294 protein-coding genes, 1 tRNA gene, 1 other RNA gene, 1 pseudogene and 1 riboswitch (1 of these 298 cut by a window edge) are annotated in these 324,674 nt (G+C 47.0%); of the genes and pseudogenes, 182 read left to right on the forward strand and 115 right to left on the reverse strand.

Annotated features, from left to right (window positions below):
- The 7 genes from nusA to ACFQ45_RS01265 form a co-directional block, all read left to right on the forward strand.
- On the forward strand, positions 1–264 hold the end of the coding sequence (gene nusA, locus ACFQ45_RS01235) for a transcription termination factor NusA (protein ID WP_377364495.1). Its footprint begins 1,227 nt before the window's first position; the window shows 264 of its 1,491 coding nt (coding positions 1,228–1,491); its start codon lies beyond the left edge, outside the window; it ends in the stop codon at positions 262–264.
- Between the two features lie 25 nt (positions 265–289).
- Entirely contained in the window at positions 290–2,869 is a 2,580-nt protein-coding gene (gene infB, locus ACFQ45_RS01240; RefSeq protein ID WP_377364497.1) for a translation initiation factor IF-2, read from the forward strand.
- Positions 2,870–2,883: 14 nt separating this feature from the next.
- Entirely contained in the window at positions 2,884–3,273 is a 390-nt protein-coding gene (rbfA, locus tag ACFQ45_RS01245; protein ID WP_377364499.1) for a 30S ribosome-binding factor RbfA, read from the forward strand.
- 9 nt (positions 3,274–3,282) lie between these two features.
- On the forward strand, positions 3,283–4,212 hold the full coding sequence (gene truB / locus ACFQ45_RS01250; protein WP_377364501.1) for a tRNA pseudouridine(55) synthase TruB: 930 nt from the start codon (positions 3,283–3,285) through the stop codon (positions 4,210–4,212).
- Positions 4,213–4,300: 88 nt separating this feature from the next.
- Positions 4,301–4,570, forward strand: coding sequence for a 30S ribosomal protein S15 (rpsO, locus tag ACFQ45_RS01255; RefSeq protein ID WP_377364503.1), 270 nt, complete (start codon positions 4,301–4,303; stop codon positions 4,568–4,570).
- A gap of 183 nt (positions 4,571–4,753) precedes the next feature.
- Complete coding sequence (gene pnp / locus ACFQ45_RS01260; RefSeq protein WP_377364506.1) at positions 4,754–6,865, forward strand: polyribonucleotide nucleotidyltransferase; 2,112 nt, start codon at positions 4,754–4,756, stop codon at positions 6,863–6,865.
- Between the two features lie 156 nt (positions 6,866–7,021).
- A complete protein-coding gene (locus ACFQ45_RS01265) occupies positions 7,022–7,237 on the forward strand; it encodes a VF530 family protein (protein WP_377364508.1) in 216 nt (71 codons plus the stop codon).
- A gap of 6 nt (positions 7,238–7,243) precedes the next feature.
- Here ACFQ45_RS01265 and ACFQ45_RS01270 read toward each other — a convergent pair whose 3' ends face one another.
- From ACFQ45_RS01270 to glsB, 3 genes are all read right to left on the reverse strand, one after another.
- Positions 7,244–7,555 (reverse strand): DUF1840 domain-containing protein, encoded by a 312-nt coding sequence (locus tag ACFQ45_RS01270; protein ID WP_377364510.1) that lies wholly within the window; start codon positions 7,553–7,555, stop codon positions 7,244–7,246.
- A 48-nt stretch (positions 7,556–7,603) separates the two neighbouring features.
- Positions 7,604–8,215 carry a YccT family protein gene (locus ACFQ45_RS01275; protein WP_377364512.1) on the reverse strand — a complete coding sequence of 204 codons (612 nt, stop codon included), beginning with the start codon at positions 8,213–8,215 and terminating at the stop codon, positions 7,604–7,606.
- A 139-nt stretch (positions 8,216–8,354) separates the two neighbouring features.
- Complete coding sequence (gene glsB / locus ACFQ45_RS01280; protein ID WP_377364514.1) at positions 8,355–9,263, reverse strand: glutaminase B; 909 nt, start codon at positions 9,261–9,263, stop codon at positions 8,355–8,357.
- On the opposite strand from glsB, the gene ACFQ45_RS01285 reads away from it, so the two are divergent.
- Positions 9,262–9,423 carry a hypothetical protein gene (locus tag ACFQ45_RS01285; RefSeq protein ID WP_377364516.1) on the forward strand — a complete coding sequence of 54 codons (162 nt, stop codon included), beginning with the start codon at positions 9,262–9,264 and terminating at the stop codon, positions 9,421–9,423. The two genes, glsB and ACFQ45_RS01285, sit on opposite strands and share 2 nt — an antisense overlap.
- Positions 9,424–9,507: 84 nt before the next feature.
- Here the strand turns inward: ACFQ45_RS01285 and ACFQ45_RS01290 are convergent, their stop codons facing one another.
- Positions 9,508–10,512: a BCCT family transporter gene (locus ACFQ45_RS01290; protein ID WP_377364518.1), complete on the reverse strand. Its 1,005-nt coding sequence runs from the start codon at positions 10,510–10,512 to the stop codon at positions 9,508–9,510.
- Between the two features lie 491 nt (positions 10,513–11,003).
- Between ACFQ45_RS01290 and ACFQ45_RS01295 the strand changes: the two genes are divergently transcribed.
- From ACFQ45_RS01295 to mqo, 3 genes are all read left to right on the forward strand, one after another.
- Positions 11,004–12,248 (forward strand): TIGR03862 family flavoprotein, encoded by a 1,245-nt coding sequence (locus ACFQ45_RS01295; RefSeq protein WP_377364520.1) that lies wholly within the window; start codon positions 11,004–11,006, stop codon positions 12,246–12,248.
- A 77-nt stretch (positions 12,249–12,325) separates the two neighbouring features.
- Positions 12,326–12,877: a DUF1439 domain-containing protein gene (locus tag ACFQ45_RS01300; RefSeq protein ID WP_377364522.1), complete on the forward strand. Its 552-nt coding sequence runs from the start codon at positions 12,326–12,328 to the stop codon at positions 12,875–12,877.
- Positions 12,878–13,090: 213 nt separating this feature from the next.
- The gene (mqo, locus tag ACFQ45_RS01305; RefSeq protein ID WP_377364524.1) at positions 13,091–14,728 is read left to right on the forward strand and encodes a malate dehydrogenase (quinone); all 1,638 of its coding nucleotides are present in this window, start codon (positions 13,091–13,093) and stop codon (positions 14,726–14,728) included.
- Positions 14,729–14,891: 163 nt separating this feature from the next.
- On the opposite strand, the gene ACFQ45_RS01310 is transcribed toward mqo, so the two are convergent.
- The 3 genes from ACFQ45_RS01310 to ACFQ45_RS01320 form a co-directional block, all read right to left on the reverse strand.
- Entirely contained in the window at positions 14,892–17,690 is a 2,799-nt protein-coding gene (locus ACFQ45_RS01310; protein ID WP_377364526.1) for a bifunctional aconitate hydratase 2/2-methylisocitrate dehydratase, read from the reverse strand.
- Between the two features lie 178 nt (positions 17,691–17,868).
- The gene (locus tag ACFQ45_RS01315) at positions 17,869–19,518 is read right to left on the reverse strand and encodes an aminotransferase class V-fold PLP-dependent enzyme (RefSeq protein ID WP_377364528.1); all 1,650 of its coding nucleotides are present in this window, start codon (positions 19,516–19,518) and stop codon (positions 17,869–17,871) included.
- Positions 19,519–19,558: 40 nt separating this feature from the next.
- Complete coding sequence (locus ACFQ45_RS01320) at positions 19,559–20,032, reverse strand: Lrp/AsnC family transcriptional regulator (protein WP_377364530.1); 474 nt, start codon at positions 20,030–20,032, stop codon at positions 19,559–19,561.
- A 245-nt stretch (positions 20,033–20,277) separates the two neighbouring features.
- Here ACFQ45_RS01320 and ACFQ45_RS01325 point away from each other — a divergent pair, with 245 nt between their 5' ends.
- The 3 genes from ACFQ45_RS01325 to ACFQ45_RS01335 all read left to right on the forward strand — a co-directional run bounded on the left by ACFQ45_RS01325 (position 20,278) and on the right by ACFQ45_RS01335 (position 22,661).
- Complete coding sequence (locus tag ACFQ45_RS01325; RefSeq protein ID WP_377364532.1) at positions 20,278–20,757, forward strand: GNAT family N-acetyltransferase; 480 nt, start codon at positions 20,278–20,280, stop codon at positions 20,755–20,757.
- Between the two features lie 105 nt (positions 20,758–20,862).
- Positions 20,863–21,240: a hypothetical protein gene (locus ACFQ45_RS01330; RefSeq protein WP_377364534.1), complete on the forward strand. Its 378-nt coding sequence runs from the start codon at positions 20,863–20,865 to the stop codon at positions 21,238–21,240.
- 56 nt (positions 21,241–21,296) lie between these two features.
- Positions 21,297–22,661, forward strand: coding sequence for a PepSY-associated TM helix domain-containing protein (locus ACFQ45_RS01335; protein WP_377364536.1), 1,365 nt, complete (start codon positions 21,297–21,299; stop codon positions 22,659–22,661).
- Positions 22,662–22,711: 50 nt separating this feature from the next.
- Here the strand turns inward: ACFQ45_RS01335 and ACFQ45_RS01340 are convergent, their stop codons facing one another.
- Entirely contained in the window at positions 22,712–23,749 is a 1,038-nt protein-coding gene (locus ACFQ45_RS01340; protein WP_377364537.1) for a methionine synthase, read from the reverse strand.
- A 24-nt stretch (positions 23,750–23,773) separates the two neighbouring features.
- Entirely contained in the window at positions 23,774–24,751 is a 978-nt protein-coding gene (locus ACFQ45_RS01345; RefSeq protein ID WP_377364539.1) for a DUF1852 domain-containing protein, read from the reverse strand.
- Positions 24,752–25,076: 325 nt separating this feature from the next.
- On the opposite strand from ACFQ45_RS01345, the gene ACFQ45_RS01350 reads away from it, so the two are divergent.
- Together ACFQ45_RS01350 and ACFQ45_RS01355 are read left to right on the forward strand one after the other, a co-directional pair.
- Positions 25,077–27,086, forward strand: coding sequence for a PAS domain-containing sensor histidine kinase (locus tag ACFQ45_RS01350; RefSeq protein ID WP_377364541.1), 2,010 nt, complete (start codon positions 25,077–25,079; stop codon positions 27,084–27,086).
- Positions 27,087–27,175: 89 nt separating this feature from the next.
- Positions 27,176–27,643 carry a GNAT family N-acetyltransferase gene (locus ACFQ45_RS01355; protein ID WP_377364543.1) on the forward strand — a complete coding sequence of 156 codons (468 nt, stop codon included), beginning with the start codon at positions 27,176–27,178 and terminating at the stop codon, positions 27,641–27,643.
- Between the two features lie 41 nt (positions 27,644–27,684).
- Here the strand turns inward: ACFQ45_RS01355 and ACFQ45_RS01360 are convergent, their stop codons facing one another.
- Positions 27,685–29,688, reverse strand: a complete 2,004-nt coding sequence (locus ACFQ45_RS01360) for a methyl-accepting chemotaxis protein (RefSeq protein ID WP_377364545.1) — start codon at positions 29,686–29,688, stop codon at positions 27,685–27,687.
- A 231-nt stretch (positions 29,689–29,919) separates the two neighbouring features.
- Here ACFQ45_RS01360 and ACFQ45_RS01365 point away from each other — a divergent pair, with 231 nt between their 5' ends.
- The gene (locus ACFQ45_RS01365) at positions 29,920–30,501 is read left to right on the forward strand and encodes a DapH/DapD/GlmU-related protein (RefSeq protein WP_377364546.1); all 582 of its coding nucleotides are present in this window, start codon (positions 29,920–29,922) and stop codon (positions 30,499–30,501) included.
- A gap of 39 nt (positions 30,502–30,540) precedes the next feature.
- Here the strand turns inward: ACFQ45_RS01365 and ACFQ45_RS01370 are convergent, their stop codons facing one another.
- Entirely contained in the window at positions 30,541–31,296 is a 756-nt protein-coding gene (locus tag ACFQ45_RS01370) for an SDR family NAD(P)-dependent oxidoreductase (RefSeq protein WP_377364548.1), read from the reverse strand.
- Between the two features lie 112 nt (positions 31,297–31,408).
- Here ACFQ45_RS01370 and ACFQ45_RS01375 point away from each other — a divergent pair, with 112 nt between their 5' ends.
- The gene (locus tag ACFQ45_RS01375; protein WP_377364550.1) at positions 31,409–32,299 is read left to right on the forward strand and encodes a LysR family transcriptional regulator; all 891 of its coding nucleotides are present in this window, start codon (positions 31,409–31,411) and stop codon (positions 32,297–32,299) included.
- A gap of 52 nt (positions 32,300–32,351) precedes the next feature.
- Here the strand turns inward: ACFQ45_RS01375 and ACFQ45_RS01380 are convergent, their stop codons facing one another.
- Positions 32,352–33,569 (reverse strand): ribose-phosphate diphosphokinase, encoded by a 1,218-nt coding sequence (locus ACFQ45_RS01380; protein ID WP_377364552.1) that lies wholly within the window; start codon positions 33,567–33,569, stop codon positions 32,352–32,354.
- 183 nt (positions 33,570–33,752) lie between these two features.
- Here ACFQ45_RS01380 and ACFQ45_RS01385 point away from each other — a divergent pair, with 183 nt between their 5' ends.
- The 4 genes from ACFQ45_RS01385 (at position 33,753) to ACFQ45_RS01400 (ending at position 36,717) form a co-directional block, all read left to right on the forward strand.
- Positions 33,753–35,219: an FAD-dependent oxidoreductase gene (locus ACFQ45_RS01385; RefSeq protein WP_377364554.1), complete on the forward strand. Its 1,467-nt coding sequence runs from the start codon at positions 33,753–33,755 to the stop codon at positions 35,217–35,219.
- 17 nt (positions 35,220–35,236) lie between these two features.
- On the forward strand, positions 35,237–35,698 hold the full coding sequence (locus ACFQ45_RS01390; protein ID WP_377364556.1) for a GNAT family N-acetyltransferase: 462 nt from the start codon (positions 35,237–35,239) through the stop codon (positions 35,696–35,698).
- Positions 35,699–35,794: 96 nt separating this feature from the next.
- The gene (locus ACFQ45_RS01395; protein ID WP_377364558.1) at positions 35,795–36,427 is read left to right on the forward strand and encodes an LPP20 family lipoprotein; all 633 of its coding nucleotides are present in this window, start codon (positions 35,795–35,797) and stop codon (positions 36,425–36,427) included.
- A gap of 71 nt (positions 36,428–36,498) precedes the next feature.
- Positions 36,499–36,717, forward strand: coding sequence for a DUF6500 family protein (locus tag ACFQ45_RS01400; protein WP_377364560.1), 219 nt, complete (start codon positions 36,499–36,501; stop codon positions 36,715–36,717).
- A 10-nt stretch (positions 36,718–36,727) separates the two neighbouring features.
- On the opposite strand, the gene ACFQ45_RS01405 is transcribed toward ACFQ45_RS01400, so the two are convergent.
- Positions 36,728–37,135, reverse strand: a complete 408-nt coding sequence (locus ACFQ45_RS01405) for an acyl-CoA thioesterase (RefSeq protein WP_377364562.1) — start codon at positions 37,133–37,135, stop codon at positions 36,728–36,730.
- On the opposite strand from ACFQ45_RS01405, the gene ACFQ45_RS01410 reads away from it, so the two are divergent.
- The gene (locus ACFQ45_RS01410; RefSeq protein ID WP_377364564.1) at positions 37,134–38,156 is read left to right on the forward strand and encodes a DUF3080 family protein; all 1,023 of its coding nucleotides are present in this window, start codon (positions 37,134–37,136) and stop codon (positions 38,154–38,156) included. The genes ACFQ45_RS01405 and ACFQ45_RS01410 overlap by 2 nt on opposite strands.
- On the opposite strand, the gene ACFQ45_RS01415 is transcribed toward ACFQ45_RS01410, so the two are convergent.
- Positions 38,153–38,476, reverse strand: coding sequence for a hypothetical protein (locus ACFQ45_RS01415; protein WP_377364566.1), 324 nt, complete (start codon positions 38,474–38,476; stop codon positions 38,153–38,155). The genes ACFQ45_RS01410 and ACFQ45_RS01415 overlap by 4 nt on opposite strands.
- 212 nt (positions 38,477–38,688) lie before the next feature.
- Between ACFQ45_RS01415 and ACFQ45_RS01420 the strand changes: the two genes are divergently transcribed.
- The 5 genes from ACFQ45_RS01420 (at position 38,689) to ACFQ45_RS01440 (ending at position 44,120) form a co-directional block, all read left to right on the forward strand.
- On the forward strand, positions 38,689–39,753 hold the full coding sequence (locus tag ACFQ45_RS01420; protein WP_377364568.1) for a GGDEF domain-containing protein: 1,065 nt from the start codon (positions 38,689–38,691) through the stop codon (positions 39,751–39,753).
- A 107-nt stretch (positions 39,754–39,860) separates the two neighbouring features.
- Positions 39,861–40,835 (forward strand): glucokinase, encoded by a 975-nt coding sequence (gene glk, locus ACFQ45_RS01425; RefSeq protein ID WP_377364570.1) that lies wholly within the window; start codon positions 39,861–39,863, stop codon positions 40,833–40,835.
- A gap of 20 nt (positions 40,836–40,855) precedes the next feature.
- Entirely contained in the window at positions 40,856–42,331 is a 1,476-nt protein-coding gene (zwf, locus tag ACFQ45_RS01430; RefSeq protein WP_377364572.1) for a glucose-6-phosphate dehydrogenase, read from the forward strand.
- A 19-nt stretch (positions 42,332–42,350) separates the two neighbouring features.
- Positions 42,351–42,971 carry a bifunctional 4-hydroxy-2-oxoglutarate aldolase/2-dehydro-3-deoxy-phosphogluconate aldolase gene (locus ACFQ45_RS01435; RefSeq protein WP_377364574.1) on the forward strand — a complete coding sequence of 207 codons (621 nt, stop codon included), beginning with the start codon at positions 42,351–42,353 and terminating at the stop codon, positions 42,969–42,971.
- Positions 42,972–43,175: 204 nt separating this feature from the next.
- Positions 43,176–44,120, forward strand: a complete 945-nt coding sequence (locus tag ACFQ45_RS01440) for a D-2-hydroxyacid dehydrogenase family protein (protein WP_377364576.1) — start codon at positions 43,176–43,178, stop codon at positions 44,118–44,120.
- Between the two features lie 25 nt (positions 44,121–44,145).
- Here the strand turns inward: ACFQ45_RS01440 and ACFQ45_RS01445 are convergent, their stop codons facing one another.
- Complete coding sequence (locus ACFQ45_RS01445; protein WP_377364578.1) at positions 44,146–44,508, reverse strand: glutathione S-transferase N-terminal domain-containing protein; 363 nt, start codon at positions 44,506–44,508, stop codon at positions 44,146–44,148.
- A gap of 228 nt (positions 44,509–44,736) precedes the next feature.
- Here ACFQ45_RS01445 and ACFQ45_RS01450 point away from each other — a divergent pair, with 228 nt between their 5' ends.
- Positions 44,737–45,267: an NADPH-dependent FMN reductase gene (locus tag ACFQ45_RS01450; protein ID WP_377364580.1), complete on the forward strand. Its 531-nt coding sequence runs from the start codon at positions 44,737–44,739 to the stop codon at positions 45,265–45,267.
- A gap of 67 nt (positions 45,268–45,334) precedes the next feature.
- Here the strand turns inward: ACFQ45_RS01450 and ACFQ45_RS01455 are convergent, their stop codons facing one another.
- The 5 genes from ACFQ45_RS01455 to rpsU form a co-directional block, all read right to left on the reverse strand.
- Entirely contained in the window at positions 45,335–46,729 is a 1,395-nt protein-coding gene (locus ACFQ45_RS01455; RefSeq protein ID WP_377364582.1) for a PhoH family protein, read from the reverse strand.
- A 329-nt stretch (positions 46,730–47,058) separates the two neighbouring features.
- The gene (gene rpoD / locus ACFQ45_RS01460; RefSeq protein ID WP_377364584.1) at positions 47,059–48,903 is read right to left on the reverse strand and encodes an RNA polymerase sigma factor RpoD; all 1,845 of its coding nucleotides are present in this window, start codon (positions 48,901–48,903) and stop codon (positions 47,059–47,061) included.
- A gap of 115 nt (positions 48,904–49,018) precedes the next feature.
- The gene (gene dnaG / locus ACFQ45_RS01465; protein ID WP_377364586.1) at positions 49,019–51,016 is read right to left on the reverse strand and encodes a DNA primase; all 1,998 of its coding nucleotides are present in this window, start codon (positions 51,014–51,016) and stop codon (positions 49,019–49,021) included.
- Positions 51,017–51,026: 10 nt separating this feature from the next.
- Positions 51,027–51,473 carry a GatB/YqeY domain-containing protein gene (locus ACFQ45_RS01470; RefSeq protein WP_377364588.1) on the reverse strand — a complete coding sequence of 149 codons (447 nt, stop codon included), beginning with the start codon at positions 51,471–51,473 and terminating at the stop codon, positions 51,027–51,029.
- Between the two features lie 140 nt (positions 51,474–51,613).
- Positions 51,614–51,829, reverse strand: coding sequence for a 30S ribosomal protein S21 (rpsU, locus tag ACFQ45_RS01475; RefSeq protein WP_377364590.1), 216 nt, complete (start codon positions 51,827–51,829; stop codon positions 51,614–51,616).
- A gap of 365 nt (positions 51,830–52,194) precedes the next feature.
- Between rpsU and tsaD the strand changes: the two genes are divergently transcribed.
- Both tsaD and folB read left to right on the forward strand, forming a co-directional pair.
- Positions 52,195–53,238: a tRNA (adenosine(37)-N6)-threonylcarbamoyltransferase complex transferase subunit TsaD gene (gene tsaD, locus ACFQ45_RS01480; RefSeq protein ID WP_377364592.1), complete on the forward strand. Its 1,044-nt coding sequence runs from the start codon at positions 52,195–52,197 to the stop codon at positions 53,236–53,238.
- Complete coding sequence (gene folB / locus ACFQ45_RS01485; RefSeq protein WP_377364594.1) at positions 53,235–53,591, forward strand: dihydroneopterin aldolase; 357 nt, start codon at positions 53,235–53,237, stop codon at positions 53,589–53,591. The genes tsaD and folB overlap by 4 nt, the downstream gene beginning before the upstream one ends.
- A 45-nt stretch (positions 53,592–53,636) precedes the next feature.
- Here folB and cca read toward each other — a convergent pair whose 3' ends face one another.
- From cca to ACFQ45_RS01525, 8 genes are read right to left on the reverse strand one after another with little or no spacing between them, the layout of a single operon-like run.
- Positions 53,637–54,731, reverse strand: a complete 1,095-nt coding sequence (cca, locus tag ACFQ45_RS01490; RefSeq protein WP_377364596.1) for a multifunctional CCA tRNA nucleotidyl transferase/2'3'-cyclic phosphodiesterase/2'nucleotidase/phosphatase — start codon at positions 54,729–54,731, stop codon at positions 53,637–53,639.
- A complete protein-coding gene (glpE, locus tag ACFQ45_RS01495; RefSeq protein WP_377364598.1) occupies positions 54,731–55,054 on the reverse strand; it encodes a thiosulfate sulfurtransferase GlpE in 324 nt (107 codons plus the stop codon). Before glpE ends, cca begins: the two co-directional genes overlap by 1 nt.
- 7 nt (positions 55,055–55,061) lie before the next feature.
- The gene (locus ACFQ45_RS01500) at positions 55,062–55,877 is read right to left on the reverse strand and encodes a symmetrical bis(5'-nucleosyl)-tetraphosphatase (protein ID WP_377364600.1); all 816 of its coding nucleotides are present in this window, start codon (positions 55,875–55,877) and stop codon (positions 55,062–55,064) included.
- An 8-nt stretch (positions 55,878–55,885) separates the two neighbouring features.
- Positions 55,886–56,260 (reverse strand): Co2+/Mg2+ efflux protein ApaG, encoded by a 375-nt coding sequence (apaG, locus tag ACFQ45_RS01505; RefSeq protein WP_377364602.1) that lies wholly within the window; start codon positions 56,258–56,260, stop codon positions 55,886–55,888.
- A gap of 3 nt (positions 56,261–56,263) precedes the next feature.
- Positions 56,264–57,058, reverse strand: coding sequence for a 16S rRNA (adenine(1518)-N(6)/adenine(1519)-N(6))-dimethyltransferase RsmA (rsmA, locus tag ACFQ45_RS01510; RefSeq protein ID WP_377364604.1), 795 nt, complete (start codon positions 57,056–57,058; stop codon positions 56,264–56,266).
- Positions 57,059–58,054, reverse strand: a complete 996-nt coding sequence (gene pdxA, locus ACFQ45_RS01515; protein ID WP_377364606.1) for a 4-hydroxythreonine-4-phosphate dehydrogenase PdxA — start codon at positions 58,052–58,054, stop codon at positions 57,059–57,061.
- A 12-nt stretch (positions 58,055–58,066) separates the two neighbouring features.
- Entirely contained in the window at positions 58,067–59,326 is a 1,260-nt protein-coding gene (locus ACFQ45_RS01520; protein WP_377364608.1) for a peptidylprolyl isomerase, read from the reverse strand.
- Positions 59,326–61,596 carry an LPS-assembly protein LptD gene (locus ACFQ45_RS01525; RefSeq protein ID WP_377364610.1) on the reverse strand — a complete coding sequence of 757 codons (2,271 nt, stop codon included), beginning with the start codon at positions 61,594–61,596 and terminating at the stop codon, positions 59,326–59,328. The genes ACFQ45_RS01520 and ACFQ45_RS01525 overlap by 1 nt, the downstream gene beginning before the upstream one ends.
- A 128-nt stretch (positions 61,597–61,724) precedes the next feature.
- On the opposite strand from ACFQ45_RS01525, the gene djlA reads away from it, so the two are divergent.
- Complete coding sequence (gene djlA / locus ACFQ45_RS01530) at positions 61,725–62,516, forward strand: co-chaperone DjlA (protein WP_377364611.1); 792 nt, start codon at positions 61,725–61,727, stop codon at positions 62,514–62,516.
- Between the two features lie 21 nt (positions 62,517–62,537).
- Here the strand turns inward: djlA and ACFQ45_RS01535 are convergent, their stop codons facing one another.
- Positions 62,538–63,488, reverse strand: coding sequence for a DUF3530 family protein (locus tag ACFQ45_RS01535; protein ID WP_377364613.1), 951 nt, complete (start codon positions 63,486–63,488; stop codon positions 62,538–62,540).
- A 74-nt stretch (positions 63,489–63,562) separates the two neighbouring features.
- Between ACFQ45_RS01535 and rpe the strand changes: the two genes are divergently transcribed.
- A complete protein-coding gene (gene rpe, locus ACFQ45_RS01540) occupies positions 63,563–64,237 on the forward strand; it encodes a ribulose-phosphate 3-epimerase (protein ID WP_377364615.1) in 675 nt (224 codons plus the stop codon).
- Entirely contained in the window at positions 64,234–64,914 is a 681-nt protein-coding gene (locus tag ACFQ45_RS01545; RefSeq protein WP_377364617.1) for a phosphoglycolate phosphatase, read from the forward strand. The genes rpe and ACFQ45_RS01545 overlap by 4 nt, the downstream gene beginning before the upstream one ends.
- A 92-nt stretch (positions 64,915–65,006) precedes the next feature.
- Here the strand turns inward: ACFQ45_RS01545 and ACFQ45_RS01550 are convergent, their stop codons facing one another.
- The 4 genes from ACFQ45_RS01550 to ACFQ45_RS01565 form a co-directional block, all read right to left on the reverse strand.
- Positions 65,007–65,942 carry a sugar ABC transporter substrate-binding protein gene (locus ACFQ45_RS01550; protein WP_377364619.1) on the reverse strand — a complete coding sequence of 312 codons (936 nt, stop codon included), beginning with the start codon at positions 65,940–65,942 and terminating at the stop codon, positions 65,007–65,009.
- A 107-nt stretch (positions 65,943–66,049) separates the two neighbouring features.
- Entirely contained in the window at positions 66,050–66,949 is a 900-nt protein-coding gene (iolE, locus tag ACFQ45_RS01555; RefSeq protein WP_377364621.1) for a myo-inosose-2 dehydratase, read from the reverse strand.
- A 32-nt stretch (positions 66,950–66,981) separates the two neighbouring features.
- The gene (locus tag ACFQ45_RS01560) at positions 66,982–67,992 is read right to left on the reverse strand and encodes a Gfo/Idh/MocA family protein (RefSeq protein WP_377364623.1); all 1,011 of its coding nucleotides are present in this window, start codon (positions 67,990–67,992) and stop codon (positions 66,982–66,984) included.
- A gap of 102 nt (positions 67,993–68,094) precedes the next feature.
- Positions 68,095–68,898, reverse strand: a complete 804-nt coding sequence (locus ACFQ45_RS01565) for a TIM barrel protein (RefSeq protein ID WP_377364625.1) — start codon at positions 68,896–68,898, stop codon at positions 68,095–68,097.
- Between the two features lie 394 nt (positions 68,899–69,292).
- Here ACFQ45_RS01565 and ACFQ45_RS01570 point away from each other — a divergent pair, with 394 nt between their 5' ends.
- From ACFQ45_RS01570 to ACFQ45_RS01580, 3 genes are read left to right on the forward strand one after another with little or no spacing between them, the layout of a single operon-like run.
- Positions 69,293–70,219 carry a sugar ABC transporter substrate-binding protein gene (locus ACFQ45_RS01570; protein WP_377364627.1) on the forward strand — a complete coding sequence of 309 codons (927 nt, stop codon included), beginning with the start codon at positions 69,293–69,295 and terminating at the stop codon, positions 70,217–70,219.
- Between the two features lie 45 nt (positions 70,220–70,264).
- Positions 70,265–71,812, forward strand: a complete 1,548-nt coding sequence (locus tag ACFQ45_RS01575; RefSeq protein ID WP_377364629.1) for a sugar ABC transporter ATP-binding protein — start codon at positions 70,265–70,267, stop codon at positions 71,810–71,812.
- Positions 71,813–71,840: 28 nt separating this feature from the next.
- Complete coding sequence (locus tag ACFQ45_RS01580) at positions 71,841–72,887, forward strand: ABC transporter permease (RefSeq protein WP_377364631.1); 1,047 nt, start codon at positions 71,841–71,843, stop codon at positions 72,885–72,887.
- Between the two features lie 129 nt (positions 72,888–73,016).
- Here ACFQ45_RS01580 and ACFQ45_RS01585 read toward each other — a convergent pair whose 3' ends face one another.
- Together ACFQ45_RS01585 and ACFQ45_RS01590 are read right to left on the reverse strand one after the other, a co-directional pair.
- A complete protein-coding gene (locus tag ACFQ45_RS01585; RefSeq protein ID WP_377364632.1) occupies positions 73,017–74,045 on the reverse strand; it encodes a LacI family DNA-binding transcriptional regulator in 1,029 nt (342 codons plus the stop codon).
- Positions 74,046–74,087: 42 nt separating this feature from the next.
- Positions 74,088–74,279 carry a hypothetical protein gene (locus ACFQ45_RS01590; protein ID WP_377364634.1) on the reverse strand — a complete coding sequence of 64 codons (192 nt, stop codon included), beginning with the start codon at positions 74,277–74,279 and terminating at the stop codon, positions 74,088–74,090.
- Between the two features lie 403 nt (positions 74,280–74,682).
- On the opposite strand from ACFQ45_RS01590, the gene ACFQ45_RS01595 reads away from it, so the two are divergent.
- Both ACFQ45_RS01595 and ACFQ45_RS01600 read left to right on the forward strand, forming a co-directional pair.
- Positions 74,683–75,858 carry a Gfo/Idh/MocA family protein gene (locus ACFQ45_RS01595; RefSeq protein ID WP_377364636.1) on the forward strand — a complete coding sequence of 392 codons (1,176 nt, stop codon included), beginning with the start codon at positions 74,683–74,685 and terminating at the stop codon, positions 75,856–75,858.
- Between the two features lie 13 nt (positions 75,859–75,871).
- Positions 75,872–76,801: a sugar phosphate isomerase/epimerase family protein gene (locus ACFQ45_RS01600; RefSeq protein WP_377364638.1), complete on the forward strand. Its 930-nt coding sequence runs from the start codon at positions 75,872–75,874 to the stop codon at positions 76,799–76,801.
- A 74-nt stretch (positions 76,802–76,875) separates the two neighbouring features.
- On the opposite strand, the gene ACFQ45_RS01605 is transcribed toward ACFQ45_RS01600, so the two are convergent.
- Positions 76,876–78,054 (reverse strand): mechanosensitive ion channel family protein, encoded by a 1,179-nt coding sequence (locus ACFQ45_RS01605; RefSeq protein WP_377364640.1) that lies wholly within the window; start codon positions 78,052–78,054, stop codon positions 76,876–76,878.
- An 18-nt stretch (positions 78,055–78,072) separates the two neighbouring features.
- On the reverse strand, positions 78,073–79,404 hold the full coding sequence (locus ACFQ45_RS01610; protein WP_377364642.1) for a magnesium transporter: 1,332 nt from the start codon (positions 79,402–79,404) through the stop codon (positions 78,073–78,075).
- A gap of 302 nt (positions 79,405–79,706) precedes the next feature.
- Here ACFQ45_RS01610 and ACFQ45_RS01615 point away from each other — a divergent pair, with 302 nt between their 5' ends.
- Genes ACFQ45_RS01615 through ACFQ45_RS01630 form a run of 4 tightly spaced genes read left to right on the forward strand, consistent with a single transcriptional unit; the run spans position 79,707 to position 82,617 of the window.
- On the forward strand, positions 79,707–80,285 hold the full coding sequence (locus tag ACFQ45_RS01615) for an anthranilate synthase component II (protein ID WP_377364644.1): 579 nt from the start codon (positions 79,707–79,709) through the stop codon (positions 80,283–80,285).
- 9 nt (positions 80,286–80,294) lie between these two features.
- Positions 80,295–81,326: an anthranilate phosphoribosyltransferase gene (trpD, locus tag ACFQ45_RS01620; protein WP_377364646.1), complete on the forward strand. Its 1,032-nt coding sequence runs from the start codon at positions 80,295–80,297 to the stop codon at positions 81,324–81,326.
- A gap of 26 nt (positions 81,327–81,352) precedes the next feature.
- Positions 81,353–82,165, forward strand: coding sequence for an indole-3-glycerol phosphate synthase TrpC (gene trpC, locus ACFQ45_RS01625; protein ID WP_377364648.1), 813 nt, complete (start codon positions 81,353–81,355; stop codon positions 82,163–82,165).
- A 44-nt stretch (positions 82,166–82,209) separates the two neighbouring features.
- Entirely contained in the window at positions 82,210–82,617 is a 408-nt protein-coding gene (locus ACFQ45_RS01630; RefSeq protein WP_377364650.1) for an OsmC family protein, read from the forward strand.
- A 35-nt stretch (positions 82,618–82,652) separates the two neighbouring features.
- Here ACFQ45_RS01630 and ACFQ45_RS01635 read toward each other — a convergent pair whose 3' ends face one another.
- A complete protein-coding gene (locus tag ACFQ45_RS01635; RefSeq protein WP_377364652.1) occupies positions 82,653–83,588 on the reverse strand; it encodes a LysR family transcriptional regulator in 936 nt (311 codons plus the stop codon).
- 14 nt (positions 83,589–83,602) lie between these two features.
- Entirely contained in the window at positions 83,603–84,658 is a 1,056-nt protein-coding gene (locus ACFQ45_RS01640) for a GlxA family transcriptional regulator (RefSeq protein ID WP_377364654.1), read from the reverse strand.
- Between the two features lie 245 nt (positions 84,659–84,903).
- Here ACFQ45_RS01640 and glyA point away from each other — a divergent pair, with 245 nt between their 5' ends.
- From glyA to ACFQ45_RS01675, 7 genes are all read left to right on the forward strand, one after another.
- Complete coding sequence (gene glyA / locus ACFQ45_RS01645) at positions 84,904–86,166, forward strand: serine hydroxymethyltransferase (RefSeq protein ID WP_377364656.1); 1,263 nt, start codon at positions 84,904–84,906, stop codon at positions 86,164–86,166.
- A 60-nt stretch (positions 86,167–86,226) separates the two neighbouring features.
- Positions 86,227–87,480 (forward strand): sarcosine oxidase subunit beta family protein, encoded by a 1,254-nt coding sequence (locus tag ACFQ45_RS01650; RefSeq protein ID WP_377364658.1) that lies wholly within the window; start codon positions 86,227–86,229, stop codon positions 87,478–87,480.
- Positions 87,481–87,495: 15 nt separating this feature from the next.
- The gene (locus ACFQ45_RS01655; protein WP_377364660.1) at positions 87,496–87,780 is read left to right on the forward strand and encodes a sarcosine oxidase subunit delta; all 285 of its coding nucleotides are present in this window, start codon (positions 87,496–87,498) and stop codon (positions 87,778–87,780) included.
- 11 nt (positions 87,781–87,791) lie between these two features.
- Positions 87,792–90,815, forward strand: coding sequence for a sarcosine oxidase subunit alpha (locus tag ACFQ45_RS01660; protein WP_377364662.1), 3,024 nt, complete (start codon positions 87,792–87,794; stop codon positions 90,813–90,815).
- Positions 90,808–91,458, forward strand: coding sequence for a sarcosine oxidase subunit gamma (locus ACFQ45_RS01665; RefSeq protein ID WP_377364664.1), 651 nt, complete (start codon positions 90,808–90,810; stop codon positions 91,456–91,458). The genes ACFQ45_RS01660 and ACFQ45_RS01665 overlap by 8 nt, the downstream gene beginning before the upstream one ends.
- A gap of 57 nt (positions 91,459–91,515) precedes the next feature.
- Positions 91,516–92,382: a formyltetrahydrofolate deformylase gene (gene purU, locus ACFQ45_RS01670; RefSeq protein ID WP_377364666.1), complete on the forward strand. Its 867-nt coding sequence runs from the start codon at positions 91,516–91,518 to the stop codon at positions 92,380–92,382.
- Positions 92,383–92,572: 190 nt separating this feature from the next.
- Entirely contained in the window at positions 92,573–93,952 is a 1,380-nt protein-coding gene (locus tag ACFQ45_RS01675; RefSeq protein WP_377364669.1) for an L-serine ammonia-lyase, read from the forward strand.
- Positions 93,953–94,027: 75 nt separating this feature from the next.
- Here the strand turns inward: ACFQ45_RS01675 and ACFQ45_RS01680 are convergent, their stop codons facing one another.
- The 4 genes from ACFQ45_RS01680 to ACFQ45_RS01695 all read right to left on the reverse strand — a co-directional run bounded on the left by ACFQ45_RS01680 (position 94,028) and on the right by ACFQ45_RS01695 (position 97,512).
- Entirely contained in the window at positions 94,028–94,483 is a 456-nt protein-coding gene (locus ACFQ45_RS01680; protein WP_377364671.1) for a MarR family winged helix-turn-helix transcriptional regulator, read from the reverse strand.
- A gap of 158 nt (positions 94,484–94,641) precedes the next feature.
- Positions 94,642–95,961 carry a TRAP transporter large permease gene (locus ACFQ45_RS01685; RefSeq protein ID WP_377364673.1) on the reverse strand — a complete coding sequence of 440 codons (1,320 nt, stop codon included), beginning with the start codon at positions 95,959–95,961 and terminating at the stop codon, positions 94,642–94,644.
- Complete coding sequence (locus ACFQ45_RS01690) at positions 95,954–96,457, reverse strand: TRAP transporter small permease (protein ID WP_377364675.1); 504 nt, start codon at positions 96,455–96,457, stop codon at positions 95,954–95,956. The genes ACFQ45_RS01685 and ACFQ45_RS01690 overlap by 8 nt, the downstream gene beginning before the upstream one ends.
- A 20-nt stretch (positions 96,458–96,477) precedes the next feature.
- Entirely contained in the window at positions 96,478–97,512 is a 1,035-nt protein-coding gene (locus ACFQ45_RS01695; RefSeq protein WP_377364677.1) for a TRAP transporter substrate-binding protein, read from the reverse strand.
- A 367-nt stretch (positions 97,513–97,879) separates the two neighbouring features.
- On the opposite strand from ACFQ45_RS01695, the gene ACFQ45_RS01700 reads away from it, so the two are divergent.
- The 9 genes from ACFQ45_RS01700 (at position 97,880) to ACFQ45_RS01740 (ending at position 109,591) form a co-directional block, all read left to right on the forward strand.
- Complete coding sequence (locus ACFQ45_RS01700; RefSeq protein WP_377364679.1) at positions 97,880–99,436, forward strand: acyl CoA:acetate/3-ketoacid CoA transferase; 1,557 nt, start codon at positions 97,880–97,882, stop codon at positions 99,434–99,436.
- 39 nt (positions 99,437–99,475) lie between these two features.
- On the forward strand, positions 99,476–100,684 hold the full coding sequence (locus ACFQ45_RS01705) for a thiolase family protein (protein WP_377364681.1): 1,209 nt from the start codon (positions 99,476–99,478) through the stop codon (positions 100,682–100,684).
- A 216-nt stretch (positions 100,685–100,900) separates the two neighbouring features.
- Positions 100,901–101,665: a crotonase/enoyl-CoA hydratase family protein gene (locus tag ACFQ45_RS01710; protein ID WP_377364683.1), complete on the forward strand. Its 765-nt coding sequence runs from the start codon at positions 100,901–100,903 to the stop codon at positions 101,663–101,665.
- 39 nt (positions 101,666–101,704) lie between these two features.
- Entirely contained in the window at positions 101,705–102,472 is a 768-nt protein-coding gene (locus tag ACFQ45_RS01715; RefSeq protein WP_377364685.1) for a 3-hydroxyacyl-CoA dehydrogenase, read from the forward strand.
- A 9-nt stretch (positions 102,473–102,481) separates the two neighbouring features.
- Positions 102,482–104,245 carry an acyl-CoA dehydrogenase gene (locus ACFQ45_RS01720; RefSeq protein ID WP_377364687.1) on the forward strand — a complete coding sequence of 588 codons (1,764 nt, stop codon included), beginning with the start codon at positions 102,482–102,484 and terminating at the stop codon, positions 104,243–104,245.
- Between the two features lie 81 nt (positions 104,246–104,326).
- On the forward strand, positions 104,327–106,177 hold the full coding sequence (locus tag ACFQ45_RS01725) for a feruloyl-CoA synthase (protein ID WP_377364689.1): 1,851 nt from the start codon (positions 104,327–104,329) through the stop codon (positions 106,175–106,177).
- An 87-nt stretch (positions 106,178–106,264) separates the two neighbouring features.
- Positions 106,265–107,014: an electron transfer flavoprotein subunit beta/FixA family protein gene (locus ACFQ45_RS01730; RefSeq protein WP_377364691.1), complete on the forward strand. Its 750-nt coding sequence runs from the start codon at positions 106,265–106,267 to the stop codon at positions 107,012–107,014.
- Positions 107,015–107,944 carry an FAD-binding protein gene (locus ACFQ45_RS01735; RefSeq protein WP_377364693.1) on the forward strand — a complete coding sequence of 310 codons (930 nt, stop codon included), beginning with the start codon at positions 107,015–107,017 and terminating at the stop codon, positions 107,942–107,944.
- 21 nt (positions 107,945–107,965) lie between these two features.
- Complete coding sequence (locus ACFQ45_RS01740) at positions 107,966–109,591, forward strand: electron transfer flavoprotein-ubiquinone oxidoreductase (RefSeq protein ID WP_377364695.1); 1,626 nt, start codon at positions 107,966–107,968, stop codon at positions 109,589–109,591.
- A gap of 61 nt (positions 109,592–109,652) precedes the next feature.
- Here ACFQ45_RS01740 and ACFQ45_RS01745 read toward each other — a convergent pair whose 3' ends face one another.
- A complete protein-coding gene (locus ACFQ45_RS01745; protein ID WP_377364697.1) occupies positions 109,653–110,831 on the reverse strand; it encodes an AGE family epimerase/isomerase in 1,179 nt (392 codons plus the stop codon).
- A 278-nt stretch (positions 110,832–111,109) separates the two neighbouring features.
- On the opposite strand from ACFQ45_RS01745, the gene ACFQ45_RS01750 reads away from it, so the two are divergent.
- Both ACFQ45_RS01750 and ACFQ45_RS01755 read left to right on the forward strand, forming a co-directional pair.
- Positions 111,110–114,463, forward strand: a complete 3,354-nt coding sequence (locus ACFQ45_RS01750) for an MHYT domain-containing protein (protein WP_377364699.1) — start codon at positions 111,110–111,112, stop codon at positions 114,461–114,463.
- Between the two features lie 15 nt (positions 114,464–114,478).
- A complete protein-coding gene (locus tag ACFQ45_RS01755; protein WP_377364701.1) occupies positions 114,479–115,486 on the forward strand; it encodes a response regulator in 1,008 nt (335 codons plus the stop codon).
- 16 nt (positions 115,487–115,502) lie between these two features.
- On the opposite strand, the gene ACFQ45_RS01760 is transcribed toward ACFQ45_RS01755, so the two are convergent.
- From ACFQ45_RS01760 to ACFQ45_RS01775, 4 genes are all read right to left on the reverse strand, one after another.
- Positions 115,503–116,393 carry an AraC family transcriptional regulator gene (locus ACFQ45_RS01760; protein WP_377364703.1) on the reverse strand — a complete coding sequence of 297 codons (891 nt, stop codon included), beginning with the start codon at positions 116,391–116,393 and terminating at the stop codon, positions 115,503–115,505.
- 65 nt (positions 116,394–116,458) lie between these two features.
- Complete coding sequence (locus ACFQ45_RS01765; protein WP_377364705.1) at positions 116,459–117,505, reverse strand: NAD(P)-dependent alcohol dehydrogenase; 1,047 nt, start codon at positions 117,503–117,505, stop codon at positions 116,459–116,461.
- 154 nt (positions 117,506–117,659) lie between these two features.
- Positions 117,660–119,933 (reverse strand): sensor domain-containing diguanylate cyclase, encoded by a 2,274-nt coding sequence (locus ACFQ45_RS01770; protein WP_377364707.1) that lies wholly within the window; start codon positions 119,931–119,933, stop codon positions 117,660–117,662.
- Positions 119,934–119,950: 17 nt separating this feature from the next.
- A complete protein-coding gene (locus tag ACFQ45_RS01775; protein WP_377364709.1) occupies positions 119,951–121,039 on the reverse strand; it encodes a response regulator in 1,089 nt (362 codons plus the stop codon).
- Positions 121,040–121,184: 145 nt separating this feature from the next.
- Here ACFQ45_RS01775 and ACFQ45_RS01780 point away from each other — a divergent pair, with 145 nt between their 5' ends.
- Positions 121,185–121,730 (forward strand): heme NO-binding domain-containing protein, encoded by a 546-nt coding sequence (locus tag ACFQ45_RS01780; protein ID WP_377364711.1) that lies wholly within the window; start codon positions 121,185–121,187, stop codon positions 121,728–121,730.
- Positions 121,727–123,730, forward strand: coding sequence for an ATP-binding protein (locus tag ACFQ45_RS01785; RefSeq protein WP_377364713.1), 2,004 nt, complete (start codon positions 121,727–121,729; stop codon positions 123,728–123,730). The genes ACFQ45_RS01780 and ACFQ45_RS01785 overlap by 4 nt, the downstream gene beginning before the upstream one ends.
- Positions 123,731–123,754: 24 nt before the next feature.
- Here the strand turns inward: ACFQ45_RS01785 and atzF are convergent, their stop codons facing one another.
- The 7 genes from atzF to ACFQ45_RS01820 form a co-directional block, all read right to left on the reverse strand.
- Positions 123,755–125,578, reverse strand: coding sequence for an allophanate hydrolase (gene atzF / locus ACFQ45_RS01790; protein ID WP_377364715.1), 1,824 nt, complete (start codon positions 125,576–125,578; stop codon positions 123,755–123,757).
- A gap of 2 nt (positions 125,579–125,580) precedes the next feature.
- Entirely contained in the window at positions 125,581–129,234 is a 3,654-nt protein-coding gene (uca, locus tag ACFQ45_RS01795) for an urea carboxylase (protein ID WP_377364717.1), read from the reverse strand.
- Between the two features lie 85 nt (positions 129,235–129,319).
- Positions 129,320–129,961 (reverse strand): urea amidolyase associated protein UAAP2, encoded by a 642-nt coding sequence (locus tag ACFQ45_RS01800; protein ID WP_377364719.1) that lies wholly within the window; start codon positions 129,959–129,961, stop codon positions 129,320–129,322.
- A gap of 3 nt (positions 129,962–129,964) precedes the next feature.
- Positions 129,965–130,681: an urea amidolyase associated protein UAAP1 gene (locus ACFQ45_RS01805; RefSeq protein WP_377364721.1), complete on the reverse strand. Its 717-nt coding sequence runs from the start codon at positions 130,679–130,681 to the stop codon at positions 129,965–129,967.
- Positions 130,678–131,484, reverse strand: a complete 807-nt coding sequence (locus ACFQ45_RS01810) for an ABC transporter ATP-binding protein (protein ID WP_377364723.1) — start codon at positions 131,482–131,484, stop codon at positions 130,678–130,680. Before ACFQ45_RS01810 ends, ACFQ45_RS01805 begins: the two co-directional genes overlap by 4 nt.
- A complete protein-coding gene (locus ACFQ45_RS01815) occupies positions 131,481–132,299 on the reverse strand; it encodes an ABC transporter permease (protein ID WP_377364725.1) in 819 nt (272 codons plus the stop codon). The genes ACFQ45_RS01810 and ACFQ45_RS01815 overlap by 4 nt, the downstream gene beginning before the upstream one ends.
- 68 nt (positions 132,300–132,367) lie before the next feature.
- A complete protein-coding gene (locus ACFQ45_RS01820; protein WP_377364727.1) occupies positions 132,368–133,420 on the reverse strand; it encodes a putative urea ABC transporter substrate-binding protein in 1,053 nt (350 codons plus the stop codon).
- A 63-nt stretch (positions 133,421–133,483) separates the two neighbouring features.
- A riboswitch (guanidine-I (ykkC/yxkD leader) is annotated at positions 133,484–133,588 on the reverse strand.
- A 428-nt stretch (positions 133,589–134,016) separates the two neighbouring features.
- Between ACFQ45_RS01820 and dinB the strand changes: the two genes are divergently transcribed.
- Positions 134,017–135,078 (forward strand): DNA polymerase IV, encoded by a 1,062-nt coding sequence (gene dinB / locus ACFQ45_RS01825; RefSeq protein WP_377364729.1) that lies wholly within the window; start codon positions 134,017–134,019, stop codon positions 135,076–135,078.
- 111 nt (positions 135,079–135,189) lie between these two features.
- Positions 135,190–135,615, forward strand: coding sequence for an FCD domain-containing protein (locus ACFQ45_RS01830; RefSeq protein WP_377365073.1), 426 nt, complete (start codon positions 135,190–135,192; stop codon positions 135,613–135,615).
- Positions 135,616–135,636: 21 nt separating this feature from the next.
- Here the strand turns inward: ACFQ45_RS01830 and ACFQ45_RS01835 are convergent, their stop codons facing one another.
- A complete protein-coding gene (locus ACFQ45_RS01835) occupies positions 135,637–136,293 on the reverse strand; it encodes a helix-turn-helix domain-containing protein (protein ID WP_377364731.1) in 657 nt (218 codons plus the stop codon).
- Positions 136,294–136,527: 234 nt separating this feature from the next.
- Between ACFQ45_RS01835 and glnT the strand changes: the two genes are divergently transcribed.
- The 5 genes from glnT (at position 136,528) to ACFQ45_RS01860 (ending at position 142,375) form a co-directional block, all read left to right on the forward strand.
- Positions 136,528–137,862 (forward strand): type III glutamate--ammonia ligase, encoded by a 1,335-nt coding sequence (gene glnT / locus ACFQ45_RS01840; RefSeq protein WP_377364733.1) that lies wholly within the window; start codon positions 136,528–136,530, stop codon positions 137,860–137,862.
- Between the two features lie 44 nt (positions 137,863–137,906).
- On the forward strand, positions 137,907–138,806 hold the full coding sequence (locus ACFQ45_RS01845; protein WP_377364735.1) for a class II glutamine amidotransferase: 900 nt from the start codon (positions 137,907–137,909) through the stop codon (positions 138,804–138,806).
- Between the two features lie 12 nt (positions 138,807–138,818).
- A complete protein-coding gene (locus ACFQ45_RS01850; protein ID WP_377364737.1) occupies positions 138,819–139,502 on the forward strand; it encodes a GltB/FmdC/FwdC-like GXGXG domain-containing protein in 684 nt (227 codons plus the stop codon).
- An 18-nt stretch (positions 139,503–139,520) separates the two neighbouring features.
- Positions 139,521–140,849, forward strand: coding sequence for an FMN-binding glutamate synthase family protein (locus tag ACFQ45_RS01855; RefSeq protein WP_377364739.1), 1,329 nt, complete (start codon positions 139,521–139,523; stop codon positions 140,847–140,849).
- A gap of 266 nt (positions 140,850–141,115) precedes the next feature.
- Positions 141,116–142,375, forward strand: a complete 1,260-nt coding sequence (locus ACFQ45_RS01860) for an ammonium transporter (RefSeq protein WP_377364741.1) — start codon at positions 141,116–141,118, stop codon at positions 142,373–142,375.
- A 283-nt stretch (positions 142,376–142,658) separates the two neighbouring features.
- Here ACFQ45_RS01860 and ACFQ45_RS01865 read toward each other — a convergent pair whose 3' ends face one another.
- From ACFQ45_RS01865 to ACFQ45_RS01895, 7 genes are all read right to left on the reverse strand, one after another.
- Positions 142,659–143,789 carry an ABC transporter ATP-binding protein gene (locus ACFQ45_RS01865; protein WP_377364743.1) on the reverse strand — a complete coding sequence of 377 codons (1,131 nt, stop codon included), beginning with the start codon at positions 143,787–143,789 and terminating at the stop codon, positions 142,659–142,661.
- A gap of 22 nt (positions 143,790–143,811) precedes the next feature.
- The gene (locus ACFQ45_RS01870) at positions 143,812–144,612 is read right to left on the reverse strand and encodes an ABC transporter permease (protein WP_377364745.1); all 801 of its coding nucleotides are present in this window, start codon (positions 144,610–144,612) and stop codon (positions 143,812–143,814) included.
- 1 nt (position 144,613) lies between these two features.
- Complete coding sequence (locus ACFQ45_RS01875; protein ID WP_377364747.1) at positions 144,614–145,465, reverse strand: ABC transporter permease; 852 nt, start codon at positions 145,463–145,465, stop codon at positions 144,614–144,616.
- 75 nt (positions 145,466–145,540) lie between these two features.
- The gene (locus ACFQ45_RS01880) at positions 145,541–146,557 is read right to left on the reverse strand and encodes an ABC transporter substrate-binding protein (RefSeq protein ID WP_377364749.1); all 1,017 of its coding nucleotides are present in this window, start codon (positions 146,555–146,557) and stop codon (positions 145,541–145,543) included.
- 288 nt (positions 146,558–146,845) lie between these two features.
- On the reverse strand, positions 146,846–147,145 hold the full coding sequence (locus tag ACFQ45_RS01885) for a DUF1330 domain-containing protein (protein ID WP_377364751.1): 300 nt from the start codon (positions 147,143–147,145) through the stop codon (positions 146,846–146,848).
- A 17-nt stretch (positions 147,146–147,162) separates the two neighbouring features.
- Positions 147,163–147,555, reverse strand: a complete 393-nt coding sequence (locus ACFQ45_RS01890; protein ID WP_377364753.1) for a carboxymuconolactone decarboxylase family protein — start codon at positions 147,553–147,555, stop codon at positions 147,163–147,165.
- Positions 147,552–148,214, reverse strand: a complete 663-nt coding sequence (locus ACFQ45_RS01895; RefSeq protein ID WP_377364755.1) for a GntR family transcriptional regulator — start codon at positions 148,212–148,214, stop codon at positions 147,552–147,554. The genes ACFQ45_RS01890 and ACFQ45_RS01895 overlap by 4 nt, the downstream gene beginning before the upstream one ends.
- 145 nt (positions 148,215–148,359) lie before the next feature.
- Here ACFQ45_RS01895 and ACFQ45_RS01900 point away from each other — a divergent pair, with 145 nt between their 5' ends.
- From ACFQ45_RS01900 to ACFQ45_RS01930, 7 genes are all read left to right on the forward strand, one after another.
- Positions 148,360–148,959: an amino acid synthesis family protein gene (locus tag ACFQ45_RS01900; RefSeq protein WP_377364757.1), complete on the forward strand. Its 600-nt coding sequence runs from the start codon at positions 148,360–148,362 to the stop codon at positions 148,957–148,959.
- On the forward strand, positions 148,931–149,770 hold the full coding sequence (locus ACFQ45_RS01905; RefSeq protein ID WP_377364759.1) for an alpha/beta fold hydrolase: 840 nt from the start codon (positions 148,931–148,933) through the stop codon (positions 149,768–149,770). The genes ACFQ45_RS01900 and ACFQ45_RS01905 overlap by 29 nt, the downstream gene beginning before the upstream one ends.
- The gene (locus ACFQ45_RS01910; RefSeq protein WP_377364761.1) at positions 149,757–150,665 is read left to right on the forward strand and encodes a flavin reductase family protein; all 909 of its coding nucleotides are present in this window, start codon (positions 149,757–149,759) and stop codon (positions 150,663–150,665) included. The genes ACFQ45_RS01905 and ACFQ45_RS01910 overlap by 14 nt, the downstream gene beginning before the upstream one ends.
- Positions 150,662–151,696, forward strand: a complete 1,035-nt coding sequence (locus tag ACFQ45_RS01915; RefSeq protein ID WP_377364763.1) for an LLM class flavin-dependent oxidoreductase — start codon at positions 150,662–150,664, stop codon at positions 151,694–151,696. The genes ACFQ45_RS01910 and ACFQ45_RS01915 overlap by 4 nt, the downstream gene beginning before the upstream one ends.
- Positions 151,697–151,713: 17 nt before the next feature.
- Positions 151,714–153,204: an aldehyde dehydrogenase gene (locus ACFQ45_RS01920; protein ID WP_377364765.1), complete on the forward strand. Its 1,491-nt coding sequence runs from the start codon at positions 151,714–151,716 to the stop codon at positions 153,202–153,204.
- Positions 153,205–153,356: 152 nt separating this feature from the next.
- Positions 153,357–154,967: a BCCT family transporter gene (locus ACFQ45_RS01925; RefSeq protein WP_377364768.1), complete on the forward strand. Its 1,611-nt coding sequence runs from the start codon at positions 153,357–153,359 to the stop codon at positions 154,965–154,967.
- Positions 154,968–155,012: 45 nt separating this feature from the next.
- Positions 155,013–156,476 (forward strand): NAD-dependent succinate-semialdehyde dehydrogenase, encoded by a 1,464-nt coding sequence (locus tag ACFQ45_RS01930; protein WP_377364770.1) that lies wholly within the window; start codon positions 155,013–155,015, stop codon positions 156,474–156,476.
- Between the two features lie 19 nt (positions 156,477–156,495).
- Here the strand turns inward: ACFQ45_RS01930 and ACFQ45_RS01935 are convergent, their stop codons facing one another.
- On the reverse strand, positions 156,496–157,254 hold the full coding sequence (locus ACFQ45_RS01935) for an IclR family transcriptional regulator (RefSeq protein WP_377364772.1): 759 nt from the start codon (positions 157,252–157,254) through the stop codon (positions 156,496–156,498).
- Between the two features lie 180 nt (positions 157,255–157,434).
- Between ACFQ45_RS01935 and purU (ACFQ45_RS01940) the strand changes: the two genes are divergently transcribed.
- From purU (ACFQ45_RS01940) to ACFQ45_RS01965, 6 genes are read left to right on the forward strand one after another with little or no spacing between them, the layout of a single operon-like run.
- Positions 157,435–158,295 (forward strand): formyltetrahydrofolate deformylase, encoded by an 861-nt coding sequence (gene purU, locus ACFQ45_RS01940; RefSeq protein WP_377364774.1) that lies wholly within the window; start codon positions 157,435–157,437, stop codon positions 158,293–158,295.
- Positions 158,296–158,311: 16 nt separating this feature from the next.
- Positions 158,312–159,184 (forward strand): bifunctional 5,10-methylenetetrahydrofolate dehydrogenase/5,10-methenyltetrahydrofolate cyclohydrolase, encoded by an 873-nt coding sequence (locus ACFQ45_RS01945; protein ID WP_377364776.1) that lies wholly within the window; start codon positions 158,312–158,314, stop codon positions 159,182–159,184.
- Positions 159,185–159,224: 40 nt separating this feature from the next.
- The gene (locus ACFQ45_RS01950; RefSeq protein ID WP_377364778.1) at positions 159,225–160,472 is read left to right on the forward strand and encodes an FAD-dependent oxidoreductase; all 1,248 of its coding nucleotides are present in this window, start codon (positions 159,225–159,227) and stop codon (positions 160,470–160,472) included.
- A gap of 10 nt (positions 160,473–160,482) precedes the next feature.
- The gene (locus ACFQ45_RS01955) at positions 160,483–160,791 is read left to right on the forward strand and encodes a sarcosine oxidase subunit delta (protein ID WP_377364779.1); all 309 of its coding nucleotides are present in this window, start codon (positions 160,483–160,485) and stop codon (positions 160,789–160,791) included.
- A complete protein-coding gene (locus ACFQ45_RS01960) occupies positions 160,788–163,703 on the forward strand; it encodes an FAD-dependent oxidoreductase (RefSeq protein WP_377364781.1) in 2,916 nt (971 codons plus the stop codon). Before ACFQ45_RS01955 ends, ACFQ45_RS01960 begins: the two co-directional genes overlap by 4 nt.
- 1 nt (position 163,704) lies before the next feature.
- The gene (locus ACFQ45_RS01965; protein WP_377364783.1) at positions 163,705–164,292 is read left to right on the forward strand and encodes a hypothetical protein; all 588 of its coding nucleotides are present in this window, start codon (positions 163,705–163,707) and stop codon (positions 164,290–164,292) included.
- 237 nt (positions 164,293–164,529) lie between these two features.
- On the opposite strand, the gene ACFQ45_RS01970 is transcribed toward ACFQ45_RS01965, so the two are convergent.
- Positions 164,530–164,606, reverse strand: a tRNA-Arg gene (locus ACFQ45_RS01970).
- Between the two features lie 247 nt (positions 164,607–164,853).
- On the opposite strand from ACFQ45_RS01970, the gene ACFQ45_RS01975 reads away from it, so the two are divergent.
- The 6 genes from ACFQ45_RS01975 (at position 164,854) to ACFQ45_RS02000 (ending at position 171,715) form a co-directional block, all read left to right on the forward strand.
- Positions 164,854–165,744: a DUF4394 domain-containing protein gene (locus tag ACFQ45_RS01975; RefSeq protein WP_377364785.1), complete on the forward strand. Its 891-nt coding sequence runs from the start codon at positions 164,854–164,856 to the stop codon at positions 165,742–165,744.
- Positions 165,745–165,762: 18 nt separating this feature from the next.
- Entirely contained in the window at positions 165,763–166,371 is a 609-nt protein-coding gene (locus ACFQ45_RS01980) for a methylamine utilization protein (protein WP_377364787.1), read from the forward strand.
- Positions 166,371–168,752 carry a putative bifunctional diguanylate cyclase/phosphodiesterase gene (locus ACFQ45_RS01985; RefSeq protein ID WP_377364789.1) on the forward strand — a complete coding sequence of 794 codons (2,382 nt, stop codon included), beginning with the start codon at positions 166,371–166,373 and terminating at the stop codon, positions 168,750–168,752. The genes ACFQ45_RS01980 and ACFQ45_RS01985 overlap by 1 nt, the downstream gene beginning before the upstream one ends.
- Before the next feature lie 120 nt (positions 168,753–168,872).
- Entirely contained in the window at positions 168,873–169,583 is a 711-nt protein-coding gene (locus tag ACFQ45_RS01990) for a dienelactone hydrolase family protein (RefSeq protein ID WP_377364790.1), read from the forward strand.
- Between the two features lie 153 nt (positions 169,584–169,736).
- The gene (locus ACFQ45_RS01995; protein WP_377364792.1) at positions 169,737–170,399 is read left to right on the forward strand and encodes a glutathione S-transferase family protein; all 663 of its coding nucleotides are present in this window, start codon (positions 169,737–169,739) and stop codon (positions 170,397–170,399) included.
- A gap of 98 nt (positions 170,400–170,497) precedes the next feature.
- Entirely contained in the window at positions 170,498–171,715 is a 1,218-nt protein-coding gene (locus ACFQ45_RS02000) for an MFS transporter (protein ID WP_377364794.1), read from the forward strand.
- Between the two features lie 15 nt (positions 171,716–171,730).
- Here ACFQ45_RS02000 and pcaQ read toward each other — a convergent pair whose 3' ends face one another.
- The 5 genes from pcaQ to ACFQ45_RS02025 form a co-directional block, all read right to left on the reverse strand.
- Positions 171,731–172,675 carry a pca operon transcription factor PcaQ gene (gene pcaQ / locus ACFQ45_RS02005; protein ID WP_377364796.1) on the reverse strand — a complete coding sequence of 315 codons (945 nt, stop codon included), beginning with the start codon at positions 172,673–172,675 and terminating at the stop codon, positions 171,731–171,733.
- Between the two features lie 188 nt (positions 172,676–172,863).
- A complete protein-coding gene (gene pepQ, locus ACFQ45_RS02010) occupies positions 172,864–174,147 on the reverse strand; it encodes a Xaa-Pro dipeptidase (protein ID WP_377364798.1) in 1,284 nt (427 codons plus the stop codon).
- Between the two features lie 52 nt (positions 174,148–174,199).
- A complete protein-coding gene (locus tag ACFQ45_RS02015) occupies positions 174,200–176,122 on the reverse strand; it encodes a putative bifunctional diguanylate cyclase/phosphodiesterase (protein ID WP_377364800.1) in 1,923 nt (640 codons plus the stop codon).
- Positions 176,123–176,350 carry a YgaP family membrane protein gene (locus ACFQ45_RS02020; RefSeq protein ID WP_377364802.1) on the reverse strand — a complete coding sequence of 76 codons (228 nt, stop codon included), beginning with the start codon at positions 176,348–176,350 and terminating at the stop codon, positions 176,123–176,125. It lies immediately after the preceding gene.
- A gap of 30 nt (positions 176,351–176,380) precedes the next feature.
- Complete coding sequence (locus ACFQ45_RS02025; RefSeq protein WP_377364804.1) at positions 176,381–177,382, reverse strand: hypothetical protein; 1,002 nt, start codon at positions 177,380–177,382, stop codon at positions 176,381–176,383.
- A 148-nt stretch (positions 177,383–177,530) separates the two neighbouring features.
- On the opposite strand from ACFQ45_RS02025, the gene ACFQ45_RS02030 reads away from it, so the two are divergent.
- Positions 177,531–178,205, forward strand: coding sequence for a cytochrome b/b6 domain-containing protein (locus ACFQ45_RS02030; RefSeq protein WP_377364806.1), 675 nt, complete (start codon positions 177,531–177,533; stop codon positions 178,203–178,205).
- Between the two features lie 32 nt (positions 178,206–178,237).
- Here the strand turns inward: ACFQ45_RS02030 and ACFQ45_RS02035 are convergent, their stop codons facing one another.
- Positions 178,238–178,663 (reverse strand): YebG family protein, encoded by a 426-nt coding sequence (locus tag ACFQ45_RS02035; protein ID WP_377364808.1) that lies wholly within the window; start codon positions 178,661–178,663, stop codon positions 178,238–178,240.
- A 126-nt stretch (positions 178,664–178,789) separates the two neighbouring features.
- On the opposite strand from ACFQ45_RS02035, the gene ACFQ45_RS02040 reads away from it, so the two are divergent.
- The 5 genes from ACFQ45_RS02040 (at position 178,790) to ACFQ45_RS02060 (ending at position 182,795) form a co-directional block, all read left to right on the forward strand.
- Positions 178,790–179,665, forward strand: coding sequence for a mechanosensitive ion channel family protein (locus ACFQ45_RS02040; protein WP_377364810.1), 876 nt, complete (start codon positions 178,790–178,792; stop codon positions 179,663–179,665).
- Complete coding sequence (locus ACFQ45_RS02045) at positions 179,658–180,239, forward strand: DUF1439 domain-containing protein (protein ID WP_377364812.1); 582 nt, start codon at positions 179,658–179,660, stop codon at positions 180,237–180,239. The genes ACFQ45_RS02040 and ACFQ45_RS02045 overlap by 8 nt, the downstream gene beginning before the upstream one ends.
- Before the next feature lie 57 nt (positions 180,240–180,296).
- Entirely contained in the window at positions 180,297–180,776 is a 480-nt protein-coding gene (locus tag ACFQ45_RS02050) for an FKBP-type peptidyl-prolyl cis-trans isomerase (RefSeq protein WP_377364814.1), read from the forward strand.
- Positions 180,777–181,053: 277 nt separating this feature from the next.
- The gene (locus ACFQ45_RS02055) at positions 181,054–181,422 is read left to right on the forward strand and encodes a hypothetical protein (protein WP_377364816.1); all 369 of its coding nucleotides are present in this window, start codon (positions 181,054–181,056) and stop codon (positions 181,420–181,422) included.
- Positions 181,419–182,795, forward strand: coding sequence for a class II fumarate hydratase (locus tag ACFQ45_RS02060; RefSeq protein WP_377364818.1), 1,377 nt, complete (start codon positions 181,419–181,421; stop codon positions 182,793–182,795). The genes ACFQ45_RS02055 and ACFQ45_RS02060 overlap by 4 nt, the downstream gene beginning before the upstream one ends.
- Positions 182,796–182,849: 54 nt before the next feature.
- Here the strand turns inward: ACFQ45_RS02060 and ACFQ45_RS02065 are convergent, their stop codons facing one another.
- Positions 182,850–183,545, reverse strand: coding sequence for an aspartate/glutamate racemase family protein (locus tag ACFQ45_RS02065; RefSeq protein WP_377364820.1), 696 nt, complete (start codon positions 183,543–183,545; stop codon positions 182,850–182,852).
- Between the two features lie 272 nt (positions 183,546–183,817).
- Between ACFQ45_RS02065 and katG the strand changes: the two genes are divergently transcribed.
- Positions 183,818–185,995, forward strand: a complete 2,178-nt coding sequence (gene katG / locus ACFQ45_RS02070) for a catalase/peroxidase HPI (RefSeq protein WP_377364822.1) — start codon at positions 183,818–183,820, stop codon at positions 185,993–185,995.
- 66 nt (positions 185,996–186,061) lie between these two features.
- Here the strand turns inward: katG and ACFQ45_RS02075 are convergent, their stop codons facing one another.
- The 3 genes from ACFQ45_RS02075 to ACFQ45_RS02085 all read right to left on the reverse strand — a co-directional run bounded on the left by ACFQ45_RS02075 (position 186,062) and on the right by ACFQ45_RS02085 (position 189,076).
- Positions 186,062–186,331: a DUF3820 family protein gene (locus ACFQ45_RS02075; protein ID WP_377364824.1), complete on the reverse strand. Its 270-nt coding sequence runs from the start codon at positions 186,329–186,331 to the stop codon at positions 186,062–186,064.
- A gap of 137 nt (positions 186,332–186,468) precedes the next feature.
- Entirely contained in the window at positions 186,469–187,857 is a 1,389-nt protein-coding gene (locus tag ACFQ45_RS02080) for an L-cystine transporter (RefSeq protein ID WP_377364826.1), read from the reverse strand.
- A 307-nt stretch (positions 187,858–188,164) separates the two neighbouring features.
- Positions 188,165–189,076, reverse strand: coding sequence for a LysR family transcriptional regulator (locus ACFQ45_RS02085; RefSeq protein ID WP_377364828.1), 912 nt, complete (start codon positions 189,074–189,076; stop codon positions 188,165–188,167).
- Between the two features lie 133 nt (positions 189,077–189,209).
- Between ACFQ45_RS02085 and ACFQ45_RS02090 the strand changes: the two genes are divergently transcribed.
- Together ACFQ45_RS02090 and fghA are read left to right on the forward strand one after the other, a co-directional pair.
- Positions 189,210–190,325 (forward strand): S-(hydroxymethyl)glutathione dehydrogenase/class III alcohol dehydrogenase, encoded by a 1,116-nt coding sequence (locus ACFQ45_RS02090; protein ID WP_377365075.1) that lies wholly within the window; start codon positions 189,210–189,212, stop codon positions 190,323–190,325.
- Positions 190,326–190,391: 66 nt separating this feature from the next.
- Complete coding sequence (fghA, locus tag ACFQ45_RS02095) at positions 190,392–191,225, forward strand: S-formylglutathione hydrolase (protein WP_377364830.1); 834 nt, start codon at positions 190,392–190,394, stop codon at positions 191,223–191,225.
- 58 nt (positions 191,226–191,283) lie between these two features.
- On the opposite strand, the gene ACFQ45_RS02100 is transcribed toward fghA, so the two are convergent.
- Entirely contained in the window at positions 191,284–192,906 is a 1,623-nt protein-coding gene (locus ACFQ45_RS02100) for a methyl-accepting chemotaxis protein (RefSeq protein ID WP_377364832.1), read from the reverse strand.
- A gap of 147 nt (positions 192,907–193,053) precedes the next feature.
- Here ACFQ45_RS02100 and ACFQ45_RS02105 point away from each other — a divergent pair, with 147 nt between their 5' ends.
- On the forward strand, positions 193,054–193,887 hold the full coding sequence (locus tag ACFQ45_RS02105) for an SDR family NAD(P)-dependent oxidoreductase (RefSeq protein ID WP_377364834.1): 834 nt from the start codon (positions 193,054–193,056) through the stop codon (positions 193,885–193,887).
- Here ACFQ45_RS02105 and ACFQ45_RS02110 read toward each other — a convergent pair.
- From ACFQ45_RS02110 to ACFQ45_RS02120, 3 genes are all read right to left on the reverse strand, one after another.
- Positions 193,884–194,873, reverse strand: coding sequence for an alpha/beta hydrolase (locus tag ACFQ45_RS02110; protein ID WP_377364836.1), 990 nt, complete (start codon positions 194,871–194,873; stop codon positions 193,884–193,886). The two genes, ACFQ45_RS02105 and ACFQ45_RS02110, sit on opposite strands and share 4 nt — an antisense overlap.
- Positions 194,874–194,896: 23 nt before the next feature.
- Complete coding sequence (locus ACFQ45_RS02115; RefSeq protein ID WP_377364838.1) at positions 194,897–195,184, reverse strand: HlyU family transcriptional regulator; 288 nt, start codon at positions 195,182–195,184, stop codon at positions 194,897–194,899.
- A 77-nt stretch (positions 195,185–195,261) separates the two neighbouring features.
- Positions 195,262–196,452 carry an MFS transporter gene (locus tag ACFQ45_RS02120; protein WP_377364840.1) on the reverse strand — a complete coding sequence of 397 codons (1,191 nt, stop codon included), beginning with the start codon at positions 196,450–196,452 and terminating at the stop codon, positions 195,262–195,264.
- A gap of 242 nt (positions 196,453–196,694) precedes the next feature.
- Here ACFQ45_RS02120 and ACFQ45_RS02125 point away from each other — a divergent pair, with 242 nt between their 5' ends.
- Complete coding sequence (locus tag ACFQ45_RS02125; RefSeq protein ID WP_377364841.1) at positions 196,695–197,981, forward strand: ribonuclease J; 1,287 nt, start codon at positions 196,695–196,697, stop codon at positions 197,979–197,981.
- 74 nt (positions 197,982–198,055) lie between these two features.
- Here the strand turns inward: ACFQ45_RS02125 and argC are convergent, their stop codons facing one another.
- From argC to ACFQ45_RS02145, 4 genes are all read right to left on the reverse strand, one after another.
- A complete protein-coding gene (gene argC / locus ACFQ45_RS02130; protein WP_377364843.1) occupies positions 198,056–198,988 on the reverse strand; it encodes an N-acetyl-gamma-glutamyl-phosphate reductase in 933 nt (310 codons plus the stop codon).
- Between the two features lie 162 nt (positions 198,989–199,150).
- A complete protein-coding gene (gene sbmA, locus ACFQ45_RS02135; protein ID WP_377364845.1) occupies positions 199,151–200,422 on the reverse strand; it encodes a peptide antibiotic transporter SbmA in 1,272 nt (423 codons plus the stop codon).
- A 223-nt stretch (positions 200,423–200,645) separates the two neighbouring features.
- A complete protein-coding gene (locus ACFQ45_RS02140) occupies positions 200,646–201,869 on the reverse strand; it encodes an aspartate aminotransferase family protein (RefSeq protein WP_377364847.1) in 1,224 nt (407 codons plus the stop codon).
- 49 nt (positions 201,870–201,918) lie between these two features.
- On the reverse strand, positions 201,919–206,736 hold the full coding sequence (locus tag ACFQ45_RS02145; RefSeq protein WP_377364849.1) for an NAD-glutamate dehydrogenase: 4,818 nt from the start codon (positions 206,734–206,736) through the stop codon (positions 201,919–201,921).
- A gap of 384 nt (positions 206,737–207,120) precedes the next feature.
- Between ACFQ45_RS02145 and ACFQ45_RS02150 the strand changes: the two genes are divergently transcribed.
- The 5 genes from ACFQ45_RS02150 (at position 207,121) to ACFQ45_RS02170 (ending at position 211,275) form a co-directional block, all read left to right on the forward strand.
- Positions 207,121–208,047, forward strand: coding sequence for a GlxA family transcriptional regulator (locus ACFQ45_RS02150; protein ID WP_377365077.1), 927 nt, complete (start codon positions 207,121–207,123; stop codon positions 208,045–208,047).
- Positions 208,048–208,186: 139 nt separating this feature from the next.
- Positions 208,187–208,951 (forward strand): ABC transporter ATP-binding protein, encoded by a 765-nt coding sequence (locus ACFQ45_RS02155; protein ID WP_377364851.1) that lies wholly within the window; start codon positions 208,187–208,189, stop codon positions 208,949–208,951.
- Positions 208,952–209,043: 92 nt separating this feature from the next.
- Positions 209,044–209,799, forward strand: a complete 756-nt coding sequence (locus tag ACFQ45_RS02160; RefSeq protein WP_377364853.1) for a transporter substrate-binding domain-containing protein — start codon at positions 209,044–209,046, stop codon at positions 209,797–209,799.
- Positions 209,800–209,864: 65 nt separating this feature from the next.
- The gene (locus ACFQ45_RS02165; protein WP_377364855.1) at positions 209,865–210,554 is read left to right on the forward strand and encodes an ABC transporter permease; all 690 of its coding nucleotides are present in this window, start codon (positions 209,865–209,867) and stop codon (positions 210,552–210,554) included.
- A 4-nt stretch (positions 210,555–210,558) separates the two neighbouring features.
- Positions 210,559–211,275 carry an ABC transporter permease gene (locus tag ACFQ45_RS02170; protein WP_377364857.1) on the forward strand — a complete coding sequence of 239 codons (717 nt, stop codon included), beginning with the start codon at positions 210,559–210,561 and terminating at the stop codon, positions 211,273–211,275.
- Between the two features lie 83 nt (positions 211,276–211,358).
- Here ACFQ45_RS02170 and glnK read toward each other — a convergent pair whose 3' ends face one another.
- On the reverse strand, positions 211,359–211,697 hold the full coding sequence (glnK, locus tag ACFQ45_RS02175; RefSeq protein WP_115467851.1) for a P-II family nitrogen regulator: 339 nt from the start codon (positions 211,695–211,697) through the stop codon (positions 211,359–211,361).
- 131 nt (positions 211,698–211,828) lie between these two features.
- On the opposite strand from glnK, the gene ACFQ45_RS02180 reads away from it, so the two are divergent.
- On the forward strand, positions 211,829–212,209 hold the full coding sequence (locus ACFQ45_RS02180) for a hypothetical protein (protein ID WP_377364859.1): 381 nt from the start codon (positions 211,829–211,831) through the stop codon (positions 212,207–212,209).
- A 15-nt stretch (positions 212,210–212,224) separates the two neighbouring features.
- Here ACFQ45_RS02180 and hemE read toward each other — a convergent pair whose 3' ends face one another.
- The 3 genes from hemE to ACFQ45_RS02195 all read right to left on the reverse strand — a co-directional run bounded on the left by hemE (position 212,225) and on the right by ACFQ45_RS02195 (position 214,770).
- A complete protein-coding gene (gene hemE / locus ACFQ45_RS02185) occupies positions 212,225–213,325 on the reverse strand; it encodes a uroporphyrinogen decarboxylase (protein WP_377364860.1) in 1,101 nt (366 codons plus the stop codon).
- 118 nt (positions 213,326–213,443) lie between these two features.
- The gene (locus ACFQ45_RS02190; protein ID WP_377364861.1) at positions 213,444–214,247 is read right to left on the reverse strand and encodes a DUF2927 domain-containing protein; all 804 of its coding nucleotides are present in this window, start codon (positions 214,245–214,247) and stop codon (positions 213,444–213,446) included.
- Entirely contained in the window at positions 214,234–214,770 is a 537-nt protein-coding gene (locus ACFQ45_RS02195) for an NUDIX hydrolase (protein WP_377364863.1), read from the reverse strand. The genes ACFQ45_RS02190 and ACFQ45_RS02195 overlap by 14 nt, the downstream gene beginning before the upstream one ends.
- A gap of 215 nt (positions 214,771–214,985) precedes the next feature.
- Here ACFQ45_RS02195 and astE point away from each other — a divergent pair, with 215 nt between their 5' ends.
- From astE to gspM, 21 genes are all read left to right on the forward strand, one after another.
- The gene (gene astE / locus ACFQ45_RS02200) at positions 214,986–215,990 is read left to right on the forward strand and encodes a succinylglutamate desuccinylase (protein WP_377364865.1); all 1,005 of its coding nucleotides are present in this window, start codon (positions 214,986–214,988) and stop codon (positions 215,988–215,990) included.
- Between the two features lie 90 nt (positions 215,991–216,080).
- Positions 216,081–217,181: a zinc ABC transporter substrate-binding protein ZnuA gene (gene znuA / locus ACFQ45_RS02205; RefSeq protein ID WP_377364867.1), complete on the forward strand. Its 1,101-nt coding sequence runs from the start codon at positions 216,081–216,083 to the stop codon at positions 217,179–217,181.
- 92 nt (positions 217,182–217,273) lie between these two features.
- Positions 217,274–218,251: a KpsF/GutQ family sugar-phosphate isomerase gene (locus ACFQ45_RS02210; protein WP_377364869.1), complete on the forward strand. Its 978-nt coding sequence runs from the start codon at positions 217,274–217,276 to the stop codon at positions 218,249–218,251.
- A 25-nt stretch (positions 218,252–218,276) separates the two neighbouring features.
- A complete protein-coding gene (gene kdsA / locus ACFQ45_RS02215) occupies positions 218,277–219,134 on the forward strand; it encodes a 3-deoxy-8-phosphooctulonate synthase (RefSeq protein WP_377364871.1) in 858 nt (285 codons plus the stop codon).
- Entirely contained in the window at positions 219,134–219,724 is a 591-nt protein-coding gene (locus ACFQ45_RS02220; RefSeq protein ID WP_377364873.1) for a KdsC family phosphatase, read from the forward strand. The genes kdsA and ACFQ45_RS02220 overlap by 1 nt, the downstream gene beginning before the upstream one ends.
- Positions 219,725–220,498 carry a 3-deoxy-manno-octulosonate cytidylyltransferase gene (gene kdsB, locus ACFQ45_RS02225; protein ID WP_377364875.1) on the forward strand — a complete coding sequence of 258 codons (774 nt, stop codon included), beginning with the start codon at positions 219,725–219,727 and terminating at the stop codon, positions 220,496–220,498.
- Between the two features lie 11 nt (positions 220,499–220,509).
- On the forward strand, positions 220,510–221,244 hold the full coding sequence (locus ACFQ45_RS02230; protein WP_377364877.1) for a hypothetical protein: 735 nt from the start codon (positions 220,510–220,512) through the stop codon (positions 221,242–221,244).
- A 121-nt stretch (positions 221,245–221,365) separates the two neighbouring features.
- Positions 221,366–222,304, forward strand: coding sequence for a type II secretion system protein N (locus ACFQ45_RS02235; RefSeq protein ID WP_377364879.1), 939 nt, complete (start codon positions 221,366–221,368; stop codon positions 222,302–222,304).
- Between the two features lie 11 nt (positions 222,305–222,315).
- A complete protein-coding gene (gene gspD / locus ACFQ45_RS02240; protein WP_377364881.1) occupies positions 222,316–224,196 on the forward strand; it encodes a type II secretion system secretin GspD in 1,881 nt (626 codons plus the stop codon).
- A 241-nt stretch (positions 224,197–224,437) separates the two neighbouring features.
- Positions 224,438–225,742 (forward strand): conjugal transfer protein TraF, encoded by a 1,305-nt coding sequence (traF, locus tag ACFQ45_RS02245; protein WP_377364883.1) that lies wholly within the window; start codon positions 224,438–224,440, stop codon positions 225,740–225,742.
- Complete coding sequence (locus ACFQ45_RS02250; RefSeq protein WP_377364885.1) at positions 225,742–227,658, forward strand: hypothetical protein; 1,917 nt, start codon at positions 225,742–225,744, stop codon at positions 227,656–227,658. Before traF ends, ACFQ45_RS02250 begins: the two co-directional genes overlap by 1 nt.
- Positions 227,659–227,719: 61 nt before the next feature.
- On the forward strand, positions 227,720–228,658 hold the full coding sequence (locus ACFQ45_RS02255) for a hypothetical protein (RefSeq protein ID WP_377364887.1): 939 nt from the start codon (positions 227,720–227,722) through the stop codon (positions 228,656–228,658).
- A 27-nt stretch (positions 228,659–228,685) separates the two neighbouring features.
- Complete coding sequence (gspE, locus tag ACFQ45_RS02260; protein ID WP_377364889.1) at positions 228,686–230,173, forward strand: type II secretion system ATPase GspE; 1,488 nt, start codon at positions 228,686–228,688, stop codon at positions 230,171–230,173.
- A complete protein-coding gene (gene gspF / locus ACFQ45_RS02265) occupies positions 230,173–231,378 on the forward strand; it encodes a type II secretion system inner membrane protein GspF (protein WP_377364891.1) in 1,206 nt (401 codons plus the stop codon). The genes gspE and gspF overlap by 1 nt, the downstream gene beginning before the upstream one ends.
- A 43-nt stretch (positions 231,379–231,421) precedes the next feature.
- A complete protein-coding gene (gene gspG / locus ACFQ45_RS02270; protein ID WP_377364893.1) occupies positions 231,422–231,880 on the forward strand; it encodes a type II secretion system major pseudopilin GspG in 459 nt (152 codons plus the stop codon).
- Between the two features lie 8 nt (positions 231,881–231,888).
- Positions 231,889–232,362, forward strand: a complete 474-nt coding sequence (locus ACFQ45_RS02275; protein ID WP_377364895.1) for a pilus assembly FimT family protein — start codon at positions 231,889–231,891, stop codon at positions 232,360–232,362.
- Positions 232,343–232,726, forward strand: a complete 384-nt coding sequence (gene gspI, locus ACFQ45_RS02280) for a type II secretion system minor pseudopilin GspI (protein WP_377364897.1) — start codon at positions 232,343–232,345, stop codon at positions 232,724–232,726. Before ACFQ45_RS02275 ends, gspI begins: the two co-directional genes overlap by 20 nt.
- Positions 232,723–233,352, forward strand: a complete 630-nt coding sequence (gspJ, locus tag ACFQ45_RS02285) for a type II secretion system minor pseudopilin GspJ (RefSeq protein WP_377364899.1) — start codon at positions 232,723–232,725, stop codon at positions 233,350–233,352. Before gspI ends, gspJ begins: the two co-directional genes overlap by 4 nt.
- The gene (gene gspK, locus ACFQ45_RS02290; protein ID WP_377364901.1) at positions 233,349–234,326 is read left to right on the forward strand and encodes a type II secretion system minor pseudopilin GspK; all 978 of its coding nucleotides are present in this window, start codon (positions 233,349–233,351) and stop codon (positions 234,324–234,326) included. Before gspJ ends, gspK begins: the two co-directional genes overlap by 4 nt.
- Before the next feature lie 17 nt (positions 234,327–234,343).
- Positions 234,344–235,471 carry a type II secretion system protein GspL gene (gene gspL, locus ACFQ45_RS02295; protein WP_377364903.1) on the forward strand — a complete coding sequence of 376 codons (1,128 nt, stop codon included), beginning with the start codon at positions 234,344–234,346 and terminating at the stop codon, positions 235,469–235,471.
- On the forward strand, positions 235,468–235,986 hold the full coding sequence (gene gspM, locus ACFQ45_RS02300; RefSeq protein WP_377364905.1) for a type II secretion system protein GspM: 519 nt from the start codon (positions 235,468–235,470) through the stop codon (positions 235,984–235,986). The genes gspL and gspM overlap by 4 nt, the downstream gene beginning before the upstream one ends.
- Positions 235,987–235,995: 9 nt before the next feature.
- On the opposite strand, the gene ACFQ45_RS02305 is transcribed toward gspM, so the two are convergent.
- From ACFQ45_RS02305 to ACFQ45_RS02315, 3 genes are all read right to left on the reverse strand, one after another.
- Complete coding sequence (locus tag ACFQ45_RS02305; protein WP_377364907.1) at positions 235,996–236,562, reverse strand: 5-formyltetrahydrofolate cyclo-ligase; 567 nt, start codon at positions 236,560–236,562, stop codon at positions 235,996–235,998.
- A 6-nt stretch (positions 236,563–236,568) separates the two neighbouring features.
- Positions 236,569–236,746, reverse strand: a non-coding RNA gene (gene ssrS, locus ACFQ45_RS02310) — 6S RNA.
- A gap of 124 nt (positions 236,747–236,870) precedes the next feature.
- The gene (locus ACFQ45_RS02315) at positions 236,871–237,164 is read right to left on the reverse strand and encodes a cell division protein ZapA (protein ID WP_377364909.1); all 294 of its coding nucleotides are present in this window, start codon (positions 237,162–237,164) and stop codon (positions 236,871–236,873) included.
- A 142-nt stretch (positions 237,165–237,306) separates the two neighbouring features.
- Between ACFQ45_RS02315 and prfB the strand changes: the two genes are divergently transcribed.
- The 3 genes from prfB to hisC all read left to right on the forward strand — a co-directional run bounded on the left by prfB (position 237,307) and on the right by hisC (position 241,116).
- Positions 237,307–238,402 (forward strand): peptide chain release factor 2 gene (gene prfB / locus ACFQ45_RS02320; RefSeq protein ID WP_377364910.1). Its coding sequence is split into 2 segments (ribosomal slippage): positions 237,307–237,378 and positions 237,380–238,402, totalling 1,095 coding nucleotides; the frame shifts between segments, so codons are not numbered across the junction.
- Between the two features lie 38 nt (positions 238,403–238,440).
- A complete protein-coding gene (lysS, locus tag ACFQ45_RS02325) occupies positions 238,441–239,943 on the forward strand; it encodes a lysine--tRNA ligase (protein WP_377364912.1) in 1,503 nt (500 codons plus the stop codon).
- A 120-nt stretch (positions 239,944–240,063) separates the two neighbouring features.
- Entirely contained in the window at positions 240,064–241,116 is a 1,053-nt protein-coding gene (gene hisC / locus ACFQ45_RS02330; protein WP_377364914.1) for a histidinol-phosphate transaminase, read from the forward strand.
- 82 nt (positions 241,117–241,198) lie between these two features.
- On the opposite strand, the gene dxs is transcribed toward hisC, so the two are convergent.
- From dxs to ACFQ45_RS02345, 3 genes are read right to left on the reverse strand one after another with little or no spacing between them, the layout of a single operon-like run.
- On the reverse strand, positions 241,199–243,082 hold the full coding sequence (gene dxs, locus ACFQ45_RS02335; RefSeq protein ID WP_377364916.1) for a 1-deoxy-D-xylulose-5-phosphate synthase: 1,884 nt from the start codon (positions 243,080–243,082) through the stop codon (positions 241,199–241,201).
- A gap of 49 nt (positions 243,083–243,131) precedes the next feature.
- Positions 243,132–244,013, reverse strand: a complete 882-nt coding sequence (gene ispA / locus ACFQ45_RS02340) for a (2E,6E)-farnesyl diphosphate synthase (RefSeq protein WP_377364918.1) — start codon at positions 244,011–244,013, stop codon at positions 243,132–243,134.
- Positions 244,013–244,252, reverse strand: coding sequence for an exodeoxyribonuclease VII small subunit (locus ACFQ45_RS02345; protein ID WP_377364920.1), 240 nt, complete (start codon positions 244,250–244,252; stop codon positions 244,013–244,015). The genes ispA and ACFQ45_RS02345 overlap by 1 nt, the downstream gene beginning before the upstream one ends.
- 171 nt (positions 244,253–244,423) lie before the next feature.
- Between ACFQ45_RS02345 and pomA the strand changes: the two genes are divergently transcribed.
- The 3 genes from pomA to dapB all read left to right on the forward strand — a co-directional run bounded on the left by pomA (position 244,424) and on the right by dapB (position 247,130).
- The gene (gene pomA, locus ACFQ45_RS02350; RefSeq protein ID WP_377364922.1) at positions 244,424–245,179 is read left to right on the forward strand and encodes a flagellar motor protein PomA; all 756 of its coding nucleotides are present in this window, start codon (positions 244,424–244,426) and stop codon (positions 245,177–245,179) included.
- 33 nt (positions 245,180–245,212) lie between these two features.
- Positions 245,213–246,217 (forward strand): flagellar motor protein MotB, encoded by a 1,005-nt coding sequence (locus ACFQ45_RS02355; protein ID WP_377364924.1) that lies wholly within the window; start codon positions 245,213–245,215, stop codon positions 246,215–246,217.
- A gap of 112 nt (positions 246,218–246,329) precedes the next feature.
- Entirely contained in the window at positions 246,330–247,130 is an 801-nt protein-coding gene (gene dapB, locus ACFQ45_RS02360; protein WP_377364926.1) for a 4-hydroxy-tetrahydrodipicolinate reductase, read from the forward strand.
- Positions 247,131–247,204: 74 nt separating this feature from the next.
- Here the strand turns inward: dapB and ACFQ45_RS02365 are convergent, their stop codons facing one another.
- The 4 genes from ACFQ45_RS02365 to ACFQ45_RS02380 all read right to left on the reverse strand — a co-directional run bounded on the left by ACFQ45_RS02365 (position 247,205) and on the right by ACFQ45_RS02380 (position 251,221).
- Entirely contained in the window at positions 247,205–247,699 is a 495-nt protein-coding gene (locus ACFQ45_RS02365; RefSeq protein WP_377364927.1) for a MarR family winged helix-turn-helix transcriptional regulator, read from the reverse strand.
- A 172-nt stretch (positions 247,700–247,871) separates the two neighbouring features.
- Positions 247,872–249,260 (reverse strand): cryptochrome/photolyase family protein, encoded by a 1,389-nt coding sequence (locus ACFQ45_RS02370; RefSeq protein ID WP_377364929.1) that lies wholly within the window; start codon positions 249,258–249,260, stop codon positions 247,872–247,874.
- A gap of 2 nt (positions 249,261–249,262) precedes the next feature.
- The gene (locus ACFQ45_RS02375; RefSeq protein WP_377364931.1) at positions 249,263–250,243 is read right to left on the reverse strand and encodes a YbgA family protein; all 981 of its coding nucleotides are present in this window, start codon (positions 250,241–250,243) and stop codon (positions 249,263–249,265) included.
- A gap of 15 nt (positions 250,244–250,258) precedes the next feature.
- Positions 250,259–251,221 (reverse strand): NAD(P)/FAD-dependent oxidoreductase, encoded by a 963-nt coding sequence (locus tag ACFQ45_RS02380; RefSeq protein WP_377364933.1) that lies wholly within the window; start codon positions 251,219–251,221, stop codon positions 250,259–250,261.
- Between the two features lie 108 nt (positions 251,222–251,329).
- Here ACFQ45_RS02380 and ACFQ45_RS02385 point away from each other — a divergent pair, with 108 nt between their 5' ends.
- The gene (locus ACFQ45_RS02385) at positions 251,330–252,214 is read left to right on the forward strand and encodes a MerR family transcriptional regulator (protein ID WP_377364935.1); all 885 of its coding nucleotides are present in this window, start codon (positions 251,330–251,332) and stop codon (positions 252,212–252,214) included.
- 101 nt (positions 252,215–252,315) lie between these two features.
- Complete coding sequence (locus ACFQ45_RS02390) at positions 252,316–252,543, forward strand: DUF2061 domain-containing protein (RefSeq protein ID WP_377364937.1); 228 nt, start codon at positions 252,316–252,318, stop codon at positions 252,541–252,543.
- A gap of 76 nt (positions 252,544–252,619) precedes the next feature.
- Here the strand turns inward: ACFQ45_RS02390 and ACFQ45_RS02395 are convergent, their stop codons facing one another.
- Positions 252,620–253,969, reverse strand: coding sequence for a sodium-dependent transporter (locus ACFQ45_RS02395; protein ID WP_377364939.1), 1,350 nt, complete (start codon positions 253,967–253,969; stop codon positions 252,620–252,622).
- Positions 253,970–254,490: 521 nt separating this feature from the next.
- Here ACFQ45_RS02395 and ectA point away from each other — a divergent pair.
- The 4 genes from ectA to ACFQ45_RS02415 all read left to right on the forward strand — a co-directional run bounded on the left by ectA (position 254,491) and on the right by ACFQ45_RS02415 (position 258,541).
- On the forward strand, positions 254,491–254,997 hold the full coding sequence (gene ectA, locus ACFQ45_RS02400) for a diaminobutyrate acetyltransferase (protein ID WP_377364941.1): 507 nt from the start codon (positions 254,491–254,493) through the stop codon (positions 254,995–254,997).
- A gap of 51 nt (positions 254,998–255,048) precedes the next feature.
- Positions 255,049–256,359, forward strand: coding sequence for a diaminobutyrate--2-oxoglutarate transaminase (gene ectB, locus ACFQ45_RS02405; protein ID WP_377364943.1), 1,311 nt, complete (start codon positions 255,049–255,051; stop codon positions 256,357–256,359).
- A gap of 94 nt (positions 256,360–256,453) precedes the next feature.
- Positions 256,454–256,843: an ectoine synthase gene (locus ACFQ45_RS02410; RefSeq protein ID WP_377364945.1), complete on the forward strand. Its 390-nt coding sequence runs from the start codon at positions 256,454–256,456 to the stop codon at positions 256,841–256,843.
- 255 nt (positions 256,844–257,098) lie between these two features.
- On the forward strand, positions 257,099–258,541 hold the full coding sequence (locus ACFQ45_RS02415) for an aspartate kinase (RefSeq protein WP_377364947.1): 1,443 nt from the start codon (positions 257,099–257,101) through the stop codon (positions 258,539–258,541).
- 134 nt (positions 258,542–258,675) lie between these two features.
- On the opposite strand, the gene ACFQ45_RS02420 is transcribed toward ACFQ45_RS02415, so the two are convergent.
- Positions 258,676–260,874, reverse strand: a complete 2,199-nt coding sequence (locus ACFQ45_RS02420) for a bifunctional diguanylate cyclase/phosphodiesterase (protein WP_377364949.1) — start codon at positions 260,872–260,874, stop codon at positions 258,676–258,678.
- 300 nt (positions 260,875–261,174) lie between these two features.
- Between ACFQ45_RS02420 and ACFQ45_RS02425 the strand changes: the two genes are divergently transcribed.
- From ACFQ45_RS02425 to ACFQ45_RS02435, 3 genes are read left to right on the forward strand one after another with little or no spacing between them, the layout of a single operon-like run.
- The gene (locus ACFQ45_RS02425) at positions 261,175–262,146 is read left to right on the forward strand and encodes an ABC transporter substrate-binding protein (RefSeq protein ID WP_377364951.1); all 972 of its coding nucleotides are present in this window, start codon (positions 261,175–261,177) and stop codon (positions 262,144–262,146) included.
- 9 nt (positions 262,147–262,155) lie between these two features.
- Positions 262,156–265,275, forward strand: coding sequence for an EAL domain-containing protein (locus tag ACFQ45_RS02430; RefSeq protein ID WP_377364953.1), 3,120 nt, complete (start codon positions 262,156–262,158; stop codon positions 265,273–265,275).
- Complete coding sequence (locus ACFQ45_RS02435) at positions 265,275–265,931, forward strand: HD domain-containing protein (RefSeq protein ID WP_377364955.1); 657 nt, start codon at positions 265,275–265,277, stop codon at positions 265,929–265,931. The genes ACFQ45_RS02430 and ACFQ45_RS02435 overlap by 1 nt, the downstream gene beginning before the upstream one ends.
- Here the strand turns inward: ACFQ45_RS02435 and ACFQ45_RS02440 are convergent.
- Together ACFQ45_RS02440 and ACFQ45_RS02445 are read right to left on the reverse strand one after the other, a co-directional pair.
- On the reverse strand, positions 265,928–266,380 hold the full coding sequence (locus tag ACFQ45_RS02440) for a MarR family winged helix-turn-helix transcriptional regulator (protein ID WP_377364957.1): 453 nt from the start codon (positions 266,378–266,380) through the stop codon (positions 265,928–265,930). The genes ACFQ45_RS02435 and ACFQ45_RS02440 overlap by 4 nt on opposite strands.
- 66 nt (positions 266,381–266,446) lie before the next feature.
- Entirely contained in the window at positions 266,447–266,806 is a 360-nt protein-coding gene (locus ACFQ45_RS02445; protein WP_377364959.1) for a Rieske (2Fe-2S) protein, read from the reverse strand.
- A 109-nt stretch (positions 266,807–266,915) separates the two neighbouring features.
- On the opposite strand from ACFQ45_RS02445, the gene ACFQ45_RS02450 reads away from it, so the two are divergent.
- Both ACFQ45_RS02450 and ACFQ45_RS02455 read left to right on the forward strand, forming a co-directional pair.
- Positions 266,916–269,234, forward strand: coding sequence for a transglycosylase domain-containing protein (locus ACFQ45_RS02450; protein ID WP_377364961.1), 2,319 nt, complete (start codon positions 266,916–266,918; stop codon positions 269,232–269,234).
- 137 nt (positions 269,235–269,371) lie between these two features.
- The gene (locus tag ACFQ45_RS02455) at positions 269,372–270,196 is read left to right on the forward strand and encodes a substrate-binding periplasmic protein (protein WP_377364963.1); all 825 of its coding nucleotides are present in this window, start codon (positions 269,372–269,374) and stop codon (positions 270,194–270,196) included.
- Positions 270,197–270,243: 47 nt separating this feature from the next.
- Here ACFQ45_RS02455 and glgA read toward each other — a convergent pair whose 3' ends face one another.
- A complete protein-coding gene (gene glgA, locus ACFQ45_RS02460) occupies positions 270,244–271,680 on the reverse strand; it encodes a glycogen synthase GlgA (RefSeq protein ID WP_377364965.1) in 1,437 nt (478 codons plus the stop codon).
- 94 nt (positions 271,681–271,774) lie between these two features.
- Here glgA and glgC point away from each other — a divergent pair, with 94 nt between their 5' ends.
- A complete protein-coding gene (glgC, locus tag ACFQ45_RS02465) occupies positions 271,775–273,025 on the forward strand; it encodes a glucose-1-phosphate adenylyltransferase (protein ID WP_377364967.1) in 1,251 nt (416 codons plus the stop codon).
- A 59-nt stretch (positions 273,026–273,084) separates the two neighbouring features.
- Here the strand turns inward: glgC and ACFQ45_RS02470 are convergent, their stop codons facing one another.
- A complete protein-coding gene (locus ACFQ45_RS02470; protein WP_377364969.1) occupies positions 273,085–273,999 on the reverse strand; it encodes a TraB/GumN family protein in 915 nt (304 codons plus the stop codon).
- A gap of 199 nt (positions 274,000–274,198) precedes the next feature.
- Between ACFQ45_RS02470 and ACFQ45_RS02475 the strand changes: the two genes are divergently transcribed.
- From ACFQ45_RS02475 to acpS, 7 genes are all read left to right on the forward strand, one after another.
- Entirely contained in the window at positions 274,199–274,828 is a 630-nt protein-coding gene (locus tag ACFQ45_RS02475; RefSeq protein ID WP_377364971.1) for a riboflavin synthase subunit alpha, read from the forward strand.
- A gap of 217 nt (positions 274,829–275,045) precedes the next feature.
- Positions 275,046–276,848 carry a translation elongation factor 4 gene (gene lepA / locus ACFQ45_RS02480; protein ID WP_377364973.1) on the forward strand — a complete coding sequence of 601 codons (1,803 nt, stop codon included), beginning with the start codon at positions 275,046–275,048 and terminating at the stop codon, positions 276,846–276,848.
- Between the two features lie 54 nt (positions 276,849–276,902).
- Positions 276,903–277,721 carry a signal peptidase I gene (lepB, locus tag ACFQ45_RS02485; protein ID WP_377364975.1) on the forward strand — a complete coding sequence of 273 codons (819 nt, stop codon included), beginning with the start codon at positions 276,903–276,905 and terminating at the stop codon, positions 277,719–277,721.
- A gap of 14 nt (positions 277,722–277,735) precedes the next feature.
- Positions 277,736–278,416: a ribonuclease III gene (gene rnc, locus ACFQ45_RS02490; protein ID WP_377365079.1), complete on the forward strand. Its 681-nt coding sequence runs from the start codon at positions 277,736–277,738 to the stop codon at positions 278,414–278,416.
- Complete coding sequence (gene era, locus ACFQ45_RS02495; protein WP_377364977.1) at positions 278,417–279,328, forward strand: GTPase Era; 912 nt, start codon at positions 278,417–278,419, stop codon at positions 279,326–279,328.
- A gap of 6 nt (positions 279,329–279,334) precedes the next feature.
- Positions 279,335–280,084, forward strand: coding sequence for a DNA repair protein RecO (recO, locus tag ACFQ45_RS02500; protein ID WP_377364979.1), 750 nt, complete (start codon positions 279,335–279,337; stop codon positions 280,082–280,084).
- The gene (gene acpS / locus ACFQ45_RS02505) at positions 280,081–280,464 is read left to right on the forward strand and encodes a holo-ACP synthase (protein ID WP_377364981.1); all 384 of its coding nucleotides are present in this window, start codon (positions 280,081–280,083) and stop codon (positions 280,462–280,464) included. The genes recO and acpS overlap by 4 nt, the downstream gene beginning before the upstream one ends.
- Here the strand turns inward: acpS and ACFQ45_RS02510 are convergent.
- The gene (locus ACFQ45_RS02510; RefSeq protein ID WP_377364983.1) at positions 280,406–283,282 is read right to left on the reverse strand and encodes a response regulator; all 2,877 of its coding nucleotides are present in this window, start codon (positions 283,280–283,282) and stop codon (positions 280,406–280,408) included. The genes acpS and ACFQ45_RS02510 overlap by 59 nt on opposite strands.
- A 26-nt stretch (positions 283,283–283,308) precedes the next feature.
- Positions 283,309–283,536, reverse strand: a complete 228-nt coding sequence (locus tag ACFQ45_RS02515) for a hypothetical protein (protein WP_377364985.1) — start codon at positions 283,534–283,536, stop codon at positions 283,309–283,311.
- 142 nt (positions 283,537–283,678) lie between these two features.
- Here ACFQ45_RS02515 and cysM point away from each other — a divergent pair, with 142 nt between their 5' ends.
- From cysM to ACFQ45_RS02565, 10 genes are all read left to right on the forward strand, one after another.
- Positions 283,679–284,572 carry a cysteine synthase CysM gene (gene cysM, locus ACFQ45_RS02520; protein ID WP_377364987.1) on the forward strand — a complete coding sequence of 298 codons (894 nt, stop codon included), beginning with the start codon at positions 283,679–283,681 and terminating at the stop codon, positions 284,570–284,572.
- Between the two features lie 81 nt (positions 284,573–284,653).
- Positions 284,654–285,964, forward strand: coding sequence for a 23S rRNA (uracil(1939)-C(5))-methyltransferase RlmD (rlmD, locus tag ACFQ45_RS02525; protein WP_377364990.1), 1,311 nt, complete (start codon positions 284,654–284,656; stop codon positions 285,962–285,964).
- Positions 285,965–285,988: 24 nt separating this feature from the next.
- Positions 285,989–288,235 (forward strand): GTP diphosphokinase, encoded by a 2,247-nt coding sequence (relA, locus tag ACFQ45_RS02530; protein WP_377364992.1) that lies wholly within the window; start codon positions 285,989–285,991, stop codon positions 288,233–288,235.
- Positions 288,232–289,044 carry a nucleoside triphosphate pyrophosphohydrolase gene (gene mazG / locus ACFQ45_RS02535; RefSeq protein WP_377364994.1) on the forward strand — a complete coding sequence of 271 codons (813 nt, stop codon included), beginning with the start codon at positions 288,232–288,234 and terminating at the stop codon, positions 289,042–289,044. Before relA ends, mazG begins: the two co-directional genes overlap by 4 nt.
- Before the next feature lie 49 nt (positions 289,045–289,093).
- On the forward strand, positions 289,094–291,724 hold the full coding sequence (gene ppc / locus ACFQ45_RS02540) for a phosphoenolpyruvate carboxylase (RefSeq protein WP_377364996.1): 2,631 nt from the start codon (positions 289,094–289,096) through the stop codon (positions 291,722–291,724).
- A 220-nt stretch (positions 291,725–291,944) separates the two neighbouring features.
- Positions 291,945–292,601 carry an adenylate kinase gene (gene adk, locus ACFQ45_RS02545; protein ID WP_377364998.1) on the forward strand — a complete coding sequence of 219 codons (657 nt, stop codon included), beginning with the start codon at positions 291,945–291,947 and terminating at the stop codon, positions 292,599–292,601.
- 7 nt (positions 292,602–292,608) lie between these two features.
- Positions 292,609–293,316 carry a tRNA (adenosine(37)-N6)-threonylcarbamoyltransferase complex dimerization subunit type 1 TsaB gene (gene tsaB / locus ACFQ45_RS02550; protein ID WP_377365000.1) on the forward strand — a complete coding sequence of 236 codons (708 nt, stop codon included), beginning with the start codon at positions 292,609–292,611 and terminating at the stop codon, positions 293,314–293,316.
- Positions 293,317–293,320: 4 nt separating this feature from the next.
- Positions 293,321–294,127: an undecaprenyl-diphosphate phosphatase gene (locus ACFQ45_RS02555; RefSeq protein ID WP_377365002.1), complete on the forward strand. Its 807-nt coding sequence runs from the start codon at positions 293,321–293,323 to the stop codon at positions 294,125–294,127.
- 1 nt (position 294,128) lies between these two features.
- Positions 294,129–294,413 (forward strand): hypothetical protein, encoded by a 285-nt coding sequence (locus tag ACFQ45_RS02560; RefSeq protein ID WP_377365004.1) that lies wholly within the window; start codon positions 294,129–294,131, stop codon positions 294,411–294,413.
- Positions 294,400–295,200 carry a class I SAM-dependent methyltransferase gene (locus tag ACFQ45_RS02565; RefSeq protein ID WP_377365006.1) on the forward strand — a complete coding sequence of 267 codons (801 nt, stop codon included), beginning with the start codon at positions 294,400–294,402 and terminating at the stop codon, positions 295,198–295,200. Before ACFQ45_RS02560 ends, ACFQ45_RS02565 begins: the two co-directional genes overlap by 14 nt.
- Positions 295,201–295,209: 9 nt before the next feature.
- On the opposite strand, the gene ACFQ45_RS02570 is transcribed toward ACFQ45_RS02565, so the two are convergent.
- Positions 295,210–295,428 carry a SlyX family protein gene (locus ACFQ45_RS02570; RefSeq protein WP_377365008.1) on the reverse strand — a complete coding sequence of 73 codons (219 nt, stop codon included), beginning with the start codon at positions 295,426–295,428 and terminating at the stop codon, positions 295,210–295,212.
- Between the two features lie 514 nt (positions 295,429–295,942).
- Here ACFQ45_RS02570 and ACFQ45_RS02575 point away from each other — a divergent pair.
- Together ACFQ45_RS02575 and tpx are read left to right on the forward strand one after the other, a co-directional pair.
- A pseudogene (locus ACFQ45_RS02575) lies at positions 295,943–296,155 on the forward strand (cold-shock protein); the annotation flags it as partial.
- A gap of 29 nt (positions 296,156–296,184) precedes the next feature.
- The gene (tpx, locus tag ACFQ45_RS02580) at positions 296,185–296,682 is read left to right on the forward strand and encodes a thiol peroxidase (protein ID WP_377365010.1); all 498 of its coding nucleotides are present in this window, start codon (positions 296,185–296,187) and stop codon (positions 296,680–296,682) included.
- Between the two features lie 74 nt (positions 296,683–296,756).
- Here the strand turns inward: tpx and panD are convergent, their stop codons facing one another.
- From panD to dapE, 4 genes are read right to left on the reverse strand one after another with little or no spacing between them, the layout of a single operon-like run.
- Positions 296,757–297,137 (reverse strand): aspartate 1-decarboxylase, encoded by a 381-nt coding sequence (gene panD, locus ACFQ45_RS02585; RefSeq protein ID WP_377365011.1) that lies wholly within the window; start codon positions 297,135–297,137, stop codon positions 296,757–296,759.
- Positions 297,138–297,167: 30 nt separating this feature from the next.
- Positions 297,168–297,539 carry a hypothetical protein gene (locus ACFQ45_RS02590; protein ID WP_377365013.1) on the reverse strand — a complete coding sequence of 124 codons (372 nt, stop codon included), beginning with the start codon at positions 297,537–297,539 and terminating at the stop codon, positions 297,168–297,170.
- 5 nt (positions 297,540–297,544) lie between these two features.
- Positions 297,545–297,820: a hypothetical protein gene (locus ACFQ45_RS02595; RefSeq protein WP_377365015.1), complete on the reverse strand. Its 276-nt coding sequence runs from the start codon at positions 297,818–297,820 to the stop codon at positions 297,545–297,547.
- Positions 297,821–297,826: 6 nt separating this feature from the next.
- Positions 297,827–298,966, reverse strand: a complete 1,140-nt coding sequence (dapE, locus tag ACFQ45_RS02600) for a succinyl-diaminopimelate desuccinylase (RefSeq protein WP_377365017.1) — start codon at positions 298,964–298,966, stop codon at positions 297,827–297,829.
- A 66-nt stretch (positions 298,967–299,032) separates the two neighbouring features.
- Between dapE and ACFQ45_RS02605 the strand changes: the two genes are divergently transcribed.
- The gene (locus tag ACFQ45_RS02605; RefSeq protein WP_377365019.1) at positions 299,033–299,245 is read left to right on the forward strand and encodes a hypothetical protein; all 213 of its coding nucleotides are present in this window, start codon (positions 299,033–299,035) and stop codon (positions 299,243–299,245) included.
- A gap of 20 nt (positions 299,246–299,265) precedes the next feature.
- Here ACFQ45_RS02605 and ACFQ45_RS02610 read toward each other — a convergent pair whose 3' ends face one another.
- The 5 genes from ACFQ45_RS02610 to map all read right to left on the reverse strand — a co-directional run bounded on the left by ACFQ45_RS02610 (position 299,266) and on the right by map (position 305,536).
- Positions 299,266–299,610 (reverse strand): ArsC family reductase, encoded by a 345-nt coding sequence (locus ACFQ45_RS02610; RefSeq protein ID WP_377365021.1) that lies wholly within the window; start codon positions 299,608–299,610, stop codon positions 299,266–299,268.
- A 72-nt stretch (positions 299,611–299,682) separates the two neighbouring features.
- The gene (dapD, locus tag ACFQ45_RS02615) at positions 299,683–300,720 is read right to left on the reverse strand and encodes a 2,3,4,5-tetrahydropyridine-2,6-dicarboxylate N-succinyltransferase (protein ID WP_377365023.1); all 1,038 of its coding nucleotides are present in this window, start codon (positions 300,718–300,720) and stop codon (positions 299,683–299,685) included.
- A 30-nt stretch (positions 300,721–300,750) separates the two neighbouring features.
- Positions 300,751–301,944, reverse strand: a complete 1,194-nt coding sequence (dapC, locus tag ACFQ45_RS02620; protein WP_377365025.1) for a succinyldiaminopimelate transaminase — start codon at positions 301,942–301,944, stop codon at positions 300,751–300,753.
- A gap of 3 nt (positions 301,945–301,947) precedes the next feature.
- On the reverse strand, positions 301,948–304,647 hold the full coding sequence (glnD, locus tag ACFQ45_RS02625) for a [protein-PII] uridylyltransferase (protein ID WP_377365027.1): 2,700 nt from the start codon (positions 304,645–304,647) through the stop codon (positions 301,948–301,950).
- A 37-nt stretch (positions 304,648–304,684) separates the two neighbouring features.
- On the reverse strand, positions 304,685–305,536 hold the full coding sequence (gene map, locus ACFQ45_RS02630) for a type I methionyl aminopeptidase (protein WP_377365029.1): 852 nt from the start codon (positions 305,534–305,536) through the stop codon (positions 304,685–304,687).
- 324 nt (positions 305,537–305,860) lie between these two features.
- Between map and rpsB the strand changes: the two genes are divergently transcribed.
- The 17 genes from rpsB to accA all read left to right on the forward strand — a co-directional run bounded on the left by rpsB (position 305,861) and on the right by accA (position 324,494).
- Positions 305,861–306,595, forward strand: a complete 735-nt coding sequence (rpsB, locus tag ACFQ45_RS02635) for a 30S ribosomal protein S2 (RefSeq protein WP_377365031.1) — start codon at positions 305,861–305,863, stop codon at positions 306,593–306,595.
- A gap of 89 nt (positions 306,596–306,684) precedes the next feature.
- Positions 306,685–307,545 carry a translation elongation factor Ts gene (tsf, locus tag ACFQ45_RS02640; RefSeq protein WP_377365033.1) on the forward strand — a complete coding sequence of 287 codons (861 nt, stop codon included), beginning with the start codon at positions 306,685–306,687 and terminating at the stop codon, positions 307,543–307,545.
- A 120-nt stretch (positions 307,546–307,665) separates the two neighbouring features.
- Complete coding sequence (gene pyrH / locus ACFQ45_RS02645) at positions 307,666–308,388, forward strand: UMP kinase (RefSeq protein ID WP_377365035.1); 723 nt, start codon at positions 307,666–307,668, stop codon at positions 308,386–308,388.
- Between the two features lie 7 nt (positions 308,389–308,395).
- A complete protein-coding gene (frr, locus tag ACFQ45_RS02650) occupies positions 308,396–308,953 on the forward strand; it encodes a ribosome recycling factor (RefSeq protein ID WP_377365037.1) in 558 nt (185 codons plus the stop codon).
- 52 nt (positions 308,954–309,005) lie between these two features.
- Complete coding sequence (gene uppS / locus ACFQ45_RS02655) at positions 309,006–309,734, forward strand: polyprenyl diphosphate synthase (protein WP_377365039.1); 729 nt, start codon at positions 309,006–309,008, stop codon at positions 309,732–309,734.
- A gap of 5 nt (positions 309,735–309,739) precedes the next feature.
- On the forward strand, positions 309,740–310,543 hold the full coding sequence (locus ACFQ45_RS02660) for a phosphatidate cytidylyltransferase (RefSeq protein WP_377365041.1): 804 nt from the start codon (positions 309,740–309,742) through the stop codon (positions 310,541–310,543).
- Positions 310,543–311,721 (forward strand): 1-deoxy-D-xylulose-5-phosphate reductoisomerase, encoded by a 1,179-nt coding sequence (ispC, locus tag ACFQ45_RS02665; RefSeq protein WP_377365043.1) that lies wholly within the window; start codon positions 310,543–310,545, stop codon positions 311,719–311,721. Before ACFQ45_RS02660 ends, ispC begins: the two co-directional genes overlap by 1 nt.
- Positions 311,718–313,064, forward strand: coding sequence for an RIP metalloprotease RseP (rseP, locus tag ACFQ45_RS02670; protein WP_377365045.1), 1,347 nt, complete (start codon positions 311,718–311,720; stop codon positions 313,062–313,064). The genes ispC and rseP overlap by 4 nt, the downstream gene beginning before the upstream one ends.
- Before the next feature lie 10 nt (positions 313,065–313,074).
- On the forward strand, positions 313,075–315,384 hold the full coding sequence (bamA, locus tag ACFQ45_RS02675; RefSeq protein ID WP_377365047.1) for an outer membrane protein assembly factor BamA: 2,310 nt from the start codon (positions 313,075–313,077) through the stop codon (positions 315,382–315,384).
- Between the two features lie 18 nt (positions 315,385–315,402).
- Complete coding sequence (locus ACFQ45_RS02680) at positions 315,403–315,897, forward strand: OmpH family outer membrane protein (protein ID WP_377365049.1); 495 nt, start codon at positions 315,403–315,405, stop codon at positions 315,895–315,897.
- Positions 315,898–315,900: 3 nt separating this feature from the next.
- Positions 315,901–316,935, forward strand: a complete 1,035-nt coding sequence (gene lpxD, locus ACFQ45_RS02685) for a UDP-3-O-(3-hydroxymyristoyl)glucosamine N-acyltransferase (protein WP_377365051.1) — start codon at positions 315,901–315,903, stop codon at positions 316,933–316,935.
- Positions 316,936–316,942: 7 nt separating this feature from the next.
- Positions 316,943–317,380, forward strand: coding sequence for a 3-hydroxyacyl-ACP dehydratase FabZ (gene fabZ / locus ACFQ45_RS02690; protein WP_377365053.1), 438 nt, complete (start codon positions 316,943–316,945; stop codon positions 317,378–317,380).
- Positions 317,381–318,157 (forward strand): acyl-ACP--UDP-N-acetylglucosamine O-acyltransferase, encoded by a 777-nt coding sequence (lpxA, locus tag ACFQ45_RS02695; RefSeq protein WP_452600439.1) that lies wholly within the window; start codon positions 317,381–317,383, stop codon positions 318,155–318,157. It abuts the gene before it with no gap.
- Positions 318,158–318,218: 61 nt separating this feature from the next.
- Positions 318,219–319,358 (forward strand): lipid-A-disaccharide synthase, encoded by a 1,140-nt coding sequence (lpxB, locus tag ACFQ45_RS02700; RefSeq protein WP_377365055.1) that lies wholly within the window; start codon positions 318,219–318,221, stop codon positions 319,356–319,358.
- Positions 319,351–319,959, forward strand: a complete 609-nt coding sequence (rnhB, locus tag ACFQ45_RS02705; RefSeq protein WP_377365057.1) for a ribonuclease HII — start codon at positions 319,351–319,353, stop codon at positions 319,957–319,959. Before lpxB ends, rnhB begins: the two co-directional genes overlap by 8 nt.
- Positions 319,960–319,963: 4 nt before the next feature.
- Positions 319,964–323,434 (forward strand): DNA polymerase III subunit alpha, encoded by a 3,471-nt coding sequence (dnaE, locus tag ACFQ45_RS02710; RefSeq protein ID WP_377365059.1) that lies wholly within the window; start codon positions 319,964–319,966, stop codon positions 323,432–323,434.
- A gap of 112 nt (positions 323,435–323,546) precedes the next feature.
- Complete coding sequence (gene accA / locus ACFQ45_RS02715; protein WP_377365061.1) at positions 323,547–324,494, forward strand: acetyl-CoA carboxylase carboxyl transferase subunit alpha; 948 nt, start codon at positions 323,547–323,549, stop codon at positions 324,492–324,494.
- Positions 324,495–324,674 lie beyond the last annotated feature (180 nt).

The raw sequence follows: 324,674 nt of genomic DNA on the forward strand, positions 1-324,674 counted from the left end.
ACTCGTGCTAAGGAAGCGCTACTAAACCAAGCGCTACAGGCAGAAGAGCAATTAGACGGTGCGAAACCTGCTCAAGACCTTCTTGAGATGGAAGGTATGGATAATCACCTAGCTCTTGTATTGGCGTCGAAAGGCGTTATTACCATGGAAGATTTGGCTGAACAGTCAGTTGACGAGTTACTCGAAATTGAAGGTATGAATGAAGAACGCGCAGCAGCATTAATTTTAACCGCGCGCGCGCCTTGGTTTGCTGAATCTGAATAAAATCTGAGTAAAAAGGGGGAACTTAATGACAGTTCAAACCGTTAAGATACTATCCGAGCTGGTGAACACACCAGTCGAGAAGCTATTGGCTCAGATGCAAGATGCTGGTCTGCCACAAAGAAGTGCAGACCAAGAAGTCTCTGATGTTGAGAAGCAAATCCTGCTAAACTATCTGAAACGCCAACACGGTGATTCAGAAGAAGGTGATGCAGGTCAGCGTATTACCCTGCAGCGTCGTACAAAAAGTACGCTTTCTGCTGGCGGTGCTGGAAAAACAGTCAATGTGGCTGTGAAAAAGAAACGAACTTATGTTAAACGTGATAATGCCGAAGATGAGTTGCAGCGCCAGCAAGAACAAGCTGCTGCACAACGTGAGGTAGAAGAAAAAGCACGTATCGAGGCGGAACGTGCTCGCGAAGAAGAACTTGCGAGACAGGAAGCAGAGAAGGCAGCCAAAGCGAAAGCAGAAGCTGAAGAATTAGCTCGACAAGAAGCACAGCGTAAACAAGCAGAGCGTGATGCTGCAGAGCGAGCTGCAAAGCAAACGGAGCAAAACGACTCCGATATGGGAGCGGATACACTCGTGGAAACACCAAAAGAGACTAAGACCAATCGTAAGGTGTCTCAACCTGAAGGCGAAAGCAAAACCAGTGCTCCAGCGCCTAAAGGTAAAAAATCACCGCCAAGAAGCGACCGTGAAAAAGACAAGCCTCGTGGTCGTCAGAACGATCAGAAACGTGGCCGCGTTTCGCTAAACGGTGATGAAGAATTCTCTCGTCGCGGTGGCAAGCGTAAGCTTAAAAAGCCAGCAGTGAAACAAGAGCATGGATTCCAAAAGCCGACGGCACCAATCGTCCATGAAGTTGCACTGCCTGAAAGCATCACAGTCGCTGAACTTGCTGAGAAAATGTCTATCAAGGCAGCCGAAGTGATCAAGGTGATGTTTAAGATGGGCGCTATGGCGACTATCAACCAAACGATCGACCGAGACACAGCAACCCTAGTGGTTGAAGAAATGGGTCACACGGTTAAGTACATTGACGAAAACGCCCTAGAAAATGACATGATCGATGCCATCGATTATGAGGGTGAAGAAATCAAGCGTGCACCAGTGGTTACCGTAATGGGCCACGTTGACCATGGTAAAACATCTTTACTTGACTACATCCGTACTACTCGCGTTGCAGCGGGTGAATCTGGTGGTATCACACAGCACATTGGTGCTTACCACGTTGAAACAGATCACGGTATGGTCAGCTTCTTGGATACACCTGGACACGCGGCATTTACGGCAATGCGTGCACGTGGTGCGCAAGCAACGGATATCGTTATCCTAGTGTGTGCGGCAGACGACGGCGTAATGCCACAAACCATCGAAGCCATCCAGCACTCTCGTGCAGCGGGTGTTCCGATTGTTGTTGCGATCACTAAGTGTGACAAGCCATCTGCTGATCTAGATAAAGTGCGTAACGAATTGGTTGCACAGGAAGTTGTTCCAGAAGAATGGGGTGGCGACATTCAGTTCGTAGAAGTTTCTGCGAAAACTGGCCAAGGTATTGATGAACTTCTTGAAGCGATTCTTTTGCAAGCGGAAGTACTTGAATTGACGGCTGTACCAAGTGCACCAGGTAAAGGTGTAGTGGTTGAATCCCGCCTAGACCGTGGACGTGGTTCCGTAGCAACCGTACTTGTTCAAAACGGTACTCTACGTAAAGGTGACATCGTTCTTGCAGGCCTAAACATGGGCCGCGTACGTGCGTTACTAGATGAAAACGGTAAAGCGGTTGAGTCTGCTGGTCCTGCTATCCCAGTCGAGATTCTTGGCCTAGACGGTACACCAGAAGCGGGTGAAGAATTCATCGTTGTTGCTGATGAACGTAAAGCCCGTGAAGTAGCGAACTTCCGTCAAGGTAAGTACCGTGAAGTGCGTTTTGCTCGTCAACACTCCGCTAAGCTTGAAAACATGTTCTCTGAAATGGGCAAAGACGAAGTCAGCACATTGAACATCGTATTGAAAGCAGACGTACGTGGTTCCCTAGAAGCACTGATCAAGTCTTTGACTGATCTAAGTACTGATGAAGTAAAAGTGAACGTAGTGTCCAGCGGTGTTGGTGGTATCACTGAAACTGACGCGACCCTAGCACTGGCTTCTCAAGCAGTAATCTTCGGTTTCAACGTTCGTGCAGACAGCTCAGCGAAGCAATTCATCGAGCGTGAAAACGTTGATCTACGTTACTACAGCGTTATCTACAACATCATTGACGACGTGAAACAAGCCTTGTCTGGTATGTTGACGCCAGATCTACGTGAAGAGATCGTTGGTACAGCAGAAGTACGTGACGTATTCCGTTCGCCTAAATTCGGTCTGGTTGCAGGCTGTATGGTTATCGAGGGTACGGTTTACCGTAACGAGAAAATCCGTGTCCTACGTGACAACGTGGTAATCTACGAAGGTGAACTAGAATCCCTACGTCGCTTCAAAGACGCAGTTAACGACGTCCGTCAAGGTATGGAATGTGGTATCGGCGTTAAGAACTACAACGACGTGAAAGAAGGCGACAAAATCGAGGTCTTCAAGACAATCGAAGTCGCTCGTTCACTTTAATATAGGGTATCAAAATGGCAGGCGAATTCAGTCGTACTAGTCGTATTGGTGATCAGCTCCAAAAGGAGCTGGCATCCCTTATACAGTTTGAAGTGAAAGATCCACGTTTGGGCATGGTGACGATTAACGAAGTACGCGTTGCGAAAGATCTAGGGTATGCGGATATTTACTACACCGTACTTGGATTGGACGACAACGCGGAACGCTTGGCTGAAAACCAAGCGGCACTGGACAGTGCTAAAAACTTCCTGCGTCACCGTCTTGCGAAAGAAGTGAAGTTGCGCATTATGCCGCACCTGCGTTTCCACTACGACACCAGTGTTGTCAACGGTGCGCGCATGTCGGCATTGATCGACCAAGCGCTTCGTAAGGACCAAAAGAACCAAGATTCAGAAGAAGAGTAAGTACTGACCATGGGCAAAACGCAATGGCGCGCCATTGATGGCGTTGTTCTATTAAATAAGCCTTTGGGACTCAGCTCGAATCAAGCGTTACAAAAAGTTCGTCGTGTGTTCCGTGCTGCTAAAGCCGGACACACGGGCGCACTTGATCCCCTCGCAACTGGTATGCTGCCCCTTTGTCTGGGTGAGGCGACCAAATTTTCCCAATTTCTTCTTGATGCGGACAAGCGATACATTACCTGTATTGAGCTTGGTATTCGTACAACAACCGGTGATAAAGAAGGTGAAGAGCTTAGCAACGAGCCTGTGCCTCAATTATCGGATGAAGAACTGGAAGCGCTGTTGGATTCGTTTCGTGGCAATATCGAACAAGTTCCGCCGATGTATTCGGCCCTAAAGCATGAAGGCAAGCCCCTGTACGAGTATGCACGTAAAGGCATCACCATTGAGCGCAAACGTCGCGCCGTTGTGATTTCTAATTTAACCGTGCTAGAGCGAACAGAGAATACTCTAACCTTAGATATCAGCTGCTCCAAAGGGACTTATATACGTACCATTGGAGAAGACATTGGCGAGGCTCTAGGCTGCGGTGCGCACCTTAAAACCCTGCATCGAGTGTCGACCGCGGGTTACAACCCGGAAGACATGCTCACTATTGAAGCGTTTGAGGCGCTAGCTGAGCAAGGGGAGCCAGAGCTGGATAAGCACCTTATGGGTGCCGACACAGCGGTATTGCACTTGCCTGAAATTGTCATGTCTTTGCAAGAATCTAAAGATATTGTATTTGGGCGACTGCTTAACGACACCCGTGGTTTGCCAGAAGGGCAATTAATGCGCCTTTACGTCACCGAATCAAATGCCTTCTTGGGCCTTGGTGAAGTGAAAAATGGTAAAATTAAGCCACATAGATTAGTAAATACCAGTGAGTTAGCGCGCAACTAGTGTTATAATTCACGACCCTAGGATGACTGGAAATATGCTCGGCCACCCTGGATTCTTTTATAAGCATATTAATTCGGAGATTATGATTATGGCATTATCTGCAGAAGCAAAAGCAGCATTGGTTGCAGAGTTTCAAACTAAAGAAGGCGACACTGGTTCACCAGAAGTTCAAGTTGCATTGCTAACTAAGAACATCGAAGGTCTACAAGGTCACTTCAAAGATCACAAAGGCGATCACCATTCTCGCCGCGGTCTTATCCGCATGGTTAACCAACGTCGTAAGTTGTTGGACTACCTTAAGCGTAAAGACGCAGCACGTTACACTAGCTTGATCAAAAAGCTAGGTCTACGTCGCTAAGACCGAAGAGGGGCCATAGAAAATCTATGGCCCTTTTTTTCTTATAGGCCTCCCAGGGGACAGCCTGTACTTCAAATGTGTTTTTGACCTGATGTTAAGGTCCTAAAACAGAACACATCTGAGTACTGGCTAACAAAGAATGTCTTTGGGAGAAAGTTACAAAAAATTAAGTAAGGAATACGAGTGAGTATTACGACTAAAACGTTCCAATACGGAGCACATGAAGTAACACTAGAAACTGGCCGTATCGCACGTCAAGCGACTGGTGCAGTACTTTGTACTATGGGCGACGCGCAAGTGCTTGCTACCGTTGTTGGCGCTAAAAGCGCAAAAGACGGCCAAGACTTCTTCCCGCTTTCTGTACATTACCAAGAACGTACTTACGCAGTAGGTAAAATCCCTGGTGGTTTCCTAAAGCGTGAAGGCCGTCCTTCTGAAAAAGAAACCCTAACGTCTCGTTTGATCGACCGTCCGATTCGTCCACTGTTCCCGAAAGGCTTCATGAACGAAGTACAAGTGGTTTGTACGGTTATGTCTACTAACACAGACCTAGATGCAGACATCCCAGCGATGCTTGCAACCTCTGCTGCGTTGGCGATTTCTGGTATCCCATTCAACGGTCCTATCGGTGCAGCACGCGTTGGTTTCAACGACGAGTCTGGCTACGTATTGAACCCAAGCAACTCTGAATTGACTGAGTCTCTACTAGACATGGTCGTTGCGGGTACTAAAGACGCAGTGCTAATGGTTGAGTCTGAAGCACAAGAGCTGACAGAAGACGAAATGCTAGGTGCAGTACTTTACGCACACAAAGAAATGCAAACGGCTATCGCAACCATCAACGACTTCGCAGCAGAAGCTGGCAAGCCTCGTTGGGAATGGTCTGCAGAGCAAGCCAATGCTGACCTTGTTGAAACCGTTAAACTAGGTTTCGCAGCACAAATCGAAGAAGCTTACACAATCAGCGACAAAATGGACCGTTACGCGAAATTGGGCGAAGTGCGCGAAGCCGCAATTGCTCAGCTTGTAACAGAAGAAGGCCCATACTCTGAAGCAGACGTGACAGGCGTATTCGGCAAGCTAGAGAAAAACATCGTGCGTCGTCGTGTTATCGATGGCAAACCACGTATCGACGGCCGTGACAACAAAACTGTTCGTGGCATCAACGTTGAAGTGGGCATGCTTAAGAAAACTCACGGTTCTGCGTTGTTCACACGTGGTGAAACGCAAGCCATCGCGACTTGTACTTTGGGTACAAGCCGTGACGCTCAGATCGCTGACGGTCTAGCGGGTGAGTCTAAAGACAGCTTCATGTTGCACTACAACTTCCCTCCTTATTCTGTAGGTGAGTGTGGTCGTATGGGCGGTGTTGGTCGTCGTGAAATCGGTCACGGTCGTCTAGCGCGCCGTGGTGTTCAGGCGGTACTTCCTTCTGAAGAAGAATTCCCATACACCATCCGTGTGGTATCTGAGATCACTGAATCTAACGGTTCAAGCTCTATGGCCTCTGTGTGTGGCGCGTCTCTGTCTATGATGGATGCGGGTGTTCCTCTTAAAGCACCGGTTGCGGGTATCGCAATGGGTCTTGTTAAAGAAGAAGACGGCTTTGCAGTCCTAACTGACATCCTAGGTGACGAAGACCACCTTGGTGACATGGACTTTAAAGTAGCGGGTACTGAAGAAGGTATCACAGCACTTCAAATGGACATTAAGATCGAAGGTATCAACGAAGAGATCATGGACATCGCTCTTTCTCAAGCGATGGAAGCACGTAAGCACATCCTACGTGAAATGGCTCTAGTAATTGGTTACGCTCGTCCAGAGGTGTCTCCAAACGCACCATCTATGGCTACGATCAAAATCGATCCTGATAAGATCCGTGAAGTAATCGGTAAAGGCGGCGCAACCATCCGTTCTATCACCGAAGACACTGGCGCTTCTATCGACCTAGACGACGACGGTACAGTACGTATCTACGCACCAGATAAAACAGCATCTGATGCAGCACTGCTACGTATCCATGAGATCACTGCAGAAGCAGAAGTGGACAAACTTTACCAAGGTAAAGTCGTACGCCTAGCGGAATTCGGTGCATTCGTGAACATCCTTCCAGGCAAAGACGGCCTAGTTCACATCTCTCAAATCGCTGAAGAACGCATCCGTGCTGTTGCAGACGTACTAGAAGAAGGCCAAGACGTAATCGTTAAGGTACTAGACGTAGATGCACGTGGTCGTATCAAACTGTCTATGAAAGAAGTAACAGAAGAAGAAAAAGCAGCATTCGTAGCTGGTTAATCTTCTAACTTCTCGTTAGATCCTAAAAAGGAGCACCTCGGTGCTCCTTTTTTAATGCCTGCGGTTTTTAGAAAGGGGGTAAGATCTCCTAGATCATACCTCTCCAGATCTCCAAAACCTGCTAAACTCCCTTCCTACCCAAATCAGGAATTCCCAATGAGCCAACCCAATAACCCATTACACGGTCTGTCACTAGAAAAGATACTAACACATCTAGTCGAGCATTACGGCTGGGATGGCCTATACGACCGTGTCCGTGTGAACTGTTTTTCTAATGACCCTTCGATTAAATCTTCCCTAAAATTTCTGCGTAAAACGCAGTGGGCGAGGGATAAGGTGGAAGCGCTGTATATTGAAACGTTTAGCGGTTGATTCTCGTTATTCCCAAATCACATCCGCTTCATCTTCAATGGCGGCTTTGAGCATGTCGATCAAAGGAATGGCCCGATGGGCAAGGCTGACAGATGGCTCGTTTTGCTCGTCGTCTTCATCTGTAGAGCTCTGTTGAGCAGCTGTTTCTTTGTAGCGTGAGAGGGCGCTTTGCAATCGCTTTAATGCGTCTGGTACGTTTTCCGCAGTGATGGCTCCGGGAATCGCATTGCCGCTCCCCATCATCTGGATTAATTGCTGAGCAACGGAGCCAAACATGGTGATGTTGGCGCAAGCTTGGCATTTAAAAACGATCAACATGGCTCACCCTCTGATTGATGGAATCATTATAGTGTAGGGGAAAATGGATTATTGAGTATCCGTCATCCACTCTTGGAAGGCTTTCTGATCTTCTGCTGAAGCACGGTTATACCAGAGTTTCAGCATATCCAAGGCTTCTGTCTTTGCTTGTTCTTTGTCTGCCGCTTTTGCAGTAACAGAGGGGGCTTGATAGGTTTGAGTGAATGCGCGAATTTCGTCTTTGTAATCTCGAAACATCTGTGCCCCAGGTTGAGTGGGTAGCATGTGCATGTCGTAATTTAACGCCTCGCCACTGTCCTTATGAATGAGTGTGAACTCAGGGGATTCTGCGAATTTGGCTGCGTCATTTTTGCGGAATAAATGGGGGGCTTCTAAAAGGATGTTGTCATCCTGTGCCACTGTGATGTCGAGGATGATGGGCTCAGACTGGAAACGATCCGCGTCTGCACCACCTCCAATACGGTCATTGTAACGTACAACTAGTTGGCGTTTGCCTGGTTCCAGTTCGGCTTTGAAGTCGCCCCCAAGATTGCCGGTGCTTTCCAGATCTACGTACATGATCTCAAAGTTGCGTGGCACTTCAAATGTGGCCGCCGTTGTGGAAACACTCGTGATACCCAACAAGACACCCATCAATACAACACCCGAACGTACACCCACTTTCCTGTCTCCTTAACCGTAAAACTGCGTCATTCTTTAAGTAGACGTAACCTAGCATAAAGTCGTGGGTGTTGAACTTGTCCTAACGTTTTGCTGAAGGGATATACTTTGTTTTGCCTCAATGTGGTGGATGGCTATATCAGTACACGGACCAACCTATATGTTTACTCATGGATTCTAATGCAGCCACCCCAGCACAGGAGTTACCCACCTTGTTTAAGGCTGGAGACCAAACACAGATAGAAAAGCGTCCTGGGACGATGGCAACGATGCCGCCGCCCACACCACTTTTACCGGGTAAACCTACCTGAAAGGCGAAATGGCCCGCTTCATCATACATGCCACTGGTTGCCATGAGGGCGTTGACTTGCCTTGCTTCCTCTTCTGAAATCACTTGCTCCTGACTGATGGTGCAATAGCCCTTATTCGCAAGGAAGTTAAACGCTTTGGCCAAATCCACACAGCTCATGCGTAGGGCGCAATTGGCGAAGTAGCTTTTTAAGACGTCTTCGACTTCGTTTTCAAAGTTGCCGTTTGATTTCATTAAGTAGGCCATGGCGGCGTTGCGATGGCGAAATTCGTATTCGGAGTCTGCCACCTGTAGGTCCGTTTTGATCTCAGGATTACCTGAGATGCGGCGTACGAACTCACTCATGGCATAGTGTGGCGACGCAAAGCGGGACTGGTTCATATCGCTGATCACCAATGCCCCAGCGTTGATAAAAGGGTTACGGGGAATGCCGTGTTCGTACTCTAGTTGCACCAGTGAATTGAAGGGTAGTCCCGATGGCTCTCTGCCAACCCGTTGCCACATGTCCTTGCCATAGTGCTTCATGGCCAAGGTGAGACTAAAGACCTTAGAAATACTCTGGATCGAAAATGGCGTGTCTGCATCACCAATTTGATACAGGTCTCCCTCGTTGCTAAAAATGGCAATGCCGAATTGGTTTGGGTCTACACTGGCCAGTGCTGGAATGTAGTCAGCGACTTTGCCTTTTCCCATTAGAGGTTTAACGTCTTCGAAGATCTTGCTGAGGAGTGCTTGCATGGGGAGCCTTATTGTTCTGGCGTTATTATTTTGGGGGAAGATTGTGCCAGAATCTCTAGAAAACCAAAAAGAAATTTATCAAGCAGGGGGGAGGGGAACATCGCCACCTATTTCAGCTGCTGGGCCAGAGCCAACCATAGTATTGTTGGCTCTGGCCTAGCATTTGAAAGAGGTTGGTTTTACTTGCCCCCGTTTTGGTGATTAGGTATTGCTGCTTTAAACAATATGGCGCTTTCCCAACATATTAGATGCTGGCTATGTCAGAGCGTTTCTTAAATACAATGTAAAAAAAGCAAGAAAAATATAAGCCAATGACCAGAGCGCCGACCCATTGAATGCGAAGAAAGTCGAGCTGGAACAGCAGGGTTAGCGTGCACATCACGACAAAGTTTCCGGCAATGTAAGGGATTAGGCCGAAACGTTTCACGGTGATGTTCAAGTTGTCTGTATACAACCGAATTAACGAATCTAAAGAGTTTATCACCATCAATATACCCACAGTGACCATCATAATTTTGATGAACCCCGCAATGTGAAGGCTTTCAATATGATAGTGATAGAGGATCGTAAACCAGATGCCAATTGCAATCGATGGAAAGACCATCATGGCTAACAGTAGCTGCCAAGTGCGAATGCCGCTAACAAAGCGTGCGGTGAACTGGCCAATCATGATGCTCCAAGAAAACCACCAGAAAAGGTAAAACGCGTGGTAGTCATTTAACGGCAACATAAACTGATAGATGTTTGTGAAGTAGTCACCGATAAGGCCTGCGTTGTTTAGGAAGTCCTCAGGGTTTCCGTTATCGGTTAGGTAAGCGCGGAACCACATGATAATGATTAACGCGATAAAGAGAATGCTCGAGCCTAAACTGAGCAGTCTTAGCAACTTCATACTGCTGCTTGAGAACACTGCAAGCGCAATGGAAGCAAATACAATCCAATAGAAGCTGGAGACTACTGATTCTCCATCACCGATTTGAGGCAGATACCAAGGCAGGTTTACTAGCAGTAGGTAAGCGGTGAAGGCACAAGTGCCGATAATGACAATATTGTTGACTAACTTAACGATTGGGATTTCAAAGAATTGAACTTTTGGTTCGATCACACAAAAGTAAAAGCAGGTTAAGAAATAGAATCCCCAGATTAAAAATGCCCAATAACCGAATTCGATAGCGAGTGGGTTGGCGAAGCTGTATTCAGGATTTTCCGTTAGATTCGCGTAACCCCCAAACTCCGTTAATGGGAACATGATTAATCCGACATCAAGTCCTGAGGTGAACAAGATTGCGATAAAAACAAGGGTGCTGACAGGGGTTATCCCAACGCACTTTTTGTTCCACCATTTTAGGAGAATCACTGCTATAGCAGCGAAAGAGAATATTAGGCCCGACGATAAAAGGAAATTCATACACCTTCCGATTTTTTTTAATTAAACGTTTAATTAATAAAAATCCTATAGGATAAGCGGATGCTTTTCAAATGTGTAAAGAAATTGTCTTGTCTCTAGCTCTACTTTCTATGCATGCCTGAGGTTTGAAGTGAGCCGAATCCTCAATGGAAAAGCCAGTATTTATCATGACGACTAATAACCAGAAAATATGGGTGTAGTATGGGTTTGGGATAAAACTAAATGCAGACTCTTAGCCTGCGAGCAAGTAAAATTCATCTCCTTTTCAAGGTGCGAACCTCTGCAAAATGTGGGTTGGTTCGTATTCTCTTTTAATAGAAAGATCAAAGTATATGTCCTCTATAACTTCTCTCAAAGCCGTAGTGATTGGCGCAGGCCCAGCAGGTTTAATGGCTGCTGAGCAGTTAGCCAAGCAACAGATTCCAGTTACCGTGTATGATGCCATGCCATCCGTCGGTCGGAAGTTCTTACGGGCTGGGATCGGTGGTCTTAACCTCACCCATTCTGAAGGCAAGCCTGCTTTTATAAATCGATATCAACCTCGCGAGGCAGTGGCCCCTTGGTTAGACGTATTTGATAGTGAAGATTTAGTGCAGTGGGCAAAAGAGCTAGGTGTGGAGACGTTTGTGGGGAGCTCTGGTCGAGTCTTTCCTACCCAGAAAAAAGCGGCGCCTCTATTACGTGCTTGGCTAAAGCGTCTCAAAGAGTCGGGTGTCACCATAGAGACACGCCATCGATGGTTGGGGTGGAATGATCAGGGAGACTTGAGAATCCAGTCGCCTATGGAAGAGTTAACCGTTCGATCCCAGGTGGTTATTTTTGCATTGGGAGGCGGGAGTTGGGCCCGATTGGGCTCTGATGGACATTGGTTATCTGTCTTTGAAAAGCATGGGGTCGATTGTCAGCCGTTTCGCCCGAGTAATTGTGGCTTTAATTACCCATGGTCAGATACGTTTAAGCAAGAACAAGGCGGTCAGCCTCTTAAAGGCGTTGTGTTGACTTGTGGTGAACACACTAAGAAGGGCGATGCTACCTTGTCTCACTATGGGGTGGAAGGAAGCTTGATTTATGGCTTGTCAGCTCCTATTCGTGATGCCATTGAATTGGCTGGGGAAGCGTTAGTTCATTGGGATTTGTTGCCTGATCTGTCCCTTGATGAGATCCGTGCTAAGTTGAAAAAACGTCGTGCGAAAGATTCCCTGTCCAACGTGTTGAGAAAGCAGCTTTCTCTTTCCGGTGGTAAATTGGCTTTGCTTAAAGCCCTGATCACGAAAGAACAAATGCAAGATCTGGAAACATTACCAGCGCTCTTAAAGCATCTTCCCCAACGCTTACAAAGCTGTCGTCCAATTGATGAAGCGATCAGCACAGCAGGGGGTATTACCATGGACTCCTTGAATGACGAGCTCATGATAAAAGCCATGCCGGGAACATTTTGCATCGGTGAAATGCTGGACTGGGATGCGCCCACAGGGGGCTATTTGCTGACAGCCTGCTATGCCAGTGGTTTGGTAGCTGGAAAGGGGGCTGTGGACTATTTGAAGAATGCCTCCTCAGGGACTGAAAACATCCTGTAAAAGCGGTTAAACGAGCCCAACCGATTGCTTGCGACAGGTTACACTTGGGTAATCTGTTGCAAAAATGAGTTCCAACTATGAAAACCTTCTTCCTTGCGTGTTTTACCCTAGTATTAAGCGGCTGCGCTAGCTTGTCCCAGTACTCGGCCTATTCCGTGTCGAACAGTGAATTAGAGCAGGTGCTAGACAGTCAATTAGGGGCGCTACAGGCGAAATCTGACCTAGCTGGTATTCCTCTGACGCTGTCGGTAGATGATATGAAGGTGAACATCGGCCCAGAGGGGCGAGATGTGGTGCAACTTGGCACGTTTGCCACAGCGAATATGAAGGTGCTGGGGTTTGAATACCCGGCGAAGCTGGCACTTGAATTAGAAGGCACGCCCTATTATGACAGCGACAAAAAAGCCATCTTTGTACGTTCTCTGGCGTTATTAAATAGCTCTGTGGAAGCTGGGGGCTACAAGGGCAATTTGGCGCCCGTTAGCGATCAAGTCATGGCTCTGTTGAATCAATATTTAGACACTCATCCTGTGTATACCTTAGATACCAGTGATACGGCCGTTCGGCTGCTGACGAGTGTGCCTTTGGACTTGACCATCGAGCAAGGCAAGCTCACTTTGAAGCCCTAATCGGTGAACTAAACTATCTTAACCTCTCTTAATTACTAAATATTTCATGTGCTCTAGGTCAGTGTTAATTTAGCCGCGATTCGAATAGCTAATACCTGTGTATCTCTGAGTACAGGGTGTTCTAGAAGGCTTATCCACAATGCTTTTGCTGGCATGGGGTAGGCCTTTTCTTATTGTTATCTCCGCTTAAAACAGATCTTAGAGCCAATCATTATGAATAAAGTCAAACTAGCCTTGCTGACCGCTATGGTAAGCATTGCTAACGTGTTTACCCCTGTCCAAGCCAATGAAGAACCTGTTGATGTGCTGCTAATTGGTGGTGGCATCATGAGCTCAACTCTTGGTACTTATTTACAAGAGCTAGAGCCAAACTGGACCATTACCATGGTGGAGCGTTTGGGGGGTGTTGCTAAAGAAAGCTCCAATGGCTGGAACAATGCGGGCACGGGGCACTCGGCACTCATGGAGCTGAATTACACCCCTGAAATGCCAGACGGTAGTATCAATGTGGACAAGGCGATCAAGGTTAACGAAGCCTTCCAAATCAGCCGTCAGTTTTGGGCGTATCAGGTCAACCAGGGTGCTATGCATGACCCTGAATCCTTTATCCGTACCGTAAATCACATGAGCTTTGTGTGGGGTGACAAAAACGTTAACTTCCTACGCAAACGCTATGCCGAATTGCAAAAGCACACCTTATTCCAAAGTATGGACTACAGCGAAGATCCGCAGCAGATTGCTGAATGGGCACCGCTGCTGATGGAAGGTCGTGATCCAAACCAGCTGGTTGCGGCAACTCACTCGGTATTGGGTACAGACGTTAACTTTGGTGAAGTGACTCGTCAGTTAGTAGAAAATCTAAAAACCAAAGATAACTTCGATCTTCAGCTTCATTCTGAAGTCCGCGGCTTAGAGCAAAATGCGGACAAGACTTGGACTGTGACCATTGCAGATTTGGCCAACGGTGAAGCAGAGCGTACGGTAAACGCTAAGTTCGTTTTCATCGGTGCAGGCGGTGCATCATTGCCGTTGCTGCAAGCATCTGGCATCCCTGAAGGTAAGGTCTATGGTGGTTTCCCTGTGGGTGGCCAGTTCCTAGTGACGGAAAACCCAGAAGTGGTGAAGCAACACGTTAATAAAGCCTACGGACAAGCGGAAGTCGGTGCACCACCAATGTCTGTGCCCCACTTGGATGCTCGCCGTATTGATGGCAAAGAAGTTTTGCTATTTGGCCCATTTGCGACCTTCTCAACTAAGTTTTTGAAAAATGGCTCCTTATGGGATCTGCTGGGCGCAACCACAACAGACAATGTGGTGCCTATGATGCAAGTTGGGTTGGACAACTTTAACTTGGTTCAGTATCTGATCGAACAAGTGATGCTGGATGATGAAGATCGTTTTGCAGAGTTGCAAAAATATTACCCAACAGCGAAGAAAGAAGACTGGCGCTTGCTGACAGCGGGTCAGCGCGTACAGATCATCAAAAAAGACCCTGAGCAGGGTGGTCGTTTGCAATTCGGTACGGAAGTAGTGTCATCAGCAGACGCAAGTCTTGCGGCTCTGTTAGGTGCGTCTCCGGGAGCTTCCACCGCAGCGCCAATCATGTTGAATGTCTTGGAACAGGTGTTTGCAGATAAGGTCGCTGGTGAATGGAATGGCAAACTTAAAGAAATCATTCCTTCTTACGGCACTCAGCTAAACGGCAATGTGTCAGCAACCAACCGTGAGTTGATCCGCACCAGTGAAGCTTTGAAACTGCATTTACCGCGCGCTCCTAAAACCGCTGCGCCAGCGGGAGATGAGTCGGTGACAATGCCAAAGCAGGATGACATTGCGAATATTGAGCTTTAGTTAGCTTCACTCGCTAAAGAGTCACTCTAAAAAGCCTCGCCAGTGAATGCTGAGCGGGGCTTTTTTGTCACAGTGGCAAAGTTCACCCATAAAAAAAGCCCTAACTCATTGAGTCAGGGCTTTTTAGTGTTGCTTACGCTGTCTTAATTAAGCTTGGCTTAAATTAAGCAACTGGCGTGATGGCGATGTCGCCGCCTTTCACGCTTAGGTCTTCGCTTGGTGGCGCGAAAGACGTTAGGTTGATACCTGCAACGGCTTCTTTGTACTCATCAAGAGAAGGGAAGCGGCCAAGGATACAAGATAGAACAACCATAGGTGTTGAACCTAGTAGTGATTCACCTTTCTTCTCAGCTGTATCTTCTACAACACGACCTTGGAATAAACGCGTAGACGTTGCTATTACAGTGTCACCAGGCGCTGCTTTCTCTTGGTTACCCATACATAGGTTACATCCAGGGCGCTCTAGGTACATGATGTTCTCGTATGATTTACGAGCCGCTTCTTTCGGGTTCACATCATCAAATTGGAAGCCAGAGTATTTCTCAAGCAATGCCCAATCGCCTTCTGCTTTTAGCTCATCAACGATGTTGTACGTTGGTGGCGCAACCACTAGAGGCGCTTTGAAAGTGATAGGTCCTTTCTTCTCAAGGTTACGAAGCATGGCAGCGATGATTTGCATATCACCTTTGTGCACCATACAAGAACCAACGAAACCTAGGTCAACTTTACGGCCATCGTAGTAAGAGGTCGGACGGATCACATCGTGGGTGTAGCGCTTAGACACGTCTTCGTTGTTTACGTCTGGGTCAGCAATCATTGGCTCATCGATTGCGTCTAGGTCAACAACCACTTCAGCGTAGTACTTAGCGTTGTCATCTGGAGCAAGTGCTGGTGCGTCGCCAGATTTGATTTCAGCGATACGCTTGTCAGCAAGATCGATTAGACCTTGAAGCATGTTTGCTGCGTTATCCATGCCTTTCTTGATCATGATCTGGATGCGAGACTTAGCAAGCTCTAGAGATTCGATCATTGTTTCATCAGTTGAGATACAGATCGAAGCTTTCGCTTTCATTTCTGCAGTCCAGTCTGTGAAGGTGAAGGCTTGGTCCGCAAGCAGTGTACCGATTTGTACTTCGATAACACGGCCTTGGAAGACGTTCTCGCCTTGGAACTGCTTCAACATCTGCGCTTGAGTCGCGTGTACGATGTCACGGAAGTCCATGTATGGCTTCATTTGGCCTTTGAACGTCACTTTTACAGACTCAGGGATTGGCATTTCTGCTTCACCTGTCGCTAGGGCAACGGCAACCGTACCAGAGTCCGCACCGAACGCTACACCCTTAGACATACGAGTGTGAGAGTCACCACCGATGATGATCGCACGATCGTCAACTGTGATGTCGTTCAGTACTTTGTGGATTACGTCGGTCATTGGCGCGTAAACGTTTTTAGGGTCACGTGCAGTGATAACACCGAAGTTGTTCATGAAAGACATTAGCTTAGGAATGTTTGCCTGAGCTTTCTTGTCCCATACTGACGCTGTGTGACAGCCTGACTGGTAAGCACCGTCAACAGTAGGAGAGATCACAGAAGCGGCCATAGACTCAAGCTCTTGGCAAGTCATTGGACCAGTTGTGTCTTGGGAACCTACGATGTTCACTTTAACGCGAACGTCAGAACCTGTGTGAAGTGGTGTTTTAGATTTCACACCTACCGCATTGCGGTTAAAGATTTTCTCTACTGCTGTTAGGCCTTGGCCTTCGTTAGAGATTTCTTTATTTTGTGCGTAAACCGCTGGTGTTTCGATACCTAGCGTTTCTGCTGCGAACGTTTGTAGTTTCTTACCGAATGTTACTGCGTAAGAACCACCGGCTTTCATGAATTCCACTTTTTGTGGAGTGAAAGAAGAGGATACGTCTACAAGCTCTTTGTCGCCGTTGTAAAGCTTCTTAGCTTTTGTATCGATGGTAAGAACGGTACCTGTTGCAACAGAGTAAGCTTCTTCTAGAACTGGATCGCCGTTTTCGTCACGTACAACGTTGCCACTTGCATCCGTTTTCTTAACCCAGTTTTTCAGGTCTAGACCGATACCGCCGGTTACACCAACTGTCGTTAGGAAGATTGGCGCGATACCGTTTGTACCTGCAACCACTGGACGGTTGTTAACAAATGGAATGTATGGAGAAGTCTTTTCACCTGCCCAAAGTGCAACGTTGTTCACGCCTGACATACGTGAAGAACCTACACCCATGGTGCCTTTCTCAGCGATCAGCATCACTTTGGCGTTTGGATGCTTTTTACCTAGCTCAACGATGTCTTTTTGAGCTTCTGGGCTGATCATGCAAAGGCCGTGTAGTTCACGGTCTGCACGTGAGTGAGACTGGTTACCAGGAGATAGCAAGTCGGTAGAGATATCACCTTCTGCTGCGATGTAAGTCACAACGTCGATTTTCTCTGGGATGTCGTCAAGCTTAGTGAAGAACTCAGCTTTCGCGTAGCTTTCTAGAAGCTCTTTAGCAATGGCGTTGCCAGCTTTGTAAGCAGCAGATAGACGATCGTAGTCAGCGTCGTATAGGAATACTTGAGACTTAAGTACTTCCCCCGCAGCGGCTGCTTGAGCGTGGTCAGACAGTGCTACGTCTAGAAGTGCTGCGACAGATGGGCCGCCTTTCATGTGAGAAAGCTGCTCTAGTGCGAACTCAGGAGAGATCTCTGCAACCACTTCGTTGCCTAGTACGATCTCTTTTAGAAATGCTGATTTTACAACGGCTGCTGGGGTTGTACCTGGCAGAGTGTTGTAGATGAAGAAGTTTAGAGACTCTTCACGGTGCTCGTTTGCCGTATCTTTGATTTGATCAATGATTTCAGACAGCAACTCAGCGCCATCGATTGGTTTTGGGGCAAGGCCCAGGTCCTTTTTACGAACCTCAATTTCTTGTAGGTAATCAGTATATAAACTCATAGCGCCAAATTTCTCTCTCAAATCTAGTTTTGGTCAAGTATCAAGATATTAAAAAGCCGCGAACACCTCAACGGAAAACCGCTGTACACAGCTAATACCCACCATCATCTAAAAAAATATAGTTGGTGTTTATTGATATCTCACCTTTATAAAGAGAAATTTGGCACCTGTATGTCGTTTATTGATCCTGAGCCAAGACAAAGCGCTTAATGTCAGTGAATTCTTCATTAAATGGCTGTGGCTGTTTGGCGTAATGTCCTGCCTTACAGTCACTCAAAACAGTAAGCGCCTGATCAAAATACTCTTGCTTGTCTGTGACCACATTTAACCGGGTCGTTAGAGGTTGCCATAGGAGGTCTGCAAGGGATTTAGGGACAGACTTCTCTCCTTGAAAGCGCCAAAGGTCGGTTTTTTGATCGTAAGCGTAATAAGGCAACAGCTCTGTGCCGTGCTCCGCAATAAAATCGATGGCTTTTAGGATAAATTGGGCTTCACTGTCGTCGACAAAATAATTTAAATTGAAACGGACCCAGCCAGGTTTGACCAGCTTTTCTCCTTTCTTCAGAGCCAGTTGAATACGCTCTGATTCCGTCATATCAATCCCAAGCAACTGATGTCCATATGGGCCAGCGCATGAGCACCCGCCACGCATTTGAATGCCAAACAAATCATTCAACGCTGCGGTAATAAAACCATGGTGCAGATAACCCCTTGGGGTTTTTATCCGAAAGGCTGTGATGGTTAATCTTGAGGCACTTGGGTGACCCAAGCGTTCAATGTTTTCTTGGCCGCGCCAATGATCATCGATCAAATTGACAAGCGCTTGTTCTCGAGCCTCGATGGTCTCAGTACCCACCGCTTGTTTTAATTGAAACACCAAGCCTGCGCGAATGGCATCAATGATCCCAGGTGTACCGCCTTCTTCACGACGTTCCCCAACAGGTAGGAAAGTATGATCTTCTGGGGTAACGAAAGACACGGTACCGCCCCCCACATGGCTAGGGGTGGCGTTTTCAATGATGGCTTTTTTGACGACTAAAATGCCTGGGGTGCCAGGACCGCCTATAAACTTGTGAGTGGAAAAGAACATGGCATCTTTTGCAAACGCCGGGTTGGCTTCTGGGTTCATATTCAGTTCCACATAGGGGGCGGCAGCGGCAAAGTCCCAAAAAGAGAGGGCGTTGTAGCGGTGTAATAGCGCTGCGATGCCATCTTGATCGGTTAAAATGCCCGTCACGTTTGATGCGGCGCTAAAGCTACCAATTAGGCGTTTGTGTTGGTGTTGTTGCAGTTGTTGCTCTAATGAGGCTAAGCAAACCCCACCTTCTGGTGCCTCGGGGATGCGAATAACCTGCACCCCTAATTCACGCCACGGCAGCTCATTAGAATGGTGCTCATAAGGACCGATAAACACGCATACCTGTGCGGCATCCTCAGGATTCAGCTGGCGTAATCCCAATTGGCTAATGAGTGTGTTAATCGCTCCAGTCGCGCCGCTGCCACAGAAGATAACCAGATCTTCGTCACTGGCATTGACGGCAGTGCGAATTTGCTGGCGAGCTTGTTCCCGAAAAGCGGTGGTTTGCTGACCTGTGGCATTCGCTTCAGTATGGGTATTGGCATAAAGGGGCAGTACATGTTGACGGATAGCCTCTTCAATGAAGTCTAGGCTTCGGCCCGATGCCGTATAGTCTGCGTAGGTTAGCTTTCTTAAGCCGAATGGGGTGGTGATTTGGGTATCCTTACCAATCACACCATTACGAATACGCTCAAGTCGGGCTTCTGTATCATCCCATTGAGTGGCGGTTTGGGTAGCGTTTGAGTTCATCCCTTGTTCCTCTAGAGATGCGCCACCAGAGCGTTGGTTGTTACGTCTTAGGTAATGTCGGTAGGGGCAGTTGGGTGGTCCACTTGATCTGCTCCATTGCGAAATTAGACGTCACATCCGTCAAAGCTGTGGCACTGATTAATCGTTTATAAAATTGGTCGTAGGCGGGGATGTCTTTGACAAGCACCCGCAGCAAATAGTCGTATTCGCCTGCCATGCGATAAAACTCCATCACCTCTGGAAACTCAGAGACCACTCGAGCGAACTTTTCTGACCAGTTCACATCGTGCTGGTTGGTTTTAACTTGTACAAAAACAGACACCCCAAGGCCAAACTTTTCGGCATCCAGTAGCGCGACCCGTCGCTTAATATAGCCAGCGTTCTCGAGCTTCTGAACACGTCGCCAACAGGGAGTTTTAGACAGTCCAACCTGGTTGGCCATGGATTCGATTGAGATACTATCATCGCTCTGAATTAAGGCAAGTAGTTGCAAGTCTGTGTCATCTAGGTGCATTTTGTTCTACATTTTATGGTTTAATGGGAATTATTTTTCCAATTGTCGGCTTTTGGAGTTGCTCTTGCAACTGGGTTTCTCATTTAATGACTTTATGGGAATTAGTTACTTTGAAAAGTGGTGAAAATACTCTAAAAAATATTTGAAAATCCCCAAAAAAGACTCCAATTTCCAAGTAAATGCTTGTGGCAGCACAACGTCCTTCGTTACCCTGATGGCCTTTATCATCCAGACAGGGATTTATTATGAGTATTAGGCCTATAAGTGACTCCCTATGGCGGGACATTGAGCGAATTCAAGTACAGGCCTATTGCGATCTAGAACCGGAATCTCTAGCTGTGTTGCAGAGCAAATGGCTGCGTTCCCCTGAGAGCTGTTTTGTGTATCAAAAAGCCGATAAAACAGTAGGTTATCTGCTTGCCCACCGCTGGCATAGTTTGTCACCACCGAAGCTTTATCAAACATTACCGGAGGAGGTGTCCGGGGACATTTTGTTTTTGCATGACCTTGCCTTGAGCCAAGAAGCGGCAGGGGAGGGGATTGGCAGTAAGATGATTGAGTATTTGGTGGCGCTTGCAACGAAAGCAGACTATCGCAAAATTGTATTAGTGTCGGTGCAGGCGTCAGAACGCTTTTGGGGTAAACATGGCTTCCAAACCATTACCAGTGAGTCGGTGGATTCGGCTTATGGTGAAGAGGCTGCCTTAATGGTGCGCTCCTTGTAGTCTTATAGGCGGCAGATTTCTATTTAACAAAGAATTATCCTTGCCCAATGATTTGAGCTCTCGTAAAGTGGCGCCTAACTTAACTTAACCTGATTTACATCGACCGTGAAACGCTTTTCCCCTATTTTTTTGATCTTCTGCTGGCTGGCGTACTTTTCTGTACCCCTAGTCAATGCCGTGGGTCAAACGGGCCCACAGCGGATCGCAATCTGTACCACTTTAGGGGTTGAGACCTACTTTGTCTTTGATGACTCTACGTCTGATCGGGATAAAGCCAGTCAGCATTCCAGCTCTCATTCCTGCCCTTGTACGCACTTCTTTCTAGACACTGCCACAGTGCCAGTGTCTTTCTTTGGTGGCTTTAAAGCGTTAGCGGTTATATCGGCTCCTGTCACCCATTATGTTCCCACTCAACCCCAAGGCGTGTCTGCACGGGGCCCTCCTTCGTCTCTATTGTTCCGAGATTATTTAACACCAGCTTGATGCCCTAATGGAGTAGGGCATCACTTTTGTATGCTCGATTCACAGTAGGATTTTTGATGTTTACTTCGAAGGATTTTTATCGTTCTGTTTGGCGCTGGCACTTTTTTGCTGGCTTGTATGTGGTGCCGTTTTTACTCATGTTGGCGGTGACCGGTTTGGTAATGATTTTTGACCCCATTATTGAACGGGTGCAGCATGGGGATTTGTATCAGGTGGCGGAAGTGTCTGATACCCCATTAACCTATGAAGCCCAATATCAGCTGGTGGCGGACGCCTACCCAGCTAGCCCGATCCAGCGTTTGTATGTGTCCGATAACGCCAATGACGCCACGCGTTTTCAGGTGACGGTAGAGGGCGACACCCGTTCAGTATTTGTAGATCCCTACCAAGGAAAGGTACTTGGAGATATCAGTATTTCTGACTCTTGGTATGTGTGGGCTGATGACACCCACGGTACCTTTATGATGGGACTCACAGGGGATTGGCTGATTGAGATTGCCATTAGTTTTACGGTTTTGTTGATCATCACTGGGGTGTTTATGTGGTGGCCTAGAGCTGGCCAGTCAAAGTGGCGTGCAGCAACTCGCTTACAAGGGAAGGGGCGTACCTTTTGGCGTGATTTGCACAGTATTATTGGTGTCTGGGTTGCCGTGATTCTGCTGTTTTTTAGTATTTCTGGTTTGTCATGGACCAGTGTTTGGGGAGATAAACTGGTTCAAGCTTGGAGCACCTTTCCGATGGAAAATAGCGCTCGTAATGTCTCTTCCACCTTGACCCATGAAGACTTAAATCCCAAGGGGGTTAAGCAAATACCTTGGAACTTAGAGCAAGCACCTTTGCCAGAATCTTCCGTTGATAGCCACTCATCAGCCATCTTTGGAGAGGACACGATAACCTTGGATCAAGTTGTTTCGAACGCTAAATCTCTGGGATTCACTCGCTTTCAGTTGCACTTTCCCCAAGGGAAAACCGGTGTTTATACGGCCACTGCCAGTACCATGGGCAGGGACATTAACAATGCTTTGGACGATCGTACCGTCCACTATGATCGCTATTCTGGTGTGGTTGTTGCGGACGTAGGGTTCATGGACTACAACTGGTTTGCCAAGTCTATGGCCTTTGGTATTGCTCTGCATATGGGGCAATTTGGGGTTTGGAACTTGGTTGCCTGTACGCTGTTTTGCTTATCTGTGATCTTGCTGAGTCTGTCTGGGGTGGTTATGTGGTGGAAGCGTCGCCCAACCAATGCTCTGGCTGCGCCGCCTATGCCGAAGAACCTGAAACGTTGGAAGCATGCAGTTTGGCTTTTGCTGCCTATTTCACTGCTGTTTCCTATGGCTACCTTGGGCATTTTGGTGGTCTTGGTGGCCGATGGCTTGATTCTGCTGTGTGTTCCTAAGTTGCGTAGAATCTGGGCTTGATGCAAGGATGGAAACGCAGCATAAGTTAATGTGCTGCGTTTCAACTTTACCTAGGCGTTGGCTTGCTGAAGCTCTTGGCGAATGATTTCAGCCCCTGCATGGAGAGCTTGAAGTTTGCCTCGAGCAATGTCTCGCGATAGGGGGGCCATACCACAGTTAGTGCATGGGTAGAGTTTGTCTGCATCAACAAACTGTAAGGCTTTACGGAGGGTGTCTGCCACTTCTTCTGGGGTTTCAATAGTGTTGGTGGCCACATCAATGGCGCCGACCATGACTTTTTTGCCACGTACCAACTCAATCAATTCCATCGGCACTCGAGAGTTATGGCACTCTAGGGAAATGATATCGATAGCAGAAGCTTGTAGCTTAGGAAAAATCTCTTCGTATTGTCGCCACTCTGAGCCTAGAGTTTGCTTCCAATCGGTGTTGGCCTTGATGCCATAGCCATAACAAATATGGACTGCGGTTTCACATTTAAGCCCTTCAATGGCACGCTCCAGACAAGCGATGCCCCAGTCGTTCACTTCATCAAAAAACACATTAAAGGCAGGCTCATCAAATTGAATGATATCGACGCCTGCGGCTTCTAGTTCCTTCGCTTCTTCATTGAGGATTTTGGCGAATTCCCAAGCAAGCTTTTCACGGCTTTTATAGTGGTCATCATAAAGGGTATCCACCATGGTCATGGGGCCCGGAAGAGCCCATTTAATGGGTTGTTGGGTTTGTGAGCGTAGGAACTTAGCATCCGCCACAAACACTGGCTTTTGACGGGATACCTCACTGACTACCACGGGGACACTGGCGTCGTAGCGGTCACGGATTTTAACGGTTTTACGGTTTTCAAAATCCACGCCATGTAGATGTTCGATAAAAGTGGTTACAAAATGCTGGCGGGTCTGCTCCCCATCACTGACGATGGTTACGCCTGCCTGCTGTTGTTCTTGTAAAGCCACACGAAGGGCGTCTTCTTTGCCATGGGTGAGTGCGTCCCCTTCAAGTTTCCATGGGGACCATAGTGTTTCCGGTTCGGCTAACCAGGATGGCTTTGGCAGACTGCCTGCAGTGGATGTCGGTAAAAGTGTTTTCATCGGTAAATTTTCCATGCTAGTAAATTAAAGAGCGACTTGGGCTGACCACTGTTCTAGTAGAGTTTGGTAGGGCTTAATAAAGTGCTCTTGGGTGAACTTTCCTTGCTCTTTAGCTAATGCGCTTCGCTCCTCACGGTCGTACACGATTTGCGTCAAGGAGTGATCGCTATTGTTTAAATTAGGTTGATAACGCTTTCCAGCCACAGCATTGGCGTTATAAATCTCCGGACGATAGATCTTTTGGAAGGTTTCCATGGTCGCTATGGTGCTAATCAATTCTAGGTTGCTGTAGTCATTAAGTAGATCCCCTACAAAATAGAATGCCAATGGGGAAACACTGTTTGGCGGCATAAAGTAGCGCACCGACAGCCCCATTTTTTTGAAATACTCTTCTGTGAGAGAGGTGTCGTTTGGCTGGTATTCGTAACCCAATACCGGATGGTGGTTTTCGCTTCTGTCATAGGTCTTATTGTCGGAAACACTCAGACAAATAACGGGCGGTTTTTTAAATTGCTCTTGATAAGTGGGTGATTGGATAAAGCTTTTAAACAGTTTTCCATGGAGCTCACCAAAGTTCGCTGGCACGCTAAATTGAGACTGACCTTGATTGTGCTCTAGGAGCAGTACGCTGAAATCATAATCACGCACATAGGATGAGAAGTTGTTACCGACAATCCCATCTAATCGCTTCCCTGTTTGCAGATCTATGATGTTAGTTTTCAGCACTTCCATAGACGGAAAAGACGTGTCTTGGCCTGCGACGGCTAGGTTTACCGAAATGATCTCCAAAACCACTTCGTAACGGTTCCCCGTAGGATTGTCCCAGCTCGCCAGAGAGTTGAATCGGTTGTTAATCATTTTCAACGTATTGCGCAGATTTGACTCACGTTGCTTACCCCGAGCGAGGTTCGCAAAGTTAGTTGTAAGTCGGGTATTGCTCGCCGGTTGATAGTCTTTGTCGAAGCGTAAACGACTGATATCAAATTTAAATTCGGTATTCATAGTGGTCTGTTCTCCTTTCGATGCAGGTACAGATGGGCTGTTTTATTAGGCCCTAGGCAGCCCTTTGTTCATCCATGAGGTGTCATTGATTAGGAGAATTTATACGCGTCAGAACCTTTAAACAAAAACGTCTTTGCCTCAGTTTTCATTGAGTGAAATTCATTATTAAAAATTAATCATTAAAATTCCGTTATTTTTTGGTGTGCTTCTACCTAGCATCTTTCCACTTTTTTGCTAGGTTTTAATGAAAGCTCAAAGGTTTCATCTCCGTTTTTGAGCGGAGTACTTTGCGCGGCACTTCATCACCCTAGAAGGCAAAATAACGATGCATAACAAGGTTGCCCAGCAAGAGAACGGTTTTGAAACAGTATTTAGAGATTCCAAGGACGGCTTAGCGATCTTCAAAGGAGACATTTTTGTGGACTGTAATCAGTCCATGTTGGATTTGGTCGGTGCGACTCGTAAGGATCAGTTTGTTGGTTCTACGCCAATGATGTTTTCACCCATAATGCAACCTGATGGTCGTATGTCCGAAGAAAAGGCATTGGCCATGATTGGGCAATGTTATGAACAGGGCAGTGTTCGTTTCGAGTGGGTTCATAAAAAGCTAGACGGGACAGAGTTTTGGGCGGAAGTGCTGGTGACCAAGATGATCTTAAATGGCGAGCTCGTTTTGCATACTAACTGGCGAGACATTTCAGAAAAGAAAAAACTGGAATTGGAAACGCAAACCCAAAAAGAAACGTTTGAGACTTTATTTAATGAATCCGAAGATGGTCTTTGTTTGTTGACCACTGAGTATTATTTAGACTGCAATAAAGCCTTCACCCATTTATTTGCAGCGTCTGATAAGCAGGAGATTGTTGGTATTACTCCAGTGGACCTGTCTCCTGAGTATCAGCCTGATGGCCGAGCTTCTACTGAAAAAGCGGCAGAGATTATTCAAACAGCTTTTACTAAAGGAACCATTCGGTTTGAGTGGGTTCATAAGAAATTTGATGACACAGAATTTTGGTGTGAAATCATTCTTTTTAAGATCAATTTAAATGGCATAGACGCGCTCTATGCCATTACCCGAGACATTTCCGAGAAGAAGGCATTACAGCTTGAGATAGCAAAACAAAAGGACTCTTTTGAAACCTTATTTAAAGAATCGAAAGATGGGTTAAGCATCATTGCTGATGGTGTGTTTTATGACTGCAACGATTCCTTTCTGGAATTATTTGGTTATCCCTCTAAGGAGGAAGTCATTGGCCTTACGCCGTTGCAGGTATCAGCAGAGATTCAAGAAGACGGTGAGGCCCTTGAGACCGCCGCAGAGCGTCGGATTTCAACCGCATTCCGTGAAGGGTCTACGCGCTTTGAGTGGCATCATTTGCGCAAGGATGGTTCCAATTTTTGGGGAGAAGTGATTCTTACCAAAATCATGCTAAATGATGCAGAAGTGCTGTATGGCATCACCCGTGACATGACAGAAAAGAAAGCACTGGAAACAGAGATCTTTGAGCGAAACATAGAGCTTAAAGCCTCGAATGATCACTTAGAAGATACCATTGAACACTTGCAACAGACCCAGAAAAAACTCGTTGAAGCAGAGAAAATGGCCAGCCTCGGATCTTTGGTGGCGGGGGTTGCCCATGAGATTAATACGCCGGTGGGCATAGGTTTGACGGGAGTGACTCAATTAAAAGATGAGTGCAAAGCGATTCAAAAGCGTTATGAGCTTGGACTCTTGAATGAAAATGACTTTACTGAGTTTTTGGCAACCGCCAGTGAGATTTCCGACATCGTTAATAAAAACCTAGAGCGTACCGCCCATTTAGTGCGCAGCTTTAAACAAGTCGCAGTGGATCAAACCAGTGAAGAAGATCGCCGGGTGAATATCAAAGATTACTTTGATGAAGTGGTGTTTAGTTTGGGCTCTGTGTTGCGTAAAGCGAATGTTTCTGTGTCAGTAGAGTGCCCGCAGAATTTGAATGTGCTGACAAACCCTGGGCTGTTGTCTCAAGTGCTCACCAACTTGATACTAAACTCGGTGAAACATGGGTTCAGCCATAGAGGAAATGGCAACATTAATATTCTTGTGGAAGAGCTTACATCAGAGGAATTTCGAATCACCTATCGGGACGACGGTAAAGGCATCAGTGCCAGTAATTTACCTCGAATCTTTGATCCCTTTTTTACCACAGGTCGCGAGGATGGAGGAACAGGCTTAGGCCTGCATATCATTTACAACATTATTACCAATGCTCTAGAAGGCTCCATCGTTTGCCAAAGTGACGAAGGGAAGGGGGTTGAGTTTCTGATTCAATTCCACGTCACCGCGCGCCTGTGACAATCACTTAGGGTGTGTTTCACTCCCCGTGAGATCTGATTAGAATCCCAGTTACCTTGAAGGATGTTTTAAGTTAAGAGTGGGGAGTTATGGAAATAAAACGTGATGATTTAAGCGGTGGTGAGGTCATAGGCTTATTAGAAGAACATCTTGCTGATATGTATGCCACCTCGCCCCCAGAAAGCGTTCATGCGTTGGATGTGGAGGCGCTAAAAGCCCCTGAAATTACGTTTTATAGTGGCTGGATCGATGGCAAGCTGGCGGGCTGTGTGGCACTAAAAAGACTCTCTGAGTTAGACGTTGAACTGAAATCCATGCGCACGGTTCATGGCTTTCGTGGTCAAGGGGTGGCGTCTCAGTTGTTAACCCATGTATTGAATCAAGCTAAAGCAGCGGGTTATCGGGGGATTAGTTTAGAAACCGGCACCCAAGACTACTTTGCTCCAGCACGCAATCTGTACCAAAAATTTGGTTTTGAAACCTGTGGCCCGTTCAGTCATTACAAACTGGACCCTTGTAGCCATTTTATGACCATGGGGATTCAGCAGGAGAGCTAGTGTTCACCTGCTTGTTTCCCCTGTGATAGTGGATACCTCACTTATACTTTGAAACTGCCCACGTGGCTTTGTAGCGCTTGATACAGCTCTGAAATGTGTTTCGATTGTTGGTTTATGTTGATCGACACATCTTGTACCGCATTGGTTTGCTCTTTTAGTGAGACCAAATTTTCATTGATTTCATTGGCCACTTGAGATTGTTCTTGAGTGGCTTGAGCTGTTTGCGCCGCCATGCTTTCCACTTTTTCAAATGACTCATGCAGGGCATCAAAGATACTGATCACTTGATCAAAGTTTTCAGAGGTTGTCAGAGCATTGTCACGACTGCTTTGTGTGGAAGAGGAGGATGCTTTCACACTGGTGTTCAGTTGGGAGATCATCGCCTCAATTTCGTTAGTACTGTCTTGAGTGCGGGTGGCAAGGGTACGGACTTCATCTGCCACCACCGCAAAGCCTCGGCCTTGTTCACCTGCTCGTGCCGCTTCAATGGCAGCGTTTAACGCTAGCAAGTTCGTTTGCTCTGCGATATTACGAATCACCTCCAATACGGATGCGATCGCTTCTGAACTTTTTTCTAACTCGTTTGAGTGGGCTAAGGCTTGTTCTATTTCATTCACTAAACGAGAGACAGCTTGATGGGAGTTTTGGACTGCATCAATGCCTTGTTTAGTGAGATGATTTGAGTCCGTGGCCTCTTTAGCTGTCATGTTGGCAGCCCCCGCCATTTCTTGGTTAGACATATTCATTTCATGGCCAGCACTGACAATAAATTCTGAAGAGGTCACCAGAGAGTGTGTAATGTCTTTAGTTTGATCAGAGGCACTTTTTAATTGGGTGGTCATGGCTCCAAGGGCTGTGGATTGCTCTCCAATACTGGCGATCATCTTGCGCAAACTCTCAACGAAATTGTCGAACTCATTGGCCAAATCCCCCAGTTCATCTTTGGCTGTGGAGTTCATACGTTGCGTTAAGTCCCCATCACCTTCTGCAATTTCTCTGATTCGATTACTAAGATGCTGAATATTACGAGTAAGACGCAGGGGCACTAAATAGCCAAATACCAAGGCCGCAACAAAGGCAATGGCAATAATCACAATGGCTGCTGACTGGTAGCTGGCGATTTGTTCAACCGTTTTCTTTTCTATTTGGCGGGAGTAGTTTTGTACTCTTTCACCGGCTTGATCGAGCATGGTTCGGATGGCTTCAAAGCTTTCTTCCACCGCTGCCAGCTCAACAACTGAGGTTTGCATTTCGGCCTTATCATGTTCGTCCAAATAGGTTTGTGCCGCTTGTACCCATTCATTGAACTTCACATCGAAGGTGTCGTATTGATCAATGATCTCGGGTTCACTTTTGAGGTAGATTCGGTAAATATTGAAGTTTTCAATGACCTGAGCGGCATTACTGTGGAAGCTTTGTTCCGCCTCTTCATAGGTGGTTAGGCCATTGCGAGCGTGTTGAAACGCCAGTCTAGCTTGGTATAAATCCCGATCCGCATTGAGCACCGCGGAGATGGCCTCTAAGTGACGTTCGAGCTTGGCTTGGGTGAGCTCGTCTGCGGCATTACGAGTATGTGTTCGTAAGGATTCTCCAGCGTCATCTAGCATAGAGCGAATGTCTGAAAACTGCTGTTCAATAGCGATAACTTGAGTGGATCGAGTGCGTGACGAATTAGTCACATGGTTTAAGCGATCGCTGCGTTCCATCCATTGTTGAAACAGGTTATCGAATTCCGTAAATGGCTCGACCAATTCTACAGGCTCATCTTGGAGGTATTGGCGATAGAGCTGGAAACGATCAAATACTTGTTGAGCGTTTTCATTGAAATCTGCGAGGTTTTGTTCCGGATTGCCTTCTCCGGTGATTAAGCGTTCTTGTGCTAAACGGGCCTGATAAATGTCCCGGTCAGCATTCAGTACTTCTGAGATGGCTTCAAAGTAATGCTCTGCTTGGGTGCGCATGGCGTTGGATTGAAAGGCGCTCATGAGTACCATAAAGCCAAATAATCCCAATAAAATTAACGCCAAACAAACTATCGGGAGCATAACTTTTAATCGAATGGAGTGTATCCGCATAGCAAGATCCTTTGCTGAGTAATTATTTTTTAAACAGTCTAGGATACGTAAAGAATGTGTGCAAAAAACAGCCAGTTAAAATGCCAAATAAATTCAATGTCACCCAAAATTATGTTTTCTTGCCGTGGAAAGTCATACCATCCTCTTTCAATAGAAGGCGTTTCCCCCTTTGAAACAAGATTAATAGCTGAGAGTTGAGAGATGACATTACAGGATTTGTTGGATCACTTTAATCAAGGCCTACCGTTAAAAGCCGGTGATCCCGTTCACAAGGTATTAGTGAAATACAGTAACGAAGCCATGCGTATCACCGCAGAATTAAACTCGGCTTACCATGAGCCAGCTAAAGTCCGACAACTCATTTCCCGCTTAATCGGGAAAGAAGTTGATCGCACTTTTATGATGTTTCCACCGTTTAATTCTGATTTCGGCAAAAACATAACCCTAGGTAAAAACGTTTTTATTAATGCGGGGTGTAAATTCCAAGATCAAGGAGGGATTAACATCGGTGATGGGGCGTTAATTGGCCATAATGTGGTGTTGGCGACGGTTAATCATGGTTTAAATCCTGCTCAACGCCATTGGAATTTCGTTGCACCCATTACCATTGGTAAGAATGTCTGGATTGGCGCCAACGCAACGGTGTTACAAGGGGTGACCATTGGCGACGATGCGGTTGTTGCTGCTGGAGCTGTGGTGACCAAAGACGTGCCAGCAAGGACTGTCGTTGGAGGCGTGCCCGCTAAGGTGATTCGCCAGATCACTGAAGACGAGTTCCAATGATAAAAGGCGGGACTTCCCGCCTTGTTAGTAGGTTTGAATTTATAAGAACATGCCACCGGATGCTTCGATGCGTTGGCCCGTCATCCAGTGGGATTTTTCATTAAGTAATTGAGCCACCACTCGGCCAATGTCTTCTGGCAAACCTACCCGTCCTAATGCTGTGAAGCTTGCCACCATCTTATTCATCTCAGGATTATCACGTACGGCACCGCCACGGAAATCCGTCGCAATGGCGCCAGGGGCTAGGGTGTTCACTGTGATTGAGCGATCGCTGAATTCCTTCGCCATATAACGGCTCATCACTTCAACACCTCCTTTCATGATGGCGTAGCTGGCGCTGCCCGGTAGGCTAAAGCGCGCCAAGCCAGATGAAATATTTAAAATTGATCCCCCTTCATTGATCATGGGATACAAGGCTTGGGTTAAGAAGAATGGGCCTTTCAAATGCAGCTGGTACATTTCATCGAAGTCGGCTTCGGTGCTGTCTGTAATCATACTGTGAAGTCCAGTGCCTGCATTGTTGAATAAATAATCGATACTCGCCCGATTAAAGGTAGTGTTCAGCTCATGCTTTAGACGGGCGACAAAATTAGGAAAGGTATCTGTCTTTGAGGTATCTAAGGAAAGTGCTGCAGCATTAACGCCAAGCGCTTTTAAACGATTCACAACGTCTGATGCGGCATCCGCTTGGCTGTGATAGGTGATAATGATATCGACCCCTTCTTGTGCCAGAGCTTGTGCGCTGTGCTGACCAATCCCGCGGCTTCCGCCTGTAATAAGAGCAAGTTTGTTCATGGGTGTTTCCTCTGTATGTGAACGACAGGATCAGAATAGGCGGGATACTGTTCTTGATAAATGATCTAAAGTTGTTTTAACTGTTCTTGAAATGTGAACAGTTGAGGGTGTTATGGATACATTAGAGGCCATGAGGCGGTTCTTGGTGGTAGCTGAGACGGGCAGTTTTACCGACAGTGCAGATCGTTTAGATGTGCCTAAGTCCGCTATCTCCAGTTCAATTCAACGGCTTGAGAAGCGTTTAGGGATTCGTTTGTTTCATCGCAGTACTCGACGGGTCACATTAACGTCCGCTGGTGAGGATTATCTGCCTGAATGTCAACGGATTCTGAATGAATTGGAGCAATTGGAAAGTACCTTTCAGTCCGACGATCAAGTCATTAGAGGGGCGTTAAAGGTGGATATGGCAAACCGGTTTTTCATTTCTACCGTGTTGCCCCATTTAGCGGATTTTTTAGCGCAATATCCGCTGATTGATTTACGTATTCATACCTCGGATCAGCGAATTGACCCCATAAAAGAGGGCATTGATTGCTTGGTACGAGCGGGAGAGTTGACGGACAGTTCTCTAATCGCGCGGCCCCTTGGACGTTTCAATATGGTGAATTGCGCCAGTGCAGAATACATCGAAAAACATGGTCGACCAGAATCCTTGGAAGACTTACAGCAACACAAGTTGATTGAATACATGCCTGCCGGAAGTGATGTGCCAAGAGGATTTGAGTACGAAGCGGATGGACATACTTATTTAGTGCAGATGCCCACTTCGGTGACAGTGACTAATACGGATGCTTACCGTGCCTGCTGTCTAAAAGGATTAGGCATTGTGCAATTGCCTGAAAATGGCATTAAAGAAGACTTGTCCAGTGGTCGTCTGGTGGAAGTGTTACCTGAATTTCGACCCGGTTCCATGCCCGTGTCGATCTTATATCCGTCTCGCCGCTTGCTTCCCAAGCGAGTGTCGGTGTTTATGGATTGGCTGAGTACATTGATGCAGAAATGATAAGACGGTAAAGGTAAGCGTCAGCGTGTGAGCACGCTGACGCTGCAAGGGGTTAGCCTTTGGTCTTCAGCTCGTGAAGCTCTTCACTGAACCAAATTTTGCGCTTGAAGCGCGGGTTCTTGGAAGACATATCGATCTTGTATGGGTTGGCTTCTTGGGTCTGTGGCAGATCCAAAACATTGCACAACTCTTGGGCAAGCCATTTTTCCACTTTTAGCACGACCATTTTCTTACGCAGACGACCTTGCTCGTCACGGTTCAAAATGGTTGGCAGGGTGTTCAAGGTTAGAATTTCACCTAGGGCTGGATGAGCCATACGTTCACGGCCTTCGTTGCTGGCATAGAAATGAGATACAGCGAATACCATGCGTTCTGGGTTGATTTGCTTCAAGAACTGGCAAGATTTAATGATGGTGGAACCAGTGCGCACCATGTCATCAAACAAGACGATACTGGCACCGTCTAGACCCTCAAACGTATGCTCACTTTCTTTGTGCAGGGTAATATCCACTTTACGTTCATGGGTTCGTTCTTTGTCCAGCATGATGAACTTCGCCTTCGGCAGGCCAAGGGTATTGAACATCTGCTTCACGAAGTCACGGGCACCTTTGTCCGGTGCGCACAATACAAGACCTTCACCTTGCTCTCCGTAGTTTAGAATATCGGAGTTCAATAGGTAGTGAGCATAGATTTCGTAAGGGATTAGGTTGTGGAAGTTACCTTCAAAGACTTCGTTGAAAATCTTTTGTACTGAGTCTGAGTGATTGTGAATGGTCATCACAGTATCGACCCCAGACAGTTTCAGCATCTGCGCGTAGAGCTTTGCTGTAAAAGGCTGTCCATCAAATTTTTTGATGTCCTTGATGTCACGCTCAAAGCTTGTCTCTCCCAACTCTTTGTGGGGACCACGGTCTTGGGCGCTGTAGAATAAATCAGGCTCAACCAATACCACTCGGTCGGCACCGTTCTCTTTGGCGGCACGAGCAATAATGAAGTTTGCCATCGCCAGCTCTTGACGGCTTTGGATACGGCTTGTGGTGCTGACGATGATTACTGCTTTACCTTTCAGCTTGCGGCCAATGTTTTCAAAGTCTGTTTCATCAGAGATGAAGCGTGGGCAAAACTCTGAATTCATAAACTGCTTCATGCTGATGATATCAGCGATGTCTTCATGCTGACCCATGGCATAGGCAACATCAATGGCAAAAGGGTTATCAGAGGAGTTACTAACAACGACGACGTTAGTTGACTGGCTGGTCGACAAAGTCATGGAAGATCCTTTACGAGGGAAGTGGTGTTTCCGACAATTTTAATATGTGTGAGTGTTTTGTGGTAGGACATCTGCGACATAATTGACATCAATTCGCTTAATCTTGCTACGGATGCGCTTTTAATTCACAGATCGGCTATTATTTGCGCCAATACCGTCCCCCAATGATTAGGCCATGACAACGTGACAGACACCGAAAAAAGTACTTTCTCATGGGCCATGTGCCCTGACTGCCAAGGGCGTGGAAAACGCAGTCGCCGCTTGCGCAAAAAAGTACGGTTAGATTATCAAAAAGCCTTAGCTGCCTTTGAAAGTGGGGCGAGTGATCAAGAGCCTGAGCGGCCTAAAGGGCATTTAGAGTCCTGTGCTGCCTGCGCGGGCTCAGGTCTTGTCTCAGTCACCAAGCCACTGGCTGTTAATTCAGAGCAATATCCCCATGTGGCCATCATTGGAGGTGGTATTGGTGGAGTGGCTTTGGCGGTTGCCTGCCAGCATCGTGGTATTCCTTTTACCTTATATGAGCGAGACAGTGGTTTCGGCGTACGCTCTCAAGGTTATGGTTTAACCTTGCAGCAAGCCAGCCGAGCGATACAAGGTCTGGGGATCGAGTCTTTAGAAGATGGTGTCGTCTCAACCCGTCATATGGTGCATACCCCTGAAGGTAAAGTTGTCGCCGAGTGGGGAATGCGTAAATGGGTACAAGACGGTGGAGAGCGTAGTGCCGCAAAACGAACGAATATCCATATTGCTCGTCAATCTCTTCGTAAAGCCCTGATTGAACAACTGGGTGGCGACGAGAATGTCACCTGGAACCACCAGCTTATGTCCTACGAGACCGGTACAGATGGACAAATGTTGCTGACATTTGATCATCAAGGGCAACAAAAAACCGCCACAGCAGATCTTATTGTGGGGGCTGATGGCATCCGTAGTGTGGTGAGACGCCAATTGATCGGCGATGAAAAAACACCTTTGCGTTATCTAGGGTGCATTGTGATCTTAGGGATCTGTGCCTTGGCCGATCTTGGGGATCTACAAAGTGACCTTCTAGACAAAGCGACCGTCTTTCAAACCGCCAACGGTAACGAGCGCATTTATATCATGCCTTATAAAGCAGACTCGGTTATGTGGCAACTGAGCTTTAGACTGCCTGAACAAGAGGCCATTGCCTTAAATGCTTTAGGGGCCGATGCTTTGAAAGCCGAAGCGCAACGTCGAACCCCTTGGCACGATCCCGTAACGCAGATACTGGCAGCGACGCCAGCCAGTTTAGTGTCCGGTTATCCTGTGTATGATCGAGATGCCTTAACCGCGCTGGATTTTGAACAAGGGCTTCAGGTGACCTTGCTAGGGGATGCTGTTCATCCTATGAGTCCTTTTAAAGGGCAAGGGGCGAATCAAGCCTTGCTAGATGCCTTGTCTTTAGCCCGGGCAATCACAACAGGTTGCTGGCCGCAATCCGGCTGGCGGGAGAAGGGAATACGTCAATCTGTGTTGGCGGAATACGAAGCTGAGATGCTGGCTCGAAGTCTGGTGAAGGTGGAAGATTCTGCCGCGGCTGCTGAGTTTTTACACTCGGACATTGTTTTGCATAAGGTAGATGAGCCCCGTGGCCGCAGTGTGAATCTGCAGCGAAAATCATCTTCTTAAAGGAGCGTAATAAAAACATGGCTATCAGATCTGCAAGTCTAAATGACTGGGAAAGTATTTGTGCGTTAGTTGATGCGGCATACTCGCCTTATATTGAAATTATCGGGCAAGCACCAGCTCCTATGTTGGCGGATTACCAGCGTTGTATTCAGTCTCAGCCGACTTTTGTCATAGAAGAGGAAAATGAAATACTGGGACTACTCGTGTTAGAGGTGTCTGAAAAAGGGTTTTACATTGAAAATGTCGCCATCAGCCCTATCGCTCAAGGGCGTGGCTTTGGTAAACAACTCCTCCTTTTTGCAGAGGCCTTTGGTGTAGAGCAAGGCTTTAGCAAGATAGAGTTGTACACCAATGAATTGATGTCTCAAAACATTGCTATCTATAACCACTATGGTTATCAGGAAACGGCACGTCTTGAGGAAGCGGGATTTAAGCGGGTGTATATGAGTAAGTCATTATCAAGAAGTACTCAAAATTAAACCCTGTTTGGTCGGAATTGATAGTAAAAACTCTCTAACTAAAATCAATTCCTTGGGGGCTTTTGCTAGCTAAATACTAGGGATTGGGTAAAAATAGTGAGATTGAGTTTAATTGATCCAGACACCACTCAGGGGAACAACATGGTAATGAAAGCAGCAGGAATCGGATTAGTCGCGTTGGCGTTAGTAGCATGTAGCTCAACACCAGAAGAAACCGCCAGTGCGCCGGTACCAGAATGTATTTTTGCGGATGGCTCTAACCAACCAGCTCCAAGCTGGGTCTGTGGTGGCCCTGTTGAAGGTTTAGAGTTGTCAGCTGTGGGTTACAGTGAAAAATCCGCTGCTGGACATAATTATATGAAACAGATGGCGGCAACGGCTGCCCGTGTTGAATTGGCGCAAGTGTTAAGTGTCGATGTGCAGAACATGGTGAAGCAATATGTTGAAACCACAGGGGCTGCGGATTCAGAAACCGTTGACCGTGTAAACAGCGTGGTGACAAAGCAGATCACAGAGCAGACCTTGATTGGCTCTCAGATTGTGCGTCAAATGCCAACCCCAAGCGGCGGTTTGGTTGTGCTTGTGGGATTAGACCCAGAGCAAGCGGAAAGCATGTCGGAAAGCATCTTGCGTACTTCAATGCGTAACAACGAAGCCTTGTTCCAAAAGATGCAAGCCGAGAAAAGCTTTGATGAACTGGCGGAAGAGATTGCTAAACGCCGTTATTAAGCTTGAGATACTCGATAGAAAGCCGCTCCAATGCGGCTTTTTTGTGCCCATACATAAGGAGATGGTCACCGATGAGAGACGAACTTAGAGCAAAAATTATCGCTGTCTGTGATCAGAAAATAGCGGCGAAAGGTGACAATGTTGGGGTGTCATTTTATGCTTTTTTCGCCAATAAAAACGACGATCCCCAAAGACTGATGGAAGTGGCCACTTGGTGGATCCAAACCCATCAGCTCGATCACTTTGTCAAAGCCCGTATCATTAAAGAGATGGTGGAGCAGGGGCTTTAGAGCGCTTTCTTTAGCCTTCTTCAGGGAAGATGGGGGTTGGTTTTTTGTGTTCATCGATGGCGACGAAGTTGAAATGCCCCGTGATGGCCTTTTCTCGTTTGTCGCTGTAGAGTTCTTCCAGAAAAATAGTCACTTCGACTTTTAGCGAGGTGCGACCCACATGCACCACTCGTGCGACAAGTTCCACTAAAATACCCGAAGGAATAGGGCGTTTGAAATCCACTTGCTCAGTTGAGATCGTAACCACTGGTTTACGGGCAAAGCGCGTGGCGGCAATGTAAGCCACTTCGTCCATCCATTTGAGGGCTTCACCGCCAAAAAGCGTGTCATAATGATTGGTAGTGCTAGGGAAAACCATTTTCGAGACGCGGGTTTCAGAAATCTCTTCGCGTTTTTGTATTAGAAGTGTGTTCATCATGACGAGTCGTATCTCTTTTAAAGCGTTAGGTTTACTGTTGCTGTTAGTGCTGAATGGCTGTGACAGTCGTTATCAAGCACAAACCATGTTTGATGCCTATGTAAACGATTTAAACCGATCGAATCGAGTATCGATTGAGTTGGGGTCAAAACCTGAGTTGTTGCCTTTGCCGGCACTGCGGGAGCGAAAAGCAGAGCTGAGCCAGTTTGATGTGGGGTTATTAGATTTTTTATCACTGCAACGTTGCGAGGTTGGCGCCCTCGCAGGCCAACGCAATAGTATACTTGGCAAGGTCATGGCGACAAGTCAGCGGTTTGTTTATGAGCTTGAAATCATCCGTGCAATTCAAAGTTGTGACATCGAGGACGAGGAATTACGAACAACCCTTGCCCATGTGGCCATGGTGAAAACCAAGGAGTTGCCTTTAGCATTTTCAAACATGTTGTGGGCCGGGGAAGAAACCAGCACCTTCTTTAGTCTTGCGAACGGCTATGTCCCCACGTCTCCGGAAGCCTCCCAATACCAGCAGCTTATTATCGCCCTGCAAACCTTAGCAAGTATTGAGTCAAACCTAGCGGATGTGCCCAAGGTCACCAGTGAACAGGTGGAAGGGCAAATGAAAGCGGTCTATCAGAGCGAATACTTAGGTAAATGGTTGTACAGCGTGAGTTATATAAGCTGGTATCTAAATGCCGTGAGTGATCAGATTGAGCGCTTGGCATTTGATGAAGCCGTATGCGGTGCGCCGATACAGTTTTTAAAGCAACAGTTTGAAGCCCACTACATTGATCGTCTGCAACCCTACATGGCTCGAATCAATCGTGGGGCCTACCAAGTGTTACCCCTAACGGAGCAACTTATTAATAGTAGTCCTCTTGAGAGTCCCAGCTGGCGTAGTTTCATACAGCAGTTTTCGATGACATCAGAGTCGGCCCCTTGGCAGCACTATTTGGCGGCGTCCCGACGTCATGGCCAAGCTTGGAGTCGGCTGTTTGCCTTGTGTCGACAGGAGCCGGGCTAGGCGCGGGTAGAAATGAGGTTGTCTAATGCTTCTACAGCGTCGTAAGCAGCAGCTGGACCTTCCGCTAAAGGCTCTTGGCTAAGGGCTTTCAATAGGGCGATATTAGCACCTGGATTGGCGCTGATTTGACTAGAAAATTGGATCGGGCGTGTCACCGCATGGGGCTGGTGTTGGTTCAGAGTGTCGGCTTGCTCCCTTAGGCTTGGACCCGGTTGCGTAAACAAACTCATAAACAAAGCAAAGTTAGCACTGCCGGAGACTTTTCCACCGGGGCGTACTTCACTTGTTAACTGGGTTTCTAATACGTCTCTAATGTTCATAAGGTGCCGTCTCACTGGATAAATAGCTTATCGGCGGTTGAGCATTTTCTTTAATTAAGCCAACGAATTAAATTAAAGTTTTTTATAGACGAAACGTTAAGAAGGGTATTGAATAGTAGACTAATTAGTCAAAAAATAGACAATTTTATGTCTATACTATCGGGCATGGCCTTTCCTCAAGTTTGATTCCGTTATGCTGTTGGATTTCTTGAATGCACAATATTGATGAGCTGATTGAAAACGTTAGACAGAACGAGCAGATCGCGTTGAAGTTTTTCGACATCGAACGCTGCATTCTGTCGATTGGTCGTTGTGATCAGTTTGTTTCCACACTGACAAAGGAAGTTCAAAAACAGTTCAATGTGCCTTTTGTCTGGGTCAATCTAATCAATGAAGCTCCTTTGGCGCACCTGATCGAGACCTTAGAAAAAACCAGTGGTTTAAAAGACCGTGTGCTGTTCACCCGACGCAGTGCCATGGTGGATGCCATTGGCGCGGGTAATAGAACCGTCTTAGTCAATGATAACGTTGGTCGTTACTGGGAAGTGATTCCCCAATCTTACCGATCCATTATTGGTTCCGTTGCCATTTCCCCTTTGACCATTGACGGGGAGCTGGTGGGCTTGTTTTGCCAAGCGGATCAAGATCCCCACCGTTACGATCCCCATGTAAAAGACACTTTTCTATTGGATCAACTGTCCATCAAGATTTCTATCTGCCTGAGCAATGTGACGGCCAGAGAAAAACTCGAATATCTCGCCACCCGAGACCCACTAACGGGGCTATTGAACCGCCGTCAGTTGGAGCTCATGTTAGATCGAGAATTCGCCCGTTGTAAGCAGTCTGATCGAGATCTGACCGCTGTCTTCATTGATTGTGATGCATTTAAGTCGATTAACGATACCTTAGGACACAATTGTGGCGATGAAGTGCTAGAATACATAGCGAAACGCCTGTTGAAGCATGTGTATAAGCAAGGTTTAGCGTTCCGGTTTGCAGGGGATGAGTTTGTGTTTGTGATGCCTGGTAAGAGTTACGAGCAGGCCATAGACATTGCAGAGTCGATTCACGACTATTTACAAGCGAACCCGCTGCGCTACAAAAACAACTTGGTGCCTATTACCATCAGCTATGGTGGTGCCAGTGTTTTGTCCGATTCGCCGACCAGCTATAAGCAGCTACTTAAGCTCGCGGATGAGCGCCTCTATAACTACAAAAACAATCGTAAGCGATCTGTTCCCACAAAAGTCTTCAAGTTTCTCAACAAAATTCGCTGATCTGTAATTTTATTACACATTTGGGCGCTTAAATTTTTATTTCAGGTGTTTTCGCGAGCTTTTTCGTTGTAAAATTTCAAAAAAATTAGAAAACCAAGAGGTTATATATGTCTCACGCTTTGATTGCGGATTTGGGCGGCACAAACGCTCGTTTTGCCTTGGTGCCAATCAATCAGTATCAGCCACAAGAAGTGCGAGTCTTCTCATGCAAAGAATACGAGAGCTTCTTTGATGCTGTGTCGACTTATGTAGAGCAGTGCAGTGTGGACTTTGATTCTATCGACGCCATCGTGTTGGCGATCGCAGGTCCGGTAAATCAAGAAGTGATTCGTTTTTCTAATAACCCTTGGCACTTCACTCGCCAACAGGTTCAAGAGCACTTTGGATTAGACAAAAAGATTGCTTTCCTAAATGATTTTGATGCCATTGGTCACAGTTTAGAAGTCATTCCAGAAAGTGAACTGGAAGTGATTGGTGATCAGACTGAAGTCGATCCCAAAGCGGCATGCTGGGTGTTAGGTGCAGGAACTGGTTTAGGCGTGGCATGTGTTGTACCGCAAGATAACGGCGCTAATATTGTTCTTCCTGGAGAAGGTGGTCATGTTGACCTGTCTACTTGCAGCGACCAAGAAGATTATATCCTGCGCTTTTTGCGTGAGCGTCATAAGCGTGTTTCCGCTGAACGTGTTTTGTCTGGCATGGGACTGGAAAATATTTACGAAGCGCTTGCTCACCGTGAAGGTATTGAAAAGCGTTTAACTGCTCCTGAAATCGGTGAAGCCATTGAGCGCGGCGATGATCCAATCGCTCTGGCAACACTGGAACAATTTTTTGTTTTTCTAGGTCGAGTAACGGGTGATCTAGTATTGTCTGTAGAAAGCCGCGGCGGTGTGTACATTGCCGGCGGTATCGTGCCGCGCTACCTTAAGCACATTAAACGCAGTGCCTTTAGAGACGCGATGCAAGACAAAGGGCGCATGAAAGCCTTTGTAGCGCCCATCCCTACGTTTGTCGTTATGTCTGAATACCCCGGGCTGATGGGTTGTGCGTGTTACGCCGCCTATCTTGTGAATCAAGCCTAATAAAAGAATTGGAGAAAGCAATGAAGGTAAGTTTGAAAGCCTGTGATGTGGTGATTTTTGGTGGCGGTGGCGATTTGGCCATGCGCAAGCTTCTACCGGCTCTCTATCATTTGGACATGGACGGTCTGTTAGCGAAAAACACTCGCATTATTGGTGCCTCTCGTCGCGACATGAGCGCTGCAGATTATCAAGCAAAAGTACGTGCTGCGCTAGACGAATTCGTACCGAAAAGCATCGGTGACGAAAAGACTTGGCCACGCTTCAAAGAGCGCTTGAGCTATGTGTCTGTGGATGCCCAGCAAGAGTCAGATTTTGCCCGTTTCAACGATCACAATGTGGGTGAAGATGACAAAGATGTGGTGTTCTACCTAGCGACTTCTCCTGACCTTTTTGGCTCTATTTGTTCTTCATTGGCGAACAACGGCTTGAACCAAGAACGTATGCGTGTGGTACTTGAAAAACCACTGGGTCGTGACTTGACCTCTTCTCGCGCCATCAACGACGAAGTGACGCAAAACTTTGGCGAGAAGCAAATTTTCCGTATCGACCACTACCTTGGTAAAGAGACGGTTCAAAACTTGTTGGCGATCCGCTTCGGTAACACCTTGTTTGAACCTCTTTGGGACAGTGCGCACATTGATAACGTACAAATTACTGTGTCTGAAACTGTGGGTGTGGAAGGCCGCTGGGGCTACTACGACAAAGCCGGTGCCCTACGTGACATGGTGCAAAACCACCTTGTACAGTTGTTGTGTTTGGTGGCGATGGAGCCTCCTGGTCGCAACGATGCAGATTCTGTGCGAGATGAAAAAATCAAGGTACTGAAAGCCCTACGTCCAATCGAGGGTGCGAACGCCTACACGAAAACTGTCCGTGGTCAGTACGCTAAAGGCATGATCAATGGTAAAGAAGTACAAGGTTACTTCGACGAAGAAGGGTCTAACCCAGAGTCTCGTACAGAGACGTTTGTCGCTTTACGTGCAGACATCGACAACTGGCGTTGGGCTGGGGTGCCTTTCTACCTTCGTACTGGTAAGCGCCTTGGTCAGCGTTACTCTGAGATCGTAATTCAATACAAGTCTATTCCACACAGCATCTTTAATGATGAAAGCAATCGCCAGTTGCAGCGCAACCAGTTGGTGATCCGTCTTCAGCCAGAAGAGAAAATCTCTTTAACGGTTATGAATAAGGTGCCAGGAGCGGGTGAAGGTATGAACCTTCAACCAGTTGATTTGAACCTAAGTTTGAGTGAAGCCTTCCAGAACAAACGTAGTCCTGAGGCTTATGAGCGTCTATTGTTAGACGTAATGCGTGACGATGCTACTTTGTTCATGCGCTACGACGAAGTAGAAGCGGCTTGGAAATGGGTAGATGGCATCATGGGCGCATGGAATCAAACCAGTGAGCGACCAAAAGAGTATGCTTCCGGTTCTTGGGGACCTGCTGCATCCATGGCATTACCGATTAAAGATGGCCGTAACTGGCACGACTATTAAGTTTTAGGAGAAACGTATTATGGCAGCTTATACAGCCGCTCAAGTTATGACGGCAACCCCCGTTGTACCTGTGATCGTAGTGGACAGCGCAGAGCAAGCAGTGAATCTAGGTAAAGCCTTGGTTGCTGGCGGTGTTCCTGTGCTTGAAGTCACCATGCGTACCGAAGCTGCGTTAGAGGCCATCACGGCCCTACGCAAAGAAGTGCCTGATGCTATTGTGGGCGCAGGTACTGTATGTAGCCGTGAGCAGTACGTACAGGCGGTGGAAGCAGGGGCGCAGTTCATCATCAGCCCTGGGGCAACTCCTGATCTATTGAAAGTAGGTAAAGAGTACGACATTCCATACCTACCAGCGGTGGCGACCATCTCTGACATCCTATTGGGGATGGAGTACGGTTACGACCATTTCAAATTCTTCCCAGCGGAAGTTAATGGTGGCGTGAAAGCGTTGAAAGCGTTTGGTGGTCCATTGCCTCAGATCCGTTTCTGCCCTACTGGTGGGATCGGTGCGAGCAACTTCAAAGACTACCTAGCGCTAGATAATGTGCTATGTGTAGGTGGTTCTTGGATTGTGCCAACGGATCTTGTCCGTGCAGGTAAATGGGATGAGATTACTGAGTTAGCCAAATCTGTTCAGTAATCGTCCTGTTAGATAGATTTTAAAACGCCTCGCAAACTAAATTTTGCGGGGCGTTTTTGTTTGTATGGCCGAAATAATTGGCTTTAAATTATGAGCGTCGATAGTTGGGATTCACTATTAGAGCTTTTGTGGGATTCAGAGTTACACTAGCTTAACGCTCACAAATGAGCCCAGATCATAATAACAATGCCACCAGGAGGCCCTGTGAAGATCGCAATTTTGGACGATTATCAGGATGCAGTGAGAACTCTATCCTGTTTTGAGTTATTAAACGCTCATCAAGTGAGCGTCTTTAATGATACCTACCCTGAAGCAGACTTGATTTCGAAGCTGCAAGACATTGAAGCCCTTGTGTTGATCCGAGAGCGGACCGTGATTACCGAAAATCTACTTGCCAACTTGCCTAATTTAAAAGTCATTAGCCAAACAGGTAAGGTGAGTAATCATATTGATCCAGAAATGTGTGAGCAATATGGGGTTAAGGTGTTGGAAGGGCGTGGTTCTCCTGTAGCACCTTCTGAGTTGTGTTGGGCATTGATTATGTCTGCTTCTCGCCATTTAGATACCTATGGAGCACAACTACAACAAGGGAATTGGCAGTCCTCTCAAGGTCGTGGCTTAGGTCGCACTCTTAGTGGTCTGACGCTGGGGATTTGGGGCTACGGTAAAATTGGCCGACGTATTGCTCAATACGCCAAAGCGTTTGATCTGTCAGTGTTAGTTTGGGGCAGCGAAGGTTCGCGACAACAGGCTCAGGCGGATGGTTTTCAGGCGGCGGAGTCCAAAGAAGCATTTTTCGCCACAGCGGACATAGTGTCCTTACATCTGCGTTTAAATCAGGTGACGCAATACTGTGTCACGGCAGAGGATCTGCAGGCGATGAAACCGGACGCCTTGTTCGTTAACATCAGTCGTGCGGAATTGGTGGCACCTAATGCGCTGTTGGAGGTCATGACTGCTGAACCAAGCAAGATGGCGGCGATCGACGTGTATGTGAATGAGCCAGCCACCCCAGCTAATGAACCTTTATTGGCATTACCTAATGTGGTGGCAACGCCACATTTAGGCTATGTGGAGAAAAATAGCTATGAGCTCTACTTCCGCTTAGCCTTCGAAAACATCTTGGCATTTGAACAGGGCGCAGCTTAGGCGCCCTGAGTGTTCACCTGACCTGTTAGGCGAAGCGCTTTTGAAGGTATTGGATGATCTCGGAAGATTCGTATAGCCATTGGACCTTCCCGTCTTGTTCAATGCGTAGGCAAGGCACTTTTACTTTTCCACCTTGTTGCTCTAGTTCAGTACGGTATTGGGAGCCTTCTGATGCGCTGCGCTTCTCAATTGGAAGATTGAGTTTATACATGGCTCGGCGTGTTTTAATGCAGAACGGGCAAGCAAAGAATTGGTACAAGGCCATTTGATTGGCTTCAATGTTGACCGCTTGCTGTTGCTCTGGAGAGCGTTTTTGTTTTGTACCGCGAGTGAGGACATCTGCTAGAGCGATGATGCCCCCAAGCAGATTGCGAAGTAGTTTAATCATGAATTTCATAAAAGACCTGTGTTAACTAGGTGGATTCAGCTGAATGATGGTGGGCATTTTACCTACGGTAGGAAGCTTCCTCAATTGTTGAAATAATTACGACGGAATTAGGCATACACTATAGTCATTAGCTTTTGGTAATCTATTTGCCATGGGTATGATTTATTATCAGAAACGAATAGCGGCACGTTAATGTGTCTGTTTTTAAAACATGAGAAGGGAACGAACATGAAAGTATTGGCTTTTGCTGCAACGAACCACAAAGCATCCATTAACAAACAATTGGTCACCCATGCGGCAAATCTGCTTGCTGCAGACAAAGGTGCGGAAGTAGAAATTCTAGATATGAATGACTACGAATTGCCTTTGTACAGCATTGAACGCCAAACGGAGGATGGCATGCACCCATTGGCGCAGCAGTTCTTCGATAAGATTGGCGCGGCGGACGCAGTATTGATTTCGTTTGCTGAGCACAATGGTTCTTATGCCGCTGTATACAAGAACTTGTTCGATTGGGCGTCTCGTATCGACATGAAGGTCTACCAAGGCAAGCCAACCGTATTGCTATCTACTTCTCCTGGCTCTGCGGGAGCTAGCAACGTATTAGCTGGGGCGGTTAACTCAGCGGGCTTTTTTGCGATGGATTTAAAGGGCAGTTTATCTGTACCGTCTTTTAACGATAATTTTGATGTGGAAAAAGGCGAGCTGACTAATCCTGAGTTAGCGGCAGAATTGAAGAAAATCTTAGCAAGCGTATAAATACGGATTGCTAAAAAAGGGAGCCAATTGGCTCCCTTTTTTTGTGTATCAATGTATCAAGGAAAGATTAAAGGTTTTCTTCTGCGAACTCTGCCAGACGGCTACGTTCAATACCATTAACGTGCATGATGCTGGTGTATTTAAACCCTTTACAGCGTTCCACTAGGTACGTGAGACCTGAAGTGAGGGGGGTGATGTATTTGTTATCAATCTGTGCCAAGTTGCCAAGAACGATAATTTTGGAATTGGCGCCGATGCGGGTGACGATGGATTTAAGTTGAAATTGAGTGAGGCCTTGGGCTTCATCCACTATGATCAACGCATTATTAAAGGAGCGACCGCGCATAAAGTTTAGCGATTTGAACTGAATGTTGGCCTTTTGTTTTACGTAATCAATGGAGCTGACCGCATGCTCATCACTGCCATGGAGTACTTCTAAGTTGTCATCAAAGGCCGCCAACCATGGGGCCATTTTCTCTTCTTCCGTACCAGGCAAAAAGCCGATGTCTTCCGCAAGGGGCGGGGTAGATCGAGCGACAATGATTTTATTGAAGCGCTTTTCTTCCATGGTGACATGAAGGGCGTAGGCCAATGCTAATAGGGTTTTACCTGAGCCTGCTGGTCCTGTCATGACCATCATATCGCTGTTGTCATGGCGTAATAAGTAAAAGGCCATGGCCTGCTCTAAGTTGCGCGGTTGAATGCCCCAGAAGGACTGATGCATGAGACTCTGGCGATTAATGTCCAGTACATAGAGGTAAGTTTCATCAAGGTTAACGATAAAGCCTGTGAACTCCTCATCATCCACAATGAACATATTTAAATACAAGGTCGGTAATTCGTCTTTCTTGATCTTGTGAACCGTATGCGCTCCATGAGTTTCTGTATGGACATCTGTAATATGGCCCCAGAAAGTCCCTTCAATGTGGACATAACCCTTGTTCAGTAAGTCCACATCGTCGAGCACTTTGTCTTTACGGTAGTCTTCAACTCGCTCAAGGCCAGAGCCCTTGGCCTTAATGCGCATGTTAATGTCTTTGGTCACTAGGCAAACGGAGGCTCTTGGGGTGGTGGCTTGTAGGCTCAAGGCAACGTTGATAATACGGTTGTCATTGGCGTGGTGGTGATTGCCGTTAAGGAAGGGAACGTTGTCGAGCTGGGTGATTTGTTGGTCGGGGAACACCGCAAGGGTGCCGGTGGCTTTTTGTGCCTGTTCTGATTCTGGGGCATGGATAGGGACCCCTGATTGCAGCTCTTTCGGACTGGCATCACCGACCATTTTGTCGATGATGTTGATGGCAAGTCGTGCTTCTCGACTTACGTCTTTATCTCTTCTGTCTTTTATTTCATCAAGCTCCTCCAATACCGTCATGGGAATGACCACCTTGTGCTCGGCGAAGGAATAAATCGCCATTGGGTCGTGAAGTAATACATTGGTATCTAGAACATAGATTTTTTCCATAGTACTTCTCTCCTCTACATAGAGATAAATAATCCATTAGATGAGCGGGTCGTGGGAAGTGCGTAGGACGTAACAATGAGTTGGAAGTGTTCTGTTTAAGTTGTGGGTGAATGGTGCCAACAATGGCGCGAAGAAAGCTGTGAGAGGCAGGGCTCTCGATGGGGAAACTCTTTGCTTGGTCATTAACTACGTTTACTACCATATACGACAAGCTACTCTCTTTGAGTAATGAGCGTACTTTGAGTGTATGACAAAAATAGGGCGGATGGGAATAAAAAAAAGCCACCAGGTGCTGGTGGCTTTTTTGAGTGTTGGCTTTAGACGTTTGATTATTCGTCTAGGAAGCTACGTAAGTGTTCAGAACGGCTTGGGTGACGTAGTTTACGCAATGCCTTCGCTTCGATCTGACGAATACGCTCACGGGTAACATCGAACTGCTTACCGACTTCTTCAAGTGTGTGGTCAGTGTTCATATCGATACCGAAACGCATACGCAATACTTTTGCTTCACGGGCTGTCAGTCCTGCAAGCACCATGGTAGTAGACTCTTTCAAGCCTTCAATGGTGGCCGTATCGATTGGAGATTCTGCGCCATCGTCTTCGATGAAATCACCTAGGTGCGAATCTTCGTCGTCACCGATTGGGGTTTCCATAGAGATCGGCTCTTTGGCAATCTTCAATACTTTACGGATCTTGTCTTCTGGCATGTCCATGCGTACTGCCAATTCTTCCGGCGTTGCTTCACGGCCCATCTCTTGTAGCATTTGACGAGAGATACGGTTCAGCTTGTTGATCGTTTCGATCATGTGTACCGGAATACGGATAGTACGCGCTTGGTCTGCAATCGAACGTGTGATCGCCTGACGAATCCACCAAGTTGCATAAGTAGAGAACTTGTAACCACGGCGGTATTCAAACTTATCAACCGCTTTCATCAAACCGATGTTACCTTCTTGGATCAAATCCAAGAATTGTAGGCCACGGTTGGTGTACTTCTTCGCAATGGAGATAACCAAACGTAGGTTGGCTTCCACCATTTCTTTCTTCGCACGGCGAGCACGGGTCTCACCGATAGAGATGCGACGGTTAATTTCTTTTAGCTCAGGAATGCTTAAACCTGTGTCTTTAGAAATACCGCGAAGTTTACGTTGACAGCGGTTGAATTCAGCTTGGTTTTCTTCCAAACCAGCTGAGTAATTCGTGCCAGCATCGATGCGCTCTTGTAGCCATTCAGTGTTGGTTTCGTTGTTCGGGAAACGTTTCAAGAACTCAGTACGAGGCATGCCCGCTTTACGAACACACAATTGCATGATCAAACGCTCTTGCTCACGTAGCTTGTCCATACGTGAACGAACGCGGTCGATAAGATCTTCAAACAATTTCGGAGCCAGTTTAATTGGCGCAAACATAACGCTCAATTCTTCTTGCTTCTCAGAAACTTGCTTAGAGTCGCGACCATGCTTTTCGATCAAGACAAGAACTTCGTCATTTAGACGGCGGATTTCATTGAAACGTAAAGCTGTTTCTTCTGGGTCTGGGCCGCTTTCTGTCTCGTTCTCTTCTTCGCTAGAATCTTCGTCATCATCACTGTCTGAGTCAGATTCATCTGATTCCGTTTCTTCCGGTGTGTTGTCTTCTAGTTCTTCAAAGTAAGGCTCTTCGCCATCGCCATCAATGAAGCCGCTGAAAATGTCGCTCAAGCGGCCTTCTTCTTCGACGACACGGTCGTAGGTGTTGATCAATAGATCAACGGCACCTGGGAAGTAAGACAGGGCTGCCATAACTTCACGGGTACCTTCTTCGATACGTTTCGCGATTGCAATTTCACCAGCACGAGTTAGAAGCTCTACGGTACCCATTTCGCGCATGTACATACGCACAGGATCGGTGGTGCGGGTCACATCACCTTCTACAGCGGCTAGGGCTGCTGCAGCTTCTTCTGCTGCATCGTCATCGGTTGAATCGCCTTCTTCCATAAGAAGGTTTTCTTTATCGGGTGCGTATTCAGAAACCACGATGCCCATGTCGTTAATCATGGCAATGATTTCTTCAACCTGCTCCGGATCAGAAAGGTCATCAGGCAGATGGTCGTTAACTTCCGAGAAAGTTAAGTAACCTTGTTCTTTACCTTTGGCGATCAGCTCTTTAAGACGTGACTGTTGAGTGTCTGGCATTCGACAACCTATCATTTAGAAATTCGTTGGGAGTTTAGCAAGCGGCGGATTATAACAAAAATTCCGGATTTTATCCAGATATCCTACCTTTTTTTGGCCGAAAATTAGTCAATAATTATGACTTCTTCTTCCGTAGCTGCTCCATTAGAGCACGCAGTTCTTGCTGAGTTTCTGTACTGTTTATGGCGTCATTGCCTCGGGTTTTCAACCGTTGAATACTAGAATTTAATCCAAGTGCCTCAGTTTGTTCTTCAATCATGTCGAGAACCTCCTGTTTGGCATTGGTTATCTTCTGTTTAGTGGTGGCGTCCGGGTGATTTAACAAGCCGTAAATCGTATCCAGCAGTACTTGATTGCGCTCTTGATAAAGCAGGTGTCCAGTATTGTGCTCAGGGTACTTATTAAAATAACGCCAAACACGGCTAAAGGCTTGGCGGTCTGGGGTGTCTCCAGCCAAAAGGGGATCAGGCACATCAATGTCTCGGGCAATGGAGGGGTGCATCAACAAGCAAAGGGTAGCGTGTGCGATGCGGCTCAGGCCTGCTTGAAGAGGGGCAAAGGTCGGACCGTCGTCTTTCTGCCATTTTCCTTTGTTTTGCCACTTTCCTTTGCCTTTGAAGCTGCCTTTTGAGTCGAATCCCTGTTTCCCTTGATAACCCCCAGATTGATCCATGGGCATATCTTGGTAGGGCGCGTGTCCATCATCGTAACCGTGGGGCTCATAACCATCATCGTAGCCATAAGGTTCATAATCATGTGACACTTGCGGTGCATGATTTGAGTTGGTTTGCGGTGCTGCCGGATGACGTGGTGTTGGCGCATTGGCTGTCAGTGTTTCAGAGCTTAGTCCCGATTGGTCTGATAGTTGTTTCACTAGCAGGGAGCGAAGGGTGACTTCCTTGGGGATGCTTTGAATCAAAGCCATAGCATTCTGGGTAAACTGGGCTTCCCCTTCTTCGTCTCCAAGGGTGACAAGGGATCGTGCATGTTCAAACAAAACATGGGCCAATGACGAAGAATCGTCTAGACGCTCAAGAAATGCTTCTTTACCGGTTTTACGGACCAGTGAATCGGGATCTTCCCCTTCCGGTAGGAATAAAAAACGCACCTGTTTGCCATCTTGTATAACGGGCAGAGTGGCCTCTAGTCCTCTTATAGCGGCAGCGCGACCAGCTTTATCTCCATCGAAACAAAGAGTTACCTTATCCACTAACTTAAAGAGTTTCTTAAAGTGCTGACTGTTTACCGAGGTGCCAAGTGTGGCTACAGCATTGGTGATGCCATGTTGTGCCAGCACGATCACATCCATATAGCCTTCAACGACTATGATGTGATCCAGGGTGGTGGTGTTTTGTTTCGCCTCGTATAAACCGTAAAGTTCGAGGTTCTTATGAAAAACTGGGGTTTCTGGTGAGTTTAGATATTTGGGTTTTTCGTCACCAAATGCTCGGCCACCAAAAGCAATAACCCGCCCACGAGTATCGCGGATTGGAAACATGATGCGATCACGAAAACGGTCGTAATATTGCCCAGCTTGGTCTTTTTTCTCTATGAGCATGCCGCCCTGGAGTAGCTGCTCTTGCTGCTCGGCCCGAGGGCCGATGGCTTTGAGAAGGTTGTCCCAGCCTGGAGGGGCGAAGCCTAGGCCATAGACTTTCGCAATCTGACCCGATAAGCCTCGCTCTTTGGCCAGATAGTCTTTGGCCTTGTCTTTGTGTGAGCTTTCTAACAGCTGACGCTGGAAAAAAGTCGCACTTTCGCTGAGGCGTTTGAGTAGTTCGGCGTTTTGTTCATAACGATCTGGCGCACCTTGCTCTCGGGGCACTTCCATGCCAGCGTCTTTGGCAAGTACTTCAATGGCTTCCACAAAGTCTAGGTGATCATGCTCCATGACAAAAGAAATGGCGTTGCCACCAGCACCGCAGCCAAAGCAATAATAGAACTGCTTGTTCGGGTTTAAGCTAAAAGATGGCGTTTTTTCGTTATGAAAAGGGCATAAGGCAGAGTAATTTAAGCCCGTCTTTTTAACGGTGATGCGAGACGCAACCACATCGGTAATGTCAGTGCGAGCTAATAGCTCGTCGATGAACTGGTCTGGAATACGTCCCGCCATAAAGGTTGCCTTAGCCTAATAGGGCTTTTACTTGTTTGCTAACCACTGACATGTCGCCGCGGCCTTGAACTTGTGGCTTGACGATAGCCATCACTGCGCCCATTTGTTGCATGCTGGAAGCACCAGTTTCTTCAATGGCGGCTTTGACAATGGCTGTCACTTCTTCGTCACTCAGTGGCTGTGGAAGGAACTCAGCGATCACATCCATTTCTTTCTTTTCGGTTTCCGCTAGGTCTTCACGTCCGCCGTCCATAAATTGCTGATAAGAGTCTTTACGCTGCTTTACCATTTTGTCCAAAATGACCAGTACACGAGCATCATCAACATCGATACGTTCATCTACTTCAACGCGCTTAATTTCTGCTTGAATGGTACGCATGATAGTAACGCGCTCTTTCTCTTTGGCGCGCATAGATGTTTTGAGTGCATCGGAGATCTGCTTTTTCAGTTCTGACATCGTTGTCTTCCTCAAGGGTAATAATCGTTTTATTGAAGCAAAAAAAATCGGCTAGTTGTAGAACTAGCCGATTCTTATCGTAAAGCGTATATCTCTACGGCGTATTACAACTTGCTCTTAATGGAGCAAAATGTAGTCGCTTAGTACAAGCGTTGGAATTTCTTCTGCTCGCGAGATACTTTCTTAGCGTGACGCTTAACAGCAGCCGCTGCAGCGCGCTTGCGAAGAGTTGTTGGTTTTTCGTAGCACTCACGACGACGAACTTCAGCAAGGATACCTGCTTTTTCGCAAGAACGCTTGAAGCGACGTAGTGCAATGTCAAATGGCTCGTTATCTTTAACTTTAACTTGTGGCATATCTAATTACCTATAAATTTTTTACGTTTAGTAATCACAAAACGGCGCGAATCATACCGATTTTTTCATCATAAATACAATGGTACGAGCCGTAATGCGTGGCTGTAGTGTTGTATCTAAAGTTTGATTAAGTTGTCTCTTTAGATATTTAAGGTCTTTTTCTGGGGTGTCCCTGCCTGTAGCCTGTAGGGAGAGGGGGACGGTAAAAAATCACCTGCCTATTATTTAAACGATAAAAACGGGGCGCATTATAATGTAATGCCCATCATCTGTCCAACCCTTTGTATTTTTTATCGACTTAATAGACTGCCATCAACTTATGGATACGTTACAATAGGCCATAAATCTTACCGCGTAGGAATACCATGAAAGTTTTAGGTCTAGAGACGTCCTGTGACGAAACCGGAATCGCCATTTATGACACAGATAAAGGGCTACTCACCCACAAAATTTATACCCAGATCGCACAGCATGCGGAGTACGGTGGTGTGGTGCCTGAATTGGCCTCTCGCGACCATGTACGCAAAACTCTGCCACTGATTGAAGAAGTCTTAGCGGACGCGAATTTGAAGAAGTCAGATTTGGACGCTATTGCCTATACTTCAGGCCCAGGGCTGGTCGGAGCCCTAATGGCGGGTGCGACGATTGGTCGTTCTTTGGCTTACTCTTTAGGCATTCCGGCGTTAGGCGTGCACCATATGGAAGGTCATTTGTTGGCCCCTATGCTGGAAGAAAAGCAGCCTAAAATGCCATTCGTTGCCTTGCTGGTGTCTGGTGGACATACTCAGCTCGTGCGTGTGGATGCTATTGGTGAGTATAAGTTACTTGGGCAGTCTCTGGATGATGCGGCTGGGGAGGCTTTTGATAAAGCGGCAAAAATGATTGGTTTGCCGTACCCGGGTGGTCCATACATTGCGGCTTTGGCGCAAAAGGGAAATCCAGATGCAGGGATTAAATTTCCTCGCCCTATGACAGATCGCCCAGGGTTGGACTTTAGTTTTAGTGGCTTGAAAACGGCCTTTTTAACAGCTGTTCATGATGCTTTGGATAAAGAGGCTTTTAACGATCAGTTTCAAGGGGATGTGGCTTTGGCCTTTGAGCAAGCCATTGTCGATACCTTGGTGATCAAGTGTCGTCGTGCACTGGAGCAAGAAGGTCTAACCCAGTTGATTATTGCGGGGGGAGTCAGTGCCAATAAACGCTTGCAGTCTCAATTGGAAACTCAGCTAGCAAAAATCAACTCAAGTGTTTTTTACGCCCGTCCTGAATTCTGTACCGATAACGGCGCCATGATTGCCTATGCGGGTGCCCAGCGCTTGTTGGTTGGGCAGTCGTCGCCTCTGAATCTATCGATTCGTGCCCGCTGGCCCTTATCTGAATTGGAAAACGTAAATGGAGCAGCGCAATGATCTTGGATACCGTCTTTATTGAAGGGTTGCATACCCGTGCTGTGATTGGTGTGTACGAATGGGAAAAAGAGATTTGGCAAGATCTTGTCTTTGATATTGAAATGGAACACGATAATCGAGTGCCGGCTATGGACGATGATCTGAGTAAAACCCTAGATTACGAAGCCATTTCCAACGCCATCATCGAGTTTTGCCGCACGAAACAGTTTGAGCTTATTGAAACGTTGGCAGAACGCTTATGTGCACAGCTGATCGAAGTCTTTAATCTGACGACCATCACTATGACCTTAAGAAAGCCTGGGGCTGTGCCAGCAGCTCGTGCGGTAGGCGTAAAAATTCGCCGTACTGCATAAGGTCCTTTCAATTAGCGCCAGTTTTGGATTCCTTTGACTGGCGCATCATTTCTTCCCATTTTGCTCAATAAGCGGGTTGCTTAACCTAGCCAATGTTTCAATGCGCGTGCGCTTTAAAGCTTCCCCTAGTTCCGCTCCAGCATAGCCTTGCTTCATAAGGGCTTGGGCATTAATACTGGCAATGCTCGATCTAAGGCTCAGCCAGTCAGCCAAGTGTGTTTTGGTGAGTTTAGCTAGGAGGGTGGCTAGCTTTTCATAGGGTTGGGGCTTCTTCACGGCAGCCACTCGCGTTAGCCAAGATTCCCATGTTTCAGCGGTTAGCGGTAATGCACAGTGCTCTAAAAATTCACGACTTTGCTCACTGAACCAAGCATATTGGTTTGGTGCTCTGAGATGAGAATTTAGCTGCGTCAGGGTGTCTAACGGCGTGTTATGGGTGATCAGTGCCCAGCGGCTGTGTTTGTCCCAATTGGGCGCAAGCGGCTCACTGGTATAGCAAAGCCCTGGAAACAGCTCACTTAAAGCATGGCAGGATTGCAATACATCAAAATAGACATGGGGGTGATCGCTTAACAAAGCCTTTTCGGTTTCCCGCCAGACCCGCTCAGGTGTTAGGGTCGAGAGCTCACCTGAGGCAGAGATTTGCTGCATTAAAGCCATCGTTTCAGGGGCAATGCTAAAACCAAAACCCGCGAACCGTGCCATAAAACGAGCCACTCGTAATACCCTTAATGGATCTTCTACGAAGGCATCGGATACGTGTCGAATGATGCGATTTTCTAAATCCTGCTGACCACCAAATGGGTCGATCAAGTCCCCGTCTTTACTTTTAGCAATGGCGTTAATGGTTAGATCTCGGCGTTCTAGATCTTCTTCCAATCGAATATCAGGGGAGAAATCACAGATGAAGCCGGTATAGCCGGCTCCTTGCTTACGCTCTTTGCGAGCGAGGGCGTATTCTTCTTTGGTGTCAGGGTGCAGGAAAACAGGGAATTGCTTGCCCACTTGTTGGTAACCTTGGGCAAGCATTTGCTCGGGAGAGGCGCCTGTGACGACCCAGTCTTTGTCTTTTACGGTGAGTTTGAGTAGCTCGTCTCGAACGGCTCCGCCGACGAGGTAGGTGTTTGGCGTGGGGGCCATTACTGACCCAGCTCACATTGCTCAGGGAACATGGCGCTCCACTGGCTAAAGCCACCGTTTAATGAATAGACTTCTTGAAAGCCTTGGGCGGCAATGTATTCTGCTGCACCTTTACTGCTATTGCCATGGTAGCAACATACAATGACTGGCTTGGCCTTGTCGGCAGTGTCGATGAACTCTTGCACATTATCATTATTAAGGCTTATAGCATTGCTCATATGACTGGTGGCAAAGCTCACCGCATCACGGATGTCTACGATGATTGCGTCATTTTCGATGATGGCCAGGGCGTCATTCACGTCAATACAGGAATATGTGCTCATGTTTCTCTCAAGTTAGGTTACACGGGGTGCTGAAGCGAGTATTGTCTTCCAGTCTCATGGCGGTAAGTGTGCCGCCCCAAACGCAACCAGTGTCCAATGCATGGAAATGGCTGTGTTCAGTCACACCTTCGAGTGCGGCCCAATGGCCAAAAACAACTCGTGTATCGGGTGGAAGCTGACTGGGGAAGGTAAACCAGGGCGCGTAACCACTACGTGCCGTATTCGGACCTTCTTTGGACTTCAAGTCCAGCTTGCTGTCGGCGCGACAGAAGCGCATTCGGGTAAGATAGTTTGTGATGGCGCGAAGGCGATCCATACCGGTAAGTGCTTCTGACCACTGACTCGGCTTATTACCATACATGACCTGTAAAAAATCCTCTACTTGATCAGACTGCAGCATGGTCTCTACTTCTTTGCTTAGGCGAAGGGTGTCGTCTAAGGTCCAGCAAGGAGGGACACCTGCATGGGTCATTACAACGTTTAATGACGGGTCATAATGGCATAAGGGTTGTGATCTGAGCCAATTGAGCAGATCGTCTCTGTCACTGGCGTTAAGGATACTGTGTACTGTATCGCCACGTTTTAGATCGGCAAAGCCATAGGAAACAGCGATTAAATGCAGATCATGGTTGCCAAGTATGACCTTGGATTTGTTACCTAGGGAGCGGATAAAACGAAGGGTTTCAAGGGACTCATCACCGCGATTAATCAGATCCCCAGCAAACCAAAGTTCGTCATTATTTGGGTTATATTGGATTTGCTCAAGCAGCTTTAGTAGCGGCGTAAAGCATCCTTGTATGTCACCAATTACATAAGTAGACATGGGAAACCTTAATGAACTTTGTTGGGCACCGCCAAGGTAAATGGCGGAATAGGAGCGTCAAATTCAATGCCGTCTTCGCTTAAAAAACGGTAACTACCATGCATGGTGCCAACAACGGTGTCGATCACTGTACCGCTGGAGTAGTCGTAGGATTCACCTGACTCCAAGTTCGGATACTCACCAATGACACCTGCGCCTTTCACTTCTTGGGTTCGTTCATCGCCATTGGTAATGATCCAATGGCGTGACAAGAGTTTAGCCGCGCGGGTACCGCAATTGGTCATGGTAATGTGGTAAGCAAACACATAACGGTCATCGTCTGGGACAGATTGCTCTGAGAGGTACTCTGTTCTAACGGTGACAACGATATCGTGTTCTTGCATGCATTAATCCTTATTGCTTAGATGGTTGGCAATGTTAACAAAGTCTTTTACGTCTAAACGCTCAGGGCGCAATGTTGGATCAATTCCGAGTGCTTCAAAGTCGGCATCATTAAGCACGCCTTTGTAGTTGTTTCTCAAAGTCTTGCGACGTTGTTGAAAGCCGATTCGCACACTGTCTTCTAACTGTTTTAAGTCCTCGGCCACATAAGGCAAGGTCTTATGTGGTGTCATACGCACAATGGCGGAATCCACTTTTGGTGGTGGATCAAAGGATTCAGGGCCAACGATGAATAGATTGTCCACTTGACAGTAATACTGTGCCATAACACTTAAACGTCCGTAAAGATTATCCCCTGGACGTGCCGCAAGGCGATCAACGACTTCTTTTTGCAACATAAAGTGCATGTCGTCAATATGATCAGCAAAACTGAGTAAGTGGAAGATAAGCGGCGTAGAAATGTTATAAGGCAGATTACCGACAACACGAATGTTGCCTTGTTCGGTCAAGCTCAGGAAGTCAAACTTCATGGCGTCTGCTTCGTGAACCACAAGGTCTGGGTAACGGAACAAGTTAACCCGCAAAATTGGAATCAGATCCCGGTCCAATTCCACCACATCCATGCGTTTGGTAACGCTGATAATGCCTTCCGTTAGGGCGCCTTTACCGGGGCCGATTTCAACAATACGTTGACCTTCTTTTGGGGCAATACAAGCGACGATGCGGCGAATGATCCCAGCATCATGTAAAAAGTTTTGACCAAAGCGTTTTCTGGCTTTGTGAGGGTGTGATTTGCTCATTTAGATACTTTTTTGGGCGTTATTTGCCATGGTGATGGCATTTTCGATGGCAACTTTTAAACTGCCATCACTTGCTTTTCCTGTTCCGGCTAAATCAAGAGCCGTACCGTGATCAACGGATGTTCGGATAATGGGAAGCCCTAATGTTATGTTCACAGCATTCCCGAATCCTGAGTACTTTAACACAGGAAGCCCTTGATCGTGATACATAGCGAGGACACAGTCTGCTTCTTCAAGGTATTTTTGCTGAAAAAGAGTATCGGCAGGGAGTGGACCGATTAACGTTAGGCCCTCACTGCGTAGCTCATTCAAAGTAGGAATGATAACGTCGATTTCTTCTCTGCCTAGGTGACCATCTTCCCCAGCGTGCGGGTTAAGGCCGCATACGAGAATGCGTGGTTGGTCGCAGCCAAAACGGGTTTTGAGATCCTGATGGAGTGCTCGAGCCACGGTTTTAAGTGTCTCTGGGGTAATAGCAGCCGCAATGTCTTTTAGTGGTAAGTGAGTGGTTACTAAGGCCACACGCATGGCTTGACTTGCCAACATCATGACCACTTGAGGGCTGTTACAAAGATGTTGGAAAAATTCTGTGTGGCCAGAGAAGTGCTCTCCAGTTTCACATAGCACCCCCTTGTGAACCGGAGGTGTCACCACTGCATCAAAGACACCGTCTAAACAGCCTTGCCCTGTGATACGTAAGGTTTCGAGCACATAGGGAGCGTTAGCTACATTTAATGTGCCCGCTTGAACTGTTTCACCCAGTGCAGTAGGCCATATTTGAACCGTGCCAGGCTGATGAGGCGGCAAGGCCTCGAGAGAGCTAAGTGTGCGGATCTGAGCGGGAATGCCTAGGGCTTTGGCCCGTTCAGAAAAGACTCCAGGATCACCAACGACTACCAGTTTTGCATCGAAAGATGCTTGTAGAGCTCCGAGAACAATATCAGGGCCAATCCCTGCTGGCTCTCCTGAGGTGATGGCAATAGTTGGTTGAGTCACTGGGTCATCCACTTAGTTAATTGCTTTGCGTTCAATGAAAGAGTCTGCACGTAGCTCAGATAGCCAGGTTTCGATGACGAAGTCGCGCTTCTGTGCAATCAAAGCTTGCTCTGCGTTTTTACGTTGCACTTGTTCACTGATATCAGTCTGACGGCGGCCGTCAACGGTCAAAATGTGCCAACCAAACTGAGAACGGAATGGGGTACTGATATCGCCCACGTCAGTAGTATTCATGACTTGCTCAAATTCCGGCACCATGGCACCTGGCGTTACCCAACCTAGGTCACCCCCTTGAAGGGTAGAGCCTTGGTCTTCACTGTAAGATTTGGCTAATTCAGCGAAGTCTTCACCATTTTGCAAACGCTTGTAGAGTTGTTCTGCAAAAGCTTGGGTTTGTTGATCATTACGGATTTCGTTTGGTCGAACCAGAATATGGCTGACTTTGGTTTCTTGCTGGTAGGCTTCATTATTGGATTGTTTTTCCACTACCCATAGTAAATGAAACCCTGCGTTACTTTGCAGTGGGCCGATCAAAGGGCCCTTTTGAGTTTCAATGGCTTGGGTGAACAGGCGAGGTAGCTCATTGGCTTTTCGCCAGCCTAGGTCTCCCCCTTGAATAGCAAATTGGCCTTCAGAGTTGGCGATGGCTTGATTAATGAAGTCTTGCTCAGAGTTAATGTTTTGAGCGATCTCGTCAATCTTGGCGCGAGTCTCTTCAAGGTCTGTGGCTCGAATAACGATATGACGAAGACGGTATTCGTCTTTGCGATTGCTTTTTTGAGCCTGGCGATCTAAGAAGTCATCGATCTCTTGCTCAGTGATGGAAATGCGAGACTGCACCACCTGCTGGCGAGACTTACCGATTAGGATTTCATTTTCAATCTGTTGGCGGTATCGGGAGTAGTCGATGCCTTGCCCTGACAGAATGTCCCTTAGACCTGCGATGTCCGTTTGGAAGTTGGAAGCCACACTTAAAATGGCGCGATCCACTTCACCACTGCTGGCGCGAATCCCAAGCTTACGTGCGTAATTCACCTGCATGGCTTCTTCAACCAGCTGGTTAAGGATTTGGCGGCGGATGGTGTCGGTTAACACTCCACCAGGGATACGATCTTTAATTACTTGAAAACGGTTGTCTATGTCGCTGCTCAAAATGGCTTTTGAGTCGACGATGGCTACAATGCCGTCAAGCTTTTGCGGTGCGGCGGATGCCGGGACCGATGCCCAAATAAAAGTACAGAGGAAGAGTGAAAGAATAAATTTATACATCATTAGTATCCGACTTTGCCTGCGTTCCAGTAGTCATTTGCAATGCTTGAGGTGTCTGAGTTTTGTCGTCCCACACCACTTAAACTACGTAAAATAAATTGTAAATAAATGCCTTCGTCGTATATGCCGTCATCGTCTCGCCAGCGCTGGTGGCTAAGGGACACTTTAACACAGCAGTTTTCATACCCGAGTCCATTCACTTTTTTGGTTTCTTCTTCATCTAGCCAATCATAGGTTTGCTGGTGAAAGAGGTGCCAGTTTTCGTTCAATGGGATGATGGTGGAAAAATTAGACTGCTTAGTCATTTCATCATCATCTTCATCGTACACGTATGAGAAACTAAGATTTAACACAACGCCACTGTCAGGCGTGTATTTCATAGCAGTTTGCGCAAGATCTACACGTTCTTGATCCAAATCGTAGTTAAAGTTATTGGTCAATGTGTAGGTGTCACCATTATAAGAAGCGGAGGTTAAGATCGCACTGCGCTTATCATTGTCCACCACTTCGCCCGTATCCCCATCAATGTCCACCCGACGGTCTTTCATGTAAAACACCTGCCCGCCGCGAAGTGTCCAGCGATTCACGTTGTTGGTGTCGTAAAAGCGACTTTCTAACCCCAGGGCGATTTGCTCCGTGTCACCGATACGGTCATTACCGCTAAAGCGACTGTGAGAAAACGCTTGGGAGTAGGTCATGGTGGCTTCACTTGCGTCAAAATCCGGGATATCAGACTGCTCAACGTAAGGAGAGTTCAAGTAGGTTAGGCGCGGCTCCAATGTTTGGCGCCAGCGGTTAGCCAAGGAACGCTCAAATATTACGCCAGTGTCTAAATAATAGGACAGGTGGTTTACATCTGTGGTTTCGTCACTATTGGTGTTGTAGCGGTGTAAATCATAAGTTCGGTACTGGTGAATCGCACCGACTGTGATGTTGCCCCAGGAGTTGTTGCCGCTGATGCTGAAGTCTTGGTTTAACGCCGAACGTTTACCGTCTACATCGTCTTCTTCTGGATCATAGAAATCGGTAAATTGCACATCCGGTGAGTAGCTAAACGTGGGATCAGCATACCGGTACGAAGCGTTGACTCGAGGGAGCCATTCTAGAGGTTTTTCTTCGTCCGGATCAGGGGTTTGATACTGGCGTACCTGAATATCCGTGCTGAAGTTGTCATAGTTATAACGGGCGTAGGTGCTACGTTCGTAATTATCCTTTTCACCTAAAGATGTGGTGTTGATTTCAGGTGTTTCGTCAGGGGTTGGGTTGTCCTCTAAATAAGTACCGATACTGAAGTTATCAGTAAGCTGCTGATCTGAGGTCAGTTTACGTAAAGTGGCTTCATTGCCCGCGTCATCGTAATAGGTTGATTGCTCGAAAGTAGTTTCTCCCCACTGACTCAGATGACGAAACTCTACGTCAAGGCCATAGCCATTATCATCACTGCCATGGGGAATGGGGCCAGGTCCCATTCGAGTGGTCACATTTGGTGTGATGGTGGCATCGTAATTCGGCGCTAGATTCAGGTAAAAAGGTGCTGATAAGGCGAAGTTATCATCCCCATCGTAGGAGAAAAATGGGAATAGGAAACCTGTTTGACGACGGTTATCGATCGGGAAACGTAACCAAGGAAAGTAGAAAACTGGAATGTCATCAATGCGAATCTGAACATGCTTGGCGGTACCAAAACCACTGTTGGGGTTTAGCTCAATGCTGGTTCCGTAAAGCTGCCAGCTGATGTCACCAGGTTCACAAGTGGTGTAGAAGCCTTCTTCAATAAACACAACACCATCTTTGGCTCGGGTGATTTGTGCCGCTTCACCACGTATGCCTGAACTGTGGCTGAGGAATTTGGCATCGTCAAACTGAGCTGTTTGATTCGCTTCATTGCTGCTAAGGAAGGCGGAGGAACTACGAATGAGTTGATTCTCAGCTCTTAGCACCACATTTCCATCTGCTTTATAGTACTCGTCTGGTACCCCTTGAATCCTGTTGGCGTCTATATTGGAGTCGGGTTGCCGAAGACTGGCCGCCCCTTCCATATGAATCGTGCCTTGCTCGTCTCGATAAATAAGATCCGCTAGTAAGGTGGTGTTTTCTCCATCAGAGACTTCCCAACCATCAATATAACTGCCGCGACAGTATTGATTTAAGCTGGCTTGCTGTTGCGGTGTCAGAGATTCTCTCGGCACCCAGTCCCATTCATTCGCCTGTGCAATAGGCAAGATGAAAAGACTTTGAAATAATAGCGCGTAATAGCGTAAATGCTTTGGCATGCAGGGTATACTAAATCTTTTTAGGTGCCAGTTAACGCTCTAAGCGCGGCACGAATTAAGTCAATGTTGACGACAAATAATAATCTATGCGCCCCCTATGGGGCTACCAATTCTGGAGAATTATCTTTATGTGGAAATGGATAGGGGCAATCGTTGGAACCTTGTTTGCTGGTTTTTTCGGCACGATAGCTGGGTTTATTGCCGGAGCATTCATTGATCGAGCTAAAGGAAACCAGCTCGGTAACCGACGTACGGGCGCGTCCATGGCAGAACAACAGCAAGTGTTCTTCCAAACCCTATTCCAATTGATGGGGCGTTTGGCGAAATCTGATGGTCGCGTAACTGAGGCAGAGATCGAACTGGCGAAGGCGGTCATGCAGCGTCTTCGTTTGACTCCTGATGCCCAAAGACAGGCGCAAGAGCTATTCAATCAAGGTAAATCAGAGAGTTTCGATGTGGAAGCAACCTTGGCGCACTTTAATCGTGTGGTCGGCTCTCGCTTATTAATGCGTTCTATGATTGAAGTTTTGTTGTTATCTGCATACGCCGATGGCCACTTTAGTCTGGAAGAGAAAACCCTGCTGGGCAATATCTGCGCTCAGTTGGGCATGTCTCAAGCTGAATTTGAAAGTATCCACGAACAGGTTAAGCGCCAAGCTCATTTTCACCAGGGCTACCAGCAACAAGGCGGTCATGGGAGCTCCTCTCCTGACCTGTTAAAAGCAGCCTACGATGTGTTGGGGGTAACCGAAGATATGAGTGATGCTGAGATTAAGAAAGCTTACCGCAAGCTGATGAGTCAGAATCACCCTGATAAGTTAAGCTCAAAAGGTTTGCCAGATGAAATGATTGAATTGGCAAAAGAGCGTACCCAAGAAATTCAATCGGCTTACGAGCTGGTTAAAAAATCCCGCAAGTAGTTTGCTAAAGACACCCGCTGGTTAGTCCAGCGGGCTGTCAAAGAACAACGACTTTTCAAATTCTGGCAGCTCTTTGCGTTGGTTCCTTTGCACCGTGTTCTGCTTTAAAAACCCCCACACCCTCTGCTCCAAACGTTTGTCTCCCGTTGCATCATAGCGGGCATCAGGCACTGCATTAATTTGCACATAGTTCTGATTACGTACGGTACGTTTATTCGCTGCGGATTCGCGCATACGGGCAAACTGATGGGCGCGATAGGTGTGGTCAAAATAGTAATCTAATACCGATAAGCGCAGGCGTCGGATTTCTTGGCTAAATTGGAAATCTGTCATGGGAGCGATAGTTCGCGGCTCAATGAGGATTAATGCTTGTCCAGAGATATTGTTCTCCGCCGCATATCTCAGAGCATAGGCTGCTCCAGTACGATAGCCTAAGTAAGCCACCTGATTGTAACCCTTTTCTCGAATCCGTTGCTGAGCTGCGTTGATACGGGCAAAAACTGTCTCTTCATTGGGCAGGGCAACGGAGGTATTGTCACCGTCAATGTTAGCGACTTCTGGCGTGGTTAATGCCGCTCGGTCTTCCACGTCAGGAATTTCGATGGATAGGGTGCACCAACTGTGCTCGGGCAAGCTGTGGCGTAAAGGCGAAATCACTTGAGGCCAATCCGGGTGGCCGTGATCATTATGCAACATCAGTAAACAGCCTTGAGGGTCGCCACTGGCGGACTCTTCAAATAAGCCTAAAAACGATTCGCCATTGGCTTCAATGGTTTCTATTTCGTGGGCACGGTTCGTCGATAAGCGTTCAATCAAACCATTAATTCGAGTCTGTTGTGCTGAAGGCATGACCCGTTGCTCGTTTGCCTCGCCTGTTACGGGTGGGGATGCTGGCGCATCGCCTTCTTCCGCCGCCCAAAGAAGTGGGGGCGCTAACAGAGCTAGGGTGATCGTAAGGGTTAATTTCTTCATTGATTTCAATACTTATGCACTATGGCTTGTTAAGATACGATGCAAATAACATTCTGTCATTGCCGGAGCGAAATATGAAAGATTTTCTTATTGCCCCCTCGATTTTATCCGCTGACTTTGCCCGTCTTGGGGAAGAAGTGGACAACGTATTGGAAGCTGGAGCGGACATTGTCCACTTCGATGTGATGGATAACCACTATGTCCCCAACCTAACCATTGGGCCAATGGTGTGTAAGGCTTTGCGCAAGCACGGTGTCACTGCAGATATTGACGTGCATTTGATGGTAAAGCCCGTGGATCGTTTAATCGGCGACTTTATTGAAGCCGGTGCCAGCTACATTACCTTCCATCCACAGGGCAGTGAGCACATTGATCGTTCTTTGCAAATGATCCGTGATGGGGGCTGTAAATCTGGTCTGGTGTTTAACCCTGCAACCCCATTAGACGACCTGAAGTACGTGATGGATAAGGTGGATATGATTCTACTGATGTCAGTTAACCCAGGTTTCGGTGGCCAAAAGTTCATTCCGGGAACTTTGGATAAGCTCCGTGAAGCCCGTCGTCTGATCGACGAAAGTGGTTATGACATCCGCTTAGAAGTAGACGGTGGTGTCAGTGAAAACAACATTGCTGACGTAGCGGCGGCCGGTGCAGATACCTTTGTCGCGGGCTCTGCCATCTTTAATAAGCCAGATTACAAAGCGGTCATTGACCAGATGCGCAGTGAATTGGCGAGCGTAAAACGATGAAAACCCCGCAACATCTAAAGAGAATGTTTGATGGGTGGCCAGATCTGGTTTGTTTTGATCTGGATGGCACCTTGGTGGACAGCGTCCCTGATATTGCTAACGCGGTGGATAAAGCCCTTGTGTCTCAGGGGGCAGCCCCAGCAGGGGAAGAGCAAGTGCGAGGGTGGATTGGCTTTGGCTCCCCTAAGCTAATTCGCCAAGCCATGGAGTGGGCCAGTTTAGATGAAGGCTTGTACGAAGACATGTATAAGGTGTTTTTGCAGGCCTATTACCAACACCTTGCTGACGACTCCACTCTCTACGCAAATGTTGAGTCCTTACTTAAGGCATTTAAACATCAAAACGTTCCCATTGCGTTAATTACCAATAAACCCAGTGTGTTTGTAAAACCTCTGTTGGATCATTTTAATATTTCAAACTACTTCAGTTGGATGCTTGGTGGTGATTCTTTAGATGAGAAAAAACCATCGCCAATGCCTTTGCTCCATTGCGCCGAAGATGTGGAAGCACAGCCCGAGCGTTGCTTGATGATAGGTGATTCCCAAGCGGATCATAAAGCGGCCCGTGCGGCAGGTTTTAAAAGTGTCTTGGTGACCTATGGCTATAACCATGGCATGGACTTGACCACATTAGAGCCGGATGTGCTGATTGATGACTTGGCAGAGTTGCTGATGTAATGAGCCCTAAAAAAGCCCACCAATAGGTGGGCTAAAGGTCACCTGGGAGCTAGGAACTTGAGTTCGCAAGTGACGGAGCAGTTAGGGCTAATCTAGTTGGCGTATTGATCTAGGTTCTCAGGTGTCACCAGTTCAAATGGGATCCAAATGTTCCGTTCTACCGACTCTCCTTGTGACATCTGGTAGGCAGATTGCACGGCCACTTCACCTTGTTTGGTGGCATTTTGGAACACTGTAATATCCAGTTGACCTGTCTGCATGGCAATTAATCCATCTGCCGTGGCATCGATGCCGGCAATCACGACACTGTCCATGGATCGACCGCTGGCCTCGATGGCTTGAATGGCACCAAGGGCCATTTCATCGTTATTTGAAATCACCGCATCGTATTCAATACCCGAAGTAATCCAGTTGGTCATCAGGTCGTAGGCTTGTGTACGAGACCAATTGGCTACTTGTTTTTCTTCGATGGAAATCCCTGAGCATTCTGGTCTAGAAAGTACTTCTTCAATGTCTTTGGTACGGGTATGCGCTGCGTGATTTTCCAATGGCCCCATCATCACTAGGGCTTTGCCTTTGCCCTCTAATAATCGACAGACTTCAACGGTCTGTAAGGTGCCGGAGTCTAATTCGTTAGAGCCCACAAAGGACGCATTGTCTGGCAGCATATTAATGTCGATTGGTGGATGGTTGACGTAGACCAATGGGATTCCTGCTTCTTCTGCCATCTGCGTAATGGTGGCGGTAGTGTCACCGTCTACGGCGTTGACAACGATGCCGTCTACGCCACTGGCGATGAAACTTTGTACTTGGTTGAGTTGGCGACCTATGTCTAGGTTAGCGTCTTCAAATTGAATGGAAATGTCTGGGTTTGCTTTCTCGGCCTGCTTCATGCCTTCCATTAAAATATCTAGAAAAGGGTTGTCGAAAGAGGTCATAGTCACGCCAATGTTGGCTCCATGGACTGGTAAGCTGATGGTGCTGACAACCAAGGCGGTTTGGATTAGGCGTTTGTGTGCATTTCTCATAAGTTCGTCCTTTGAGTTTTATTATCGTTAACAAGGCACTGCTTGCGAAGAAAGCGAGACATAGGTGTTAGCCGCCTCCCGAGGTAAGGAAAGCGGCTTATGCTGCTTTAGTTGACCAAATCTAAAGCGGCTTCATGGCAAAATGCCTTGAGGTTGTTGGCCCCAAGGGTGGCGTAGGTAAGCGGGTGCGCAACCGCAGGGTCTTGCTCCGCTTCTACCACCAGCCAGCCGCTGTAGTCATGGTGTTTCAGTTGTTTAAAGAGACGTGCATAGTCGATGAAACCATCACCTGGGACGGTGAAGGCGCCTTCGAGCATGGCACGTAAAAAGGGTAAATCTTGATTTAGGGCGCTATCTAATATCGCCGGGCGCATGTCTTTGCAATGGACATGTACCACACGATCGGCGTGGCGCTCGTACACCTCATGGGGGTCTCCGCCCGCAAAAGTCATGTGGCCCGTATCCAGCAGCAAGCCCACTGATGGGCCTGTATGTTTCATTAGCAAGGCCACCTCTTCAGCGGTTTGAATGACGGTCCCCATATGATGGTGGTAGGCAATCTGCACCCCATGGGACAAGGTGAAATCTGCCAACTGGGTTAGCTTTTCTCCCAGAGCTTGGATTTCGTCTTCGCTTAAGGTTGGGCGCTGAGACAAAGGGGTGTCAATTTGTCCATGGATGCAGCCAGTGATTTCACAGTAAACCATGGCCTTGGCCCCTAAGCTTTGCAGCAGGTGAAGGTGAGGCTTGATAGCTTCAATTTCCTCTTCCACGCTGCGTGATAGCAACTCACCACTGAACCAGCCGGATACCAAATCTAGGCCATGACTTTGTAAAATAGGCCCTAAAACTTCTGGATCACGGGGGAACTTTTGACCTAATTCAAAGCCAATGAACCCCGCTTGTTTGCCTTCTGTTAGGCACGTTTCTAAGGTGGTATCCGCCCCTAATGTTGGCAGATCATCATTGGTCCAAGTTAATGGATTAATGCCGATACGAACGCTCATTGTGAATCTCCGTTCTCAAATGGTTGGGCTGCTTAGCGGTAGAAGTCAGGTGTGTCAGGAAGCTCAATGGCTTCGATCTGACCTGATTCTTGGGCTTTAACACAGGCGTCGGCAGACACGGCAGCGGCTAGTCCACTCCAAGAGTTCGGACCGGTTAGGTTTTGGTTGGTGACGCCATCAATAAAGTCTTGCAGTTCCACATCGTAGGCATCGATAAAGCGATCTTTCCAATCGGTTAAAAGCTGTTGGCCAAGGTTGGCATTTTTGCGCATCACTATGGCTTGTGGCTCAGGCAGGTTAGCAATGCCTTCTTCGCCCACCACGGAGCATTGAATGTCGTAGCCGTATTGGCAGTTCACAAACACTTCCACGTCGATGCGGGTGCCTTTTTTGGTTTCCAGCATCACAATTTGTGGGTCAGCGACTTTTGAATGGGCGTATTTGGTTTTTCGCGGAAAGACCACTTGGGCGGAGACATAGTCGTCATCCAGTAGCCAACGGAACACGTCTAGTTCGTGAATCAAGGTGTCATGGATGGCCATGGGGGAAATGTACTGCTCCGGAACCGAGGCGTTGCGGTGGGCCGCATGAATCATCAAAGGTTCGCCGATGGCCCCGCTATCAATGGTGTCTTTTAGCATCTTGTAGCCGCTGTCATAGGGACGCATAAAGCCCACTTGAACCAGACGTTTACCAGAGGCCATTTCTGCTTCCACAATGTTGCGGCAACCTTGTGCGGTCGTAGCTAATGGCTTTTCACAGAACACATACTTGCCTGCTTTGATGGCTGCTACGACGAATTCTTCGTGGGCGGCGCCCCAGCAAGTCACCAAGACTGCGTCTACGCCACTACGGGCGATGAGGTCATGACCATCTGGGTAGATTTCGGCGTTTAAACCGAGATCGGATTTTACTTTATGGGCGCTGTCTAGATTGACGTCCGTTAGGGCGATGACTTCGGCACCGACTAGGGTGTTGGTGATGCGTCGAGCATGATCTGCGCCAATAGCGCCGGTACCGATTACGCCGATTTTAATTGTCATAGTGTTTTCCTCGAAATTTATTGTTGTTAATTGAGGGGGACTGGCAGCCTAAAAACCATGTCTGCGTCATGAAGACTGCCGGTCAGATTTTTCTAATAGGTATTAAGCCAGCTCATTGTTGACGTATTGGATGCTGTCCCGCACGGCGTCTTCAATGTTGCTTAAGTTCCAAACTTTTTCTGAGAAAGGTTCAAAAGAGACTGGCCCCGTGAAGCCTGCATTGAGTAAAAAGCGCAGCTGCTCCACATTGCTTAGGCGATCCTTTTGGCCAACGAGTACTCGATCTCCGTCCAGCATGTCTTCAAAACGAATGTCATCTTCTAGCCCGGAGATGTGGACCAGTCCTGTGCGCTCTGGGAAGAATTCTTCTTCTCCAGCACCCTTGTGGTGGAAGGTGTCGTGAACCAAAGAGAAGCGTGCCGTTTCACCCACTGCATCAATGGCTTCTAACGCCACGCGCTTGGAGCGCAGTGAGGAAATAGGGAAACCCAGCGGCTCGATGAATCCATGTAGATCGTAGTCCGCCAGTACTTTTGCTAGCTCAGACAGGGCGTATTTTAAGTCTTCAAACGGTACTGGCGTGCCGTCATTCAGAGGGCAGCAAACGAGACCTTCCGCCTTGGCTGCTTGGGCTAAGGCGGCGAGCTCACGGGCTTGATGTTCTCGTTCGTCATTCCAAACGTTAAAGGGATACAGGGCATTGATGGATAGGACGCGAATGCCAAGCTGCTGGGCTTTTTCGCCGGCTTGTTTGGCGGTTGCCATGTCCGTCAGGCTGTTGTCTCCCACGTCATTGCGGAATTCAACAGTGTTGGCTTTTAGGTTTCCGGCAAGATCAAGAAACTCAGACACGGTGTAAGAAGGGCAGACCATATGGTTGAGACCAAATAGGGGCTTCGTAGACATGTTTTAACCTCTGCTAAAAGGCGCTTTTTTAATCGATGGAACCCATCAAATTGTCCAAGCTGTATGGTTTTTTAGAATTATTTTCGAGGGGGATAGTAGTCAGGGGATTTTAAAATCGTCAATTGCTGATGTTTTATTTGCATCACAATCTATCAAAAACCATCATATTGATGGTTTTATTTCAAAATGATAGAAATTCGTTATTCATAAAGCTTGACAAGACGCGGTATATGCACCAGATTGGAACGTATGTTCTAGATTTCTCGTTTTTGGAACATCGATTTTCGAAATGCTTGATGTGGTGTTTTGAGGATCTGGGATAGCCCCAATGGATTTTACGGAAACAATAAAAATAAATAGGACACTGAGTGTCCGCTTTCGAGGAAATCACACAATGAAAAAACTAGCTCTTACTGCAATCGCTTCTGGTATTTTGATGTCTTCTGCTCACGCTGCAGATCTAACCATCGGCGTTTCCATGGCCATCTTCGATGATAATTTCTTAACGACCTTACGAAATGGTATCGAAGCAGCGGCCGAAGACGAAGGCGTGGATGTGCAAATCGAGGATGCGAAAAACGAAGTCGGTACTCAGCTAAACCAAATTCAAAACTTTATTGCATCGGGGGTCGACGCCATCATTGTGAACCCTGTTGATACCGATGCCACCTTATCTATCTCTGATGATGCTCAAGCCGCAGGCATCCCCCTCATTTATGTCAATCGCCAACCGATTAACGTTGACCTACTTCCTGATAACCAAGCGTTTGTTGCCTCTGATGAGCGGGTGTCTGGCACCTTACAAACACAAGAGGTATGTCGCTTACTTGGTGGGGAAGGCAAGGTTGTGGTCATGATGGGTGAGTTAACAAACCAAGCGGCCTTGCAGCGTACCCAAGATATCCACGATGTGATCAAAACACCGGAATGTTCTGGTCTTGAAATTGTCGAGCAGCAAACCGCCATGTGGCAACGGACCTTGGGTAGCGATCTCATGACGAACTGGGTCTCCGCTGGTATCGAGTTTGACGCAGTGATTTCAAATAATGATGAAATGGCCATCGGTGCTATTCAAGCTCTGAAAGCCAGCGGCCGTGCTATGGACGATGTGGTGATTGCAGGGATTGATGCCACCACTGACGCCCTTGCCGCCATGAAAGCGGGTGACCTAGATGTGACCGTTTTCCAAAGTGCTGATGGTCAAGGTCGAGGCTCGGTGGATGCAGCGATTAAGCTTGCTCAAGGCGAAGACGTGGACCAGAAAGTATGGGTGCCGTTTGAGTTGGTGACTCCGAACAATCTAGCGAATTACATCAACTAACCCGTATATCCGTAATACAAATACAATAAATGGAGGGATTGCGTTATGAGTAGCGCAGCAGTGGTGGAAGCCATGCCTACGAGTGGCGTAACTCCCCGGGAAGCAAACTCAGAATACGTACTCGAAGTGGTCGATGTGCGTAAGGAGTTTCCGGGGGTATTGGCACTCGATGATGTTCAGCTAAAGATTCGTCCAGGGACGGTTCATGCCTTAATGGGTGAGAACGGTGCGGGCAAATCCACGTTAATGAAAGTGATCGCTGGCATTTATCAACCTGACCGCGGCGAAGTACGCTTACGCGGTGAAGCAATTACTCTGGAAACTCCCCTTAAAGCTCAAGAATCTGGTGTGGCCATGATTCACCAAGAGCTGCTCTTGATGAATTCTATGACGGTGGCAGAGAACATTTGGATCCGCCGAGAGCCTAAAAACAGATTTGGGCTCATTGATCATGACCGTATGCGCGGTATGACGGTAGAGCTGTTTGACCGTCTTAATATTCGCTTGGACCCTGATGCGGAGATTTCTACCTTATCCGTTGCTAACCGCCAAATGGTTGAGATTGCCAAGGCTGTGTCTTTCAACTCGGATGTGCTCATCATGGATGAGCCCACTTCAGCCATCACAGAGACGGAAGTGGCTCACTTGTTTGAGATCATTCGTGACTTGAGAAAGCGTGGCATCGGTATCGTTTATATCACCCACAAAATGAACGAATTGTTTGAAATCGCGGACGAGTTTTCTGTGTTCCGAGATGGCAAATACATTGGCACCCATTTGTCTTCTGATGTGACTCGGGATGACATCATCAAAATGATGGTGGGCCGTGAAGTGTCCCAGATGTTCCCTAAGGAAGAAGTGGACATTGGCGATGTCTTATTGTCGGTGAAGAACCTGTCCTTGGACGGTGTGTTTGAAAACATCTCCTTTGATGTGCGCAAAGGGGAGATCCTTGGGTTGGCGGGTTTGGTGGGGGCAGGACGTTCGAATGTGGCAGAAGCCATCTTTGGTGTGACCCCAGCCACCTCAGGGCAAATTTTCATCAATGGTGAAGAAGTAAACATTCAAAGCCCCAATGATGCCATCAAAGCGGGCATGGCGTTTTTAACCGAGGATCGCAAAGAAACGGGCTGTTTCTTACCTCTGGATATCCAAGAAAACGTTCAATCTGCAGTACTGCATCAGAACTATGTAAACAATGGTTTTGTAGACCATGCAGGCTTGGAAAAAGAATCCGAAGCCCTGTGTCGTAAGCTTCGAGTGAAAACTCCAAGCATGCACGAAATCATCGAAAACTTATCCGGTGGTAACCAGCAAAAGGTATTGATTGCTCGCTGGTTACTGATTCATCCACAAATTCTCATCTTAGATGAGCCCACCCGAGGCATTGATGTGGGAGCCAAATCTGAGATCCATTCGTTGATTTCACAACTCGCACACAAGGGGGTGGCTGTGATCATGATTTCTTCGGAGTTACCTGAAGTGCTGGGCATGAGTGACCGCATCTTAGTAATGCACGAAGGTCATTGCACAGGGATTTTGGACCGTGACGAAGCTGATCAAGTGTCAGTGATGAATCTCGCCGCGAACTAGCTTTCAACCATAAGAATAAGAGATTGATATGACTTCTTTAGACAACTCCATTAAGCAAACGGCTGTGGATCGCAGTTCCGAGAAAACCAAAAAGCCCATGCCAGCAGAGGTCAGCATTTTGCTGGTGTTGGTAGGGATCTCCGTGATGTTTGAAATACTTGGCTGGCTGTTTGTCGGTCAAAGTTTCCTTATGAACATGAGCCGACTGCAAATCATCGTATTGCAAGTCTCTGTAATTGGCATCATTGCTATCGGTGTGACCATGATCATCATCACCGGGGGGATCGATTTGTCCTCTGGCTCAGTGGTCGCCATGACCGCTATGATAGCTGCCACCTTCGCCCAAACCAGTGCCTGGCCCAAAGTGATTTTCCCAAGTCTTACGGACTTGCCCTTTGTTGTGCCCTTGATCGTTGGCTTGGCAGCCGGTGCTTTGGCGGGCTTTATCAATGGATTCTTGATTACTAAAACCAAGATTCCACCTTTTATTGCTACCTTGGGGATGATGGTGTCGGCACGCGGCGTGGCACGCTGGTACACAGATGGTAGTCCTGTGTCGGGTTTCACATCGGATTTTGCGGCCTTGGGTAACGCGTTAGATCGCTGGATGCCAGTGGTGATCTTCTTGATAGTGGCGGTGATCTTTCATGTGGTAATGCGCTACACCCGCTACGGTAAGTTCACCTATGCGATTGGGGCGAATCCCCAAGCCGCACGCGTCTCTGGTATCAACATCGACACCCATTTAATCAAGGTGTACACCATTGCAGGCCTGTTAACAGGCTTGGCAGCGATGGTCGCGATCGCTCGTATCAAAACCGCTCAGGCGGGTATGGGGATGATGTACGAGCTAGATGCCATTGCCGCAGCTGTGATCGGTGGTGTCTCGCTCTCTGGTGGTCGTGGTCGAATCGCAGGAACAGTGATTGGCGCTTTGATCCTTGGGGTCATGCTGTCTGGATTTACCTTCTTGCGCATTGATGCCTATTACCAAGATATTATTAAAGGGGCCATCATTGTGGTGGCAGTGATCGTGGACCAACACCGTCAAGGTAAGCGTAAAAAGTCGACCTAGTGCCTTAGGCAGCGATCGTTCACCCAAACATAACCCAGTTAAAAGCCGATCCTAGGATCGGCTTTTTGGTTTTTCGAAGCACAAAAAAAAGAGTTTATAGGCTCCATCTCGAGGGTGAAATCAAGCTAATTACAGGGTTTCCGCTATGTGTATTTCTACCGTGAGTTGCACAGGTGCTTGAGGCGTAATGTATTTACGAGACAAGGCCTCAGTAAAGGTTTCCGCTACGGTTTGGGCCATTTTTTGAATGGGGGTAGCGATGATGAAATCTAGGTAGCCTTCGCTCAAAGCCAGCTTGGTGCTGTCCATTAGCTCATTGCAAACAAAGGTCACGTCACTGGCTCTGCGGGATTCTCGAAGGGCTCTTAAAATACCTTCTACACCACCGCCTGCACTGTACAACCCAGTCAGGTTCGGAGTTTGGGAAAGCAGCTCTCGGGTGGCTTTATAGGCGAGGTCGTTGTCGTCTAGGCTGGTTCTTGGGGGAAGTAGGGTAAAGTCATGTTTAAACTCCCGAAAGTAGCTGATAAAGCTGATTTCTGCGATGTCCTGATTCAGGTAGCTGTGGCTACCAAGCATGATGCCCACTGATCCGGGTTTGGCTAAACGGCTGACACCCCAGGCGGCGGTGCGTCCAGCTTTGCGGTTATCCATACCAACGTGGCGTGTACAAGCGGTAGTGGAGAGAGGCGACAAGATTGTCACCACGGGAATATTATTGGCGACGACTCGCTCCACTTCCATGTTTATCAGAGGGTGGTCCAGGGGCACGATGGCGATGGCATCTGCGTCCTGACTTTCGCGCTTGAGTTGTTCGGCAATGAAAACAGGGGAAACTTCGTCCATAAAGATGATACGTGTATCAAATACAAACTCTGTGGCCGCATCGAGAGCGCGACGAATGTGATCTCCCATGCTTTTGTAGAATTCATCGTTGCTACGCTGTAAAAGCACTGAAATGCGCTTGTGGGGTTTGGACTCCCTAACACGTTGCTTCAATAGTCCCGCTGCATGATAACCAATGTCCTCTGCAGCCATGAGAACCCGTTGGGCGGTCGACTCGCGAACCTTTGAGCGCTTATTTAAAACACGGTCAACAGTAGCGGTACTGACACCTGCCGCAGCAGCGAGATCTTCGATAGTAGGGCGGTTAGACATAGAGAAAACCTAGCATTTGACGATGAAGCACACAGAGGAAAATCATTCCGCTGGTGTGTTTTTTTCGTAAGTATAAAGGTAGCGCCACGCGCAGTAGAATGTCATAGCTGTGAACACCACCCCCCAAAACGGGTTGCCTGTCACCCATTCAAGAATGCTCCAAGCACCACAAAATACGGTCATAGCGACACGTCGCCATTTGGGTTTGAAAAAATCGTGTTCAGCGTCGTTCATAGTTCAATTCCTGTTGTTATTCCTATATGGAAAATCTCAGCTGGTGGCAAAAGGCCATACTAAGCAGCATTATCAACCACTAAGTTAGAATTTTTGTTCCAAAAATGCAACTGATTCTACATGGGGCTCTTCGCTGATAAATGAGGGATTTTGCAGGAATTTTCTGTAGATCTAACGTGAAATTTTCACTTCCCAAAAGCTTAGTAGGAAGGATATATAAAAATCATAAATTCTATATAAATTTTGTTTGGAATTTATGTTTCATTTTGTAATTAATCGAACTATCCTGACTTCGAGTGTTTAGTGCGCTCCAAGGCTCGCCTAAGGGTGAGACTGTCGCCAGCATGGCGGGGATCGTATCTGCCATGGTTGGTCTCTAACAATAAGAAGAAAGGATCCAGATATGCTAAATGGAGAAATGAAATTAGCTCGTCCATTACGTTGGGGTATGGTTGGCGGTGGTCAAACCAGCCAAGTAGGCTACAAACATCGTATTGGAGCGCTCCGAGATAATGGGGCTTTTGAGTTGGTGTGTGGTGCCTTCGATGTGGATGCTGAACGCTGTACCGAATTTGGTACGCGGATTGGTGTTCAGGCAGAGCGCTGCTACGGGGATTTCCATCGCATGTTGGCCGAGGAAGCCAAGCGTCCAGATGGGGTTGAGGTTGTCTCTGTTGCGACCCCTAACTTTACCCACTATGAAATCACTAAAGCCTGCCTTGAGGCGGGTCTACATGTTATCTGTGAGAAACCTTTATTTTTTACGGTCGCTGAGTGTGAAGAGATCGAGCAGCTCGCGGCCAGTAAAAACCTCATTGTCGGCGTCACCTACGGTTACTCCGGCCATCAAATGCTAATGCAAATGAAAGCCATGATTGAACAAGGGAAAATTGGTGATGTGCGCATGGTGGATTTGCAGTACACCCATGGTTTTAATGCCGCAGATGGCGATCACCTTTCTGAAGCTCAGGCGTGGCGAGTTAACCCTAAAACCTCTGGTTCGACGTTTGTGTTGGGAGATTTGGCCACTCATACCTTTTATATGGCACATAGAATCTTGCCAAACTTACATATCGAAAAGCTCATGTGTGACCGTCAAAGCTTGGTGCCTGCCCACGCACCGCTGGAAGACAATGCCCATGTGCTGTTCCATTACAATAATGGGGCGGTAGGGCGTTTATGGACTTCATCTGTGGACGCTGGAAATATGGATGCTCAGCGTATCCGAATCGTGGGAAGTAAGGCGTCATTGCAATGGTCAGCAGCCTACCCGGATGATCTTCATTACCAAGTACAAGGGGAGCCTAATCAGCACCTTCATCGTGGCATGCCCTATTTGGATGAGCAGGCATTGGAGTATGAACGTATGGGAGCTTTGCATACGGAGGGTCTTGGTGACAGCTGGGCCAATGTGTACTTGTCTATTGCCCTTGCCATCGATGCTGCCAATCGCGGTGCCAAGGATGAACTTGAAGCAGTGCAATATCCTGATGTGAAAGCCGGAAAGGAAGGTGTACGTTGGCTTGAGAACTGCGTACGTTCCTCTGAAAGTGGCTCCGCATGGGTTGCCTATCAGTAATGGGAGGGAAACGATGACTGATATTACGATTACCTGCGCTCCCTGCTGCTGGGGTGTGGATGATGTGTCTAATCCTCACTTGCCACCTTGGGAAAAGGTATTAGATGAAGCTCAAGGGGCTGGATTTGGCGGTTTGGAGCTTGGACCATATGGCTTCATGCCTTTGGCTGTAGACACAGTGTCAAAAGCTTTGGCTGATCGGCAGCTTAGTATTGTAGCGGGCACCATCTTTGATGACTTGGTAAGCCTAGATAATCGTGACAATTTGATTCGTCAGACTCACGAAATATGCGCCTTGATCACAGCTTTGCCTAAGCCAACCCAGCATAAGGGACAAACCGTGGATGCCCCATATCTGACGGTAATGGACTGGGGGCATGATGAACGGGATTATGCGGCTGGACATCCCGAAACGGCACCGCGTTTATCCCCAGCCGCATGGCAAGGCATGATGGATAATCTACGTGCTATCGCCACCATCGCTCAGGAGGAATACGGTGTTCGTGCCGTGATTCATCCCCATGCTGGGGGGTACATAGAGTTTGCTGACGAAATCGCCCAATTGGTGCAAGACATCCCCGCAGACGTAGCAGGTCTGTGTTTGGACACGGGGCACATTGCTTATTCAAAAATGGATCCTGTTGAAACCCTTCGACAGTACTGGGATAGAGTGGACTACATCCACTTTAAAGACATTAATCCTTCAGTGTATGACGAGGTCATGGGGGAGCGTATTCGCTTCTTTGACGCTTGCGCTAAAGGGGTCATGTGCCCCATCGGTACTGGTCAGTTAAATTACCCAGAGATTCGAGCATTACTTACAGAGCTGAACTATGGGGGATTCATTACCATTGAGCAGGAGCGAGATCCGAGAAACAGTGATGGGGTGTTGGAAGACCTGACCGCCAGTCGGCAGTTTCTTCGTGATGTAGGGTTTAAATAGCGTTCTGCCCTTAGACTAAAAAGCCGCTGAACTCTTGAAGAGAGTGAAGCGGCTTTTTTATTGCCTATTTTTAATTAACTTTGATCTGGTCCATTCTGATCAGATTGGGTGGGTGCCGCTTTAGGCTGGCGCACCTTGGCTTCTGATTCCACAGGGCTTTGCGGTTGATCTTGCTCGGTTTCAGAAAACATATGAAGTGTACGCGTTGGGAACGCCACTTCTGCACCATGATCTTCAATAATCTTCATGGCCTTGATTAACACATCTTGCTTCACTTCATGGTACTTAGCCCAGTTGGTGGTGCGAGTGTAGGCGTAGATAAAGAAGTCCAATGATGACGGGCCAAACTGATTGAAGTTCACCATGAAGATTTGATCCGTATCGATTTCATCATGATTACCGACCATGTTTTTAATCTCATCAATTATCTCCGCAAGCTTGCCGAAGTCGCTGTAGCGTACGCCAACCGTTTCATTGATACGACGATGGGACATGCGAGATGGGTTTTCTACTGAAATAGTAGAAAAGGTCGCATTAGGCACATAAAGCGGACGCATATCAAAGGTGCGAATGCGAGTTTGGCGCCAGCCGATGTGTTCCACAGTGCCTTCAATGTTCTGATCTGGCGAACGTATCCAATCTCCCACCTTAAAAGGGCGATCTAGGTACACCATCAAACCACCGAAGAAGTTGGCCAATAGATCTTTGGCTGCAAAACCCACGGCGATACCACCAATACCACCAAAGGCGAGGACACCAGAGATGCTGTATCCCATGGTTTGTAAAATGACCAAAGCGGAGGTGATGATGACCGCCGCACGTAATAGCTTACTGATAGCACTAGCAGTGGTGTAATCCACAGGCTGATTCGTCGCTCGGCCAGAGGTCATGGCATTTTCAACCCCTTTGACACAGCGTAGTAAGAACCAAGTAATGATGAGTATGACACCCACTTCTCGAATCACAGAGACGATGTTGGTGAAGTTTTCGTCCAGCTCAGTGTCGGAGATTTCTGCCGCGATACTTAAACCGATTAACCAGATAAATAATCGTAATGGCGTACGGGCAGCTTCAACAATCATGTTGTCCCACGGGTTACGAGTGCGCTGCAAATGTTTATCTACCCGCAACAAAATGCGATTCACTATAAAGTTGATCAGCAATGTAACGAATACAACAATGAATACTTTGACTATCCAATGCATTGATGAATCGCCAAGCCCCAGGTAGGGGGCAACAGTTTCCCAAGTCATGTTTGGTCCTTCATTCTTTTAAAGTAATAGCAATGTACCTAAGCCTAAGAAGGCAATGTATCCCGCGATATCTGTTACTGTGGTCAGAATCACAGAGCCTGAAAGCGCTGGGTCGATTTTGAGCTTGTCCAGTATGACAGGGATCACCACCCCAGAAAGCGCAGCCATTATGATATTAATAATGATGGCTAACCCTATGGTGAGACCGAGTAATGGACTGTGGAACCACCAAAGCACCATGCCTCCAATACATAAAGCCCAGACCACACCATTTAAACCACCCACCTGAATTTCTTTTTTCAGTAACGACACCAAGTTGGAGCGGGTGATTTGTCCCAGTGCCAAACCGCGAACGATAAGGGTAAGAGTTTGACTGCCAGCGATGCCGCCCATGGAGGCCACAATGGGCATCAAGACCGCTAAAGCGACTACTTGCTCTAACGTGGCTTGAAACAAGCCAATGAACGCCGACGCTAAAAATGCTGTCAGTAAGTTAATGCCCAACCAAATACCACGGGTCGCAGCACTGCGTCGTACCGGGGAGAATAGGTCTGATTCTTCGTTTAAGCCCGTGGTGGACATCTGGCTAGATTCCAATTCTAAACGGCGGGCTTCCAGGGCGTGCCCCGTGTGAAAGCGGCCAACTAAAAGGTGGTTGCTATCGACCACAGGTAAAGCGGACAGTTCGACCTTTTCCAGCTGGTCAGCCGCTTTTATGACATCCGTATCTGCGGTTAAGAATGGATAGTCCTCGATCATCAAGCTGGACACATGATCGTGGGGCTGAGCATTCAGAAGGGCGTTTAACTGCACGCAACCCACCCAACGACCAGTTCGGTTCACCAAGTACAGTAAGTCTGAATACGCTGAGCTCGCACGTCGAAACAGGCGCATGGCTTCGGAAACGCGAATGGATTGTGATGCGATCAATAAGTCATGATCTACCCAACGACCTACCTCATCGTCATCATAAGTGACACCTTGGTGGTAGTACTCACGCTGCTTGGAGTCCATCTTTTGCAGGGCGATATCGATCATCTGATCGGGTAAGGAATCAGCGATCTCAAGTAGGTCTTCTGCGTCCACATCAGAGAAAAGTGCTGCTATCTCAAAGTCTTCTAACTGCTTAAGTAACAGAGTTCGAGACTCGCCACGCATTTCAACTAAAATATCGAGGCGATTAGCTTGCTTGATGCTGTCCCACGCAAGACGACGTTGGGCAATGGGAATGGACTCCAAGGCCAATGCTACATCGTCCGGGGACATGGCATTGATGGCGCTGTTCACTGCTTCATGTGAAATGTCGTCTTGGCTAAGTTGTTCGATCAGTTCGGCAATAGGGTTGGACACTGTATGGCCCCCTTAAAGTACGGCATGAGAAATGATACACAGTGTGCGTGATCTAACTGACTGAATCAATTAGATTAATTTAAATCCCACCCTTTATGCGCGATTGCAGTGAGTATTTCGTCTTCCTGTCAGTAAAGGGTAAGTCCGCCCAGTAAATAGCTTGGTCCCTCGTAGCGCCTATCGTTACGATGAGGTAATATTTAGCCCCTTTTGTAAACTCAGATTGCAGTAAAGCCGGTGGAGTAATAGGGCATCATGCCAAGCGTGACTAACAACCTCTTTAACGTAAGCGGGCACTTTTTATGGTCCTAATGATCGATAACTACGACTCGTTTACTTACAATTTAGTGCAGTACATCAGCGAATTGGGTTACCCAGTCGTGGTAAAACGTAATGATGCTCTAACGATTGAAGACATTGAACGCATGGCCCCAAGCCATATCGTGATCTCTCCAGGGCCTTGTACGCCCAATGAAGCAGGGGTGTCTTTGGCTGCCATTAAGAACTTTGCAGGACGTATTCCAGTGTTGGGAATATGTTTAGGGCATCAAAGTATTGCTCAAGTATTTGGTGGAGATGTGATTCGTGCGAAAACCGTCATGCACGGCAAGACCTCGAAGGTGTATCATACTAATGTGGGTGTGTTTAGAAACCTTCCGACACCTTATACTGCGACACGTTATCACTCGTTGGTTGTGAAACAAGATACCTTGCCGGACTGCTTTGAGGTGACCGCTTGGACACAAACCAGTGATGGCCAGATTGATGAAATTATGGGCTTACGCCACAAAACGATGAAAGTTGAAGGGGTACAGTTTCACCCCGAATCAATACTAACCGAGCATGGTCACGCTCTGTTGGACAATTTTTTTAAAGACTAGGAGTTGCTGGTGGATATACAACAAGCGATCGCTCGAGTAGTGAACAAGCAGGATCTAACAGGCGAAGAGATGCGTGATGTCATGCACAGCATCATGACTTGTCAAACAACCAATGCTCAAATCGGCGGATTCTTGATCGGCCTGCGTATGAAAGGCGAAACGGTTGATGAGATTATTGCTGCCGCTCAAGTGATGCGTGAATTGTCTACCAAAGTAGATTTGGGTGGCGATGAGATTGTCGATACCTGCGGTACAGGTGGTGACGGCGGTAACTTATTCAATGTCTCTACCGCATCGGCTTTTGTTGCCGCTGGAGCAGGCGCTCATGTTGCTAAGCATGGTGGCCGTTCCGTATCCTCTAAATCGGGCAGTGCAGACGTGCTTGAGCGTGCTGGTGTTTTCCTTGGTTTAAACAGTGAACAAGTGAAGCGCAGTGTGCAGGAGATTGGTTTAGGTTTTATGTTTGCTCCGAACTACCATTCCGCTATGCAATATGCCATTGCGCCTCGTAAAGAGATGGCCACTCGAACCATCTTTAATTTACTCGGGCCTTTGACCAATCCTGCTGGAGCTAAGCGCCAAGTCATGGGTGTGTTTGGTCGTGAATGGGTACGTCCGATTGCAGAGGCTTTAAAAGCCCTAGGCAGTTCCCATGTATTAGTGGTGCATTCTGCGGATGGCCTAGATGAAATCAGTATTTCTGACACAACCTATGTGGCTGAGCTAAAAGATGGTGAGATTACAGAATACGAAATCTCCCCAGAAGATTTTGGTATGACCCGTCAGCCTATCTCGGCGGTGCAGGCGGAAGATCCAGAGACCAGTTTAGAAATGCTAAAAAACGCGATTGAAGGTAAAGGTGTGGAAAACGCGCCTCGTGATATCGTGGCGTTAAATGCCGGCGCAGCAATTTATGTGTCGGGTGTCGCAGACACTCTAGCTGAGGGGGTTGCGATTGCCGAGGATGTGATCGGTGGTGGATTGGCTAAGATTAAGCTCCAAGAACTAGCGAGCTTTTCACGTTGCTTCATGCCTCAATAAACTGAAACAGAACACAGAGATCGAATATGCAAGTTGAAACTCCTACTGTTTTGAGAAAAATCGTTGCGCGCAAATACGAGGAAATCGTTGAGCGCAAGGCTCGCACGTCCCTAGAAAACTTGGAAATTGCTGCCGCGGCGGCCAATGCTCATAATCCAGTGCGCGGCTTTGCTAGCGCTTTGCGCCGTAATATTAGCCAAGGTAAAGCAGGTGTGATCGCTGAGGTGAAAAAAGCGTCCCCAAGTAAAGGGGTGTTGCGTGAGCACTTTTCGCCAAAAGACATTGCCGTCTCTTACGAAAAAGGTGGTGCGGCTTGCTTGTCTGTACTGACGGATAAAGATTTTTTCCAAGGTCATGAAGACTTCCTAGTGGAAGCACGCAGTGCTTGTTCCTTGCCTGTGATCCGCAAAGACTTCATCGTGGATCCTTACCAAGTGATGGAAGCCCGTGCCATCGGTGCAGACTGTATCCTTTTAATTGCGGCTTGCCTAAGCGGAAAAGAGCTAAAGGAACTGGATCAAATGGCCCGTGATTTGTCCATGGACGTGTTGGTAGAGGTCCATAACAAAGCAGAGTTAGATCTAGCGCTGGAAAACACCGAGACTGAGCTGTTAGGAATTAACAATCGAGATCTGCACACCTTTGACCTAAGTTTGCAGACGACGTTTGAATTGATGAACCACGTGCCGAAAGATCGTTTGATCGTCACTGAAAGTGGTATCCATACCCGTGATGATGTGGCTGCGATGCGTGAAAATGACATCCATGCGTTCTTGGTTGGCGAAGCCTTTATGCGTGTAGATAACCCTGGTGAAAAACTAGCGGAATTATTTAAGTAACCCAGACCAAGTCGTAACTTTCCAAGAATTTGAGAGACATAAAGATGAAAACAAGTGTTGCATGGCAAGAAGATGTGCATTTTACCGCTGAAACGGGTTCTGGTTTTAAAGTGGAGATTGATGGCACGCAAGTGGCTGGACCACGCCCAATGGAGCTTATCCTAGCGGGATTAGGTGGTTGTACCTCTTATGATGTAGTGGGCATCTTGAAAAAAGCGCGTCAAGATGTGGTGTCTTGTGTGGCGCACATCGATGCGGATCGTGCGGATTCGGTGCCTTCTGTATTTACTGAGATCCGAGTGCATTTTGTGGTCACGGGTCGTAAAATCAAGGAATCTCACGTTGCCCGTGCGGTGAAGTTGTCTGCAGAAGAATACTGCTCAGCATCCTTGATGCTTGAGCGTGGTGGCGTGAACATAGTGCACAGCTACGAGATCATTGAAGTCGAGTAATTTGCTCGATTTTCAAACTGAGAAAGCCCTGTTGATCATTGATCAGCGGGGCTTTTTTGTTTCAGTTTATCAACCAGTTCAATGAAGGTGTCTTGAATCATGTTGGGGATGTGGGAGCTACGAGTCACAGCGGAAAAAGTGGTTAGGTAGCGGTATTTCTCTGGCAGGATAGGTCGAAATTCCCCTTTGTCTTCCCAAGTGGCGGCCAAATGATCTGGTAGGTAGCCAATAAACTTACCCGTGCGTATCAAAAATGCGATGCCTTCTCGGTCAGTGGCGGTGGCCCCTGTTTTAAGCATTTGGTGGTGCGCTTTGATTTCAGCGGTTTGCGCATAGGCGGGGATCACCGCATCAAATTCCGACAAGTCGACGCTTTCTAGTTCAGCTTGGCTCATCTCGTATAAGGGATGATTACGAGCACAATAAAGCAGGGACTGTTCTTGATACAGAGGACGGTAGTGCAGGCCACTGATGACTCGTAATTCGGGCACTATGCCTACATGAAGTTGGCCATCCAGTACTTTTTGTTCAACCAGCGTTGGAGGAATCATGCGAATGTTAATACGAATGTCTGGGCCACGTTCTTTTAGCTTAGACAGGGCTTGGGTGATAATCATGTGAGGGATGGTCACCAAGTTGTCTGTGATGCCTATGTTGAGCTCTCCCTTCATATTGGCGTGGAGGGCGTTCACACTGGTACGAAAGTTTTCAATAGAAGAAATCAGCTGCAAGGTGTAGCTATAAACCTGCGTGCCTTCGTTCGTTAAAGCAAACCCCGAACGTCCCCGCTGACAGAGCTTAAAGCCAAGACGTGTCTCTAGATCCGACATGGCGATGCTGATGGCGGCTCGGGAGATATTAAGCTCTACTTCGGCGGCGGAAAAGCCGCCACATTCCACCACGGCCTTGAAGATTCTAAGGGTGCGAATATCCGTGTCGCTGATTTGTCCAATGCCGGGTTTGCTGGCCAAGGTGACTCCTTAACTTAATTGCTGGGGCTGCTGATCTTCTTGCGGAAGTTACTGGGTGCCGTGCCAAAATAATCTTTAAAACAGTTGCTGAAATGGCTTGAGCTGACAAAACCACTGGCAATGGCAATGTCTATGATCGGCTTGTTGGTTTGTTGTAGCAAGCGGCGAGCATAGGTAATGCGCAGCTCTAAATAATAACGTGATGGACTGGTTTCAAGATTATTTTGAAATAAACGCTCTAGCTGGCGACGGGAGACGTTGGCGTAATGAAGCAACTCTTCAAGGGTTAAAGGTTCTTCAATGTTGTTGCGCATCAGTTCTAATACCTTGCGCAGGGATTCAGGGTATTTTTGATCGTCAGTGGTTTCGATAATCGGAGTCACGGAGGTTTCTGAAAACTGATCACAGGTCAGAATTTCTTTTACCGCTCGGGCAATACGGTTGCCTTGGAAATGCTCCACAAGGGTTAACATCATGGCGAGGGCACTGACTGGGCCTGCGCCGCTCAGAATCTTGCCGTCCAATAGGGAGGTTTCTGAGGCAATGGCGATCTGTTGAAAGTGCTCTTTTACGTAGGGGTGATTGTCTGGATGCACGGCAATACGTGCCCCTTGTAACACATCCGCATGGGCCAAAGAGATGGCCCCATTCCACAGACCACCAAGATATAACCCCTGTCGTTGGGATGCCTTTAAAAACTCACTTAGTTGCGGCTGCTCTTCCAACTTACAGCGGTAGCCGCCACACACAATGATCACATCAAAATTTTTCTGGCTGGCTTCTACTTGCTCGCAAACCGTTGAACCAGTTGAAATATCAATGCCTAAATCACTGGTGATGGTGTTACTGCCGACCCCAATGGTGCGGTAATCAAATAGCTTCTCTGTCTGCACAAGGTTAGTGGTTACCAGAGCATCCACCGCGCCAGTAAAGGCCACCATGGAAAAGTTCTCCAACAATACGAAACCAATCATGATGGGCTGGTTACTGGATTCGACCTTTTTTACATGGGCGTGATTGGAGTCAACATTTGAGGGGCTAAAGCTTTTTTTGTGTGTGGGTTGGCTCATGGCAGAACGGCATTCCAAATCAGGATTTCGTCATTAATTGTGCAAGTGTATGCCAAATGGCGCCCTAAAGTAAGCCTAGCAAGGGTTCAAGGGACGGTTAAAACTAGGTTCTTTTATGACAAATCAATTGCCTAGTTATGACACTTTGCTGTCGTAAATAACCATTAATGTGACGCAATCTGGAATGTCGCTGAAAGGCCCTTTTCATAGTATGAGTGGGTAGGTTGTTTTTTCCGGAGAGTGAGATGTTTTACAAGTCAGATACGGTAGAGAATTTCGACGCTGAACTATGGGCAGCGATGCAAAAAGAAGCAGTTCGTCAAGAAGAGCACATTGAGCTGATTGCTTCTGAGAACTATACCAGCCCACGCGTGATGGAAGCACAAGGTTCAGTGTTGACCAACAAGTATGCTGAAGGCTATCCAGAAAAGCGTTACTACGGCGGCTGTGAATACGTTGACGTGGTGGAGCAATTAGCAATTGACCGTGCTAAAGCTTTGTTTGGCGCTGAGTACGTAAACGTACAGCCTCACTCTGGTTCACAAGCGAACGCTGCGGTGTACATGGCATTGTGTGCACCGGGTGATACAGTCTTGGGTATGAGCTTGGCTCACGGTGGTCACTTGACTCACGGTGCCCATGTGAACTTCTCTGGCAAGATTTACAACGCGGTGCAATATGGCCTAAACGAAACCACTGGCGAAATCGATTACGACCAAGTGGAAGCTTTGGCTCTTGAGCATAAGCCTAAAATGATTGTTGCAGGTTTTTCTGCTTACTCACGTATCGTTGACTGGGCAAAATTCCGTGAAATCGCCGATAAAGTGGGCGCTTACCTGTTTGTGGATATGGCCCACGTAGCAGGCTTAGTAGCAGCGGGTCTTTACCCGAACCCAGTGCCATTTGCGGATGTTGTGACAACCACAACACACAAAACCCTACGTGGCCCACGTGGTGGTTTGATCATTTCCCGTGACAACGAGCTAGAGAAAAAATTGAACTCTGCTGTCTTCCCTGGTGGTCAAGGTGGCCCATTGATGCACGTGATCGCGGCGAAAGCGGTGGCGTTCAAAGAAGCCTTGAGCGAAGAGTTCAAACAATACCAAGCGCAAGTCGTGAAGAACGCCAACGCTATGGCTGACGTGTTCGTAGCACGCGGTTATGACGTGGTATCAGGCGGTACGGATAACCACCTATTCTTGCTAAGCCTTATCAAGCAAGGTCTAACAGGCAAAGACGCCGATGCGGCATTGGGACGTGCGAACATTACAGTAAACAAAAACGCTGTACCGGGTGACCCGCAATCTCCATTCGTCACCTCTGGTCTACGTATTGGTTCTCCGGTAGTGACGACCCGCGGCTTCAAAGAAGCTCAGTGTGAGCTATTAGCAGGTTGGATTGCTGATTTGTTGGATGTACTAAACCAACCAGAAGCACTAGAAGACAAAATCACCGCAGTGAAAGAGCAAGTAAAAGCGCTTTGCGCCGACTACCCAGTCTATCGCTAGTTTTACCACTTTGTATGCAGTCCTGCTGAGTCAGGTCTGCCATGATAAGGAGCTGACATAATGCAGCATTATTCCGGATTCGGCCTGTTAAAACACAGTCTTAGCCATCATGAAAATTGGCAGCGAGTTTGGCGCAACCCAACACCGAAGAAAAAGTATGACGTCATCATCATCGGTGGTGGCGGTCATGGCCTAGCGACCGCTTACTACCTTGCAAAGCAGTTTGGCGTTACTAACGTTGCTGTGATTGAAAAAGGCTACCTTGGTGGTGGTAACACAGCACGTAATACCACCATCGTTCGTTCTAACTACCTATGGGACGAAGCGGCGCACTTGTACGAGCACGCCATGAAACTTTGGGAAGGTTTGTCTCAAGACTTGAACTACAACGTTATGTTCTCTCAGCGTGGTTGTTTGAACTTGGGTCATACCCTACAAGACATGCGTGACATTGAACGCCGTGTAAACGCTAACCGTCTAAACGGTATTGACGGTGAAGTGTTGGACGCGAAACAAGTTAACGAAATCGTTCCGATTTTGGATTGCTCTGGTAACGCTCGTTACCCAGTGATGGGTGCTTCTTGGCAGCCACGTGCAGGTGTGGCGCGTCACGATGCGGTGGCATGGGGCTTTGCCCGTGGCGCAGATGCCCACGGTGTTGATTTGATTCAACAGACGGAAGTGGTGGACTTGATCATCGAAGACGGCACCATCACTGGTGTTAAGACCAATCGTTACGGCGACATCATGGCTGACCGAGTAGGTTCTGTGGTCGCGGGTAACTCTAGCGTGATCGCTGGCATGGCTGGCTTTGAACTGCCTCTTGAGTCGCATCCTCTACAAGCTTTGGTATCTGAGCCAATCAAACCAATCCTAGACACAGTTGTTATGTCTAACCACGTACACGGTTACGCCTCTCAGTCTGACAAGGGTGACTTGGTCATCGGTGCAGGTATCGACGGCTACACAGGTTATGGCCAGCGTGGATCCTACGGCACCATCGAGCACACTATCCAAGCGATTGTAGAAATGTTCCCGATCTTCAGCCGTGTTCGCATGAACCGTCAGTGGGGCGGTATTGTGGATACCTGTCCTGATGCGTGTCCGATCATTTCTGAAACACCGATCAAAAACCTGTTCTTCAACTGTGGTTGGGGTACCGGTGGCTTTAAGGCAACGCCTGGCTCTGGCAACGTGTTTGCCGCGTCTTTGGCGAAAGGTGAAATGCATGAGTTGGCGAAGCCATTCTCTATGTTCCGATTCCACAACGGTGCGCTTGTCGATGAGCATGGCGCAGCCGGCGTAGCTCACTAACGGGAGAGAGTTAACATGTTCCATATTTATTGCCCGCACTGTGGTGAATACCGTGAAGAAGAGGAATTTCACAACAACGGACAGGCGCACATTGCGCGCCCTCTAGACCCAGACTCTTGCACCGACGAAGAGTGGGGTAACTACATGTACTTCCGTAAAAACCCTCGTGGTCTGCACCACGAACTTTGGGTACATGCTGCTGGTTGCCGTAAGTTTTTTAACGTGACTCGTCACACCCAGACTTACGAAATCAAAGAAGTGTACAAAATTGGCGAACAGCCAACGGTTACGGCAGACTGAGGAGCGCAGACATGTCACAGAAGAATCGTTTAAAAAGCGGTGGCCGCATTGACCGTTCTAAGCCACTGTCCTTTGTTTACAATGGTAAATCTTACCAAGGCTTTGATGGGGATACCCTAGCGTCAGCATTACTGGCGAACGGCGTAGACATCATTGGCCGTAGTTTTAAATACAGCCGTCCGCGCGGTATCGTTGCAGCAGGTGCTGAAGAGCCGAATGCCATCATGCAGATTGGTGCGACTGAAGCGACGCAAGTACCAAACGTACGTGCAACACAACAAGAGTTGTACGCAGGCTTAGTTTCTGGCTCAACCAACGGCTGGCCGAACGTTGAAACCGACCTAATGGGCTTAGTAGGTAAAATCGGTGGCAAGATGATGCCTCCAGGTTTTTACTACAAAACCTTTATGTACCCAAAATCCATGTGGGAAACCTACGAGTCTTACATCCGTAAAGCAGCGGGCTTAGGTCGTTCTCCAAAAGAAGTAGACCCAGACATCTATGACAAGATGAACCAACACTGTGATGTAATGGTGGTCGGTGCAGGTCCTGCTGGTCTAGCGGCAGCTCTAGCGGCGGCCCGTGGTGGCGCGCGCGTCATCATCGCAGATGAGCAAAACGAATTTGGTGGCAGCCTACTAAGCAGCAAAGAAACCCTAGACGGTAAAGCCGCGTCTGTTTGGGTTGCTGAAGTGGTTAAAGAGCTGGAAGCCAATGAAAACGTATTGGTATTGCCTCGCTCTACGGTTAACGGCTACCACGATCACAACTTCCTAACGATCCATCAACGTTGCACAGATCACATTGCAGATCGTGCGCCAAACGGACAAGTACGTGCTCGTTACCACCGTGTTCGTGCAAAATGGGTGGTATTGGCTACTGGCGCCCACGAGCGTCCATTGGTTTACGGTAATAACGATGTGCCTGGATGTATGGTGGCAAACGCTGTTTCTACTTACATCAACCGTTACGGTGTTGTACCTGGTCATGAGCTGGTACTGATGACCACTAACGACAACGCTTATCAGACGGCTATTGATTGGCACGATGCGGGTCGCAAAGTACAAGCCATCGTTGATACTCGTAAGAATCCATCTGGCGATTTGATTGCCGCTGCCCGTGAGCGTGGTATTACGGTCATGACAGGTTGTGCAGTGATCGACGTACAGGGCAGTAAACGCGTAACAGGTGTGTCTGTTGCCAGCATCAGCGAAGACGGCAATTCTGTTTCCGGTGCAGTGAAAAAACTCAGCGCTGATACCGTTGCCACATCAGGCGGCTGGAGCCCAGTTATTCACTTATCTTGCCATACTGGTGCACGTCCAGTTTGGAACGATGAAGTGCTTGGTTTCTTACCAGGTGAAACCGTACAGCATCAATTAACAGCTGGTGCTATCAATGGCGTTTTCTCTACTGAAGGTGCGCTATCTGAAGGTTTGAAAGCCGGTCTTGATGCTCTGGCGAAACTGGGTATGAGTGCTGTCGATGTTGCCTTACCTGCAACGCAAGATTTGAAAGTCGGTGCGTCCATGGCCCTGTACCATGTGCCGCACTCTAAACCAACGTCCCAAGCGCCTAAGCAGTTTGTGGATTACCAAAACGATGTGACTGCTGCGGGTATCGAGCTTGCGTGTCGTGAAGGTTTTGAGTCCATCGAGCACGTTAAGCGTTACACCGCAATGGGCTTTGGTACTGACCAAGGTAAGTTGGGTAACATCAATGGTATGGCGATTGCTGCGAAAGTATTGAATCAAACCATTCCACAAACGGGTACGACGATTTTCCGTCCAAACTACACACCTATCACCTTTGGTGCCATTGTTGGCCGTGATTGTGGTGACTTGTTCGATCCTGAGCGTTACAGCGCAATGCACAAGTGGCATGTGGAAAACGGCGCGAAATTTGAGGATGTGGGCCAATGGAAACGTCCATGGTACTTCCCGAAAGCCGGTGAAACCATGCAGCAAGCCCTAGACCGTGAATGTGTTGCAACCCGTGAATCGATTGGCATTTTGGATGCATCTACCCTAGGTAAAATTGACATCCAAGGTAAAGATGCCCGTGAATTCCTAGGACGCGTTTACTCTAACGCTTGGGCTAAATTGGCAGTGGGTAAATGTCGTTACGGCTTGATGCTAGGTGAAGACGGCATGGTCTTCGACGATGGTGTAACGTCTTGTCTAGCGGAAAACCACTTCCTAATGACAACAACATCCGGCGGTGCCGCTCGTGTATTGAGCTGGTTAGAGCTTTACCACCAAACAGAATGGCCAGAGCTAGAAGTGTACTTCACTTCTGTTACTGATCACTGGGCAACTATGACCATCTCTGGTCCAAACAGCCGCAAGCTGCTTGAAGAATTGATCGATGAAAACGAAGACGTGTCCAAAGATGCCTTCAAATTCATGGACTGGAAACCTATGAAAGTCGCAGGCGTGCCAGCACGTGTGTTCCGTATCTCTTTCACTGGCGAGCTGTCTTTTGAGATCAACGTACAAGCAAACTACGGTCTGCATGTATGGGAAAAATTGTTCGAGCACGGTGCAAAATACAACCTAACACCTTACGGCACAGAAACCATGCACATCTTACGTGCTGAAAAAGGCTTCATCATTGCGGGTCAAGATACAGATGGTTCAGTACACCCATACGACTTGGGCATGGGCTGGGCAGTGTCTATGAACAAACCATTTAGCTTCATTGGTAAGCGTGGTATGCAGCGTGAAGACTGTGTTCGTGCAGAGCGTAAGCAAATGGTAGGTATCAAGACCATTGATCCAAACGTGGTATTGCCAGAAGGTGCTCAAGGGGTGTTCGATCCTAAAGCGCCAATCCCAATGCCAATGGTGGGACACATTTCCTCAAGCTACTGGAGTGCCAACCTAGGTCGTTCCATCGCGATGGGCTTTGTGAAGGGTGGTCTAGATAAGATGGGTGAAAAAGTTTACTACCCACTTGCTGATGGCCGCACCATCGAAGCTGAAATTTGCAGCCCTATTTTCCTAGATCCAAAAGGGGAGCGTCAAAATGTCTGATGTGACTGAAGCACCATTAACAGTGGTAATGGACCAATTAGCGGACGCTTCCATCGAAGCGCAATCTCCACTGCACCATGCAGACCTCGCCACTATGGCGAAAAAAGGCCCTAAAGCGGGTGGTGTGGTCTTTAAAGAAGACAAATTGAAAGGCTTGCTAACACTACGTCTGAATGCTGAGAACGCAGAGCTGAAAGCCAGTGCTGAAAAAGTGTTAGGGGTTGAGTTGCCAACACAGCCTTTAACGTCTGTTGAAAGCGGTGAAGTATCTGTTCGCTGGATTTCCCCTGATGAGTGGTTGGTCGTTGTACCAGGCTTGAAAGCGTTCGATTTAGAGGCAGCTTTTCAAGCACAAGTATCTGGCCACTATCAGCTAGTGAACGTAAGTGGCGGTAACACCATCTTCTTGTTGTCTGGTGCGAATGTGCGAGATGTATTGAAGAAATCAACGCCAATTGATGTTCACCCAAGTGAATTCCCAGTAGGTAAAGTGGTTTCTACTGTATTTGCCAAAAGCAGTGCAGTGATTCGCCGTGCTGGCGAAGACCAATATGAGTTAGTTGTGCGTCGTAGCTTTGCAGATTACCTGTGGCTATGGCTACAAGATGCAAGCCGTGAATACGGCCTTGTGGTCGAAGTTTAACTCCTTCCTACTCCGGGCTGACCGTTTTGGTCAGCCCTCATATCGAGAGAGCGTCCAATGAAATCAACAACTAAACCATGGATCTTTACCGCGAGCTGCCCAAGTGTTATCGGCACAGTAGACGTCGTCACACGCTTTATGGCGGAGTCTGGAAACTACGTTGATGAAATCCACTCGTTTGATGACCGTGAAGCCAACCGCTTTTTTATCCGTATTGAATTCTTTCCGCAATCTGCGGATTTCAGTGCAGATGAGTTCCGTGCTGAGTTTGGCCCAAAGGCAAAACAGTTTGAAATGGAGTGGGCTCTGACGGAGCCGAACCATCGCCCCCGTGTGGCGATTATGGTCTCTAAATATGATCATTGTTTAAATGACTTGTTGTACCGCTACCGTACGGGCCAGCTAAACATTGAAGTCCCTGTGATCATCTCCAACCATCCCGATCTAGAGCCTTTGGCAGAATGGCATGGTATTCCTTACTACCACCTGCCAATCACTGCGGATACTAAGCCCCAGCAAGAGGCTCAAGTGATTGAGCTGATCGAGAAATATGATGCTGAGCTGGTTATTTTAGCCCGTTACATGCAGGTGCTGTCACCTGAGATGTGTAACTACCTAGATGGCCGTGCTATCAATATTCACCACTCTTTACTTCCAGGTTTTAAAGGCGCTCGCCCTTATCACCAAGCATGGGAAAAGGGTGTGAAAATGGTCGGCGCAACTGCCCATTACGTGAATAACGACTTGGACGAAGGGCCAATTATCGCCCAAGGTATTCAAACGGTAGACCATGCACATTATCCAGAAGATTTGGTCGCAAAGGGGCAAGATATCGAACGTGTAACCCTGTTTAATGCAGTGAAGTATCACGTAGAAAAGCGTGTCTTTTTGAATGGCAAGAGAACTGTCGTATTTGGTCGCTAAAACAGAATAGCGCTTCGGCGCTATTTTTTTGGTTATCCCCCCATGTAACCCAAATGTTTTATCGCCTAAATGAACTTAGCAGACTTGCAAGATCTCACAGTGCGATCAAATACTTGTAATTTGGGTTAATTATCTGTATTTGTTTCCAATCGTTAAATAAGTTTCCAATAGGAAACTCTCTGGAGGCATCATGTCTATCAGCGTATTTGATCTTTTTAAAATTGGCATCGGGCCTTCGAGCTCCCATACCGTTGGCCCTATGGCTGCGGCGGCCGATTTTGCCCAAGCGTTGTTAGACCGAAAGCTCACCAATGATACGAGCCGCGTATCAGTTGAGCTATTTGGTTCACTCAGTGCAACGGGCAAAGGCCACGGCACTGACAACGCAATCATCATGGGGTTAATGGGCGAGCGTCCGGACAGTATCGATCCTGAATGTGTCAACGGACGCATTGGCGCTTTAATGGCAAACCAGCGCCTTACCCTTGCTCCAGGTCGTGATATCGAATTTGTTTGGGAGCGAGATATGCTGTTGCTTGAAGAAGCCTTGCCATATCACCCCAACGCCATGCGTTTATCCGCTTACAATGAGGCGGGTGATGTTTTGTATCACAATACCTTTTACTCCATTGGTGGCGGCTTTGTCATTGATGAATCCGAAGCCACTGCGGATGCTCATCTAGTCCCTCAAGTAGATGTGCCTTACGACTTCAATAATGCCGTTGAACTCCTTAATTTGTGTCGCGAACACAAAATGAGCATCAGCGAGTTGATGATGGAAAACGAAAAAGTCTGGCGCTCAGAACAAGAGATTCGTGATGGTTTGATGGACATCTGGGGGGCAATGAAAGATTGCATCGCCAATGGTCTGCACAAAGAAGGCATTTTGCCAGGCGGCTTAAACGTTCGCCGCCGTGCCATGAGTTTGCATAAGTCTCTCATCCGAGCGACACGACCTAATATTATTAGCTCCACCTTGAGTGCTATGGATTGGGTCAACTTATATGCCTTAGCCGTGAACGAAGAAAATGCTGGGGGCGGCCGCATGGTGACGGCGCCAACCAATGGTGCGGCAGGGATTATCCCAGCTGTACTCATGTACTACATGGAGTTTATTCCAAATCCATGTGAGAAAAACGTTGTGGACTTCCTATTGGCAGCGGCTGCGATCGGTGCCCTGTGTAAGAAGAATGCGTCTATCTCTGGTGCCGAAGTAGGGTGTCAGGGCGAAGTTGGCTCAGCTTGTGCCATGGCTGCGGCAGGTCTGTGTGAAGTGATGGGCGGTACGCCTCAACAGGTGGAAAACGCCGCAGAGATCGGCCTGGAGCATAACTTAGGCTTAACCTGTGACCCAGTGGGTGGCTTAGTGCAAGTTCCTTGTATCGAACGTAATGCAATCGCTGCGATGAAAGCCATCAACGCGACTCAAATGGCATTACGAGGCGATGGCGAGCACTTTATTTCCCTAGATAAAGTGATTCGCACCATGCGTGATACCGGCAAAGACATGCAAGACAAGTACAAAGAAACGTCTCGCGGTGGTCTAGCGGTGAACGCAATTGAGTGTTAGATGATAAGCTTGGCTCAATAAAAAAGCGCTGCCATTTGGCAGCGCTTTTTTTGTGTCAAATATGAATGGGTTATGTTATTCCGCTAGGCGTTCGAGAATATCCAGTAACCAGCGTTTCTCGTCTTCGTTTTGCAAACGTTTGGCCATTTGATTTTCATAAGCTGTAACGCGGTCACACAGTGTTTTGAAGAATACTTGACCTTCATCGGTCATAAATAAGGCGTATGAGCGTCGGTCGTTTTTCGCGGGACGACGCTCCAACAGGTTTTTGCCTTCAAGTTTGTCCACGGCTGCAACCATAGCGGATCTGTCATTCCCCAGCGCTTGCGCGACAGCTGTCTGAGTAAGTCCTGGATTACGTTCTACGATCGCCAACACTGCAAATAATCCAGGGCTGATACCAAGATCAGAGCAAACGTCATTGAATTTGGTAAAGAAGTTCATTTGCGCACGACGTAAGCGGTATCCTAAAAACTCGTTAAGTACACCAAAGTCGACACTTGGGTCGTTTTTCTTATCATCGTCTTGCATACGTTTTTCCTACTATTCTGGCTCAAACTCTGAGCACGTTATTGTAATACAAGGAAGCATATTGGTGAAAGCTATAACAGTTTGCTGTTCATCAGTATAAAAAAATAGGGGCTGGAGTCAGCCCCCTAATATTTAATTGCTACTTGGAGCTCGAGCAATTAACCGATGGCGTGCACCAAACCTAAAGTGATACCTGGGAAGATCACTAGCAGCGCTACACGTATAAAGTCAGAGATCAAAAAAGGTACGACTCCTTTAAAGCATTCTTTGAGTGGCAAAGCGTTGTCGAACGATTTGATGATGAAAATATTCATCCCAACCGGAGGTGTGATTAATCCTACTTCCACCACAACCAGTGCAATGATGCCAAACCAAATACCTAAATCTGCTGAAGGCATGCCGAAATCCATCGCCATGATGATCGGGAAGTAGATCGGAATGGTTAATAAGATCATTGCTAAGCTGTCCAAAAAACAGCCCATAATGAGGTAAGTGATCAACATTACCACCAAGATGGTATAAGGCGATAACCCTGAATTAGTCAGTAACTCAACACCGATATCTGGCAGTTTTGATAGGGCGATAAAGACACTGAATACGTCAGCTCCTAGGACAATGAAAAAGATCATAGCGGACGAAACGGCGGTCTTAACCAAACTGCTGATAAAACCATCCATCCGCATCTTACCGTGTGTAACAGCAAGTATTGCTGTGAGTACAACACCCACCGATGCCGCTTCGGTAGGGGTGAAAACCCCCATGTATATGCCGCCAAGCACGACTAAGAAAATCCCGGTGATGTGCCACACATCTTTGGTCGCTCGGAATTTTTGTGACCAAGTTGTTTGTTCGCCACGAGGACCAGTGTTTGGGAATAGGCGTACATAAATGGCGATGGTAAGCATGTACCCCGCTGCGGCTAAGAAGCCTGGGATAAATGCCGCCATGAACATTTTAGAAATGTTTTGCTCGGTTAATACAGCAAAGATAATCAGCACCATAGAAGGTGGGATTAAAATTCCTAAAGTGCCACCTGCAGCCAGAGAGCCCGCGGCCAAACTGCCTGAATAATTTAGGCGACGCATTTCTGGCAGGGCAACTTTACCCATGGTCGAAGCCGTTGCTAAAGAGGAACCACAGATGGCGCCAAATGCAGCACAGCCTGCGACCGCAGCCATGGCGATACCGCCTTTTTGGCGGCCTACCCAGGTATTACAGGTACGGAATAATTCTGTAGTAATACCTGAACGCGTTGCGAGTTCCCCCATTAAGAGGAACAGAGGCACTACCGATAAGTCGTAGCTGGAGAACTTAGCAACTGGCGAAGTGCCGAGGTACTCTAGTAACGCAGGCATACCACCGATCGCTGCGTAGCCTATGGAGCCACACAGCAACATAGACAAGGCAATTGGAATACGAATACTCATTAAGACAAGCAAAATGCCCATCATTAGAAATGCGAGTTCAACATTACTCATTGTGCTCTCCTGATGGACCAGACAGTAATTGAGTCGCACCACACAATGCGCAGACACTGAATCCAATTACGCCGACTACATAAACCCACCAAATAGGCAGTTCGAGGATCATGGTTTGCTCGTAATAATCTTTCGATTCAAATCCACTTAATGTCATGCGATAAGCAAAGATCACAGAAACCACAGTGAATAATAAATGTCCCGTGTTATCCAAAAAACGAATGGTTGCAGGGCGGCAGTTAGCGGTGAATAAATCCACAATGACATGCCCACGTCTCAAATAACATTCAGGTAGGAACAAGAAGACCGACATGGCTAAACCAACTTCAGTAAGCTCATAGTCGCCTTCGACTGATTGGCCAAAAAATGTCCTGCCGATGATGCTGGCGACCGTAATGATCGCCAACGACAGCATGATTAGACCTCCAACCAAAGCGAAACTAAACGACACGCGTCTAAGTCCTGCTTTGATACTTTCTACAACGGATAGCTTCATGCTAGATCACCGAACAGCGTTTACATGTTTTCGTATTTTTTGATTAAGCCTTCTGCTTTTTCGAGCAGGCGTTCGGCTTCATAATCGTCGTCGTTCATCTCTTCGATCCACTCAGAGCGAACTGGTGCAAGCATTTCTTTCCATTTGTTGTACTCAGCGCCTTCGACGTAATCGAAGCTGTTGCCATTATCGGCTGCATATTGGCGAGCAAAGATTTCATAATCATCAAACAAGCTACCGATGTGACCTGCTAGAGCAACACCGGAATTATTATCAATGACTTTTTGAAGGTCGGCTGGCATGTCTTCATATACGTCTTTGTTCATGGCGAATATGAAAAATTGGGTGTACAAGCCACGATCACCTTTGATTTCTGTGTGGTAATCCACCAGCTCATAAATTTTTGTTGGCAAAACTACTTCGTAAGGCAATGCAGCGACATCTAGAACGCCTTTAGAAATAGCACTTGGCATTTCGGTGACAGGCATAAAGATTGTGTTGGCGCCCAATTCTTTAAATGCAGAAGCCATAACTTTGTTAGGCGCGCGCACTTTCAAACCGTCCAAATCATCTGCGGTCTTAATGGATTCTTCGCGTGAATGCAAAGAGCCAGGCGCGTGGGTGTGCATGGCTAAAACATGAACGTCTTTGAGCTCATCTTGCATTTCCTGCTCAGCATATTCTTGCAGTGCCATACTGGTTGCTTTGGCGCTACCTGGCATGAATGGCAATTCAAAAACGGTGGCTTTAGGAAAGCGGCCAGGCGTGTAGCCACCAACGGTCCAAGTGATGTCTGAAATTCCTTTACGGACTTGATCAAACAGTTGAGGTGGCTTGCCACCAAGTTGCATAGCGGGGAACAGTTCGATGTCGATTCGGCCTTCAGATTCCGCTTCCACTTTTTCAGCCCAAGGCTGTAGAAACTTACTGTGCGCCATCGACATCGGTGGCAAGAAGTGATGTAGCTTTAGCGTATATTCCGCTTCGGCCATTGCATTCACGGAGAGAACAGCGCCAGCGATTAGGGCTAGGCTTTTACGTCCTACGTAGTTCATTTTCCACCTCACATTGTTTTTTTTATAAGAGATTTTTTAGTTTTTTAGCGGCCATCGACCGTGTATCGACTTTGGTTAATATATTTCTGGCACAAACTGTTTAGTAATTCAACAATATTAAATATAAATTTTTTAGATTACCCATTATAAAAATAGAACCCCATCATTCATTTTCCTATAAGCAGTTGCTCGTATGTTTTTTGAACAGTATTGAGGGGTGTCTATTTTTAGAAGTACCTCGCTAAATTAAAATATAAACTATTTGAAAATAAAATTGTTGTGTAGTACAACAAAAAAAACACTAAACGTGAGAAGTATCATTTTTCGCGTCCTAACACCTAACAAAGCTAAAAATAGAAGGTGAAACATGAGCAAGGTAATTTCTTTGGCAGAGGCTGCTGGCCTAATCAAAGACGGGGATTCCGTCGCGTGGTCAACGGTTGGTATGTCGTTTTTTGCTGAGGCGGTGGCTGATAAATTGGAGCAGCGCTTCTTGGAAACAGGTCATCCTAAAAACGTTACGTTGATTCATGACTGTGGTTGTGGCGACGGCAAAAACGGAGGGATGTCTCACCTTGCTCATACTGGCCTTGTAAAGCGCCTTATTTCTGGGCATACCGGTCAAGCACCAAAAATGGCGGGCCTTGTAGCAGATGACGCGATCGAAGCTTATTTGTTGCCACAGGGTGTGCTGACGACAATGTGGCGTCAAATTGCTGGTAATAAGCCTGGTGTGATCACAAAAGTCGGTATGGGGACTTATGTTGATCCTTTGGTGAGCGGTGGCAAGGTCACTTCGTTGGCTAAAGAAGACTTGGTCAAGCACATCGAAATCGAAGGCGAAGACTGGTTGCTTTACAAAACTTTCCCGCTGGATGTTGTGGTAATACGGGCAACAACGGCTGATGAGCACGGTAACCTATCGGTTGAAGAAGAAGCCATGTTGGCGGAAATTTTACCAATGGCCCAAGCTGCTCGAAATCGTGGCGGCATTGTCATAGCGCAGGTGAAATACCTAGCTGAAGCTAAAACCCTGAAACCTAAAGATGTCAAAGTCCCAGGCGTGTTGGTGGATTATGTGACAGTTGCAGCGCCTGAACAGCATATGCAGACCATAGCGACTGTTTATAACCCATCTTTGGCGGGTAATTCTAAAGTGCCTTTAAATGCGATCCCGCCGGTGCCTTTTGGTGAAAGAAAAATTATTGCTCGCCGTGCTGCGATGGAGCTTTCGAAAGGGGCCATCGTCAACTTGGGTATCGGTATGCCTGATGGCGTTGCGTCTGTGGCAGCAGAAGAAAAAGTCGCCAATGAATTTATGTTGACCACTGAGCTTGGAACCTATGGCGGTATTCCTGCATCCGGTGGTGATTTTGGTGCAGCTTGGAACGCTGAGGCGATCATTGAGCATGAAGCGCAATTCGATTTCTATGATGGCGGTGGTTTGGATATGGCGTTTCTTGGCTTGGCTCAAGCAGACCAATACGGCAACTTAAATGTGAGTAAGTTTGGTCCTAAAGTTGTAGGGCCTGGCGGTTTTATCAACATTTCTCAAAGCGCTAAAAAGATTGTTTTCTGCGGCACCCTGGTAAATGGTGCAAAACTGTCTTTTGAAGGCGGTAAAGCCACTGTTCTAGAAGAAGGACGAACCCGTAAGTTCGTGCAACAAGTTGACCATATTACCTTTAGTGGTGAATTTGCTCAGGCAAATGAAAAGCCTGTGTTTTTCATTACCGAGCGCTGTGTATTAGAGCTACGCAAAGAAGGCATGGTTCTAACTGAAATCGCACCTGGTTTGGATTTGCAAAAAGACGTGCTAGATATGATGGACTTCGCGCCAATTGTTGCTGAAGACCTGAAAACCATGCCAGATGAAATATTTCATGAACAATGGGGCGGCTTAGCGGCTTACATGCAGTCGTAATCTTGCCAGATCAAACAATAACAATAGCGGAGATGTTGAATGCCAATCCAAAACGTAGAAATCCCTTATGGTGCTTATTGGAGTACGCCGTTTGCTAAATGGCAAGGCTCATTACAGTACTTACATTCGATGAAATTTGCGGCTCACGTGGCTAAGCATGAGCTTTCAAAACGAAATATTGATCCAACCGTTTTCGACTCGGGCGTGTTGGGTATGACCATCAATCAATATCAATCGTTTAACGGAGCACCTTGGCCGCTTCATGATATCGGCGCAACACACACTCCAGGACATGCAGTAAACCAAGTATGTGCTACCAGCGCGCGTGGTTTATTTGCCTCTGCCACAGAAGTGATGACTGGCATGGCGAGTGTGTCTTTGTTTTTGGCCGCTGATCGCTGCTCTAACGGTCCTCATATTGTGTACCCGAATCCGAAAGGCATAGGCGGCGCTGGGGAATCTGAGGATCAAGTGTTTTATAACATGATGAATGACCCAATGGGTGGGCATTCCATGATGCAAACTGGTGAAAACGTTGCGCGCCGATTTGATATTACACGCGAAGAGTTGGACGCCGTCACGCTGCGACGTTACGAGCAATATCAAGAAGCGCTTAAAGATGAGCAAGCTTTTCAGAAACGTTTTATGACGCTGCCTTTATCGGTGCCCGCACCAAACTTTAAGAAAGAAGCGACGGTGATGACGGGTGATGAAGGCGTATTCCCAACGACAGCGGAAGGATTGGCAAAGCTGAAACCGGTGCAGGAAGGTGGTGTGATTACCTTTGGTAATCAGACGCATCCTGCGGATGGTAATGCTGCAGCCATTGTTTGTAGCAGTGATAAAGCGCAAGAACTTGCCAGTGATACATCGATTAAAGTCGAAATTCTTGGCTTCGGACAGGCGCGAGACGACTTGGCCTACATGCCTGCCGCGCCGATAGAGGCCGCAAAGCGTGCCCTCCTAGTTGCAGGTATTTCGATAGATCAAGTTGATGCGATCAAAACACACAACCCATTTGCGGTAAATGATGTTGCGTTTGCTAAGGCGACGGGCGTAGATGTGATGCAAATGAACAACTTTGGTTGTTCATTAATCTGGGGGCATCCGCAAGGACCAACTGGTTTACGAGCCATGATTGAAATGATCGAAGAGCTGGCTATACGTGGTGGCGGTTATGGTTTGTTCACCGGCTGTGCGGCGGGTGACACTGGCATGGCTGCGGTAATTCGAGTGTCCGATCGTTAGTTGTTGAAAGGCAATAGATTGCCAAATGCGTTATTGAGTGTTGTATCCATGCCTTAATGCATTGATATATGTGTAAGCAGAGCTTTGGCCACACGATGTTGTGGCTTTTTTTTAAGTATAGATAATAGTTGTAATTGACATTTGTTTAGCAGTACAACTATTATATTTTTAAATCATAAATTATTCGCCCATAAACATAAAAATAGAGGCATGAGAATGACGACTTATCAATTCATCCAATTCACTTCTGATAACGGTATTGGCCATCTTCAGCTAAACCGTCCTGAAAAGAAAAACGCAATCAACGATGCGCTGTGTCTAGAAATCGAGCACGCCTTTATCAATCTACCTGATGATGTTCATGTGATTGTGCTGTCCGGTGCAGGTCCTGAGTTTTGTGCAGGGCTAGATCTTAGCGAGCACAAAGCTCGTGAACCATTCGAAGTAGTTAAGCACTCCAACATGTGGCACCGAGTATTTGGTCATATCCGTGAGTCTGGCATTCCTGTTGTAGCGGCAATGCAAGGTGCGGTTATTGGTGGCGGTTTAGAACTAGGGATTTGCGCCCACGTTCGCGTGACAGAAAAGAATACGTTCTACCGCTTACCAGAAGGTCGCCACGGTATTTTTGTTGGTGGTGGTGCATCAGTAAATGTGGCACGCGTCATTGGTACTAGCCGTATGACTGAAATGATGCTGACGGGACGTGATGTTGACGCAGAAGAAGGTTACCGCATTGGGCTAGCCCACTATATTGAAGAAGACGGCCAGGCGCTTGCTAAAGCGATGGAGCTTGCTAAAAGCATTGCGAAAAACTCTAAGTACTCAAATTGGGCTATGACAACAGGCTTAGCGCGTATTGACAGCATGGCAGCCGATGATGGTTTGTACACAGAGTCTCTCATCTGTGGCATCACGCAAACCAGCGAAGAAGTGAAAGCGCGCATTGATGCTTTCCTAAACCGCAAGAAAAACAAGTAGTCGATCGTCATAACAATAAGTATTCGATAGGAGTTTGTCGTGGAAATTCAAAATCGTCATTTTGTAATTACAGGTTCAGCGTCAGGTATTGGTGAAGCGGTTGCTCGACGCTTACACGGCTTAGGTGCAAAGGTATCGTTAGCAGATATCAACGAGCAAGGACTGCAGCGAGTCAGCGAAAGCCTTGGGCAACGCGTGCAGTACGCGCTTACTGATATTTCCGATGAGGCTTCCGTCACCGCGTCATTGGATCAAGCCATTGCTACATTTGGTTCGATTGATGGGGTGATTAATTGTGCTGGTATTCCCGGTGCTGAACGTGTCGTCGGCCGCGAAGGCCCACATGCTCTGGCCTCTTTTGAACGTGCTTTACGCATTAACCTTCTTGGTACTTTTAACATGATCCGCTTGGCTGCTGACAAAATGCAGCACAATGAGCCACAGTCTAATCTGGAACGTGGTGTGATCATTAATACTGCGTCTGTTGCTGCTTACGACGGGCAAATTGGTCAAGCGGGTTATGCTGCTTCTAAAGGCGGAGTAGTTGCGATGACACTGCCAATCGCGCGCGAGCTAGCGCGTTTCGGTATTCGTGTAATGACCATTGCTCCGGGGCTTTTCAAAACGCCTATGATGGATGTGTTGCCAGAGGAAGTGCAGCAATCTTTAGGGGCATCGGTACCTTTCCCACCGCGTTTAGGTGATCCAGACGAATATGCTCAACTTGCACAGCAGATTATTGAAAACAGCATGCTAAACGGCGAAACCATTCGGTTGGATGGTGCGATTCGTATGGCGGCTAAGTAGGAGTCGATTATGAGCTACCAAGCCCCTTACAAAGACATGCAATGGTTGGTTGAGCAGGCATTTACTCGCCAAAACTTGGCTCAATTGGAAAGCTTAGCAGATTACGATCTTGATCTGGCGAATGTCATCATTGATGAAGCGAACAAGTTTGCCAGCAATGTATTAGCGCCGTTAAACGTCATTGGTGATGTCGAAGGATGTCAGTTCAACGCAGGTCAGGTAAGCACGCCAACCGGTTGGAAAGAAGCATACGCTCAATTTCGTGATTCTGGTTGGATTGGCTTGGCCTTGCCTGAAGAGTTCGGTGGTCAAGGGTTACCAAAATACATTGCACAGCCCGTCAATGAAATGTGGCTATCAAGCAACCTCGCTTTTGTTATGTTTGCGGCGTTGGCGCAAGGTGGCTCTGAAATTCTTTTGAAATTCGCATCCGATAAAATTAAAGCACGCTATTTGACGCCGATTGTAACGGGTGAATGGACGGTCGCAATGGCGCTGACCGAACCCAATGCAGGCTCAGACTTGGGAGCTTTAAATACCAAAGCGATTCCTCAAGAAAATGGCAATTACTTAATTAAAGGTCAAAAAATCTACATTACCTATGGCGAGCATGATATGGCGGATAACATTGTTCACCTAGTGCTTGCCCGAACACCGGATGCTCCAGCAGGTAGCCGCGGTATTTCACTGTTTGCTGTTCCTAAATATCGTGTAGGAGACGGGGGGGAAGTAGGTGAGTTTAATGACATACGCTGTACAGGGATTGAGCACAAAACTGGTCTTCATGGTAGCCCGACTTGCTCTATCAGTTATGGTGATAACGATGCCTGTATTGGTGAGTTAATCGGTGAACTCAACCAAGGTCTTATGGCAATGTTCGTGTTGATGAACGAAGCTCGATTGAGTTGTGGTATGCAAGGCGTAGCTCTTGGAGAGCTGGCTTATCAAAAGGCTTTGCAATACGCCACTGAACGTATTCAAGGTTCTGGCACGCAAGGTGAACGTGTTGCGATTCTTGAGCATCCAGACGTGAAGCGAATGTTGTTAACCATGCGTTCTGAAACGTTTGGGCTGCGCTCTTTAGGGTATCAAATTGCGGCATTGATTGATGTTAGTGAACAATCGCAAGATGCCGATCAGGTCAACTCAGCGCACCGACGTATTGCCTTGTTAACCCCCATATTTAAAGGCTTTGCTACAGAGCAAGCGAATCGTATGGCCGGTACTGCGGTGCAAATATTTGGTGGTATGGGCTTTGTTGAAGAAACAGGCATTGCGCAAATAATGCGCGATGCTCGAATCACAACTATTTACGAAGGTACAACGGGCATTCAATCGAAAGACTTGCTGCATCGAAAAGTACGCGCGGATAAAGGTACCGCATTATCGGAGCTGCTTGTTTTGATCCGTGAGGATGTCAGCTCCGTGAAGCAATACCCGGCGTTGCAAACAAGTGCGGGCCGAATTGAGCAAGCGTGCGATGAGTTAGTGGCGACATTGGATCAAGTGATTCTAAACCCTAGCAAGTCTGTGACAGATTTAGATTGCGTCTCGGTGCCGTTTTTAATGGCCATGGGCGGGCTTTGTACCGCTTGGCAATTAGCTTGCACTGCGGCAAAAGCTCAGCAAGCAATGAATGATGATCCTGATTATTTCGCAAATGTCGTAGCGCTTTTAGATGTGTACAGCACTTATTCTTTGCCACATGTAATTGCAGAATTAAGTGCTGTAAATAGCCAAGTAATAGGTTTAAACGCGTATCGATTTTCGTAACACGTAAATAGCAGAGCACCCTTGTGGTGAGGCATTTACCTTCTTTGAACGAATAAAAATAACAAGTCTCAGGAGTATAAAATGACAAGCGAATTCCATCCTGTAAAGGTGGTAAGTCACCCTGTTTCCGTAGAAAAACGCAGTAATGGGGAACAGATTGTACATAGCCAAACACCGTTAGTTGAGTACGCAAGATGTTTGACTGACCGCGTCGCGTATTGGGCGGAGAAAACCCCTGATACAGTGTGTATTGCTCAGCGAGACTCAAGTGGTGCATGGGAAGAATACACGTACTCAGAAACCCTAACAAAAGTCCGTGAACTAGCGTCTTGGTTATTGACGCAAAATGTATCGCCCGAGCGTCCCATTGCATTTCTTTGTGGTAACAGTGTACAGCATTTGCTGCTTGCCCTAGCTGGTAGCTATATTGGTGTGCCACATGCGCCTATTTCGCCAGCTTATTCATTGATTGCAACCGATTACAGCAAACTTAAACATGTCATCGATAGCTTGACGCCAGGTTTAGTGATTGTCGATAAGCTAGCGCCCTATGAAAAAGCCATCGCTGCAACCTGTGAACGAGATGTGACTGTTGCAGTCATGGATGATGGCGTGAAAGCGAACCTCATTAGTAACCCGATCATTGGCTTCTCTAAGTTTTGGAAAATGCCAATCAATGCTGAAATAGAGAAGCGCAACGCTGAGGTAAATGGCGACACAGTTGCCAAGATCTTATTTACCTCTGGAACCACTGGGATGCCGAAAGGCGTGATGAACACCCAGCGCATGTTATGTGCGAATGCGGTGATGATCCGTGAGACCATGGCGTTTTTGAAGGATGAAACACCTGTGATGGTAGATTGGTTGCCTTGGAACCATACGTTTGGAGGTAACCACAACGTCAGCATTGCTTTGTATAACGGCGGTTCCTTGTATCTCGACGATGGCAAGCCAACAGAGACACACTTCCATAAAACCCTCACAAACCTAGCTGAAGTGGCTCCTACTGTGTATTTCAATGTGCCAAAAGGCTTTGAATTACTTGTTAAAAAGCTGCAACAGGATGATGTTCTAGCTCAGCAGTTTTTCTCCCGCTTACGTTTGATGTTCTTTGCTGCGGCAGGCATGGCGCAGCATATTTGGGATGCCATCGACGAGCTTTCGATCAAGCACACCGGCAAGAAGATCCCAATTGTTACCGGCTTAGGTTGTACGGAAACCGCACCGTCAGTGACATTTGCTTCAATTGAAGAAAGTGCGTCAGGCGTGATTGGTACGCCTGCACCAGGTATCTCAATCAAGCTTGTGCCCAATGAGGGTAAGTTGGAAGCGCGCGTTAAAGCTGTAAGCGTGATGCCTGGTTATTGGCGTCAGCCAGAGTTGTCCCAAAAAGCGTTCGATGAGGAAGGTTTTTACTGCCTTGGCGATGCGTTTGCGTTCCTTGATGAAAATACGCCAAACCGAGGCTTTCGATTTGACGGCCGTGTTTCCGAGGACTTTAAGTTAGACAGCGGCACTTGGGTGAGTGCGGGTACGTTACGCAGTAAATTTATAAGTGCTTTCGCTCCGCTAGCCCAAGACATTGTTCTGTGCGGTTCTAACCGAAGTGACATAACAGGGCTCGTTTTTCCAGATGTGAATCACTGTCAAGCGCTGATAGAAAATGGCGTGGATTTATCAGTAGAAGAGCTGGTGAATCATCCAACGGTGCGTGCAGCATTTGAAGAGAAGCTAAAAGCCTTTGCCGCACAGGGGACTGGCAGCTCGACGGTTGTACAGCGGATTCTCTTGCAGCATGTCGCCCCGAGCATAGATGCACACGAGGTCACTGATAAGGGGTCTTTGAACTTACGTAATGTCCAGTCACATCGTGCAGATCAAGTTGAGATGCTTTATCAGATGCCAAAATCTGTCAGCGTAATTAGCGTTTAATGTTATTGAAGAAATCCAGTATTCACGCAAATCTTATAGGGTATTTGGCGTTTATTGTTACAAAAGAAGAATCCTTAGGTGACGAACATGAAAATAATAGTCGGTGTAAAGCGCGTAATTGATTACAACGTGAAAGTTCGCGTCAAAGCAGACAACAGTGATGTGGATTTAAGTAATACCAAAATGGCGATCAACCCATTTTGTGAAATCGCGGTAGAAGAGGCCATTCGTTTAAAAGAAGCGGGTGTTGCCACAGAAGTCATTGCTGTGAGTGTGGGGGCTGGCGCTAGCCAAGAGCAGTTGCGTACTGCTTTGGCTCTCGGTGCTGATCGTGCCATTTTGGTAGAGACAGACATGGTGGCTGAGCCATTAAACGTGGCGAAAGTTTTCGCTAAATTAATGGAAAAAGAACAGCCGGGCTTGGTTATTTTAGGCAAACAGTCCATCGACTCGGACAATAACCAAGTGGGACAAATGTTGGCCGCTTTGACGGACCGTCCCCAGGGGACCTTTGCCTCTAAAGTGGCGGTTGAAGGTGACCAGGTATCCGTTACCCGAGAGATCGATGGCGGTCTGCGCACGGTGAAATTGTCCTTGCCAGCCATAGTGACCACAGATTTGCGCTTGAATGAGCCTCGTTTTGCTAAGCTTCCAGACATCATGAAAGCGAAGCGTAAACCACTAGAAACTCTGTCTATGGCGGATCTAGGGGTGGAAGCAAAACAACATATTCAAATTGATAAAGTGGAAGCCCCAGCGGCTCGTCAAGGTGGCATCAAAGTCGCCTCTGTTGATGAGTTAATTCAAAAATTAAAAGATGAAGCGAAGGTGATCTAAATGGCTACTTTACTGATTGCAGAACACAATGGCGAAGCACTAGCCCCAGCGACATTAAGTGCTTTGTCTGCAGCGAAACAACTAGGTGGCGATGTAACAGTGTTGGTCGCAGGTGTCGATGTTCAAGGCGTTGCAGATCAAGCTGCCCAATGTGAGGGCGTTACCAAGGTGCTATTGGCCCAAGGTGAGAGCTTGCAACATGAGCTGGCGGAACCTTTAAGTGCTCTGATTGTTTCTCTAGCTGGTGACTATTCCCACATCGTTGCACCCTCAAACTCCGTTAGCAAAGACGCACTGCCTCGCGTGGCAGCGAAACTAGATGTGGGGCAATTATCTGATATCACAGCAGTATTAAGTCCGGATCAATTTCAGCGTCCGATTTATGCGGGTAATGCCATCGCTACAGTGACTTCAAATGATGCTACTAAGGTCATTTCAGTACGTGCCGCAGCATTTGATAAAGCCCCTGCAATGGGTGGTTCCGCGTCCGTGGAAGCTGTAGACGCCCCTGCGGATGGCGGCTTATCAAGCTGGGTGAATGATGAGCTCACGAAATCTGAGCGTCCTGAGCTGACTGCCGCTGAGCGGATTGTGTCAGGTGGTCGAGGTGTGGGCAGTGGTGAAAACTTCGCCTTGTTAGAAGCCTTGGCTGACAAGCTTGGCGCTGCGGTTGGTGCGTCCCGTGCAGCGGTAGACTCTGGTTTTGTGCCAAACGATATGCAAGTGGGGCAAACTGGTAAGATTGTTGCACCTAATCTATACATGGCGTTTGGTATTTCGGGGGCTATCCAGCATTTGGCGGGGATGAAAGACTCAAAAGTCATTGTTGCGGTCAACAAAGACGAAGAGGCTCCGATCTTCCAAGTGGCAGATTATGGCTTGGTAGGCGACTTGTTTGAGGTCCTACCTGAATTGACGGAAAAATTATAATAAGTAAAGAGGAGTGCAGTGATGCGTGAATCGATGGAGTTTGATGTTGTCATCGTGGGAGCGGGGCCATCTGGCCTATCTACTGCTATTCGATTAAAGCAGCTCAATGAAGATCTAAATGTCTGTGTACTGGAAAAAGGCTCAGAAGTGGGTGCGCATATTTTATCCGGTGCAGTGGTTGAACCACGGGCATTAAATGAATTGTTTAGCAACTGGCAAGAGCTAGGCGCTCCTCTAAACACACCGGTAAGCAAAGACGAAGTCTACTTGCTTAAAAACGGAGAGATTGCAAAAGAACTGCCCCATGCCCTAGTGCCCAATACCATGAAAAACGATGGCAACTATATTGTCAGCGTTGGCAATCTTTGTCGTTGGTTAGCAGAGCAGGCCGAAGGCTTAGGGGTTGAGATTTTCCCTGGGTTTGCTGCGGCGGAAGTACTGTACCATGAAGATGGCTCGGTTAAAGGTGTGGCCACAGGAGACATGGGGGTGTCTGCTAAAGGTGAACAATTACCAACCTATATGGAAGGTATGGAGCTGCATGCGACTTATACGGTGTTTTCTGAAGGTTGCCGTGGGCATCTAGGCAAGCAATTGATTGAGAAGTTCTCTTTGAATCGCTCCGCGGATCCCCAGCATTATGCTTTAGGTATTAAGGAGCTTTGGCAGATTCCCGCTGAGAAGCATCAGCCAGGTCTTGTTATACATGGTGCAGGTTGGCCATTGGAGGAAGCCAGTGGCGGTTTCTTCTTGTATCACGGTGATAATCAGCAAGTAATGGTTGGTTTGATCGTGGACTTGAATTACCAAAATCCTTGGTTGTCCCCATACGAAGAATTCCAACGTCTCAAGCATCACCCTGTTATTAAGCAATATCTTGAAGGGGCGGAACGTGTGTCCTATGGTGCCCGTGCCATCGCAAAAGGCGGCTGGAATGCACTGCCGACCATGACCATGCCTGGTGCCATGTTGATCGGTTGTGATGCAGGAACCCTTAACGTTGCCAAAATTAAGGGCACTCATACGGCAATGAAGTCTGGCATGTTAGCGGCAGAAGCCATGGCTAAGGTCTTTGGTAGTGACGGGCTGTCGTTAGATAAGACCTTTCAAGAGCTATTTGATCAGTCATGGCTCAAACAGGAGTTATACGGCACACGGAATTTTGCTCCCGCCATGCATAAGTTTGGTACCTTCTGGGGTGGCGCCTTTAACTTCATTGATCAAAACATCTTTGGTGGCAAAATGCCTCTCACCTTGCGCGATACCTCTCTGGATTACGCGCAAATGGAAAAGGCCAATGACACCAATAAAATTACCTACCCAAAACCTGATGGGAAGTTAAGTTTTGATCGATTGTCGTCGGTATTTTTGTCAAATACCAACCATGAAGAAGATCAGCCTTGCCACCTCACCTTGGCAGATGACAGCATCCCAACGGGCAGTAACTTGTCCGATTTTGCTGAACCTGCCCAGAGGTATTGCCCTGCTGGGGTCTATGAAATCGTTGAGCAAGAGGCTGGACCTAAATTTCAGATCAATGCTCAGAACTGCTTGCATTGTAAAACGTGTGATATCAAGGACCCAGCGCAAAACATTACTTGGGTCACGCCGGAAGGCACGGGTGGTCCAAACTATCCCAACATGTAGCGCTTACAGATAAAAAAACCAGCCTTGGCTGGTTTTTTTATCTCTGTATTTCGCGTTATAACTAGCGCGCCATGGTGTCCAACACATCCCAGCAGGCCCCTAATGTGTGGTAATCCACCTTGCCCATTGGGGACTTTTCATCTGTGATCTTGCTGCCATCTCTAGCAACAATGCGGTACCAAGCACCGTATTGATGATCGATCAGATGATCCCAGCTGTATTGCCACAGGCGCTCATACCAGCCTAAATAGGTGGCATCTTCTGTGACCTTATATAAGCGATAAGCGGCGGCGATGGCTTCCGCCTGAACCCAGAAGTATTTCTGTGCATCGGCAAACTCATGGGTCTTGGGAGCAAAGCCATAGACTAGGCCTCCGTGTTCTTGATCCCAGCCGTATTGTACCGCCTGATCAAACAAAGACTGGGCGCGTTCTCGATACCAAGTATCAGGGCTCAGTTGGTCTAACTGAAGCAGTAATTTTGTCCACTCTACTTGGTGACCTGGTTGGAATCCCCAGGGCTTAAATAAGTCATCTGGCTTATCGATATTATATTTCCAATCCGGTTGCCAGTTTGCATCGTAATGTTCCCAGATCATGCCGCCAGCCGTGTCACATAGTTCTCCCGCAAAGCGTTTGGCTAAGGTCTGGGCGCGACTCAAGAAGCGTTCGTCACCGATGGCACGGTAAGCGGCAATAAAGGCTTCACACATATGCATGTTGGCGTTTTGCCCACGGTAAGGATCAAGGGTGCTTAGGTCGGCACTGCACTCGTCTGCGTAGGCTTCGTATTCTGGCTGGTAAAAGTGCGTCTCGAGTAAGTTATAAAGATGGTCTAGTTTTTGCGTTCCATCCACGATCCCTGCCATGTGAGCATGGGCATAGGCCAATACCACAAATGCTTGGCCGTAGGCCATGGCGGTATGATCGTCCCTTTCTCCGAGCATCCAAGCGTAGTGGCCAGTTGCAGGGATATAGTGTTGGCGTTCTATAAAATCCAGTCCGTGTTTGGCCCAATCAGCGTAGTGATCGCCGTAGCCTCTGCGATAGGCTTCTGAGTAGTTGAAGACAAAGCGGGTAGAGGACACTAGATGGCGGGTTTTTGAATCAAATACTTCGCCATTGTCGCGAAAGTTTTGAAAGAATCCGCCGAGAGGGTCTTTTGCGACGGGTTCGTAAAAATTCAATATGCTTTGAGTATGGTGCTTGAGAAACTGCGTGGTGTTAAATGCTTGAGCCATAGCCTTCGTCCTTATTATTTTGCCACTCGTTTGTACTGCAAAGGTAGGTAGAAGTGCAAGAGAAGCGCATTTAACTTTAACCGAAAGGTGAAAAAAAATGACGAGTTCAGGTATGAGCTTAAAATCGTAAACCACTTGTCTGTATACTAATCACCCTAATCTTTAGCCTAGAGGGAAGACGGCTCTCAGATTCATAAAATTGCGTTCAGTGATTTATTGCGATGAGATTGATTGGTTGATGCAATATTATTTCAAAGCAATTAGGTATTACATATTTTATGAATTGGCTGTCTTCCTTATTCATTACGGATCTTACAGGCGTTACGCTTGTGGCTGGGCATTATGATGCTTTTCTAGTGGTGTTATCGGTTCTCGTAGCATCCAGTGCTTCTTTCTTTGCCCTACGATTGGCCGAAACAGCCCGATTTATTTCTGTAAAACGCTATCAGATGGTGGCGCAGTTTTCAGGGGCTTTGATTCTCGCCGGCGGCATCTGGAGCATGCACTTTGTCGGCATGCTTGCCTTTGTGATGCCTCATAGCATGCACTACGATCCTAGCATTACCATCTTGTCTTTATTTCCTGCTCTAGTTGCCAGTTACATGGTGATTAAGTCTCTGGTGCGTAACATTGACTCCATCGCGAATACCCTTCGTAACGGTATCATTGTGGGGGCAGGGATTGGTGCCATGCATTACATCGGTATGGCGGCCATGGAAATGCACCTGACACTTAAGTACAACCCTTATCTGTTTATCACCTCTATTTTTGTTGCGGTGTTTTTGGCTTGTGTGGCTTTAGGCACACGATCCTTCATGCGTAAAACCTTCCCAAAGCTGTCTCCAATCAAGATTAAATTGGTTGCCGCTCCTATTATGGGCTGTGCGATCGCGGGTATGCATTACACCGGGATGGCGGCAGCTTATTTCATCGACGATACGGCAAATGGAATGACCTTCAGCTCCGCGTTTAATGACGATGGCATGATGGGGTACGCCGTTGGCTTATTTTCGATGATTGTGTTTGTGTTGGCGATGAATGTGAGCGCTCAATTGCGATACCGTCAGATGCTGGCAGAAAAAACGGACAGTGAAGCGCGCCTACAGGCTATTTTGGATACCGCTACCGATGGTTTGATGACAATTAATGCCAAAGGTGAAATTCAAGAATTAAACGCGGCTTCCGAGCGGATTTTTGGTTGGTCTCAAGAGGAGCTCATTGGTCAATGCATTCATGTGTTGATGCCCGATGCTGATCACCCAGACTATGACAGTTTTATGCTGGATTACTTTAATCCTAGTAAGATTTCTGTGTTGGGTAACTCCAAAGAGATTTCAGCCAAACACAAAAATGGCACTGTATTTCCGATTCAAGTGGGCATCGGCAGCATCAATTTAAGAGAAGGTGAGCTGCTTTACGTTGCCTATGTGTCTGATATTTCTGAGCGTAAAGCAATGGAATCTCGGGTGACCAAGAGTGAAGAGCGGCTCAGTTCCTTGGTGCGCAATATTCCCGGTGTGTCGTTCCGTTGTTTATTAGATGACAACTGGACTCCTTTGTTTTTATCAGATGCCATTTTCGACCTTAATGGACATCATGCCAAAGAGTACCTAGACGGCACCTTAAGTTTTGGTTCTTGGTTACTGTCGGAAGATCAGACACGGGTGGTGCAGTTTTTTGAGCAGGCGGTGGGGGTTCAAGACCGTTACGAGCTTGAATACCGTATTACTCATCGAGATGGTCGAATTCTATGGGTGCTAGAAAGTGGCACCATAGTGTACGACGAGGTTGGCAACGCTAAGTGGATTGATGGGGTCATGCTGGATATTTCTGAGCGTAAGGCCATGGAATCTGAGCTGCGTCATGCGAAGCAAAAAGCAGAAGAAGCAGCGGATTCAAAAGCGGCTTTCCTAGCCAATATGAGCCATGAGATTCGTACCCCGATGAACTCTATTATTGGCTTTAGTGACATCCTACTAGATTCTGAATTACCCACTGACGCTCGCAGTCACCTGCAAACCATCAGTCGTTCGGCTCAATCTTTGTTACACCTTCTGAACGACATTCTCGACAGTGCCAAACTCGACAAGAGCAAGCTTGAAATTGAGAAGCTTCCGTTCCGCTTATCTGCTTGTGTGGACATGGTAGTGTCAACCCTTTGGTTGCAAGCCAAAAACAAGGACCTCACTTTAGGGTTAGAGGTGCAAGATGATCTGCCGCCAGTCCTGTTGGGGGCAGAGGATCGAATCCGTCAGGTGTTGATGAACCTAGTAGGTAACGCCATTAAGTTCACTGAGAAAGGATCCGTGGATTTACGTATTAGCAAAACACCGAATAAACAAGGTTGGTTGCGTTTTGCGGTAGTGGATACCGGCATAGGGATTGCCCAAGATAGAATTGACGCCATCTTTGAGCCATTTACTCAAGCGGATGCCTCCATGAGCCGTCGCTTTGGCGGAACAGGCTTGGGTACGACTATTTCCAAGCAACTCGTTGAGCTGATGGGGGGCGACATTAATGCCACCAGTGTGATTGGGCAGGGCAGTTGCTTCTACTTCGACCTTCCTCTTCAAGAGGCAAACGAGTCGGACTTAGCGGGGGACAAATACATTCTTAATTTGCCGCCGATGAATGTCCTAGTGGCGGATGACATTGAAGAGAACATCACTCTATTGACCTTGCTGCTGACCAAGCGTGGCCACACGGTTTGGCAGGCTCGAAATGGTCAAGAAGCGGTGGAAATGTTCCAGACGAATCCCCCAGATATTGTCCTGATGGATATTCAAATGCCAGTGCTGGATGGTCTTGAAGCCAGTCGCACGATCCGCGAATACGAACAAGACCACAGCTTAGAGCAGACCCCAATCATTGCGTTGACTGCTAGTGTTCTCTTAGAAGATCGTCTGCAAGCGAAAGCAGCAGGGATGACCGGATTTGCGAATAAGCCTGTGAACATTGCCCAATTGACCCAAGAAATGGCAAGAGCGTTAGAGTTGGACGCAGAGGCTCTAATGGCGACAGCTCGACAAGAGGTCTCTCAGGTTCTGACCCCTTACCACGTGGTTCATTTAGCCAAAGGTTCGGAATTATGGGGAGATGAAGCCATGTATGTATCTGAGGTGATCAAGTTCCATGATAAATACGACCAGACCGTTCAGTCCCTGAGTAAACTAGCAAAAGCAGAGCAGTGGAAACGACTTGCCGAGCATGCCCACGCCTTGAAAGGGGTGTCTGGGAATTTGGCCTTGCTGCCTTTGTTGCCCTTATATGCTCAACTCGAAAACGTGTTGCGGGAACAGAGTTTTGACAAGGTCACCCAGGCAGTCGAGCGAATTCAAATGCAATGGAAGGTGTTTGATCAAGAGGTCCAGGTGTTAGCACCGACAGAAGATACGAAGCCTGACACGCCAGTAGACGAGCCAGAGCTAAGCCGATATGAGCTGCATGAAATGTTGGAGCAGTGGTTGCAAATTACTCTGTCTGGTGAGATCGATGATGAGCTGGCTAGCAACCTTGAAAAGGGCGTTGGGGCGCGGCTACGTCCGACCATTCGTAAGGCGATCAATGCCGTTGACGAATTTGATTTTGATGTGGCCATCACCCGTATTAAAGAAGCGCAAACAAGTATTTAAAGGTACACCGATAGAATGTCATTGCTGGAAAAAGTTTTACCCCGCATCCTGATTGTGGATGATGAGCCTGCGAACCTAAAGATCCTACGCCAAGTGCTACAAGATCATTACCGTCTAGCGTTTGCTAGATCGGGCATGGCGGCCCTGGAGCTGATGGCGAAAGAACCCATGGATATGGTGTTATTGGATGTCATGATGCCCGGCATGACAGGCTTTGACGTGTGCAAAAAAATGAAGGCCACTAAGTCATTAGAAAACATCCCAGTGATCTTTGTGACAGCTTTAAAAGACACCATAGACGAAGAACATGGATTCGAAATGGGGGCAGTGGATTACATCACTAAACCCGTAGTGCCTTCCATTGTTATGGCTCGGGTAAAAGCCCAATTGTCCTTGGTCCAAGCCGACGTGCTAAAGGCAACCCAAGTGGATCTGATTCAACGACTGGGCCGTGCTGCGGAGTACAAGGACAACGAAACCGGTATGCACGTGCAGCGTATGAGCCGGTATTCTTATGTGTTAGCCAAAGCGGCAGGCATTGACGAAGAATTGGCTATGGAGCTTCAGCTTGCGGCGCAAATGCATGACTTGGGTAAAATTGCGATCCCAGACAATATTTTGCTGAAGCCGGGGCGTCTGGATAATGACGAATTTCGACAAATGAAAGCCCATGCACAGATAGGTGCCGACATTCTTTCGAACCCTAAATCTCAACTGGTGGCCTTAGCGCGATCCATTGCCATTTCACACCATGAAAAATGGGACGGTAGTGGTTATCCCCATGGATTAAGTGGTAAAGACATCCCAATCGAAGGGCGCATAGCGGCCATTGCTGATGTGTTTGATGCCCTAACCAGTGAACGTCCTTACAAACCTGCATGGAAAGTCGAAGACGCGGTGGCTTTACTTGAGGAACAAGCAGGTAAGCACTTTGACCCAGAACTCATCCCCTTGTTTATAAAAGAGCTGCCACAAATCCTACAGATTAAGACGGAGTTTTCGGAGCGACAAGGGACCGCCTAGGTCTCTCGTTTACGTCTTATTGATATTCTTGCTGCTGTCTCATTTTATCTTGGGACGGCGGCAAACCAAACAGACGACTGTAGTCTCGGCTAAATTGGGAAGCGCTTTCGTAGCCAACCTGATAGGCGGAGCTAGACACATCACTGGTTCTTACAATCAGACGACGGGCTTCTTGAAGACGTAGCTGCTTTTGATATTGCAGCGGGGTCAAGGTAGTGACCGCCTTAAAGTGGCTGTGCATGGACGACACACTCATATTAACCAGCTCAGCTAACTCTTCTACGCGAATCGTTTCCCGGTAATTTTGGTTGAGGTACTTAATTGCCCGAGAGATCTTATGGCTGGAGCTGTCTAATACGCAGCTATGTTTTAAGCGTGAACCTTGTTCAGAGGTTAGCAAGCGGTAAATCAACTCCCGTTCTAGCATGGGATACAGCACAGGAATGTCCCTAGGGTTATCCAGCAGGGACAACGACCGTTTAATGATGTCGAGGATGTCATCGCTCACAGAGGTGATGCTCACCGCGGGGCTAGTTTTGTCTGGTGGTGACGCCGTTGGGATATCCATTTCGGTTATAAGATCCGCCGCCGCATCCGTATCCAATTCAAAAATCACGCACACATAGGGTTCTTCTTTAGTGGCCTTAACCATGTTCGACAGCATGGGCATATCCACCGCCGTAATCAAACAATCACCGGGCTTAAATACGCAGGTTTCACCAAATATATGCAGCTGCTTTTCACCTTGTAAGGTAACGATTAAGGACGGCTTATAAATATTGGCGTCACAGGTGGAAGGCTTTGATCGGGTAAAGAAGGACATGGACTTTAGTGGCGTCAAATGGGTGCCATCGCCTGATGTGTAACGGCGAATTTGGTCGATAAGCGGTTGTAAGTTTGCGGTCACTGTGTGCTCCTTAATCATTCCTTGGGGCAGGAATAGCCCCCTCAAAGAGGGGGCGTTGCATCGTCTTATGCTTCAAGAGATGCCATGTCGATAACGATTCGGTGTGCTAGATCACCTTTCGCCATGCGTTCGAACGCATCATTGATTTGATCTACTTTGATGATTTCACATTCTGGGTAGACATTTTTCTCAGCACAGAAGTTCAGCACTTCTTGTGTTTCTGCGATACCACCAATCAATGAACCCGCCACACTGCGACGACCGAATAACAGTGGGAAAGAGGAGAAACTGTCCATTTCGCCTACTTGTCCAACGATCACCAAAGACCCATTGACTGCCAAAAGAGGCGTGTATTGGTCAACGTTGTGCTTGGTTGGAATGGTGTCAATGATCAGGTCGAAGCTACTTGCGGCAGCCGCCATAGCACTTTCGTCAGAAGAAGCCAGTAGACCTTTGGCGCCGATTTCTTTGGCTTCGGCTGCTTTTTTATCTGTACGGCTAATAGCAGTCACTTCGGCACCCATGGCTACGGCCAATTTCACTGCCATATGACCAAGGCCACCAAGGCCGATCACGCCAACACGAGAACCTTCTTTCACACCCCAGTTACGCAGTGGTGAGTAGGTCGTAATGCCGGCACACAGAATGGGGGCTGACTTAGATAGGTCCATGCCCTCTGGAATGCTCAGTACAAACTCTTCACGTACCACGATGTGCTTAGAGTAACCGCCTTGGGTTGTTTCTCCAGAAATGCGGTCTGGTGCGCCGTAAGTCGGAGTCATACCGTTGCGGCAGAATTGCTCTTCTCCTGCGTGACATTGATCACACTCTTGGCAGCTATCAACCATACAGCCCACGGCGACACGGTCACCCACCTTGTAGTTTTTAACGTCAGAACCAATGGACTGAACCACACCGACGATCTCATGGCCCGGTACGAGAGGGTAAGGTTGCGGGCCCCAATCGCCATTCACTGTGTGTAAATCAGAGTGGCAAACGCCAGAGTATAAAATTTCGATGGCAACATCGTTTCCTCGTAGGGCACGACGCTCGAAGTGATAAGGAACCATGTGAGCTTCAGAAGAATGAGCTGCGTATCCAACAGTTTTCATGCGGAAATCCTCTATGAATGGTGGAAAATGTATTCACTACTATACGTGTTCATAGAGTTTTGGGTTATCACGATTCTCTAAGAGGCTTGCCTGTTTCTACAAGTGTTAATCAGGGTTTTTGATGTAAAAGGCATAAAGCGCTAAGGATAGCGCTTTATGTATCCGACCAGATGATCTGATTTCGTCCCTGTTGCTTGGCTTGATACAGGGCTTTGTCGGCGTCGATTAAAGTGGAGTCGCTGGACTTTTGAGCAAGTTCTGCCACCCCAATGCTAATACTCACTGTGAGGTTGTGACCATTGGTTTCGATGGCATCTTGTTCAATGGTTTGACGGAGGTTTTCGAGCTGTTGGTGAACCTGATCAGGCCCTTGATTCTCAAAGATAATGCAGAACTCTTCCCCTCCCATTCGCGCAATAAAGCAATCCTGAGAAAGCTGATCCTTAAGCACTTGAGACAGGTGTCGAATCACATCATCACCAGCATCATGGCCATAGGTGTCGTTCACTTTTTTAAAGTGATCGATATCAATCATGGCATAGTAAGTGTCAGGAGCGTTCTGCAGGTTTGCGGCGTAATCGTAGAAGGAACGTCGATTATTAAGGCCGGAAAGGGCATCAGTCATGGCCATACGTTGCAGCATATCTTCTGCAGCCGAACGTGCCTTTTCTAGTTCAATGGCGTAGAAAAGTCCGCCTAAAGCGTCTAGTAAGGGCTTCAAAAAATTGGCGTCTTCTTCCGTATAGTGCCCGAATTTGTTTGCCAAACCGATCATGCCTACAAGCTCTCCTTGCACTTCAATGGGTAACCCCATAAAGCGGTAAATTGGAGGGTGCCCAGTAGGGGTTCCCCGAGCTGCGGTATGGTTTGCGGGTTGGTTGCTGATGACGTTTTTACCCGTGGTAATAACGCTACCAAATAAGTTATCAAAAGAATCAAAATACAGTTTTCGACCTTTATAGAGGTCTACCAGCGCTTCACTGGCGGCGTTCCAGCTTAATTCTGAAATAGCGTGAATAAAGAGACGTCTGCGATCATCTTCTATGACCACTTGTCCAATAAAGGCGAACTGGCTGTCTGCAATATCGATCAACTCAGGTAATATTTGCTGACATGCGCCTGACAAGTCGTTGTTATCCAGGTATGCGGCACGAGCCTTATTGATGAAGCCTAGTAGTTGGGCCTGCTTAGTTTGGTTGATTTCCGCAATCTTGCGCTCGGTGATGTCTCGGTGAGTCCCCGCTAACCGTAGGGGAGTATTGTTCCCGTCTCTCTCTACAATACGTCCATAGGTTTCGATCCAAATCCAATCACCGTTTTCATGTCTCATGCGATAACTGGCGCTATAGATACTGGTTTCCCCTTTCATGTGTGCCTCGATTAATGCTTTAACCTGAGTCACATCCGCAGGATGAATGCGCTGTTGCCAAAACCGAGTGCTGCCATCATAGAATTCGTAATCCACCCCAATGATGTCGCACCAACGATGGTTGACCTTAGTGGTGTCAGTCAGTACATCGTAATCCCATGTGCCTAGCTCTGAGGCTTCCAGTAACAAACGCATCTGTTTGTTGGCTTCATTGAGTCGATGCTCTATGTATCTGTGTTCTGTGTTATCGGTGGCGATGGCTTGGATACTGTGTAGCTTTCCTGTATCGCTATAAAAGGCTTTTGATAGCAGGCGCACCCATATCTTGCGGTGGGGTAAGGCAATTTCCAGATTACATTCCGTGGTTTGTACCCCAGACAAGTGAGACTGCAGCATGAAGTTGAATTCGTCTTGGCTTTCAGGGGTTAGACTGAGTTCAAAATGAAGCTCCTTGGACATGAGCTTTTCATAATTCAGATGCAGCACATCCTCCACATTGCGAGTAATGCTTTGGAGCTCAATGCCACTGCGGAAGCGCCAGCGAATCAGTACCGCTGGAGAGCTGTCTAGTAGGCTATGTTCAGCTTCCAGATTGTAGTGTTCATTTACTAAGGTGAGGTGAGAACTGACGAAGTCACTGAGTTGAGACAGGGCTTGCTGTTGTTCCTCTGTGAGCGTTCTTGGCTTGGTGTCCATGATACAAACCGTGCCGATTACTACGTTATCCATGCGCAGAGGACAGCCCGCATAAAAGCGAAGCTGGTCTTGTTTCACTACGTCAAAGTCTTTGAAGCGTTCGTGTTGTTCCAAGTCATCAATGACTATGAGACGTTCTTCATTAATTACGTCGGTACAAAAAGCCCCTTCCACTGGCACACTGACCGCTTCTATGCCAAGTCGAGCATGGAGGTGGAGTTCTTGTCCGCGGGCAATAGTGACCAGAGCAATGGGGATATCAAATAAGGTGGCAATGCTTTTAAGCAAGGTGGTTAATGCAGGGTCAGCATGGCTTTCTAGGTCATACTTCTCAATCACTTTGCGTCGAATATTGTGGGGCATCTTCTCTCCAAGGACGGCTAGTCCTTAAATTCCTGTGCTATGTTGACGAAGGTTTCTTCGATGGCCATAAAAGCATCGGTGATGTTCGGGTCAAAGTGTCTCCCTTTACCCTCTAACAAAATAGCTTTTGCTTTCTCATGGCTGAAAGCAGGCTTATAAATACGTTCAGAAATAAGGGCATCATAGACATCTGCTAAGGCCATAATGCGTCCAGCAATGGGGATATCATGCCCTGCCAGCTGATAGGGGTAGCCTGAACCATCCCATTTTTCATGGTGGTATGCGGCGATTTCCCGAGCATAGCGAAGAAACGAAGATTCGAGCTCAGGGACGGTTTCTTGGGCAGACAGTAATGCTTGAGCCCCCAGAGAAGCATGGCTCTTCATGATTTCGAACTCTTCTGGGGTGAGTTTTCCAGGTTTTAAAAGAATATTGTCTGGGATTCCCACCTTGCCAATGTCATGCAGTGGCGCCGACCGAAACAGTAAGTCGATGTTGGTAGGGGTGAGTTCGTCTTGATAATAACCCACACTGGCAAGGTGTTCTGCTAGGGCTTTTACATAGTACTGAGTGCGGCGGATATGGTTACCGGTTTCGTTGTCTCGGGTTTCGGCTAAGGATGCTAACGCCTGAATGGTGACGTGTTGTGTCAGGCGCAGTTCAGAGGTCCGCTCGGCCACGGTTTGTTCAAGTGCTTGATTTTGGCGTGTTAAGGCTTGTTGAGCATCCATCAGGTCTAAGATGTTCTTAATACGTGCTTGAATAATGACTGGGGAAATTGGCTTAGTGATGTAGTCCACCGCGCCAGCCGCAAATCCTTTTTCCTCATCCACATGCTCGCTCATGGCCGTGACAAAGATGATTGGTATAGTCGCTGTGGCAGGTGCTGCCTTGATCGTGCGACACACTTCGTAGCCATCCATTTCTGGCATCATAATGTCCAGCAGAATAAGGTCTGGGCGCTGCTGCTCTAGTCGTTCAAACGCCTGTTGTCCGCTTTTCGCTACGAGTACGCGGTACTTGTCTTTTAATGTGCCGGAGATGACCTTGATGTTCATAGGCTCATCATCGATCACCAAAACAGTCTTTAAAGGCTGGTCAATCATGGGATTCCTTTCTGTCTCTGCTAAAAGTACGACTTTCACAACAATTAACAAAACTCCACGTACGGACTAATGAATTATTGAAGCGGTGTGATAGTTTAATTCTTAACCAACTCGTTCCGCTCCGCAAATAAATAAGGGTTACGTTATGTTAGGAATCGTGTATACCGAATTTATGGACATGGTCAAAGATCGCTTCTCTGAAGAGGTGCTAGATGACCTGCTCGACGCTCCAGGATTATCGACTGAAGGGGCGTTTACTTCCGTCGGCTATTACACCCATACCGATATGATCAAACTCGTGGTGACCCTTAGCCAGGTCACAGATATCCCTGTGGATACCTTAGTGGAGGTCTTTGGTGAGCACTTGTTTGGTGTCCTGATTAGCAAGTATCCGACGCTAGCTGAAGGCAAGTCGAATACTATAGAAATGCTTGAATCCGTAGATGGAACCATTCATATCGAGGTAATGAAGCTCTATCCCAATGCGGAGTTGCCGTCGTTTACCTGTCAGCGTCTTGGAGAAAACCATTTGCTGATGCAATACCGTTCAAAGCGGCCATTTTCGTTGCTCGCCCTAGGTCTTATTAAGGGGTGCGCCAAATACTATGGGGAAACTCTGGAGATCAGCCATGAGAGCTTTGATACCGAGTCTATGTTCGAAACACATTTTGATATTCGTAACCTGTCGTGAAAGATTTAGAAGAACGCCTTAAAAAGCGCCTAGAACGCGAGAAACGAGCGCGCCTTGAAGCGGAAATGTTGCTGGAAGTGAAAGCGACAGAGCTGTACGAGGCGAACAAGCATTTACGTGATTTGGTGGCCCAGCAGGAAGATCTGGTTCTGCAAAGAACCGAAGAACTCCGTTCTGCGTTGGAGTTAGCAGAAACTGCCAATAAGCATAAGGGCTTTTTCTTAGCCAACATGAGTCATGAGATCCGCACACCGATGAATGCCATCATAGGTTTGGCGCATTTGCTACAAGATACTCAGCTCGCTGACGGTCAGCGAGATTACCTTAATAAGATCCAAGGCTCTGCGTCTAATTTATTGGTGATCATCAATGACATTCTAGACTTTTCTAAAGTGGAATCGGGGCAGCTGACCCTTGAGCATGAGGTCTTCGCGTTAGACAAAGTATTACAAGGTGTGTACGACATTAACCACCTAAATGCCCGTAAAAAAGGCATAGGTTTCCACATTGATTATGCAGACGATGTACCTAAGTCCTTTGTGGGGGATTCGGTCCGAATCAGTCAAATTTTCACCAATTTGGTGAACAATGCCATCAAATTCACCAACAATGGACAGGTGGACGTGAAGGTGTCTTTGTTGCACCGGGTCGCCAACGTGGCGCATCTAGAAGTGAAAGTTAAGGACACGGGTATTGGTATTGCCGATGACTCTTTAGACACGCTATTTGCGCCGTTTTCTCAGGCAGACATTTCCACCAGTCGACGTTTTGGAGGCACAGGGTTGGGGCTCTCCATTACCAAACAGTTAGTGGATATGATGGACGGCGACATTCATATTGAAAGTTGTTTGGGGCAAGGGTCTGAGTTCACTCTACGTATTCAGCTGCCCTTGGCAGAAGCCCATCTGGAACAATCAGAGTCTAAAGTACAACCAGAAAATCAGGATGAACTTTCAAGCTTCCTAAACGAGGCTGAAGCATTACAAGGCATTCGAGTGCTGGTGGCAGAAGACAATGCCATTAATATGATGATCGTCTCCAATTTGCTCAGTAAGCTTGGAGTGCAGGTTTACCCAGCAGAAAATGGCGCTGAGGCGCTACAGGTACTTGAAAGTCATGCCATTGATTTGGTGTTGATGGATGTACAAATGCCAACAGTAGATGGGTTTGAAGCCACTGATCGTATTCGCTCCCAACCAAAATTTGCCAATTTGCCTATCATTGCCCTGACGGCCCATGCGATGGAAGGGGATTATGAGCGCAGTATTGCTGCCGGTATGAATGACCACATCACTAAGCCCATTGATCCTATTGCACTCAAGTCGGTGTTATTAAAGTGGCGTGGGGTAGAGCACGTACCGAATGACCAAGGTCAGAGTGTGGTAACATCAGGAGATTTGCCGAAAGCATTACCGGGTATTCAACTGAAACGGGCGCTAGTCCGCATTCCCCAAGGGCTACCGAAATACATAGAGTTATGGGATCGCTGTGAAAGTAAATACCCGAATATCGCGGCACAATTTGACCTATTGAGGCGAGAGCACTCTTTGGCAGCGGTAAAACGTCTGGGGCACGATCTAAGAGGCATGTTTAGTCATCTTGGAGCGGTTGATATGGTGGCTGTGGCGCGAGACATAGAGCACCTAGAATCCCTCGATGCCGAAATCACGGATGTTGTATATCAGAAGTTGATAACCAGCTCCCAAACGCTTAATCGCAGCATGGTTCAACTACGTGAGTTAGCGGCCAAAACCTTAGAAAACACAAAAGCAGATCTGCCACCAGAAAGTTTGCTCATGACGTTAGAGACGTTAAAAGTCTTGGTTCACGAGGGGGACTTTGCCGCAACGGAATACACACACGCTCTAAAGCCCCATTTGAGCTACTCACAATATTCATCGGATTTAGAAGCACTTATTACGGCATTGGACGATTTGGAGTTTGACCGTGCCAGACAACTGACCGAAGGATTGATAAAACGGTCGGAGCACCGTTGCTAAGCTCCGACCGTTTGCCATGGCTGATTAGGCGTTAAGGTAGGCCCGCCAGCCGCCAAATTCGGTAATGTCTTGGGCGTCTTCTAAGGCGTATCCTTCACAAATAAACCCACTTACTAGGCGGCCATCCGCCAGCTTAAGTTTGCCTATCCCAAGCGGGGCAGGGATGCCCGCCACAAAGCTACCGAACTCTGCGCTCGGAACGCGCCATACTTCCACCTCAATAGCGGCCCCGTTCCCTTCGTTTAATTGCATACCTGGACGCATTGGCGGTCCACCTGCCAAAGCGTATAGGCGATATACGGGAGCTGTGCTGGTTTTCGCCAGCAGGGTTGCGCCCCGTTCTGTCAACTGCCAATTTAGGGGCTGGCCTTCCAGGTGGGCACCGCAGACCACCACATCAATACCATCGGGTGCTGCTACTTTTGTGTTGTTAGTAGGTCTCGCTGGATAAGCCAGCGCACCTTTTGGTAAAGGGAATGTTTGTTGAATTCGATTAGCGATGGACAGCAGCATGCGGTCACTGAAGGTCGGGCCCACTAAGGTCACGCCAAATGGCATACCTGCGTGTGTGAACTGGGTCGGTACAGCAACGGAGGCTAAGTCGATCAGGTTCATGAAGTTGGTGTAATACCCCAATTCACTGTTGCGCTTGATCGGTTCTTCTAGCATTTCATCAATGGTGAAATGACGACCAGCGGTGGGAGTCAGTAAGCAATCCACTTCAGACATTTGTGCCAAACACACTTGTTGAAGAGCCTTAATGCGGTATTGAGCTTTAAATAATGAGGTCGCTGGAGGCTTGCCCCCAGGGGCGATGATCTCACGTACCACAGGGAAAACTGCATCAGGGTTTTCGTCTATCAAGGGTTGTGTCGCAATGTAGCGCTCAGACACCCATGGGCCTTCGTACAGTAATTTGGCGATTTTATCGAATGGGGCATAATCGATTTCTTTGAACACAAAGCCTTGTTCAGAGAGCTGGTCTAATGTGGCTTGGTATGCCTTAGCATACTGCTCGTCGCCAAAGAATTTAAGCTGAGACGGTGCGATGATCCCAACGGTTAATTCCCCTTCTCGTAGGCCGTACTGTCGTTCTTGGTTGCTAAATGGGTTTTGACGGCTGTAGCCATCCCGTTGATCAAAGCCCTCCGCAGCCGCCAACGCCGTATTGGCATCGTCTGTGTTGTAGGCAAACAAGGTAATACAATCAAGGCTTCGACACGCAGGGACGAGACCGGTTGCTGACAAGAGACCAATGCTCGGTTTTACCCCAATGAGATTATTGAAGCAGGCCGGGATACGACCAGAACCTGCCGTATCGGTACCAAGACTGAAACTGGCCAAACCTAAAGCCACCGCAACCGATGACCCCGCGCTAGAGCCGCCACTGAGGTAATCGAAATCGAAGGCGTTATGGCAGGCTCCATAAGGTGAGCGTGTCCCGTTTAGCCCGGTAGCAAACTGGTCAAGGTTGGTTTTTCCTACAGGGATGGCCCCTGCGTCAATCAATTGTTGCACCACCTGTGCGGAGCTGTCCGGTGTGTAGGCAAACTCTGGGCATGCTGCGGTCGTTGGAATGCCAGCCAAATCAATATTGTCCTTGATGGCAAATGGAATCCCCCAAAGAGGGTGGGAGGCTGGGTCCTTGTCTTTTAAGGCATCAAGGTAAGGGGCTTGCTCTGCTTCGCTGAGTAGATGAATCCAGATGTTGTAAGATTCAAAATCTTTAGCCCGCTCGCGAATCTCTGCCATGACCAGAGCTGGGGTCTTGCTGTGTGATTGATAGGCTTGTGTCAGAGCGCTGAAGCCCATGTCTGTCGTCGTGTTGAGTGGTGCAATAATGCTCATGCTTAGTTCCCCTTAACTTGGTCTTCAATAACAATCACGGCTTGGCCAGCGTTTACGCGGCTACCATTTTTTAATAACACATCCGACACCACTCCATCGCTGGGGGCATGCAGAGGGATTTCCATTTTCATGGACTCCAGGATCACTAGAAGTTGGCCTGCTTTGACTAAGTCGCCCGCTTGCACCTGAGTTTGCCAAACACTGCCAGACACTGGGCTGTCTACCACAACGGCGTCTTCGCTCCAAGTGACCTCCGTAGCAACGCTTGTCGCTTCTTCTTGATCAAAGTGAAATTGCCCATTGGCGTGCCAGCGTTCTAGCTCTGCCTCAAACGCCTGATTACGAGAAGCTTTGAACTGATCAATGTCCTGCTGGTTTTGCGCTACAAATGTTTCGTATTCGGATAAGGAAAAGCTGCTTTCCTCAATGCGAATGGGGCTTTCTTTGTCGTGGTAAAGGTCGTGGGGGAAGTCCTTACGAATCTGTTGTAACTCATCATGACTCACCTCGTAGAAGCGAATTTGATCAAAGAAGCGTAGTAACCAGGGTTTAGTAAAGGCGGAGGTGAGTCGGTAACGATTCCACATTTGTAGAGTGCGTCCAACAAACTGATAGCCCCCCGGCCCTTCCATGCCATAGACACATAAGTAGGATCCACCAATGCCTACGGAGTTTTCTGCAGTCCAGGTGCGAGCTGGGTTGTATTTTGTTGTGACAAGACGATGGCGAGGGTCCACAGGTGTTGCCACAGGAGCACCGAGGTAAACGTCTCCCAGTCCCATCACTAAATAGCTGGCATTAAAAACGATCTCTTTGACCTGATCGATACTGTCTAAGCCGTTAATGCGGCGAATAAATTCAAGGTTACTAGGACACCAAGGAGCATTAGATCGTACTGACTGAGCGTACTTATCAATGGCGTCCTGGCAAGCTTTGTCATCCCAAGACATAGGGAGATAAACGGTACGGGAAGGCACTGTTAGTTCGGCTAAGGTTTCCCCTAAGGCCCGCTCAGCTTGCTCAAGTAAGGCTAATAATTCCGTATGACGGATTTGTTGGCTGTCGTAGTGAATCTGAAGGGAACGAATTCCTGGCGTCAGCTCTTTCATGCCTTCAAAGGGGTGTTTCTCAAGCCATTGCATGAGAGCGTGTGCCCTAAAGCGCAAACGAATGTCTAACGTCTGTTCACCGTATTCCACTAATAAAAAGTGATCTCCTGCGGCACGATAAACAATGTCATCGCCAAAATCGTCAGCAGATAGCGTCTTTAAAATAGGGGAAGTGATGCCACAGGAGTTCACCGTCAGGCTAGGGGCAGAAAGGTCTGCTAGGCTGGCGGTTTGTTCTGCTTCAAGGGCCACAGCATCGTCGAGGGTGACAGGGACAAAGCGAACGGTATCTCCCGCCCGTAATTGCCCCAGCTTCCATAGATCCGCTGTGATCACTGTGGCAGGGCAAACAAAGCCCCCTAGGGATGGTCCATCAGGCCCAAGAATGACTGGCATGTCACCGGTGAAATCAATGCTGCCAAAGGCGTATGCATTGTCATGGATGTTAGACGGATGCAGACCCGCTTCGCCGCCATTCTGACGTGCCCATTTCGGTTTAGGCCCAATTAAGCGCACCCCTGTACGGCTAGAGTTGTAGTGGATTTCCCAATCGGTATTAAAGAAGATTTCAATGTCTTCATCGGTGAAGAAGTCTGGGCAACCATGGGGGCCATAGACGACTCGTAACTCATGTTGATGGGACAGAGTAGGGATGAGTTCGTCGGGTAATTGAGCACCAGACACTGGGGTTGTGCCTACCAAGGTGGTTAACACATCACCTGTTTGCAAGGCACGACCATTGTGTCCCCCAAATTGGCCTAGGGTAAAGGTGGATTTAGAGCCGAGGTAGTCAGGACAATTAAAACCACCTGCTACGGCCAAATAGGCACGTGCACCACTTTGTTTAATGCGCCCTAGGGCGAGTGTTTGGCCTGCTTTAATCGCCACGACTTGATTCATGGGAACTGGTTCATTGTCCAGTTTGATGTCCATATGGGCGCCAAACAGAGCAATGGCCGTATCGAAACTAAATTGCAGGGAGGGCCCTTGGAGAGTGATTTCCATGGTGGCCGCATTAATGGGATTGTTGAGTAAGCGGTTAGCCAGACGGCTGTGGTAATTATCAAATGGCCCAGACGGTGGAACGCCCACGTTCCAATGATGTTGGCGTCCGGGGAAGTCTTGCAAAGTCGTTTGTGTACCGCCACTGAGAACATCGATGCGTTGGGGCGTGTAGACAAAGTTATTGAGGTATCGGGTGCTGATTTCACCGTCCGCAAGGGTTTTGTCCTGCAGTAATTGCTTTAGATAATCCAGGTTGGTTTGCGTGCCGTAGAGGGTGCATTGATCCAAGGTTGAACTCAGTAAAGCCAGAGCGCTATCACGATCTTGATTATGGACGATGACTTTCGCAATCATGGGATCAAAGTAAGGGGAGATCTCTATGCCTGTTTCAACCCAATGATCGATGCGCACCCGTGGGCCATCAGTAACTTGGTTTAGTTCCGTATAGCTCTGCGGTAGGTCCACAAAGCTAAGTAGACCAGGACTAGGCTGAAAGTCTTTATAGGGATCTTCTGCGTAGAGTCGTACTTGGATCGAGTGGCCTTGAGGTGTCAATGTGTTGCGCTTGGCATCCAGATCGAATGTGTCTCCTGCTCCTAAACGAATCATCCATTCCACAAGGTCTACACCGTACACTTCTTCGGTTACGCCGTGCTCTACTTGGAGGCGAGTATTGACTTCGAGGAAGTAAAACAGGCCAGTGTCCATGTCATAGATGAACTCGACGGTGCCTGCGTTACGGTAGTTTACTGATGCTAATAGGGACTCGGCGGTTTGGTGAAGTTGCTGACGCACCGAGTCGGTCAGGTTTGGTGCGGGACATTCTTCTACCACTTTTTGGTTACGGCGCTGGCTGGAACAATCTCGTTCCCCTAGGGCGAGAGCGTTACCTTGTCCATCAGCAAAAATTTGCACTTCAATATGGCGCGCTCGGGCGATGAATTTTTCTAGGAAAACTCCGTCGTCGGCGAAGTTGCTCGCGCCAAGGCGTTTTACAGAAGCAAAGTTATCGCGCAGGGCTTGTTCGTCGTGGCACAGATGCATGCCGATGCCACCGCCCCCCGCGGTACTTTTAAGCATGACTGGGTAGCCGATTTCTGCGGCAATTTGCACGGCACTTTCTAGGTCTGTGAGCAGCTCTGACCCTGGTAACAATGGCACTTGGGCTTGCTCAGCCAATTCACGGGCTCGGTGTTTTAGACCAAAGGCCAGCATTTGTTCGTCTGTTGGACCGATGAAGGCGATGCCTTGCGCTTCACAGCGGCGGACAAAGTTGGCGTTTTCGCTAAGGAAACCGTATCCCGGGTGGATGGCTTGGGCGCCGCATTGTTTGGCAATGCGCAAAATGTTGTCGACGTTTAAGTAGGTGTCGCTGGCAGCCCCTTCTCCCAGAGAATAGGCTTCGTCGGCCAGTTTTACATGACGACTTTTGGCATCGGATTCGGCATACACGGCTACAGCCTTGATGTTCATACGCTGTAGGGTGCGGATAATTCGGGCAGCGATTGCTCCACGGTTAGCAATTAAAACAGTGTGAAACATTTTTCAACCTTCACCGGGTCGTCCCGGTTTTTGAAAATATGACAGTGGCCGTCCACTGAAATGACAAGAGGAGTCGGTTGTTTGGTTAAGCTTCCCAGACTAATACGTCGATTGGTGTTGGGTTGTAGCCATTACAAGGGTTGTTAAGCTGTGGACAGTTGGAGATCAAGACGATCAAATCCATTTCTGCTTTCATTTCTACGTACTTGCCCGGAGCAGAAATACCGTCTTCAAAGGTGAGTCCACCGGCCTCAGTGACCGGCACATTCATGAAGAAGTTGATGTTGTGGCTGATGTCACGTTTGTCTAAGCCAAATTTTGGGTTTTCTGAGATGGCCAGCATCCAGCTGTCACGGCAGGCATGCATACAGCGTTTTTCTAGGTCGTAACGAACCGTATTACTCTCGGTGGCACAGGCGCCCCCTAGGGTATCGTGTCGGCCACACGTATCGGCAACGATTTCCAACATGATGTTGTTTTCATTGGAGCGAAGCTGGGAGCCAGCTGTGAGGTATACATTGCCTTGCTCTCGAATCGTGTCCGTGGCGCTGTAGCGTTCAGCTGGGTTGTGGGCGTTGTAAAACAAGGTGTCTGCAGCTTGGTTTCCTTCTAAATCCACAAAGCGAAACGTGGCCCCCGCGGGAACATAACGTATGAAGTAATCACCCGCGTCGACAGTGTATTTTTGGTTGGCTTTTTCTGGTAATCGTTGACTTTCTTTAATCATGGGTTAGGCCTCCATTCCGAAATGGTACAAAGCGTTATTGGCGAAGCCCCGTTGGTTTTCTGGGCGGGAGTTTTTGCATAAGTCGTCGTCAGTTACGGGTGCGGCTTTTTCAAGTAGCAGTTTTACGGGCTTACGGGGATAGCTGTCCGCTTGGCTGAGAGGATGAGGGCAGGTATGCAGCATCACTAAGGTGTCCATTTCAAAACGTAGGGTGATTTCACTGCCTGCTGGGCTGTGATCTGGCACTAATGCCATGTTGCCCTCGGCGTCTGTTTGCACCTTGCTGAAAAGGTTTAGGTTGGCGGTGATATCCGCTTGCGTGAGACCGTATTTCGCCATCTCCACTAACATGGCATCGTGGCCGTTTTGCATCCAGCCATTGTGATCGCTCTGATAGTCACGGCTGCCCCATTGGGCTGCGATATGAGAAGCGTGGCTATTACCACTGACTGTTTCATGCCAGCCTAATGAATCCTTAATAATGGAGGCAAAAATTCGCCCCATGTCTGAATAAAGGCAGTGCCCTTGCGTTAACTTAAAGGTGTGTTGTCCTTTTAAAGTATCTGGGGCGTTGTAGCGCTCTAGTAGGTTTTCTGGGTTGTAAAACACCATGCCAACATTGGCGCCACCTTCAAGGTCTGTGAGGGTTATTTGTGTCCCGCGACGAACGCGAAGTGACCAATGGCTGGCCGGTGGAATAATGGTTTCATAATGTGTCATAAGACGGTCTCCGTTTGCTCAGTCGCCATGCTGTCAGGGCGAATCTGATCGGTGATTTCTTGGTAAAGGCTGTCCTGCGTTTCACCCACAGGCAGGTCGTAAGTGATGGAAGCACCGTAAGCGTTGGGGGCATGTGGATCGTGACGTAATTTGTCAAACACCCATAAACGTGTGCCAAGGTAAAAGCCTTCTTTCAGGTCATGGGTCACCATGAAGATGGTGAGTTTGTGCTTTTTCCAAAGGTCTAGGATAAGGCGGTGCATGTCAGCGCGGATGCCCGGGTCCAAGGCGCCAAATGGCTCATCGAGCAGCAAGATACGTGGCTTGCAAATCACCGCTTGGGCGATAGCAAGGCGTTGCTTCATGCCACCAGAAAGTTCGTGGGGGTAACGATTAAGTGCATGGCTGAGTCCTACCTGAGTCAATACTTCCGTTGCTTCATCCTTGGCTTGTTGCTTTTCTTTGCCAAACAAATAGCCACTGAGGGAGGCTTTTTGAAAGCCTTTCGCCGCAACGACGTTTTCCAGTACGGTCATGTGAGGGAACACCGAGTACTGTTGAAACACAATCCCGCGATCTGGTCCCGGCTCGTTGGGCATGGCTTGGCCATTGAGCAAGAGCTCCCCAGATGAAGCTTGTTCCGTGCCTAGAATCATTTTCAAAAAGGTGCTTTTACCGCAGCCGGATGCACCAACTAGCGTGACAAATTCTCCTTCTTGCACTTGAATGTTGACCCGTTCCAAGATGATGTCTTGGCCGTATTGTTTGCCGACATTGCGGGCTTCAATAAATGGCTGGCTCATGATTTGCTCTCCGCATTCCAAGGGTAAAGTCGGGTGTTGAGCGCACTGAGTAGGTAATCAATCAAAAAGGCGAGCAGAGTAATCCAAGCCACATAGGGAAGGATCACATCCATGGACATGTAACGTCTTACCAAAAAGATCCGATAGCCTAAGCCATCAGTCGATGAAATGGCTTCCGCCGCGATGAGAAACAACCAACCGGAACCTAAAGACAAACGCACGGCATCGATCAGCTTAGGCATCACTTGAGGAAGCAATACACGGATTAAGATCTGCGGAGTGCTGGCGCCCAAGGTCTGAGCTTTTACCAATTGTTCGCTTGGGATCTCTTGAGTACGTCGCTGGATATCACGTGCGATAAAAGGCGCAACACCAATGGCAATTAAGGTGATTTTTGAGGCTTCCCCAAGGCCGATGACGATAAATAGAATCGGCAAAATAGCCAGTGGTGGAATCAGTGAAATCACGGTCAGTAACGGCGCTAAGCTGGCGTACAATACTGGCAAAGCGCCTGTCAGCAAGCCTAGGCATAAGCCAAAAACCGCGGCGATGCCGACCCCTGCAAATAATCTCAGCAAGCTACTTAGGGTATCCTGCCAGAACACCAATTCCCCTGTGCGTCGGCTAGGCTCAAACGCCAAACGGTACATGGCGTCACCCATTTGAGTGAAAGAGGGCAATAGCTTATCGCTTGGATTGATGGCCAAGCGCGCATCCGAACTCAGCATGTAAATCACAATAAGCAATGCGAAGGGCAATAAGCCGAGCAATACTTGGTTTGCTGAGGAGGGGGTATAGTTAATCAGTTTTTTCATACATGCGTCTTCATGTGAAGGTTCTTAGGAACGTGCTGCTCAAAGTATGAGCAGCACGCCTGAGAGCATTACAGTTGACCGTCTGCGGCCATTTGCATGTAGGTGTTGTCAAAACGCAACTTGATGTTGTTTGGGTCACCGTAGATGCCAGCAGGCATTTCGATTCCCACGATGTCAGCACTTGGCGCCCCTTCTCCTAATAAACCGTGTTCAAAGGAAAACTCTGCAACATGGGTCATGGTGTCCACGAGTTTAGGGCTATTAACCAGTTCTAGGGCTGCGGCTGGGGTGTAATACATGTGAGTTTTCGCTAACTGAGCGTCATAGCCTGCTAGGTCTGTCTCAGCGGCTTCAGCCATCAAGGTGCGTACTTCTTTTGCGCTGTCGCTGTCCCCGGACATCTCAGCCATGATTTCAAACCAAGCGCCTGTTAAAGCTTTACCCAAGGCTGGGTTGGCTTTTAAGGTCTCAGTATTAACGATCAGGCCATCGATGATTTCACCTGGAATCATAGAAGAATCAAACACACTGTGGGTTTTAGGCATGGAGAGAATTTCGCTGACCAGAGGATTCCAGGTAACGGTTGCTGTGACATCACCGGAGCCAAATACAGAAACTAGATCGGCGTCAGAGGTGTTAACCACTTGCACATCACGTTCGCTCATTCCAACTGTTTCTAAGCCACGGGCTAGCAAGTAGTGGGAAACGCTGTATTCCACTAAGTTTACGTCTTGTCCTTTAATGTCAGACAACTCGTCTTTATTCATTAGAATGATGGCATCGTTACCATCAGAGTAGTCCCCTGCGATCAGGACTGTGCTGTCTACTCCACCGACGGCCGGGATGGTCAAAGCATCCATTTGCGCCATGGTGCAAGCGTCAAACTGACCGGCTGTGTACTGGTTCATGGATTCCACATAGTCATTGATCTGTACGACTTCAATGTTGATATCGTATTTGTCAGCCCATTTATCAATGATGCCGGATTGATTGGCGTAGGCCCAAGGCATCCAACCAGCGTAAATCGACCAACAGACTTTAAAATCATCTTGAGCAAGTGTTTGGGAAGAAGCGAGGAGAGCAAACAGTAGAGCGGGTACTTTTTTCGTTTGGAATTTCATAGGAAGTCACCTTTTCAGTTTGTTTAATTACACATGGAGTACCCTTGGCAATATCGCCATGTGGTCTCCCGGGCTTTTATCCCGCCGTGTAACCTTGCAACTTCCAAGGTCGAAAGCTCTCGGACCAGACACATCAAACATGATGTCGGAACCCTAGCTCTCTATTTTGATTAAATTGTGATGTCCGACTTTCCAAGGGTACGAACACTTAGACGTTAAAGCACTTTGCGTGCCAAGCTAAATGAAAACCTGTTATTTAAAAAGAGAATTAAACCTAAACTAGAGTGACTTAATTTTTAAAAAAGTCATTTAAAAACAGTTGTTTAATAACGTTTTCTATTGGTCTGATTTTTTATGAAAAATAATAATATTAAATTAATGCTAGCCCTAGTGATTAGGTTTAACTTTGAAACGGATTATGCCTCTTAAAAACTAAAAATGTTGTGTTTAAGTGCATCTGCTTTAGTTTGGTGCGGTATAAAAAATGAATTGGCTAGGCGTGGGCTCGAATGAATTGAGCAGATTAGTATGGACTTATCGCCTCTAAAAAGGTGTAATTGACTGTATATTTAACCAGTATTAGTTGGGTGTCGTCCGTGAGTGATCGAAAAATTATTCATATTGATATGGATGCTTTTTACGCGTCGGTCGAAATGCGTGATGAACCCAGTTACCGCAACATTCCCCTAGCGGTTGGGGGCAGTGAAACCCAACGGGGCGTGATCAGCACCTGCAATTATGAAGCCCGTAAATTTGGTGTGCGCTCTGCTATGGCGACAGGATTGGCTAGGAAGCTTTGCCCGCACCTGAAGGTCGTCCCAGGGCGGATGCAGGTGTACAAAGACATTTCTCGGCAAATTCGGGCTATTTTCGAGCGTTATACCCAGCTGATTGAACCCTTATCACTCGATGAAGCCTATCTGGATGTGACGGACTGTACTCTTCATAGAGGATCCGCCACTTTAATTGCTCAAGCCATTAGAGAAGACATCCGTAATGAATTGAATCTGACCGCCTCCGCAGGCGTGGCGCCTATTAAGTTTCTCGCCAAGGTCGCTTCAGACATGAACAAACCCGATGGTCAGTTTGTAATCCCGCCAGATAGGATGCAAAGCATTATTGATTCTCTGCCTCTTGAGAAGATTCCAGGGGTCGGCAAGGTCAGTTTAAAAAAGTTAAACGATGCAGGCTTTTATGTGTGTGCCGATATTCGTCAAACCGATCATATGCAGCTGATCCGTCGCTTTGGTCGTCTTGGCGAATCCTTGTGGAATCGAAGCCATGGCTTAGACACTAGAGCGGTAACGCCCCACCGTGAACGCAAATCTGTCGGTGTGGAGCGCACCTTCTCCGCCAACATCAGTGCTTTTGAGGATTGTTGGGCTGTGATCGAGCAGCGGTTATTCCCTGAGCTGGAAGTGCGTTTAAAAAAAGTGCCACCAGAGCGGTTAATTGCCAAACAAGGCATAAAAATTAAATTCGCGGATTTTCAATTAACCACCATTGAATACACCCGTGGTCGATTGGAATTACAGGCATTTCGTGAGTTATTAAAAGAAGTGTTAAAACGCCAAAATGGCCGTGAAATTAGGCTAATTGGCTTACATGTTATGCTCAAACCTGCTTTAGAAGCACGACAGTTATTGTTGGATTTTTAGGCATAGAGTTTACTTTCTTCAATTTTAAAGCTTGAGGCTGAACGTTTTATTGAGCTAATTCCTCGCAAAGGTGCGCGAGTTCGCCAAGTAACAGGCTCTGAGATCATTAACATTTACGAGACTAGGCGTTTAATTGAAGAGCATGCTGCAACCCGTATTTGTGTGGAGGGCATTCCAGTACCTGAAAAGATGATGGAGCTACACCATGCTATGGTGGAATGCTATGAAGCGAAAAAAGAGGATCTTAGGGCGGTAGACTTCTACAAACATATCTTTATGGATATTGGGTTTCATGGAGCAATGGTGGAGGCCATTGGCAATCCGGTACTGCTGGAAATGTACGAGGCCATGCAAAATAGAAAGATACAAGTGGCTTATACGGCGTTAAGTATGGACCCTGAACGCATTCACACCATTATCGAAGAGCATACGGAAATCGTAGAGGCTCTTTCAGATCGAGATGTCACCAGAGTGGTCGCAGCCTTGGAGCAGCATTTAAAACCTATCGATAGCATTATCTCTCGATTACCTGCTTAGCAGTTAAACGGTTGTAGTCGTTTAATTGTCTGAATTGCTGTGAGTAATAAAAGAAAGAAGCTTTATTGGCACTTCAAGTAACTCCTCTGGTCCATGGGGAATACTGGAGTCAAAGGATAATGAGTCCCCCTTTTCCAAATGATAAAGCTTATTACCATGGCGATACATGATTTCACCTTCTAATAAATAAATGAACTCTTGCCCAGCGTGGGAAAACGTCGGGAAGATTTCGCTCGCATCATCCATTGTAATTAAAAAGGGTTCCACCAATTGAGTTTCGCCTCTGGTGTAATTGAGTAGGTGATAGGTATGGCCTTTTTCGGTGCCACGTCTAACCACCTCCATACCTTGGCCAGATTTTGTATGTTGGGCACCGCCTTCTGGGCGGTCGTAGTCCGCAAATAATTGAGAGATAGATAAGCCAATGGCGTCGCAAAGTCGTCCAAGTGTATCGAGACTTGTGGAAACTTGAGCGTTCTCTATTTTGCTCACCATTCCTTGGCTTAACTTAGCGATACGAGCCACGTCAGCGATCTTGAGGTCTTGGGCAATGCGCTTACGCTTCACTTGCATGGCGATATAGTCTTCGAGCCTTAGGCGAGGTGATCCGACACGTTCTTGGCTAATTTCGCCTTCTTTTAGTGCCTTGATGTGCCTTGATGGTGCGCTATTCGTCATTTTATGACCCTCTAAGTTCGATATTTTCATTGTATCAGCTTATTGAGATTAAGGTTATCGCCTTCAAAGCCTGATTATATTCACTTCAGGAAAAAAATATAACTGTCAGTGCGTATTTGGCAAGAAGTTTGCTTTACTATTAAGAATATTAATTTCCTTGTGGGAAATCTTGTTCTCCATTAACATGGCGCCAAGTCTTCCATAAGTTGCGCAAATTAACTTAGGAGTAATGCAATGCAATCTAATGAAGTCACAAGTTTTTTAGAGTCAAATCAAATCAAATATGTGCTTGCCCAGTTTGTTGACATTCACGGTGTCGCTAAGACTAAGTCAGTTCCAGCCAAGAACATTTTTGATGTGGTTGAAAAGGGGGCTGGCTTTGCGGGTTTTGCCGTTGCAGGTCTTGCTATGGAGCCTCACGGTCCAGACTTCCTTGCTCGTGGTGACCTTTCTACTTTAAGCATTGTGCCTTGGCAGCCTGGCTATGCACGCCTTGTGTGTGATGGTTATGTTAATAATGCACCACACCCTTACTGTTCACGTGTGGTACTTAAAAATCAGCTTCAACGCTTAGAAGACAAAGGTTGGACTCTGAATACAGGTCTAGAGCCGGAGTTTTATTTGTTCAAAAAAGGCACCGACGGAGAGCTACTTCCTGTTGATGATTCCGATACTCTTGCAAAACCCTGTTATGACTATAAAGGGTTATCCCGTTCTCGAGAGTTTCTAGAGCGTTTGGTTGAAGCATTACAAGCGGTAGATTTTGATGTGTACCAAATCGACCACGAAGACGCTAATGGCCAGTTTGAAATTAACTACACCTATGGCGATGCCTTGGAGTCTGCGGATCGTTTTACCTTTGTGCGCATGGCAGCGGGTGAAATCGCAAACGATATGGGAATTATCTGTTCTTTTATGCCAAAACCCGCAGCAGATAAAACCGGAAATGGCATGCACTTCCATTTATCTATTACCGATGACTCGGGCAAAAACCTGTTTGGTGATGACAGTGATAAGCATGGCATGGGGCTGTCTAAAATGGCCTATCACTTTACCGCAGGCATCTTGGCCCACGCTAAAGCCATTTGTGCTTTTGCGGCACCAACCGTGAACTCTTACAAACGCCTTGTTGTTGGCGGTAACAGCTCGGGTGCGACTTGGGCTCCAGCTTATGAGTGTTACGGCGATAATAACCGTTCTGCTTTGGTGCGAGTGCCATACGGTCGTTTGGAATTCCGTCTACCTGATTCAGGCTGTAACCCCTACCTAGTTCACGCTGCATTGATTGCGGCAGGGTTAGACGGTATTGAGCGTGAGCTTGATCCAGGTGAACCAATGAACATCAATCTGTATGACTTATCCCTCGAAGAGATTATTGCGAAAAACATCTCGATCCTACCTCAGAGTCTGGGGGCTGCTCTTGATGAATTAGAGAAAGATTCCATTTTTGTTGAAGCAATGGGCAGCGACATTGTCGCCGAGTTTTTAAAAGTTAAGCGAGCTGAGTGGGGCGAATACCTACGCCATGTGTCTGACTGGGAAGTTAAGAAGTACTCAGAGTTTTTCTAAGCGCTATTTGTTAGCAAATACTTAATTAAATAGAGGTTTCTACCATGTGTGGAATAGTCGGTCTTTATCTAAAAAACGATAAATATGAAAGTAAGTTAGGTGAGCTTTTTGAGCCAATGCTGATCGCCATGACAGATCGTGGCCCAGATAGCGCAGGTTTTGCCATTTATGGGGATGATGTGTCAGAGGATTGGGTCAAGCTGACGCTTCGTCATCCAAGTGACACCTTTAATTGGGCTGGATTCACCGATCAACTTGCCACGGCTTTGGCATGTGAAGCGGATTGGATGCAGAACTCTAACGTTGCTGTGCTGAAAGTAAAAGCAGCGGAGTCGACGGTTCGCGAGTGGATTACGGCAAATGCTGAGGGCGTACTGGTGCTTAGTGCTGGCCAGTCAATTGAGATTTTGAAAGAAGTGGGTTTGCCGGAAAACATCGCTTCTAAATTTAATTTGAGCGGTATGAAGGGGAGCCACATTATTGGTCATACCCGTATGGCAACAGAATCTGCCGTCACGATGGAAGGTAGCCATCCGTTTTCTACTGGCTCCGACCTGTGTTTGGTGCATAACGGATCTTTGTCAAACCACAACCGTTTACGTGACAAGCTAAAGCGTGAAGGTATCACCTTTGAAACGGAAAACGACTCAGAAGTGGCAGCTGGTTATTTAACTTGGCGTCTAAATAACGGTGATACGTTAAAAGGTGCTTTGGAAAACGCTCTTAAAGACCTAGATGGCTTTTTCACTTTCACTATTGGTACCAAAGATGGTTTTGCTGTCATGCGTGACCCGATTGCTTGTAAACCAGCTGTGCTAGCGGAAACAGAAGATTATGTTGCTATGGCTTCAGAGTACCAAGCACTTGCATCGTTACCTGGCATTGAAAACGCCAAAGTTTGGGAACCAGAGCCAGCGACATTCTATATCTGGGAACGTAAGTAGTAGGGGAACACCATGAAAAAATTTGATTTAGCTAACAACAGCATTCGTGAACTTAACCAAGCTCTACATGCGCAACAGACGTCGCTCACTGAAAAAGAATGGAGCGTGGCCAACCCTAAGGGTGAGCATAATATTGCCGTGGGCCTTGATGCAGATTTGCACGTGGATATTCATGGTCATGCTGGTTATTTTTGTGCTGGTATGAATAAAACGGCTAGCGTAACGATCCACGGTAATGCGGGGCAAGGCCTAGCGGAAAACATGATGTCAGGCGTCGTTCGAGTGAAAGGCGATGCTTCTCAAGCTGCTGGTGCAACAGCCCAAGGTGGTCTACTGGTCATCGAAGGTAACGCTGGTGCTCGCTGTGGTATTTCCATGAAAGGTGTCGACATCGTGGTGAAAGGCAGTGTGGGCCACATGAGCTGTTTCATGGGCCAATCAGGCTCTCTAGTAGTATGTGGCGATGCGGGTGAAGCTTTGGGGGATTCTCTCTACGAAGTACATATTTATGTTAAAGGCGAAGTGAAGTCATTGGGTGCAGATTGCATTCAAAAAGAAATGCGTCCTGAGCACCTTGAGGAGCTTAGTGGACTCTTGGCGAAGGCTGGCGTGGACGAAGACCCAGCGGCCTTTAAGCGCTACGGCTCAGCACGTCAACTTTATACATTCAAAGTTGATAACGCGTCTGCATACTAAATTTGAGAGGTTAGAATCATGAGTAATGAATCCAAATACAACGCAAGCCTAAGAGAGTCTGCAACCTTTGACCGTGCCACTATGGCAGAGATCCGCCGAGCTGCGGACACTGGTATCTATGACATTCGTGGCTTTGGCGCGAAGCGTAAAGTCCCTCACTTTGATGACCTGCTTTTCTTGGGCGCGAGTATGTCTCGCTACCCATTAGAAGGCTATCGTGAGACCTGTAATACATCGGTTGTGTTAGGTGATCGATTTGCGAAGAACCCCATTAAATTGGACATCCCTGTCACGATTGCGGGGATGAGTTTCGGTGCTTTGTCTGCAAATGCTAAAGAAGCTCTAGGCCGAGGTGCTTCGATTGCGGGCACATCTACGACCACAGGGGATGGTGGTATGACACCGGAAGAGCGTGGTCAGTCTAAAAAGCTTGTTTACCAATACTTACCATCTCGCTACGGCATGAATCCTGACGATCTGCGTAAGGCGGATGCGATTGAGGTCGTATTAGGTCAAGGTGCCAAGCCTGGCGGTGGCGGTATGTTGCTAGGGCAGAAGATCACTGATCGTGTCGCTAAGATGCGAAACCTACCGAAAGGCATCGATCAGCGTTCTGCGTGTCGTCATCCAGATTGGACAGGTCCTGATGACTTGGCGATTAAAATTCAAGAGTTACGTGAGATCACTGATTGGCAGGTGCCGATTTACATCAAAGTAGGTGCTACGCGAACTTACTACGATGTGAAGCTTGCTGTAAAAGCGGGTGCGGACGTGATTGTAGTTGATGGTATGCAAGGTGGTACCGCAGCGACACAGGACGTGTTCATTGAGCATGTTGGTATTCCGACAATGGCGGCCATTCCACAAGCGGTTCAAGCGCTGCAAGAAATGGGCATGCATCGCAAAGTACAGTTGATCGTATCTGGTGGTATTCGTAACGGTGCCGATGTTGCCAAGTGTATGGCTCTTGGTGCGGACGCTGTTGCAATTGGTACGGCTGCCTTAGTTGCATTGGGCTGTAATGACCCGAAATGGGAAGAAGACTACCAAAAAATAGGTTCTGCGGCTGGCTTTTATGATGATTATCAAGAAGGTAAGGATCCAGCAGGCATTTCAACGCAAGACCCTGATTTAATGAAGCGTCTTGACCCTGTTGCTGCCGGTAATCGCTTGGCGAATTATCTGCGAGTTTTGACCCTAGAGGCGCAAACTTTAGCCCGTGCCTGTGGTAAGAACGACCTTCGTAACTTAGAGCCAGAAGACTTAGTTGCTTTAAATGTCGAAGCCGCAGCTATGGCGCGTGTGCCATTAGCAGGTACGACATGGATCCCTGGACAGCAATATTAATTGCTGAATCCCCCTTGGGAAGTTAGCCACGCTATATGCGTGGCTTTTTTTTGCGTAAGAACTGTGCAAGCAATGATCTAAATCGGTGCCTGAGAACCCAGGATCAAATACCCCAGTGAAAACCCCGTTCAGATATCAAAGTTAATAAAAAAAACACTTATTTTTCAATATTTTAGAAAAGTATGGCCTGAAAGTTGTAATAGCACTATCAGGAAATAAATTTTCCCTCTAGTGATTCATATTAATTTGCTTGGAGATAGTTGTTTATGGGAAACATGGTGATTGAGGTCAGTTACGCACTGGATACCTTTTACTTTTTAATGTGTACCGCTTTGGTGATGTGGATGGCCGCAGGCTTTGCCATGCTAGAAGCAGGTTTAGTACGTGGTAAGAATACTGTCGAGATTCTAAACAAGAACGCCTTGCTCTATGGCATCGCTTGCTTTGTTTACTTATTAGTGGGCTACAACGTGATGTATCCAGGGGATCCTATTAGTGCCTATATCCCTGGCATTGATTTCTTACTGGGAGCAGACAATGCTACCGATGCAGTGGTCGCTGGGGGCGATGATGCACCTTATTACTCAACTATGGCGGATTTCATTTTCCAAGCAGTGTTTGCTGCGGCCACTATGTCCATTGTGTCTGGTGCGGTGGCTGAGCGTATGCGCCTTTGGCCGTTCCTTGTGTTTGCCGTGGTCATGGTTGCTGTTATTTACCCTGTAGAAGGCTACTGGAAATGGGGCGGTGGTTTCCTTGATCAATTAGGTTTCCAAGACTTTGCGGGTTCTGTTGTGGTTCACATGGCGGGGGCTTCCGCAGCTCTAGCAGCAGTACTTATGGTCGGTCCACGTAAAGGACGTTACGGTAAAAATGGTGAAGTACGTGCTATCCCTGGCGCTAACTTACCGCTGGCCACCTTGGGTATGTTCATTCTATGGATGGGGTGGTTTGGTTTTAACGGTGGCTCGGAACTAAAAATTGCTAACGTAGAAGAGGCTAATGCTGTTGCTAAAATCTTCGTGAACACTAACGCCGCTGCTGCAACAGGCATGATTGCTGCCGCACTATTAGCTCGTGCATTGTTTGGCAAGACAGATCTTACGATGACGATTAATGGTGCTTTAGCGGGTCTGGTGGCGATTACAGCTGAGCCATTGGCACCTTCTGCAGGCATGGCTTCTCTGATTGGTGCAATTGGTGGTGTAGTCGTTGTGTTCTCCGTGCTCGCCCTTGATAAGCTGAAAATCGATGATCCTGTAGGTGCTATTTCAGTGCATGGTTCAGCCGGTATCTGGGGGATTTTTGCTGTCCTAATCTCGAACGATGACGCTACTTTCTTTGGTCAGTTGACGGGTATGGTGTGTACTTTCCTTTGGATGTTCTGCGCTACGTTAGTCACCCTATGGATTATTAAGAAAGTAATGGGACTTCGCGTAAGTGAAGAGGAAGAATTAGAAGGTATGGATATGCATGAGTGTGGTATGCATGCTTACCCAGAGTTTGGTCAAGAGACCAAATCATAGTGTCCAAAAGCACTGTGTAAATGTTGCGCCCCCCTAAGTGCAACGACTACAAAGCCCCCATTATGGGGGCTTTTTTGTGTCTTCTGATTGAAAAGCAATTTAGGGTAATGTTATCGCTTAGCAGCTTCGGACAGGTTGTAAACGCTAGTAGCGACATATCTAGTAGCGACATATCTAGTAGCGGTAGTTAAGTAATGATGGGGCGTTTTAATTTAGTCAGGGAAGCAGATATAAAAAAGGGAGCTTGCGCTCCCAAAAAGGGTGATTCTAGGGGGTAATCGAGTTAGCTGGCTTTCATTATGTCCTGCTCACTCCATTGATCGTAGACACAGCTGTGTTGTGTTGCCCAGCGCACCTTAACTTGTGTGCCTACCGACACATTAGTGTGTTCCCGAGCGACAGCCTTGCCCATGAGGCGTTGTCCTGATGCTGTGATTAATGAGCAGGTATAGCTTTCGCCAAGGAATACTGTTTCTTCCACCGTGGCCGTGATTTCGTTCATGTCTTCGGGCAAGGGCTGGTTGGCAGCTAGCTCTTTGGGTAATACATGAATGTTCTCTGGACGAACCATCAATAATACTTCAGCTTGGATTGGTAGTTGTGCTGTTAGATGGCCTAACTTCACTGTCTGTTGTTCAAATTGCGCTTCGCAATGGGTTTGAGTTCGCACTTTCAGAAAGTTTGAGTTACCTAAGAATGACGCCACAAAGGCATTGGGTGGCGTGTTGTACAAGTCTGTACCTGAGCCAAGTCCGACAATTTCGCCGTCTTTGAAAATGGCAATGCGCTCTGACAAACGCATGGCTTCATCTTGGTCATGGGTGACATAGATGATAGTAATGCCAAGTCGTCTATGGATTTGGCGTAGCTCGTCCTGTAGATCTTCACGCAACTTTTTATCTAGCGCACCTAGAGGCTCATCCATAAGTAGTATTTCTGGCTCGTAAACTAATGCTCGGGCAATGGCGACCCGCTGTTTTTGTCCTCCAGATAACATAGCTGGGCGACGATCGGCAAAATCAGCAAGCTGTACCAGTTTGAGTATTTCATCGACTTTTTTATCGCGCTCAGCCTTCGGTACTTTGCGAATATCCAATGGAAAGCCGATATTGTCCCTTACATTCATGTGCGGGAAGAGAGAGTAGTGCTGAAACACCATTCCAATGCCTCGCTTATGGGAAGGCACATGGATAAGTGAGTCGTCATGCAAGAGTATTTCGCCAGAGGTAGGTGTCTCAAAGCCGGCGATCATAGAAAGAGTGGTACTTTTCCCTGAGCCGCTAGAACCTAAGAATGTTAAAAACTCTCCTTTCTCGATTTCTAGATTGATGTGATTAACCGCCGTAAATTGACCGTACTCTTTATTCAGCAGCTTTAAGGTGACCAGTGGTGAAGTACTTTTAGAAATTGACATAATAAGGCTCCTAACGCATGGCCTACTGGCTGCGTTTACGTAAAAAGTTAGCGGCAATCATGATGATGAGTGACAGGAAAATCAGCAGTGTAGAAGCTACGGCAATCACTGGCGTAAGATCTTGACGTAGTGTCGACCACATTTTTACAGGCAAGGTTTGTAGCTCTGGGCTAGCCATCATGACACTGATGACGACTTCGTCCCAAGATACTAAAAAGGCGAACAAGGCTCCCGCAAAAATCCCTGGTTTTATAGAGGGAAAGGTCACTTTAAAGATGGCCTGGAGGCGATGGGCACCGCATATCACCGCTGCGTTTTCGATGGATTTATCAAACAGCTTGAGGGAGTTAATAATCGAAATCATAGCAAAGGGGACAGCCACGATGACATGGCTTATCACAAACGCCACTAAAGTGCCTGTCAGACCTAGACTCAAAAACATGCTGTAAGTGGCGACTGCAATGATTACCACAGGAACAATCATCGGCAAGGTGAATAGGCTATAGAGATAGTCTCTACCCGGAAACTTACCACGCACCAGAGCAAAGGAAGCCGGTAAAGCAATCAGTGTGGCCAAGATGGAGGTAATCACTGCCACTTGCAAACTGGTTAAGGCCGCCTCAATCCATTGTGGATTGTCAAAGAAACGCTCGTACCATTTTGTTGTCCAGTGTGGCGGTGGAAACACCAGCCACTGGGATGAACCAAAAGACAGGGCAACTATGAAAAATATTGGCAGCGCCAAAAATGCCGCAATAGAACCTGTAATAAAATACAGAGCGGATTTAACTTTCCACCCTAAGGATTGTTGCGTAAGTAGCATTTTAGCCCCCAGTATGAGATGAGGTTGGTGACTCGGTTTGCACCTTTAGATAGATGTAAAACATCACTAAAGTCACTGCGATAAGGATTGACGCGGAAGCGCTGGCAATGCCCCAATTCAGGAAGTTTTGTACCTGTTGAACGATAAATTCAGGCAACATCATATTGCTCACTCCCCCTAGCAAAGCTGGGGTGACGTAATAGCCCAATGACATAACAAACACCATCAACCCGCCAGAGAAAATGCCCGGTTTACACAGTGGAAGAAATACCTTGAAGAAGACAGTGCGAGCAGATGCGCCACAGATAGACGCCGCTTGTAATACCATGGGGTCAATGGCGCTCATGGATGCCTGTAAGGGCAGTACAACGAATGGAATCATTATGTAAGTCATACCAATAATGACACCAGTTAGGTTATGAACCAGCTCTAAAGGCTGATCAATAATACCTAAGCCCATCAGGATCTTATTCAATACACCAGAGGATTGGAGCAGCACTAACCAAGAGTAGGTTCGCGCTAGTAAACTGGTCCACATGGAGAGCAAAACAACGTTGAGTAGGAATCGTCCCCACCCTTTTGGAAACAAAGTAATGCACCAGGCCAAAGGAAAGCCAAGCAATACTGCAAACAGGGTGACCAGGGTTGCCACTAAAAATGTGTTACCAAGCACCTGAATGTAGGTTGAAGTGGCCAAAAGCTCAGCGAAATTGGCAAGCCCGAGGATGGGTTCAGTGACGCTTTGAATGAGTAGGCCGATCAAAGGAATTAGAAAAAATATTCCTAAAAACAAGAGTATAGGGAGTAGGAGAGAGGTGTCCTTCCACTTTTGACTATAAATACGTACAGACATAACGATTACCTTAAAATCCACTGAACAACAAAATGTTGCCCAGTGGTCAGTGAATACAGGAATGGCGGTGTGGAGTTATTTCAGTAGCCAGTTGTTCCAACGAGCACTGATCTCTTGTCCATTTTTAGCCCAGTATTGGTAATCCAGTGATACTTGGTCATCGGCGTAACTGGTAGGAAGGTAGGCGTTTAAGCCGTCGTCGATTAGGTCACTACTTTGTGTATTAATGGGAGAATATGCCGTAAGCGTTGCAAAGTCTGCTTGGCCTTGTGCGCTAGTAGAATACGCTAGGAATTTCATCGCAGCGTCTTTGTTTTTAGCCCCTTTCGGAATGACTAAAAAATCAGACATCACTAAGTTATCACTCCAGCTGATGCCTACAGGTAAACCGTCTTCTTGTAATGAGAAGACTCGCCCATTCCAGAACATACCCATGCTTGCTTCCCCGGATGCTAACAATTGTTGAGATTGCGCGCCGCCGCCCCACCAAATAATGTCATCTTTAATTGTGTCCAGTTTAGCGAAGGCTCGGTCTAGGTCGAGGGGGTAAAGGTCTGCTGGTTCTACACCGTCTGCGATCAGCGCCATTTCTAATACGCCAGGGCTAGGCCATTTGTATAAGGCGCGCTTGCCTGGATAGGTATCGAGGTCAAACAACTGATCCCAAGAGCTAGGTTCATTTGAAAGTCGGCTTTTATTGAACGCCAATACAAATGAAAAGTAGAAGGAGCCGATGCCGTAGTCGGATACAAAGCGAGGATCGACGTTTGTAGTGTCAATAACAGAAAAGTCTAGAGGCTCCAGTAAACCTTCTGCCGCCGCACGGTAGGCAAAGTCCGCTTCAACATCCACTAGGTCCCATTGCACGTTACCGCTTTCGACCATGGCTTTTAATTTGCCATAGTCAGTTGGTCCATCCTGAATAACCTTGATACCTGATGTAGCAGTAAACGGCATTGCCCAAGCTTGCTCTTGTGCTTCTTGGGTGGAGCCACCCCAGCTTACGAAACTCATTGTATCGCTTGCATTGGCCATCATCGATGCCATGCCCAAAGTCAGCGCAAATGCGCCGCTCTTTAGAGTGTTGTTCATGTTCCTATTCCTTTTGCGTTGTAGTTTTTAGTTACCGATATGTGTTGGTTTTTTTGAGGCGATAAGGGAGGCTGTGCTGATCAAAAAATACACTCGGTATAGACCATATTATGGTATACCATGATATGGTCAAGCAGTTTTTATCTTTTTTTAGCTTTGTGAAAATTTCTACATGGGTAAAAAAATGGGCGGGTGTAATAGAGGAAATTCAGTATAGATAAACGTTAAGTTTGGGAAGAATTGCAGCAACTGTAATAATGAAAAGTCAGCTGCTGCAATGGTGAAGTTCTACGTCTGTGGTAAGCCTTTGAGAATTAAAATGGTCGCCTTGGCGTGTTCGATTCGGTGTGAGCGTGCTTGTTGGTAAGCATCTGAATGGTAGCAGGCTAATGCTGTTTCATAACTGTCAAATTCAAATACTACAGCGCGAGTAGGTGTGGCGTGTTCACCTTCAAGCATGGTGAAGTTTTCACCACGGGACAGCATCCTCGCTCCAAATGATGCTAATGCCGCTGGAGCCTCAGCAAGATAATTTTGGTATGCATCGGTATCTTGTACCTCCACATGGGCAATCCAATATCCTTTCATCGAGTGACTCCATCTTATTAGACAGTTGGTTCAAGAAGACCCTTTTCCGTCAGTACCGCTCGGGCGATACGGAAACACTCAACCCCTTGGGGAACACCGCAGTAAATGGCAATGGCGTGTAAAATGGAACGAATTTCGTCTACCGTAACGCCATTGTTTAGTGCTCCGTTTAGGTGAAGTTCCCATTCTTCCATTTTGCCTAAGGCTGCAATCATGGTGAGGTTCATCATGGAACGGGTTTTGGCATCGATGGTGTCATCACCCCAACCAAATCCCCAACACCACTGTGTCATGGCTTCCTGAAAGGGGAGGTTGAAGGCGTCGGCTTTTTCTAAGTTACGTTCCACATAGTCGTTTCCTAGGGTAGCCTTGCGTTTTGACAAGCCAAGCTCAAATAGCTCTTTGTTCATGTATCACTTCCTTTATCGATGGTTGATGCTATGTCATAAGCTTCGCGCAAGTGGCGCTCGCATATTTCCACAGCGGCTTCGGGGTTATGTTCCTCAAGTGCTCTTACCATATCGTATAGGTCCTTTGGACCAGTGGTTTTACGACCCTGAGCACTCAGGGTGTAAGCCCGGAGGCGAGAGATTCTTGAATTCAACTGTTCAACCAGTACCCATGCCACATGCTTTTCAGCCGTCTTAAAAATCAACTCATAGAAGCTTGTTGTGAGTTTTAGTGCTGCTTTGATGTCATCTTTGCTGAGGTGTAAGGCAATGTCATCGTGTAACGCGTAGAGCTGGCTAATCACTTCGGGAGTGATGACCTTGCTGCATGCTTTCACCGCAGTGCCTTCTAATAGCGCCCGTATCTCATAGATCTCACGTGCTTCTTCTTCGCTGATAGAGGCCACAACAAAACCAGAGTTAGGTATGCCTTTTACTAAGTGCTCGCTCTCTAAATGTCGAATGCACTCACGCACAACAGTGCGGCTAACTCCCATGGTTTCACACAGAGTCCGTTCTACTAATCGTGTTCCTGGTTTCAATGTGTTGCTAGTGATGGCATCTCGAAGTGACGCAAGTGCGCTTTCTTTGAGTGTTTTTGGTCGCTCAACCTTCTGCATCCTATGGTTTTTCCTTTAGTCGATGAAAGAGTTTTCAAATATTAGCACATTACTGGTTGAACTATATAAGATAGTATGTTTATGTTTATATCATATGGTATACCATATTACAAAAAGTAAGATTTAACTCTCTCAGGAAATCATTATGAGTTTAGAAATTCGCAAGATTGTGTGTTTTGAGGAAGAAACCCTAGTCGAAGGTTTTAAGAAAGCGGATAAGCCTCTGCGTATGCTTGCAGCTGCCGCTGTCGTTAAGAACCCATGGGCTGGACGCTATGTGGAAGACCTGAAACCTGTGGTACGTGAGTATGGACCGATTCTAGGCAAGTTATTGACGGATCGTATTTGCGAGTTAGCTGGCGGAGCAGACAAGATTGAAGCTTTTGGTAAAGCCGCAGTTGTAGGCTTAAATGGCGAAATTGAACACGCCTCAGCTCTGATTCACACCCTGCATTTTGGCAATTTTTATCGTGAAGCCGTACAGGCGAAATCGTTTCTTTCTTTCACCAACACCCGTGGCCCAGCCAACGCTGCTATTTCTGTCCCTATGATGGATAAAAACGACGGTGGTCGCCGTTCTCACTATTTAACTCTGCAATTTAACATTTGCGATGCGCCAGCGGATGACGAGATCGTTGTTGTATTAGGTGCTGCGACGGGTGGGCGCCCCCATCACCGTATTGGAGATCGCTACCAAGAGCTTAAGGAGCTAGGTCATGACATCGAAAATCCCGCAGCGGTTTAAATCGTCGCAGGGGCTGGCTTATGTCAAGGTAGGCACGGGGCCATCCCTCGTGCTTATTCATGGTGTTGGGTTAAGGCTTGATGCTTGGTTGAACCAGCTGGACGAACTAGCACAACATTTTACTGTTTATGCGGTAGACATGCCTGGGCATGGGGAAAGTGATCTGTTTCCTAGCTGTGGTGATATTGCTGGTTATACCGATGTCATTGCTCAATGGATCGACTCAGATGTTTCCACGCCAGTAGTGATTGCTGGGCATTCTATGGGCTCGATGATTGCTTTGAATTTTGCAATTCGCTATGGGGCAAACTGTGCGGGTGTGGTTGCCTTAAATTCAGTGTTCCGTCGTTCTCAAGAAGCGAAAAAAGCCGTTCAGAGTCGTGTTGAACAAATGAAACAAAATATCACCGCAGAGAATGTGACCGCGCCAATTCAGCGTTGGTTTGATTTTCCCTTGCAAGGGGCGGATGTGCGTCATGCAGAGCTTTGCGGTGAATGGCTTTCTAAGGCCTCTTTAGAGGGTTACCGACAAGCTTATGAGGTGTTCTGTTTCAACGATGGCCCTGCTACGGAAGATCTGACGTCATTGGCGGTCCCTGCATTATTTTCCACTGGCCGCGGTGATCCTAATTCAACAGCAGAGATGTCTGAAGCCATGGCGACGTTATGTCCTCACGGGCAGTCTTATATTATTGAAGACGCCCGTCATATGGCACCTATGACTCACTCAGACGAACTCAATCCAATAATAATCAAATTTGGGCAGAAGTGTTTTGACCCAAAAGAGGAGGTTTTTTATGAGCGCGCATGATCCTAGAGCACTGCGTAATGCATTTGGCTCTTTTATGACGGGGGTCACTGTGGTGACAGCTGTTAGCAAATCGGGTGAAAAGGTTGGTTTCACCGCCAACTCCTTTACCTCTGTTTCTATGGATCCACCGCTTTTACTGGTGTGTCCAGCCAATAAATTGTCGAGTTTTGAGGTATTTGAGCAGTGTGAATATTTCGGTGTAAGCATTCTGGCAGAAGATCAACAGCATGCTTCGAATACCTTCGCTGGCTCAAAAGGTGATCGGTTTGGTGAAGTCTCTTGGTTTGCTGATGAGTTTGGCACACCACTGATCAGTGATGCTGTGGCTCACTTCTCCTGTTCTGCATTTGAAAAAATCCCCGCTGGAGACCATCTCATGCTGGTGGGTAAAGTAGAACAGTTTAATAGCAATGAAAAATTTGGCTTGGGATATGCAAAAGGCGGTTACTTCAGTTTAGGTATGGAACATAAAGCCGAAGAAGTCGCTCATGATAAATGTGCTCAAGTAGGGGCTTTGATCGAAACAAATGGCCAGCTTGTGGTGGAAAAGACCCAGCAAGGTTACCGCTTACCAGCTATGGAAATATCCTCCGAAAAAGGGTCTCGCACCTCTCTAGAATCCTTTATGAAGAGCTTGGGCGGAGAGTTTGAAATAGGCCAAGTATTTTCGGTCTACGAAAAAGTCAGTACTGGAAACTTCATTGCCTTCTATCGTGTAGACCGCCTAGATGGACCATTACCTGAACATTGTGAATATGTGCCATTAGGTGCGTTAAAAGACCTTAAATTTGTTTCTTCAGATCTCACAACTATGGTGGATCGATTTGTATCAGAAAAGCAAAACGGCGTATTTCGTTTGTACTTTGGCAATGAATTAGAAGGAGATATTCGATGAAGTTTTCATTGTTTGCTCATATGGAGCGTGTTAACGAGAATCAACGTCAGAAAGAGCTGTACGACGAGTTTTTGTCCCTTTGTAAAATTGCTGATGAAGGGGGCATGACGACGGTTTGGACTGGCGAGCATCATGGTATGGACTTCACGATTGCGCCGAACCCATTCTTGAATTTGATTGATATTGCGCACCAAACCAAACAGGTTCGTCTTGGTACTGGCACCGTGGTAGCGCCTTATTGGCACCCAATTAAGCTAGCGGGTGAAGCCGCCATGACAGACATCGTAACCGGTGGGCGTCTAGAGCTGGGGATCGCCCGTGGTGCTTACGCATTTGAATATGAGCGTATGGTTCCTGGTGGTATGGATGCTTGGCAAGCGGGTGAATGCTTGCGTGAAATGGTGCCGGCTATCAAAGGTCTTTGGAAAGGTGACCATACCCAAGACAGTAAACATTACAACTTCCCTAAAACAACCTCTTCTCCTAAGCCACTAACAGAAGATGGTCCACCTATTTGGGTAGCAGCACGCGATATTAATAGCCATGAGTTTGCCCTAAGCCAAGATTGTAATGTGCAAGTGACGCCATTATGGCAAGGCTTAGAAGAAGTTGAGTCTTTGATTAGTAAATACAAGGAAGCGTGTGCCAAGTATGACAAACGCACCAAAATCATGATTCTACAACATGCTTACGTGTCTAACGATGAAGCAGAGTTGGAGCAAGCTACGCGAAAACTCCATGAATTCTATTGCTACTTCGGTGCTTGGTTTAAAAACGAACGTCCAATTAGCCAAGGTTTAATAGAGACCTTAAGTCAGGAAGAGATCGATAATCATCCTTTCTATAAGCGCGAGGCAATCCGTAAAGACCTCATGATTGGCACCTCAAAGCAGATTATTGAACGTTTGAAATACTATGAAGAATTAGGATATGACGAATTCTCTTATTGGAGTGACTCCGGTATGAGCCGCGCAGAAAAAGAAACGTCACTTCGTCGCTTCATTGACGAAGTTATGCCCGCATTTAACTAAGAGTCCGAAGAGGCCGTATGTCAAAGATTACCTTACCTCACTATTCGCTGTTTATTGATGGCGAATGGGTCGAAGGCGCCGCTGGAAATGTGATGCCGACCGTCAACCCTGCAACGGGAGAGTCGTGGGCGACATTTGCGTGCGCTGAGCCTGAAGATGTCGACCGTGCAGTGAACGCTGCCCGACGAGTCTTATCTGATCCAGAATGGGCAGGCTTAACAGCGACTGCCCGCGGTCAACTGTTGTATAAGTTGGCTGATCAATTAGAAGCTAATTCAGAAGCTCTAGGGGCTGTTGAGACAACAGACAGTGGCAAACTAGCAGCGGAGACACAGTCTCAGGCTAAGTATGTTGCAAATTACTATCGTTATTACGCCGGTTTAGCAGACAAGATTGAGGGCCAGACCTTTCCCATTGATAAACCGGATATGCATGTGTTTACTAAGCCGGAACCCATTGGTGTGGTTGCAGCTGTGGTACCTTGGAATGCTCAAATGTTCCTGACCGCTACTAAGCTAGCGCCAGCATTGGCAGCAGGCTGTAGTGTCATTATCAAAGCCTCTGAAGTGGCTCCTGTAGCGATTCTAGAGTTCGCCAAATTGATCGAAAAAGCGGGCTTTCCCAAAGGGGTTGTGTCTGTGATTACTGGGGATGCAAAAGGCTGTGCCATCCCGCTAACGTCTCATCCAGATATTGACCGTTTGGCTTTCACTGGTGGTCCAGAAACCGCTAAGCATGTGGTGCGTAACACAGCCAACAATTTTGCTGTGACCTCATTAGAGCTGGGCGGTAAATCTCCTATTTTGGTTTTTAACGATGCGGACCTAGAAAGTGCCACGAACGGTATTATTGCCGGTAATTTTGGCGCATCAGGTCAATCTTGTGTGGCGGGCTCGCGGGTTTATGTGCAACGGGATTTGTATCCCAAATTGCGGGATCTTTTATTGGAGCGTACCGCGCAAATCAAGGTTGGTGATCCCTTAGATCCTAATTCTCATATTGGCCCACTTTGTACCATGGCCCAAATTGAGGGAATCGAAGCCGCCCTAGACAAAGCAACAGAGCAAGGTGGGAGACTACTCACTGGTGGTCGTCGCATGACAGAGCTTGGGGCTGGCTTTTACTTTGCCCCCACCATTGTTGAATGCCCCAATACAGAAGTTGAAACCCTCCATGTTGAGATGTTTGGCCCTGTTATGTCACTGGCTTGTTTTGATACGGAGGAAGAGGCGATCGCTTTAGCTAACGATTCTGAATTTGGACTGGGTTCTGGATTGTTCACCGAGAACCTCGCTAAAGCTTTACGTGTCTCTCAGAAGATTCAATCGGGCATTTGTTGGGTCAATACTTACCGTGCTGTGTCTTATGTGGCGCCTTTTGGAGGTGTGAATCAATCCGGTTATGGCCGTGAAGCTGGGATTCAAGCCATTCAAGATTATATCCGTGTAAGGACGACTTGGATAAGTACGTCCAGTGAACCCATGTCGAATCCTTTTGTGATGCGCTAATTCACACTTAGAGACTTAAGCACGAGAGACTTGTTATCCAGAAGCAAACTTGCTGTCTGGACAGCACTCTTGTGCTCTGAGTATTTCCTTAGTGACAAAAACGAATAATAAAAATAACCCCCCATTTCGAGTGGGGTGGCTCAGGAGTTTGTATGGAATCTCGCAATTCGGTAGCGACCCATGGTCTATGGGCAGGTACTAATAAGTTTATGTGTCTTGCCTCCAGCCTAATGGTGTTGGCGTTTGTTATTTTCGCTGTGACGAATGTTGAACTGTCCAATTATATTTTTAATACCCTTAATACTTGGATCACCACTAAGCTCAGTTGGTACTACATTATTGTGGTCAGTAGTGTGTTGGCCTTTGCTGTTTGGGTGGCCTTCAGTCGCTTTGGCAAGATCCGCTTAGGCCGTGATGACGAATCCCCTGAATTTGGTTTTACCGCATGGTTTTCTATGTTGTTCAGCTGTGCTATCGGGACTGGGCTGCTCTTTTGGAGTATTGCTGAACCTATTACCCACATGCAGGGTAATCCTTTTGCTGAAATGCGTGGCTTTGCACCCAATACAGCAGAAGCTGCGCAGATGGCCATTGAGGTCACCATGTTTCACTGGGGGCTTCATGGCTGGGCTGTCTACATTATGGTGGGGTTGTGTCTAGCTTATTTCAGTTATCGCCGCGGACTACCTTTGACAGTACGCTCGGGCTTATATCCTATCTTGGGTGAGCGAGTGAATGGACCAATTGGTCATGGGGTCGATCTGCTAGCGATTTTTAGCACCTTGTTTGGTACTGCGACGACTCTAGGGCTAGGGGTATCGCAAATGAATGCTGGCCTCAATTACCTTTTTGGCATGTCTATCTCTACCTCTTCTCAGTTGATCTTGATCGCGGTGGTGTCCCTGATTGCGACGGTGTCAGCTATTTCAGGGATTGGGCGTGGTATTAAGGTTTTGAGTATCTGGAACATTCGTCTGAGTGTGTTGGTGATCTTATTCTTTGTGTTAGCAGGGCCAACGGTTTTCCTATTTGACTTGGCTGTATCGAGCATAGGCGATTACGCCGTGTCTTTTGTCTCTATGGGATTTTGGGTCGATCTACAATCTGATCGCCAATGGCAGGGTTGGTGGACCATCTTTTACTGGGGGTGGTGGTTGTCATGGGGCCCACTAGTAGGGATGTTTATTGCGCGTATCTCCCGTGGCCGTACGATTCGACAGTTTTTACTTTCTGCTTTGGTTATTCCCCCTTTGGGAGGCTTCTTGTGGATCATTATCTTCGGTGGTACCGCGTTAAACATTGATCTTTACCAAGGTGGGCAACTAACGGAAGCGGTGAATGCGGACATAACTCAAGCCTTGTATCAAACCATTGAAGCCCTCGGAGTGGATTCAATGACAGGTATTATCGCTGGCCTTTCGACTTTCCTGATTGTGACCTGGTTTGTGACGTCTGCGGATTCTGGCACCTTGGTGATCAGCACTATTGTTTCTCAAGGCAGCGCCAACCCTCCCAATTGGTTGAGAGCGGCTTGGGGAATTGGATTAGGCGTTGTGTCAGCGATCTTATTGCTGTCCGGGGGACTTGATGCCTTAAAAACCGCTTCTATCGTGGCCGCCTTCCCGTTCTCTATTGTGTTCATCTTTATGTGTTGGGCACTTGTTAAGGGTCTTAATGATGAAACTCAGGGTATCGCTTATAACTCAGGAGACCTGGTTAAAACCAATGTCATGCAAACAGCTAAACAGGCTGTTGGGCACTAATGATAAGTATTCGGCAGGATAAGGTCCTGCCTTTAGGAGCACATAATGTTTGAACAGATTTTAAGTGATTCGAGCTTAGTAAAGACGCACGGTTACATTAATGGTGAGTGGGTTGTTAGCGCCTCTGGGAACTTGTTTGATGTGGTGAATCCGGCTACCGGTGAGATCATTGCAAAGGTAGCGGATTTGGGTGTGGTAGAAACTCAAAAAGCAATTGTTGCTGCCCATAAGGCTATGGCAAGTTGGGCGAAGCGTACCGCAAAGGAGAAATCTGCGGTGTTGCGAAAATGGTTTGACCTGGTCATGTCGAATCAAGAGGATCTGGCTAAGATAATGACGGTAGAGCAAGGCAAAGTTCTTGCGGAAGCCCGAGGAGAGGTTGCCTATGGCGCGTCATATATCGAGTGGTTTGCAGAAGAAAGTAAACGTATTTACGGAGACATTCTACCAAACACCACCACTGATCGTCGTTCAGTAGTGATCAAGCAACCGATCGGTGTGGTAGGGGCGATAACGCCGTGGAACTTTCCCATTGCTATGATCACTCGTAAAGTAGCTCCAGCATTGGCGGCAGGCTGTTCCGTAGTGTTAAAGCCCGCAGCAGAGACGCCGCTTTCTGCATTGGCGTTAGTAGAGCTTGCAGAGCGAGCAGGCCTGCCAAAGGGCATGTTTAATGTAGTGCCAGGTCTAGATGCACCACAAATTGGTGAGCGACTGACCAGTCACCCTTTAGTTAAAAAAGTCACTTTCACAGGTTCCACACGAGTGGGAAAAATCCTGATGGCGCAATCGGCGCAAACAGTGAAACGCACTTCTATGGAACTGGGGGGGAATGCGCCAGTTCTTGTATTTGATGATGCGGATCTTGATAAAGCGGTACAAGGGGCTTTTGCGGCTAAGTTTCGCAATGCTGGGCAAACCTGTATATGTGCAAATCGGATCTTGGTGCAAAGCAGTATCTATGATGAGTTTGTTCGTCGATTTACTGAAAAAGCAGAGCAATTTGTTCTAGGGGAAGGCTTGTCTGAGGCGAGCACTATGGGGCCGTTAATCACTCGAAATGCTGTAGAGGGGGTTTCAACCCTAGTGGCTGATGCTTTAGACAAAGGTGCGAGTTTGACCACAGGAGGAACCCAGCCCGCTGGTGAAGGGTATTTCTTCACCCCGGCCGTTATTCGTGATCTTAATCAATCCATGCGCTTGTCTAAGGAAGAAGTATTTGGTCCCGTGGCTCCGATTTTCAAATTTGAAACAGAAGAAGAAGCCATTGAGATGGCAAATGATACTGAGTTTGGTTTAGCAGCTTATCTCTTCACCAAAGATCAATCTCGTTCTTGGCGTGTCAGTGAGGCCTTGGAGTACGGTATGGTTGGGGTAAACGAGACTGCTATCAGCTCAGAAATGATCCCATTTGGAGGGGTAAAAGAGTCGGGGCAAGGCCGAGAAGGTTCCAAGTATGGTTTAGAAGACTATTTAGAAATGAAATATATCTGCTTGGGAGATATCTAACCTCCTATCCTCTAGCCCCTCATGCAGGGGCTACTTCAGTAATGGCTTGTGCTGCTTTTAACAGTTGATTCTTTGCAATATCAAACTTCTCAGGGTTGTTCATGACTTGATCTGCTCCAGAAATATTAATGGCCGCTATCGTTTTACCAAGATAATTTTTGATCGGTGCTGCTATGGCAGTCGCATTATCTGATCGATTGCTGGAATACCCTTGTTGCCATTCGTCTCTAAGTAAACGCTTCAGCTCCCCTAGTGTTTGAGGATGCGGTGTAGGATACATATCTAGCTGCTGTGTCTGATACATAGCACTTAGCTCAATGTCGCTCAATTGTTGTAGCAGTACTCGCCCCATAGCGCTGGTGTGACAGGGCAGACGTGTCCCTAATGGAATGTTAACTGAAAGTCGTTGAGAAGCTTGTGCTCGATATATGTACAAGGTATCCAGACCATCTCTGATGGCCAGATGGCATGAAATGGAGGTTTCATCCCGCAAAGCGTTTAGATGGGGGGCGGCGATGTCAATCAGATCCTTCCCTGCTAAGTAAGCAAATCCACGAGATACAATCTGGGGCCCTAGTTCATAGGCATTTCGTGCCACCTTCTTCAAATAACCACGATCCAGTAAGGTCTGAACAATCCTGTAGGTCGATGACGTGCTGACATTCAGGTGGTCGGCAAAGTCCTGAGTGCTCAAGACTCTATGCTCCGCATTAAATAGCTCAATGATATGCAACCCTCGGGTAAGGGCGGGTACATGATAATCCGTGGTCTTGCTCATGTTTTCTCCAAATACAAACGATAAATTTCTCTGTGAAGGAAGTTTCGAATATTTCCACTTACTTTGGTTAAGTTATTGTCATTTAGATTTCCTAATAATATATTTAATTTACTGTAAATAAACAAACCTAATGCTGAGTTTTTATTTTTAACTGTGAATTAATTTGTTCTTGGAGAAAAAATGTCGGAATCAAACGTGTTTGTGCTTAAAGCTGCATGCGACGCCACCAGTGGCATCGTTGCTTCCGTAACGTCCTACTTAGCAGGTTTAGGCTGCTATATCTCAGAAATGCATCAGTATGATGATGAAGAGAATCAGCGTTTCTTTATGCGTGCGGTCTGCCGGATTGAATCTGATAGCACGACTCTGGAAATGATTCGTGAGGGTTTCGACGCCCAAGTCTCTGAGTTCAACATGGAGTGGGAATTATTTGATTCGGCTGAGCCGATGCGGGTGTTATTGATGGTGAGTAAGTTTGATCATTGTTTGGATGATTTGCTTTACCGACATCGCAAAGGTGAGTTGCCAATGGAGATCACTGCTATTGTCTCCAACCACAAGGACTTACGTCCTATGGCCGAGCGGGAAGGTATTCGATTTGTTCACTTACCTGTGACCAAAGAGAATAAGCCAGAGCAAGAAGCAGCTTTGGTGCAAATTGTAGAAGAAACCAAAACAGACTTAGTCGTTCTAGCCCGTTATATGCAGATCTTGTCCGACAGCCTGTGTAAGGAACTGCATGGTCGTGCGATTAACATCCATCATTCCTTTTTGCCTGGCTTTAAAGGCGCGAAACCCTACCATCAAGCCCATGTCCGTGGCGTTAAGCTCATTGGTGCAACGGCACATTATGTGACTTCTGATTTGGACGAAGGCCCAATTATCGAACAATCTGTTCAGCCTGTGGACCATTCTTATTCTCCTGAACGTTTAGTGGCTGTGGGTAGAGACACAGAAACCGTGGCATTAGCCAGTGCTGTGCGCTTGCATTTAGAGCACCGCGTTTTTATGTACGGCAATAAAACCGTTGTCTTTAAATAACGCAGGGGAATAAACCATGACGACACACATCATTGATGGGAAGCGATTGGCAGATGACCTCATTGCAGAAGTAGGCAATGAAGTGCGTCGTCTCGCTGAGTTGGGGGTTCCGGCACCAGGATTAGCCGTTGTACTGGTTGGAGAAGATCCAGCCAGCGCTATCTATGTGCGTAACAAGATTAAACGAGCCCAAGAAGCAGGTATGACTTCTATCGAGAAACGTTTACCTGCTGATTGCACGCAGGACTCTTTGGAGGCTGTTGTAGAAGAGTTGAACCAAAGAGCCGATGTTCACGGCATATTGGTGCAACTGCCATTGCCCAAGCACCTCAGTGAAGAACGCATCATTCGTTTGATTGCACCTAGCAAAGATGTGGACGGCTTTCACCCGGAAAACGTTGGCTTATTGGCAACAGGTCAGGCGACTTTGATCCCTTGTACCCCATTGGGGTGCCTTGAAATGCTCCAGCGGGAAATAGGGGATTTGTCAGGTAAGCATGCTGTCATTGTAGGTCGATCCAATATCGTTGGTAAGCCCATGGCTAATTTACTTTTGCAGGCAAACTGCACCATTACGGTGGTCCATTCTCGCTCCGTCAACGGGAAAGCTATCGCTCGACAGGCGGACATTTTGGTTGCCGCAGTGGGAGTCCCTGAGTTAGTGGATGAGACTTGGGTGAAACCAGGCGCTGTGGTGATAGACGTTGGCATCAATGCCATTGAAAAGGCTGGAAAGCGTAGATTGGTTGGCGATGTAAATTACGCCAAGGTGGCTCCCTATGCTAAAGCGATCACGCCTGTTCCAGGTGGTGTTGGTCCAATGACCATCGCTTGCCTGATGAAAAATACATTAGTTGCGGCGCAGCATGCATCACAGTCAGCGCGCTAATCATATACACCCTATACAAAGGTAAACGAGGACATCGTCTATGCCATTTTCACTACTGAAATATGGTCTTTCTAATGATTACCCATTCGAGAAAGACGCAGACTTGCCAGCACCTACTGAGCTAAAACGTCACTACGATGTAGTGATTATTGGTGGCGGTGGCCACGGCGTTGCCACCGCCTATTATCTGGCCAAATACCATGGCGTCACTAACATTGCGGTTCTAGAGAAGGGGTATCTTGGTGGCGGAAATACGGCTCGAAACACTGCGGTCATTCGTTCGAACTACTTAACCTCTGAAGGGGTCAAGTTTTACAAGCAATCGGTAGATTTGTTTCAAGGCCTGTCTAATGAGTTTGATTTTAACATCATGTATTCCTCTCGTGGTCAGTTGACCCTTGCTCACACTGATGCGACGGTTCGCTCATTCCGTCAGCGTACAGAAGTGAACAAACACTTTGGCGGACGTACTGAGCTGATCGATCCGCAACAAATCAAAGAGTTAGTCCCCACTTTGAATATGAATCCAGCTGATATGCCGATCCTTGCTGGCTTGTGGCATATAGATGGAGCAACAGCACGCCATGACGCAGTGGCTTGGGGCTATGCCAAAGGGGCCACCCAGCGCGGCGTAGAATTGCATCAGTTAACGGAAGTCACGGGTGTAACTGTGGAGCAAGGAAAGGTCACTGGGGTTACGACTAATCGTGGCAAAGTCAGTTGTGGATGTGTCGTTCAAGCGGTGGCAGGGAATAGTTCCATTGTGGGAGCTATGGCTGATATCAAAATGCCTATTACAACATACCCATTACAAGCCATGGTGACACAACCGGTTAAACCCTTTTTAGATCCTTTGGTAAGTTCGTCTGCGTTGCATTGTTATGTGCAGCAAACGGGTCGAGGAGAGATTGTATTTGGAGGTGGATCTGATCCTTATCCCCTCTATAACACTCGTTCAACCTTAGATCTGAAAGAAAGCTTACTTGCCAGTGCAGTGGAAATGTTCCCGTTTATGGCAAACCTAAAACTGATGCGCCAATGGGCCGGCATGACGGATATGACTTCCGACTACAGTCCAATTATGGGGTTAAGTCCTGTGGAGAATTATTACCTTGATGCAGGGTGGGGGACTTGGGGATTTAAGTCTACCCCTATATGTGGCAAGACCATGGCGGAGTTGGTGGCAAGTGGTGGCAAGGTGCCAGATTTAATCGCTCCCTTTGCTATGGACCGCTTTGATGTTTTCCGCCAAGTAAATGAAATGGGCGCAACCGCCGCTAGTCACTAGGAGACGTACAATGAAATTAATGACTTGCCCTTTAAATGGCCCCAGAAATATCTCCGAATTTGTGTACGGCGGGGAAGTGAAAACCATGCCGGATCATAAGACCTGTACCGATAAAGAATGGGCTGATTATGTCTTCTATTCTGAAAACACCATCAGAGTTGTACAAGAGTGGTGGTTTCACTCTCCATCAGGTTATTGGTTTATTGCCGAGCGTCATACGGCATCCGACGAGATCTTACGTACTTTTGATCCTAGTGAGCTTTTACAAAAGCGTGTTGAATTTGAGCAAGCAAGTCCTGAGAAGGAGGTTGTAGCATGAAGGGTTTAGATCGTTTACCGGAGCCATTAGGTTCTTTAATCGACCGTAGTAAAGAACTTAGTTTTGAATTTGAAGGTGCTCGCTATACCGCTTTTCAAGGGGACTCCATTGCCAGCGCCTTGGTGGCAAATGGCCAGTGGCTCATGTCTCGCTCGTTTAAGTACCATCGCCCACGGGGTCCTTTGACCATGGCTGGGCAAGATGCCAACACCTTAGTGCAGTTACCAGAAGAACCTAATGCTTTAGCTGATCGTGTATTGGCGAAAGATGGCTCATCGATCATGGGGCAAAACTATAATGGTACTTTGGAGCAGGATAAAGACGCTAAATTGGGGTATGGCGGCCGATTCATGCCAGTGGGCTTTTATTACCGTGCTTTTTATAAGCCCAAAGGTATTTGGGATAAGTGGGAACCCTTCATTCGTAAGAAAGCGGGATTGGGTGTAGCGGATTTGAACTTCAAACCGACTTATCATGACAAGGCCTATGGCTTCTGTGATGTAGCGGTCATTGGTGCAGGGCCGGCAGGCTTGTCTGCGGCGATCCATGCCGCAGAAGGTGGTGCAGATGTGATACTGATCGATGAAAATAAACAGATTGGTGGTGCTCTCACTTACCATCGTTTTGATGTGGATGATGCTGTTGCCCATCAGACCTTGTCTGCTTTAGTAGACAAGGTAACTCAGCACCCCAAAATTCGTGTCTTAACGGAAGCGACTTGTAATGCTTGGTTTGCAGATAACTATTTACCCGTGATCCAAGGGAACCGCATGTTTAAGCTGCGTGCGAAGCAATGTGTAGTGGCTTCCGGTGCCTTTGAGCAACATGTTGTGTTCCGTAATAACGATGTACCAGGCATCATGATGTCCAGTGCCGCTATGCGTTTAATGAAGCATTATGCGGTCAAGCCTGGACAAAAAGCCGTGATGTTGACCGGGAATGATGATGGCTATTTGGCCGCTATCGAGCTTGTCAAAAATGGCGTTAAAGTTCCTTTGATTGTCGATATGCGAAAGGAAGGGGCTGACGCCTCTTTGGCAGAAGAAGTCAAAGCTCTAGGCATTAATATCAAATGCCAAGCCACGGTGTACGAAGCCATTCCAACGAGTGACAAAAAACATCTAGCTGCGGTAAAAGTTCATACCATTAGCGGACAAGGACAGGTAGCGAGGGACGGGGTGACTATTCCTTGTGATACGCTTTGTATGTCCGCAGGCTATATGCCAACTTATCAGTTATTGTGCCAAGGCGGAGCAAAGCTACAGTATGACGATGCCAGTGCACGCTTTAGCCTATCTAACTTACCGAAAAATGTGTTCATTGCAGGTTCTGTAAACGGAATTCATGACTTGGGTAAAGTGCTTCTAGACGGTCAGCGCGCTGCTCAGGATTGTTTGGTTGGTCTTGAATTCACTGATACCACGCTACCAGCGGTTAATTGCGACAAAGCAACAAATTTCGAATGGCCGATTTTCAAACACCCTAAAGGCAAAGACTTTGTGGATTATGATGAAGACCTGCAAGCCAAGGATATTATTAACGCTACGCGCCTTGGATATCGCGATGTTCAGCTAGTAAAACGCTTTTCTACGGTTGGGATGGGGCCATCACAGGGGCGCCATTCAGCACTCCCAACGGCTCGTTTAGTGGCCAAAGCCACCCAGAGATCAGTAAGTGAAACGGGTGTCACAACGGCACGTCCACCATTTGTACCAGAGAAACTGGCCAATATTGCAGGGCGTATTTTTAATCCACATAAATACACGCCGATGCATCAACGTCACTTAGAGCTAGGTGCGCATATGATTCCTGCGGGTATTTGGCGTCGTCCTGCCTTTTATGGGCCAAAGCATAACCGCCAAGCTTTGATTAAGCAGGAGGCATTAGCGGTGCGTAATAGCGTGGGCATGATAGACGTCAGTACCCTAGGAGGGATTGAGCTTCGTGGCCCTGATGCCGCGGAGTTTATGAACCGTATGTACACCTTTGCATTTGTAAAACAGCCCGTGGGTAAAACTCGTTATGCCGTTCTCACAAATGAGCAGGGTGTCGTGGTTGATGATGGGGTGGCTTGTCGCATTGGAGAAAATCATTTTTATGTAACTGCGACCACCAGTGGCGTAGATGCAGTGTATCGAGAGATGACTAAATGGAACGCTCAGTGGCGTTTACAGGTAGACATCGCCAATGTGACCTCTGCGTTCTCTGCGGTAAACGTTGCTGGCCCCCTTGCTCGCAAGGTGCTCGAAAAAGTATGCAGTGATGTGGACTTTTCTAATGAGTCATTTCCTTACTTGGGTTATCGAGAAGGCAGTATTGAAGGCATGCCAGTGCGCTTATTGCGTGTAGGGTTTGTTGGCGAACTGGGTTATGAAGTACACATGCCAAGCTTATTTGCTTTGAAAATCTGGGATCTGCTAATGGATGCTGGTGATGAGTTCAATATGCGACCCTTTGGTGTGGAAACTCAGCGACTACTTCGATTAGAGAAGGGGCACATCATTGTTAGCCAAGACACTGATGGTATGTCTCATCCTGGAGAGTTGTCGCTTACCTGGGCCATTGCTCGTAAGAAGCCATTTTATGTGGGTAGCCGATCTGTAGACATCGTAATGGCTCGTGAGCAAACCCGTAAATTAGTGGGCTTTAAGTTAGAGAAAACAGCAGCTAAGCCAGAAGAAGGGCATATTGTGCTAGATCGAGTTGGCGAAAATTCTAATATTACTGGCAATGTGACCTCCTGTGAGTACTCCCCTACATTAGATGCCTATATCGGTTTAGCGTTTGTCGGCGTTGCACAGCAAGATGTCGGGCAACAAGTGCCGATTCGGGTAGATGGTAAAGAAGTTATAGCAACGGTGGTAGAACTGCCATTTTATGATCCAGAAGGTGCTCGTCAGGAGGTGGCTTAATATGTCAGCATTTTTAATCAGCAGTGCTCCATCATTGCGTCAGACACAAATCACTGGAAAGCAAGCATCCGCGTCTTCCATTGAATTCGAAGATTGGACTGAAGTATCGCGGCTTGGTTTTCGCGGGCCACAAGCGGAAGCCTTTTTAATAGCTGAAAAGCTTCCTGTTCCAGATCAACCTAACCAAGCATTACTTGATGACAGTGGCATTCGCGTATTGCGCTTGAGTAAAAGTGAATTCTGGCTCATTGATGAAGCACAGCAAAATACGCAGCGCCTGTATGAAATAGAAACACGGGGGTTACAGCAACAAGAAGTATATCGACTGTACTGCCAGCATAGCCATGCTATGTTTATGTGCCGTGGTGTCGACTGTGGCACCATGTTTGCGAAGGTATGTGGTGTGGATTTGACGCAAGGGGCATTTGCAGTCAATCAGATTGCGCAGACTTCCGTTGCTCGGGTAAATGCTATTGTTGTAAATATTTCAGAAAACCCTGAAGGCGCAGATCGATATTTAGTGTTAAGTGACTTATCCAGTTCCCAACACCTATGGGACGCGTTTGGCGATGCGGCATCTGAGTTTTAACGCTAGTACCTAAACTGCTTTTAACCCAAAAAATCAGCCAGCTATCTGGCTGATTTTTTTATTTATAGATTGATTTACCAAGTCACTAATTTTGTTCGATACGTTCTGCTACAAGTCACTCTTAAGTTATCCTGATAAAAATATGAATGAGTAGTCAGATGGTCGTCATTTTATGACCACAACACTGGGTGGTGACTTGGAAAGGCTATGGAAAGCATGGGATCAGAGCTATGAAAATGGTACACCCGAGAGGATTCGAACCTCCGGCCTCGCCCTCCGGAGGGGCGCGCTCTATCCAGCTGAGCTACGGGTGCACATTGTAGGTCGCGAATTATAAGGACTTGTGCCCAGGGACTCAAGGTTGTTTTGGGGTACAAATTAAAACAATTTGCTTTCGGTGTATTTCACCTTTGTCTTATGTTTATGCTTAGAATACTAAACCGAGTTACGCTCCCTCTCGTACAGAGGCTTAGAGCATAAAGCATTGTGCTGTTAATGGAGAATATATCCGACGCTGAAGGATGCAGCAGGAATTCGAGTAATCATAATAAGAGGTAAGCTATGAAGAACGTTGCATGTCGCCTGACTACGGGAGTCGCATTAACAATTGGTCTGAGTATGTCTACTGGAGCTTTGGCTGATGGGCATATGGGTTCGCTGCCTAAATCTGTGTGGGCGATTGATGATGCCCATCGCTTGATCAATGTGAACCCTGCCATGCCCGCAAAAATCCAATCTTCGGTTCAAGTCACTGGCTTGGAAATGGGCGATAAAGTGATTGGTATCGATTTTCGTGTCGCCTACGGTGATATGTATGCTTTAGCTGATACGGGACGGATTTATATTATTAACCAAAAAACTGGCAAAGCGACCTTGGTGCCAGGCTCTTCCCCAGTTGCTCATATGGCCATGGGGCCCTATGGTTTTGATTTTAACCCCGCTGCAGACAAGTTACGTGTAGTAGGGGATAAGAACAGCAACTCTCGTTTGCACCCAGAAACCGGAGCGGTAGTAGATTTTAATGGCTCCACAGCTGGGGTTCAGCTAGATCCAAAACTGGCATACAGTGATGAAGATCCCTATGCGGGAGAGTTGCCTGATATTGTGGCTGCGGCTTACACCTATAATCCAAATGATAGTAAGCTGACGACCAATTATGCGATTGATCGTCGTCACGGTAACTTGGTAATGCAGGGGACAAAAGAAGGGGTGACACCAAGCGTTTCACCTAATTTGGGTGTGTTGTATACAGTAGGTGATTTATCTTTAGGCAGTATCCGCGATGCCTCTTTTGACATCAGTGACATTTCTAATGTGGCACTGGCAGCGGTGTTAAGCAGTCAAAACAGTAAGACGGTGTTGGTTGAAATCGATTTAGAGAGTGGTCGTAACCATGAACTTGGCGTGCTGGGAGATGGCGTGCATTACACTGGGTTTGCGATCGAGCCTTAATGTTAGGAGAAGCGATTCATGGTTAAGGGAAGGATAGTCAGTGCCTTGTGTGCCTGTGCTATGTCTTCGTCCATATGGGCGGCAGACATTCAAATTACTGTGTTGGGAAGTGGCGGAGAGCCATTAGAGAATGCAGTAGTGTTTCTTAAATCGGATGCGTTAATCAAGCAAGCCAAGCCTCAGACTGGGGTAACCATGGCTCAGCAAGATAGAGCGTTTATCCCCGGTTTGCAGGTCGTCACAAAGGGGTCGGCTATTTCCTTCCCAAATCAGGATGACGTGCGCCATCACGTTTACTCGTTTTCACCCGCCAAGACCTTTGAATTGAAGCTTTATATAGGTAAGCCAAAAGATCCTGTGGTATTTGATCAAGAAGGCATTGTTGAGCTGGGGTGCAATATCCATGACACCATGTTGGCTTGGGTATTGGTGACCAATACGTCTGTTTATGGCAAAACAGATGCGAATGGACTGGTGACTTTCTCAGGCCAGCCGTCTGATACATATGATGTGGATGTATGGCATCGCTCATTCCCTTATGGCGCTCCTTTTGAAACCGCTCAAGTGGCATTGGGTAAAACGGATGTGACCCAAACCATTCGTTTAGATTCTGGAAGCTCATTTTAATGGGACGCTTATTCGCGCTCTTTCGATCGCACTTATCGGCACGATTTGTACTGTTTACCCTGATACTGCTTTTGATTGTTCAAGCGGTGGGCTTTTTTGTTGTACGAGCGACCTTGGATCAGCAAGTTCGTGAAGAAGCTAACCGTGCCCTGACCGTTGCTGAGCGTGTTTGGCAGCAGCAAATGATACAAAGTCGTGATCGGTTGAAGGAGGGGGCAGAAGTGCTCTCTGCAGATTTCGGCTTCCGAGCTGCGGTGTCTTCTCAGGATGAAAAGACCATCTCTTCAGCGCTCCTAAATAGCGCGGAACGCATTGATGCCTCCATTGCCATCATGGTGGATTCTCGCTGGAACCTAAAGGCTTCTTCAAATCTGGGGGTGCTGTCTTCAACGAATCTCGGTTTCTTGATTCAGCGACTTGGCCAATCTATGGAAGCGGGAGATGCGAGTAATCTGATTGCTATGTATGACGGGGAGCCCACCCAATTTGTACTAGCTCCCATTCGAGCACCACGGGTGATTGGATACGTATTGCTAGGTTTTACAATTAAGGCGGACCGGATTCAGGCTGCCAGTGAGTTGTCTGGTGTAGACATCGTATTGCTAGCGAAAGAGGCGAATCAAGACGCAATCATCTTGGCAAATAAAGACAGTCTTTCAAGCTATTTTGCGAACAGTCCCCAAGCTAAATATTTTTTAGAAAATACCAGCACTGAGCTTGTTGTTGAAGACGATGTGTTTGTGAGTGCCATTAAAGGCAGTGAGGTCATTGGTGGCTATGTGAGTATGGTTTTTATGGAATCCCTCAATGATGCCCGGGCCAGCTTTGATCGTTTATCAAACCAATACCTTTTTGTGACGACCGCCGGTATTTTGGTGTTTGCCCTCGTGATTACTTGGCTTTCCCGTCGTGTTACCCAGCCCTTGCAAGCGCTAACAGAAGCGACAGCCGCTCTTGAAAAAGGGGATTTTAGTGCTCGAGTGAGTGGTGCCAAACGAGCAGATGAAGTGGGGACACTGGCACGAAGTTTCGCAGGCATGCGGACCAGTATCAGCGAGCAACAAGCGGAAATAAAAAAACTTGCCTATTTTGACTCCCTAACGTCCTTGCCTAACCGAGTGAGTTTTCGCTCTATGGTTGAGACAGCCATAGAAGATGCTGAAAACACATTTGTTGCCGTGGTCACTATCAACTTAGACCGTTTTAAACAGGTAAATGATGTGTTGGGTTACGCCATGGGGGATGAGATCCTAAAAGCCACGGCAATCCAACTGACGAACTCTGCAGGGCTAAGCCCAGATTGTGTCGCTAGGGTCAGTGGTGATGAATTTGCGATTATTTTGAGCTCATCTGACGCACTAGATGCTGTGCTACCAACATTGCAGCAATCTCTCAACCGTCCCTTGGAGATTAATGAAACCCAAATTGATCTCAGTGCCAGTATTGGTGTGGCTTCTTGGCCTAAAGATGCGACCGATGTGGACAACTTGATTAACGTGTCTCAAGTGGCCATGTATGCCGCCAAAGCCCGTAAAGAAGACTTGGTGATTTACCACGAATCATTGGTGACTGCCGCACCGGAAAACTTAAGTTTGTTATCTGAGCTGCGCCGAGCGGTCAATCAAGATGAACTGAGGGTATTCCTACAGCCAAAAGTAGATACGAAAACCCATAAAGTGACTGCCGCAGAAGCCTTAATACGTTGGCAGCACCCTGAAAAAGGTATGGTGGCGCCGTATTTATTTGTTCCTTTTGCAGAGCAGACCGGGTTTGTTCGGGAGCTAACTAAATGGATGATTCGTGAAGTGGTTCGCCAATGGCATGACTTGCAAATTCAAGACACACCGCTGCGTATTTCAGTGAATTTATCCACGCGGGATTTGATGGCACCGGGGTTACCGGAGTTTTTGGCGGATACCTTGTCTAAATTTGATGTGCCTGCTTCGGGTTTGTGTTTAGAAATCACTGAAAGTGCCATTATGGACGACCCAAAATTTGCGGAGCAGACCTTGGCAAAACTCTCCGAAATGGGCTTTAGGTTGTCGATTGATGATTTTGGGACCGGCTATTCATCGCTTGGTTATTTGAAGCGCTTGCCTGTGAACGAGCTGAAAGTAGATCAGTCCTTTGTGTTTGGTATGATTGAAAACCCAAATGATAAGGTGATTGTACGATCCACGATAGATTTGGCCCACAACCTTGGTTTAGATGTGGTGGCGGAAGGAGTGGAAACAGAAGACATGTATCACGCCCTTTGTGAGCTTGGTTGTGAAGAGGCTCAAGGGTACTTGATCAGTCGTCCTATTCCATTGTCTGAGTTCGCCCAATGGCGTGACACTTGGCAGTCCCGACAGCAGGGCAATCGTCCTGTATTTTCATAGCATGATTGCTTTATGCATAATTTCTAAATTATGAAAATCCCGAGAAGACCGTCTGGACTTCATTGATGTTCTGGCATGGCTCTCTTACATTGCTAAGAACACGATTTATTGGAGTTCCTTATGTCATCTGAATTTAATAAGAGATTTATTGAAGGGGTGGAGCGTTCCCATTCTCATGTGGCTTGGGACGGTGAAGACACGTCCAATGTCCATGTAGTGATCTGGCCAACTTGGGGCGGATTGAGCGATTTTGAAAAAGGCTTCGCCAGCGATATTGCAAGCTGGGGATATACGGCGACGGCGGTGGATCTTTATGGGCAAGACAATAACCCCGTTGATCTGCAAGCCAAAGCGGATACCTTAAAGTTACTAGTGACTGACCGTGCTCTTTTGACTGGGTTGCTAAACGATCTAACAAATGACGTGACCGCCGCACATTCAGATAAAAAGATTGTCCATGTTGGCTTCTGTCTTGGTGGTCGTTTGGCCATTGAAGCAGGTTTACATTTGCCGGTCAGTGCAGGGTCTGTCAGTTATCACGGCTTAATGAATTTCCATCGGGTTGAGCCAGAAAGTAAAGCCAACCAAGAAGCGCGCTTTTTAGTGTGTAATGGCTACCAAGATCCTATGGTCGATGAGGATTCTGCTGAAAGTGCTCGAGCGTATTTCGATGAGTTAGGGGTAGATTGGCAGTTTATTGACTTTGGTAATGCCAAGCATTCCTTCATGTTGCCTGGAGCTAATGCACCCCAAGACGGACATGCCTTTTCGCCGATTGCTAACCAGCGCGGCAGGGCTTACCTGAAAGCTTTCTTAGAAGAGATCGCTTAACCTTTCTTGATCAGAGTTAGAGTGATCCCCCTTTAAAGCGATACCTAGATGTATCGCTTTTTTGTGTCTCTCGTTCCCCTCAGTCCTTGTAAAATAAGTCATCTAGTTTTCCTTTTGTTCCGTATTTTAAGTAGGGAGACAAAGGAGAACGTTATGTTAGTGCTACACCATTTAGAAAATTCGCGTTCACAACGAATTGCTTGGGCATTGGAAGCCTTAGGTAAGGACTATGAGGTTAAAACCTACCAGCGGACGCCAGATCAGACGGCTCCTGAGAGTTTAAAGCGAATCCATCCATTAGGACATGCTCCGATTTTACAAGATGGGGCGTTAACTTTGGCGGAGTCTGGTGCGATTTTGGAGTACTTGGCGGAAGAGTATGACGCAAACGGTGTGTTAAAACCTGCTAGTAAAGAAGCGCGGGTGGACTATCGTTACTGGCTGCATTTTGCGGAAGGTTCTTTGATGTCATTGCTGCTGATGATGCTATTGTTTCGTAAAATCCCGAAGCAGAAAATGCCCTTTTTTGTGAAGCCCATTGCTAAAACCATCTGTGAAAAAGTGGAAGCCAGCTTCATTTCTCCACGTCTGCGGGATGCCTTGAATCTTATTGAAGACCATTTATCCCAGAATATCTGGTTTGCGGGGGAACAACCCAGTGCCGCAGACATTCAAATGAGTTTTCCGCTGTTAGCACTTAGCCAAGTGAGTGATTTGTCTGATTATCCACATATCCCAAAATGGATCGAAAGAGTCCGCAAACAGCCAGCGTACCAGCGTGCTGCCAATAAGGTTGGGGAGTTCAAAACGTTTTAGGACAAAATTGCGCCTTTTAAACCGATAGATTGTTCTTCTCAGGGATTTGGAGTACTGTCGCAGATTCGCCTGACATCCTATGTTTAAAAGGACTTAACATGTCTCAACCTGTTCGTTTACTCAGCATCGCGGTAGCGTTTGCTTGTGTCTTATTGGCGTTAAACTTCGGTTTACGCTCTTCTATGGGCTTTTTTATGGCCCCTATTTCTACTGAATTTGGCTACGGACGAGAAGTGTTTGCGTTTTCCTTGGCTTTGCAAAACCTATGGTGGGGATTGGCTCAGCCGGTGGCGGGGGCCTTGTCTGATCGCTTTGGTACTTTAAAGACGGTAATTGTTGGCTCTTTGCTTTATGCCCTAGGGCTTTATGTCACAGCCACGGCGGATGGTGCTGCAGATCTACATATTGGCGCGGGATTCTTAATGGGGATGGGGGTAGCTGCCACAGGGTTTGGTGTTGTTCTGCCTGCAATGGCACGTATGGTAGCACCTGAGAAGCGGGCATTCGCCTTAGGTTTGGGCAGTGCTGCTGGGTCTGCGGGACAGCTATTAGTGGTGCCCGTGGCTCAGGATTTCTTATCGGTATATGGCTGGAGCACGGCATTGATGTTATTGGGGGCCTGCGCTCTATTGATGGTGTTGTTTGCTGCGCCTTTGGGCCGAGCAGGAAGTGCCTCATCTGGTAGTGAGCCTGAGTCAGGACAAACGGTAAAGCAGGCGTTGCAAGAAGCCAGCGCTCATTCCCATTACTGGTTATTGGTAGCTGGTTTCTTTGTCTGTGGCTTCCAGCTGGCATTTATCACGGTCCATATGCCTGCGTTCTTAGCGGACGAAGGGTTTGCGCCAGAAGTGGCGGTAGCCAGTCTGGCTTTGATTGGGTTGTTTAATATCTTTGGTTGTTTGCTGTCTGGCTCATGGTCTGGGAAGTACTCTAAAAAATATTTACTGGCCTATATTTATGGTATCCGCGCGATAGTGATAGCTGCTTTTATGCTGCTGCCCATGAGTACCATGAGTGTGTATGTGTTTTCGATTATGACCGGATTATTGTGGTTGGCGACGGTACCGCCGACTTCAGGACTGGTTGGTCAGATGTTTGGTCTTAAACATATGGGAATGTTGTACGGCATCGTCTTTTTAAGCCACCAGTTGGGGTCTTTCAGTGGTGTGTGGTTGGGTGGTTATTTGTACGATACCACTGGGTCATACGATGTGGTGTGGTGGGCGGCAGCCATCATTGCTCTGGTGACTGCCTTTATTCATGTCGTTATCGATGAGCGACCTGTACTTCGTTTACGCAGTGCTGCACAGGCCTAGAGGTGATGAGGGCTATTAGGACGTAGGACGCACGTTGTAGTAGCTGTCTAGGTTTTCTGCCGTGTCTCGAACCGCCGTGGCAAACTGCTGTAAAGCAGAGGACATGGCGGTATCGGAGCGTACTGTTAGACCGACAGCGCTTAGGGTTTCTTTGGTGTTAACCGGTAACTCTGCTAACTCCCCATCGGCAATTTCCCGTGCCACCACTCCCCGTGAAATGATCCAGACTGCGTCATTGTGACGGATGAATTCTTTACCAAAGGAGTCTGATACCGTGTCGATACGGTCTTGGATTGGCCGCACGCCTTCTGCTAATAGGAAGCTTTCAACCGTTGGGCCTGTGATGGATTCTTTGGGGGGATAGAGCACGGTAAAGTCGGAGATGTCGTTTAGTTGGAAGTCTTGCTTGTTCAGTAGCGGATGACCGGGGCGCACGGTAAAAGCGATTTGTTCTGAATACAAATGCTGGAAGGATAGGCCAGACATGGCTTCCGGTACCCCTAATCGCCCCACTACAAGATCTAATTCTCCCACTCGTAATTGGCTCATGAGTAAGGAGTTAGGGCCAGAGACAAGGTGTAAACGCACATCAGTACGATGGTCTCGAAAACGTTTTACGGCTTCTGGCAAGATGCTAGTAGCGACTGTCGGTAACACACCGATGCTGAGTTGTTGAAAGCCCTTGTTCTGAGCTTGAGCAACCCTTTCTGCGCCTTCTCTTAGGGCAGCCACGCTGGTGCTGGCATATTCCAGAAACACATTGCCAAATGATGTCAGTTCAATGCCTTTTTTACTGCGCTCGAGTAACCTGACCCCAAGAATCTCTTCCAGCTCTTTCAGTTTTTTTGACACCGCAGGTTGCGTCAGTTGAAGGACATCGGCAGCTCGCACCAGACTGCCTTGACGAGTGACTTCTAAAAAACACTCAAGGTGGCGATATTTAATCCGATTTTCCATCATGACATGGGTACCTACGAGGCTATTTTTGACTGGCCTATTACACCTTTCTTTTTAAGCTATTAAAAGTAAACACTTGCAATTTTTGTCATGTAATGACGGTTATGTGGTGGAGGTTTAGGCAAATTGCGCCACTTTTGCCAAGGATAAAGTGATTGCCCATGACAAAAGTGACATGCATGGCAAGAGGGTTAGAGTGCGTCAAACGCCTCACGGGTCAGGTTACGGATCTGTGATTTACCCACTACCACGTTATCCTCAATACGAATACCGCCGTAAGGTAGCAGCTTATCAATCTTAGCGAAGTTACAACCGTGCTGAGGTACGTCTGCCTTGAGTTGATCGAGCAACATAGGAATAAAGTACAAGCCAGGCTCAATGGTGATGACCATGTTTTCTTGAAGGGGGCGGGTCAAACGAAGGAATGGACTCTCCGCTGGAGAGGGTTTCGTATCGCCAGCATGATTGATTTGGCGTCCTCCAATATCATGTACCTGCAAACCTAATAAATGCCCTAAGCCATGGGGGTAGAAATGTTGTGGAATGCGTTTTGCGATTTGCTCTTCCACACTCAATGAACACAGATCATGGGTACGCAGTATGTCTGCAATACCGGCAACGGTTTGGTCGTGCAATTCGATGAAGGATTGCCCGTCTAAAGACTGATTAGCGATGCGCTGTTGTAGTGTGTTCACATCATCATGGAGCGCTTTAAAGTCATCATTTAAAGCTAGGGTAGTGCGTGTAATATCACTGGCATAGCCATTGTATGTGGCCCCTGCGTCTACGAGTAGAGTCAATGGACGGAACGAACGTAAGTGATCTTTTTGCTCGTAATGCAGTACCGCTGCATGCTCGTTGATGCCGATGATGTTTGGATAAGGGGTGTAGGCCGCGTCTTGGCGGGTGGCATTCAAATAGGCTAGATGTACTTCAAATTCGCTGGCACCCGCTAAGAAGGCATCACTTGCAGCTTTGTGACCTGCCGCCGCAATATGAGAGGCTTTACTTAAGCATTCAATTTCATAGTCAGTTTTGACTGCGCGATAGAAGTCTAGCCAAGTTTCTAATGATGCAAGATTGGGGACGCCTTCAAGGTTGGCTGGCCCAATGAGTGCACAATGAGTGGGTAATGCTGCTACCCAGTCTTGGTTTTCAACTGGGGTAATTTGCCATGCAGATTGCCATTCGCCCTCTGGAACGGCGTTTACCATGTGCCAAAAGTCTTGCTTCGCAGGCCAAATAAGCTCCAGTTGATCGGCTTTAATGACCACATAGCAATTAGCGGGTAGGGCAAATGGGAGCCATTGTTGGGCCCCAGCATAGGGTTTAAAAGGGTGACTGTTATCGTCGTGGTAGTAGTAACTTAAGGCGCCACTGGCCACAACAATTGCATCGAGTTTGAATTGACTCAGTGCCTCTTTGTATCTTTGTAAGAGCACATCGAGGTGATGAAGATATACTGCATTGTCCATGTATTGATTCCACTGTCTGTAATGACCCACGGGTGGTGGGATTACCCCTAGTCTAGGCTACAGGGAGGGTGCGAGTAAATTTGATCATGGCGGTAAATTGATCGACGGGTAAAGGACGGGAATAATAAAAGCCCTGTCCAAAGTCACAGCCCATTTCTTTAAGTAGAGCCATTTGTGTTTTATTTTCAATGCCTTCTACCACAATGGTGCAGCCGAAAGATCGGGCAAGGGTCAGTGCTGTATTGACGATACTGTAGTGGTTGGCGTTGGTTTCTATGTCGTGTACAAACGAACGATCTACCTTGATGGTGTCCACATTTAATGAACTGACATAGGCAAGTGAACTCATGCCAGTCCCAAAGTCGTCAATTGAAAGTTTGACGCCGATTTCCTTAAAGTCATTTAAGGCATCAGAAATTGTTTGAATATCGACACTGGTCGCTGTTTCGGTCAGCTCTATTTCCAGCAGTTCAGGAGAGATGTTTCCCTTAACAAGGAGGTTTTGTGTGTACAGCACCAGATCCTTGTCTAGCAAGTTATAGGGGGACAAGTTCACGGCGATGGGACTTTCGATCCGTTGATTTTTCCATGTGACTAACTGTTGAATCGCTTGGCGAATTACGTAGCGTCCGAATTCCTGCACCAAACCACTTTGCTCGACCAATGGGATAAAAATCATTGGTGAGATCATTCCATCTGTCGGGTGAATCCAGCGGGCAAGGGCCTCGGCCCCGACTATTTCTCCGGTTTCGATTTTGACTTTTGGTTGGTAGTAAAGCTGAATTTGGTTTTCGGATAAGGCTGAGTTTAACTCACTGCGTAATTGCAGGTGGCGTTTGTTGTCCACGTTTCCACTGTTATTTGGGCAGTAGGTCGCCCAACCTGCTCTGCGTTGTTTGGCCTGATACATGGCGCTGTCCGCATAGGTAATTAAGGTTTCTACATGGTCGGTATGGGATGGAAAGTGAGCGACCCCCAGACTGGCACCGATGTTCACTGTCAGCTGATCCATCATTAAGGGTTCGTTGCAGGCAGTGATGATGTGGCTGGCCAGCACACTGGCCCCGTCGATGGACATGTTTGGCGCCCAGACCAAGAATTCGTCCCCACCTGCTCGAACCAGCATCTGATCTTCTGATAACTCCTGTTGAATACGATAAGCGAGGACAATCAGTAGCTTGTCTCCTGCTGAGTGTCCGAGGGAATCGTTCACATCTTTTAGGTGGTCAACATCTATGGCTAACAGGCAGCCTGATTCAGGTGCTTTTTGTTCTCTTGTTTGCATGACCCCATGGAGCTTGTTCACTAGGTACAAGCGATTAGGGAGCCCTGTTAAGCTGTCGTGGGTGGCAAGCTTTTTCAAGGCATCATTCTTGTCTTTGACCCGCTTTGTAATCCAAGAAGACAGCAACAAAGCTAGCCAGACAGCGATCCAGAATACGATTGCTGATGTGATGGCAAGGCGCTTAAACGCATAGGACATTGAGGTTTCTAAGCTGTTTGGTTTGACCGCTAGAATAAGGTCAACGTCATGATCCTTGCCGTAAAACCAGATAAAAGATTGGCCTTCAAACTTAAAGTGCCCAGAAGAGAGATCATCGCCGTCTGGTAAGGGGGGAATCAAGCTCATCAAGTCATCAGCTTGTGTCTCAGACACAGAGTCCGACAGGACAAAGTCTTCGAGTTTTGGGTGGCGGATGTGGACATGGTAACGGCTGTTTTTGGTGCCAAACGTGAGGGGCAAATGTTCTCGTAAATGATTCAATTCACTGGTGTTGGCGTGCTCGAGCTCGTGCAAAAAGGCTTTACCTTCTTGCTCCAAGTAGTGGGTTTCGGTTCGAATACCTAGATCATTTATCAGGCGATAGGCCACCGTGGCATACACAGCAGATACCATAATGGCCACACTCAGACAGACAAATATGAGTCGCCGCCTGAGCTGGTTATCTTGTTCAAATTCTCTAAAAGCTGTCATTTAAGAGCGTTTATTAGAATCCGGATGGGTGTTGATGCCTGTCAGTGCATAGACAGGACACCAGCCAGTTGAAAGAGAGATGAGGTTTAAGATGCCAAATATGCCGAGCAATATCTCTAAAATGGGTTCATTAAGCATGTCACCATTAAACAAAGCAAACCCTGTTACGGCCACACCGATGACACCTCGCATGATGCGATCCCAGAAATGAAGATTTTTAGTAATCATAATAAATCCCTCATAGGCAATGTGATTACTCTAATGTATTGGTGTATTGAGTACTGTAATAAATTGCAACTCTTCATTTGTATCATGGGGCGATACGTCAAATATCTCTAAGCTGGGTCTACGAGGGTGCTTTTTTAATCCGCGGCTGAGGCATTGCATCTTAAGGACATGCCATGCGAGTCCTAAATACTCATAACTACCCTGATATTTTAATCGAGCATATTGGCCTTTAAAGACCAGTCTTTCTGGATGAGCTTCACAAGGGGTAAAACATTGAATAGGAATACCTAAGCGCCCGACAAAGTAATGATGGCTCAAATCTGCGGTGTCATACAAAGCGAATCGTGGGCCGGCAGGAGGGTTTTCAGGCCCGAGAATGGCGGTGAGATCTTGAAAGCCCATGGCCATGATTTGCGACATATGTTGTTCACTTACGATGAAAGGCCGTGTGACAGCATCCATATTGCTTAATGTTTGGCAATCTAAGGCAGTAAAGGAAAGTGTTGTGTTTTGAGAGGGTTCAAATGTGCTATGAAGTTGAACCAGCATGAGCTTAAGATCAGCGTAGAGCTGATTGAGTTGCTGTGTATGATGATAACGCCGCCAAAAGGGTAACCTGTTATTGGCTTTTAGTCGCAGGCGCTTGCCTTCCTCTGAATCAATAAGGTCTATGGTGATATGTAAATCGCCATAAAATAATCTGTCAGATGCGACCAGCAAAGACAGGGGGAGTTGGTTTAAGGGCTGACGTGGGCTGCAGGTGATCGTGCCAAGATGTTGGCTTGAGAAAGTGATTTGCCCATATGGGTAGCTGGAGTCAGCTTTTTTGACCATGACATCGGCCTTAGTATCGTAACGTATCCAAGGCAACCAATTAGGCCAATTCGCTAATTGAGTGAGAGCTAGCGGAAGTGAGCTGGTGTCTTGGTTGACCGGCAGTGTGTGCTGAATCCAGCATTTCTGCTGTGTAAAAAGGACGTATCCGCAGACAACCAGTAATATCACGATACATAAAATGATAAATACGACCACGTATTGCGCTCCTTAATGCTCACTTAGTGTGAAAGTGGCATGGTGACATTCTGTCGTTAGATTAACTTTTTGTAATGTTGGATATAAATGGAAACTGTACTGTCAGTATAGCTAATCAAGTTCAACTGTGAGGAGCGGATAAGGAAATATGAAAAAAGTATTAGTTTGGGATTGGCCCGTTCGAGTGATGCATTGGTTGATGGCGATCCTGTTTTCGGGATTGATCATTACAGGAAATATTAACGCCGATGTTATGGATTGGCACTTTTATATGGGATATGGGCTCTCTGCCGTGATAGTGGCGCGGGTGTTATATGGGTTGGTCGGGTCTAGGTTTGCACGCTTTACTCAGTTTATTTACCACCCAATAGACACTTTTAAGTATCTTAAAACGCTGCTAACGGGCAGAGGTAAGCATTATTTAGGTCATAACCCTGTTGGCGGGTTAATGGTAATAGCGCTTTTGATCGCAATGACGATTCAGTGGCTAACGGGCTTGTTTAACAGTGATGAAGTGTTTTGGTTTGGCCCTTTCTATAACTGGGGGACCGACTATATCTGGGAAATGTCTGCCAGTTTGCACCGCCAATTGCCTGATGTGTTATTGATCTTAATTGCTTTACACATCTTAGCGGTGTTGTACCACGAGGTCCGGTTTAAGGAGCGCCTTATCGGGAGCATGATTCATGGTAAAAAGCCCATCCAGAACTCAGCAGAGCACCAGCAAGAGGAAGGCGAAGCTCGTACCCCAAGAGTTGGGGTAATTATCTCCCTGTTACTTTCACTTGCGTGGTTAGCTTGGCTCTGGTCTATCCCGTTTTAAAACCTTTTTAGGGATGAAAGCGATGCGCCTAGTTAGGCTGCATCGCTTTGGTTGTAGGTTTCATCGTTATCAAAACCCTCTGATGTGACCTCATCATCGTTGTAATCAACGGAGCTGTCTTCCTCTTCATAATAGGAGTCCGCATCGGGTTCAATGACTAGATCCTCTAGCAAGGGAGCGGTGGGCTTGGTGTTATTGGTCGCCTTGGTTGTTTTTTTGGCTGCAGGCTTTCGCTTACTTCCAAGGGCTACCAGCACGTCATCTTTGTTTTCTGCCAAAAACATAGCAAGCTTCCCAAGAGTTTGTTCATCTTCAAGGGTCTTACTATCACGAAGTAGCTCTTCGAGACTTTCTGCTGTCTCAAGCAGCTTGTCGTATTGGTCGGCTTCAGCTTTGGAAGAGAAGGTCATTTTTTCAACACCATTGCGTTCTACAATATATTTGATCATTACAGGCATATCGAGCACCTCACTTAAAATACTGTATAAATATACAGCTATAAAAATTCACTTGTCCAGTATTTTGTTGGCTAATTGGCATGAGGTTGGTAAAGTTTGCGCCAGATTTAAAAGGCTGGGAGAGCTATGTCTTCGTTTGATTTTTCGCAAATTGATTTGTCGTTTTTAACTGAAAATTTTGAGTACCTTGGCACTGTTATTTGGGTCATTTTGGTGGTCGTCATTCGCCGCTATAGCAAGCACGCCTTGCGTAACAACGCCAAAATAGACGTTGACCGTAAGCGCCGTCGGCTGAATACCGTCGATAATGTCTTCAACTTGGTGTTGGTCATTGGTCTGATATTGATCTGGGCCACTGAACTGCAGAATATCGCCATTTCCATTGCGGCTTTTATGGTGGCTTTGGTGATTGCTACCAAGGAGTTCATTTCTTGTATTGTCGGGGCGCTGTTTAAGGCAAGTACACGCCCTTATCAGGTAGGGGATTGGGTTCGGATTGGCAGCTTTGAAGGGGAAGTGACGGACAGTGATTGGTTGTCAACGACCCTTTTTGAAGTGGACTTTCGTGGAGGGAGTTATGCTTACACTGGCCGCACAACGGTCGTTCCTAACAGCCAGTTGCTGACTCATTCGGTGCAAAACTTAAACTACATGCGTCGTTATGTTGAGCATACATTTTCGATTTCTAGACAGACAGATGAAGTCAATTTGTTTGAAATAAAAGAGCCTATTTTGGCAAAGATTCGCGAGTACAGTGAGCATTTTCATGAAGTCGCGATTCGTTACAACAGCTTGATTGAAAAGCGGCTGGACGTAAAGATAGCGGGACCTGAGCCAAGGGTTCGTATTAAAACAACCCCTGAAGGATTTAATATTTTCAGTGTTTCTCTTTTCTGTCCAACCCAAGAGGCTGTTGAAATAGAGCAAAAAGTCACCGAGGACTTTATGCGTATTTGGTTTGATAAAAAGCGTCAGGCAGTAGGAGGCGCAAATAATGATTAAAAAACTCATGCTCGGTTTAGGTCTTATCACTTCCGTCTTCCTAACGGGGTGTACGGATATGAGCATTACCGAGGAAGAGCTTAACCAAGAGATTGCGACCCGTTTAGAACAGGAGCAACCGGACGTTATTCAACTGACTCTAAATGATTCGACCCTAAATTTGGACTTGTTGGTAAAAAGCGCGGATGTGGATCTCACGGAACGTGATGGTGGTTTGGTATTAGTGGACATGAAAACCGACATTCGCGGTACTTTAACGGCGTTTGGCCGTGAAATGACCATGAAAACAGAACTGGATCCATCCTTTGAATCGGGTTTGCGTATCGAGGAAGATAGGGTGTATTTGGTTGGTCCAAAGTTAACCAGTATTACGGTACAAGGCTCTAATTTTGGTGATCAAGTATTGCGATCTTATCTGGGCTCTTTACATGATGAGTTTGAGGCAGCCATTGCCCGTTACTTTAATGAACACCCTGTCTATGTATTAAATCACTCGACTGTTGAAAAAGCGGCGGCAAAATTCGTGAAAGACATTGTCATTACTGAGGACAGTATCGAGTTTATGATTTTTTAGGCGACAAATTTGAGAATCACGTTAGAATAGCGCCAAATTTTTTAATGAGGAAACACCATGTCGATTGCTGACAATACGGTAGTGCAATTTCACTACACTCTCCGTGAAGGGGAAACCCTAATTGAAACGTCTGCTGGAAATGATCCACTGGCGTATCTTCATGGCCATGGCAACATCATTCCAGGTCTAGAGAAGGCAATGGAAGGTAAGTCTGCTGGTGATGAGTTTGATGTGACTGTGGCACCAGCGGATGCCTACGGTGAGCGTCATGAAGACCGTACCCAGCAAATGCCTATCAAACACCTTCAAGGTGCTAAACGTTGGAAGCCAGGCATGATTGCCACGGTTCAAACAGATCAAGGTCTACGTCAAGTGACTATCTTAAAGGCTGGTCTGAAACACGCGACTGTGGATCTTAACCACCCACTGGCTGGTAAAGAGCTGACTTTCTCAGTACAAGTGCTTGAAACCCGCGAAGCGACGGACGATGAAATCGCCCACGGTCACGCTCACGGTATCGGTGGTCATCACCACTAATGCTCAGGCGCCTTATCGCTTTTGTTTGGTAAGGCGCTTGCTCTCTATGCAATCCTCTCTTCTCTACTTTTCTGATTTTTTACTCTTCTGAGTCGTTGGCATTATTTGGCTGCTTTCGGCATTTACCCCGAATTTTGATGCTTCTTGCGCAATGTTTGAATCACAAACCTCTACCTTTTTATGATCTAGATTAAATCTAGGCAAAACCCATGCTTGACAGATCTGTGGCTTAGTGTTTAATTGATAATTGTTATCATTTGCATTTTGGAGTCACACTATGACGCATCAAATTGTTCCGTTTTCTGTCATTGAGCAAGTCATTAAGCGTGGACAAAGCGCTGACTCGCCCCAAGTCTTGTATCACTACCTAGAAACCAGTGAGCAGTACGCGGAGCAGTTAGGGATTGCAGACGCTTATGGGATGCACCGTCGCGTATATCAAGTACTGCTTGAGACCGTATGTGACAGCGAGATTCCATGGCATTGGCGGGAGCTGTGTTTGGATATGATTCATCGACCTCTGCGCCAACTACAGCGGTTTGTTATCACTGATCAAGATGCCAAAGAATACTATTGTTTAGAGCATGAGTTGCGAACGTTGAGCCACTACTTTTTAGTGGGTGAAAAAACGAGGAGTATCCAATGAAGACTCGCATAGAAAAAGACAGCATGGGGCCTCTTGAAGTCCCTGAAAACGCCCTATACGGCGCCCAAACCCAGCGTGCCATTAACAACTTCCCCATTAGTGGCGAAAGTATGCCTGAGTCCTTTATCAAGGCTTTGATTCAACTGAAAGCGGCCGCTGCGAAAGCAAACTTGGAATTAGAGTGTATTACGCCAGAAATAGCGGGGGCCATCGAGAATGCCTGTGGTGAGTTACTGGAAGATCCAAAATTGATGGAGCATTTTCCGGTAGACGTTTACCAAACGGGCTCAGGCACTAGCTCTAACATGAATGCCAACGAAGTGATTGCCACCATTGCTTCCCGCGCATCGAATGAAAAAATCGGCCCCAACGATCATGTGAACTTTGGTCAAAGCAGTAACGACATTATCCCGAGTGCCATTCATGCCAGCGCCTCTATTGAATTAGCGAAGCGTTTGTTACCTGCGGTGGAGCATTTAAAAACGACGATTACCCTCAAAGGTGAGTCACTCAAAGAATTCACCAAGACCGGTCGCACCCATTTAATGGATGCTATGCCAGTGCGAATGGACCAAACCTTCCATGGCTGGGCCGCGCAACTACAAGACAACATCGACAACCTTAAGTTTGCTCTAACCAAAACCACTAAGCTTGCCCAGGGGGGAACTGCTGTCGGCACAGGCATCAACGCGCACCCAGACTTTTCTCGATTGGTCGCCCAAGAACTGTCCAAAATTACCAGCGTTGAATTTCAGCCAGGGGACAACTTCTTTGCCTTGATCGGCTCCCAAGACACCATAGTGGCCTTGTCTGGTGCCTTAAAAGCCACCGCAGTCACTTACATGAAAATCGCCAATGACTTACGTTGGATGAACTCTGGTCCCCTTGCTGGGCTTGGGGAAATCACCCTTGAGGCGCTACAGCCTGGGTCGTCTATCATGCCGGGTAAAGTGAATCCTGTGATCCCTGAGGCCACTGCTATGGTAGCGGCACAGGTGATAGGCAACGATGCTGCCATCACCATTGGTGGTCAGTCTGGTAACTTTGAGCTTAATGTGATGTTGCCGATGATTGCGAGCAACGTGTTAAACAGTATCAAGCTGCTGACAAATAGCGCTCATCTATTGGCTAACAAGGCCATTGATACCCTAGAAGTGAATCCTGATAAGCTCAATGAAGCGTTAGATCGTAACCCTATATTAGTGACGGCTCTGAATCCCATCATTGGTTACGAGAAAGCAGCGGAAATCGCTAAAAAAGCTTACAAGGAAGGTCGCCCTATTATTGATGTGGCGGCAGATGAAACAGACCTAAGTCGTGAAGAATTGGCCCAGCATCTCAATCCAGCCAAACTGACTCAAGGTGGTCTGTAACTAGGATTGTGAAATAGCTAACTGAGCAAGACTTGCTCTTGCTCAGTCTGCACTTCATTCATCCAGAGCAAAGGTAACAGCAGCCTCCGCATGAATCTTTGTCGTATCAAATAACGGAATGTCTGTGTGCTGAGGCTGCACCAGCAAGGTAATTTCAGTACATCCTTCGATAATGCATTGCGCCCCTTGGGACCTCATCTTCTCCAATATGTTTAAGAATTGCTGGCGGGAGCTGTCCTTCACATGTCCTTGGCACAACTCTTCAAAGATCACCCTGTGAATCAGTGCGCGATCTTCCTGTTCAGGTATCACCACATCTAAGCCATAGTTTTCTTGTAAACGCTTAATGTAAAAGTCTTCTTCCATAGAGAATTGGGTGCCTATAAAACCTACCTTGGTGTGCCCCGCCTGTTGAACCACTCTACCTGTGGCGTCGGCGATATGGATAAAAGGCACAGAAATATGAGGCTCAATATCCGGCAGTACTTTGTGCATGGTGTTGGTGGCGATGAGGATAGCCTCTGCGCCGGCGGCTTCTAGTCCCTTGGCTTCGGCCAATAATAGGCTTCCTGCTTGCTCCCAGTCACCAGATTTCTGCATGGCTGCAATGTCTGCAAAGTTCACGCTGCTCAGAAGCAACTTGGCAGAATGCAATCCCCCAAGTCGTTCACGCACGCCTTGGTTTATAAGAGTGTAATAGAGGGAGGTGGACTCCCAACTCATGCCACCTAAAATGCCGACTTTCTTCATAAATAATGTCTCCTTTTAGGGGTTCAGATTAGTGTCTCAGTACTCATCTATAAAGATACAGACCCGTGCAAAATTCATAGGATCTGTATGGATTGATCTAATAAGACCTGATCTTTCGTAACGAATTAGACGCATCTCTGGTCTATGTTTGTTACTGGGGAAAAGAAAATCTATTTCCTCATTAGGATATATTTATTAGAAGTGTATGTTAGATAGCTATATAACTATGGATAGGAATTAAGCCAGACAGACTCAAACAAAGAGGAATCATCATGTCTAACGAAAGCAAATGCCCATTTCATCAGGCACAGTCTCAAGGCACAACAAACCGTGACTGGTGGCCGAACCTTTTAAACCTGAACATTCTGCATCAGCACTCTCCAAAGTCCAATCCAATGGGAGAGGGCTTTGACTACGCAGCGGAATTCAACTCCTTAGATCTAAACGCTGTACGCGACGATCTAATGAAGTTAATGACAGACTCTCAAGAATGGTGGCCTGCAGACTACGGTCATTACGGTCCACTGTTTATTCGTATGGCGTGGCACAGTGCCGGTACGTACCGTACTGCTGACGGTCGTGGTGGTTCCTCTGCTGGTACTCAGCGTTTTGCACCATTAAACAGCTGGCCAGATAACGTCAGCTTGGATAAGGCCCGTCGTTTATTGTGGCCAATCAAGCAAAAATACGGTCGCAAAATTTCTTGGGCAGATCTAATGATCCTAACAGGTAACTGTGCTCTTGAGTCCATGGGATTAAAAACCTTTGGTTTTGCCGGTGGCCGTGAAGATCTATGGGCACCAGAAGAAGACGTTTACTGGGGTAAAGAAAAAGAGTGGTTAGATGACCAACGCTATGCTGGGGATCGTGAACTGGAAAATCCTTTGGCAGCGGTTCAGATGGGTTTGATCTACGTAAACCCTGAAGGCCCGAATGGTAAACCTGATCCATTGCAATCTGCCCGTGACATTCGTGACACCTTTGGTCGTATGGCCATGAACGATGAAGAAACAGTTGCCCTAATCGCAGGTGGTCACACCTTTGGTAAAGCCCACGGTAATGGCGATGCCAGCAAACTAGGGGAAGACCCAGAAGCAGCAGGCTTAGCGTCACAGGGCTTTGGTTGGCACAACCCGCAAGGAACTGGCAGCGGTGCAGACACCATCACCAGTGGTTTAGAAGGTGCCTGGACACCACAGCCGACCCAGTGGGACATGGGCTACTTTGATATGCTGTTTGGCTACGATTGGGAATTGACTAAGAGCCCAGCGGGCGCTTGGCAATGGACACCAAAAGACGGTCAGGGTAAAGATCTAGTGCCTGATGCACACGATAAGACAAAACGTCATGCTCCTATGATGTTTACCTCTGACATTGCATTACGTGAAGATCCAATTTACCTAGAGATTTCTCAGCGTTTCCATAACAACCCTGAAGAATTTGCGGACGCTTTTTCCCGCGCTTGGTTTAAATTGACTCACCGTGACATGGGACCTACTAGCCGCTACCTAGGGCCATTGGTACCAAAAGAAGAATTGCTGTGGCAAGACCCAATTCCAGCTGTTCAATATGAGTTGGTGTCTGAGCAAGATGTAGAAGACCTAAAAGCCAAAGTACTTGCGTCAGGTGTGAGCATTTCTGACCTAGTGAGCGTTGCTTGGGCTGCTGCCTCTACTTTCCGTGGTTCTGATATGCGTGGTGGTGTGAACGGTGCACGTATTCGTTTGGCCCCTCAAAAAGATTGGGACGTTAACGAACCAGAGAAACTAGCAAAAGTATTGGCCGTATTGGGTGGTATCCAAGCCCAATTCAACGAAAGCCACACTGACAAACAGATATCTCTTGCTGACTTGATCGTGATTGCCGGTAACGCAGCGGTTGAAGAAGCAGCTCGACAAGCGGGTGAGACCGTTAAAGTGCCTTTCACTCCAGGCCGTGCGGATGCCAGCCAAGAGCAAACGGATGTTGAGTCATTTGATGTGCTTGAGCCGGAAGCAGACGGTTTCCGTAACTACTTGCTGAAGACCTTCACAATCTCAGCAGAAGAAATGCTAGTGGATCGTGCTCAATTGTTGACCTTGTCAGCACCAGAGATGACCGTGCTAGTCGGTGGTCTACGTGCACTGAATGCGAACTACGAGCAAAGCTCTGAAGGCGTATTGACGGCTCGCCCTGGCGTTCTGACAAACGATTTCTTCGTTAACTTGCTAGACATGAGCACGGTTTGGAATCCAAAAGACGATCAAGAAAGCACCTTCGAAGGCCGTGATCGTAAGACAGGTAAGATTAAATGGACCGGTAGCCGAGTGGACTTGGTGTTTGGTTCTAACTCAATCTTGCGTGCCATTGCCGAGGTATACGGCTGTGAAGACGGTAAAGAACGCTTCACTGCAGACTTTGTAAAAGCCTGGACGAAAGTCATGGAGCTTGATCGCTTCGACGTGAAATAACTTCGATTGTTGGAAGCGTTACCAACAAAACAAACCGCTGCCTAGCTACTCTAGGTAGCGGTTTTTTTATGGTAAATCATCAAAGCTAATACGCTTTTTTACGGGTTTATCTGCCTCAGACGTTGGCAGTTTGAGTGGCTCGACAACCTTCTCTAAACCGTTAATCTTTACTTCTAAAGCGAGCTGTAACCAGCGTCCTAGCTTACCTTCTGGCCAACCTTTATGGTTAAACCACAGCAAATACTCTTCGGGTAAATCAATGATCAAACGGCCTTCGTATTTCCCAAAGGGCATGGTTTGACGGGCGATATGGAGTAGGTCTTCTTTTTCGATCATGACATGAGCCTAATGCTAAATTCGCCCAGCATGGTAACAAGACTTAATAGGCTTGGGTACGGATTATTAAAGAGAAGCCCCTTGAGTAGATAGGATACTCAAGGGGCTATCGTCAGTAGGTAGACTACAAAGAGGGATTAGCTGGCTTTTACTTCAGCGCCAGCTTGGTCGTCATTAAAGGTTTCTGTATCGGTGTGGCCTAACCATTTCGACGTAATGGTACCGGAGGTCATCGCACCGTTTACGTTGATGGCTGTTCGGCCCATATCGATCAAGGGTTCGATAGAAATCAATAGACCCGCGAGGGCGACAGGCATGTCCAATGCAGATAGAACGATCAAAGCCGCAAACGTGGCGCCGCCACCAATACCTGCAATACCAAAGGAGCTAATCGTCACGATAGCAACCAGTGACAAGATAAAAGAAGGGTCCAGAGGGTTAATACCAATCGTTGGCGCGATCATGACGGCCAACATAGCAGGGTATAGGCCAGCACAACCGTTTTGCCCCATGGTGGCACCGAAGGAGGCAGAGAAGTTGGCTTCCCCGTCACCATTCCCAAGACTCTTAGTTTGAGTCTCAATGTTCAGCGGGATGGTGCCAGCGCTGGAGCGGGACGTGAAGGCGAATAACAGAACGGGAGCGACCTTCTTCAAGTAACGTACCGGTGAAATGCCATTAACCGCCAACAATACTAGGTGCAGTACTAAAATCAGCGTCAAGCCCACATAGGACGCCACGACAAAGTTCAGCAAGGTCAAAATATCTGACACGTTCGAGCCAGCCACTACCTTGGTCATTAATGCAAGGATACCGTATGGGGTTAGGCTAAGTACCATACGCACTAGGGTGCGCACGATAGATTGAGCCACATCCACAAAGCGTTCAAAGCTAGCGCCAATGTCCGGTTGCGCTTTGGCCACAGAGACGCCAGCGATACCGATAAAGGCGGCAAAAATCACCACAGCGATAGTAGACGTTGGACGGCTACCGGCCAAATCTGCAAACGGATTCCCAGGGAAAAATGAACGAATCATGTCCGCAAAGGAGACATTTTCCAGACCCTCTAGGCGCACTTGTAGTGCTTCACCACGGGCCATTTCCCGTGCACCTTGTACGATGCCATCGGCAGATAAGCCAAATAGGTTGCTGACAAAGATACCGATCAAGGCAGACACCGCGGTGGTTGCCAGTAAGATACCGATGACGGAGCCGGACATCTTACCAAGGGAGCCTGTGTCCTTTACTTTGACAATCGCACCAATGATGGAAACCAAAATCAGTGGCATGATGATCATCTTCAAGAGGCTGACATAGCCTGAGCCAACAATGTTCACATAATCCAATGTGGTGGCAATGGTATCGCTACCCACACCGTACAATAACTGCAAGGCGGCACCGAACAATACGCCTAAACCAAGACCGGTGAAGACGCGAGTGGAAAGGGACTTTTGGGCTTTATGCTGTCGCACTAGTAGAACTAGCAATACCGCAAAAGCGACCAAGTTTAAAATGGGGTACAACATAGAGTTACCTTTAACAGATGAATGCTACCAAGGATGTTTTAATGATCAAAAGACAGGGTGGTAGCGGGAAAACGGCGCCATCCTAACAAAATCTTGACTAAATGGATAAGATCTAAAAAAGCACATTTATAGTGCCAATAGTAATAAGAGGCGTGCTCCCACTGGCCCTTAAGCCGTAACCCTCTATGCCAGCCCCCGAGGGGCTTGAGTTGCGGCGTTTACTAGCGTTTAGCGGGTTCAGTGAAGAGGGTTTTTGTGAGCTTTATGTGCGCAAAGGTTCCCTAAAGTTTGCGCACTTTAACCAGGCTTAAAGCAGAGTTTGTGTCTTCCATTGGGCAAAAATGTCTTCCTTTTCAAAACGCTCAATTAAAAAGTCACACACAGATTTGAGTTTAGGAGAGGGTTGTTGTGAGCGTGGGTAGATGAGCCAAACTCCGGTGTAGGGGTATTGGTATTGTGGCAGCAATGCAACGAGCCTCCCTGATGCCAGATCATCTCGCACGTAATAGTCTGGCAACTGGGCAATCCCGAGTCCTTTGCGAACGGCATCCAACAGGGCTGGCCCTGAGTTACTGCGCCAGTTAGTGGCGACCTTAATTTCCTTACGTTGGCCACTTTGTTGGAATACCCAGTGGGTTTTAGAGCCAGTTAGACAGCGGTGACGATTAAGCTCTGATAAGGTATGGGGCACACCAAATTGATCCACATATTCCCGTGACGCACAGAGAAACTCTGCTCGATTGCAAAGCCTTCGAGACAATAGGCTTGAATCCCGTAAAGCTCCCATACGGACGGCTAGGTCATATCCTTCTTCGATTAAATCCACTTCCCGGTTGGTCAAATGTAGGTCTAAGTCGACCTGGGGATTGTCGATTAAAAAGTCATTGAGAAGGGGGGCAAGATAACGCTCACCAAAGGTGGTGGCGCAGGTAATCCTTAGGGTGCCCATTGGAGCTTGATTCAGTGCGGCGACCGCTTCTTCGGCGCTGGCGAGGGTGTTGGGTAAGTCACGACAATGTTGATAAAAGCGCTCACCTGCTTCGCTTAGACGAATGCTGCGTGTAGTTCGAAACAGCAAGGTTGTATTCAGACGCGCCTCGAGATGAGAAATAAGACGACTTATATGCGAAGCGGAGACATTTAGGCGGCTCGCAGCTTTAGAGAAATTACCTTGGCGGACAACTTCCACAAAGGCTTCCATGGCTTCCCATTGTTTCATTATATTTCTACCAATCTGTTTATTGTTGCTGTATGGCAACAATGATTTGTTAAAACGAGGATTATCGCAATAGTTTTTTACGTCTACACTTACATTCATTAATCGATCCATGAAATAAACGGAGTTCGCAATGTTGAAATGTAAAGCGGCGGTGGCTTGGGGCCCTGGTCAACCACTTAAAATCGAAGAAGTTGAAGTTCAAGACCCGCAAGCGGGTGAAGTCCGTGTTCGTATGGTGGCCACAGGCGTATGTCATACCGATGCATTCACCCTGTCTGGGGATGATCCAGAAGGTATCTTTCCTGCAATCCTAGGTCATGAAGGTGCAGGTATCGTTGAGTCTGTGGGCGCAGGCGTTACAACACTTAAGCCGGGTGATCATGTTATCCCTCTTTACACGGCGGAGTGTGGCGAATGTAAATTCTGTAAGTCTGGCAAAACTAACCTATGTCAGGCCGTTCGTGCGACGCAAGGTAAAGGTTTGATGCCTGATGGCACTAGCCGTTTCAGCATCAATGGCGAGCCAATCTTCCACTACATGGGTTGTTCTACCTTCTCTGAGTACAGCGTTGTTCCAGAAATTTCACTGGCTAAAGTGAACGAAGAAGCGGCCATGGACAAAATCTGTCTACTTGGCTGTGGTGTCACAACCGGTATTGGTGCAGTACTGAACACTGCAAAAGTGGAAGCTGGCGCTACCGTTGCGGTCTTTGGTCTAGGCGGTATTGGTCTATCTTGTATTCAAGGTGCGCGTATTGCTGGCGCGGGTCGTATCATTGCCATCGACCTAAACGAATCTAAATTTGAAATGGCTGAGCAGTTCGGTGCCACAGACTTTGTTAATCCGGCTAAATTTGATAAGCCAATCCAAGAAGTCATCGTTGAGATGACGGATGGTGGTGTGGATTACTCATTTGAGTGTATCGGTAACGTTAATGTGATGCGTGCAGCCCTTGAGTGCTGTCACAAAGGTTGGGGTGAGTCGATCATCATTGGTGTAGCGGGTGCTGGCCAAGAAATCTCTACTCGTCCATTCCAGTTGGTAACGGGACGCGTATGGCGTGGTTCTGCATTCGGTGGCGTTAAAGGTCGTACCGAGTTGCCAGGCTATGTTGAAGATTACATGAGTGGCAAGATCGAAATCGATCCGTTTGTGACTCACAAAATGAAATTAGAAGACATCAACGAAGCTTTCCACCTCATGCACGAAGGTGAAAGTATCCGTACTGTCATTGAGTTTGATGCATAAGTAAGTCATTTGTCGTTAAAAGCCCATCTCTAGGATGGGCTTTTTTTACTGACCAAAGAGGCCTATATGGAACTTTTATCAAGTACTAAAGTAAGCGGTGGTTGGCTGAAGCGCTACCGCCATGAAAGCTTGTCTGTTAAAGGCGATATGGTGTTTGCGATTTTTCTGCCGCCACAGGCAGAAAGCATTAAGGTGCCAGTGCTTTATTGGCTATCGGGTTTGACCTGTACCGACGAAAACTTTTCCCAGAAAGCAGGGGCGTTTAACAAGGCCGCTGAGCTTGGTTTGGCGATCGTTATGCCAGACACGAGTCCACGTGGTACGGACTACCCTGGTGAACACGAGAGCTATGACTTCGGGTCGGGAGCAGGTTTTTACCTGAATGCTACGGTGGAGCCTTATGGGCATACCTACAACATGTACGATTACGTGGTACAAGAGCTGCCAACCTTAGTAGAAGAGCATTTTCCAATTTCGGATAAACGTTCTATCTCGGGCCATTCTATGGGCGGCCATGGTGCCCTGATTTGTGCTTTGAAGAACCCTGGTCGCTACCAGTCCGTGTCAGCCTTTGCGCCAATCACGAACCCAACTCAATGCCCTTGGGGTGAAAAAGCCTTCACCGGCTACTTGGGAGAGAATCGTGAAACATGGAAAGCGTGGGATGCGTGCGAGTTAATCGCAACCGCTGAAGAGCGTTTGCCATTGTTGGTGGATCAAGGTGAAGCAGACGGCTTCCTTGAAGAGCAGCTGAAACCTGAAGCCTTGGAGCAAGCCTGTGCAAAAGCAGGGCATGAAGTGACCCTTCGCCGCCAATCTGGCTACGACCATAGTTACTACTTCATTTCGAGCTTTATTGCGGATCATTTAGAGCATCATGCGGCGGCATTAACCTCCTAAAGAGGGATATGACGTTCCCAAATGTAACAAGCGGGCCCATCATAGGCCCGCTTTTTTGTTATGCAAAACGAAACTGGTTAATTTGGTTTCTAAGGGATAGTGCCATGTTGGCAATCATGTCTGATCCTTGAGCAACCTGCTCTGATTCTTGCAGTACGCGCTCAGAGACATTTTTTATGCCTAGCAAGTTTGAGTTGATCTCTTCTGCTACTTGACCCTGTTGCTCCGCGGCAGAGGCAATCTGAGTGGATCTGTCGGATACGTCGTCCACTTGGCTTAACATCTGTTCAAGGTTATCTGCGGCGTTTTTCATGCGCAGTGCCCCTTGTTCTGCTTGTTCGGTGCTGGTTGCCATGGATACGGACGCCTCTGCAGATTGCGCTTGCAGTTTCTCGATAATGGATTTGATTTCCACGGTGGAACTTTGGGTACGGCTGGCTAGGGAGCGTACTTCATCGGCCACCACAGCAAACCCGCGCCCCATTTCACCTGCTCGTGCGGCCTCAATAGCGGCATTGAGCGCTAATAAATTGGTTTGTTCAGAGATATCGCCAATGACCCCAAGCACTGAGTCGATTTCTTTGGTCTGAGACAGTAGCTCAACAATGACCTGATTGGCCCCTTCCACATGGTGAGTGAGGGTCTGGATGTTGTAATTGGTCTCTTTTAGGTCCGTAGAAGAACTGCGAGTGGCGTTTTGTACAACGACAGTCGCATCGGCTGTGTTTTTGGCATTGGTGGCTACGTCACGGATCGAATAAGACATTTCGTTCATGGCTGCTGCGAGTTTTTCCACCTCGCGGAATTGAGTGTCCATACCGGCTTTCGTTTCGCTCGTATTGGCATGCATCTGGGTGGAGACGGCTTGCAGCTCATCGATGGCTTGGGCGACTTGGCTTAATGTGTGTCCCAACGAGCTGGACACTTGATTCGCGGATTTAGCTAAAATGCCTAATTCGTCCTGTCGATTAAGGGTTAGAGATTGGGTCATGTCTCCGGTAGCGATGGTTTCTAAGTGTTGAGTCACTTGAGCCAGTGGTCTTACAATGCTGCGTACCACAAAGCTGCTAATCACTAGGGCAAGCAACACTAATATTGTTTCAATGGCCGCTGAGCGTTTTACGTCAGCCCAAAATAGCGTTTTCACATCTGTGTAGAAAACACCAGAGCCGACAATCCATCCCCATTTCTCGAAACCTTTTACAAAGGATACCTTGTCTTCTGGCTGATCGACTTGAGGCCCTTTGTAAGCGTATTCCACGAACCCTTCACCCTGCTGTTTGACCACATTCACCATTGCCTGCCAATGGAACTGACCGTTCGCATCGGTGGCATTGGTCAGGTCTTTGCCGTTAAGCTGGGGTTTGAGAGGATGCATGACCAGCTTTTGTTGATAGTCGTTGATCCAAAAATAGTTGTTATCGCCATAGCGTAATGCACTTATGGCAGCACTGGCCTGTGCTTTTGCCTCAGCTTCGCCCAATTCATCGCTTTGGCTTTCGTAATAGGCAATTAGGGAGTAGGCGTTTTCGACTTGCTCTTGAACTTGCGCCTTTCGCGTTTGTAGCAGTTCCTTGTATAGACTGATGTAGGCGGTCGCTTCAAAAGCGACAAGTAGCGCAACCAGTAGGCCGATAATACTCCATAGCTTGGTGCTAACACGGACGTTTGCAAGTTTCATAAGCACTCCTTTAATTTGATAAGCGGAGCTTATGGCTACTGGACGAAAAATGTTCTGATATAGATCAAGCTTCTGGGACAATAGTGTTTCAGTTTGTTAATGGAACGTGTGGATAACAGGAATGAACGTGGAGCTAAGTAACCGTATATGAAATATTCCGTTTTGATTACAGGGTGCAGCAGTGGTATTGGGTTAGAAGCGGCTCGAATGCTGCAACAAAAGAATTATATGGTGATTGCCAGCTGCCGTAAGCAAGAAGACGTTGCCCGCCTTAAAGCGGAGGGGTTTAAACATGTGGTGCAGCTGGATCTTGCCGACTCTGCTTCCATTGAAACAGGTTTGGCAGAGACTTTAGAGATTACCGGAGGGGAGCTGTTTGCACTGTTTAACAACGGCGCCTATGGTCAGCCCGGCGCGGTAGAGGATCTTCCGGTTGAGGTATTGCGGGAGCAATTTGAAATCAACTTCTTTGGCACCCATGACCTCACTCGGCGGGTGGTAAAAATCATGTTGGCCCAAGGTTATGGACGCATCGTGCATAACAGTTCTGTGTTGGGGTTGGTGGCGGCCCCGTTTCGCGGTGCTTACAACGCCAGTAAATTCGCTTTAGAAGGGCTGACGGATACCATGCGTTTAGAGCTGCGTGATACGCCTATCCAGGTGTCTTTGATTGAGCCCGGCCCCATTACCAGTCGTTTCAGAGCCAATGCATTGAAAGCATTGCAAGCCAATATTGATATGATGGCCAGTCGACATCAGCAAGGTTATCAAGAGGCGATTGAGCGTTTGAGTAAAGAAGGGCCAGCAGGTAAAGGGACACTGCCCGCCAGTGCTGTGGTTGATAAGTTGCTGCATGCTCTGGAATCCAGCTCCCCCAAGCCCCGTTATTACGTTACCTGGCCCACTTATGCAGCGGGCATTATGAAGCGCTTGTTGCCTACTCGGTTACTGGACAAAATCATGGCAGGACAGGGCAGCTAATCTTTAAACGCCCTGTTTATCAGCCAATGATCTAGCTGCTCAAGATAGTCATCGCGAACGTTTTTAGGCGATAAGAAAAGGTCATGAAATCCGCCTTTGATACTGCGTAACTGCAAGTTGGCAAAGGTGGATTGTGCCGCTTGCTTCATGCTTTCTACATCCAGCACTCCGTCACCTTGACGTGTGTAGTCAAGGTCCTCAGATTTAAGGGTGCTGCACGCAGAATGACACAATAAGGTTGGGGTTTCGATCTGTTGTTTATGAAGGTTCCTTTGCGCGAGGATGATTTGCTTTAGCCAATGGAAGGATAGGGGGAACCCTTGAGCTGGTTTCCAATCCAAACGATAGTCCCATTCACCCGCAAAAGAGCGGTGTAATGTTTTGGCATAGGTGCTGATTTTTTGAGCGCGCAATGAATGAAACGGCAGCAGCGAGACTGCTAGCCAAATGGGCCAGCTCAGTCGTTTTAATACTTTGGGTGGAAAAGGCAGGGCCAAAAATGGGCTGTTTAAGATGAGCCCCTTGATCGCAGGGAAGGGTAAATTGCGCTCTTGAGTCATGTCGAATTCTTTTGCTAAGAAACTTGAGGCAATCAAGCCGCCGGTAGAGTGTGCCATGATGACCACTTCAGAGACGCCCTTATTGGCCATTTCTGCCAACGCTATGGTGATGTCATCGTGGTATTGCTCCATGCTCTCACACCAATTAGGAGGCGTGTTTGGGCGGATAGAGCGCCCGTACCCTTGTAAATCCAAAGCAAAGAAACGCTTGCCTTGTGCTGCCACATGCTCCGCCAAATCATGCTGAAAAAAATAATCCGTGTAACCATGCAAATACAGTATGGCTTGATGGCTGTCAGGATTTTTCAAATGCTCAATCAGAGTTGTTACTACGGACGTAGCAGGCCCTTTAAAGCGATAGGTATGGGCGACAAATAAAGGCCCTAAATGATCGTCTCTGGAGTGCTCAAGTTGCCATTGAAGCATGGGCAGTTTTATTTCCTTCAGACTTAGAAGATTTGATCGCCCATCTGGTCGATGGTTAATTTCGCTTTACGAATGGTAAGTTCGACACATTCGTCTTTGTTAGCCACTAAGTCAGAGCGGATAAAGTGATGTGTTTTGACATCCTCTCCCGCTCCTTTGGTGATTTGAGCACATACTCGGTATTGGCCTTGGTCTGACTGCGGTGTTGGCAGTATGGTGAAGCCATTGTATTCAATGGGATCTGCTGCAGGCGTAGAAGCAGAGCTAGGGGAGCCAGAAAAGATTTTCGATAGGCTTGAGAAAATACCCATAAATGAAGTCCTAACAATTATATGAATGTTGGACTTCATTGTCGGGGATTTTGCGACAGAGTCAAATATCTTTGAAACTAGGCAAGAGGGGGAGTCTTTTCAACCACGATCACAGCACGCTTGCGACTGGACATTAAAGTAAACATGGCGAAAAAGATTGCAGGGATCATCAGCAAGTTCAATACTTCCCAGCCAAAGATCGACTGCCAATAGCCTGCCAGAATGCTTGCAGTGGCTGCGCAGCTGAACACGATCAGGTCGTTTAGGCCTTGGACTCGTGCTTTGTCTTCTGGGCGGTAGGTCTTAGTTAATAAGGTTGTGGCACCGATAAAGGTAAAGTTCCATCCCACTCCAAGCAACACTAATGCGCTAAAGAAATGCCAATAGGTCTCTCCTAGTTGGTTCAGTAGGACACAGCCCAATAACAGTATGCAGCCTAATTGAATAATGCTGTAAGCGCCGTAGCGCACGATCAAACGTCCAGTAATAAAGGAAGGTAAAAACATTCCTAAAACGTGCCATTGAATCACGGTGGCGGTGCTGCCAAAGTCAAAACCGCAGGCCTGCATCGCAAGAGGGGTGGCCGTCATGACCAATACCATAACCCCATAACCGATTGAACCCGCCACAATGGCGCTCATTAATGAAGGTTGACGTAATAGTGCCATATAAGGTCGTGGCGTGCCTTCTAATTCGGCTTTGGTAGGAGGGTTAAGGGGTAAGCAGGCCACCAGCACAGTATTGAACGCGTATAACACGATCAAAGCGGCAAATGCGCCCAGGTAACGAGTTTCTTCTGACCAGTTTTCAAACCAAATAGCCATATTGGGGCCCAAAACTGCAGCCACTACACCCGCTCCCATAATTAAGCTGATGGCTTGAGGGGCTTTCGCTTTAGGGGCGTTCTCAGTGGCAGCGAATCGATACTGCTGACCGATCCCTATGGCCATACCAAGTAAGAAGGTCGCACAGCAAAACAACATGAAATTGCCTTGTTCCACCCCCATATACGCCATTAGCGCACCACTGACACCGATAATATTACCCGCTAGAAAGCCCTTTTTTCGGCCCAGCCATGCCATGAATAGGGCCGCCGGTAGGGTGACGCCCATTAAACCTAAAAACTGTAGTGCGACAGGTAAAGTGGCCATGGCAAAAGTCGGGGCCAAACTTTGACCAATAAGCGCTGTCACAGATACAAGTAAGATGTTCCCTGTTACGAGCAGTGCTTGCCCAAGAGCCAAACCCCAAACGGTGATGCCGAGCATTGGATGTTCCTTTTTGGCTAAAATAGAAAGAGTGCTTTAGATCAGAAAATGAGCACGCATTGAGTAAATAGAAATTTAACATGAGTAGGAGTTATATCAAAGCATAGTAACTATGAATTTGAATCATTTTTAATCCCGTAGAATGGTGACCCTGAAACGAAGAGGAGAGATTTGTGGAGCAGTTGATTCCGTCACAAAATGACCTGTGGTTTTTGCCCTTGGGTGGAACCGGAGAAATAGGTATGAATATGAATCTTTATGGTCATGACGGACAGTGGTTAATGGTGGATTGTGGGGTGTCATTCAACGAGCCTCTTACCCCAGACAGCCATACCACCTATGAGCTTGTCAGTGCAGATCCTTCTTTTATCGCCACACAACGCCATCGATTGGCGGGGATTGTTATTACCCATGCCCACGAAGATCATATTGGGGCTTTACCTTTCTTATGGAAGCGGCTTCAAGCCCCTGTTTATGCTACCCCATTTACTGCTGAGATCTTGCGTCGCAAACTTGCCCAAGTGGGATTACTAGAACGGGTAGAGATCCATGAACTCCCCATGGATTCGCAATTTAGAGTGGGGCCTTTTCAATTGCAATGGATCACATTAACCCACTCCATCCCTGAGCCCAGTGCGTTAACCATCGAAACCCCAGTAGGTAAGGTCTTTCATACGGGTGATTGGAAAATTGACCATACGCCTGTGATTGGCAATCGTTTTACGCCTACAACCCTATCAACGTTGCGTCGCCGTAACATCAGCGCCATGGTATGTGACTCTACCAATGCGTTACGTGATGGGCATTCGGTGTCGGAGCAGGCTTGTTATGATGCCTTGTTAGAAACGATTCGACATGAGACTGGACGAGTGGTGGTGGGCTGCTTCAGCAGTAATATCGCCAGATTAGTGTCCATTGCCCGGGTGGCAAAAGAGACAGGACGTTATGTGGCCTTTATTGGACGATCCTTACAAAATATGGTGAGCGCCGCCCGAGTGGCTGGTTACTGGCCCGAAGGCTTGCCGGTGATGGAGAGCGCTCATTTAGGCTACTTACCTCGAGGAGAAGTAATCGCCGTTGCTACCGGAAGCCAAGGTGAACCGAGAGCCATGCTAAACCGATTGGCCAGAGACAACTGCTTTGATTTGTCTTTGGATAAAGGAGATTTGGTACTTTTCAGCGCCATGACCATACCGGGTAACGAAATGGCCATTGAGCGCCTGGTCACGGCATTTAAAGCCCAAGGCATTAGGACTTTGCAAACCCATGATACAGAGCAGCCAATTCATGTGAGTGGGCACCCTTACCGAGATGAATTGGGGCAGATGTATGACTGGGTACGCCCACAAGTGGCGATACCGACTCACGGGGAACCTGAACACATGGCTGCCAATGCTGAGATGGCTAAAGCCACCCATGTTCCCCGCCAATTAACGGGGTTAAATGGCGATCTGTTTAGCATTGCACCAGATATTGGTGTGCGTAAAAATGCTATCAAAGCTAAGCGAATCGCCATAGATAGACCATGATTTAGCGGAAACTGACAGCAACAAAAAGCCCGCCAAGATGTCTCTTGGCGGGCTTTTTGTATCCCTTAACGGGATTAAAGTACGACGGCTAGGTGTTCGTCGAAGCCTAACATTAGGTTTAGGTTTTGAACGGCAGCGCCGGAAGCACCTTTACCTAGGTTGTCTAGTTTGGCGGACAGTACCGCAGATTTGCCATCTTCAGAGGCAAATACCGCCAGCTCCACTTGGTTAGTATTTTCCAAACCGTGCGGTGTTAGGAAAGGGGCATTTGGATCGTTCACTTCGTTAAATGGATGAACGGTCACGAACTCTTCGCCAGCGTAAGTGGCCGTTAATGCAGCATGAAGGGCTTCTGCATTACCATTGGCCAAGGTGACAGGGATAGAAATCAGCATGCCTTGGGCAAAGTTACCCACGCTTGGAATGAAGATAGGCGTGCGCGCTAGACCTGACCATTTTTCAATTTCTGGTAAGTGCTTGTGCTTAAAGTTCAGGCCATAAGTGGCGTAGGTCGGCGCATTGGCGTTACTTTCGTACTGGTCAATAAGCTTGTTGCCGCCACCTGTGTAGCCGGAGATGGCATTCACCGCATAGTGATCGTCTGCCGATAACAGGCCTTGCTCTACCAAAGGTTTCAACAGCAGGATAATGCCCGTTGGATAGCAGCCTGGGTTAGAGACAAACTGTGCATCCTTGATCGCACCACGTTGGCTAGGGTCAAGCTCAGCTAGGCCATAGACCCAGCCTTCGGCCACACGGTGTACTGAGCTGGCATCCAAAATACGGCAACCTTCTTGTTTTGCTAGGGCAACACTGTCAACCGCTGCATCATCGGGCAGGCACAGTACTGTCACGTCGGCTTCTTTCATAAGGCGGCGCTTTTCTTCAACATCGCGCTTTTTAGCTGGATCAATGCTGATAATCTCAATGCCTGTGTGGTTAACAAGGCGCTCACGTACTTGTAAACCCGTTGTACCAGTTTCGCCGTCGATAAATACTTTTTTCATGTGTGGTCTCCAGTCCTGCTGCGTGACGTTGTAAGGGGCAGCGGGCAAATAATTGATGTGACAATCATAGCATTGGCTTGAGTCGGAAAAAACAAAGCACTCGGAGATCTCGTTGAGAATTTTGCCAAAATTCCCGAGTACTTTGCTTTTGTATCGTGGGGCTTATTGTGCTTCGTTTAGATCTTCTTTCGGTAGAGAAGCATTGCCGATAGCGGCCTCAAAAGCTTTAAGACGTTTATAAATAGAGAGCAACTCTACGATGGTGGTCCATGAATTGACCAAGAACTGAAACGAGTTCTCCACTTGGTTGAAAGCGTTAGAGATACGTTGCATCACACCTAAAGTGAACGCTCCAGCCACGATGTAAGGGCCCAATGCGATAAGGGGCACTAGAACCCCCGCTTGCAAGTAGCCGTAACGTACCACGTTGAAATACAGGTAGTGGAAGTACAAGCGGAAGTAGTTTTTACGAACATTATCAAACAGCTCCACCAGTTTTACTGGTTCAGCGCGATCTTCATAGTCTTCCCCGTAAACCAACTCTTTTCGGTAAGCGGCTTCGACCTTCTGATTTTTAAACTCAAGACCGGGTAGCTTGATACCTGCGACGGCCAGCAACACAGTACCTACGATAGACCAAAGAATGGCGACGAATACCAATGCCTGGGAAACTTCACCAATCAAAGGCAGCTCGGTCACATAGCCAGATAAGCCCCACAATACCGGTAAGAACGCTAAGAGCGTCATGATGGCATTTAAGAAGCGAACGCCAAGGCTTTCCATGATGCTGGCAAAGCGCATGGTGTCTTCTTGAATACGCTGAGAGGCACCTTCAATATGGCGTACTTGAGGCCAAATGTTGGTGTAGTAATTGTTCATTGCTGTACGCCAGCGGAAGACGTAATGGCTGACAAAAAAATGGTTGAATACGGCAACGGTAATGGCTACCAAAGCAATGGTGGCAAAGGTGAGAAGCTGGCCATAAAACTCTGACAAGGTGATGGTGTTAGGAGCCGTGAGGGCCTTTTGAATGAGGTCGTAAAAACTACCATACCATTCGTTGATCATGACGCTGACTTGTACCTGAAACCAGGTGATAAACACGATCAATGCGGAGCCCAAGACCGACCATTTGGCCCATTTTTGTCCACCGTAAAGCATCCAGCCGGCAACAAATAAGGCATAGCAAACGAACATGTATTGGTACAGCCAGACATCACTGGCGAAACTGTATGCGTCTTGATAAGCCGTTTGGGCCGCAGCATCGGCACCTTCCCCTAGGACAGCAGGGAAGTCGATACCAAATAATTGTCCAAGGCTTAGGGTTTGTCCCAAGTCGTCACCGATGGCGTACCAAGCAATGACGGTGGCGAGCGCCCAGAGCACAAAGGTTAAAAAGAACAGTTTAGGTTTTGGAAAAAAGGATAAAAACACAGTTTATCTCTCTATTTTTCAGTAGGTGAGTGAGGGTTTTTAAGTAATTGATTTGGCTGGAGCATTACTGACAATAGAGCTTAAACCAGCACGCCGCCTTGGACAACGAAACAAAGCAAAGGATTCCGAAAATATATGGATAACACTGAAGGATGTAGGGGTGAGACCCAAAAAAAAGCCGCGATCAGCAGGGCTGTCGCGGCTTTGTGGTTAGATCAGAGATTTAGGCGCTTTTTTGTGCAGCCACGGTTTTGGCAACCGCTCGTTCAAAACGAGCCAAACCTTCTTTGACGTCAGCTTCAGGGATGATCAAAGAGGGTGTGAAACGCACAACGTTTGGACCGGCAACTAGGCAAAGCAAACCTTCACTTGCTGCATTGGCCAAAAAGTCTTTTGCGTGACCCGCAAGCTCATCTTTCACTTCAGCACCGATCAATAAGCCCATACCACGAATGTCTTTGAAGACGTCGTATTTCGCGTTAATGGCATTGAGTTCATCGACGAACATCTGGTGACGAGCTTTTACGCCATCCAGAACTTCTGGTGTGTCGACGATATCGATCACAGCTTCAGCAATGGCAGCAGCCATTGGGTTGCCACCGTAGGTGCTACCATGGGTGCCAAATGCAAAGCTCTTTGCCACGTCTTCTGTGGCGATCATAGCGCCCACAGGGAAGCCATTACCCAGTGCTTTTGCTGTGGTCAAAATGTCAGGTGTTACGCCCACTTGTTCGTAAGCGTACAAGGTGCCCGTACGGCCAACACCAGACTGGACTTCATCGTACACAAGCAAAGCATTGAATTGATCACACAACTCACGTACTTGTTTGGCGAACTCTTTGTCTGCCGGGATGATACCGCCTTCACCTTGGATGGGTTCCATCACTACCGCACAGGTCTTGTCAGACATTAGGGCTTTAAGGCCTTCAATATCGTTATAAGCACAGTGCTTGATACCACCAGGTGTTGGTTCAAAGCCTTCTTTGTATTTCGCTTGTCCGCCGACAGAAACCGTGAACAAGGTACGGCCATGGAAAGATTGATTAAACGCGATAATCTCATGCTTTTCTGGACCGTAGTGATCGAACGCGTAACGTCGTACTAATTTGAATGCAGCTTCGTTTGCCTCGGCGCCACTGTTTGCAAAGAACACGCGATCCGCGAAGGTCTTTTCTGTCAGTTTTTTTGCTAGTCGAAGCGCTGGCTCATTGGTCATTACGTTTGATAGATGCCAAAGTTTTCCAGCTTGCTCACGCATTGTGTCAACCAAAGTTGGGTGCGAGTGCCCCAGTGCAGTGACGGCGATGCCGCCCGCAAAGTCGATGTACTCTTTACCTTCCTGATCCCACAAGCGAGAGCCCTCACCACGCACAGGGATAATGGCCGCAGGTGCATAGTTTGGAAACATTACTTCATCAAATGTTGCTCTCGTTACTTGTTCAGTCACTTTCTTTACCTCTTAAAGTCGAGCGGCCCCAGATGGGCCGCTCTGGGGTTTATATCAGATTTCTCAACTCTCGAATAGCAACGGTCACCATCGAAATCGATAACTCTGTTTCGGATTTAATTTCTCCGAAGGTTGCATGGTAATGCTTGATGTTATCGCTGTTGAGATCCTGCCAATTAGCCAATCTACTTTCGACGTCATTGATGTCTGCACCCGATTGAATCACCTCTTGAGTGATGGTTCGTAGTGCATTGTCTACTTCGTCGCCTAGGCCAGCTTTTGCACGACGCTCCCACATATCATCGGCTGGTAATTCGTTAACGCTTTGGCGCAACCAATGTAAGCCTAGATCCATTTCAAGAGCGAAATAGGTTTGTGCCGCATCGAGTACTTCTTTCTCGGTGTTAGCCGCAACGCGGATAATATCTAAGCCGTAGAACAAGTAGTTCAAGGCGCAAAGGTTACTCGCCACCTCAGTAGGGATGCCTTGTGCTTGTAGCTTCTCACTGATGGCGACCAAATGTTCTTTGCTAGGCTCCGTTAAAATAGCGTCTAGGTTATTGCGGATGATCTCAACACCTGGCTTGTAGGTGTCCGTCAAACGTTGAATAGACAAGGTTTCACGGGTATTACGAAGCAACCATAGGGTAGCTCGCTCTAGCATGCTTTGGATGCGAATCAAGAGCTTGTTTAGTACCGCGTTTTCAACGGTGAAATCTAAGCTGTTGATAGCGTCCCATAGCCCTGAAACATTAAAGATCTGCTCTGCTGCCATGTAGGCACGTACCACGTTCAACGCTGATGCGCTGGTTTCTTCCTGTACATAAGTACTGAAAGTTGGGCCCATGCGGTTGCCCACGTTGTTCGTTAGGTGCGCTGCAACGATTTCTTGTACCAGTTGGTGTTCTACCATCTGACCAGAGAAGCGCTTAACCAAAGGTTTAGGGAAGTAGTCTTTGATCTGCTCGATCAAGTCCGCGTCTTCGCCAATGCCGTCTTCTACCAGTTGCTCAAACAACTTGATTTTGGAGTAAGCCAGCAACACGGAAATCTCTGGGCGGGTCAGACCTTGGCCTTTGTTCATGCGTTTTTTGATTTGCGCATCCGATGGTAAGAACTCGATTTCACGGTTCAAACGGCCTTCACGTACCAGAGACAAGATCAAACGCCAATGGTCTGCAAGACGCTCAGGAGCCTGGGAGTTTGCGAGAGACAAGACATGGCTCTGGCCAGTGTTGTGGCGTAAGACTAGGTCGCCCACTTCATCGGTCATTTCTGCCAACAGCTTGTTACGCTGCTTTTCTGTCATGTCGCCGTTTTCGACAATACGGTTCAGCAGGATTTTGATGTTTACTTCATGGTCGGAGCTGTCCACACCAGCGGAGTTATCGATGGCATCTGTGCTCACTAGGCCGCCGTTTTGAGCGAACTCAATACGACCTTTTTGAGTGAAGCCAAGGTTACCCCCTTCACCAATGATCTTGCAGCGTAGCTCGTTGCCATTGACGCGTAAGGCGTTGTTGCCGCTGTCACCAACGTCTGCATGGGACTCGGACTCTGCTTTGGCATAAGTACCAATACCACCGTTCCAAAGCAGGTCTACCGGTGCTTTCAAAATGTGAGAGATCAGCTCCGTTGGTGCCATAGATTTGGCGTTGCCTTCAATGCCTAAAGCCTTACGGATATCAGCATTGATTGGAATAGACTTGCTGGTACGGCTGAAGATGCCGCCGCCTTTAGAGATCAGCTCTTTGTTGTAATCTTCCCAAGACGAACGAGGTAGATCAAACAGACGCTGACGTTCTTCAAAGGACGATGCTGCATCTGGGGTCGGGTCAATAAAGATGTGCATGTGGTTAAAGGCCGCCACTAGGCGAATGTGTTTGGATAACAGCATGCCGTTACCAAATACGTCACCGGCCATGTCACCGATACCCACAGCGGTAAAGTCTGTGGTTTGACAGTCCACGCCGATTTCTTTGAATTGGCGTTTTACAGATTCCCAAGCACCACGGGCGGTAATGCCCATTTTCTTATGGTCGTAACCGTTCGAACCACCTGATGCAAAGGCATCTCCTAGCCAGAAACCGTATTTTTCAGAAATACTGTTTGCTAAGTCAGAGAAAGTTGCGGTGCCTTTGTCTGCAGCAACAACCAAGTATGGGTCGTCTTCGTCATAACGAAGCACTGACTGTGGTGGAATCAGCTCGCTTTGTTTTAGGTTGTCCGTAATGTCTAGCAAACCAGAAATGAAGGTGGTGTAACAACGTACCACTTCCGCTTGCACCTCTTCACGGGATGCGTTTTTCTTCAGTTGTTTTGCTACGAAACCACCTTTCGCACCGGCTGGTACGATGACGGCATTCTTAACCATCTGAGCTTTCACAAGCCCCAAGACTTCGGTACGGAAGTCTTCCATACGGTCTGACCAGCGCAATCCACCACGGGCAACCTTGCCACCGCGCATGTGAACGCCTTCTACCCATGGCGCGTAAACGAAGATTTCGAATTTCGGACGAGGTAGTGGTACGGCTGGGATTTGGGTTGGGTCCAATTTGAACGATACGTAGTCTTTTTCGCTACCTTCTTCAGATGCCTGATAGAAGTTAGTACGAAGCATTGCCTGAATCACAGACAAGTAATGTTTCAAGATACGATCTTCGTCTAGATTGGCTACTTGATCGAACGCAGCGTTGATTTTCTCTAGCAGTTTTTCAACTTTCTCGTCACGTTTGGCCTCTTGAGCAGGGTCGAAGCGTTGCTCAAACAATTGTACTAATAGACGAGCAATCGGAGCGTTTTTCTCAAGGGTTTGTTGCATGTATTGCAAGGAGAAGGGTACTTGTAATTGCACCAAGTACTTAGTGATCGCTCGCAACATGGTTACTTGACGCCAAGTCAGAGATGCGTCCAACACCAAGGCGTTAAAACGGTCGTTTTCCACACGACGGCGGAATACTTGGTTGAAGGCATCTTGGAAGTCTTCGCGGTACGCTTTCTTCTCAAGGTTTACGCTTGGGTTAACACTGATTGCAAACTCTACGACCCAAGTATTTGCGGTGCCGTCACCGTTTTGGTCTAGCTCGTATGGACGAGCTTCAAGCACACGCAGCCCCATGCACTCAAGGATTGGCAGCACGTCAGATAACACTAGGGTGGTACCTGCGCCGTATACCTTGAAGAAGTAATGGTTTTTAGATTGACCTACTTGGCGGTAAAGGTGCGTTGAAATGTCGCCTTCGCCAACCAAATCATTCAAACGCTCAATGTCTAAAACAGCTGAGTTCGGTGAGAAGTCCTCTCGGTAGGCTGCTGGTAAGTACGGAGCGTATTCAGTGTACAGCTTGTTGCCGTTTTCCTCACCTTGGCTGGTGTGTAACGCGCTCAGTAGTTTGTCGTCCCAAGACAACATGGCGTCCTGCATCTTACGTTGGATGTCATCAACGTCCGGTGCGGGGCTGTTTTCTGGGTCAGCGATTTGAATGGTGAAGTTTACTCGAGCCAGTACCTGCTGGGAGAACTGCACGTTAAATTCAGAGCTGGTGCCATTACACGCGGACATAAGGATGTCCTGCATGCGAATACGCAATTCTGTGTTGTAACGATCACGAGGCACATAGACCAAGGCGTTAAGGAAGCGACCGTAAATGTCTTTGCGTAAGAAGACACGTAATTGACGACGCTCTTGAATGGCTAGGATGCCTTCAATGGCGTGGAACAATTCATCCACTGGCGCTTGAAGCATTTCGTCACGAGGGTAGCTGTTAAGAATATGCTTAAGTGTTTTGCCTTTATGGCCGTAAGGGTCCACGTTTGCACGATCTATAATCACCGCGAGTTTTTTACGCAGTAGTGGGATGTCTTGTAGGCGTGCTACGTAGGCCGCGGATGAGTAAAGGCCGAAGAAGCGCCATTCACCAATCACATTGCCTTTTTTATCGAAGCGTTTAACGCCTAAGTAATCTAGATGAACAGGGCGGTGAACCGTCGAAATGGCGGTGGACTTGGTCAACACCAGTGCATTGTCACGATCGTAGGCTAGGGCCGACAAGCGCTCGTTTAACACGATGTCATATTTGGATTTCTTGGTTTTACGGAAAGTACCTAAGCCTGAGTCTTCTTGGAACTTCAGGTGGGTCTCGCCATTTTCTTGTACAAGGTCATAGGCACGGAAGCCTACAAAAGTGAAGTGATCACTCTCAACCCAGCGCAAGAAAGCTAAGTTCTCTGCATGAGTCTCATCGTCTTTAAGGTGAGCAACACTTTCTGAGTCTTTAATAATATCAGCAAGACGTGCCTTCATGGTTGGCCAGTCTTCGACACAGTGTTTTACATCACCCATGGTGTCGATCAAGGCGTCCTTGATGGCATCCATTTTGGATAAATCGGAAATACGGTCGATCTCGAAGCGAATCAAAGCCTCAGTGTTTGATTTGGCTGATTGAGAGCCGATGGCTTTTAGTTCGCCTTTTGCACTGCGCTCAACATTAACAATAGGATGCGCAGTAAAGTGAATGGTATGGCCAAGACGAACCAATGCCATATTGAAAGAAGATACTAAAAACGGCATGTCGTCGGTTAGAATTTCGATAACCGTGTGGGTGGACTGCCAGCTGTGTTCTTCGTAGTTTGGATTGTAGACGCGCACTTTAGGTGTTTTCGGCGAGCGCTGTTGTACGAAGTCCCATAGGCAAATGATTGTGCCGTATAGGTTATCAATCGAATCCTGCTCCATGTCCTCGAGCAGCAGGTCTTCAAAATATTGGTTTGTCAGCTTAATCGGGCCTTGTGAATCAGCAGGGCTAAAGTTCCCCTTTATTTCTGCTTCAATCCGGGCAATCAATTCACTTTTTTTTGTATTCGTCATGTTTACTCATCCTCATGAGTGAATGGTGCTTATTGGAGTTATCGTTATTGTTGTAAGAAAAAGCTACCCAACACCGTGTAATCGATTATTATGAAAACTATAGGTGATGAATAGATAGATACTTTTCAAATAGCGACATTTCATTTTAGGTAGGCGTCCATCGCCTAAAAAAAAGCTTGATGTCACTCTTAAAAGCCTCTGTTATTCATTCTAAACGATATAAACCTCTTTTTAATGGGCTTATCGCAGGATAATAAATTGTACAAGTCGGAATTTGCATCACGTGAAATCATGCAAGCGAGCAAAAAAGCACAAAAGTATGGTTTTTTACTCATGCCACAGTTTTCTATGCTGGGATTTTCTTCCGCAATAGAAACTTTACATATGGCCAATTGGGTCACAGGCAAGGAGTTATATCGTTTTTGCACGATCGGACAAAAAACGAAAGAAGTACTTTCGAATTCTGGCGTTGTTACCATGACTGATTACCTCACTCACGAAGCGCCATCTGATTTAGACGGTATTTTTATTTGTGGTGCATCACCGGTTGCGCAAGTTGATGATTCCAGTTTAGACGCTTGGCTGACATCTTGCTCAAAAAGAGGCATTGAGCTAGGCGGCATCTGTACGGGAAGTCATGTGTTGGCCCGAGCGGGTTTGTTAGATGGCTACAGGGCAACGATCCATTGGTGGAATATTTCCAATCTGCGTGACGCATTTCCGCAAGTGATTGTGTCTAATCATTTGTTTGAAGTAGATCGGGATCGATATACCTGCAGTGGAGGCAGTGCAGCTATGGATATGATGTTGTTTTTGATTGGCAAACAACACGGTATGTCCTTGGCGAGCAACATCTCTGAGCAGTTTGTGTGTGAGCGTATTCGTACAAATGAAGACCCCCAGCGGATTCCGTTGCAGGCTCGCATTGGAACAGGACAACCTAAGTTGGTTGAGGCGGTACAGCTTATGGAAGCGAATATCCGAGAGCCACTTTCTTCGGATGACATTGCTTTCCATGTGGGCGTGTCCCGTCGCCATTTGGAAAGATTGTTTAAGCAAAATTTGAATACGGTGCCATCGCGCTATTATTTGGAATTGCGTTTAAATCATGCCAAGCAACTGATTACTCAGACGGATAAATCGATTTTGGAGGTGGGGCAAGAGTGTGGTTTTACCTCAGCACCCCATTTTAGTACCACTTATAAGGGCTTTTTCGATGTGACTCCTAGGGATGAGCGTAAGGCGTTAGCGAAAAAATCCGTTGATCCTGTCCGTTTGGATAAGAAAAAGAGACAACTTTGGCGAAAATAGTTTTACAATATAGAGGATTGTGGTTGGCGTGATTTTTGAATCGTTCTACCTGAACCTTGAGAAACGAAAGCGTAAGCTCTGAGCTTTATTGAGCCTATCCTTGACGCTGACAGAGTCACCAAAATGAAGGTAATAATACATGTCAAAAGGCCCTGCTTTAGAACTAAGGGATATTCATAAAACCTTTGGGGATCATGAAGTATTAAAGGGGATCTCCTTAGAGGCGAGAGACGGGGATGTCATTTCTATCCTTGGCTCGAGTGGCTCGGGGAAGAGTACATTCCTACGTTGTATCAATCTGCTTGAGAATCCGACCCGAGGCGAAATTTTATTTAACGGTGAAGCGTTAAATTTGAAGCCCGGTGAGTGTGATTTATACGCATCCGATATGAAGCAACTGACGCGTATGCGTCAAAAAATTGGCTTCGTGTTTCAGAGCTTTAATCTGTGGCCACACATGACGATTCTTCAGAATGTCATGGAAGGTCCTCTGCATGTACTAAAGCGCCCTAAACAAGAGGTGTTGGAGTACGCAGAGTATCTACTAAACAAGGTGGGTATTGCAGATAAAAAGCATATGTATCCGAACCAACTTTCCGGTGGGCAGCAGCGTGTGGCGATTGCGCGTACGTTAGCCATGGATCCACAGGTCTTATTATTTGATGAGCCAACGTCGGCACTTGACCCTGAGTTAGTTGGGGAGGTGTTGGGGGTGATGCGTGGTTTGGCGGATGAAGGCCGCACCATGTTGATCGTGACTCATGAAATGAATTTCGCACGAGAAGTATCCAGTGAAGTGGTATTCCTGCACCAAGGTTTGGTGGAGGAAAAAGGTACGCCAGACAAGGTTTTTGGTTCGCCAGATTCCGAGCGCTGTAAAGCCTTTATATCATCGGTATTTTAACTGCGTCGCGTTGTGCTTGCGGCACGACAGAGGTTATCTCTGCAAGATCGCAAGTAATATAAAAACTATCAATCTTACAAAAGGGTCCAAGAATGAAATTGAAGAAAATTGCCTTAGGGTCAGCAGTTCTACTTAGCGCAGCCGTATCGTCTTTCTCTGCTCAAGCGGCTGATAGCATTAAAATTGCAACAGAGGGTGCATGGGCACCATTCAACTACATCGATGACAACGGTAAGCCACAAGGCTTTGACGTAGACATCGCTTGGGCGCTTTGTGAAAAAATGGACGTTGAGTGTCAAGTAGTGACTCAGGATTGGGATGGTTTAATCCCAGGTCTTAAAGTGCGTAAATTCGATGCCATCATCGCTTCTATGTCTATCACTGAAGAGCGCCTAAAGCAGGTAGACTTCTCTGATAAGTATTACTCTGGCGGCCTACGTTTTCTTGCGCCAAAGGGTAAAAGCTTTGACCTAGAAAACCTAGATGGCAAAGTGATCGGTGCACAGCGTGCTACCCTTGCTGCACAGTACTTGGAAGATAACTACACAGGTAAATCCACTCTTAAGTTCTACGATACTCAAGACAGTGTTTACCTTGATCTAGTGTCAGGTCGTTTGGACATCGTGCTTTCTGATGAGCTACCTACTTACGATTGGTTGAAAACCTCTGGTAACGGCGGCAAGTTCGAGTTCAAAGGTGACTCCTTCAAGAAAGAAGATGAAATCGGCATTGCTGTTCGTAAAGGCGATGACTTGAAAGACAAGTTCAACGCGGCTTTGGCTGAGATCTTAGCCGATGGTACTTACGAAAAGATCAACGCTAAGTACTTCCCATTCTCCATCTATTAAGATGCGATTAAGCGAAGTGCCGCCTTTGGCGGTGCTTCGTACATTTACTCATTGAGAATATCTGTATGTTGGATCTTCACGGTTTTGGTGACCAGCTTCTTCTCGGAGCCGCAGTCACGATACAGCTAGCATTGTGCTCATTAGTCGTGGGATTGATTCTTGGCTTGCTCGGTGCTTCAGCGAAACTGTCAAATGTTCGTCCGTTACAGTGGATTGCGAACTTTTATACCACGGTGATTCGTGGTGTCCCTGAATTGTTGACAGTGTTAATTATTTATTTCGGTGCAACCACCGTATTAATGTCGGTAGCCAGCCTATTTGGTTATGACGAATACATTGAGATAGGCCCTTTTGCGGCGGGTGTGACGGCACTGGGTTTAACCTTTGGCGCCTATGCAACCGAAGTGTTTCGTGGGGCATTGCAGGCCATTCCTAAAGGCCAGCATGAAGCGGCTATCGCATTAGGCATGCCCGCAAAACGTAAGTTTTTTCGGATCATCCTGCCACAGGTCTGGCGTGTGGCTTTGCCAGGAATCGGTAACTTATTCCTTGTCTTGCTGAAAGACACGGCCTTGGTGTCAGTGGTAGGTCTTGAAGACATTATGCGTAAGGCAAATGTGGCGGTGGGTAACACCAAAGAGCCTTTCTTGTTTTACCTTGTGGCGGCGTTTATGTACTTAGGTCTAACCATTATCTCCATGGTGGTGGTGTCCTACCTTGAGAAGCGCGCAAGTCGCGGACTAACCAGAGGATAACGTCGTGGAATTAGATTTTTCTGTTGTAATTGAATACTTCCCACGTCTCCTAATTGGAACGTGGACGACGATTGAATTGGTGATATTGTCGATTGTCTTGGGAGCGATTGTTGCCTTGCCTGTGGCATTAGCGCGTATTTCTAAGAACCCTTGGATTAGCTCGTTACCTTTTGCTTTTATCTTTTTCTTTCGCGGTACGCCTTTGTTGGTTCAGATCTTCTTGGTGTACTACGGCGCTTCGCAGTTTGAAGCCGTCCGTGAAAGCTTCCTTTGGCCAGTGCTAAGGGAGCCTTTCTGGTGTGCGATTATTGCTTTTACATTGAATACTTCTGCTTATACTGCAGAGATTTTCCGTGGTGCGATTCAAGCCATTCCAGAAGGGGAGGTTGAGGCCTGTAAAGTGATGGGGATGACGAAGGCACAAATGTACCGTCGCATCTTGCTGCCTCGTGCCTTTGGTATTGTGTTGCCTGCTTACGGTAACGAAATCATTTTGATGCTGAAGGCGAGTGCCTTAGCGAGTACCATTACTTTGCTAGATTTAACTGGCATGGCACGTACCATCATTGCTCGTACTTATACGCCCATTGAGATCTTTTTGGCGGCGGGTGCTATCTATTTGGCCATTAGTATCGTCGTGATCTATATCTTCCGGATTATTGAGAAGCGTCAAAACCGCTACCTGGGCTCTTTGTCAATTAAGGTGCCGGATAAAGGCTAATACCTTTGTGATTCACCATGTCTATGCAATAAAAAAAGAGGCTATCAAGCCTCTTTTTTTATGGTGTTTCACTGTGTTCAGTACTAGATGGCATCAGCGCCGGTTTCACCAGTACGAATACGGATCACTTGTTCTAGCGCTGTGACAAAGATCTTGCCATCACCGATCTTGCCGGTGTTGGCGCTTTTTTGGATAGACTCGATTGCACGGTCTACTTGATCGTCGTCCACTGCTAGCTCAAGTTTTACTTTTGGTAAAAAGTCCACCACGTATTCCGCACCGCGGTAAAGTTCGGTGTGGCCACGTTGGCGACCAAAGCCTTTTACTTCTGTAACAGTGATGCCGTTAATACCAATTTCAGAAAGTGCTTCACGCACTTCGTCCAATTTGAACGGTTTAACTATTGCTGTTACTAATTTCATAGATTATCTCCATCTAAGGCATTGTTTTCGTATAAATTACCATTCAAATCCGCCGCCCGCTACTAAATGCCTCAATTTGTTCTACAGTTAATGTTCCAACTAGACTGGGTTATGCAGGAATGGGGGTAGACATGGAGCAATCAGCCATCATGGCATTTGAGCAAGGGATGGATGCTTTTATGCTAGGGGTAAAAAATGAGCTGGCTGCCGAATATCAGGCGCATGTAGTGCATCTTTCTGTTCCTCGATGTTTAGAGTGCCTTAGTGTTGTCGGTGAAGATGATAAAGCTTTGCAGCTGCGCTTGGTGTTGGTGGGCTGTGGGCCGGAGGTGACCTTTGGGAGGTTGTCTTGGGTGTCAGAAGATGGGCGAGAGCATATCTGTTGCTATCTTAATTCCGAGTACGAGGCTGTGAAACGTAAACCCAATGGCATTTGGGTAAAAGAGAAGTCTTCAGCAGAACGCATGTGTCTGAGAAAGTGGTCACGATTGCATTCACCTATGCCATCGTGACCTTAATCGAGCGTCTTACAAGTCGTTTAAAGAATCCAAATCCTCAAAGACTTCTTCGTGGTAAGGGCGGCTTAGTTCATGAACCGCATCAATAAGGTACTTAGGACGCTCAGGGTCCACAAACTGGTGGATGCCATGGCCTAAGTTAAAGACATGACCTGAGCCATTGCCATATCCTTCTAGCACAAGCGCCACTTCACGCTCGATAACCTCTTTATCTCCGTATAAGACACATGGGTCGATGTTGCCTTGCAGTGCGACTTTGTCGCCTACACGAGCACGGGCTTCAGCCATATCAGTGGTCCAGTCTAAGCCCAGTGCGTCCGGTCCAGTAGCGGCCATGTTTTCCAGCCATTGTCCGCCATTTTTGGTAAACATGATAACTGGAATCTTGCGGCCTTCGTGTTCACGGATGAGACCATCCATAATTTGGCGCATATACATCAGCGAGAACTGTTGGTACATAGGGCCACTGAGGGCTCCGCCCCAAGTATCAAAGATTTGAACTGCTTGGGCGCCCGCTTTGATTTGGCCGTTCAGGTAGTCAGTGACGGAAATAGCAAGTTTATTTAGTAATGCATGAAGTGTTTCTGGAGACTGGTACATCATCCCTTTGATGTGACGGAAGTCTTTGCTGGAGCCTCCTTCAACCATGTAAGTAGCGAGTGTCCAAGGGCTACCTGAAAAGCCAATCAAGGGAACTCGACCATTCAGGGCATGGCGGATTGTGGTTACCGCCTTCATCACGTAATCAAGATCCGAAACCGTTGCGATAGGTAGGGCATCTACGTCTGCCTGAGTGCGAACGGTGTGTTTGAATTTTGGTCCTTCGCCTGTTTCAAAGTAGAGTCCAAGACCCATGGCATCAGGCACCGTTAGGATATCTGAAAACAGGATGGCAGCATCAAGATCATAACGCTCTAAAGGTTGCAGTGTTACTTCACAGGCGAATGCATCGTTTTTACATAGGCTTAAGAAATCTCCTGCGGTCGCTCGGCTTGCTCGGTATTCTGGAAGATAGCGACCCGCTTGGCGCATCATCCACACAGGGGTGACATCAACAGGCTCTTTTAAAAGAGCGCGAAGAAAACGGTCATTCTTAAGTTCTGGAAACATTCAACTTCTCCGATGAGCTATCTGGTTTTGTGCATTCTACCTAAGTTGAACGGAAAAATTGATCGAATAACCAGAATTTATGATATTGATTAAGAAATAGGAAATTAAGAGTTATTTTCTATTCCCCGAGATAGCGTTTAAGGCTATAGCGTAAGGAGTTTTGGGTCGCGTTCTCGATCTCACCTTGCGCATGAAGATCGGACAGCACCGCTGGCATACGGGCTAATACCTGAGGAACATCCATATTGGTTTGCAGCCGAGGGGAATAGAGGGTTTTTAATAACAGGTAGTCTAAAGGGGATAGGTAAGTGTCAACACTGACGTCGTTGAATACAGACGGAAAAACGTCATTAGAGTCGTTTGGTAGTCCCATTAACTGCGTAATTTCTTCGATGATGCAATCTAGGAAACGTGCTTTTTGTCGTGCATAGTCCACTGGGATGATGATGGCGCCCCTGAGGATCTCTCCTCGTTTATTGATCGAGAAGTTACCTAGGCAAATGGCTTCGTCTAAGGCGGCACGGATTCGGTTGGGGTCGCCAATGTATTGTCTGACGCGATCTTCAATACGGTCGTATTGGGTGAAAATAGTGTAGATGTTGGCTTGCTTTACATCGTCCGTAAAGTCGATAGGGAGTCCAGTGATGTAGGACAGGTGCTGGGCATGGACACTGAGTAATTCTTTTTGAAAACTGGCATCACCCGCTTCACTTTGAAAATACAGCTTAATGGGCTGTTCCCAGCGAATTAATTTTGGGTTTGCTGTTTCTCGATATTCTCGCTGTAGGGCGATTTTCAAAAAACTGTCAGTAATGTACTGGTCGGATTGCCAGCGCTCTTGGCCAATACTAAGTGTGGAGGCAAGTGCTAGCCCCAAGGCCAACACAAGCGTACGACATAGAGATAGGTTAAATGGGGTCATCAGCAGACGTTGTTAAATCATTATGGACATAATGAAGTAAAGCGTCATAAGAGTCTGGTGTAAAGGGGCGTTGGCTTGGGTTGGATAAGATATCGTCAATCGGCAGCTCTAACACTTCAGCGACTTCTTTCGTTTGCAGGGTAAGTGGGCCATCTCGCTGGGCATCATATTGACAAGAATACACCTTACCCCAAATACGAAAACCTTCTCCTTCCGTGAAAAACATGCCATGGGTTGTCAAAGGTAAGGAAACGCCAATTTCTTCTTCGAGTTCTCGTTCAGCGCACTCCATGTAGCTTTCGCCGGTTGCCACCACACCACCAGTGGTAATGCCGTAAAAGCCAGGACAAAAGGCTTTAGTGTCACTGCGCTTTTGCACCAAGAGTCGATCATTGCCAGTGAATACCAAGATAAAGGTTACCCGATGGATGTCTTTACCAAAGTCCATTTTGCTTCTTAGGACGTCGCCGATAACTTGGTTTTGTCGATCTACTAAAGTGATGATTTCTTCGGAACTGGACATGATTTACTGGCTTTTGAGGGTAAAGGCAAAAGGGTAACGATTAATTAAACCTTAGGGAAGGGTTGGTCACTGATTGGAGACCGTAATTTACAAGACTTTCTCAAATGCGACAGAAGTTTGCGTAACCGTGTCGCCCAATTAAAAGTATAGGCTACTTGAAGAGGAGATCTGTTTTATGATGAAACCCTGATAGATGGCTTTTAGGTGATGATTTTATGGCAATACCAAACAATGATTTCTTAGGTTTTACCTTGGCACATAAAGACGTGGCGGCACCTATGTCATTTGATCTGCCGACTGCCACAGCATGTCTAGAAGAGGTAGGCGTACTTCGATTTGAGCCAAAACAGCCCCCAAAAGCCAGTTTGGTTTTGTCTGCGGGGATTCATGGCAACGAAACCGCCCCCATTGAGATGGTCAATGGATTAGTCAAAGAATTGCTCTCTGGTGCAATTGATTTGCAGGTGCGTCTACTGGTGATTCTCGGTCACCCTGAAGCCATGGTGGCTCAGAAGCGCTTCCTTGATGTAAATCTTAATCGTTTATTCTGCGGTGCTTGGCAAAAGTATTCAGGTATGGAAGTGCCTCGAGCTCAAGTGTTAGAGCGGGCTGTGCAGGCCTTTTTTGAAGGGCATCAGCAAGGTGGTAAATTCCACTACGATTTACACACCGCCATTCGTGGTTCCCAATATGAAAGGTTTGTCGTGCACCCATTTCCAGCGGAGCGCTCTTACTCGGCAGAGCAGTTTGGATTTTATGCGGCCGCTGGAATTGATGCGGTGCTGCTCTCTCATCAGCCCACCACAACCTTTTCTTATCATTCTTATGCTCGCCATGGGGCCGAAGCCGCAACCGTTGAGTTAGGGAAGGTCAGACCTTTCGGAGAAAATGATTTCTCCGGCTTGATGAAAATTCAAACTGCCTTGCAGTGCTTATTGCAAACAGGTGAAGTGAAGCAAGAAACGCCAGAAAAAGTGAAGGTTTTTGAAGTGGTGGATGCATTGGTTAAAGATGCGGAAGACTACGAGTTAGCTATCGATGCTGATGTTAATAATTTCACATCCTTTGCTGCTGGGTTTGAGTTGGCTCGTTCCTCTAACAGCTGTTACCTCATAAAAGCGACTGGCGATGCCATCGTGTTTCCGAATACTAATTTGCCAGTAGGGCAGCGTGCTGGCTTAGTGGTTCGTCCAATAGCGCTGCCTGATTTCTCAAGCTGAGCTAAGAAGGCGCATTAGATTTTCGTTGAGCTTTGGCGCTCCGATTGGTATTGTTATGTTATAACGTCAATTACTGTTGGGTTTTAAATCATGCTTAAGTCTGCTTTGCCTCTTTCTCTTCTTTTATCTGTGTCTGCTCTTGCTAATACGCAAGTCGTTACCACGGTAAAACCTGTGTCTTTAATTGTGGGAGCTATTGGGGGTGAACATGTCACTGTTGAACAGCTGATTAATAATCAAGCGTCTCCCCATGATTTTGCGTTACGCCCATCAGACCTAAGAAAATTGAATGATGCAGAGCTTGTGGTGTGGGTAGGCGAGTCCCTAGAGACTTTTTTAGAGAAGCCATTAGCAAACTTAAATGCTAAGAAGGATCTAGAGTGGATGGCTTTAAATGGCCTAACACTGCGAGAGTTTGGCGAAGAACACGATCACGAAGGCCATGACCATGAAGATCACGAGGGCCATGACCATGAAGATCACGAAGGCCATGATCATGAAGATCACGAAGGCCATGATCATGAAGATCACGAAGGCCATGACCATGAAGATCACGAAGGTCATGATCATGAAGATCATGAGGGCCATGATCATGAAGATCATGAGGGCCATGATCATGAAGAACACGAGGGCCATGACCACGAAGATCACGAAGGCCATGACCATCATGGGCACAGTCACACAGGTACGGATCCCCATGTTTGGTTAGACCCAGATAATGCAAAAGTCCTAGCCCATGCCGTGGCGGATCGACTCGCCGCTTTAGATCCTGACAATGCAGAAGCGTTTGAAGCAAACTACGCGACCTTCGTTAACGATCTTGAGCAAGCAGACAAGCGTTTGGCGGCACAGTTGGAGCCTGTTCATGACGTGCCTTACTTTGTTTTTCATGAGGCTTATGGCTACTTTGAGGCCCACTACGGTCTAAACAACCAAGGTGCTGTGACGGTGAGCCCAGAACGCAAACCTGGCGCACAAACCGTTGCCAAGCTGCGTGAAGAAATAGAAGAGCACAAAGTTGAGTGCATCTTTAGCGAGCCTCAATTTAGCCCTGGAATTGTGAAGACCCTTATTGCAGGGACAGACGTTAAAAGCGCAGTGTTGGATCCATTGGGCAGCACTTACCAAGTAGACACTTATAGTGCATTTCTTGAAGAATTAGGTAATCAGTACCTTTCTTGCTTGAAATAGTGTCAAGAAGCTTGAACGCCGACCAATCTTGGTAGGCGTTCAAAGCTTGCCCCTGTATAATGCAGCCAACACTAATAAAGGCAAGTTGGCTCATGAGTGATAAGTCCCCTCAAGTTTCCTACACCGCTGATTCATTAATTCACAGCGCAAAAACCACCTTAAACACCCAAGGGCAAGCACTGATTGGTTTAGCCCAGCGTATCGATGATAATTTCTCTAATGCCGTTGAGATGATACTGCAATGCCGTGGCCGCACCATTATTTGTGGCATGGGTAAATCTGGCATCGTAGGCAAAAAAATTGCCGCGACTTTGGCTTCTACCGGTACTCCATCTTTCTTTATGCATCCAGGTGAAGCGTTTCACGGTGACCTTGGCATGGTTCAAGAAGATGATGTGCTGGTGCTGATTAGTTACTCTGGTGAGACAGAAGAAGTGGTGCGCTTATTGCCGTCTCTCAAGGAATTTGGAAACCGATCTATTGCCATCGTGGGAAATCCTGATTCTACCCTGGGCCAGCACAGTGATTGCGTGCTCGATATTGCCATTGATCGTGAAACTTGCCCTAACAATTTAGCGCCAACAACCTCTACCACTATGACCATTGCCATGGGGGATGCCTTAGCCGTGGCTTTGATGCAGTGTCGCGATTTTCAGCCCCAGGACTTTGCGCGTTTTCACCCAGGTGGCAGCCTAGGGCGTAAGCTGTTAACACGCGTTAAAGACTTAATGCACAAAGATAATCTACCCTTCTGTGCCCCGAACACTTCATTGCAAGAGGCCATCGCCGTCATGACCCAAGGACGCAAAGGTGTAGTGTTGGTGCAGGAAGAAGATCGCTTAGTCGGTATCTTCACCGACGGCGATTTGCGTCGTGCCATGTTAAAAGATGCTGCGGGCATGCTGAATAAAACCATGGCTGAGCTGATGACCTCAAATCCAAAAACGATTTCACAAGACACCATGATTGTGGAAGCGGAAGAACGTATGCTTAGAGACAAAATTACCTTGTTGGTCGCAGTAGACGATCAACAAGCGGTCACTGGTATACTCGAAATCTACGATCGATAATTTTATTCAAGGGAATCCCAACGTTATGGCTGAAACAAGCAAAGTAATCCGTATTGGAGACAAAATCGAAGTCGCTAACCACCTACCATTTGTTTTGTTTAGTGGTATGAATGTGCTCGAATCCCGTGATCTGGCGATGAAGGTAGCGGAAGAGCATGTGAAAGTGACAGAGAAGCTCGGTATTCCTTACGTTTTTAAAGGCTCCTTTGACAAGGCGAACCGCTCTTCTATTAACTCTTTCCGCGGTCCCGGCATGGAAGAAGGTCTGAAGATTTTACAAGAAATCAAAGATACCTTTGGTGTACCTGTGATCACGGATGTACATGAAAATGACCAGTGTGCGCCTGTGGCAGAGGTGGCGGATGTGATTCAGCTGCCCGCATTTTTATCACGTCAGACTGATCTAGTGGTCGAAATGGCAAAGACGGGTGCCGTGATCAACATTAAAAAAGCCCAGTTCCTAGCCCCCCACGAAATGAAACACATTTTAACCAAGTGCCAAGAAGCAGGTAATGACAACTTGATGCTGTGTGAGCGTGGCACCATGTTTGGTTACAACAACCTAGTGGTCGACATGCTGGGCTTTGGGGAAATGAAGCAATTTGACTACCCAATCATGTTTGATGTGACTCATTCGTTACAACGTCCAGGTGGCCGCTCGGATTCTGCTGACGGTCGACGTGCTCAAGTGACTGAGCTTGCCCGTGCAGGTATGGCGTTGAGCTTGTCTAGTATGTTCTTAGAAACCCATCCAGATCCAAATAATGCCAAGTGTGACGGCCCATGTGCTTTACCTTTGGCTAAATTGGAGCCGTTTTTGAAGCAGATCAAACAGCTTGATGAACTGGTTAAAACTTTTGAAACCTTGGATACCAGTGCCTAATGGATACGTCTTTTTTAGGAGAGTACCCAGAGTTAGTGCAAGGTAGCTTGTTAATGAAAAAGCTACCGTTTCTAAAGCTGGTAGTGTTTGATGTGGACGGTGTGCTCACCGATGGAGGCCTTTATTATGGGGCGGATGGTGAGCTGATCAAGCGATTTAATGTCAAAGACGGTGTCGCCCTAAAGCTTCTGCCTAAATGGGGCGTTAATGTTGCTGTGATTACAGCAAAAGACTCCGCCCCGCTGCGTAAGCGCATGTCCGATTTAGGCGTGAAACATGTGTACTATGGTTGTCATGATAAAGCGGCTGCGTTTGACGAATTAATGGCTTTATTATCTCTAGAGCCCGAGCAAGTGGCTTATGTGGGTGATGACGTGATCGATTTACAGGTGATGCCGAAAGTGGGCATTTCTATTTGCCCCCAAGACGCTCATGTTTTATTGCAGCGGCATTGTCATATTAAGCTTAAGCACGGTGCTGGTCAGGCGGTGGCGCGGGAAGTTGCGGATCTTGTGTTGGCTTCTCGAATGAAATTAGAAACTGCCTATGAATTGGCTTCCCGACCAGAATTTGAAAAGAAAGATGTCTAGATGAGTACTTTACCTGACTTTCATATTGTCATCCCTGCGCGGTATGCATCCCAGCGGTTTCCGCAAAAAATGTTGGCACCCTTGGCAGACAAGCCAGTGGTGCAATGGGTATATGAGTTGGCTCTTAAAGCAGGAGCTAAGTCTGTCACCATTGCCACCGATCACCAGGATATTGAAGCGGCGGCTAAGGCATTTGGTGCCGAGGTGGTGATGACGCGAGCTGACCATGAAAATGGCACTGAGCGTTTGGCCGAGGTAGCAGCGGTCAAAGGCTGGGCAGGGGACGAAATTGTGGTAAACGTGCAAGGAGATGAGCCGCTGTTGCCGATCTCTTTGATCCATGATGCTGTGCGTGCTTTGGCTGATGACCCTGAATCACAAATGGCCACTGTCGCCTGTCCAATTCATCGAGAAGAAGACATTTTTAACCCCAGTGTGGTGAAGGTAGTGTGTGATGCCAAAGGACGTGCATTGTATTTCAGTCGTGCCACCATGCCCTGGGATCGGGATGGGTTTGCAGCGCAAAAGAAAGTCATTGCAGAAGACTACCCAGCTTTGCGTCATGTGGGCTTGTATGTGTATCGAGTGGCTTTGCTTGGTCAATATGCGCAAATGCCCATGTCTCCGTTAGAAAAATGGGAGAAGTTGGAGCAGCTTCGTTTTTTGCATCAAGGTATTAAAGTACAGGTCGCCCTCACTGCAGAGTTACCACCCCATGGTGTGGACACTCCTGAGGATTTGCAGGCCCTGACCGAAAAGCTAAAAGCACAATAGAGGAAATTTCTTTGGGACGTAAAGCAGCAATTGTTCTGGTTATTTGGTTTGTTGCTGTGGCAGGGATTGTTGCTGCTGCATATGCCCCTCTGTCCCATTGGAAAAGCTCTATCCAGCGCCAGTTGCCCCGAGATGTGTATTTAAAAGATATTTCAGGACACTGGTGGCGTGGCAATGCTCAAGTTGAAGTGCACAATCTTAAAGGTGCTGTGTCGGTTAATTGGGCTTTGGGGTCATTGTTTGAGCCTTTCAACTGGCAAGTGTCCCATTCTAAGTTCCGGGGCTTTGGTCAAGCCCAAGCATCATTAGATACGATTAAATTCTGGATTGAGGGGTTTAACCTTGAAGCAGATACCTTTAATGGGCTGATGAAGCGCGAGCGTATTGAAGTACAAGGTGCTCCTGTGATGGTGGAGCGTTGGTATCTAGAATGGAGTCATGCCGAACAAGCTTTCACCCAATTTAGAGGTGTGGCGAACTGGTCCGATGGGGAAATTCAATACCCAGTAGGGCGAACGTTGCGAAGTGCTCGCTTTTCAGACTGGCAACTGTTAGGGCGATTGGACTCTGGAGCCCCAGATTTGCAGCTTAGATCGGAAGCCAATACCAATCTTGCGGGGGTTAAGTTGCTCCCTTCTAACGAACTTGAAGTTACTGTTATGCCTTCAATGGTTGAAGCATTAGGACAACGGTGGAATGGGTCGCAAGATTACCCAGCGTTTGTGATGGTTCAGCCAATTCTTTAGGGTTGGATCGCGACACTGTCAGCTTTTCTTCTTTAATTGATATTTTATCTGCGTTTTTCTTGCATTATGTTAGGGGTTTGTTGAAGATAACAGGCGAACCACAGCCCTAATGTGAGCGCAGATGCGAGTAATTTTATCCACTTTTGAATCCACTACTCGGTGGGGACTGACTTTTGCTGCAACGGCTACCGCCGCTGCAGGGGTCGTTGCCCTTGGTTGGTTGTGGTTCGGGGAGGGCGATCCTCAAGCGACTCTGCCTCCTGTGGTGGCCCAAGGGCAAGCCTCAGAATCCCGTCTGCCAATATTAAGTGGTAGCTTGTTTGGTGTCACTGAGCAGCAAGAAGCTGTGTCCGAAGCAGTGAGTGAAACCAAGCTAAATATCCAGCTAAAAGGCGTCTTTCCCGCTTCCTCCCCGGATCAAGGTATGGCGATCATAGCCAGTAGTGGTCAGGCCGATGGCTTGTATCAAGCTGGGGAAACGATCTTGCGTGGCGTGACCTTGATGGCAGTCTATGGGGATCACATTATTTTGCTACGAAGCGGCATTAAAGAAGTGCTGTATTTTGAGCAGAATGAAGAGACATCATTGTTTGGCTCAACTGACGACGGTCAAGTTCTGACTGGGACTCGAGAGCAAACGGTCCAAAATACCGGCACAGGGGTATTACCTGGGAGTGCTCGTTCAACTTATCAATCCATGTCAGGTAGTCAATCTGCTGCTTCCACTCGTTCATCCCATCCTCTTATCCAAGATATCAACCAGCTGTCTGTGTCTGAAATGATTGATACCTATGAACAAAAGTTTAAATCAGACCCCCAATCCTTGTTGTCTTCATCTGGTTTAGAGGCTACTGGAGAGTCTTATCGAGTGGTTAATGGGAGCCCTCTCATTGGTATTGGTCTGAGGGCTGGGGATGAGATTCTTTCGGTGAATAGCCAAAAAGTTGGCAATGTGTCAGCAGATATGGGCTTGGCAGATATGATGCGCCAGCAGGGTGTTGCGCGAATTGAAATGCGTCGAGGTGATCGACGTTTTTTTGTTAATTATCCAATTAGGTAAGGGAATCGGTAATGTTGTTGCTAGCCGTCAGGAAGTGGTTCAAAAGCGTGATCTTCGCGGGGTTATTTTTCCCTGCCGTGCTGATTGCGCAAACTTGGCAGGTTAACCTGCAGCAGGCGGACATAGGCGTATTTATCCAGCAAGTCGCTAAGATGACGGGCAAAAGCTTTATTGTTGACCCTAGGGTTAAAGGTAAAGTAACGGTTGTCTCGAACTCGGAATTGGACGAAGACGGTATTTATCGACTATTGCTGTCGGTATTAACTGTTCACGGTTATGCGGCCATAGATTCATCGGAAGGCATCAAGATTTTGCCGCAAAATGTTGCTAAGCAAGGGGGGCTGGATTACGACCTTGATGGCAAAGCTGCTGGAGAGCTGTTGGTGACACGGGTGATTGCCATCAAAAATGCCTTAGCGTCCGAACTTGTACCGATTTTACGCCCTTTAATTCCCCAATATGGCCATCTTGCCTCTGTAAACGAGGTAAATGCTTTAATCATTAGTGATCATGCGGATAACATTCGTGAACTAGAGCAATTGATAACTCGTTTAGACAGCACGGTAGAAGGGCAGATTCGTATCGTCAATCTAGATCATGCTTGGGCGGCGGATGTCCTTGAACTGATCAATACTCTGGTCTCGGGAAATCGAGAGGGAAATAGCTCTGGTAACTCCACGGCCACTCGGGTCATAGCTGATGAACGTACCAACCGCATGGTACTCAAAGGCAAGGAAGCTGAGCTGGATCAAGTAGAACAATTGATCAAAGACTTGGATCAGCCGTCTAAAAAGTCCAGCCGCTTGGCGGTGATTCCTTTGCGTTATGCAGATGCCGTCAAAACAGCGGAATTAGTGAATGGCTTAGTGGGCAGTGGTAACGAAGAGGGGGTTCAACGCCCGACTAATACCTTTATCCAAGCGGATGAAAGTACTAACTCATTGGTGGTCAACGCAGAGCCTAATGTGATGGTTGATATTCAATCTGTGCTAAAAGAGTTAGATACCCCTAGGGCACAAGTACTAGTCGAAGCGATAATTGTAGAAGTGACCATGGAGGGCTCTGAGGCCTTAGGTTTTCAATGGCTGTTTGGTGATGCTTCCCAGTCCACGACACCCGTGGTGGGGACGAACTTTACCGCCGCAGGCAATAGTTTAACGGATATCGCTACCGGCATTGCCACCGGCACCCCATCTATTTCAAATGGCCTCACGGCAGGGGTGGCGAGTTTTAATAGTGATGGGGATCTGAACCTGGCTGGCATCCTGCAAGCGATTGAAAGCAACTCCAACGCCAATCTGTTATCTACGCCTAAGATAATGACTTTAGATAATCAAACGTCAAAAATCCTAGTGGGTGAAACGCGTCCTTTCCAAACCGGTGGTTATGCGGATAGTAGTAGTAATGCTTTTATCACTACGACCCGTGAGGACATAGGTTTGACTCTCGAGGTGACGCCCCACATTAACGCTGGGGATGAAGTGCGAATGGAAGTGCTGCAAGTGGTCGAAGCCGCATCGCCTGAGCCCAGCTCCTTAGGCACCATTACCACCAAGCGGGAAATCGAAACCACGGTTATTGCAGGGAATAGGAAAACCATAGTGTTGGGTGGCTTGATCGAAGACAACGTCGTGGAGATCCAACAAAAAGTTCCTCTATTGGGTGACCTTCCCATTGTTGGAGCTCTGTTCCGCAGTACTTCCTACGATAATCAAAAGAAAAACCTTTTGGTGTTTATTCGCCCAACCATCTTGAGAAGCCAAGAAGACGTAACGACTGTCACGGAAGAAAAGTTCCGTGCGTTCCGCTCCATTGAGATAAGCCACCCTCTGTCAGCAAATCGTCCTGATAGTTTAGAAGGGCGCTTCCTGTCACCAAACGCCTCCCGCTAGTCATATAAACAGCTGTTATTCATTGATATAACAGCTGTTTATTTCAATTCTTAAATCTGTTGCCCATCCTGAAATAAGCATACCTTGCACTAGATAATCTTATTCTTTATAAAAATAATGTAAAAATATCGCGGTAAAATAATTTATTGTGTAAACTTTTTGCATAGATAGTCGATAGATTCAGCGTAAGCGTAGGAGAAAATACGCTCGCAATGCCGTTAAAATCACAAGAGGTTTCAAAATGAAAAAGATGCTTGTTGTTGCAGGGAGCTTGGCATGTAGTGTGAGCTACGCCGCTTCTCCTGTGTTCCAGCCTATTGGGTCAAGTTTTACACTTGGCACCAGCGCAAATCCCGCCTCCTTATCTACCTCCCTTACCAACCCAGCTGCACCATTTTTGATGGTAGACACAGAAGCGGGTGACCGTTTCCGCTTTGGCATTATCGGACCAGGTGGGTTTGGTTATGAAATGGGTCAGGTTGATTCTCTGCAAGATCAAATAGATGAGCTTGATGAATTGCTGGATGAGGATGTTACCTCTGCGTCCCAAGCTCAGACCTTGCAAGATAAAGCTAACAGCATAGTTGCTTCATTGGGTGATGATGCCAACGGCAAGTTAATGACCTCCGGGCAAGTGCCAGTCTTTCCATTAATATACAAGCATCCCGAATATGGTGCTTTTTCTATCGATATGTCGTTGTCAGCGGTAGGACAAGGTAAATTCCTAGATGATGATATTGATATTGTCGTTACTGGCTCGAATTATACCCTCAATACTAATTCCTCTGTTTACGTTAAGTCCGGTGTAGATCTGAACTTAGGTTTGGGTTACTCAAAAGATGTTTGGTCGAATCAATACGGCATGTTGTTAACCGGTGCCAAAGTTAATTTACATAGTGTGACTTTGAGTAAGGGATTAATGCATTTAGCTAGCTCAGACGATGATTCCGGTGATGCTTTTTCTGATTCTTTGGCTGATCACCAAGAAACTTCATTTGGCGTAGGTTTAGATGTAGGTGCTATTTGGGTATCTAATTATTACCAAGTTGGCTTTACTGCAAGCAATTTAAATGAACCGTCCTTTGAATATGGTTCTCTGAATGAAACTTGTTCTTCGCTAGAAACCAGTAAGCAAGCGAGTTGTTATGCAGCGCTTGAGTTTGCTGGGGAGGGCGAAATTGCCTTAGACGAAACGCATACTATGGAAAGGCAGTTTACGCTTGATGCTTCAGTATACATTCTTGATCAGCAGCTTGCCCTTGCGGGTAGCTATGAGATGAATGAAATTTCTGATTTGATCGGCGACAAATATCAATGGGCCACTATTGGTACGTCTTACTATAGTAAAAACGTATGGATCCCTGCTGTACGCGTAGGTTACAAGAAAAACATGGCGGGTACGGAATTAAGTTACCTAACTTTAGGCGCTACTTTGTTTAAGCGTTTAAATTTTGATCTTGCATATGGTCTTGAATCTATCGAAGTCGATGGTGACGAAGTGCCACGAAGCTTGTACCTAAGTGCTGGTATAGAAAGTGCCTTTTAATGGAGATTGCTAAAATGAATTTTAAGAAAACTTCTATTGCATGCAGTGTTGCAGCGATGTCTCTAGCTTTGATCAGCTGCGGTGGAGACAGTGGCTCCCAAGATTCTGGTGCTAATTCCAGTACTTCTTTTACTGGGCTTGTGGTTGATGGTCGTATTGCTAATGGTACCGTTTGGGTCGATTTGAATGATAATGGTGCGATTGATTCTTTCGAACCATATGCTAATACGGATGAGGATGGGTATTTCTCTTATCGCCCTGCTATTGGAACAGAGGAAGCAATTAATTATTGTCAGTTAGATGACAGTCCATATTGTTTGAATACCGCAGCAGTTCAAACATCCGCAAAAATTAAAATCGCTGGCGGGACCGATTTAGATTCAGGCGAACCCTTCTACGGAATAATGAGTCAGAATGTTACCAAGGCTCAGGCTGAGGAATATGCTTCTGGATCAAGAGTCCCAATGTTATCTCCATTGACAAGCCTTGGTTCATCTTTAACTGATGCTCAGTTGAAGACTCTTTTGGTTACTTTAGGTGCCATGACTAGCACCGATACCTTGTCTACGATTCTAGAAACAGATTTTAGTGATCGTGATGGTATGACTACTGAAGAGGCTACAACGAAAGAAAAGCTATTTAAGGTTGCATATCGTTTACAGAAAGTAATCGATTCTATTGCAGTGATTCTAGATGCCGCCGCGGATGAAGCGGGAATTGAACTGGGTCTAACTTCTGATGATAAACCCGGGGTTAAATCCACATCTGAGTTTGTTGCGGTTGCCTTGGCAGAAGCTTTGAATGGCGATAATTCATCCGTTACTGCTAGTAGCTTGGACGCATTAGACGATGATGATCTTACTGCTATTGCTGATGCGGCGTTAGATAAGTTCGCAGAGAAATATGCTTCGCTTGATGATTCAGAATCTGCGGCATCAGTGAAAGCTAAGTTTACTAACGTTGTTACACTTGATGATGTTGGAGATGTGGCTGATACCGTTGACAGCAGCGTTAAAAGCTCTACAGGGAGTTTAGACTTCACAAGCACTAGTCTGGAGTCTGCTTTCAAGAAGGCAGTGGTTAAGTCTGAAACAGTGCTAGCTCAAACCAAAACACAGTCTAAAGACATCGCCAAAGGAACATCTGGTGCCAAAGCAACAGTAACTACCGTATCTCAAAATGTAGAATCAGCTAACTTTAATACAGCACTGGATGCTGCGATTACGGATTCAAATGTTGATGGTGTAACCATTGATGTGGGTTTATTAGCTAAGGATGTTGAATCTAAAAGCTCAACTGATTCATACACAAGCTCAGTTAGCGACTCTACGCTCGCGGATGTTCCTGATTCCCTTTGGGCAAACCGTTTCCTAGCTATGTCTGGGGTGGACGATGCAAGTAATTCAGCTTCCGAAAAAGGCCGTGTAATATTCTTCTTTAGCGGAGAAACGGACTCTGCTACTAAAGGTAGTGTTGATGTATGTTATGCCTTTGACTCTGGTGTAGGAAGTAGTGATGATGATCAGCTTGGCTCCATGCAAGGTTCTACTTGGTCTAAGATCTCTGATGGTGTAGTTCAAGTTACTACTTCTTATGGTAGTTTCCAGATCAAAGCTTACCGAGTAGAGGCTGTAGCTAGTGGGGATCAGAGTCAGTATCTAGGTTTGGGTACTGCAGGATCCCCAGGTACTGGAGATTATGGTAAATTCCTGTTTTCTTCTGAAGCGTTTGATCAAAACGCGACCTGGTATTCTGATTTCAGTGGCGACTCTACTGATACGACCTTTGCCGGGTGGGGGCTTAGAACGGCTACTTCTGTGCCTAAATCTGATAGCGCTTGTAAAACATTTGGATTTACGGACGGGTCAACAACCTACAATAATGTTCTAACAACAAATCTTACTATCACTGAATAAAGAAGATGTAAAAAAAGCCGCCAACGTTAAGTTGGCGGCTTTTTTGTGGAGCTTTTATCTTATGAAGAAAATTCTTTTAGCTGGCCTCGCCCTGTCTGGCGCAGTGCACGCGGATATTAATAACGAACCTTTTACCTACATTGGTTTTGCTGGCGGTACTCTGACTTATAAAGAGAGCGGAACGGTAACAGGCAATGTTAATTTTGAAACGAACCCTTCCAACTTTCAGGTGTTTAACTACTCTGGTGGTTACACTGCAATAGGTGAAAGAACGGGCTTTTATATTAATACTGTCAGCACTCTTTATGCTTCAACAGATGATGAGTCTTGGACGTTTAGTAGTCCAAATGGTTCTGGGGAACACCAGAAAAACAAAATGACTTCTAATCATAATGCCATTGATTTGTTGTTTGGCTATTTAATGGGGAGTGGGCATCAGGTAATTGCTGGGGTTGGGTACCGTCGTAATTTGATGGACCGTAATAGTTTCCAGGCAGGTTCAGATGTTGATACGTTTAATGATGTGCGTTACGCAGGAGAGACAACCTCGCTAACTGAATCTGAGTACGATTCAAAATACGGTTTATCCTTTGTAGACGGTCAGATCGTTAACTATACCGAGACATTTACAAGTTTCATGGCTCAAGTGGGTTACCGCTATGATACGCGTTTTAAATCCGCTGATACGGGTGCCCGTTGGCAATTTGGAGCAACTTTAGGGGTGCCAGTGTACTACGAAGCGATCAACACGTCGAAGCCACAGTATAACTTTTCATCTATGTTCGATGGCTACAATATTGATGCGTACGTAGGTTACGGTTGGCGCTTTACTGAAAACCTAGGTGTTTTAGCTAAAGCCAATTATTCTTATCGCTTACGTGGAGAGCTGAAAGAGAATATTGGTTATAACTCAGAATTAAACCGTAACCGTTATGCCATCATCCCTGAAAACATTGTCAGTTTTTGGAATGTGGGGTTAAATGGTTACTGGAATTTCTAGTTAAACTCTCTTAGCGCGGCTAAGGATGTGTCGTTGTCTGCTTTAACCTATTCATTTGTGAAAGAGAACGGCGTTTTGTTATTTCAAGACGCCGATCAGTGGGTGCTCGCCCATAAGGCGAGTGCATCCCTTGCTGCCCTCAATGAAGGGCTTCGTGTGAGTCCTATCATCCCTCAAATTCGCTTGTTAGAAGCGGATGCTTTCGATGCTGAAGTGGTGAATTTTTATCAACGGGAAGGTGGTCAAACCTTAGCGAACGTTCAGGGCTTGGGTGATGATCTCGAGTCCGTTGCAGATGCCATTCCCGAGAATGAAGACTTGCTCGAGAATGAAGGTGATGCCCCTATTATTCGTTTGATCAATGCCATCTTAAGCGAAGCGATCAAAGAAGGCGCTTCGGATATCCACATTGAGACCTTTGAGCGCCGCCTACAGGTGCGTTTTCGTGTGGATGGTGTGTTGCGAGAAGTAGTTTCACCTAAACGGGCATTGGCGCCAATGCTGGTGTCGCGCATTAAAGTTATGGCGAAACTTGATATCGCAGAAAAGCGGGTACCTCAGGATGGTCGAATCCTGTTGCGCATTTCAGGTCAAGATACGGATGTTCGTGTTTCTACCTTGCCGTCCACCCACGGCGAGCGGATCGTGATGCGTTTGCTATCAAAGCAAGCTGGTAAGTTGGATCTTAGTCATCTTGGAATGGGGGATGGAGATCGACAATTAGTCCGCCAATTATTAGATCAGCCCCATGGTATTTTGCTCGTTACTGGCCCCACTGGCTCGGGCAAAACCACGTCTTTGTATGCTTCTTTAACGTATCTTAATGATGGCAAGCGTAACATCATGACTGTGGAAGATCCGGTGGAGTACCACATCGAGGGTATTGGCCAGACCCAAGTGAATACCAAGGCAGATATGACTTTCGCCCGTGGGCTAAGGGCAATTCTCCGTCAGGACCCTGATGTGGTGATGATCGGTGAGATTCGAGATAAAGAAACCGCTGAAATCGCTGTGCAGGCGTCCCTAACAGGGCACTTGGTTTTATCCACACTTCATACTAACAGTGCAGTGGGCGCGATTACTCGTCTGCAAGATATGGGGGTGGAGCCATTTTTGTTGTCCTCTTCTGTAGTGGGGGTGTTGGCCCAAAGGCTAGTGCGTCGTTTGTGTGATCACTGTAAGGCCCCGGTCGAAGCGGACGACACAATGCGGTCACTCATGGGTGAAGAAGAGCCAATGACCTTATATCGTCCTGTGGGATGTGATGCTTGTCATCACCAAGGTTTTAGAGGGCGTTTAGGGCTCTATGAAATCATAGTAGTGGACGACGTATTGCAAGAAAAAATCCACCAAGGTGCGGGTGAACAAGACATGGCCCGCTATGTGCGTACCATTCGTCCAAGCCTGAGAGCCGATGGATTAAACAAAGTACGTGCAGGACTGACGAGCCTTGAAGAAGTGTTGCGTGTCTCTAATGAAGACGTACAGCCCTTAACCGATGTAGAGCACCTCTGATGGCAGCTTTTGAATACCAAGCCTTGACCCCGTCAGGCAAGAAAAAAAAAGGTGTTCTAGAGGCGGATAACGAGCGCCATGCTCGTCAAAAGCTCCGTGATATGGAGTTGGTGGCCCTACAAATCCGCCAAGGCAAAGCCTTAACGGACAAACCGTCTCTGTTCTCGCCTGCTATTTCTATTAAAGACCGTGCTCTGGTGACCCGCCAACTGGCTACCTTGATTGATGCTGGGCTTCCCATAGAAGAATCCCTAGCGGGTGTCGCAAATCAAGCGGGTAAGCAAAAGACTCGCGCCATGTTGCTGGCGATTCGTTCAAAAGTGTTGGAGGGCCAACCTTTGGCGGCTGCCATTGGTTTGTATCCTAAAGCCTTCCCAATTTTGTATCGTGCAAGTATCAAGGCTGGGGAAGAGTCTGGCCATTTAGCCGCCGTGTTAATGGCGTTGGCAGATTTTTCCGAGCGCACACGGGCTAACAATCAAAAAGTACAAATGGCACTTTTGTACCCTGCTATTTTGACCTTGGTCGCTATTTCAATCGTGGTATTTTTGCTGGGCTCAGTGATGCCAGACATTGTCTCTGTGTTTAATAAACAGGGCGCTGAATTGCCTGGTATCACTCAGGTGATGCTGGGAGTCAGTGATGCCATAAGTGATTATGGACAAGTGATCTTATTGGCATTCGCTGGGTTACTGGTTTGCTATGCTTGGTTGATCCGAAAACCTAGGATCAAATCCGCTCAAGATAGCCTCCTTTTAAAGGTTCCTTTCATTGGTCGCTTTGTTAAGACGATTCAGATCACCCGTTATATAGGGACTTTAGCCATGCTAACCAGCAGTGGCGTTGCTTTAGTTGAGGCCATGAATATCGCTTCGCAAGTGGTAGAAAATGATCGTATGGCGCGCGCTCTGTTAGAAGCCAGAGATCGAGTTAAAGAAGGGGTGTCACTGGGAGACACCTTAAATGAAACTAAGCTGCTGCCGCCCATGATGCTGCAATTAATCATCAGCGGGGAACGCAGTGGCGAATTGGATAAGATGCTCAATAAAGCTGCTTACCAGCAGGAGCAGGACAGCAATAACTGGATTTCTGCCATGGTGGCTTTGTTTGAACCTATTATGTTGTTAGTCATGGGGGCCGTTGTCATGATGATAGTGATGGCGATTTTGTTACCCATAATGAATATGAATCAACTGTTAAACTGATTGCCTCTGCCCCAGAGCAATCGCGTCATTTAAGGAGTTAAAAATGACCTCAAAAGGTACTCGTAACATGAGTCGTCAAAAACAGAAGAAAAGCGGTTTTACGCTGTTGGAGTTGATGGTTGTACTGGTGATTTTAGGGGCGTTAATTGGCTTGGTTGCGCCAAATTTATTAGGGCGTTCAGATGATGCCAAGGTGTCAGTGGCCAAGACACAGATTCGAAACGTCATGTCAGCCCTAAGTCTTTATAAACTTGATAACGGCACCTTCCCGTCTACTTCTCAAGGCTTGCAGGCCTTAGTCACTAAGCCAACAGGTTACCCAGAGGCAAAGAATTGGAAGTCGGGAGGTTATATGCCGAAATTACCTCTTGATCCTTGGGGTAATGAATTTCTCTATGTAAGCCCGGGATCTGCTGGGGATTATGACCTTTTATCCCTCGGCTCAGATGGGCGCGAAGGGGGCGAGGGTGATGCAGCAGACTTGTCTCCGAGTGATTTATAAGGCGTCCAGTGGCTCGTCAAAATGCGTTCACCCTGTTAGAGCTTTTGATTGTGCTGGCAATCCTGGGGGGATTGCTCGGGTTAGTCACTCCTAATCTTAGTTTTGATGGAGAGGGGGCAAAGCTCGAGAGGGAAGCTTCTTCTCTACGACAGGCGTTGCAAAGCCAGATTGATCAAGCTTGGTTACAGGGGGAGTCCCGTTTTGTCGAGCTGGATGAGGGGGCGGTGAGCTGGTTTATTTTAAAAAATGGTAACTGGGAGCAAGAGCAAGGCCTATACCTATCTGATCAAATACGTTCCCGTTTATTACTCGATGAATCCCAGCTAAATAGTGCCGTTGGCGTTTTGGATGGGCCGGATTCCGTTGACCTAGTGATCTTGTCTAATGGGGAGTATTTGCCCTTTCAGTGGACATTAATCAGTGAGCAAGGCGATCAGCGTACTATCACGGGGGATGGCATTAATGCCTTGGCGCTTCAATAACCGTGGGTTCACTCTGATTGAGGTGCTGATAGCCCTAGTCATCCTAGGTCTGGTGGGGGTAGTACTCCTGCAAACGACACAAACATCCACCGATCAAAGCCGCTATTTAGCCAATAAGGTGATTGCTACCTGGGTGGCGAAAGATCGAGTTACGGCCATGCGGTTAAGTCTCCGTCAAGGTCAGTCTCCTGAGTTAGGTGATCAGCGTGTGGAGCAAGCGGGGCGGCAATGGCTAACTCGAATTCAATTGTCTAAGCAAACAGCCCAACTGGATCGTATTGAAGTGCAGGTGTTTTTGGGCTCTGAGATAACTCCTATGTATCGCCTAAGCAGTTATCTTCCTCATCTTGGAGACCGCCAATGAGGTCCGTTTCTAAGGGATTTACCCTCATAGAACTACTGATTGTATTGGGGATCTTAGGCTTTGTAGGGGCGGTCAGTTTTGACATGCTGAATTCATCTTTACAGCTTCAAAACCGTGTCGGAGCGCAGGGAAGTCAGCTAGAGAAGATTACTCGGGCGGTCAACTGGGTGCAGTCAGATGCGGAGCAATTTATCCAAAGACCCATTCGAGATGGGCTAGGTGAGGTGCAACCGGCATTAAGTATCCAAGAGGGGGCCTTACAGTGGACCCGAAGTGGTTGGAACAACCCATTAGGAGCAATGCGCTCTAGGTTGCAACGGGTTGAATATCGCAATACAGCCGACGGGCTGGAACGGCGCTTTTGGCGGGTGTTAGATCGTGATCAAACATCTCAGCCAGTATTACAGCAATTGGAAGGCATTCAAGCCATTCGTGCTCAGGTGTTAACAGCTTCCGGTTGGCAATCTAGCTGGCCCCTTGAAACCACTTTGCCCGGTGCAAGTGTCTTAACGGAGCAGCCAATTGCCCTGCGCATAGAGTTTAAAACAGAAGCCTTGGGTAGTTTCACGCGTTTAATTGAGCTCCCTGGTATTCCTTCAGAGGCGGTATCGGGAGGGGATCTATGAGGCGAGCTCGACAGCGAGGTGTGGCGCTTATCTTGGCGCTTATGGTGTTTGCCATTGTCAGCGGTATAGCGGTCAATCTTCTAAATACCATGGAGCAAACCCTAAGTGTTGCGGAGTTTGCCCAACGGGAAACCGCTCAAAAGGAAACCTTGTTGGGCGGGGAGGCTTGGGCTATGTCTTGGCTTGCCTCCGATGAGCTGGGATCAGAGTCTGAAGCGGGTATCAACTGGAGTGCCCCTTGGCAATGGACCCAGCAGGTGTTTCCGTTAGAAGGTGAGAATCGCCGTTTAGAGATACAGATCATTGAGCGACAAAGCTGTCTTAATGTGAATGCTCTAGGGGACGATGAATTAAGGGAGGTGACCCGCCAGCGCTTGCAGCGATTGTCTTCTGAGCTTTCGCTCTCGGATGACTGGGTGAACTATCTCACTGATTGGATAGATGCTGACCAGGATTGGTCAGCCAGTAGTAGCCGTGAAGATGAATTCTACCAAGGTAAACAACAACCCTATAGAACCGGGGATACGGCCATAGTGTCTGCGTCAGAATGGGAGCTTCTAGGCTTGGATGAAGCTGTCTTACAGGCCATTGCTCCTTATGTTTGTGCCTTGCCCAATGACGCAGGGGTTAATGTGAATCGAATGTCATCGGTGTTGATCAATGCTTTATTGCCGGATCTTGATGCGGACCAGCAGGAGCAGTTAGAGGCGCGCATTCAAACATCAGGGTTCATGACTCTAGATGATTTTCTAGGCTTAGAAGCCCTTGAAGATCAGCAATTGGTTGCAGAAAATTGGCGTGTCGATGTGCATTTTGTGGATGTGTACGTGACCTTTATGGATCAAGGGTACCCTTACTATTTGTATAGTCAGTTGGCGAAAACTGACGCGGGCGCAATAGTCCCTGTGGCTCGCGCCTTTGGGCCTTTTGACGTACTATCGAAAGCTTTACTGGCAGCGCAGGAATCAAATTAGATGCGGAGACGATCTTAGTGTTTAGATTGGTATTACAGTTAAATGAACTGGCGCAATCGGACTATTCTTATGATTGGTGGCTGTTTCTAGGTGCTGAACTGTCAGAGCAAGGGACCTGTGCGTGTCAACAAGACTTCCTTCAAAGTCTGGAACGGCTTATTCCAGATGTTTCCAAACGTAGTGAATTGATTGTCTTACCGCCTTCCTACCGTATTCATTATCGATTACTAGAGGTTCCCAAGCAGCAGTTGCGTCATATCCATCGTTTAACACCTTATTTGATGGAGCCTTTTGTAGGGGAAGCATTAGAAACCATGCATTTTGTGGCTCGTCGTGAAAAGAGCTCGGGTGTGTTTGTGGCAGGCGTATCGACTGAGCTGATGGAGCATTGGCAAGACATTAGCCAATCCGCCCAGTTTATCTCTAGCTTTGTTCTGCCTCCCCAGTACTTTGTGGCTTTAGAAACGACACAACAGGTGGCATTGGAAGGCGACCTGATGGCAGTGAGTCACATGCAAATTTGTCATGTTCCTGAGGTGTTACGTACTTCTCAGGAAGACGTGAAGCAAATCTCGGTGGGCGATATTGTTACTTTTTTGAACAAGGATTCCCAATGGCGTCAGGCATCCCTGTTACAAGGGGCTTTTTCCAATGCTCCAGCCCTAGGTAAGGGCGTTGCTCGTTGGGCTTGGGTAGCAGGCTTATGCATTATCGCCTTATTGGTTCAGACGGTTTTCAATTACCAGCAAGCGGATGCCCTAGATCAGGAGGCATACCAAGTTGAGCAGGCGGGTGCCCAGGCTTTTTTAAAGCTTGCGCCAGAGGAAGGGCGAGTAGTGAATTTAAATAGACAGATTCAGGCTCGTTTAAATGGCCAGATGAGTTCGCCTGAAGTGCAACGAACCCCCTATGAATTTTTAGTGGCTTTAGAAGAAGCGAGCGCTCAACTGACCTTAGGGAATGGTTTGCAGCAGGTTTCTTATCGGGATGGTGGTTATCGTTTTGAGTGGATTGTTACTAATCGAAGCCAATTAGAAAGGCTTCAAAATCAGCTGCGTGAAGCCGGTTTCCAAGCCCAATTAGCCCAAGTGATTCGTTCTGATCAAAGCTACCGGGGCGTCTTTGTCGTGCAGGGAGGTTTATGATGAAACAGTGGTTTGTTCAGCAGTTTCAACAAAGCCCAAGTCTGTATGCCATTTGGCTGGCTTTCTGCGCCCGCACTCAGCGAGAGCGTTTGTTGATCATGGTTGGCTTGGCGCTTCTTTTGGTCCTTGGGTTGTTTTATGGTGTTTGGCAACCGGCTTATCAAGCGAAGCTGGATGCACAGCAAAGGCTCACGAGGGCGAATGGGCAATATCAGCAATTGTTAGTGAATGCACAACAGATTGCTTCCAGTAAAGTTTCTGAGCCGACTTTTGAGGACAGAGATGGAACAGAGCTATTGCAGGTAGTGAACTTGGCATCAAGTCAGACGCAATTCGCTGCCGACCGGATTAACTTCGAAGGACAAGATAGCTTGCAGATCTGGGCCAGTAACGTGCCCTTTGCTCGGGTATCTGCTTGGTTGAATGCTTTAGGAGAGCAGCAAGTTATGATTGATGACTTTCAGCTAGAGCGAGTGTCTGACGGACAAGTGAATGTCCGTATCACTCTTGATTAATTAAATGGTCTAGCGCTCGCAGTTAATGAACCGAGTGGGCGTTAAGATTCCCGACAGGGGAACATCCCAGGAGGCCGTAGGTAATAGAGGGACCTCTTGGCAATCATGGGCTAAGCCAATGAGTTTTGTGGTGGCGGCTTTATGTTCAAAGGTTCGATCATAGAAACCACCCCCCATGCCTAGGCGATCACCTTTTTGATCGAATCCGACTAAGGGCATAAAGACCCAATCTAAGTCCGCTCCCGTAATGGGATTCGGGTCAATAGGCTCCAAAATACCAAAGCGATTCTTTTGCCAGTCAGAGTCTTGCTCATAACGAGCGAAAACAAGGGCTTTGCCATCCAGTACGGGAAGGTAAACTTGAATATTCTGCTGCCAGCACCATTGGCACAGGTCAGCAGGTGAGATTTCCCCATCATTAGCAAGGTATAGGGCGACTTTGTCATTGCTTTGAAGGGGAACTTGACTGCGCAGTACGTCTAATAAGGCAGACGCTGCGGCATCTTGTTCTCTATCGGAAAGTTGCTGTCGTCTAAGGCGAAGTTCGCTGCGAAGAGATTGTCGATCAGAAGACATAAAAAAGGGTTTCCCAAGTTGCCGTTTCGGCTATTGGCCTTGAACCCAGTGGTTCAAGGTGGAAATCACTGAGGGTCTTTAGGCTTTCCGTCGCACGGACATGCTCACCGAACCTACAGGCTCATTCCGGGGTATTGCTCATAGGCTCAAGGGCGTTAAGCCGCTTCGAACAACCCAGGAAACACAGCCATTATAGGGGAGATGTCGCGAAAAATCACCCGACTAAAAAACGGAGGTTTTTAGCTGCATGAAGATTTTTCGTGTAAAAAAATCTTATTTTAGCTTGCTTGAACAAACATTAAGCAGGCTTAACCCACTTTGCTGTGCTGACCAAGAGCTGAGTCTAGTTGCGAGGTTAGCTCACGCAATTGCTGTTCATTATTGCGTGCGTAACGTCGACTTGCTAGCAAATCATGGGACAAGTTTAAAGCCGCAATGATGGCAATTTTTTCAAGACCGATGACTTTTCCGCTTGCTCGTAATTCGCGCATTTGGTTATTCAGGTATTCTGCAGCTTCTTTTAATTCTGCTTCGTGACCTTTAGGGCAATTGATATTGAACGACTTGCCCAGAATGTCGACAGCAACAGTTGGCTTTTCCATGATATCTCCGACAGCCCGATAGGCGCTTAATGAATTGAATTTCCATTATTTTCGCAACGAATACATTTTATGCCGCAGGTAAATTCGTTACAATTGGCGATTACTTAAATCCACTGAAAATTTATAGCAAATTGACGAAAAAATGGAAATAAATCCGATACTTTTAAAGATCAAAGACCTGACTGAACGTACGAAAGTGCTTCGGGGGTATCTTTGACTACGATGTAAAGCAAGAACGACTCGAAGAAGTTAGCCGCGAATTAGAAGATCCTGATGTTTGGAATGACCCTGACTATGCTCAAAAATTGGGTAAAGAGCGGGCGTCCCTAGAAAATGTCGTCACCACAATCGATAACATGGAAGCGGGCCTAGAGGATGCTTCTGTCTTATTGGATATGGCGGTTGAAGAAAAAGACGAAGACTCGGTAGAAGCCGTTCAACTTGAGTTAGAGGATCTGGAAAGTCAGTTAGCGACTCTTGAGTTCCGACGTATGTTTTCTCAGGAAATGGACCCAAACCATGCCTTCTTGGATATTCAAGCAGGTTCCGGTGGCACCGAAGCACAAGATTGGGCCAATATGCTGCTGCGCATGTATTTGCGTTGGGGTGAGGACAAAGGTTTCAAAGTGGATTTGATTGAGGTATCCGCTGGGGAAGTGGCTGGTATCAAGTCTGCAACCGTTCGTTTTGAAGGGGAATACGCCTTTGGTTGGTTGCGCACCGAGACGGGTGTACATCGTTTAGTACGTAAATCGCCATTTGACTCGGGCAACCGTCGTCATACGTCATTTGCTTCTGTGTTCGTTTCACCAGAAATTGATGACAACGTGGAAATCGATATTAACCCTGCAGATTTACGTACTGACACTTACCGTTCATCCGGAGCGGGTGGTCAGCACGTTAACACTACTGACTCTGCGGTGCGTATTACCCACGTGCCATCGGGCATTGTGGTGCAATGTCAGAATCAACGCTCTCAGCATGCTAACCGTGACTTCGCCATGAAGCAGTTGCGTGCAAAATTATATGAAATGGAAATGCAAAAGCGCTCGGAAGCCGCTCAGGCGTTAGAAGACAATAAGTCTGATATCGGTTGGGGAAGCCAGATCCGTTCCTATGTGTTGGATGCCTCTCGCATTAAAGACCTACGCACTAGCGTAGAAACGTCCAATACAGGTGCCGTCCTAGATGGTAATTTGGATCAATTTATCGTTGCGAGCCTTAAGCAAGGCCTCTAAAGCACTAAACTTATTTTTAAAGAGTAGATAAACACATCATGTCTAACGAAACTCAAAACGAAGCAGTCGCAAATACTGAAGATAACCGTTTAGTGGCTGAGCGTCGTGCCAAGCTAGAAGCGATTCGCGCTGAGCGTAATGCTTTCCCAAATACTTTTCGCCGTGACGCCTACGCCGCTGATCTACAGGCTGAATTTGGTGAGCTAGAAAAGGCAGCCTTGGAAGAAAAAGATCATAAGGTCAGCATTGCAGGTCGTATCGTTCGTAACCGTGGTGCTTTCATGTTGCTTCAAGACATGACTGGTCAAATTCAAGCCTATGTAAACCGCAAAGCCTTGTCTCCTGAGCTGTTGGCTGAGCAGAAAACTTGGGACCTTGGTGACATCATTGGTGTGAGCGGTCCAGTGCACAAATCTGGTAAAGGTGACTTGTACATTGACATGCAAGAAGCCCAATTGCTCACTAAATCTTTGCGTCCATTGCCTGACAAACACCATGGTCTAGCCGACATGGAAATGCGCTACCGTCAGCGTTACGTTGATTTGATCGTAAACCAAGAGTCTCGCGAAACCTTCCAAGTGCGTTCTAAAATCATTTCAACGATTCGTCGTTTTCTAGAAGATCGTCGCTTCATGGAAGTGGAAACGCCAATGCTGCAAACCATCCCAGGTGGTGCTTCTGCACGTCCATTTGTGACACATCACAATGCCATGGACATGAGCATGTTCTTGCGTATTGCCCCAGAGCTTTACTTGAAGCGTTTGGTGGTAGGTGGTTTTGAGCGTGTGTTCGAGATTAACCGTAACTTCCGTAACGAAGGCGTATCTACTCGACACAATCCTGAATTCACTATGATCGAATTCTACCAAGCCTATGCGGATTACAAAGATCTAATGGATCTAACCGAAGACATGCTACGCACAGTGGCTGAGAAGGTTCTAGGTACGACTAAAGTGACTTACCAAGGTTCTGAGTATGACTTTGGTGCGCCATTTGTCCGCATGACCATGCTGGAGTCTATTCTGCACTACAACCCTGAGTTGACTGCGGAAGATTTGGATTCGGTGGAAAAGGCAACAGAAGTGGCTAAGAAACTGAAAATTGATGTTAAGCCAATCTGGGGGCTAGGTAAGCTTTGGACGGAAATTTTTGAAGAAACCGCTGAGCATAAATTGGATCAGCCGACCTTCATTACTGAATACCCAGCAGAAGTATCGCCTCTAGCCCGTCGTAACGATGACAATGAGTTCATTACTGATCGCTTTGAATTCTTTGTCGGTGGTCGTGAAATCGCAAACGGCTTCTCGGAGCTTAATGACTCAGAAGACCAAGCGGCACGTTTCCGTCGTCAGGTAGAAGAGAAAGATGCAGGTGATGACGAAGCCATGCACTACGACGCTGATTACATCAACGCTCTAGAGTACGGCCTACCACCGACTGCGGGTGAAGGTATTGGTATCGACCGCTTGGTGATGTTGTTCACCGATGCGCCGTCAATCCGTGACGTATTGTTGTTCCCACATATGCGCCCTCAGGACTAGTCCGAGGCCGGATAGTGAACTGATCAAAGTAATATGTATAAGGCCTCAATAGAGGCCTTATTTTGTTGTGATTGTAACGATGCACTGCCTAATAATAGGGGCAGCGTAGGAGCTAAGAGAATGAGCCGTTTCTGGACAGATAAGATCGCTTCCCTTGACCCATATGTACCAGGGGAACAGCCACAAGATAAGCAGTACATTAAGCTAAATACTAACGAAAGCCCATACAGCCCATCGCCGAAGGCGTTGGCAGCCATGACGGAACAAGTGAGCGAAAAGCTTCGCCTTTACCCAGATCCAAACTGTCAGACTTTGAAAAACGCTTTAGCCACCACTTATTCGGTTAAGCCAAACCAAGTATTTGTTGGGAATGGCTCTGATGAGGTGTTGGCGCTGGCGTTTATGGGCTACTTCACGGGGGATAAGCCCCTTGCGTTTGCCGACATTACCTACAGCTTTTATAAGGTGTACGCGAATCTATATGACATTAAGCCGCAGCTCATTCCTCTAACAGATACGTTTGATATTGCCCCATCTGACTACGAGAACTTAGATGTGTCTGGGGTGGTGGTCACCAACCCGAATGCGCCAACGGGTAAAGCGCTGCCTTTGTCTGACATTGAAAAGATTTTGCAGGCAAACCCAGATGTGGTGGTGTTAGTAGATGAAGCCTATGTGGACTTTGGTGCCGAAAGTGCAGTGACCTTAGTGGATCAGTATCCCAATCTGTTAGTGGTACAGACCTTCTCTAAATCCCGTGCTTTGGCTGGGATTCGTGTAGGCTACGCCATCGGTCACCCTGACCTGATTGATGGGCTAGAACGTCTGAAAAACTCATTTAACTCCTACCCGATTGATCGTATCGCCTTAGCGGGCGCCACGGCTGCGGTAGAAGATGGAAAGTACCTCCAAGACATCTGTGACAAAACCATTGCTACTCGAAGCTGGGCGGTAACCGAGCTAGAAAAGTTAGGTTTTGAGGTGTTGCCATCTGCGACAAACTTTGTGTTTGTGACCCATCCTGAGCGTAGTGCCGAAGCGTTATACTTAAATCTAAAAGAGCAGGGGATTCTTGTTCGTTACTTTGGTAATAAGCCAAGAATTGGCAACTACTTGCGTATTACCATCGGCACAGATGAAGAGATGGCGGCATTGATCTCAGCACTTAAATAAGTGTGGTCAGCTGATCATATCCCACTAAAAAAGGCGCCTCGGCGCCTTTTTTGTGAACGTTTGCTTTGTCCAAGCTAAACAGTTAGATCGCAGAAAGTTTAGTTTCGATGGCTTTTTGAATACCCTCTGCATCAAGGCCAATACGCTTCAGCATTGCGCTATGGCTAGCATGTTCTTCATATTGATCAGGTAGTCCCAAATGAAGTACAGGGGTGCAGATGTGCTGGCTTTGTAAGAATTCACTGACTCCTGAGCCCGCGCCACCCATGATGGCGTTTTCTTCTACTGTTACAAACAGCTTGGCCTCTTTATGCTGCAGCAGTGCGGCTTCATCCAGAGGTTTAACAAAGCGCATATCTATAAGCGTTGCGTCCAAGGCTTCGGCAGCCTGTTGTGCATCAAAAGTAGGTCGACCAAAACCGCAGATTACAATGCCACTCTGGCCTTCTCGAAGGGTGCGGGATTGTCCAATTTCTAGGGTTTCAAGGTTAGGGCTGATAACAGCACCACGTCCTGTTCCACGGGGGTAGCGTACGGCAGCAGGGCCTTGATGGGCGTAGCCGGTTTGCAGCATAGCGCGACACTCTGCTTCGTCTGAAGGCGCCATAGCAATCATGTTTGGAATACAGCGTAAGTAGCTTAAATCGTAAGCTCCCGCATGTGTTGGTCCGTCTTCACCGACTAGGCCTGCTCGATCAATCGCAAATAAAACATCGAGATTTTGCAGGGCAACATCATGGATGAGTTGATCGTAGGCACGCTGTAAGAAGGTCGAATAAATGGCTACAACAGGCTTTAGACCATCGCAGGCCATACCTGCCGCCAAGGTCACCGCATGTTGCTCGGCAATCGCCACGTCAAAGTAGCGAGTGGGGTAGCTGTCTGCGAACTCAATTAGGTCTGAGCCTTCTTTCATGGCTGGGGTAATAGCCACCAATTTTTCATCTTGCTCTGCTGCGTCACATACCCAGCGGCCAAAAACATTGCTGTATTTTGGGGGAGTTGGAGCTTTGGACTCATTGGACGGCTTTGGATCTGGCTCCACTTTGTTAATGGCGTGGTAGCCAATGGGGTCCCCTTCGGCTGGTTCAAAGCCTTTGCCTTTTTTGGTGATCACATGGAGGAACTGGGGGCCTTTGCGATCCTTAAGGTTATTTAGGGTTTGGGTCAAGAGTTCTACGTCGTGTCCATCGATCGGGCCAATATAATTAAAGCCTAACTCTTCAAACATGGTGCCTGGAGCCACCATACCTTTCATATGTTCTTCAGCTTTACGAGCCAGCTCTAACGCAGAAGGTAAGCCAGAGAAAACCTTACGGCCTCCTTCGCGGATGTTTTCGTAAGTCTTGCTGGCCCAAATTCGTGCAAGGGAACTAGATAGGGCGCCTACAGGCTTAGAAATGGACATTTCGTTGTCATTCAAAATCACCAGCATGTCGGCTTCCACGTCGCCTGCGTGGTTAAGTGCTTCGAAGGCCATACCAGCAGACATAGCGCCATCACCAATGATGGCGACCGCTTTACGTCCTGTGTCTAGTTGACGAGCCGCTAGGGCCATACCCAGTGCGGCACCAATGGACGTACTAGAATGACCAACGCCGAACGTGTCGAATTCACTTTCTTCCCGTTTAGGGAAGCCTGAAATACCGCCTTCTTGGCGAATGGTAAGGAGTGCGTCCCTACGTCCCGTTAGAATTTTGTGAGGGTAGGCCTGATGACCCACATCCCATACGATTCGATCTTCTGGTGTGTTGAAGACATAATGCAAGGCGACAGTTAACTCAATTACGCCAAGTCCAGCGCCAAAATGACCGCCCGTTTGGCCGACGCTGTAAAGCATGAATGAGCGCAACTCTCGAACCAGTGTTGAGAGCTCTTTTTTATCCAGATCGCGCAAATCCGCAGGCGTGTCTATTTGATCTAGTAAAGGCGTCAAGGGACGCGTTGTTGGTATCGTTTCGAACATGGGCACCAAAAGGTCACTTCAATGAGTCGTAAAATAGCGATGAATTATATCAGTGGTTGCGGGCAATAATATAGTTAGCCAGCTCTACTAATGGTCTTGCTTTGTCACCAAATGGGGCAATTTGTGCAACAGCTTCATCGTGCAGACGTTTTGCTAAGGCTTGCGCACCTTCTAAACCGAGTAATTTCGGATAGGTAGGCTTGTTGGCGTCTTCGTCTGAAAATTGGTTTTTGCCAAGCGTTTGGGTATCACTGGTGATGTCTATAATGTCGTCTTGAACTTGGAAGGCCAAGCCAATTGCGGCAGCGTAAGCGTCTAACGCATTCAAATCTGATTCGCTGCTGACGCCAACACTTTGCGCCCCCATTTTCACTGCGGCGCGAATCAAGGCTCCGGTTTTGTGGCGGTGCATTTGTTCTAGTGCAGTGATGTCGATCTGCTTGTCCACATTGGACAGGTCAATCATTTGCCCTGTGACCATGCCAAAGCGTCCAGAGGCGTTTTGTAGGGTTTGAATTAAGGTTAATTGAACCGTCGGCGCCTCCAGCTCTGGCTGGCTAAGTAGCTCAAAAGCAAAAGTCTGTAGTGCATCGCCTGCCAGAATAGCCGTCGCTTCGTCAAATTGAATATGACAAGTCGGTTTGCCGCGACGGAGGTTGTCATCGTCCATGGCCGGTAGATCATCGTGGATTAGGGAGTAGGCATGGATGCTTTCTACCGCCGCTGCACTGGCATCTGTTAAGGCATTCGCGCCACCAAACAGCTCGGCTACCGCATAGGTCAACATAGGACGTACCCGTTTGCCACCGTTAAATAAACTGTAGCGCATGGCTTGGTGAAGGTGGTCAGCAGGGGGGTAGGCATCCAGAGCTTGATCTAAATATTGGTCAACTCGATCCCGAGCATACTGGGAAAATTGCTCTAAGTTCACTATTCTGATTCCGGATCAAAAGGTTCTAGGCGTTCGCCTTCGTTGGTTTCAAGCAGTACTTGGACTTTTTGTTCAGCTTGAGTCAATACGGACTGACAGTCTTGACTGAGTTTGACACCTTTTTCAAAGGCTTTAAGAGCATCTTCTAATGACAACTGATTGGACTCAAGTTGTGCGACGATGCTCTCTAATTCAGATAGGTTTTCTTCAAAATGACGGACACTGGTTTTGCGAGACATAAATACTTCTCTTTTGGTAACCTACAATTTGTAACAGAATTCCGCTTATTTCTCGAGTGTTGTCACGCTCTGTATACAAAATTGTGACCTCAGCATAGGACGTGGGGCCAGTTATTGTTTAAAATGATTTTTAATTGAGTTGCATTATAGCTTTATTCGTAGGAGACGTGTGTGGATATCGCAACGTTAATTGGCCTCATAGGGGCTTTTGTAATCGTCATCATGGCCATTTTCTTGGGCGGTTCAGCAGGGATGTTTCTCGATCCTGCGTCCTGCTTGATTGTACTGATTGGTTCTACGTTCGTTGTGTTAATGCAATACCCTCTCTCCCAGTTCTTAGGAGCAGGGAAGTCGGCTGCTAAAGCGTTTATGTTTAAAAGCGTGCCTGTAGATGCTTTGATCGATGAAATCTATGGTCTTGCTGATGAGGCGCGTAAAGGCGGTTTGCTTTCCTTAGAAGGTAAAGAGGTGAGTCACCCATTTCTCTCCAAAGGTATTCAGATGTTGGTGGACGGTCATGACGGTTCCGTTGTCCGCAGCCAATTATCGCGGGATATGAATCAGGCCTTTGTACGCCATGATAACGGTGCCAAGATCTTTAAGGCATTTGGTGATACGGGACCTGCAATGGGGATGATCGGGACCTTGGTGGGTCTGGTACAGATGTTGGCCAACATGGATGACCCGAAAGCGATCGGTCCAGCCATGGCGGTTGCCTTGTTGACCACTCTTTATGGTGCCATGTTGGCAAACATGGTGTGTTTGCCGATCCAAGCCAAGCTACAAAACCGAGCTAACGAAGAGCTTTTGTGCCAAAAGCTTATTCTCGATGCGCTCTTAGCCATTCAAGCGGGTCAAAACCCTCGTGTCTTGGATGGTGCCCTGAAAACCTACCTTGCTGAAGGCAAGCGTGTTGAGCGTGAATAATCTTTTGCCTTGCTGTAACTGGAAGTTTGCTGAATGAGTGACGAAGAAGAAAACGACTGCCCCGAATGTATAGAAGGCCTCCCGGCATATATGGGGACATTCGCCGACTTGATGTCGTTGCTGATGTGTTTCTTTGTGCTGTTATTGTCCTTTGCTGAGATGGACGTGCTGAAGTTTAAGCAACTGGCGGGCTCCATGCGCGAAGCCTTTGGTGTGCAAAAACAGATCGAAGCGGAATCCATCCCTATGGGGACCTCTATCATTGCTCAGGAGTTTAGCCCGGGTCGACCAGAACCAACGCCTATTAATGAAGTGCGACAAAAGGCAGACGATCGTCCTGAAAATACTCTGGAAGTGATGTGTAAACCTGATACAGCCGAGTTGAATGAGCAAGATGGTGCGGGGCAGCCCTCGCCAAATATGACGGTGGACAAGTCCCAAGCGGATTTGCAGCGAGAACAACAGATCCAGCAGACTGAAGAAGACGCACAGCAGGTGGCATCGATCCTCCGTGAGGAAGTTTCCAAAGGCACGGTTGAAGTGGAGACCCAAGAGCAGACCATTACCATTCGCTTGAAGGATAAAGGGTCTTTTGAGTCTGGTTCTGCTGAATTGAATTACGACTTTATCCCAATCATTGATATGGTGAGAGATGTTTTGGTGGGGTTAAAAGGCTCCATTGCGGTGGAAGGGCATACGGATAATATCCCGATCGACACGGCACGTTTTAACTCCAACTGGCAGTTGTCTTCTGCTCGAGCTATCTCTGTGGCAGAGGAATTGTTTTCTACAGGACAGTTGGATCAAAGCCGATTTGCTGTAACAGGCTTTGCTGATGCACGACCATTGGTGCCAAATGATACGCCTGGCAATCGAGCGACTAACCGTCGGGTAGAAATTGTCATCAATCAAAATGACTTGGTACGGACGAATGTGATTGAGCCTGAGTACCCACCAGGTTTTGGTGAAGACGAGAATGATGACCTTTTCACCGAAGGTGATTCGGGATTCCAGCTAGCGCCGAATGAGATTTTCTAGTCAATCACAGCAAGATAAAGCGGCCAATAGGCCGCTTTTTTTGTTTCTAAAGCTGAGTTATGAGCTAAATTTTGGTATCTTTCAGCGCACATTCAGTCGAGGATAATGAATAATGCGAATTGCAGTGATCGGTGCAGCCGGGCGCATGGGGAAATACTTGATCCAAGCGACGGCTGAAGCAGAAGGCGTCACGTTAGGCGCAGCGATTTTACGACCTGGTAGCTCCCTAGTTGGTGCAGACGCAGGTGAAATAGCCGGCGTGGGTAAGCTAGGTGTGGCAGCCGTGGATAGTATCCAAGCCTGTGCAGAAGACTTTGATGTGTTGATTGACTTCACGCCACCAGGTTTGACTATTCAAAATGCCACCGCTTGTGCCCAGCTGGGTAAGGCCGTGGTGATTGGGACCACAGGCCTAAGCGATGAAGAAAAAAACCAGCTGAATGCTTTGGCAGAGAAAACTTCTATTGTCTTCGCACCAAACATGAGTGTTGGGGTTAACCTAACCTTGAAACTCTTGGCCATGGCTGCTGAGATTCTTGGGGATGACTACGATGTTGAGATCGTTGAAGCCCATCACCGTCATAAGGTGGATTCTCCATCAGGTACAGCGCTGCGCATGGGTGAAGTGGTTGCAGAGGCTCTAGGCCGCGACTTGAACGAGTGTGCTGTGTACGGACGAGAAGGTAAGATTGGTCCACGTACTCAAAAAGAAATCGGTTTTGAAACCATTCGTGCAGGGGATGTTGTAGGCGATCACAGTGTTTGGTTTGCAACGGAAGGTGAGCGCATTGAAATCGTTCATAAAGCCAGTAGCCGTATGACTTTTGCAAAAGGTGCTGTGCGTGCAGCCGCTTGGCTAGAAGGTAAAAAATCAGGTTTGTTCGATATGCAGGATGTTCTAAATCTGAAGTAATGGGTTCTCCCTCTATCGACAATAAAAAAAGGCCGCTTAGCGGCCTTTTTTAGGTTTATGCGATTGCCTAGTGACTAGTAATTGTCGTGGCTCGTAGTCGGGGCATGAATATCAAGCAGAGGTGCCGCATCAAGGTTTTCTGCATTCATCATCATAGCAACCCTTTGTAGGGAAGATAGCATCTGCGTTTGTTCCCAGCCATCCAATGCTTCAAATTCAGCAATGAATTTTTCGTGTAGCAAAGGCGGTGTTGTTAGCAACATCTCGGTGCCAGACTCCGTTAGGCGAGCGTTAACAATACGCTTGTCTTTTTGTGCGCGAACCCGTTCAACCAGCTTTCGCTCTTCTAGTCGATTAAGAATCGTAGTTACTGTGGCTTGGCTCAAAGAAACATTGTCAGAAATACGACGTACAGTAACGTCTCCCAGCTCTTCGATAGCACGAAGTACCATGATTTGAGGGATGGTCAGGCCACATGCTTTTACAACCCGCTTGGACTGCAGATCAGTGGCGCGGATAATGCGGCGTAGGTGGACGAGTACGTCATGTAAATGTTGTGATTCGGGCATACTTAATTTATTCAGCACTTAGTTGGGTATAGATTTGGCGCGCATTATAGAGCTTACAGAGAGGTTGGGAAATCCCTGTCACAAAATAATGTTCAGAATCCTAATGATTAGACTTCAAAATAATAGTGCTGAGACAAAAAGTCAAATGCCTTATATTAGTTGCTGCTTTTATTCACTTTAAATCCTCGAACGCGGAAATGGCCTTTTTTCGGGCTGCTTTGTAATCAATGATGGGGGCTTGGTAGCCAATTTTTGACCGGACAGATGGAGCTGGATCGTGAATCTCTTTTGCCGACAGAGGTTTAAGTTCGGGAACAAAGCGCTTAATAAACTCGCCATCTGGATCGAAACGCTCGGACTGTCTTGTAGGATTAAAGACACGGAAATAAGGCGCGGCATCACAGCCAGTGGAGGCACTCCATTGCCAGCCACCGTTGTTGGCGGCGAACTCACCATCAATAAGTTTAGACATAAAGTAGGCTTCCCCCTTACGCCAGTCGATCAAGAGTAACTTAGTGAGGAAGCTAGCAGTAATCATACGTAGGCGATTATGCATCCAGCCCGTTTGGTTTAATTGGCGCATGGCGGCATCGACAATTGGGAAACCTGTCTTGCCTTCGCACCATGCCTGAAACAGCTGCTCGCTATCATTCCATCTCACCTGTTGGGTTTCAGGTTTAAAGGGCAGAGATTTTGATAAATCGGGGAAATGCCCCATGAGTTGTTTGTAGAAATCCCGCCAAGCGAGTTCTTTAAGCCAAACGCTCGCTTGCCAGTCACGATTATTTTGTTGTGAGACATACATGATGGCTTCAAGACAGTCTCTCGGGCCAATTGCTCCCAGGGCTAAATAAGGTGAGAGAAGGCTGGTGCCAGGAACGGCAGGGAAGTCCCTATCTTCATCATACTGGGCTTCTTTATTGTGGCAAAAACGCCATAGCTTCTCACGGATGGCTTGGTAATCCGCTGGCCAAAGGTCATCGCGAAAGTCCTTACTACGAAAGCTTTGATGGTCGGAATGTATGCTTTCAGATTGAGCCTTTGGCTCAGGGTAGGGGCTGCTTAATTGCTGGATGAGTATCTGCAACCAACGTTTATAAAAAGGGGTAAAAACCTTGAACGGTCCGTTCTGCTGGTTCAATACGGGAGTGGGGACAATCAAGTCAGGTGCCAGTCTTTGGCAAGCAATTTTGCCTTCCTCTAGGGCTTGCGCCACTTTGTCATCTCTTTGTGCTTCGTGCACAGGCAATTCATTTTGCCACCACACTTGTTGGTAATGGTGTTCTGAGCACAGTGCTGGAATGGCTTTGGCGCAATCGCTGAAGCGTTTAAGGTGCAACACATGCAGGGAAATGTTGAGGGATTTAGCTTGCAGAAACAGCGTATCGATGAGTTGTTCCCGCAGGGCGAATTTTGCCTCTGATTCGTTGTGTTCTTGCCACTGCCCTGGGGTCAAGCAAACCACAAGAGCAATGTCACCCTGTTGTTGAGCTTCATAGATGGCTGGGTGATCGGCTAATCTTAGGTCGTTTCTTAGCCATACTAACTGGGTTGCTGACATGGTTACACCGTATTCCTAATGCCAAGTTTTTTGGGGTAAGGGGCAAAGTAGCGCTGTGCCTTAACGTAATCACTGCCGTAGTGCTTCAGGTAGTGGTACAGCAGTGTCGTGGGGGTAGTGAGATTCACCTCTCCACGACGGTACTGCTCTACTACGTCTAATATGTCCTTGCGGATCTCCACATCTACTTGGCGCTTGAGGTAGCCCACTAGGTGCATGAGAACATTGCAGTGGTTACGGCGTTTTGCTGGGCGACCAATAGCCTGCATGAAATCATGGAAATAGCGTTCCGCTAGATCTTCAATAGGGCATTTTTCTTGCCCAGAGAGTAGTTTTCCAAGGGCCTTGTAGGCGGGCTGAGAGTGGGCCATAACAACGTATTTATAACGACTGTGGTAGTCCAGTAACGCTTTCATAGAGAGTTGGTTTTGTACCGTGTGGCGAAACTCATGGTGGGCAAACACTCGCAAGATAAAGTTTTCTCGCAGGGCTGGGTCGTTGAGGCGGCCGTCTTCCTCAATCGGCAACAACGGAAAGCGTTCTTGCAGTGCTTGGGTAAACAGTCCGGCAACACGCTGCATATGAGGGTGGCCATTTTTTTGGTACACCTTGATGCGTTCTAGGCCGCAGGATGGGGAGTTTTTCATCACGATATAGCCATCCAAAGCAGGCATCTGGTCCAAGTAGCGTTTGTTGGCTTGGTTCAATTGATCTGATAGATCCTCGCCAGACTTGTTAGAAAAGGTAAGTCGAGGAGCATTTGGGTCCCCCTCTAATCGCATGGTTGGTCGAGGTGTACCAAAGCCTGCTGCCACTTCAGGGCAAAACTTCTGATAATCAAAATGTTCTGAAAGGGGCCCTAGGCAATAAGTAGAGCGGCTATGACCGCCATTAAAACGAACATTTTCCCCCAGTAGGCAAGCGCTGATGCCAACAGGGATTTTGTGATCAAGGAAATCTGGATGAAAGTTGTTAGCGTTCATGGTGCTCTCCTGACTCTATAAAAATGAGATGCTTGATAGCACTTTGTCGGCGGCAAATTTGGCGCTTAATACGGCACCTTCGCCATCACCTTGGCAGAGCCAGTCCCCAATGACGATTAACTTAAGAGCTGGATCATATAAAAATGGCTTGTTGGAAGTGACGACTGCTTGACGTCCTAGCAACCAGCGGTGGGGCGTGCCTTGCTCTACTGCCGTCAGGCCTGTGGCGGTTTCGAATGCATGGATCATGTCTTTCTGCACTTGGGTTTTATCGTCGTCAATGTGTTGCTGACCCCAGGTTGTGGTGCTTTGAATAACCCAAGTGTCCAACTCACTTTGCATTCGTTGTGGCTTGTCTGAATCCTTGATTAGGGTTTGCAGTACTTCATTTGGGACAAGCTGCAATGGTGCTTGATCACTTTTCTCAGTACGTAGCCACATGCTCCATTGAGGTTGAGTGGCCGCACTGGATTGGTTGGCATTCAGTAACAGATTAGGGGTGTTAGGAACGGTAGCCAACAGCATGGCAGCCTGTGTAGCAGGGGTGGCAATGACCAGTGCTTGAGCTTTGATTATGGGTTGGTACTTGTCGTCTCGCAGCAGCCAATGGTCCCCTCGACGTTCTAAATGTTGTACACGTTGTTGTGTTATCAAGGGGGTGTCACCTGCTAGGTAGCGGCTGATAGCAGACATGCGTGGAACGCCTACATGTCCGCTTTGCCAGCTGGCCAGTACGTTTGCGTTAAGCAGTGTGTCCCTAAGTTCCATTAGGTCGGGGTCATGAAAACTAATGATGCTTGCCCCAAGCTCCACACTACCTTGTTCTAATCGTTTGCTGCCGGCACGACCGCCCGTACCACGAGATTTATCTATGAGTGTCGTTGCAATGCCTTGTCGATTGGCGAAATAAGCCATGCTGGTACCAGCGAGGCCAGCACCAATAATGGCTAGGGAGGTTGTCGGGATAGCGTTTGACATGGCGGTCTTTGCTCCAAATGCTTAAAATATTATTCTTGTACAAATTAATTTCTTGTATAATTATTATCTTATACAAGTTTTCATAATGTACAAGTTTTTGGTGTAAAGATGAGTGAACAACAAGTCCAAAAGGTTGATGTGCTTTTCCCAATTAGGGAGTTATCAACTCGCACAGGGGTCAACTCTGTGACCTTGCGTGCTTGGGAGCGCCGCTATGGATTGCTCAAACCTTTTCGTACAGAGAAAGGCCATCGATTGTATGGAGATAAGGATGTAGAGCGGGTGGAGCGGATTCTTTATTGGATGAACCAAGGCGTTGCGGTGGGCAAGGTTCGTGCATTATTGGATCGTCAAGGGGATAGCTTAGAATCTGAGACATTAGACTCTGAGGGCTTGGGGAATCAATGGCGAAGCTGGCAAGACACCTTTGTGGAGGCGGCTAGAAGCTTTTCTCAGGGACGTTGGGAGCAGCTGTTTCAAGAAGCGGTTAAGCAGTACCCATTTCATGTGTTGTTATTGAATGGGATTTTTCCTACCTTGCAATCGCTCAATAACGACATGGCATTAAAGCGTTATGTGATGACCTCTTTGGCGGAGCAGATCACTTTATTGAAGCTAAATGGCGCAAAATCCATTCGTTCTTCAAAGGAGAAAGTGCTCATCGTAAATATGGATGAATGCAATCTCATGGCAAAACTGGTGGCTTGGTGGGTAATAGAATCAGGTCGAGGGTTTGTGTTGGTGGATGGCGTTACCCATAGGCAAGAAGCTGAGTCCCTGCAGGCAGGCATGGGTGCCTGTCAGATCATCATAGTGGCGGAACGTACCTCTGAGCAAGGTGTAAAACGTTGGCTTGAAGAGGGGGATATTGGGAAGGAAATGGTCTGGGTCAGCAGTGGTGCTTGGTTATACGCAGAGCATCAAGGTCTAGCGACAGGCGGGTGGGCTTTTTCCAATGTGGCGGAATTGATTCAATCAGAACTAAATTCCTGATTAGCTAATAGCTATTAAATTTATTTTATTTATTAATTTTTAAAATTTAATAGGCGGGCTTATTATTCTTATATCGGATTAGGAATAAGAGGACACCAGCCATGACTAAAACAATTACTTTTGCAATCATGCACTTCAGTGTGGCGTTTACGGTTGCCTACTTGATTACTGGCAGCTTCGTTGTGGGTGGAGCTGTCGCACTGATCGAGCCTGCCATTAATACTGTTGCATACTACTTCCACGAAAAAATTTGGAACCGTCTGCGTCGTGATAACACCCTGCAAAATACATTTGTTTCAGCAGGTGAAAGCTTTGCTTTGAAATCTTAGGATTTATTAGATCTCATAAAAAAACGCCACCCGAGTAACTCGGGTGGCGTTTTTATTTGGGAAGCTTCGTGACTGATTACAGGTTCAAAACGAATACAATCGCAACCGCGATCGGCGCAACGAATTTCACCACGAACAGCCACAATTTCAGCAAAGCGTCGGACTTCAGGCTTAACTCTTCGGCAGCAAACTTCTGTTTTACAACCCAGCCTGCGAATACGGACACTAGGATACCGCCCAATGGCAGCATGATGTTTGCGGTCAAGTAATCTAGGAAATCGAACGTGTTCTTACCAAAGAAAGTCACGTCAGACATAAAGTTGAATGAACCAAGACACATGATGCCTAGCGCCCATACTACTACGCCTAATGCGATAGTCGCTTTAGTACGACCCATTTCAAACTTCTCAACTAGGTAAGCAACCGTCGGCTCTAGTAGAGAAATTGCTGATGTCCAAGCTGCCACGCCAATTAGAACAAAGAACAAGAAGCCAAAGAATTGACCGCCTGCCATTTGGCCGAAGGCAACAGGCAAAGAGATAAACATCAGGCCAGGGCCTGCTGCTGGATCCATACCATTAGAGAAAATGATTGGGAAGATTGCTAAGCCTGCGATCAATGCAACGATAGTGTCCAAGAAGCCAATCGCGAGTACGGTAGAGCCAATCGATGCACGTTTAGGCATGTAAGAACCGTATGCCATGATGGTGCCCATACCCAAAGAAAGGGTAAAGAATGAGTGACCAAGTGCAACCAGAACGGCATCCCAAGATAGCTTACTCACGTCAAAATCGAACATGAAGTGCCAGCCTGCTTCAAAGCCATCAGTGCTCATTGCGTAACCGAATAGGACTAACAGCAGCACGAACAACGCAGGCATCATGATGCGTGTGGCGCGTTCTAGACCGGCGTTAACCCCTGCAGCAACCACTACAACGACCATGATGGTGAAGATGGTGTGCCACATAAGCAGAGTAGTTGGATCGGCTAGCAAGCCTGAGAACAGTGCGCCAGCGTCATCAGAGCTGATGTTGTTCAGTGCGCCGCTCGCAGTCGAAACAATGTACTGAAGCACCCAGCCTGCAACGACTGAGTAAAAGGAGAAGATGAGTACGCCAGCTAACATTCCCATGAAGCCCACTAGGCCCCATTTTTTAGAATGACCCGATTCTTCGGCAAGATCCGTCAATGCATTGACAGGGCTTTGACGTGCTCGACGACCAACAAAGACCTCGGCCATCATGATTGGAATGCCTACTAGGGCAATACAAACTAGGTAAACGAGTACAAATGCGCCACCGCCATTTTCACCCGTAATGTAAGGGAACTTCCAGATGTTACCTAGGCCAACAGCGGAGCCGGTAGCCGCTAAAATAAAGATCCAGCGACTCGCCCATGAGCCGTGAATAGACTTCTTTTCTTGCATAACTATCTCTTGTTATTGAGCAATTTACTCAGACCTCGAACAACGTGAGCGTGAGGCTGTGCAGAGCCATGAGCGGCGATATTGCAGCGGCTCTATGGTGATTTGCTTGTGTGTTAATTGGAGAACATCGCTCAGAGATTTTGACCAAAATTGCGCTTCCCACACTGACAAAATTGGAATTAATAAAAACGATTATTAATTGAACGCTCTGAATTGCGGGCGATTTTGCAAAGTTTGCGCACGTTTTTCAAGCAAAAAACTGTCGAGCTGGTCAGTTTTAAGGCAAATCATCGTAAAAAGTAGGTCATTTGAGTTGATATTAATATAGTTGAAATAATTAGAGTTAAAAATAAATCTTGATAAAAATATTTAGTCCTGTAATCTATTTAGCCATCGAAGCAATTGATTGATTCGTTATTGAGTCTGTTTTTAATTGGTTTTTAAGCAGTTTTTAACATCAATTGAGTTTGCGAGCTAAGCAATAGCTTGGTTTATAAGATTAGACATGTAATGGGTGAGTTATGGAAAGCAACGAAATTATTTTAAGAAAGCCAACGGCTGAAGATGGGATAGATGTTTTTGATCTCGTCGAACGTTGTGCGCCGCTTGACCCAAATTCTTCTTACTGCAACTTGCTGCAGTGTAGCCATTTTTCGGACACTGCTGTGGCCGCTGAAAAACAAGGGGAACTGGTTGGGTTTGTGTCTGGATATCAAATTCCAGCGCGCCAAGAACCGACTTGGTTTGTTTGGCAGGTGGCAGTAGATGCCAAGGCTCGAGGTCTTGGCTTAGCTAAAAAGATGGTAGCCGAAGTATTAAACCGAGCTGATATGCAGTCTGTTAAATACATCGAAACTACCATCACACCGGATAACGAAGCCTCTTGGGCATTATTTAGAAGTCTCGCGAAGCAATTAGATGCACCGCTGGAAGACTCAGTGATGTTCGATGAGACAAAGCATTTTAAAGGGCGTCATGGTACTGAGCACCTAGTGCGAATTGGCCCATTTAACCTAGCGGGTCATTAATACCCACTCGGAATACGTCAACAGAATTTAATTATAGGAAGAGGATTAGATATGAAAATTTTTGAAGAGATCGAATCAGAAGTACAGTCTTACGCACGTTCATTCCCACGCATTTTTAACAAAGCGCAAGGTAGCTACCTGTTCGATGAAGAAGGTAACAAATATCTAGACTTCTTAGCCGGTGCCGGCACATTGAACTACGGTCATAACAACCCGATTCTGAAGAAGAAGCTGGTTGAATACATCATGGAAGATGGCATCACCCATGGCTTGGATTTGCATACCAAGGCGAAGGGCGAGTTTATGGAAGCCTTTAAAAATCACATCTTAGATCCGCGTGACCTGGAATACGTGATGCAGTTTACCGGTCCAACTGGTACCAACGCAGTGGAAGCAGCAATGAAACTGGCTCGAAACGTGACGGGTCGTGAAAACATCATCACCTTCACTAACGGCTTCCATGGTTGTAGCTTGGGTGCCCTTGCCGCGACGGGTAACTCACACCACCGTGGTGTGGCGGGTACGTCTCTTACAGGCGTGAGCCGTGTGCCTTACGATGGTTACCTAGGTGATGGCATCGAAACCACAGAGTACCTAGATAAAGTATTGTCTGATTCTTCTAGTGGTATCGATCACCCAGCAGCTGTTTTGGTTGAGACGGTCCAAGGTGAGGGTGGTATCAACGCTGCCAGCCTTGATTGGTTGAAGAACCTAGATGCGGTATGTAAAAAACATAAAGTCCTATTGATTGTCGATGACATTCAGGCGGGTTGTGGTCGTACGGGTACCTTCTTCAGCTTTGAGCCTGCAGGCATTAAGCCAGACATTGTCACCATGTCTAAATCTATTTCTGGCTACGGTCTACCCTTTGCGATCGTGTTATTCCGCCCTGAGCTAGACGAGTGGAAACCAGGCGAGCATAACGGTACCTTCCGTGGTAATAACTTGGCGTTCGTGACTGCGAAAACAGCCATTGAAACTTTCTGGAAAGATGACAAATTCGCTGCAGAAGTACGTCGTAAAGGTCAGTACATCGAAGACCGTCTAGCGTCTATTACAGAAGAGTTTGGTGAAGGTAACTTCTCCATCCGTGGTCGCGGCATGATGCGAGGCATTAATTGTGTGAGCGGTGAATTTGCCAGCAAGATCACCAAAGCATGTTTCAAGCAGAACCTGATCATCGAGACTTCTGGTGCTGATGACCAAGTAGTGAAATTCTTGTGTCCTCTTACGATTACAGACGAAGAGTTGAAGCACGGTATTGATATCGTTGAGCAAGCCATTCGTGAGGTTTGTGCCAAAACCGATGAAATGCCAGAAGAGAAAAGCTACTTCGACGAAAATTACGACATCGCCATCTAATTGGCTGATAAGCAGGCAAGTGCTTCCACCAAGGGAGCGCTTACCTGAAAAGTTAGTAACCGATTTTAAGTTTATTGATTAATAAGGAGCGAAAATGATTGTTCGTAATCTAGATGAATGTGAAAAGACAGAACGCCGCGTAGTCTCACCAGACGGTAAGTGGCAGAGTGTTCGTATGTTGTTGAAAGGCGACAACATGGGATACTCCTTTCACATTACGACGATTTTTGCTGGCGAGGAATGCCAATTCCATTACCAAAACCATTTCGAGTCTGTTTTTTGTATCGAAGGTGAAGGTGAAATTGAAAGCCGTGAAGACGGTAAAGTCTACCCAATTACACCGGGTACTTTGTATAACCTAAACGAGCATGATCGCCACACCTTGCGTGCGTTTAAAGAGCTAAAGCTGGCTTGTGTATTCAACCCACCTGTAACAGGTAAGGAAGTACACAATGCGGAAGGTGCTTACGAGTTAGTCGATTAATGATCCCTTCAGAGGAGCTTTTTGCTCCTCTTTGCTTACCTCGTTTTAACCACGTCATATCTCAGCTCAGTGCCAAGAATCCTGATTACGATTCTGACTAGGCAGAGCCGGAGTCGATCCAGCGTTTAAAAAGGTCATATTTCATTAAGATTTATGTAATTCATGCTTAATATTTGAGCGACCTTATGACAAACTACGCGCCGGCGCTCACACTAGGTTGAGGTTCCCTTAACCCCACAGAATTTCGGATACATCATGGGACTACACACAGTTGATAAAATCGGCGGCACGTCAATGAGTGACTACCGTTCGGTTCGAGACAATATAATTTTTAAGCCAGCAGGTGGAGAAGACCTGTATCAACGCATTTTTGTAGTGTCGGCATACGGCGGCATTACCGATAAGTTACTGGAAGCTAAGAAAACCGGTGACGCAGGTATTTACGCACACTTCGCAAAAGACCGTAACCAAGAAGCTTGGGGCGATGCTTTTGAAGACGTTCGTACCACTATGCTTGACATTAACCGCAACCTATTTGGTGAGAGTGAGCTTCTTAAAGAAGCTAACGACTTTTTAGAAGGTCGTCTAGATGATGCCAAAGAAGCGTTGGAAGATTTGAGTCGCTTGTGTTCTCACGGTCACTTTGCCATCAGTGAACATTTGGCGACAGTCCGTGAAATGCTTGCCAGCCTAGGTGAAGCGCACAGTGCTTGGAACATGGCAAACCTACTGAAGCGCGATGGCGTGGATGCGGTTTTTGTTGATTTGACAGGTTGGAAGACCAACAGTCACATGTCACTGGATGAGCGCATTATTGAAGCGTTTAAAGACATCGATTTGTCTAAACAGCTACCTATTGCGACCGGTTATGCCCACAGCGAAACTGGCTTGATGACCACTTTTGACCGTGGTTACTCAGAGATGACATTCAGCCGTATCGCAGTCTTAACCCATGCCCGTGAAGCCATCATCCACAAGGAATTCCACTTAAGTAGTGCGGATCCACGTTTGGTAGGTGAAGACAAAGCTGTGCCAATCGGACGTACTAACTATGATGTAGCGGATCAATTGGCTAACTTAGGGATGGAGGCTATCCACCCTAAAGCAGCAAAAGGTTTGCGTCAGAGCGGTATTGCACTGCGTGTGAAAAATACCTTTGAGCCAGAGCACAGCGGTACGCTTATTACCGGTGATTACGTCTCTGATGAGCCATGTGTTGAGATCATCGCAGGTAGCCGTGGTGTCTACGCAGTTGAGCTATTTGACCAAGAAATGGCGGGTGAAATCGATGCCTTTGATATGGGTATTTTAAAAGTACTTAATCAGCTTGGCGCTCATATCATCGCTAAAGACATCAATGCGAACAGCATTACCCACTACCTTGCGGTGAACTTGAAGACCATGAAGCGTGTTATGCGCGTGCTTCGCGAAGAGTTCCCAGAAGCAGAAATTGCGCAACGTAAAGTGGCCATTGTGTCTGCTATCGGTTCAGATATGAAAACCACAGGCATGTTGGCAAAAGCCGTGAAAGCCATTTCTGAACAAGACATCAACGTCATCGCTATGCACCAATCTATGCGTCAGGTGGATATGCAGTTCGTAGTTGATGAAGATGATTACGAAGTAGCAATTCGCAGCCTACATAAGGAACTAGTGGAAGTGCACAACCACGGTCGTGCCATCTGTCTAGCGTCCTAAATCTGCCAGAGGCGAATTAGCCTCTCGTAGAAAGCCTCAAGCTCTAAGATGCGAGTGCAAGATTGCATTGGCTAAGAGCTTGGGGCTTTTTTATTGGAGTCTGTTTGTAACAAATGAAGAGACTCTAAAGCCTGCTATTTCAGTAGTGGTGTAATGTCTTCATCAAAGCGGTTAAATTCTGCTTCCGGGATAGGGCGACTGATAAGGTAGCCTTGGCCCAAGTCACATTTGAAATCACGCAGCATCTGAAGCTGTCCATGAGATTCGATGCCTTCCGCAATCACCTGAGTATCCAGTTTGTGAGCCATGGCAATAATGGCTTCTACAATCATTTTGTCGTCTGGATCGTTTTCTAAATCCATCACAAAGCTGCGGTCAATCTTGATCAGATCCACGGGTAGGTTTTTAAGCTGCCCAAGGGACGAAAATCCCGTACCAAAATCGTCAATGGCAATGCAGATCCCCAAGGCCTTCAATCCATTTAAGGTTTTCTTGGCGTGTTCTAAGTCTGTTAACAGAGTGGTCTCTGTGATCTCGAATCCTATGTAATGACCAGGCACTTTATAGAGGTCAATCATTTCTTTTACGAAGGGGACTAGATTAAGGTCGCTTAATTGCAGTGACGATAGGTTAATGTGCAGAAGAATAGGGGGTAAACCTAAATCAAAGCGAGATCTTAGGTATTCAAAGCTCTTGCGAATGACGTAATTACCAAGCTCAAGAATCTGGCCTGATTGTTCTGCAAGAGGGATAAACTGATCTGGGAATACCAGACCTTTTTGTGGATGGATCCAACGAACCAAGGCCTCTGCTCCGATGACTTTGGAGACTTCCAAATCAAACTGAGGCTGGAAGTAGAGCACAAGCTGATGGTTTTTTATGGCTTTTGCTAGGGCAAGTTCCTCCTGATGGTGTTCCATCAGCTTTTTCTGCATAGCGTCTGTAAACAGAATGAATTGGTTTTTACCCCGGTGTTTTGCTTCGTAGAGGGCAACGTCTGAGAAGCGCATGAGCTCAAGTACATTTTGGCTATGCTGTGGAAACAGAGAAACCCCTAAGGATGTGCTGAGCTTGAATTCCCTATGCTCGATCCGAAGTATCTTTTGTATGTTCGAGAGTATTTCTTTAGCCGTGTCTTCAATGCTATCGATACTGCCATCGCCAAGGATGATGGCAAATTCATCCCCACCCAACCGTATTATCAAATCGTTTTCATCAATGCTGTTAGTCAGTCGTCGAGCGACCTCTTGGAGCACTCGATCACCGACATCATGACCAATGGAATCATTAATAGACTTAAAGTTATCGAGGTCAAAATAGATGAAAGCGCCCGATTGGTTGTTAGCCTGTAATTCTGATAAGTACTGGGGAAGAAGATCGTTAAGGTAGCGCCGGTTAGGGAGGCCTGTAAGCGGGTCGTTATAGGCAAGTTTCTGAAGCTCTTTGGTCTTCTTTTGCACTTCTTGCTCAAGTTGTTTGGGCCTAATGGAAATCAAAAATAGAAACAAAGAAGTCAGTACGCCTATGACCACTGTGATAAGCATTAATGTGTGGGAGCGGGATTCTATTCTATCTGAGACATCCAAAGAGATGATGAGCGTCCAGGTACCAGTGGGGAGGGTGATATCAGATTGTACAGCGGTTTTGGGGTTGATAGGGGTGCTGGATTCGTAAAAGACTGATTTCTCAGACGTGTCCGTATGATTTCGCTCTAATGTGACGCTGTAACCTTCTTCTTCGAGCTCGCGGATGCCTGTGTCTGCTAATAAATTGTCCAGCAGAATGAGAGCCGATGCAAAGCCCCAAAATTTGGCGTTATCTGTTCCCCCGATAAAAATCGGTGTTCTACCAATGACCGCAATGCCTCCCTGTACCAGCTTGACGGGACCCACGGCGATCATGGTTTTTTCTCTAATGGCGAGTTGAGCTGCCTCTCGGTATCTTGGGTGGTTTAAGACATCCAAACCTATCGCATTTTCATTGCCTTTAAGGGGATAGATAAACTGGATAATGCCATCTGGGGCCAATTGAATATTTTCGATGCCACCAATGGAGTCCATGATATTTTCGGCGTAGTTTTCAAACAGCTCAGTATTGCCCTGATCAACTTCGATTTGGTGAGCAAGTATTTGAGTCGAGGTGAAAGCAAGAGAAAGACTGCGTTCTAAATCAGAGGCTTGTGAACGGGCTGTGCTGCCAAGGTAGATTCGTTGACTTTGAACAAAGTTATCATTGGATAGCTTGGTAACGTATCCACCAGCGATACAGATAGCGACAAAGGCTATGCCTGAGAGTAAAACGGCGCGAATATCGTATGTTCGCTGTCTGGCCATCCTATGGAACTCCAATTTAAGGCTTCGTCATGAATAACGGTAATATACTAGATTTCTCACGTTTCGTGTTCGTGTAAGTATCGTGAAAACTGACTTATATCATCTCATAAGTAAATATTATTACATTAGCCGCTAATATATTAATTGCTAGTTTTCCTTCGCGTATATTTGTAAAGAAACGCTATCTCGAGAGCTTTTGAGCGTTGTTTTCTTTTGAATGTTCGAGGTTTTAACTTCGTTCTTATTCGGCTCTGATAAAGTGCTCTCTTCAAAGATGCTGTGCCGGGTATTTAGCGATGTTTGCAGGAGGATAATCTGAAGCGTATTCGTATCATCTTAATTGTGTTGGTCGTATTTTTGACTGGCGTAATACTGTATGTGCTTGTTAGTGGTAAACCTCTGAAGCTCAGCCTTCATCCATGGCCTGGCTATGAGAGTTTTGTGGTGGCGGAACATTTCTCTTGGTTGCCTGATGATATCAGTGTGGTACAGGTGAAAAACGCTTCCCAATCATTGGCCCTACTGGAAGCGGGGGAAGTTCAGGCTGCGGCGTTAACGCTTGATGAGGCTCTATACGCCCGAAGTCGAGGAGTGCCATTGGATATTGTGGCGATTCTAGATGAATCGGTGGGGGCTGATGTGCTGATGTCTCAGAAAGAGCAAGCTTCTTGGGTGGATTTAAAGGGTAGTCGAATTGCCTACGAAGGGAACACTGTCAGTGCTATTGTTTTGCATGAGGTATTTAAGGCGTCAGGCTTTGATAAGAATGACGTAGACATAGTAGAAATTCCTCCAAATGATCAGGTGGTATTTTGGGATACTAAAGCGTTTGACTATGCTATTACCTTTGAGCCTTATGCCTCCTATCTTGAGCAGAAAGGCGCGTTTAGGGTATACGATAGCCGCGATTTTCCCGGAATCATTTACGATGTTTTGGTAGTGCGAAGGGATGCAAGGTTCTTTCGTGAAAGCGCAATAACAGAGCTGTTAGCGGCTCATTTCAAAGCACTTCAATATTTAAGAGTTAATTCGGAAGATGCTCTTAGGCGTATTGCAGCTTGGCGATCCTTGAGCTATGAAGAAAACCGAAAAGTTTTTAGTGGTCTATATTTACCTGATTTAGATTATAACAAGCGTATGCTGACGCTAGATTCTGAATTTTACCAGGCGATACAACTGATCAATTTGTCTATGAATAACGGTCTGCCTTTACTGCCTGATTATCAGCTTAGAGCTCTGCTTCAGCCGGCATTTTTATTTAGAATAGAGTAGTAGGTTTTTATGCCTAGATGGATTTTAGCATTTATTTTATTAATCCCGCTTACTGCGATCGCTGACCATAAGATTAGGTTAGCGGTTTTATCCTATCAGCCCGATGTGATGCTTATGGCTAAGTATCAACCGGTGATCGATGATCTAGAAAATCTTATTGATGATTATTCTATCGAGTTATTTTTGGTGGATGCAAAGGCTTTGGAACAGGGGATCGAGCGCCACGAATTTGATGTGGTATTAATTGATCCTGTTCATTATTTGCTTTACCGCAGCGCGGGCAATATGAGTGCTGCGTTAGTGACCATGGGGCGAATGAAAGAGCGTAGTGCGACCAACTTGATGGGGGGCGTCATCTTTACAAGACGTGAGGACTCTCATATTACTCTTGAGAATGTCTTCCAGCACCAGGTGGCAAGCGTCGCTTTAGATTATTTAGAGACGTATATCGCTCAGATTTATGAGCTCTATAGCCGGGGCTTAAATTCCCCATCTGCTGATGACGTTCAGTTATTCAACTCTGATGAAGCCGTTGTACAGGGAATATTAAATCGACAGGCTGACGTCGGTTTTGTACGGTCGGGTGTTTTAGAGAACATGGTTGCGACGGGACAACTCTCGTTCGACAATATTCGCGTACTGAATGAGCAGACGCTGGCGGGCTATCCTTTTAAAGTGTCCACTCGGCTGTACCCAGAATGGGCCTTGGTGGCGCTTTCTCATATTGATATGAATGTAGTTAAAGGTATTACGGCTGGGCTGTTGAGCTTGCCAAACTCGATTTCCAGTATGGAAGCCCTGGGGATCTCAGGCTTTGTACCTGCACTTGATTATTTCCCGGTGGAGCAGGTGCTAAAAGAGTTGAAAATAGCCCCCTACGATAAGACTCAAGTGTCTTGGGTAGCGATTGTTAAAGCCTATGCCCTCTATGTGATTCTAGCGAATGTCATTGTGCTGATACTGATCGGTGCCTCTTGGTTCACCTACCGTCAAAATAAGAAGCTGGGCGCTGTAGTGGACGAACTACAGTTGGCCAAAACTTTACTGTCTAAAAGTTATGATCAGCTGGATGATTTGCTGAGCAGTAGTCCTGCTATGATTTATTCCTTAGCACCGGACACACTGCAGCTGCGTTTTATTAGTGCGAACTGTAAAAAGCTGTATGGGTTGACTGCTGAAGAGATTAAAGCTTTGCCTAAATGGTGGGCAAATTCCATCCACGATGAGGATGTGACTGACGTCTTGGCAGCGATGCGAGAGTGGCGTGTAAAGGGCTGCCAAGGGACACTTATCTCCAATTATCGTATTCACTCTGGTACTAAGTGGCTTTGGGTGGAAGACAGAGTTCAAGCGCTGTTTAACGAAGAGGGGGAAATCTCTGAGTTAGTGGGTTCTCACTTGGACATCACTGATCGCCATAAATCCCAGCAGCTATTAGAGCTGTCTGCCAGTGTGTTTGACAACGCTCGTGAAGGCATCGCCATCACGACTCCAGAAGGTGCAATCATTGAAGTGAACGACGCATTCAGTCGGATTACGGGGTATTCAAGAACAGACATCTTAGGGAAAAATCCAAGAATTTTGAGTTCAGGGCGCCAGAGTCGAGAGTTCTATGAAGAAATGTGGCGCCAGATTCTTCTCTATGGATTTTGGGAAGGGGAGGTTTGGAATAAACGCAAAGATGGAGCTATTTTCGCCCAGAATTTAACCATCGCATCTGTGAAAGATGTTCATCAGAAAGTCACACACTATATTTCTTTGTTTTCTGATATCACCCGACAAAAACGTAATGAAGAGCAGTTGGCGCACATTGCCTATTTCGATGCCCTGACAGGATTGCCTAACCGTACGAATTTGACTCAATCTTTAGATCATCATATCGCTCAGGCTCAGATCAATGGTCATAGGTTTGTACTGGCATTTATTGATCTTGATGGCTTTAAAGAGGTCAATGATACCTTTGGTCATGAGACTGGAGATATATTGTTAGTGCAGGTTTCCCAGCGTATGTTGGCCACCTTAGACGAGGGGAAGGTGGTGGCTCGTTTTGGTGGGGATGAGTTTGTTATCTTAATGCCCCTAGAAAAGGGAGAAGACCTGGAAGTCTCAGAGGGGGCTTTAGAGTCTTTATTGCAATCCTTGTCTGAGCCTTTCCTAGTCTCAGGTATTGAGCTGCAGATCAGTGCCAGTATTGGCATTACCTCGTACCCTCAAGCGAATGGTGTCGAAGCAGATCAGTTAATTCGACAGGCCGATCAAGCCATGTACCAGGCAAAGATTGCTGGCCGTAATCGTCTACATGTCTTCAATTCTTCCCATGAAAGTATTCTGATTGAGCAACATAGGTTATACGAAGAAATCCAGCTGGCTTATGACAACAAAGAGTTTTGCTTATTCTATCAACCTAAAATTAATATGCGCACTCGAGAGGTTATTGGGTATGAGGCACTTATTCGTTGGCGTCATCCCGCTCGCGGCATCTTGCCTCCTGTGACTTTTCTGCCCACTTTAACCAATCAGCCACTTGAGTTAGAGATTGGTCATTGGGTGATTAAGACGGCAGTAGCTCAGATTGATGCTTGGCAAAAACTCGGTTACGGGCAGAGCGTCAGTGTGAATTTGGCGGGTTATCAACTGCAGCAACCTAATTTTTTAGCCGATTTGGAGTCTGCTCTTGAGGGGTATCCAGAGTCTGTGGCCCATGCCTTAGAGTTAGAGATTTTAGAAACCAGTGCCATTGAAGATCTCGCCAAAGTGGCAGCTGTCATTAATGGTTGTAAGAAAATGGGGATTTCTACCTCATTGGATGATTTTGGTACTGGTTATTCCACCTTGAGTCATCTCAAAGAAATGTCTGTAGATATGCTGAAAATCGACCATAGTTTTGTGCGGGATATGATTAATCAGCCTGATGATCTTGCCATCATTAAGGGAGTGATTGGGTTTGCTGATGCGTTTCATTTAGACGTCATTGCTGAAGGTGTGGAAACGGAGGAGCATGCGGAGTATTTACTGGGACTTGGGTGTGATCTTGGGCAAGGGTACTGGTTTTCCCGTCCTATGCCAGCAGAAGAGGTGTTGGGCTGGTATGATAGTTGGCTTTTTAATAATGAAGAATCGTCTGACTGATGAATACCAACACTTTGCCAAAGCTTTCCTTAGAGGCCATAGAGCAGGCTTGTGAGGCGTATATAAGCCAGCATATGGCTCAAGACTCTGCCCATGACCTCGCGCATATTAAACGAGTTGTGGTTAGCGCCCGCCAGTTGGCCAACGCCGAAGGGGCTGATCCTTTCATCGTAGTGCCTGCTGCCTGGTTACATGATTTGGTTAATTTGCCTAAAAATCACCCTGAAAGACATTTGGCGTCAGGGATGGCAGCAGAACAGGCTTCTGTATTTTTGAGTGAGCTAGGGTACGCAGATGGTGCGTTGAAAGCGATTAAACACAGTATTACTGCCCACAGCTACAGTGCTGCCGTAGTGCCTGAAACTGTCGAAGCCAAGGTGGTGCAAGATGCTGATCGATTAGATGCAATAGGGGCGATCGGTGTCGCACGGTGCATGATGGTGGGTGGTCAGTTGGGCCGTGAACTCTATCAAACCTTAGACCCTTTTTGTGAAGACCGCAGACCGGATGATACGACTTTTAGTATTGATCATTTTTACAACAAGCTGCTGTGTTTAGCAGACAGCTTTCAGACTCAAGCGGGGAAAGCAGAAGCAAAGCGCCGTACAGCCTTTATGGAGACGTTTCTTGATCAGCTAAGATCTGAAATTGTTTAATGCGGAGCTTGTTGGTTGTGCTCCGCTAGGTTCGCTGCCATTGTGTTGGCTATCTCAATAAAAGCAGCGATCTGCTCATCAGATAAACCCTGCATCATGACTTGTAGTGCCTCGATGTCATGTTTTTCTAGGGTTTTATAGCAATTTTTTCCTTTACGGGTGAGGCTCAGAAAGAAGCTGCGCTTATCTTTTGTGTTAGGTTCTCTGGTTAGCAATTCTTGTACTTCAAGCTCTTTGATTAGGCGTGTGATTTGGCCTTTGTCTTTTTGTAGTTTGGAGGCTAATTTGATGGCGGTGCATTGTTCATCTTCATCGATGTGCTTCATAACAATGAAGTATAACGGCGACAAGGAGACATTGTGCTGATGCATCGCAACGCGCATGGACTGTTTTAGACCATTGATAATGTCAATGAGTGCGTTCTGGATCTTATTTTCATTTGTTTGCATTCAAAGAACCTTGTGTCGAGATTAGCATTGTTTTTATCCATCATATCAAACTCTGTAACGAGGGAACTAACTTCCGGTCCCAATACTTAGTAGTAAAATGTAACGACTGCCGTCATGATGGATAGAGAGTTTTGTTAGGGACTGACCTTGGCAAGGCCCTGTGATACAGAGTCCTGATTCTGGTAAAAACTGGGCGCCATGGTGTTCGCATTCGATTAGGGTGCCGCTTTCGTCGAAGGTGAGGTGGGACGCTTCTGAAAGTGGCTTTGCCCTATGGGGACAAAGATTTTCGTAGGCGTGCAAACCGTTAGATAACCTCAGTATCATGACCCGCATTCCTTGGACATATAGCTCAATGCTTTGTTCCATTGAAAGTGCAGCAATGGATAGTGACTGTTCTTTGGATAGGGGAATCTTGTTTTCCATGGGGATCTTGATTGTAGAGTGTTAATTTAGTGTATCAACACTGAAAAGATAGGGGTATCTCCGGTCTTGTTGATTGCTCCAACTATTGCCCCAATTTATACTCCCTGCCATGACTAAGAAAACTGCACCTACCTCTAAAAAAACTCCCGTTCGACGCTCTAAATCAAGCAAGAAAGGCTCCTCTTCACCTAAAAGAAAGCAACAGCGCTCCTTTCTGCGTCGAGTGTTTAAATGGCTAATCTTACTTGGTCTGATTGGCAGTATCCCCTTTGCCATTTGGGTTTGGTGGCTGGACCGTCAGGTGGTGGCTTTATTTGAAGGCCAAAAGTGGCAAGTGCCGGCCGAAGTCTATAGTGCGCCCACGATTTTGCGAGATGGTGCACCCTGGCGCAAAGAGGATTTAGAGTCCTTGCTAGCGGCCGTGGGCTATCGTTTTGGTCGCAATAGTCAGAAGGTTGGTTGGGCAGCTCGCAGTGCAACGAAGGTCAGTGCCCATCTACGTCCTTACACGGATCATACTGGCTATCATTCAGAAGCGCGTCGCATCTTTGCATTTGAAGGCGGCAGACTTCAAATTACAGATTTAACCGGAAAGCGTCATGCCACAGCGGTATTGGAGCCACAGAAAATTGGCTATTTATACAATGGCAACACGGAAAGTCGCGATATCCTAACCTATGAGCAAATTCCGAAAAATTTGATTGAGATCTTAACGGCCACTGAGGATAGGGAGTTCTTTAATCATATTGGTATTTCTTTTACCGGTATTGCGCGGGCTGCGTTTGTTAACTTGTCCTCTGGGGCGCGTCGTCAAGGGGGATCCACTCTTACCCAGCAGTTGGTTAAAAATATGTATTTGTCGTCAGAACGGACCTACACCCGTAAACTGACGGAAGTCATCATGTCGTTATCTTTGGAATATCATTACAGCAAAGAAGAGATAATTACCGCTTATGTGAACGAGGTGTATTTGGCTCAGGAGGGGAGCAGTGCTCTCCATGGTTTTGCCGCGGCGAGTCAGTACTTTTTTTCACGCCCGCTTAATGAGCTAAATATTGATGAACTGGCGTTATTGGTGGGAATGGTGAAGGGGCCATCCCTTTACAACCCCCGTCGTAATCCTGAGCGTGCTAAGGAACGACGTAATGTGGTGCTTGATATTCTGGTGGACCAGAATCGACTGACTCGAGAGAATGCCAATGTCCTTCAGAAACAACCATTACGTCTGGCGACCAAAGGAAAACGCCGCTCCATTTTTGGTGACTACCTTGACTTAGTGTCGATGCAGCTTGAGCGGGATTTTGATCCCACTCGGTTAGCAACAGAAAACCTCAGAATCTACACGGGCCTTGATGTGCGAGCGCAAAAAGCGGCCATAGATGCCATGCATAGTCAGGTGGACGCTCTGGCTCGGGCAGATAAATCCCTTAAAGATTTACAGGGCGCCATGGTGGTGACCGACAGACGTACGGGACAAGTGCGGGCTATTGTTGGTTCTTCTGATGAATACTACAGCGGTTTTAACCGCACACTGGCTGCTGTTAGGCCAATAGGGTCCTTGGTGAAGCCTGCTATTTACTTAGCGGCTATTTCTTCAGGCCGTTATACCTGGTGGGACAGAGTACAAGACGAACCGCAGCAATTTAAGATCGGCAATCAAGTGTGGGCACCACAGAACTATAGTCGCACCACCCATGGGGAAGTGCCCTTGTATGTGGCTATGTCGAAGTCCTATAACCTGGCCACTATCGATCTTGCAAATCAGTTAGGCTTTGATCGTATAGGTGATACCCTGCGACAGCTCGGTGTGAAGCGTCCGTTTACCATGTATCCCTCTGTTGCCTTAGGTTCCCTTGAGCTATCTCCTTTTGAAGTGGCGCGCTTGTACCAGCCAGTCGCTTCTGTCGGAGCAAGCAGTGAGTTAGGTGTAGTGCTATCTGTGATGGACCAAGGTGGTAAGGTGTTGAAGCGTTTTGATCGTAAAACGGATGTGCCCTTTACCGAAGAAGCCTTGGGTGTCACCTTGGCTGGCATGACAAAAGTGCCAGAAATTGGTACGGCAAGGGCAGCCCAAGCGACCTTTCCAGCTATGCGCTTTGCAGCCAAAACCGGTACGACAAATGATCAGAGGGATAGCTGGTTCCTAGCTATTAGCGATGACTATTTATCGACCGTTTGGTTGGGTATGGATGACAACACTCCGATGAAGATAACGGGGAGCTCAGGCGCACAGAAAGTATGGATAGATTTTACTAAGCGTTTGCCCCAGGGCTCATTGTCTAGAGAGTTACCAGAGGGCGCTCGATATTTCCAAGTGAGCCAAGATGAATTTGAGTTAGCGGCGGAGCGCTGCGATGACAAGGTGGAATTGCCCTTTGTCTTGGGCACTGAGCCTCGTTCATCGACTTCATGCTTGTGGCCATTTTAACTAGTGGACAAAGTCACTCAAATGTTTGTAATTAGTTGTTATTTATGGCTTTATAAGTGTAAGTAAGCTTTAGTCGACTCAAATGGATGAGAGTTCTGGGCAATGTATGTTCCATCTAACATCCTAAAAAATGATTTATGATACGTCGAAAAGCAACCGCACCTAGAATTACGAAAAATCTCATTGGTTTAACAACTTTGTTGCTCATGTCTATGGGTGGCAAGGCCTTCGCTCAACCCTCTGAATGCATGTCGCTAACCGCCACAGGTAATCCTGAATACCCGCCATTCTTGTGGCAGAGTGAGTCAGGACATCATCTAGAGGGGGCGGTTTCTCATCTGCTACAACGACTTTCTGAAAAAATACATGTACCGATAAGCATGAAGTATGTGGGGCCTTGGTCTAGATCCCAGCAAGAAGTGCGCAGTGGTCGAGTCGATTTAATGGCGGGGGCCTTTTACACCTCCGAACGGGCGGATTACATGGAGTACTTTTCGCCAGCTATGCTGTTTACTAAGAGTGTGGTGTGGCAGGCTAATGATCATAAGTTTCCCTACCATCAGCGGGAGGATTTAGTGGGTCGTTGGGGCGTCACTGTGATCAACAACAGCTTTGGTCAAACATTTGATGAGTACGCCCGAGATAATCTTAATTTGTTAAAAGTCGCCAGTCTCGATCAAGCGTTTAATATGTTAATTGCTGGTCGGGCTGACTATGTTCTCTATGAGCGAGGTCCAGGAGCCGCTTATGCGGACCATCTAGGTCTTGCTGAAAAGGTTGTGGCAATGGAGCCTGCCATCAGTAGTGAAGGACTGTTTTTAGCTATTTCCAAACAGTCCCCATGTAACACGGAAGCCTTTAAAACCATTCTTGCAACCGCTTTATCCGAACTGGTGGAAGATGGCGCACCACAGCAAGCCATGTTAAATGGCATGATGGACTGGGCTAATACTAAGCGTTAGATGAGAGGAGAGACTCTGCAATTCTCTATGATTGCAGAGTCTATGATTTAAGCGTTGCTCAAGAGCTTCTTGTAAAGGGAGATCCACTCTCCTGTTACTCGCTTCCAACTATGATCTTGTCCCATAGCGTTATGCTGGAGTTCTCGCCAAGTGCCTAAATTGGCAAACGCTGCTAACGAGCGCTGTATGGCATCCGTTAAATCCTTAATGGACGCATTTTCAAATACGAATCCGTTGGCCTTATTGCCGACTTCAAAAATGGTGTCCGCTAGACCCCCCGTTTTACGAACTAAGGGCAGTGTTCCATATTTCAAAGCGTACAATTGAGTCAGACCACAGGGTTCGAAGCGGGACGGAATCAAAAGAATGTCAACGCCAGCCTGAAGTCTGTGGGAGTATGCTTCGTCATAACCAATACGAACTGCCACCTGCTGAGGATAGCGTTCTTGCAAAGCAAGGTATTGGGCTTCCAATGTTGCGTCTCCTGATCCTAATAGAATCAACATAGCACCTTGCTTCAAGGCTGTTTCCATGGCGATTGGAATCAGGTCGAGCCCCTTTTGTTCTGTTAAACGGCTGACCACGCCAAAGACAGGCACCTCGGGCTTTTCTGGTAAGTTGTTTTCTCGCTGTAGGGCTAATTTGTTCGCCAGCTTTTTGTCAATGCTGTCGATGCTGTATTGGGTATCAATGTGAGGGTCCACTTCTGGCGACCATTCATCATAATCCACACCATTGAGAATGCCGGTAAGCTTATGACTTATAGCGCTGAGAGTGCCGTCTAGTCCATCACCGTATTCTGGCGTTAGGATTTCCTTAGCATAGGTTGGACTCACTGTGGTGATGGCGTCGGCGAACACCAAGCCAGCCTTTAATGCCGAGAATTGACCGTAAAACTCCATACCGTGCATGTTGAGTAGATCGTTTGACAAGCGCACGTCTGGGAATCGTTCCAATGGAAAGCTTCCGTTGTAACGTAGATTATGTACGGTTGTAATAATCGGCGGATGTTGAGTTTTCCAAGCTTTAAGATAGGCTGCGGCAAAGCCGGTCTGCCAATCATTCAAATGCAGTAAGTCAGGCTTCCATCCTAGTAGCTGCCCATGCTGGGCAAGAAATGCGCAGACCCAAGAAAAAGCTGCGAATCGAATATGATTATCAGGATAGTCATAGCCATAACTGTCTAAATAGGGACCTGCGTCACGTTCGAATAAACTTTGGCATTGCACAAGATAAATAGGAACGTCAGAGTTAGGTAAGCTAGACTCTAATAGTATAAGGTCGCCCGTATTGAAAGGATTACCAAGGTTGGTTTCTCTTTTTATCGGTTTGACCTTGTCTAATATGCCTGAATAGGCAGGCATAATGAGTTTAATGTCAATGCCTTGTTTTTTCAGGGCGATAGGGAGAGAGCCTGCAACATCTGCAAGCCCGCCAGTTTTTATGAGAGGGTGAATCTCAGATGCGGCAAAGAGGACTTTCATAATTCCCTTTTCATGTTGATTTACTAATATGACCAGAGTATACCTAATAACACGCTAATGTAATGTTAGGCTTGGATAAAAATAAGGGTAAGATATGGATTTGAATACCGCTCGAATGAATACACTCTCGTTAATCCTGGCAGGAGGTCGAGGGTCCCGTCTAAAACAGCTCACTGATCACCGTTCCAAGCCTGCAGTGCCCATTGCTGGCAAATATAAAATTATCGACTTTCCTCTTTCAAATTGTATTAACTCAGGTATGAGAAAAATAGCGGTACTTACTCAATATCGCTCCCATACTTTGAACCAGCATGTACAAAGAGGTTGGAACTTTTTGCGTTCCGACTTTAATGAGTTTATTGAGCTTTGGCCTGCTCAGCAGCAAACCGGTGAAGACTGGTATCGCGGAACGGCCGATGCGGTTTATCAAAACCTAAAGATGATTAATGAGTTAAACAGCGAGTACATATTAATTCTTGCTGGGGATCATGTGTATCGTCAAGACTACAGTGTTATGTTGCAAGAACACATTGAGAATGGGGCTGATGTCACAGTTGCTTGTATTGAAGTGCCCGTTAAAGAAGCGGATCAATTCGGCATAATGCATGTTGATGAAGACGATAATATTATCGCTTTTGAAGAAAAGCCAAAAAATCCGCCCACCATGCCAGGCAATCCAAATGTTTCTTTAGCCAGTATGGGGATTTATATTTTTAGTACCAAGTTTCTCCGTGACAAACTAAATAATGACTCTAAAGATAATCAGTCCAGTCACGATTTTGGTAAAGATTTGATTCCTTTGTTTGTTGGTAGCTCACGAATTAAGGCCCATCACTTTAGTCGCAGTTGTATTCCCAACGACAGTTACCCTGGTAAACCTTATTGGCGGGATGTAGGTACTTTGACGGCCTATTGGGAATCGAACATGGATTTAACCAAGTTGGTGCCTGAGCTTGATTTATACGATGAGTCTTGGCCAATTCGAACGACTCATTATCAACGTCCAGCGGCAAAGTTTAACTACAATTATGAAGAGCGTATCGGGACTGCTCTTAACTCAGTGGTCTCTGCAGGATGTATTGTATCTGGCTCCACTGTCGAGCAATCTATTTTGTTTAATAACGTTCGTGTTAATTCTTATTCCCATGTAAAAAAGTCTGTGGTGCTACCTCGATGTGATATCGGACGTCATTGCCAGCTAACAAATGTGGTGGTGGATTCGGATACTCAAATTCCGCCAAATACCATTATTGGTGAAGACCCGGTAGCCGATGCGGAGCGTTTCTATCGTAATGAAGACGGTATCGTATTAGTGACCCAAGAGATGATCGATCGTCTCAAATAATCCTTTTTGGATGTTTGCTTATGTCTCATGAAGCCTCTCACAAAGAGGCTTTTTTGATGTCACTGGGCCGTGAACAGAGGCTCAACATAGTAACCTTTTTGCTCTAATAGTTTGATCACACTGTTAGGGCCACTTAAGTGTAGGGCGCCTACCACCACAAATGTGGTTAAAGGACGGGAGGGAGCTTGGCTTAGGTATAAGCCAATAATATCCGCCATATGGCGATTACGCTTGTCTAATAACGCTTCCATCATGGGCTTCAAAGCAGGAGTTGTAAGGACGTCCTCATAAACGAATTGATAAAGTTCGTCTGGCTTTGCGGTCCGCCAATATTCTACCATTTCGCCCATGTAATCTTGATCTTCATATTGATCTAGACTGGTTTCCAACATGGCAAGCTGGGCTTGAAATGGCGCATCTGCAATGGCGTTGATTTGTTGGCTAAGGGTCTCTAGCTCAAGGATTGGCAGGCCTTTTTCTTTTGCTAGCGTTAGAAAGTGAAGGTCTACTCCTAAATCTGCCTGGTAGTCTCCTTGTGCAAGCTGTGCTTGAGTGAGCTGTTCTACCAACATCCATGGGCGTAGTTTGAGCATCTGCTCATAACTAGAGCCATTGTGTTTGGCCAGCTCTTTGAGTTGCTTTAGATGTGCGTCTGATAAGAACCTTTCTAGGGTCACACCCTCAGGGAGCCACATTTTTTGGCGTACTATCTGGGCGGACCGATAAGGGTCTAAAGCTTGCGGGTCTAATTCAACTGCTAGCCGGTCGGACTCATTAAAGGCGGATTCATAGGCAGTCGGGAGAGGATAAAAATCTTCTGTTAGAGCGTGAATCGACCCAGCAAGATAGACGGTGGCTCGCTGATATTGCACTTTCCATAAGAAAGGTTGATAGGTGCTGGCTAAAACCGAGGCGGTTGCAAGCACCAAGTAAAGAGTCAGAGTGGACTTGAAAAGTCGGTAGAATAGACGCATTAAGAATCACATCATCAAAATTTGTGACGGGGTATTATCCACTTCGCTTGTGGATAACTGTTGTAGAGATGCCGTAATAACTCCCTCAAAGCCCTGTCATAGTGGGCTTGAGTCGGTTTAGTATATAAAATCTTCAGTCACCTCTAAGTCGCTGGTTTTATAACCAAGCTTAATAATATTTCAATAAGAGGATCTATTTATGTTTACGGGTATCGTTCAAGGTATGGCGGAAGTTGCGTCCTGTCAACCACAGGGCCGTAATCGACGTTTAAAAGTTGCATTTCCTCAGGGTGTGATGCACGACCAGCAACTGGGAGCCAGTGTTGCAATCAATGGGGTTTGTTTAACGGTTGCAGAGATGGATGCAGAAACCTTGGCTTTTGATGTCATTGATACCACCCTAAATCTAACTAATATCGGCCTACTGGAAGGCGGCTCCATCGTGAATTTCGAGCGTGCTGCCAAAATGGGTGACGAAGTCGGTGGTCACGTTATGTCTGGTCACATTATGACAACTGTGACAGTCAGCAAGCTTGAGCAAATTGGTGAGAGTTTTCATATTCGCTTTCAGGTGGCTAATGATGAGATTGATGCTCGCCGTTATTTGTTTGATAAAGGCTATGTGGGCTTGAATGGGGCAAGCTTAACGATTAGCGATATTGGTGATGATTGGATTGAAGTGTCACTGATTCCAGAGACCTTACGTTTGACGACATTTGGTCAATTGGAAGTGGGTTCAAAGGTAAATCTAGAGATTGATTCCCACACTCAGGCAACGGTTGATACGGTTGAGCGAGTTTTAAAACAGCGTGGCATTGTTTTACCGTAACGAAATGAACAAATGGTGTGATTCTGCTGAAATAAATGGAGTGTATCCATGATTTTCGGTAGAATGCGCGCCATATTTTGTCCTGAGAACCTGTTTATAAGTCATTTATTGAAAACTCAGTGGGTGTCATTCACTCCACGGGGCTTTGGCTGTGCCGAACTAGCTGACTTATCAACAGGTACTCTTATAGAAATCGCTTTTTAAGTGTGAGTGTAAAGTGTCAAATAATTTAAAGCACATCCGAAATTTCTCTATTATTGCCCACATCGACCACGGTAAGTCGACGTTGGCTGACCGCTTCATTCAGAAGTGTGAAGGACTAAGTGAGCGCGAAATGGCTGCTCAAGTTCTTGATTCTATGGATATCGAGCGTGAGCGCGGTATTACCATCAAAGCTCAAAGTGTGACCTTGGATTACCATGCACAGGATGGCAACACCTACCAGTTGAACTTTATCGATACTCCTGGGCACGTGGACTTTTCATACGAAGTATCCCGTTCTTTAGCGGCCTGTGAAGGGGCTTTGCTAGTAGTGGACGCAGCTCAGGGCGTTGAAGCTCAATCTGTGGCGAACTGTTACACCGCCATCGAGCAAGGCCTCGAAGTCATGCCTGTGTTGAATAAGATCGATCTACCTCAAGCTGAGCCTGAGCGGGTGTCCGCTGAGATCGAAGAGATCATCGGTATCGATGCTGTGGGCGCCGTAACCTGTTCTGCGAAAACAGGTGTTGGCGTAGACGATGTACTGGAGCGTTTGGTTGCCACCATTCCACCACCGGAGGGTGATACAGAAGCACCTCTGCAGGCGTTGATCATCGACTCTTGGTTTGATAACTACCTAGGGGTTGTGTCTCTTGTACGTATTAAACAAGGCACCCTGAAGAAGAAAGACAAGATCTTTATCAAGTCTACCAAGCAAAGCTACCCAGTGGATAACGTCGGTATCTTTACGCCAAAACGTAAAGAAACGGGCATTTTGAAAGCGGGCGAAGTGGGTTATGTGATCGCAGGCATCAAGGACATCCATGGTGCGCCAGTGGGTGATACGATCACTCATATTCACTCCCAAGACGTCGCCCAGTTATCAGGTTTCCAAAAAGTGAAACCCCAGGTGTACGCAGGTCTTTTCCCGGTTAGCTCTGATGACTATGAAGATTTCCGTGAAGCGTTAGATAAATTAACGTTAAACGATGCGTCCTTGTTCTTCGAGCCAGAATCCTCCGACGCATTAGGCTTTGGCTTCCGTTGTGGTTTCTTGGGCATGCTGCACATGGAAATCATTCAAGAGCGACTAGAGCGTGAATACGATTTGGACCTGATTACAACGGCACCAACCGTAGTATATGAGGTGGAACTAAACTCAGGTGAAGTTATCAATGTAGATAGCCCGTCTAAAATGCCTGATTTAGGGACTATTCGCGAGATGCGCGAACCGATTGTAGAAGCTAACATCTTGGTGCCTCAGGAGTACTTGGGTAACGTTATTTCTTTGTGTGTTGAAAAGCGTGGTATTCAAAAGGACATGCTGTACGTGGGTAACCAAGTGCAGTTACGTTACCATTTGCCGATGAACGAAGTGGTGCTGGACTTCTTTGACCGATTGAAATCCTGTAGCCGTGGGTTTGCGTCTTTAGATTATGCGTTTACGCATTTCGAACCCGCTCCGTTAGTGCGTTTGGACATCTTGATCAACGGTGATCGCGTGGATGCTTTGGCTCTGATCATGCACCGGGACAATGTTTTACATAAAGGCCGCGCCCTGTGTGAAAAGATGAAAGACTTGATCCCACGCCAAATGTTTGACGTGGCGATTCAGGGGGCTGTAGGCGCTAAAGTCATTGCTCGAACGACGGTAAAAGCATTGCGTAAGAACGTAACCGCGAAGTGTTATGGTGGTGACGTGAGCCGTAAGAAGAAGCTGCTCCAGAAGCAAAAAGAAGGTAAGAAGCGGATGAAGCAAGTGGGGAACGTTGAGGTTCCGCAATCTGCATTCTTGGCGGTGCTGAAAGTAGACAGTTAAGACGGAATCAACCAGAGCCGCATTTAGTGCGGCTCTTTTGCTTGGAGAAGTAGTATGGATTTTGAGTTGATTTTAGCCATTGCCTTTATTGTAACGGCGGCTGCTTGGATATACGACCGCATCGTGTATGCCCCTAAACGTAAAGCAGTAATGGCTGAAATGGCACCGGAAGCCTTATCTCAGTTAGATAAAAACACAAAGCAGCATCTTGCCGAGACACCGAAATGGTTGTCGGAGGTAAAATCTTACTTTGTGATCATCGCGGTAATTTTTGGTCTGCGTTCGTTTGTGATCGAACCTTTTCAGATTCCTTCTGGTTCAATGCTGCCAACGTTGAAGATCGGCGATTTTATTGTGGTGAACAAATTTGATTACGGGGTTCGACTGCCTGTACTCAATACGACATTGATCCCAACAACTGAGCCTAAGCGCGGCGATGTGGTGGTGTTTAAGTACCCTGAAGACCCAAGCTTAAACTATATTAAACGTATGATCGGCCTGCCTGGGGATGTGATCAGCTACCACAACAAGCGTTTGATGGTGAACGGTAAGCTGGTGGATGAAAGCTTATTAGCAGAATTGCCCGTGTCTCTAAATCCTAACCGAGAGCCTGTGCGTCTTTATGAAGAGCATCTAGAGGGCGTGGATCATCAGGTCTACAAGAGTTTTCGCCGTAATCCTTTAGAAGGGGATTGGGTGGTGCCTGAAGGTCATTATTTTGTCTTGGGTGATAACCGAGATAATAGCGCCGACAGCCGAGTATGGGGCTTTGTACCAGAAGAAAATCTAAAAGGCCGAGCATTTTATGTTTGGTTGCATTGGAATGAGTTTTTTAGCCTTCCAAGCTTTAAGAATAATGGTTTAATTGAATAGTTGTTATTGGAGACATTTTGAACTCTCTTTATGAAAAATTGAGTCGCCGAATAGGGTACTTTTTTGCAGATCTTGGTTTGCTAGAGCTGGCTCTGACCCACCGCAGTTATGGCGGCAAGAATAATGAGCGCCTAGAATTCCTAGGTGACTCGATTCTAAATTATGTGATTGCTGAGGATTTGTTTCATCGCTTTCCTAAAGCAAAGGAAGGCGAGTTAAGCCGCTTACGGGCTTCTTTGGTGAAGGGAGATACCTTGGCGGAATTGGCTCGAGAGTTCCAGCTAGGGGATTGCCTTAAACTGGGAGCGGGTGAGTTGAAAAGCGGCGGTTTTCGCCGAGACTCTATCCTTGCGGATGCAGTAGAAGGCATCATTGGCGCTATCTATTTAGATGCAGGTATGGATGTCTGCCGTCAGCACATTTTGGAATGGTACAAAGAGCGTCTTAACGCCACCTCTTTAAAGGTTGTGACAAAAGATGCGAAAACACGTCTGCAGGAATTCTTGCAAGCTCGCAAGCATGCTCTGCCACAGTACGATGTGGTGGATATTGTAGGTGAGCCTCATGACCAGACATTCTTTGTCCATTGCCAAATTGAGTTGTTTGAATCGCCTATAGAGGGCAAAGGCAGTAGTCGTCGTATCGCTGAGCAAAATGCTGCGTCCAAAGCATTGAAACAATTGGAAAAGAAATAAATGCACGAAGAAGAATTACAAGACATTACTCACTGCGGCTTTGTTGCCATTGTGGGGCGTCCAAACGTTGGTAAATCCACCCTGATGAACCATGTGTTAGGGCAAAAGCTTTCGATCACCTCGCGTAAACCGCAAACGACCCGTGATCAAATTCTTGGTGTGCAAACAAAAGGCCATATACAAACCATTTATGTGGATACCCCTGGGCTTCATAAAGGTCAGGATAAGGCGATTAACCGTTTTATGAACCGTACCGCATCTTCTGCGTTAAAAGACGTTGATTTGGTGCTGTTTGTGATTGATGCTGAACGCTGGACCGATGAAGATGATGTGGTGCTATCTAAGCTCCAATATGTTGATTGCCCAGTGATTTTAGTGGTCAATAAAATTGATAAGCTGGAAGAAAAAGACGAACTTCTGCCACGTATGATGATGCTGTCTGAAAAGATGGAGTTTGCGCAGATCGTGCCGATTTCTGCGTTACGTAACAATAATCTTGATCGTCTTGAGAATCTGGTAGAAAGCTACATTCCCGAAGGCACTCAGTATTACCCTGATGACCAAATTACCAATCGTAGCTCTCGTTTCTTGGCGGCTGAGATCGTTCGTGAAAAGATCACTCGCCAGTTAGGTCAAGAAGTCCCCTATGAAGTGGCGGTACAGATTGAAGAGTTTGTATTTGAAGGGGCAACCATCCATATTAGTGCTTTGATTCTGGTAGAGCGTGATGGCCAAAAGCGTATCATCATTGGTGACAAAGGCTCCAAGATTAAGCTAATTGGTAAAGAAGCTCGTATCGACATGGAAAACCTCTTCCAGCAAAAAGTCATGCTTAATCTATGGATCAAGGTACGTTCCGGTTGGTCTGATGATGAGCGTGCTTTGGCGAGTTTAGGCTACCAAGAAGACTAGCTTATCGTGCGAGTTCAGGGCTATGTGATTCATACGCGTCCATTTCAAGACAATAAAGTCTTACTGGATGTGCTGACGCAAGAGCAGGGCTTGATTCGAGCGGTTTGGCGTCGAAATACTAAAGAGGCTCGGGTAACCCCCGGGTCTTTTTTATTGCATGAGCTTGAGCTAAGTGGTCGAGGAGAATTAAAGACGGCCCGTTCAGTGGAGCCATTAGAGAGTGCGGCCAGTCTTCAGGGGAATGGTCTGTATAGCGCTTTTTATTTGCATGAGTTACTTGAACGTTTGGTGCCCACTAATCTGCCTGTTGAACCTTTGTTTATCCTTTATCAGTGGGTGATCGTCAATCTTAGGCAAGGTGTGCCTATCGCGCCTCTTTTGCGACGTTTTGAGGTGGGCTTGTTTGATGAGCTTGGAATGGGGATTAACCTGTCCTGTACCGCCCGAGGAGAGGTGCTTCGATCTACCCAGTTGTATCAGTTTCATGGCAAGTTCGGTCTACGTCCGTATCTGGGGGATCAGCCTAAAGTGCGGCCCATGATATATTTGGACGGTGCGACGGCCAAAGGATATACGGCAGGTCTTTGGTCAAATCGGAGTGTCTTGTCCATGGCTAAAGAACTTCATCGAGCTTGGCTTGATGCTGCTTTGGGGGGGAGGGAGTTGAAATCCCGAGACTTGTTGCCCGCAGCCGAGTTTGCGGGGGAAAGATTGTGGCAAGTGCCTGTGTTTAGATTTGAGGAATCCATAAAATGATTATTGGTGTAGGTACAGACATTGTGGAAATCCCCCGAATCACCGCTTCGATTGAGCGTTTGGGAGATAAGTTTGTTAACCGAATTCTGACGCCAGTAGAGCGAGAGCGTTACGATACCTTTGGTCATAAAGACAAGGCTGCTGCTTATGTGGCGAAACGATTTGCTGCAAAAGAAGCTGCCGTTAAAGCCATGGGAACAGGCATTGGGTCAGGGGTCAGTTTTCAACATTTCTCTGTGCTGAATCGGCCATCAGGCCAACCTTACCTTGAGGTGTCTTCAGAGTTAGATGAAATCCTTGGGCAGCCAGTAAACTGGCATCTCAGTTTGTCGGATGAGCAGAGTTATGCTCTGGCTTTTGTGACCCTTGAGGCCAAGTGATTAAAGGCAGTGCATTTTCTAATCTCGTAATCGCATTCAAAAAGTCTTCGTAGACTTCTTCCACTTCATCAAAGCCAAGCTCTTTTAAATGGGTTTCTAAGAAATTAGCGTGGCGGGTCATTTCTATTGTGCCTGAGTATTTGCTGGCACCGTGGATTCTATGGACAGTGGCGATCAGCTTTTCAAGATTTTCGGACTCATAGTGATGTTGCAGGGAGCGTTTATCTTCTACGAGTGACTCCATCAACATATCCAGTAACTCGGAAGCCGCTTCCACTCGGTTCCCCGTCATGGAGAGGGCTTTCTCCATATCAAAAATATCAGCCAAATGATCAATTACCTGGGTGCTATGGCGGCGCTCAGTAATGCACCACTCTCGAATGGTGGATACGAGAATCTCTTCATTGATGGGTTTACTCAAATAGGCATTCATGCCACTGGCTAACATGGACTGTTGCTCTTCGGCGAGGGCATGGGCTGTTAGGGCAATGATGGGCGTATCTTTGTAGGACTCTATTTCACGCAGTCTTTGACTGGTCTCCATGCCGTCCATTTGGGGCATTTGAATATCCATTAAGATCAAATCAAATTGAGTCTCTTGGGCCTTATCAAGGGCTTGTTGACCAGAATAGGCAAGGCTTAAGTTGATCTTATAAGGCTCTAGCCAGTGCCCCAATAATTGTAGGTTAATAGGGGTGTCATCCACTGCCAGTAGGTTTAAGCCTGCCAGATCATCAATGGTGTCATTCTCTTTGTCTTTAGTCACTGTCGTAGGGGTATTAGAGGCTTGTGACAGTATTTCCTGCTCTACTGATACCAGACTTGCGTTGGCAATGGCGTGATGCAGCTTACGATAGCTAAGGGGCTTGAGTAGTACCTGGCTCGCAATATGGTGTAAGCGTGATTGATCTGATACTTGGGCGGAGGGCTTGATCATAAGAACACAGGGGGTGTTAAAGCGTGATTGAAGGTACTCAATGAGTTGTGCTGCTTCATTGGCGATCACTGGTTTGTTTTCAATATGCAGTATGGCGCAATGGTAGTCCTCATGATTACTATGAAGAACGGCAATCATTTCTTCTATGGAGCTGGTGCTGTCGTAGGTCACATCAATATTGCTTAAAAAGTGAGTGATACCTTTTCTGTAATTGGCATTGGGCTCCAGAATAAGTACGTGCTTATGCAATGCTGGTAACGGTGCTTCAGCTTTATCCGATGGTTTAAACGTTAAGCTAAAATAGAAGTTTGAGCCACGGCCTTCCTCACTGCTGACTTGGATGGTGCCGTTCATCTGCTCAATCAGCTTTTTGGTAATTACTAACCCTAATCCTGTCCCTGAGAAGTTACGGGAGCGGCTTGGGTCTACCTGTGAAAAAGGTTTAAAGAGTTGGTTGAGTTTGCTACTGGGAATGCCGAGCCCAGTGTCGATAACTTGGAGGCTGATTTCGATGGCGTGTTCGGTTTTAGAGGTAAGGTTTACCACAACTTGGACGGAGCCGTTTTGGGTGAACTTAATGGCATTACCCACGAGATTGGTCAAAATTTGTCGAACGCGAATTGCGTCGCCTTTTACCCAAGCGGGTACGTCCGCCGAATAAGAAGGGATTAAATCAATGGCCTTGTCATCGTTTAGCAAGGTGGATGATAGGGTGTGAAAGACTTCATCAATCATTTCTTGTAAGTTGAAGTCACTCGGTTCAAGTACTAACTTACCGGCCTCTATTTTGGAAAAGTCTAAAATATCGCCAATGGTTGCAAGCAAGTTGTTAGTGGATTGAGCGATGGTGTCCACATAAGTCAATTGATGAAGGTTGAGTTGATCCTTTTGCAGTAATTTGGTGTATCCCAATATGGCGTTAAGAGGGGTACGTACCTCATGGGAGATGTTCGCGAGGAACTGGGATTTTAGGCGGTTGGACTCGGTGGCTTCTTTGTTGGCGATGTGCAACTGGGCGCTTTTCTCTTCTAGCTGAAGCGCATGTTCTCTGGCTTCTTTCGTGGTCTGTGAGATTTCTTCTTCCAATTCCGCTCGATAGTTATTCAGCCGCTCAGAAATGTATTCAAGGTCAGTTTTGGTTTGTAGTAGCTCGGTGGGGAGTTTTACTTCGCGGGCTTTGTCATAGTGGCCACTGGCAATATCACGAATAGTATTACTCATGTCTCCCCAAGGTTTTGCAATGCGTTGAATATATTTGTGGCACAAATAGGCCATAAGCAGCAGCAAAACGATGGTATAGAGCATGATGAATGCAATCTTACTAAGTATGGTTAGCCTAACGCCGTCTGTGGTGGCGTTGACTTGAACCCAGCCTAACAATTCTCGGTTATCATCTTTTGGAGAGCCTGCCGCTCCTTGGATGAATAGCTCGTCAGTTTGTTCCAAAATTTGAGCGCTATCGAAATTAGTTGTACTACTGGCGGTATAAAATACTGGTGCAATAGAAAGATAAATGGCTCGATCATCCAAGTAATAGCTTTCGGAAAGACCTCTGAGTTGTTTTTCCGGAGGGAGAATTCGACCGACGCTATCCATTAGCTCGCCTTTGGCGTCGTAATAGCTAACGCCAATCACATCACGTTGATGTAGTAGGTTTTGGATGTTGTTGTTCAGCAGGTTGCGATCATTAAAAAGCAGAGCATAGCCACTGGCGCTTGCTGATTGCTCTGCTAGATAAGTGTTGTTGCGCTCAAATTGGGTTATTTGAGTCGTGATTTCTGAGTAGGAAAGATACGCTGCTGACAATAGTGCAAGCGCAAAGATAGGCAGGAAAAGGGTCTTCCAGAGCGAGGTTTTGATCGACGACGAGGGGAAGCCCATTTAAATTCCTATTTCTTTCAATAACCCTAGTAACAGGCTATGTTACCTTTCTTTCTACGGCGATCACATTCACGCTCGTAGTTTTCACAGGCGAGAACCTTAGTACGGGAGGGGTTGCTAATGGTTTTGCATTCACGCCATTTGCTTCTAAGTTCCGCATCAGGGATGTCGGCTGAAGGACCACCAAACATGTCGCACCCTGATAAAGAGGCTACAACAAGTACAGAACAGAGTGTAGTAGGTAAGGTGCGCATAGTTGTCACTCCTAATGCAGCGATATAGAACTAAGTTTATAACGACTTTTTATTGTATTCCGTAATTGATCTGCATTCTAATATGTTCTGGTTACAAAGCGTAAATCATTATTTTCAAACGAATCTCTAATATTTGGGCAATATGAACGAATATCCAACAATTGAAGCTATTATTGGCAATACGCCAGTGGTTGCACTGCAAAGAATCAACCCTAATTCTAGTAATACTATCTTGCTAAAGCTAGAAGGGCAGAATCCTGCGGGATCAGTGAAAGACCGTCCCGCGCTAAATATGATTGCTCAAGCAGAGCGTCGTGGAGATATTCAGCCCGGTGATAGCCTTATCGAAGCCACCAGTGGAAACACGGGAATTGCCCTAGCAATGGCAGCGGCAATAAAGGGTTACACCATGCACTTGATCATGCCGGATAACATGAGTCAGGAGCGTAAATCCGCTATGAGCGCTTATGGAGCCGTTTTGCATCTAGTATCGAAAGAAGAAGGCATGGAACGTGCCCGAGATCTGGCGCTGGAAATGCAAGCACAAGGCAAGGGTAAAGTGTTGAACCAATTTGGTAACGACGATAACCCGGCCGCCCATTACAGCTCTACTGGCCCTGAAATTTGGCAGCAAACTCAAGGTACGGTGACCCATTTTGTGAGTTCTATGGGGACAACCGGCACCATCATGGGCATATCTAAATACCTTAAAGAGCAGAATTCTGAGGTGCAGATCGTTGGCTTGCAGCCTGCCGAGGGCAGTAGTATTCCTGGTATTCGACGTTGGCCTAAGGAATATCTTCCAACTATTTTTGATGAGTCTAGAGTGGATCAGGTGATGGACATCAATCAAGAAGAGGCAGAAATTACCATGCGTCGCTTGGCGAAAGAAGAGGGCATCTTCTGTGGCGTGTCTTCTGGTGGTGCGGTGAGTGCCGCATTGCGTCTGTCAGAGACCCTAGAGAATGCCGTCATTGTTGCCATCATTTGTGATCGTGGTGATCGTTATTTGTCTACAGGTGTGTTCAACGATTAAGGTTGATTCGCCTTACAGCCTAGGTCAATGGAGCGCAATAGGGTATGATTCGCCTATTTCCTTGCCATTAGAGAGATTGTTTTGAAAAGTCGCTCGCCTCGCCGCTCCAGAACCACTCCAGTCAAATCCATTGCAAACCCCATTCGCCTTTATGATATTGAAGATATGTCCTATGAGGGTGAAGGGGTGGCCCGTGAAAATGGCAAGGTAACCTTTGTTGCTAATGCGCTCCTTGGAGAGCAAGTGGAAGCTCGCGTGATAAAAGAAACGCGAAGTTTGAATCATGCGCAACTGACTCAGATTATCACCCCTAGCCCCGATCGGCAGACACCATTTTGTCAGCATTTTGAACAATGTGGAGGATGTCAGTTGCAACACCTTTCTACCTCCGGCCAACGAGATTTAAAAGTGGGTTGGTTGCGCAACCATCTCAGAAAAATAGACCTTCCGGCTGATATTTCTCGCCTTGAAAAAGACGAATTTGGCTACCGACGTCGTGCTCGTTTATCCGTTTTTGTAAAACAGGGCAAAGTGAGTCTCGGTTTTCGCTCCAAAGCATCCAAAGATATTGTCGATATTGAACAGTGTCCTGTGTTTGTAGCACCTCTTCAGGAAGCTTATCTAAGTTTTAGGGAATATTTCTTAAAGACAGACTTGGCAGGCAAAATGGGGCACGTTGAGCTGTTACAAGATGCGGGTGGTACCGTGGTGGTGTTACGTCAGTCCCGACATGTAAGTGAAGCGGAGAAAGCTGGTTTCAATGCATGGGCTGAGCAAAAAAATATCACCCTCTATTGGCAATCGGTGGAAGATAATCGATTGGTGGGAGAGCCTGAACGCCATTATGAAATAGACGGGGTTAAGGTGAACTTTCACCCCCAGGACTTCATCCAGGTAAATGAAAAGATTAATACTCAGATGGTGGCTCAAGCCCTTGATTGGCTTGAGTTGGCATCAGAGGACGTTGTACTTGACTTGTTTAGCGGCTCGGGCAATTTTTCTCTGCCGTTAGCCAAGCGTGTAAAACAAGTCATAGGAGTGGAAGGTCTGGAATCTATGGTGGAGAAAGGCCGACGAAACGCTGAACAAGCTGGACTCGAAAACATTGAGTTTATTGCTGCGGATTTGACCCAGCCCCCACCAAATAAAATTAAAAAAGCTAAAATCACTAAGGTATTGCTTGATCCACCAAGGGCTGGCGCGATTGAGTTCTTACCGACGCTTGTTCGATTAAAGCCGGACAGTATTTTGTACGTTTCTTGCAACCCATCAACACTCGCTAGGGATGTCGAGTATTTAGTTGATAATGGATTTCATGTGAAGAAGGTTTGTATGATGGACATGTTCCCTCAAACAACGCACATAGAGACAATGATGTTGTTGCAAAAATAAGCCGACACCAGAAAGGGTAGTTGTATGGTTACAGTGAGAAAGGATCACCCTGTACTAGCGGATGGTTCCGTTGACATCGATGCATGGATGTCGCAGTTTTCCGACAAAATTGATGAAGGCAGCCGTGTGCCCCTACGCATGGCATGTGAGTTGGCAAGGCAGGCAGAAGCCGCTTCCGGCAAGCCTTCCTATTGGGGGCCACAAGCCAGTACCTTTCGAGCAGGCCTCGAAATGGTGGAGATTCTGGCAGGCTTTCGCGCCGACCAAGATTCATTGATCGCCGCGGCCTTATACCGAGTTGTGCGTGAAGATCAGCTAGTATTATCTCGTGTGAGTGACATGTTTGGCCGCAAGGTGGCCTCCCTTATAGAAGGGGTCATTCGTATGGGTGAAGTCTCGAAAAACCTGTCTAAAGATGCCACAGCAGAAGTACTAGGCAGTAATGAAAATCAGCTTGAATCCCTCCGTAAAATGCTGGTGTCTATCATCGATGACATCCGTGTTGTATTAATCAAACTGGCTGAACGGGCTTGTGCCATCAAAGAGGCTAAGCACCAAGATAATGCGCGCAAAGAGGCTGTTGCCCTAGAAGTGCAAAGTGTTTATGCCCCACTGGCCCACCGTTTGGGGATTGGTCATATTAAGTGGGAGCTGGAAGATCTGTCCTTCCGCTACTTGTACCCCGCCGAATACAAACGCATTGCAAAACTATTGGATGAGAAGCGTCTAGATCGCCAACAATTCATAGAAGACGTGATTTCAATCTTGCGAGAGCGCATGGAAGCCATTGATATTCATGCGGATGTGATGGGGCGTGCGAAACATATTTACAGTATTTGGCGTAAAATGCGCCGCAAAAACATAGGCTTTGATGAAGTTTATGATGTGCGCGCCGTGCGTATTTTGGTGGATGAGCCCATGCAGTGCTATGGCGTGTTGGGGATAGTTCACAACCTTTGGAAGCCCATTCCCCAAGAATTCGATGATTACATCAGTAACCCAAAATCAAATGGTTACCAATCCCTACATACTGCGGTAGTGGGGCCACAAGGTCGTGCTCTAGAGATTCAAATACGAACCCACAAGATGCATGAAGACGCTGAGTTAGGCGTGTGTGCTCACTGGAAGTACAAGGGAACGGATTTAAGTTCTAACAGCTCCAGTTACGAAGAAAAGCTCCAGTGGCTGCGTACGATATTGGATTTCCATGAAGTCCAAGGGGATTTGGAATCCCTGAGCGAGCAAGTGCGTAATGATATTGAGCAAGACCGCATTTACGTCTTCACTCCAGATGGTCACGTTGTGGATTTGCCTGTGAATGCGACCCCAGTGGATTTTGCCTACCGAGTCCATACGGAAATTGGCCACCGCTGCCGTGGCGCCAAGGTAAACGGTAAAATAATCTCTTTGGTTACCCACCTCAAAACGGGTGATAAGGTAGAAATCCTAACGTCCAAAGAAGGTATGCCAAGCCGTGACTGGTTACACCCTACTTTAGGTTATGTGAACACCAACCGTGCTAGAGCTAAGATTCAGGGTTGGTTCCGTAAGGAAGACCGAGAGAAAAATCTGGATGCTGGTCGAAGTGTCCTTGAGAAGCAACTTAAACGTCTAGGCATTGAAGAAAACAAACTCGACTTCAAGGCCATTGCTGAGCGTTTCAACTTTTCAAATGCCGATGAAGTTTATGTCGCTCTGGGGGCTGGAGACATTCAGCTTGCTCGAGTTTTGCGATTAATAGATGAGTTGCATGGCTTAGATGGTAAACCGGCACCGCGTCCGATTCGAGTGAAGAAAAGCCGTCATAAATCATCTGATAATGATGTTCATATTCTCGGTGTGGGCAAGCTTCTTACTCAAATGGCCAAATGTTGTACGCCTATCCCAGGTGATGACATTGTTGGCTATATCACCCAAGGACGTGGGGTGTCTATCCACCGCCAAGACTGTATCAATATGGCGCAACATTCGCTGGATGAGCCAGAGCGGGTAGTGGACGTTAGCTGGGGCGAAGAGCTGGATAACCTCTACCCTGTGAATATTCAAGTGGACGCCTATGACCGTACAGGCCTTTTGAATGACATCACTGCTCTGTTAGCCAATGAAAAGGTTAATCTTTTGTCCATGAATACCCTATCGGCAAAAGAAGATCATACGGCCTCTATTCGTTTTACCATTGAAGTGGGGGAGATCAGCGTCTTGTCGAAATTGCTGCATCGTATTAACCAGCTACCCAATGTGTTGAACGTATTCCGGGAGCGAGATAAGTGAGGTATACCCTAGACGACTTGCTTGCCATGATGACCATGTTACGCAATCGCCAATATGGTTGCCCATGGGATATTGAGCAGCGTTTTGAAACCATCGCGCCTTACACAATAGAAGAGTCCTACGAAGTGCTCGATGCTATTGTGCGTGGGGATCGCGAGAGTTTGAAAGAAGAGCTTGGAGACCTGCTGTTTCAAGTGGTGTTTCACTCGGAAATGGCCAGTGAAGAAAATGCCTTTCATTTCTCTGATGTGGTACAGACCATAGTTGAGAAGATGCTGCGACGTCACCCCCATGTCTTTCCTGACGGCTCTTTTGATAGCTTTGGTACGCCCAGTACCCTTACTGAGTCTGAGATGGCTGAGCAATGGCGTTTAATCAAAGCAGAAGAAAAACGCCAAAAGGGTGTGCACAATGAGGGCTTACTGGATGCTGTTTCAGAGTCTACCCCTGTCTTGTTACAAGCGGTGAAACTGCAAAAACAAGCCAGTAAAGTGGGATTTGATTGGGACGATATTACTCCTGTTTTCGCTAAGATACGCGAAGAGCTTGATGAATTAGAGGAAGCTGTCAAAGAGCTGTCCAAAGAAGACGCGGAAGCCGAGCTTGGGGATGTCCTGTTTGCGGTAGCGAACCTAGGGCGTCACCTTTCTATTTCACCCGAGCAGGCGTTGATGCGAACAAACGTGAAATTTCGCCGTCGATTTGGTTATATAGAATCCGAACTAACAAAAAACAATAAACCTATCATGGACTGCTCCCTAGAAGAGCTAGACCAGTTGTGGGACAAGGCTAAAGCTCAAGGACTTTAAGCGGCTACTCGCATGGCTTGAGCAACAACAGACCGAAAGGAGACACTTTGTGACCGATCGTCAGGCTTCGTTACGAGAAAATGTGCGTTTACTAGGGGATTGCTTAGGGGAAACCATGAGCAATCATTTGGGGGATGACTTCCTAGAAACCGTTGAAAACATTCGATTGCTTTCCAAAGACGGCCGTCAAAGTGGTGATTCCAGTGCTTTAATTGGAGCGCTAGAGGCACTCGATGACAAAGATATCGTGCCAGTGGCGCGGGCATTTAACCAATTTCTAAACCTGTCCAATATTGCTGAACAATACCACCGTGTTCATCGCCGCCGAACCAATGAAAGCTTGGGCATTTATAAAAACCCGATTGGCAACCTTCTGACCCGCCTTAAAGAGCAGAATTTTACCGCTGAGCAAATGGTGGAGGCCCTACGTGGTCAAGCCATTGATCTTGTCTTAACTGCTCACCCGACGGAAGTGGTGCGTCGCTCATTGATTCGTAAATACGACAATATCTCCACTGAGCTCGAAGCCCTAGACAAAGACAATATTCTGCCTCTAGAAGAAACCAAACATGTCCGCCGCTTAAACGAAATCATTACCCAAGCATGGCACACAGATGAAATACGTGAGCAGCGCCCAACCCCTGTGGATGAAGCCAAATGGGGCTTTGCTGTGATTGAGCAGTCATTATGGGAAGCAGTGCCTCAATTCTTCCGTCAACTGGATGAGCAGTTCAGCGAATACACTGATGACGAACGCTTACCGTTGGATTTGGCACCGATTCGTTTCGCCACTTGGATGGGAGGGGACCGAGATGGTAACCCTAATGTGACTCACTCGGTGACCGAAGAAGTGGTGCTATTGGCTCGCTGGATGGCCGCTGACCTATATTTAAAAGATCTGGTGGAGCTGCGTTCCGAGTTCTCCATGACTCAATGTAATGCTGCCTTGCGCGAGCGTGTCGGCGATAGCGTACAACCGTATCGTGAAGTGCTGCGTCACCTAGAGCGTAAAATCACCAAAACTAAAGAGTGGGCTAAAGCCCGTCTTGATGGTAAGACCGTCAGTGATGAAGGTGTCATGCTGGATAACAAGGAGCTGATCGATGATTTGTCTCTGTGTTATCAGTCTTTGTTGGATTGCGGTATGAAAGTGATCGCCAACGGTTCCGTATTGGACCTTATTCGACGGGCGGCGACCTTTGGCATGACCTTGGTGCGTTTGGATGTGCGCCAAGATGCGTCTAAGCACATAGAAGCCCTATCGGCCATTACTCGTTTTTATGGGCTAGGTGATTACGCAGAGTGGGACGAAGCCTCACGCCAAGCTTTCTTATTGGCAGAGCTGAATTCTAAGCGCCCTTTGATCCCCAATGATTGGTCCCCTGAACCTATGGTGGAAGAGGTGCTGAACACCTTTAAAACCATTGCCAGCGGTTACCAAAACTCCTTTGGCTCCTATGTGATCTCCATGGCCAGTGCGCCTTCGGATGTGCTCGCTGTGGCCTTGTTGTTAAAAGAGTCCGGTGTGCGCTTTAACATGCGCATCGTGCCTTTGTTTGAGACTTTGGCGGATCTAGATAACGCTGAGCCTATCATTGAGCAGCTGTTCTCCCTGCCATGGTACAAAGCCTATATAAATGGCCAGCAAGAAGTCATGATTGGTTACTCGGACTCTGCTAAAGATGCCGGTCAAATTGCAGCCACTTGGGGGCAGTACCGCGCCCAAGAAGCCTTAACTAAGCTGTGTAAAAAACATGGTGTGCATCTGACGTTGTTCCATGGTCGCGGTGGTACCGTCGGCCGTGGTGGTGGCCCTGCCCATGTAGCTATCCTTTCTCAACCTCCAGGGTCTGTAAACGGTGCTATTCGTGTCACTGAGCAAGGGGAAATGATTCGCTTCAAATTCGGAATTCCAGATATCGCCGTTCGCTCTTTAGAGTTGTATTGCTCGGCGGTACTAGAAGCCTCATTAATCCCAGCGGACTCCCCCAAAGAGGAGTGGCGCGCTCTGATGGACGAAATGGCGGAAGAGGGCATGAACCAATATCGCTCTATTGTTCGTGGGCATGAGGATTTTGTTCCTTACTTTCGGACCATTACGCCAGAGCAAGAACTTGCCAAATTGCCATTAGGCTCTCGCCCTGCGCGACGCAAATCCGATGGCGGTGTTGAAAGCTTGCGTGCTATCCCTTGGATTTTTGCCTGGATGCAGATTCGTCTTATGTTGCCCGCATGGCTCGGGGCGGAGAGCGCTCTGCAGCAAAGTGTGGACTCGGGCAATTTAGAGAAACTACGAGAAATGCACAAAAACTGGCCTTTCTTTGGGGCTTATCTAGACATGCTGGACATGGTTCTCGCGAAAGCTGAGCCAGATATTGCGGAATACTATGAGAAGCGATTAGTGCCAGAGGAGCTTCATGGACTAGGGCGTTTATTGCGTCGTAAATTGTCTCAGGTTCGTGAATTAGTGAAAGAAGTTAAGCTTCAGGAAAGATTAATTCAAGATAATAAAACCATTCGCCAATCAATCGATGTGCGAAACCCGTATATAGATCCGTTGCATTATTTACAGGCGGAATTGTTATACCGTAGTCGTCGCGATGAAGATAATGCTGCGGTTAATAAAGCCCTAATGATCACCATGGCGGGTATTGCGAGTGGTATGCAAAATACGGGCTAGGTAGAAAAAATTTCAAAAATACGTAATATAGCGACCTTTAAAACCCCAATTAAGGTCAGATTGTTTGCATATTTAAGGCTGCCTTCTGTATTCTAGGCTGCCTTATTTTTTTGACCTACGAGCATAAACACGGTTATCGCATGTTTGCGGCAGTTAACCGCGTATAAAAATAGGAAGTGCTCGTGTTACCGATTTTTACGCAAACTTTTGGAGATTCATTATGCGAGTTATTTTGTTAGGAGCGCCAGGCGCAGGTAAAGGCACTCAAGCCCAATTCATTACTGAAGAATTTGGCATTCCGCAAATTTCAACTGGCGACATGTTACGTGCAGCAGTGAAAGCGGGCACGGAGCTAGGTTTAAAAGCGAAAGCTGTAATGGACGCAGGCCAATTAGTGTCTGATGACATTATTATCGGTCTGGTGAAGGAACGTCTAAAAGAAGCAGACTGTGAAAATGGTGCTTTGTTTGACGGCTTTCCTCGCACTTTGCCACAGGCTGATGCGCTGAAAGATGCAGGTGTTGCGATCGATTACGTGGTAGAAATCGATGTAGCCGATGAAGAGATTGTTAAACGTATGAGTGGCCGCCGTGTACATGAAGCGTCTGGCCGTACTTACCATGTGGTATACAACCCACCTAAAACAGAAGGCAAAGACGATGTTACTGGGGAAGATCTGATTCAGCGCCCAGATGACACAGAAGAGACAGTTCGTAAGCGTCTTGGTATTTACCACGAGCAAACGGCACCCTTGATTGGTTATTACCAAACTTGGCAAGAAAACGAACCCGCTACCGCTCCTAAATTTGTCAAAGTGAACGGTGTCGGCGATTTGAATGAAATCAAACAAGGTTTGATCGCAGCACTTAAGGCCTAATCGTTTAATGACTGCAATTTTAGCCCTCGATACATCAACGCCAGCATGTTCTGTGGCGTTGATTCAAAATGGTGCTGTGTTGGAAGATTTCCGCATGGCGCCTCGTCAACACAATGACTTGATTCTACCTATGGTAGATCAAATTCTTTCCCAAGCGGGGCTTAGCCTATCTCAACTAGACGCCATTGCTTTTGGTCGTGGCCCAGGTTCTTTTACTGGATTGCGTATCAGTGCGGGTGTCGTGCAAGGTCTGGCTTACGGAGCTGACTTGCCTGTTGTGCCTGTTTCCACGTTGGCAGCTATGGCTTTGGAAGCCTGTCAGACAACGGGGCATCCACGTTGGTTGTCGGCATTAGATGCTCGTATGGGAGAGATGTATCTTGGTGGATATGAAATCTCTAAGGAAGAAGACTGCTGGAAAGCAGATAATGTAATTCCTGAGAGGGTTATCTCACCAGATCGCCTTGAACCCCTTGCAGGAGCTTATCAAGGTGTTGGCTCTGGTTGGTTATATCAAGACGCCTTGAATGACATTTTAGCTCAGCCAGCAACTGAAATCTTAATCGATGTGGCGCCTCGTGCCGCGTGTATTGCGCAACTGGCAGAGCTTATGCGTATCCGTGGAGAAGGTGTAAGCGCAGAGATGGCGTTACCAGTTTATCTCCGTGATGAAATCACCTGGGAAAAGCAGCCAGCAAGAATAGGGAAACGTTAATTCAATGTTGTGGTATCACATTGTCTTTTTGGCATTAATTCAAGGTCTCACAGAGTTTTTGCCAATCTCAAGCTCGGCACATTTGATTTTGCCTGCTCAGATTTTTAGTTGGCCAGATCAAGGGTTGGCTTTTGATGTGGCGGTTCATGTGGGCACCTTGATCGCCGTGGTATCATACTTTGCTAAGGACATTTTAGCTGTTTCACGGGGATGGCTTGGATCTCTTGGGAAAGGGCAATCTAGTGAAGACAGCCGATTAGGGTGGTGGATCATTCTAGGTACGCTCCCGGCTGTGTTAATAGGATTGGCCTTTGAAAACTTTATTGAATCGAATCTTCGTTCCATAGAGGTCATTGCCTACACGACCATTGGTTTTGGTATTCTGTTGTGGGTGTCTGACCGGTTTTTTCCTGAACGCTTGGAGCAGAAAGACCTTTCCATTAAAAGCGTACTCTTTATTGGTGTTGCTCAAGCATTGGCATTGATACCTGGTACGTCTCGTTCAGGGATTACCATGACCGCTGCGCGTTTTATGGGGTTTAGTCGCTCCACAGCAGCGAGATTTTCATTTCTTTTGTCTATACCGCTGATTTTGGCTGCGGGCACTCTAAAGTTGTGTGAATTGCTTACGTCTGAAATCCCTGTGGATTGGACTGCCATCGTTGCCGGTGTTGTATTATCTGCGGTGAGTGCTTATCTTTGTATTTATCTGTTTTTAAAATGGTTAAATCAAATAGGCTTTTTACCATTTATGATCTATCGACTGGCGCTAGGTTTTGCGCTACTTTGGCTTGTCTACATGGGACAGTAATATGAGAATTGGTGGAAATTTTCCAGTTATTCCTCAAACGGGCTCAAACTCGCGTCATGCGCTTTCAACGAGCACTGCCTCTGATGGACGCCAGTCCTCCAATGCTATGGCCCTAAGTACTGTTGCAGAATTTGAATCTGCTTCTTCTGCAGAGTCAGAACGTTTTTTTAAAGTTGAAGGGCTTTCTTCCCAAGCTAAGGAAGCGCTCTCTGCTTATCAAGCGACAGAATCCCTATCTGCTTCTAATCCTCGAAATCTATTGATTGGTGTCGATGTCTACGCCTAATTCTTATTCTCTTGCGGTTGCTGTCATTAATAACGATCCTAATGCAGCCGCCCTTGCTAACGCCTTAGAGTTACCTCACTACAAATTAAAATCCGCTCTAAAATTTGCCACTGAGTTTGATTATTTATTGATTGAGCAGGACGGTGTTTTATCTATTGCAAAAACAGGTAAAGGCGCTCCAAAGCCCGTTGCTGTTGAGTTGGCATCCGGTGCTCTCGATCATCGTCGCAAATTTGGTGGGGGGAAAGGGCAGGATATCGCCAAAGCGGTGGGATTAAATAAGCGGGGAGATCTCAAGGTATATGATGGGACCGCAGGTCTCGGAAGAGATGGCTTTGTATTGGCGTCTTTAGGGTGTCATGTGACACTGCATGAGCGTGTCGGTTTTGTGCGCGCTATGTTGGAAAATGGCCTAGCACGTGCTCGTTTGGTGCTCGAGGTGGCAGAGGTCATGGAGCGTATTGAGCTTGCTCCGGGGACTATTTATGACTTGCCCGATGAAGAAGTGACGGATGTGGTGTATTTGGACCCTATGTTTCCACACAATGACAAGTCCTCTGCCGCAGTTAAAAAGGAAATGGCCTTTTTTAGAGATCTGGTGGGGGGGGATGAGGATGCAGATGCTTTGTTGCCAAAGGCATGGGAGCTGGCGCGCTATCGTGTTGTAGTGAAACGCCCCAAAGGTGCCCCATTTCTTAATGGACAAGAACCAACTTACCGATTAGATGGTAAGTCGGGACGTTTTGATATTTACGTTAAGCGTTCTCTGGAGAAAGAAGAGGGGTAGTGCCGCCTTTTAATAGTGTGGAGGGCGCTCATTCGTTTCATTAATGCCGCTATTTTGTTGGCGATTACTTTCTAATTGTTTTGCGATTAGTTTTAGCTGCTCTTTTAACAGTAGCAGGTCTTTTTGCTGAAGTGTTAAGGCTTGATTTAGATCGTCAATGGTTTCTTCTTGGAACTGAGATTTCATCTCTAATTCATCGATTCTATTTAGTAATTCTGAGGTATTCATATATAGTCGCTATATGGTAGTCTTCTAATGTGCTAAGTACTTGCGCTGCGCTATTTTAGTTTACTTATGAATCAACTTAATAGGTTCATGGCGCGAATCTTGCTCTAATTGATTGGGATTATACTGCTTATCAATGGCGCTTGATGTTTTATTTTCAAGTACTTTTAGTATGTATTTTCGTTCCATTAGCTATTTTGCTTGTTGATACAAAAGGTGATCAGTACCGGGTGGTTGTTTGCTCTGGATATTGTTTTGCCAAAGGAACTCATTACAAAAATATTGTTAACATAATCAAGGAACTCTAATGTTTTTTTCAGTACGTGCATTTATTGTCAGTCTTATACTTGCGCTCGTTGCGCCCCTCATTATCGCTCCTTTAGTGGGCGAAGCCATCGCCCAAAACTTCTTAGTGTACTTTGCTGTGACACTGGTCGCAGTATTCTTAGGTACCGTTTTCTCTCAGGATCTTTCCTCTGCAAAATCACAATCTGATGACTCGGAAGACGAGCAAGATGATCGTGAAGTTGGTACAGTTAAGTGGTTTAACTCTTCTAAAGGGTTTGGCTTTTTAACAATGGATAATGGTGATGATGTGTTTGTTCATTACCGTGCGATTCGTGGCCGTGGTCGTCGTTTTCTTATCGAAGGTCAGAAAGTTCGTTTTTATGTGACTGAAGGCGAGAAAGGAAAACAGGCGGAAAACGTATCGATTGTTAAAAGTAACTAAATACATTTAACGTCAATTAAGAGGTAATTATGGCTACTGTAACGCTTAAAGGTAATCCGTTTGAAACGGTAGGTGAGCTTCCTGCTGTCGGTTCTAAAGCACCTGCATTTGAGTTGGTTAAAACGGATCTATCAACGGTTTCATTGGCTGATTACGCTGGTAAGAAGCTAGTACTAAATATCTTTCCATCGGTTGATACACCAACTTGTGCAATGTCTGTTCGCAAGTTTAATCAAGCTTTGTCAGAGCTAGAGAACACTTCGGTATTGTGTGTTTCTGAGGACCTTCCATTTGCTGCTGCTCGTTTTTGTGGCGCTGAATGTTTGGATAATGTTGAAACCGGTTCAGCATTTCGTTCTGACTTTGGTGCGGCGTTTGGTGTGAGCTTTGCTACAGGCCCGCTAACCGGTCTGTTGTCTCGTTCTGTTGTTGTGATTAATGAGTCTGGTGAGGTGATTTACACTGAACAAGTGGCTGAAACAGCAGATGAGCCTGATTATGATGCGGCACTAGCGGCTCTTAAATAAATCATAACGACTGCTATGTTGGATATTAAAAAGCCGCTTTGTTAAGCGGCTTTTTTGTGTCTGGAAAAGAGTGTTTAGTCTTTTTGCACCGGAATTGTATTGGTGGTGCGCTCAACGGAATTGTCTTTGTTGAGGTAAACAAGCTTAGGTGTGAATGTTGAGGCTTCTGCTTCGTCCATTTGGCCGTAGGCGGCGATGATCACACGATCGCCCACTTGAACTTTGCGAGCCGCTGCGCCATTCATGGAAATGGTGCCAGATCCGGCTTCCGCCAAGATCACGTAAGTATGAAAACGCTCACCATTGTCGACGTTGTAAATGTCGATCTTTTCAAATTCTCTTAGGCCGGCTAGGGCTACGAGGTCGCTATCTATGGCACATGAGCCATCGTACCAAAGTTCTGCTTGGGTAACGGCTGCCATATGTAGTTTGCCTTTCAGCAATGTGATTTGCATAGTGTCTTCTCTCGTGTCTATCGTTTGGTGTTAGCGCCAGATGTATGGGCCTTCGCCATGGGTGTTGATGCGCCACCATTGGTCAGGGTCATCCTCCCCGCTTTCTTGCCATCCTTGATAATTACAGCGTACTTCACACCCTAGAGCGGCGTAGGCGTCTTTTGCGCATTCTACATCTGTTGCCCAAGGGGTATGTTCTGAGTCGAACCAGATGGATGTAAAGCGCTTGCCTGCTGCTTGTTCAATGATGGTTACTGGAATCAAGGTGCCATCATGGGTCAGAGTTAGGGTGGTATTGACACCACTGGAGCGAACCTCAGATGCTTCGAACCTATCGGATAGCCATTGGAGGATGGCGTCGGTTGGGCAAGACAGCACGTATATTTCTATGTCTGGCTGCATGAGGGTTAGTCCTTTTTATTTAACATGTGGTAAATGCGAAGTACGCTCATTGATAGGTATCCCACAAGTGACCATAGAACGCCTAGGGCGGCTAAGATTAAGCCGACCAAGGCGATGATTTCTTGTTGCAGGGATTCTATCAAGAGATTGTTTGCGACAAAAATCATAAGTACGCCAAAAGCAAACAATAAGCCCCCTTGGATGAGTTTCATCAGGGCAAGTTTTGGGTTCTTGCCGAGCTTCAAGGCGAGCTCATGTAGAAATGCTAGTAGCTTATTCACGCTGATTTATTTTGCCATTAAGTTTGTCAGTATGCGCTGATAAATCAGAGACAACTGGTTTAGGCTTTCTGCATCCACACATTCATTGATCTGATGAATGGTTGCGTTAATGGGGCCTAGTTCGACCACTTGAGTGCCCATTTTTGCGATAAAGCGCCCGTCAGAGGTGCCGCCTGATGTGGAGAGCTCTGGCGTGATGTCTACTGTTGTTTGTACCGCATCCACGATGGCGTCAACGAGTTCCCCTGGCTTGGTTAAGAAGGGGAGGCCGTTGTAGGTCCATTCAATGTCATAGTTCAGTTCATGCTTGTCTAAGATTTCAATGACTTTTGCTTTTAAGTCGTCAAAGGTTAATTCAGACGAGAAGCGGAAATTGAATTGGGCAGACAGCTTGCCAGGGACTACATTGGTTGCCCCAGTGCCGGATTGAATGTTTGACACTTGGAAGCTTGTGGGTGGAAAGAATTCGTTGCCTTGATCCCACACTGTCTTGGCAAGCTCGTCTAGGGCTGGAGCAGCTAGGTGAATCGGGTTGATGGCTAAATGAGGGTAAGCCACGTGACCTTGCTTGCCATAAACGGTTAGGTCGCCACTGAAGGAACCGCGACGGCCGTTTTTGATGATGTCACCTAAGGTCTTGGTGCTGGAGGGCTCGCCCACGATACACCAGTCTACTTTTTCTTCTCGAGCCATTAAGGCGTCGACCACACGGGTTGTACCGTCTACGAATGGACCTTCTTCATCACTGGTAATCAGGAAAGAGATCTGGCCGTTGTGGTCTGGGTGCTCTGTGACAAAGTTTTCAACAGCGGTGATCATTGCTGCCAGGCTACCTTTCATGTCAGCAGCGCCACGTCCATAGAGAGTGCCGTCGATAATTTCTGGCTTGAAAGGAGGAACTTTCCATTCACTTTCAGGGCCTGTAGGCACCACATCCGTATGGCCAGCGAAGCATAGATTTGGACCGCTATTACCGCGCTTTGCGTAAAAGTTTTTTACTTCACCAAACGGCATGGGTTCAATGGTAAAGCCCAGTTTTTCTAAACGCTCAATCATTAAGTCTTGGCAACCTGCGTCTTCAGGCGTCACAGAGGGACGAGATATAAGATCTAGGGCGAGTTCTAGGGTAGGAGTTAATTGAGACATTCTTTACCTTTGTTGTGTGTTTGGTTACCTTAGCTTTTGTTTATTTGGCAAAAGTTAGGTGAAGTAATGAAATTCAGTATCTTGGCGTTGGCGACTCTTTTGTTATCCGGTTGCGGCTGGCTGTCCCTGAATGATTCTGAGCATGAGGTTCAAGAAGCCTACTATGTCCCTGTTATTCGCAGTGATAGCCATTCTAATAGTCAGCAGGCGGTGCGCCCAGTGCAGATAACAGATCGTGAGCTCAGAGAAGGGGCTCGTTACGTGCCTAGGCAGCAATAATACTGCATATTAGCCTGCTATTACCCGAAAATAGCCGAATACTGTTCAGCTTTAAAGCCTAATGTTAATTTGCCTTGATGGTCTAAAAGCGGTCGTTTGATCATGGCGGGCTTATCCAGTAGCACGTCAATTACCGTTTCATTATTCATGGCATCTTGAGTGTCTTTATCAAGCTGGCGCCAGGTTGTGCCACGTTTGTTGACTACTTGCTCCCAACCTAATGCCTCTACCCAGCCTTCTAGCATAGCTTTGTCTAAGCCGTCTTTTCGGTAATCATGGAACACGTAGCTGATGTTCTGTTCTTCTAACCAACGAAACGCCTTTTTCATGGTGTCGCAGTTTTTGATGCCGTAGATGGTTGTCATTCAGGGATACCTTTTCGGACATAAGAGAATACCAAGGCTTATTGCCTTGGTATTCTTGTTGAGCGGAGATTATTAGTTGTGAGCGTGTAGGGCTTCGTTCAAGGCAATTGCAGTTTTGTTGGTCTTGCACTCGATTGCACCTGTTTCCGAGTTGCGGCGGAACAATAGATCGGACTGACCGGACAATTCACGTGCTTTAACCGTTGAAACGACTGCGTTGTTCTCGTCTAGAACTGCCACTTTAGAGCCAGCAGTGATGTATAGACCTGATTCCACAGTACAGCGATCGCCAAGGCCGATGCCGATACCTGCGTTGGCACCAATCAAACACTCTTCACCAACGGCGATAACGATGTTGCCACCGCCAGATAGGGTGCCCATAGTAGAACAACCGCCACCTAGGTCAGAGCCGTTACCTACAACAACCCCAGCAGAAATACGGCCTTCGACCATGCTAGTCCCCAAGGTACCTGCATTGAAGTTAACAAAGCCTTCGTGCATCACTGTCGTGCCTTCACCTAGGTGCGCTCCAAGACGAATGCGTGCCGCATCGCCGATGCGAACACCTGCAGGGACAACAAAGTTCGTCATTTTAGGGAATTTGTCTACGCTGAACACTTCGATTGTGCGGCCTTCCATGCGAGCCGTTAGTTGGCGATCTGCCAATTCACGCACATCGATTGGGCCTTCACTGGTCCATGCAGTGTTAACCAATAGGCCAAACATGCCGTCAAGCTTGGTTTGGTGTGGTTGAACCTGGCGATGGGAGATAAGTTGAAGCTTCAAGTAAACTTCAGCAGGGTTTGCTGGTGCTTCGTCTGTTTCTAGTACACACAGTACAACTGGTTGAGTAGAGGCTTTTAGGCGAGACGCACGTTCAGCCAGTTCAATGTGGCCGACTTTTAGAAGGGCTAGGTGCAGACGATTCAGATCGCTTTCATCTAGGATCAAGGTTGCGTTGCCGCCTTCATAATTGGTGCTTTCCATTACCGCATCGATCACGCTTTTCTCTGGAGAAACGCTTGGGGATGGGTAGAACACTTCTAGCCAAGTGCCTTCTTTGTTTTGAGTGCCGATGCCTAGGCCAATGGCAAATGTCGTGTTGCTCATTTGTTTTCGTGCTCCTACTAAAGGGGGTGATTAAAGAGTTTTATGTTTGGTAATAAAGCGCGCAATACGGCGAGCGGCTTCGACACATTCGGATTCTTCTGCGACGAGCGCCATGCGCACATGATTTTTGCCCGGGTTATGTTGATCGACTTCTCGACCAAGGTAACTGCCAGGGAGGACGAGTACAGACTCTTCTTGGTACAAAGCGGTACAGAATGTTTCGTCGTCAATGTCGAGTTTTGGCCATAGGTAGAATCCTGCCTCTGGTTTGGATACCGACATTACTGGAGATAAAATCTCCAAAACTTGATCAAATTTACGCTGGTAGATATCACGGTTTAATGCCACATGTTCTTCATCATTCCAGGCAGTGATGGAGGCTTCTTGGTGGTGAAGTGGCATAGCACAGCCGTGGTAAGTGCGGTATAGCAAAAACTTCTTGAGGAGCTCTGCGTCACCCGCTACGAAACCGGAACGAAGACCAGGTAGGTTAGAGCGCTTAGATAAGGATTGAAAAATTAAGCAGTTTTTGAATTCAGTGTTGCCCAGTTGAACACAGGCATCTAGTAGTCCTAGTGGCTTTTCGTTGAAATAAATTTCGGAATAGCATTCATCAGCAACGATAACAAAATTATGCAGTTGGGCTTTTTCTAATAGAAATTTATAGTCTTCTAAAGTGGTGATCGAGCCTGCTGGATTGTTCGGAGAGCAGACAAACAGTAGCTCACAACGCTCCCATACATCTTCAGAGACCGCACGGTAGTCTACCTGATATTGGTTTTGGTCATCGCAAGGTAGATAGTGCAGTTCTGCTCCAGCAAGTAGGCCAGCGCCTTCATAAATTTGATAGAAGGGGTTTGGGCTTACCACTAGGCTGTTTTTCTTTTCGCCCACCAGTGTTTGTGTAATAGCAAAAAGCGCTTCCCGTGTGCCTGTGACGGGCAGTACCTGGCTGTCGGCATTTAAGTTAGGTAGATTAAAACGTTTAATTGCCCAGTTTGCGATGGCTTCACGTAGGGCGGTTTCTCCCTTGGTGAGCGGGTATTTAGAGACGCCGTCTAGGGCATTCTTTAAGGTTTCTAAAACAATCTTAGGGGCTTCATGCTGAGGTTCACCAATGGTTAGCTTGATCAATGGTAGATCAGGATTTGGTGTGATGTCTTGAAGCAAATCCGCAAGTTTCTGAAACGGGTAAGGGTGCAAGGAGTTGATCAGGGGGTTCATGTGTTAATGTTCCGTAGCTTGAGAAAAACGGTCAATACTTTCTTTAAGGGTTTGACATAGGTGCGTCATACGAACGGGATCTGTGATGAGGTCACCGTTATCTTCAGTAATATAGAAGGTATCTTCTACCCGCTCTCCTAATGTGGCGATCTTAGCTTTGTGAAGCATAAGGCTGTGCTCCATAAAGAATTGACCAACAAGGGCGAGCAACCCAGGGCGGTCAGGAGCCGTGATTTCTAATGCCGACCAAACTTCTTCTGGTTGGCTGACAAAATGTACCGTTGATGGCGCGTTAAAGATCTTCAGATGGCGCGGTGTAAAGCGCTTGATCACGCTTTCGTATAGAGACGGGGAATCAAGTTGCTCAATCAAGGTTTCCTTGATGAGTTCAATTCGCTCTTTGTCTAAATACAGGTTGGTATCATTATTGTCCGTGTGTTCCATCACAACAAAGGTATCAAGACTATGATTGTCAGTTGTGGTGTTGATTTTGGCATCTAGGATAGTGAGCCCCATCTGCTCAAACAGCGCAGCGGTGACAGCAAACAAATGGCTGGTGATTGGCGTGTAAATAAATACTTTGCTGGCACCAGAGAAATTTCGTCCCCCAAGGGAGCTGATAGCCACCAAGGGTTTTTGGCTTGGACGATGTTTTAAGATGGCTTCTGTGTTCCAGGCGATCTCATCCCCGCTGGAGCGGATGAAGTATTCATCTTCGATCTTGTTCCAGATCTCTTCGGCTTCGATCATGTCCACATTGCGCTCTATTAATATCTCGAGGGCGCGTTGTTTGTGTTCATCGCTTTGCATCTCCGCATCGATTGGCGAATCTAGGCCACGACGCAGGGCGCGTTTGGTTTCTAAATAAAGTTGGCGCATTAGAGAAGCGCGCCAGCTATTCCACATAGTGGGGTTAGTGGCATTGATGTCTGCAACGGTCAATAAGAACAAATAATCTAGGTGTTCTTGGTCTTTCACTATGCTGGCAAATTCCCAAATCACTTCTGGGTCAGAAATGTCTTTGCGCTGAGCGGTAACAGACATCAGTAAGTGATGTTGCACTAACCAGACGATCAGGTCTGTATCACGTTTGCTTAAGCCGTGGCGTTCGCCAAATTCTCTGGCATCAACGCATCCAAGCTCTGAGTGATCCCCACCACGCCCTTTGGCAATATCGTGGTACAGCCCTGCCATGTAGAGTAACTCTACTTTGGGAACGTGTCGGATGGTTTGTGATGAAATGGGGAACTTAGCGCGGCTTTCTGGAAGCCATAGGCGACGCAAGTTTTCTACCAGCTGCAAGGTGTGCGCATCCACAGTGTAGATGTGGAATAAATCATGTTGCATCTGGCCGATGATGGCACCAAATTCAGGTAAGTAGCGCCCCAATAAACCTATGTGTTTCATAGAGCGCAGTACGCTGGTCATACGATAGCGGCTGGCAATGATGTCTAGGAATAAATTAGTGTTTTTAGGGGTGTTACGGTAAGCCTCATCAACTAGATCCAGATTGTCGCGTAGGGCGCGCATGGTGTTGGCGCGTATGCCTTTAATGTTCTCTCTTTCCCCCATGATTTTATAGAGCTCAAGCATGGCGGAAGGGGTTTCTTGGAATACGTCTGGAGAGCGGATCTCAAGTTGACCGTTGGTGATCTGGAAGCGCTGGTTGATGATCTCAATATCTGGTGCTTGCTCAGAAGATAAAAAAGACTCTTCAAAGTGCTGCAGCAGCAAATCGTTCAGTTGCTGAATGGCTGCTACGCTTTGGTAATAGCCTTGCATGAATTTCTCAACATTGCGTTTTAGGTCTTCTTCATCAAAACCAAACACCTTTGCAAGGGTGCGTTGATGATCGAATAGAAGTCGATCTTCCTTGCGACCTACAGTCATGTGCAGTGCCCAACGAATACGCCAAATGGATGCCACGGCACCTTTTAGCTGTATGTATTCGTCTTCCGATAGAAATTCTTTGTCGATTAAGGCGCTCAGGCGGTGGGTGTGCAGGTGGCGTTTTGCTACCCAGTCGATAACCTGCATGTCCCTTAAACCGCCAGGGCATTCTTTGATGTTAGGTTCTAGGTTGTAAGCGGTGTTTTGGTACTTTGCGTGGCGCTCTTCTTGCTCGGCAATTTTAGCTCGATAGAAGGAGTGGCCATCCCACATCTGGCTTACATCTATTTTGAGTTTCAGATTAGCGAGTAGTTCCGGATCTCCGGATAGGGTGCGTGACTCGATTAGATTGGTGATAACTGTCACGTCTTCTGCGGCAAGCTCAGCACATTGGGTAATTGAGCGAACGGCGTGCCCAACATCCAATTTTAGATCCCATAGAAAGGTGATGAAGTTTTCCATTTTGTCTGCGGCAGGCTCTGCACCGTCGCGGATTAATAGAAGTAAGTCGATATCGGATTTTGGGTGCAGCTCGCCACGGCCATAGCCGCCAACGGCGATCATGGCCACGTCTGGTTCTTCGTCAAGCCCAGCCCGCTTCCAGGTGGCGCACATCACTTCGTCGTATAATGAAGAAAGACCTTTGACCAATTTTTCTATTGGGTACAGGTCGTGAAATAAATCATCATAGGCTTGCGTCTTTTCGGCAATGAGTTCTCTGACTCGTTTGGCACCCGTTGTAGAGGATGCCATTTCCGATTTTTCGGCAGGGCTAAACAAAGGAGGGGCATCTGGAAAAGCAGGAAAGTCCATACAAAGGCCTCTTAATTTGGTTGAGCTTGAGTCTGAATTAGATGGTTTCTTCTGGTCGAAGTGTTAGAACTTCTACGCCATCGGCCGTGACCAAAAGAGTGTGCTCGTACTGAGCTGACATGCGGCCATCTTTCGTTTTGGCAATCCAGTTATCTGGTCCAGTGTGTTTAACCTGTTTTTTACCAGCATTAATCATTGGCTCTATGGTAAGGGTCATGCCTTCTTCTAAAATTACCCCAGTGCCTGGCTTGCCGTAATGGGCAACCTGTGGCTCTCCGTGGAAGGTTGTGCCAACCCCGTGGCCGCAGTATTCCTCTACTACAGAGTAGTGATGCTTGTGGGCGTAATCAGAAATGGCAGCGCCAATATCACCAAGGCGGGTGCCTGGTTTAACCATTTTAATGGCTAGGTAAAGGCTCTCTTGTGTCACTTTACATAGGCGCTCAACATGGGGGGCTGCAGGGCCAGCGAAAAACATCTTGCTAGTGTCGCCATAGTAACCATCTTTGATGATGGTGATGTCGATGTTTACTGCGTCACCTTTTTTAAGAGGCTTGTCGTTTGGAATGCCATGACAGATGACATCATTCACTGAGGTGCAGCAGGACTTAGGGAAGCCGTGGTAATTAAGAGGTGCCGGAATAGCGCCCTGAACCGAGACAATGTAATTGTGGGCGATGATGTCTAGTTGGTCGGTTGTGACGCCAGGTACAACGTATTCTTCAAGCATGGTTAGTACTTCGCCAGCCAGCTTACCAGCAGTGCGCATGCCTTCAATGTCGCTGATATCTGAAAAGCGAGTGGCTGCTGGGCGAGGCGTCCAAGCGGGTACTTCTACTCGGCCATTCGCGGTTAGCTCTTTAACTTTCTCTAGGATCTCGTTGCTCATAATAAAACGGTCTTAAAAATTTGATAATTTAAACATGGGCGCCATTCTACATGACTTGAGGATGTTATTCGCCATACGCAGTGAAAAAATCTTAACAATAGGTCTCTTAGGTAGTGAATATCTGCTTTTGCAAAATGCGCAAATGTGGTATAAAACGCCCGCTCGTTCTCATTTGAGAGTAACGGGCTTAATTAACACAATCTAACGACCTTGTTGCTTAATTAAAAATAGCCACTCTGGGGTGCCTGAAATTGCTTTAAATTTCAATAGGCTGAGGGGCTAGAGCTAGCAAGTTAACCTAACCCAAATTTGAAGGACATTAAAATGCCTACAGTTTCTATGCGCGACCTACTTCAAGTAGGTTCACACTTCGGTCACCAAACTCGTTACTGGAACCCAAAAATGAAGCCATTCATTTTTGGTGCTCGTAACAAGATCCATATCATCAACCTTGAGCACACTGTTCCGGCTCTTAACGAAGCGCTTGAGCTTGTTAAAAAAATGGCTGAGAACAAAAACAAGGTATTGTTTGTTGGTACTAAGCGTGCGGCATCTAAAACTATCGCTGAGCAAGCTGCTCGCGCTGGTATGCCATTCGTAAACCACCGTTGGTTAGGTGGTATGTTGACTAACTACAAAACGATCCGTGCTTCTATCAAGCGTCTTCGTGAGCTTGATGCTCAGCAAAACGACGGTACGTTTGAAAAGCTAACTAAGAAAGAAGCTTTGATGCGTGCACGTGAGCTTGAAAAGCTAGAGCGTTCTTTGGGCGGTATCAAGGATATGGGTGGTCTTCCAGACGTATTGTTTGTTGTAGACGTTGATCACGAGCGTATCGCTATTAAAGAAGCTAACAAGCTTGGTATCCCTGTTATCGGTATCGTTGATACAAACAGTGATCCAGATGGTATCGATTACGTTATCCCTGCAAACGACGACGCGATCCGCGCGGTTCAGTTGTACGTTTCTGCTTTTGCTGATGCTGCCCTAGAAGGTCGCGCTGCAGTAGCTGGTAACGCTGATGAGTTTGTTGAAGTAAACGACGCCACTGAAGCGTAATTTACGGCTCTAACGGGTCTGTTTATTAAAGGAGAGAGGTGTTCTCTCTCCTTTATTTAAATTTTGTTATCGTACATAGGGGAATTCACATGGCCGCAGTATCTGCAGCAATGGTAAAAGAACTACGTGATCGCACTGGCTTGGGCATGATGGAGTGTAAGAAAGCTCTAACTGCCGCTGGTGGCGACATTGAAGTAGCGATTGAAGAGCTACGTAAATCAAGCGGTATGAAAGCAGCTAAGAAAGCTGGTCGTACTGCTGCCGAAGGTACTATCATCATGAAAGTTTCTGATGATAACTCTTACGGCGTATTGGTTGAAATCAACTCTGAAACTGACTTCGCTGCACGCGACGAAGGTTTCTTAGCGTTCGCAAACAAAGTTGCTGACGCAGTATTTTCTACTAAAGAAACTGACATGGCTAAAGTGATCTCTGGCGAAATGCTAGAAGCTCGCGAAGCTTTGGTTCAGAAAATCGGTGAAAACATCACACCTCGTCGTGCTGTTCTAGTTGAAGGTGGTTTGGTTGCTGGTTACCTACACAGCAATGGTCAAATTGCTTCTCTTGTTCAACTTGAAGGCGGTAGCGACGAGTTGGCAAAAGACATCGCGATGCATGTTACTGCTGTAAACCCACGCGTTGTTCGTGGCGAAGACATGCCTGCTGATGTTCTTGCTAAAGAAGAAGAAATCATCCGTGCGCAGCCAGACATGGCTGGCAAGCCTGCTGAGATCGTTGACAAAATGATCGGTGGTCGTATCAAGAAATTCTTGGCTGAAAACAGCCTTAACGACCAGCCTTTCGTTAAAAACCCAGAAGTTAAAGTTGCTCAACTAGCGAAAGATGCTGGTGCAACAGTTACTTCATTCATCCGTATCGAAGTGGGTGAAGGTATCGAAGTTGAAGAAACTGACTTCGCTGCTGAGGTTGCTGCTCAACTTAAAGGCTAATCGGCTGAAGGTTTGAGTAAGATAAAGGGGCAGCTTGACTGCCCCTTTTTATGAATATCGCATTGAAAGGGCGTGTTTGCTATCTTCAATGCACACTTCTCACCATTGCCGGAGGTTGGTATGCCTAAAGAAAAGAATTCAAAGTACAAGCGCATCTTGTTGAAATTAAGTGGTGAAGCGCTACAGGGTGATGAAACGTTTGGTATCGATCCGAAAGTACTAAGTCGTATTGCCCTAGAGATTGGTCAGTTGCGCGGTATCGGTGTAGAAGTCGGCATAGTGATCGGTGGTGGTAACTTATTCCGCGGCCAGGCTTTGAGTGAAGCTGGCATGGATCGTGTTACAGGTGATCACATGGGTATGTTGGCGACGGTTATGAATGCCCTAGCGATGCGAGATGCCCTAGAGCGAGCAAACATTTCGACTCGTGTTATGTCTGCCATCACTATGACAGGGATTGTAGAGCCATACGACCGTCGACGTGCGATGCGTCATTTGAAAGACGGCGATGTGGTGATTTTCTCTGCCGGAACAGGTAATCCATTCTTTACAACAGACTCTGCTGCATGTTTACGCGGTATTGAGATTGATGCAGATGTTGTATTGAAAGCAACAAAAGTGGACGGCGTGTACTCTGCGGATCCAATGAAGGACCCAACAGCAGTGAAATATGATACATTGACGTTCGACGAGGTTTTGGAAAAACAGTTAGGCGTCATGGACTTAACTGCAATTTGTTTGACTCGTGATCACCAAATGCCAGTTCGTGTGTTTAACATGAACAAACCTGGCGCTCTGATTAACATTATGACGGGTGGTGACGAAGGCACCGTTATTAAGTGAGGAACTAATGATCAACGATATTTTGAAAGATGCTGAAGAGCGCATGGGTAAAGCGGTTGCTTCCGTTGAGGTGGCATTTAATAAAATCCGTACCGGCCGTGCTCATCCAAGTTTGCTAGACCCGATTAAGGTAAACTACTACGGTAGCGAAACACCTTTAAACCAAGTCGCAAACATTACGGTAGAAGATGCGCGTACTTTGGGTGTGTCTCCGTGGGAAGGCAACATGGTGCCAGAAATTGAAAAGGCTATCATGAAATCAGACTTGGGATTGAACCCATCTACGACGGGTAACCTAATCCGTATCCCGCTGCCTGCTTTGACCGAAGAAACACGCGGTAACTATTTTAAGCAAGCTAAATCCGAAGCGGAAAATGGCCGTATCGCCATCCGTAACATTCGTCGTGATGCGAATGGTACCCTTAAAGAGCTAGTGAAAGAGAAAGAGATTTCTGAAGACGACGAACGTCGTGGTCAGGATCAAGTGCAAAAAGTAACAGACAAGTACGTTGCGATGATCGAAGAGCGTCTTTCTGCGAAAGAAAAAGACTTGATGGAAATCTAAATGAGTAGGGCAGGCCGTTAGGCCTGCCTTATTTGTATGGCTAGGTAGCTCTATGTCTATTAATGAATTGATCCGAGAGGATCAATCTATTCCTGCTCACGTTGCCATCATTATGGATGGGAATAACCGCTGGGCAAAGAAAAAACACCTCCCAAGCATTGCAGGTCACACCGCTGGTGCCAGTGCTGTGCGCAAAACGGTCGAAGCTGCTGCCCGAAGTGGCGTGAAGGTGTTAACTCTGTTTGCGTTTTCGAGTGAGAATTGGCGTCGCCCGCAAGTTGAAGTCGATGGCTTAATGAATCTTTTTATGCGTTCTTTGAAAAAAGAATCCAAAAGGTTAGCAGAACACTCGATCAGGTTGGTGGTCATTGGTGACAAAACCGCCTTTAGTGACTCCTTGCAGGCGCAAATTGCTCTGGTGGAGAAGCAGACTGAACATAATGATGGCATGGTTTTGGCTGTTGCTGCGAATTATGGTGGCCGTTGGGACATTGCTCAAGCGGCAAAGAGGGTTGCGACAAAGGCTGTAAAGGGTGAGTTGTCCTTAGAAGACATCACGGAAGAGTCCCTAGGGGAATATACCTGTCTAGCAGGGCTTCCTGAGCTGGATTTAGTTATACGTACCTCTGGGGAGGAGCGTGTCAGTAATTTTCTGCTGTGGCAGCTGGCTTATGCAGAGTTCATCTTTCTTCCAGTGCTTTGGCCTGATTTTGATGGCGAACATTTCAACGAAGCGTTAGCGATATACGGACATCGCCAGCGTCGATATGGCGGACGATAGTTTCTATGCTGATCCCTAGAGTTTTAAGTGCCATCGTGATGGCTTTTTTGTTTGTGTATGCCGTCTTTGTGTTGGAGCCTAGTGGGTTTCAGATAGCTATGACGGCGGTTGTCCTAGTGGCTGGCTGGGAATGGGCGCGTTTGGCAGGTATTAGTCTGCAAATGGGTCGTATTGCCTTTGCAGGCCTGATTGGCGGGCTCTGTTACGCCATAGCTTTGTACGATGTGTATTCTGAAATATTGGTAATAACCCCTGTATTGTGGGTTTTGGCGCTCTACTGGGTGATTAACTATCCGCAGCAAAAAGGTTGGCAGTCTAGCGCGACTCGTATTGCTTTTGGTGTGCTGGTATTGCTGACAACTTGGTCTGCTATGGTTGTCTTGCGAGACTCGGAACAGTTTATTTCCTGGATGTTGCTGCTCATGGGGTTAATTTGGGGAGCGGACTCAGGCGCTTATTTCTCTGGTCGAGCTTTTGGTAAGAAAAAACTGGCACCAAGCGTGTCGCCAGGCAAATCCTGGGAAGGGGTTTATGGTGGCCTGATCTTAACTCAAATCGGAGTGGCTATTTTTGCTTGGCAGAGTGGTTTTGTAGTTGGTAGTTGGTTGTTACTTGCCATTATCGCTTTAGTGACTGTTATGACATCCGTGCTAGGGGATTTGACTGAGAGTTTATTTAAACGTCATGAGTCCTTAAAAGACTCCAGTCGATTGATTCCAGGTCATGGGGGCGTTATGGATAGAGTAGATAGCTTGACCTCCGCTGCGCCGCTATTTGTTCTGATGTTAAGTACGGTTGGCTGGATATAATGCAGAATATTTGTTTGCTCGGTGCCACCGGGTCTATTGGTACAAGCACCCTAGATGTCATTAAAAAGCATCCTGATCGCTTTAAGTTGCTCAGCGTCGCAGCCAATACCAGTGTTGATAGAATGGTAGAGATTTGCCGTGAGTTTCAGCCTGTAAGAGCAGTGATGGGAACAGAGCAAGCCAGAGACGCACTGGCGGCTCAATGTGCTGACCTTGAGATCCAATTCGATTGGGGTGTGGAAGCAATGGAAAGCATTGCTAGCGCCTCGGATTGTGATCAAGTGATGGCAAGTATTATGGGGTTTGCTGGCTTAAGTCCGACATTAGCCGCGATACGCTCTGGTAAGCGAGTACTGCTGGCCAATAAAGAAAGTCTGGTAACAGCTGGCCACTTATTTATGGAAGAAGTGAAGCGCCATAATGCTATTTTGATGCCCATCGACAGTGAGCATAATGCTATTTATCAAGCTTTGCCTCAAACCCAGCATGGGGCGGTGAAGCGTGATCTTGATAAGATTCTATTGACGGCATCGGGTGGTCCATTTCGAACATTTAGTTATGCAGATATGAAGTCTGTCACCCCTGAGCAGGCCTGTGCGCACCCTAATTGGTCTATGGGGCAAAAGATTTCTGTGGACTCTGCCAGTTTGATGAACAAAGGTCTTGAGCTGATAGAGGCCTGTTGGTTGTTTGATGTCACTCCTGCGGATGTTCAGGTGGTTGTTCATCCTGAAAGCATTATTCATTCCATGGTGTCTTACAAAGATGGCTCAGTGTTAGCACAGATGGGTAATCCGGATATGAAAATCCCTATTGCTTATGGTATGACTTGGCCAGAACGCATTGATACAGGGGTGCCACCTTTGGACATGTTTGCTGTGGCTCAGCTTAACTTTGAGGCGCCTGATTTGGAGCGTTTTCCGAATCTCCGATTGGCTTCTGAAGCTTGGTATGCTGGAGGTACGGCTATGGCGGTGTTAAATGCTGCAAATGAAGTAGCTGTTGCTTCATTTTTGAACAAAACTATTGGTTTTCTTGATATTGCTCGAATAAACGAAGAAGTTCTTGAACGCTCTGAGTTTCATGCTGTCAATGATCTGTCCACAGTGATTGAAGCGGACCAAAGGGCTCGAGCACTGGCTGCTCAATTGATTGCTTCGGAGAGTTTCTCGGTATGATCCAAAACGTTTTGGCCTTTATTGTGGCATTAGGGGTTCTGATTACCTTCCATGAGTTTGGTCATTATTTTGTTGCGCGCTTATGTGGCGTTAAAGTTCTTCGTTTTTCCGTCGGGTTTGGTAAGCCAATTTATACCTATAAGGGTAAGACTGGAACTGAGTTTACTCTGGCGATGATCCCGTTGGGTGGTTATGTTCGCATGTTGGATGGTAGGGAAGCGGATGTTCCAGATGCTCTTAAATCCCAAGCGTTCAATTACAAGAATGTCTGGCAGAGGATTGCGATCGTCGCCGCAGGGCCTTTGGCTAATTTTATCTTGGCCATTGCTATTTATGCGGTAGTGGCAGGGTTAGGTCTTCAGGCGCTGGCGCCGAAAGTGGCGCAGGTTACTCCTGGATCGCCTTTATCTCAGACCCGTATCCAGTCAGGGGATGAGCTAACACAATTGAACGGAGTGCCAACACAGTCATGGGAAGATGTAAATTTAGTGTTAGCGGACTTGATCGGTCAAACGGGTGTCTTTAGTGTTCGTTATCAGTCCGATGATACAAATGTGCAGCAAGAGGGCTCCTTTAACTTAAATCGTTGGTTGGCTGGGAGCGAACCTAGTAGTTTGATTGCTGAGTTTGGTGCAACACCATGGCGTCCTGATGTGGCTCCGGTAATTGCCAGTGTGGTTGAGTCGGGTGCGGCTGCTCAGGCTGGTATGCTTCCTGGGGATCGTGTCAAAAGTGTTAATGGTGTTGTGGTTAATACTTGGCAGGAGCTTGTAGTATGGGTGCAAAAGAGCCCTAATGCCCTCCTTGATGTGACGGTGGAGCGTGCAGGGCAAGAGGTCAATCTTGCTCTGGTGCCCAAGTCTCGAGAGGTGGGTGGTGTGACATCGGGGTTTGCAGGGATTGCGGTAGAGCCGCCAGTGTTGTCGCCTTCTGATTTGCGTGTCAGAGAGTTTGGTTTTTTTGGGGCTATTCAGTATGGCGTGTCTCAAACTTGGACCATGACATCCTTGACGGTTGGCTCAATTTGGAAAATGTTACAGGGATTGATTTCTCTGGATAACCTTTCTGGTCCCATTACCATTGCGAAAGTCGCGAGTGCTTCAGCGGATTCTGGCCTCCAGTCTTTTTTGAAGTTTCTGGCGTACCTTAGTGTTAGTCTTGGTGTTCTTAATCTACTTCCCATCCCTATGCTGGATGGTGGGCATTTGCTGTTTTTTGGTGTGGAAGCTGTGCGTCGTAAGCCGGTTTCCGAACGTATTCAAGGTATGGCCTACCGAATCGGTGCATCGCTTTTGTTTGCGATGATGGTCATCGCTTTATTTAATGATATTGCCCGCTTGTAGAGAGGTAAATGTGAAAGTCTTTGTTGCCGCGGTTTTGGCGTGTTGTAGTGTTCAGAGTTTTGCAAAGACAGTGGCTGATGTTCGTGTTGACGGTTTGTTGCAGATGTCTGCAACCCGTGCATTCGACACTATCGGTTTTAAGCAAGGCGAAGGGTACGACTCTTCGAAAGTCTATGACGCTGTGAATAGCTTGTTTGCTACAGGTTATTTTAGTGATATTGAAGTATTCGAAGATAATGGAGTGGTTATCTTTAAAGTGGTTGAGCGGCCGTCTATCGGGCAGTTGACCATTGAAGGTAACGATATGATTTCTAAGGAAGATTTGCAGCGCGGTTTGACTTTGTCTGGTTTAGAGGTGGGTGAAATTTATAAGCCAGAAACCTTGAATCAGATCGAGCAAGAGCTGCAGCGTCAGTATTATGCCTTGGGCCGATACAGTGCCAAAGTCAGTATTGAAGTAGAAGAATTACCCCGTAATCGTGTGGCAATTGGAATCAATATTGAAGAAGGTGTCACAGCTAAGATTGTTCATATCAATATCACAGGTAACCATGATTTTGATGATGAGGAGCTAACTAAAAACTTTGCTTCCGCTGAAACAGGGTATTTTAATCCGTTTAGCTCAGCTGACGAATATTCCAAGCAAAAGGTTCAGGGTGATTTAGAAACCCTTCGCAGTTTCTATTTAGATCGCGGCTATTTGGATTATCGTCTTGTTTCTAGTCAAGTAAGTGTTTCAGCTGATAAGCGTGACGTTTATGTTGTGGTGAACGTAGAAGAGGGTGAACCTTACTACATTAATAATATTAACCTCAGTGGCTCTTTGCCGATCACCGAAGATCGTGTTTGGCAACACATTGATCAAGAGCAGGGGGATGTATTCTCCCGTAAGCAAGTCACTCAAATTATGGACGCTATCTCCACTGAACTTGGGGATGAAGGTTACCTGTTTGCTAATGTAAATATCATTCCTGAGAAACTTGATGATCATCAGGTGAATATCACCTACCACATCACTCCCGGGCCTAAGGTATATGTTCGCCGTATTAACTTCAGCGGCAACTCTGAGACAAAAGACGAAGTCTTGCGTCGAGAAATGACTCAGTTTGAAGGGGCGTTAGCAACCCATACTAAGATTCAGTCCTCTAAACGAGCGATAGAGCGTTTAGGCTTTTTCTCTAAAGTGGATCTGCAAACTCGCTCAATTCCGGGCACGACGGATCAGGTCGATCTTGAGGTGACTGTAGAAGAGCAACCTTCTGGCAGCATCCAGGCAAGTATTGGTTATTCCCAGTCTGATGGTACGGTGCTAGGTTTTGGTGTGTCTAAGCGTAACTTCTTTGGTACGGGTAACAAGTTAGCCTTTAACATGACGCGTACCAATCAAACCCAAGATTACACTCTGTCCTATGACAACCCTTACTTCACTGTGGATGGTGTCAGTCGAGGTTATACGGCGTTCTATCAGGTCAGTGATCACGACGAAGATGATGTGGAAGACTACGATATTGACCGTATTGGTGCGTCCGTGTCTTTTGGTTATCCCATCTCTGATACTCAGCGCTTAAGTTTTGGGGCGACGGTGAAAACCACAAGTGTCAGCTTCGGCTCCAACCCATCTAATGAGACCAGTGCTTATGTGGATGAGTACGGTGATTCATTTGACGATATCTTGGCGAATATCGCTTGGACGGATAATGACATTGTGGGTGGTGTGCTACCGACTAATGGTTATACCACTCGATTAACCCTTGATATTGCCACACCTGCTGGTGAGCAAACTTACGCGAAACTGGGAGCGACATCACAGCGCTACTGGAACCTATCAGACGACAGTCTTTGGTTGTTCCACTTAAAAGGTCGTGCGGGTTATGGTTTTGGTTATGGGGATACCGATCGCCTGCCTTTCTTTGAAAACTATTACGCAGGTGGTGTTTACACTGTGCGGGGTTATAGTGCATCGTCATTAGGACCTAAGAACTCATATGACGATGACACTGACCCAGATGCTATCGGTGGTAATATTCTGCTAGCGGGTACGGCGGAGATTATCTTCCCAATGCCCATGGTGGAGGATCACAGTTCGGTGCGGACTTCTATCTTCCTCGACGCAGGTAATACCTTCACGGATTACTGTTATTCCGGCAATACATCCTGTCAGGAAGGGGTTGATTTTGGTGAAATTCGTTACAGTTTAGGTTTTAACTGGACTTGGATTACTCCGATCGCACCTCTGTCATTCAATATTGCTCGCGCATTGAACGCGAAAGATGGTGACTCAACGGATTTCTTCCAGTTCCAGTTGGGTACAACATTCTAATATAGATAAGGATTGGTTATGAAAAAGCTTTTAGGAATTTTGCTTGTGGCAATGTTTTGCATTCAGGCGCAGGCAGCGGAGATTGCAGTGCTGGATTTCAGGGCGGCAATTCTTCAAAGTAACGCTGGTCAAGAGGCGGCGAAAGCGCCTCGTCAGCAAGTTGATCAAATGAAGGCTCGTCTCGATAAAGAAAACGCCTCTCTGAAAGAAATGGCTGAATCATTGAAGCGAGATGAGTTGACCTTGGCGCCAGAGGATATAAAATCACGTCGCCAAGCGATCAATGAAAAACAAGCTCAGTTGCGTTCTATGGTGTCTGCAATGCAGCAACAAGCGCAGCAAATGGAGCAAAAGCTTATTCAAGACCTGACACCAAAAGGTGAGGCAGCTTTAAAAGAGATTATAGAAGAGCGCAAATTGGATGCAGTGCTCAATCGTCAAGCGGCGATATACACTAATGGATCGGTTGATATTACGGCAGAGTTGATCGAAAAATTAAATAAAGAGAACTAGTGAATGAGCTATACACTGTTAGAGATTGCGGAGCATGTTAATGGTGAGCTGCTAGGGGATCCTGATTACACCATTGATTCTTTAGGTGCTTTGGATCATGCCCGCCCTGAACAGTTGAGTTTCTTATCAAACCCCAAATACGCAGATTCATTATCAAACAGTGAAGCTGGTGCAGTCCTCATCAGGGATGAGGCTGACGCTAGCAAAGTGCGTAATGCCATCATCGTCAAAAACCCCTACTTAGCCTTTGCTCAGGTAACAAAGTTTTTTGTGCCTGATGTGGAAGGCTGGGATCAAAAAGTTCATCCCTCTGCAGTAATTCATACGTCAGCTAATCTAGGTGCAAATGTTTCTGTCGGACCTAATGTCACAATCGGGGCAAATGCTGAAATCGGAGCTGATGTACGTATAGAGGCTGGGGCTGTTATAGCGGAGTCTGTGGTTATTGGGGCTGGCTCAGTATTGGCTGCAAATGCGACGCTTTATTACGGTGTTGTGCTTGGGCAGCGATGCATTGTGCACAGTGGTGCTGTTATAGGATCAGATGGCTTTGGTTTTGCGCCTAACCAAGGCCGTTGGCAGAAGATTCATCAATTAGGATCGGTCGTAATTGGTGATGATGTAGAAATTGGTTCGAATACTACGATTGACCGTGGTGCAATCGATAACACTATTATTGGTAACGGTGTTAAAATTGATAACCTTGTGCAAATTGCTCATAACGTTGTAATCGGTGATAATAGCGCCATTGCAGGTTGTGTCGGTATTGCGGGAAGCACTATTATCGGAAAGTCTTGTACAATTGCTGGTGGGGTTGGCTTTGCTGGTCATCTCACTTTGGCTGATAACGTACATATAACGGCGATGAGCTTAGTAACGCGCTCTATTACAGAAGCGGGATCTTACTCTTCTGGTACTGCCTTAGACAGTACCCCTAAATGGCGTCGTTCTGCCGCGCGCTTGCGTCGTATCGACAATATGTCTGCACAAATCTCAAAATTGGAAAAACAAGTTTCTAAGCTTTTAACAAAAGGTTAATGCATAAATGATGGATGTGAATGAAATTCGCCGTTACCTCCCCCACCGCTATCCGTTTCTATTGGTGGATCGCGTTGTTGATATGACACTTGGGGAGTCAATCGTTGCGTATAAAAATGTGACGGTGAATGAGCCGTTCTTTAATGGGCATTTCCCTGATCATCCAGTTATGCCTGGTGTGTTGATTATTGAGGCCATGGCTCAAGCTGCGGGTATTCTTGGCTTTAAAACAATGGGTAAAACCCCAGAAGATGGTTCCATTTATTACTTTGTTGGTGCTGACAATACGCGATTTAAGCGTCCCGTTGTGCCTGGTGATCGTCTACAATTAGAAGCACGAATTTTGACTGAGCGTCGCGGCATTTGGAAATTTGAAGTGAAAGCCTCTGTCGAAGGGGAGCTTGTATGCTCTTCTACTATTTTATGTGCTGATAGGAAAGTTTAAGTGTTGATACATCCAACTGCGATAGTTGATCCAAAAGCAGAACTAGACAGTGATGTTGAAATAGGGCCTTTTTGTGTCATAGGCCCAAATGTGAAAATTGGTTCTGGCACAGTGGTTAAATCCCATGTCGTCATTAATGGTCATACCATGATTGGCGAAGATAATGAGATTTATCAGTTTGCTTCCGTTGGTGAAGCTAACCAAGACAAAAAATACAAAGGCGAGCCGACAGAGCTCATCATTGGCGACCGAAATGTCATTCGCGAAAATGCTACTTTGCATCGTGGCACTGTTCAGGATCAGGGTATTACGCGAATTGGTAACGGTAACTTGTTTATGGCAAGTACCCATGTGGGCCATGACTGTATAGTCGGAGATAATAATATCCTTGCGAACTACGCAGCCTTGGCTGGGCATGTTCATGTTGGTGATTCGGTTATCTTGGGTGGTTACACGGGGGTTCACCAATTTTGTCAGGTGAATTCATTTAGTATGTGTGGCATGGGGTCCATGGTGGCTAAGGATGTGCCGCGCTATACAATGGTGTCGGGCGACCCAGCTAAAGCTCACGGTATGAACTTTGAGGGCATGCGCCGTCGTGGTATGTCCCCTGAAGTCATTAAAGCATTACGTACTGCTTATAAAACCGTTTACTTGAAGTCGCTTCCTTTAGAGCAAGCATTAGAAGATCTAGAGTCCGGTGATTTATATCAGGTACAAGAAGTGGCAGACTTTGTCTTATCGATTCGCCGTTCTAGACGCGGAATAGTTCGCTGATTGGCGGTTCTAACAAAAAAACCCCGACATGCTCGGGGTTTTTTTATGAAGGTTTTGATACATGCAGAAGCGTTTTGTTATTGTCGCCGGTGAGGCATCTGGCGATATCCTAGGTGCCAACTTGATTAAGCATCTTAAACAGCGTTACCCAGATGCAATCTTTGAAGGGATTGGTGGGCCTTTGATGATAGAGCAAGGGCTAGATAGCTTTGTCCCAATGGAACGATTATCCGTCATGGGTTTGGTGGAGGTGCTTGGGCGCTTGCGAGAGCTGTTGGGAATTCGAAAATCCTTATTTAATCATTGTCTTGATAAACGTCCAGATGCCTTTATTGGTGTCGATTCCCCTGATTTTAATTTGCCCTTAGCGCGTAAGCTAAAAGAGCAGGGCTTAAAAGCCATCCATTATGTCAGCCCGTCTGTTTGGGCATGGCGTCAAAAGCGTATTTTTAAAATCAAAAAGTCGGTCGACCTAATGTTGACCTTATTTCCTTTCGAGCTACAGATTTATCAGGATCATAAAGTGCCCGCTGTTTGTGTGGGGCATACTTTGGCAGATGATGTGCCAATGGAATCTGATAAGCATCAAGCGCGTCAGCAGCTTGGGTTGGATCAGGAGGCTGAATGGATTGCCATTTTACCTGGTTCCCGAGGCGGTGAGGTGAGTCGACTGATGCCGACTTTTGCACAGGCCATGGTGCAAATAAAGCAATCTAAGCCCAATGCTAAGTTTTTGATTCCGGCGGCTAACATAGAACGTCGCCAGCAAATAGAGACTGTGCTTCAAGAATATGCCTCCGTTGATGCAGCGATTATAGATGGGCGATCCCGTGAGGTGATGGCAGCTGGTGATGCCATTTTAATGGCTTCTGGAACCGCTGCCTTGGAAGCTATGCTGGTGAAACGACCCATGGTGGTTGCTTATAAGTTTACTAAGCTGACCTACGCCATTATGAGTCGCATGTTGAAGGTGCCTTATGTGTCATTGCCAAACCTATTAGCTCAAAAGCGTTTAATCCCTGAGTTGCTGCAGGACGACGCAACGGGAGAACGTTTAGCATCAGCTTTGCTGACTGAGTTATCACGCTATGACCAAGATGCAGAACTCCATGACACCTACAAACGATTGCATGAGCTGTTGAAACGTGATGCTGGTGAAGCGGCAGCCCGAGCCATTGCTCAGGAGATAGGTGATGAGTAATCTCGAACCTTTTATCAGTCAGGTGTACTTTGGTCAGTTATTGGCGGGTGCCGACGAAGCTGGCCGTGGCCCCTTGGCAGGAGATGTTGTTGCTGCTGCGGTCATTTTAGATCCAGATCGGCCGATTGTCGGATTAAATGACTCCAAAAAACTGTCTGAAAAAAAGCGTGAAGCGCTATTTGAAGAAATTACCGAAAAGGCCCTTTCTTATAGCGTTGCGCGTGCTTCTGTAGATGAAATAGATACGTTGAATATTCTACATGCCAGCATGCTAGCTATGGAGCGGGCGATTTCTAGCTTGTCGGTGTCGGCTCAACATGCCTTGATTGATGGTAATCGGGTTCCTCCAAACTTGCCTTGTCCTGGGGAAGCTGTAGTAAAGGGGGATGCTCGACATATGGCTATTGCTGCTGCGTCAATTCTTGCTAAAGTAACCCGAGATCGGGAAATCGTGGCTCTTGATCAGGTGTACCCAGAGTATGGCTTTGCTAAACATAAAGGGTATCCAACGGCACAACATCTCGCTGCAATCGAAGAACATGGCGTATGCGACATACATCGTAAAAGTTTTGCTCCAGTTAAACGGATTCTAGAAGGTTAATCACATGTCCTCTTTTATACATCTACGCGTGCACACCGAATACTCTTTAGTAGATGGATTGGTGAAGGTTAAAGGGCTAATTTCTGAGGCCGAACAGCAAGGCATGCCAGCTGTGGCAATGTCAGATGAAAATAACCTATGTGGTTTTGTCCGCTTCTACTCCGGTGCCATGGGGAAAGGCCTTAAGCCTATCTGTGGTGCTGATATCATGTTGGAAGCCGCAGGGGAGATAGAGCAGCGCACACGGATGACCTTGTTAGCCATGTCTAACAAAGGCTATAAAAATATCATCGAAGTCATCTCAAAAGGTTATCAACTGGGGCAGGTGGAAGGTCGTCCAGTGATCAAGCGTGAATGGGTCGCTCAACACGCAGAAGACGTGATTGCATTATCTGGCGGCATGCATGGTGATGTGGGCTTTTTGCTGGCAAAGGGCAAAATCGAAGAAGCCAAAGCCTTTTTGCAGCGTTGGATGTCTATTTTTCCTGGACGCTATTACGCGGAAGTTGTGCGTACTCTGCGCTCGGGTGAAGAAAACTACATACATCAAATCGTCCCCATTGCAGCTGAGTACCATTGTCCTGTGGTGGCGACAAACGATGTACGTTTCTTGAAAAAAGAAGATTTTGAAGCCCACGAAGCACGTGTCTCTATCCACGATGGTATCACTTTGGGGGATCCTAGGCGGGTACGTAAGTATTCAGAAGAGCAGTATTTTAAATCCGCAGATGAAATGGTGGAGCTGTTTTCGGATCTGCCCGAGGCAGTGGAAAATACTGTTGAGATTGCTAAACGCTGTAATGTAGATGTTCTGTTGGGCAAATACTTTTTGCCAGATTTCCCTGTTCCAGAAGGGATGACCATGGAGGATTACTTCCGTGAGTTGTCTCATAAAGGCTTAGAGGATCGCTTCAAAATATTGGTTAAGAAAGGTGGTGAGCGAATTGAGGCCCGTCGGCAAGAGTACATCGACCGTCTTAACTTTGAACTCGACATCATTAACCAAATGGGATTCCCCGGTTACTTTCTTATCGTAATGGACTTTATTCAATGGTCTAAGGATAACGATATTCCTGTGGGCCCTGGCCGTGGTTCAGGTGCCGGTTCCCTTGTGGCCTATGCCTTGAAAATCACAGATTTGGATCCCCTTGAATACGACCTGCTGTTTGAGCGATTCCTAAACCCTGAGCGTGTCTCCATGCCTGACTTCGATATCGACTTCTGTATGGATAACCGAGATCGAGTGATTGACTATGTGGCTCAGACCTATGGTCGAGATGCCGTGTCTCAGATCATTACCTTTGGTCAGATGGCGGCAAAAGCGGTAGTGCGTGATGTGGCGCGAGTTCAGGGTAAGCCTTATAGCCTTGGCGATAAGCTTTCTAAGTTGATTCCGTTTGAAATCGGCATGACCCTTAAAAAGGCACTAGAAGTTGAACCTGCTTTGGTGGAATTCATCGAAGGGGATGAAGAAGCTGCTGAAGTCATGGAAATGGCGTTCAAACTAGAAGGAACGGTGCGTAACTTCGGTAAGCACGCCGGTGGCGTAGTAATTGCGCCAACAAAACTGACCGACTTTGCACCATTGTACTGTGAAGAAGACGGCTCTGGTCTCGTTACTCAATATGATAAGAACGACGTGGAAGAAGCCGGACTGGTAAAATTCGACTTCTTAGGTTTGAAAACGTTAACAGTGGTCGACTGGGCCTTGGGGATGATTAATGATCTCCATGCTAGACAAGGCAAGCCACCATTAGAAATTGAGCTAATCGATTTAGAAGATAAAGCCACCTACGACTTACTACAAAGAGCGGAAACCACAGCGGTATTCCAGCTGGAATCCCGCGGCATGAAAGAGCTGATTAAGAAGCTACTGCCGTCACGTTTTGAAGACATCATAGCATTGGTAGCTCTTTACCGACCGGGGCCACTCGGTTCCGGCATGGTGGATGACTTTATCAACCGTAAGCACGGACGTGCGGAGCTGGCTTACCCTCATCCCGACTACCAACATCAAGACCTTAAACCTGTTCTTGAACCTACTTACGGCATTATCTTGTACCAAGAGCAAGTAATGCAGATTGCTCAGGTTTTGGCGAAGTTCTCTCTCGGTGGTGCCGACTTGCTTCGTCGAGCCATGGGTAAGAAAAAAGCCGAAGTTATGGCAGAGCAGCGACTTATCTTTATGGAAGGCGCGGCAAAGAACAACGTGGACAAAGATCTGGGTGGTAACATCTTTGATTTGATGGAAAAGTTCGCGGGTTACGGTTTTAACAAATCTCACTCCGCAGCTTATGCCTTAGTGTCATACCAAACCGCGTGGTTAAAACAGCATTATCCAGCGCCTTTTATGGCGGCGGTATTGTCTGCGGATATGCAGAACACAGACAAGATCGTTATATTCGTAGAAGAGTGTCGGGCCATGGGCTTGGTGCTAGATCTGCCTAATGTGAATGAATCAGTTTATAAGTTTACTGTTAATTTAGACGGTGCCATCGTCTACGGATTGGGTGCTATCAAAGGTGTGGGCGAGGGCCCAATTGAAGCAATTGTCGAAGCTCGTAAAGAAGGGCCTTTTGAGCACATCTTTGATTTTTGCCAACGGGTGGGTCGTAAGGTAAACAAACGAGTGATGGAAGCCCTAGTGCGCTCGGGAGCCTTTGATACCATTGGGCCAAATCGTGCCACGTTGTTTGCTTCCATTGATGAAGCATTAAAACGTGCGGATCAAAGTGCCAAAAGTCATGATGCTGGGATGGGGGATTTATTTGGCATTGCTGTGGATGAGTCTACTGAAAATGCCTACGACGAAATCGGTGTGTTAGATGAGTGGCCTGGGCGACAGCGACTTGATGGTGAGAAAGACACACTCGGTTTGTATGTAACTGGGCATCCTATCGATGATTATGAAACCGAAATTCGCCGTTTTGCACGATCTAAGATTGTTGATCTTCAGCCTAAGCGAGACACTCAGATCATCGCTGGCTTGATCGTAGAAATGCGAGTTACTAAGAGTAAGCGCGGCGGTAATATTGCTTTTATTACCCTAGATGATAGATCTGCCCGTATTGAAGTAGCGGTCTTCACGGATGTATTCGAAAATGTGAAGCAATACCTAGTACCTGATCAAGTGGTCGTGGTAGAAGGGGAAGTGAGTTTTGATGAGTTTCGTGGCGGCCAGAAGGTGTCCGCACGAAATGTGCTAGATATTTCTATGGCTCGGGTACGCTATGTCGAAGCGTTGCGTATCGACTGGAGCGAACAAGAGGTGACACCAATACACATTGAACAGCTTACCCAGCATATTGCTCCCTTTAGAGGGGATGGCTGTGACGTTGTGATTGGGTTTGATACGGATAGGGCGTCTGGGGATGTGCGTCTTGGTCCCCAGTGGAAAATTCGACCCGATGACGATTTAATTTACGAACTACAGAAACAATACGGTAAACAAAATGTGCAGTTAGTGTATACTTAGCGCCATTTTATAGTCCTTTTACCGAAATCCTGAGGATTGAGGGCGGTGATAGGATGCTGGAAGCCAGAACTTTCTGTAGAATAACGAGCAAACAAATAGCAGTGTGTAAAAAATGAACCTAGATTATTTACCTTTTGAGCAGCCGATTGCTGAGCTCGAACAAAAAATTGAAGAATTACGACTCGTTGGTAATGACAATGATCTGAATATCAGTGAAGAGATCAGCCGACTAGAAGAGAAAAAGGTTACTCTAACTCAGAGCTTATTTAGTAACCTAGGTGCATGGGAAGTTTCTCAATTAGCGCGTCATCCTAAGCGCCCATACACTCTTGACTACATTAAGCATGCATTCAGTGATTTTGAAGAAATGCATGGTGATCGTCATTATGCAGACGACCGTGCCATTGTTGGTGGTGTTGCCCGTATTGATGGGCGCCCAGTGATGGTGATTGGCCATCAAAAAGGTCGCGAAGTAAAAGAGAAGGTGCTTCGTAACTTTGGTATGCCTCGACCAGAAGGTTACCGTAAGGCTTTACGTCTAATGGAAACCGCTGAACGCTTCAAAATGCCAATTGTAACGCTAATCGACACACCTGGGGCCTACCCTGGTATTGGTGCAGAGGAGCGTGGTCAGAGTGAAGCCATTGCTTACAACTTGGCGGTAATGTCTCGTCTTAAAACCCCTATCATTTCAACAGTCATTGGTGAAGGTGGTTCTGGTGGTGCTTTGGCAATCGGCGTATGTGATGAGCTGATGATGCTTCAATATGGTACCTACTCAGTTATCTCTCCTGAAGGTTGTGCATCTATTCTTTGGAAGAGCGCAGACCGTGCTTCTGATGCGGCGAAGGCTATGGGTATTACTGCTGATCGCCTACAAGAGCTTGGCTTCGTGGATACTATTATCGAAGAGCCTCTAGGTGGTGCGCATATTAACCATGCGCTTATGGCTGAACGATACAAAGAAAATGTTTTGGAAGTATTAGATCGTCTTGAAGCGCTTTCAACAGATGAACTGTTAGAAAGACGTTACAATCGACTTATGTCCTACGGCTTATAAACAGCAGACAAACATTTTGAAAGGCCAACTAATAAGTTGGCCTTTTTGTTTTTCAAATACTGAAATTAAAGCGCTTTAAATAAATGTTAAAAAAAATTAAAAAGTACTTGCACTCAAAATTCTGATGCGTATTATACGCACCCACTGACACGGCAGGCCACCACGGACTGCAAAGCGAAT

The organism is Rhodanobacter aciditrophus, from assembly GCF_042679525.1.
Classification (GTDB): domain Bacteria; phylum Pseudomonadota; class Gammaproteobacteria; order Pseudomonadales; family Marinomonadaceae; genus Marinomonas; species Marinomonas aciditrophus.

What these genes read in the sequence shown, in the direction of transcription:
- ACFQ45_RS01450 (WP_377364580.1), top strand. Translation starts at nt 44,737, where the DNA reads ATGAAAGTATTGGCTTTTGCTGCAACGAACCACAAAGCATCCATTAAC.
- tsaD (WP_377364592.1), top strand. Translation starts at nt 52,195, where the DNA reads ATGAAAGTTTTAGGTCTAGAGACGTCCTGTGACGAAACCGGAATCGCC.
- ACFQ45_RS02450 (WP_377364961.1), top strand. Translation starts at nt 266,916, where the DNA reads ATGACTAAGAAAACTGCACCTACCTCTAAAAAAACTCCCGTTCGACGC.
- ACFQ45_RS02435 (WP_377364955.1), top strand. Translation starts at nt 265,275, where the DNA reads ATGAATACCAACACTTTGCCAAAGCTTTCCTTAGAGGCCATAGAGCAG.
- ACFQ45_RS02570 (WP_377365008.1), bottom strand. Translation starts at nt 295,428, where the DNA reads ATGAATACCTCAGAATTACTAAATAGAATCGATGAATTAGAGATGAAA.
- ACFQ45_RS01380 (WP_377364552.1), bottom strand. Translation starts at nt 33,569, where the DNA reads ATGACTTTGTCGACCAGCCAGTCAACTAACGTCGTCGTTGTTAGTAAC.
- ACFQ45_RS02065 (WP_377364820.1), bottom strand. Translation starts at nt 183,545, where the DNA reads ATGAAGAAAGTCGGCATTTTAGGTGGCATGAGTTGGGAGTCCACCTCC.
- ACFQ45_RS01860 (WP_377364741.1), top strand. Translation starts at nt 141,116, where the DNA reads ATGGGAAACATGGTGATTGAGGTCAGTTACGCACTGGATACCTTTTAC.
- dapB (WP_377364926.1), top strand. Translation starts at nt 246,330, where the DNA reads ATGCGAATTGCAGTGATCGGTGCAGCCGGGCGCATGGGGAAATACTTG.
- glnT (WP_377364733.1), top strand. Translation starts at nt 136,528, where the DNA reads ATGCAATCTAATGAAGTCACAAGTTTTTTAGAGTCAAATCAAATCAAA.
- rpsU (WP_377364590.1), bottom strand. Translation starts at nt 51,829, where the DNA reads ATGCCACAAGTTAAAGTTAAAGATAACGAGCCATTTGACATTGCACTA.
- ACFQ45_RS02210 (WP_377364869.1), top strand. Translation starts at nt 217,274, where the DNA reads ATGAGTGATAAGTCCCCTCAAGTTTCCTACACCGCTGATTCATTAATT.
- ACFQ45_RS02250 (WP_377364885.1), top strand. Translation starts at nt 225,742, where the DNA reads ATGGAGATTGCTAAAATGAATTTTAAGAAAACTTCTATTGCATGCAGT.
- glk (WP_377364570.1), top strand. Translation starts at nt 39,861, where the DNA reads ATGTCTCACGCTTTGATTGCGGATTTGGGCGGCACAAACGCTCGTTTT.
- ACFQ45_RS01990 (WP_377364790.1), top strand. Translation starts at nt 168,873, where the DNA reads ATGTCATCTGAATTTAATAAGAGATTTATTGAAGGGGTGGAGCGTTCC.
- ACFQ45_RS02370 (WP_377364929.1), bottom strand. Translation starts at nt 249,260, where the DNA reads ATGTCAGCAACCCAGTTAGTATGGCTAAGAAACGACCTAAGATTAGCC.
- ACFQ45_RS01660 (WP_377364662.1), top strand. Translation starts at nt 87,792, where the DNA reads ATGTCACAGAAGAATCGTTTAAAAAGCGGTGGCCGCATTGACCGTTCT.
- ACFQ45_RS01685 (WP_377364673.1), bottom strand. Translation starts at nt 95,961, where the DNA reads ATGAGTAATGTTGAACTCGCATTTCTAATGATGGGCATTTTGCTTGTC.
- ACFQ45_RS01335 (WP_377364536.1), top strand. Translation starts at nt 21,297, where the DNA reads ATGTTTACTTCGAAGGATTTTTATCGTTCTGTTTGGCGCTGGCACTTT.
- glpE (WP_377364598.1), bottom strand. Translation starts at nt 55,054, where the DNA reads ATGAGCACATATTCCTGTATTGACGTGAATGACGCCCTGGCCATCATC.
- ACFQ45_RS02125 (WP_377364841.1), top strand. Translation starts at nt 196,695, where the DNA reads ATGAATATGAATCTTTATGGTCATGACGGACAGTGGTTAATGGTGGAT.
- ACFQ45_RS01850 (WP_377364737.1), top strand. Translation starts at nt 138,819, where the DNA reads ATGAAAAAATTTGATTTAGCTAACAACAGCATTCGTGAACTTAACCAA.
- infB (WP_377364497.1), top strand. Translation starts at nt 290, where the DNA reads ATGACAGTTCAAACCGTTAAGATACTATCCGAGCTGGTGAACACACCA.
- ACFQ45_RS02365 (WP_377364927.1), bottom strand. Translation starts at nt 247,699, where the DNA reads ATGCCCGAATCACAACATTTACATGACGTACTCGTCCACCTACGCCGC.
- cysM (WP_377364987.1), top strand. Translation starts at nt 283,679, where the DNA reads ATGAACGAATATCCAACAATTGAAGCTATTATTGGCAATACGCCAGTG.
- lpxB (WP_377365055.1), top strand. Translation starts at nt 318,219, where the DNA reads ATGCAGAAGCGTTTTGTTATTGTCGCCGGTGAGGCATCTGGCGATATC.
- ACFQ45_RS02255 (WP_377364887.1), top strand. Translation starts at nt 227,720, where the DNA reads ATGAAGAAAATTCTTTTAGCTGGCCTCGCCCTGTCTGGCGCAGTGCAC.
- ACFQ45_RS01615 (WP_377364644.1), top strand. Translation starts at nt 79,707, where the DNA reads ATGGTCCTAATGATCGATAACTACGACTCGTTTACTTACAATTTAGTG.
- ACFQ45_RS01580 (WP_377364631.1), top strand. Translation starts at nt 71,841, where the DNA reads ATGACTTCTTTAGACAACTCCATTAAGCAAACGGCTGTGGATCGCAGT.
- ACFQ45_RS01705 (WP_377364681.1), top strand. Translation starts at nt 99,476, where the DNA reads ATGCCAATCCAAAACGTAGAAATCCCTTATGGTGCTTATTGGAGTACG.
- ACFQ45_RS01285 (WP_377364516.1), top strand. Translation starts at nt 9,262, where the DNA reads ATGGGGAGCCTTATTGTTCTGGCGTTATTATTTTGGGGGAAGATTGTG.
- ACFQ45_RS01770 (WP_377364707.1), bottom strand. Translation starts at nt 119,933, where the DNA reads ATGCCCCACAATATTCGACGCAAAGTGATTGAGAAGTATGACCTAGAA.
- glgA (WP_377364965.1), bottom strand. Translation starts at nt 271,680, where the DNA reads ATGAAAGTCCTCTTTGCCGCATCTGAGATTCACCCTCTCATAAAAACT.
- ACFQ45_RS02020 (WP_377364802.1), bottom strand. Translation starts at nt 176,350, where the DNA reads ATGATTACTAAAAATCTTCATTTCTGGGATCGCATCATGCGAGGTGTC.
- ACFQ45_RS01910 (WP_377364761.1), top strand. Translation starts at nt 149,757, where the DNA reads ATGAGCGCGCATGATCCTAGAGCACTGCGTAATGCATTTGGCTCTTTT.
- ACFQ45_RS02380 (WP_377364933.1), bottom strand. Translation starts at nt 251,221, where the DNA reads ATGTCAAACGCTATCCCGACAACCTCCCTAGCCATTATTGGTGCTGGC.
- ACFQ45_RS01735 (WP_377364693.1), top strand. Translation starts at nt 107,015, where the DNA reads ATGGCTACTTTACTGATTGCAGAACACAATGGCGAAGCACTAGCCCCA.
- apaG (WP_377364602.1), bottom strand. Translation starts at nt 56,260, where the DNA reads ATGCAAGAACACGATATCGTTGTCACCGTTAGAACAGAGTACCTCTCA.
- tpx (WP_377365010.1), top strand. Translation starts at nt 296,185, where the DNA reads ATGGCTACTGTAACGCTTAAAGGTAATCCGTTTGAAACGGTAGGTGAG.
- rseP (WP_377365045.1), top strand. Translation starts at nt 311,718, where the DNA reads ATGATCCAAAACGTTTTGGCCTTTATTGTGGCATTAGGGGTTCTGATT.
- gspM (WP_377364905.1), top strand. Translation starts at nt 235,468, where the DNA reads ATGATGAAACAGTGGTTTGTTCAGCAGTTTCAACAAAGCCCAAGTCTG.
- ACFQ45_RS01765 (WP_377364705.1), bottom strand. Translation starts at nt 117,505, where the DNA reads ATGAAAACTGTTGGATACGCAGCTCATTCTTCTGAAGCTCACATGGTT.
- ACFQ45_RS01545 (WP_377364617.1), top strand. Translation starts at nt 64,234, where the DNA reads ATGAAAACCCCGCAACATCTAAAGAGAATGTTTGATGGGTGGCCAGAT.
- ispC (WP_377365043.1), top strand. Translation starts at nt 310,543, where the DNA reads ATGCAGAATATTTGTTTGCTCGGTGCCACCGGGTCTATTGGTACAAGC.
- ACFQ45_RS02475 (WP_377364971.1), top strand. Translation starts at nt 274,199, where the DNA reads ATGTTTACGGGTATCGTTCAAGGTATGGCGGAAGTTGCGTCCTGTCAA.
- ACFQ45_RS02145 (WP_377364849.1), bottom strand. Translation starts at nt 206,736, where the DNA reads ATGACGAATACAAAAAAAAGTGAATTGATTGCCCGGATTGAAGCAGAA.
- ACFQ45_RS01665 (WP_377364664.1), top strand. Translation starts at nt 90,808, where the DNA reads ATGTCTGATGTGACTGAAGCACCATTAACAGTGGTAATGGACCAATTA.
- lpxD (WP_377365051.1), top strand. Translation starts at nt 315,901, where the DNA reads ATGAGCTATACACTGTTAGAGATTGCGGAGCATGTTAATGGTGAGCTG.
- trpC (WP_377364648.1), top strand. Translation starts at nt 81,353, where the DNA reads ATGCAAGTTGAAACTCCTACTGTTTTGAGAAAAATCGTTGCGCGCAAA.
- dnaG (WP_377364586.1), bottom strand. Translation starts at nt 51,016, where the DNA reads ATGGCGGGACGTATTCCAGACCAGTTCATCGACGAGCTATTAGCTCGC.
- glyA (WP_377364656.1), top strand. Translation starts at nt 84,904, where the DNA reads ATGTTTTACAAGTCAGATACGGTAGAGAATTTCGACGCTGAACTATGG.
- ACFQ45_RS01325 (WP_377364532.1), top strand. Translation starts at nt 20,278, where the DNA reads ATGAGTATTAGGCCTATAAGTGACTCCCTATGGCGGGACATTGAGCGA.
- ACFQ45_RS01755 (WP_377364701.1), top strand. Translation starts at nt 114,479, where the DNA reads ATGTCATTGCTGGAAAAAGTTTTACCCCGCATCCTGATTGTGGATGAT.
- ACFQ45_RS01870 (WP_377364745.1), bottom strand. Translation starts at nt 144,612, where the DNA reads ATGCTACTTACGCAACAATCCTTAGGGTGGAAAGTTAAATCCGCTCTG.
- cca (WP_377364596.1), bottom strand. Translation starts at nt 54,731, where the DNA reads ATGGCCCCCACGCCAAACACCTACCTCGTCGGCGGAGCCGTTCGAGAC.
- ACFQ45_RS01355 (WP_377364543.1), top strand. Translation starts at nt 27,176, where the DNA reads ATGGAAATAAAACGTGATGATTTAAGCGGTGGTGAGGTCATAGGCTTA.
- ACFQ45_RS01805 (WP_377364721.1), bottom strand. Translation starts at nt 130,681, where the DNA reads ATGACACATTATGAAACCATTATTCCACCGGCCAGCCATTGGTCACTT.
- fghA (WP_377364830.1), top strand. Translation starts at nt 190,392, where the DNA reads ATGGAACTTTTATCAAGTACTAAAGTAAGCGGTGGTTGGCTGAAGCGC.
- ACFQ45_RS02445 (WP_377364959.1), bottom strand. Translation starts at nt 266,806, where the DNA reads ATGGAAAACAAGATTCCCCTATCCAAAGAACAGTCACTATCCATTGCT.
- ACFQ45_RS02420 (WP_377364949.1), bottom strand. Translation starts at nt 260,874, where the DNA reads ATGGCCAGACAGCGAACATACGATATTCGCGCCGTTTTACTCTCAGGC.
- ACFQ45_RS01340 (WP_377364537.1), bottom strand. Translation starts at nt 23,749, where the DNA reads ATGAAAACACTTTTACCGACATCCACTGCAGGCAGTCTGCCAAAGCCA.
- ACFQ45_RS02050 (WP_377364814.1), top strand. Translation starts at nt 180,297, where the DNA reads ATGTCGATTGCTGACAATACGGTAGTGCAATTTCACTACACTCTCCGT.
- dnaE (WP_377365059.1), top strand. Translation starts at nt 319,964, where the DNA reads ATGTCCTCTTTTATACATCTACGCGTGCACACCGAATACTCTTTAGTA.
- ACFQ45_RS01975 (WP_377364785.1), top strand. Translation starts at nt 164,854, where the DNA reads ATGAAGAACGTTGCATGTCGCCTGACTACGGGAGTCGCATTAACAATT.
- glgC (WP_377364967.1), top strand. Translation starts at nt 271,775, where the DNA reads ATGGATTTGAATACCGCTCGAATGAATACACTCTCGTTAATCCTGGCA.
- ACFQ45_RS01265 (WP_377364508.1), top strand. Translation starts at nt 7,022, where the DNA reads ATGAGCCAACCCAATAACCCATTACACGGTCTGTCACTAGAAAAGATA.
- dxs (WP_377364916.1), bottom strand. Translation starts at nt 243,082, where the DNA reads ATGTTCGAAACGATACCAACAACGCGTCCCTTGACGCCTTTACTAGAT.
- fabZ (WP_377365053.1), top strand. Translation starts at nt 316,943, where the DNA reads ATGATGGATGTGAATGAAATTCGCCGTTACCTCCCCCACCGCTATCCG.
- rpsO (WP_377364503.1), top strand. Translation starts at nt 4,301, where the DNA reads ATGGCATTATCTGCAGAAGCAAAAGCAGCATTGGTTGCAGAGTTTCAA.
- ACFQ45_RS01700 (WP_377364679.1), top strand. Translation starts at nt 97,880, where the DNA reads ATGAGCAAGGTAATTTCTTTGGCAGAGGCTGCTGGCCTAATCAAAGAC.
- ACFQ45_RS02110 (WP_377364836.1), bottom strand. Translation starts at nt 194,873, where the DNA reads ATGCTTCAATGGCAACTTGAGCACTCCAGAGACGATCATTTAGGGCCT.
- ACFQ45_RS01405 (WP_377364562.1), bottom strand. Translation starts at nt 37,135, where the DNA reads ATGATGAACACACTTCTAATACAAAAACGCGAAGAGATTTCTGAAACC.
- ACFQ45_RS01880 (WP_377364749.1), bottom strand. Translation starts at nt 146,557, where the DNA reads ATGAACAACACTCTAAAGAGCGGCGCATTTGCGCTGACTTTGGGCATG.
- ACFQ45_RS02190 (WP_377364861.1), bottom strand. Translation starts at nt 214,247, where the DNA reads ATGACCCCATTTAACCTATCTCTATGTCGTACGCTTGTGTTGGCCTTG.
- ACFQ45_RS01780 (WP_377364711.1), top strand. Translation starts at nt 121,185, where the DNA reads ATGTTAGGAATCGTGTATACCGAATTTATGGACATGGTCAAAGATCGC.
- accA (WP_377365061.1), top strand. Translation starts at nt 323,547, where the DNA reads ATGAACCTAGATTATTTACCTTTTGAGCAGCCGATTGCTGAGCTCGAA.
- mqo (WP_377364524.1), top strand. Translation starts at nt 13,091, where the DNA reads ATGAATAAAGTCAAACTAGCCTTGCTGACCGCTATGGTAAGCATTGCT.
- ACFQ45_RS02040 (WP_377364810.1), top strand. Translation starts at nt 178,790, where the DNA reads ATGTCTTCGTTTGATTTTTCGCAAATTGATTTGTCGTTTTTAACTGAA.
- pyrH (WP_377365035.1), top strand. Translation starts at nt 307,666, where the DNA reads ATGCCTAAAGAAAAGAATTCAAAGTACAAGCGCATCTTGTTGAAATTA.
- ACFQ45_RS01835 (WP_377364731.1), bottom strand. Translation starts at nt 136,293, where the DNA reads ATGACGAATAGCGCACCATCAAGGCACATCAAGGCACTAAAAGAAGGC.
- znuA (WP_377364867.1), top strand. Translation starts at nt 216,081, where the DNA reads ATGCTTAAGTCTGCTTTGCCTCTTTCTCTTCTTTTATCTGTGTCTGCT.
- ACFQ45_RS01985 (WP_377364789.1), top strand. Translation starts at nt 166,371, where the DNA reads ATGGGACGCTTATTCGCGCTCTTTCGATCGCACTTATCGGCACGATTT.
- ACFQ45_RS01565 (WP_377364625.1), bottom strand. Translation starts at nt 68,898, where the DNA reads ATGTCTACGAAGCCCCTATTTGGTCTCAACCATATGGTCTGCCCTTCT.
- ACFQ45_RS01820 (WP_377364727.1), bottom strand. Translation starts at nt 133,420, where the DNA reads ATGAAATTCCAAACGAAAAAAGTACCCGCTCTACTGTTTGCTCTCCTC.
- ACFQ45_RS02385 (WP_377364935.1), top strand. Translation starts at nt 251,330, where the DNA reads ATGAGTGAACAACAAGTCCAAAAGGTTGATGTGCTTTTCCCAATTAGG.
- truB (WP_377364501.1), top strand. Translation starts at nt 3,283, where the DNA reads ATGGGCAAAACGCAATGGCGCGCCATTGATGGCGTTGTTCTATTAAAT.
- acpS (WP_377364981.1), top strand. Translation starts at nt 280,081, where the DNA reads ATGATTATTGGTGTAGGTACAGACATTGTGGAAATCCCCCGAATCACC.
- rpoD (WP_377364584.1), bottom strand. Translation starts at nt 48,903, where the DNA reads ATGCCAGACACTCAACAGTCACGTCTTAAAGAGCTGATCGCCAAAGGT.
- ACFQ45_RS01350 (WP_377364541.1), top strand. Translation starts at nt 25,077, where the DNA reads ATGCATAACAAGGTTGCCCAGCAAGAGAACGGTTTTGAAACAGTATTT.
- ACFQ45_RS01845 (WP_377364735.1), top strand. Translation starts at nt 137,907, where the DNA reads ATGTGTGGAATAGTCGGTCTTTATCTAAAAAACGATAAATATGAAAGT.
- uppS (WP_377365039.1), top strand. Translation starts at nt 309,006, where the DNA reads ATGTCTATTAATGAATTGATCCGAGAGGATCAATCTATTCCTGCTCAC.
- ACFQ45_RS01270 (WP_377364510.1), bottom strand. Translation starts at nt 7,555, where the DNA reads ATGTTGATCGTTTTTAAATGCCAAGCTTGCGCCAACATCACCATGTTT.
- ACFQ45_RS01525 (WP_377364610.1), bottom strand. Translation starts at nt 61,596, where the DNA reads ATGCCAAAGCATTTACGCTATTACGCGCTATTATTTCAAAGTCTTTTC.
- ACFQ45_RS01965 (WP_377364783.1), top strand. Translation starts at nt 163,705, where the DNA reads ATGTCAGCATTTTTAATCAGCAGTGCTCCATCATTGCGTCAGACACAA.
- ACFQ45_RS01570 (WP_377364627.1), top strand. Translation starts at nt 69,293, where the DNA reads ATGAAAAAACTAGCTCTTACTGCAATCGCTTCTGGTATTTTGATGTCT.
- ACFQ45_RS01915 (WP_377364763.1), top strand. Translation starts at nt 150,662, where the DNA reads ATGAAGTTTTCATTGTTTGCTCATATGGAGCGTGTTAACGAGAATCAA.
- ACFQ45_RS02195 (WP_377364863.1), bottom strand. Translation starts at nt 214,770, where the DNA reads ATGTCCAGTTCCGAAGAAATCATCACTTTAGTAGATCGACAAAACCAA.
- ACFQ45_RS01885 (WP_377364751.1), bottom strand. Translation starts at nt 147,145, where the DNA reads ATGAAAGGATATTGGATTGCCCATGTGGAGGTACAAGATACCGATGCA.
- dapC (WP_377365025.1), bottom strand. Translation starts at nt 301,944, where the DNA reads ATGAACCCCCTGATCAACTCCTTGCACCCTTACCCGTTTCAGAAACTT.
- ACFQ45_RS01745 (WP_377364697.1), bottom strand. Translation starts at nt 110,831, where the DNA reads ATGGCTCAAGCATTTAACACCACGCAGTTTCTCAAGCACCATACTCAA.
- relA (WP_377364992.1), top strand. Translation starts at nt 285,989, where the DNA reads ATGGTTACAGTGAGAAAGGATCACCCTGTACTAGCGGATGGTTCCGTT.
- ACFQ45_RS01980 (WP_377364787.1), top strand. Translation starts at nt 165,763, where the DNA reads ATGGTTAAGGGAAGGATAGTCAGTGCCTTGTGTGCCTGTGCTATGTCT.
- traF (WP_377364883.1), top strand. Translation starts at nt 224,438, where the DNA reads ATGAAAAAGATGCTTGTTGTTGCAGGGAGCTTGGCATGTAGTGTGAGC.
- ACFQ45_RS01800 (WP_377364719.1), bottom strand. Translation starts at nt 129,961, where the DNA reads ATGATTAAAGAAAGTCAACGATTACCAGAAAAAGCCAACCAAAAATAC.
- ACFQ45_RS02510 (WP_377364983.1), bottom strand. Translation starts at nt 283,282, where the DNA reads ATGGGCTTCCCCTCGTCGTCGATCAAAACCTCGCTCTGGAAGACCCTT.
- ACFQ45_RS02660 (WP_377365041.1), top strand. Translation starts at nt 309,740, where the DNA reads ATGCTGATCCCTAGAGTTTTAAGTGCCATCGTGATGGCTTTTTTGTTT.
- gspF (WP_377364891.1), top strand. Translation starts at nt 230,173, where the DNA reads ATGGCAGCTTTTGAATACCAAGCCTTGACCCCGTCAGGCAAGAAAAAA.
- adk (WP_377364998.1), top strand. Translation starts at nt 291,945, where the DNA reads ATGCGAGTTATTTTGTTAGGAGCGCCAGGCGCAGGTAAAGGCACTCAA.
- tsf (WP_377365033.1), top strand. Translation starts at nt 306,685, where the DNA reads ATGGCCGCAGTATCTGCAGCAATGGTAAAAGAACTACGTGATCGCACT.
- rpsB (WP_377365031.1), top strand. Translation starts at nt 305,861, where the DNA reads ATGCCTACAGTTTCTATGCGCGACCTACTTCAAGTAGGTTCACACTTC.
- ACFQ45_RS02390 (WP_377364937.1), top strand. Translation starts at nt 252,316, where the DNA reads ATGACTAAAACAATTACTTTTGCAATCATGCACTTCAGTGTGGCGTTT.
- ACFQ45_RS02115 (WP_377364838.1), bottom strand. Translation starts at nt 195,184, where the DNA reads ATGGGTATTTTCTCAAGCCTATCGAAAATCTTTTCTGGCTCCCCTAGC.
- ACFQ45_RS01920 (WP_377364765.1), top strand. Translation starts at nt 151,714, where the DNA reads ATGTCAAAGATTACCTTACCTCACTATTCGCTGTTTATTGATGGCGAA.
- ACFQ45_RS02085 (WP_377364828.1), bottom strand. Translation starts at nt 189,076, where the DNA reads ATGAAACAATGGGAAGCCATGGAAGCCTTTGTGGAAGTTGTCCGCCAA.
- ACFQ45_RS01550 (WP_377364619.1), bottom strand. Translation starts at nt 65,942, where the DNA reads ATGAGAAATGCACACAAACGCCTAATCCAAACCGCCTTGGTTGTCAGC.
- ACFQ45_RS01470 (WP_377364588.1), bottom strand. Translation starts at nt 51,473, where the DNA reads ATGTCAGAACTGAAAAAGCAGATCTCCGATGCACTCAAAACATCTATG.
- ectA (WP_377364941.1), top strand. Translation starts at nt 254,491, where the DNA reads ATGGAAAGCAACGAAATTATTTTAAGAAAGCCAACGGCTGAAGATGGG.
- gspJ (WP_377364899.1), top strand. Translation starts at nt 232,723, where the DNA reads ATGAGGTCCGTTTCTAAGGGATTTACCCTCATAGAACTACTGATTGTA.
- hemE (WP_377364860.1), bottom strand. Translation starts at nt 213,325, where the DNA reads ATGTTTCCAGAACTTAAGAATGACCGTTTTCTTCGCGCTCTTTTAAAA.
- ACFQ45_RS01690 (WP_377364675.1), bottom strand. Translation starts at nt 96,457, where the DNA reads ATGAAGCTATCCGTTGTAGAAAGTATCAAAGCAGGACTTAGACGCGTG.
- ACFQ45_RS01695 (WP_377364677.1), bottom strand. Translation starts at nt 97,512, where the DNA reads ATGAACTACGTAGGACGTAAAAGCCTAGCCCTAATCGCTGGCGCTGTT.
- ACFQ45_RS02345 (WP_377364920.1), bottom strand. Translation starts at nt 244,252, where the DNA reads ATGTCTCGCAAAACCAGTGTCCGTCATTTTGAAGAAAACCTATCTGAA.
- ACFQ45_RS01290 (WP_377364518.1), bottom strand. Translation starts at nt 10,512, where the DNA reads ATGTTCCCATTAACGGAGTTTGGGGGTTACGCGAATCTAACGGAAAAT.
- ACFQ45_RS01365 (WP_377364546.1), top strand. Translation starts at nt 29,920, where the DNA reads ATGACATTACAGGATTTGTTGGATCACTTTAATCAAGGCCTACCGTTA.
- ACFQ45_RS02060 (WP_377364818.1), top strand. Translation starts at nt 181,419, where the DNA reads ATGAAGACTCGCATAGAAAAAGACAGCATGGGGCCTCTTGAAGTCCCT.
- ACFQ45_RS01640 (WP_377364654.1), bottom strand. Translation starts at nt 84,658, where the DNA reads ATGAGCCAACCCACACACAAAAAAAGCTTTAGCCCCTCAAATGTTGAC.
- ACFQ45_RS01605 (WP_377364640.1), bottom strand. Translation starts at nt 78,054, where the DNA reads ATGACTTGGGAAACTGTTGCCCCCTACCTGGGGCTTGGCGATTCATCA.
- ACFQ45_RS01650 (WP_377364658.1), top strand. Translation starts at nt 86,227, where the DNA reads ATGCAGCATTATTCCGGATTCGGCCTGTTAAAACACAGTCTTAGCCAT.
- ACFQ45_RS01945 (WP_377364776.1), top strand. Translation starts at nt 158,312, where the DNA reads ATGACGACACACATCATTGATGGGAAGCGATTGGCAGATGACCTCATT.
- frr (WP_377365037.1), top strand. Translation starts at nt 308,396, where the DNA reads ATGATCAACGATATTTTGAAAGATGCTGAAGAGCGCATGGGTAAAGCG.
- ACFQ45_RS02080 (WP_377364826.1), bottom strand. Translation starts at nt 187,857, where the DNA reads ATGTTGTACCCCATTTTAAACTTGGTCGCTTTTGCGGTATTGCTAGTT.
- ACFQ45_RS02160 (WP_377364853.1), top strand. Translation starts at nt 209,044, where the DNA reads ATGAAATTGAAGAAAATTGCCTTAGGGTCAGCAGTTCTACTTAGCGCA.
- ACFQ45_RS01675 (WP_377364669.1), top strand. Translation starts at nt 92,573, where the DNA reads ATGTCTATCAGCGTATTTGATCTTTTTAAAATTGGCATCGGGCCTTCG.
- ACFQ45_RS02180 (WP_377364859.1), top strand. Translation starts at nt 211,829, where the DNA reads ATGGAGCAATCAGCCATCATGGCATTTGAGCAAGGGATGGATGCTTTT.
- ACFQ45_RS01310 (WP_377364526.1), bottom strand. Translation starts at nt 17,690, where the DNA reads ATGAGTTTATATACTGATTACCTACAAGAAATTGAGGTTCGTAAAAAG.
- ACFQ45_RS02045 (WP_377364812.1), top strand. Translation starts at nt 179,658, where the DNA reads ATGATTAAAAAACTCATGCTCGGTTTAGGTCTTATCACTTCCGTCTTC.
- lepB (WP_377364975.1), top strand. Translation starts at nt 276,903, where the DNA reads ATGGATTTTGAGTTGATTTTAGCCATTGCCTTTATTGTAACGGCGGCT.
- ACFQ45_RS02315 (WP_377364909.1), bottom strand. Translation starts at nt 237,164, where the DNA reads ATGGAAAAGCCAACTGTTGCTGTCGACATTCTGGGCAAGTCGTTCAAT.
- ACFQ45_RS02075 (WP_377364824.1), bottom strand. Translation starts at nt 186,331, where the DNA reads ATGATCGAAAAAGAAGACCTACTCCATATCGCCCGTCAAACCATGCCC.
- ACFQ45_RS02355 (WP_377364924.1), top strand. Translation starts at nt 245,213, where the DNA reads ATGAGTGACGAAGAAGAAAACGACTGCCCCGAATGTATAGAAGGCCTC.
- zwf (WP_377364572.1), top strand. Translation starts at nt 40,856, where the DNA reads ATGAAGGTAAGTTTGAAAGCCTGTGATGTGGTGATTTTTGGTGGCGGT.
- ACFQ45_RS01455 (WP_377364582.1), bottom strand. Translation starts at nt 46,729, where the DNA reads ATGGAAAAAATCTATGTTCTAGATACCAATGTATTACTTCACGACCCA.
- ACFQ45_RS02430 (WP_377364953.1), top strand. Translation starts at nt 262,156, where the DNA reads ATGCCTAGATGGATTTTAGCATTTATTTTATTAATCCCGCTTACTGCG.
- ACFQ45_RS01445 (WP_377364578.1), bottom strand. Translation starts at nt 44,508, where the DNA reads ATGATTAAACTACTTCGCAATCTGCTTGGGGGCATCATCGCTCTAGCA.
- dapD (WP_377365023.1), bottom strand. Translation starts at nt 300,720, where the DNA reads ATGAGCAACACGACATTTGCCATTGGCCTAGGCATCGGCACTCAAAAC.
- ACFQ45_RS01995 (WP_377364792.1), top strand. Translation starts at nt 169,737, where the DNA reads ATGTTAGTGCTACACCATTTAGAAAATTCGCGTTCACAACGAATTGCT.
- gspG (WP_377364893.1), top strand. Translation starts at nt 231,422, where the DNA reads ATGACCTCAAAAGGTACTCGTAACATGAGTCGTCAAAAACAGAAGAAA.
- ACFQ45_RS01315 (WP_377364528.1), bottom strand. Translation starts at nt 19,518, where the DNA reads ATGAACTCAAACGCTACCCAAACCGCCACTCAATGGGATGATACAGAA.
- ACFQ45_RS02605 (WP_377365019.1), top strand. Translation starts at nt 299,033, where the DNA reads ATGAAATTCAGTATCTTGGCGTTGGCGACTCTTTTGTTATCCGGTTGC.
- ACFQ45_RS02515 (WP_377364985.1), bottom strand. Translation starts at nt 283,536, where the DNA reads ATGCGCACCTTACCTACTACACTCTGTTCTGTACTTGTTGTAGCCTCT.
- ACFQ45_RS01300 (WP_377364522.1), top strand. Translation starts at nt 12,326, where the DNA reads ATGAAAACCTTCTTCCTTGCGTGTTTTACCCTAGTATTAAGCGGCTGC.
- ACFQ45_RS01370 (WP_377364548.1), bottom strand. Translation starts at nt 31,296, where the DNA reads ATGAACAAACTTGCTCTTATTACAGGCGGAAGCCGCGGGATTGGTCAG.
- ACFQ45_RS01345 (WP_377364539.1), bottom strand. Translation starts at nt 24,751, where the DNA reads ATGAATACCGAATTTAAATTTGATATCAGTCGTTTACGCTTCGACAAA.
- era (WP_377364977.1), top strand. Translation starts at nt 278,417, where the DNA reads ATGCACGAAGAAGAATTACAAGACATTACTCACTGCGGCTTTGTTGCC.
- ACFQ45_RS01585 (WP_377364632.1), bottom strand. Translation starts at nt 74,045, where the DNA reads ATGTCTAACCGCCCTACTATCGAAGATCTCGCTGCTGCGGCAGGTGTC.
- ACFQ45_RS01575 (WP_377364629.1), top strand. Translation starts at nt 70,265, where the DNA reads ATGAGTAGCGCAGCAGTGGTGGAAGCCATGCCTACGAGTGGCGTAACT.
- ACFQ45_RS02100 (WP_377364832.1), bottom strand. Translation starts at nt 192,906, where the DNA reads ATGAAACTTGCAAACGTCCGTGTTAGCACCAAGCTATGGAGTATTATC.
- ACFQ45_RS02165 (WP_377364855.1), top strand. Translation starts at nt 209,865, where the DNA reads ATGTTGGATCTTCACGGTTTTGGTGACCAGCTTCTTCTCGGAGCCGCA.
- ACFQ45_RS02590 (WP_377365013.1), bottom strand. Translation starts at nt 297,539, where the DNA reads ATGCAGCCAGACATAGAAATATACGTGCTGTCTTGCCCAACCGACGCC.
- purU (WP_377364774.1), top strand. Translation starts at nt 157,435, where the DNA reads ATGTCGGAATCAAACGTGTTTGTGCTTAAAGCTGCATGCGACGCCACC.
- ACFQ45_RS01420 (WP_377364568.1), top strand. Translation starts at nt 38,689, where the DNA reads ATGCACAATATTGATGAGCTGATTGAAAACGTTAGACAGAACGAGCAG.
- ACFQ45_RS02415 (WP_377364947.1), top strand. Translation starts at nt 257,099, where the DNA reads ATGGGACTACACACAGTTGATAAAATCGGCGGCACGTCAATGAGTGAC.
- ACFQ45_RS01535 (WP_377364613.1), bottom strand. Translation starts at nt 63,488, where the DNA reads ATGAAGAAATTAACCCTTACGATCACCCTAGCTCTGTTAGCGCCCCCA.
- ectB (WP_377364943.1), top strand. Translation starts at nt 255,049, where the DNA reads ATGAAAATTTTTGAAGAGATCGAATCAGAAGTACAGTCTTACGCACGT.
- ACFQ45_RS01710 (WP_377364683.1), top strand. Translation starts at nt 100,901, where the DNA reads ATGACGACTTATCAATTCATCCAATTCACTTCTGATAACGGTATTGGC.
- uca (WP_377364717.1), bottom strand. Translation starts at nt 129,234, where the DNA reads ATGTTTCACACTGTTTTAATTGCTAACCGTGGAGCAATCGCTGCCCGA.
- ACFQ45_RS01930 (WP_377364770.1), top strand. Translation starts at nt 155,013, where the DNA reads ATGTTTGAACAGATTTTAAGTGATTCGAGCTTAGTAAAGACGCACGGT.
- ACFQ45_RS01590 (WP_377364634.1), bottom strand. Translation starts at nt 74,279, where the DNA reads ATGAACGACGCTGAACACGATTTTTTCAAACCCAAATGGCGACGTGTC.
- tsaB (WP_377365000.1), top strand. Translation starts at nt 292,609, where the DNA reads ATGACTGCAATTTTAGCCCTCGATACATCAACGCCAGCATGTTCTGTG.
- ACFQ45_RS01720 (WP_377364687.1), top strand. Translation starts at nt 102,482, where the DNA reads ATGAGCTACCAAGCCCCTTACAAAGACATGCAATGGTTGGTTGAGCAG.
- ACFQ45_RS02155 (WP_377364851.1), top strand. Translation starts at nt 208,187, where the DNA reads ATGTCAAAAGGCCCTGCTTTAGAACTAAGGGATATTCATAAAACCTTT.
- gspI (WP_377364897.1), top strand. Translation starts at nt 232,343, where the DNA reads ATGCCTTGGCGCTTCAATAACCGTGGGTTCACTCTGATTGAGGTGCTG.
- ACFQ45_RS01730 (WP_377364691.1), top strand. Translation starts at nt 106,265, where the DNA reads ATGAAAATAATAGTCGGTGTAAAGCGCGTAATTGATTACAACGTGAAA.
- ACFQ45_RS01875 (WP_377364747.1), bottom strand. Translation starts at nt 145,465, where the DNA reads ATGTCTGTACGTATTTATAGTCAAAAGTGGAAGGACACCTCTCTCCTA.
- glnD (WP_377365027.1), bottom strand. Translation starts at nt 304,647, where the DNA reads ATGGACTTTCCTGCTTTTCCAGATGCCCCTCCTTTGTTTAGCCCTGCC.
- ACFQ45_RS02455 (WP_377364963.1), top strand. Translation starts at nt 269,372, where the DNA reads ATGATACGTCGAAAAGCAACCGCACCTAGAATTACGAAAAATCTCATT.
- rsmA (WP_377364604.1), bottom strand. Translation starts at nt 57,058, where the DNA reads ATGAGCAAATCACACCCTCACAAAGCCAGAAAACGCTTTGGTCAAAAC.
- ACFQ45_RS02235 (WP_377364879.1), top strand. Translation starts at nt 221,366, where the DNA reads ATGCGAGTAATTTTATCCACTTTTGAATCCACTACTCGGTGGGGACTG.
- glnK (WP_115467851.1), bottom strand. Translation starts at nt 211,697, where the DNA reads ATGAAATTAGTAACAGCAATAGTTAAACCGTTCAAATTGGACGAAGTG.
- kdsB (WP_377364875.1), top strand. Translation starts at nt 219,725, where the DNA reads ATGAGTACTTTACCTGACTTTCATATTGTCATCCCTGCGCGGTATGCA.
- ACFQ45_RS01560 (WP_377364623.1), bottom strand. Translation starts at nt 67,992, where the DNA reads ATGACAATTAAAATCGGCGTAATCGGTACCGGCGCTATTGGCGCAGAT.
- katG (WP_377364822.1), top strand. Translation starts at nt 183,818, where the DNA reads ATGTCTAACGAAAGCAAATGCCCATTTCATCAGGCACAGTCTCAAGGC.
- map (WP_377365029.1), bottom strand. Translation starts at nt 305,536, where the DNA reads ATGAGCAACGAGATCCTAGAGAAAGTTAAAGAGCTAACCGCGAATGGC.
- pepQ (WP_377364798.1), bottom strand. Translation starts at nt 174,147, where the DNA reads ATGGACAATGCAGTATATCTTCATCACCTCGATGTGCTCTTACAAAGA.
- ACFQ45_RS01320 (WP_377364530.1), bottom strand. Translation starts at nt 20,032, where the DNA reads ATGCACCTAGATGACACAGACTTGCAACTACTTGCCTTAATTCAGAGC.
- djlA (WP_377364611.1), top strand. Translation starts at nt 61,725, where the DNA reads ATGTGGAAATGGATAGGGGCAATCGTTGGAACCTTGTTTGCTGGTTTT.
- ACFQ45_RS01360 (WP_377364545.1), bottom strand. Translation starts at nt 29,688, where the DNA reads ATGCTCCCGATAGTTTGTTTGGCGTTAATTTTATTGGGATTATTTGGC.
- ACFQ45_RS01390 (WP_377364556.1), top strand. Translation starts at nt 35,237, where the DNA reads ATGGCTATCAGATCTGCAAGTCTAAATGACTGGGAAAGTATTTGTGCG.
- ACFQ45_RS02015 (WP_377364800.1), bottom strand. Translation starts at nt 176,122, where the DNA reads ATGACAGCTTTTAGAGAATTTGAACAAGATAACCAGCTCAGGCGGCGA.
- ACFQ45_RS02305 (WP_377364907.1), bottom strand. Translation starts at nt 236,562, where the DNA reads ATGTCTTCTGATCGACAATCTCTTCGCAGCGAACTTCGCCTTAGACGA.
- ACFQ45_RS01810 (WP_377364723.1), bottom strand. Translation starts at nt 131,484, where the DNA reads ATGAGCCAGCCATTTATTGAAGCCCGCAATGTCGGCAAACAATACGGC.
- ACFQ45_RS02680 (WP_377365049.1), top strand. Translation starts at nt 315,403, where the DNA reads ATGAAAAAGCTTTTAGGAATTTTGCTTGTGGCAATGTTTTGCATTCAG.
- ACFQ45_RS01890 (WP_377364753.1), bottom strand. Translation starts at nt 147,555, where the DNA reads ATGAACAAAGAGCTATTTGAGCTTGGCTTGTCAAAACGCAAGGCTACC.
- ACFQ45_RS01600 (WP_377364638.1), top strand. Translation starts at nt 75,872, where the DNA reads ATGACTGATATTACGATTACCTGCGCTCCCTGCTGCTGGGGTGTGGAT.
- ACFQ45_RS02055 (WP_377364816.1), top strand. Translation starts at nt 181,054, where the DNA reads ATGACGCATCAAATTGTTCCGTTTTCTGTCATTGAGCAAGTCATTAAG.
- ACFQ45_RS02610 (WP_377365021.1), bottom strand. Translation starts at nt 299,610, where the DNA reads ATGACAACCATCTACGGCATCAAAAACTGCGACACCATGAAAAAGGCG.
- argC (WP_377364843.1), bottom strand. Translation starts at nt 198,988, where the DNA reads ATGAAAAAAGTATTTATCGACGGCGAAACTGGTACAACGGGTTTACAA.
- atzF (WP_377364715.1), bottom strand. Translation starts at nt 125,578, where the DNA reads ATGAGCATTATTGCACCACTCAACACGACGACAGACATGGGCTTCAGC.
- ACFQ45_RS02555 (WP_377365002.1), top strand. Translation starts at nt 293,321, where the DNA reads ATGTTGTGGTATCACATTGTCTTTTTGGCATTAATTCAAGGTCTCACA.
- ACFQ45_RS01375 (WP_377364550.1), top strand. Translation starts at nt 31,409, where the DNA reads ATGGATACATTAGAGGCCATGAGGCGGTTCTTGGTGGTAGCTGAGACG.
- ACFQ45_RS02395 (WP_377364939.1), bottom strand. Translation starts at nt 253,969, where the DNA reads ATGCAAGAAAAGAAGTCTATTCACGGCTCATGGGCGAGTCGCTGGATC.
- ACFQ45_RS02030 (WP_377364806.1), top strand. Translation starts at nt 177,531, where the DNA reads ATGAAAAAAGTATTAGTTTGGGATTGGCCCGTTCGAGTGATGCATTGG.
- ACFQ45_RS01935 (WP_377364772.1), bottom strand. Translation starts at nt 157,254, where the DNA reads ATGAGCAAGACCACGGATTATCATGTACCCGCCCTTACCCGAGGGTTG.
- ACFQ45_RS02375 (WP_377364931.1), bottom strand. Translation starts at nt 250,243, where the DNA reads ATGAACGCTAACAACTTTCATCCAGATTTCCTTGATCACAAAATCCCT.
- ACFQ45_RS02470 (WP_377364969.1), bottom strand. Translation starts at nt 273,999, where the DNA reads ATGCGTCTATTCTACCGACTTTTCAAGTCCACTCTGACTCTTTACTTG.
- kdsA (WP_377364871.1), top strand. Translation starts at nt 218,277, where the DNA reads ATGGCTGAAACAAGCAAAGTAATCCGTATTGGAGACAAAATCGAAGTC.
- ACFQ45_RS01895 (WP_377364755.1), bottom strand. Translation starts at nt 148,214, where the DNA reads ATGCAGAAGGTTGAGCGACCAAAAACACTCAAAGAAAGCGCACTTGCG.
- astE (WP_377364865.1), top strand. Translation starts at nt 214,986, where the DNA reads ATGGCAATACCAAACAATGATTTCTTAGGTTTTACCTTGGCACATAAA.
- ACFQ45_RS01775 (WP_377364709.1), bottom strand. Translation starts at nt 121,039, where the DNA reads ATGATTGACCAGCCTTTAAAGACTGTTTTGGTGATCGATGATGAGCCT.
- folB (WP_377364594.1), top strand. Translation starts at nt 53,235, where the DNA reads ATGATCTTGGATACCGTCTTTATTGAAGGGTTGCATACCCGTGCTGTG.
- ACFQ45_RS01655 (WP_377364660.1), top strand. Translation starts at nt 87,496, where the DNA reads ATGTTCCATATTTATTGCCCGCACTGTGGTGAATACCGTGAAGAAGAG.
- ACFQ45_RS02220 (WP_377364873.1), top strand. Translation starts at nt 219,134, where the DNA reads ATGGATACGTCTTTTTTAGGAGAGTACCCAGAGTTAGTGCAAGGTAGC.
- ACFQ45_RS01950 (WP_377364778.1), top strand. Translation starts at nt 159,225, where the DNA reads ATGCCATTTTCACTACTGAAATATGGTCTTTCTAATGATTACCCATTC.
- ACFQ45_RS01725 (WP_377364689.1), top strand. Translation starts at nt 104,327, where the DNA reads ATGACAAGCGAATTCCATCCTGTAAAGGTGGTAAGTCACCCTGTTTCC.
- ACFQ45_RS02120 (WP_377364840.1), bottom strand. Translation starts at nt 196,452, where the DNA reads ATGCTCGGCATCACCGTTTGGGGTTTGGCTCTTGGGCAAGCACTGCTC.
- rbfA (WP_377364499.1), top strand. Translation starts at nt 2,884, where the DNA reads ATGGCAGGCGAATTCAGTCGTACTAGTCGTATTGGTGATCAGCTCCAA.
- hisC (WP_377364914.1), top strand. Translation starts at nt 240,064, where the DNA reads ATGAGCCGTTTCTGGACAGATAAGATCGCTTCCCTTGACCCATATGTA.
- rnhB (WP_377365057.1), top strand. Translation starts at nt 319,351, where the DNA reads ATGAGTAATCTCGAACCTTTTATCAGTCAGGTGTACTTTGGTCAGTTA.
- ACFQ45_RS02440 (WP_377364957.1), bottom strand. Translation starts at nt 266,380, where the DNA reads ATGCAAACAAATGAAAATAAGATCCAGAACGCACTCATTGACATTATC.
- ACFQ45_RS01630 (WP_377364650.1), top strand. Translation starts at nt 82,210, where the DNA reads ATGAAAACAAGTGTTGCATGGCAAGAAGATGTGCATTTTACCGCTGAA.
- gspK (WP_377364901.1), top strand. Translation starts at nt 233,349, where the DNA reads ATGAGGCGAGCTCGACAGCGAGGTGTGGCGCTTATCTTGGCGCTTATG.
- ACFQ45_RS01960 (WP_377364781.1), top strand. Translation starts at nt 160,788, where the DNA reads ATGAAGGGTTTAGATCGTTTACCGGAGCCATTAGGTTCTTTAATCGAC.
- ACFQ45_RS01400 (WP_377364560.1), top strand. Translation starts at nt 36,499, where the DNA reads ATGAGAGACGAACTTAGAGCAAAAATTATCGCTGTCTGTGATCAGAAA.
- ACFQ45_RS01680 (WP_377364671.1), bottom strand. Translation starts at nt 94,483, where the DNA reads ATGCAAGACGATGATAAGAAAAACGACCCAAGTGTCGACTTTGGTGTA.
- ACFQ45_RS01925 (WP_377364768.1), top strand. Translation starts at nt 153,357, where the DNA reads ATGGAATCTCGCAATTCGGTAGCGACCCATGGTCTATGGGCAGGTACT.
- ACFQ45_RS02150 (WP_377365077.1), top strand. Translation starts at nt 207,121, where the DNA reads ATGGCCAATTGGGTCACAGGCAAGGAGTTATATCGTTTTTGCACGATC.
- ACFQ45_RS01740 (WP_377364695.1), top strand. Translation starts at nt 107,966, where the DNA reads ATGCGTGAATCGATGGAGTTTGATGTTGTCATCGTGGGAGCGGGGCCA.
- ACFQ45_RS02105 (WP_377364834.1), top strand. Translation starts at nt 193,054, where the DNA reads ATGAAATATTCCGTTTTGATTACAGGGTGCAGCAGTGGTATTGGGTTA.
- ACFQ45_RS01865 (WP_377364743.1), bottom strand. Translation starts at nt 143,789, where the DNA reads ATGTCAATTTCTAAAAGTACTTCACCACTGGTCACCTTAAAGCTGCTG.
- ACFQ45_RS01905 (WP_377364759.1), top strand. Translation starts at nt 148,931, where the DNA reads ATGACATCGAAAATCCCGCAGCGGTTTAAATCGTCGCAGGGGCTGGCT.
- ACFQ45_RS01295 (WP_377364520.1), top strand. Translation starts at nt 11,004, where the DNA reads ATGTCCTCTATAACTTCTCTCAAAGCCGTAGTGATTGGCGCAGGCCCA.
- purU (WP_377364666.1), top strand. Translation starts at nt 91,516, where the DNA reads ATGAAATCAACAACTAAACCATGGATCTTTACCGCGAGCTGCCCAAGT.
- ACFQ45_RS01815 (WP_377364725.1), bottom strand. Translation starts at nt 132,299, where the DNA reads ATGAAAAAACTGATTAACTATACCCCCTCCTCAGCAAACCAAGTATTG.
- ACFQ45_RS01955 (WP_377364779.1), top strand. Translation starts at nt 160,483, where the DNA reads ATGAAATTAATGACTTGCCCTTTAAATGGCCCCAGAAATATCTCCGAA.
- gspD (WP_377364881.1), top strand. Translation starts at nt 222,316, where the DNA reads ATGTTGTTGCTAGCCGTCAGGAAGTGGTTCAAAAGCGTGATCTTCGCG.
- ACFQ45_RS02565 (WP_377365006.1), top strand. Translation starts at nt 294,400, where the DNA reads ATGTCTACGCCTAATTCTTATTCTCTTGCGGTTGCTGTCATTAATAAC.
- ACFQ45_RS02410 (WP_377364945.1), top strand. Translation starts at nt 256,454, where the DNA reads ATGATTGTTCGTAATCTAGATGAATGTGAAAAGACAGAACGCCGCGTA.
- ACFQ45_RS02035 (WP_377364808.1), bottom strand. Translation starts at nt 178,663, where the DNA reads ATGCCTGTAATGATCAAATATATTGTAGAACGCAATGGTGTTGAAAAA.
- ACFQ45_RS01855 (WP_377364739.1), top strand. Translation starts at nt 139,521, where the DNA reads ATGAGTAATGAATCCAAATACAACGCAAGCCTAAGAGAGTCTGCAACC.
- iolE (WP_377364621.1), bottom strand. Translation starts at nt 66,949, where the DNA reads ATGAGCGTTCGTATCGGCATTAATCCATTAACTTGGACCAATGATGAT.
- ACFQ45_RS01410 (WP_377364564.1), top strand. Translation starts at nt 37,134, where the DNA reads ATGACGAGTCGTATCTCTTTTAAAGCGTTAGGTTTACTGTTGCTGTTA.
- ACFQ45_RS01900 (WP_377364757.1), top strand. Translation starts at nt 148,360, where the DNA reads ATGAGTTTAGAAATTCGCAAGATTGTGTGTTTTGAGGAAGAAACCCTA.
- ACFQ45_RS01595 (WP_377364636.1), top strand. Translation starts at nt 74,683, where the DNA reads ATGCTAAATGGAGAAATGAAATTAGCTCGTCCATTACGTTGGGGTATG.
- panD (WP_377365011.1), bottom strand. Translation starts at nt 297,137, where the DNA reads ATGCAAATCACATTGCTGAAAGGCAAACTACATATGGCAGCCGTTACC.
- pcaQ (WP_377364796.1), bottom strand. Translation starts at nt 172,675, where the DNA reads ATGATGGAAAATCGGATTAAATATCGCCACCTTGAGTGTTTTTTAGAA.
- ACFQ45_RS01435 (WP_377364574.1), top strand. Translation starts at nt 42,351, where the DNA reads ATGGCAGCTTATACAGCCGCTCAAGTTATGACGGCAACCCCCGTTGTA.
- ACFQ45_RS01500 (WP_377364600.1), bottom strand. Translation starts at nt 55,877, where the DNA reads ATGTCTACTTATGTAATTGGTGACATACAAGGATGCTTTACGCCGCTA.
- ACFQ45_RS01415 (WP_377364566.1), bottom strand. Translation starts at nt 38,476, where the DNA reads ATGAACATTAGAGACGTATTAGAAACCCAGTTAACAAGTGAAGTACGC.
- lysS (WP_377364912.1), top strand. Translation starts at nt 238,441, where the DNA reads ATGTCTAACGAAACTCAAAACGAAGCAGTCGCAAATACTGAAGATAAC.
- ACFQ45_RS01750 (WP_377364699.1), top strand. Translation starts at nt 111,110, where the DNA reads ATGAATTGGCTGTCTTCCTTATTCATTACGGATCTTACAGGCGTTACG.
- ACFQ45_RS02000 (WP_377364794.1), top strand. Translation starts at nt 170,498, where the DNA reads ATGTCTCAACCTGTTCGTTTACTCAGCATCGCGGTAGCGTTTGCTTGT.
- glsB (WP_377364514.1), bottom strand. Translation starts at nt 9,263, where the DNA reads ATGCAAGCACTCCTCAGCAAGATCTTCGAAGACGTTAAACCTCTAATG.
- rpe (WP_377364615.1), top strand. Translation starts at nt 63,563, where the DNA reads ATGAAAGATTTTCTTATTGCCCCCTCGATTTTATCCGCTGACTTTGCC.
- dapE (WP_377365017.1), bottom strand. Translation starts at nt 298,966, where the DNA reads ATGTCTCAATTAACTCCTACCCTAGAACTCGCCCTAGATCTTATATCT.
- ACFQ45_RS02560 (WP_377365004.1), top strand. Translation starts at nt 294,129, where the DNA reads ATGAGAATTGGTGGAAATTTTCCAGTTATTCCTCAAACGGGCTCAAAC.
- ACFQ45_RS01520 (WP_377364608.1), bottom strand. Translation starts at nt 59,326, where the DNA reads ATGATGTATAAATTTATTCTTTCACTCTTCCTCTGTACTTTTATTTGG.